This window comes from Arthrobacter sp. FW306-07-I, from assembly GCF_021800405.1.
Taxonomy (GTDB): Bacteria; Actinomycetota; Actinomycetes; order Actinomycetales; family Micrococcaceae; genus Arthrobacter.
In genome coordinates this window covers 3,081,841-3,531,117 of the sequence record NZ_CP084550.1, presented here as the reverse complement: position 1 = coordinate 3,531,117, position 449,277 = coordinate 3,081,841, and the positions used below count along the sequence as shown (strand labels likewise).

The following is a 449,277-nucleotide window of genomic DNA, read 5'->3' as shown; positions in this document are numbered from 1 at the left end:
CCCGGGTCGTTGACGATACGCCCTGGGTGCCGCGGGGGCACAGCCGAGAGACCACCTTCCAGCGCGACCTGACAGACCCCGAGTGGATTCGCGACGCCGTCCGGGAGCTGGCCGCGCGCGTGCTGGAGGATGTTGCTGCCGAGGGAAGGCCGGTGATCGGCCTGACGTTGAAAGTTCGGTATGCGCCGTTCACCACCAGGACCTACGCGCGGAAGATTCCCCAGACGTCCGATCCCGAGGACGTGCTGTCCCGGGCCCTTGACCTCGCGGCGAAGATCGAGCCCGGGCAACCCATCCGGCTGCTTGGACTCCGGGCCGAAATGACCATGCCTGAGGATTCGCGGCAGGGCCACACGCCGACCCGCAGCGGCTGGTGACTTCCCCCTTAGATTGCTGACTTCCGGCATCGATTGCTGTGTATTTGTCGTTATGAGCCGTCAAAACGACAAGTACGCAGCAATCGATGATGAGTGGACAGCGAAACGGCGGCAGATCCAAGGGATCCGCCGCCGTTTGGGGCTGCTGCAGCACGCCGTTCGCTGCGGCTGCATCAGCAAGGACTAGCTGCGCTTGAACTCGTCCTTGACGCTTTCGCCCACCTTCTTGGCGTCTGCCTTGACCTGGTCGGCCTGGCCTTCTGCCTTGAGACGGTCGTTGTCGGTCGCGTTGCCTGCAGCTTCCTTGGCCTTGCCGCCAAGGTTCTCTGCCGCGTTACTGATCTTGTCTCCGAGGCCCATGTTTCCGGCCTCCTTTCGTTTCCGTCGATCAACCGTGCCCTTTCACGATAAGCAAAGCTTGCTTACCATTTCAAGTCCCGCGCTGCGTTTGCTGCCCTTTGTCAGGCCCCACCGCTAGGCTCGGGCTCATGGATAAAGCGCGCGGCAAGGCGGCAGCCAGGGTGGTCCCGCCCCGGCTCTCCCCGGTGGAGTTGAATGACCTCGAGGACCTGCCGGGCCACGCGTTCCGCCGCGGTGACCGGCATGAGAATGCACGGTTCACCCGTGCCGCCATGGACGGCCTCGACCTCGCGGACAGCGTTTTTGCCGAGTGCCGGTTTGATGCAGCGTCCTTGAACGACACCCAGCTCCGCGGTGCCTCATTCCGCGACTGCATCCTGGCAGAGGCGTACGCGCCTGTCTTCCGCGGTGCCCGGACTACCTGGCGCGAGGTTGAGTTCCGGAATCCCCGGCTGGGCTCGGCCGAACTCTATGAAAGCGGCTTGCAGTCCGTGCGGATCGACGGCGGCAAGGTGGACTTCCTCAATCTCCGCGGCGCCAAGCTCACTGACGTGCTGATCAGCGGCTGCATCATCAATGAACTGGACCTCGGGGGTGCCGCGGCAACAAGGGTGAAGCTTGAGGGCTGCACAGTGGGCTCACTGGACCTGACGGGAGCCAAGCTGAAGGATTTTGATATCAGGGGTACGGAATTCCGCGGGATCAGCGGCTTGGGCAGCCTGTCCGGAATGGTTATCGACGAGTATCAGCTGAACCTTTTGGCGCCGCTAATTGCGGCGCACCTGGGGGTGGCGGTGCTGTAACCGGATGCGCGCGTGGGGCCTGCCGTGTACCATTTACAGAACGAACGGTCGGTAAGTGGAGGGTTCCGCTGCGCCGGCCGCCGATGACAGTGCTGTTTATCGCGTGAAGGGTGTTTCCATGGCTGCAACCGCAGGTCCGCAGGCTTTCCTTGTTGGCGGGGTCCGAACGCCGGTGGGCAGGTATGGAGGGGCTTTGTCCTCCGTGCGGCCTGATGATCTTGCGGCCCTGGTGGTCCGGGAAGCGGTGCAGCGTGCCGGCCTGGATCCGGAGAGCATTGAGGAAGTGATCCTCGGCAACGCGAACGGCGCCGGCGAGGAGAACCGGAACGTGGCCCGGATGGCCACCCTGCTGGCGGGGCTGCCGCTCCACATTCCAGGGATCACCGTCAACCGGCTGTGCGCATCGGGCCTGAGCGCCATTATCCAGGCCAGCCACATGATCAAGGCCGGAGCTGCGGACATCGTCATCGCCGGGGGCGTGGAATCCATGAGCCGCGCACCCTGGGTGCAGGAAAAGCCCACCGCCGCGTTCGCCAAGCCGGGCCAGATCTTCGACACCTCCATCGGCTGGCGCTTCACCAACCCCCACTTCCAGCACGGCGGCCTGTCCCGCGACGGGAAGATGACCTACTCCATGCCGGAGACCGCGGAGGAAGTGGCGCGGGTGGACAACATTTCCCGGGAAGACGCCGACGCGTTCGCAGTCCGCTCCCACGAGCTGGCCCTGGATGCCATCGAAGCCGGCCGGTTCAAGGACGAGATCGTTCCCGTCACGGTCAAGACCCGCAAATCCGAAACCGTGGTGGACACCGACGAGGGCCCCCGGCCCGGCACCAGCCTTGAGGTCCTTGCCGGGCTGAAGCCGGTGGCACATGGCGGATCGGTGGTCACCGCTGGCAACTCATCGTCCCTCAACGACGGAGCCTCAGCCATCATCGTCGCCTCCGAAGCGGCCATCGAGCGCCTGGGCCTGACTCCGCGTGCCCGTATCATCGACGGCGCCTCTGCAGGCTGTGAACCGGAGATCATGGGCATCGGCCCGGTCCCCGCCACCCAGAAGGTGCTCAAGCGGAGCGGCCTGAGCGTCGGCGAGCTGGGCGCCGTCGAACTTAATGAAGCCTTTGCCACGCAGTCCCTGGCCTGCATCCGCCGCCTGGGTCTGGAACCGGAAATCGTAAACCGTGACGGCGGCGCCATCGCCCTGGGCCACCCCCTCGGTTCCAGCGGGTCACGGATCGCCATCACCCTGCTGGGACGGATGGAACGCGAGGACGCGAAGATTGGCCTCGCCACCATGTGCGTCGGCGTGGGCCAGGGCACCGCAATGCTGCTGGAGAAGATCTAATGGCCGTTGCGGTGAACCTCGCCGAAGAAAAGTTCTCATCCCTCGTGGTGGAGGAGCGGGAAGACCGGGTGGTGGTGCTGCTCAACCGGCCCGAGGTGAAGAACGCGATCGACCAGCAGATGGTGGACGAACTCCACACAGTCTGCGCCGCGCTGGAACAGAACCCCAAGGTACTGATCATCGCCGGCGTGGAAGGAGTGTTCGCCTCCGGGGCCGACATCGCGCAGTTGCGCGAACGGCGGCGGGACGATGCCCTGCAGGGAATCAACTCCACTATCTTCGTCCGGATCGCCAAGTTGCCCATGCCGGTCATCGCCGCGCTGGACGGCTACTGCCTGGGTGGCGGCGCCGAGCTCGCCTATGCTGCGGACTTCCGGATCGGCACCCCCAACGTAAGGATCGGCAACCCGGAAACGGGGCTGGGCATCCTTGCCGCGGCCGGTGCCAGCTGGCGGCTCAAGGAACTGGTGGGTGAGCCGCTGGCCAAGCAGATCCTGCTGGCCGGGCTGGTCCTCGGCGCCGGTGAAGCCAAGGCCATCAACCTCATCACCGAAATCCACGACCCCGCCGACCTCCTGGACGCCGCCCACAGCCTGGCCAACAGGATCGGACGCCAGGATCCCCTGGCCGTCCGCATCACCAAGTCCGTCTTCCACGCACCTGCGGAAGCCCACCCGATCATTGACCAACTGGCCCAAGGCATCCTCTTCGAGTCGCAGGCCAAGTTCGACCGCATGCAGGCGTTCCTGGACCGTAACGCGGCCAAGAAGGCAAACGCCGCCAACCCTGCCGACGGAAAGTAGACCCGTGAGCGATTCAACAACGAACCCAAACCTGCCCACCGGCCTTCCCCGCTTCGTGGGAGTGCTGGGCGGCGGCCGCATGGGCGCGGGGATTGCCCACGCCTTCCTCATCAAGGGCGCGAACGTCCTGGTGGTGGAGCGCGACGACGTCTCCGCCGAGAGTGCGCGCGAACGCGTGGAGTCGGCAGCCCTGAAGAGCATCGAGCGCGGGGCCGTGGACGCCAACTTCGACGAACTTGGGTCCCGGCTGACTGTGAGTACCGACTACGACGACTTCAGCGGCCGCGAGTTGGTGGTGGAAGCGGTCCCCGAAGACTGGGACCTCAAAGTAACGGCGCTGCGGGGCATTGAAGAGCGGCTGGCAGAGGACGGGTTCATCGCGTCCAACACCTCTTCCCTGTCGGTCAACGGGCTGGCCAGCGAACTGAAGCGGCCGGAGAACTTCCTGGGCCTGCACTTCTTCAACCCCGTTCCGGCATCCACGCTCATCGAGGTGGTGCTGGGGGAGCGCACGTCGCCCCGACTTGCTGCCGCGGCAAAAACGTGGGTGGAGGCACTTGGCAAGACCGCCGTCGTCGTCAACGATGCCCCTGGGTTCGCGTCCTCACGCCTGGGCGTGGCCATCGCGCTGGAGGCCATGCGGATGGTGGAGGAAGGGGTCGCCTCGGCCGAGGACATCGACAACGCCATGGTCCTTGGCTACAAGCACCCCACCGGTCCGCTGAAAACCACGGACATCGTGGGCCTTGACGTCCGCCTGGGCATCGCCGAATACCTGCAGTCGACACTTGGAGACCGGTTCGCGCCCCCGCAGATCCTCAGGGACAAGGTGGCCCGCGGTGAGCTGGGGCGCAAGACCGGCAAGGGTTTCTTCGACTGGCCCAGCTAGGAATCCCCGCCTACGCTGACGGATTCAGTCGAAGAACCCCACGATGTAGCCGATGAAGTACAGGAGGCACAGCACGACAACCACGCCGATGATGCCGATCCACAGGAACTGCGTGCCCTTGCGGGTGCCGTGCTCGTCGTGACCCTGCGTCATGCTGGTGGAAGCTTCACCCGGTGGTGTTTCCCCTGGCGGCACTCCGCCCCCGGGCTCCAAACCGGTGAGCTTGTCCTCTTCCGGATCCGGATTCTGGCCTGACATGGTGACTCCCTCGCTCGACGTCTTGGTGCTTGCCCCAGCGTAACCCGTGCTTCCGGCGGCCTAGGCTGGTGCAGTGACTTTCCTTGAACCCCTTACCCTCACGGGCCGCTACGTAATCCTCGAGCCGCTTGGGGAGGAGCACCACGACGGCTTGGTGGAGGCTGCCAGGGACGGCGAGCTGTGGAAGCTTTGGTACACGTCGGTGCCCGCACCCGGCAAAATGGCCGCGGAAATCCGGCGCCGGCTGGCCCTGCAGGAGCAGGGGTTCATGCTGCCATTCACCACCCGGCTGATCGATGCCGCAACCGGCGGACCGGGACGCGTTATCGGCATGACCACCTACATGAACATTGACGCCGCTACGCCGCGTGTAGAGATTGGCTCCACCTGGAACGCCGCGTCCGTGCAGGGGACCGGGACCAACCCGGATTCCAAGCTCCTGCTGCTGCGGCACGCCTTCGAAACCATTGGCTGCCCGGCCGTCGAGTTCCGGACGCACTGGTTGAACCACCAGTCGCGTGAGGCCATCGCCCGGTTGGGTGCCAAACAGGACGGGGTGCTGCGCAGCCATTCACGGACCAGTGACGGAAACCTGCGGGACACCGTGGTGTTCTCCATCCTGGAGCACGAGTGGCCTGCCGTCCGCGCCGGGCTTGAGTATCGACTGGACCGGCGCGGACAGGGGCACGGCTAGGGGACGGAGTAGGCGCCGGAACCGGTGAGCGCAGCGAAGTAGGCCTGGTAGCCCGCGGCGTTCGGGTGGAAGTTGTCCGGGCTGGCGGGGTTGGCCAGATCCAGATTGATCCAGGGATCCGCGGAGTTGACGCCGTGGCCGGCGAACGCTCCCCGGACGTCCACGTACTGAACCCCTGTGGCACTGGCGGCCGCCGCGATGGAGGCGTCCAGGCCATCGGCCAGGACGGTTGCCTGCTGGATAAACAGCGACAGCGGATCGGCAGGATTGGGGGTGACGGGGTCGTACAGGTAGGGATAGCCCGTCACCACGATCCTGGCATTGGGTGCGGCGGCCTTCACGCTCTGGATCATCGAAATGACGTCCCGGGTGAGCTGTCCGCTCTGGATCATCGCCGCGGCTGAGGCGGTGGCCGCGTCACATGCGGGTCCCGCGGCGGGGTTGGCCAGGGCAGCCCCGCAAGCGGTGATGATGTCTCCGAACCCGATGTTGTTGCCTCCTGCGGTGATGGTCACGAGCTCCGTGCTTTTGTTCAGCTGGCGAAGCTGGCTGTTCACGACGTCCCAAGTGGTCTTGCCGCTCCAGGCAGCATTCACCACCAATTGGATTGATTTGGCTTCATTCGCAAGTTCGGCATAGGCGCTGTTGCTGCGATAGCAGGCGTCCAGGTACGGCCCGGCACCTTGTCCCGCGGCATACGAATCACCCAGCGCGATGTACTTGTCTTTGTCCACTGCCTGCGCCGGAGCGGCCGCAAAGCCTGCGGCGATCGCCAGCGTGGCAAAGGCGGCAGCGAAAGCCCGCGGCCGCCGTCGTGCTGAAACTGTTCCCATGTGTTCCCCCTCGAATGCTCAGTGCCCTCCAGTGGGCCAAGTTTTCGTCACAGTACTCCCGCCTGTCACACCTGTCACGGGCCATTGGACACTCGCGCTGCACCGCCTCTTCCCCTTATGTGACATGCGGCTCCCAGCAGCGTGTGATTAGCTGTCCGGATGAGCACAAGGGGCAGGTCCATGGACTGGGATGGCGCTGTCAACGCGTGGCACGTTTCCGGCGGCATTTACCGCATGGGGCGGCGCGAGTGGCTGACGGAAACAGGGTGGAAACAGGCGTTCGACGACGGCGTCCGCACTGTGGTGGATCTCCGTAACGCTGATGAGGGGCGGCGCCGGGACAACGACCCGGCAGTGCCTGCCGCTGCCTGGGCCGGGATCGAGGTGGTGCAGGCGCCAACGGAGGAGCCCGGTGACCCGCGCTTCACCGCAGTCGCCGGCCCCTACCTGAACGATCCAGCCCACTACGCAGAGAACGCCCGGCTCTTCCCCGAAAAGCTGGTGGGTGTGTTCCGTGCCATCGCCGTGGCCGCGCCCAAGGGGAACGTCCTGCTGCACTGCGCCGCGGGACGCGACCGCAGCGGACTGGTCGCTGCCATGGTCCAGGACCTTTCGGGTGATTCTGACGAAGAGATCGCCGAAGGCTACCGAAGGGCCGTCCGCGGCATCAACGAGCGATACCGCACCCACGGCCCGCCCCACAGCCGGGAGCGGTACCTGGCTGAGCCGGAGCTGGCGCCGCTTCTGGAACAGCGGGGGCGTGCGGTGGTGGCGTTTGTCCGCGGCCTGGACACCCGCGGCTACCTTCTGGCCAACGGGCTCACCACCACCGAACTTGATGCTGTCCTGGCCCTCTCGGGCGCGGGGGTGGCCCGATGAACGCCGACATGCTGCGGCGCGTGCTTGCCCTTGGCGCTGTGACCGGAATGCTGGCCTCCTCGGCGTCGGTAGCCGGTCCCGCCTTTGCCACCAGCGGATCGGACTCCGGGCAGGCAGCGCCGACCGGGAGCAGCACTGCCGCGCCGGCCCCTTCTGCCGGCCCGTTGCCCACAGCCGGCCCGTCCGGCACAAGCACCTCCACAGGACTTTCCGAAGCGGCTCTCGCCGAAGCAGTGCAGCGCGACCTCAAGCTGACTCCCCAACAGTTCGAAGCCGCAGGTGAACTTGGCGCCCGGGCGGCAGCAGCTGCGGTCCAGCTGCGCCAGGTTCCCGGTTACGTGGGCGTCCGCCTCGAGGGCCCATCCATCGTCGTGACCGGCTCCGGTCCTGAACTGCAGGCTGCCGTTGCTGGGCTTGCCGGCACAGTTAACGGCTTGACCCTTGAAGCCCCGGCGCCCCACCCGTCGGCCGTGGCGCCCACGGCTGTGCCGCCGTCGTCCGCCACCCCGTCTCCTTCAGCATCGCCGGCCGCCCGGGCGGCCACCGACGGTACCCGCTCAAAGCTGGCAGTAAGCACTGAGCAGCTGTTCCAGGCGTATGTTCGCGACGTCGGCCCGCAGGGGCTGCAGGCAGTAATGGCGGTGGGCGGAAAGTTCGTCATCAGGACCGGCGGAATCAATGCGCCGGAGTCGCTGACGGCTTCTTCAGGAGCCGGTGCCGAGACTGCAGGCCCGGCAAAGGGAAAAGTATCGCCCGAGCAGTTCGTCTCCCGTTACGCCAACGTGGAGCTCGACGGCGGCGCGCCGATCAAGCCCGAGGCTGACGTGCCCGGCGGCGTGGGCTACCAGACGGACATCGGATACGTCTGCTCCACCGGCTTTTCCGTCTTCGATCCGGCGGGTCTTCCCGCTGTCCTTACGGCTGGCCACTGTGCCTCGGACGGCGCCGCGAAAACGGCCACCCTGGAACTCCAGGGCACTCCGGCCGGTCTCCTGGGAAAATTCGGCTTCAGCCAGTTCGGCGGGCCCGGCAACTCGCGGGTGGTTGACCCCAACACCCCCATCGGCCCGGATTACACGGCAGTCACGGATCCCGGCAACGTGGGTACCGACGTATCAGTCATCCAGTCGCTGCGGCAGGACATCGATCCGATGCCCGCTGCCAGCACATGGGGGAATCCCTCCCAGCCTGGACCGGATGTGAAGATCATTGGGGTCAAGGATCCGGTGGTGGGAATGCCCGTCTGCCGGTCGGGGCGGAGCTCGTTTTGGTCCTGCGGAACTGTGGACGCGGTGGGAATCTTCATCGTGCCCGGGCCGGCCTACGGGACCGACGCTACTGACCTTCGAGCCTTCAACGGCTTCCTGTCCTATGGCGTGCAGTCCAGCGGTGGTGACTCCGGCGGCCCTTACGTGAGTGGCAATTACGCCGTGGGCACCCACTCAGCCGGGGACACCCCGGACGCGAACGGGCATGTCATCCAGAACTTTGCCGTGGGCGCCACACTGCGGGACAGCCTGGCGGTGCTGCCGGGTTACCAACTGGAACTCTTCCTCAACAAGCCGGCCGTCACCGCGCCGGCGCTCGGCGGAACGTACCAGCCGGGACAGACGATCCGCGGGCAGGTTCCTGCTGCTCCGGCGTCCGCCGTTGCTGAAGGTTCAAAGGTTCAGATCACCATCCAGGGCAAAGACCCGTTCGAGGTGCCCGTGGAGGCCGGCAACTGGAGCTTCACGGCTCCGCAGGGCACGGGTACGCTCCGGTTCACGGCCGAGACGGTAAACGGGTTCAGCAAATCGGGCACGAACAGCTTTGAGTTTGCTGCAGCAGCGGAACAGCCTGCCCCTCCGGCGCCGTCAGGTCCCGCTCCAAGCAACCCTGCCCCGACCAGCCCGGCCCCCGCAAGCCCGTCACCTGCCGCGCCGGCGGAAACCCCCGCCGTCGTGCTTCCGCCGACAAGTACCCCCGCACCAAGTGCGCCCGCAGACCTGGTCAACACCGGCGGAAACCGGAACAGTCCCGCCGACCCGGGAAACCTGGCCTACACCGGAGCCGACGGGCTGGTTGCCGCAGCGGTCGCTGCTGTGGCTGCGCTCGCCGTCGGAATCCTGCTGATGCTGTTGGTCCGCCGCCGGAAGGGGCGCTCCACCAACTAGTTGATAAGGGGCGGGGTCCGAGGGCCCCGCCCCTTGCCATCCGCCCCTTGCCATTCGGTGCGGTCCGTTAGCTGCGGTCCGTCAGGTCAGTGCCGGCCGTGCCCGCGGTCCTTGCCGTCAACCACCTGGACGGCTACGTCCAGGGTGCCGTCTGCGAGGCTTCCCCAGGCGTAGACGATGGTGTTCTTTCCGCCCTCAACCGTGATGTCCGCCGGGCCGATCACGGGATCGGTGGTTCCTGCCGCGGCCACGCTGGCCGAAATGGTGCCGGCCTTTAGCTTCAGTTTCGCTTCGTCCGGGTTGCTGAGTCCTTCAATCACCGGAGCTCCGCCGGCCAGTACGTCGACGGCGGGGGCTGCGGCCACGTGCCTGACCGTGAGCTTGCCCTTCTGGTCGTTGCGGGGGGCTTTGGTGTCGTTCGTGAAAAGCGACGCTGTGGGGGTTCCGTCGGCACTGAGGTGGGCGACGGCCGTGTAGTTGCCGCCCTCGTCCAGTTCCACGTTGACCGGGCCGATCACCGGGTTGTCGGCGCTGGTGGCGTCGGCGGCGGTGATGGCGATTTGGTAGTCGCCGGCGGCCAGTTCCAGGGGCCCGGCAAGGGTGCCGGGGGTGAAATCGTCCAGGGTGCGGTTGCCGTTCACCCATACGTCCACGGTCAAGCCGGGAACGCCATGCAGGACGGAGAGCAGGGCAGGGTCATCGTCATGTTGGTGCCATCCGCCGGCCTGGGCGGGAGCGGCGAGGGCCAGCGAAGCGGCGAGTGAGATGGCTCCGGCGGCGTAGATCATTTTGCGCATGTCAAACTCCTTGCAGGATGCCCGGTAGCCGGGCTGTTTGTACTTACGCGCTTAATACCTGCGCAGCGGCGGCTTTGGATGCAGTGCCGGTAATTTTTTCGTCAGTTTTTGCGCTTCATCAGTAAGTTGGTGATGCGCAGGGTGCACAGCCGCTGGCCTGCCTCGTTGGTGATCAGCACCTCGTGCGTGGTGAGTGTGCCGCCCAAGTGGATGGGGGTCGCGGTGATGGTCACCTGGCCCTCACGCGCGGAGCGGTGGTGGGTTGCGGAAACGTCCACGCCCACCGCGGTCTTGCCCATGGTGCTGGCATGGATCACCGCGGCCCAGGACCCCACGGCCTCGCCCACGGCCAGGGAAGCGCCGCCGTGCAGGAGCCCGAACGACTGCCTGTTCCCCTCCACAGGCATGGTTGCGACCACGCGCTCCACGGACTCCTCCAGGATCTTCACGCCCATCTTCTCGTCCAGTTCACCGAGGGTGATCTTCCATAGTTCGTGCCCGGACGGCTGGTTGCCGGCAGTATCCGCAGGGGACGTGGCATTCATAAGTTCTCCTTTGAGGCGGCCAATTCGGTCCTGGCCTTCTAGTCTGCAGCACGGCACTTCATGTATGGTGAATATATTACCGAACGGACGGTCAGTAATGCTGTCCTGTTTGCCTGCCCCCTTGTTGGAAGGACCGTCAACGATGACCACCACAGCCACAGCTCCCCAGGCCACGGTCGACACCGTGGAGACAGTGCCCAGCTTCGTCATGGACGCCTGGTGGACGCCCGACGCCGGCTCGGCGGCTTCCGCCGTCCCCGTCCGGGATGCGAGCACAGGGGAGATCCTGGCCAAGGTCAGCACGGAGGGCCTGGACCTCGCAGGGGTGGTGGAGTACGGACGCACCACCGGCCAGGATGAACTGGGCAAGCTGACCTTCCACCAGCGGGCGCTCAAGCTCAAGGAACTGGCCCAGTACTTGAATGCCCGCCGCGAGCACTTTTACAACTTCTCCTTCCAGACGGGCGCCACCAAGATCGATTCCATGGTGGACATCGACGGCGGCATCGGCGTCCTCTTCACCTTCGGCTCCAAGGGCCGGCGCGAGCTGCCCAACTCCCAGGTGGTGGTGGACGGGCCCATGGAGGTGCTCTCCAAGGACGGCTCCTTCGCCGGTGAGCACATCTACACCCGGATTCCCGGTGTCGCGGTGCAGATCAACGCCTTCAACTTCCCCGTTTGGGGCATGCTGGAGAAGTTCGCGCCCGCGTTCATCGCCGGCGTCCCCACCATCGTCAAGCCCGCCACCCCCACCGGCTACGTTGCCGCTGCGGTGGTCAAGGCCATCGTGGAATCCAACATCCTGCCCAAGGGCTCGCTGCAGCTGGTCTCCGGCTCGGTCCGCGGCCTGCTGGACGTGCTGGACTACCGCGACCTGGTGGCCTTCACCGGCTCCGCCTCCACCGCGAAGTCGCTCAAGGCGCACCCGAACGTGGTGGAGGGCGGTGTCCGTTTCACCTCGGAGACCGACTCCCTGAACGCCGCGATCCTGGGGCCCGACGCCGTCGAGGGCACCCCGGAATTTGACGCCTTCGTCAAGTCCGTGGTCACCGAAATGACCGTCAAGGCCGGCCAGAAGTGCACCGCCATCCGGCGCGCCATCGTGCCGCAGGAGCTGGTCCCCGCCGTATCCGCCGCCATCGGCAAGCGCATCACCGAGCGCGTGGTCCTGGGCGACCCGCGCGGCGAGGGCGTCACCATGGGGGCGCTGGCCTCGGTGGAACAGCTTGAGGACGTCCGCGCCGCCGTGCAGTCAATGCTCGACGCCGGCGGTGAGCTTGCGTACGGAACCCTCGATTCGCCGTCGGTCACCTCCGCCGACGGAACCACCGGGGTAGTGGACGGCGGCGCTTTCATGGCCCCCGTGGTCCTGAACTGGGACAATCCGGAAGCGGAAGCCATCCATTCGCTGGAGGCCTTTGGTCCGGTATCGTCCGTGATCGGCTACAAGGACCTGGCCGACGCCGTCCGCCTCGCGGCACGCGGCGGAGGATCCCTGGTGGCGTCGGTCTGCACCAACGATCCCGAGGTGGCGCGCCAGCTGGTCACCGGCATCGCCGCCCACCACGGCCGCGTCCTCATGCTGAACCGTGAAGACGCCCGCACCTCCACCGGTCACGGCTCGCCGGTGCCGCACCTGGTCCATGGCGGTCCGGGACGCGCCGGCGGCGGCGAGGAACTGGGCGGCATCCGGTCGGTGCTCCACCATATGCAGCGGACCGCCATCCAGGGGTCACCCAACATGCTCACCGCCGTCACCGGCGTCTGGCACACCGGCGCGGCCCGGAACTTCACCCTCGAGACCGAGGGGACCCACCCGTTCCGGAAGCATCTGTCCACCCTCAGGATCGGCGACGCCGTCCGCTCCGACCTGCGGCAGGTCACTCTCGAGGACATCAGTGCGTTCGCCAACTCCACCGGCGACACCTTCTACGCCCACACCAACCAGGAAGCGGCGGAAGCCAACCCGTTCTTCCCCGGCATCGTCGCGCACGGTTACCTGCTGCTCAGCTGGGGCGCCGGGCTGTTCGTGGAGCCCGCGCCGGGTCCGGTGCTGGCCAACTACGGCCTGGAAAACCTGCGCTTCATCACCCCCGTTGCCGCAGGCGACTCCATCCGGGTGACCCTCACCGCCAAGAAGATCACGCCGCGTGAAACCGACGAATACGGCGAGGTGGCATGGGACGCCGTCCTCACCAACCAGAACGACGAAATCGTGGCCACCTACGACGTCCTCACCCTCGTCGAGAAGTAACCCTCCCCTTGCTCTATCACTTTTGGTCCCTAAACCCCGGTTTTAGGGGCCCAAAGTGATAGAGCATCGGGGTGCCGGGGGAGGGTCTTTTGGGGCTGCCCGGCGTAAGATTCTGCCCACAAGGAGGTGGCCCCCATGCATCTGACAATGAGTTCAGCCACAACCATCCTGCCGGTGGATGACGCAGCCCGCGCCCGGAGCTTCTATACGGAGAAGCTCGGCCTCCCGCACCGCGGAACCACTGACGATGGGAATGAACTGCTGGGTATCGACGGCGGCCCGTTGCTGGAGTTGATGTCGGTGTCCGACGGCAAGCACTCCGAACACACGGCGCTGAGCTTCGAGGTCCCCGACATTGAGGAGGCTGTCCGGGACATGGAAGCCCGGGGCATCAGGTTCCAGGACTACGACCTGCCCACCCTGAAGACGGAAAACCACATCTGCACTTCGGGATCGGAAAAGTGCGCGTGGTTCATGGACACCGAGCACAACATCCTGTGCATCCACCAAAACCTGGGCGACAAGCTGGAGTACCAGGTCTAGGCCCGGCAGACAGTAGAACAGCAGCAGGGGTCCCCGGTCGGATCGGGGTACCCCTGCTGCTTGTCTGTGGATTGCGGCGGCTAGCTTTCGGCGCCCCCGTGCAGGCCGTCGTCGCTGCTGTCGTCCTCGGGGCCGGTGCCCCGGCCGTCCTCGCTGCGGTCGGAGAGGTCCATGTTGCCGCGGGCCTCATCCATGGTGGGGCCGCCGGAGGGGACGCTGTAGGTGTCCGGGCGGACGCCGTGCGACTGTTCCTCGATCAGTGCCTGCTCCTCGCTGAAGCGGATCACGTTGGCTTCATCTCCGGCGTCGCCGGGGATGTCCTCGCGGATCTTTGACGGATCCGGAATGATGAAGCCTGCGTCGGGTTCTTCCTTGGGGTGGCTCATGTGTTTTTCCTTCCTATCGGGTGGTTGTGTTGGCTGGGCGGTCGGTAAGGTCCACCTTGATGTCCAAGGTCTGGTCGGCGCGCTTGACCTTGAAGCCTACGGTGTCGCCGGGGTTGCGCTTGCGCAGTTCCGCCAGGAGCTTTTCCGGCGTGGTGAGCTCCACGCCCTCCATGGACTGCAGGACGTCCCCCGGGCGGATTCCCGCGCGTCCGGCGGGCCCGTCGGCATCGGCAGCAAGGACCACCACCCCGGATCCGGACTGGATACCCAGCTGGTCGGCGATCTGCGGGGTCAGCTCGCCCGGGGTCAGGCCCAGATACGCGTGCTTGGCCGTGCCGTTTTTCAGCAGTTCCTCGGCCACGTCCACGGCGGTGGCGGCGGGGATGGCGAAGCCAAGGGACACGGCGCCGGACGACGGCGGGATGTAGGCCTCGCTGATGCCGATCACCTCGCCGCGCATGTTGATCACGGCGCCGCCGGAGTTGCCGGGGCTGATGGGTGCGTCCGTCTGGATGAGGTCCACCAGCGAGAGGCTGTTGGATGCGGAGCCGGGGATGGAGCGGTGCAGCCCCGAGATGATCCCGGCGGTGGCGGTGTTTTCAAAGCCGAGCGGGGATCCCAGGACCAGCGCGCCCTCGCCCACCTTGGGCAGGTTGCTTTGGTAGGTGGGCTTGGGCAGGCCGGTGCGCTTGGCCTGCACCAGGGCGAGGTCGGTCACGGCGTCGCTTGCCTTGACCGTTCCTTCCACCCGCTGCCCGTCGGCGAACCCCACCTGAACGGTGGTGGCGCCACGGACCACGTGCTCGTTGGTGAGGATCAGCCCGTCCGCCGAGTACACCACGCCACTGCCCAGGCCGCCCTGCGTGAATATGGTGACGACGGACGGTGACAGGTTTTCCACGAGCTGCGGCAGGTTCCCGGCAGCTCCGGAGTCGGGGCCCGCGCCGGTGGCCGGCGCTGCAGAACCAGAGGCGGCTTGGGTGGAGGGTGCCGGCGTGGCATTGGCCGACGACGATGCCTGGCTTGGGGAGGTGCCGCTGGGATTGGGAGGGCCCGGCGTGCCAGTGCATCCGCTGAGTGCCAGGGCTGCCGTGAGAGCCCCGGCGGCCAGCGCAGTGCCGCGCGCGGGGTAGAGATGGCGTGAACGCTCTGGAGCGCTGGCCTTGCTCATCAGGACCTCCCTGCGGATGGTGGCTTTCTACCACCGTAACGGGGGAGCGGGGAAAATACCAAGCACCCTTATTATCTGGGGCCGGGGAGTTTGCGCGTTCCCTATGTGTCCGCGTGGAGGCCATCGAACGCCATGGTGATGACGTCGTCCGCCAGCCGTTCCGGCGATAGTGCGCCGCCCGGTTTGTACCACTCCACAATGGAGTTGATCATGCCGAACAGCAGCCGCGAAACGGTGCGTGGGTCGATGTCCGCGCGGAGGGACCCCTCGTCGCGGGCCGCCGAGATCAGGCCCGCGACCTTGTGGTCGAAAGCGCGGCGGCGTTCCAGGGCGTCCCGTTCGATTTCGGTGTTGCCGCGCAGGCGCAGCAGCAGGGTGACGAAGGGCAGGCGGTCCACCAGGACGGCCACGGTCTGGCGCAGCACAAACTCCAGCCGGGCATCCGCCGCACCGGAGGTGGCCTCGGGTTGCTCCAGGATGGCTTCGAGCCCGCCCAGGGCGTGGTCGAGCGCGAGCTTGAGGAGGTCGCCCTTGGACGGCACGTGGTGGTAGATGGCGGACTTGGAGATGCCCAGGTTCTCCGCCAGGATGCCCATGGAGGTGGCGTCGTAGCCGTGCCGGTTGAAAACATCCACGGCGATGCGGAGCACCGACTGCTGGTCGTAGCCGGGGCGGCCCCGCTTGGCCGTGCCATTCGCGGCGGTGCCGTTGGTGCTGGAGGTTTCGGTGCTGGCAGTTCTGCTGGCGCTGGGCATAGTCGCTATTTTCTCATGAACGTTCGGTAATCGGCCGCAGCCCGGCCGCCGCGGGGACCTTCGGCACTTGGACGCCGATGGTCACAGGGCCACCCTGAGGGAAAGCCGCCAGGAAGCAGGAGACGTGCCGCTCCTCCTGAAGATCGAAGGGATGCCAGCCGTGGATGACAATGCTGTTCGCCGGATCACTGGATGGGCCGGCGTCGGGATGCTGGTGTTCTGGGCAGGGCAGTTCCCGCTGTATCTCGCCCAGGACCCCTCCGTTAGTTTGTACGACGGAGCGGCGGGTGCGGCTGAGGCGTACCGGATCCGCAACATCATCTTCACCCGGGTCCTGCTCGATCTCTGCCTCTACGTGGCTGCGATGGTCTTTGCAGCGGGGTTGGGCCATCTCATCGGGCGTGCGGATGCACGTTACGGCTGGGCCGGGTCCCTGGTGGTCGCCGCCATGGCCGTCTGGGTGGGGGTGACCCTCGTGGCCAATGGAATGGAGGGCGGCCTGGCTCTGGATGCCTTGGCACCTGCCCCCGATCCGTCGGTGAACCGGGCGCTGACCATGGCTTACCTGCTGATCTACAACAGCTCCATTGCCTTCGCGATCACCGGGCTCTTCCTGGGCGCGGCAGGCTGGGCGGCGGTGGCCACCGGTGTCCTGCCGTCCTGGACCCGGTGGGTCGCCTATGTCGGCGTGGTGCTGTGCGCCGCCGCGGTCCCGTCTATGTACGGCGGCCCCCTGGACCCCTCGGGGTTCTATAACGCTGCCGGCTGGGGCCCGGTGATCATCGCCAATCTGGTCCCAGCGGTCTGGTTCGTGCTGGCGGCCGTGCTGCTGCTCCGCAGGCCCGCTTCCCTGCCGGCCGGCCGGAGTCCCGGCAGGGAACGGACGCCGGGCAGCGCCGAACGGTGAAGCTGCCCGGCGGCCCTGAACGGCATTAGCCTTTCGGACGCAGGTCGTAAATTCGGCGCAGCTTGCCGTTGGACCGCTCCAGCGAACCAGGCTCCACCACGTCCACGGTGCACGAAGAACCCACGTGGATCTTGATCTGCTCCTTCAAGGTGCGTGCCGCCGTCGTGCTCTGCTCAATGGTGACCGCGTCCCGGCGCTCGATGCGCACGGTCAGCTGGTCCATCCGCTGGCCCTCGGGGCGGGTGAGCTCCAGCTGGAAGTGTGGGCTGAGCTCGGGGATGCGGAGGGCGATTTCCTCGATCTGGGACGGGAAGAGGTTAACGCCGCGCAGGATAATCATGTCGTCGCTGCGGCCGGTGATGCGGCCCATGCGGCGGTGTGCGGGGCGGGCGGTGCCGGGCAGCAGCCGGGTGAGGTCCTTGGTGCGGTAGCGGATGATCGGCAGGGCTTCCTTGGTCAGCGACGTAAAGACCAGTTCGCCGTGCTCGCCGTCGCGCAGGACGTTTTCCTTGCCCGGCGCCGGGTTGAAGGGGTCGATGATTTCCGGGCGGAAGTGGTCCTCCCAGATGTGGCTGCCGTCCTGGGTCTCCACGGCCTCGCCGGCCACGCCCGGGCCCATGACCTCGGACAGGCCGTAGATGTCGCAGGCCTTGATGTTCATCATCACCTCAAGCTCGTGCCGCATCTCCTGGGTCCACGGCTCGGCGCCGAGGACGGCGAACTTCAGCGAGGTGGAAGCCGGGTCGATGCCCATGTGCGCCATGGCGTCGGCGATGGTGAGCAGGTAGGTGGGAGTGGCCAGGATGGCGTCCGGCTTGAAGTCCTGGATCAGCTGGATCTGGCGTTCGGTCTGGCCGCCGGACATGGGGATGACGGTGCAGCCCAGGGCCTCGGCGCCGGCGTGCGCGCCCAGCCCGCCGGTGAACAGCCCGTAGCCGTAGGCGTTGTGGACCTTCATGCCGGGGCGGATGCCGGAGGCGCGGAAGCTGCGGGCCACCAGCTTGGCCCAGTCGGCCAGGTCCTGCTTGGTGTAGCCCACCACCGTGGGCCGGCCCGTGGTGCCGGAGCTGGCGTGGATGCGGGCCACCTCGCTCTGCGGCACAGCGAACATCCCGAACGGGTACTCCTGGCGCAGATCCTCCTTGGTGGTGAAGGGGAAGTTGCCAAGGTCCTCGAGTTCGCGCAGGTCGCTGGGGTGGATGCCCGCTTCGTCGAATTTGCGCTTGTAGAGCGGCACGCGGTCGTAGGCGTAGGCCACGGTGTGCTGCAGCCGCTGGAGCTGCAGGGCCTCGAGTTCGTCGCGGGAGATGGTTTCCTCGCGGTCCAGCCCTTCCGTGGTGGTGGGGTTGGCGTCCGTGCCGGCCGGGTTGGCTGCTTCCGCCGGGTTGGAAACGGCAGCGGCGGGGGTTTCGGGGGCATGCAGGGTCATGGTTTTCCTACTTCTTGGGGATGGTGCGGCTGCGTCCGCGGAACTCGGCGATGAGCTCGCCCGGGGAACTGGGCTGGGTTTCGGAAGCCGGCATTGCGGCGTCGGCGGCGAAGATCTGGATGTCGTAGAGCCCGCTGCGTCCGGCGCTGGAGCGGCGGTCCGCGACGGCGGTGAGCACCTGGCCGCGGAATGCCGGCTTGAGGAAATTGATGTCGACGCCGGAGGCGACGGTAATGGTGCCTTCCTCGCCCGGTGCAGGGTGGATGGGGTTGCACGCGAGGGCGAAGGCGGTGTCGCCGAAGGCGAAGATCATTCCGCCGTGGGCCATGCCGAAGCCGTTGAGCATTTCCTGCCGGAGCGTCATCCGGATAGCGGCGTGGCCGTCGCTGATGGCGAGGACCTCGATGCCCATCCATTCGGAGGCATAGTCGTTTTCCAGGATGGGGTGGGTGGCCCCGGAAAGGGTGGTCTCAGCCATGCGTCATTGCCTCCAGCTTTATTTACCGAATGTTCATTAGGTAATCCCATGAGGGGGTCCGGTGTCAAGGGGATGCGTGCCTTCCTGCCCACTTACATCGGTGGCCCAACCCGCCAAACGGGGGACACGCCGTCGTCCCCGGCGCGCCGCACGGTGGGGGTGGTAGCAACCGGGCGGGAACGCACGACGGCGGCCACCACCTTTCAGTGCGAAGTGGCACTTGGCGGCAGTCCCGGCGCTGAACACTGCCGCCAAGTGCCATTTCGCGGGGAGGGAAGTGCAAGGATGGGGGTACCGGCACCAGCAAGGACAGCAAAGGGCGGACCATGGCCAAAGGCATCTACGTCAGCGCAACAACTCCTGGATCAGGCAAGTCCCTGATCGCCCTCGGGCTGGCGGACACCCTGCACCGTCACGCGGACAGGATCGGCTTTTTCAAACCGGTAGTCCACGGGCCGTCGGCGGCCAATGACCCCATGGTGGCTTTGATGAAATCCCGGTTCGCGTTGGAGGATGAACGGTGCCGCGGCGGCCTGACCTACGACGAGGTCCGCACGCTGCTGGCCGAGGGGAACCGCGCGGAAATCGACGCCCGGTGCGTGGAGATCTTCGCGGAGATCGCACGCCACTGCGACGTGGTGATCGTGGAGGGGACCGACCTGGTGGGCCAGGACGCCGCCGTCGAATTCGACTTGAACGCCCGGCTGGCCAACAACCTCGCCACCCCTGTGGTGGCGGTGGTAGGCGCCAAGGGCCGCACCGTCAGTGAGACGGCCGCCGCCGTTGAAGTTGCCCGCAAGGAACTCGCCGCCGAGAAGTGCGCGCTGCTGGCCATCATGGTCAACCGCGCGGACGCTGATGACCTGGACGCCATCGCCGCCGCCCTGAAGCCGGGTGCCTCCGGCCGGCCGGTCTACATCCTGCCGGAGCTGGAGGAAATTGCCAGGCCCACCACCGGCGAGGTGGCCATGGCGCTGGGCGTGCGGCAGATCGCGGGTACGCCGGACATGGAGCGCGACGTCAAGGACATCAAGGTGGCCGCCATGAACGTGGGCAACTTCCTGAACGTGCTGGATGAGGGAGCGCTGGTGATCGTGCCGGGGGACCGCGCAGACGTGATGGTGGCCTGCCTGGCGTCCTCGTTCTCGCCCGAGTTTCCCGTGCCGTCTGCACTCATCCTCACCGGCGGCCTGGCCCCGGACGCCAACATCTACCCGCTCCTGGCCCAGGCGCCGTTCCCGGTGTTCGCGGCGGACGAGGACACGTACCAGACGGCCCGCCGGGTGTCCGAAGTGCGCAGCGAGATCTGGTCCGGGCACCGGCGCAAGGTGGCTTCCGCCCTGGGGCTGTGGTCCCGCCGGGTTGATGAGGCCGAACTGGTGGAGCGCCTGCACCTGCCGCGGGCGGAGCGGATGACGCCGCTGCGGTTCCTGCATGACCTCGTCGAGCGGGCCCGGGCGCAGCGCCGGCACGTGGTCCTGCCGGAAGGAACCGACGTCAGGATCCTGCGCGCGGCCGAGATCCTGCACCGCCGCGACGTCTGCGACCTGACCCTGCTGGGCCCCGAATCCGCCGTCCGGGAACTTGCTGCGGCAAACGGCATCGACCTGTCCGGTATCAGTGTCATTGATCCGGCCACGTCCGAGCTGCGGCTGAAGTTCGCCGAGAAGTACGCCGAGCTCCGGGCGCACAAGGGCGTGGACCTGCCCAAGGCCCTGGAAATCATGCAGGACGGAAGCTACTTCGGCACCATGATGGTTCAGCTGGGCGTGGTGGACGGCATGGTCTCCGGCGCCGCCCACACCACGGCGCACACCATCCGGCCGGCGCTCGAGTTCGTGAAGACCCGGGAGGGTGTGAAGATCGTGTCCTCGGTGTTCCTGATGCTCATGCCGGACCGGGTGCTGGTCTACGGCGACTGCGCTGTGAACCCCGATCCGAACGTGGAGCAGCTGGCGGACATCGCGCTCGCTTCAGCGGAGACCGCCGCGCAGTTCGGGGTGGAGCCCCGCGTGGCGATGCTGTCCTACTCGACGGGCGGTTCGGGCTTCGGCGAGGCGGTGGACGAGGTGCGGCAGGCCACCGAACTGGTGCGCCAACGCCGGCCGGACCTGGCCGTGGAAGGTCCCATCCAGTACGACGCAGCCGTGGACGCCTCGATCGCCGCATCCAAGATGCCCGGTTCCTCGGTGGCCGGGCAGGCCACCGTGTTCATCTTCCCGGACCTCAACACGGGCAACAACACCTACAAGGCGGTGCAGCAGAGCTCCGGTGCCGTCGCAGTTGGGCCGGTCCTGCAGGGGCTGCGGAAGCCGGTCAACGACCTCTCCCGCGGCTGCACGGTGGAGGACATCGTGAACACGGTGGCCATCACGGCCATCCAGGCGCAGGCCCAAAGCCCGGCGCAAGCCCAAAGTCTCCAGGCTCCAGCAGAGGCACCGGCCTCCTGAAGGACCACGCAGAAAAGTACGACGCCGGCACTTCGGCTTGGGTTCTAGTGGTCGTTGCAACACCCCTTAGTTTTGGGAGTTGCAACGACCATGTCGTCTTTAAGCGAGGGCAGGACCCCTCGACGGAGCTATACCTCCGGGGAAAGGGAAGGGTTCTTCCGGGCACTGGCAAGCGCGGGGAGTGTTGCTCTTGCCGCGGCTGAGCTCGGGCTTAAACCGTCGGCGTGCTACCGGTGGCTGCGTGAGGCGGGAATATCTGCCGGCACCATAAATGGCGGGAATGTCCGTGGGGCGAGAGTAACCCCGGAGGTGAAGGCAGCGTTCTTCAAGGCTTTGGCGCGTACCGGTAGCACTACGGTTGCCGCTGCCGAACTGGGGTTGAGCCGTCAAACTTGTTACAAGTGGACCCAGAAGGCCGGGCTTGCGCGGAAACGCACGGAAGGCCCCAGCCGTGAGGATTTCCGCAAGCTCCGCGAAGCTGGAATGACACGCCGGGAGGCTGCCAAAGAACTGGGCATTAACCGGTGCACGGCCCAGGAATGGGACAACGGGGTCAGAAGGACACGGAACGGGCGAATCTACCGTGATGGCCGCCGGGTCGATTACACCAGTGGTGTGATGACACTGACCACCGACGAAGCGATCACCGATTCTGGCGCGTTTCCCGCACTTGCGGCCTTGGAGAAACCACTGGATGCCAGATTCCTGACTTTGCAGGACCGGGAACGGATTGCTGACCTCCGCGCTGCCGGCACACCGGTCCGGAAGATCGCCAGGGAGCTGGGCCGGTCCGCCTCGACCATCAGCCGGGAACTGGCCAGGAACAGTGTCAACGATGGGAAGTATTACGCCTATGCAGCCCAACGTGCCGCGACCGCCCGGCGGCCCCGGCCCAAGGACAGCAAGCTGGTCACTCACCACCGGTTACGAAAGTATGTGAAGAAGAAGCTGCTTCGGCGCTGGTCACCGGAACAGATCAGCAACAAGCTGATCAGGAAGTTTCCCAACGACCCGGAGATGCGCGTGAGCCCAGAAACGATCTATCAGGCCCTCTACTTCCAGGCCCGCGGAGGACTCAAACGTGAAGTCCAGGCAGCTCTGCGCACCGGCCGGACGCGCCGTAAGCCTCACAAGGACCCCCAGCAGCGGCAGCCCCGCTTCGCTGACCCTATGGTGATGATCTCCGAACGCCCACCCGAAGTTGAAGACCGCGCCGTTCCAGGACACTGGGAAGGAGACCTGATCACCGGGGCAAGCAACCAGTCCGCCATCGCCACCCTCGTTGAACGCACCACCAGATACGTCATGCTCGTCCATCTGCCCGGAGACCACACCGCCGAAACCGTCCGTGATGGCCTCATCGCCACGATGAAGACACTCCCCGAACACCTCCGAGGCTCCCTGACCTGGGACCAGGGCGCGGAAATGGCAGCCCACAAATCCTTCACCATGGCCACGGACATGCAGGTCTACTTCTGCGACCCCGCCAGCCCCTGGCAACGCGGCTCCAACGAAAACACCAATGGCTTGCTGCGCCAATACTTCGAAAAAGGCACGGACCTATCCATCTATGGCCCCGAAGACCTCGAACACGTCGCCCAAGAACTCAACAGCCGACCACGCAAAACGCTCGGCTGGGACACCCCAGCCGAGCGTCTGCGTGATCTACTAATGACCACATAACACCAGCAGTGTTGCAACGACCCCTAGAAACCGCCCGGAAAGTGCCGGCGTCGTACTTTTTGTTGGGGAACAGTCAGCTGTTGTCCGGCTTGGCCAGGCTCTCCGGGTCCTCCTGCTTGGCAGGCTCATCGGAGAGGCCCTGCGGGGTAAGGTCCAGGTCCTCCCGGTTCTCCGGGGCCTCCGGCGCTTCTCCCGTTTCGGCGGCCTTGAGGTGGCCGGTATCGTCCAGGGCCGGGTTGGCGCCCTCCACCCCCGTGGGATCGTCCTTGCTGCCGGAATCCGGCTGCGCGTTGAGCGGGGCGGTGCTGCTGGATCCCGTGTTGGTGGGGTCGTTCTCGTCGATCGAATTGGGCTCGTTCGTCATGGAATTGTCCTCTCGGCGTGGTCCAGCCTTGTTCGCCGACTCTATGCACAGGCTCCGCTGATCCGCAAGGAACCCGCGGCGGAGTATCTGTGCCTGGAAAACCTGCCGCCGCAAGCGGGTACGGGAAAGGTGCGCCCCGTTCGCTGAGCGCACCTTTTCGCTGTTCCGTTCGCAGCCGTTTCCGATCGGCTGCGTCCATAGTAAGCATACTGATGATAATTTTGGCAAGCTTCCCGTGCCGCTGCAGCGAAAGCCCTTTTAGCGCGGCAGGTCAGGACCAAAAGTCGGCCAGCTGCGCGCTGTCCTCCGGGAATTCGAGGCCCTCCGTGATTTTCCCGCCGGAGATACGGAAGACGAGGATTTCACGCTGGTCCAAGGTCTTGCCGTCGCGCTGCGCATGGGTCGTATGAATTCCAATTGCGTATTTGTCGCCCAGGGCCAAGTCCTCCACGTTCACCTTGATGGACCCGTTCGAGGGGGATTGGCCCCCCCAAAAAAGCGCCCCCTAAAGCCCGCGGTGACACGGACTGTCCCCTCCCGGGGTGATTATGGGGCCCTCTGTCGGAGGGGTGGGCTAGCATCGCAGGCATGCCCGGTACAGCCATCACCACCGCCTTCATCCCCGTCCGGAACCCACAGGCGGCAGCCGGCTGGTACAGCCGCATGCTCGGACTCACGGTGGGGCAAGCCAACAACTTCTCGGCCGTCCTCTCCGCCGCGGGAACGGCATCGGTGACCCTCATGGGCCCGGACAGCGGCATCAACGCCCAGCCCGGCCTTGCCTGGGCAACCTGCAACTTCCTCGTCGAGGACCTGGAGGGAGCCCGCGCCCGGCTCGCAGACAACGGGGTTGCCGTTGGCGCCATCACGGGCGCCCAGGATGTCTGCCTCTTCTTTACAGCCCAGGACCCTGACGGCAACACGCTGCTGCTGACCGACCGTTAGCCGCGCCACCTATAGTGGGGGTTGAACTGCACACGCCAGGCTGAGGAGGCCCCGCATGCTCGTGCTCGTCATCAATTCCGGTTCGTCGTCACTGAAGTACCAGGTCCGGAACGTGGCCGCCGGGACCGTCCTCACCGAGGGGCTGATCGAGAAGATCGGCGTGGGCAACGGCGGCGGCGGGGACGGCGAACTGGTGGGCCCGCGGGATCATGCGGAGGCACTAGAGCAGGTGGACGCGGCCATCCACCAGGAACTGGGCGACCCGGAACTGGGGGCGGTGGGCCACCGGGTGGTCCACGGCGGCGAGCGGTTCGCCGAGCCCGTCTTGGTGGACAACGAAATCACCCGTGCCATCGAACGGCTCAACCCGCTGGCCCCGCTGCACAACCCCGCCAACGTCCTGGGCATCCGCGCCATCACCAAAAAATGGCCCGAAATGCCTCAGGTTGCAGTCTTTGACACCGCCTTCCACCGCACCCTGCCCGAGCATGCCTGGCGGTACGCGGTCCCGGATGAGCTCTACACCAACCATGGCATCCGCCGCTACGGCTTCCACGGCACCTCCAACCAGTACGTTGCGCGCCGGTCGGCAGCGCTGTTGGACCTCCCCGTCGAGGAGTTCGACGGCGTCATCGCCCACCTGGGGAACGGCGCGTCCCTGACCGCGATCCGCGGCGGACGCTCCGTGGACACCTCCATGGGCTTCACCCCGCTCGAGGGCCTGGTGATGGGCACCCGCTCCGGCGACCTTGACCCCTCCATCCTGGTGTTCCTCGGCCGCGCCGGCTGGACGCCCGAGGACCTCGACACCATGCTGAACCGCGAGTCTGGTCTGAAAGGCCTTGCCGGGCACAACGACATGCGCTCCGTGGTGGAGGCCTCCGAGGCCGGCGACCAGCGAGCAGCCATGGCGCTCAGCGTGGCCTCCTACCGGCTGGCCAAGTACATCGGCGGCTATCACGTGGCGGTGGGCGGGGCCAAGGCGCTGGTGTTCACCGCAGGGATTGGCGAAAACTCACAGCACTTCCGGGCCCAGGTGGCGGACCGGCTGGGCGCCCTGGGCATAGAGCTCGACGGCGGCCTGAACGCCGAGCGGTCAAAGGAGCCGCGCGTGATATCCACGCAGTCCTCCGCGATTCCTGTCCTGGTGGTTCCCACTGACGAGGAGCGCGCCATCGCCGAGGCGACGGCCGCCGTCGTTTCCGCCAGCCGCTAAGACGCATGCCGGAGATTTCCCTTCCCATCCGCACTGACCGGCTGGTCCTGCGCCGGTTCGACGGCGGCGACCTGGAAGCCTTCCACGCCTACCACTCGCTGCCGGAGACCGCCCGGTACCTTCCCGGACCGGCCAAGACCTACACCCAGTCGATGGAGCGGGTGGGCCGGTACGCCAACTTTTCCTTCGAGAAGGAGGGGGACTGGGCGGCTCTCGCCATCGAAGCGGCGGATGAGCCCGGGCTGCAGGGCGAAGTGGTGCTCAAATGGCTGCCGGACGCGGGCAGGGCGAAGTGGGCTGGACCCTGGCACCGGGTGCCCGCGGCAAGGGTTATGGAACGGAGGCCGCCCAGGCCGTCCTGCGCCTGGGTTTCGAGGAGCTGGGCATGCACCGGATTGAAGCCCGGCTGGACGAACTCAACAGTGCCTCGGCTTCACTCTGCGGCCGGCTGGGCATGCGGCTGGAAGCGCGGCACATCGATAAGTGGCACTACAAAGGCCAGTGGGCCACCGAGCTCATCTACTCGATCCTTGCCGATGAGTGGCGCATCGGCACCGCCGGCTAGCGTTACGCCCGTCCCTTGAGGATCAGGTTCCAGTAGATCTTCGGGAAGATGTCGCGGTCCAGCACCCAGGACAGCTTGCTTTCATTCCACGTGGGCAGCCGCGGGATGGTGGGCATGGGCCGGTACCGGTCGTCGAATTCGGCGAACACCACGGTGTCCCGTGACACGGTGAACGGACACACGGAGTAGCCGTTGTACTTGGCCCGCAGCGGCTTTCCTTTCCGGGCTGCCACCAGGTTCTTTGCCACCACCTTGACCTGCTTGCGCAGGGACCCGCCGGACTTGGAGTTGGTGGTGCCCGCGGCGTCGCCCAGGGACCACACGTTGGGGTACCGGAGGTGCCTGAGCGTCTGGCGGTCCACCTCCACGAAGCCGCCTGCGTCCCCCGCGGCGGGCAGGTCCGTGGCCTTGAGCCAGTCCGGGGCCGACTGCGGCGGAACGGCATTGAGGACGTCGTACGTCAGGTCCTCGGTGGTGTTGGCGGCGTTGTTCCGGATGGTGGCCCTGCGGCCGGCCGGGCTCACGGCCACCAGTTCGCTGTTGGTCCGCAGCTCGATTCCGTACTCGGCGATCTTGCGGTCCAGTTCCCGGTCCACCTCCGGCACCCCGAACACGGTGGGGTACGGCTGCACCATGACCACGCGGATTTTGTCCAGCACCCCCTGCCCGCGCCAGTAGTCACACGCGAGGTACATGGGTTTCTGCGCGGCACCCCCGCATTTGATCGGCCCGGCCGGCATGGTGAAGACCGCCGTGCCGGAGCGCAGGGCGCTGAGCAGCGCCCAGGCCTTGGGGGCCAGTTCGAAGTCGTAGTGGGAGGCGCCGTACGGGGAATGGACGGCGTCGAGCAAGCCGGGCACGCGGTCCCAGTCGTACTGGAGCCCCGGGCACACCACCAGTTGCCCATAAGCTACCGAAGTCCCTGACCCGAGGGTGACCGTGTTTGCGTTCGCGTCCACGCCTACGGCAGCATCCCGGATCCAGGTGACGCCCTGGGGGATCACCGACTCCTGGCTCCGGACAGCCTCCTGGGCCTGTGCCCGCCCGCCGGCGATATGCGAGAACAGGGGCTGGAAGAGGTGGTGGTCCCGTGGCTCGACCACCGCCACGTCCTTGACGCCGTAGCGCTGCAGCCGGGCCGCCAGGGAGATCCCGGCATTGCCGCCACCGATGATCACCACCTCGTGCTGGGCAGCCACGGCGCTACTTCTTCTCGGTCAGCGCGGACGCCTTGTGCGCTGCACGGGCGCCGGTCTTGTCCGATTCCACCACGTACTGTGGTTCATCCTCACTGGCCCGGTGGGTGTTGCCGTCGAGTTCGAAGTCGCTGGTTTTCTTCTCCACGATCTTGCCGTGCGTCTTGCCCTGTGAAGTGTTCCACTCCACGTGCGTTCCCTTGCTCAATGACATGCCTGCTCCTCTGGTATCCCGCCGGAAAACACGTGCCCCCCAATAGTAAGCATGGTTAGCTTTGCCAGGTGCGCGGGTGAACATCGATTGCTCCGTACCTGCCGTTTAGCGGGCCCAAAAGGACAACAACGGAGCAATCGATGGGCTACTTCAGCCCGGCACCTGGCAGCAGTTCGGTGGCGCCCAGGGCGTCGGCGATGAACGCGTAGTCCCAGGCCCGTTCACGCCACTGCACGTAGCGGCCGGATGCGCCGCCATGGCCGCCGTCCATCTCGATCTTCATGACAATGGGCTCGGACCCTATGGTCCTGTTTCGCAGTTCCTGCACCCACTTGGCCGGTTCCACATAGAGGACGCGGGTGTCGTTGAAGGACGTCACCGCGGCGATCTTGGGGTAGGCCACTTCCCGCACGTTCTCGTAGGGGGAGTAGGACTTCATGTAGGCGTAAGCCTGGGGATCGGTGATCGGGTTGCCCCATTCCTCCCACTCCAGGGCGGACAGCGGCAGGTCCGGGTCCAGGATGCTGGTGAGCGGATCCACGAACGGCACCTGGGCCACGATGGCCGCGTACTTTTCCGGCGCCATGTTGGCCACGGCCCCCATGAGGAGTCCGCCAGCCGAGCCACCCAGGGCGGCGATGCGGGAGGGATCCACCCAGCCCGAACCGGCCAGCCAGTCCGTTGCGTCCACGAAGTCGGTGAAGGTGTTCTTCTTGGTGAGCTTCTTGCCGTCCTCGTACCAGTGCCGGCCCAGCTCGCCGCCGCCGCGGATGTGCGCGATGACGAACACCACGCCGCGGTCCAGGAGCGACAGCCGGGCAATGCCGAAGCCCGGGTCCATGCTCATCTCATAGGAGCCGTACCCGTACACCAGGCCCGCCGCCGTCGAATCCTGCTTGACGGCCTTGTGCCGCAGGACCGACAGCGGGATCCGCGTGCCGTCGGCCGCCGTCGCCCACTCACGGGTGGCAACGTAGTCTCTGCCGTCGTAGCCGCCCAGCACGGGGCTTTCCTTGCGCAACAGCAGCTCGCCGGCGGGTCGCTCCGGGGTGGGCAGGACGAAGTCGTAGATCCGGGACGGCGTGAAGTAGGAGGTGTAGCCCAGCCGAATCACGGGTGCCTCATAGTCGGAGCCGCCCACGCCGGCGGTGTAGAGCTCCTCATCGAATGCCGGCTCCACGGGCTCCTGCTGCGCGGGCGTGCCAAGCCCGGCCAGCCCCAGCACCTGGACCCGCTCGATGGTGTCCTTGCGGATGGAAACGATCAGGTGCGTGGAAGTGACGCCCGCGCCGTTGACGCGCACGTCGTTGGAATGTTCGACGACGGTCTGCCAGGTTTGGTCAGCCAGCGGCTTTTCCAGCTCGACCGGGTCCGCCAGGGAGACCATGGAGTTGATGGCGCCGCGGTTGTGCGTGAGCAGGATTTTTTCTACGCCGTCGAGCAGGAAGGGCTCGGCTTCGTACAGGATCCGCTCGTCCCGGGAAATCACGGTGCTGACTGTTCCGGCGGGGTCGTCAAACCGGAGCAGCCTGGTTTCGCTGTACTCAGAGCAACCGATGCCCAGCACCAGGTGGCGCCGGTCGGCGGAAAGCTCGAAGCCCAGCCACATGGCGGGGTCGTCCTCCTGGTACACCACCGCGTCCTGGGCCACAGGGGTGCCCAGGACGTGGGACTTCACCTGGTACGGCCGCCAGGACTCGTCGACCACCGTGTAGAAGAGCCGGGAGCCGTCCGGGGAGAAGGCAACACCGTAAAAGATGTTTTCGATGACGTCCGGCAGGAGTTCACCGGTGCGCAGGTCCTTGATCCGCAGCGTGAAACGTTCATCACCGGAGTTGTCCACGGCATAGGCGTAAAGGGTGCCGTCAACGGTGACGGCGGTTCCGCCTACGGAGAAGAACGGCTTGCCTTCGGCCTCCACGTTGCCGTCCAGCAGGATCTCTTCGCCGGGGATCTCCATGCCGGGTTCCACGGCCGGCGGGGTCCAGTCGGCCACCTTGTCCCCGGTGTCCTGTGCCTTCACCCGGCAGTGGATGCCGTACTCCTTGCCTTCGGCCGAGCGGCTGAAGTACCACCAGCCGTCCTTCCGGTGTGGGACGGAGAGGTCGGTTTCCTGGGTACGGCCCTTGATCTCCTGGAAGATGGCTTCGCGGAGCGGTTCCTGGTGCGCAGTGACGGCTTCCTGGTAGGCGTTCTCGGCCCGCAGGTGCTCCACGACCTCCGGCGACTCCTTGTCCCGCAGCCATTCGTAGTTGTCCACGAACGTCTCCCCGTGGTGGATGCGTTCGGTGGGGATCTTCTTGGCCACCGGGGGCGCCGGGATCGCAGTGCCGGTGGAATCCTGCAGGGAAGTGGAGGTCATGGATTCAATATATAGACCGCCCCCGAGAAGTCGGCAGGCCGTTCGCTGACGGGGGAGACGCCGCAGCCTGAAAGGGGCGAAAGACTCTGGAGCCTTGCGTCCGCTTCCCGGCAGGCTGGAGGGGCGCTGCAGGGAAGCGCAGGGAAAGGAGAACGCGATGACTTCCGAATCCGGTCCGGCTCCCCGGTCCAAGGCCTGGCTGGCGGTGGCCCACAGCGTCGGAACGTCCTGCGTCATGCTGGCGCGCCGGCAGGTGCACCTTCCCAAGGACAACGTGGGCCGGGTCCTGCGCTTCGCCGACGGAAGCACCTCGCGGGTCTACCGGGAGACCGCCGTCGACCGACTGCCCGCCGAGCCCTGCGTGCTGGTGGTGGCGTTCACGCTGCGGCTGGTGCGGGGCCGGGCGCACCGCCTGTTCGAAGCGGAAAGCATCCTGAACACCCCGCTCTTCGTAGGGTTCCCGGGCTTTATCTCCAAACTCTGGTGCGCCCACGACACCTTCGGCGCCTATCGCGGGCTGTACGAGTGGGACGGCGCCGAGCGCGCCAGGAAGTATGCGTCGGCCCTTTGGCGGGTCCTGGAACTGGTCAGCGTCTCCGGATCGATCAGCTACAAGGTGCTTCCCGGGCTGCGCCGCGAGGAGGTGCTGGCGGACCCGGCCAGGATTGCGGCCGCCGGAACCGACCACGCCTGGTGGCGGCTCCGCGCGAAGAAGTGACGGCCGGCGGGCATGCCAGGCAAGCAAGGGACGACGGCGGACACGGACGTTCTAGTGGTCGGCGCAGGTCCCGCCGGGCTCACCACCGCCCTCCAGGCCCTTGCCCACGGCGCCACCGTGCGGGTGGTGGACCGGCGGGATCACCGGGTCCGCCCCTCACGGGCGCTCATGCTGCATGCCCGCGCACTGGAGGGACTCCGCCCGCTCGGTGTAACCGCTGGCCTGCTGGAGCGGGCGGACACTGCGCCTGAGGCACGGATCCACCTGGGCCGGTGGGAGGTTGAAGCACGGCTGGGACACGCCGACCTTCCGGACACCGCCTTCCCGCACCTGACGCTGGTCCGGCAGGCCGACGTCGAGGAGGTCCTGTGGCAGGCGCTGCAGGACAGCGGCGTGGTGGTGGACTGGGGCGTGGAATTCCGCGGCCTGCACCAGGACAACGGCGGGTTGCAAGCGCTATCAAGCGGACTGGTCCGCGCCGAGCTCCAGGGAGCCCACGGGCCGGGGCATCACGTCTCCCGCTTTTTGGCCGGCTGCGATGGGCAGTCCAGCACCGTCCGCGGCATCACCGGCGCGCAGTGGCGCGGAGGCCCGTATCCCGTGGAGGCGGTCCTGGCCGACCTCGAACTCGATGGTGGCCTGGACCCCGGGCTGCTGCACGTTGCGGTGGGGCAGGCCGGGCTGGCCTTCCTCTTTGCCCTGGGCGAGGGGGCTACGTGGCGGATGCTGGCCACCCGGCCCGCATCCTGGCAGGCCGGCGCCCGCTTCGGCCAGCTGGGTCCGCCCGTTGCGCCGGAGGAGGTGGCGCAGCTGGTGAAGGACTCGGGCCTGGAGGCCAGCGTGCGGGAGGTGGGCTGGTCCGCCCAGGTCCCCCTGCAGCACCGGATTGCCAGCACGTTCGGGAGCAGCCCGGTCTTCCTGGCCGGCGACGCTGCCCATGCCCACTCCCCGGCGGGCGGCCAGGGCATGAACAACGGCATCCTGGACGCCCTCAACCTCGGCTGGAAACTCGGGTTCGCCTCGACCGCCGGCAGGCCGCTTCCGGAACTGCTGCAGACCTACGGGCAGGAGCGGCTGCCCGCGGCCCGGCGGGTGCTGGCGCTGACGCACCTGATCTTCTTCGGCGAAGCCTCGCCGCATCCGGCGGCACGCCTGGCCCGCAGCATCCTGCCAGCGTTCGCTCCGGTCATGCCGCTGCTCCTCCGCCGGCGGTGGCTCATCGCCAGGGGAGTCAGGCTGCTGGCCCAGCCGTTCGTGAACTACCGGAACAGCGCCATCTCGCATGAGGGCACGCCCAAGGCCCGCGGGTGGCCGCGGCCCGGCAAACGGTTGCCCGATGCTCCGGCTGCCGTGGATGGACGCTCCGTCCGCCTGCATGAGCTGACCGCGGTGCCGGGACTCCACCTTTTGCTGGAGCGCGACGCCGGCCCAGTCGCGTTGGACGCCATCCCCGCCGTTGCGTCGATGGACAGCCAGCCCCGGCTGCTGCATGTCCACCGCCTCACCAGCCACCCCGGCACGGGAGTGGCCGGCATCAGGCCCGACGGCTACGTGGGCTTCCGCTGCGGCGAGGCGGACCCGGTCCAGCTCCGCGACTGGCTGCGGCTGGTCGGTGCGGTGCGGGACTAAGGCGCCCTCCCGCCGTCGTGATGCTCCATCAGTTATGGCTCCTAAAAGGGCCCTTTGGGGACCACATCTGATAGAGCAACGGGGGTAGTTGAGAAGGGGTTGCGGGCGTAGTCTGGTCAGTTCAAGGCACATCGCCCGGTGTGTGATTCGCCCAGTGTTTGATCCGATCAGCGTGAGAGGGGAATTTCCATGACCATCCCGCCAGTGCACGAACCTGAGCCATTTCCGCCCGAACCCGGTCCCGAGCCCACATCGCCGGATCCCACCCAGCCGCGGCCGCCCGGTCCGCCGTCCCCCAACCCGTTCCCGGCACCGCCGGCGCCCGGCCCGCTGCCGGTCCCGGATCCAGGTCCGGCGCCGCTTCGTCCCGACCCCACCAGGGACTGACCGAAAACCTTAAAACAGTGACTCGATGAAGGGCCTTCCGCGCAGCAGCAGCTGGGTGGAAGGCCCTTTTCCCTGGTGCCGTCGACTGCGGAGTCAGGCCCCGACGGGCAGAAAAATCACCCAAAAACCATGCAGGAACCCCTTGAAGACCTGCTGCTGCGGTGCTAAAAAATCTATATCAGCCAATACAGATCGGCTGATGTGGAAACGATGTTGGACCATCTCTTACGAGGAGGGAAGCCATGTTGATGCGCACCGATCCGTTCCGCGAACTGGACAGGCTGGCCCAGCAGGTCCTGGGTACCTCTGCACGCCCGGCGGCGATGCCGATGGATGCATGGCGTGAGGACCAGGAATTCGTCGTGGCCTTCGATCTGCCCGGCGTCGCTGTGGATTCGGTGGACCTGGACGTGGAACGGAACGTCCTGACGGTGCGGGCGGAACGGCCCGATCCCGTGGGCAAGGACACCGAACTGATCGCCAGTGAACGGCCGCGCGGCGTTTTCAGCCGGCAGCTGATCCTCGGCGACACGCTGGACACGGACAACGTCAAGGCCAGCTACGACGCCGGCGTCCTGACGTTGCGGATCCCGGTGGCCGAAAAGGCCAAGCCGCGCAAGATTGAGATTCAAACGAAGGGGGCAAAGCAGGAGATCTCCGCATAGCCGGCGCAGGGATCCCGCCAAGCGCAGGGACCCGAAGAGGTTCGGAAAAGGATCGGGAGGCGGCCAGATCTGTTGACTGCCTTTTTGGGGCGAATCGCCATCTGTGCAACGCCACAGCGCCAGACAGCGCATCGGCAGCTTAGGCCTCAACCTCCCGACACGGTGGCCCCCGGGTTTAGCCGGGGGCCATCCGCGTGCCCGGGTGTCCTGCCGCCGGGCGTTAGACGCTGAATTCCAGCATCAGGGCGGGCAGTTCGTCGGCCAGTTCGCGGGCCAGGAACCCGAGCGGTCCCAGCCTGACGGCCAAGCGGTCGCCTGCGGCTGCGTGCAGGTGGGTGCCCCAACAGGCGGCTTGGGCGCCGGTGGTTCCGCGGGCACGGAACCCGGCAATGGCTCCCGCCAGGACGTCGCCGCTGCCGGACGTACCCAGCCCGCCGTACCCCGTGGTGATCTTCCACAGCTCCGGCTCGTCCGGGTTCAGGCCGGGCGGCTGGGTGATCAGCCCCTGGCAGCTGACCACAGCGCCGAACCTGGCGGAGATCTCGGCCAGGTCCTTTTCGAGGTCATTCACCTCCCGCCCCAGCAGGACCTCCGCTTCCTTGGGGTTGGGGGTGAGGATCAGCCGGCCGCGCCAGGGGCCGAGTTGGTCCTCCAGAGGCACCAAGGCACCCAGCGCGTAGGCATCAAGGACGACGGCGGGACCTTCCTTTGCGCCGGCGTCGCCTTGGGAGCCCCTGCCGGCGTCACCTTGGGCGCCGCTGTTGGATTCATTCTCCTGCCCGAGCATCGCTTCCAGCAGTTCGCCGGCGAGGTCGGGATCGTCCAGGCCGGGCCCCACCAGGATGACGTCGGCCCGGTCCAGGTAGGAGGAAATGCGGTCCAGTTCCGGTTTGACGGAGCCGCCGGGAGTCTCCGGAAGGCCGATGGACCCGCACTCAGGCAGTGCCACCCCCAGCTGCACTGACACTGACTCGGCCACTGCCAGCGTGACTTTCCCGGCCCCCGCACGCAAGGCTGCGGTGCCGGCCAGAAGGGCTGCCCCCGGGGTGGCCCTGGCCCCGCCCACTACCAACACGGAGCCGCGTGAATACTTATCTTCGCCCGGCGCCGGCAGTGGCCACCCCCGCAGGAGCGTCGCCGTCACCAGCGTGGGCCCGGGTGCGTTATCGTGGGCGGACACTGGTGTCTCCCGCGTGCTGGGTGACCTCGACGCCCTGCTCTGCCAGATGGTCGGCCACGTTGAAGCTCTCCAGCGTCCACGGCCCCACGCCGGAGGGGCGGACAAACTTGGTCAGTGACGCGTTGAGGATGGCCTCCCTGGCTGCCAGGTCCAGCAGTTCCTTTTCGCTGAGCCCTTCCAGGACATAGCGGAACAGCATGATTACCGCGTCGTGGCACACCAGCATGACCCGCTGGCCCAGGCCAAGGTTGTTCAGCTCGGCCAGGACGGACCGCAGCCGCAGCGCAACGTCCGCCCAGGATTCCCCTCCCGGTGGCCGGTAGTAGAGTTTGCCCAGCCAGTCACGGCGTTCGGATTCCTCGGGGTAGCGGTTTTCCACGCCCAGCCGCGTGAGCCGGTCCAGGATGCCCAGTTCGCGGTCGCGGAGCCGTTCGTCTATCCGAACCTGCACTGGCCAGCCTGCGGTTTCCACCGCGATCTCAGCCGTCTGGCGGGCACGCGCATACGGGGAGGACACCACCGTGTCAGGGCGGAACTCCTCCGCAATCCGTCCCAGTGCCATGCCCAGCGCCTTGGCCTGGTCCCTGCCGGTGCCGGACAGGTCCACGTCCGCATCCCGGGCGGGAACCTTGATGACCTCCACGCCGGCCTCGCGGGCCTCGGTGGCCGCAACGTTGCCTTCGCTCTCGCCATGGCGGATCAGCAGCAGTTCCACCGCCCCGGCCTGCTGGACGGCCTCCGTTAGGCCGTCGTCGTTTGCTGAAGTGTCCTTCAAGAAATCACCCCGTCCTCACCCTGCCAAATGCTGTGTCGAATGCAGGAACACTACCAACGGCGTACCCAGGGGCAGGCGCAAATAACGACGGCGGCGGCAGCGGACCATACGGCTCGACGCCCATTTTCGTCAGCGACGCGCAAAATCATCGACGCGCCCCGAATATCGGCGCGTCAGGGAATATGCGCGTCGCTAGTGGTTCTGCGCGTCGAGGGGCAGGGCTTACCGTTCGGGCGTCAGGACCTTGGAGAACACCGTGGCACCGTTGGCGTTCCGGAGGCTGGCGGTGAAGCTGTTGTCCTCGCCCAGCTGGACGTGGCCGAAGAACTGGTTTTCGCCGTCGCGCGGCGATTCTCCGGCGAAGCGTCCGGTCTTTGCGAACACCACCTCGGGGCCGAAGGTGCCGTCCATGCTGTTGGGGCCGAAGGAGCCGGCGGCGATGGGCCCGGCCACGAACTCCCAGAAGGGTGCGAAGTCGGTGAAGGCAGCACGCTCGGGGGAGTAGTGGTGGGCGGCGCAGTAGTGCACATCGGCGGTGAGCCACACGGTGTTCTTGACGCCGTTGCGCTTGAAGGCGCTGAGCACTCCTGCGATTTCGAGTTCACGGCCCAGGGGAGCGCCGTTGTCCCGGTTGGACAGGCTCTCCTGGTTGACCGGGCCGTCCGGCACCACAATGCCCAGTGGCAGGTCGTTGGCAATCACCTTCCATGTCGCCTTGGACCTGGACACCTCGCGGATGAGCCAGTCCACCTGCTCCTGGCCAAGGATGTTGGTGGCGTACGGTTCCTTGCCGTCCGTGTTGGGGGACTTGTAGGTGCGCATGTCCAGGCAGAAGATGTCCAGCTGCGGGCCCCGGGAGATCTTCCGGTAGATCCGGGCCGGCTGGTACTGCCCGGCATCATCGAACGTTCCGGGCCGCCAGATGGCCGAGCTGTCGGCGATGGGCATGTTTTCCTGCCAGGCCTGCCGGCCGCGGGCAGCCAGGGTGTTGACGTCCCGTACCGTATAGCGGGAGTCGTCGATGATCTGGCCCGGGTACCAGTTGTTGTGGGTCTCGTGGTCATCCCACTGGGCGATAACCGGAACGTCGGCAAACATGGCCCGCATGTTGGCGTCCATGGAGTTGTAGCGGTGGCGGCCGCGGAATTCGGTCAGCGTTTCGGCAACCTTGGACACCTCCTCCGTCACCAGGTTCCGCCACACCTGCCCGTCCTTTTCCACAACGGTTTCGGCGATGGGGCCGTCGGCGTAGATGGTGTCGCCGGAGTGGATGAAGAAGTCCGGGCGGGTCTGGTGCATGGCCCGGTAGCCACGCATCCCCCCGATTTCCTCGTTGATGCCCCAGCCCTGGCCCGCGGTGTCGCCGGTCCACACAAAGCTTTGCGCGGACGACGCCGGGACGTCGCCGCCGTTTGTGGTGTCGCCGGTGCGGCCCTTGCCGTTGACCGTCCCGGTGTCAGGGGCCGTGCGGAAGCTGCCGCGAACCGTCTCACTGGCCGCGCCGGCGTCGTCGTCGAAGCTGATCTCCAGCGCAAAACGCGTGTTGGACGGCAGGTTGCCGGCGTGGATTTTGGCAGTGAAGTCGGATGCCTGGGTGGCGCGGGGCCCGCGGAGGACCCGCTCAAAGGCGCCGCGCCCGCGCAGCACCTGGCCGCCGTCGTCCACTGCCCGCAGGACCGCCGTCATCCGGCCGGCTCCCGAGGCGCGCGACCACAGCACGGCCGAATCGGAGGTGACATCGCCGGTGGCCATGCCGCTGGGCAGTGTGAGCCGGTTGCGCACCAGGGCGACGCCGGCGGGAGACTGGGTGGCTGCCGTGGCGTTGGCGGCGGGCACGGAGGCCAGCGCGGCGGCGAGGACGGAACTCTTGACGACGGTGCGGCGGGAAACCCCGGCCTGGGAAGACTCGGTCATGTCCTCAGGGTTGCCCCCGCCGGTACACGGACTCTGGCGTGGCGGTGAACGGGCGGCGAGCATCGGCTGAACAGCGGGGGTTGCGCCCTATGGCTTCGCGAAGTCGCCGATCCGGCCCTCCCGGAGTGCTGCGCCCACGGCCGCGATGCCGCCATAGTCTGGAAACAGTACGGATTGCCCGGCCACGAAACCTGAACCCGCCGTCGGAAGCGTCATGGTGCCGATGGCGTTCACGTCCAGGTTCCGCAGGCTGTAAGCCAGAATGGCGGCCTGCACGGGGTCGAAGGCCTTATCCACGGTGAGGCAGCAGGAAGCGAAGTCGACCAGGGACCGCACCGTATTCACATCGTTGAGGGCACCTCCAGCCGTGAGGCGGGCCAGGATTGCGCGGAGCATGATCTGCTGGTCGCGGACCCGCTGGAAGTCGCCGTCGGCGAAGGCGTAGCGCTCGCGGGAAAACTCCAGCGCCGCCTGCCCGTCCAGGTGGTTCATGCCTGCGGGGAAGACGTGTTGGGTTTCAACGCTGGACTGGAAAGGGATGGGCACATTGACGTCGATTCCGCCCAGGCCGTCCACCAGGATTTTGAACCCGCCGAAGTCCAGCATCAGCGTGTGGTCGATGGTGATTCCCAGCAGTTGCTGCACGGTGGCAGTTTCCATGTCGATGCCGCCATACTGCAGGGCTGCATTGATCTTGGCGGCCCCGTAGCCGGGGATGTCCACCCAGTTGTCGCGGTTGATGGAGATGAGGTAAAGGTTCCGGCGGTCGGCCGGGACGTGAACCACCATCAGGGAGTCCGCCCGCTGGTCCTGGGCTTCGCCGGTGGCTGCCGTATGGGCGGCGGCGTCCCGCGCCGGCGTGCCGCCGCGGATGTCGCTGCCGATCACCAGGATGTTCATCGGAACTGCGGGCAGTTCCGGGATCGGGGGAGGCGGGGGCGGGGGAGCGGGAGCCGGCGGCGGCGTTTCGGAAGGAGTGGGCGTTGGCGTTGGGCTGGGCGTTTCGCTCGGCGGCTGGGTTTGGGTGGCTGCCGGCCGTGCCTCCTGGCCGGCGCGGTTCAGGCTGAAGACCGCGATGCCGGCTGCCGCCACAAGGGCCAGCACCACCAGTGCCACGATCCAGCGGCGGCGTCCCAGGGCAACCAGCCAGCCGGGCCGGGGCGCGGATGGGCCTGTGGGCGGACCGGAATTGCCGGGGCCGACGGGACCGGACGGATCAGGACCGCCTGGGATGCTCATGACGCCTCCACCTCATTGTGACTGGTGGGATCAGTGTCCGTCCGGCAAGCCGTTATTGGCTACATAGTTGTCCAAACTGTCACCTGCCAGCGCATCGCCGATGTCTTTGATTGCCGTTTGGTTCGGAAGGACGATGGACTGGCCGTCCGCGGAGGTTCCGATCCCCAGGGTGGGAAGGGTAAACATTTCCATGTCGTCTGCACGCACGTTGCGCAGTTCCAAGGCCAGGTTTGCCAGGGCCGCTGCGTTAAGTCCGCTGTCCACGCTGATGAACGGCGACATGGCAGTGACTACGTTATGCACCTTCACCGGGTTCAGAAGGGTTTCCGGGCTGAGGTTCTTGGCGAAAAGCGCCCGCACGAAAGCCTGCTGGTTGCGCACCCGCTGGTAATCGCCATCGGTGAAGGAGTAGCGCTCGCGGACGAACTCCAGGGCGTGCTTGCCGTCCAGCAGGGTACGCCCCTGCTGGTAGGAGAATTTGTCGTGCGCGGAAACGAAGGACCGGGGGATGTCCACCTCAACCCCGCCGAGGGCATCCGTGAGGCCAACAAAGCCCTCAAAGTCGACCATGGCCACGTGGTCCACGCGCTCGTTGAACATGGTCTCCACCGTCTGCACCATGAGGGGGACGCCCCCGTAGGCGAGGGCTGAATTGATCTTTGCCCTCCCGTGACCCGGAATGTCCACCCACAGGTCGCGCATCAGGGAGATGGCGAAGATTTTGGATCGGTCCGCGGGAATGTGCACCAGCATGAGGGTGTCAGCGCGCTGATCCGAGCTGCTGCCGGATTCAGCCTTGCCAACCGTTGCCCCGCGGCTGTCGCTGCCCATCACCAGGATGTTCAGCGCCTGCCCGCCGGGTGCCTGGGCAGGGGCGGCTGCTGCGGGCCCTGCTGCGGGCCCGGCCGCCGCACCAGTGCCGGTGCCTTCGGCCGGTGTTACGCCGGACGGCGCAGCGGAACGCGGCTGAGGGCGGTTGGACTCGGACGGGAATGGATTGTCAATGACCTTCGCCTGTGAATCGTACGCACGGCCGAGGCTGAAAAGGTACGTACCGGCTGCGGCGGCTATCAGGATCGCTGCGGCGAGCAGCACCAGCAGCGCGGTCCGCAACGGGTGCCGACGGCGTTTGGACCGCTCAACAACGCGGACGGCGCCGGTACTGCGAAGCTTCGCCTGGGTGCTCATTTCGGAAAATTAGCACCGGAAAAAATGCCTTACATCGGGGAAATCCACAGAAAAACCGCACTCTGTTCCACACCAGCCGGCAGGCCCGAGACCAGACGCCGGATGGGTGGAGCCTCTGCGGCAGGACCTACAGTTGGGCGGCGTCCGGGCTCACGGGCGCGTTCAGGCGGGCGTGGCGCAGGATGGAGACGATCGCCGGAGCCAGCTGGTCCTCCATCTCCCGGTAGACCTCGGGCGAGCGGCGGTAGGGGTCCACGATGTCATTTTCGGCGGGGTCGGCGGGAAGCGAGAGGTGCCGCACCCCGGCGGCGCGGGCTGGCAGCCCGCGCCAAAAGGCGGCGTTGGCAGCCAGCCGGGACTCGTCGTCGGACGCTGCTTCCTGGGGGCCGGCGGGCTGGGTGTCATTTTCGGCGGCCCGCTGGTCCAGGACATTCAGCATCCGGGCGAACTCGCGGATGGTGAAGGTCCGTTTGAGCAGGGACGCGTCCAGCTGCAGGACCTCGCCGCGGTGCCCGGACGTCATGGTGAGCACCAGGTCCACGCCGCGCAGGATTGTGGGGGTGAGCTGCCGGGCAGCGAAGCCTTCGGGATTCCCGCCGAAGGTCCGCACGATGTCCGCCGAGATGGGCTGCATGGGCTGGCCCACCAGGGCGCGGGTCCCGGCGCTGGAGACTTCGAAACCGCCGGGCACTACTTGGTCAAGCCCCGCCTGCAGCAGCCGTTCGGCCACGGGCGACCGGCAGATGTTGCCGGTGCAGACGGTCAGGATTCGTACTGGTGCGGAAGTGTCCAAGGAGATTTTCTCTTTTCCCAGCTGGCGGCGGTCCGGTGGGGCCCGTGCCCTTCAACTTAACATGCGACGCCGCGGCGGCGGCTCCCACACCGGGTGCCGCCACCGCGTCGTTCACATTTCCCGCCAGGTTGGCGGGCTGTCCCACGCTAGAGCGTGGCCAGCAGCTGCTTCATCTGCATGATCTCCGTCTGCTGCGCGTCCACGATCTCGTGGCCCAGCTTCACGGCTTCAGGGGATTTGCCGGCGCTGATCTCCTGCTGGGCCATGTCGATGGCGCCCTCGTGATGGCCGATCATCTGCTCCAGGAAAAGCCGCGCAGCGTCGGTGCCGGTGGCCGACTTGAGCTTGTCGATCCCGGCGTCGTCCACCATGCCGGTCATGCCATGGCCGGTGTGGTCGTTCATCATGGTGGGTACGTTCCACCCCTGGAGCCAGCCGGTCATCTGCTCGATCTCGGGGGCCTGCGCCGCCTTGATCTTGCTGGCAAGCGCAGTCACTTCCGCCGGGACGCCCTGCTTGTCCAGGATGATGCCGCTCATCTCCACCGCCTGGGCGTGGTGCGGGATCATCATCTGGGCAAACATGATGTCGGCCTGGTTGTGGTCGGCGTCCGCGCTGGGCGTCGTGCCCCCGCTGGACCTGGCCCCGGAGCTGGGCATCGTGCTCGACATGGGGCCGGAGTTCCCGTGGTCCATGGGCATGCTGTTGCCCGATCCGGCGTTGCCGGCGCAGCCTGCCAGGCCAAGCGAGGCCGCCAGGGCAGCAGCAATGGACAGGGTCTTGATGGTGGTGTTCATGGTTGTCTTTCAGGGGAGTGGGTGAACTGGGCCGCGATGGATGTGGCGCAGTCCGGCTTACGTCCGGCTGATCGACAGGTCGCAGGGTGTGGGGCTGGGCGGCAGGTAGCCGTAGCCGGCGCCCGCGGTGCTACCGGGGGCGCGAGGTGCAGGAATCGCGGCGGGGGATGCCTGGGGTGGGGAAAGGGTGACCGGGCTGCCGGGCGCAGAGGGGACACAGGGCGCGCCCGATTCCTGGGCGCCCGGGCAGGAATCGCCGCAGGCGGGCGAGGCAAGGGCTGGCGCGTCCGGAGTGGAGGAGCCGGGGCGCTCGCCGGCATGGCCGCCGGCAGCAGCGGAATGCGCGACGGCGGTGTGGCTGGGGGAGTGCCCGGCGCTGTGCGATGGGTGGGCGGACGCCACAGGAGAAGCCGGACTGTGGGAAATCATGACCTGCAGGCCGGCCCCGTGCGAGCCATGCCCGGAGGTGAGCACGTGCATGCCCAGCAGCCCTGCGATGACGGCCAGGGCAGCGGCCAGCAGCCAGGCACAGCGAAGGAGGGACGCCACGGCGCGGGTGGTCATGGCCGTCCCTCCTTTCAATGTGCCTGGAATGTTCAACGTACCTCGGACGGGTTCAGTTTCAGGCGCCGGAGGAGCTGGGCGTTCAGTGCCACCACCACGGTGGACGCGGACATCAGCACCGCCCCTGCTGCGGGCGACAGCACCACCCCGGCGAATGCCAGGACACCGCCAGCCAATGGCACGGACAGGACGTTGTAGCCGGTGGCCCACACCAGGTTCTGCCACATCTTCCGGTAGCTGGCACGGGACAGGTCAACCATGGACAGCACGGCCCGCGGATCGTTTCCGGCCAGCACCACGCCGGCGGATTCCACTGCCACGTCGGTTCCGGCGCCGATGGCGATCCCCACCTCGGCACGGGCCAGCGCGGGTGAGTCGTTGACGCCGTCGCCCACCATGGCCACCCTCAGGCCGCGGCCCTGCAGCTCGGCCACTTTCTTGTCCTTGTCCGCGGGCAGGACCTCGGCGAACACCTCGTCGATGTCCAGATCCGCGGCCACGGCCTTGGCCACCTGGTGCGCGTCACCGGTAACCATGGCCACCTTGACCCCGCGCCGCTGCAGGGCAGCAACAGCCTGCCGGGACTCCGGCCGCACCGCATCCTCCATGCTGACGGCGCCCAGGACGTTGCCGTCGTCGACAACGTGCAGGACCGCTGCCCCGCGGTCCATCCAGGCTTTGGTGCTCCCCGCCAGGGAGGCCGGTTCCACGACGCCGAGCTCGCGCAGGAGCGCCGGCCCGCCCACATGCACCGTACGGCCTTCCACGTTGGCGCGGACGCCGCGGCCCATCAGCGAGGTGAAGCCGGTGGCCGGAGCCAGCGCCAGGTTCCGTGCCTTCGCAGCGCGGACGATGGCCCGTGCCACGGGGTGTTCACTGTCGGACTCCACGGTGGCGGCGAGGGCAAGCACCGCGTCCGGATCTGCTCCTTCAGCTACGGCAACGTCCTTCAGCTCCGGCTCGCCGGTGGTCAGGGTGCCGGTCTTGTCGAACAGGACCACATCGATGGTCCGCATCCGCTCCAGCGCCATCCGGTTCTTGATCAGGACGCCGGCCCGCGCCGCCTGCTCGGTGGAAATGGCGATCACCAGCGGGATGGCCAGGCCAAGGGCGTGCGGGCAGGCAATGACCAGTACGGTGACGGTCCGGGTCACGGCGTCGGGGACGCTTCCCATCAGCGTCCAGGCGATGAAGGTGAGGACGCCGGCGCCGGCGGCAAAGTAGAAGAGGAAGGCTGCGGCGCGGTCCGCCAGGGCCTGTGCGCGTGATGATGAGGCCTGTGCTTCCTCCACCAGCCGCTGGATCCCGGCCAGGGCGGTCTGGTCGCCAACGGCCGTGACCCGGACGCGGACGCTGCTGTCCGTGGCAACGGTTCCGGCCACCACGGGATCGCCTAGGCCACGCGCCACGGTCTTGGATTCACCGGTGATCATGGACTCGTCGAACTCGGCCTGGCCGTCCACCACGTTTCCGTCAGCGGGCATGCGGGCGCCGGGACGCACCAGGACCAGGTCCCCGGCGTTGAGTTCGGACACGGGAACGGTCTCGGTGCCGCTGTCGGTGATGCGCTCGGCTTCGTCCGGCAGCAGCGCGGCGAGGGCATCAAGGGCGCCCTGCGCGGATCCGAGGGCACGCATTTCGATCCAGTGCCCCAGCAGCATGATGGCCACCAGCAGGGCCAGCTCCCACCAGAAGTCCAGGTCGAAGCCGCCGATGCCCAGGCTGGTGACCCAGGAGGCGGCGAAGGCCACCGTGATGGCCATGGCAATCAGCAGCATCATTCCGGGGGTGCGGTCTTTGAGCTCCTGCAGGCCGCCCTTGAGGAACGGCTGGCCGCCGTAGAGGAAAATCGCGGTGCCCAGGACCGGGGGGATCCAGGCGGAGCCGGGGAACTCCGGCGGCATGTAGCCCAGCAGGTGGGCCATCATGGGGCTGAAGTAGACCACGGGAATGGACAGGGCCAGCGTCAGCCAGAATCTGTTCTTGAACATGGCCGTGCTGTGGCCCGCGTGCTGGCCGTGCGTGTGGATGGTGTGGTCGTCGTCGTGCTGGCCGTGTCCGGCGTGCTGCGGGTGTCCGGTGTGCCCGGCGCTGTGTGCAGGGGGCTCCGTGAGCGTCCCCCCGGGCGGCTGGGGGTGGTCATGCCCGCCTCCCTGGTGGTGCACGGCGGGGTGGTCCTGCGTGCCGTGCTGGTCCTGCATATCGTGGTGATCCTGCATGGTTCCTCCTTGGAGGCAATCGCTGCCCGGCTTTACCCGGGGCTGCGGAAAAATGTTGGGAGCGCAGGGGCGCGGCCCGTATCAGGCCAGGGCGTAACCGGCGGCAGCCACGGCCTGGCGGACGTCGGCTTCGGACGCCCGGCCGGTCACGGTAAGCCGGGAGCGGCCGCCCGGCACCAGGTCAACCGAGGCCGAGGTTACGCCCGGAACGGCGAAGACAGCCGTTTCGACAGACCGGACGCAGTGCCCGCAGGTCATGCCTTCCACTGCAAAGCTGCGCTGCGCGGAAGCGTCTGCGTCGGCACTTACGACGGCGGCCGGAGGCTCCTGCGGGGCGGTTGCGGGGAGGATGCTGGCCGGCTCCACCGAGTTGGTTGGGGCGCAGCAGCTGCAGCCGGAGGATGCGAGGGGGAGCTGGGGACGGTTCCCGCTGTTCATGTCAGTTCCAATCCGTTGAGGGAATCAAGGGGCGCTGGGGTTGAACGGCTGTGAAAGGCTGGTGCTGGTGCGCCGGCCGGGACATACCACTTCACTGACAACACCGCCAATATACCCCCTGGGGGTATAAAGGTCAAGGACTCTAGCGCATTTCACGCGCGAGTTCCATGGGACCTCCCGCACTACCTTCTGTTGCGCAACGCGACCATACTGGAAGGAGCGGGGACAGAGCCGGACCGCTGGGGGCTGGCCATTGCACGGGAGGTGGACCTGTGACGGAGCTGAGCGATTTGTACACGTATTCGAGTGCCCTCGGAGACAGCGAAAGCGATGCCGGTACCTTCCGCGTGGACATTGAGCCCTCAGGTCCAACCTTCCAGTGGTCGGACGGGATGTTCCGGCTGCACGGATACCAGCGCGGCGAGGTTGTCCCCACGCTGGAACTGATCTTTGCCCACAAGCATCCTGATGACCGCGAGCGGTGCGAGGAGATTGTGCAGCAGGTTTCCGCCACAGGCGGCTTCTTCTGCATGTATCACCGGATTGTGGACGCCCGGGGGAAGACGCGGCGTGTGGTGACCTCCGGCGAGGCGGTCTTGAGCGCCGACGGAGCAGTGCTGGCGCTCGAAGGCGTAACGGTAGACCTCAGCCGCACCCTGCAGCGCGAAACCGAACAAACGGCCCGGGACGCCGTCGCGCGTGCAACGGCAACCCGGACCGTGATCGACCAGGCCCGGGGCATCCTCATGGGCCAGCTGAGACTTGGCTCCGATGACGCGTTCCAGATGCTGGTAAGCACCAGCAGCCACCGGAACGTCAAGCTGGTGGTAGTGGCGGCGGAACTGGTGCAGTTGGCCAACTCCACGGAGGCACGGACCTACCTGGACCGTGCCGTGCGGGCCATCCAACTGCACGGCCGGGCGAACCACGCGGGGGACCGCCGCGCGGGCTAGTGGTGCTCCACCCAGCAGGCAAGGATGGTTGTGGAGAGCTGGTATGCCAAGGCGCCGCGGGTGATGGCATCCGGTCCAACCGCAGATGGAAGCGCCGATGCGTTCACCTGCAGCACAAAGTTGTCCTTTTGGAAAACGGCGGAACCGGCTGCAGTTTCATAGGCGGGAAAGCCCAGGTTGGCCAGCCCCTCAATGGGGGAGGCGTCTGTGGCAAGGGCTTGCATGGCGTCGAAATACGCCCGCGCCCTCGCTTGGTCGGGCGCCTCCTGCACGGTAATCACCAGTGCACCTTCGGTTAGATGGTAGGTGCAGGTGAAGGTGCCGTTGGCCCAGCTGCTTACCGTGTGCGGTTTCCGGTCGAGCGACAGGATGCTGGTCAGCCGTTCCATCGGCTGGTCCCCGCATACCATCCTGGCGGCCGCGCTGGGGCCTCCGGGGCTGGTTTCGGGAACAGCTGTATCGGTGCCATGGTGGCCGGCATGGGCCGCCGCCGTTGAGCCGGGGCCGGGGGGCGCCGCTGGAAGGGCCTGCCCGGCTGATCCCGCCGCAGCACAGCCGGTGAGCAGCAGCGACAGCGCCAGGGTTGTCAGCAGGGGAGCACGGTTCTTCATGACGATCCGTCCTGGCCGCCGCGAGTGGGGCGGCCGTTGTTGTCTGTCCGATCAGGCTTTGAGCTTGGCGAAAACGACGTAGTTGTCATCGAAGAGGCCGGTGACGGCGTCATAACCGTCGCAGGTGATCAGCCTCAGTTCGGACTCCGGAGTGTTGCCGTAAACCTCAAGGGTGGGGAAATTGTCTTTGCCGTAGACGGCAGCGCGTTCGACGACGAAAAGGGCCGTGCTGCCGTCCGTCCGCGCCACACTGACCTCGGCTCCGGGCGCGAGTTTACGGAGGTCGGCGAAGACACCTTTGTGGCCGCCGAGCGCGTTGACATGCCCCAGCACCACGGCCGGGCCGCGCTCGCCGGGCGTCGGCGAGCCGTTGTACCAACCAGCCGGGGCTCCGTTGCCCTTGTCTTCCGGGACCTGCAGCGAGCCGTTGGGCCGCAGGCCCAGGCTCAGCAGTTCCGTGCGCAGGCCAATCGAGGGGATATCAAGCGCCGCCGGTTCGGACCGGGGCAGGACTGGGGGTTCGACGACGGGAGGTGCGGTGGGTGCGGGCGGGCCGGCAGGAACGGGGGCGGTGGAGATTGGCGCGGCGGGCGAAGGCATGGACGCGGAAGGTGCGGGGGATGCCGACGGTACGGGGGAGAGCGAAGGCGATGGGCCGGTGGCGGACGTTCCTGGTGCGGAGCCGCAGCCGGTGAGGGCGAGCAGGAGCAGAAGCCCGGCAGCCGCGGGGGCCCGAAGGCTTCCACGGCTGCCGGAGTTCAGGAAGGACATGGCGTGGTCCAGCCAGCCGGACTTAGGCTTCCGAACCTGAACCGCGGCGGCGGACCAGGTAGGCGCCACCTGCTGCCGCTGCCAGGACCAAGCCGCCGCCCAGGGCGAGGGCGCCGCTGTCGGTGCCACCGGCCTGCTGCGCAACGCCCGTGTCAACGCCGCCGGCGGGCATCTTCATCTGCCCCGCTTTAAGCGTCCCGCAAAGGGCGGGGGAGGTGGCAGCGAGTGGGAGGCTCGGAACGAGGTCCGATTTGGCGGCCTGCCCGGCCGGGCTGAGGGTGGCCGGATCGAGCCCGTGGACAACGACGACGGCGGTGCCGGACTCCAGGGCGGATTTGGTCTCGGCGTTGAGTTCGAAAGTTCGGTCCACGGTGTAGCTGGCACCCTGGCCCGCAACCTTGAGGTCGAGCCCGGCCGCAGGGCTGGTATCGCCGCTGGTGGACAGGGTCGTCACAATTCCGCCGTAGCTGGGTGCACCCTCGGTGGTGGAAACCACGCCGTCGCCGTCCTTGTCTGCCGACGGTGCTGGGCAGACGCCTTGGGCGCCGCCGTGGATGTGCTGGACGTGGGGGTAGGGCGCGTTGTTGAAGGTGGAGGCCAGACCGGAGACCTTCAGGACGGCGTGTGCCTGATTGCCTGTGACGTCCACGGTGACGGTGCCCGAGGCAGAGCTGCCATTGATTTGGGTGAGAGTGGACTGGTATGTGTGGTCCGCTGCGGAGGCGGGACCGCCCGAAAGGGCCAGGGCGCCCAGGGCGAGGGTGGGAACTGCGAGGAAACGAAGTGTCTTGTTCATCGGAAAGCATTCTCCTCATGCAAGTGACGTTTTGTCCCAGATGAGGGACATTAATGATTCGATGCCATCGAAGCGCCGGATGGGTGTTTTTGTGAACTGGCCCACAAAACCCCGAAATCCGCCGGAGAAGAGTGTTTGGGAGGCGGCAGCGGGGCCCCGTAGAATGGACCGAAGGTGCGCCGGGAAGTCTGGTCGGCATGTATTTGTCGAACCCGGATTTAAGGACGCCTGCATGAGCGCCACACCGCCCACCCCACGCCAGAACAAATTCTTCGGTTCCACCGTTTTTTCCCGTGGCAGCTACGCCGAGGCGCTGCGGATCGGCGAGATCCTCCGCAAGGAAACCGTCGGCGGTGCCCTCCTGGTGGTCGCTGCCGTCATCGCGCTGGTATGGGCAAACTCCCCGGCGTCGGACAGCTACTTTGCCCTCCGCGACTTCAAGGTTGGCTACGAACCATGGCACCTTGAACTGAGCCTGGGGGCGTGGGCGGCGGATGGGCTGCTGGCCATCTTCTTCTTCCTGGTGGGCCTGGAACTTAAACGCGAATTCGTGGCCGGTGACCTGCGCCAGATCAGCAAGTCGATCGTGCCGGTAGCGGCCGCCGTGGGAGGCGTGGCGGTCCCGGCGGTGATCTACGCCGTCGTCAATCTCGCCAGCCCGGAAACGCTCCGGGGGTGGGCCATTCCCACCGCAACGGATATTGCTTTTGCCGTTGCCGTCCTGGCGATCATAGGGTCCCACCTGCCCAGCGCCCTGCGGATCTTCCTGCTCACGCTGGCCGTGGTGGATGACCTGATCGCCATCACCATCATCGCGTTCTTCTACTCCAGCGACATCCAGGTGGCGCCTCTGCTTCTGGCGCTGGTTCCGCTGGCCATCTATGCCTTCCTGGCCCAGAAGTTCCGTCGGTTCTTTGGCCTGCATGCCGCCGCTGCCTGGCTGGTCCTGCTGCCCCTGGGCGCCGTGACGTGGGCGCTGGTGCACGCTTCCGGTATCCATGCCACCGTGGCGGGCGTGCTGCTGGGCTTCGCCATTCCGGTGATCCGCTCCCAGGCGTCGGGCGGGCCCGAAGCCGGACCCGGGCTGGCGGAGATCTTCGAGCACCGGTTCCGGCCCATCTCCGCGGGCGTGGCAGTGCCTGTGTTCGCGTTCTTTTCGGCCGGCGTGGCCGTGGGTGGCTGGGCTGGATTGGGCTCAGCCCTGACGGACCCCGTGGCGCTGGGCATCATCCTGGGCCTGGTCCTGGGCAAGCCGATCGGCATCCTGGCCACCACGTGGATCCTGACCAAAGCCACCAGGGCCACCCTGGACAGCTCCTTCAAATGGATCGACGTGTTTGGTGTTGCGCTGCTGGCGGGGATCGGCTTCACCGTGTCCCTGCTGGTGGCGGAACTCAGCTTCGGCAACGGCAGCCTGCATGACGACCATGCCAAGGTTGGCATCCTGGCCGCGTCGCTGATTGCCGCGCTGCTGGCAACCGCCGTGCTGCGCACCCGCAACCGGCAGTACCGCCTGGCCGAAGAGCTGGAGAACGTGGATTCGGACCACGACGGCGTCCCGGACGTCTACCAGGACCGCGCCTGAGCCCTCACCGGGCTTCAGGCGGTGGCGAGCGGCTTGGCCGGGGGCTGGGGCTTGGCGGTGACGTCCGGTTTCACCGGCGCCCCGGCCTCCACGTGGCGTATCTCCAGGGCTTCGGGGTCCAGCAGCTTGCGCGTGCCGGTCCGGGCGTCCAGGATCCAGAAGAGTTCAAGGGCCGGGACCACGTCGGTCACGCGCCCTTTGTGGAAGAGCCTGCCCCTGTGCCAAGCCTCGATCTGATCCCCGATCCGAAGCTGGGCCGTACGTACTCCTTGTGCCTCCATAATGGGCTGCCTCCTGCTGTTGTATCCCCGTAAGGACAGCTTGGCGGGGAGACATTGCCGGAGTGTTTCCACAGGATGATTTTTCTGTGTCAGGAGAGACGGCTGGTGCTCAGTCCTCCACCGGGAACGCCACGGCTTCGCCCACCACCCGCAGGCACAGTTCCATGCCGGGCCGGGCGATCGAGGCGTTCCAGTGCCGAATGGTGATCACCTCGCCGCCGCCGGGGTAGCGGTGGTCAGCGTGCTCGGCCACTTCCTGCGGCACGTTCAGCTTCAGCCGCACGGTGGTTTCGGGGCCGAAGTAGTCCGTGTCCACCACCACGCCGCGGATGGGTCCGTCCTCGGCGATGCGGATCTGTTCCGGCCGCAGCATCAGCTGTACCCGGCCCTGCGCCGGCGGCCGGCGGACCGGGATGCCGCCCAGGGAGCAGGTGGCCAGGGAGCCCTCCAGCCAGGCGTCCAGGATGACGGCATCACCCAGGAATTCGGCGGTGGCCCGGTCCGCGGGGCGGGTGTACACCACGAAGGGGTTACCGATCTGGGCCAGCTTGCCGCCGCGCATCACGGCCACCTGGTCCGCGAAGGACAGGGCCTCGGCCTGGTCGTGCGTGACCAGGATGGTGGTGACCCCTGCCTCGGCCAGGACCTTGGCCACGGCCCGGCGGGTGGCCACGCGCAGGCCCGCGTCCAGGGCGGAGAAAGGCTCGTCCAGCAGCATCAGCTCCGGTTCGCGCGCCAGCGCCCGGGCCAGGGCGACCCGCTGCTGCTGGCCGCCGGAGAGCTGGTGCGGGCGGCGCTTGGCCATGGACGCATCCAGCGACACCATTTCCAGCAACTCCGCCACGCGGGCGTTGACGGCGCGGCGGCCGCCGTCGAGCTTGGCCGCATTCAGGCCGAAGGCAACGTTCTGGCCTACCGTCAGATGCGGGAACAGGGCACCGTCCTGGGCCACGTACCCGATCTCCCGCTTGTGCGCCGGAAGCCACGCGCCATCACCAGCCACAAGGGTCCCGTTCAGCGAGATGCTCCCGGTGTCCGGATGTTCAAACCCGGCGATCAGGCGCAGCAGCGTGGTTTTGCCGGAGCCGGACGGGCCCACGATGGCGGTGGTGCCGCCCTTGGCCACGGAGAGGTTGACGCCCCTCAGGACCGCCTGCGATCCGAAGTTCTTGGTGACGTCCGTGATCTGCAGGTGGCTGTTGGTGGTTGCCGCCACCGAGGGTGCCACCCGGGGCTCGGGCAGCCTGCGGGTTGATGGTGCTGTCACTGTCCGGCTACTTTCTTGGACTGTTGGAAGAGGAGGTAGGTCATGGGCGCGGAAAGCAGGATCATCAGCAGCGCGTAGGGAGCGGCACCGGCATAGTCGATTTCACTGCTCTTGCTCCAGAACTCGGTGGCCAGGGTCTTGGTGCCGTTGGGGGACAGGAGCAAGGTGGCGGTGAGTTCGTTGGCGATGGCCAGGAACACCAGGGCCGCCCCGCCTGCGGCGGCCGGGGCGGTAAGCCGCAAGGTGACGCGGATGAAAGCCAGCAGCGGCGGCTTGCCCAGCGCCTGCGCGGCCTCGTCCAGTTCCTTGGGCGCCTGCGCCAGCCCGGCCCGGAGGTTGACCAGGGCGCGGGGGAGGAACAGGAGCACGTAGGCTGCCACCAGGAGCCCCGCGGTCTGGTACATCCCCGGGACCATGCGGATGCTCACGGTGACGAATGCCAGGGCCACGACGATGCCGGGCATGGAGCTGGTGACGTAGTTGGACAGTTCCAGGGACTTGCTGAACCAGCCCGGGTGGCGGACGGCGAGGTATGCCATGGGGAAGGCCACCACGGTGGTGGCTGCGGCGCCCGCCAGCCCGTAGGTGAAGGTGGTGAAGAGGGCAGGCAGGAACTCGGACGCGGTCCAGATGTCCGCCCCGCCGGCCAGGATCCACCGCATGACGTAATACAGCGGAAGTCCGAACGCCAGTGCCGTCAGCACCACCAGGAACAGCTGGGCCGGCACCTGGTACGCGTGCAGCGGCAGCCGCAGCGCCCTTGCCTGCACGCCGGAACCGATCCTCGCGTAGCGGGCGGTGCCGCGGCTGCGGACCTCGGCCACCAGCAGGAGCAGGCAGAAGAACACCAGGACGCTGGCCAGCATGTTCCCGGCTGCGCCGTTGAAGGTGGACTGGTACTGGGTCATGATCGCGGTGGTGAAGGTGTCGAACCGGATCATCGCGAACGCGCCGTATTCGGCAAGCAGGTGCAGCCCCACCAGCAGGGCGCCGCCGGTCAATGCAATCCGGAGTTGGGGGAGCACCACTCGGAAGAAGGACCGCCAGGCCCCCAGCCCCAGGGCTGCGGCGGACTGTTCAATGGCCGGGTCCAGCCGGCTCAGGGTGGCCGCGGCCGGGATGTACACCAGCGGGAAATAGGACAGCGTGGAGATCAGGATGCCGGATCCCAGCCCCCCGAGCGACGGGACGGCCGATACCCAGGCATAGCTGTTCACGAACGCGGGGACGGCCAGCGGAGCGGCCAGCAGCACGGCCCAGATCCGGTGGCCGCGCAGTTTGGTCCGCTCCACCAGCCACGCTCCCGCCACGCCAAGCAGCAGGCACAGCGGGATGGTGGCGGCCATCAGGAGCAGGGTGTTCAGCAGGAGTTCGCCCACGCGGGGACGCAGGATAAGCCCGACGGCAGTGTCCCACCCGGTTGCCACCGTCATGTAGGCCACGTACCCCAGCGGGACGAGGGAGAAGAGGGCGATCAGCACCGCCAGGAGGGACACTGCGGAAACGCCGAAAGGCGGGCGGGGGCTGTTGCCCCGGCCCGCCGTCGTCGTGCTCCGCCTGGGAGGAGCCGATAGATCGGTGGTCACGGAATTAGAGGAGTCCTGCCTGGGTCATCAGATCGGTGACCTTCTCGGAGTTAAGCTTGGCGGCGTCAACCTTGGGTGCCTGCAGGTCCTTGATGGGAACCAGCTTGTCATTGGCGGGAACGTCGGAGCCGATGGCGTACTCGAAGGACGTACCGTTCTTGAGTACCTCCTGGCCCTTCTTGCCGGTGATGAACTTCAGGAACTCCTGCGCAGCCGCAGCGTTCTTGGAGGACTTCAGCACACCGCCGCCGGAAACGGACAGGAACGCACCCGGGTCCTGGTTCTTGAAGTAGTACGGGGTGACGTTGCTGGAGTTTTCGCCGGTCTTGGCCTGGTCGCCGTAGTAGTAGTAGTGGTAGATCAGGGCGGCATCCACTTCACCGGCGTTGACGGCCTTCATGGCCGTGCTGTTTCCCTTGTAGGCCTTGGAGTTTTCCTTCATCCCCTTCAGCCACTCTTCCGTGGCGGACTCGCCCTTCAGTTCCAGGAGCGCGGAGACGATGGCCTGGAAGTCGGCACCGCTGGGGGAGGCAGCCCACCTGCCCTTCCATTCGGGGTTGGCCAGGTCAAGCATGGACTTGGGCAGCTTGTCCTCGGTGAGCTTGGTCTTGTTGTAGACCAGCACGGTGGAGCGGGCGGCGATGCCGGTCCACTTGCCGGTGGACGGCGAGAATTCGGCCGGGACCTGGGCCAGGGTGTCCTTGTTGACGTCGGCGAACAGGCCGGCGTTCTCCACCTGCGTCATGGCGGGGGAGTTCTCGGTCAGGAACACATCCGCGGGGGAGGCCTGGCCTTCCTGGATGATCTGGTTGGACAGTTCGGTGTCCGAGCCCTGGCGCATGGTCACCTTGATGCCGGTTTCCGCTGTGAAGGCATCCACCCATTCCTTGGTGAGGCTCTCGTGCTGGGCGTTGTATACCGTGATTTCACCCGAGGAGGCGCCGCCGGAAGCGGCGGACGAGCTGTCGCCGGCGGGGGTGGCGCCGCCGCAGGCGGTCAGGCCGAGAGCTGCGCTGGCGGCGAGTGCGATGCCGGCCAGCGCGCTGTTGCGGATCTTCATTGAGGCTGCTTTCGGTGGGGAAAAAGTCTGCTTGAACCTAGGTCCTATTAGGCAACACGAATGTTTCCTATGTCAGAAAACTGTAGGGTAGGCAAACCTAAGCTCCAAGCCGAAGAGCCTTTTAAGTGACGAGGTTCACATCAATTACGAAACTTGGGCGTGACGTAATTGCCGATGTATCGGCGACTTGCTCGCAGGGCCCTCAACAGCGCTGCCCATAGACACTGGCCCTACTCACAAGTGCTGGCGCTGCCCGTATTCGGGTAGCGCCAGCGTCTTTGCGCCTGGAAGGCCAGGATGCGCCTCGAAAAGCGGGGGACCCTGGCTACTTGTTCGGGTTGGGATCGTGGAGGTCGTGTTCACCGATATCGGCGGCGCCCAGGAGGCCCTCTCCAGGGGCATTTTCATGCGGATGTACGCGGATACTCAGCTCGGGATGGTGCAGGTCCAGGGCGGGGCGCTCGGAACGGATCCGGGGGAGCGAGGTGAAGTTGTGGCGCGGCGGCGGGCAGGACGTGGCCCACTCCAGTGAAGCGCCGAAGCCCCAGGGGTCGTCCACCGTGACCTTCTTCCCGGCGCGCCAGGTGATGAACACATTCCAGAAGAACGGAATCAGTGACGCACCCAGCAGGTAGGAACCGATGGTGGAGAACTGGTTCATGAAGGTGAAGTTGTCCTCCGGCATGTAGTCGGCGTACCGCCGCGGCATGCCCAGGACACCCAGCCAGTGCTGGATGAGGAACGTGGCGTGGAAGCCCAGGAAGAGCATCCAGAAGTGGATCTTGCCCAGGCGCTCGTTGAGCATGGTGCCGGTGAACTTGGGCCACCAGAAGTAGAATCCGGCGAACATGGCGAAGACGACGGTGCCGAACACCACGTAGTGGAAGTGCGCCACCACGAAATAGGTGTCCGAGACGTGGAAGTCCAGCGGCGGGGAGGCCAGGATGATGCCGGTCAGGCCGCCGAACAGGAACGTGGCAAGGAATCCCATGCTCCACAGCATGGGTGTCTCGAACGTCAGCGATCCGCCCCACATGGTGCCGATCCAGTTGAAGAACTTCACGCCGGTGGGCACTGCGATGAGCATCGTCATGAACGCGAAGAATGGCAGGAAGATGGCGCCCGTGACGTACATGTGGTGGGCCCACACCGTCACGGAGAGGGCTGCGATGGCGATGGTGGCGTACACGATGCCCTTGTAGCCGAACAGCGGCTTGCGGCTGAATACCGGGAAGATTTCCGAGACGATGCCGAAGAACGGCAGCGCGATGATGTACACCTCCGGGTGGCCGAAGAACCAGAACAGGTGCTGCCACAGGATGGCGCCGCCGTTGGCGGGGTCGAAAATGTGAGCGCCGAACTTGCGGTCCGCGCCCAGGGCGAACAGTGCGGCGGCCAGCGGCGGGAAGGCCATCAGCACCAGGATGGCCGTGACCAGGGTGTTCCACGTGAAGATGGGCATCCGCCACATAGTGAGGCCCGGGGCGCGCATGCAGATGATGGTGGTGATGAAGTTGACCGCACCCAGGATGGTGCCGAAGCCCGACAACGCCAGGCCGAACACCCACAGGTCGCCGCCGATGCCGGGGGTGAAGGTGGTGTTGGACAGCGGCGCGTAAGCGAACCAACCGAAGGACGCGGCGCCCTGCGGAGTGATGAAGCCGGACACCGCGATGGTGGAGCCGAACAGGAAGAACCAGAATGCCAACGCGTTCAGGCGCGGGAAGGCAACGTCCGGCGCACCGATCTGCAGCGGCATGATGACGTTGGCGAACCCGGCGAACAGCGGGGTGGCGAACATCAGCAGCATCATGGTGCCGTGCATGGTGAACAGCTGGTTGTACTGCTCTTTGGTCTGCAGGATCTGCATGCCGGGCTCGAACAGCTCGGCGCGGATCAGCAGCGCCATCACCCCGGCCAGGCAGAAGAACACGAAGGACGAGATCAGGTACATGTACCCGATGGTCTTGTGGTCCGTGGAGGTGATCCAGTTGACCACGATGGTGCCTTTGGGGCGCCGGACCACTGCCGGTGCCGCCGTGGCTGCCGTTCCACCCATTCTCTGGCCTGTGGTGGTCATTACGGTGCCGTCCTTTACTCTGCTGGTTCCAAAGCCTGCGGTGCCGGTGCCGACTGCGGCTGCCGGTTGAAATCGTTGCCCAGGCTTCCGGTGTTGCCCTTGGCCTTCAGGTCGGCCATGTGGCTGTCATACTCCTGCTGGCTCACCACCCGGACCTTGAAGAGCATCTCTGAGTGGTACTCACCGCACAGCTCCGCGCATTTGCCCATGTATTCGCCGGTGCGCTGCGGGGTGATGCTGATGTATGGGTTGTACTGTTCGTGGCCCGGGTAGAGGTCGCGTTTCTGCAGGAAATCGATGACCCAGAAGGAATGCTGCACGTCGCGGGACTGAAGGTGCAGCTCCACCTTCTTGCCAACGGGCAGGTAGAGGGTGGGCAGCCGGTCCGGGGCGCCGTAGCCGCCTGTCAGGTGGGCCTGCTGCCCGGCGTCCTCATGGACCTGTTCCTTGACGTAGTTGAAATCCCACGACCATTGTTTGCCGAAGACATCGATCACCACGTCCGGATTGGCGTAGCGCTCATCGATGGCGCGCTGGTCCCGGTCCGTGAAGACGAACAGGACGCCGATGACGATCAGCGGGACCGCGAGGTAGAACACCTCAAGCGGAAGGTTGTAGCTCAGCTGCGCCGGGAACCCCACCGTGTTTTTCCTGCGACGGTAGGCCACGATCACCCAGATCATCAGGCCCCAGGTAATGATCCCCACGATCAGCGCGGCGATCCAGGAGTTGACCCACAGGTCAGTGATGAGCGGAGTCTTGTCGGTGGTGTCCCGGGGGCCCGGAAGGAAACCGCGGGTGACTTCCGCGGAGCAGGAGGCCAGGGCCGGCATGGCCAGGAGGCCAACTGCCAGTGCCGCGAAGCGCCGCGTCCTGTGATTCCTGAACGGTCTTCTACCCACTTGTGGTCCCTCCGGCACGCTCCAGAAGCCCAACTGCATGAGCCCACCGCACCAGCAAAAAGCCCGGTGGGTTGTGTGGCCAACCCTACGCGGGGAGGATGCTGATGGGAAGGGGACGGGCTGCGGCCGGGACAAGACCGGAACGCCAGTCCAGGGACGGAAAGGGCAGTCATGGACCCAGCAGAAATGCTCATCGCGGCGGGCCAGTTCAGCGCGGGCACCGATCCCGGGGAAAATACGACGGCGGCCGGCCGGTTGATTGCGCAGGCTGCGGAAGCAGGGGCGCAGCTGGTGGTCCTGCCCGAGTCCAGCCTGTACGGCACCAGCGAGCCGGCCGGGGCCCTGTCAGCCATCGCGCAGGACCTGGACGGCCCGTTCATCCGGAGCATGGCGGGTTTCGCCCGGGAGCATGGCATCGCGGTGGTGGTGGGAACCTATGAGAAGACGGAGGCTGGGCCGCCGTTCAACACCCTGGTGGCTCTGGACAGGCGCGGCAAGATCCTCGGCTGCTACCGGAATGTGGATCCGAGGCCCAGGGAAGGAGGAACACTGGTCCACGCTGGCCAGGGCGAGGGCCATCGAGAACACGGCCTACCTCCTGGCAGCCAACCAGGCAGGGCCGCTGGCCACCGGATACTCCATGGCGGTGGACCCGGCCGGGGTGGTGGTGGCGAATGCCGGCGAGGAGCCCGGCCTGATCGTGGCCCGCCTCAGCCGGGACCGGCTGGCCCGGGTGCGCGAGCAGGTGCCGGTGCTGGAAAACCGCCGCTACGCCGTCGTGCCCCTCCCCGACGCAAGGCGCTGAACGGGCCGGGACGGGCGGCTGCAGGCGAGAATTACCGGATGCCCGCCCAGACCGATGCTGCACCCGAGTGGCCGGTTGCGATGCTTTGGTAGACCAGGAAAACTCCGGCCAGCACGCCCAGTACCGAGGTGGCGGGGAGCAGCCAGCGCGCTTCGAGGATGCCGCGCAGGCCGCGGAAGGCGGGACGCCTGGTCAGGATGGAAGGGAAGGCAGCGGCGATCTGTGCAGCCACCACCACCAGGAAGAAGGCGGTGACGAAGCGCAGGAAGCTTCCCTGTTCGGCGTGTTCCTCGATCAGTTTTGAGACCGGCCTCGCCTTCTCCAACTGCTCCCCGGCTTCCGCCGTAAGGACGGACAGCGGGACCAGAATCAGGGCAAGGATCCCCAGCGGCCAGGCCAGGTAGCGCCTTGAGCGCCGGAGCAGCGCGAAAACCACCGCAGACAGCCCGGCCAGCGGCGCCAGGACCACCACGCCGTGGATCAGCAGGATATGGGCGGGAAGGCCGGCGATCTCCATCAGGCGATCCCGGTGGTGCCCAGCAGGCTGCCCACGGCAAACGTGAAGGCCATGGCAAGCGCGCCGCCCACCACCAGCCGGATGGTCGCCTTGCGCTTGGAGCTTCCGCCGATCTTGGCGCTGACGGTGCCGGTCAGGGCCAGCGCCAGGATGACGGCGACGAAGGTGACGGGGATGCGCGCCTGTTCAGGCGGGAAGATGATGGCCAGCATCGGCAGCACGGCGCCGACGGTAAAGGCGATGGCGGAGGCGAAGGCGGCGTGCCAGGGGCTCACCACTTCTTCTTCGTCAATGTTCAGTTCGGCGGCCAGGTGGGCTTTCAGCGGGTCCTTTGCCGTCAGCTCTTCGGCAACCGTGCGGGCCGTGGCCTCACTGAGTCCCTTGGCCTGGTAAATCCCGGCAAGTTCTTCCAGCTCGCCTTCGGGATCGTCCCGAAGTTCCTGGCGCTCCTTTTCGATCAGCGCCCGCTGGCTGTCGCTCTGGCTGCTCACGGAGACGTATTCGCCCAAGGCCATGGACACCGCACCGCCCACTACTGCGGCCGTGCCGGCCACCAGGATGGGCGCAAGGTCGTTGGTGACGCCCGCGACGCCCACCACTGTTGCCGCGACGGAGACGATGCCGTCGTTGGCACCGAGGACACCGGCGCGCAGCCAGTTGAGGCGTGCTGCCACGCTGCTGTCGTGGGGTTCGCGGCTCAGCTTGAGAGTTTCAGACATGCTGGCAGTAAAGCACCGCATGGACCCCCGTGCCACGAAGGTTTGCATCCCCTAACCGTGTTGGCAGGGAAAGGGTCAGGCGGGGGACACCCGGAACCGGAGCCCGAAGTGATTCAGCGTGCCCGGCAGTGGCCGGTCCGGGGACAGCCGGTGGGACTCCAGGGTGAAGGTGCTGTCCTGCAGCAGGCGGGCCAGCAGGGCACTGGTCAGCAGCAGCACCAACTGGCGGCCGGGGCACCGCACCGGCCCGTCGCTGAAGGGAACCACGCCCCAGTCTTCGGGATCACCGGGGCGGGCATCGTCGTGCTGCAGCCAGAGGCCGGGGTCGAAGGTATCGGCCTGCGTGAGGCGACGGCCGTCGCGGTGGAAGTAAGGGGCAAAGACCAGCACGCCGCAACGCGCCGGCATGGTTCCGTTCTCCCAGGCGACCTCACGGGTGGTCTGGCGCAGGATCATGGGCGTGGTGGGCCACAGCCGCAGGGACTCCAGCACGCAGGCGCGCAGGAAAGGCAGGTTCCGGCCGCCGGTTTGATCAGCAGCAACTTCCTCCCGGGCCTGCGCTGCCTGGCTGGGATGGCTGGCCAGGAGCGCCAGGGTGCGGATTGCCGCCATCCCCGCCGGTTCGAACGCGAACAGCCACTGGGGGACCTGGTCGCCGGGCGCCGTGGGGTCCGAGTCGGGCCGCCCGCGCAGGGCGGAGGCCAAGGTGCCGGGCGGAGCGGCATCGATGCCGGCGCGCACGCGCCCCAGGAATTCGGTCCGCACGCTGTGGCGGCGCGGCTTCAGGCCGGACCAGTTGGCGTCCTTCCGCAGCCGGGCCAGCATATCCGTGAGTTCGACGTCGTCCCTCGCCGCATCGCCGAAGACCACCCGCCGGACGGCCCGGTGCCAGGCGGCGGTGAACAGCGGCCAGTCCAGCGCTCCGTCGGCCGACCCGACGTCGCCCATGGCCGCAAGCAGCAGGGCGTCCGCTTCCTCTTCAACGACCGGCAGGAAGGAATCGGCGAACCGGTGGACCGGGCTGGCGGTATCCAGCGCCTGTTCCTGCAGCGCCCGCCGCACAGTCCTGTCGGTGCCGGTGGAAACCAGCACATTCCGTGGCTCGAAGTGCGCCAGCGCACCGCGTTTTTCGCTGCTCGCCGGCGAGAAGGGCTCCGGCGACTCCGCCAGGACCCGGTGGAGCTGGTCCGGGCGAAGGACCACCGCCTGCTTCCTGAAGGGCAGCCGGAGCAGGAGCGGACCGGCAGGATACTTGGCGTCCAGCTTCTGCATCCGCGTCACGGCGCGCCGGTCCAGGCCCAAGCGCTCGGCCAGGGCCTCGACCCGCGGCCGCCGGATCAGGGGACCTTTGGCCGCCGTCGGAATGAAGACGTCCATCAGGAACGCTGCCGTTTCGCCGATGCCGGCGCGCGGAAGGGAATGCATGGGTACCTGCCTTGCTCGGGTGCTCGTCCTAGGGTGAGGTACCCGATTCTGGGCTCCTGTAGCGGCAGGACATTTTTTGCCCCCAGCAACCGGCTTTCGGCCCTAGCGGTGCCTCTCCGGCGGGAGGAGGCTGGAGGGCGTCCCGTATGAAGGATCTGCCATGGACGTCCGCCTCCTCTCCCAAGTGCTCTCGCTGCGTGCAGCGTGGCGGCGAAGGGACCGGTGGGATGCCGCGCGCATCGCTGTCCACCAGGAACGGGCCCTGCAACGGCTGCGCGAAGCCACCTATGCGGGCTCGGAATTCTACCGGCGCCATCACGCGGGGCTGCACGAGGCTCCCTTGCAGGAACTGCCGCCCGTGAGGAAAGCGGATCTGATGGAGCACTTCGATGAAGCCATCACCACCCCAGACCTGAACCTCGCCGATGTGCAGGACCATTTGCAGGAGCTCGCAGAAGGCGGAGGGGACCCCGGCCGACCATGGAGGGGCCGGTGGTGGGTTGCCGCGACCGCCGGAACGGCGGGCGGCCCGGGGATCTTCGCCTGGAACCGGTTTGAATGGGCAGCTGTCCTGGCGTCCTATGCCCGAGCGTATGACTGGGCCGGCATCTCAGCCGGGAGCCGGGGAAAGCCGGTGAAGACAGCGCTGGTCAGCTCCCGCGTCCCCACCCACCAGTCCGCAGCCGTCGCAGCGTCCCTGGCCTCCCGGTTTGTACCAACGCTCCGGCTCGATGTCACTGCGCCACTGGACGGAACCACGGCCGCCCTGAACGGGTTCCAGCCGAAGGTGCTGGTGGGTTATGCCTCCGCCCTCAAGCCGCTGGCTGCCGAACAGTCCGCCGGGCGGCTGCATATTGCACCCGCCGGCGTCATGTCTGCCTCCGAGGTCCTGACCAGACAGGCTGCCTTGGAGATGGAGGCAGCCTGGGGGACTGCCCCGATTGACGTCTATGCAGCTACCGAAACAGCAGGTATCGCTTCGGGCTGCCCCTACCGGAACAGCCACCTCTACGAGGACCTGGTGATCCTCGAGCCTGTTGACCAGGCCGGAGCACCGGTCCCGGCGGGAACGACAGGGGCCAGAGTGTTGGTTACCGTCCTGTTTTCCCGCACCCTGCCCCTGATCCGCTACGAGATGTCCGACAGCGTCAGGGTCGGCGGGCGTGGCTGCCCCTGCGGGCGATCCTTCAGCCTCCTTGAGGAAGTGGAGGGGCGCCTCGAAGATGTCCTGGAGCTTTCGGGAAGGGAAGGTCCCGTCAGGCTCCATCCGATCGTGTTCCATCATGTGCTGGATGAGGTGGCAATGGGCTGGCAAGTAATCCAGGAACCCGCGCGGCTGCGCGTCCTTGTGGCCGGAATCGCGCCAGGACAAAATCCGGAGGGAATCCGTGCGGCCGTGGCGGGGGCGCTTGAAGCCGCGGGCGTGCCGGCACTCCCGGTGGTCGTGCAGCCGGTTGGCCGGATCGAGCGCACCGCCTTGGGTAAAGCTCCCTTTGTCCGGGCGCTGCGCAGTTCACGCTGACCCGCAATCCATGGCAGGCGCGGGCAGACGTGCGGTGCGGCAGCGCTTGAATCCGCTCAGGCCGGTTCAGCAGCGTCCTGGTCCGGTATCTCGATCTGGAATCCGCAGGCGCAGCGCAGCACCCTGGTGGCCAGGTACACGCCAAGGGCTTCCGGCAACTGGCCATAGGTGCCGTGGATGCTGCGCATTTCGGCTCCGCTGGCGGCCATGACCTGTCCGCAGTGGACGTAGTGGCCGCCCCGGACCAGGACGTCCGGAGTACGCCGGCTTTCGGTGGCCATCAGGCGACGGCGGGGTAGCTGCTGAGGATGTAGTCCGCCGCGGCGGGGCCCGTCATGCGCAGCCGGCAGTTCCGGACATCCACGCCGCAGCGCAGCATTCCCGCGCGGAAGGCCTGGTCCGGCTTCGGCGTCAGGCCGTGCAGCGCTGCCCAGCTGACGTAAAGGCCGTAGAGGCAGTCCGGACCAAGAGGGTGGTCCCTGGAAGGGTCGGAGATAGTTGCTTCGTCGAGGAATAGCTGGAACTGCGAGGACGCCATTGCGTGTCTCTTCCGCTGCTGCTTAATTGCCGCCGTTGGACTACAGCAGCTGCTCTGGCCGGCCTTTGCAGAAGATCCGGGGAGGACGGGGCATGATCCCAGTCACAGGTACTAATCTACGCGGGGGTAGGGCGGAAGTACAGCCGGAGCAATTGCGGCTGCGCAACCGCACCCCTTCCCACGGATTGATAAGGCTGCTTATCATATTGTTCCCTTCCGACGGCGGCCACGGCACCGGGGATGAAATGGTGCAGAGGTTGCCGGGGAAGATTCGACTCATGCGTGCTCCGGAAGGGTAACCAAGAGATATGGAGAACAACGAGATGAACGATTCACCCCTGCACAAGGAATTGCCGCTGCCCGACTATGACCACCTGCCCGTCGGCACCCTTCCCACGCGCATTAACGGGCTGGACGAAGCGGACGTTGCCCAGCTGGTCACCTACGAGAAGGCACACGGAAACCGGCTCCCGATCCTGCAGATCCTGGAGAAGCGGTTGCAGGACCTGCAAAGCGGTGCAGAGCCGAGTGGCACCCGGAATCCGACCACTCCGGAGGTCCAAGGCAACGCAGGGACCCCGCAGCCGTCCTCCGTCCCCGGGCCCCCGGTGAACCCGCCGTCCCACGGCGATCCCACCAACCCGGCACAGCCCCGCAAATGACCTGCGGAACGGGCACGAGCATGCAGGACAACCTGGGCGCCGGCGGCACTGAGAGGCATAGCGGCGCCGCGGACCTGCTCCGCTCGGCCAACTGGGGGGCCGGCGAATTCCGCGACGTGGGCTTCCCCATGGCGGAGGTGCTGCGCCAGCTTTGACGTCCTGATGGACGGGGCAGTCACGCTGGCCTGCTTCTGGGAGGAACTTGCAAGGAAGCAAGGGATAGGGGACGACGACGATGGACACCTACGGCAATGACGGCACCGGCGGCGCCGGTGCAGGCAGGCGCACGTTCGGGATTGAAGAGGAGCTGCTCCTGGTGGACCCTGCCACCGGTGAAGCAGTGCCGCTGGCAGGCGCCCTCCTGGACCTGTACGTCCGGCCGCTGGAGGCCGGTGCCGGCCCCGTCCTGACCGCCGAATTCCAGCAGGAAATGATCGAGCTGGTCACCCCGCCGCACGCCACGCTGGCGAGCCTGGAGCGTGACATCATTGCCGGCCGCGCGATTGCCCACCAGGCAGCCGAGGATGTGGGCGTCAGGGTGGCGGCACTGGGCACTTCGCCGCTGCCGGCCGACCCCCATCCCGTGCAGCTGCGGAGGTTCCGCGCCATGACGGAAGAGTACGGGCTGACCGCCAGGGAACAGCTCACATGCGGATGTCATATCCACGTCTCGGTGGAGTCGCCCGAGGAAGCCGTGGCCGTGCTGGACCGGATGCGCAACTGGCTGCCGGTGCTCATCGCGCTCAGCGCCAACTCCCCGTTCTGGCATGGCCAGGACAGTGGCTACGCCAGTTACCGCTCGCAGGTGTGGAACCGCTGGCCCTCTGCCGGACCGCTGGAAATCCTGCGAACACCCGATGCCTACCACCAACTAGTGCACGACATGGTGAGCACCGGGGTGGCCCTCGATGAGGGCATGATCTACTTTGACGCCCGCCTCTCCCGGCACTATCCCACCGTGGAGATCCGCCTGGCCGATGTGTGCCTCCGGCCGGAGGACACGGTCCTGCTGGCTGGGATTGCCAGGGCCCTGGTGGAAACCGCGGCAAGGGAGTGGCGGGAAGGAATCGAACCGGTGGCTGTCCCGTCGGCGTTGCTCCGCCTGGCTGCCTGGAAGGCGAGCCGCTGGGGCCTCCGCGGTGAGCTGCTGGATCCGCAGACGCACCGCCCGGCGCCCGCCCTCGCCGTCGTGAATTCGCTGCTGAACCATGTCCGCGGGGCGCTGGAGGACATGGGGGACCTGCAGCGGGTGGAGGACCTGGTGGACCGGCTGCTCGCCCGCGGCACCGGTGCGGTGCGGCAGATAGAGGTGCTGCACCGCACCGGGGACATGGAACGGGTGGTGGAGGACGCGGCCAACTGCACCGTTTCGGCGCCCTAGCCAAGGCCGGAAAGGTAGTCAGTAAGTCGTCGCGTTGGGCAGGATCAGTGGCGGCAGCGGTGCCTGGTCGAAGTCGAAGGCCTTGGCCAGGTCGCCCAATTGCGGGTTGTTCTCGCGCACGTCGGGCCTCGGGTCCGGCCGTCCGTCGGTGGCGGGATCGATGCGCTCGCCGCCCAGGAAATCGTCCTCGATGAACTTGAAGTAGGCATCCTGGCTGAGCACCTGGTGGTCAATGTAGCCCTTCTTCGCATAGGGGCTGATCACCAGGCCCGGGACGCGCAGGCCGTAGCCGTTGTCGTCCACTACCGGCGGCTGCAGGTGGTCGTAGAACCCTCCCCAGTCGTCCCAGTTGAGGAAGATTGCCGTGCTGTCCCAGTCCGGCCCGCTCATGACAGCGTTGATCAGTCCTGCCACGTACGCCTGCCCGGTGCTGATTTTGGCCGGGGCGTGCTCGCTGACTTTGTCCGTGGGCGCCACCCAGGTGACGGCGGGCAGGGTGCCTTGCTTCGCGGCGTCGTAGAAACCACTCAGCGGCTTGATGTTGCCCTGCTGGCCGTCCTCCTTCACCGTGTCGAAGTACAGCAGCGGGTTCCACAGGCCCGGGGTTTTGGCGTCCTGCTTGACGGGATCGCAGGTGGCGGCGTCGTTCCGGCAGTCGGGTTCAGTGCCGTTGAAGACGTAGTAGGCCCAGTCCACCTGGTGCTTGTGGAGCAGGAAGGTCAGGTCAGTCCAGGCGTAGTCCGGCAGTTCCAGTTTTTTGGCGGCCTCGGTGAGCTTCTTCTTCAGGTCGTCGGCCACCGGCGCGGCGTCCACCGCAGCCTGGCAGACAGCGTAGGAATCGGTGGGCTTGCAGCTGGTGCCGATGATCTGGTCGATCTGGGCGGCCAGGTCCGGGTTGATGCCCGCTGCCTCCAGCGCCTCCTTGCACGGGTCCAGGTCCATCCCGGCCTGGCACTTTCCGATCAGGGTGTCCTTGATGATCTGGGGCTCCGGTTCGGGATCCGGATTCTGCAGGGCGTTGACGCACGATGACGGATCTCCACTGACGGTGCACTTGGCCGACCATTCCGAGACCAGGTACAGGTGGGCCGGCAGGCTCCAGGAGGCGGCGGAGGCGAACAGGTGGTCCTGGAGCGTGAAGTTCTGCGCATAGGCCCAGTAGTTGGGCAGGTCCCGGCCGTCGTGGAAACCCATCACGTCCGTAGGCGCACTGGTGTTGTACACGCAGTTGGTGCTGCCGGCGCTGCAGCCCGACAGCCCTTTCTCCGCCTGCGCCACAAACCCGTCCATCGCCCCGCCGTTGATGTCCGCCGTGGCGTCCGTGTGACTGTGCGGGCCCCCTGCGTTGCTGTCCGCCGAGTTGTAGAAGGGCCTGGCGCAGCCGCCCTCCGCAGGGTCGGGGACGCAGACGCTGGGCTGGCCGTCCTTCATGGGGATCCCGTCGGCCCCGGGAAAGGTGCCGAAGTAGCTGTCAAAGGATCTGTTCTCCTGGGTGATGATCACCACGTGCTTGATCTTGGAGATTCCGGCAGCGGCGATGCCAGCGGGACCGGCCGCAGGAGCGGCGTTCGGTGACGGGTTCGCCGGCGCCGCTGCAGGGGAGCCCGTCTGTTGCGGGCCGGCACGGAACACGGTGAAAAGAACGACGGCGAGGATCACCAAAGCGACCACTGCGGCAGCCCCCAGTACGAGCCGGCGTCGTCCGTTATGCTCAGGCCACATCCTCAGGATTCCTTCCGGTAAACGTCGTCGCTGAAGACCCTCGCACCGGGGTCTGCCGCCAGTCCCAGGCGGGGGAGGCGGAAGAAGTCCTCGATGCTGGCCAGCAGGCTGTAGTGGTTGTAGGCCCGGTCCGATGAGGTCCCCGCCTCGCTGAACGGGGACAGGACCAGCGCGCCCACCTTGCCGCCCGCCGTGCCGCCGGCTGGTACGGCACTGGCCGGTTCGGACGGCCCGGCGGCGTCGCCCTCGGCCTCATCGAAGGTGATCACCAGCATCCCGTCCTGCTTGTACGCCGGGGAGGACAGGATGGCCGGCACCTGCTCCTTGAGCCAGCTGTCCGCCGCACCCAGGCCGCCGTCCGAGCCGTCGGCGCAGGTGCCGTCATGCCCGTCATGGCAGAGGTTGGGCGTGATGTAGGCAAGGTTCGGGGTGGTGTCCACGGACTGCAGGTCGTCCTTGAGGGCCGAGGAGTTCACAACGTTCCTTGCGCACTCCGGGGATGAGGTGATGGAGCGGAAGTACACAAAGGGGTTGTGGTGGGTGGAGTACTGCTCCTCCGGGGTGGCCTTGATGTGGTTGTCGGCCTCTTCCAGGACCGGGTGCTCGCACGGCTGCTGCATGTCCTCCATGTAGCCCTTCCAGGTTTTGCCCTGCGCCGCCAGTTGCCCTGCCAAGGTCTGGACGTTCTCCGGATAGACGCACCCGTCGCCCTGCAGCGTGCCGTCCGAATTGGTTCCAGTGGCGGTGAACCCGGTGTAGGTGTGGCAGTCCTTCTCGGTGCTGTCGTTGGGGGGTTGCCCGGAAATCTGGGCCAGGTAGTTGGGCAGTGAGTTGTGCGCTATGCCGTAGTAGTTCTGCAGCAGCACGCCCTTCTTCCGCAGTGTTCCGGACAAGTACGGGGCGGGGGAGTTGTCGCCCCAGACGCTGGCGTATCCCTTGTTTTCCAGGTTGATCACGAAGATGTGCTGGGGTGTGCCGGCGGCCTTTACGGCGTCGACAGCGTCTGCAGCGGAGCTTGGGTTTGCCGTGGGTGTTGCCGTTGCCGGTGAAGCGCTTGGCGAAGGCGTGGCAGCACCGGACGGCGTGGCTGTTTGCGGAGCCGGCGCGGGAGCGGGCGCCTGGCAGGCCACCACTCCGGACAGGAACAGTGCCAGAACGGGCAGCAGCATGGGAGAGGGGCGCCTCACCGCAGCGAAGGGACGGAGTGGTCTTCGGTTCACGGGCAACCTCCACGGTCGGGTATTCACCTGCGCCCCAGCGCTGCGGTCACTCTTGCACACCGGGACCGCTATTTGCAGGGGCGATTGCTGTGAGTTGGCAGTGAATCGCGACGCAATGCAGGCGCTGTCCTGCCTAGGTCTTTCTGCCCTACACCCCGAACAGCGCCAGGCGTTGACTTAAATCGCGGGAAACAAAGGCCCGCGGGACGGGAAACGCACAGGGCGCAGCCGTCCCAGAACAGAAAGGAAAGTTCAGTGAAGAAGTGGTATCGGTGGCAGGACTACGTAGCTGCTGCCGCCGGACTCTTTACCGCGGTGGCGGTCCTGTTCACGCGGCAGCAAAACATGTCCACCACCCTCATGCTCGTCTTCGGCGGGCTCCTGGTGGTCAGCGGCATCATCAACCTGGCCATGCCGGGAACTCCGGCCATGGAATACGTGCAGGCCATCCTCGCAGCAGGACTGGTCCTCTCGCCATGGCTCGGAACATACACGGGCGCGACGGGGGCTGCCTGGACGTCATGGATCGCAGGGGCAGTGGCACTGGTGGTAACAGCGGTGGCCATCAAGCCCAGCACCGACGTCCGCCGGACTTACCGCGTCTCGCATTAGTAAAAGGAATCCGCCATGACCGAGGTGCTGCGGTACGAAGTGGGATCCGGGACCGTGCTTGTCGAGGCTGCTGATGACAGCTACGGCGTGGACCATCCCGCACGGAACGAGCAGGGAATCCTGGACACGGGCAGGCGACTGGAAGATGCACTCGCCAGCGTCCGCCCCGCCGCCCGCGCAGCACTGGAGGCCATGGCGGAACTAACTCCGGAAAAGATCGAAATCGAATTCGGCGTCAAGCTTGCGGGGGACGCAGGGGCCGTGATTGCCAAGAGCAGTTCCGATGCCCACTTTGTCCTCCGCATGTCCTGGGCCCCTGCCGCGGCAGCGGTGCCCGGGGAAGAAATCATGCATGGCGGGTGACAGCTATGGTTGCGTTTCATGACAGGTCCGACGCCGGGCGGCGGCTGGGCAAACGGCTTGCGGGCCTGCGAGGACGGGACGTGGTGGTGCTGGGCCTGCCCCGCGGCGGTGTCCCGGTGGCGTTCGAAGTAGCAAAGGCCCTCGAAGCGCCGCTGGACGTGATCGTGGTGCGGAAACTGGGGGTTCCGTTCCAGCCCGAGGTGGCCATGGGGGCCATCGGGGAGGGCGGAGTCCGCGTCCTGGATGCGCGCACCATGTCCCTGGCCCGGGTTTCGCAGGAGGACCTGCAGCAAGTGGAACGGCAGGAACGGGCACTGCTGGAAAGCAGGGTGGCGCGGTTCCGCCAAGGGCGTCCCCGCATCAACCTCGACGGCCGCACGGTGATCATCGTGGATGACGGCATCGCCACCGGTTCCACCGCCAGGGCCGCTTGCCAGGTGGCCCGGCACCTCGGCGCGGCGAAAGTGATCCTTGCCGTTCCTGTTGCCCCTGCCCGTGCCATCGTGGAGCTGAAGGAACCGGACGACGTCGTCTGCCTGCTCTCGCCCCAGCACTTCCAGGCCGTGGGCTACTACTACCACGACTTCTCGCCCACCGAAGATGGCGAGGTGGTGCAGTTGCTGGACGCCGCCGCATCCCCGGCACGCCGCCGCGCCGAGGAAGGCGGGGACGGGAGCCTGGAGCAGGACGTGGAGATTCCCAACGGCCGGGTGGTGTTGAGGGGCAGCCTCTACCTGCCCGCCAGGTGCGACGGCACCGTCCTCTTTGCCCACGGCAGCGGCAGCAGCCGGCACAGTCCCCGCAACCGCTTCGTCGCCTCCGTGCTGCACGGGGCAGGCCTGGGCACCCTGCTGCTTGACCTGCTTACCCCGGAGGAGGAGGTCAACCGGGCGAACGTGTTCGACATCGCCCTGCTGGCACACCGCCTTTCCTCGGCAACCCATTGGCTGGAGGCACGGCACGACGGCTCGGCCGGCCGGATCGGCTACTTCGGGGCCAGCACCGGCGCGGGCGCCGCCCTGTGGGCCGCCGCAGAGCCCGGCGCCCAGGTTGAAGCCGTGGTGTCCCGTGGCGGACGTCCGGACCTGGCAGGCCCGCGGCTGGCGGCCGTGAAAGCGCCCACCCTCCTGATCGTCGGTGGCGCGGACACGCAGGTGCTGGCCCTCAACCGGCAGGCTATGGCCCAGATGCAGGCCCCCACCCGGCTGGAGGTTGTCCCGGGCGCCACCCATCTCTTCGAAGAGCCCGGCACCCTGGCCATGGCAGCCAGCCTTGCCGCGGACTGGTTCCGGCAGTACCTTCTGCCCGAGCCGGTGGGGCGGTCCAGGCCGGAGGCCAGGGATGAACGCTGACGGCCGCTGGGCTGAGCGGGGTGAGGAACGGGCGGCTGAAACGGGCCAGATCCGCCGCCTCGCCCACCCCCTGGCCACGGCGGACCACCTCGAATCCCTGGTCCGCCTCGCTGCCCCCGCCCGGTTCGTCTGCCTTGGCGAGGCATCGCACGGCACCCGGGAGTATTACCACTGGCGGGCGCTGCTCAGCCGGCGGCTCATCGAAGAGTACGGCTTCACATGGATCGGGGTGGAAGGGGACTGGCCGGACTGCTGGCGGATCAACCGCTGGGTCCGGGGCGAGGCCGGCCAGGACATGGATGCCCGCCGGCTGCTGGCGGGCTTTGAACGCTGGCCCACCTGGATGTGGGCCAACCAGGAGGTGGCGGAGTTCCTCACCTGGCTGCGCGACCGGAACCTGGACCTCCCCGCGCACCAGCGCACCGGCTTCTACGGCCTCGATGTCTACTCCCTGTGGGATTCGCTGCGGGAGATCTTCTCCTGGCTCGAGGCCAACGCCGAGGACGCCCTCCCGGCCGCCATGCAGGCCTGGCACTGCTTCGTTCCGTACCGCGAGGACCCCCAGCGGTATGCCTTGAGCGGCCGGCTGGTGCCACAGTCCTGCGAGGCGGACGTGGTGGCACTGCTGGCGGAGGTCCGGCGGCGAACGCTGGGCCGGATGCAGGATAATCCGGCGGCCTTCGACGCCGTCCAGAATGCCATCGTGGCCACCAACGCTGAGCGCTACTACCGCACCATGGTGCGCGGCGACCAGCAGTCCTGGAACATCCGGGACCACCACATGAGCGACACCATCGACCGGATCGCGCGCCACCACGGACCGGACTCCAAGGGGCTGGTGTGGGCGCACAACACGCACGTGGGCGATGCCCGGGCAACGGACATGGCGCATGACGGCAAGGTCAACATCGGGCAGCTGGTCCGGCAGCGGCACCCCGGAGAGGTGGTGCTGGCGGGGTTCGCGTCCTACGCCGGCTCGGTCACCGCAGCGGAGTCATGGGGATCACCGGAGTGGGTAATGGATGTGCCTGCCGCCGTACACGGGAGCCACGAGGACCTCCTCAACGAGGCACTGGGCGAGCCGTCCGTCCTGGTGTTCGGTGCCGACAGGACCGGGCCCTGGCTCACCTCCTGGCGCGGCCACCGGGCCATCGGCGTGGTGTACAACCCGCACCGGGAGCGGGGCAACTACGTCCCCACGCGGATGGGGGAACGCTACGACGCCCTGTTCTGGCATCCCCGGACCGAGGCGCTGCGGCCGCTGCACCACGAGTACCAGCCCGGCGGACCCGAGTTCGAGACCGAGCCCTCCGGGTTCTAGGCACGAGGGAGGACCACTATGACCACCGGAGTTGAAGGGTCCACGCGCTGGCCAGCCATCACCAAGGACGTGGCCGCGCTCCCGGTGCAGCCCAACATGCTGGATTACGACGCGGCCCGGCGGGATTTCACCTGGGACCAGGCGCGGCGGGCGCTGGCCGGGCTGCCCGGCGGCCGGGGGCTGAACATCGCCTACGAGGCCGTGGACCGCCACGTCGCGGAGGGCCGCGGCGGCAGGGAGGCCCTGCGTTTCGTCAAGGCCGACGGCGGCACCCGGTCCCTGAGCTATGGCCACCTTTCGGAGCGGTCCGGGAGGTTCGCGGCAGTACTGCAGGGCCTGGGCGTGGGACGCGGCGAGCGGGTCTTTTCGCTGCTGGGGCGCAGCCCGGACCTGTATGTCGCGGTCCTTGGCACCTTCAAGAACGGCAGCGTCTTCTGCCCGCTCTTTTCCGCCTTTGGCCCCGAGCCTGTGCGGCAGCGGCTGCACCTGGGCACCGGCAGGGTGCTGGTGACAACCAGGGCGCTGTACCGCAAGAAGATAGCTCCGGTGCGGGACGCCCTGCCCGAACTCCGCCACGTCCTGCTGGTAGACACGGACAGTCGGTCTGAACCGGGAACCCTGGACCTGGCCGCACTCCTGGCCCAGGTCGACCCTGTCGAGGAGATCGCTGACACCCAGCCGGGGGACATGGCACTGCTGCACTTCACCAGCGGCACCACGGGCACACCGAAGGGCGCCATCCACGTCCACGACGCCGTCGCAGCCCACTACGCCACCGGCCGCTTCGCCCTGGACCTGCACCCGGACGACATCTACTGGTGTACCGCGGATCCGGGCTGGGTGACCGGCATGTCCTACGGCATCATTGCGCCGCTGGTGCATGGAGTCACCGCCGTTGTGGACGAGGAGGAACTGGACGCGGACCGCTGGTACCGGATCCTCGCGGAGCAGCACGTCACGGTCTGGTACACCGCGCCTACGGCCCTGCGGATGCTCATGAAAGCGGGCGGTGAAAGGGCTGCCGGACATGACCTCTCCGCGCTGCGCTTCATCGCCAGCGTGGGGGAGCCGCTGAACCCGGAGGCGGTGGTGTGGGGCCAGGACGTGCTGGGCCTGCCGGTGCACGACAACTGGTGGCAGACCGAGACCGGCGGGATCATGATCGCCAACTACCCCGCCATGGACATCCGGCCCGGCTCCATGGGCCGGCCACTGCCCGGCATCGAGGCCGCCCTGGTGGCCAGGGACGCCGACGGCAAACCCATCATCAGGGACGGCCAGGCTGTCCTGGTCACCGGACCGGACACCATGGGGGAGCTGGCGCTGCGGCCCGGCTGGCCCTCGATGTTCCGCGGCTACCTCAATGAGGAGGAGCGGTACCGGCGCTGCTTCGCCGGCGGCTGGTACCTCACGGGAGACCTGGCAAAGCGCGACGGCGACGGCTACTACTGGTTCGTTGGCCGCGGCGACGACGTGATCAAATCCTCCGGCCACCTGATCGGCCCCTTCGAAGTGGAGAGCTGCCTCATGGAACACCCGGCCGTGGCCGAAGCGGGTGTGATCGGAGTGCCGGACCCGGTGGCCGGGGAAGTGGTGAAAGCCTTCGTCGAACTCAAGCCGGGCCACCAGCCGAACGAGGAGCTGCAGCTGGACATCATCGGCTTCGCACGGAAACGGCTGGGTGCCGCCGTGGCGCCCAGGCTGCTGGACTTCACCGCCACCTTGCCCAAGACCCGAAGCGGAAAAATCCTCCGCCGGCTCCTCAAAGCCCGCGAACTGGGGCTGCCGGAAGGTGACACCTCGACGCTGGAATCCACGGCGGGCCCGGCAGTGACACTGAAGGAACAGCAATGAGCACCCGCAAGGACCAGCCATGACCGCCCTCAAGAACCAGGGCGTCCCGGACGCGGGGCACGCACGGCACCTCCTGCGGCAGATGCTGCGGGTACGCCGGCTCGAGGAAAAATGCATCGAGCTGTACAGCGCGGCCAAGATCCGCGGCTTCCTGCATGTGTATATCGGTGAGGAAGCCGTGGCGGCCGGGGTGATGGAAGCCCTGGCGCCTGAGGACGCGGTGGTGGCCACGTACCGGGAGCATGGGCACGCCCTCCTGCGCGGCGTCTCCGCCGGCGCCATCCTCGCCGAAATGTACGGCCATGCCGAGGGCTGCTGCCGGGGCCGCGGCGGGTCGATGCACCTGTTCGACGCCGCCACCCGTTTCTACGGCGGAAACGCGATCGTGGCAGGCGGGCTGCCGCTCGCCGTCGGCCTGGCGCTCGCGGACCGGATGGCCGGGCGCCAGCAGGTGACCGTCTGCTTCTTTGGCGAGGGCGCCGTGGCCGAAGGCGAGTTCCACGAGAGCATGAACCTGGCCGCCCTGTGGCAGCTGCCGGTGCTGTTCTGCTGCGAAAACAACCTCTACGCCATGGGAACCGCGCTGGTCCGGTCCGAATCCCAGACCGACATCGCGCTCACGGCCGCGGCGTACGAGATCCCGTCATGGGCCGTGGACGGCATGGATGTGCTCGCGGTGGAGGAAGCCGCGCGGCGCGCCGTGGACGCAGTGCGGTCCGGCGGCGGCCCGTACTTCCTGGAACTGCGCACCTACCGCTTCCGTGCCCACTCCATGTTCGATCCCGAGCTCTACCGGGAGAAGTCCGAGGTGGCGCAGTGGATGGAACGGGACCCCATCCGCCTGCTGCAGGGTGCCATGCAGGCGGCCGGACAGTTGCCGGAGGAGGAATGGGACGAGCTGCAGGCGGACGTGGACGCGGAGATCAGCACCGCCGTCGGATTCGCCGAGAACGGGACACCGGAACCGGTGTCCGAACTCGCCCGGTTCGTGTACAGCGACCGGTTGGAAGAAATCAACAGTGGGACGGACATCAGCAAGGGGCCAGGGAAAGGCGGGGCGGCAGGATGAAAACCACATACCGTGAAGCGATGCGCGCGGCCCTCCGCGACGCGATGCAGCGCGACGAACGCGTGTTCCTCATGGGTGAGGACGTGGGCCGGTACGGCGGAAGCTTCGCCGTCAGCCTGGGCCTGCTGGAGGAATTCGGGCCGGAGCGGATCCGCGATACCCCGCTCTCCGAATCCGGGTTCGTGGGTGCCGGCATCGGTGCTGCGCTGGGCGGCATGCGGCCCGTCGTCGAAATCATGACGGTCAACTTCAGCCTGCTGGCGCTGGACCAGATCATCAAACAACGCCGCCACCCTGCTGCACATGTCCGGCGGCCAGTTCAACGTGCCCATCGTCATCCGGATGACCACCGGCGCCGGCCGGCAGCTGGGCGCCCAGCACTCGCACAGCCTGGAGGGCTGGTACGCGCACATCCCCGGGCTCAGGATCCTGGCCCCGGCCACCCTGGCTGACGCCCGCGGCATGTTGTGGACCGCGCTGCAGGACCCGGATCCGGTGCTGATTTTCGAGCACGGTTCGCTGTACAACGTGGCGGGCGAGCTGGACGAGGACGCCGGCGCCGTGGGCATCGACAAGGCAGCGGTCCTGAGGCGGGCTGACGGAAGCGGGGACACGGTCACGCTCATCACATACGGCGGCACACTGCCCCTGGTGCAGGAGGCCGCGGACCAGCTTGCCGGGGAGGGCATCGGGACTGACGTGATCGACCTGCGCACCCTTCGCCCGCTGGACACGCACACCCTTCTGGACAGCGTGGCCAGGACGCACCGGGCCGTGGTGGTGGATGAAGGCTGGCGCAGCGGCAGCATCTCCGCGGAGATCGCGGCCAGGATCAGCGAGCAGGCGTTCTTCGACCTGGACGCACCGGTGGAGCGGGTGTGCAGCGAGGAGGTGCCCGTTCCGTACGCCAAGCACCTGGAGCAGGCGGCCCTGCCGTCCGTGGAGCGGGTCATGGCGGCCGCGCGAAGGGCCGTGGGCGCCGGTGGATGAGTTCCGGATGCCGTCCCTGGGCGCGGACATGGAGCACGGCAAGGTGGTGGAATGGCTGGTCAAACCCGGGGACTACGTCCACAAGGGCGACCTCGTGGCGGCCGTGGATACGGACAAGACCGTGATGGACATCGAGTCGTTCCAGGACGGCGTGGTGGCCGAATTCCTAGTGGACATCGGCGACACCGTGGACGTGGGCACCCCCATCGCCCGGATCACCGCCACCCCCGCCGAACTCCCTCCCGCCCAACCCCCGCTCACTTCCGGCACGCTTTCCTCCGACGCCCGCTCACCTTTGGCAGCCCGGGAGCCAACGCCCGCTCACCAGGGTGCCGAGGCCGGGCACCCGGAGCCGGCAGTCAAAGCCGCCCCGCCCGTCCGGCACCTTGCGCACACCCTGGGGGTCGACGTCGGACACATCATCGGGAGCGGGCCCGGCGGCGAGGTGATGCGGGCCGACGTCGAACGCGCCGCAGCTGATACCCTCGCCGCAGCGGCGACGGAGGAAGCAGCGGCCCCGCAGGCGCCGGAAGCGCCGGCACTTGCGGAAGCCAGACGGATCCGGTCATCGCCGCTGGCGCGGCGGCTGGCGGCCGAACTGGGCGTCGACCTGCAGGAGGTCAGCGGAACCGGCCCCGGCGGCGCGGTGACCGAGGACGACGTGCTCTCCGCAGTCCCGCCCAGGGGGCGGCCACCCCGCGAACAGGTTGCGGAAGCGCCGCCGTCGGAAGCTCCTGCCCGGGAGCCTGCGCCCGAAGCCGCGGAAGAGGCACCACGGCAAAAACGCCCGACGGCGGCCGGCGGCAAGGCTGAGACCCTGCGGCAGGCGGTGGGTGCGCTGATGTCCCGGTCCAAGAAAGAGATCCCGCACTATTACCTGTCCACCACGCTGGACCTGGCGGCGGCGATGGCCTGGATGCAGGCGGCGAACCAGCAGCGGCCGGTGTCGTCGCGGCTGGTGCCTTCCGCCCTGCTGCTGAAGGCCACCGCGCTGGCAGCCAAGGAAGTGCCGGACCTGAACGGCTTCTTCACCAAGGGCGCGTTCCACCCCAGCAGCGAAGTGCACCTGGGCGTCGCCGTCGCACTGCGGCATGGCGGGCTGGTGGCCCCGGCCCTGCACGACGCCGACACCCTCAGCCTGGGTGAACTCATGGACCAGCTGCGCGACCTGGTCAGCCGGGCAAGGGCGGGCAGGCTGCAGCGCGCGGAGATGGCCGACCCCACCATCACGGTGACCAACCTGGGGGATCTGGGCGTCGAAAGCGTGTACGGGGTGATCTACCCGCCGCAGGTGGCCATGGTGGGGTTCGGCAGGGTCCTGGAGCAGCCGTTTGCGCACAACGGGATGCTCGGCATCCGGCACGCCGCCATTGCCACCCTGTCCGCGGACCACCGGGTGAGCGACGGGCTGCGGGGCGGCCGGTTCCTGGCACGCATCGACGAACTGCTGCAGGAGCCGGACAAGCTGTGAAACCTGCAAGCGAGGAGGAACCGTGAATGAACAGGACGCGCGCCAGGCGGTGGCGGCGGCGATCGGGAAAGTAGCTCCCGACGTCGAGCCCGAAGACTTGGACGGTGCCGCCAGGCTCCGCCAGGACCTGGAGCTGGACTCGCTGGACTTCCTCCGCCTGGTGGAGGTCATCGCGGAGACCACCGGCGTGGACATCCCCGAGGCCGACTACCCTGCCGTGGCCACCGTGGACGGGCTGGTCACCTACGTCGCTGCGCACGGGTGAAGCTGCTGTGGGAACGCCGGTGCAGGACCCGGTAAAGCCACGGCGGCGACGGCGCTGGCCGCGCCGCCTGGGGATCACGGCGCTGGTTGTCCTTGGGCTGGTCCTCGTTTCCACCGTGGCCAACCTGCTCCTGGAGCAGCAGGAAAGGGCAACGTTGGTGCCCTATGGCGAGAGGGTAGCGGTGAACGGCGGATCGCTGAACGTGGTCCGGAGCGGGGCATCCCCGAACGGGACGGCCCAGGGCGGGAGCGACGGCGTCGCTTCCACCGGGGGCCAAGGCCAGCCCATCATCCTCCTCAGTGGGCTGGGAACCGCGGCCCCCGGCTTGGACTTCGCGCCCCTGATGCGCGAGCTCAAGGGCTTCGACGTCATCGCGGTGGAAGGGTTGGGGTACGGCTACAGCGACATGGAGGCCAGTGCCCGGACCAACGAACACATCAGCAACGAACTGCACGAGGTGCTGGCCAAGCTCCAGGTCCGGCAGCCCTACGTCCTGGCGGGCCACTCCATTGCCGGGTTCTACCTGCTGGATTACGCCAACCGGTACCGCTCCGAGGTTTCCGCCGTGGTGGGAATCGACGTCAGCATTCCCAAACCGGGGGACCAGCCGGTGGCGGAGCCGCAGCCGGGGATCAACTGGGCCAAACTGTTGGCCACCCTCGGCGTGGTCCGCGTGGTAGCCGCGCTGGCGCCCGGCCTCATGGACCCGGACAGCAAGGCCTACACCGACGAGGAGCTGCAGCGGATGCGCACCATGACGGTGTGGAACGTGGGCAATCCTGCCGTGGCTGATGAAACCGCGCGCATCGCCAACAACGCGGCTGCCCTCCGGGGCGTCACCTACCCCCATGACCTCCCGGTCCTCGCTTTCATCGCCGATGAAAAAAATGACAGGACTGCCACCAAAACCGCCGCCGCGGAGAACCTGCTGAAGAACGTCACCCGGCACCAGGTCCTGCCCCTCGAAGGCGGGCACTACCTGCACTGGACGCAGGCTCAACGGATGGCGGAGGAGATCCGGCGGTTCGTTGAATCGGCGGGCTGATTCCAAAGGCAGGAGTGGCGCCCGCTCCGTCGTCTCCGGCATCGACGGCTCGGCCACAAGCACCTACTTCGAGTCCTGACTCTGCCCCTGTCGCAGAGCGTGGTCGTTGCCACGCATCCGGACGGCAACCACCACACCGGACGCTGCGGTGAGAACCGCGACGGCGGCGATGGCGGCGGGGATGCCGTAAAGGTCGGCGAGGACACCGGACAGGAGGGCGCCGACGGCGAATCCGCCGTCGCGCCACAGCCGGTAGACGCCCACTGAGCGGGCGCGCCAGGCCGGGTGGGCCACGTCGCCGATGGCGGCCAGCAGGGTTGGATAGACCAGGGCGGTACCAAGGCCAAGGACGACGGCGGCGGCGAGCCATGGCCCAAAGCCGTGCGCTGAGGCGATGATCCCCAGGGCGGCGGCCTGCACCAGCATCCCCGCCGCGATGAACCACTTGCGGCCCCACCGGTCTGACGCGGCACCGGTGACCAGCTGGGCGGCACCCCAGGCGGCGGGGTAGGCGGCGGCCAGGATGCCGATCTGGCCCAGGCTCAGGCCGGCACCGGCGAACAGGACGGGAAAGAGACCCCAGGCCAGGCCGTCATTGAGGTTGTTCACCAGGCCGGCCTGGCTGGCCGCCGAGAGTGACCGGTCCTTGAAGCTGGTGAGGGTGAAGACCTGCCCGGTGCTGAGCCCGGCGTGCGCGCTGTCCTGGCTGCCGACGTGCTGGAAGGCCTCGGTCCTGGCGTGGTGGTGGGTTTCCTTCACTGCCAGGACCGTCAGTCCCAGGCCGAGGGCAATGTATGCGGCGCCCAGGAGGAAGGGGGCGGGCCGCAGGCCGTAGGCCGTGGCGAGGTAGCCGGTGGCAAGCGCAGTCACGGCTACGCCCAGGTAGCCCGCGGCCTCGTTGAAGCCCATGGCCAGGCCGCGCTGCTTGGGGCCCACCAGGTCCATCTTCATGATGACTGCCGTGGACCAGGTGAGGCCTTGGCTGATGCCCAGCAGCACATTGGCTGCCACGATCCAGCCCCAAGAGGGGCCGAAGATGAGCATGAGTGGCACGGGTACCGCTGCCAGCCAGCCGGCGACCAGCACGGGTTTGCGGCCGTAGCGGTCAGAGAGCGTCCCGGCGAAGTAGTTCATCGCGGCCTTGGACAGGCCGAAGGCCAGGATGTAGGTCAGTGCGCTGGTGTACTGGTCGAGGTGGAATTCCTGCGCGGCCAGCAGGGGCAGGACGGTGCGTTCCTGGCCCAGCGTGCCGCCCACCAGCGCGTTGACGGCCACCAGCAGCATGAACTGCGCCAGGTTCTGCCGCAGGCCCAGCACCGCAGGCGCTGGTCCCGTGCTGCGGCGCGGGAGTGCTGTGCCGTTCATCGAGTGGTTCCGTTCCGTTTGGGCAAAGGGTGGCCCGGGCGTGTGGGGGCACGCCCGGGCCGGAAGCCCGGGCAGGAGGGGGGTCCTGCCCGGGCGGTCTGTGGTCGCCTGGGTTAGGCGGCGGGGACGCTGTTCCGCCACGCGTTCCAGGCGGCGTAGCTGCCGTCGAGCTCGACGACGTCGTACCCGGCACGGCGCAGGGCGCTGGCGGCTACGGAGTTCCGCACGCCGGACTGGCAGTAGGTCACGATGGTCCCGCCAACCGGCAGCTCATCCAGGTGCCACATGACGCGGCCGCCGCTGAGCTGGTACGAGCCCGGGACGTGCCCGGCCTTGTGCTCGGTCTTGTTGCGGACGTCCAGGACCATGGCTGCGTCGAAGCCTTCGAGTTCCTCCGGCTGGATCAGCTTGGGGGTGAAGGTGGGCAGTCCCTCGATGCTGGTCAAGTAGCCAGCCACGTTGTCGATGCCCACGCGGACCAGGTGATCCCACATGTCCTGCGCCTGCTCCTGGTCCTTGGCCAGCAGCACCAGCGGGTTCTTGTCCGTCTCCGGGTTCACCACCCAGGCGCCGTAGCTGGCCACGGACTTGCCGGCCGGAACGTTCAGGGACCGGACCACGGTGCCTTCGTGGACCTCGCTGTTGGAGCGGGTGTCAATGAAGGTCAGGGTGTCTTCCGCCAGTCCTGCGGCCACGATTCCGGTGGAGAGCTCGGGCAGCGGGGTGCGTTCACCCATGACGTCCGGGCCTACGCGGTTTTCGCGCTTCATGCGGCCGAAGTAGGCGTGGGCGTCGGGCTGGCCGTCGAGGAGTTCGTTGATGAAGCCCTGCTCGTCGTTGGCGGCCAGGTAGGGACCCCACCAGGCGTAGAGGCGTTCGTAGCCGACGGTGGAGGAGGGGATGGCACCCAGGGCCTTGCCGCAGGCACTGCCGGCGCCGTGGGCGGGGTGGACCTGGACGTAATCCGGCAGGGTGAGGAACTTGTCGCGCAGGCTGGCGAACAGCTGCTTCGCGCCCTCGAACCTGGTGTCCACGCCGCCGGCTGCTTCGTCCAGCAGGTCCGGCCGGCCCAGATCGCCGGAGAAGACGAAGTCTCCGGAGAGCAGGTAGCCGGGCTTGTCGCTGAACGCGCCATCGGTCACCAGGAAGGACAGGTGCTCCGGGGTGTGGCCGGGGGTGTGGACGGCCTTGATGCTGATGTTGCCCAAGGTGATGATGTCGCCGTCGTAGAGCCGCTCGCCCTCGAACTCATACTGCCAGTCGGGCCCGCCCTCACCGGAGACGTAGATCTTGGCGCCGGTGGCGGCGGCCAGTTCGCGGGTGCCGGAGAGGTAGTCGGCGTGGATGTGGGTCTCGGTGACCGCAACGATCTTCATGCCGTTCTTGGCAGCCAGTTCCTGGTAGACGGCGATGTCGCGGCGGCCGTCCACCACGATCGCTTCGCCCTTGGCCTGGCAGCCGATCAGGTAGCTGGCCTGGGCGAGGTCTTCGTCGTAAATGCGCTCGATAAGCATGGGGTGCTCTCCTTCAGGTAGGGGGAGTTTTTGTCTCTGGCAACTATTTTAGATACCCCCGGGGGTATAACGCAAGGGGACTGCCGCCAATTGAGCTGCGGTGCGGCGGGAGCCGTCGATCAGGGAAGGGTGGGTCCGGGCAGGCTTAGGTGGTGGGGAGTCCGGCGCGTGTCCAGGCGGTCATGCCGCCGGCCATGGTGTCCGCTTTGTAGCCAGCGCCGTTGAGGGCATCGGCGACGGCGGCGCTGCGGTTGCCGCTGCGGCAGACGGCAATCACGGGCACGGCCGGGTCGAGTTCGCCCAGGCGGGCCTGCAGCTGGCCCATCGGGATGTGCAGCGCGCCGGGGATCATGCCCTCGGCAACTTCAAAGTCCTCGCGGACATCCAGGATGCGGGCGGTAGAGCGGCGCTGGTCGGTTTCGGTGATGGTGATTTCAGCCATGGGAGTTCTCCTTTGAATTGGGTTGCGGCTGGTGGGGTGGAGTTGGGTCAGCGGACCGGTTCGCCGGCCTGGCGCCAGGCGGCCATGCCGCCGCGCACCGAGTAGGCGTCGTACCCCTTGGCGGCGAGGAGTCTGGCTGCCGAGGCGGAGCGGACGCCGGAGGCGCAGACAGCAATCACCGGCCGGGCCTTCTGGATTCCGGCCGTGCTGGTCTGCAGCCGGTCCAGGGGAACGTGTTTGGCCTGGGGTGCGCGGCCAGTGCGCCACTCCTGGGCGGACCGGACGTCGATCAGCGTGGCGCCGGAGCCCAGGAGTTCCTTGGCCTGCGCTACGGAAATCGTCTTGTAGGGCTTGCTGAAGGCCTTCTTGAGGGAATCGATCAATCCCACGGTGTTCTCCTCTGTAACGGGGTCAGGCGGTGACCGTGCCGGCGGTGACCCACGCCGCGACGGCGAAGATGAGTACCGCAAACGAGATACGGATGTGCTTGTCGTGCAGGCGCCGGGCCAGCCGGGCGGCGAAGACGGAACCCAGGATGGCCGGGACTGCGAACGCCAGGGTGGTGGCCCAGTCGATGGTGTAGCCGGCTGCGTGGGCGCTGAACCCGGCGGCGGAGTTGACCACGATGATCGCCAGCGAAGTCCCTACGGCCTGCTTCATCCGCAGGCCCAGGAAGATGGTCAGTGCGGGGGTGATGAGGAATCCGCCGCCCACGCCCAGCAGCCCGGTGAGGAACCCGACCAGCACGCCCACAGCCACGGCTTTCGGGGCGCAGGACCGGAAGGCCCGGCGCGGCCCGGTGCTGCAGGAGCCCTCGGTTTCGCGCGGCTTCTTGAGCATCCGGATGCCCGCGACCACCATGATCACGGCGAATGCGAGCATCAGGATGTTCGGGTCCAGCAGTTTCCCCACGGCGGCTCCCGCCCAGGCCGCCGGGATGCCGGCGGCGCCTACCAGTGCGATGACGGGCCAGTTCAGGCCCTCGCGAAGGCGGGGGAGCAGGGCCGCCAGTGAGGAGATGCCCACCACCAGCAGTGAGGTGGGGATGGCCTGGGCGGGGCTCATGCCCACGCCGTACACCAGGGCCGGAACGGCGATGATGGACCCGCCGCCACCCACTACGCCCAGTACGACGCCGACGACGAGCCCCAGACCCAGGGCCGGGATCATGCCGCAGCGCCCGCTTCAGCTGTCTGCACGGGAAGCTGCAGGATGGCGCTTTCACGGGTGGGTTCCTGGGCAGCCTTATTCCACGGCATGGCAGACAGGGCCTTGCCCATGGCGCAGGTGTTGGTCGCGGCCGAGAAGGTCAGCCCGGTGCCGATGGCGCCGGCGAGCATGCGGACCTTGGGGGAGACGAACTTGCCGCCCACCAGACCCAGCATCACCAGGGAGCCGGCGGCCAGGCGGACCTGCCGCTCAAGGTCCCAGCGGTCCTTGCCCTTGACAACGTCCCCGCCGACGGCAGTGGCGAAGCCCGGAACCCCGCCGGTGAGGACGTAGGCGGTATCGAGGCCGACGGTGGCCATCCGCTGGCGTGCCTGCTCGGCGCGGACGCCGGACTGGCAGACCAGGACCACGCGCGAGCCAAGCCGGGCGGCGAGTTCATCGGTGTGCTCGGACAGCAGCGGCAGCGGCACATTGTAGGAACCGCGGATGTGCATGGATTCGAATTCAGCGGCGGACCGCACATCGATCACCACGAGATCCTGGTGCTCTTTGAACCATGACTGCAGCGTTTCGGGAGCAAGCGCCGTAACGGCGGTTGCTTTGGAAGGGGATGTCATGTGTGGCCTCTCGGAAGGGGTCTGGGGGATACCCCACCGAGTATTACAGATACCCCCGGGGGTAGTCAAAACACCCATGGGGGTATATAGTTGAGCGCAGCACCCCATCGATGGAGACACCTCTTATGGAACTGAACCCAACCGAACTCACGCCCGTGATCAACCGCCTCAAGCGCGCCCAGGGCCAGCTCGCCGCCGTCACCCGGATGCTTGAAGAAGGCCGGGACTGCAAGGACGTTGTCACCCAGCTGGCGGCCGTGTCCAAGGCCCTTGACCGCGCCGGCTTCGCCATCATCGCCACCGGGCTGGAGCAGTGCATCGTCCAGAAGGACGCAACCATGGACCGCAAGGACCTGGAGAAGCTCTTCCTCTCCCTGGCATAAACCAACGCCCCATCAGCGGACCGGCAGCAACCTCAAAGGAGCACCATGACCTACACCCTGGCCACCACCGTCTCCCTTCCCTGGGCCGAAGCCGTGGAACGCACCCGCGAAGCCCTCGCCGCGCAAGGGTTCGGGATCCTGACCGAAATCAACGTCCGCTCCACCTTCGAAGCCAAGCTCGGCGCCGAAGCCGCGGACGCCATCGGGGATTACGTCATCCTTGGCGCCTGCAACCCGGCCCTTGCCAGCCGCGCCCTCGCCGCCGAACCCCAAATGGGTGCGCTGCTGCCCTGCAACGTGGTGGTGCGCCGGAACAGCGCAGCCGATGCAACCACTGTGGAGGCGATCGATCCGCAGACCATGGTGCAGCTGAGCAGCGCACCCTCAGTTAAGGAAGTGGCGGAGGACGCCGGCACCCGCCTCCGCAAGGCACTGGCCAGCCTGAACGGTGCAGCCGGGTGAACAGTCAGCCGGTAAACCACAACGCGGGGCTCCGCCGTTACGGCGGAGCCCCGCGTTGCTTTTGCTTAAATCACGGAGCCGTTCTTCCCGGGCGTCTCAGCCCAGGGATGCCAGGAGGTCGGCGCAGGCCTGCTCGCAACGCCGGCAGGATTCGGCGCAGACGCGGCAGTGCTCATGCATCGAGGCATGCTCACCGCATTCGTCGCCGCACGCCTTGCAGGCCGCACGGCAGGCTTCCAGGACTGCCCGGGTGATGTTCGCGTCGTACCCGGTGTGGCGGGAGAGGACGTTGCCGGTGGCGGCACAGATGTCCGCGCAGTCCAGGTTGGTGCGGATGCACTTGGTCAGCTCCGCGACCATGTCTTCGCTCAGGCAGGCGTCGGCGCAGGCCGTGCAGGTCTGGGCGCATTCGAAGCAGGCCTGGATGCATGCAGCGAGCTTGTCCTTGTCCAGGTTGCCGAGGTCTTTGGGGTAGGTGTCCAGCATGGACTGTACGTGGGTCATTGGGGTCTCTCATTTCCGGTTGTGGTCAATGGATTGGGCGGGCGGAAGTGCCCGTTTACGTCCGGCTGATGGAGAGTTGGTCTAGCGTCAGCGCCTGCCGCCGGGGCTCGGGCTCCTGCGCCACCTGCAGTACATGCTGCAGGGCGGCTGGCGCAGCGGCCTTTGGCGGTTCCGGCGCGGCCGCCTTCGTTGGCGCCGGCTCGCTGCGTGAAGCGGGGTAGCGGTCGCAGCACGCATGGTGCTGGGGCGCAGGGGAGTGGAGGGCGGCTGCGTGCTGGACCACGGACGGCGCCGGGCCAGGCTCAGCCACCAGCGCGTACCGGGTGCCCTGCGAGTAGGAGGCTGCGGCCACGAGCAGCGCAGCCAGGAGAAGCCAGCCGAAAAGGATCCGCAGTGCTGCAGGCACGCGGATCGTTCCTTCGGGCATTACTTCCAACTTCGTGGAGGCCTCCTTGGGTGGCAGGCAGGTCGGTATAGGTGGCGGCAGCCGGCCATAGTGCGGGCGGCTGCCGTGTGATCTACTACTCAGTAGACTGACTATTTTGGTCGAGAAAATCAAGGGAGCTTTCGCTGATGTCCACGTTGTCCGCTCTTGCCCTCATCTGTACCCTCACCCCGTCCCCGGAACCGTCCAGCAGCGAGCTGATGGCCCAGCACATCCTTGACGAACTGGAAGGCCACGGGGTGGCCACCGAGTCACTGCGCATCGTGGACCATGACGTGAAGCGCGGCGTGCAGGTGGACATGGGCAACGGTGATGCGTGGCCCGCAATCCACGAAAAGATCCTGGCCGCGGACATCCTGGTCCTCTCCACCCCCATCTGGATGGGCCACCCCTGCAGCGTCGCCCAGCAGGTCATGGAGCGCCTGGACGCCGACCTGTCGGAAACGGACGACGACGGCCGGCCGGTCATGTACGGAAAGGTTGCCACGGTTGCCGTGGTGGGAAACGAGGACGGGGCCCACAAGACCATCGCCGACATGATGCAGGGACTGAACGACGTCGGCTTCAGCCTTCCGGCCCAGGGCGGCACCTACTGGGTGGGCGAGGCCATGCAAACCGTGGACTTCATGGACCTTGAGCAGGTCCCGGACCCGGTAGCTTCCACCAATGCCGGGCTTGCCCGCAACGCCGTGCACCTGGCCCGGCTCCTGCGCTCCAACAAATACCCGGCCAAGTAGCGGGCCGCTCCGCGGTGGGGCTGCCCGCCGGAACAGGAAAGGAACATCATGTCCCAACCATTGGTCATCGTTTTTGACGTCAATGAGACCCTGTCCGACATGGGCCCGCTCGCCGAGGCATTCGCGCAGGTCGGGGCGCCGCGCGGGCTGGCCAAACTCTGGTTCGCCACGCTCCTGCGTGACGGGTTCGCCCTCACCGCCAGCGGGGGCAAGGCGTCCTTCGCCACCATTGGCGCCGATGCCCTCCGCACCCTGCTGGGAGCCGAAGGGATCTCCGGAAACCTGGAGACCGCCGTCGAACGCGTCATGGCTGCCATGCAGAACCTGTCCCTTCACCCGGACGTCCCGGACGGCATCCGCGCCCTCGCGGCGGCCGGGCACCGGCTGGTCACGCTAACCAATGGCGCCACCGCCAACACGGACAAACTGCTGGTTGCCGGTGGCGTCAGGGACAAATTCGAGCTGCTCCTATCCGTGGAGGACGCGCCTGCCTGGAAACCGGCCAAGGCCGCATATGAGTACGCGGCAACTGCGGCCGGAGCAGACCCGTCCAAGATGCTGCTGGTTGCCGTGCACCCCTGGGACATCCATGGGGCAGCCAAAGCCGGGCTGCGGACCGCGTGGATCAACCGCACCGGCGCCCGCTACCCCTCCTATTTCCAGGCACCGGACATCACCATCCCGGCCCTCACCGGGCTGCCCGCGGTGCTCGCCGCGTAGCACCCCAGCCCCGCCCCAAACTCGAACGGAGACCACCCATGGCCCAGCCCGTCGAACGCCATACCGTTGACGTGAACGGCATCCCGCTGTCCTACCTCGCGGCGGGGGATGAGGGCGCCCCGCCGCTGATCCTGCTGCACGGCACCTTCTGGAGCCGGGTGTGGCAGCCCGTCCTGCCGGCCCTTGGCGAACACAGCCGCTGCTACGCGCTGGACTTTCCGGGCTTCGGCCGGAGCGGGGGAGAGCTGGATGTTGAGCAGGCCAGCGTCCCGGCCCTGGTGCAGACCGTGCTCGATGCCGCGGATGCCCTCGGCATCGGGGAGTTTGACGTCGCTGCCCACGACATCGGCGGCGGTGTGGCCCAGCAGCTCGCCGCCTACAGCGGGAGGGTCCGGAAGATGGTTCTGATGAACGCCGTCATGTTCGACTCCTGGCCGGTGCCCGCCGTCGAGCGTTTCCGGGACCCTGACGTGCGGGCAAACACCAGCGAGGAGGACCTCCTCGCTGCACGCCGCAAGTCCACGCAGGGCAGCGCCACCCGGACGCTCACCGAGGAGGAACTGGAGGACTACCTGTCGCCGTGGCATTCTCCGGCCCGGTCGCGCTCGTGGATGGCCATGGCAGCGGCCGCCGATCCCCGCTACACCCTGGACTTGGTCCCGGCCCTCAAGGAAGCCGCAATCCCCACCCGCCTGGTATGGGGCCGTGACGACGACTTCCAGAAAATCGGGTTTGCCCGCCGGTACGTGGAGGAGGTCCCCAACGCGGACCTGGTGGAGGTGGACGGTAAGCACATCCCCACGGAGGATTCACCGGACGCCGTGGCTACGGCGATGCTGGAGCACCTGGCTGCACAGCACTCGGCTTAAGCGCCGTAAGCCCGGCCTCCGCGTCCAAACCACCGCCCGGTGGCGGCTCTCCAGCTGGACCACGTCCCGCGTGAAGGAAAACGTGAGCAGGCCAAGGGCCAGGGCCGGCGCCGCAACCGCCGCACTGGGCGGAGTCACCGGCAGCAGTGCCACCAGCAGCGCGAACGGCTGGAACGCCCCGATCGCCTTGCGGGACGTGCTCGGCGGCAGCGTTGCACGGAGGTGCGGCCGGAGGAAGCCGGCGGCAGAGAATGCGTAGTACATGGCCCCGGTGGCCAGGGTCCAGGGACCAACGACGGCGGCGGCCGCGACGGACAGGACCAGGACCAGGGCGGCGTCCGTGGCTCCATCGAAGCGGGCGCCCTCCGCCGACGAGGTGCCGGTACGCCGGGCCACCGCGCCATCGAGCCCGTCCAGGAGGAACGTGGCGCCGCCCAGGACTGGCAGGAGCAGGTCCGTGCGGGGCCCGGTGAACAGTTGCTGCACGGCCAACACGGCGCAAAGGGCCACGAGGACGGCGCGCAGGAGGGTGACACGGTCGGCGGGCGTGGAGAAGCGCGGGACGCGCCGCAGGACAGAGCCGACGGCGGCGCCGGCCACCACGGCGCCGGCGGCCAGTCCGGCCAGCTGGGTCATTGGTGCGGACGGGGTCAGCGTGAGCAGCCACAGTGCCGCCAGCCCGTAGGCCACAAGGGCGGCCAGCGCGTCCGGCACTGCCCGTTCAGCTGCGCTCATCCGGACCTCCCCTCGCATGCTAGCAATGGCTGCGGTGATCCTCACCGCCGGCGACGCCCGGCCGGAAGCCTGCTGCCGTCGTCGTACCGTGCCCTGTGGCCGGTCCGGACCAGGCTGGCGATCGCCAGCAGGGTCCCGGCGCCCTCGGCGACGGCACTGAGGGTTTTGGAGAAGAACCAGACGGGGTCGTACATGGCCGGGATGGGCCCGATGGCCGGGATGTCCACGTACCGGTAAAGCACGACGGCGGCGAACGCGCTGAGTGCCACCACCAGGGCCAGGGCGTAGGCAGCCCTGCTGCCGCGGACCAGGACGTAGACGCCGGCCACCAGCGCCGCGGCCGCCTCGAGCAGGAACAGGGTGCCTTGGCTGATGGTGCCCGGCTGCGCGTTTTGGTAGCCCGGGGCCAGGAAGAAGTGGACGCCGGAGTCGATGAACAGCGCCAGTGCGGTCAGGAGTCGTAGAGCCACGTTTATGTATACGCCCGGAATTCGCTCCGGGTTCAAGTCGCCCTATTACGTCTGCGGGTTTTGTGGGGAATATTTAGGGGTGTCTGGAATATTGCGCCTTTAGCGGGCAGAAGCGCCTGCGGCCCTACGAGTAAGGAGAACAGCGATGACCCTTCCCAAGGAACTCACGCCGGGAACATGGACCCTGGACATGGCCCACAGCGAGATCGGCTTCAGCGTCCGCCATGCCGGGATCAGCAAGGTCCGGGGCCGCTTCACAGAAGCGTCGGCGGAAGCGCGCGTGGGCGAATCCCTGGCGGACTCGTCCGTGCATGCCACCGTGTACACCGCCAGCTTCACTTCCGGGGATGCCAACCGGGATGCCCATGTCCGCGGGGCGGATTTTTTCGACGTGGAGCAGTACCCCGAGATGACGTTCCGCGGCACCCATGTCGAGGGCGACGGCGAGGAGTACACGCTGACCGGGGACCTCACCATCAAGGGTGTCACCCGGCCGGTGGAACTTGAGGTCGAGTTCACCGGTGTTGCCGTCGATCCCTTCGGCGCCACCCGTGCCGGGTTCTCCGCTGAAACCGAGATCAGCCGCAAGGAGTTCGGGTTGACCTGGAACGCGGCCCTGGAAGCCGGCGGCGTGCTGGTCAGCGACAAGGTGAAGATCAACCTGGAAGCAGCGCTGGTGAAGGAAGGCTAGATCCTCAAATACATTTTCGACGCGCGACGGTACTTTCGACGCGCAAAAACGATGGCGCTACCGGAATATCGGTAGCGCCATCGTTTTTGCGGCGCGGGAAGGAACTTCCGCAGCGCCAAACCGTCCCGGGCAGACGGCGCGCCCGGTCACAGCGGCTCGGGACGCACCTTCACGTTGCCCAGCGAACGGATCAGCGCCACGGCGGTGATGGATCCGGCCGCCATGATCGAGGCCAGCACCACCACCTGGAACCGGCCCGCCTCCAGGGGAGAGGCGCCGCCGAAGATGGCACCCACGAACGCGCCGGGCAGTGTGACAAGCCCGGTGGTCTTGGTCTGGTCCGTGGAGGGGATCAACGCCGAGTGCACTGCCTGCCGGGCCTGGATCAGGGTGGCCTGCCGGGGTGTTGCCCCCAGCGCCAGCCAGCCCTCTACCTGGTCCCACTGCTCCAGGACGGCCTCGAAGAAGCGGCGGCCGGCAAGCGTGGCGATGGTCATGGAGTTGCCGATCACGATCCCGCCCACCGCCAGCGCGTATCGCGGGGAGAATTCGATGGCACCTGTGCCAAACACGATGGCCACCGTCACCAGGATGCCCGCAGCCATCGTTGCGGCCACCACGGCAAAGCGCCGCCAGGACCAGGTGAGCCGCCGCGTCGCCGTCACGGATGCCACGGTGAACATGACCAGCAGGGCCGCCCCCACCCAGAGCGGGTTGGTGATGACGCCGCCCAGCACCAGGCTGATCACCGCCAGCTGGGCCGCGCCGCGGAGGATGGCCAGGGCAGGGGAGAGGTACGACGGCGTCCGCGCGCCCCACAGGATGCCCACCGTGAGTGCCGCCAGGATGGCAATGGCCACCAGGGTGGGCAGCAGGGCGGCAAGGGCGGGCATGCCGCCAGCTTACTGGGGGCGGAAACCGCCTCCTGCGAACCCGCCTAGGAGTTGCTGTCCGAAATCGCGGAGCTGACAGCGGTGGGGCTGTCGTATTCCCGGTCGGGGAGTGCCTCGAGGGCCTCCATCACGTTGTTGTCGGCGCCGGATTCCTTGGCCCGGGACAGCAGGTCTTCACGCTTCGCCGGGTAGTCGATGCCGCCCAGGAACTTCTGGATCTGGATGGGATTGGGAGTGTCTGCCATGGTGCCGGGTTTCCTTTCGGTGTTCGGCTGTGCTTTCCGTGGCCCACCACGTTCAGGCCGCGGTGGACCCATCCTAGTCCCGCAGCCTGCCGTCCCAAACCAGGCGTCAAGGAATCATTAAGAAATCCCGTTTTGGCGCTTGGGGCGTTTTGGCCGGTGCTAGCTTCGCAGGTGGTCGCGGTGCAAAGGGCAGCGCGGAAAGGCAAACATGACCACGTTAAGCAGGCCCCCGGCGGATCCTTCCGCGCATCACGCGCACGGAAGGAAGACGTTCCAGGGCTGGCTGCTCTTCGGGCTCCAGGACAGCAAGGGCGCCCATCCCGGTCCCGGGGGCGTGCCGACGCAGCATGAGAAGAAGCACACATGGTGGCAGGTCATGTGCCTGACGGGGGTGGACTACTTTTCCACCCTTGGCTACCAGCCGGCCATTGCTGCGCTTGCAGCAGGGGTCATCTCCCCGCTGGCCACCCTGGTACTGGTGGCGGTGACCCTGCTGGGCGCCCTGCCGGTGTACCGCAGGGTTGCCGGCGAAAGCCCCCGCGGTGAAGGCAGCATCGCCATGCTCGAGCGGCTGCTGCCGCGCTGGGGCGGCAAGCTCCTGGTGCTGGTCCTCCTGGGATTCGCAGCCACTGACTTCATGATCACCATGACCCTTTCGGCAGCAGACGCCACCGCGCACCTGCTCGGGAACCCGGTGGCTCCGGGGTGGCTGCAGGGCCAGAACGTCCCCGTAACGCTCTTCCTGCTTGCGTTGCTGGCCGCTGTGTTCCTGCGCGGCTTCAAGGAAGCCATCGGCATCGCCGTTGTCCTGGTGGTGTTCTACCTGGGCCTGAACGCTATCGTGGTTGCCGTTACTTTCGTTCAGGTACTCTCGCACCCCGCCGCCATGGGGGATTGGTGGACCAACCTCTGGGTGTCGCACGGAAATCCGGTGATGGCCGTGGCCATCGCGCTCCTCGTGTTCCCCAAACTGGCCCTGGGACTGTCCGGCTTCGAAACCGGCGTGGCCGTGATGCCGCAGGTCCTGGGGAAAGCGGACGACACCGAGGAAAATCCGGCCGGCCGCATCCGGGGTACCCGCCGCATGCTCACCACCGCCGCCGTGATCATGAGCGCCTTCCTGCTGACCACCAGCTTCATTACGGTTGTCCTGATCCCGGAACAGGAATTCCAGCCCGGTGGCCAGGCGAACGGCCGTGCCCTGGCCTTCCTGGCGCACGAATACCTCGGTGTGGGGTTCGGCAGCGTTTATGACATCAGCACCATCGCCATCCTCTGGTTCGCCGGTGCGTCGGCGATGGCCGGCCTGCTGAACCTCGTCCCCCGCTACCTGCCGCGGTACGGCATGGCTCCGGCCTGGGCCAAGGCCGTCCGGCCTTTGGTGCTCGTCTTCACCCTGGTCGGCTTCCTGATCACCTTCATCTTCAAGGCCGACGTCGATGCCCAGGGCGGTGCCTACGCCACCGGCGTCCTGGTGCTGATGACCTCCGCCGCCGTGGCCGTCACGCTATCGGCGCGCCGTCACGGGCAGCGGAACCTCACGGTGGGTTTCGGTGCCATCACCGTGGTGTTCGCCTACACCACGGTGGCCAACATCTTCGAACGGCCCGAGGGCATCCGGATCGCCGCCATCTTCATCCTTGGGATCATCGTTATCTCGCTGCTGTCCCGGATCCGCCGCTCCTTCGAGCTGCATGCCACCCGGGTGCACCTGGACCAGCAGGCCCTGGAGTTCATGTCCAGCACCCTGGACGGGCCCATCGCGATCATCGCGCACGAGCCGCTGCGGATGACCGCGGAAGCGTACCGGGACAAGCTGGAGTCCGCCATCGAGGTCAGCCACCTGCCGCTGGCCGGCGACGCCCTGTTCCTCGAGGTTGTGGTGGATGATTCCTCGGACTTCGAAACCGAGCTGCACGTCAAGGGAGTGAACCGGCATGGGTATCACATCCTCGAAGTCCACGGCCCCGTGGTCCCCAACACCATCGCCTCCGTCCTGCTGCACATCAGGGACATCACCGGGCTCATGCCGCACATCTACTTCCGCTGGACCGAGGGCAACCCGATCAACAACCTGGTACGGTTCCTGTTCCTGGGCGAGGGAGAGATCGCGCCGGTGACCCGGGAGGTGCTGCGCGAGGCCGTCCCGGATGTCACCCAGCGCCCGTGGGTCCACGTCGGCTGACCGCCGTCGCACCGTAACGCCCACACCCCCCCCGCGCGAGATGGCACTTGACGGCAATGCTTCCGCGGAGCATCGCCGTGAAGTGCCATCTCGCGGGTCGGAGGGGTGCCAGCGCGCCACCATAATGGGACGCATGGACAGTCCCGTCACCATCCGCCCCATGTGCCCCGACGACTGGGCTGCGGTCCACGCGATCTACGCCGCCGGCATCGCCACGGGGGAGGCGACCTTTGAGAGCGAGCCGCCCACCTGGGAGGCGTTCGACGGCGTGCGGTTGCCTGGGCACCGGCTCGTCGCCGAAGATGCGGGCAGGGTCCTGGGATGGGCCGCGGTCTCCCGGGTTTCTTCACGGGAGGTGTACCGGGGCCTCGTGGAGCACTCCATCTACGTTGCGCCGCAGGCACAGGGCCGCGGCGTGGGCCGGCTGCTCCTGGACGCCCTGATTGAGTCGACGGAAGCGGCCGGAATCTGGACCATCCAGTCCAGCATTTTCCCGGAGAACATGGCGAGCCTTGCCCTGCATCGGAAGCTGGGCTTCCGGGTGGTGGGAACCCGGGAACGGATTGCCCGGATCAACCACGGCCCCAAGGCGGGCCACTGGCAGGACACGCTGCTCCTGGAACGCCGCAGCTCCGTGGCCGGAACCGAATAGAAGGACTTCCCGGCGCCGGGTCCGCACCCGCCTCCGGTGCCTAGACTGGACGTATGCGGGTAATGAACCCCGGGGGCTTTTGATGAGCCTGCAAGCGATGTTCGTGGGCGCCCTGTTGTCCGCCGTCGTGGCACTGGTCCTGCTCCTGCTGGTGCGGAGGGAACGGCGCGTGGGGGTCGTGGCAACGGCAGCAGCCGCGGCCCTCCTGATGCCCATGGCCTGGAATTCGATCCTGAACTGGACTGCAGCGATCGGCCTGTTCTCCCACGACCTGCCGTTTCCGCCGTTCCCCATCAGCTGGCAGGACACGGGAACGGGAGTGTTCACCCTTGCCGGCACCGCCATCGCCCTCATGTCCGGGCCCTGCAGGCGGGACGCAGCCCGCGGCGTGGCAGCGACCGCCGCCCTCACCGCGCTGGCCGCCCTGCTGGTGGACGTCTATCTCTACTGAAGTGGCGCCGGTACTCCGCGCGCTCGTACTCCGCTGCGCCGGCTTAGCCGCGGCAGCGGGCGAAGCGGCCCGGCACCTACCGCGAGGGCAGCGTCAGGATCTCGGCGCCGTCGTCGGTAATGGCGATGGTGTGTTCCGTGTGGGCCGTCCGGCAGCCTGTGGCGCTCCGGAGCGTCCATCCGTCGTCGTCCGTCACCAGTTCAGCCGTGTCCGCCATGATCCATGGCTCCAGCGCCAGCAGCAGCCCGGGCCGGAGCTTGAAGCCGCGGCCGGGCCGGCCCATGTTGGGCACGTGCGGGTCCTGGTGCATGGTGGAGCCGATGCCGTGCCCGCCGAACTGCGTGTTGATGGGGTACCCCGCGTCGGTGAGGACGCGGCCGATTGCGTAGGAGATGTCGCCAATCTTGGCCGTTGGCCCTGCCGCAGCGATCCCGGCAGCCAGGGCCCGCTCGGTGGCCTCAATCATTGCCACGCTCTCCGCCGGCCGCGAATCGCCCACCAGGAAGCTGATGGCAGCGTCGGCGGCCACCCCGTTTTTCACGACGGCGAGGTCCAGGGTGAGCAGGTCGCCGTCGGCCAGTTCGTAGTTGTGCGGCAGTCCGTGCAGCACGGCATCGTTGACGCCCGTGCAGATGTAGTGGCCGAAGGGGCCGCGGCCGAACGATGGCGCATAGTCCACATAGCAGGACTCGGCCCCGGCCTCGGTGATCAGCTCCTTGGTCCACTGGTCGATGTCCAGCAGGTTGGTGCCCACGGCGGCGCGGCTCTTCATGGCCTGCAGGATGTCCGCCACCAGGGCTCCGGTCTCCCGTGCGCGGGCCACTTCAGCGGGGTTCAGGATCTCGATCATTGCGGCGCCCTTCGTCTGCGGCCAAAAGCTCTCGGGGCCATCCTATTTGCCGTGGCTGTGGGCGTTGCAAGGGGCGGAGGAAGCAGGGGGGATTTCTGCGGATTGCCAAAGACATAGATGAGTGTAAATATTTACATGTGTCTATGTCTCTGGAGCTGACCCCCGTCCAGGCCGTCGCCTGCTGCGCGCCCCTGGCGAGGGAGCCGTTGTCAGAACCGGAAGCGGAAGGAATCGCGCCGCTGTTGAAGGCGCTGGCCGATCCGGTCCGGCTGCGGCTGATGTCCCTGGTCGCCTCGCATGAGGGCGGCGAAGCGTGCGTCTGCGACCTCAATGACGCTTTTGAGCTGTCCCAGCCCACCATCAGCCACCACCTGAAGATCCTCCACGAGGTGGGTTTGCTGGACCGGGAAAAGCGGGGGGTGTGGGTCTACTACCGCGCCCGGACCGAGGCGCTGCAGAATTTGGCCGCCCTGATTGGTGGGCAGGCCGCGTGAGCACACTTTCCCGCCGTGCCGCCGCCGAGTTTGTCGGCACCGCCTTCCTGGTGATGGCCGTGGTGGGCTCGGGCGTGATGGCAGCCAGGCTGTCCCCGGACGACGCCGGCCTGCAGCTTCTGCAGAACAGCCTCGCCACGGGTGCAGCGCTGGTGGCGCTGATCGTGGCACTGCAGCCGGTGTCGGCGTCGTTCAATCCGGTGGTGACCCTGGTGGAACGGGCACTGGGGATGATCGACACCAGGGCCGCGGCAGGGTTGATTGCCGGCCAGGTTTTGGGCGGGCTGGCCGGAACCATCACGGCGAACCTGATGTTCGGGCTGGACGCGGTCGCCTGGTCCACGCACCAGCGCACCGGGCCTGATCTCTGGCTGGCCGAGGTCATCGCCACGGTGGGGCTGCTGCTGGTCATCTTCGGCACGGTCCGGTCCGGCCGGGCGGACAGGGTGGCCTTCGCCGTCGGCGGGTATATCACCGCCGCCTACTGGTTCACCAGTTCCACCAGCTTCGCCAACCCGGCGGTGACCATCGCCCGGACCCTCACGGACACCTTTGCCGGCATCGCACCGCCGTCGGCCCCTGCCTTCATCCTGGCCCAGCTGCTGGGCGGTGCCCTGGGATACTTCCTGGTCCGCTTCCTCTACCCCTCCTTCACCGCTGCCGCTGCCGTCGCGGCTGACCGAAAGGTGCTCTCATGAGCCACAAACCCTCCGTCCTGTTCGTCTGCGTCCACAACGCCGGCCGTTCCCAGATGGCCGCCGCGTTCCTCACCTCGCTCTCGCAGGGCGCCATCGAGGTCCGTTCCGCCGGATCGCAGCCGGCGGAGAAGGTCAACCCGTCTGCGGTCCAGGCCATGGCGGAGGTGGGCATCGACATGTCCGCCGAGATCCCCAAGATCCTCACCACCGAAGCCGTGCAGGACTCGGACGTGGTGATCACCATGGGCTGCGGCGACGAATGCCCCTACTTCCCGGGCAAACGCTACGAAGACTGGGTGCTGGAGGATCCCGCCGGCAAAGGCGTGGAGTCCGTCCGGCCCATCCGCGACCAGATCAGGACCCGGGTGGAAGCCCTGATCGCCTCCCTCATTCCTGCCCAGAGCTGAATTGGAGCATGCCATGACATCGCCGGAACCTACATCGCCCGAGTCCCTGCAGTCCCTGCCTGTTGCCGTGATCGGCGCCGGACCCGTCGGCCTGGCCGCGGCCGCGCACCTGCTGGAACGCGGGCTGGAGCCATTGGTCCTTGAGGCAGGCCCAACTGTTGGCGCTGCCATCCGCCAGTGGGGCCACGTCCGCGTCTTTTCCACGTGGAAGTACAACCTGGACGCTGCCTCGGTCCGGTTGCTGGAACGCTCCGGGTGGGAAGCGCCCCGGCCCACCGCCCTGCCGTACGGCGCCCAGATCGTGTCCGAGTACCTGGAACCGCTGGCCGCAACGCCGGAACTGAAGGACCGAATCAGGACCGGGGCGCGTGTGGTGGCCGTCAGCCGGCAGGGCATGGACAAGGGCAGGAGCCAGGGCCGGGACACTGCCCCGTTCCTGCTGCGGATAGAGCACGACGGCGGCAAGGTCACCCAGGTGCTTGCCCGCGCCGTGGTGGATACTTCCGGCACCTGGAGCACCCCGGCGCCGCTGGGATCGTCAGGGTTGCCCGCCCCCGGCGAGGCAGAGGCCCGGGCGGCGGGCCTGGTCACGGGGCCACTGCCCGATGTTTCAGCTGGTGGTTTCGCCGGCCGCCGCACCCTGGTGATAGGTTCCGGCCATTCGGCGGCCAACATGGTCCTTGACCTGGCCCGGCTGGCCCGCGCCAATCCCGGCACCGAGGTGCTCTGGGCCATCCGCGCGGCCACACCCGCCCGGGCCTACGGGGGCGGAGATGCCGACCAGCTGCCCGCCCGCGGCCAGCTCGGCGCGAGGCTCCGCACCGCCGTCGACACGGGTGCCGTCCAGCTCCTGACGGACTTCCACACCGCTTCCATCGGCATGCATGACGGCGCGGTGACAGTGCACTCAACGGACGGCCGCGCTGTTGAGGTGGACCGCGTCATTCCCACTACCGGTTTCCGCCCGGACCTGGCCATGCTCTCCGAGCTGCGCCTGGACCTGGACCCGGCGGTGGAGGCACCCAAAGACCTCGGCCCGCTGATCGATCCCGATTTCCACAGCTGCGGAACCGTCCCTGCCCACGGCGCCCGCATCCTGGCCCAGCCGGAGACGGACTTCTACCTGGCCGGCATGAAGTCCTACGGCCGGGCGCCCACCTTCCTGATGGCCACCGGGTACGAGCAGGTCCGCTCCATCGCCGCAGCCCTGGCCGGAGACACCGAGGCCGCGGACGCCGTGGAACTCGAACTGCCGGAAACCGGGGTGTGCTCCACCAGCATCCCCAGTGACTCGGATGATGCCGGTGATTCTGTCGGCGAATCCTGCTGCGCGGCGCCGGCACCGGTACCCGTGACGATCGGGTTCGCAACGGGCCTTCAGCACGGCCGCAGCAGCGAAACCATTTCGGGGTAGGTGTGCGTTCCAGCCCAGTTACTCCCGGCCGCCCGGGTGCACAGCCAAGGGCACGCCGTCCCTCACGGCGCGCCGCTGGAGGAGCGGAAGAGTAACTGGGCGGGAATGCATGGTTGGCCGGGACTCATGGGCCGGAAGGCTCACCCCAGTTGATGCCGATGGAGCGGCCGCGCGCGAAGTGGGCGTTCGCGATTTCATTGACTTCGCGGAGGCTCTTGCCTGGATGGGCCAGCCGGATCCACTCGTAGTCCCATTCCTGCAGGTCCCGTTCGCGGCCGGCCCGTTTTTGGTTGCGCATGTGGGCTGTGAGGTCGTCGCCGCCAACGGGTACATGGGGTGCGGCAATGACGGGTTGCGGCTTAGGTGGGGGTATCGGAGCCGGACGGGCCGGAGCCTTCGTAGTGCGGACCAGCGCCACCGTCACTGCCACCACACCCAGGCTGATGAGGATGACCCACCAGAATTTGATGATGATGGCTATGACGATCAGGACCAGGAAGGGGGCGCACCCGATAGTGCCGCCGCCCTTGCTGCGCGAGCGACGCCGTTTTGCTGCCATGGTGGTTCCTCTTGTGACGTGATGGAGCTATAGAATCCACTTTCGCACCGGCTACGCGCCGTGTCATGAGTACTAACTACTCAATTTTGACGCCTCGTTAGGGGCCTGGATGGTTGCCCTGCAGGGTGCCGATTGCTCACCGAACCTCAATAGCGCCCATCATGCCAAGATCCTCGTGGTCCAGGATGTGGCAGTGGTAGGCGGAGCGTCCGCGGAAGTCCGCGAATGCCACCCGGACGGTGATCCGTCCGTTTGCCGGTAGGTTCACCACGTCGCGCCAGTCGGGGGAGGAGTCTCGCTGACCGTTTTGCTCGACGACCTGCATGGGCCAGACGTGCAGGTGGAACGCGTGGTCCATCGTGCTGCTGTTGATAAGGGTCCATTCCTCGACGGTTCCGGCCGCGGCGGTGATATCGGTCCTGGCCGGATCGAACTCCCTGCCGTTGATGGTGAAGCGCATCATGCCGGCCCCGCCCATTCCCATGCCGGCGGACAGGACGATCTGCCGGTGGGCGGCCACTGCTGCACCCCTCAGGTCCATAGGCGCTCTTTGTGCAGGTACTGCTGCCTGGGGAGGGGCAGCTTCGCCGGCCACCTGGAAAGAAGCCAGCGCCACGCCGTCGGCCGGCTCTGCGGGTCCAAGCGGCCCAGGCCCCTGGCCCATCATCCCGGCGGTGCTGCCGCGGTTGTACTGGAACGCGCGCAAAGAGGAGGTGCCGGCCTTGGTGGTGATCAGCAGGTCAGCCCGGCTACCGGGGGTCAGCACCAGATCTTCCACCTGCCGCGGTTCGCCGAGCCGGCCGGAGTCCATGCCCAGCAGCTGCATTTGCTGCCCGTCCAGCCGCAGCTGCAGGTAGCGCGCTACACAGGCGTTGACGACGCGCCACCGTTCCCGCTGCCCGGGACGGGAAGTGAACTGGGGGTTGATTTGGCCGTTCACCAGGAGCAGTTCGCCCTCCCGGCCCGCCATCCGCCCCATCGCTGACGTGGCGCTGATGTTCCCCAGACCGTCCACCGAGGTGTCCGATACCACCAGCACACACTCGGCGCTGGCCTCGATTGGCTCAGGGTCCTCCACGATGATGGCTCCATAGAGCCCGGCGAAGACCTGGTCGGCCACCATCCCGTGATGATGGGGGTGGTACCAGTACAGGCCGGGCGGATGATCCGCGGGCAGCCGGTATTCGTAGTCGAAGGAAGTGCCTGGCGCGACGGCAGCGAACACGTTGTCCCCATTGTTCTCGGGCGACACGTGGAGGCCGTGCACGTGCAGGTTGGTGGGCTGGGACATGCCGTTGGCGAGACTTATCCTGAGGGTGTCCCCAGCCTTGAGGCGAAGGGTGGGCCCGGGCACGCTGCCGTTGTACGCGAGCGCCGTGGCCTGCCGCCCGCCCAGCTGGACCTGCGCAGGGCCGGCTGCGAGCCGAACCGGCAGTTGCCCGTTCCCGCTCCGGAGTTCTTCCGGCTGGATCAGGTTGCCGCCAGGGGGCCGGGCGGCGGGGGAGGACAGGGACCAGATCAGGCCGGCTCCGCCTGCCACAGTGCCCGCAGCCCCCAGCCCGCCGAGGAGGAGCGCCTGCCGGCGGCTTATGGGGCGCACTACCGGCCCTCGCCGAGCACCCTGAGCTGTTCGCGGTACTGCTCCGCGGTCAGTTCACCCCTCGCGAAGCGCTCATCGAGGATCTGCCGCGCCGTCGATGCCGGCGGCCCTTCCCGCCCCTGCCCGCCGCTCCGGATACCACCGCCGAAAACCCGCACGGCCACGATGACGAGCAGCGCAATGCCCAGGAGCGTCAGGATGGCCCAGAGCCACCACCCTGCGCCCTGCCCATAACCCCACATCATCGCCGAAGCCCTTCCTCGCGTTGGTACTTGCGATTCTTGGCGCATTCCGGCCCGGTAGGTAGGGTCCGAGTACCCGTCGATCCCCGGCGACGCGCCTGCCCATATTCGGTTCCCCGCACTCCAGCCCAGTTACTCCCGGCCGCTCCGGTACCCGGGCCTGGACACGCCGTCAGCCACGGCGCGGTCCGGGAAAAGCGGAAGAGCAACTGGGCGGGAATGCACGGTGGCGGGCCAAGCCAGCAGCAGGGTCAGTCCGTGATGTCGGTGCTGGTGCTCAGCTCCTGCCACTGCTCAAGCTCGGCGCGCTGTGCTTCCGCCACCTTGCCGAAGGCGCCGAACGCGTCCGTGCCTAGGACCAGCAGGCCCGGCGGGTTGGGGGATTCCACGACGGCGATGATCGCCCTTGCTGCCTTGTCCGGGTCGCCGGGCTGGTTGCCGTGCGCGGTGTCGTGTTCCTTGCGGCGCCTGCCCGCGGTGTCCGCGTAGTCACCGATCGCCGAAGCGGACTGCGTGAGCGAGCGGCCGGCGAAGTCGGTGCGGAAGCCGCCGGGCTCGATGGCGGTGACGTTGATGCCCAGCGGCTTCAGCTCGCTGCGGAGCGACCCCGACATGCCTTCCAGCGCAGCCTTGGTGGCCGCGTAGTAGCCGGAGCCGGGCGGTGTGATCCGTGCGCCGATGGACGAAATGTTCAGGATGGAGCCGGCCTTGTTGGCGCGCATGCCCGGCAAGACTGCCTTGACCATGTCCACTGCCCCGAAAAAGTTCGTGTCGAACAAACGCCGGATGTCGCCGTCGTCCGCTTCCTCCACTGCCGCCCGGTAGCCGTAGCCGGCGTTGTTGACCAGCACGTCGATGCTGCCGAACTTCTCCTCCGCCTGCTTCACCGCTGCGGCGATCTGCGCCTTGTCGGTGACGTCGAGGGCCAGGGGGAGCGCGGTGTCCGGGAAGCCGGCAGTGATGTCCTGCACCGTGTCCACGTTCCGGGCGGTGACGACGGCGTTGTGCCCGGACGCGAGCACGGCCTCCGCGAGCGCCCGGCCAAGTCCGGTGGAGCAGCCTGTGATGAGCCATGTTGCCATTGGTATTTCCTTTCGTGGGGGATTTGGCGGGGGCAGGCACTTAGTGCCGGTGCCGCCGTCGTGCGTTGGGCGTCAGTTCGTGGGCGCCGTAGCTGTTGTCGTCCGGGTTGACGGTGACGCCGGGGGCGACCAGCTGGTCGATGCGGTCCAGCACCTCGGGGGCCAGGACGGTGTCCGCGGCCGGGAGGTAGGACTCCAGCTGCTCCATGGTGCGCGGGCCGACGATGGCGGAGGTGACGCCGGGGTGGTTGATGACGAACGCGATGGCCATCTCGATGAGTGTGACGCCTGCCCATTCGGCCACCTGGGCCAGCTCCTCCACGATGTCGAGCTTGCGCTGGTTGGCCGGCTGCGTCATGTCGAACCGGGCACTCGGCCGCGCTGACGACGTGGGCCGGGACGCCGAGTCCTTCCGCCACCGGCCCGAAAGCCAGCCGCCGGCCAGCGGGCTGTAGGTGAGGGTGCCCATCCCGTGCCGCTGCACCGTGGGAAGGACATCCTCCTCGATGCCGCGGACCAGGATGGAGTAGGGCGGCTGCTCGGTGACGAACCGCTCCAGGTTGCGCTGGCGGGAGGCCCACTGCGCCTCCACGATTTGCGAGCCAGAGTAGGACGAGGAACCGATGTACCGCACCTTGCCCTGGCGGACCAGGTCGGTGAGGGCACCCAGGGTCTCCTCCACATCGGTGTCCGGGCTGGGCCGGTGCACCTGGTAGAGGTCGATGTAGTCGGTGTTCAGGCGGCGCAGGGAGTTCTCCACCTCGCGCATGATCCACCGGCGGGAGCCGCCGCGCTGGTTGGGGTCCTTCTCGTCCATGGGCATGAAGAACTTGGTGGCGAGGAAGGCGTCGTCGCGCCTTCCTGCGAGCGCTTCCCCCACGATCTCTTCGGAGGCACCGCCGGAGTACACGTCCGCGGTGTCGATGAAGTTGATGCCGGCGTCCAGGGCGCGGTGGATGATGCGGGTGGCGTCGGCGCGGTCGTTGTTGCCCCACGGGCCGAACATCATCGCGCCGAGGCAGAGGGGGCTGACCTGCACACCGGTGCGGCCAAGCGGGCGGTAATCCATGCTGTGCTCCTTCTATCTGGGGCGGTCTAGGCTTCGGGGATGACCATGGCGAACCGCTCCGGGCGGGCCACGTCGGGGTCCGGGCCGCTGCGGACGCCGGAGTCCAGGGCGTCGATGGCAGTGAGTTCCTGGGCGGCGAGCTCGAAATCGAACACGTCGAAGTTCTCCCCAATGCGTGTGGGATTGGTGGACTTGGGGATGGCGGAGCGGCCCTGCTGCAGGTGCCAGCGCAGCATCACCTGGGCGGGCGTCTTGCCATGGGCCTGCGCGATGCCGGCAATCACCGGGTCGCGCATGACGTTCTTCCGGTTCTCGCCCCAGCCGGGGTAGAACGTGATGCCACCGATGGGTGACCAGGCCTGGGTAAGGATCCGGTGGTCCTCATCGATGGTCTGGACAGCCGGCTGCTGGAAGTACGGGTGGAGCTCGATCTGGTTGACGGCCGGGACCACGTCGGTTTCCGCCAGCAGCTGCTGCAGGTGGTGGGGCATGAAGTTGCTGACGCCGATGGCCCGCACCCGTCCATCCTTGAGCAGGGTTTCCAAGGCCTTGTACGCGGCGACGGTTTTGTCGAACCGGTCCGGGGCGGGCTGGTGCAGGATGAACAGGTCCAGCTGCTCCACGCCCAGCTTGCCCACGGCCTTGTCCCACGCGTGCAGCGCCTGATCGTAGCCGTAGTCGCTGACCCACACCTTGGTCTCGATAAAGACGTCTTCGCGCGCCAGGGCCGAACGCCTGATCCCTTCGCCCACCTCCCGCTCATTGCCGTACGCGGCGGCGGTGTCGATGTGCCGGTAGCCCACCTCCAGCGCGGTCTGGACGGCCGCCGTCGTCTCTTCCGGGGGACTTTGGAAAACGCCCAGGCCGAGTGCGGGCATGGTGACACCGTTGTTGAGTTTGAGTTCCATGCCTTCACGCTATGTGGGTGTCCGCGATTGTGGGAGGGCTTGCCAGTCCCTCCTTCGCCGGTTGGGGCACGCGTACCGTTGAATCCATGACCAACAGCGAAGACGTGCGGAAATTCCTGACCTCCCGCCGCGCCCGGCTCACGCCGGAAGAGGCCGGGCTGCCCGCGTACGGCGGCACCAGGCGCGTGGCGGGGCTGCGCCGGGAAGAAGTGGCGATGCTGGCCGGGCTGAGCGTTGACTATTACATCCGGCTGGAGCGGGGAAACCTGTCCGGCGCGTCGGACAGCGTCCTGGAGGCCCTGGCGCGCGCCCTGCAGTTGGACGACGCCGAGACGGCCCACCTTTTCGACCTGGCCCGGGCGGCCACCGCCGCCCCGCGGGTGCGGCGCAAGCGGAGTCCCTTAGCGGTGCGTCCCAGCGTGCAGCGGGTCATCGATGCGATTACGGCGGCGCCTGCCTGGGTCCGCAACGACCGCGGCGATGTGCTGGCCTCCAATGAGCTCGGCAGGGCCCTGTACCTGGAAATGATGGCGGAGCCGGTCACTCCGCCCAACAGTGCGCGGTTCACCTTCCTGAATCCGAAGGCGCGGGAGTTCTTCCGCGACTGGGAGCGGAGCGCGGATGACATCGTGGCGGTCCTGCGCTCCACCGCCGGGAAGAACCCGTACGACAAGGACCTCTCGGACTTGATCGGCGAGCTCTCAACCCGCAGCGAGGAGTTCCGCATCCGCTGGGCCCGGCACGACGTGAAGTACCACCGCACGGGCCGCAAACGCCTGCACCACTCCATCGTGGGGGACCTGGACCTCACCTACGAAGCGATGGAACTCCCCGCGGACCCGGGGCTGCGGATCAACATCTATACGGCCGAGCCTGGCACGCCGTCGGAGGATGCGCTGAAGATACTGGCCAGCTGGGCCGCCACGCAGACAGCGGCTGTGGTCCCGGCCCGGGAGGCCACCTGACCCGCGCTTCCGCGGGTATTCGTTTGCGAGGCCCATATTCCGTTTCGACGCGCATATTCCTTTGCGCAGCCCATATACGGGCCGCGAAAAGGAATATGCGCGTCGCGGGCGCTTCTGCGCGTCACTAAGCATGCCAGGACCCCGGCTTCAGGACTCAGCGTTGATGAACCCAATGATTGATTGCTGTCCACCAGCACAGCTGTGACACGGCCAGGCAGGCCAGCAAGTGCACCCGCTGGCCAGGGGACAAGTCCGTGAAGGTGGTGTCGGCCGGCAGCCGGGCGAGCCGCCGCATAAGGGGGACAAGCATGATCCCGTTCAGGCTGAGGACAAGAACCGCAGCGAGCTTGACGTCGGTCATGGGGTTTTCCAGATGTGGGCTCAGGAACGCACCGGTGGCGAGCAGCCCGGCAAGACCGCCCCAGATGAGCGGCGTCGCAGCCCCGTCCAGTCGAATGATATCGCCAAGTCCGCGCCGGCCGGTCAACCACAGAAAACCATGCCAGTCGACCAGGATGATGGCGCCAAAAGCCACAACAAGGCAGAGGTCGTGCACCACGAGGTCGACGGCATGGACGTATCCATCGACATAGACCATGGGTGACAAGCTGACGGACAGCAGCCAGGCCACCACAGCCGCTGCGGCAAGGGCTACAACCAGGCGCCGGGTGGACCGTTCGGATTCCCGATGCCGCCTGATGGTGCGTCGGCTGACCGGCACGTAACTCATGAGATACCTCTGCGGAGACCTGCCAGCTGTGGCCTTCCCAGTAAGGCCCGGAGTAGCTCCAACATAGTCCTGCGCATTCCTGTCAACAAGGAACAAGCCTCCCGAAGCCGAGCAAATGGTTTCGATGCGCAGGTTCCTTGCCGCTCCTGAATGCCCGGCGCCAGGCGAAATCAGCCGCCCTCCTCCAGCCACGCCATCGCCTCATCCATGGACGTGAAGTACCGGGTGGGGTGCACCGGCTTGTGCCTGCCGGTGTAGAAGCTGGCAAGGGTCTGGTCCACGGGGGAGGTGCCCACCACGGCGGCACGCGTCAGGGGCCAGGTACCGGCAAAGGCCTTTAGCGCCCCCTGGTCAATCCACTCCACGCCGGTTATTTCCACCAGCAGCGGCAGGGCGCGGCCGCCGCTAAGCTCTTTGGCGCGCTCCATCAGCGCCACAGCATCGCGTTCCGTGACCACATCCCCGTGCCCCCACTTGAGGTGCAGCAGCTCCCCGGAGAGCTCGATGGTCCCGGTGACGTCTTCCATGCCTACTACTTTGCTGCTCCTTCACCGCGTACAGCAATACGGCTCGAAAAAGGTACGACGACGGCGGCTCACCTGCCGCCGGAACGCACCGCCGCTGGGCGTCCACGCAGACTCCCCGGGCGCCCCTTCAGCCACCGTTCCCCCAGGCCCATGGCGCGTGTTGCCGCCGCCCAGTACAGGACCCCGCAGGCCAGGGAGGCCAGTACCGCGAGGCCTTTGGCCAGGGGTTCGAAGACATCAGCGGAGTCGAACAGGGGGTACACCAGCCAGTGCGTGACGTAAATGTACAGCGAGGCGCTGGCCAGCAGCGCCGTGACCCGGCGCAGTCCGCGGGGAACCCGCAGCGTGGGAAGCCAGAGCAGGACCAGGCAGCCGGCGAGGATGGTGGCGCTGCGGTAGGGGTTGTCGAAGGACGCGGGAACCGTGAGGAAGGCAAGACCCGTCACCGCGATCCGCTCCCACTGGGTGCGGGAGGCGGCGGCCGCCCAGCCCAGTCCGAACAGCCACAGCACCGGACCCTGGCCCGGGTAGCGGCTGTCCACCAGGCCATAAAGCAGGGGCAGGTCAACGGCAACCAGAACCACGCCGAACGCCCACGGCCAGCGCCGCACCACCCGGTCAGCGGCCGGTATCGCCAGCAGCAGGGAAAGGCCAAGGAGGATGTGGACCAGAATCTCCACGAACCAGAACCGCGAGTAGTCACTCCATCCTTCAGGGCCCAGCAGCGGATTGAGCAGGACTACGTTGTGCCAGGCGTATTTGTCCGTGACGGCGAAGGCGAACCCGATGACGGCGATGCTGGGCACGGCGATCCGGGCGATGCTGCGCAGGTGCCGCCGGAACCGCGCACCACGCTCCCCGGCCAGCTGGAACCGCGCGAAGTTGTACCCCGCCACGGCCATGAGCACATGCGCGGTGCCCTGCCAGTGGAAGAACCCGATGTGCGTGGAGACGATGGCAATGATCGCCACCGCACGGAGCACGATTCCCGTCTCCATTGGTGCAAGCAACGGGCGCTGCACCCGGTGAACCCGGGTCCCCGCAGGTTTGCCGGCGGGCGCGGCAGCCGGTGCCACGTGCGGCGCAGGCGTCAGTTCGCAGACAGGCATCAGGTGCCAGCCTTCGGGAAGGTACCCGAGTGCATGCTCCAGCCGGACAGACGCCGCCACATAGGACAGGGAGTCGCCGCCCAGGGATACGAACGTATCGGTGTCGGCGACGCGGTCCACTTCAAGCACCTCCGCGAAGATGCGCGGCACATCAGTGGAGCCCGCGCCGGGAACTGCAGTGCCGCCGTCGTGCGCTTCTTCACCACGGCCGAGGGCGAGGACGGCCGGATAGTCGGGCTTTCCGTTGCCAAGGCGCGGTATGGCTTCGACGCGGTGAAGTCCGACGGCGGCGCGCGGCAGGCCCAGGTCCTGCGCCAGGGTTTTGGCGAGCAGGGGGAGGTCGTGGTCGCCTTCGACGGCGGCAGTCACCGCGGCGTCGGAACCGGCGGCGGCCGCCGTGACACCGAGGTCCGTCAGAATCCGCTCCACGTGTCCCAGGTCCACGCGGAGCCCGGCAATTTTCAGGAAGCGGCTGCGCCTGCCAACAATCTGGTACAGCCCCTCGGGCGCTCGCCTGGCCAGGTCGCCCGTGCGCAGTTCGGTCAGGACCCGGCCCAGGCCGAGGTCCTCCGGCCGTTCGGCGTACCCCAGCATCACGTTGGGGCCGGAATACACCAGTTCATCGGCGTCCAGCCCGGCGACCGGCTCCAGCCGGAAGGAGCCGCCCGGGATGGGTACGCCGATGGACTCGGGATGCACCACGGCCTGCTCCGGCGGCAGGTATGCCATCCGCGCCGTGGCCTCGGTCTGGCCGTACATCACGAACAGGTCCCACCCCTTCCGCCGGCCCAGGTCGGCGTACCAGCGCACCCGCTCCGGTGCCAGCCGTCCGCCGGCCTGGGTGATGTAGCGCAGGTTCGGCAGGTCCATGTCCCGGAATCCCACGCGGTCCAGGAGGTCGAAGGTGTACGGTACGGCGGCGAATGAGGTCACGTTACCGGTGCGGACCAGGTCCCAGAAACAGGGGTCCACAACCGAGAGGTCCGTCAGCGCCAGGGACGCGCCCGCCAGAAGGTGGCTGTTCACCACACTCATCCCGTAGCAGTAGGAGAGCGGAAGGGTGGTGGCAGCTTTGTCGGCCGGTTGCAGCTGCAGGTATTCAGCGATTGCCGCGGCGTTGGCCTGGATGTTGTCCGCGGAAAGGCGGACCAACTTGGGGGAGCCGGTGGATCCGGACGTGCTGAGGAGCAGGGCCAGATCGGGGTGCAGGTCGTGGCAGGTCTGCTCCCGGCGCACGTCCAGGGCCACGTCACCGGGGTGGGATGTCCGGACTACGATGTCCGGATCGTAGGCAGTTATCAGCGCATTTGCGGCGGACTCGCCGCTTGGAAGGACCAGCAGGGGATTGCCCGAGGACAAGGCCGCCAGGTAGGCCACCACAGACGGCAGGGTGTTCCCGGCCTCCAGCGCAATGAGCCGCCGGCCGTGCCCCAACGTCCTGGCAAATTCCTCCACGCGGAGGGCCAGTTCCGCGTAGCTCAGGGACAGGCTTCCCGTGCTCACGGCGGGACGGTCTCCGAAGCGGGCAAGGTCGGCGGCAAACGGAACGCCGGTGAGCTTTGTCTCTGTCATCACCGAAGAACCGTATAAGGCGAGCCTAACCTAACTCAAATGGACGTATCTGTGGGCGCGCTCTTTCGCCGGCAGGGCAGGCGGTAGCAAAATATTGTCGAAACCTTCGGCAGCCCCTGCTGCCCAGCCATGACAAGGTGCCAAGCCATGAATTATTTGCTTCCACCGGCCTATGAGCCTGCCGGACTCACCGGACGGATGGTCACCGGCCTCCTCTCCGCGGAGGATGCTTCAAGGGCCGTGCAGTCCCTGGCGTCTGCGCTGCGGGACGTGATTCCGCACGCTGCGGGCGCGGGGGTCTCCCTGATCAGCGCCGACGGCCGCGGCGAAACCATAGGTGCCACAGACAGTCTGGTGCTCCAGGCGGACAAGTTGCAGTATGAACTGGGCCAGGGGCCATGCCTGAGCGCCTGGGCCGGGCAGCGCGCCGTCATCATCCAGGACACATGGAGGGAAACCCGCTGGCCGGAGTGGACGGCGGCAGTTGCCGGCTTTCCGCTGCGGTCGGTCCTCAGCGCGCCGCTGACGCCTGAGGGAAGGCCGATCGGTGCCCTGAAAGTCTATTCACCCGTCCCGCTGGCGTTCGACGACAACTCGGTGTTCCTGATCGAGCGGCTCGCTGCCCCGGCCGCGGTCCTGCTGGGCCATGTGCGGGACCGGGCGGCTGCGCAGCGGATGACTGACGAGCTAGCCGAGGCCTTGACTAACAGGGACATGATCGCCCAGGCCCAGGGCATCCTGATTGAGCGGCTGAATCTCACCTCGCAGGAAGCGTTGGCGGTCCTGCTGGCCCGCTCCCGGGGCGAGAGTACGCCACTGCATGATGTGGCACGGGAGGTCCTTCAGGAGACCGTCGGCGAATAGGGACGCCTGCCGCCAAAATCGCCAGTATTGACGGCCGGAAGTGGATGGGGAAAGGGCAGCCTGTCCCCTCCCCATCCAATCCACACCAGGAACCCCCCAATAACGGGGAGAGCGGTGCCCCCGGGCTTCCTGCTGGCTTCCTTGGACCGGGTGGCCGGCCAGAGAATTGACGGATAGACGTTTTCGTCAATTCTGCTAGAAGTGTGGCCCTCGCTCCGCTGCAAGGTCAAGGGACCTTAGTATCGGATGGATGGGGAGGACATGGAGATCGGGGATCAGGATCCGGTCCCGTGCTGCGCGTTCTGCAGCTCCTGGGCGGCCGCTGCCCGAAGAGTGAGGTTGGCGTTGCGCGCCGTCATGATGAGGTGCTTCGCCGCCTCGTCCAAGGTAAAGCCGCATCGCGCAGCTATTGCTTCGCACGCGTCAGCAATCACCGCCCGCGATGCCAGGGTATGTTCCAGCTCCGCAAACTGCTCGTCGGAAAAGGTTGCCGGGGTGGTACCAGGGACGCCAGGCGGCGCCGGCATAGGTGTGGCAACGTTATGCGTCCGCCTCGGTGTGTAGTTCGCGCGGACCACGGCAGCCGCCACCTGCGCCTGCAGCACGGAGCGTGCGGCGGCAAGCAGGTTCGCCACCTCAGGGCTAGCGAGCCGGTACATCAGCCGCCCCTCGGAGCGCTGGCACTCGATCAGCCGCTGGCTCCGCAGTTGGGCCAGGTGGCGCGACAGGTGCGAGGCCTTCTCGCCGGTAGCCGCGCAGAGTTCCGGGATGGAAGACCCGCCATGGGACAGCGTGTCCAGGACCTGCGCCCTCACCGGATGGGCCGCGGCCTTGAAAACCTCCGCGAGAGCCAGCATCGACGGCCGTGCCCCGTCTGCATCAGGGACTTGTTTCGTCACGGTTTCCCACCCTTGCCTTGTCCGGGCCCCGCCAGGGAGACACGCCAATGTGTTGACGCCTAAGATCGTCCCCCGCAACCGGACGTCAGCGCAACGATTTCCCGCAGAAATGCCCGGCAGGGGAAACACGGCGGCGGCCAGCGCCAAAAGGAGCGGACCGCCGGTGGTGCAGGGGGAGGCTATGCGGTGGTCAGCACCGTCTTCAGCCAGCCTTCCTCGCGCCGGTCGAAGTTCAGGTAGGCGTCCACCACGTCGCTGATCGGTTCGTGCTGGGTGATGAATGTGGTGGGGTCGAAGACACCGGAGGCCACCAGGTCCACCAGCGGCGGCGTGACCGATCGGTGGTCGCAGTTGCCCATCCGGATGGTCAGATTCTTGTTCATGGCCTGGCCAATGGGATAGGTCATCATCGCCGGGCTGTACACGCCAATGATCCCGATGCGGCCGTACTTCCGCACGGTCTCGATGCTCCACTGCGAAACCTGCGACGGCGCGTTCCCCGGCACCCAGTTGTCGCCCTGCACATTGGTGGACGGGGCAACCTCGGCCACTTCCTGCGCGAACTGCTCCGCCTGCTCCTCGCCTTTGGCCGCCGCGGGCCCGGCCCAGGGCCGCTGCGCATCCACGCCAACGGCATCGATCACCGCGTCCACGCCGATTCCCTGCGTCGCCTCCTGCAGGGCCTCCGCGGGGTCCTCGCTGTTGAAATTGATGACATCTGCGTTCTGGTCGAGCGCCTGGACCAGCCGGGTCTCGATCCCGTCCACGGCGAACACCCGCGACGCACCCTGCCGGAACGCGGACGCGATTGCCAGCTGCCCCACAATGCCCGCGCCATACACGGCCACCGTGTCGCCGCGCTGGATGCCGGCCAGCTGCGCGCCGAACCAGGCCGTGGGGAAGATGTCCGAAAGCAGGATGGCCTGTTCGTCGCTGACATTGTCCGGCAGCCGGGTCAGGGTGTTCGAGGCCCACGGAATCCGCGCGTACTCCGCCTGCAGCCCGTTGATGGGGCCGGTGGTCTCCGGTCCGCCGAAGAAGCACGTCCCCGCCTGCGGGCCGTTCGGGTTGGCAACATCGCACTGCGCAGTATGTCCGGCCCGGCACTGCCAGCACACGCCGCAGGACATGGTCGAGGAGACAATCACGCGGTCCCCGGGCGCGAACCGCCGCACGGCCTTGCCCACGGCCGTCACCTCTCCCACGGCTTCATGGCCCAGGATGGTGCCTTCCTTCATGCCGGACATGGTGCCGCGGATGAAGTGCAAGTCGGTGCCGCAGATGGCGCTGCGGGTGATGCGGACAATGGCGTCGTTCGGATCGAGGATGGTGGGATCGTCCACGTTGTCCAGGCGGATGTCGCCTTCGCCGTGCCATACAAGAGCTTTCATGATGGGACTCCTTTTACGCGCTCAAACCGCCAAATAGGGTTCTGGTCATCAGGCACTGCATGCGCCCAGCTGCAAGATAGTAAGCCTACTGCCTATTTTGCGGCAGGGCGAGGGTTCCATCCACCCCCGAGCGACGCGCATCCTCATTTCCGCTGCTCAAGTTCCGGCCCGACGCGCAAATTCCTGAGCGCACTCCAAATAAGCGCCGCGCCATGGAGGGATCGTGTCATGGGAAGTTTTGCGCGTCGAAAACAGCGGAACGCGTACGACGCCGGGCCACGCCTGCCGCCGCCAGTTTCCGTTCCAGCGTTCCAGCCGCAGCGAGGTCCGCCCAGTCCCACCGCTCCACGCGGAATCCCAACGAACGAAGCCGGTTTTCGCGGTTCTTCTCAGCGAGAACGGCCTCGGATGTGGTCCGGCCCTTGAGGAACTCGGGTTTGACGTACTTCTCTTCGCCGTCGAACTCCCCAATGACCCGTGAGTCCTTCCAGTAGAAGTCCGAGTACCCCACCAGTCCGGCGGCATCCGTGAAGCGCTGCTGGAGGATCGGGGGTTCGAAGCCGGCCACGTGGATCAGGGCACGGCTCCAGGACTCGCCTGCTGACGCGGATGCGGGATCGGCAAAGGCGATGGCGGTCCGGATCCTGCGCGCCGCCGCCGCGGAGTAAAGCCCACCAATGCCTGTCTCCAGTTCGGCTTTGGTCAGGGCATGCAGGTGACGGGTCAGGTCCGGCCGCAGCACGTGGTCCAGCGGCGCTACGGCTTCGGTGAAGGGGCTGAAAGCAGCCAGGTCCAGGACAGTCCGGACGCGTCCGGTGACCAGGAGCCCCTCCAGCTTCACCACTTCCAAACCCTCACGCGCAGCGAAGTGGCGGGTGACTCCGGCACGTGACCTCCCGCCGTCGTTCTTCAACGTGAGGGCCTGCACGGGGTGGTTCTGCCCGATGAACGGGATGTCCCACACGCTGGCCGAGGAATGCCGGGCGAAAATGGTGGGCTTTTCAAAGGTCTCCGCGGCGGCCTGGACCCGGACGCGGTACTGCTGCCAGGGCCTCATGGCCCGCCACGTGGGCCCGTCGACATACACGCCGTGCCTGACCCGCACCAGGGCGCCGGACCGCACGCGCTTGGCCAGATCGTTGGCGCTGAATCCGTGCAAAATGCGGTCCCGTGACAGCAGGAACGGCGGGAGGTTGGTCATATCTCCACGCTGCCCCCAGGGGCCGCTGCCAAGAAGGGGCTTCTGTGGCTATGTGGAAAAGCGCCGGCGCGGGCGGGGCCAGCCAGTGAGCCTCCGTCACCGGCGACACGCATCCGCGTTTCCGCTGCGCACGTTCCTTTCCGCGGCCCATATGTGCGCCGCGCGGGTGAGCATGCGCGTCGAAAATGCACTCGCGCGTCGAAAATGCACCCGGGCGTCGAGCACTGGAGCGGGCCAGGGCTTCAGCAGGAACGCACGACGCCGGCCCGCACCAGAGCGGCCTGCCCGCCGTGTGCAGGTGGGCAGGCCGCTGTGGCCGGGTCGGGCGGCTACCGCTCCGCACGCGGGTCCTGGGCTCCGCCCGGCTTGCGCGTGGGATCCACAGTGCCGCCCTTCCCGTAGTCTCCTTCCGGGTACCGGCCGGTCTCGGACGCTGCGGTCCTGCCGGGGACGTGCCCGGCCTCGCCGTAGTCGGCCTTCACGTAGCGGCCGGCTCCCACGGTCCTGTCGCCCAGGGGTTCGGGCAGTCCGGCTTCGGCGCCCGCCCCGCCGTAGTCCCCTTCGACGTACTGGCCCTCTTCGTCTTCGGCATGGCGGCCGCGCTGTGCACCGGCTTTGCCAAAGTCGCCTTTGACGTACCGTCCGCGCAGCTCCCGTTCCTCCGGTGTCTCATCCGCAGTTGGGGTGTTTTCGATGCTGCTGTCGTTCATGGTCTTGCCTTTCCGAACGAACTCCACGTCCCTGCAACGGCAACCTGGACCTGTCCGGGGTGTCTCTTCCCTGGCGGAATCCGGCTCCGCGCCCGCTCAAACAAGGCGGCGGTGCTGGCGTCAGAAGTGCCGCCCGGTAGAGGTGGCCGTCGGTCTGTTGCCTAGGGATACTTTCGACTTAGCATAGAAGTGCTCGCATTGTCAATTGGTCCTGAAGTGAGGCCATAAACCTAGAAAATCGCAAAGAAGGTACTGCGATGAGTGATGTAAGTCCACTGAGAAATGCGGTCCGCAATGGCAGCGGACTCAAGCGGTTGGGTGGGACCTGGGGCGAGCTGCTTGCGGAGTTCCTGGGCACGTTCGTGCTGATCGCGTTCGGCGACGGCGTCGTGGCCATGGCGGTCGCGGCGTTGCCGGGATCGGGCCGTGCCCAGACATCAACAACCATCTTCATGGCGGCGGGCGACTGGCTGCTCATAGCCTGGGGATGGGCCCTTGCCGTGGCGTTGGCCGTCTACGTGGCCGGCGGCGTCAGCGGCGCCCACATCAACCCGGCCGTGACGATTGCCTTTGCAGTCCGCCGCAAATTCCCGTGGCGCAAAGTGGGCCCGTACATCGTGGCCCAGGTGGTGGGTGCTTTTGCAGGGGCGGCGTTGGTGTACCTGCTGTACTACAACGCGATTGACGCCTACAACACCGCCGTGGGCACCGGCCGCGGCGACGCGAAGGGCCTGGCCACCTACTCAATTTTCGCCACGTTCCCGGCGCCCTACTTCAACGGAAACGCCGTCGGCCCGCTGGTTGACCAGATCGTGGGCACGGCGTTCCTGGTGATGTTCGTCGTGGCCATCATCGACATGCGCAACACCGCCGTCCAGGCGAACCTGGGCCCGTTCATGATCGGGCTCGCGGTCGCCGCCATCGGCATCTCCCTTGGCGCCAACGCCGGCTATGCCATCAACCCGGCCCGTGATTTCGGCCCGCGGCTTTTCGCGTGGATGGCCGGATGGGGCCAAACGGCGCTGCCTGGCACAGTGGACGGGGCGTTCAGCTGGTACTTCTGGGTGCCCATCGTCGGCCCCATCGTCGGCGGCGTGATCGGCGTGCTGCTTTACGACTGGTTCATCGGTGACGTCCTGGACGCCAAGGCCCGCCTGGCAGAATCCACGCCTCCGGGCCGCGCCGGCGGCGTAACGCCTCCCGCCACCGAGGCCGAGACCTCCGTTCCGGAGACCCGGACCACCCCGAAGCGGAGAGCGGCGTAGGGGCGCACCAGCGCCAACATGGAAGGCACGACGGCGGAGCTCCCGTGGGGGTCCGCCGTCAGGCCTGCCCGGGGTACTGGCCGGGGTACTGGGCGGACCAGGTCACTTCGCGATGCTGAACGAATCCGTGAAGCTGTATCCCTCAGCCGGCACGAACTTCACGTCCATGCGGGATTCGGTCAGCCGGATGTCCAGGGTTCCCAGTGCCGGATCCACGTTGCTGCCGGACCACGCCGTGAAGTACGGTTTCTCTTCATCCTTGGTGTTGATGGGCCTGATGTTCCTGCCGCCCAGGCCTGACGTGACAAATACCGTGCCCTTGCCTTTGGCGAGGGAGTCATCGGTATCAGCCATGCAGTCCCGCTTGGTCGACATCTGGCGGCAACTGACGCTGTTGGCCAGCTGGTTGGTCCGCTGATAGACGTGTTCGTGGCCGTTCAGGACCAGGTCCACCTTTTTCTTGATCAGCATCTCGGTCAGCTCCCGGCCGGCGTCACAGCTGTAGCGTCCGATGGTGAAACAGGGGGTATGCATACCAACAACCGTCCAAGGGATCTGCGCGTCACGGGCACCGTCGATGGCGCTTTCTGTCCACTGCCAGCGTTCACTGCCCTCCGAATAGTCCAGCTCGTCCCCGCCGTCAAAGGGAATTCCGGGGGACACCAGGATCAGCCGCATCAAGGGGTTTTCCTGGGGCAGGTCCACGTACCACTGTTTGGCGTATTCACCCTGGAGGCCCGGCAGCTTGTTCGGCAGGCACTGCGCGAACTTCTCGATATTGCCCTGCAGGCCGTCGCTTTCATGGTTGCCGGCAACCAGCTGGTACGGAAAGTCGGTTCCCAGCTTTCCGGTCACCATGTCGCAGAACTGCTGCTCTGGAACGTCGGAGTAGGACATGTCGCCGAGGTGGAGGTTGAAGTCGGGCGAGAGTTCCTTGATTTTGTCGAGCACGGCTCTGGCACCGTCCTCGATGCCGGTGTCGCCGGCAGCAGTAAAGTGCACTGACCGGGCGTCTGTTTCCTTTGGATTGTCGGGGGCCGGCGGTTTCGACTCGCACCCCGCAAGCCCGGCACACACCAGCAGGGCCAGAAAAATCGATGCGGCCCGCTTTCGTGCCGGCATATGGTCCTCCCTCCAACGGCGCCCCTCTGCTTGATGCGCCCGCCCGGCTGCCCATGCCGGGGTGAGACCAACCTATTGAGCCCTAACCCGTGGAGCAATAGGGATTCCCGCAGGAAAGCCCGCAGTCCCGCCGACGATGCCGCCTGGCAACCACCCCGCCTCCGACGCGCATATTCCCCACAGAGGCGCACGTTCCCTTTCGCGGCCCTAATGTGGGCCGCGAAATGGAACGTCCGCGTCGAAAGTGCGTTTGCGGGTCGAAAACGAAGAAGCCCGCAGTCAGGCCGACGCCAGGGGCAACGACAGTTCCATGGTGGTCCCGTCCGGGCCGGTGCGGGCCACCTTCACGGTGCCCCCGGCCGCGGAGGCAATCTCGCGGACCAGGGCCAGCCCGATCCCGAAGCTCCGCCGCCCCTCGGATCCAGGGGGTCCGGCGGCGCGGACAAAGCGGTCGAAAATCCGATCCGGGTCCACCCCGCTGATGCCGGATCCCGTGTCGGTTACCCGCACCAGCGCCCGCGAACCCTCGGCCGAAACCGTAATGCTGATGCTCCCGCCAGCCGGGGTATGCCCCAGCGCGTTGTCCGCCAGGGCCAGCACCGCCCGCCGGAACGAACTGGGATCGATCCGCACCAAAGCCGGCCCGCCGCCGTCGAACGTTAAACGGACGCCCTGTTGCCGGGCAAGGTCCTGAAGGCTCCCGGCGGCGGACTCGGCAGCCAAAGCCACGTCCACCGGCTCAAGTTCCGGCACGGGCGCCGACGCAGTGGCGGCCAGGAGCAGCTCGTTCACGATCCCGGTCAGCGTGGACGCGTCCTCCCGGATCTTCGCCAGGGCCAGCGAAGGTTCCGAGCCCGGTTCGGTCTTCCTCTGGGCCAGCTGGATGCGGGTGTCCAGGATGGCCAGCGGGGTGCGCAGTTCGTGGCTGGCGTCCTGGACGAACCGCCGCTGCCGGGCCAGCGCCTCACCCAGCGGCCGGATGGCGCTGCGCGCACTGAGCCAGCCCACCACCCCGGCCAGCACCACGCCCGCAAGGCCGGCCAGGATCATCCCCTCAATCAGGTCCCTGGAATCCAGGTAGGTGTACGGCTTTCCCGAGGCAGAGGCGGGCTGGACCGGGTGGGCGAGCTTGTACATGAGGAAGGCGGTGGCGGCGGCCAGGAGGATGAGCACCAGGGTGGCAACCCCGGCGCTGATCCGCAGTGCCACCTTCAGCGACGCGCGGCGAAGGATCTCCCGGTCCGGGTCGGCGGAGGCAGCAGCAGTGGTGCGCGGCCCGGAAGGAACGGGTGCAGTCATGAGGGCTCGCCGATCTGGTAGCCCACGCCGTGGACGGTGCGGATCAGGGCCCTGTCGATCTTGCGGCGCAGGTGGTGGACGTAGGTGTCGATCACGCCCGGCTGGTCCGTCTCCTGGAAGTGCGCGGCGAGCAGTTCATCCCTGGTGAACACCCGGTCAGGCTCCGCCGCCAGCGCGGCCAGCACCTCGGCCTCCTTCGCGGTCAACGTCACCAGGTCGCCGTAGAGGGACCGGACGGAGCGCGACGCCGGATGGAATTCCCACGTGCCGATGCCCACCGGGCCGGCGTGCGGACCCTGCCCCGCGGGCGGACCGTAGGTGCGCGTCAGTGCACGCAGGCGCGCAGCCAGCTCGCCGCCGTCGAACGGTTTTGCCAAGTAGTCGTTGGCGCCGGCGTCCAGGCCGCGGACCTTCTCGTCGGTGTCGCCCAGCGCGGTGAGGATCAGGATGGGGGTGCCGATGCCCTTGGCCCGCAGGGCGGTGATGACGCTGATGCCGTCCATGACGGGCAGGCCGCGGTCGATCACCATCACGTCCCACGGCTGCGTCAGCCCCAGGTGCAGGCCCTCCTGCCCGTTCACCGCGAGCCGCACCGTGAAGTCCGGCTCCAGCAGTTCGGCAATCAGCGGACCCAGGACGGGATCGTCCTCCACCAGCAGCAGGGCCGGCCCCTCACCTGTTGTCATGCCGCCTATTCTTCCGCAGCCGCCTCAACACCTTCATCAACACGTTCTTCAGCTGCGGCGAGCCTGTTCTTCCGGCGGCGCTTCAAATATTCGACAATCCACGGCACCACGGAGGCCAGGACCATCACCACGGCAATGATGTCGATGTTGTTGGCGATGATCTCGTAGTGGCCCAGCCACGTGCCCAGGAGGGTCACCGACGTCGCCCACGCCAGGGCCCCTGCCATGTTCCAGAGGGTGAACGCCTTGTATTCGTAGCGGGCAATTCCGGCGGTGACCGGCGCGAACGTGCGCACCATGGGCACAAAACGGGCCAGTACGACGGCGGCGCCTCCATGGCGGCGGAAGAACTCTTCCGTGACGGTCAGGTGGGCGGTTTTGAGGATGCGGGCATCGTCCTTGAACCAGCGGCGGCCGAACTTGCGCCCCAGCAGGTACCCCACCTGGTCGCCGCCGATCGCGGCCGCGGTGATCACGCCGATCAGCAGGGGCAGCGCCAGGTTCAGTTGCTGGTGCAGGAGGCCTGCGGTGAAGAGGAGGGAGTCGCCGGGCAGGAAGGGGAACAGGACGCCGGATTCGATGAACACCATCGCGGCGATGACGCCCAGTGCGGCCGGGCCGAAGCCCTCCAGCAGGCCGGCGGGATCAAGCAGCGAGGGCGAACCGGCGGTTGCTGCCAGGGGTATCAGGAGGCTGTGCATGAGTGCTCCCTACGCCCGGCCGAAGGGGTGGAGGACGGTGGCCGGCAGGCGTTCCATCAGGGCAGGGGCGAAGCGGTTCCAGAGCCCGGCGAGCAGGACCACTGCGGCGCTCGCGGCAAAGAAGGAGGCTGCGACGTCGGTGGGGTAGTGGACCCCCACGTACAGCCGGGACCAGGCGACGATGAGCGCCATGGCCGCACCTGCCACCGCAACCGGCCGGGCCCAGCGGGTTCCGCGGGCCAGGAAGTACAGCGCGAAGGCCAGGGCCACGGCGAAGCTGACGTGCCCGCTGGGGAAACTGTTGGATCCGGTCTCCGGCGCCAGGGGGTCGAACAGCATCGCAGGGTTGGGCCGCTGCCGGGCGAACAGGAGCTTGAAGGCCTCGCTCGCCACCCAGCCCGAGCATGCGGTGAGCCCGAAGGCGACGGCGGTCACCAGGTCGCGCCGGAACAGCCAGATGCCCAGGGCGGCAACCGCGATGAGGGCCAGGCCGACCACCGGGCCGAACAGCAGGTTGATCCCCATCGCCACGGCGGTCAGTACGGCAACGTGGTGCAGGCTGAGGTTTTGGTCAACGCCCAGTTCCGCGGTTGTGTCGCCGGGGACCAGTTGCACGGCAAGGCCCAGCACCACGACGGCGGCGCACAGCACGATGCCCACCGGCAGCCAGTGCCGGGGCTGGGGGAGTGCCCTGAACTGGGTGCCGACGGCCGGGGGTGCCGTGGGAGCGGTGTGCTGGTTCGGTCGGTCGTTGTGGGCTGATCCGTGCATGTCTTCCTTGGGGGCGTGGCGTGGGGGCCGCTGTTCGGCCTGTCATTCCACTCTCCTCCGTGGGCTTTAAGAAAGGCTTAAGAAGTGCTGGTTCCTGGCTGTGGTAAGGGGTACGACGGCGGCCCGCGCCTTTCGCGCGCGGCGTGGCGGCGACGCGCAAACTCATTTCCGCTGCGCAGATTCCTTTTCGCGCCCCGTATTTGGGCCGCGCGGGGGAAGGTCCGCCCCTGGAACGAACATCCGCGTCGAATGTGCAGCGGGGCGCGATCAGTGGGTTTCCATTCCGGGGAGACGGACTTTCGGCCCTATTCGTTTTCGTTTGCTGCGGCGACTGTGGTGGTGGTGCATTTGTGCCGCAGGTGGCCAATGTTGACATCGGGGAAGTTGGGGGATGAGGACACTATGCCAGAGGTAAAGCATTACAAGGATGGGCGCCCGCTTCGGGTTTTTATCCTGGATGACCATGAACTCGTCAGGCGGGGTTTGAGGGACCTGGTTGAGGGCGAGGGGATGGAAGTGGTGGGGGAGTCGGGCTCGGCGGTGGAGGCCTCACGCCGCATCCCTGCTTTGCGGCCGGATGTGGCCGTCCTTGATGGCAGGCTCGCCGACGGGACGGGCATCGAGGTTTGCCGGGACGTCCGGGGGATCGATCCGGAAATTCGTTGCCTGATCCTGACGAGTTTTGACGACGAGCAGGCCCTGCGGGGAGCGGTCCTGGCGGGGGCAGCAGGCTATGTTCTGAAGGAGATTGGCAACCACGATCTGATCAACGGCATCCGGAGGGTGGCTGCCGGGGAGAAGACTTTCGGGCCTGGTGTTGAGGAGCGGGTCCTCCGGGGGTGGGTGAGGAGGCCCGGATGAATCCGAGGTTTTCCGGTCTGAGCGTGCAGGAACGGAAGGTCCTGGAGCTCATTGGTCAGGGAATGACCAACCGGGAAATCGGTCAGGAGATGCGACTGGCTGAGAAAACAGTGAAGAACTACGTCTCCTCCGTGCTTGCCAAGCTTGGCTTCGAACAACTCACCCAGGCTGCTGTCTACGCAGCCCGCCCCGAGGCCCCCGCTCAAAGGGCCGCCAAGGGAGCCTAGGTCGGCCTGACCGACAGGGTGAGCCGCGGATCAACAGGGAGGACGAGCGGTGAGGGTTTTGGTCGGCGTCAAGTTTGGAAGTGCACCGGTGGTTCGCTGCCGCCTGAGGCGGACGCCACTATTGCTGCCGCAAGGTCCCGTACTTTGATGTTCCGGTTGCTGGAGGCGCGCCGAAGAATCCCGAAGGCGGTTTCGTGGTCGCAGTGGTTTTGGCCAATCAGGATCCCTAAGGCCATGTCGATGACGGTGCGGTGGGACAGGGCTGCATACAGTTGATCGACGGTTTCCTTCAGTTCTGCGATGCGCAGGGCCGAACGCAGGGGGCCGCTGATCCGGTCGGCGAAGCCTTCAGCGGCGACGATGTCACCGTACTGGAGGCCGCCGGGCACCTGGGTGGAGAACGTCAATACCGCTGCCGACCCCTCGTCGATGGCAATGGGTACGGCCAGTACGGAGCCGATACCGCATGCCGAGGCGGACGGGGTGAACTTGGGCCAGCGGTTGTCAAAGGACGTGCTGCGCATGATGATGGTCCGGCGGCCGGTGATGGCTGTGAGTGCAGGTCCTTCCTCGAGCCGCTCCTGCAAGTCAATAACCTGGGCGGCCAATACTCCATTGCAGGCGTGGACGGGCGTTTTCTTCGGATTGAGGAGCGTGATGCTGCACGAGGTGCCGTCACCGGTTGAGGCAGTGAAATCCACCAGCGTCACCACGGCCGAAAGTGCGTCGTTGATGTTCTCGCTTGCGATGAGGCTTTCCTCCAGGGCTTTGTCCGGGTGGGCGGCGGACGGTGCATGACGTGTTTGACGGGCCCCCATGGCTGACTGGACGCTGGGCGGTGGGTCAGCGACAGTCAGCCGCCGTACGCGGACCTGGTCTGTCCCGTCTTGGTTGCGGACACCAGCAGGCTTGTCGCCCAAGCCCATACCGTCGGCGTCAGCCTCGGAGGCCGGCGCGGCGGACTTGTCCTGGGACTGGCCGGATACTTCCAGTGCGTGACCGTCAGGGGTTAGAAGCCGGAAACGGGGGGAGTCCAAATGGTTCGTTCTGACTTCGAATCCACGCGCCATGTTCTTGGCCCTTCAGTTTGGTGGACTTCCAGTAGACGTTCCGCTGCTGCGGGACCAACAGGGACAAAAGACCCCACCAGTTCCGGGCTCAATGGTGGCTGGGGTTGGTAGGATTGGTGGGTAGACGCTGGGGCTGCTGCAGATATCCTTTTTCCGAGGCGATGCAGCCCGCCATGGAACGACGTTGGTCTTTGACCGAGGTGCTTTCATGTGGCGAGAACCTATTAAGCAGCGGACCCGGAACCTCCTGCGGGAGTTTGTGGAGCGGGCTGATGACCTTGTCCGGGCCCAGGAACATGTTGAAGGGCTCCTCGGCGCGGTGGTCTCCCTCAGTGAAAACCTCAGCCTTGAGGCCGTGCTGGACCGGGTGGTGCAGTCAGCATGTGAGCTTGTCGGGGCGCAGTACGGCGCGCTGGGCGTCATCGGCGATGACCAGCAGCTGAGCACCATCACCGTCGGCATTGATGAAGTCGGTGCCCGTCTCATCGGTGATCTTCCCACCGGCTATGGATTGCTGGGGCAGCTGATCCGTGAGCCTAAACCGCTCCGCCTCAATAATCTTGGCGAGCATGCCTCCGCGGCGGGCTTCCCGCCGGGTCTTCCGCCCATGCGGACCTTCCTGGGCGTTCCGGTGCGGGTACGGGATGAAGTGTTCGGGATCCTGGCCCTGACGGAAAAGATCGAGGGCCGCGAATTCACCGCCGAGGACGAGGATCTGGCGGTGGCCCTGGCCTCCGCTGCGGGCGTGGCGATCCAGAACGCGCGGTTGTATGAGGACAGCAACAGCCGCCAACGCTGGCTGGAAGCAGGTATGGAGGTCAGCGACCGGCTGAAGAGCCAGCCGCGCTCGGAAACAGAAAATCTGGAGATGATTGCTGAACGGGCATTGCACGCGTCCTCCTCGGCGTTGGCGGTAATCGCTTCGTTGGCCGGTGACGGCAGCCTGCGGTGCCGGACGGCTCTGGGCGTACAGTCCATGCCGGCCGGGCAGGAACTTCCCGCAGGCCCGGTGTTTTCGGAGGTTCTTGCCACGGGGCAATCCCAGTTCCTGCGGGACCCGCGGCAGGTTTTCGACGACGTGTCAGCGGAAAGCTCGGCCCTGTCCTGGTGGCTGCCTTGGCCAGTGACAGCGACGGCCAGCGCGACAGTGTGCTGATTCTGGCAAGATCCGCCGGCACCGCCCGGTACACAGACGTGGACCTTGAGCAGAGCTGCGTGTTCGCCTCCCGGATCGGGCTCACCCTTGACCTTTTGAAGACTAACCGGCTGCGGGAAGAACACGCCTTGTTCATCGACCGGGAACGGATTGCCCGGGACCTGCACGACTTGGTCATCCAGCGGCTTTTCGCCGCAGGGCTGAGCATCCAGGGCCTGCGCCGCTACACCTCGGATCCGGCAGCGCATGAACGGCGCGTCGCCGGCATCACCACGGAACTGGACGACTGCATCCATCAGCTCCGCGACACGATCTACGCCCTCCAAACCGGAGAAGCCGATCAGGAGCTGCTCAGCGGCCGGGTCCTGCGAGCTGTTCAGGAAGCCGCCAATGCTGCCGGGTTCCTCCCCAGGATTCAGCTTTCCGGGCCTGTCGATGACGCCGTGGACTACGAGGTAGCCGAACAACTACTGCCGGTGCTGCACGAAAGCGTCAGCAATGCCGTGCGGCACTCAGGGTCTGAAGACATCCAGGTCCTGTTGGCAGCCCGGGACGGCGAGGTGGTCCTCACAGTCCGGGACCACGGGTGCGGCTTCCAAAATCCTGATCGGACGAGCGGGCTGGACAACATGCAAAACCGTGCCGCCCGCCTGGGAGGGACCTGCACCATCGACAGCGCCCCCGGCGAGGGGACCAGCATCACCTGGACTGCACCCACAGCCCCACTGCAGGTGCTGCCCAGATCTGCGCCGGGCTGAGGTCGGGCGGCCCAACCAGCGCTCTTCAGACGCTTTGACCCGTAGCAGCCGGTGGCGCCAGTTTGTCCCGCCGGCTGAAGCCCAGTTTCTGCAAGACCGAAGACACGCAGCGGACAACCGTCTCCTGGGAAGCCGTCATATGCAGTTCGATTTGCCTGTTGGTCATGCCGCGGGCCATGAGCGCAAAGACGTTGCGCTCCTCAAAGGTCATGGCCTCCAGCCAGTGGACCCCAGCAGTTGCGGAGAGGCTCTCGGCAACCCTTTCCCGGATCTCTGGCTCCAGCAGCGAGCGGCCGGCTGCTATCGCACGGACATCGTTGAGAAAATCCCCGATGCCCCCGACCCGCTTCACCGCGTACCCTGACGCGCCCGCCAGCACGGCTGCCCTCACCCCGTGCTGTTCGTCCCAACCGGTCAGAATCAGGCATCTCACCGACGGCGCGGTAGAGCGCAGGTGGCGGCAGACCTCAATGCCCGTAGAGTCCGGCAGGCGCTCGTCCAGGACAGCGATGTCCGGATCCAGGCTCGGGATCAAGCGGTAGGTTTCAGCCGCCGAGCCGCCTTCACCCACCACTTGGAATCCTTCATGCTCCAGCAAGTCCCGCAGCCCCTGCCGGACCAACTCATGGTCGCTGACGATGAACACCCGGACGGGCAGTGCCTCGGACCGAACCCCATTCTGTGGTGTTGCTGATGTATCCATGACGATGCTCTTATCGGCTCATGCCCTCCCCGGCCACCCCATTTCAAATGGCCGCCCCGTTCGGAAGAATCCTCACCACATCATCCCGCAACACCCCGTACACGGGCAGGGCCGAAAGTCCGCTCCGCAAGGAACGGCAAACTGCAGGCCTACAGGAGAAAGACCAGCCGATAAATCATGACCATTCGATGCCCATAATCCGGCCGGCCAACGCAGGGATCCCCCGTGACATACCGCAGACCGAGCAACTGGTCCTCAACCCAGTTTCGCGCGCCCACTGATGGGACTCCTCCAACCAGTACTCGAACCCGAACCCAAGCTTTTGCAGTTCGTTCAGGGCCCTGCTGGCTACCTCCCAGGAGCCCCACCGGCCGATCACTCCGCCGCTGTTCCTGATGACGTTGCATCCCCCATCGCCAAGCTCGGCTGCCAGGTCTTTCCGGCTGGCTGGCCCACTGCCGTGCACTGCCCTGTACTCCTCCACGGTTACCACGCGTCAACTCCTCACCCAAACATTGCCCGCCCAAGCTCTGCATCCCGTCCTGCAGGCTGGAAGCTCTCCCGGATCCCCCTCAAGTCCGCCGATCCGGCCCCGAAAACTGGGGACCCGGACGGTACCTCTACAAGAATGACAAGCTTTGCGGGCCCGGCTATAGGGCTGAAAGTCCCCTGCGAGCGCTCGCAGTACTGTTCCCCGCGGTCCGCGGCAGTGAGCCCGCATTCAGCCGAGCCGCGCCGGGAGTGAGCGGGCGTGGGAGGAAAGGTTGCGAGACGTGAGCGGGCGTGGGGAGAAAGGTTGCCAAAGGTGAGCGGGCGTCGGAAGAGGGGCGGCACGCTTGACGAGTTCCGGCACGCCAACATATCCTGAACGAACGGTCGGTAAATAATTCCGCACGTCCCAGAAGGTCTTTGCATAGGAGCAACCATGGCAGCGCAGAACTTGCAGTCAGTGCCGGTCGAGCTAACGGCTGGAACCAGCGAAACAGCAGATGCGGCAGGCCAGGCCCACTTCGACCGGATCATCGCCGAGGACTCGCGCATCGAGCCCCGCGACTGGATGCCCGCCGCCTACCGCAAGACCCTCCTGCGCCAAGTGAGCCAGCACGCGCACTCGGAGATCATCGGCATGCAGCCGGAGGCCAACTGGATCTCCCGCGCCCCCAGCCTGAAGCGCAAAGCCATCCTCATGGCCAAGGTCCAGGATGAGGCCGGCCACGGGCTCTACCTCTACTCGGCCGCCGAAACGCTGGGCCAGTCCCGGGACAAGATGATGGACGACCTCATCGCCGGCAAGGCCCGCTACTCCAGCATCTTCAACTACCCCGCGCTCACCTGGGCGGACATGGGTGCCATCGGCTGGCTGGTGGACGGCGCAGCCATCTGCAACCAGGTCCCGCTGTGCCGGGCCTCGTACGGCCCCTACGGCCGGGCCATGGTCCGCATCTGCAAGGAGGAGTCGTTCCACCAGCGCCAGGGCTTCGAGATCCTCCTGGAGCTCTCCAACGGCACGCCTGCCCAGAAGCAGATGGCCCAGGACGCCGTGAACCGCTGGTACGCCCCGGCCCTGATGATGTTCGGCCCGCCGGACGACGATTCGCCCAACTCCAAGCAGTCCATGGCCTGGAACATCAAGCGGTTCAGCAATGACGAGCTCCGCAGCCGGTTCGTCGGCATGATGGTGGAGCAGGTCCGGGTCCTGGGCCTCACCCTCCCGGATGACCAGGTCCGCTTCAACGAGGACACCAAAAAGTGGGAGCACGGCCCCCTGGACTGGCACGAGTTCCAGGAAGTCCTGGCCGGCCGCGGTCCCTGCAACGCCCAGCGCCTTGAGCGGCGGAGGGCTGCGCACGACGACGGCGCCTGGGTTAGGGAGGCAGCCGCCGCGTATGCGGACAAGCAGCGAGCAAAACAGTCAGCAAAGATGCAGAAGGAAAACGCAGCATGAGCCCACACGGCAACCCCGAAACCCCGGCCAGCTCGGCCACCGAGATCAACCGCGAAGCCCCCAAGGCCAGCCCCAAGGTAGAGGCAGCCCCTGCAACGGACGTCAACCACCACGACCGCTCCACCTGGGGCCTCTGGGAGGTCTTCGTCCGGTCCAGCCGCGGCCTGAGCCACGTCCACGCCGGCTCCCTGCACGCACCGGACGCCGCCATGGCCCTCCGCAATGCCCGCGACCTCTACACCCGCCGCAACGAGGGCGTCTCCATCTGGGTGGTCCCGGCCGACGCCATCGCCGCCAGCGACCCCGACTCCAAGGGCTCCTTCTTCGAAAGCCCGCAGGGCAAGGACTACCGGCACGCCACGTACTACACCAAGAGCGAGGGAGTGAAGCACCTGTGATCCCCACCGGCTCCCACAGCTCGCAAGCTCGCAGCGGGTCCCTCGCCGGCGTGGCCCCTGGCACGGATTCCGCAACCCGCATCACCCCCGGCAACGCCCTCCGCCCGGAGGACATTGCCCTGGAGGTCAAGACCGGCCTGGCCAAGCCCAGCGAGGACATCGCGGAGTATGCACTGAGGCTGGGCGACGACGCCCTCATCCTCGCGCAGCGCCTGGGCCACTGGATCTCCCGCGCCCCGGAGCTGGAGGAGGACATCGCCCTGGGCAACATCGCCCTGGACCAGCTGGGCCACGCCCGCAGCTTCCTCACCTACGCCGGCGCCGGGATGCCCAACGAGGACGGCACGGCCAAGACCGAGGATGACCTGGCCTACTTCCGCCGCGAACACGAGTTCCGCAGCGTCCAGCTGTTCGAGCAGCCCAACGGCGACTTCGCGGCCACCATCGCCCGCCAGTTCGTGGTGAGCTACTACCAGTACGAGCTCTACCGCCGCCTCACCGAATCCACGGACGCCACCCTGGCTGCCATCGCCGCCAAGGCAGTGAAGGAAGTGGACTACCACCGCGACCACAGCGCCCAGTGGATCCTGCGCCTGGCCGGCGGCACCGAGGAATCGCGCACCAGGATGATCCACGGCCTGCGCCTCATGTGGCCGTACGTCACCGAACTGTTCCAGGACGACGAACTGACCGAAAAGCTCGCCGAGGCCGGTGCCGCCGTCGCGCCTTCCAGCCTGAGGGAGGACTTTGATCGCCTGGTCGCGGACGTCCTCAAGGAAGCCGAGCTGGAGGTTCCGGACGTGCCCCCGGCCCCGGGCGGCGGCCGGCAGGGCCGGCACTCGGAGTACCTGGGCTACATCCTCGCGGAGATGCAGGTGCTGGCCCGCGAGCATCCCGGGGCAAGCTGGTGACGGTCGTGGACATCTACGTCAGCGACTTCGAGGCAAAGCGTGCGACGCCGGCAGCACCGTCGGGGGAGAAGCGCGCCTGGGACATCGCGGCCACCGTGGTGGACCCGGAGATCCCGGTGCTCACCATCGCGGACCTGGGGATCCTGCGGGACGTGCAGGTGACGGAGACCGGGACTGTGAAAGTCACCATCACCCCCACGTACTCGGGCTGCCCGGCGATGGACGCCATCCGCGACGACCTCTACACCGCCTTCGCCAAGGAGGGCTACCAGGACGTGCACGTGGACCTGGTCCTCTCCCCGGCGTGGACCACTGATTGGATGACCGAGGCCGGCAAGCAGAAGCTGCAGGAGTACGGCATCGCCCCGCCCAGCGGCAACTCCCGGGCAGGCGGCCACTCCGGCCCCATCCGGCTGAGCCTGGCCGTGAAGTGCCCGCAGTGCAACAGCCTCAACACCAAGGAACTCACCCGCTTCGGTTCCACGTCCTGCAAGGCGCTGTATGTGTGCCAGGACTGCAAGGAACCGTTCGACTACTTCAAAGTCCTGTAAGGAAGCCCCCCATGCCTGTTGTCCGCCAGACCGCCGCCGAAGAGGCTGAGGTGACCGGCCGCCGTCGTCCGTCCTTCCACACCCTGGCCGTGAAGGAGGTGCGCCGGCTCACTGATGACGCCATCGAGGTCGCCTTCCATGTGCCGGCAGAGCTCGCCGGCAAGTTCGACTACCTGCCCGGCCAGTACGTGGCCCTGCGCACCACGCTGCCGGATGAGACCGGCGAGCCGAAGGAAATCCGCCGCAGCTACTCCATCTGCGCAGAGCCGCGCAGCTTCGCGGACGGCACCAGCGAGATCCGCGTGGCCATCAAGAAGGACCTGGGCGGCCTGTTCTCCACGTGGGCCAATGCTGAGCTGAAGGCGGGGGACACCCTGGACGTGATGAGCCCCATGGGCGCGTTCGTGTCCAAGCACGGCCGGGACGGGCAGGCCGTGGAGCAGAACGTCATGAATTCGATGAACCACCCAGAGGAACTGGCGGGGGAGCCGGGGAACTTTGTGGCCATCGCGGCGGGGTCCGGGATCACCCCGGTGATCGCTATCGCCCGGACGCTGCTGGCCGCCAACCCGGACACCCGGTTCGACCTGATCTACGCCAACAAGGCTGCCATGGACGTGATGTTCCTGGAGGAACTGGCGGACCTGAAGGACAAGTACCCGCAGCGGCTGGCCATCCACCACGTGTTGAGCCGTGAGCAGCGGATCGCGCCGCTGCTCTCCGGACGGATCGACGCGGAGAAGCTGCAGCAGCTGCTGGGCACCGCCCTGCACGCGGACGATGTGGACGAGTGGTTCCTGTGCGGGCCGTTCGAGCTGGTGCAGCTGTGCCGGGACACCCTGGCCGAGCGCGGGGTGAAGCCGGAGCACGTCCGGTTCGAGCTGTTCACCTCCGGCAAGCCGGACCGTCCGGAGGGGCAGGCCGGCCGTCCCGTGATCGTGGACGAGTCCAAGGAGACGTACAAGATCACGTTCAAGCTGGACGGCCTGCAGGGCGAGGTGGCCAGCCCCACGCACGCCCGCGAGTCGATCCTGAACGCGGCGCTGCGGGTGCGCCCGGACGTGCCGTTCGCGTGCGCCGGGGGAGTGTGCGGCACGTGCCGGGCCAAGGTGGTCACCGGCAGCGTGGCCATGGACGAGAACTATGCGCTGGAGCAGGATGAGCTGGACAAGGGCTACGTCCTGACCTGCCAGAGCCACCCCACCAGCAAGGAAGTCACGGTCGACTTCGACGTCTAAGTTGTTACTCACTAAAGGAGCCCCATGATTTCCCTTTCCATCAGCAACGGTGTTGCAGAAGTCGTCCTGGACGCACCCCACAAGCTGAACTCGCTGGATGAGCAGGCGCTGCGGGATTTAGCACAGGCGTACGACGACGCTGCTGCCGCCGCCTCACGCGGTGAGGTGCGGGCACTGCTGCTGAGGGGAGAGGGCCGCGCCTTCTGCGCGGGCCGGGACATATCGGGGGTCACCCCGGAGAGCGACGACGCCGCCGCCTACCTGGGCGGGCTGGTGGAGCCGCTGCTGAAGAAGATGGCTTCTTTTCCCGCCCCCACCTTTGCCGCGGCGCAGGGCGCGTGCCTGGGCGTGGGGCTGGGGCTGCTGCTGGCCACGGACGTGGTGTACGTGGCGGAGAACGCCAAGTTCGGCTCGCCGTTCGCCAAGCTGGGGGCCACGCTGGATTCGGGCGGCCACTGGTACTTCACCGAGCGGCTGGGCATGCACCGGACACTGGACCTGATCTACACCGCTGACCTGATCTCGGGTGCCGAGGCCGTGGCGCAGGGGATGTTCAGCCGCGCCATGCCGCCCGCCGAGCTGCTGGACTCCACGCGGGAGATTGTCTCGCGGGTTGCTGCCGGCGCCACGGGCGCCTTTGTTGCCTCGAAGGAGCTCGTGGGGCACATCCGCGACCAGCGGCTGGGCCTGTGGCAGGCCATGCAGGAGGAGAACGAGGAGCAGGCGCGACTCTGCAAAACCGACGATTACGCAGAGGGTTTCCGGGCCTTCCAGGAGAAGCGCGAGCCGAAGTTCACGGGCGGTCAATTGCCTTTGTCTGCCGCTGATTTGTAAGGTTCAGCTATGACTAAGCGGAAAGCTATTACCAAAGCCGTCATTCCTGCCGCCGGATTGGGAACACGCTTCCTGCCCGCCACCAAGGCAATGCCGAAGGAGATGTTGCCGGTAGTTGATCGTCCCGCCATCCAGTATGTGGTGGAGGAAGCGGTGAATGCAGGCCTCACGGACCTGCTGATGATCACGGGCCGCAACAAGCGCGCCCTGGAGGACCACTTCGACCGCGAGCCCGGCCTGGAGGCTGCGCTGGAGGCCAAGGGCGACAAGGACAAGCTGGGTCTGGTGGAGTATGCCTCCCACCTGGGCCCCATCCACTATGTCCGCCAGGGCGAGGCGAAGGGACTGGGCCACGCTGTTCTCTGTGCCCAGCAGCACGTGGGTGACGAGCCGTTCGCCGTCCTGCTGGGCGATGACCTCATCGACGAGGCAGAGACCCTGCTGAATACCATGATGGAGGTGCAGCAGAAGACGGGCGGTTCGGTGATCGCGCTGATCGAGGTTGATCCGTCGCAGATCAGTGCCTACGGCTGCGCAGACATCACTGCTGTGGACGGCGAGGACTACGTCCGCGTCAACAGCCTGGTGGAGAAACCGGCCGTCGGCGAGGCTCCATCCAACCTGGCCGTCATTGGTCGCTACGTGCTGCACCACTCCGTGTTCGGCGTCCTGGAGAACACGGAGCCGGGCCGCGGTAACGAGATCCAGCTGACGGACGCCCTGCAGACCCTCGCCGCGGGCGAGGGCGAAGGCTCCGGCGTGTATGGCGTGGTCTTCAAGGGCCGCCGCTACGACACCGGCGACAAGCTCAGCTACCTCAAGGCCGTCATCACGCTTGCATCCGAGCGGGTTGAGTTCGGTGAGGACCTGAAAACCTGGATGAAGAACTTCGTCGGGTAGTCCCGATCTGCTATTGCTTCTTGGAGGCCCGTTGCCGGAAGGCAGCGGGCCTCTTCCGTGTCCGGAATGCCAAGGCCGCCGGAAGGGCGCCTATGACAGCCCCTGACGTGTTTGTCACGATGTCTGACGGGCTTGCAAAGCGGTCATGAAGAAACAGGAGCTGTCCCAGTTCGATACAGCCGGAAATCAGTAGTCCGAATGCTCCGATTTGCCACCAGTATTTTTCCGGAAATGCCAAACTGCCTACGAAGCCGACCGGTACGAATAGGACAACGTTGGCGGTGGCTTCTACGAACTGGTAGTTAAACCGGCCGGGGAAGCCGTGGCGATGAAGAAATTGCAGCGTCGCTGAAAGTTCTCCTGAAACAGGCTTGTCGACCGGCGACGGCCAAAATGCAACGAACGCCAGGGGTATGAGCATGGCTATCAGGATTGCGCGCCACAGGCGATGGTTCTGGAGAAGTCTCAAAGGGATCTCAGGAGGCCCGTAGAAGGGCTAACGCGGCGGTCCCGAGGGCTGATGCAGCCAGGAGCGCAAGAAGCACGTAGTGCAGCACCTGGGGCCGGGGGAGCGGGATGGAAAAGACGTACTCTCGTGGTGCTTTGCGCCAGTGTCTCCCCATACTTCAAATAGATACCACACACAAAGCAAAAGGTGGGTGCTTCTCCGATTCCGGAGAAGCACCCACCTTTGTGCCTGGTCGGCTAGTACTAAGCAGAAGCTTCCGACTTGTTGCGTCGAACCAGGATGACGCCTGCTGCACCCAAGCCAAGAGCACCAACGCCAGCCGCACCACACAGAAGCAGGCTGGCATCAGCACCGGTGTTGGCTAGTCCACTGCCGGTGTTGGCCAAAGGAGCGCCGGCAGCGTTGCCACCGGTGTTGGCCAGCGAAGCTGCCACGGTAACCGTGACGGGGCCAACGGTGACGCCAGAGGTCTCGCCGGTAGCCGTCAGGCTGTAGGTGCCGGCTTCGTTGATAGCGATCGGCAAAGCGAATGCGCCCTGCGCGTCAGCAGTGGTCGTCAAGGTCTGTGCTTCCGCCACAACGTTGATGCGAGCGGCAACCGCACGGCTACCTGCGATGTTGGCGCCGTTGGAGGCAGGAGCCTGTCCGGGCGTTACGCGGATGATCAGTCGTTCGCCGGCGAGGAAGCCCTGGCCGCGGAAGACGAAAGTTTCGCCCGGGCCAACTACTCCATCGGATACCGCGGCCTGCGGCGGAAGTGGCGGGTAAGTGGCGGCCATGGCCGGCGCTGAGCCGAGCAGTGCGATTGAACCTGCCAGCGCAAGTGCTGAGAGTATTTTTTTCATTGATGTCCCCCCGGAGACGTTATTTTGATGTAATCCGTTTTGAGGAGGTTTCCTCCCTGCAAGAGACCATTTGCAGAATTACGGACATATATCCCAAAAGCACGCTACCATCTCCTCAAGCCGACGGGCAACGTCTGTCAAGTTCCTTTACAGGGTTTATCCTGCGCATGAAGTTTTTACGGTGGGCAGCAGCACTTCCTTAACGTCTTGGACGGTGGGTGTGACAACGACCGAGGGCTCAGCTTGCTGCACTACCTTTACGAAGGTCATCTCAATTTCCGACGTTTGCCCGGGCTCCAACCTTGCCGCAACGATTCCAACAGGTCGGTCGTTGTGTAAGTGTGATCCAAAGCTGACCTTCGCATTGTCCTGAAGAGCGGTATCCAGATGAGACAAGGCCGGGCCATAGACTGTGACATTGGTTTGAATGGAGCCCCGAGGAGTGCCGAAGCGTCCATCACCAGTGACGGCCACCGGCAGTGCCTTTGTCGCGTCCAAGGGTGCCGTGTTCGTCATGGCGATTTTGACTTTGTACGCGGCATAGTCACCATCGGTACAGACAGACTCCAGCCGCACAGTCTTCCTCACGTAGTAATCCATTTTGGCGCCGGTTCCGTCGTTGAAGTAGACGCCGAAGGCAGCACCACCAGCTGTGAGACCGGAGACTGCGCCCCCCACGGAGGTTTTTTCCAACACGTCCTCTTCTTCTTTCTGGCTACTCCAAACAAGGAGCCTGTGCTCGTCAACGCTGGTCGCCAGAGCCCCAAGAAATTGGTCAGGTGGGATTTTTCCTGAAGCTAGGAGGCTGAAAACTTCCTTTGAAACGGAAGCGAAATAGGCGTCTTGCAGCTCGTTTGACTCGGTAGCGAAATACACGTCCGAAAGGAGTGCCTTCACAACGTTGCTGTCCGTCAATACATGGGGGAGACGTTGGTCCAGCTCGGGACTAACACTTGGAATAGCAACGGGGCCGGACGCCTTGAGTATGTGTGACAGGACTACAGGGTCAAGTGCAATGACGCCGTCTAATCGTGTCCCGTGCCGGATCTCCCACATTTCCTTTGCAGCCTTTGCGGCTGTGGGAAAATCCGGCGTCAGGTTGACGTCGCTGATATAACTGCCCAAGCGTTTGGTGTACATCGCGGTTTGAGCAGGATCGACGTCCACGGCCGGGGAAAATTTCCCAAGAGCCGCACCACTCGACTGATCATCCAGACTCACCGTTCCATTTTCCAGCCGCAGCACTGCCAGAGCCCCGGGGAGTCCACCTGTGGCCCGCACTTCTGCATTGTTTTGAATTAGCACCAGATAGTGCCGGGTCCCATCAGACCCCATCATCTTGGGGAGGAGCGCTGATGCGTCGGCGGCAATGTTGAGTGACCGTCTGAGATCACTCAAAGAGCTCTTCGCGGCGGCGAGGGGCTGGGCCACCTCGGGCAAGAGGCCAGCATCTTCGATGGCCGACAGCCGCTCGTAGGTCAGATCGACGGTGTTAGCCGCCGCAACGATGCTCGGAGAGGACTCGGCAAGCGCCTCCAAGTCAAACTTCCCCTGGACTGGTTTTAAGGCCTTCCAGTCGAGAGTGTCATAAACGGGCAGCAGCGGTTGCGCAGCCCCCTCGACGACGTCGTCGGCGGACAGCACCAGTTCTGAAACAACCGAGAAGTTTCTTCCGATTCCGGGAACCGAGCCTGCTGCCTTCCATACTGGATCGGTCGCCGCGGAACGAGCTTTCTGGATGTGGGCCTGAATTTGGACCAATGTTGCGCGGGCCGCCGCCTCATCGTGAGCAAGGAGCTCATCCTTGAGTTGGGGGACAACATTAGTGAGAGTGCCTAGTTCGCCTCTTATTTCCATGGCGCGGTGGAAAAGCCAACCTCCGACAGCAGCCGTGACGAGTATGACTCCACCGACGATTGCTGCGGTTCGGAGCAGAATAAGACGGACACGCCCCTTTGGGCTCCCCATTAGTGGCGGAGCCTCCGAAGATGTGGACTTGTGAAGTTCCCGCGCCCGTCCCGATAAGTTCTCTCGACTGCCGGCGGGCACTATGCTCCCTGTCCGCGGCCGCTGGTGAAGCGGGTGGCTTCACGTGCACTTCCATGCAGAATTTCATCGGTGAAGACGTCGTCCGAATCCTCGCTGGACTTGTAATTCACGTTTGCCGATGGCTTTATCGTGGGCCTGGGGGACGTGCTGTAGCTGTAAGAGTTATAGGCATAGGCGTCGGGGCCCTTGAGTGGCAGACGGTTCAGGACAACACCTAGGAGGTCGGCCTGGACCATTTCGAGCGCCGCGAAAGATTTCTCCAGATCCCCGGTTCGAACCTTTTGAGTGCCGACGACAACCACCACTCCACCAACCTGCTGTGCCAGAACCGCCGCATCAGTGACAGGGAGAAGGGGCGGTGCGTCGATGATCACAGTGTCAAAGACGCTTTCCAGCCTGATGATGAGTTGCTTCATCTTCTCGGACCCCAGCAACTCGCTGGGGTTTGGCGGTATTTGTCCGGATGCCAGAACGTAAAGTTTGCCGTCGCCCCAGGATTGCAGCAAGTCGTCGACATCGGCTTTGCCAATTAATGCCGTCGTTAGTCCCGCGTTTCGTTCGAGGCCCAGGTATTCGGCGATCATCGGCCGTCGCAGGTCCGCATCCACCAAAGCGACAGACTGTCCTGCTTGTGCCATGGCAATCGCAAGGTTCGTAGCAGTAGTGCTTTTGCCCTCTCCAGGGACCGAGGAAGTTACGAGGAGGGTTTTGGATTCATGACTGACATGCGCGAACTGGAGGTTCGTCCTCAGCTGGCGAAAGGATTCGGCGCGTGGGCTTTGGTGAGCCGCCTGGGTAAGCAGGGGCTTCTTTATGGCATCCGCATCGAAGCTGATACCACCGAGTACGGCAGAATTCGTTACCCGGCGCAGGTCTGCCTCGCCGCGGATTCGCGTGTCAAGAAGTGCCCGGAGCACAGCAAGGCCAATTCCGGTCGCCAACCCGGCGAGGAGGCCAACGATCAAATTCATTTGGACGTTAGGCGAGTAGGGTGAGGCCGGGGCCGTGGCGGGGGTCACTATCGACAGCTTGACTGGCGAAGCTCCTCCATTGGAGGGCTTCTCCAAATCATCAACGGCAGCAATCAAGCTACGGCTGACCGATTGGGCTATCGCAGCAGCTTGCACGGGTGACTCGTTTTGAACCGAAATGCTGATGAGAACAGTATTGATGTCTGATGTCGCTACAATTTTTTGCGCCAAGGACTGCGGGGTCGTCTTCAGATCCAAGCTGTCGATGACCGGTTGCAGGACTGTCGGCGTGGTCACTGTCTTCACATAGGACTGCACCCTGGCCTGGCTAAAAACATTGCCCTGCTGAAGCTCAGAAACCGATCCGGAATTCTGCAATGCGACGAAGAGTTTGGTCTCGGACCTATAACTCGGCTTCATGAGCAAGGACACCGCACCTGCCCCCAAGATGCCGATCAGCGAGCATGCGACGACCAGAATCCAGTTTCGCCGGATGATGCGCAAGTAATCCTTAAGCTCCAAAACCGAAGCCCCTTCCGGGTGACGTTCGAGGGGAAATTTCCCTCATCGTACCCGCTTCCACGACTCGAAAACCGACGAGGGGCACATGACAGAGCAAGTGGACCACCAGAGCTCCGAGCACTTTCTTGCCAGCTTCGTTATTGCTTGTCACAAACTGTAAACACCCGGTCGCCGTGATTGTCGTCGTCCGCGACTAGTCCAGAAGGTGCTTTAATAGGCGGGGATCGGACGGAGTTGGGCCGGCCTCAAAGGCCAGTCATCTGAAGGATGACATGACCAATCATCGCGTGCGAAGTTTAATTTTGGGGGAAACAAGTCAAGTGGGATTAGAAGGCCGGCTGCGAAATCGCACCCCAGATGTTGGCCGGGCCGCCCGGTGGGCATCTCGAGTTGTTCAGTACTCGATCGATGCTGAAGCCTGGATCGTTGCCGTTACATTCGCTGTTCTGTTCCGATTCGATTTTGTGGCCGAGCCAGTGAACTGGCTCTCTGTAGGCATACTGGCTGTGCTCGGTATCGTTCTCCAGGCTGGAGTAGGGTGGCGTCTGGCTCTCTACCGGGGGCGGCACCAGCATGGAGCGTTTGATGAGGCACAAACGCTTTTGTTCACAGTGGTCACAGTCGCTTCGGTGTTGTTCGTGGTCAACCTGGTCTTCCTCAGGGCACCCGGCTTGCCGCGCAGCACTGCTTTGGTGGCGTTGCCCGTTGCTTTCGTGTTGATGGGCGGAAGCCGGTATCTCCGCAGGCTCTTCGCCGAACGCAGAGTCCGTCCCTTGGACTCTGCCGAGAGTGTACTGATTTACGGGGCAGGCCAGACCGGCGCCTATCTCCTACGGAGAATGCTGAGCGATCCAGCTTCTCCATACAGGCCCGTCGGATTTGTTGACGACGACCCGGAAAAACGGAACCTGCGCTTGTCACAGGTCCCAGTTATGGGCAATGGGGCCGAGCTGGAGGCATTGGCGCATAGCACCGGAGCTACCGCTATGGTCCTGTGCGTAGCCCGGGCGGATGCAGAGTTCATACGGAGGATCTCAGACGCAGCCGATAAGGCAGGCCTGCGATTGATGGTAATGCCGCTTCTTTCAGAAATACTGGAGGACGGTATGCGGCTGGCGGACCTGAGGGACGTGGCCATCGAGGACATTATTGGGCGCCGGCCTGTTGACACCGAGATCGCATCGATTGCTGACTATGTTGCTGGCAAGCGCGTCCTTGTCACAGGTGCTGGCGGATCCATTGGCTCTGAGCTGTGCCGCCAACTGTCAAAGTATGCCCCGCAGGAGCTCATCATGTTGGATCGTGATGAAACCGGGCTGCATGGCGTTCAGATGATGCTCTCCGGACACGGACTGTTGAACAGCAGCGACGTGGTCCTGGCTGACATCCGGGATAAGGGAGCCATCCGCGCTATCTTCGACAGCAGAAAGCCTCAGGTGGTATTCCACGCGGCAGCACTTAAGCATCTGCCCATGTTGGAGCAGTACCCCGAAGAAGCCTGGAAGACGAATGTGCTGGGCACGCTTAGTGTGTTGCAGGCTTCCGAGCGCGTTGCCGTTGAGACGTTCGTCAATATTTCGACGGATAAGGCAGCAAATCCGACAAGTGTGCTGGGGCACTCGAAGCGGCTTGCCGAAAGACTTACCGCTTGGGCGGCCGAGAGAACCGGAAGGTCCTACGTGTCAGTCCGTTTCGGTAATGTGATCGGAAGCCGCGGTTCAATGCTCCCGACATTTATTGCCCAGATCGAGTCCGGCGGACCGGTAACCGTGACGGACCCCGACGTCACGAGATACTTCATGACGATTCCAGAAGCTTGCCAACTGGTGATTCAGGCGGGTGCGATTGGTCGTCCGGGGGAGGCGCTGATCCTGGACATGGGACGGCCAGTTAAGATTTTGGACGTTGCAAAACGGATGATTTCCATGTCTGGCAGGACAATCGACATCGTATTCACGGGTCTCCGGCCTGGTGAAAAGCTTCATGAAGAGCTATTCGGGCAGGAGGAACACGGTGAGCGGCCCTTTCACGACAAGGTGACGCACACCGCTGTCCCGCCGCTGGATCCGGCGGATCTCGACGGCCACCTTTGGCACGCTTCCGTGAACCGGGCCTCAAACCCGCCCAAACCGTACCTTGCTACCTCATTAGGCAGCAGAAATGACTGACCGGATTTACATGTCAGCTCCTGATGTGGGCGAGCTGGAGGAAAAATACATCCTTGAGGCGCTCCATTCGGGCTGGATTGCACCCTTGGGACCGGACGTTGACCGGTTTGAACAGGAAATGTCACAGCGTGTAGGTCGAAGCCACGCCGTTGCGCTGAGCTCCGGTACGGCTGCACTCCACCTTGCACTTCTAGCCCGGGGGGTGGGGCCAGGTGATGTCGTCCTTACATCCACCATGACGTTTGCCGCCACCGCGAACGCGGTCACTTACACAGGGGCAGAGCCGTTCTTCATCGACTGTCTGCCCGAGTCCGGAAACATGGATCCGAGCCTGTTGGAAGACGCTTTGCGAACACTCACCGCTGCCGGTGAACGGGTTGGAGCTATTGTTCCCGTCGACCTTCTGGGAAAAGCCGTCAACTACACAGCGATCAGCGACATTGCCCTGCAATACGGAGTTCCGCTGATAGCCGATGCAGCGGAGTCGCTCGGCGCATTGCACGCCGGTAAGCCTGCTGGTGCTTGGGGGGACGTTGCCGTGTTCTCCTTCAATGGCAACAAGATCATGACCACTTCAGGTGGTGGCATGTTGCTGACCGATGACGGCCAGCTGGCCTCTCGCGTCCGGTACCTGGCAACCCAGGCACGGCAGCCCGTGGTGCACTACGAGCATGAAGACATTGGCTACAACTACAGGCTGAGCAATCTGTTGGCCGCCCTGGGGCGAGCTCAACTGCTCCGGCTTGACGAGATGATCTCAAGCCGCCGGTTGCATCGCCAGTATTACAAAAGGCTATTCAATGATGTTCCCGGAGTGGCAGTCTTCGGCGGCGAATCGGATGAAGACGACAATTGTTGGCTAACTTCCATACTTGTCGACGAGCAAGATTCCGGGTTTAGCCCAGCAGAACTTAGCTCGGCATTGGCGCGTCAAAACATCGAGAGCCGGCCGTTGTGGAAGCCCATGCATCTGCAGCCCGTGTTCCGTCAGGCGCGGCATCTTGTAAACGGGACTTCGGAGCGTCTTTTTGAAACTGGACTAACACTGCCCAGCGGATCCGCGATGTCCTTGTCTTCGCTTGAACTGGTGGAATCAACCGTAATGAAATTTCTGGGGAGCAGGGTATGAACCTTATTCCGTCTAGCTGGGCAGTCCTTAATGGGAAAGGGAATATTCGATGATAGAAACCTCGAACGGTTACGAGGGGAAGCGCATCCTCGTGACTGGTGGTACAGGCTCCTTCGGCCACATAGTAACCAAGAAGCTGCTGTCGAGGGGCGTTGAAGAGATCCGCATTCTTAGCCGCGACGAAGCCAAGCAGGATCTTATGCGTCACGAAATGGGTGATGCCCGCCTGCGCTTCTACGTGGGGGACATTCGCGACTACCAGAGCGTCGAGCGGGCTGTTCGGGACGTTGATTTTGTATTCCACGCGGCTGCCCTCAAACAAGTGCCGTCTTGTGAGTTTTTCCCGGTAGAAGCCATGAAGACGAATATTGTTGGCAGTGAGAACGTGGTTCGCGCCTCAGACCAGGCGGGTGTGAAATCCGTGGTCTGCCTGAGTACTGATAAAGCGGTCTACCCGGTGAACGCCATGGGCATGAGCAAGGCGATGATGGAGAAGGTGGCCCAGTCTCACGGGCTGAACAACCCGAATGCGGAAACCACCGTTTCCTGCGTGCGGTACGGCAATGTCATGTATTCACGAGGTTCAGTCATACCCCTATTCATCAATCAGATCAAGGCGGGCAAGGATCTTACTGTCACGAACCCTGACATGACCCGGTTCATGATGTCCCTCGCCGATTCGGTGGACTTGGTGGAGTTTGCCTTCCACAATGCGCATCAGGGTGACCTCTTCATCCGGAAAGCACGGGCATGCACAGTGGGAGACCTTGCACAGGCAACTGTCAACCTTTTCCGGTCCAACTCCAACATCAACGTCATAGGCACCAGACACGCAGAGAAGCTATCTGAGGCGCTTGCTACTCGCGAGGAACTTTCTCGCGCCCAGGATATGGGCGAGTACTTTCGAATTCAGGCAGATAAACGGGACCTGAACTACAGCATTTATTTTGAGCAAGGAGATCCTGTCCAGGCCAGATACTCCGATTACGACTCCCACACGGTGGAGCGGATGACAGTGGCTGAGGTTGAAGATCTTCTGCTTACGCTCCCGGAAGTTCGGCAAGAGCTTGCGTCTGCCGGGCTCGCAGGGGACAAAGAGTTCCTCCGCAAATGAATGCAATCGCGCTGACTGGCGCTAACGGGTTTGTTGGGTGGCACACGAGGGCTGCGATGTATGGCATGCGGCCAAGTCGATCGTTCTCAGTGGGCGATGACTTCCAAATCGACGCCGCGTCTTCCGCCATAGACGGCGCTCACCGGCTAGTGCATATTGCCGGTGTGAATCGTGGAACCGATGAAGAAGTGCGCGACGGCAACCTGCGCTTTGCGGTGCAGGTTGCAGAGGCGTTGGCCAGGAGCGAGAACCCTCCGGCAACCGTTGTCTTTGCCAACTCCACCCAGGCAGGTAACGGGAGTGTCTATGGTGAAGCCAAACGCAAAGCGTCCGACGTTCTGCAGGCAGCAAGCGAAAAAGCGGGCGTGCAGTTTCAGGACGTACTTCTTCCCAACTTGTTTGGCGAGCATGGACGGCCGTTTTACAACGCTGTCTCCGCCACTTTCAGCCATCTCCTGTCGCGGGGGGAGCAACCGACGGTAGAAAATGACAAGGAGCTCTGCCTGCTCCATGTGCAGGATGCCGCTGACATCCTGATCGGAGCGGTTGGTCCTGATGAATCCGAGTCTCTCCAGGTCCGGGAGTCGGTAAAGGGCCTGTTGAAGCGACTGACCGCGATTGCCCAGGCGTACAGCCGAGGCGACATCCCAGATATCCGCAGCAAGTTCGATCGTGACCTCTTCAATACGTACCGCTCCTATACCTTTCCGGCGCAAGCCCCGCTACCCCTGCAACGCCACGCCGATGCCCGCGGTTCCTTCTTTGAAATTCTGAGGACCCATGGAGGGCCAGGGCAGTCGTCGTTCTCTACAACTGAACCGGGCATCAGCCGCGGGGACCATTTCCACCGGCGGAAGATCGAGCGCTTCACAGTGCTCGCCGGGACCGCCACTATTTCCCTTCGAAAGATGTTCACCAACGAAGTTCACGAGTTCCAGGTGACAGGTGAACGTCCGGTAGCTGTGGACATGCCTACGATGTGGACACATAAAATCACCAACACCGGAACCGACACCCTTTACACCTCCTTTTGGACTAACGAAATCTTCGACCCAACAGCACCTGACACGATTCCGGAGCCCGTGTAAGCATGACGAAAAAACTAAAGGTACTGACAGTCGTTGGCACCCGACCAGAAATCATCCGCTTAGCAGCAACCATTAAACGGTTGGATAAATACACGGACCACGTGCTCGTACATACCGGCCAAAATTATGATTACGAACTAAACGAAGTGTTTTTTGAAAACCTCGGACTCCGCCGCCCGGATCATTTCCTGGAAGCAGATACCAGTTCCTTGGGCGCGGTTTTGGGAACAATCCTCACAAAAGTGGAGTCCGTGCTTACTAGTGAAAAGCCCGACGCCATGCTTGTCCTCGGTGATACCAACAGCTGCATTTCCGCGCTGATGGCACGCAGAATGAAAATTCCTGTTTATCACATGGAAGCCGGAAACCGCTGTTTTGATGAAAATGTTCCCGAGGAGGTCAACCGCCGCCTCGTTGACCATGTGGCTGACTACAACCTTGTCTACACGGAGCATGCGCGGCGCAACCTGCTGGCTGAAGGAATTCATCCGTCTCGAATCATGCTTACTGGTTCGCCGATGCGGGAAGTGCTGGATGCGAATGCGGCGCAGATCGCCGCCAGCAACGTGCTGGAACGTCAGGACCTCACCGCTGGCGGGTATTTCCTCGTAAGCCTGCATCGTGAAGAGAATGTCGACAGCGTCCCGCGACTCACCTCCGTTCTAGAAGCCCTGAACCAACTCGCCAGCGCGTACGAGCTGCCCGTGCTGGTCTCGACCCATCCACGCACCCGTAAGCGGCTGGCTGAATTGCCGGAAGAATCGAGGGGTTCCCTCACATTTCACCCCCCCTTCGGATTCCACGACTACATTGCGCTGCAGCAGTCGGCGAAACTCGTACTATCCGACAGTGGAACGATCAGCGAGGAGTCGGCCATCCTAGGCTTCCCGGCTGTTACTCTGCGCGACTTCATCGAACGCCCCGAGTCCATGGATACGGCCGGAATTATCACCGTAGGCGTCTCTGCCGACTCAATTCCTGATGGCGTCCGCATAGCTCTGGAGGAGTTCGACTCTGACGGTTCGGCCGCTTTACCTCCGGAATACCAGGTAGCAGATACTTCGCGGCGCGTCGTGAGTTTCATACGCTCCACGGCGCATAGCCATGGCCAGCGAAGCGGTATCAGGAGCCAGTAGCTAGTTGAGTTCAAAAATCCGCGCATACAACTGGAAGAAAGCAAAATGATCATCACGGATCGGAAAGTCGTCATCGTTGGACAAGGCTATGTAGGCCTTCCGGTTGCGATGAGAGCCGTCGAAGTCGGCTACTCCGTCGTCGGCGTTGATTTGGACAAGAACCGCATCGACTCACTCAACGCAGGCGAGTCATACGTCGACGACATCTCAAACAGACAATTGAGGTCTGTCCTCGACTCCGGCCGGTATATCGCGACGACGGACTACGCTGAGACGCAAGGGTTCCGCGTCGCCGTCATCACGGTACCGACGCCACTCCGGGAGAGCCTTCCTGACCTTTCCTTCATTGAGGAATCCGGCCGCTCGCTGGCAGCCAACCTTACGGCAGGAGCGGTGGTCGTTCTCGAATCCACTACTTACCCGGGAACCACTGAAGAACTGTTGGTGCCCATTCTTGAGGAGGGGTCCGGCCTGCAGGCCGGCACTGACTTTCATGTGGGATACAGCCCGGAGCGTATTGATCCTGGAAACAAAACCTGGGGTTTCGTGGAGACCCCCAAGGTCGTATCGGGGATCAACTCTGCATCCCTCGGACACGTTCAGCGCTTCTACGATGACCTCGTAAACCAGACCGTGCCGGTCAGTTCCCCCAAGGAAGCCGAACTGACCAAGCTCCTTGAAAATACATTCCGGCACGTGAACATCGCATTGGTGAATGAACTTGCCATTTTTGCCAATCAACTCGGTGTGAATGTCTGGGAGTCCATTGAGGCGGCAGGCACGAAACCTTTCGGCTTCATGAAATTCACGCCGGGCCCTGGCGTCGGTGGACACTGCCTGCCTGTGGATCCGAGCTACTTGTCGTGGCAGGTTCGCCGGAAGCTGGGACAGAATTTCCGGTTCGTTGAGCTTGCCAATGACATCAATGACAACATGCCCAGCTACGTTGTGCAGCGGATAGTGGAATTGCTCAACAATAAGGGCAAGGCTGTGAAAGGATCGGCCGTGCTCCTGCTTGGGCTTGCATACAAGAAAAATACCGGCGATATTCGGGAGGCGCCTTCAGTTCGCTTGGCTGAGCTCCTCCGTGGGATGGGCGCTGAGATATCTGCGGTAGACAGCCACGTTGAGCCTCACCGGTGGCCGGCCGGGATCACACAAGCTGCTTGGTCAGCAGACGCTGTTGAAAAAGCAGACATTATTGTCCTCCTCACGGACCACGATGACATCTCCTATGACCTCGTGGACAGGGAGGGCGCGCTCGTATTGGACACCAAGAACAAGTTGACCGGCAGCCGGGTGCACGCGCTGTAAGTGCGTCCTTCCAAACGGTCAGTGGTCCGAGCGCGTATTCGATTAGGAGAGTAAATATGGAGATCTTGATAACGGGCGGATGCGGGTTCATCGGCACCAACCTGGTGAATCATCTTTTGGCGCGGCCCGACGTGGAACGCGTGCGGACCTTGGATAACTACGTGACGGGCCGTCGTCGTGACGTTCCGCATCCGCGCGTCCAGGAAATAGAGGGAGACCTTCGAAACTACGACGACGTGGTGCGGGCCACCGAGGGAGTCGACGCAGTCGTCCATCTGGGTGCCCTTCCATCAGTCCCGCGGTCAATCAAGGATCCCTTTTCCACGAACGCCGTGAACATCGACGGAACGCTGCATGTGCTCGAAGCGGCTCGAGCCACCGGGGTTCAGCATGTGAGCGTTGCTTCCTCATCGTCGGTGTACGGTGCCAACCCTGCTCTTCCAAAGACCGAATCGCTCGCGACTTTGCCGCTCAGTCCCTATGCCGTGACGAAGTTGGCCACTGAGGCGTACACAAACGCCTACTCCACGAGCTACGGCCTTAACACCATTGCCTTCCGGTTCTTTAATGTCTTCGGACCGCTTCAGCGAGCTGACCACGTGTACGCCGCCGTGATCCCGAAGTTCCTGGCAGCACTTAAGAAGAACGAACCATTGACCATTTTTGGTGACGGCGAGCAGTCACGTGACTTTACTTCCATCCATGCTGTTACTGACGCGATCGCCAAGGCTGCCCTGCGTACCGTGACCTGCGAGACGCCGGTGAACCTAGCTTTCGGCACGCGTACCTCGCTTAACGGAGTGGTGGCACTTCTGCAGGAACTGCACAGCAGCCCAATAAAAGTTGAGTATGTGGAACCGCGCCCGGGTGATGTGAAGCATTCGCAGGCCTCCTCCGAACTGCTTCGTTCATTGTTACCGGATGTTGTGCAGCCCGACTTCGTCCACGCGCTCAAGGAAGTCTATGACTGGTACATGGCACTCTAGGTCGGGTTGTTGTGGGGGCGGTGATGACTGAGCAAACGGCCCCCACAGCGTATTCGGGCACTGAATCGGCGGAGCAATCACGGACGAAGTCCCTTGTGTTTGGGATCTTCACCGGGCTAGCATCCCGGGTGCTGATTCTCGCCGCGCCACTCCTGACGATTCCGGTTACCTTGCATTATTTGGGACCTGAACTGTTCGGGTTTTGGATGACAGTTGTGTCCCTCACGGCAATGGCCATGTTCGCTGACCTTGGGCTCGGTAACGGCTTGCTCACACGATTGGCGCCGTCTGTCGCCGCCAGAGACTTTATAGCTGCGAAAACATTGGTTAGCACTGCCTACGCGTCGTTAGGTGCGATGGCGCTTGTACTAATGGCGTTCGTCATCCTTCTTGTGCCGTCACTTGACTGGGCTGCTTTCTTGAAGCTGGATGAGCGCTTGGACCCGAATGCGGTCCGGAATGTGGCGATACTCTGTCTGACAGCATTCGCAGTCACAGTCCCTTTGTCACTGGTGCAGCGAGTGCAATATGCGTTCGGTGATGCCTGGAAAAGCAACGTCTGGCAGATTGTTGGCGCTGTCCTCACCGTCGCGGCCGTCTATGCCGCGTCCTACTCGAACGTTGGGTACACCCTGGTCGTTGCAGCGGCCGTATTCTCCAATCCGGCCATCATGCTTCTGAACAACTTCGTCTACTATGCCCGCCACCCGGAGATAAGACCCGCATTTCGTTCCGTTTCCGCCTCTGCTGCCGGAGCGCTTTTGCGAGTGGGGCTGGGCTTCCTTTTCCTATCGGTGCTGACCTCGGTTTCCCTTAACGCAGATAATCTCATTGTTGCCCGGATCGCCGACCTAAGTGCGGTGAGCGACTTCTCGATTGCGACCAAGCTTTTCTCGCTGCTTGCAATGGCCATCACTCTCGTTGCACTGCCATTGTGGCCCGCAAACGGTGAGGCGCTTGCAAGGGGTGACACGGCCTGGGTCCGGAGAACAACCCGCAAAATGGCCTATTTTTCTGTTGCCTTGGTCGGTTTGGGGGGAGCCCTGCTCCTGCTGCTGCGTAACGTCATCGCGGGCCTCTGGATAGGTGACGGGCACACGATTCCATGGGAACTAGCATTCAATTTAGTCATGTGGTCACTATTGCTCGGGTTCTCCTCACCGTTCTTCAGTGTACAAAACAGTATCGGACTACTTCGATACCAGTTCGTTGGGTGGGTTTCGTTCGTTGTCATATCCCTCCCCTTAAAGATTTACTTCGGCGTTCTATGCGGAGTGCAGGGCATCCCCCTGGCTGGGGCGATTGCCTACTTGGTGACACTGTGCCCGGCAGCCATCCTTGGCTATCGAGCAACTTTAAGGAGCGTATGTGAGACCGCCAAGAACTGACCGAGAAACTTCCGGTGAACTCCACGTGGCCTACGTTGGCCCTATCGATTTTCCATCGTCGTCGGCGCCGGCCCAGAGAATGTTGGGGATAATCCAGGCCTTAAATGCCGCTGGCGACCGTGTTAGCGTGGGCTCGGGCGGCTACGGCGAGTATTCGCCTACCGCAGTTTCCAGCCGTATGCTGGAAGTGACAGGACTCCGAGAGCTGCCCGACCCGGGGTGGCCGAAGTTGCGACGGATAGTTCGTGGGCTTAGCTGGGGCACAGCAACGAGAAACTGGATCCGAAAGATGGATCCTGCGCCAGACGTGATTCTTGTTTACGGAACGGCCTTCGGATACTTGGCCCGACTCATCCCGCTTGCACACCGCTTGGGAATTCCACTCGTCCTCGATGTCACAGAATGGTATGAAGCATCCCATCTTCCGGGGGGGAGATGGGGGCCCTTTGCCATGGCTAATAGTCTTTCCATGCGATGGCTTGCTCCGAAGGCAGACGGTGTCATCCCAATTAGCCGCTTTCTTGAAGATTACTTCTGTAGGAAGGGCGTCCCCACGCTACGGGTGCCCCCTCTGTTCGACTTTGAAGACAGACCCGAGGCATCCCTAAACCAAGACGACCCCTTGACGCTGTGTTACGTCGGTTCTCCAGGGCTAAAGGATCGGCAGACTATTAGCAATCTGGTCCTTCTTCCCAGCGCGCTCGGAAGTACGCGCGATCAACTGCGCATTCATATCGTGGGCGTTGAGAAGTCGGCAGCAGCGGCCTTGCTTGGCGACGAGGCAAGAGCTGCCATAGGGCACGAGAGCCTTGTGTTTCATGGCCGTCTCGCGTCCTCCAGTGCTCGAGAAATAATTGCCAACAGTCACTTCTCTGTATTACAGCGGGGGTCGCAGCAGTATGCTCAGGCTGGATTCCCGTCAAAAGTTCCGGAAAGCCTCTTACTGGGGACGCCCGTGATGTCTAACCTGACAAGTAATCTCGCCGATGTCCTTGTGGACGGGAGGAACTCTTCTATCTTGCCGGACGCGAGTCTGGAATCACTTGTATCAAAGGTATCAATAGCTCTCTCCAGCCCATATGAATATAGCAGGAAGGAAGTTGCCTCTGAGGCGCGAATATGCTTTTCTCCAAAGAGTCATGCAGATCCTCTTCATGCCTTCCTTTCGGTCGCATTAAGTCCTTAGGAAAATAATGTTCGTGTACAACCAAGATGAGGCGTAAATGCCCCTAAAGTTAGTCAGCCCTTCGTATTTAGTCAGGGTTGGCCTGTTTGATCCGGTAGGTGCGGTGAATCCCCTGCGGCGAGCAGGCCTGTAGTTTCTGAACTTTCGGGACCGGCATGTCGAAACGCTGCAGGGCGTCGGGGGCCCATGCGACCGCCCTGGCAGTAAGTTTTGCACGGGGACTGGCCAGCGGGTGTTCCTCGGTGAAGGTGGTTCCCGGGCAGTCCGGATCCGGGCAGCGCCAAACTCGCTTGGCCCACAGCAGCCGCACCGGCCTGCCGAAACAGGGAATGTCATGGAGCCGGACGTGGCGGCGTCCATGGCCAACAGCGACGACCCCGCAATCAGGGCAACCGGCGAAGTCATCACCGGTCGCGATGTGCAGAAGCAGTCCGGCTCCGGTCGCTGCGACAGAGCTGACGTGTATGCCTTCGACGCCCAGCAGCGCATCCGCACGCGTGCACCAGCGCCCACCGGAACAAGACATAGAGTTATTCATGTCAGGGTCTCTTTGCCGTATTGGTTTGCTTGTTCGCTACCAATTCAAAGAGGCCCTGACCTCTTTCCTACTGCACCACGCCGCACCTGAAGCCACGGCGGAGCTCTCAAAGCGCCCTAACCATCCTCATCTGCGAAGAGCCGCTAATGGCGGGTTCCAGTAAGGGTCGAGAGAAACTTGGCGATGCGCTTGCCTTGATTACTTACAGATTTCTCTCGGAGTACATATTCGCGGCCGCGCAACCCACGCTCCACCGCTTTGGGATATTGGCAGCGCACAGCCTCGATAGCACGGGCTAAAGCAGCGACTGAATCATCGTCGGTTAGTTGGACGTACTGCAAATAGTCCGCGCTCAAACCGGCCAGGCGAGTGGTGATCACAGGAGCGCCCAGGGCCATGTACTCGAGAATCTTTGACGGGAACGAGTAACGAACGAATTCCTGAGCTGCGGGACGTGGGTTTATGAGGACCGAAGCTTCCTTTAAACGAGGCATCAACGCAGAGTGGTCAACCAAGCCGCCGTGGAGAATTCGTTTGTCCAGCTTGCATTGTTCCAATACCCACTTATCCAGGGGTCCTTTTCCATACAGGTGCAGCCGGACATCGGGGTCAGTCATGGACATAAAAGCGAGCACAAGGTTCTCGACCCCATACTCAACGTTAATCGCTCCAGCATACGCAATGCGGAATAGGCTGTCAGCTTGGCGCGAGCGGGAGGGGAGAGAAGCCAGTTCATGGTTGGCGAAACCCTCCAACACCAAAGCCGGAACAGTCGGTGCAAAGTCAGCCGCGAGTGCTGGCGTGAGGCATATGATCCCATCAAATCCTGAGGCAAGAAGTCTTACAAGCTTACGGTCAAGGCGTTTCAGCACTCTACTGATGACACCGTCCGCAGCCCGCACAACCCCCGGTGGGTCAGTCATCACCAGACAAATTTGTCGTCCGAGTCCCTTCTTTACAAGTCGCGCGAATACAAGAAACGGTGTATGCACGCCATGTACAACTATTGTTTCTGGATCCTGGTATCGAATGAACCGTGTGCCCGTCGAAAGGCAGGCAAGGAAACGTGTTGCGTGCTTGAGAATAAGCATGTTTACGAATCCAAGAGTAATGCCTCGAACGTTGTCTTGCTCTACTACCGAGGAGCGGATGATCTTGTATGGATATTCCGGGTGATTAGGCACCGGAAGAACCGAAAGGAGAGCGACCTCAAGGCTGGCCGACTTGAGAGCATACACAAGGTTCCACGCAAACCTGTGTGTTTGCGTAGGGAGAATGGCGCTTTGCTGCGCTATCTCGAACAATTTCTTGTCGTCAACAGTGAACCCGAGCAGGACTACCGATGGAGGTTTGTCGGTCAAAGTTCAGCTCCTCAGAATAGTACGGTATATATGGGAAAGATGCTGAGTCATATGCCCGGTTGTGTAGAAACGCTCAATCACGGAGCGGGCCTCCTTCCCCAGCGCGACTCTTTCCTGATTGTTATGAACGAGTCGGCAGATGGCTGAAGCTAGCGCACTGGGATTCTGGGATGGTACCAGGATGCCGCCTCCCTTAGACAAGACCTCCGTGTTTCCGCCGACCCTCGTTGCTATAACAGGAGCTCCTGCAGCCATTGCCTCCAAAAGTGCGTTGGACATGTTTTCGTGCCAACTGGGGAGTATTGCAATGTCTGACGCGGCGAATAGCTCAGAGACATCGTGTCGGAGTCCGAGAATATGAATCTGGACATTCTCAATCAATTGCGCGCGGGCAGATAATGATTCCCGATCTGGACCCTCACCAACAATAAGAAGATGAATGGATTGCGAGTGTACCTCTGCGGGAATTAGGTCCAACGCCTCCAAAAGGTCAAAGCCTCCTTTATCGACCACGAGCCGCCCCACGATAATGAGAACTACATCGTCAGTGCCTATCGAAAGTGCACTTCTGACTGCCCTGCGATTATCGGTCCGAGGAGTTGGGAGATCGACACCGTTTGGAACGACGCCAAGAAGCTTATCGGCGAAAGGTTGTAGTACAGGCTTCTCCATTGCATCCTCGCAAACGGTTACAATGTGGGTTGAAAGCCGCAAAGTCAACGGCTCTAGAATGCTTCCGACGATCCACCGGCGAAATCCTGCTGACCCTGAGACTAGGTCGCGAACTGATCCATGAACTGACACGAGAACTTTTGGCACTCGTGCTACTTTTGCAGCAATCACCCCGTGGAAACCCTCATTACCCAATCCGCGAATATGTGCGATGTCCGGTCGAAAAGTTCGCATTTCCTTTGCCATCATATAAATCATCTTGAGATTGAGTCCTCCCGCCGCGTATGGCTGCGCGACATGTAGGAACTCGAATGATGTGGCAATGTCAGATTCGAGTACTCGTGTTAAGGCCCCGATGGGACCACCAGTTCCCTTGGAACCAAATGAGTGTTGTACGATGCGTGGTTTCGTCATTTACGTCTCAACTCCCGACATGGCGAATTTGCAACCTTTTTTGCTCATGCTCAATCTGAGCAGGTATACAGCCGAGCAATGTAAAAAATCCGACAGTAGCGTAGCGGGGCGTCCTGAGCCGGGTATTTGCCGGAACATATGGGCAAGAAAGTACCTGAGGTTCCTGCGGTTGTCAGGTGGCAAGAGACATCCGATCTGACAGGGTAACCACAGTGTGTGGATTTTTGATTTCTATCAGTCTGGTTTCAGGGACGACGGTCATAGCACGTTCAGCAAAATTGAACACCTGGCGGATGCCCGCGAGTAGTGCGTCGTTCTCGAAGGCGTCGATCGAAAAGCACCGCACAAGATCAGAGCCGATGAGGCCAACAGTGAGGCGCTGTTGGTCGAAACAAACATCCAACTCGCAGAAACCATGTCGACGGTATGCGGCCATCGAAGCTTCTACGGAGTTGATGGAAACGGAAGCGAGCGGAGTGGGAAGGAACCGAGTTACCCAAGCGGCGATTTCCTGCACTTCGAACCCTAGTTTGGTATACAGGGCCCTGGCTGGACCATTGTCGCGGAACACGTCCAAGCTAAGTACTTCCACTTGCGGATACATGCGTAGAAACTCGGTGATAAGTGCACTTGCTACGCCCTGACCGCGTGCGGTGGGTTTTACGCAGATGTAAGACAGATGGCCATTTTGATCCCCGAGCATGCGGTAGTCGGCGAAGCCGACTACTTCCTCCTCCTGTACCACAACGAGGCGTATCCGGTCGGATTGTAGCCCAGGATATTGCAGGGGAACTGACAAGAAGTGCCCTATGCCCTGCTGGGTATAGGTCATGAAAGAGCGCAGGCGGTTGTCAAAGGATCTGTGGAGCAGTTCGACGACAGCTGGGATGTCTTTCTGGCACAAAAAACGTATGATCGGCCGGCTCACTTGCTGCCTCGTCTACTACGCTCTTGGTCTAGATCCAGCATGACAGACCTAGGATCTACTATGACTCCTTGTCGCCGAAACACCTTAGCGACAGTCATGAATAAAATTCGGAAATCCAGCATTATAGACTGGTGCTTCACGTACCAAGTATCGTATTCGAGGCGTCTATCCCATGAAACGGTGTTTCGCCCGTTCACTTGAGCCCATCCCGTTATGCCCGGCTTCACGTCCAGCCTTGCTAATTCGGTCTCTGTAAAGTATTCCGTGTATCTCATGAGCAGAGGGCGAGGACCGATTAGCGACATGTCGCCCCTGAGCACATTCCATAAGCCCGGGAGTTCGTCCAAGCTTGCTTCGCGCAACAAAGACCCTATCTTACCGAGTCGTTTGCTGTCCGGTAATGGTTCTCCTCGCTCGTCCACTTCACTGCCCATAGTACGGAATTTGAGCATCTCAAAGGGTTTGCCGTCCCGACCGGGCCGCGTTTGTCTGAACAAAACCGGCGATCCAAGTTCCTTGCGAACCAACAATGCTGTCACTGCCATCGGGACGCTGGAAAGCACTAAGCCTAGGCTGGCGCCAACGATGTCCATAAGGCGCTTTTGTGCACGTACATGCGGCTTCGCCCAACGAACCCTCTCCAGTACTTCAGCGAAGCGACGGCCACCAACTTTCAGCGACATTCGCTCCTCGTAAAAACGCTGCCCCGCTCTGCCCATCTCGCAAAGCTGAGAATCATTCAGTGCCATCAACTCACGGACTACACGTGCTAGGTCCTGGGGATTCTCCGGTTCGAAGCACATCCCCGCTCCCGCCTCCGTGACTATTTCCGCTGCGTCCCCGCGGACCCCCATTAAGATGGGGCGGCCAGCGAGCAGGTAAGCCTGCGTCTTCGATGGAATGGTAATCGAAAACAACGGGTCGTTCCGTAAATGGACCAGCAACGCGTCAGAAAGGGCAAGGATTTCCCCGATCTCGGATGGCGGGCGCCTCGGCATGAATTGGACATTAGTAAGATGCGATTCGCTGGCCAGATGCTTCAAGTTCTCAAACTCGACGCCCCCACCGACCAAGAGGAAGCGAAGACGCTCCTCGTCCCCCAGTAGTTTAGCCGCGCTTAAGACAGTCCCTAGAGCCTGCCCCTTTCCCATGTTGCCAGCAAAAGTTACGGTAAATTTCCCTTCAAAACCGAGGTCAACAGCCCGCAAAGGAGCAAAGCTGGGATCGATCTGATCTTCGTGAGCCCAATTTGGGATGACTTCTATCCGTCGTGGGGCGATTGAGCGCTCGGAAAGGGCCTTTTGAAATCCATCCGATAGCACTACGATCCGTTCAGCGCTCCTATAGATCAGGTTCATGCCCAATCCGACAATTCTTAGGGGCACCGGATGGTTCATCATTCCTGTTGCCGCCAACGTATCTGGCCACAGATCTTGCACGTCGTAAATATACGGCACACCCTTTACGGCTTTCAGCACCAAGGCGGGAATACCCACCGTTGCCGGAGGATGATACACGTAAGCAACGTCTGGGCGTCTCATGGCAAGTACACCTACTGACGCTGATAAGGCAAAGGTTATGTAATTCAGTGCGCGCCTGAATCCGGACCCGTCATGGCTAGGATAGAGGGGTACTCGAAGAACCTTAATACCGTCGATTTCTTCCCGATGGAAAGCCTTCACACGATAACCATCGTAGAGCACTCCGCCGGGATAGTTGGGGAACCCGGTGACAACATCGACGTCGTAACCGTGGCGCTTCAGCTCCTTGGCCAGCAATAGGCCTTTAAACGTAGGTTCAGGGTCGAACCACTGCGTTATCATCAGGACGCGCGGACGACGTAAACCCCTATCACTCATTTCGCTCCTTTCGGACTTCTATAGTCGCGCAATGGCATCCGGTACGCTGGGAAGTATGCTGACGGGCCAACCAGGTCAACGTCTGCCCCGGCAGCAGAGCGACGTGCTTCTAAAAGTTGCTGGTATGTACCTGGATGAAGTATTCGTTGACCCGTCATAAATTCTACGGCTCCGCTTGGGGCGAACGAACGTTTGTAACGTTCAATGCCATCACCCGGAAGAGCTCCTCCTCCCAGAACATAATTGGTCTTGCCCTTGGAACGGGCCCAGCGAATAACCTCATGCTTGAGCAAATCATTCGGTCGAAGTTCGAAGTACTCCTCCAGCGTACCGCCAAGAAAGGAATAAACGTGGAACCCGGATACGAGTAGAAGCTCGGTGGAGATAACATCTTGCTCATAGAGGACATAGGCATAGGCGAAATATCCCGCGAGGCCGCCATGCAGCGCCTCAAAGAATGTCTTGGGGAATCGGTATGAGTCGTCTGCTTCGCGGCGCTTCATTGTGCTGTCATAGATTCGCAAAAACTCGTCGATTCTCCCCCCGTGCTCATCGATTTCCACTCTCAAGCCGCTTCTTTCGGCCTTCCTGACGTTTTTTCGAACTTTTTTTTCAAAGCTTAGAAACATTGCGTTATCGTCCAACTCCAATGAGCGGACAATATTGCACGATCGGGAAATAACATCTCCCGGATATGGCAGCAGGGCATGCGGAAAGAGGCTGAATCGAATGAACTCGCTGACGACGTTGTTCTCTGTGGCCCAAGCGTCAAACTGTTTCCAGAATTGCGACGAGACAATGCTTGGATCAATCAAGTCCCATGCATATGGGCCGCCATAGCCGTATGGTGTGATGATATCTCGGAGCGTTTCTTCTTGGTGGAGAGTCACGAGATATTGCGGCACATCGCGAAGAATGAAGGGATAGAGAACCGAGCCATTACTTGGCGTGATATAGGCCGCACAAAGAAAACGATCGCCTGGTGCCTTGAAGAGTTTTCCGTAACCGGGATGCGCTCCAACCTCTTTTTCTGGCCACTTCTCCCACGCCGTGACCCAAGAATCGAAGTCGTCGGGATTATCTGCATCCCACAGGCAGAACTGATCTGTCATACTCTTGTACCTTGACCCAATGCACATCCGCTTTGCCTGCATCGCCTATGCCTTGTGTGGACAGGGATGTCGGCCCTGTGCCAGGACAGTGCGTCCGGGGTGGGCCACAATATCAAAGCGCTTTGTCTCTTTACCGTCTTTAACCTCACATGCGGAAGCATGCGGTGGCTTGCTTTGTTTGACGACGGTGGACATCTGACAGTCTTGAGTGACGACGGATCGAATCGTGCGGCCAATTTCAAAATATCCCCAGAATTCTCGGCCCGGCATATGCGGGCTACATCCAAAGCGCGCAGTCCAGGGGCGGATAGTATCGCCGCCCGCCTGCCGCTAGTCAATTGAAGCAATCTCGGTCTGTGCGTGCGATAACAGTCTATATGTCCGCTTGAAGCGAACAGTAATCGTTTGTGATAAGCCTCTTTACTGACGCTTGGAAACCTGTGCCCGAAGGGCGCCACGATCTTAGGAATGTCCCTTGACGTCCGATGGATCGGTTCTGACAGAACTTGGGCAAGTACGGAGTTCGGAGCCGGGAGTAGTCGGCAGGGGAAACTCGGGTACCGCCTACTCGTGCCTAGCGCATTCACCGAGGCTAATTTCGACCCATGGCTCGATATGAGGAAGACAAAGGGGCTGGTGGCCGTACAAGGGCTTCCGTTCCAGCGGCAATGTTCGGATTCAAAAACGGCGCGGCGTGGGTAGCGCACGATGTGTTCGTCACCCGCGACGTTCGTGGCGACGTGCTGGTGGAGCGATGGGATGGACAAGGGGTGAGGTTTGCAGTCGTCCGTAGAGACAGCGAGGGTTTCATGAGAGCTATGTGGTTCAAGCTCAGTGAAATCGCCCTGGATGGAATCCCGGAATCAGCCCTCTAAATGTACTGCCCAGGCGGGCCGGCCGATGGGCGGATGGCCGCCGAATGCAGTGTGGGGCCTGTGGGACTCTTTGCAAAGCGGCATTAGCGACATAAGGACCTCCTGGTCGCTGCAGCGGTTGTCTAAGCAACTCCACTCTGCAACCGGGTCCTCACCTTCGGCTCAATAGCTCCCGCGGGTCATTACATTCAGCCAGCCAACCAACGTCCCTGGGCAGTACATCTGATATGTAGATCTCGTTTGTCAAGAGCGTGAGGAAGCAGTCCGCGGGCTGGGTTGCCTGGGACCGCTTCCTTTTTGTGGCCCCCGGGAAGAGGCGTTGGGTGTGTGGCCCAGCGTGTCGTTGGCGACTGCGCGGTTAGACTGATATGCGCGGGTTGGATACCGCAGGACGAAGTGTTCGGCTGGAGGCTACCGCTGGTCTAGCAATGACGGGCGTCGCCCGTTTCGGGTTGCCCATAGGTGTATCGCGGCTTTTACTCCACGCGCTGCGAGGAACCACTGTTCAACTGGGTCTTTTCGGGGGTGTTTTGGTGCCTGCTGTCCTTTAATGAGGCGGCAAGAGTCTGCCGAAATCAGGGGCGGCCCGGGTGGGTGCCTGTGGCCAGGGACCAGCACCATCCGGAGAGCTCGCGGGCGATGGCGACATTGGCGATGACCGGGCGTTTGCGGCGCTCGAGGTAGCTGATCCAGCGGTCGTGCAGGCGCCGGTTCCCGGCATGTCCCCGCGTTCTGGCTTCTGAGGTGGCTTCTTCCCATCGTCACCGCATCAGCCGGGAGGGGTTGTTATATGGCCTGCGGTGGTGCCAAGCCGCTTCAACAAGCAGCCGGCGGGCATGGCTGTTGCCGGTTTTCGTGATGGACCCCAGGGACCGGGACTGTCCGGAAGAATGCTCCGTCGGGACCAGGCCGAGGTAAGCGCCGATTGTGGAGCCGGTGAACCGGTCCCAGTCGCCGATCTCCACGGCCAGTCCAAATGCGGTCAGCGTCGAGATACCGCGCAGGCATTGCAGTGCCCGGACCACGGGGGTGTATTCACTGCTGTAGGCCATCGCAGTGATCGCTTGATCGAGGCGGCCACGTCGGTCCGAGATCTCCTGCATCGCCTCAAGGGAGGACTTATAGGTCAACTGCCTGGCCGGTGCGTCGAACCGCTGCCGGGCCAGCCAGAGCTCATGGGTTCCGGTCCAGGCCTGCCCGCCCGAATAAACGATGCCCTGCCGCAACAGGAGTTTGGAGATCCGGTGCCGGCATTCACGATGTAAGCAACGTCCTGACTCAGCACATCTTGCACCCAGCGTGCGTCTGGGTCAGAGCCATCGGCCCGGGTTACCCCGTATGAACATCCCCAAACAGCAGAACGCCCTGCCTTGATCGGATTCACCGGTGCTCACGAACCGGTGCTCATGGATCGGGTGACACGCCCGGCCGATCGGGTGTGGCCGCTGGTCTTTTTATCCAGAACAATAAGTAGTGACCCCGGTGCCGCTAACCGCACCACTTCAGGGCCGCAACAACCGAACTTCCCCTCAGCAGTCGGACGGCATGGATAGAATCGGGGACCAAGACGAACGCGCGCTGCCGGAGGTATGGAGAAACAATGTCGGAATGGCTCGAAGTCGGCACGGACAACTATGTGCTGGTGACTGAGGGATCCCTGCTGAACACCGGCCTGATCGTGGGCTCCGAGCGGGCCATGGTCATCGACACCGGTTGCGGTCCACGTCAGGGGCGCGAGATCCTGGACGCGGTCCGGGAGAAGACCGAATTGCCTCTCGTAGTGGCCAACACCCACGCCCACTACGACCACTTCTTCGGCAACGCCGTGTTCGCCGATGTCGGCGTCACCGAGTTCTGGGCGCACCAGAACTGTGCCATCGAGATCGACCATCGAGGCGACCTGCAGCGCAGGTACGTCGGAACGCTTGAGCCAGAGATGTCCTCGGCTGAGGGTAACAACGTTGAACTCGTAGTCCCCAACGCTATCGTCAAGGACCAGCCCGTCCTCGTGGATCTTGGTGGCGTGACAGCAACCCTGTTCCACCTTGGCCGGGGGCACACCGATGGCGACCTGCTAATCGGGACGCCAACTACTCTGTACGTCGGCGACCTCGTGGAACAAGGAGCCCACCCCTCCTTCGAGGACTCCTATCCTGAAGAGTGGGCGGATGCGCTCCGCCACATCTCCGCGCTGCGCCACCGCTACGAGTTCCTCATTCCCGGACACGGAAAGCCATGCAGCGATCAGTTCGTCAAGACCATGGCCAACACCATGACCACAGCTGTCCGCCAAGCCCGCCAGTCCATCCGCGATACGCCCAACGACGCCACCAAGGCCATTCCCGTCCTGCCTTATGGGCCTGAGCAGTCCCGATGGTTTATCAAGCGGCTTCAGGAGACCCGGCGCAATCCTCACGATGCTTCCTAGTGAGAGCTTCCCTTAGAAAATCCTCGGGTGGGATTCCAAGCGGTTCTGCATGGGGCGATGCTGGATCCTATCCCTATTCGCGCTGATGTTCTCGGCGGTAAAAGAATAAGCCTACTTTCCTTATGTTTGCTGCCACCACAAAGGCTGTTCCGCTTACCGGGCTCTCCATCCTTGCCGTTCTCCTGGTAGCCGCCGCAGCTGTGGTGTCGGTCGCTCGTCCACCACTGACCAGCGAATACCCGGCAGGAGCTCCTGCCGGACCCCCTAGACTTACTTGTTGAACCAGTGCCGCAGAATTGTTTGCCGAAACGTCCGGGGGGACAGACATGCCAGATCCGGCGGATCAGAATGCAGGCGCCCAAGCAGAGGATGCAGGGCAGCCGCAGCTGCGCCGACGTCGCGACCTTCGTCGTGCCGACGGCTCAGTTCAGGATGCCTGGACAGGAACCATGCCAGCAGTAACACCTTCCCCTTCGAGTTCAAACGACGCCGATCAGCCCCTCACGCGGCGCACGTCCTGGGCCGAGGCGGCTGCCGCAGCCGACGCTACTAAGCCGTCGCGGGCACCTTCGCCTCCGGCCACCGCCCCGGGACAACCCGTCCCGGCCGCCAGGCAGCCTGCCGCCGATCCTGCCGCGGCACCCATCGCCTCTGTGCCTTCCTCTGAACCGGCTGTTTCTCCGGGTGCGGCAGCAACCGAAGCTGCCACGCCGCCGTCGGACACTTCCATGCAGACGCCTTCTTTTCGCCGCAGCCGGCCAACGGTTGCGGAAACGATCGCCGAAAGTCCCATGCCGGACTTCATCAGCTCGCCGGGGCTGTTCGTCAAGGAGCAGAAACCGCGCCCCAGGGGTGGCATCCGCGGTGCGCTGTATAACCTGACGGGGGGTGCCTGGAACCTGGGTCCCGGACCCAAGCAGCGGCAGGAGGACGAGCTGGGCCGCCGCATCTCCCGCCAGCTCCAGGGCAGCTACAACACCGCGATCCTGAGCCTCAAGGGCGGCATCGGAAAGACCTCAACCACCGTTGGTGTGGGCCTAACCCTGGCCGAATACCGAGGGGACGCGCCCTGCGCCATCGACGCCAATCCGGACTCGGGAGACCTGGTGGAACGCGCCCTGGGCGAGGGCATCTACCAGCAAGCCAGCCCGCGGACCATTACGGACCTGCTGGAAAACATCGAATCCATCGACTCGCTCACGGCCTTGGCCCGGTACATGCACCACGCCGGCCGGCTGCACCTGATCGCGGGGGAGCAGGATCCGGAAGTCTCGGACTCGCTGACGGCCGAGGAGTACCTGCGGATCCGGAAGCTCATCTCCAGCTACTACTCCGTGGCACTGACCGACTGCGGTACGGGCGTAACCCACAACGCGATGAGCGGCATTCTGCAGTCTGCAGACAACCTAGTCATTGCCGCCGGCTATGCGGTGTCTGGCGCCAAACGTGCACGCAGCACGCTTCACTGGCTGGCCAGCCACGGCTACCAGGACCTGGCCCGCAACGCCATCGTGGTGATCACGGACAAGGACGAGGTGTCCTCCCGGGTGGACAAGGACGCCATCGAGGAGCACCTGGCCGGGATCTGCCGTGAGCTTATCGCTGTACCGCACGATCGTGGTGTGGCCGATGGCGACCTGGTGACCCTGGACGTGCTCAAGCCCGAGACACGGCGGGCCTATAAGGAGATCGCCGCCGCGATCGTTGACGGGTACCGATAACGGCTTGAGCGGGCTGCTCTTTTTAATTCTTCAATAGCTGCTGAGGGGGACCGATCGTATGTGGCCCTATTATCGGGGCATGGATACCTACCGAATCACCGATACAAACAAAGAAGATGCTGAGGTCAAAGTCTTCAAGGCTCGTGACAGCAGGCACGCGGAGGTCCTTGGCAAGGAGCACGCTGATGCAGCACAGGTTATTGTCTATCGACTTTGGGTGCAGCAGCAGGGCGGCGAGTGGATGACTGTATGACGCGCCACGACTCACTTGCCTCTAGAATCAGGTCATGACTTCTGGGGGGATTGCGCTTGTCGCTGCTGCCACAAAACGCGAAACAATGATCGGCATCAGGACGTTGCTGATGGCAGCGCTTGCCGGCCTGTCAACGTTCGATCCTGCTTTCACGCTCTCGATTGCCCCTGTCGTGTCGATAGCAGTCCTGATCCTGGGCAGGCCCCTAACCTTCAAAATAGACCCGCCCGTCTTGCTGGCAGTCCTTTTTGCCTTGTGGGCTTGGATGTCGATGACATGGACGACGGCCGAGGATTTCACCTCCGCCACTGCGGTCCTTTGGTCCGAGGTGCTGCTGATTTTTATCGCCGCCTATGATCTGATCAAGTCCAGGAGCCAGCTCCGGATGATCGCCGCCGGGTTTGTTACCGGCGCGGTATTCACTGTGGCGAAGAACCTTTACTTTGGTCCTGATCTGACGGAGACGGCGGCCACGGGTGGGCGAGCTGTGCTCGGTAACGCGAACATCAACTATGTTGCTTACGCCCTGGTGACGGCGTTGGTGCTCATTGTTGTGTTGTGGGTGTCGCGGGGACGGACGAAATTCTCGGTGTTGCTGCTGGGTGCGGCCTCCGCCGTGGTGATTGCGGGGATCATGGCCACTGATACCCGCGCAGCTCAAGTGGGGGCCGCCGGCATTGTTGCCTGGTCGCTGGTGTGCGCGGTCATCCGGAGGCAGCCGCTCAAGCTTTTGGTTGGGGTGGTCCTTGTTGCGGCTTTCTGTATCGTGACGGGCATAGCGGATCAGGCGTCTCTCGCCTATGAATCAGGGACGCGTGTCACGGGCGACTGGTCGGGACGGCTCATTATTTGGCCGATTGCGCGGGAGATGTGGGCGGAGAACCCTGTCGTCGGGCTGGGCGCGGGCGCGTTCACCATCATGAATGGACTAGGTATCGGGGCGCACAACTTCGTTCTTCAAACCGGGACGGGGCTTGGCCTGATTGGTGTGGGCCTCCTTGTTGCGCTGATGTGGACCGCGCTGGCGGGCTCCCGGCAACCGCTTCTCATTGGGGCGTTCCTCGCAGGGTCAGCCCCGTTGTACCTGTCTGGCATGTGGGAAGCGTCCCCTGCGGCTTGGGTTGCGATGGCTGTTTTTGCGCGCCTCAAGGTCTTGGACAGTCCGCGGCGGGAGCAGGACCCTCCCGCCGCGAATCAGCCCAATGCGCCCGACTGGGTGAAGGTACCGCAAAGCCAGTACCTTATTCGTCCCAACGCTGGTCCTATCCGCTAGAACCCCAGGCGTACGTCACGTAGGCGTGCAGGTAACCGCTGCTGCCACGACCTCATCGACCCGGAACTGGATTGGCGTACCGGGCTGACCTTGACTGACCGGACCACGTAGGGCGCTGTCCCGGCGTTCTTAGCGGCACGCATGGACCGGTTTTGCCACTGCATATCTGTGGCGTTGTCGTCCAGTTTCAGGATGGCACGCAGCCCTTCAATAAGGCGTCCCACATCAGGGAGAACTTTATGCTGAGCGTGCGAGCCATCGCTAAACGAGTCCTCCGGTATGAGGCGACGTTAGCTGAGCACCATGTGCGACCGACTCTGGTAGCCGATCGCGGTAGCAGCTGGTTCGAAACGCCCATGAGCCACTAAGTGCCGTCCGACCTCGTGCGCCAGGTGTACCAGGCGCACGACTGGACATGCATGATCTTCGCAACAGCGGGGTTCGCTGCGCCAAGCTGGTTGCGGTTCATCCGCAGAAGGTAAGCCGCTGCTGCCTGGTCCTGCCCCCAGGCAATGTAGTTGGGGAAGAACATGATGCCGGCTGCCGTTGCTGCGAAGAGGACCGCGGACAGGGAGTCCTTCCGCAGTACAGGCTCAAGGTCCGTGCCGGAGGCGTTCACCCGGTAGATACCGCAGGCGTTTTCAGCGTCTCCAGTGAGGACGTAGATACGCTGCCCGTGCTTCCCACTGGATGCCGTGGCCGTGCCGGACCGCGGTGGCCGGGTAGGCTAGGGCGTCTCGTTGGAAGACGCGAAAGTCAGACCAAGTTGCACCGTTGTCTGTGGAGCGGATGACCTTGAAGGTCGCCGGCGTGGCAGCGTTCGCGGTCACGTACTCGGCCATGTAGATGTTGCCGGTGACCGGGTCCTGGCACACGCTGGTCGGGCCCAGATAGTCAACGTTTCTGTGCTGTCACCACGTCCGTGAAGGTCGCCCCGTAGTTCGTTGAGCCGCGGATGGTGGGTGCGCCGCCGCCGTCAGGATGCCATGTGGTGAGGATTGTCCCGGCAGTGGATATACGGAAAAACAGGCCCTCCCTCGCGTACTTTCCGGCCCCGCCTTGGGCGAGCTTGGACCATACCGCGCCGCCGTTCGATGAGGAACGGAGGGTGCGGTCAGCGCCAACCGCGTACATGTTGGAGTTGCTCACCGAGAGCGGGGTCAGGTCGCCCCACGTGGTGTTCGGGGACACCCGGTCCACCAGCAGCACTGGTTTCAGCTTCACGCTGGAGGTGTCGCGGGGCGAAGCGACCTTGGCCGGGTACGACCCGGACAGGTTCCACTTGGTAGCGTAATAAGTGGCGCTGGACGTGAAAGCTGCCTTCGCGGTCACGATGTCGCCGGTAGGGGCCATGACAGCATCCCCCGCAGCATACGCGGTGTTCGCCTTTCACTTGGGGGCATAAGTGGCATTTTGTGCCATATCGAAATCGCAGACGACCTGGTGATCGCGGCTTGCCAGCCACGGCTACGAGAAGCTGGCCCGCTGGCCCGCGACGCCATCGTGGTGATCACGGACAAGGACGAGGTGTCCTCCCAGGTGGACAAGGACGCGATCGAGGAGCACCTGGCCGGAATCTGCCGCGAACTCATCGCCGTGCCGCACGACCGGGGTGTGGCTGATGGCGACCTGGTGACGCTGGACGTGCTGAAGCCCGAGACACGGCGGGCATACAAGGAGATTGCCGCCGCGATCGTGGACGGGTACCGATAGGACAAAGGAACTGCCCGCCTCCTTTGGGGGAGGCGGGCAGTTCTTGATGCCGTCATTAGACGAGCACACTCTCAGCTGGCGAAGGCTGGACCTGCCCTGCAAAGATGCTGCTGTCCAGGTCCGCAACGGATGACTTGCCCACGAACCCCATGGCCCCCTTGAGCTCGTCCTGGAGGATACCGAACACCCGGTCCACCGCCGGCTCCCCGCCGGTGGCCAGGGCGTAGGCGAACGGACGCCCGGCAAGGGCCGCCTTGGCGCCCAGCGCAACTGCCTTGACGATGTCGTGCCCCCGCCGGATGCCGCCGTCGAGGTAGATCTCCGCGCGGCCGCCCACCGCGTCCACGATGGAGGGCAGGACGTCGATGGTGGCGGGCTGGGAGTCGAACTGCCGGCCGCCGTGGTTGGAGACGAAGATGCCGTCCGCGCCCTCGTCCACGGCCCGGGCCGCGTCCTCGGCGTCCATGATGCCCTTGATCACCAGGTTCCCCTTCCACTCGGACCGGAGCCTGGCGAAGTCCTCCCAGGCGGCGCCCGGGTTCTTGTTGGACGCCATCCAGTTGTTCATTTCATTCATGCGCAGCGGCCGGCCGTCGATCTGGTAGTTCCCGTAGGTCATCTTCCGGCCGGTGAGCCAGCGCCACAGCCAGGCCGGGCGGGTGGCCGCGTTGAAGTAGTCCGCCACCGGCGGGCGCGGCGGCATGGACAGCCCGTGGTGAAGGTCCCGTTCGCGCTTGCTGGAGGACCCGACGTCGCCCGCCACCACCAGCGTCTCCACGCCCACGGCCCGTGCCCGGCTGATGTAGCTGGCCGTCTCCGCCGGGTCCTTCCAGAAGGCGATCTGCGCCCAAAGGTTGTCCGGGGCCACCTTGGCCACCTCTTCCAGCGAGCAGCCGGCCCAGGCGCTGTGGATGAAGATCGAGCCCGCCCGGACCGCAGCCCGGGCCACGGCCGGGTCAGAGCCCGGGTGGAAGATGGTGAGCATGCCCATGGGCGCCACCATCAGCGGCATCGCCAGGGAGTGCCTCAGCACGGTGGTGGAGGTGGTCAGGCCGCGGAGGTCCACCATGGACCGCTGGCGGAGCATCAGGGCATCAAACCGGTCCTCGTTGGCGTGCATGGTGGTCTCATCCAGCGCACCGCCCTCCAGATAATCCGAGATCATCTTCGGCAGCTGCTTTCGGGAAGCCCTGCGGTAGTCATCAATGCTGACAATCCATTTGTTTCTCAAGGGTCCTGCTCCAATGTGAAGGTCTAAATTACTTTCGCCAGAAATTGTTTGGTGCGTTCATGCCGGGGTTCGCGCAGCACGGTCCGGGGGTCGCCCTGCTCCACGATGCCGCCGCAGTCCATGAAGATCAGGTGGTCGCCCACTTCCCGGGCGAAGCCGATCTCGTGGGTGACCACGATCATGGTCATCCCGCCGTCAGCGAGCTTCCGCATCACGTCCAGCACCTCGCCCACCAGTTCCGGATCCAGGGCCGATGTGGGCTCATCGAACAGCATCAGCCGTGGCTCCATGGCCAGTGCCCTGGCGATGGCCACGCGCTGCTGCTGGCCGCCGGACAGGGACGCCGGGTAGGCATGCACCTTCTCGGAGAGCCCCACCCGCTCCAGGAGGACGCGGGCCCGGTCCTGGACGGCCTTCCGGTTCTCCCTCTTCACCCTGACCGGCGCTTCGCAGATGTTCTCAAGCACCGTCATGTGGGGGAAAAGGTTGAAGCTCTGGAAGACCATGCCGACGTTCTCGCGCATCCTCGCCGCCTCGGCGTTGTTCTGCGCGTGCAGCCGGCCTTTCCTGATCTTCACGCCAACCGGCTGTCCGTCCACAAGGATGTACCCGCCGTCGAGCGTTTCCAGCTGGTTGATGCAGCGAAGGAACGTGGACTTGCCGGAGCCGGAGGGCCCGATAATGCAGGTCACACTGCCCTTGGGAATGGTGAGGTCGATGCCTTTGAGGACTTCGAGGTCGCCGAAACTCTTGGTGACCCCCTGTGCTTCGATCATCACGTCACTCATGGCCGGGCCTCCTCTGGTGTGGTGCGTGGGCTCGCAGCCTTGGGCTTGCGGGGCCGCCGGGGGCTGCGTCCGGAAGTGATTCCGCCCCGGTTGAAGTGCCGTTCAATGAAGAACTGCCCAAGGCTCAGAACGCTGGTCACCAGCAGGTACCACATGCTGGCGGCGATAAGCAGCGGAATGGTTTTGAAGTTGGCGCTGTAGACCAGCTGCGCTGAATAGAGCAGCTCGGGGAAGGCCAGGACGCTCACCAGGGAGGTGGTCTTCAGCATGGAGATGGTCTGGTTGCCCGTTGGCGGGATGATGATCTTCATTGCCTGTGGCAGGACGATCCGGGAAAGTATCGCGAACCGGCGCATGCCCAGGGCCGTGGCCGCTTCCGTTTGTCCACGGTTGACGCTCAGGAGCCCTGCCCGGACGATCTCGGACATGTAGGCGCCTTCATTCAGGCCCAGGCCGAGGATTGCCGCCATGAAGGGGGTGATGAGCACGTTGGCATCCACCGAGAAGAACTCGGGCCCGAACGGCACGCCCACCGCAATCCGTGGGTAGATGGCGGCGATAAAGCCCCAGAAGAGGAGTTGGACGAAGACCGGCACCCCGCGGAAGAGCCAGACCAGGAACGCGGCGGTCCCTGCCACAATGGCGTTCGGGGCGAGCCTGGCCAGCGCCAGCAGGACGCCGACGACGATTCCCACAGCCATGGAAATGGCCGTCAGTCCCAGCGTGCGCAGGAGGCCTGTGAACAGCCGCTCCGAGGTGAACCAGCCGAAGACCACGTTCCACTCGAACCGCGGATTGGTGACGAGGGAGTAGCCCACCAGGAAGATCGCGAACAGGACGATTGCCGCCGTCAGCCACAACCCTCCGTGGCGCTGGTGCGGACGGCCCAGGAGAAGCTGGCGGTCCAACGCGTCACCGGCGGGTGCCTTGGCGTCGGGTTCCGTGGCTGTGTTGGCCATGTGGCTACTGCGCTTTGTTGAAGGCGAAGTCAGAGATTGCACCGGTGCCCACGCCCCACTTGTCGAGGATTTCCTTGTACTTGCCGCTCTTCGCGAGAGACTCCATGCCGAGCTGGACCGCCTTTTCCATGCCCGCCCCCTTCTTGAAGCCGATGCTGACGGGGGAGACGTCCTTTTCGCCGAGCAGTTCGATCTGGCCGCCCTGCTTGATGGCGTAGCCCAGGGTGGGTCCGTCGATGTAGACCGCATCGATGCGTCCGGCCGTCAAGGCGAGGTTGGGGGCCTGCATATCCGGGTAGGTCATGGCTTCGATAGCCGGTTTGCCGCCGTCCGTGCAGGCCTTAGACAGGGCCGGCAGGCGCTTGAGGTCCTGGAACGAACCCTTCAGCACGCCAACACGCTTGCCGCAGAACGTGTCCAGAGTCAGGTGCTGCGGGTTGCCCGGAGCGACGCCGATGCCGCTGCCTGACTGGTAGTAGTCCACGAAATCAAGGACTTTCATGCGTTCGGTGGAGGGGGACATCTGGGAAATCACCATGTCGAACTTGCCGGCAGCAATACCGGGGATGATGCCGTCGAAGGGGCCGCTCTTTACCTCCGTTTTCAGGCCCAGCGTCTGGCCCAGGGCCATGGCAATTTCCGGGTCAATGCCTTGAATGGTTGTCCCGTCGGCGGCCATGAAGTGCAGGGGAGGTGAGCTCTGGCTCATGGTGACGGTCAGCGTTCCCCTGTCCCGCGCATCCTTGGGGAGTGCTGCGGCGGCGGCTTCGTCGACTTTGACGGCCCCCTCGGAGCTCGAGCTTTTAGGGGCATCGGACTGGGCTGAGCTGGTCATTTCGGGGTTGGAGCACCCGGAGAGAAGCACGCTCGCCATGGAAACTGCGGCGACGGTCACCAACATCGATCGAAACTGAATCATCTACACGCCTTCGGAGGTGGGGGAGGAGGGGTGGTAGGAGAGCTTCCAACCTTGATGGGCAGCTTGGCTGTGGTACAGATCACTTCGCTGTCCGGTATCATGTACCGTACATCATGCACGATTTTCCGCCAACACCTTTTTTGCGGTCATTGTTTTGTGACGGGAAGCGCCTCTGGCGCTGCCTTCGTTGACCGATACTTCGCATAGGATTCCGAAATGAACGCCGCTTCGCCTGAAGAAGAAGTACTCATCCCCGGCCGGCCCATGCTGGTTGACCAGGTGTTCGAGGCCATCCTGTCCCTGTTGCTGGATGACAAGATCTCCACGGGCTCGCCGCTGAGCATCGACGGGCTGGCCAAGCGCTTCAAGGTGTCCTCCACGCCGGTCCGGGAAGCCCTGGCGCGGCTGGAAACAACCGGCATGGTCCGGCGCGAAGCCCTGCGTGGTTACAAGGTGGCCCCCGAACCGACAGCCAGCGACGTCGCGGCGCTGCTGACCTCGCGGGCGATCCTGGAACCCGCGTGCACCAGCATTGCCTGCACCAACTCAACCGAGGAGCTGGTGGCGGACCTGGAAAAGCTCCACCGCGACCTTGAGGCGTCGCGCCATGGGGGCGACACCTTCGCGGGTTACCGGGCCTACTGGCAGGCAGACGAGAACTTCCACCGGCGCATCGTGGAAGCCACCGACAACGAGTTCCTGCTCCGCGCCTACGGCTCCATCGAGGGGCACATCCAGCGGTTCCGGCTCATGGTGCACAACGACATGAGCGGCGACCACACCGTGCAGGAGCACCAGGCCATCATCGATGCGTTCAAGGCAGGGAACCCGGCCGCGGCGACGGCCGCGATGAACAGCCACATCGAGGGGATCAGGAGCCGCTCGCTCAGCCTGCAGAAGTTCGGGCAGCAGTAGGACGCGGAAAAGGCCCAGAACCTGGTCGGTAGTTACTGGGCCTTTCCCTGGGTCATATATTTGCGGCGCTAGCTTTGCCGCACCGGGACCTGGACAAACCGTGACAGGTATTCCATCAGGTCGCGGATCCCAAAACTCCACGCCGGGAGGTCCTCGGCGGTGCCCGTGGTGTTGATTAGCGACCCCAGCTGGGCGCTGTGGATCGTGACCCGGTCGCCCTCCTTGTGCGTGAACCCCAGGCCCGGCGTATCCCGGTCCTGGCTGGGGGCAAAGAGCGTCCCGGTGAACAGGGCAAAGCCGTCCGGGTACTGGTGGTGCCTGCCGTAGGCGGCCCCCACCAGTTCCTCGAAGGGCCGGCTGATCCGGGACAGGCTGTTTTTCCCGTCAAGACGGTAGCCGTCGGTTCCCTCCACCGTCATGGTGATGTCCTCGCTCCGCAGCGACTCCAGGCTGAACCGGTCGTCGAAGAGGCGGATAAACGGGCCGATGGCGCAGGACGCGTTGTTGTCCTTGGCCATGCCCAGCAGGAGTGCGCTGCGGCCCTCCACATCGCGCAGGTTCACGTCATTGCCCACCGTCGCGCCACGCACCCGGCCGCGGGAATCCACGATCAGGACCAGCTCCGGCTCCGGGTTGTTCCAGCTCGAGAACGACGGGATGCCGATTCGAGCCCCAAACCCCACGCTCGAGAGCACCGGGGCCTTGGTGAAGACTTCCGGGTCGGCGCCCAGCCCCACCTCCAGGTACTGGGACCACATCCCCTTGGCGGTGAACACCTCCTTGACCTGCCGGGCCTCCTCGGAGCCCGGCCGCACGCTGGCGAGGTCGGAGCCCAGAACGGCCAGGACGGACTCACGGACGGCCGCGGCCTGGTGGAAGTCACCGCCGCACCGTTCCTCGATGACCCGCTCAATCATGCTGTCCACGAACGTCACGCCGCAGGCTTTGACCACCTGCAGGTCCACCGGGGCCAGGAGGTGCGGGCGTTCCGTGTCCTGCGCCAGGGAAGCATCGATCAGGGCCGCCAGGTCCCAACTGGGCGACTCGCGGGTGGACATAATGAGCCCCGCTGGGTCGTCCAGGTCCAGAAGTTCCGCAACGGTGTGTACGTGCGGGGTGTGGTCGAAGACGTCCTGTCCGCTGATGGAGACCACGCGCGGCCCACCGGTCTCCGGGTCCCAGACGCGCCCCACCAAAAGGGCCTTGTCCGCATCCGCGGGCAGGATCTGGTCTGCACTAACAGTCGTCATCGTGTTTCAGCTTTCTGTCCGGCAGGCTGGTGGATTCCGTCCACCCGCCGCGTGATGTTCCAGGGGTTGTCATCCCGGAGGGCAGGCGGAAGCTGCTCCGGGGCGAAGGAGTCGTAGGCAACCGGTCGCATGAATCGTCCGATGGCAGCGGTGCCTACGGAGGTGGTGGAGGCGGCGGTGGTGGCGGGATAGGGCCCACCGTGCTGCTGCGCGTAGGTGACGCTGACTCCCGTTGGCCAGGCGTTCCACACCAGCCGGCCGCTCCGTTCCCGCAGCACCGTCAGCAGGTCCTCGAGCTTTTCCTCCGGCTCACCCTGGACGGTGGCCGTCAGCTGGCCCTCCAGCAGGGCTGCCAGTTCGGTGAGGTCGGTGCCGGGACGGTACCGGATGATCAGGGTGGCGGGGCCGAACATCTCCTGCTCCAGCAGCTCCGGCTGTGCCAGCACTGCCTCCGCGGTGGTGGCCAGCACGGTGGGCCGGGGAGCCTCGGCGTCGTCGCCCTTCACCAGCACGTCCACGCCCTCGGCGGACCGTACCTTTTCCAGGGCGGCGTCGAAGCCCTCGCGGAGCTTGGGGCTCAGGAGCGGTGCCACGCTCTTGGCTTCGAGTTCCTGCTGAAGCAGGGCTGCCACCTCGTCCATATCCTCCGCGGGCGCGAACAGCAGTCCCGGCTTGGTGCAGAACTGCCCCATCCCGGCGGTGAATGACGCGGCGTAACCCGAAAGGATGGCGTCCCGGCGCGTAGCCCAGGCCTGCTCCGTGACGAACACGGGGTTGATGCTGCCCAGCTCGCCGTAGAAGGGAATGGGGGTGGGGCGGCGGCAGGCCCGGTCAAAAAGCGCCCGGCCGCCCGCGGTGGAGCCCGTGAAGCCAATCGCCTTGGTCAGGGGATGGTCGACCAGTGCTTCGGCTGCCTTCCGGCCCACCACGGCGGAAAACAGTCCCTGCGGTGCGCCTGCTGCGGCAAGTGCTTCCTCGACGATGGCTGCCGTGCGCAGCGCGAGCTGCAGGTGCCCTTCGTGGATCTTGTGCACCACGGCGCAGCCGGCCGCGAGGGCGGAGGCAGTGTCCCCGCCCATCACGCTGAATGCAAAGGGGAAGTTGGAGGCACCGAAGACGCCCACGACGCCGAGGGGCACGTTGACCCTGCGCAGGTCCGGGCGGGGGCCCATTCCCCAGTCCTGGTCGGCGTGGTCAATGATGGCGCCCAGGTGCTCACCGGCAAGGATTTCGCTCCGGAAGAGGCGCAGCTGGAAGACCGAGCGCTTCAGTTCGAAACGCAGCCGGCCCTGGTCCAGGTGGGTTTCCTGTTCTCCGAGGCCAACGAGTTCATCCGCGTTGGCTTCGAGGGCGGCGGCGATGGCCTCCAGCCAGGACCCGCGGACCTGTGGTTCCACGTCCCGGGCCTGCTCGTAGGCCGCGTGCGCGGCCACTATCTGGTTTTCGACCTGCTCTGGGGTGGTCTGCATGTTGTTTCCTCCTGGAATCATCTTTAGTTCCAAATCCATTCCTTGTCGAACAATGTGCGATATTTCGAACGGTGCACGTAGACTGGAAGCCGCGCTAGGCCATCGCGCCCCAAACGAAAGGACTTCACGTGCCCCGCTTGACCCCCGCCGTCGTCAGGAGCCTCGACGTCCTGGAGCTTTTCATGGACGCCCGCCACGGGCTTTCCGCACCCGAAGTGGTGCAACGGACCGGCCTTCCCCGGACCACCGTCCACGAACTGCTCACCACCCTGACGGAGCGCAAATACCTCCGCCGGGACGATGCCACCGCCACCTACCACCTGGGGCTGAGCGTCTTCCGGCTGGGCAACGCGTTCGCCGAACGGCTGGACCTGCACGCCGTCGGGCTGCGCATTTCCCAGTCCGTGGGCAGGGAGTGCGACGAGACCGTGAACGTGGGAATCCTCGACGGCGCGGACGTGGTGTACATCTGCAAGGTGGACAGCACCCAGTCCGTGCGCATGGTCTCGCGCATGGGCGGCCGGCTTCCGGCGAGCTGCACCGCCGTGGGCAAGGCCCTTCTGGCGTACCTGCCGGACGCCGAACGCAAGCGCATCATCACAAAGGGCCTTGCCAAACTGACCCCCAACAGCATCACTGAACCCCACGCGCTCGCCAACGTCCTGGACGAGATCCGTGCCTCCGGGCTGGCCTTCGAGTCCGGGGAGTCCACGCCGGACGTTTCCTGCGTGGCTGCGCCGGTCCGGGACTACACCGGCGCAGTGGTGGCGGCCCTGAGCATCTCCGTGCCGGACATGCGCTGGAACCAGCGCCCGGTGGAGGAGTGGTCGGCGCTGGCGGCCGACGGCGCTGCCCGCTTGAGTGCCGAGCTCGGCTACCGCTGACGGCTGGGGGAGCGGGGCGAACCCCTGGCGGTCAGCCGGCCAGTGCCACATGATCGCCCGAAATGCCGGCCGTGGACTTGACGCCCAGCAGCTGCATGGACCGTACGTACTGGGAGCGCAGGATCTTCACGGCATGGGCGGCGCCGCGCTCGCCGCCGGCCATCAGGCCGTAGAGGTAGGCCCGGCCCACCATCGCCGCATCCGCTCCCAGGCCGACGGCGGCCAGGATGTCACTGCCGGACATGATGCCGCTGTCGATCAGCACCGTGGGGTTGGATCCCAGGGCCTCGCGGACCTGGGGGAGGATCTTTAGGATGGTGGGCGAGCGGTCCAGCTGCCGGCCCCCGTGGTTGGACAGGACTACTCCGTCGCAGCCCAGCTCGACAACCCGTTCCGCATCCTTGACCGTCTGGATGCCCTTGACCAGCAACTTGTGCGGCCACACTTTACGCAGCCAGGCGATGTCCTCGAACGTCAGGGCGGGATCGAACACCTGGTCCGCCACCTCTGCCGAGTTCCCGCCGAAGCCTTTGAGGGACGCGAACTCGATGGGCGGGGTGGTGAGTTTGTCGAACCACCAGGACGGGTGCAACGCCATGTCGGCAAAGGTCTTCGGCGACAACGTGGGCGGGATGGTCAGCCCGTCACGCAGCTCCCTGACGCGGGCACCGCCCACTTGGGTGTCCACGGTGACCATCAGGACGTCGTAGCCGCTGGTCAGCACCCGCTCCAGCAGGCCCTCGGTTTTGCTCCGGTCCTTGGCGATGTAGAGCTGGAACCAGTTGTTCCCTTCAGGCACCGCCTTGGCGAGGTCCTCCACGGTGGTGGTGCCCACCGTGGAGAGGGTGTACGGAATGTTGTTCCGGGCCGCTACCCGCGCAACTGCCTTCTCGCCGTCGTTGTGCATCATCCGCGTGTAGCCGGTGGGCGCCAGGACCAGGGGGAAGTCGATGGTCCGGCCAAAAAGCTTCGTGGAAGGATCGGGATCCGAGACATCACGGAGGACTGCCGGCGAGAACTCCACGTCCCGGTAGGCCTGCCGGCACCGGGCGATGGTGATTTCCTCCTCCGCAGCGCCGTCCGTGTAGTTGAAGACAGCCTTCGGCGTGGTCTTCTGCGCCATCGCGCGAAGGTCCGCGATGGTGAACGCCCGGGCAAGCCTTCGCTGCACGGGGTCCATCTCGAAGCTCCGGAACTGGACAAGTTCGCGGATCTCGGACCACTTGGGCAGTTGACGGTCCTCCATGGGGAGCAACCCCTCTCATGTTCGAAATTTAGTACAAAGGTCGGCTGGCTGGTGTTGGTGAGTCGGGCCAGTTGATCGTTCGGTCAATGTCCCGCTGGTGGCCGCGTCGCCGCTGATGCAGGCCTTCCCGTCCAAATCCCGGTCCAGTGCTTGACGGGCCGGGGTGGCGTCCCTAGACTCCTTTGTGTTCCCGATCACCCTACCCCAGCGATCGCTTGATCGCCACATCGACCAACGTTCGAAATATCGAACATAAGACTTGCAAAATCCGAGACCCACAAAGCAGTGGGCTTTCGAAAGGACCCCCAATGTCAGCAGTCCCCAACGCCGCTGCACCCAGCGGCGGACGGATCGTCCTGCGCTCCGCCCAGGACGTCACAGACCTCATCAACAGCGGTGCCCTCCAGAAGGGCAAATCCTTTGCCATCACCCTCATCGCCCTGGGCGGCATCTTCCTGGACGCCTACGACTTCACCTCGGTGGCGTTCGGCCTGCCCTACATCTCCAAGGACTTCCACCTGACTCCCGAGATGCTGGCCGTGGTGTCCGCCTCGATCATGGTTGGCGCCCTGGTGGGATCAGTCTTCGGCGGCTACTTCGTGGACAAGCTCGGCCGGTTCAAGGTGTTCATGGCGGACATGGTCTTCTTCGTCGTTGCCGCCATCGCCTGCGCCGTGGCCCCGGACGTCTGGACCCTCATCATTGCCCGCTTCATCATGGGCCTGGGCATCGGCGTCGACTTCCCTGTCGCCTTCAGCTTCCTGGCCGAATACGCCTCACAGAAGAAGAAGGGCGGCACCGTCTCCCTCTGGCAGCCTATGTGGTACGTCGCCGTCGCATCCACCTTCGCACTGCTGATTCCCGTGTACTTCCTCTTCCAGGGCATGCAGTGGCCGGAAAACCAGATGTGGCGCATCGTTGTCGGCTTCGGCGCCGTCCCGGCCATCCTGATCATGATCTTCCGCCAGAAGTACATGGCGGAGTCCCCCTCCTGGGCGGCGCAGAACCTGGGCCTGCACGAAGCAGCCAAGATCCTTAAGCGGACCTACAACGTGGACGCCGAAGTGGCGGAAGACGCCGTGGACCCCCGTGCCGAGCGCAAGCAGTTCCAGATGACCCTCACCCAGGCCTGGGGCAAGCTGGTGGGCAAGAAGTACCGCGGCCGCACTGGCCTGGCCCTCGTCATCAACGCCAGCCAGTCCATGGAGTACTACGCTGTCGGCTTCTTCGTCGGGCAGATCGTGCTCGCCATGCTGCACACCCAGAACGTGATGACCAACATCATGTCCTCGCTCATCCTCAACGTCTGCTTCGGCGTTACCGGCGGCTTCATCGGTGCCCGCCTCTCCGGCAAGATCGGCCCGCGCAAGCTGTCACTCCTCGGCTTCTGCGGCACCTTCACCTGCATGATCATCGCCGGCAGCCTCAGCAACGTCGAAGGTGCCTGGTCCTTCATCGGCGCCCTGGTCATCGGCCTCCTGATCTTCTGCCACGCAGCAGGCCCCGGAGCCCAGGGAATGACCATGGCCACCATGTCCTACCCCACCTCCCTCCGCGGAGCCGGCACCGGCTTCACCCAGATCGGCATCCGCCTCGGAGCGATCGCCGGGCTCGTGTTCTGGCCCCTGGCCACGGCCGCCTGGGGAACCCGTGCGCTGCTGGTGCTCGCTGTTGTTCCCGCCATCGCCATCGTGGTGATCCTGATCAACAAGTGGGACCCGCACGGCCGCGACATCGACGCCGAAGACTACGAGGACCAGTCCGTGGCCGCGGTCAGTGCAAACCGCTGATTCCGGTGCCCGCAACCCCTACAAACCCTGAAGGACAACCATGAGTGCCATCACTGGCGTAATGCCGGTAGCGCCCACCATTTTCGCCGACAATGAGGAACTGGACCTCGACGGCCAGCGCAGGGTCCTGGATTACCTGGTGGACGGCAAGTCCGACGCCGTCTGCATCCTGGCCAACTACTCGGAGCAGTTCTCGCTGACCGACGAGGAACGCGAGCAGGTGCTCCGGACCACCATGGAGCACCTGGACGGGCGGCTGCCGGTCTGCGTCACCACCAGCCACTTCAGCTCGCGGATCGCCCGGGAGCGCAGCCTTCACGCCCAGGAGCTCGGCGCGGAGATGGTGATGCTCATGCCGCCGTTCTTCGGGGCCACCATGAAAGTGGACGACGACGCCGTGGTGGAGTACTTCAAGCGCGTGGCCGACGGCCTGGAGATCGACATCATGATCCAGGACGCACCGATGAGCACCACCCCGCTGTCCGTGGCCCTCCTGGCACGGATCGCCACGGAGATGCCGAACGTGAACTACGCCAAGATCGAGATGCCCCAGGCCGCGGACAAGCTCCGTGCGCTCGGTGCCGCGGCCGGGCCGTCGCTGCCCGGACTGTTCGACGGCGAGGAAGCCATCACGCTCATCCCGGACCTGGAAGCCGGGGCCGTGGGCACGATGAGCAGCTGCATGGTTCCGGACCAGCTGGGCCGGATCGTGCGGGACTTTCATGCAGGGGAACGGGACAAGGCGATCCACGCCTGGGAAGACCTGCTTCCGTTCATCCACTTCGAGAACCGGCAGTGCGGCCTGCGCGCCACTAAAGTCCTGATGAAGGAGGGCAACATCATTGCCAGCGACAGGACGCGCCATCCGGTGGGGGAGCTGAACCCGCACACCCGGGCGCAGCTGGTGGAGATGGCCAAACGCAAAGACCCGCTGATTCTCCGCTGGGCGTGAGGATCACAGGACGCAGGAAGAGGAAAGGGCGGGCATGCCGCGCATACTAATCACCGACTACGAATTCGAGTCGATCAGCCAGGAGCAGGCCGTGGCGGACGCCAACGGTGTTGAACTTGTTCGGGCCAACTGCAGGACGGAGGACGACGTCCTGGCGGCTGCGGCCGATGTGGACGGGCTCATTGTCCAGTACGCCCCCATCACCGAACGCGTCCTCAAGGGCCTGCCGCGCCTGAAAGCCGTCAGCCGGTACGGAGTAGGCGTGGACACCGTTGACGTCCCAGCCGCAACGGAATGCGGTGTGGTGGTGTCCAACGTGCCCGACTACGGTGTGGAGGACGTCAGCGACCACGCTATTGCCCTCGCCCTGACGCTGGCGCGCGGCATCCCGGACCTGGACAGGGGAGTCCGGGCCGGGGAAACCCGGCTCGACTCGGTCAAGCCAATCCGCCGCTTCTCTTCACAGACCTTCGGCGTGATCGGACTGGGCCTGATCGGGGCGGCCACCGCAGCCAAGGCCAAGGCTCTGGGCTACCGTGCCCTGGGCTACGATCCCCTCCACACCCCGGGGACCACCACCAAGGAAGGCATCGAGGTGGTGACCTTGGAAGAACTGCTGGCCGCGTCCGACGTCGTATCCCTGCACGTGCCGTTGAACAAGCACACCCACCACTTGATCAACGCAGGCACGCTGGGGCAGTTCAAGGCGGGGGCCACCATCATCAACACCTGCCGCGGCGGGGTGATTGACACCGCGGCCCTTGTTGACGCGCTGAAGAACGGAAAACTCCAGGCAGCAGGCCTGGACGTCTTTGAGGAAGAGCCCCTTCCCCTTAACAGTGCGTTGCTGGACCTTGAGCGCGTGGTGCTGACACCGCACACCGCCTGGTATACGGAGGAATCCAGCGATGAGCTGAAGCGGCGCACCGCGGAGAACGTGGTGGATGCAGTCCTGGGCCGCCGGCCGCGCAACATCGTCAACCCCGAGGTCCTCAGCTAGCCACCCCCGGTGCCGCCGGAGCGGGGCCAACAGTAAAGGCAGAAACATGAGCACACCGATTGAACTGATCGCAAACCCGCGGCTTGCCGCGGACATGGGACTGCTGGTCCTGCATCCGGAGGACAACGTTGGCACCGCCCTGGGGACGGTTCCCGCCGGCACTTCCCTTTCCGTTAACGGCGGTGAGTTGCTGTGCGCGGATGAGATTCCCGGCGGACACAAGGTGGCTTTGCGGACCATCGAGGCCGATGAACCGGTCCGGAAGTACGGCCAGATCATCGGTTTCGCGGGGCGCCTGATCAGCAAGGGCGAACATGTGCACGTCCACAACGTGGCATACCGGGAGTTCGACCGGGCCGGCCAGGCGGGCACCGCGCTGCGGGAGACCGATTTCGTGCCCGAGGATCAGCGGGCAACCTTCCAGGGGTACCGGCGGATGAACGGGTCCGTCGGTACCCGGAACTACATCGGCATCCTGACGTCCGTCAACTGTTCCGCGACGGCGGCGAAACTCATCGCCTCCCGGATCGAGAACAGCGGGGTCCTGGACCAGTACCCCAACGTGGACGGCGTGGTGGCCCTGACGCATTCCTCTGGATGCGGCACCGGAGGGGACGGAAACTACGGCTTTGAGGTGCTGCGCCGGACCCTCCACGGGTACGCGAACCACCCCAACTTCGCCAGCATCCTGGTACTGGGGCTGGGCTGCGAAGTCAACCAGATTGCCGGCCTCACCACCGGGTGGTCGCTGAGCCCTGACAAGTCGATTTCCAGCATGACCATCCAGGCGCAGGGCGGCACCAAGGCCACGGTGGCCGAAGGGGTGCGGCGGATCGAGGAACTGCTTCCCGAAATCAACAAGGCACAGAGGACTGCCGTTCCCGCCTCGGAGCTTGTCCTCGCCATGGAGTGCGGAGGCTCGGACGCCTTCTCCGGCGTCACCGCAAACCCGGCGCTGGGCGCAGCCGCGGACCTGCTCATCAGGCACGGCGGCACCGCAGTATTTGGCGAAACCACGGAAATTTACGGCGCCGAGCACCTGCTCACGTCCCGCGCCGAGTCCCAGCACACGGCAGACAAGCTCATGGAACGCATCCGCTGGTGGGAACGGCACGTTACCCAGGACGGATCGTCGATCAACAACAACCCGTCCCCCGGGAACAAAGCCGGCGGACTCACCACCATTCTGGAAAAGTCCCTGGGAGCCGTGGCGAAGGGCGGGACCACCAACCTGGTGGACGTCGTGGAGTACGCCGAACCCATTACCGCCCACGGCCTGGTCTTCATGGACACCCCGGGATACGACCCCGTCAACGCCACCGGCATGGTGGCCGGCGGCGCCCAGGTCCTCGCCTTCACCACCGGCCGGGGCTCCGCCTTCGGCTGCAAGCCCACACCGAGCATCAAGTTGGCCACCAACACCCCGCTGTATGAACGCATGCGGGACGACATCGACGTGAACTGCGGGGCGGTGGCGGACGGGCAGCTGACCATCGAGGAGATGGGGCAGCAGATCTTCGACCTCATCCTGGCCGTGGCCTCGGGCCAGGAAACCAAGAGCGAGGAATTGGGCTACGGGGACAACGAGTTTGTCCCCTGGCAACTGTCCACCGTTCTCTAGGTGCCGCCTACCGCACCGCCGAGTACCAGATCAGCAGCATGGTCACGAAGAACCCTGTGACGCAGTTCAGCCACAGGAACCGTTCCCACCCGCGGTGGGCCTGCTCCGAGAGGCCGCGAGGTGCGGGCACTCACTGCCTGCGCCGCATCCCGGTACGATGTGCTGAGTTGTGTGGCCGGGGCGGGGGTATTTGTGGGCAGGTGGGCAGGCCGTAGGTTCTTTATGGTTGCGGTGCTGGCCGTGCTCATGGTGGCCGCCGCTATCGTCGTCTTTCTGTCCCTGAACCGCGCGGCCCGGGACCCGGCAGCAGGAAACGAAGCGCAGCCCCAGGAGCAGACAGCATCGACGCCGGCGGGGCCGGATGCCGCGATCGCCGCTGCGCCGGACGCGGGGCAAGTAAAGCTGACCTGGCCGCAGGAGCATCCCCTGCGTTTGTTCTTCAGCGGCGACTCACTGACCGCCGGCGAGTTTTCGACCACGGAGGACACCTCGTTCCGGCGGCTGGTCACGGCTGGATTGGGAAAGCGTGGTGCCGTTGAGGAAGTTGGAACGTACAAGTCGGGGTACCGGCTACAGGACGTCGCCTCGGGGTTCGCGGTCCCTCGTGGTGCAGGCCTTGCCGTTGTAGAACTGGGCACCAACGACTTGGTCACGAACACGGACACCGCGGTGTTCGCCCGGCAGTACAAGGATTACCTGAACCGTGTTGCCGCGGCCTCCCCTTACGCCAAGCTCCTGTGCCTGGGCGTGTGGGCGCCGGCAGCTGCTGGCAGAACCGCCGCCCTGGACGCTGCCATCACAGCAGGGTGCCATGCTCATGGCGGCCAGTTCATTTCCCTGAAGGAACTTTTTGGCACGCCGGCCAACAGGGGCCCGGCCGGTGATCCGGTGTGGCTGGGGAGCAGGGACACCTTCCACCCCAACGATGCGGGCCATGCAGCCATCGCCGATGCCGTGCTCCAGCGGATAGCGTCATCCTGATCCCCGCCGTGCTGAAGTGAAGATCGCCGAACTCAGCGGCTTCCCGGACGGCCGGTGGATGGCCTGGCGGCCGGGTGAGGACAGCTTCGAAGACCTTGCGTGACAGCAGCTGGAGGGCTAGGCCCCCTAACGGACCGCGGCGTACCAGATCAGCAGCATGGTCACGAAGAACCCTGTGACGTAGTTCAGCCACAGGAACCGTTCCCACCCGCGGTGGGCCTGCTCCGAGTCCTCGTCCGTGACCGAGGCGAATGGGAGGATGCTCACCGCGTAGGGGAGCGCCAGCAGGGCTGCGAGCGGTCCCGGCCACGGTGTGAACAGCAGCAGCACACCGGCCAGCAGGTAGGCGGCGATTGCGAAGCGCACCGTGGCCTTGGCACCGATCACAGTGGCCACGGATCCGATGCCGCCGGCCCGGTCCGCCACCACGTCCTGCACCGCGCCGAACGCGTGGCTGGCCACGCCCCACAGGAAGAACGCCCCCAGCAGCGCCCACAGCGCCGGCGTGAACTGCGCCTGCGCCAACACCAGCCCGTACACGGCCGGGCTCACGAAGTGCGTGCTGGACGTGGCCGAATCCAGGAACGGCCGCTCCTTGAACCGCAGCCCCGGCGCGCTATAGGCCACCACCGCGAAGATGCTGACCGCCAGCACCAGCCAGGACAGCGGGTTGCCGAGCAGGACCAGCGCCGCCAGGAACGGCACGTTGGTGCCGATCGCCGCCCGGAGCGTGACGGCATGCATGGTCCGGTCCAGCACCGCGCCCTCCACACCGCCCTTGCGCGGGTTCCGGAGGTCCGATTCGTAGTCGAACACGTCATTGATGCCGTACATCGCCAGGTTGTAGGGGATGAGGAAATACAGGGTCCCCACCACCCAGGCCAGGTCGATCTCGCGCGCCGTGAGCAGGTACGCCGCGGCAAACGGGTACGCCGTGTTCACCCAGGACAGCGGGCGGGAGGACAGCAGGAGCATCCGTAAGGTCTTCATGGCCGCCTTCCCGACGTGCCGGCTTTTGAGGTCCGGTCCAGCAGGATCCACAGGCCCGGCAGCAGCAGCACCGCGGCCACCGGGTACGCAAAATCCTCCAGCGGGGCCAGCCCCACCTTCGCCCCGGAAATCATCCCCGGCGCATAGGTGAACAGTCCGAAGGCGATCATCAGGTTGTCGAACACCGCCGTCAGGACCAGGACGACGGCGGCCGCCCCGCCTGCCGCTGCCAGCGCCACTTTCCGCGTCCGGCCCTTGAGCCGGATGGCGGCGGCGGTGCCCACGGCCAGGGCGGCGATGAGGAATACCGCGTTCAGTGCCCAGTAGCTCATGAGCGTTCCTCCACTTTCTCGCCGTGCGCCAGACGTGCCGCGAGGAACCGCCGGAACAGCTGGAACAGGTTCATCACCAGGTAGCAGAGGAACACCAGGAAGATCGGCTCCTCCAGCGGCAGCTCCGGTGCCAGCTCGATCCCGATCGTCTCGTTGTGCCCGCGGAAGAAGATGCCGAGCCCGATCCCGGACAGGTCCCACGCCAGGAAGAACACCAGCCCCGCCGCCAGCACCACGGCCGCGCGCCGGGCGTCCTGCCAGAAGAAGAGCCGCAACCGCTGGTCCAGCAGCACCATGCAGCCCAGCGACACCAAAAGGAACGCCAGGTACGCAACCGCCGTCACGCCGTCGTACCCTTTGAAACTGTTCCCTCTTCAGCAGGTGCCGGTGGCACTGTTCCCTCTTGTGCAGGTGCCGATGGCACTGCTGTGCCTGCCAGACGCAGCGGCGCCGACAGGGGACCGGTGCTGGTGTCGCCGCGGAGCCGCTTGACCACCAGCTCGGCGCTGATCAGGCACATGGGAATGCCGATCCCCGGAATGGTGGACGCCCCCGCGTAGTACAGCCCCTCCACCTTGCGGCTGACGTTGCCGGCCCGGAAGAACGCGCTCTGCTTCAGCGTGTGCGCCGGCCCCAGCGACGTGCCCTTCCACGAGTGGTAGTCGCGCTCAAAATCTGCCGGCCCGTACATCCGCCGCACCACGATGCGCCCGGCCAGGTCCGGGATGCCCGCCCACTCACTGAGCTGCCCGATCACGGCGTCGGCCGCGCGTTCCAGCCGCTCGTCACCGCTGCCGCCCAGCCCCGGATCCGGCGGGATGGGCACCAGCACGAACACGTTCTCGTGCCCGTCCGGCGCCACGTCCGGATCGGTGGCGCTGGGCTTGCATACGTACATCGACGCCGGCTCAGGAATGAACGTGTCCTTACCGAAGATCGCCTTGAAGTTCTCCTCCCAGTCCTTGGTGAAGAGGAGGGTGTGGTGCTGCAGCTGCGGCAGCCCGCCGCGGACGCCCAGGTACAGCAGCAGGGCACTGGGCCCGGCGGTGCGCCGCTGCCAGTACCGCTGCGGGTAGGTCTGGAGGTTCCGGGGGAGCAGCGCGGTTTCGCTGTGATGCAGGTCGGCAGCGGAAATTACGACGTCGGCCGGCAGGCTTTCCTCCGTTCCGTCACCCTTGCGGAAGCGCACCCCGCGCACGGCCGCCGGACGCCGCCGGGAGATGATGGGCGCCGTTTCGATTTCCAGCACCTCCGTGCTGGTCCTGATGGTCACGCCGGCGTTGCGGGCCTGCTTTTCCAGCGCCTCCACCAGCCGCGCGAAGCCGCCCATCGGGTAGTAGACGCCCACCTCCAGGTCCAGGTGGCTCATCAGGTGGTACATGCTGGGCGCGCTGAACGGCGAGGCGCCCAGGAACACCGCCGGGTACTCCAGGATCTGCTGCAGGCGTGGATTGCTGACGTAGCGGCGGGCGTAGCTGTGCAGCGGCTCCAGCAGCAGGCGGGCCAGCCGGGGGAGCCGGGCCAGGATGTCCGGCACCAGCAGCGGGGCGAAGGACTGGAAGGTGGGATACAGGAAGCGGCGCTTGGCCATGGTGTAGGTCTCGGCGGCGGAGTCCAGGTACTTCTCCAGCCGGGGGCCGGCGCCGGGTTCCAGCCGGTCAAACAGCGCCACCACCCGTGCCCGCCCGGCCGGGACGTCCACGGGTTCGGCGGCGCCTTCGGAGATGAGCCGGTAGCCGGGGTCCAGCTTCAGCAGGTCCAGCTGCTCGGCGGCGGAGGTGCCCAGGAGCTGGAAGTAGTGGTCGATGACCTCGGGCATCAGGTACCAGGAGGGCCCGGCGTCGAACCTGAAGCCATCCTCACTGAACGTGTACGCCCGGCCGCCCAGGACGTTCTGTTTCTCCAGGATGGTGACGCGGTGCCCCTCGGTGGCGAGCAGGGCCGCCGTCGCCAGTCCGCTGATGCCGCCGCCGATCACCACCACCGTTTTGCCGGGTCCAGCTGCCCGCCCGGACGGAACTGCTTTCTTCACGGCCGTCACTGCGCCGCCACCCGGGCCGGGCGCGCGGCAACTGGTTCCAGGCCGCGCCTTCCGGTGAGCACGGCGGCGGCGATCTTCAGCTTCACGGGGGTGGGCACGCTGATCCTCGCCCGGATCAGGTCTGGTGCAGGCGTGACCCTGATCCGCTCGGCCAGTTCGGCGAAGAGCTCCTGGGCCAGGGCAACGGCCAGGCGGCAGGATGGTGGCAGGCTGCGCAGCACCGCGCGGGATTCCTGCAGGTCGTGGTCGATGTCCGCCAGGAGCCGGATCTTCTGCGCCTCGTCGAAGTTGGCGGGGCTGACGCCGGGGAAGTAGCTGCGGCCCAGGGAGGTGAAGTCCTCGGCCAGGTCGCGGAGGAAGTTGATCTTCTGGAAGGCCGCGCCCAGGTGCCGGGCGCCGCGCTCCAGCCGCGCCCGTTCCTCCGCGCTGACCGGTTGCCCGTAGAGAAAGCACCTCAGGCACATGAGGCCCACCACTTCCGCGGATCCGTACACGTACTTCCGTGAAGGATTCCGGCGTGTGCTCCGACTGCTCCAGGTCCGCCCGCATCGAGGCAAAGAACGGGCGGGTGAGATCGGTGCCGATGCCGGTACGGCGCGCAGTGTCCGCGAACGCATGGATCACCAGGTTGCTGCTGTAGCCGGTGGCCAGGGCATTCTCGGTTTCCTGCTCGAACGCGTCCAGCTGCCGCCGGCTCTCCTCCGGTGACAGGCCCGCCGCGGAGGTGACGCCGTCGACAATCTCATCCGCCACCCGCACCAGCGCGTACACGGAATCCACCTGGCGGCGGACGGCGTCGTCAAACAACTTGGAGGCGAGGCCGAAGGAACTCGAATAGGAGCGGAGCACCACGCCCGAGGACTTGAGGGCGGCGGCGGTGTAGTCGGCCAGCGCGTCGCGGTCCCGCTTCATGCGCCCATCCGATCGGTGACCAGGCGGGACAGGGGGGAGAGGCCGTCGCGCAGCTCTTGCGGCACGAACGGCTGGACCAGGACATCCAGGGCCCGTTCGGTGAGGTCCGCGGCGAGTTTCAGGGTCTTGTCCCGCGCCCCGGAGGCCACCAGGAGTTCGCGGATCTCGGCGGCATCCCTGGCCGTGAGGTCCTTGGAGAGCAGCTCTCTGATGCGGGTCCACTGGGGTTGCTGCGCCGCGTAGGAGATCAGGGCCGTGCGCTTGCCCTCGCGCAGGTCGCCCCAGCCGGTCTTGCCGGTCCTCGACTCATCCCCGAACGCGCCCACCAGGTCATCAGCCACCTGGTACGCGGTGCCAATGATGCGGCCGAACCCGCCCAGGGCCTCCACCAGTTCCCGGTCCGCGCCGGCCAGGACGGCCCCGGCGCGCAGCGGCGTGTCGAAGGAATACACCGCCGTTTTCAGCTTGGACATCTCCAGGACCTGGTCCACGGTCTGTGGCGTGGGGTCCAGGGGTGCCAGCACATCCAGGAGTTCCCCGGCCGCCGAAGCCATGACGGCCTCGTCAAGGAGGTCGCCCAGCCGCTGCCGGATGGCCGGGTCCGCCTCGACTTCGGCCAGGAACCGGTAGGCGTTGGACAGCGCCAGGTCCCCGGCGATCACCCCGGCGGACAAGCCGGTGTGCTCTGCCCTGTCCGGGCTGCTGCCCTGGTCCGTGGCGAGGCTGCGGTAGGCGCCGGCGAGGTTGGGCATCCCGCGGCGGGTGAAGTCCTGGTCCACCACGTCGTCGTGGATGATCAGGGCAGTGTGCAGCAGCTCGTAGGAAGCGGCCAGCGTGGCTGCCGCCGTCCTGTCGCTGCCGCCCAGCAGGGAGTAGGTGGTCATCACCAGCCGGGGACGGAAGCGCTTGCCACCCACCGTGCAGGCCTCAAGGTGTTCCCACAGGCGAAGGTACTGGGGGTGCAGCGCGCCGGCCCTCATCTTGGCCCGGGCAAAGAAGGATTGCAGAACGTCATTGACCAAGCGGCCGTCATCGGTGTGCGCCAGCGTGGTCCCCGTATCCATAGGTAAAGTAAACACGGGCACCTATGGGAGGGCAATTGAACGGGAAGACAGAGCAGGTGGTCCTGGCCGCCGAAGACGGAACACCCGTTGGCGTCGAGGACAAAGCTGCCGTGCACACCTCCTTCACGCCCCTGCACCTGGCCTTCTCCGCCCACGTGTACGATTCCGATGGCCGCATCCTCCTCACCCGCCGCGCCTTGTCCAAGCTGACCTGGCCCGGAGTCTGGACCAATTCCTTCTGCGGGCACCCCGCTCCGGGAGAGGAACTCGAGGATGCCGTGCGGCGCCGGGGCGAGTACGAGCTCGGCCTGCACCTTTCGGACATTGAACTGCGGGTTCCGGACTTCCGATACCGGGCGGTGGATGCCTCCGGCGTGGTGGAAAACGAGATTTGCCCGGTCTTCACGGCGCGCGCCACGTCGCCGCTGGATCCCCGGGCCGACGAGGTCATGGAGTGGCAGTGGACCGACCCCGCCCTGATCACCGCCGCGGTGGCCGCGACCCCCTGGGCCTTCAGCCCTTGGCTGACCCTCCAGCTGCCGCTGCTCTACCCGGAGCGGTTCGGCGCTTAGGTTCCTTGTGTCACCGTTGTGGTGACGGACGACGGCGGCGCTCGCCGCGGGCTTTCAGCGTCACCTTCCAGCGCTCCCAGGGAGGCAGCTGCCGCCAGTGGATTCCCAGGGTGTGGAAGGCGCGCTTGAACCGCAGGCGTGCATCGGCGCCGCCGGCAAGCGCGCGGGCCGAAATGCCAACCTTCAGCGAGGGATCGTAGGCCGTGCGGCGGGCGGGGTCCAGCGCAAAGCCGAGGTCGACGTCGTCGTGCACGCCCGTGTCCAGCCGGTTCACCCTGGCGCGGGCCTGCTCCCAGTCCGGTCGGCCGAAGGCGCAGTTGGAGCCGAAGGGCGGCCAGTGCCCCATGGCCGCGCCCATCAGGACGAAGTAGGCCTGGATGTAGGCGACCCCCGCGAGTTTGCCGCGGATCCTGCCCGTGCCGTAGAAGACGCCGGGCCCGGTGAGAAGGGCCAGGTCCGGTTCCTGCTCGAAGCGCCGGCAGATGCGTTCCAGCCAGTCCGCCGGCGGGAGGCTGTCCGCGTCGCAGCGGGCGATGATGTCCCCGCGGGCGGCGTCGTAGCCGGCGGAGGCGGCGGCGGCGATCCCCGGCACGTGTTCGTGAAGGACCCGGGCGCCGAACTTTGCTGCGATTTCCGCAGTGTTGTCGATGGAGTCGTTGTCCACCACGATGATTTCCAGCGGAGCCATAGCCTGGGACTGCAGGGCCTGGAGGCAGCGTTCCAGGAAAGGGCCGTCATCCTTGCACGGGATGACCACGGAGAGGGACGGCATTCCCTGATGCTAGCCTGCTTCGCTGTCCTTCCGCCCGGTCGCGGGCCTGGCTGATTTTCGACGGGCATGTCCGTCCGCGATGCGGTTCCCCGTTTTCGACTCGCACACTCCTTTGCGCTCCCCAAATGTGGGTCGCGGGAAGGAACCTGCGCGGCGGAATCTCATTCGCGCGTCGAAATCCGCCTGTCCGGTCCACCTAGGATGGTCCCCATGAAGGCTGCCCGAGACGCGGAGTCCGTTGCCCTGGTGATCAACGCCGGTGCGCGCCTGGCCGCGGCCGGGGCGGAGCCGGTGGTGGAGAAGCTGCGGCAGGCCGGCCTGCCGATCTCCGCCGTGCACCTCGTCCGGTCCGGTGGCGATCTGGCTTCGACACTCGAGGCTGTGTCCTCGAAGGGTCATGACCTGGTGGTCGTCGGCGGCGGCGACGGCACCGTGTCCTTCGCTGCCGGGCGGTTCGCCGGAACTGGAACGGTGCTGGGGGTCCTACCCTTGGGGACAGCCAACGACCTTGCCCGCACCCTCGAAATTCCGGCCAACCTTGAGGCGGCGTGTGCTGCGCTCGCCGACGGGAAAGTGGTGGACATCGACCTGGGGCGGGCCAACGGCGAGCCCTTTCTCAACGTGGCGTCGGTTGGCCTGTCCGTGGGGGTGACCGAAAGCCTGAGCCCGCGGCTGAAGCGGAGGCTGGGGCCGCTGGCCTATGGCGTTGCCGCGGTGCGCGCGTATGCCCGGCACAAGCCCTTCCGTGCCCGGCTCGAGTTCCCGGAAGGCGACCACGAACCGCTGGAGCTGGAAAACATGCTGCAGGTGGCGGTGGGCAACGGCCGGCATTACGGAGGCGGCAATGCGGTCTCGCCCACCGCCGGCATCGACGATCACACCCTGGATATCTATGCCATCCCGGGGGCGCCGCTCCGGGAGCACGTGCGGATCGCCCGCCTGCTCAAGGACGGCAGCTTCGTGGAGCGCGACGGCGTGTACCACTTCACCACGACGCGGGTCCGGCTGGTCACGGAGCCGCCAATGCCGGTGAACCTCGACGGCGAGATCGCCACAGTCACGCCCGCGGACTTCACCATCGACCGCAACGCCGTGCATGTCGTGGTGCCGCAATACAGCACCGCGGCGAGACTGGACTCGTAGGGGAGCCCTCCGCGGCCGCTTGCCCTGCCATTTTCGAGGCGCAATTCCCTCCGCGACACGGTTCCCCATTTTCGAGGCGCAGATTCCTTTTCGCTCCCCCAATTTGGGCCGCGAAAAGGAATCTGCGAGTCGACATCCCATTCGCGAGTCGAAATCCAAGGTGCGTGCCGTCGTCGTACTTCTTTGAGGGATGTGGGGGCCGACGGCTTTTTTCGGATCGACGCTGATCCGTTGCCTCCGCCGTCGGCCCCTGGCCTGTGTGGAATGGGGGTGGTTGCCTGGCGGCGCCGCTTCTTAGCGCCGCCAGGCTCTGAGACCATCGGTTTTATCCGATGCAGGCGCGGGTTGACTGGGCCCAGTTCCCAGGTGCATCAAGGTTGCGTCCCCGTCCTTCACGCACCACTTTGAAGGGAATGCCTCAAGGACCTGTTTGCTTTCGATCAAGATTGCATCAAGGTCGGCGAAATTTCGTGCCGGCAGACGTTGAGGGCGTTCCCAACACAACGGAAGCGCTGCAGATCTGGCAAGAGACCTGCAGCGCTTCCGTTGTTTTGTGCCGTTTTCTACCGTGCGGTGTAGTCCTCGGCTGCCTTGCGCAGGCGGCTGTGGGCGCCGCCATATGCTTGGGCGCCCTGGAGCGTCCACTTGGGCAGCTTGGCCACCATCGTGTAGTTGGGATCGCATACGTTGGCCGCCGGGGCCAGGCCCATCTGGCTGACCAGCTGGTAGGAGTCCAGCAGGTCCATTCCGGTCAGGTCCGAGGTCCAGGCGATGAGGTCCTTCTGGCTAGTCCGGTACGCATCCTCAAGCGGGCGGGTGGAACCGGTGCTCATGATGAAGTCGTCGTTCTCCAGGCGGGGCCAGGCGGCGGCACCCTCCTTGATCAGGTCCACGGCGATCACCGAGTTCATGGCGGATTCCAGGCCGGTGCCGCAGACTTCGCCCTCGCCCTGGCGGGCGTGGCCGTCACCGAGGGAGAGCATGGCCCCGGCCACGTTGACCGGCAGGTACAGCGTGGTCCCGGTGCGGGCTTCCGGGGTGTCCATGTTCCCGCCGTGCGTGGACGGCGTCATGACCAGCCGGACTTCGCCGCCGGCAGGGGCCACACCCACGGTGCCGTGCATGGGATCCAGCGGCAACTGAAGCCGGAAGTCGGAGTTCCGCGCCTTGAACGAGGCGGTCCAGTTCTCCAGGTCGATGTCGTAGAACCAGACGCGTTCCTCCAGCGACTCGTTGAGCGTGGCCGTCTCGCGCGTTCCCGTCAGGGCGCCGAACTGCGGAAGCACGCAGGACACCGCGTACTTTCGGGCCGGCACGATGGAGACGAAATGGACGGCCAGCATGTCGCCGGGTTCCGCGCCCGCCACCTCGATCGGCCCCGAGACAGGATTCATCTCGTTGAAGGGCACCACTTCGCTGGGCAGCTGGTCAGGGGAGGTGACCCGGCCGCCGAAGCAGTCCTCGGTGCTGACCTCCACAATGTCGCCGGGCTTGATGCTGATCATCGGCTCCCGGCCGCCGAACACGTACGAGTATTCGCCTGGCTGGGGCGCGAGTTTGTGGACAACCATCTTTACTGAACCTCCGCTGCTTCAGGTTCCCCTGCCGCCGTCGTAATTGGTACTTCCTTCTTACCCATGCGCCCGGTCTTGAACAGGACGACGGCGACGGCGATCCCCACGATAGTATTTTGGTCCTCGCGCCCGGAAGATCTCGGGAAGTTCGGGCAGCACCAGGGCTCTCCTCGACTCGCTTCTCCATCTTCGCGGCGCACCTTCCTTTGCGCACCCCAAATGCGGGCTGCGAGAAGGAATCTGCGCAGCGGAATCGCATTGGCGCGTCGAAAGCGCAGGTGCGGGCCGCCGTCGTACTTTTGTCCTGCCTGTGACCGGGGAATCTGGTGCCGGTTAGTACCTGACGGTGCTTAGGTGTTGGGGGCCGCAGCCTTCTTGGCCAGCGCTTCCGCCATTTTCTGGACCTTGGTGCCGTAGCCGCCGTTGACTGCGGTGTCCTTGATCTTGTTCGCCTGCGCATCCAGATCAGCGGGGGCGGCGTTCTTAAGTGCCGTCAGATCCGTCTGGAGATTTGCGGGGAGCTTGGCGAACAGTTTCGGGTGGCCGATGAGCTGGCTGGCCACCTGCTGGAGCCCGGCGCCCGGGTTGCCCGAGCTGAACGCGGTGCGCAGCTCCTGGCGAAGCCCGGCCAGGCTGGTGGCGGCCTTCTCCGCCGCGTCGGCGCGCTTCTGGATTTCGGTGCCGTACCCGCCGGACAGGGCAGTGGTCTTGATCTTGTAGGCGTCCTTCACCCGGTCGGCCGCGGGGGCGTCCTTGAGGGTGGTCACGTCCGCCTGGAGGGCGGCGGGGAGCTTTGCGAAAAGCTGGGGGTGGTTCACCAAGGCGGTGGCGGCCTTTGCCGCACGGTCGCCGGCGGACTGCGGGCTGTCCGCCTTCAGGCTGAGGAAGGCCTCCAGGCCTCCCGAGCCCTTTGGCGTGTGAGCCTTGGCGGCCGCAGCGGGGGAGGCTGTTGACGTGAGGGTTGACGTGGGGGAGGCGGACGCAGCACCGACGCCTGCGGCGGCCATGGCACCCGCGGCGAGGACTGCCGCCGCCCCGACTCCGATGCGGGATTTCATTGACGGAATTGATGGCTTCACCACGTTGTGTCCTTCCGAATTTGCGCATGCGTGCCGAACCAGTGACCGGGCACGGGTTCACTGTAGGAGCCAAGGCTGGGGAAAAGCTGAAAACGCCGTGGTTCTTGTCCGGTCCTTACCTCTGTCTGGGGTGCGGATTATGCTCGGACAATGGCGCATGATTCTCTGGCGAGACCCGTTACCCCCGGCAAACAGGGGCTTTGGCAGCGGCGCATGTGGATGTGGATCGCCGCCGCCGGACTGGACGTGTACATTCTGGGTTTCGTCATCGGGCTGCAGCCGGCGGGTCCTCTCTGCGGCAGCCCGTTGGCCCCGAACAGCCGGGCAGCTGAACTGCTGGACCAGCAGCAGGGCGGCGGCGGGGCGGCCGCTGCCTGCTACCGCAGCATTGATGCCGATTCCGTGCCCGTGTGGATCCTCCTGGCGTTGGGAATCGCTCTTGTTATCGCCGGGGTTGCGGCGCGGATCGTCATCATCCGGCGTTCCGCTGCCTGAACCGGCCCTTAAACGAGCTGGAACGGCGCCGCACGTACGCCATGTTGGGGCATCTGCAAGGATGGGCTGGTGGCTCACCCGGGCGCGCTGAACCTGCCGAAAGGTCCACCATGGACATCGTTGAAGTGATTTTGAATGACCACCACGAGCAGCGGCGGCGGTTCGCCCTGCTCGACGAAATGCATGAGTGCGAAACTTCAGACCTGGAACCCGTGTGGAATCAGCTCCGCATCCTGCTGGAAGTACATGCCAAGGCAGAAGAGGAACTGTTCTACCCGGCCTTGATGGAACTGGGGACAGGGGCAGGCGGAAAGGACTCCGCCGGGGACGAAACCACCGACGCGATCCACGACCACAATGAAATCCGGGACGCCATCCGTGATGTCTCCGACCACCGGGCAGGGGCACCGGAGTGGTGGGAGGCGCTGTCAAAGCTCAATGAAGCCAACGGCGACCATATGGCAGAGGAAGAACGCGAAGGTTTGACCGACTTCCGGCAGCACGCTTCCCTGGAACTGCGCCACCGGCTTGGACTGTCATTCAGCATTTTCGAGTCAGCCCACGCCGGCGGCATCGAACCCCGGGACATCGATCCCGACGAGTACGTCCACGAGCACGAATAGGGCCGGCCGCGTCCGCCCGCAGTCCGGTCAAAACCGGTCACCCCGCAGCTGTTCGGCTTCAGGGTGACCGGTTCCCGCCTTCCAGGCGTTGACCCAACTTTGGTACCGCTTACTGTTCCTGGTCGGAATTTTGGAGCCGGCGCCTGACGAAGATGCCGGTCACCACCAGCGCGAGGACCAGGACACCGGCAATGCCGCCCACCAGGGCCCACGGCACCTGGCCGACCGCGGTGCCTGCCTGGGCGGGCGCCGCCGTCGTGGGCGCGTCACTGCTCGCGCCGGAACTGCCCCCACTGCCTGCGGTACCGGCCGCGGCAGTGCCCGCCGTGCCCGCACTGTTCGCGGTGAAGCTGAAGGTTCCCTCGATGGGGTGCCCGTCCGAGGAAACCACCCGCCACACCACCGTGTACTTGCCGGCGGGCGCTCCTGCTTTGACCGCCTGGGTGACGTGGTTGTCCACGATCTCCACCGCCCCGTCTGCCTGGTCCGTGCCCGTGGAGTCCTCAACCCGCACGATCGAATTGATGGCGATGGGGGTGCGGTCAAAGGTCAGGCCGATTTTGGCCGGGACGCTCTGGATTGTGGCGCCGTTGGCGGGATCGCTGGATTCGAGGGCGTCGTGGGCCTGGGCCGCAGCCGAGGGTAGTACCAGGAACGCAGCTGTGGCGAGGGTGAGAAGGAGCCGCGCAGGCCAGCCCCGGCCCTTATTTTGCGCTTTCACGGACCGCCCCTTTCGTGCGCCGCCCGGCGAGGGCAACCGCCAGGGCGGTGGCACCGAGGACCAGCCCGGCAGCGCCCAGGACGATTCCCCAGACGGAAGCGGCATCGTTGGACGCGGGGGAGACCTGGGCCGCTGGTTCCGCAGCCGGCCCTCCGGCCGCGGCAGCCGCCGTCGTGCCGTCCTCGGCGGTGGTGGTGAAGGACGGGGCCGGATGTTTGGGCTCGGGCTGTCCCTCGGTCTGTTCCTGGTCCCAGTTCACTACGGAGCCGTCCGTGTAGGACTGCGCCGTCTTCAACGTCACCGTGGTCCCCGCTGCCGGGAGCCTTCCCACGGACAGGGAGAACGACTGGTACTGGTTCTGGCCCAACTGGTGCGCCTCATCCGCAGTCCACACTACGGAGCTCGGCGCCTTGGTCACCGTGGTGCCAGCCACTGTGACGGGCTTGGGCAGGTCGCTGGTGATGACCTGCGCGCTCCAGCCCTCCACCGGCTTGACCGACACGGAGGTGAAGGGGGTGTCTGCAGGCAGCTTCACCTCGAGCTTGCTGGTCTTCGCGGTGGGGGATTCGTTGGGCACATTGAACGTCAGGTGCGAGTAGCCGTTGGCGCCGGTATCGTCAGGGTCCACGCTGACGTGGGCGGATGCGGCGGTGGCGCCTGCGGCGATGATTCCCGCTGCTGCGGTCGCGGCGGTCAGGGTTTTCAGGGTATGGCGAAGTGTCGTTTTCATTGCGTGCTTTCAGGAAAAGGGCGTGCTGGCGGGACCCGGCGCGGCAATTGCCCGGGTCAGGATGTGAGGTGCCGCTCAGGGAGCGGTGGGAACCAGCGGCGGCCCACGCCGGGCCGGCAGCCTGAGGTTTCGCCAGCGGGAAAGAACGACGACGGCGGGCCGCGCCGGTTGGAGCGGCCAGTCAGGGATGACCACCGGCGTGATGATCCGGATGATGGGGCGCAGCCACGCGGCGAGTGCCCAGACGGCTGCCTCGCCCCGTGCCAGCACCACAGCCGTGGCCAGTGTTGCCGCGGCGTGCAGGACCAGCATCAGTGTGTTCGGAACGGCGTAGTCCGGGGTGAATGCCGATGCGGGCAATACGGATCCGGGGCCGTGGAGGTGGCCGACAGCAACGTGCTGGAAGCCTGCGGGCGTGGACAGGGCGTTGAAGGCCTCATGAAGGATCAACTGGCTGGCCACCAGGAGCCCGGCCATGGCGGGCGCGGCCACTTTGAACCTGGCCAGGATCATGACCGGCGCCAGCACCAGCGCCACAAGCCCCAAGAAGATTACGGGGTGGGGCAGCGCACCGCCCGCCATGACGTGTGCGCCGGCAGCCAAGGCGACCATCGCCGTCGTAACAGCCATGGCGCGGGGGAAGCGCAACGGGGCACTCATGCCATACGCCACCCTTCCAGCTCGATCTTGCCGGTATCCACTCTAGGCAAGGGCCCGAGGTGCCCGTTAATCGGGGCGCCTCTTCACCGAAACGGCCCCGCTGGCCGTGACGCAAACTGTGCTCCCGGTGCACCGTTCAGGAGCGCCCCAGACTTGAAGAGTAGGGTGAGGGCCGGTTGCGACCACTGCAGGAATACGATGCCGAGAACCGGAGACACGCATGCCCAAGGGAGTTTCTTTCCAATCCACGTCAGACTCGCCCGGGCGCCGGAACCCGTTGCGCATCGCCGGGATCACGCTGGGCTGGTTCGCGGGCTTCCTTGCAGTCAGTGCCCTTTGCGGGGCCCTTGTTGCCGGCCTGATGATGCCGGCGGCAGCCGTCACGGAAACGGCGTTAGCGGGCGGATCTGCTGCCCTGACCACCAACCTCCCCAACGACGTTTTCTCCGCGCCTCCGGCACAGATGACGCGTGTGCTTGCAGCGGACGGGTCCCAGATCGCCACCCTTTTCAACGAGAACCGGACGCGGATTTCCCTTGACCAGATGTCGCCCAACATCAAGAACGCGATCGTGGCAATCGAGGACTACCGGTTCTATCAGCACGGCGGCATTGATCCCGAAGGCATCTTCCGGGCCCTGGCCGTGGACGCCGCCGGCGGGCACCAGGGCGCATCAACCCTGACCCAGCAGTACGTCACCAACATGCTCAACGAAAACCTGATCGCCCAGGGCAAGGACGCCCAGGTGGTGCTCAACGGGCAGAAGGGCGTGAACCAGAAGATCCAGGAGATGAAGCTCGCCATCGGCCTCGAGGAGAAGTACTCGAAGGACCAGATCCTGGCCGGGTACCTGAACGTGGTGGGTTTCAATAGCAACGCATACGGCATCCAGGCCGCCAGCCAGTACTTCTTCTCCATTGACGCCAAGGACCTCACCCTGCCCCAGGCGGCACTGCTCGCCGGCCTGGTCAATGGTCCTTCGCTCTACGACCCCACCCTCCACCCCGAGGCCGCCAAGTCGCGGCGCGACCTGGTGCTGGATGCGATGCTGGAACACGGCTACATCAAGCAGCAGCAACACGACGACGCCGTGAACACTCCCATCCAGCTCAAGCTCAACCCGCCCAAACAGGGCTGCGCGTATGCTCCCCAGGCGCAATACTTCTGCGACTACGTCATCCACCAGATTGAGAATGACCCGGCGTACGGCGCCACGGTGGACGACCGTGACCAGAAGATCATGGCCGGCGGCCTGACCATCAAGACCACCCTGGATCCCCGACTGCAGGGACCGGCCCAGGCGCAGGTGGACGCCACTGCCGGCGCCAACCCGGACAAGTGGGGCGCCTCGCTGGTAACCATCGAACCGGGCACCGGAAAAGTCCTGTCCATGGCGCAGAATTCACGGAAGCTGCCCGGGCAAGGCGCGGGGTTCGTCTCTGACTACAACTTCAACGTGGACGGCAGCGACGCGGCCGGGAACAGCCTGGGTGGTGTGGGCGGAATGCAGCCCGGCTCCACTATGAAGCCGGTGACCCTGGCGGCCTGGCTTGGCGAGGGTAAATCGACAAACCAGATCGTCGACGCCTCCAAGCGGCGCTACGGCATCTACTACCCCTGGAAGACAACCTGCCACCCCGTGCAGGGCTGGTTCGACAGCACGGTGCCGCAGTCTTCGGACCTGCAGAACGATGAGCCCAACTGGTACCGGCCCATGACGGTCCGCGAGGGCATCTACCAGTCGATCAACACAGCCACGTTTGCCTCGCTGGCCGGGCTCAATGACTTCTGCGACGTCCAGCGCGCCGCGGATGCCATCGGCCTGCACCTGGGCAGCGGAAAAGACGAAAAGATCGATCTCTCAACCCTGGGGAACATCCTGGGCAGCCAAAATGTGGCACCCTTGACCATGGCGAACGCCTTCGCGACCTTTGCGGCCAACGGCACCTACTGCACTCCCATCTCCATCACGGAAGTGGACGACGCCCAGGGCAAGAAGATCGGCGGACAAACGTCCTCGTGCCAGGCTGGGGCGCTGAAGCCGGATGTTGCGAAGGCCGTCACCAACGTTCTCCAGGACGTCCTCACCAAAGGTTCCGGTTTGCTGATTCCGCAGAAACTCGGGGTGCCGGATGCTGCCAAGACCGGCACGAATGAATGGAACAACCAGACCTGGGTGGTGGGCTACACGAAAGGTCTGGCGACGGCATCCTTCTTCGGCGATCCGTTCAATGGCGGCCCGGGCCGGCTGGGCCGCAACATCACTGTCAACGGCAAGTTCTATCCCGCGGTGGACGGAGCATTTATCGCCGGGCCGCAATGGGCGCAGTACATGCAGGGCGTAGTGGGCCTCTACGATCACGGAAACTTCGACTCGCCGCCACAGGACCTCATCAGCGACCCCGCGGGACAACGGACCAAAAGCAACTGATCCGGGACGTTTGGGCCCCTGGGGATCGCCGCAGGGTTCGGAAGGGACCACCAATGGAAAAGGCGCAGTCGGGAACAACCGTGCTCGACAGGACCTTCCGCATCTCCCTGCTCCTCAAAGGGTTGGACGGAGTCCTGGAACTGATCGGCGGCATTCTCCTTTTGCTGGTCACGCCGGCGCAGATCGGCGAGGTGGCCCGGTTCCTCACCCAGCATGAACTTGCCCAGGATCCCCGGGACTTCGTGGCCAACAGCGTGCTGCACATGACCGCCAACCTTTCGGGGTCGGCGTCGTTGTTTGGCGCTGCCTACCTCCTTCTGCACGGCGTGGTGAAAATCGTCCTGGTGTGGGCCGTCCTGAAGGAAAAGCTGTGGGCCTACCCCTGGATGATCGCCTTCCTGCTGGTCTTCATCGCCTACCAGCTGTACCGGATCTCCGTGTCTTTCTCGTGGGGCATGGTGCTCCTCACGGCATTCGACATCTTCATCGTGTGGATTACCTGGCGTGAGTACCGGCTCCGGCGGGCGCAGGGCCGGGCGCCTGAGGATGATGCGGCAAGGTCCCGGTCCTCGCACTGACAGCGTGTCCTTTCATTTAGGGCACGCCTGCCTGGAACGGGGCTCCTAGGTTGCCTCGGAATCAAAAGGGGCTGCCTGCCCGGGAATCACCTTTTGCTGCCGCGGCGAAGACCCCGTTTCCGCGCGCTCGTTCCCGTCCGGGCTCCGGGGGAGGTCAGCAGGTTCATCCAGGAGTGCCTCGCGGATAATCCGGCGGGGATCGTACTGGCGTGGATCCAGCCGCTTCCAGTCAATGTCATCGAACTCGGGCCCGAGTTCCTGGCGGAGCTGTTCCTGGGCCCCGGAAGCCATGCGGCGCAGCTCCCGGATAAGGCGGCCAAACTTGGCGGCGTATTCGGGTAATTTGTCCGGGCCAAGCACCAGGGCCCCGATGATGAGGAGGACGAAAAGCTTTTCGGCGTCGATACCGAACATCCCCTCATTTTACTGCCGTCCCGGCCGCAGGAGTGTGGGAAGCACTCGCCTTGGAGTCCCCACAGGGCCGGTGGATTCCTGCGGTCAGGCCATCGTGGCCACGGCGAATAGTCCGGCCACTCCAACCAGGTAAAGGATCAGGACCACCAGCGAGTCGGCTCCCATGCCCAGGCGTTTCTTTTTCGGCCGGAAGAGGAGGCCCAGCAGGTAGGCCAGGGTCAGCAGGATGGCCAGGGCGGTGAGGTAGATGTCCGTGGCCTGGGCCTGCGGCAGCACGGGCTTGCCGGTGATGAGGACTGCCACCAGGAACAGCACGGGCAGGAAAGCGTTGCCGCCAAAAATGTCGCTGAAAGCCAGTTTGTAGTCGCCCTGTTTCACCGATGCCAGCCCGGTGGAAATTTCGGGCAGGGAAGTGGCCAGGGCCAGGAAAGTCGCACCGAAGAGGACGCCCGAAAGCCCGATGTGCCGGGCGATCGCGTCCCCGCTGCGCTCCAGCACCACGCCTGCGCCCAGGGTTGCCAACGCAGCGACTGCGAAGATCAGGGCAGACTTGCCCGTGCTGATGTGCCGGTTCTTGTCGTTGGCCTTCTTCTTGGAATGGCCTTGAGGCTGGTCCTGACCACCGGGGGCGTCACCTTGCTCGTGCCAGGGAAGGCCCTTCTGGGAACGGTGGACGAGGATTAGCCCGACAATCCAAATCACGGCGATCAGCACCGCGGCCGGGGTCAGGCGAAGGGCCACGAGTGAGTTCGGCATCTGGCTGCCGGCAATCACCACGCCCAGGACTGCGATGACGGTGACGGCTTCAATGACCAGGGTCAGGGACGCTGCCTTGTAGCTGAGGGGATCGGTGCCCCTGGTTCCAAACACATCGAGGATGACCAGCACGACGGTCTGGATGGCGATACCGCCCAGGATGTTTCCAACGGCCACCCCGATGTTGTTGGAAGCGGCCGCGCTGACAGTGATGGCGATTTCCGGCAGATTCGTGGCAATGGCAAGAAGGATCAGGCCGCCCAGCGCCGAGCCCAGATGCAGCCGGTCATCGAGAACATCCGTCTGTTTGGAGAGATGGATTCCCGCCACCCAGATCACCGCCGCGGCACCGGCGAAAATCAGTAACAGAACTGCCAGGGGCAGCGATTCCATGCCTCTCCCTTCCCGGGCGGCGCCCTACCGTCCAGGAAATCAGATACCCAGCGAAGGGGCCGGGAACTGAATCTGCGGCTGGGAATAGGCTGGGAATCGCCGCTTCCCGCACGACGAGGCCACATCGCCGCAGGTCAGCAGCCTCCTGTTTAGCCCTAGCAAGGCCCCCGGGTTTCTAGGCAAAACTACTAATCATGCTTACTATTGTGGGGCGCGAGCTGTCCGCTGGGGGCAGAGCACCCGCGCTGCACCGGAGGTTTTTCAAGTATGGACAACGAAATGCGTCCCCTTACCGATGAAGAACTGATGTCGGAGCAGGCCACCGCCCTGCCGGACAAGGAAGTGGCGTCCGTCCTGGACCTGAATGCGGACCTGGACTTGGGCATCAACGCAGCGGCACCCATCGACCTGGCCGTCGCCGCCAACGCCAACGTGGCAGCACCCATCGACGCCGCCGCCTCGGCCAACATCCTCTCCTACGGCTCGGACGCGCAGGCCCTCTCGAGCCAGGACGCCACCATTGACCAGGGCATCACCGCCGACGCCAATGCCGACTCCACCCAGGACAGCGTGATCGGCCAGGGTGACGGCACCACTGATACGGGCACCACCGACGCCGGCACCGCGGACGCTACCGCTGGCACGGTCACGGATCCCACCAGCACCGGCGGGCTCACGGACACCGTCGGCGGCGCCCTGAACGGCAACCTGCTGAACGTCGACGTGAACCTGGACGCCGACGCCGCCATCGCCGCTCCCATCAACGGCGCCGTGGCCGCCAACGCCAACGTTGCCGCCCCCATCGACGCCGCAGTGGCCGCCAACATCGGCTCCATCGACAGCCGGGCCTACGCCATCTCGGACCAGAGCGCCACCATCTCGCAGCACATCGACGGCGAGGCCAACGCCACCGCGGGCCAGCAGTCCGACCTGCAGCAGTAAGCAAACATGACCCAAATCCACGGCGGGCCGCCTCCTGAGGCGGGCCCGCCGTCGTCACGCGTTTCTGTTGCCCCGGATCCGTCGGGCCAAATTCCGTCAGGCCAGAGTACGACGGCGGCTGCCCACCTTCCTGCCCGGGCCGACGGCGTCCAGCTCCTGGGCACCGCAGAGGGGTCCGGCTACTGTGAACCGCCCGCCCTGGTGCGGCGCGCCGACGGCCAGACCCTCCAGCTGACCCGGCTCCTGTACCTGGTCCTGGAGGCCGCCGACGGCACGAACGACCTTGACGGCATCGCCCGGCACGTCAGCGAAGCTTCGGGCCGGCTGGTCAGCGCGGACAATGTCCGGACGCTGATGGACAAGCAGCTGCTGCCGCTGGGCCTGCTGCGGCTGGCCGACGGCAGCCAGCCCGAGGTCAAAAAGTCCAACCCGCTGCTGGGCCTGCGCTTCCGCTACATCGTGTCCGACCCCGAGCGCACCCGCAGGATCACGGCACCGTTCGCAGTGCTGTTCAACCCGCTGATCGTGGTGGCCGTGACGGCGGCGTTCCTTGCAGCTTGCTGGTGGGTGCTCATGGTCAAGGGCCTCGGATCGGCCACCCATGAGGCCTTTGAGCAGCCCGCCCTCCTGCTGTTGATCCTCGCCGTCACCATCCTGTCGGCCGGCTTCCACGAGTTCGGCCACGCCGCCGCCACCCGCAAGGGCGGAGCCACACCCGGGGCCATGGGCGCCGGGCTCTACCTGCTCTGGCCGGCGTTCTTCACGGACGTCACCGATTCCTACCGCTTGGGCCGGGGCGGCAGGATCCGCACCGACCTGGGCGGCCTGTACTTCAACGCCATCGTGGCCGTCGCCATCATGGGACTTTGGTGGGCCACCGGCTTCGACGCGCTCCTGCTGGTGGTTGTCACGCAGATCCTGCAGATGGTCCGCCAGCTCATCCCGCTGGTCAAGTACGACGGCTACCACATCCTGGCAGACGCCACCGGCGTGCCCGACCTGTTCCAGCGCATCAAGCCCACCCTCCTGGGAATCCTTCCTTGGCGCTGGGGAAACCCGGAAAGCAAGGTACTCAAGCCCTGGGCGCGCACGGTGGTCACCGTCTGGGTCCTGGTGACCGTACCGGTGCTGCTGTTCAGCATGGTGATGATGGTGCTGTCCCTGCCGCGGCTGTTGGCCACTGGGTGGGCCAGCGCGGGCAAGCAGCAGGAAGCGCTGGCGGCATCACTCGCCACCGGCGATCCCGTGGGCGCGGCCGTGCGCGCCCTCGCCATTGTCGTGGTGGCGGTCCCGGTGCTGGGCGTGCTGTACATCGTGGTGCGGCTGCTGCGGCAGCTGGTGACCGGGCTGTGGCAGAAGACCCGCGGCAAAGCCGTGCAGCGGACGGCCGCCATGGCCGCCGTGGCCGCCTTGTTGGCAGGGCTCGCCTGGGCATGGTGGCCCGACGGCGGGACGTACCGTCCGGTGCAGGCATACGAACGCGGGACGTTGGGTGATGCAACGCGGGCCGTCCTGCCCAAGCCTGCGCGTGCGGGCGTGGCGTTGCGGGAGGGTGCTTCCGGTCAGACTGTTGCGCTGTGGCCGGCGGGTGCTGTGAAGCCCACGCGGGACAAGCCCCAGTTGAGCATGGTGCTGGTGCCGGTGGCGGAGCCTGGCGCCGCCTCTCCCGGGGGTGATGCTCCCTCTGCTGCCGCTTCGGCTGCCGCCCCGTCCTGGGTGTTCCCGTTCGACAGGCCGGCCGCCCCGGCCGCCGACGGAAACCAGGCGCTCGCCGTCAACACCACCGACGGCTCGGTGAAGTACAGCGTGGCCTTCGCCCTGGTGTGGGCAGACGACGGGGAGCCGGTCACCACCACCAATGAGGCTTACGCCTTTGCCAACTGCTCGGGCTGCGCGGCCGTGGCGGTGGGGTTCCAGGTGGTCCTGATCGTGGGGCAGACGAATGTGATTGTCCCGGAGAACCTTTCGGCGGCGGCCAACTACAACTGCCTGGACTGCCTGACGTATGCCCTGGCCAGCCAGCTGGTCTTGACGCTTGACAAGCCCCTGGACGGAGACAGCAGACAGCAGCTTGAGGCCTTGTGGGCGCAGATCGCTGAGTACGGAAGGAACATCCAGAACGTCCCGCTCTCCGAGATCCAGGCCACGCTGAATGGGTACAAGGAGCAGATTACGGCCATCGTCAAGGGAGCTTCGGTTTCCGGGGGAACTTCTGTGGCGACGTCCCCTGCTGCGGTCAGCCCCAGCAGTGGTCCAACCCCTGCCCCTACCTCAACCCTTGCCCAGGATGGTCCGTCCGCCACTGCCGATGCACCTGCCCCGGCAGCGACTCAGGTGGCCACCGCACCGGCGGGCCAATACATGGAAAGCGGGCAGCCGACGTCGTCCGTTGACTACGCAACGCCGGCACCAACTGTGGATTACGGGGGAGGAGAGACGCCGGCGCCGGCGCCTACGTCCAGCGCAGGGTAGGGGAGGGGGCACCCCGACCATGCCCCACCGACGATCCCGCCATTGGGATGGGTAGGCCGCCGGGGCGAATGGGGTGCAGCCAACCCTTATGCGAGGTTCGCCGCGCGAGTATGTTGACTGCTGCCGGAGCGTCCTGCCCGGCAGCAGTTCATTTTTGGGGCATGGGCTGGGAACCCCAGACGCGCCGCCCGTGTGTCCGGCGGTTGCCCTTTTAGTCGCCCTTGCTATCCAAGGAGACAACCATGAACAGGAAGAATCTTCCGGTTCTTGCTGCCGTGTTCCCGGCTATCTTCCTCTCCGCAGTTCCGGCTTCGGCCACCACCGCCTCCGATGACGACGTCCTCAACACCTACGTCGACTGCCCGCTGGAGCGCATCGGCTCCCAGCTGGTCCGCTGTGACAACCTCACGGGCTTGGGGCTGGATGCACCTGACTGGATCCCGGAGCAGCGATAGCAGTAGTCGGCACGACCCCATATCCGGCCAGCTTCTTCATTCCGACGCGCATCCCACTTGTCGACACGCAGATTCCCGAGCGCGCACAACATTTGCTGCGCGAAATGAAACATGCGCGTCGAAAACTCATTGGCGGCTCGACCACCGAAAGGTGTATAGCCGAAGCCAGCGCGGGGCGGGGTGGTCAGGGCTGGCGGCAGTGGCCGGATCAGGCGGGTGAGGCTTGATGAAGTTGCGTGAATCCATGCTGGTTGGGTCTGGGTGGTCCACCGGAAATCAGCCTGGCTGCGGGGAAGCAGCCACCTACCGCGTATCCACGTCCTCAAACACCAGGAACGTCTGCGTGTCGAGCACGCCGGGCATGGTCTGCAGCTGGTCGAAGATGACCCGTCGCAGATCGATGTTGTCCACGGCGCGGACCAGCAGGATCACATCGAAGTCGCCGCCCACCAGTGCGATGTGGTGCACCTCGGGGATGGCGCCCAGCTGGTCACGGAGTTCGCGCCAGGAGTCCTGCTTCAGCTTCAGCGTCACATAGGCGGAGGACTTGAGCCCGGCCTTGATCGGGTCCACCAGCGCGGTGAAGCGGGTCAGCACGCCGTCGGAAGTCAACCGGGAGATCCGGGAGTAGGCGTGGGCCCGGGAAATGTGGACGTTCTCCGCGACCTGCGTCACCGACATCCGGCCGTCGCGGGTCAGTTCGGCAATGATCCGCCGGTCGATGTCATCGAGCGCAACCTCGGCTGCAGCGTCCTTGCCCGGCATTTTGTCCACGGCCCCCATCGGTAATCCACGTCACAGTTACAAATCGTCTCCCATAGTAGGCAGTTTGGAGCAGCTTCTCCACGATCTGCGCAGGTGCTGGATACGAAACCTGCTGCAGGACCATACTGGGAGCGAATAGTGGCTACCGAAGGACGGACCAATGACGATCTCCGCAGACCACACCGTGCCGGACACCGCCAGCCCGCAGGAAGCGCCGGAAAACGCGCTGAACGAGGCTGTAAAGAAGTTCGGCATCACGGTGGAGGACTACATGCTCCCCGCCCGGCACCAGATCCAGATGGTGGACCCGGACGGCCGGCTCAAGCCCGAAGGCGAGCAGGGCACCCAGCCCGGCCACGAATACCCCGTGCCCGGCGACAAGGAACTGCTCGAAGCGTACGAACGCCTCGTCGTCGGGCGCCGCGTCAACGACCAGAACTCCGCCCTGGTCCGGCAGGGCCGCATGGCCGTCTACCCCTCCAGCCATGGGCAGGAAGCCTGCCAGGTGGCCGCCGCCCTGTGCCTCTCCGACGGTGACTGGATGTTCCCCACCTACCGGGACGCCGTCGCCGTGATGACCCGCGGTGTGGACCCCGTGCAGGTGATGACCATCTTCCGCGGCGACTGGCACGGCGGGTACGACCCCCTCAAATACAAGGTGGGCATCCAGTGCACGCCGCTGACCACCCAGCTGCTGCACGCCGTTGGGGTGGCCCACGCCGCGAAGCTCCGCGGCGAGGACACTGTGGTGCTGGCCATGTGCGGCGACGGTGCCACCAGCGAAGGCGACTTCCACGAAGCCCTGAACTTCGCCGCCGTCTTCCACCTGCCCGTCATCTTCTTCGTGCAGAACAACAAGTACGCCATCTCAGTGCCGCTGGCGCACCAGTCCGTGGCACCGTCGCTCGCGCACAAGGCTGTGGGCTATGGCATGGCCGGCGAACGCGTGGACGGGAACGACGTCGTCGCTCTTCTCGCCGTCTTGGACCGAGCCGTCAAGCTCGCCCGCGAAGGCTCCGGACCGCTGCTGGTGGAGGCCAACACCTACCGCATGCAGGCCCACACGAACGCCGACGACGACACCCGCTACCGGGAAAACAGCGAAGTTGCGGAGTGGCGGGCCAAGGACCCCGTCAACCGGATGCGCACCTACCTGACGGACCGGGGGCTGCTGGATGACGACGGCGAGGCCCGGATCCGCGAGCACGCCGAGGCGGTTGCCGCACAGCTGCGCGAAGGCCTCAGCGAGGACGTTCCCGTGGACCCGCAGGAACTCTTCCGCCACGTCTTTGACCGGCAGACCCCGCAGCTGAAGGAACAGTCCGCCATGCTTGCCGACGAGCTGGCCAGGGATGCAGCAGCAACTGATTCGAAGGAGGCCGGCAAGTGAGCCCCACCATCACCACCTCGTCCGAGGCCAACGGCAACGTTTCCGCCGCCACCGCCCGGGCCGCCGCTTCCGCTGCTGCGTCCGCCGAAGCCGCCGGCCCGCAGCCGGTCACCATGGCCAAGGCACTGAACACCGCCCTGGCCGACGCCATGCAGGCAGACTCCTCCGTGCTGGTCTTCGGCGAGGACGTAGGGCTCCTGGGCGGCGTCTTCCGCATCACCGACGGGCTCACCGCCACGTTCGGCGAGCAGCGCTGCTTCGACACCCCGCTGGCCGAGTCCGGCATCGTGGGCATGGCCGTGGGCATGGCGATCAACGGCATGCGGCCGGTCATCGAAATGCAGTTCGACGCGTTCGCTTACCCGGCGTTCGAACAGATCGTCAGCCACGTGGCCAAGATGCACAACCGCACGCGCGGAATGGTGAAACTGCCCATGGTCATCCGCATCCCGTACGGCGGCGGCATCGGGGGAGTGGAGCACCACTGTGACTCCTCCGAGTCCTACTACGCCCACACGGCCGGCCTGAAGGTCTACACCCCGGCCACAGTGGCGGACGGCTACCGCATGCTCCGCGAAGCCATCGACTCCGACGATCCGGTGGTCTTCATGGAGCCCAAGAAGATGTACTGGACCAAGGACTCGGTGGACTTGGGCGAGCTGCGCCGGCTCCACGACTCCCGCGGGGACGGCACGACGGCGGGACTTGGCTCTGAGGGGCGTGCCGCCGTCGCGCGTCCCGGCACGGACGCGACGCTGATTGCCTACGGTCCGTCCGTGCCCACCGCTTTGGCCGCTGCCGAGGCCGCTGCGCTGGAGGGGCGCTCGCTGGAGGTCATCGACGTGCGGACCATCGTGCCGTTCGACGACGAGACGGTGTGCGAGTCTGTCCGGAAGACCGGCCGGGCCGTGGTGATCGCCGAGGCGCACGGCTTCGCATCTGTGTCCTCCGAGATCGTGGCCCGGGTGCAGGAGCGCTGCTTCCATTACCTGGCCGCGCCCATCCGCCGCGTGACCGGATTCGACATCCCGTACCCGGCGCCCAAACTCGAAAAGTACTACCTGCCCGGCGTGGACCGCATCCTCGACGCCGTTGACGACCTTCAGTGGGAGAACTGACCATGAGCGAACCACGCGTGTTTTTGTTGCCCGACCTGGGCGAGGGCCTCACTGAAGCCGAGCTCGTGTCCTGGCACGTGGCCGTGGGCGACGAGATTGCCGTTGACCAGCCCATCGCCGAGGTGGAGACCGCCAAGTCCGCAGTGGAGGTGCCGTCCCCCTACGCCGGGATCGTCACCGAACTCCACGGGCAGCCGGGGGAGACGCTGGACGTGGGGAAGCCGCTCATCTCTGTTATGCCGCTCTCCGTCGGTGTTGGGAACGACGCGGATGATGCCGCCCCCGCCCCTTCGCCGGACGACCATGCTGCAAGCAGCATGTCGTCCGGCTCAGGAAGGCCCGATGCCACTCCCGGGGCGGCATCATCCGCGTCGGCTGCGTCGGAGGCGGCAGCCGAGACCTACCGGGAAGAGGAGAAGGCCGGGTCCGGGAATGTGCTGATCGGATACGGCACTCCAGGCGGTCATGGTGCTGCCCGGCGGACCCGTGCGCGGAAGTCTTCTGTGGCGGTGGCTGAACGGACCGAGGCCCCTGCCGCGGAGTTGTCCAAGGAGGACGAGCTCACCCTCCTGCGGACCCGGGTGCCGGGCAAGCTTGGCGCCGTCATCTCGCCGCTGGTCCGCCGGATGGCGCGCGAGCACGGCGTGGACTTGGGAGAGCTTTCGGGTTCCGGCGAGAGCGGGCTGATCATGCGCCGCGACGTGGAGGCTGCGATGCGGACCGCAGCGCCTGTGGCTGAACCTGAGGCCAAGCCTGTGGAAGCGCCGGAGCGTCCGTCTGCTCAGCCGGCCGAATCCTCGGCGAGCTCGGCCACCGACTCCCGCACCGGACTTCCCATTTCTGCACGCACGCCGGTCCGCGGTGTCCGGAAGGCCGTGGCCACCAACATGGTCCGCAGCCGCTCGGAGATCCCGGAGGCGACCGTTTGGGTGGACGTTGACGCCACCGCGCTGATGGAACTGCGGGAGGGACTCAAGGCCAACGGCGCCGAGGTTCCCGGCCTGCTGGCGTTCATCGCCCGGTTCGTCACCGCGGGGCTGAAGAAGTACCCGGAACTGAACACGCGGATCGAGACGGCTGAGGACGGGTCGCAGGAAATCGTGTCGTTCGAGGGCATCAACCTGGGCTTCGCGGCGCAGACCGACCGCGGCCTGGTGGTGCCCTCCGTGCGCGGCGCCGAGAAGCTCAGCGCCCGCGAACTCGACGCAGAGATCCGCCGGCTCACCCAGGTGGCCCGAGACGGCAAGGCGACGCCGGCCGAGCTGGGCAGCGGCACGTTCACCCTGAACAACTATGGGGTGTTCGGCGTTGACGGTTCCGCGGCCATCATTAACCATCCCGAGGTGGGCATCCTGGGCGTGGGCCGGATCATCGACAAGCCGTGGGTGGTCAACGGCGAGCTGGCCGTCCGCAAAGTCACCGAACTCACGCTGACGTTCGACCACCGGGTCTGTGACGGCGGCACGGCCGGCGGCTTCCTCCGCTTCGTGGCAGACGCGATGGAAAACCCCACCTCGCTGCTGGCGGACATCTGAGCCGCGCCGCTGGCCCCGCTCGACGCGTATAAATATGGGTAAGAAGTACGACGGTGGCGCGTGCCGCCGTCGTACTTCTTCAGGCGGTCGCCGTTACTTGGCCCTGACGTTGTAGTAGAGGATGACGCCGTTCCAGCCGGTCTCGGCTGCCAGGACGCTGTTGCTCCACACCAGAGGCTGGTTGTTGTACCAAAGCGGCAACGCGGGCAGTTCCCTGAAAAGCACTTCCTGCGCCTGGTTGAACTTTGCATTGGCCTGTGCCGGGTCAATTGACCGCAGGCCTTCTTCGAGCAACCCATCGAACTCGGGGTAGGAGAAGTTTTCAAGATTCGCAGATGCCCCTGTACTCCATTCAAGGCCCAAGAAGTTGTACAACGAGGGATAGTCGCCTTGCCAGGCGGTGCTGGTCAGGCCGGGGAGGGACTGCGACACGCGCAGGTTCAGAAGATCCGCGAATCTGGGAAGCGCCTGGACCGCAGTCTTGATGCCCAGATTGTTTTCCATGCCTTTAGCGACGGCATCGACCCACTCCTTGTTGCCGCCGTCAGTGTTCGTTGTGAAAATGAGGGGCTTGCCGGCGTCGTACGGCTTTAGGGCTTCTGCCTGCTCCCACAGTTTCTTGGCCTTGTCCGCGTCGAACTTCAAGACATCATTACCGGGAATCGAATCCGAGTAGCCGTCCAGTACCGGCGAAGTGAATTCTGTGGCGGGCGTGCGTGTGCCGTTGAAGATCACCCGGGTGATCTCTTCCCGGTTGATGGCGTGGGATAACGCCCGGCGGCGCAGCTTCCCCGCTTCGCCCTGGAAGTTTGCGTTATAGGGCGGAATTACCAGGGCTGCGTTGACGGCCACCGGCCTGGCAGCATTCCGGGTTTGAAAGTCACTTTTATAGGTCTTGAGTGGCGTTGGCGGGCCCGGAAGAGCTTAAGGATCGATTAAGCCTCCTGGGGGATTCTTGAGACATCAAAGCACCGGAACCCGGAGCTCTTTCGCAGGACCGATCACACCACCGGTCATTCGACAAATTCCTCGCCGAACCGGCGAAAGCCTGAACGGAAAACGGTCAGGAAACCCAGCCGTCCCCCGCGGGGTGGCATCGCATGAAAGGAGCAGTACAGTGTTCACGCTCAAAGGACACCATCGCATCACCGGTATCGTCAGGCTGGCTAGTTCATCATCTTGATTTATTAGCAGAACTTTAGCCTCGACCTCGGAGTGCCTGGATGAACTCACGTCAACGGCCAGGGCGGGGCAGGCACCTGGTACTTGCTGATCGCGGCCTTCGCCTGCTCATACCGGGATCCGCTGGACATGAGCATGTCCTGCTCCATGAAGCTGAACCCAAACAGCCCGTTTACCTTCAGTTCCGCCATTTTGACGTCGTTGAAGAAACCGGCCATGTCGGCATCATAGACAGCCAGGGAGTTATTGTCGGGTTTGTAGTGTGCCAGCAGTGAAAAGCCGTTGCCGTAGCCGTGGAGTGCTTTCACCATCCACGTGGACTGCTCCACGTTCCCGCTGTTGCCCATTGCCTGGAACGACTGGAAGTCCGATCCATCCATGACGTCCTTGAAGAACGGAAGCATTGACCTTCCACCGCCCCTTGCCGGGTCATCGAAGTTGGCAGCCCAGCCGCCCCAGGTCAGCGCAACCTTTGAATTGGGGGCGTATTTATGGAAGGTGTCTTTGGCCTCGCGGTAGGCATCCTTCAAGGCTCTGTAGTAGTTCTGGCCCGTGTCCCAGTAATTCCCGTCCTCGTGGCACGGGTAGGTCTGAAATTCGGTGAACATGGAAACGTACAGCGGCGGGCCGTCTGCTGGGCCGCCCGTGTTCTTTGCCAACCGCACCATGTCGGCCTGGAATTCCCGTGACAAGGGGTAGCTGGCGCCGCAGACCTTCCCGTACTTTGTCTGCACCATGCCGGCGTCCGGCCACCCTTTCGGTCCCCAAGTATCGGTTGTGTATCCATCCCAGATGACCAGATGCATGGCTTTCCCTGCGGCGTAGATCTGCGGTGTCACGGAGGTGCGGAATTTGTCGAAGAACGCCATGTCGGTCCGGTAGTTGTACCAACTGGTAATCATGTTGACTGGCACTTCCTTGACGATTGGCTTGTCCAGGGCGCCATAGGCCTGTGATCCCACACCGAAAAGAAAACCCCCGTGGATCTGCTTCGACTGTTTACCGGGAGGTCCCGAAGTTGTGGAGGGAGCCGCTCTATCCGGGGGTGGCGACGGTATGCATCCTGCCAGGAGAAGGCATGCTGCGAGCACAACAGCGAGCAGCCGCCGCGGCACTGGCGTCCGTCGGCCAGGCAGGTCACGCGCGGACGGTCTGTTGCGGAGGCACCTCCACTGCCGCTTTCGGTCCATGCGATCCATCCTCCCGGTCGCCCAGGCAGGAACTTTAAGGGACAGCCTGGGCCGCCCCCGCGTCAAGCTTTAGGGGCACGCAGATAACGACAATCAGTGCCGGGCAGAGTCGACTGTCCGACACTGTCGATATTGCCCCTTGCTCAGGTCCTGCCGCCACAGCAAAGGTCCTGAAAATGTTGATTACGGGAGATTAGGGGGTTTTGCTCCGGTTGGCGGTTTTAACCTTCCAATGGGGCCCATGCCGTAACCTTGTGAGGATAATTCCTGTTGCTTGGGCGGACACCTGGGAGGGCCTGCCCGGCGTTCCTTCCGGAAACACGCCCCGCAGGAACATGCCTCCCCGGTCTCACAAAAGGGTCAGAACTTTGCCAACTTCAGCTTTGCAGGCTCCCAAGCTCGGTCCGCTCGAAAACCTGGGCTGGACTGCCCTGTCCATCACTGCCGCTGCAGTTCTGCTTCCGGCAATCGGGGTAAAGGCGCTGTCCCGTGCAGTCTTTCCCAAACCTGCCGCAAATGCTGACGAGCGCCATTACCTGATCCAATAGCAGCAAAGGTTTTTCCAAGGATTTGGCTTTATAGCGCTTTTGGGGGTCCTGCTGCTGGCCTCTTGTGGCTAGAATCGGGGCGGGGGTCAGCTGGTGATTCCCGGCTGTCCGCGCTGAGCCGTCCTGGGGTTGGCGCTCGTCCCTGAGGATGCCCGCCCATGTTCCATTTCCGGCCCTTGGCTGCCGCCGCAACCGTGCTGGCCGCCGTCGTGGCTAATGCCGCGCTGATGGCCCTCCCCGCACACGCAGACGAACTGCCCATTCGGGACGCACCGCCGCGGTCAACCCCTGCCGCTGTCCCCACGGATCAGTTCATCGTGCGGATCAAGGGGGGACGGGGGATCGCCTCCGAGGCGACAGCCACGGCAGAAGCCGCCAGGTTAGCGGCCGGAAAAGTCGGCATCTCCGCCCGAAACCTCAGGTCCGCCGCCACGGGAGCGCAGGTCATCAAGACCAGCAAGCCCCTCGCTGCCGCGGACGCCACGGCTTTCCTGGCTGCGCTCAGGGCAGATCCCACTATCCAGTCCGCCGAACCCGACGTCGTTGTGCAGGCGACAGCGGTAGCCCCCAATGACCCCGGCTACACTGCGCAGTGGGGCCTGTGGGAAGACGCCTCCGGCATCCTGGCTCCTGGCGCCTGGGACGTGAACCGCGGTACAGGTGCGGTGGTGGCCGTGGTGGACAGCGGCATCACCAGCCACTCGGAACTGAATGCCAAAGTCCTGCCTGGTTACGACATGATGTCCAACGCGGACTGGGCGCGCGACGGTGACGGGCGCGATCCCAACCCGCAGGATGAGGGCGACTGGATGGGCACGGATGAGTGCGGCGCCGGAACGCCGGCGTCCATCTCCTCATGGCACGGGACCCATGTGGCAGGGACCATTGCAGCGGCGGGCAACAACAACGACGGCATCACGGGCGCTGCTCCTGAGGCAAAGATCCTCCCCGTGCGGGCCCTTGGCTCCTGTGGCGGCTACTCCTCCGATGTGGCGGACTCCATCATTTGGGCTGCCGGCGGAACCGTCCCCGGTGTTCCCGCGAATCCTAACCGGGCGCAAGTGGTCAACCTCAGCCTCGGCGGCATAGGCACGTGCTCCGCCATCGAGCAGGATGCCATCAACTTCGCCTACAACGCCGGCACCGCAGTGGTGGTGGCAGCAGGAAACGCGAACCGCCCCGCAGCAGATATGAGCCCGGCAAACTGCCAAAACGTCATCAGCGTGGCCGCGGCGGGACGCAACGGTGCCCGCGCCAACTACTCAAACTACGGAGCCGCCGTCGACATCACCGCTCCCGGCGGTGACCTTGACGTCGACAACACCTCGGGAATCCTGTCAACCTCCAACTTCGGGTACACGGCACCGGAGGGTGAGGCGTACGAATTCCTGCAGGGAACTTCCATGGCGGCTCCACACGTGTCCGCCATCGCCGCGATGATGATGTCCGAAATTGGCAGCACCTTCACCCCCGAGATGGTGGAGAAGCGGCTCAAAGCCACTGCACGCCCACTGCCCATTGCCTGCCCCGAAGGCTGCGGCGCCGGATTGGCAGATGCTGCAAAGGCCCTTGCTTTCACCTCCGCCGACCTGCCCGCCAACACTGTCATCCCCGCAGCGGTGACGTTCACGGACAAGGACGGCACCGCCCAGGACACCTTCACCATCCCCACGCAGCAGGGCGTGGAGTACCTTCGGGATGGAAACGTGGTCCCGCCAGGCGTGCGCGCAGGTTCCGGCACCGTGACAGTCTCGGCCCGGGCACTGCCCGGCTACACCATGGCGGCCGGAGCCACCTCACAGTGGGTTTACACGTTCGCCACCACCACTGCACCCGTTCCCGGTTCGCTTATTACCGTCACCCCCTTCCGTGCGTTGGACACGCGCCAATGGTCTCCGGTTCCGGCGGACGGCACAGTCTCCTTCCAAGTGGCCGGCCAGTCCGGAATTCCGGCCAAAGTCTCGGCAGTGGTGTTCAACCTGACAGTGGCCGAAGCCCGGTCCTTCGGCTTCGTCACTGCTTATGCATCGGGCTCAGCCCGCCCAGACGCATCCAACCTCAACTTCGATACCGGCCAGATCGTGGCCAACTCGGTGACGGTTCCGGTGGGCGCTGATGGGAAGGTGACGCTGTTCAACAGGTCATCGGGCACCACGCACCTGCTGGCTGACGTTTCCGGGTACTACCTCGACGGAACGCCGACGGCGGGCGGTGCCTTCCAGCCGATTGCACCGGCCCGGTTCCTGGACACCCGGACCAGCTCTGCGGTGGCGCCCGACAGCACCACCTCGGTCCAGGTGGCCGGCAGGAACGGCCTCCCCGCCAACGTATCCGCTGTGGTGATGAACCTGACGGTGGCCGAGGCGAAATCCTTTGGCTACATCACCGCCTATCCCTCGGGAGCGGCCCGGCCGGATGCCTCCAACATCAACTTCAAGGGGGGCCAGATCATCCCCAACTCCGTCACTGTCCCTGTGGGCGCCGACGGCAAAGTGGTGTTCTACAACCGCTCCAGCGGTGCCACGCATCTGGTGGCCGACGTCTCCGGCTATTACCTGGCTGGGAAGCCGACGGCAGGCGGCACCTTCCAGCCCATGGTCCCCACGCGTTTCCTGGACACCCGCCAGGGTTACCCGGCCGAACCGGACAAGGATGCGGCGTTCCAGGTGACAGGGGAGCACGGGATTCCTGCAGGGGCAACCGCCGTGGTGTTCAACCTGACGGTGGCCCAGGCAAACTCCTTCGGCTACATCACCGCGTATCCCACCGGGAAGTTCCGGCCGGACGTCTCCAGTGTCAACTTTTCGACCGGGCAGATCATTGCCAACTCCGTCACAGTGCCCATTGGTTGGTATGGCAAAGTCAGCCTCTTCAACCGGTCTTCGGGGAGTACGCACCTGGTAGCGGACGTCTCGGGGTACTTCCTGCCCGGCTGACAGCCGGCGTTCCGCCGCAGAGCGTTCCTTCCATTTCCAAAGTACCGCGCGACGGGGGCCTTGCCGCAAGGCCCCCGTCGCGCCGCATACTGGCGGTCGAAAAGGAAGGGGACGGTTGGGTATGCACGACGTAGTAATAGTGGGGAGCGGCCCCACGGGGCTGATGCTTGCGGGCGAGCTGCGGCTGGCGGGGGTGGACGCCCTTGTCCTGGAGCGGCGACCGTCCCAGGAGTTGGCCGGCTCGCGTGGCGGCGGCATCCATTCACGCACCATCGAGCTGCTGGACCAGCGCGGCATCGCCGGCCGGTTCCTCGCCGAGGGCAAGACGCTTCAGACCGCCGCCTTCGGCAGCACCCAGCTGGACCTGACCGGCTTGCCCACGCGCCACCCCTACACGCTGGCTCTGTTTCAAAACCACATTGAGCGGCTGCTGCTTGAGTGGGTGGAGGAGCTGGGTGTGCAGATCCGGCGCGGCATGGAGGTGACCGGTGTTTCAGCGGACGACGCCGGCGCAGACGTAGAGCTCGCAGGCGAGGGGCCGGTGCGCGGCAGGTATGTCGTGGGCACCGACGGTGGGCGCAGCGTGGTGCGGCGTTCGGCCGGCATCCCGTTGGTGGGTCCGGATGCGACCCGGAGCAGCCTGATCGCTGAGGTGAAGGTGGCGGGGGAGCCCGGCCAGCAGGGGAAAGTGGACGCCCGGGGCATTCATGGACTGTACCCGATGGGGGACGGCGTGGTCCGGGTGGTGGTCACCGAGGCCGCGCTGGGCCCGGCCACCGAGCCAACCCTGGCCGACTTGAAGAAGGCTCTCATCGATGTGTTTGGCACGGACTTCGGCGTGCACAGCCCCATCTGGCTTTCGCGCTTCACCGACGCCACCCGGCAGGCAGAGGCCTACCGGAAGGGCAGGGTGCTGCTCGCCGGAGACGCGGCGCATGTCCACTCACCTACAGGTGGCCTGGGCATCGGGCTGGGGCTGCAGGACGCGGTCAACCTTGGCTGGAAGCTGGGGCAGGCGGTGCTGGGGATCTCAGGCGAGGAGCTGCTGGACACCTACCATGCGGAGCGCCATCCTGCCGGGGCCCGGTCGCTCAAGTACACGATGGCCCAGTCCCTGTTCCAGAAGGCCGATCCCCGGCAGGAGGCCCTGCGCGACCTGCTGGACGAGGTGCTCCGCGTCGATGATGCCGGCGCCCCGATCGCCGCCCTGGTCAGCGGACTCGACGTCGCCTACGACCTGGGGCCCGGCCATCCGCTGCTTGGCCGCCGCATGCCCGACCTGGACATCACAACTGCCCAAGGTCCAGGCCGGGTGTACCAGTTCCTGCACCAGGGCCGGCCGGTGCTTCTTGAATTCAGCGGCCCGGTGCTGGAGCCGGGCGCATGGGCGGGCCGGGTGCAGCATGTCAGGGCAATTTGCGACGGCGCGTGGCAGCTTCCCGTGCTGGGCGCGGTGGATGCACCCACGGCGGTCCTGGTCCGGCCCGACGGTTACGTCGCCTGGGTGGGTGAAGGCTCAGTGGAGGGGCTCCCTGAGGCGCTTGCCACCTGGTTTGGTCGCAGTGGCGTTGGCTGCTGAGAGGTTGTTTGGGCCGCCAAGGGTGCTGCAGTTACTGGATCCGGCAGCTACTCCTTGGGGCCCGCGATGTTGACCAGCCACTGGATGCCGAACTTGTCGGTGCACATGCCGAAGGCGTCGCCCCAGATGGCCTTCTCCAGCGGCATTGTCACGGTGCCGCCCTCGGACAGCTTGTCCCAGTAGCCCCGCAGCTCGGCTTCATCGTCACCGCTGAGGGACACACTGAAGGTGTTCCCGGGGTTGTAGTCCATGCGGGCCGGAGTGTCCGATGCCATCAAGGTCAGCCCCGATGGGCCGTCAAGCTGTGCATGCATCACCAGGTTGTCCTCAGCGGGATCCTGGCTTGCATGAAAATCTGCGAACGTGCTCACGTTCAGCTCGCCGCCGAAGACGTCTTTGTAGAATTCCATGGCTTCCCGTGCGTTGCTGCGGAAGCTCAGGTAGGGGTTGAGGCGCGTGGGCATTTGGGCTCCTTCATGGACGGACATCGTTGTCAGCACGGCCATGCTAACAGCGCCGGGGAATGCCGAGAAGGGGTCCCGTCCGCAGGGTGGGGATGACCGAGAGCCCGGGCCGGCAGCGCCAGGCAGATGGCGCGTGACCGGAAGGTGAACAGGCGTTCATCCGCAAGGCGGGAGGGGTTAATTGCGCGAAAGTAGCTTGGGGGGCCCCGGCTATTACCAATTTGAGAGGCTCCCCCAATGAGTTCGTCCCAAGGACAACGAATCAGCAGGAAGCGGATGGCCGCCGCCACGGGCGCGGCGGCACTTGCAGCCTGCACCCTGACCGCAGGCTTCGCCGGCCCCGCCGCCGCCGATGGTGACGGCAGCACAGCTACTCCTATCAAGCACGTTGTGGTGATCTTCCAGGAGAACGTCTCCTTCGACCACTACTTCGCCACCTACCCCAAGGCGGCGAACATAGCAGGTGAAACCCAGCAGGGCACAGGTACCCCGGCGTCCGCATTCACCGCGGCGGGGGACACGCCCAAGGACATCAATACCTTGGCCAAGGCGGGCCTGCTGGCACCCAACAACCCAAACTCGGTCCAGCCTGCCCGGCTCTCGCCGATGCAGGCCGTCACGTGCGACCAGGACCACGGCTACACCGCCGAGCAAAAGGCCTACAACGGCGGGGCAATGGACCAGTTTGTCCAGTTCACCAGCCGCGACGCCTGCGGCACCAACCAGTACGGCCGCCCCGGCCTGACTATGGACTACTACGACGGCAACACCGTCACCGGCACCTGGAACTACGCCCAGAACTACGCCATGAGCGACAACCACTTCAGCACGGTCTTCGGTCCGTCCACCCCCGGCGCCCTCAACCTGGTTTCCGGCCAAACCCATGGCGCCAAGGAGTACACCGCCGCTGGAGCGCCCGTGGCCACGCCGGCAGCCGGCAGCAGCACCGTCCGCCAGCCCGATGCGAACGGAGTGGGCACCGTCATCAACGACCCCGACCCTGTCTACGACGACTGCTCCAACAACAGCCATGTCAAGAGCAACAACCTCGCTGGCATGAGCGGCACCAATATCGGGGACCTGCTCAACGCCAAGGGCACCTCATGGGGCTGGTTCCAGGGCGGGTTCACACCCACCACCCCGGCGACAGCGACCACACCGGCCTCCTGCCTGTCCAGCCACGCCAATGCCGCCAGCGCCTCCGTGGTGGACTACTCCCCGCACCACCAGCCGTTCCAGTACTACTCCTCCACGGCCAACCCCCATCACCTGGCCCCCGCCGCAGATGAGGAGATCGGCCACAACGGCCAGGCCAACCACCAGTACGACCTGACCGATTTCGAAAAGGTGGTCAACACAGACAACATGCCCGCTGTGTCCTTCCTCAAGGCGGGGATGTACCAGGACGGCCATGCCGCCTACTCGGACCCAGTGGACGAGCAGAACTTCATCACCAAAACCGTCAACCAGATCCAGCAGTCCAGGAACTGGGAGGACACCGCCGTCGTGATCGCCTATGACGACTCCGACGGCTGGTACGACCACGTGGCCGCACAGGTGAAGAATTCCTCCAACACCACAGACGACGCCGGCTGGTGCCAAAGTGCCGCGGCCGTAGGAGTGCCCATGGCCGGCGGCTACACCGACCGCTGCGGCCCGGGCCCGCGGCAGCCGCTGGTGGTCATTTCCCCGTACGCGAAGAAGAACTTCGTGGACCACACCCAGACCGACCAGGCCTCGGTCCTGCGCTTCATCGAAGACAACTGGAGCACCGGGCAGATCGGCGACTCTTCAGCCGACGCCGTGGCGGGATCGATTAGCGGCATGTTCAACTTCCACCACTCGCGGAACGACAAGGTGATGCTCGATGAGCAGACCGGCGCCGTCGCGTCCATTACCCATTCCAGTAAGGGCAGCGACACGTCCGGCAAGGGCTGCGGTCCGCAGTAAAAAGCGTACCCGCCGAGCCCGGCGCCCCTCCTGGGGCGCCGGGCTCTTCAGTGTCTCCTGTGATGCCCGAGCCGACGGTGCAGCTGCTGGTGAAGGGCACTGAGAGGGCGAAATCTTGTTGTGTCAGGTAGTCAAGGGGCCGCACGCGACAGAATCATTAATTGGGGGAAATTATTGGGGATTTAGTCCCTATGTCCGGGCACTGGGGAGCGCTAGGCTGGGACCAGGTCAGGCAGACGGTCCCCTCTGTTGCCGTCTCAGGAACCAACGATGCCGCGCCCGCCTGTTCATGCCGGGGCCTTGGCAGACCGCACCCCCTGTGACGCAACCCCCGCAAGCTGGCGCGGGTGTGGCCCAGGGAAATCCAGTTTCGGGGGTGGGCCACATTCGCGTCGTACCCTCCGGGAGCCAGCAGCGTCGCTGGCTCCCGGTCTGGTTTTTGGGGGACTTAATCCTCGAAGTGCGCCTTGGCTTCCTCCGGCGGTGCATAGCGGTTCACGAGGGACTCGGCCAGATCATTGAGCTTTTGGTTCCGGGTATTGGAGGCGCTGCGAAGGATCTCGAAAGCCCTGTCCTTGCTGCACTTGTTCTCCGCCATGATGATCCCGCAGGCCAGGTCGATCACGGTCCTCGTATCCATTGCCGCCCTGAGGTTCTCGGCACGCTGGTCAGCCGCCGCGATCCGGACGGCCAGGCGGAGCGCCTTGCCTGCCATGTCGGCGAACCGCACCCCGTCCGCCACGGCCTGCTCATCGAAGAGCCCACTGGCGGGAGCGAAGTAATCAAGGACCGCACCGGCATCGTCCTCCAAATTCATCGGGATGCCCAGCGATCCGCCCATGCCTGCGGCGGACAACGCGCTGCGATACTCCGGCCACCGCGGGTCCGACGCCACGTCACCCAGGAGAACGGGGGCGGCGCTTTCCAGGGCCTCGATGCAGGGGCCGTCACCCAGGCTTTGTTCAATGCGGTCAATTACCGTCGCCCGGCCGCTGCTTCCGCCTATGGTGGCCGTTCGCTTTCGCCGGTGCAGTGTCACGGCGCACTCAACGGGCACTCCAAGGGTGCCGCTCATGCTGGCCGCAGCAAGTCCGGTGAGACCGTCCAGCACGGATTTGATGTCCTCCATCCCAGCGACAAGATCCACAAGCCCTTCGAGGTCATCCACCATGTCCTGCTCAACCATGAGTTCACCCTAGAAGTGTGGGCTGGCAGCCACAAGGGGCGATATGTCCAGACCGGAAGTCAGCGTTCTCCCAGCCTCCTGTCAGTCCAGTTATGGAAACGTTATATATGCTTGCTTAGTGGTTTTGAGGTTGAGCAGTGGATTGATGTCAGCGCCAGATCGCCCGGCGGCGCCCGAAACGGGCATCATCGCCGGACGCAAGCATGCCTTGGACGGCCTCCGGACCGTCGCCGTCGCCGGCGTTTTCTTCTTCCATACCGCCACGGAGGCGACGCCCGGCGGGTCCATCGGGGTGGACGTGTTCTTCACGCTCAGCGGCTTCGTCATCACGCTGCTGATCATGAAGGAACGGCTCGCCACCGGTCGTCTCCATCTCGGCATCTTCTACGGCAAGCGCCTGGCCCGGCTCTGGCCGGCACTGCTGGTGCTCTGCGCGGTGATCCTCGCCGGCGGCTTCCTGTTCCCTGCCTCAGGCTGGGGCGGGCAGGCGGGCTTTGTCCTTCCGGCCGCCGCCTACGTGATGAACCTGGCCCACTTCGGCATGTTCGGTGACTCCATCGCCGGTGAAACGCTTGGCCCCACCTGGACCCTGGCCGTTGAGGAACAGTTCTACCTGGTGTGGCCGCTGCTCCTGCTGGTGATGCTCCGGTTCTTGAAGGTCCGCAGCGCAGCCGTCGCCACCGTGGCCCTGGCGGCCGCCTTCGTACTGAACCGGTTCCTGCTGGTCAACGCCGGCGAACCGCTGGACCGCATCTACAACGGTCCGGATACCCGGGCTGACGAACTGCTGATTGGCTGCGCCCTGGCCCTGCTGTTCACCGCCGTGCGCCACGGCTCGCGGCTGCATGCAGGGCTGCTGTCGGCATCCCGCTGGGCCGCGCCCCTGGCCGGCGTCGCCCTTGTGGCCGCACTGTTCCTGCTGAAGGAACCGGACACCCCCGGCACCTGGTTCAACGTGTTCTGGACGGCCGGGCCCGCCGCGCTCGCACTGCTGTCCGCGGTGCTGATCGGTTCCCTGGTCCTCCAGCCGGCCGGCTTCCTGTCACGCATCCTCAGCCACCCCTGGCTTGCCCGCCCCGGCCGCGACATGTCCTACGGCATGTACCTCTGGCACCTTCCGGTCTACCTGCTGCTGATGCCGCTGATCCCGGAACTGCCGCTCCGGATCGTCCTGACCGCGGCACTCACCGTGCTGCTGGCCTTCGCGTCCTTCCGCTGGGTTGAGCGCCCGCTGCGCCGCTGGGCGAACAAAAGGCTCGAACCCGCCGTCGTGCCTTCCACGACGGAGCCGTCCAAGACGCCCGTTTCCGCGTCGGCAGGCTGAACCGTTCGGCCGACCAAACGCCGGTTCTGGAAATCAGTGCGGGATGCTTTCCTGGTCGCGGTGCGCGGCGGGTTCGATCTGGAAGGTGGAGTGCTCCACGCTGACGTCGAAGTCCTGGGCCACGCAGCGCTGCAGATCCGCCAGGATGGTGGCCGAATGACCGTCACGCATGCACCCGTCCTGCACGGTGACATGTGCGGACAGGACCGGCACACCGGAGGCCACCAGGGAGGCGTGCAGGTCGTGGACGTCGATGACATGGGGCAGCGCCAGGATGTGCCGGCGGACCTCGGCCAGGTCCAGGCCCGGGGGAGTGCTTTCCATCAGCACATTCACCGTGTCCCGCAGCAGCTTCAGCGTCCGCGGGATGATCAGCACGCCGATGAGAAGGGATACGACGGCGTCAGCCCGGGTCCATCCAGTCAGGGCAATGACCAGCGCGGCGACGATCACGGCAACGGAACCGAGGGCATCATTGAGCACCTCGAGGAACGCAGCCTTCATGTTGAAGCTGTGGTGGCGGCCGGAGGCGAGCACCAGCAGCCCCACGGCGTTGCCGGCCAGGCCGGTCACACCGAACCACAGCATCAGTGAACCACCCACCTCCGGCGGTTCGAACAGGCGGCGGATGCCCTCCACGATCACGAAGCCGCCCACCCCCAGCAGCAGGGCAGCCTGCCCGGCCGCGGCGAGGATCTCGGCGCGCTTGTAGCCCCAGGTGCGCTTGAAGGTTGGCGGCTTCAGGGCCAGCGACGCCGCAATCACGGCAATGAGCAGCCCGGCGGAGTCGGTGAACATGTGCCCGGCGTCGGCCAGCAAGGCCAGGCTGCCGGTGAGGACCGTGCCCACGATCTCGGCAACCATCACCGTGAACGTGATGGCGAAAACCAGCAGCAGCTTGCCGCGCTGGCTTTGGGGATCGGCCACGTCGTGGCTGTGGTCGTGGCCCACGGGTCAGCCCTTCCCGATGGTCGGCAGGCCAAGCGGCTGCAGGCCGACTGATGTTGAATCAGGGCTGGCGCAGCCCGGGCAGCAGCCGTCCTGTTCGTCGGCGGCTTCCGCCGCGTGCGGAACAGTGCAGCACGCGTCCCCACGCCAGGCGTTGATGCCTTCACGGACGGCAATGCCCGCGATGACCAGTGCTGCGCCGGCGTCGGCCCACCACCAGCCCAGTGTGCTGTTCAGGACCAGGCCCACCAGGAGCACGGCGGAAAGATAGGTGCACAACAGCGTCTGCTTGGAGTCCGCCACGGCCGTCCTGGACCCGAGCTCCCGCCCGGCCCGGCGCTGACCCCAGGACAGGACGGGCATGATGAACAGGCTAAGCGCGGCAATCACAATGCCCGGCAGGGAGTGCTGCGCTTCCCCGGCGCCGGCCAGGGAGCGGATGGAGTCCACGGCCACGAACGCGGCCAGGGCGAAGAACGACACGGCAATGATCCGCAGCGTCAGGTGCTCGCGCCGCTCTGGGTCCTTGGCTGAGAACTGCCAGGACAGCGCCAGCGCGGAGGCTACTTCGATCACGGAGTCCAGGCCAAAGCCGATCAGCGCAGCTGAATCAGCTGTGCCGCCGGCCCACAGCGCCACGATGGCCTCGATGATGTTGTACGTGATGGTGGCCGCCGCGAAGAGCCTGATCCGACGGCTCAGGACCCGCCGCCGCTGGGTGCCGGCCACGTTGGGGGCGGTCATGCCAGGCACTCCCCGTCGGGTGCGCAGCAGGCAGGATCCACCGCCAGGACTACGCTCAGCAGGTCCTTGATGGCATGTCCGATCCGCGCATCCGCCAGCTCATACCGGCTCCGCCGCCCGTCCGGAACCGCAACCACCAGGCCGCAGCCGCGCAGGCAGGTCAGGTGGTTGGACATGCTTTGCCGGGATACGGCAAGGCTGTCCGCCAGGTCCGACGGATATGACGGACCCTCCGCAAGGGCCAGCAGCACGCGGGCGCGGGTGGGATCCGATACCGCATAACCGAACCGGGCCAGCACCGGAGCGTGGGTGAGGGTCTGCATGTCCTAAAGGTACAGCCGGGGCTGTATTCAGGCAAAGCTGGATCGTGCTGGAGGTTCTGCTATCCCAGCGGGTTGGCCGCCTGGCACTTCTGGTCGCTGCCGGTCTGAGCCACCACGCTTCCGGAGGAGTCAGCGGACGACGGCGGGGCGGCGGGTTTGGTGCCGGACGCAAAGTCCGTGCCGGCGTACAGTTGCACGCCCTGGATGTTGGCAACCTGCTGGACGCTGCTTGCCGGCAGGCCGAACAGCGCGGCAACGTCGGCTGCCACGTCCTCGAACCCGGCGGAGTAGTACACCATGGTCTGGCCCTGCGCCTGGGCCGGCAACTGGGTGAGCTTGGTGAACCCGGCGTCGGACAGCAACCCTGCGATCGCCTTGCTGCGGCCGGTCACACCGGTGCCGTTGGCGATGGAGACCGGCTGCAGCGACTTGTCATAGGCCGGTGCAGCGGGCGTTGCCGGCGTCTCAGGTGCTGCCGGCGCAGGCTGGCTCAGGTCCGGGCTGTTGCGCAGGGCCTTGAAGAAGTTGGATGCAGCCGGCTCGTCGAGAGCCAGCCGGTTGGGGTCCTGCGGCGCGGGGACGGTGGGTACGGTGATGAAGTTGATGTTGGCCGGATCGATGTTCTTCAGCCGGTTGGCGATGGTCAGCAGGGACGGGGCCGAGGCCAGGCCGGAATCCACCGTCAGGTTCTTGGTGATGGTGTCGGCGATGCTCAGGACCTTTTGCGGGTTGCCGAGGGTGCCCTCGGACTTGAGCTTGCGGCTGAGCGAGGCAAGGAAGCCCTGCTGCGCCTGGATGCGGCCCAGGTCCCCGCCGTTGGCGAACCCGTGCCGGGTCCGCAGGAAGGCCAGCGCCTGGTCGCCCTGCACCTGAGAGGTGCCCGCCGGCAGGTTCAGGTGCGAATCGGGATCATTGACGGCCTCGGTCACGCAGACCTCCACGCCGCCTACCGCGTTGGACAGCTCCTTGACGGCGTTGAAGTCCGCCATCATGAAGTGGTCCACCTCAAGGCCCGTCAGCTTGTTCACCGTATCCACGGCACAGCCGATGCCTGCCTGGGCCATGGCGCTGTTGATCATCGCGCTCTTTTGCCCGGGATACGTTTGGTTGGTCTTGGAATCCGTGCACGAAGGCACATCCACCAAAAGGTCGCGGGGGAAGCTGATGACGTTCACGTGGTTGTTGTCCGCGGAAATGTCCAGCAGCATCATCACGTCGGACTGCCCGTAGCCGGAGGATTGGTCCGCGGTGCCGTATTGGCTGTTGTTGCCGCTCCGCGTGTCCGAGCCCAGCACCAGGATCTGCAGCCGGTCCGTGTTGTCATTCGCGGCCCCCTCCGTGCGCTGTCCGCCCGCGGACAGCTGCGAAGTGCTGATGTTGGACTGCAGGCGCCAGGCCCAGTAGCCGCCAAACGCCAGGACGGCCAGGAGCAGCACGGACACCACAGCAGTGAGGACCTTGACCCAGCGTGGGGCACGACGGCGGAGGGGCCGGAGGTGGCGCGAACTGGTGGCGTACAGCTCACCCTGACCGGGGTAGGCGAGGGGGCTGGAGCTTTCCTGTTCCGGGCCGGGAGATTTTCTGGAACCGAACACGACAAAAGGACCTTCGGGAGGGGACAGGTTTCCGCTACCCTACAGGCCGAAGCTGGCAATTCGCCTAAAACCCTTGACTTGGCGGGTGTCCCGTCGCCCTCCAGTAGCGGGGTGGGCGTACTCTTTCTTTTCGGCGGTACCCGCCCGGGCCGCTGGCCCGGCCCTGCGGGAAACCGCGGATGTTCAGGCTGAGGAACGGACAGATGAGTACAGGACAAAAGCAGCGCGTTACGCGTCCTCCTGCCCGGCGCAGGCTGGGCAAACTGGCGGTATGGCTGGAGGACGACTCGCCGGGCCGCCTGCGGCCGCTGATCCTGGCAGTGGTGCTCACGCTCTCAGGGATCGGACTCGTGGAGGTGGCGTCGGCGTCGTCCGTGGAATCCGTGGCGGCAGGAAACAATCCGTACGATCTTCCCCTGAAGCAGGCCATGTGGACCGTGGCCGGCGCGGCGATCATGCTGGTGCTGGCGCGGATGCCCGTGCGGCGGATCCGGTGGCTGGGCTGGCCGATGCTGATCGGTTCACTGTTTGCCCTGGTGCTGGTGTTCACGCCGCTGGGCATGACCGTGAACGGCAACCGGAACTGGCTCAGTGTGGGTGGTTTCACGGCCCAGCCGTCCGAATTCGCCAAGCTCTCGCTGATTGTGTGGGGAGCCTGGATCCTGGACCGGAAGCAGGCCCTGCTTGGGCAGTGGAAGCACGCGGTCATGCCGCTGGCACCGGCCGGTGCACTGATTATGGGCATCGTGGCGCTGGGGCACGACCTGGGCACCACCTTGATCATCATGATGATCCTGGCCGCCACCATGTTCTACGGCGGCGTGCGGATGAAGGTGTTCTCTGTGGCCGGGCTGATCTGCGCGGCGGCAGCCCTGGTGCTGGCAGCCACCAGCGGCAACAGGATGGGGCGCATCTCCTCCTGGCTGGGCATGGGGTCTGACGAGGACGCGCAGGGCATGGGCTACCAGGCGCAGCACGGCACATACGCACTGGCTTCCGGCAGCTGGTTCGGCGTGGGCCTGGGGCAGAGCCGGCAGAAGTGGAACTGGATCCCGGAAGCCCATAACGACTTCATCTTCTCCATCCTGGGCGAGGAACTTGGCTTGGCCGGCTCGCTGCTGGTGCTGGGCCTGTTCGCCACCCTGGCCATTGCCGTGTTCAAGACCATCGCCCGGACCACGGATACCTTCTCGCGGATCGTGGCCTGCAGCGTGATCACCTGGATCCTGGGGCAGGCGGTGATCAACATTTCCATGGTCAGCGGGCTGCTGCCCGTTATTGGCGTGCCCCTGCCGTTCATCTCATACGGCGGGTCGGCGATGGTTTCGTCCCTGGCAGGAATCGGAGTGATCCTGGCGGTGACGCGTCCGGAAGGTACTGTTCCACCATCCCGCCGTGGCACCCGCGTGGGCCGCGCACTCCGTCGCGGTGCCGGGTCGAATCGTGCTGGATTAAGCGGCGCTGTGCCTGATAGTGCTGTGAAGCAGGCCCGGGAGCATGCGCACCAGCGGTAACGCCGGAGGGGCGCTTCCCGCCGCGCCCATGACTGCCGTCCGCTTCATCCTGGCTTTCGGCATCATCAGCGCGCTGATGGACATGGTGTACGAGGGTGCGCGGAGCGTTACCGGGCCGTTCCTCGGTGCGCTGGGCGCATCGGCGCTCCTGATCAGTGTGGTCACCGGTGCCGGTGAAGCCGTGGCCCTGGTCCTCCGCCTGGTGTTTGGGCGGCTTGCTGACAGGCCCGGGCTGCGGTGGGCGCTGGCCATCAGCGGTTATGCCCTGACCGCGGTCTCAGTGCCCCTGCTCGGAGTCACCGACGCACTGTGGGTCGCCTGCCTGCTGGTCCTGGCCGAGCGCTTGGGCAAGGCCGTGAGGAGCCCCGCGAAGGACACCATGCTGGCGGAGGCCGGTTCCGCGCTGGGCCAGGGAAAGGCATTCGCGCTTCATGAAGCACTGGACCAGGTGGGGGCGTTGGTGGGGCCACTGCTGGTGGGGGTGGCCCTGGCGCTTTCCGGCAGCTACGGGCCCGGTTTCCTGCTGCTGGCTGTGCCCGGACTTGCGGCCATGCTGGTCTTGTTCTGGCTGAAGCGCAGAGTTCCCGATCCTGGCGTCTACGAACTCGCCGCCGCCCAGCCGGGCAACCCGCAGCCTGCAGGCGGCGTGGAGCAGGCCGATGCGGAGCCCCCTGGAGCGGAGCGCAACGCGGCCATTCCTGTTCCCGGCGGCGCTGCCGGAATGCCGCGCCAGTACTGGCTTTACGCTGCGTTCAGCAGCCTGACAATGTTCGGCTACGCCACGTTTGGACTGCTTTCGTTTCACTTGGTGGCCACAGGGCTGCTCCCGCCGGCGCTGGTTCCGGTGCTTTACGCCGCGGCAATGGGTGTGGACGCGGTGGCAGCCCTGGGCTCGGGCTGGCTTTTTGACCGGGTTGGGCTGCGGGTCCTGCTGGTCCTGCCGGTGCTGGCCGCCGCGGTTCCGTGGCTTGGCTTCAGTAACAACACCGGGCTTGCAGTGGCAGGTGTGCTGGTGTGGGGAGCGTCGATGGGGATGCAGGAGAGCACTATGCGTGCCGGCGTGGCGGGCCTGGCACCGGCCAACAAACGGGGGAGCGCCTACGGAATGTTCACCGCCTGTTACGGCCTGGCCTGGCTGGCGGGAAGTTTCCTCATCGGCCTCCTCTACCAGCAGTCGGTCTTTGCCCTGGCCGTCACCGTCACGGTGGTGCAGGCAGCAGCATTGGCGATTTTCGCCGTCGTCCGTCCTGGCCGCTCCGGCGACCTAACTGCCTAGGCGACCGCCCCCGCAGCCTCCCGGCATTCTGCACAGCGGACGTCCGCAACCAGGCTGCCGGCGTCGTCCTTTTGGAAATGGGTGACGTGATTGGTGTTCCTGCCGCACCGGGGGCAGAAGCTCTGGCTTTGTTTAGTCCACATGCCTGAATAATACGGAATGCCGTGATGCAGGGAAGATCGCGGGTCAAAGTATGCGGATGCCCGCAGGTCTCCTTAACCGGATCTTGATCAAACCTGCCGGCGATCCTTCAGGGAAGCCTGAGTTTCGCCGGGTAGCTTGTGCCCATCAGGCGGTAGCAGGGAAGGAGCGCAGGACAATGACCATTACCGATTACTTCGTGGCTCTTGGTGGCATGCTGGCTTCACTCGGGTGTGCAGGACTTCTGGCGGCAGCACTTATCCGGGCCCGGGCGCGTCATTAGCCGCGCGGTCACCCTTGCCTTGCCCTCCCGCCATTGGCCGCGGGGAGTTGCGCGGCGGGATTAGGCGATTGCCGGAGGCTCGAAGCGGGTTCCCGGCGGGCCGCTGGGCATCGCCCGGAGGATGCTGTCCGCGACGCTGCGCACTTTGAGGTTGCGGTTCCTGGAGGTGCCGGCCAACTTGCTGAAGGCTTCAGCATAGGAGCAGCGGTTCTGCGCCATGAGCACTCCGCAGGCAACGTCGATGCTGGTCCTGCTCTCCAGTACCTGCTTAAGGTTGTCGCCGGCACGGATGACGCCGTGGACGTCCAGTGCCAGCTTCAGGCTGTGCGATGCCACCTCGACGAACCAGGCGGCGTCATTGACAACCTTGGCGGTGAATCCGACATTGGCCGGGGCCAGGAAGACCAGTGCGCCGGCCAAGCCGGGCTTTAGATCCAGGGGGACGGCAAGGGCTGCGCCGAAGCCGTTGTCCACCAACCGCCTCCGGTAGGCCTGCCAGCGCCCGCCGGCCTGATTGATGACTGTTGGAGCAGCCAGTACGGAACCGAGTGCTGTGGGGCCGTCTCCGTGCTCGTCCTCGGACGCTGCCAGGCCAGCCGCGCCGGATGTGCTTCCGGCCGTGGCAAGGCAGGACCGCTGGCGGTGCAAGACCACGGCACATTCCATCGCCGCACCTGCCGTGGTACTGACCCAGTGGGCTGCAGCGTCGGCGAGTATCTGCAGGGACCCTGCCTCGCCGTCGGCCCCCGTTACGAGGTCCAGCAGGAACCCCTGCCGCTCAAGCGCCTTGTTGTTTGCCGGGCCAACTGCCACTGACGCACCCCCATTCCTTTACGCCCACCAGCTACAGGCGCGGCGGGTTGCATAGAAACCTATTGGGCTGCCGATGCCCGGGCACGAGTAGCCAGTACTCTACTTTTCCCGTCGGGCTGCGCGAGGTACCTGAACATGCTTTGCATCGTTATGGAGGTGGAGGGACGGCGAGTGGGCTACGATGGGTTTGTTAGACAGCCAAGCAAGTAGGATATCGAAGGAATTCGCATGAACCCGCATGGTGCAAGCGAAGGCTCACGGTACCCATCCTCGGCGGGTGCCGAGCCCCGCGCAGTCGACGTCATCAACGCCCTCCGGGAGTTCCGGACATCCGAAAGCGCCATGAGAAGGCGCACCCGTTCCTCCGTGGCAATGGGGGAGACGGACCTCCTGGCCCTGCGGTACCTCATAGACGCGGAATCGGCCGGAATCGGCATCCGGCCCACAGAACTTGCCGCCCGCCTGGCCATCACCTCCGCTTCAATGACAAGCCTGGTCGATCGGCTGGTTGCGGGTGGGTATGTGTTTCGGGAACCCCATCCCACGGACCGGCGCGCTGTGATTCTGAGGCCCACTCCCGGTGCTGACGAAGAGGTCCGGCACAACCTGAACCAGATGCACAAGCGCATGCTGGAGGCTGCCGAATCCCTGTCTCCCGAGGAGATCAAAGCCGTGATGCACTTCCTGGAACGGATGCGTGAAGCGGTGGACGCCGTCAATGCCAAACCCGGCGTTTCCGTACGCTAGACAAGTAGAGAATCCTAGTTAGACTAGCTACATACTTGTTTATCAATCGGATGGCGGATCGAATGACTGCAGTACTTGAACCTCAGGCACCGGGACAATCGACCTTTACGGGCCGTCGCGTCGAATGTGTGCAGAAGGCCGTGCCCATTGCCCTGGACCACCCGTCGGGATTGCGTGGTTCTTCCGTTGCCGTGAATGCCTCGGATCGTGCCCTGGCTGACCCTGCCGCCCCCTTCCACTGCGGCACCGCAATGAGTTCGATTCCAGTGCCTGTGCCGTCGCTGAGCTGGGCTTCGACGGAACTTGACTCCAGGGAGTGGGCCTGCGCCTGCGGCTTCAAGATGGACGTTGGCATCACCGCTGATTCCATGGAGGCCGTGCGGCTGGAATCCGCCATGCTGGAAAGCCTCCAGTGGGAAATGGACGCAGCGCAGGAACGCTTCGAGAATGCCGTGCGGGCCGCTTCCCGGTTGGGCGCGGCCCCCGAAGCTCTTGGCAAAGCTGCCGGCCTCGCCGTCGAGGAACTACAGGAGATCCTGGCCCGCAGCGTTCAGCTGTTCTAACGCCTGGCAGGCGGGGCCTGTAATAGGCTCCCCGGGCCCCGAAGTGCAGCCATCCGTCTGTTCAGATGCGGCTGCACTTCGGGTCGTTGGGAGCGGTAAAGCAAAGTGGTGGCCGGCCGGCTCTGGCCCGAAAAGTGGGCGCGGCGAGCGGCCGGAAGGTTTTATGCAGCCAGGCGGACTGCCCTGGGACGCGGATCTCGGCGCTCGGCCAGCACGCTGATGGTGCAGGGTGCCTGGTCCGGATCGATCTTTGCGGGCAGGTGCCGTGTTTCGGAGGCGGTATGGAGCATGTCCAGCGCCTCCTCATCAACCAGGGCGCTGGAAACGTCCAGCTCCAGGTCCAGGCCTCCCCTGAGGGAGTTGGCACGCTTTGCCACTACATAGAGGGCGTTGACGCTGTGGATGGTGATATGCCCCTTTGCAATCACCTGGGCCTTGCTGTGGTCCAGATCCACCCGGACCACAATGTTCAGCTTAGAGTTCAAGTTGTAAAGCCTTCCCCGGCATTGGCTGCGACGCTGCAGCTTCTTGCATGGCCTGTTTGCTTAAGCCTCCACTAGGTTAGGCAACGAATGTGATGAGCGCAACACAGTGACGTTTGTTACACCGCAAGTAGTTTTCTATCAGTTTGAGGAGCACCCATGAGCGCCGATCCCGCCGGCAAGCCTTCCGTCCTCTTTGTTTGCGTCCACAACGCAGGCCGGTCCCAGATGGCGGCCGCTTTCCTGACCTCCCTGTCCCGGGGAACCGTGGAGGTGCGTTCCGCCGGATCCCAGCCCGCGGAGAAGGTGAACCCCTCCGCCGTGGAGGCCATGGCGGAGGTAGGTATTGACCTCTCCGCGGAGGTCCCGAAGATGCTTACCACCGAGGCAGTGAAAGAATCGGACGTGGTGATCACTATGGGATGCGGTGACGAGTGCCCGGTTTTTCCGGGCAAGCGTTACGAGGACTGGGAACTGGAGGATCCGGCCGGCAAGGGCGTTGACTCGGTTCGTCCGATCCGTGATGAGATCAAGGCACGCATTGAAAAACTGATCACCGAACTCCTGCCCGCGCAGCACGCGGACGCCCAGTAGTACCGCCACCGAAGGACAACCAATGAGCAAAGAACAGCTGATCATCATCGGCTCCGGCCCCTCCGGCTACACCGCCGCCATTTACGCCGCCCGCGCCGGCCTGAACCCCCTGGTCCTGGCCGGGTCCGTCACCGCCGGTGGCGCGCTGATGAACACCACCGAAGTGGAAAACTTCCCGGGCTTCCCGGGCGGCGTCCAGGGCCCGGAGCTGATGGACGGGCTGCAGCAGCAGGCGGAAAAGTTCGGCGCGCGTATTGAGTACGACGACGCCACGTCCGTTGACCTCAAAGGTCCCGTCAAGCGCGTGGTCACCGGCGGCGGGGAGACTTACGAGGCAACGGCTGTCATCCTGGCCACCGGCTCCGCCTACAAGGAACTCGGCCTGCCGGAGGAGAAAAAGTTCAGCGGCCACGGCGTTTCCTGGTGCGCCACCTGCGACGGCTTCTTCTTCCGCGAACAGGACATCATCGTGGTGGGCGGCGGCGACTCCGCCATGGAGGAAGCAACCTTCCTGACCCGCTTCGGAAAGTCCGTCACCGTCGTCGTGCGCAAGGGCGAGCTCCGGGCCTCCCGCATCATGGCCCAGCGTGCCAAGGACAACCCCAAGATCCGCTTCGCCTGGAACTCCGCCGTCACGGCCATCCACGGCGACGGCAAAGTCACCGGCGTCACCCTTACGGACACCCGCACAGGGGAAACCCGGCACCAGGACGCCACCGGCATCTTCGTGGCCATCGGCCATTTGCCGCGCACCGACCTCGTGGCCGGCCAGGTGGACCTGGACGAGGAAGGCTACATCAAGGTTGACGCGCCCACCACGTGCACCAACCTGCCCGGTGTCTTTGCCTGCGGCGACGCCGTGGACCACCGGTACCGCCAGGCAATCACCGCCGCCGGAACCGGCTGCGCCGCAGCCCTGGACGCCGAGCGCTTCCTCGCCGCGCTGGAGGACGCTGCCAGCATCGCCACTGCGCTCGTCGAGGAACCGACCCACAGCTGATGTCCGTCCCAGGCCCCAACTGAGTCGCAGTTAATGTCGTTATCAGCCCCGAAAACGACAACAACTGCGACCCAGTTGGGGCTTTGCCTGTTAGACGACTTCGGGGAGCTTTCCCGTTAATACTGATACGGGAGCGGCCGACCAGCGCTCGCGTTCCGGTTCGTAGGAGACCACCATGGACACGTCGCTTCCCCGCGCCTCGTCGATTGCCAGCAGCAGGGCGTCCTCCATGTGCCTGGCATATTCCAGCCGCTCGGGCAGGGAGCCCTGCAACCCGCCGTCGTCAATCAGCACGTGGCTCTTGCCGTCCACAATGACCTTCAGTGAATACCCGCGGTCCTCCTGCCGGGACCCGCGGGTGGATGTAATCTCGGTGACTCGATCGGCCCGGACCAGCCCGTTGCCCAGCGTGCGGATCCACACTTCACCCATGAAATGACCTCCCCTTGGCTGTGGGCGCAGACCGCCAGCGCCCCCTAGGGCGAACAGTACTCCGTCCCCGCATCTTTGTGACCCCTGTACTTTTCCGGCATCTGCTGGGCGGAATATGACGTGTCCTTTTCATACTGGTCGGTTAGGGTGGGTGCCGTTAGCCCGCCGGGGGTGCACCTGACTTTGGGAGGAATGTATGTGGTCAAAGCTTGATACGTATCTTTATCCGCTGCAGCCCTCTGCCCATTGCCCCTCAGGGACGTTCGAACTGCATGTCCCCTCCGGGAAAATGGTGTGGTCCGAGGGCATGTACGGCATACACGGACTCAAGCAGGGTGAGGTGGTGCCCACCTTCGAACTGTTCATGGCCCACAAGCACCAATTGGATCGGGAGCGCATCCAGGAGATCTGGGCGGACCTCCTGGAAGGCGGCGGCCAAGGGGCGCTGCTGCACCGGGTCATTGACGTCCGGGGCAGGGAACGGCGCGTTTTTTCTGCCATCCAAGCTGTCGTGGAACCATCCGGACAGGTGGACTACGTCCGCGGCTTCATGGTGGACGTGACCCAAAGCCTGCGTATCGAGTCCCAGCACGCCGCCGAGGAAGCCATCGAGGGAGCCCTCGGGCATAAGGCCCTGATTGAACAGGCGAAGGGCATTGTCATGGCACTGCAGGGAGTGGACGGCCCTGCCGCATTCCAACTCCTGGCCAGCAGGAGCCAGCACGCCAACACCAAGCTGCACATCGTGGCCGAAGAACTGGTGAACGCGGCAGCGAACGGCAAGGCCGCTGAGCTCCTGGCCGGTTACTGACCTCCAGCTAGCCCATCACCTGCTGGTTGACCCAGCGTTCCAGGGGCGGTACCAGCAGCAACACCGCGACGCCGGCCACCATCAGGACGTGCACGAAGACGTTCCATGCGGTGGTCCCCACCGTCTCGCCTCCGCCCGTTGCCGCCTCCCAGAACGGCACCAGGGTGACCAGCCCCAGCGCCGCAGAGGCCAGGGCTGCGTACTCCCACCAGCTCCACCGGGCGAACAGTCCCCACGTGGCCACCAGGAATCCCAGCACGGTCAGCAGCGACAGCACCATGGTGATGGCCCACCAGACGCCGGAGGTGTTGACCCCTTTGCTGGCGAACGTGGGCGTCAGCCACAGCCAGCTGCTCCCAGCCATCAGGAGGGCGATCCCGCCAAGGGTGCGAAGAGTGAACACTGCCAACCACCTCCTTCAAAAAGGCTCCGTTTCCAAATAGGCTCCGTGCTGCCGGGACCGCTGGAACAGTGCCGAACGGCCTGCCGTCCCCTGCAGGCGGTGTCCCCGGGCGCTTCCTGCGTCGGGGGACCTTCGGCACTTTTTGCCGCGGCTGTCCATGCGGGACGCTGTTGGCATGGCGGCCAGGACTACCACCAGCCGGAGCGGCAACGTTGGCTCCGCCGTGATCAACGCCCTGTTGCTGTGGGGGATCAACGTCTGGCCGGGCTGGCAGATAGTTCCGTTCCTCACCGCGGACATGACCCGCGTCCTTGAGCTCATCAACGCATCCCTCATCGCCGGCATCATTGTGAACCTGGTCTGCGCGGTGATCCATTCGCGGGCCCTCCTTTCGCTGGGAAACATTGTGGTCATGGGCATAGGGGTGGCGGCCATGCTGCGAATGTGGCAGGTCTTCCCCTTCGATTTCGGCACCAGCTGGTCCGGCTGGCCCGTAGTGGTGCGGGTGTTCCTGGTGCTCGGGATCGTGGGTTCGATCATTGGCGCCATTGTTGAGCTGGTGAATTTCTTCCGGGCCCTGGCCGGGTTCGAGCCGCGCGTCCGGTGAACCTTGCCCCTGTTGCACCTAAGCCTCAGTCGAAGTGCGTAATGACGTTGGGATCCTTGCCCACCGAGGCCACCAGCAAGGCTGCCACGTCCCGAAGCTTGCGGTTGCGGGTGTTGGAGGCGCTCCGCAGGACCTTGATGGCGGTGTCCTGGTTGCAGTTGTTCTGGGCCATGATGATTCCCGTTGCCAGGTCGATGATGGTCCTCGACTCCAGTGCTGCTGCCAGGTTGTCGCGGTCCTCCGTCAGCTGTGCCAGGCGCACGGCCAGGCGCAGCGCCTTGGAGGCCTGGCCCGCATGCACTTCCGCCTTGTGAATTGCTTCATCGCTGAACGCGTGCGTTTGGGCGGCGTACAGATTGAGTGCCGCACTTGCCTCCCCTTCCAGCGGCAGCGGAACGGAGAGGATGGAGCGGATGCCTTCGTCCCAGGCCGTGGCACAGTAATGGGGCCAGCGGCTCTCCTCATGCAATGTGGGGATGTAGACGGTGACCAGGTCCCGGAGGGCGGTCAGGCAAGGCCCGTCGCCATAGGCATACTGCAGCTCATCCATGGCTTTGACCCGCGAATGGCTGGTGGCCACCGTTGCCGATTTCTTCTTCCGCACCATAGTGACGCCGCAGAGCAGCCTGGTGTGGACGGAAAGCGCCGCGGCAGAGAGGGTCACGAGTTCGTGGAGCAGCTCCGCCATGTCCGGAGTCTTCAGGACAAGGTCCTGTAGACGCTCCACGATCCCTTCCTCACGCGGAGTTTCGTGCTTTCCCGCCATGTGGCATCACCCCAATGTGCTGCGTACGGAGATTCTAGGAGGAAGGGCGGGCGAGGAACCCCTGTACCAGGCCCCCTTTCCAATGCAGGGGGACCACAATGGGCGGCCATAGGATAAATCTGATGACTTCCCCTGATGATCCTGAGCCTTTCAGCCTGCGCAGCATTGCGGTTGCCGCTTTCGGCCCCACACTGCTTTTCGGGATCGGGCAAGGTGCCATCCTGCCGGTGGTGGCGTTGTCCGCCCGCGAACTGGGAGCGTCGGTGGCAGTGGCGGCCCTGATCGTCACCCTGATCGGCCTGGGGTCCTGGTTCTTCAACCTGCCCGCGTCCCTGGTGACCCTCCGCTTCGGTGAGCGCTGGTCCATCGTGGGCGCCGCCGTCGCTGCCGGCCTGGCGCTGGCAGCAGCCGCCGTCTCCTCCACCCTTGCCTCGAACGGACTGTGGCTGCTCGCGGTGGCGATGGCCGTCGTCGGAATGTCCGGGGCGGTGTTTGGCCTGGCCCGGCAGAAGTACCTCACCGAGGCCGTGCCCGTGGCGTTCCGTGCCCGGGCGCTGTCCACCCTGGGCGGTGTGAACCGGATCGGCGTGTTCATCGGTCCGTTTGCGGGGGCCGCCGTGATGCAGTTCTTCGGCCTTGCAGGCGCCTACTGGGTGGGCGTGGTGGCCATGGCGGCCGCCGCGCTGCTGTCGCTCACCATTCCGGACCTGACGACGCCGGAGGTCCGGCCGGGCGGGGATGCCGGCCCCCAGCCCACCCTCCGCAGCGTCGCGGTCTCACACGCGGGCGTGTTCCTTTCACTGGGCGTTGGCATCCTGCTGCTCAGCGCACTGCGGTCCTCCCGCCAGGTGGTGATTCCGCTCTGGTCCGACCACCTGGGAATGGACGCCACCTCGGCCTCCCTTATCTATGGGTTGTCCGGCGCGATCGACATGCTGGTGTTCTATCCCGCCGGGAAACTGATGGACCGCAAGGGCCGGCAGTGGGTGGCAATCCCGTCCACGCTGCTCATGGGGACGGCGCTGCTCCTGATCCCGCTCACCGGATCCTTTGTTGGGCTGCTGCTGGCGGCGCTGTTGATCGGTTTCGGCAACGGCATCAGCTCCGGGCTGGTGATGACGCTCGGCGCCGACTTCTCGCCGGACCGCGGCCGGGGGCAGTTCCTGGGCCTCTGGCGGTTCATGGCCGACGCCGGGTCCACCGGCGGTCCCGTCCTCCTGTCGGGGGTGACCGCGCTCGCCTCCCTGGGCCCGGGGATCTCAGCCACCGGAATCCTGGGGTTCGCGGCGGCAGCCGTGTTCGCCGTCGTAATTCCCCGCCTGAAGCACCGCCGCAACTACTGACCGTGTTTGCGGGCCGGTTTGGTGGGTAGCGCGGCCGTCGAGGTTATTCTCGACACATGAGTCATCCCGGCGCCGCTGCCCGCATCAGTCCACTGCAGAAGGCCGTGTGGTGGGCGCAGGACTATGTGTACGCCGCGGGCTGGCAGGTGCGCGGCTTCCTGTCGCGCGTGCAGCCGGCGTCCTTCCGGAACGGGACCCGCGCGCCCGTGGTGATCATCCCCGGCGTGTACGAAAACTGGCAGTTCATGATGCCGGTCATCCAGGCCATCCACGACGCCGGGCATCCCGTCCACGTGGTCACCGTACTCCAGCGCAACAAGCTGAAGGTGCCGGAGGCCGCCAAGCTCGTGGCCCAGCACCTGGAGGAGGCGGGGCTGCGCGGCGCAATCCTGGTGGCGCACAGCAAGGGTGGGCTGATTGGCAAATACACCATGCTGTCCCTGGATCCCGAACACCGGATCGACCGGATGATCTCCGTGTGCGCACCGTTTTCCGGCTCGCGTTACGCCCGGTACATGCTGCTGCCAAGCCTGCGGATCTTCTCGCCCCGGAACGCCCTGACGCTCCAGCTGTCCCGCGAGCTCACCATCAACAGCCGGATTACATCCATTTACGGACCCTTTGACCCGCACATTCCGGAGGGAAGCGTCCTGCCCGGCGCCACCAACATCGAACTGCCGGTGGCCGGGCACTTCAAGATCCTGGGCGACCCCGGAACCGCCCGCATCATTGTGGAGCAGCTGAACCTTCCGGCCTGACGTCCTTTTGCCGGGGGCGTGCTGCCGGTGCTTGTGGCGTGCGTGCGGCGATATGCCGGGCGATGAAGGCCGCGTCCCGGCCTACCCCGTGGACCATGGAGGACGCCAGCGACTGCTGGAAGATGGCGCCCAGGAAGTAGAGTCCCGACTGCGCTTTGGCCACCCCGCGGTCATGTTCCGGTTCGCCGTCCGGGCCGAACACCGGCAGGTGGATCCACCCCAGGTCCGGCGTGAAACCGGTGCACCAGATGATGCTGGCCACCTCGAGTGCCCGGCCATCCGCGAGTATGGGAAACCCATCCCTGGTTCCTTCCGTCCTGGGAACGCGTTCGACGCCGGCACGCACCAGGTCGCGGTTCTTCACCCTGACCAGGGGTCCGCTGTGTGCCAGGATCTGCGGGCGGGCCTTCCGGCCGGCAGGCGTGTTGAGGTTCAGGACGTGCGAGAACGCGAAGAAGACGGCGAGGGTGAGGGGGCGGGTGGCCAGGGCGTCGATGGGCCAGGGGATTTCGCCGGGGTGCCTGCCGGAGATGTATGTCCTGCGGGTCGGGGCCAGCTCCAGGGCGATGTCCGCGCCGGAGTTGCCCGCGCCGACCACCAGGACCGGGCCTGGCGCGAGGTCCGCTGGGCTCTTGTAGCTGCCCGCCGTGAGCTGTTTGATGTGCGGGCTGAGCTGCTGTGCGAAAGCCGGCACCTTGGGCTTCCGGTCCCAGCCCGGGGCGACCACTACGTTGTCGGCTTCGATGCGTTGGTTGTCCGTTTCGATGACGAAGCACTGTCCGGTGTGGCTCACGCCGGTGACCCGGAAGTTGTTCCGGACCGGCAGTGCGAAGCGGTCCGCGTAGCCGCTGAGGTAGTCGGCGAACTCTTCCCGCGACGGGTAGGACCAGGGCGGGGCTGGGTAGCGGCTGCCGGGAAGGGCGTCGTACCGGGCGGGGGTGAAGAGCCGGAGCGACTCCCAGCGGGCACGCCAGCTGTCACCGGTCCTGGGGTTCTCGTCGAGGATGACGAAGTGACGCTTGAGGCGGGACAGGTGGTAGCCCATGGCCAATCCGGCCTGGCCGCCGCCGACGACGACGGTGTCGAAGTGCTCTGACATGATGGCCTGCCCTTCCACCCCTTTGCCGCTTCTTTGCGATGGGCTCTTGGCGGCCTGGGGCTTCCTGCTAGAATTCATCCGAAGCATACTCGGATCAATTAAGGCTAGGCCCGGCGATGAGTGAAGTCAATGCCCCTGCGCGCCGCTACCACTCGCCCCGGCGGAAGCAACAGGCGGCCGCAACGCGGGATGCCGTACTGGCCGCCGCTCGTGAATTGTTTGTGGGGGAGGGGTACCGTTCCACCACTGTGGCGGGCATTGCGCGGAGGGCGGGTGTCGCCGTCGACACTGTCTACGCCGCCATCGGGCGCAAGCCTGACCTGCTGCGGGAAGTAGTGGAAACTGCCATCTCCGGGACCGGCCATGCGGTTCCCGCCGAGAGCCGCGACTATGTCATTCGCCTGAGGGAAGCGGAGCGCGCCGCCGACAAGATCTCGATCTACGCCCACGCCCTGGCCGCCATCCAGCCCCGGCTCGCGCCGGTGTATGTGGCCCTGCGGGATGCCGCGGGGACCGACGCCGATTGCGCTGCGCTCTGGCGGGAGATCTCCGACCGGCGCGCGGCGAACATGCTGAAGTTTGTTGAGGACCTTGCCGCTACCGGGGAGCTGCGGACCGACCGGCCGGCCGCAGAGCTGGCCGACGCCGTCTGGAGCATGAACGGGCCCGAGTACTGGGTGTTGCTGGTGGACCAGCGCGGGTGGACCCCGGAGCAGTTTGCGGGCTGGCTTACTGATGCGTGGTGCCGGCTGCTGCTGACCGTGGACCAGGCTAAGAAGCGCTAGGGCCAAGGCGGCCGGTGTGGGTGGCCGGCGAACGCTCCTGGTCGCCGGGGGATTGCGGACGCGGTTCCTTCAGCTCAATGAAGAGGCAGTGCGTGGGGGAAGAGCCGGTATTCGTCCCCGAATGTTCCTGCGCGTCGAGCCAGCGGGCCTGCCCTGCCCCGAGTTCCACATCCACTTCGCGGCCTCCCGACCGGAGCCGGCGGGCGAACGAAGTGAGTGTGACCATCACGCTGTCCGGGTGGGAATGGGTGCCGGTGCTGTCGCCGGGGCCGTCACTGTACTCAAGGACGCGGACCCGGTCGTTCTCGAAGACCAGCCGGTAGTGCTGTGGATTCACTGCAATGGGATCGGCCATGGGAAACCCCTCATTTTTTATGGGACGTCCGTACCATTACGATACGTATGTATCATAAGTCCTGTGTCCGTACGCCACAATGAAAAGTATCTGGAGACCGGCAGGGCCCGGCAGAAGTCGCGCACGCGGGACGAGTTGGTGTCCGTCCTCCGGGATCTGCTGAAGGACGGACGGGACCCTTCGGTTGCAGAAGTTGCTGCCACGGCGGGCATATCCCGCACCACTGCCTACCGGTACTTTCCGGACAAGGAAGCGCTGCTGCACGCGGCCCTCCCGGAGACCGGTCTGGGATCGCTGCTGGGTGAGGACCCGCCGTCGGACGTGCGTGACCGCCTGGAGCGCACCCTGGACGCGCACTTCGACTTCATCCGCACCTGGGAACCACAACTGCGGGCATCGCTCCGGCTGTCTTTAACCCCGGGCGCTGCCCGGCCCACGCTTCGCGGCGGCCGGGCTGTGGGCTGGTACCGCGACGCGCTGTCCCCGCTGGAAACCGGAGGATCCGGCATCGACACTGCCGCTCTGGCTGTCAGGCTTCGCGCGGTTGCCGGCATTGAAGCCTATGTCTGGCTGCGGGACGTTGCAGGCCTCCGGCCGAACCAGGCATTTGGGGTCATGCGTGCCAACGCCTTGGACATTCTTGACGCTGCGCTCGCTGCCTAGAGCAGGCTGTCCCGCCGCTTTGGAGGGCGGTGGATAAGTAGGGCAATCGGAATAGAAGCGCAGGTCAGAGGCGGTTGAGCTTTCAAATAACTTGAGCTTTTGTTGACGATTTACTCCCTCACTTCCTGAGGTTGAGCGTTCATAGTAGTCCTCAGTTAGGCCACGCTCGGCGGAAGAAGGTGCCGCTGCAACACCCCCAAGGCAGCGGCGCCGCCTCCCGCCGAGCTGGTTCTGTCATAAATGTGGTTCCCGCGACGCGCATATTCGACCCCGACGCGCAGCTTCAATTGCGCTCCTGATACCTGGGCCGCGCTGGTGAAGATGCGCCTCGAGGATGGAAAAGGCCGTCGAAGAATGTGTCAGCGAGCTGGCAGGTGCAGCCCCTCCGTAGACTGGCACCATGTCATGCCGTATAAGTGAACTGGTCCTTACTTGCGCTGACCCCGAACTGCTCGCGAAGTTCTGGAGCGACGTGCTTGGCTACGTGGAGATTGACCGGGAGGACGGGGCGATCGAGATCGGGCCGCCGGACGCCGGGTTCGGGGGAGCGCAGCCAACGATCTTCCTGAGTCCAAGCAGCAACCCGCGGGTGGGGAGGCTTCCGCTGCACATCGACATCAACCCGGTGGACCGGGACCAGGACGCCGAGCTGGAACGCCTGCTGGCGCTCGGTGCACGGCCGGCGGACGTAGGCCAGACCGGCGAGGCGCAGTGGCACGTCCTGCAGGATCCCGAAGGCAACGAGTTCTGCCTTCTGCGCAAGCGGCTCGACGCGCTCGAGTGAGAACAGAGGCACATCCGTGCGGGACGCGTAGAGGGAGTTGCCCGGCGGTGCCTGCTTCTAGACGCCGCCCGGGCACCTTTAACTATCCACCGCACCCCTCAAGCTATGGGCCTCAATATCCTCAAGGTTTGATCAAGATCTCCCCGCAAAAGCCCGTTTCGTGCTAGGGCCAGGCGGGCCGTGAAGCTTATCGCCGCCATGGGGGGAGCAAGGCGGTATCGAGAACGCCATCCTGGCCCGGGCTTCCTCCTGGCCCGCCCTGGCGCCGCGGACTGACCTGCGCGTTGCACCCGCCGTTCCGTGTCAGCGGCGGGACGCGTGCCGCCGTCGGGAGGCAAACGCAAACAGGGACGTAGTGGCCACAGTGGCCAGGTACCCCGCGATCACGATCAGCGAGATGCCGGCCCAAAAGTAATTGGTGGTGCTGGCCTCCTGCCAAGGGCTGGGGGCAATCCGGATCAGTGAATAGACGGCAACCCCCGCGGACGCCAGGCCGATCAGCACCGGCAGCGTGAGCCAGATCCGGGCCGAGCCGAGATGTTCACCGAACCCGTCCCACTCGTTCCACGAACCGCGCCGGAGGATCAACCAGCCGGCCGGAATCATGAACGCCCCTACCAGCAGGAACGCCGCCACCACGTCGGCGGGCCGGTGCCACTGGTTGATCAGCGTGGACACGCCGGAGGCAATGGCGAAGGTGCCGCCGACGAAGCCTGCCATGGGCCGCCAGCGCGGGGACGCCATCAGGAACACTGCCGCCGCCGCTGAAGCCGCCAGGGTGGTGTGGCCGGACGGCAGCGAATTCAGTTCGAGGGTGAGCACACCCTTGTCCGGGCGCGCCGGCAGCAGGTCCTTCAGCACCTGGGTAGCCACGTTCGCGCCAATGCACGCAGCGACGGCGATGCCAGCCTCGGCCCAGTGCCGCCGGATCACCGTGACAAACAGGACCACGACGGCGGCCATCACCAGCGAGATGGTGGGCAGCCAGTCCAGGAACTTGGTGGCCGCCTTGCCCGCAGGCCCGTGGATTTCCACCGCTTCCACCAGCGCGGACTCATCAATGAACTGGCCCGTGGTGGTCTGGACAAAGAAGTAGTAGGTGGCCATCAGCCCGGCAATGCACGCGGCAGTGGACAGCACGAACAGGAACGCCGAACCCGGGGCAGGCCGGGCCGGAGTCCTGGTGGGCAGTTGCCGTGAAGAAGTCATCGCGGTTAAGGGTGACACAAAAAGCTGGACGGCCGCTCAGGAGGTGGGCGCGGCGGGTTTGACCGGGTCCAGCCGGGGGATGCCCGCCGCGGCCACCAACAGCGCCAGCGCGCCCAGCCCGAACGGCAGCGCCGTGGCCATGGCGATGCCGCCCACCAGCAGCGGGCCGCCGGCGTCGCCCAGCTCCCGTCCCAGTTCGGCCGAACCCATGGTCCGGCCCATCCGCTCCGGCGGGGTGGTGTCGGCCAGATGCGCGAAACCCAAGGGGGTCACCGCGCCGATGCCTGTCCCAATGCAGGCCGCGGCCACGAAGATGGTGACCACACCCGGGGCCGCCGCCACCAGACCGATGCCCGCGGCAATCAGCAGCAGGCCCGTCGTCGTGCCCCTGTTGTCCGTGATGGCGTTGCGGTCCCGCAGCCTTCCGATCCAGGGTTGGGTGAGTACCGAGCCCAGCGCCACCACGCTCACCGCGGCCGTGCCCGCGAATGCGTCCATGCCATGGCGGGTGGCCAGGGCGGGGATGAATCCGACGGCGGCACCCAGCGCGCCGGTTGCTGCGGCCAGCACCAGCGTGGGCACCAGGAAACGGCGCTCGCCGACCTGCCGGGCCAGGTCCATCACCGTGTACCGCTTCCGCGGCAGCGGCGCCAAATGCGGCGCGGACACCAGCACCCACACGGCGGTCACGGCGGCCAGCGCTGAGAGCGTTCCGAACAGCAGCGGAAACCCGCCGGCAAGGATCAGGCCCGCGCCCAGCGGCGGCCCGATAATGTAGCCCAGGCTCTTCCAGGACCCGTACCGGCCAAAGTAGGTGCCCGCCTTGCCGCCGCGGGCCATCCTTGCCACCATGGCGGACGACGCCGGCGAGAAGGCAGATGCCGCAGCGCCCTGTCCCAGCCTGGCCAGGGCAAGGATCAACGGGTCCGCTGCTCCCAAACCGATGAGGGACAGGGCGGCGAAGGCGAAGAGTCCGCCGACGATGACAGGCTTGGCCCCGATCCGGTCGCTGAGCGCTCCGAACACGGGCTTGAGGAAGACTTCGGCCACGTCATAGAGGGCCAGCAGGATGCCGAGGTTCAGCAGCGTCAGGCCGATGTTCCCGCTTTGCGAACCGAGTCCTGCCGCGATGCTGTGGGCGCCGAAAGCGGTGACGAACCCGGCGGCGTAAAGAGGTGCCGTTGCCGTGCGGGTGGCGTGCCCGGTGGACAGGGGCTTGTCGGGGCTCATAGTTGGGACTTTAGTGCCTTCATAAACTTGTGAAAACTTCGAAGACTTGAAGCATGAACACCGTTGTCCAGACAGCGAACCTGCATAAGCACTTCGGCCGGGTCAGGGCCCTGGACGGCCTGGACCTCGAAGTCCAGCACGGGGAGATCCACGGCTTCCTTGGCCCCAACGGCGCCGGGAAGTCCACTACCCTGCGCGTCCTCCTGGGCCTGGCCCGGGCAACTTCCGGCGCCGCCACGGTTCTGGGCCTCGAACCCTGGACTCAGGCCGCAGAATTGCACCGGCGCCTCGCCTACGTTCCCGGCGACGTCCGGCTCTGGCCCAACCTGTCCGGCGGCGAGACCATCGATTTGCTGTCCCGGCTGCGCGGCGGCACGGCGGACGGCGAGGCCTACCGCCGCCGGAAGGACCGCCTGTGCCAGGTGTTCGACTTTGATCCGGCCCGGAAGGGGCGCGCCTACTCCAAGGGCAACCGGCAAAAAGTCGCCCTGATCGCGGCCCTCGCCACTGAAGCCGAGCTCTACCTGCTGGACGAGCCCACCAGCGGCCTGGACCCGCTCATGGAGGAGGTCTTCCGCAGGGAGCTGCTGGCCGCCGTCGACCGCGGCGCAACGGTGCTGCTGTCCAGCCACATCCTCTCCGAGGTGGAGGTGCTGTGCCACCGGGTGAGCATCATCCGCGCCGGAAAAATCGTCGACGGCGGCACGCTGGAGTCCCTGCGGCACCTCACCAGGTCCGAGGTTTCCTTCGCTGCGGACGGTTTGGACGCGGAAGCCCTGTCCCGGCTCGGCGCGGTGCACGACCTTACGGTGGACGCCGGCCGGGTCCGGTTCAGCGCCGACGCTGACCGGATAGCGGAGGTGCTTCCCGCATTGGGCGCGCTGGGCGTGCAGGGCCTGACGATTGTCCCGCCGTCGCTGGAGGAGCTGTTCCTGCGGCACTACGGGGATACCGCTGCTGCCCCGGAGCCGGATGCTCCGGCTTCCGCTGGCTACGGTTCCCGGCGGCACCTGCTGGGTGCGAGGGGACGGAGCTGACATGGAAGTCTTTCTGGTCCTCTTGGGCCAGCGGCTGCGGCGGGACCGCTGGCAGCTCCTAAGCTGGGTGGTGGCCATCGGGGCCTTCGCCCTGTTTGCAGCGGCCGCCGTCACACAGACGTACGGCAGTGTGGTGAGCCGCACCGAGATCCTGCAGGTGGCCATCGCCACTCCCGCCATCCTGATGCTGCGCGGCCTACCCCGCGGTGCGGACCAGGGGGCGTTCACGTTCTTCCTGATCTACGCGTTCCTGGCCCTGCTGACCGGGCTGATGAGCACGTTCCTGGCGGTGCGCCACACGCGTGCCGATGAGGAAACCGGCACTGCCGAACTGGTCGCCGCCACGCCTGCCGGCCGCCTGCTGCCCAACATCGCCACCCTGCTGCACGGCATCACGGCGAACATCCTCGTGGCACTGGCGGTGTTCGCAGGGTTCGCCTCCCAGGGCCTGGACGCGCAAGGTTCCCTGACCGCCGGAGCCGCAACGGGCGCCGTCGGGCTCGCCTTCCTTGCCCTGGGCCTGCTGGTGGCCCAGTTCATGCCGACGTCCCGCGGCGCGAACGGCGTGTCCGCCGCACTGGTTGTCCTGGCCTACGTCCTGCGTGGGATCGGCGATGCCACGGGGACCCCCGGTGCCGACGGGACCACCATGACGGAAGGGTCCGCCAGCTGGTTCTCACCCATTGGCTGGGGCCAGCAGACGTACGCTTTCTCGGGAAACCGCACCTGGCCGCTGGTGCTGCCGGTGGGCCTCGCCGTCGCCTGCTTTGCAGTCGCCTGGCTGATCCTCCGCACGCGGGACAGCGGGGCAAGCGTGTGGGGAACACGGCCGGGACGCGCCGCAGCCCGGCCCGGGCTGCGGAGCCCGGTGGCCCTGGCGCTGCGGCTGCAGTCCGGATCGATTATCGGCTGGGGACTCAGCGGCTTGGCCCTGGGCCTGCTGGCGGGCTCGCTCGGAAAGGCGATTGCCGCCGTCGATACCCCTGATACCAACATCACCGCCATGCTGCGGGCCATGCTCCAGTCCCAGGGCACCTCGCTCACCCAGCTCATGGTCTCGGTGCTCTTCTCGATGGCCGGGGTCCTGGCGGCGGCGTGTGCGCTCCAGGCCGTGATCAGGCTGCGGCAGGAGGAAGCGGCCGGGACGGCCGAACTGCTGCTGTCCGCTCCCGTGGGCCGGGTCCGGTGGCTGGCCGGTTACCTGCTGCTGGGGGCGGCGGCCGTGGTATTGGTGGTGGGCCTGGCAGGTGTGGGGGCCTGGGCAACATTGACCGGCTCCGGCGATACCTCGATGCCCGCCGATGCCCTCTGGCAAACCGCCCTGGCCCAGCTGCCGGCGGCCCTGATCTACCTTTCCGTTCCAGCGCTGGTGTTCGTCCTGTGGCCGGCAGCGACCATCGCCGCCAGCTGGGCGCTGCTGGCCCTGGGCGTGGTGCTCGGCATCCTGGGCGCCATGTTGGGGATTGATCAGGCCCTGCGTGACCTGTCGCCATTCGCCCACACCCCGGTTCCTCACGGCGACACCACGGACTGGAGCGGCGCATGGTGGATGCTCTTGATCGCCGCGGTTGCAGCCGTGCTGGCGGTCTCGGTAATGCGGCGGCGGGAGGTGGGTTCGGCGTGAGCACTGACATGGGCGTGGCTCATGCGCAAACCCCGGAACTGACGGTCGCGGCTGCCGAAAGGACCGCGGCCGCCTTCGCCGCGGCCGGGTTCCCCAAGATGCCGGCGCGGACCTTGTTGGCGCTGGTTTCCTCGGAACAGGGAAGCCTCACCGCCGCAGAGCTCTCGGAGCGGCTGGGCGCCAGTGCCGCAGCGGTCTCGGGGGCGGTGCGGTACCTGCAGACCGTGGGCTTCGTCCACCGGATCTCGCAGCCCGGCAGCCGCCGGGACCTCTACGCCCTCCATACCGATGAGTGGTACGTGGCGTCGATGCGGAACAGCACCGTTTACGAGAAGCTGGCAGCACTCACCGATGCCACGGCGGAAACCCTCCCGGAGGGATCTGCCGCGCGGGCGCGGGTAGCGGAGATGGCCCGGTTCTACCGGTTCCTCAACTCGCGGATGCCCGCGCTGCTGGATGACTGGGAGCGCGAGCGGGAGGCCCACCCGTGACCATCATTGACAACGCCGTCTACGTAAACGGACTCCGCACCGAGGACCCCGAAGACCTTGATGAAACCTACTTTCTCCTGCGGCAGCGACAGGGGATGGCATGGATCGGCCTGTACCGGCCGGACGCGGAGGAACTGCAGTCCGTCGGCGAGGAATTCGACCTCAACCAGCTCGCCATCGAGGACGCGCTCTCCGGCCACCAGCGGGCCAAGCTGGAGCATTACGGCGGCTGCCTGTTCCTGGTGCTCCGGCCGGCGCGGTACCGGGACGACGTGGAAAAGGTGGACTTCGGCGAGATCCACGTTTTTGTCGGTGACGAGTACGTGGTGACCGTCAGGCACGCCGAGTCCCCGGACCTGGCAAAGGTGCGCCGCCGCATGGAGTCCATGCCGGAGTTCCTTGCCCTGGGCCCCGACGCCGTGCTGTACGGCATCCTGGACCAGGTGGTGGACGAGTATGAGCCTGTGGCTGCCGGCTTGGAGAACGATATCGACGAAATTGAGGATGACCTCTTTGGCGCCGACCCGGAGGTTTCGCGGAGGATCTACGAGCTCTCCCGGCAGGTAATCATCTTCCAGCGCGCCACCAGCCCGTTGGCCGGAATCCTTCGCCAACTCATGGCGGGGACCCCTGAGCGGCCGCCGGGGGAAGTCCTGCAGGACCATCTGCGCGACGTCCTGGATCACGTGCTGCGGCTCAACGAGCGGGTGGCTTCCTTCCGGGCCCTGCTTCAGAACGCCCTCGCGGTCAACGCAGCCCTGGTGGCCCAGCGGCAAAACGATGAAATGCAGCGCATGACCGAGTCCAGCCTGGAACAGAACGAGCAGGTCAAGCGCATCTCGTCCTGGGCCGCCATCCTGTTCGCGCCCACCCTGGTGGCCTCTATCTACGGCATGAACTTCACCAACATGCCCGAGCTGGCGTGGACGTACGGCTACCCCTACGCGCTGGGCCTGATGGTGGCCATGGGCCTGGTCCTCTACCTCGCGTTCAAGCACAACAAGTGGATCTGAGCGCCTCCACGCGACCGCTGCTCCCAGCTTCATGCCCTACCATTGCCTCTGAATCCTAAGCCTGCTTAGCAGTTGGGCGGCTTAGCGGTCGATGGTGAGTGGAGAAAACTGTATGAGCAAGGCTCAAACGAGCGGACGGCCCCAGGTTGAAGACACGGCAGCTGGCGCTCGGCAAAAGTCCTTGCTGCGCCGCTTTGGGGCGCTGCTGGGCCCGGGCCTGGTCACAGGTGCCGCGGACGATGACCCCTCAGGGATTGCCACGTATGCAAAAGCCGGTGCCACCTTTTCCAACGGCATGCTGTGGACCGCGCCGGTCACGCTGCCCATGATGATGGCCGTGCAGGAGATCTGCGACCGCACCGCACTGGCCACCGGGGAAAGCCTGGGCTGGCTGGCCCGCCGCAAGTTCTCCCGCCGTCCCCGGGTGGTGATCGGCATCCTGATCGTTGCCCTGCTGGTGGGCAACATCCTCAACGCCGCCGCGGACCTGATGGCGATCGGGCAGGGCATGCAGATGCTCGGTGCGGGCCCGGACCACCTGTGGAGCGCGCTTGCGGGCTTAGGCATTGCCGTCGCGCTCATGAGCGGATCGTTTGCCGTCATTGCGAAGGTCTTCAAGTGGTTGTGCCTTACGCTGCTGGCGTACGTTGCGGTCCTGTTCGTTGCCAATGTCGACTGGCCGGACGTGTTGGAAGGCATGCTGGGAATGAAGTTCAGCTTCGCCCCCGAATACCTCGGCCTGATCGTCGCCGTGCTGGGCACCACCATCTCGCCCTACCTGTTCTTCTGGCAGAGTGCGCACAGGGTCCAGGAATTGCGCGCCGAGGAGCACGGCGGTGACGAGGCGGTGGGACTGAAGGACCGTCCGGACGCGGCTGCCGCCGCCCACACCCTCCGGAAGGCCCGCGCCGACGTGTTCATTGGCATGGTCTTCTCCGTCCTGGTGATGTTCTCAATCATGGCGGCCACGGCGGCAACCCTGGGCAAGGACGGCACGGACGTGAACACCGCGGCCGATGTTGCCAAGGCCCTGGAGCCCGTGGTGGGGCCGGCCGCCACGTTCCTGTTTGCCGCCGGATTCATCGGCACCGGCATCCTGGGGGTCCCAGTACTCGCCGCGTCCGGTGCAGCGGGACTCACCGGCCTGCTCGGCAAGGACTGGGGCCTGGACCTGAGCCCGCGGCGTGCCCCGTTGTTCTACACGCTGCTGGGGGTCGGAATCATTGCCGGCGTCCTCATCAGCTTTTTCTCCGCCGACCCCATCGGGCTCCTGGTTTTCAGCGCCACCGTCAACGGCATTGCGGCCGCCCCGTTCCTGGTGGTCACCATGCTCATCTCCCGGGACAAAGCCATCATGGGCAACTACGCCAACGGCCGGCTCGCCGCCACGCTCGGCTGGTTCACTGCCGCCGTCATGGTCGTGGCCGGAGGCATCGGCGTCTGGACCACCCTTACCGGAGCCTGACGGGGAGTTGCCCCTGCCCGCGTACAGTAAACCGCATGCCCCTCCCCGGTCTCCCGCCAGCCCCCGCCGCCCTCCCCGAAAAAGTTCCTCCGCTGGAAGAACTGCTGGCGGGTGCCCATGTGGTGAGCCTGCCCATGCGGGTGAAGTTCCGTGGCATTATGCAGCGCGAATCGCTCCTGCTCCGGGGTCCCGTGGGCTGGGGCGAGTTCTGCGCCTTCCCTGAGTACGGCGACGCCGAGGCGTCCCGCTGGCTGGCCGCCGCGATCGAGGCCGGGTGGGAGGGCTTCCCCCCTGCGCTGCGGCATAGCATTCCCGTCAACGCCACCGTGCCCGCCGTTTCCGCGGACCGGGTGCCGGACGTCCTGGCCCGGTTCGGCCGGGTGGACGCAGTCAAGGTCAAGGTGGCGGAGCAGGGGCAGACATTGGACGACGACGTCGCCCGGCTTCACGCCGTCCGCGCCGCCTTGCCGGATGCCGCCGTCCGAGTGGACGCCAACGGAGGGTGGGATGTGCCCGGCGCCGTGGAGGCGCTGACCCGGCTGGCGCCCGTGGGGCTGGAATACGCCGAGCAGCCGGTGCCGTCCATCGAGGGCCTGGCCGAGGTCCGGTCGCGGCTGGGGGACGCGGGGACTCCTGTGCTCATCGCGGCAGATGAAAGCGTGCGGAAGGAAACCGACCCCCTCCGCGTGGCCCGCGCCGGCGCCGCGGACCTGATCGTGGTCAAGGTGGCACCGCTCGGGGGAGTACGCCGCGCCCTGGACATCGTGGCACAGGCCGGGCTTCCCGCCGTCGTCAGCTCCGCTCTGGACACCTCCGTGGGCATCCGCGCGGGGCTGGCGCTCGCCGCCGCCCTGCCGGAGCTGCCCTACGCCTGCGGCCTGGGGACGGTGTCCCTGTTCGAATCGGACGTCACCCTGGATCCCTTGGTGGCCGACGACGGCGCCATCCGCCTCCGCGACGTGGCCGCCGACGCGGAGCTGCTTGAGCGGTTTGCGGCTTCCGCGGAACGCCGGGACTGGTGGCTGGATCGGCTCCGCCGGGTCCACGCCCTCCTCGCCCCATCGATTGCTCCGTAACTGCCGTTTAGAGCGGCCTAAACGGCAGTTACTCAGCAATCGATGGCGGGATTGGCAACGTTCCTGCAGGTCACGGGCGGTTCACCATGAGTTCATCCAATTGATGGCTTCCGGTAGGAACCGGCTGGAAGGGTGATCGGGCACCCCAGAGAGATTCCTTGGAAGGTTCCCCATGTCTGAAATTGCCCGCAAGTTCACCCTGTTGCCCATGCTCGGCCACACCAAGGGCAAGCGCAGCCCGGTCACATGCGCACTCAAGTGCGACAACGCCTGCGCCGGGGACGTCTGCAACACCAGCTCCAACAGCTACTTCCGCGATATCGCTTCCGCCACCCTGTCCCGCCGCGCCGCCCTGGGCATGGGCGCCGCCGGAGCACTCGCCGTCGTCCTTAACTCCGTGGTGGGCTCCGCTGAGCCTGCCTCCGCTGCCGGCCTGTCCCAGGCCGCCAAGGAAGGCTTTGGCAAGTCCAAGCTGCAGTTCACCGCCATCAAGCCCGTGGACAAGGCAGTCGACGCGTTCACCGTGCCCGAAGGTTTCACATGGCAGCCCATCATCCGCTGGGGTGACCCGCTGTTCAACGATTCCCCGGCGTTCGACCTGAACAACCAGACCGCGGCGGCGCAGGCCCGCCAGTTCGGTTACAACAACGACTACACGGACATCGTGGAAATCCCGGGCAGCAAGGGCCGCCGCGCGGTGCTGTTCACCAACCACGAATACACCAACGAAAGCATCATGGTCCCCGCGGGCTACGACCCCAAGGAAACCCGCGCCATTGGCCGCGCCGCCCATGGCCTGGCCGTAGTGGAGCTGGAGCGCAAGAACACCACCAAGCCTTGGAGCTACGTCAAGGGTGCACCGCTGAACCGCCGCTACCTCTCCGACACCACCTACGAACTGACCGGCCCCGTTGCCGGCTCGGCACTGGTCAAGACCGTGGCAGATCCCTCCGGCCGCGCCATCAAGGGCACGTTCGGCAACTGCTCCGGCGGCACCACCCCCTGGGGCACCATCCTTTCCGGCGAGGAAAACTTCAACGGCTACTTCGTGGCGGGCGGCACCTCCGCCGGCGACAAGCGCTACGGCCTCACCGCCAAGCCGACCGCGCGCCAGTGGGAACTGGACGACCCCCGCTTCGACACCCGCAACCCCGGCTACGAGAACGAGTCCAACCGCTTCGGCTGGATCGTGGAAGTCGACCCCTTCGACCCCACCTCCACCCCCAAGAAGCGCTCCGCCATGGGCCGGTTCAAGCACGAGGGCGCCAACGTGATCGTGGCCGAGTCCGGCCACGTGGTGGCCTACATGGGTGACGACGAGAAGTTCGACTACCTCTACAAGTTCGTCTCGGCGGATAAGTACCGTGAGGGGGACCGCCGGCACAACATGAACCTGCTGACCGAAGGCGACCTGTACGTTGCCAAGTTCACCGGCAACTCAGCCGCCGCGGAGATCACCGGCACCGGTGCACTGCCCTCCGACGGCGCGTTCGACGGCACCGGCGAATGGCTGCCCCTGGTGGTGGGCGGCAAGTCCGCCGTCCCGGGCATGTCCGTCGAGGAGGTCCTGGTGTATACCCGCCTGGCCGCGGACAAGGTTGGCCCCACCAAGATGGACCGCTGCGAGGACGTCCAGCCCAGCCTGCACACCGGCAAGGTCTACGTGGTCTGCACCAACAACTCGGACCGCGGCACCGGCACCAAGGAAGGCGCCACGGAGGTCAACCCGCGCACCCAGAACCGCGACGGCCATATCGTCGAAATCACCGAAACCGGCGACCAGAGGTCCACCAGGTTCAACTGGACCCTCCTGATGGTCTGCGGCGATCCCGCGCAGGGTGACGTCACCTACTTCTCCGGCTACCCGGTGGACAAGGTCTCGCCCATCTCCTGCCCGGACAACGTGGCCTTCGACTCCGTGGGCAACCTCTGGATCTCCACCGACGGCGCGCCCTCCGGCATCGGCTACAACGACGGCCTGTTCAAGGTCACCCTCGACGGCGCAGAGCGCGGCAAGGTGGAGCAGTTCCTCTCCGTCCCCCGCGACGCCGAGACCTGCGGCCCGGTCATCCACGACGACGAGCGGATGGTCTTCGTCTCCGTGCAGCACCCGGGTGAGGACGGCACCTTCGAGGCGCCCAACTCCTTCTTCCCGGACTACGTCCCGGCAGGTACGACGCCGGCCCCCGGCCAGGTGCGCGCGCCCCGTCCCGCGGTGGTCCAGGTTTTCCGCGGCTAGGTGTACTGAGTCAGGACGTTGGTTACATCGTGAATAGGTGAAGACCTCTTAGGTTGGTGGTTACCACACACAGCCAACGACTAAGAGGTCTTCATGTCCCACCGTAATGCCCGGCTGACTCCGAACGGTAGACGGATCATCATCGAGCGTATCCTTGCCGGCCGTCCCGTCGCCCACGTTGCCAAGGAGATGGGTATCTCCAGGACCTGCGCGCACCGTTGGATCAGCAGGTACCGGGCCCACGGCTGGGCCGGCCTCGAGGACCGCAGCTCCCGCCCAAGGTCGTGCCCGAACGCAACCTCAGCGGAAGTCGTTGCGGATGTTCTGACCCAGCGCGTCGAGCACCGCGAGGGACCTGCGGACCTGGCCTTGCGCTGCGGCACGAGCGCCCGGACGGTCTCCCGGATCCTGGCCCGCGCGGGCATGCCCAGACTGTGGGACCTGGACCCGGTGACCGGGGTACGGATTCGGGCATCCCGGGCGACCGACCGCCGCTACGAACGCGACGCTCCCGGGGACATGATCCACATCGACGTCAAGAAACTGGGCCGAATCCCGGATGGCGGGGGCTGGCGGGCAGACCCGAATCAGTCTGCCCGCAATCATTCAACAGGCCACTCAAGGGTCGGTTTTGACTACGTCCACGTGGTCGTGGATGACCACTCCCGCTTCGCCTACGCCGAGGTCCTGCCCGATGAGAAAGGCGCGACCTACGCAGGATTCCTTACCCGGGCCGCGGCAGCCATGGCAGCCCACGGCGCACCCGTCAAAAGGGTCATGACCGATAATGCCTTCGCCTACCGGCTCTCGAAAGATTTCCAGGACGCACTGACTGCGCTGGGCGCCAAACACATCCTGATCAAACCCCGCCATCCCTGGCAGAACGGCAAAGCAGAACGCTTCAACCGCACCCTCCAGGAAGGCTGGGCCTACCGTCAACCCTTCACCTCAAACCAGGCCCGCACAGACGCTCTGCAGCCTTGGCTAGACTTCTACAACAACCACCGGCCCCACGGCAGCCTCGGAGGCAACCCACCGATCAGCAGGTGCAACCAACCTACTGACTGAGTACAGCTAGGCCCTTTCGTTGCTCTATCACTTATGGTCCCCAAAACCCCGGTTTAGGGACCATAAGTGATAGGGCATCCGAGGAGTGGGCGGGCGTTTGGGGGTGGCAGACTGGTTGGGTGACTTCGTTCAACGAACCCGCGCCCGACTCCGCCTCCACAGAGGCCCGCACCGACCTCCCTGCTTCCACCGACGCGGCAGGTGCCGTCCGCTCCAGTGACGCGCCTGAGCTGGACACACAGGAGTTGAGCGCGCTGTCTGCGGCGCGGATCGCCGTCGAGGTTTTGCTCGACGGCGGGGTGCGGCACGCGGTGGTGTCGCCGGGTTCGCGGTCGGCACCCATGGCGTACGCCCTGGCCGAGGCATCGGCGGCCGGCCGGGTGGAGCTGCTGGTCCGGATCGACGAGCGGTCCGCCGGATTCACGGCGCTGGGCTTGGCCCTGTCCACCGGCTCGCCCGCCGCCGTCCTCACCACGTCCGGAACCGCCGTCGGAAACCTGATGCCGGCCGTGATGGAGGCCAACCATGCCGCCGTCCCGCTGATCGTCCTGTCCGCCGACCGTCCCGAAGAGTTGCGCGGGACCGGCGCCAACCAGACCACCGTGCAGCCGGACCTGTTCGGGGAGCAGGTCCGGTTCGCCGCCGACGTCCCCGCAGGAAGCAGCCCGCAGCGGGCCATAGAAACCGGGCTGTCCGCGGCTACCGGCGCCTTCCCGGACCTGCCCCCGGGACCGGTCCAGCTCAACCTCGCCTTCCGCGACCCTCTGGTTCCTGCTGCTGGCGAGGGGCTGCCTCAGGCTGTGGAGCGGCAGCGCTACCGGGTGGGCACCGAGCCGCTGGTCATGAACCTTCCGCCGGCACCGGAATCCATGCCTGAGCGTCGCACGGTGGTGCTGGCGGGCCATGACGCCGGCCCGGTGGCTGAAGCGTTCGCCCGCGCCCACAACCTGCCGCTGCTGGCCGAGCCGTCTTCAAACTCCCGGTTCGGACCCAATGCGGTGGGCCCCTACCGGCTGCTGCTGGAGCACTTCGGGCCGGGTTCGGCACAGCCGATTGAGCGCGTGGTGTTGTTCGGCAGGCCCACTCTTTCCCGCCCGGTGGCTGCGCTCCTGGCCCGCCCCGACGTCGAGTCAGCCCTGTACCAGCCGGTTCCGGTCGCCTGGTATGAGCCAGGGCGCCGCACCGAGCTGCCCTTGGAGAACCTCGCAGACCTTGCCGATTTCGCCGGCCGCGGGGCGTCCGCCTGGCTGGACACGTGGCTGCTGGCCGGCTCGGCCGCGCAGCACGCGCTGGACCAGGTGCTCTCCGCCGAGGCCGCTGCTACCGGTCCTTCCGTCGCCGCGCTGGTGTGGAAAAATGCCCGGGGGGAGCTGCTGCTCGGTTCATCCAACGGCATCCGCGACGTGGACCTTGCCGGGCTGCCTGCCCCGGACCCCGCCGCCACCGTGTATGCGAACCGGGGCCTGGCGGGCATCGACGGAACCATCTCAACGGCCACTGGCATCGCGATCGGGGGCCGGCAGGAAACCACAGTCCTGCTGGGGGACGTGACCTTCCTGCATGACGCCGGCGGCCTCCTCCTTGGCGCGGGGGAGGAACAGCCGGACCTGCGGATCGTGGTCCTGAACGACTCCGGCGGCGCCATCTTCGGCCTGCTCGAACACGGGGGAGTGGAGGAAGGCGGCCGCTACGGTGACGCCGTCGAACGCCTCTTCGGCACCCCGCACTCCGTGGACATCGCGGCACTCGCCGCAGCGTACGGCGTCGGACATTCAATGGTAAGTACGACGGCGGGACTTGCCGAAGCGCTCGACCGGCCTGTGCAGGGGCGCAGCATTGTGGAGGTCCGGGCGGACCGGCGGTCGCTCCGGCAGCTCCACGCCCGAATCAAGGAAGCCGTGGCCGCGGCCGTCGAGGGAGTGCTCTCCGGGCAGTAGGGTTTCGACGCGGAAATCCGCCCATGACGCGCAAATGCCCTGCCGCTCCCGAAATTCGGGTAGCGACAGGGCATTTGCGCGTCGGAGGCGTGAAACTCAGAGCACGCGGCTGAGGAACTCCTTGGTGCGGGCATGCTGCGGGTTGGCGATGATTTCGCGGGGATCGCCCGATTCCACCACCACGCCTCCGTCCATGAACGTCAGCGTGTCACCCACCTCGCGGGCGAAGCCGATCTCGTGGGTGACCACGATCATGGTCATGCCCGACTTGGCCAGGTCCTTCATCACGTTCAGGACGTCGCCCACCAGCTCCGGGTCTAGCGCCGAGGTGGGCTCGTCGAAAAGCATGAGCTCCGGCTCCATGGCCAGGGCCCGGGCGATGGCGACGCGCTGCTGCTGGCCGCCGGAGAGCTGGGAGGGGTAGTGGCCGGCGCGGTCGCCTAGCCCCACCCGGTCCAGCAGCTCAAGGGCACGCTTCTGCGCTTCAGCCTTCGACTGGCCCTTCACGTGGACCGGCGCTTCCATGACGTTATGGAGCGCGGTCTTGTGCGGGAACAGGTTGAACCGCTGGAACACCATGCCGATTTCGCGGCGCTGGGCGGCGATTTCCTTGGTTTTCAGGTCGTGGAGCTTGCCGTTGACCTCGCGGTAGCCGATCAGCTGGCCACCAACGGAGATCCGCCCGGCACTGATGCTCTCCAGGAGGTTCACGCAGCGCAGCATGGTGGACTTGCCCGAACCAGAGGGACCGATCACCACTGACACTTCGCCCTGGTTGACGGTCATGTCGATGCCCCGGAGCACGTGGTGGTGCCCGTAGTACTTGTGCAGGCCTTCGATCTTGACCAGCGGCTTTTCTGCTGTGATCGTCATCGTGCACTCTCCTCGGGGAAGTCCGTCTTCATTGAGTGGTGCGCATCAGCGCCGGCGCCGGCTGCTTTGGCTGCGGCCGGATTGACCGCTGCCGGGGCCAGGTTGTCCACACCCTTGCCGTAGTACGCCTCGATGAAGTGCTGGCCCACCATCAGGATGCTGGTAATCACCAAGTACCAGATGGCGGCAACGATCAGCAGCGGAACCGGCAGATAGGTTCGGTTCGCCAGGGCATTGGTGGCGAACGTCAGGTCCAGCGTGAATGGAACCGCGAGTACCAGCGACGTGGTCTTCAGCATGCCGATGGTTTCGTTGCCCGTGGGAGGAACGATGATCCGCATGGCCTGCGGCAGGATGATCCGCCACATGATCTTGCCCTTGGACATGCCCAGCGCCTCGGCGGCTTCCTGCTGGCCCTTGTCCACGGACTTAAGGCCGGCGCGGAAGATTTCCGCCAGGTAAGCGGACTCGTTGAGGCCTAGGCCGAGGATTGCAGCGACGGTCGCGTTGACCACACTCGCCGTATCAAGGCTGAAGAGCTCGGGTCCGAACGGGACACCTGCGCTGATCTTTGGATAAAGAACTGCGATCAGGCCCCAAAAGACCAGTTGGGTGTACACGGGTGTGCCGCGGAAGAACCACACCCAGACCCAGCTGGACCACCTGAAGATCGGGTTGTCGGACTGCCGCATGAACGCCAGCAGAATGGCCAGGACGATCGCGAGCACCATGGAGGCAACCGTCAGCAAGAGGGTCCAGCCAACGCCTTGGACAACCTTCACGTCAAGGATGTAGGTGCCCACAATGTCCCAACGGAAGTTGGGGTTGGTGAACAGGCTCTGCAGGAATACCGCAACGAAAGCGAGGATGATGACCGCGCTGATCCATCGGCCGGGATGGCGAACCGGTACTGACTTGTTCAGTACCGGTTCATCCCGGTGTTGATGGTGTTCCATGTGCACGCCTGACTTGTCGTCGGTAACGCGAAAACTCAAGACTTAACCGCCGGGTTGACCTCGGACTTGGTGATGGCGCCCTCGGCGTTGCCCCAGCCTTCGAGGATCTTCTTGTAGGAGCCGTCTTCCATCAGCTTGGTGACGGTCTTCTGGATGACCTCGGCCCAGGCGGTGTCGGACTTGGCCACCGCGATGCCCTGCGGAGCGGAATCGTAGACGTCGCCCAGCTTCTCCAGCTGGCCGTTGGTCTGGGTCAGGGCGTAGCCGATGATGGGGGAGTCCGCGGCCATGGCGTCGATGCTGCCGTTGACCAGGCGGGTGGTGACATCCGTCTGGTTCTTCAGGGTGACGATGTCGATGGGCTTCTTGCCGTCGGCCACGCACTTCTTGTTGCGGTCGGCCAGATCCGGGTCTTCCTGGACGGTGCCGGTCTGGACGCCGATGGACTTGCCGCAGACATCATCGAGGGAGAACTTGTTCGGGTTGCCCTTCTTCACGGCCCATGCGGTGCCGGCGTTGAAGTAGCTGACCATGTTCACTGCGCCCAGTCGCTCCGGGTTGATGGTGAAGGAAGAGATGCCCAGGTCGTACTTGGGGCCGAGGGCCGGGAGGATGCCGGTGAACTCCGCGGTCTGCACCTGGACCTTGAGGCCCAGGGTGGCACCGATGGCCTTGGCGATGTCCACGTCGTAGCCAACCGGAGTCTGACCGTCCGGACCCAGGAATTCGGCGGGGGCGTAGCTGGTGTCGGAGCCGACCGTGATGGTGCCCTTGGACTTGATGGAGTCCGGGACCATGGCGGCGAGGGCATCGTCCTTCTTGACCGTGGTGGGATCAAAGCTGGCGCTGGCGCTGGCGTTGCCTGAAGAGGTGGCCGCGCTGGAGGGACCCGTTTCCGAGGCGTTCGTGCATGCTGAGAGGGCCAGGGCGCTGATGGCGATCATAGTGGCAGCGGTCAGCTTGGAGGTGCCCAGGAGGGTACGGGGAGTCTGCATTTCTTACCTTTTGTTGCAGGGGCTATGAGGTACTAACGCGGCTTATAGTGTAACGCTCAACAAGAGAGGTATTGGATAACTGTAGCGGGGGCAAAATCAAGCCTTCCAGAGCGGGAGCAGTCTGTCATTCCAGACTCCTTACCCAACTGGGTAGCAGTTAATGTCGTTTAGGTGGCTGAAAACGACATTAACTGCGACCTAGTTGGGGGCGCGAAACGTCAGCTGCTGATGCCCAGCGACTCCAGCATCGGCCGGAACTTGGCCCACGTTTCCGCCAGTTCGGCCTCTGGTTGTGAACCGTCAACAATGCCGCAGCCGGCATACAGCCGTACCGTCTCAGGGGACTCGATGACCGCGCCCCGCAGGGCGATGCCCCATTCGCCGTTTCCGGCCGCATCAAGCCAGCCCACCGGTCCCGCATACGGGCCACGGTCCAGGTGCTCAAGCTTGCGGATCAGTTCACCCGCAACCAAGGTGGGGGTTCCGCACACGGCGGCCGTTGGGTGCAGGGCGTTGATCAGGGCCAGGCACGTGGGGACGTGCCCCTCCACCTCGGTCAGTTCCGCCTTGACGTCGGAGGCCAGGTGCCACACGTTGGGCAGCTCCAGGATGAACGGCTCGTCGTGGGCATTCATGGCCTCGGAGAAGGGTGCCAGCTGCCTGGTGAGGGACTGGATGGCGATCTCGTGCTCGTGCCGTTGCTTGTCGGAACCCGCGAGCACCCGCGTCGCGTAGTCCATCGGGGAGCCGTCCTCGCCGTGCGCGTCCCGGCGGTCAAGGGTGCCGGCCAGCACTCGGGCCTGGGCGGTGCGCCCTTCAACCTGGATCAGCATCTCCGGCGTTGCGCCCACCAGTCCGTCCACGCCGTAGGTCCAGCATTCGCGGTACCTCGCGGCGAGCTCGCGCAGCACGTCTGCGGCATGTACGCCGGACGGAATAGTTGCCACCACATCCCGTGCAAGCACCAGTTTCTCGAGCGCGCCGGTTCGGATTTCCTCAACCCCGGCGGCCACGGCATCCATCCACGCTTCCTCGCTGAGCGAGCCCGTGTGCAGTGTTGCGCCGGCGGCCAGGGGGAGGGGGCGTACGACGGCGCCGCCCGCCGTACCGGGCATGTCACCAACTGAAGCGTCCCCGGGGGAGTCCGCTGCCGCCGTCGTGCCTTCTTCGACCGGGGAGCCGAGGGAACCACTGCTGAGCCAACGGTCCAGCGCGGCGAGGGCCGTCTCTTCGGTGAGCGGGCCGCCGTCGAACGCCAGTTGGGTGAGCCAGGCCTGGTTGTCCCGCACGCCCACCACAATTTCCGGCACGATCAGCCGGGACTCGTGGGCGGAAGTCTTGGAAAAAGCAAAGGAGCCGAAAGCCACGGGACCGGTTCCCGGCAACTCCACGGAATCCGTGACGTCTGCCTCAAGGACCAGGTGCCGCCACCAGATGTCCGCCTCCAGGAAGCGGTCGGGGCCCGTGGCGGTGAAGCGCGCTATCTCGCCGAAGCCCGCCAGGCCGGCTTCGCGGCGGGTCCAGCACAGGACGTCGTCCCGGACCAAAAACGAAGGCAGCCCCCCGGGGAACGCTTTGCCATCCAGGGGGACTGTCAAGGTGCGGAACGTGCTCGTCATGATGAGACAACACTACTCCCGCGTAGAGTCCCCCCTTCCCGGCGCCCCGCTGGAACCGGGCGTGCAGCAGGGCTGGTCAGGACCGTCGGGAACATTTGAGACAATGTCATGGTGAACCGAGCATCCTTGGATAAGCGTCCGGACGAAGTAGCCACGATGTTTGACGACGTCGCACCGAAATACGACGTCGTCAACGATGTCCTCTCCATGGGACAGACCCGCCGCTGGCGGAAGATCGTGGTGGATGCCATGGAAGTCTCCAAGGGCCAGCGGGTCCTGGACCTCGCGGCTGGCACCGGTACTTCCAGCGAGCCATATGCCGACGCCGGCATAGACGTGGTGGCCTGCGACTTCTCGCTTGGAATGCTCAAGGTGGGCAAGCGCCGCCGCCCGGATATCGACTTCGTGGCCGGTGACGCCACCAACCTGCCGTTCGCCGACAACACCTTTGACGCCACCACCATCTCCTTCGGCCTGCGCAATGTGAACGAGCCCAAGAAGGCGCTGCAGGAGATGCTGCGCGTCACCAAGCCGGGCGGCCGCCTGGTGATCGCCGAGTTCTCGCAGCCGGTGGTTCCGCTGTGGCGCACCATGTACACCGAATACCTGATGCGGGCCCTGCCGGCCATCGCCACCAAGGTTGCCTCCAACCCGGATGCATACGTGTACCTCGCCGAATCCATCCGGGCCTGGCCGGACCAGGACCACCTGGCCGCCTGGCTGCAGGAGAGCGGCTGGGAGAACGTCACCTACCGCAACCTCACGGGTGGCATCGTTGCCGTCCACCGGGCATTCAAGCCTGCCGATTCCTCGCCTGAGGGCTCTGCCGCCGCCATCGCCGCGCACAAGGGCCCGGTGGCCAAGCTGCGCCGCAACATCGTCCGCTGACCTGTGAAGGTATTGATTGTCGGCGCGGGTCCGGCCGGATCCACTGCCGCGTACTACCTCGCCAAGGCCGGCCTGGACGTTACGGTCCTGGAAAAGACTGCGTTTCCGCGTGAGAAGGTCTGCGGTGACGGTCTGACGCCCCGCGCCGTCCGCGAGATCCAGAAGCTCGGCCTGCCCCACCCGGAAGGTGAGGGCTGGCGGCGCAACAAGGGCCTGCGCCTGATCGCCGGCGGCCGCACCATCGAGCTGCCCTGGCCCGAGGTCTCCGACTTCCCGCAGTACGGCCTCATCCGCACCCGGCTGGGCTTCGACGAGGAACTGGCCCGCCACGCTGAGTCGGCCGGTGCCACCATCCTTGAGCGGCACAGTGTCACCGATGCCCTTAAGAACGACGCCGGCCGCGTCACCGGAGTCCGCGCAGCGCTCCTTGACGAGGCCGGGCGCAAGACGGGGGAGACGCGCGAGTTTAGCGCCGACGTCGTCCTAGCCGCCGACGGAAACTCCACCCGCACATCGGTGTCCCTGGGGATCCAAAAGCGTGACGACCGCCCGCTCGGCGTCGCCGTCCGCACCTACTTCACCTCCCCGCGCACCGACGACGACTGGATGGAAGGCTGGCTGGAGCTTCCCGGCCGCGACGGCAAGCTGCTGCCCGGCTACGGCTGGGTGTTTGGCGTGGGCGACGGCACCTCCAACGTGGGCCTGGGCATCCTGAACTCCTCCAAGGATTTCGGCAAGCTGGACTACAAGCAGGTCCTGCGCGAATGGACCGCCGGAATGCCGCAGGAGTGGGGCTTCACCCGGGAGAACCAGGTGGGCGAGATCCGCGGCGCCGCGCTGCCCATGGGCTTCAACCGCACCCCGCACTACTCGCCCGGCCTGTTGCTTCTGGGTGACGCCGGCGGCATGGTGTCCCCGTTCAACGGCGAGGGCATCTCCTACGCCATGGAGTCCGCGCGGTTTGCGGCGGAGTTCATCATCGACGCTTCCTCGCGCTCGGCTGCTTCAGGCGGGACGTACGACGCCGATGCGCACCTTTCGCGGTATGCGGACTACGTGCGGGACCAGTGGGGCTCGCACTTCACGCTTGGGCGGGCCTTCGCCGCGCTCATCGGCAAGCCCGCCGTCATGAAGCTTGCGCTGCGCACCGGCATGCCGATTCCGGTGCTGATGCGGTTCGTGGTCCGGCTTCTTGCCAACCTCACGGACCCCTCCGCGAAGGGCTTCGAGGACCGGGTGATCCGCGTCCTGGAATCGCTGGTTCCGGCCACAAGTAATACATCCACTGTCCCGCCAGCTTCGAACCAGCGGTATCCGCAACAAAAAGTTAGGGTTAACCCGTGACCAAATCCGCAGACCAGAGCTGGACGCACGCCGGGCACGGCCTGCCGGACTCCGAACCCAGCCTCAACACCACCGCGATCGCCACCGGACTCCAGCTGCCGGCAGGCTTTGCGGCTATTGCGGGGGACCCCGAACTGGGCCCGGCCATCACCACCAACCTGGCCAAGGTGGAGAAAAAACTCCGCGAAGCCATCGCCAACTCGGACCCCCTTGCTGACGCAACGTCGCGCCACCTGGTGGAGGCCGGCGGCAAGCGGATCCGCCCCCTACTGACCCTGCTCTGTGCCCACCTCGGGGACGCATCCCTGCCCGCCGTGGTGCAGTCCGCCGTCGTGGTTGAACTGACGCACCTGGCAACCCTGTACCACGACGATGTCATGGACTCCGCCCCGTTCCGGCGTGGTGCCCCCACGGCCCACGAGGTGTGGGGCAACTCCGTGGCCGTCCTGACCGGTGACCTGATCTTTGCCCGGGCATCCATCCTGGTGTCTGAACTGGGCGGCCGCGCGCTGGGCATCCAGGCCCGCACCTTCGAGCGGCTCTGCCTCGGCCAGCTGCACGAAACCGTCGGTCCGCGGCCGGACGAGGACCCCATCGAGCATTACCTCTCAGTGATCGCGGACAAGACCGGTTCCCTGGTCGCCGCCTCCGGCCAGTTCGGCGCGATCTTCTCCGGCGCTGACGAGGCCTATGAAAACGTCCTGGTGGAGTACGGCGAGAAGGTGGGCGTGGCCTTCCAGCTGGCTGACGATGTCATTGACGTCACCGGGGTCAAAGTGAAGTCCGGCAAGTCCCCGGGAACGGATCTGCGCGAAGGGGTTCCCACGCTGCCCGTGCTGCTCCTGCGCAAGGCTGCCGCTGATGGCGACCAGTCCGCCGTCGACCTTTTGAAACTGATTGACGGCGACCTGTCCTCCGACGAGGCCCTGGCTGCCGCTGTCGCCGGGCTGCGCGAACACCCCGTGACCGCCGAGTCATGGGTGGTGGCGCGCCAGTGGGCCAGCGAAGCCATCGCCGCCCTGTCTCCGCTGCCGGAGGGCGTGGTCAAGGAGTCCTTGTCCAACTTCGCCTTGGCCGTGGTGGACCGCGCCAGCTGATTCCCGTTCGTTAGGAGCCCGGAACCTCTGGTGATTCGCTGGAGGGGCCGGGCTTCTTCGCTTTAACGGGACAGCCCCGGCCCTCAGCAGCCGAAGCTGCTGTGAACCGGGGCTATCTCTCCGTTCGCATCAGACCCGCCGGAGGCGTTTAGCGGATCCGTGAATAGCTTATGACAGCTTTGTCATAACGCGCAAGTCCCTCTTTACGTGATCTGTCACGGCCTTTTCCTGCTTGCTCTGACGGTCGTGGGGCACATTGACGGCCTGAGCCGCGAATGGGGCGAGATGGTACGGCGGGTTCGTGTCGAAGTGCCCCTCGACGGTGGGTTGTCCACATGACAAAGCCCGGGGCTGACGCTTGCTCACGGCCAGCGCCATCGTTGAGCTGTGGAGATTGAGGATTTTCTGCGTGACAGGGGAGGCGTTGCCAGAACTGCGAGCATCAGCAAGGCTGGTATTCGCCGAACCCTTCTGGACAAGGCTTTGAAGGCGGGGCGCATCGTCCGGATTCGGCGGGGTGTTTACGCTCTGGCTGACGAAGGAGGAGCGCTCGGCTTCGCGTTGAAGCACAATGCACACCTGACATGTCTTTCAGCTGCCCCTCTTTACCAGCTGTGGACTTTGCAGAAGCCCAGCGTGGTCCACGTCAGCCCGGGCCACAAGAGGGCGGTGCCGGGAACGCTCGCCCACGGCAGGATCCTTCATCCAGTGCACCCCTGGCTTCCAGCGGCTGGTCTGGCAGACGTCCTGATCCACACCTTGCGCTGCCTTCCGATGTTGGAAGCCCTGGTGATGGTGCAGTGTGCTGCGCAGCGAGGGGACATAACAGTCGACTTCCTGCGCTGCAAACTGCCCGGCAACCGCAATGCCCGCGCCAGGGCCGTCCTGGACTACGTCATTCCGCGTGCGGACTCAGTCCTGGAGGTACTGGCCAGCTACCACCTCCACGCGGCTGGGCTCAATGTCCGCAGGCATGTGGAACTCGATGGTGTTGGCGAGGTGGACTTCCTGGTTGAGGACTGCCTTGTGGTGGAGACGGACGGCCAGACCCATCTGGAGCCGAAGCAAGTTAGGAAGGATCGGGCCCGCAACAACGCCACGGTGATTGGCGGCCGGCTTTGCCTCAGGTTCAGCTATGCCGACGTCGTCCATCACCCAGAGCAGATGATGGCCCAGGTGCTTGCGGTACTTGAGCAAAGTAGGCGGGGAGCCTTCAGCGCGAGGTGAGTGCCGCCGTCGTGGGGCACTTTGGACGCCGCACCTGGGACTACGGGCTTAAGTTACGGCGTGTCTGTGTCAATGTGCCCCACGAGCGAAGGGCGCTCGGGAAGGAGGGGCCTACTCTTCCTCTTCGTCCTCGAAGGCCCACTCGAACATGTCGAAGACAAACTCGGAGAAGGTCCCTTCCTCGGACTTCCACTGGCCGCGGGCGTTGTTGCGGCGGTAGACAATGGGGTCCGGCACGCTGAGGTCGCCTACGCGGAAGCCCCAGGTGTACTCCTCGTCCTCGTCCTCAAGGAACATCAGGAAGCCCTCGTCATCAACTTCGAGCTCGTCGGGGTCCCAGAAGTAGTGGTACGCCTCCATCAGGTCCTCGCAGCCGCCCAGGGCGAGGTAGAACTCGCGCAGGACCAGGGGAATCTGGAACTGGTGCTCGGCAAGCTGGGAGTCGAGTTCCCCGGGAGCCAGGCCGTCCTCTTCCTGCCATTCATCCTCGAGATACTTCGGAACAAGCGCTTTGAACTTCTCGAGGAACATGTCAGTCATGCTCATATCCTAGCCAATATAGAGCACCCCAGAATGCCAGCGGCAACGGCCCTCACAGCCCCGAATCTGTGGCCCGCCGGTGCCACCCGCGCACGGCGAGGGGTGCCTGCCAGGACCGCCGCCAGGCCAGGACCCGGAAGGTGAACACCAGCGCCGCGATACCGGCAGCGGTCAGCACGTTGAATACGCCAAGGACCCACAGCACCGCCGTCAACGAGGAACCGAGGAATGCCGGCAGCGCGTAGATGTCCTTCGGGTTGAAGAGCTCCGGCACCTCATTGGCCGTGATGTCCCGGAGCAAACCGCCGCCCACCGCCGTCGTAACCCCCAACAGCACTGAAGCCACGGGATTCAACCCAGTGGCCAGCGCCTTAACCGTGCCGGTCATGCAGAACAGGGCCAGGCCGGCGGCGTCGAACAGGATCAGCAGCGACGTGTACCGCTGCACGCTGGAGAACAGGAAGAACACCAGCACGGTGGCCAGCAGCGGCGGCGCCAGATAGGCCGGGTTGGTGAAGGCCGCCGGGACGATGGCCAGGATGATGTCGCGGATCACGCCGCCCCCGAGCCCCACCAAAGAGGCCAGCAGCAGGGACCCGACAATGTCGATCTGCTTCCGCGCAGCCAGCAGCGAGCCCGAGACGGCGAAGAAGAACACGCCCAGCAGATCCAGCCACACCGGGGAGTTGTCAAAGGCGAAGGTCATGGGGCGTCCTGGCATTTCAAAGAGGGCGGACAGGGCGGCTCCAACGTTACGCTAGCCCCTATGAACAGCCCCATCATGATCGCCTGCGCCCATGGGACGTCCAACGCACAGGGGGCCGCGGAGGTCAATGCCCTGCGCGCCGCCATCGCGGAACTGCGCCCCGGGCTTGATGTCCGCGAAGCGTACGTGGACGTCCAGCAGCCCGACCTCGTGGACGTGGTGGCGGGCCTGCCGGAGGGGGAGCCCGCCGTGGTGGTGCCGCTGTTGCTGAGCGTCGGGTACCACGTGAAAGTGGACATCGCCCGCGCCGTGAAGAGCCGTCCCGGCAGTGCCGCGGCAGCCCCGCTCGGGCCCGATCCCCGTCTCGCGCAGCTGCTGGACCAGCGCCTCCGCGAGGCCGGCACCACCGATAATGACGTCATCGTCCTGGCCGCGGCGGGCTCGTCCAACCCCAACGCCGCAGTGAGCGTCGAGGAGCTGCTGGGCCAGCTGCGGGCATTGAGGTCCAACCGGATGGTGGCCGCCTATGGTGCCTCCGCCCAGCCTTCCGTGCCCGACGCCGTCGCCATGCTGCGCGAGGAGCTCGCCGGAGGTGCCGGGGCGGGGGAGTCCGCAGGAGCGGTCGATGTCGGCGGCCGCGTCGTGATTGCCTCGTATCTGCTGGCGCCGGGCTTCTTCCACGACCAGCTGGCCAAGGCGGGGGCCGACGTTGTCACCGAACCCCTGCTGCCGTCTCCGACACTCGCCGAGATTGCGCTGGACAGGTACGACGCCGCCGTCGCGAAGATGAACGAAACCCCCGCGGAAGCTGCTCCGCCAGGTCCCGCGCCAGCCCCGGCGGAGGCGCCCGACGCGGGGTCCCAGGATGCACAGCAGGGTGGCTTGTTCAAGGCCGTCCGGCGTTTCGTGACGAAATATTTCCCTAGGTGACTTAGCGTTTCCGGGCCTTTGTGACGCTATTCGGCGTCGCCCTACAGTCGATGCATGACTGATACAGCTCTAGCCGGAGCGTCCGCGGATTCGGCTGCCCCCAAGCGCCCCGCACGCCCGTCACGCCCCGCCGCGAAGCCGCACGGCCAGTGGAAAGTGGACGGCAAGACGCCGCTGAACGCCAACGAAACCTGGAAACAGGAAGACGACGGCCTGAACGTCCGCGAGCGTATCGAGACCATTTACGCCAAGGAAGGCTTCGACGCCATCCCCAGCCAGGACCTGCACGGCCGGTTCCGCTGGTGGGGCCTGTACACCCAGCGCAAGCAGGGAATCGACGGCGGCAAGACCGCCACGCTTGAACCGCACGAGCTCGAGGACAAGTACTTCATGCTGCGGGTGAGGATCGACGGCGGCGCGCTCACCACAGAGCAGCTGCGCGTGATCGGCCAGATCTCCGTGGACTTTGCCCGCGACTCTGCCGACCTCACCGACCGCCAGAACATCCAGCTGCATTGGATCCGGGTTGAAGACATTCCGGAAATCTGGAACCGCCTGGAAAGTGTTGGCCTGTCCACCACCGAGGCCTGCGGCGACGTGCCCCGCGTCATCCTGGGTTCGCCCGTCGCCGGCATTGCCAAGGACGAGATCATCGACCCCACCCCGCTCATCGCCGAGCTGGGGGAGCGGTTCATTGGCAACCCGCTGCTGTCCAACCTGCCGCGCAAATACAAGACCGCCATCACCGGCCACCCCAGCCAGGATGTGGTCCACGAGATCAACGACTGCGCATTCGTGGGCATTGAACACCCGGAACTCGGCGTTGGCTACGACCTCTGGGTGGGCGGCGCGCTGTCCACCAACCCCATGCTGGGCAAGCGCCTCGGCGCCTTCGTCCAGCCGGACCAGGCCGCCGACGTGTGGCTGGGCGTCACCAGCATCTTCCGCGACTACGGCTACCGCCGCATGCGCACCAAGGCCCGCCTGAAATTCCTGCTGGCCGACTGGGGTACGGAGAAGTTCCGCCAGGTCCTGGAGGACGAATACCTGGGCTACAAGCTGGCCGACGGCCCCGCCGCGCCCAAGCCTGCAACCCCCGGCGACCACGTGGGCGTGCACGAGCAGAAGGACGGCAAGTTCTTCATCGGTGCCACCCCGATCGCGGGCCGCCTTTCCGGATCCGGCCTGGTCAAGCTCGCGGACACCCTGGAGGCCCGCGGCTCCTACCGGCTGCGCACCACCCCGCACCAGAAGGTCGTGGTCCTGGACGTCGAGAAGGACCAGGTGGAGCCCCTGGTGGCCGAGCTCGACGCCCTGGGCCTCTCCGCCCGCCCGTCCGTGTTCCGCCGCGGCACCATCGCCTGCACCGGCATCGAGTACTGCAAGCTGGCCATCGTCGAGACCAAGTACACGGCCGCTACCGCCGTCGCCGAACTCGAACGCCGGCTGGCGGACCTCGCCGGCTCGGGCCAGCTGCCCGCGGCACTCTCCCTGCACATCAACGGCTGCCCCAACTCCTGCGCCCGCATCCAGACGGCGGACATCGGCCTGAAGGGCATGATGCTGCCAACGCCCGACGGCGACCCCTCCCCGGGCTTCCAGGTCCACCTTGGCGGCGGCCTGGCAAACAACGACCGAGAGGAAGCAGGCCTGGGCCGCACCGTCCGCGGCCTGAAGGTATACGTCGACGACCTGCCCGACTACGTGGAGCGCGTGGTCCGGCGGTTCGTTGCCGACCGCGCCGAAGGCCAGACCTTCGCCGAATGGGCCCACGCAGCAGATGAGGAGGCACTGCAGTAATGGCAAAGCATCTCGCACCCGCACCTGCCAAGCGCCCCACGGAGGAGCTCAACGCACTGGCCGAGGCCGGCGCCGCCGAACTCGGCTGGGATGCCCCTGCGCGCGACGTGATCGCCTGGGTGGAGCGCAACTTCGAACTCCCCGCGGTCGCCGTCGCCTGCTCGATGGCCGACGCCGTCCTGCCGGCCCTGGTCGCGGACCAGATGCCCGGCGTCGACGTCCTGTTCCTGGAGACGGGCTACCACTTCCCGGAAACCTACGCCACGCGGGACGAGGTGGCCGCCAACCTCCGCGTCAACGTGGTGGACGTGCTTCCGGAGACCACTGTGGAGCAGCAGGACCGGCTCCTGGGCAAGGACCTGTTTGCCCGCGATGCCGCCCAGTGCTGCGCCCTCCGCAAAGTGGCGCCCCTGCAGCGCACCCTTGCCGGTTACGAACTCTGGTTTACCGGCGTCCGCCGCGACGAAGCACCCACCCGCACCAACACGCCGCTGGTCAGCTGGGACGAGAAGAACGGCCTGGTCAAGGTCAACCCGATGGCCGCGTGGACGTTCGACCAGCTGGTGCAGTACTCGGACGACAACCTCCTGCCCGTCAACCCGCTGCTTTCCCAGGGTTACCCCTCCATTGGCTGCCAGCCCTGCACCCGCAAGGTGGCGCCCGGCGAAGACCCCCGCGCCGGCCGCTGGGCAGGCTCCGACAAGACAGAATGCGGACTTCACGTATGAGCACTTCACTAACCGAGGAGACCCAGGTGACTGAGTCCGCCGTCTCAACCCGCCTCAGCAGTCTGGACACCCTGGAGTCCGAAGCGATCCACATCATCCGCGAGGTTGTTGCCGAGTTCGAGAAGCCTGCGCTGCTGTTCTCCGGCGGCAAGGACTCCGTGGTGATGCTGCACCTGGCCACCAAGGCGTTCTGGCCAGGCAAGGTTCCGTTCCCCGTGCTGCACGTGGACACCGGCCATAACTTTCCCGAGGTCATCGACTTCCGCGACCGCACCGTTGAACGGCTCGGCCTGAAGCTCGTGGTCGGCTCCGTGCAGGAGTTCATCGACCGCGGCGAACTCGCCGAACGTGCCGACGGCACCCGCAACCCGCTGCAGACCGTCCCGCTGCTGGACGCCATCCAGCAGAACAAGTTCGACGCCGTGTTCGGCGGCGGCCGCCGCGACGAGGACAAGGCCCGCGCCAAGGAACGCATCCTGAGCCTGCGCGACGAGTTCGGCCAGTGGGACCCGCGCAACCAGCGCCCCGAGCTGTGGAACCTGTACAACGGCCGGCACACGGTGGGCCAGCATGTCCGCGCGTTCCCCATCAGCAACTGGACCGAGCTGGACATCTGGCGCTACATCGAGCGCGAGAACATCGAACTGCCCGGCCTGTACTACGCCCACGAGCGCGAGGTCTTCGCCCGCGACGGCATGTGGCGCGCGGTGGGTGAGGTTTCCCAGCCCCGGCTCGATGAGGAAGTCATCACCAAGACTGTCCGCTACCGCACCGTGGGAGACATGTCCTGCACCGGCGCCGTCGAATCCAATGCGTACACCGTGTCCGACGTGGTGGTTGAAGTCGCTGCCTCCACCCTGACCGAACGTGGCGCCACCCGCGCAGATGACCGCATCTCCGAGGCCGCCATGGAAGACCGCAAGAAGGACGGGTACTTCTAATGACCACGGAAACTCTTTTGTCCGGCGCTGCCGGTGGCCTGGAAACCGCCCTGCCCACCACACTCTTCCGGTTTGCCACGGCAGGATCGGTCGACGACGGCAAATCCACCTTAGTGGGCCGCCTTCTCCACGATTCCAAGGCCATCCTGGCTGACCAGCTTGACGCGGTCGCCCGCACCTCGGCGGACCGGGGCTTCGGCGGGGAAAAGGGCGGCATCGACCTGGCCCTGCTGACCGACGGCCTGCGCGCCGAGCGGGAACAGGGCATCACCATCGACGTGGCCTACCGCTACTTCGCCACCGACCAGCGCAGCTTCATCCTGGCCGACTGCCCCGGGCACGTGCAGTACACCAAGAACACCGTGACGGGCGCGTCCACTGCGGATGCCGTCGTCGTACTCATCGACGCCCGCAAGGGCGTGCTGGAGCAAACCCGCCGCCACCTGTCCGTGCTGCAGCTGCTGCGCGTGGCGCACGTGATCGTGGCCGTGAACAAGATCGACCTGGTGGACTTCAGCGAGCAGGTGTTCCGCGAGATTGAGGCCGACGTGCAGCAGGTGGGCCGCGAGCTGGGCCTCGGCTCGGACGGTATTTCCGACCTGCTGGTGATCCCTGTCTCCGCGCTCGACGGCGACAACGTGGTGGAGCGCTCGGAGCGCACCCCCTGGTACACCGGCCCCGCGCTGCTGGAGGTCCTCGAGACCCTCCCGGCCGCCGATGAACTCGAGAGCCACCTGGAAAGCTTCCGCTTCCCGGTGCAGCTGGTGATCCGGCCGCAGGGTGCCCTGGCACCGGACGCCGTGGCCGCCGGGCTGGACGCGGAGGCCTACCGCGACTACCGCGCGTACGCCGGCCAGATCACCGAAGGTTCGGTGAAGGTGGGGGACCAGGTGTCCGTCCTGACGCCCGGCCAGTCCCCGCGGACCACCACCGTGGCGGGCATCGACTTTGCCGGTGCCTCGCTGGAGGAAGCAGCCGCCCCGCAGTCGGTGGCCATCCGCTTGGCGGACGAGTTCGACGTCGCGCGCGGTGACACCATCGCCGCCGCCGGCACCGTCCGCGAAGCCTCCGCCGACCTGTACGCCGCCCTCTGCTGGCTCTCCCCGAAGCCGCTGCGCGAAGGGCAGAAGGTGCTGGTCAAGCACGGAACCCGCACCGTCCAGGCGATGGTCCGCAGCGTGTCCGGCAAGCTGGACCTGTCCACCTTCAAGCTCGAGGGCGCCTCCGGCCTGGAGCTCAACGACATCGGGCACGCCCAGCTGCGCCTCGCCGCACCGCTGCCGCTGGAGAACTACCTGCACCACCGCCGGACCGGCGTGTTCCTGGTCATCGATCCACTGGACGGCAACACGCTGGCCGCGGGCCTGGTCAAGGACCACCCGGGCGACCACGAGGACGAGCGCTACAGCATCTAGTTCGCGCCGGAATCGCCTGAACCCTGCGGGGCCTCCGTATCGTCACGGCGGCCCCGCTGCGTTTCCGGCGATTTCACGTGACTGCGGCATTCCGCACGTTTACCACAAAGGTTGCCGGGGGATGTTCCCTGCCTGTTTGGAGCCGTGGGAAGCTCAGGCATTGCATCAATGCCTGCGACTGCAGGCCATGGCCGGATACTTTGAGGAGGCAGGATGCCAACCAACCAGGAGTGGTACACAAGGGGGAGCGAGCTCGTCACGATCGACTCGCGCGAATGGAACATTGCTCCCCGCCGGGCGCGGTTGCTGGTACTGCTGCCCATCATCCTGTCCGTCGCTGTGGCGGCAACTGTTCCCTTCAAGGAGTTCTATCTCTGGATTGTGGACGAGGACCACCCGATCGAGTGGCTCCAGTTTGCGTGCCTCGTGGCCGCCGCCGTCATTCTGGCGCTGCTCAGCGTCCGCCTGCTGCGGAGACGGCAAGTGGGCATGGCATTGCTTTACGGCGTGGTGGCCCTTGGCGTTGTGTTCCTTGCCGGTGAGGAAATTTCCTGGGGCCAGCGCATCTTCGGATGGGGCACCCCTGAAGAGCTGCAAGAGGTCAACCGCCAGGGTGAGACAAATCTGCACAACCTCCGGGCGGTGCAGGTGCTGGTCCCGTATGCCATGCTCCTGGCAAGCCTGTATGGAACATGCGTTCCGCTTTGGGCGGCGTTCCGGAAACGGTTGAAGCACTCCACGTACAGCCATCTGCTTGTACCCCCGCTCTGTCTCGTGCCCGCCTTCGGGCTGGCTGCGGCTTATCGCCTCTTCCGGCTGGTAATCTGGCCGACCCCCACCTTCGTCATTTCCGAATACGGCGAGGTCATGGAGTTGACCCTGTACTTTGGGCTGATGATGTTCTGCTGGTTCAACCTGCGCAACATGCGGCGGCCCCGGTTGAACCTGACTTTCCAGGATCAGCGACAGCCCGCCCACCGCCGGGCGTAGATGCCCCGTTTCCGCACCGTCCGCTTCCGTAACCCGCGGCCCGTTCGCCAAACCTGACCTTCCAAGGCCGGATCAGGCGAACGAGCCGCGGTTCTGCCGTCTCGTATGGTTGTCAGAGGAGGCGGCAATGGAAACCATCAGTCCGAAACTCTTGAACTGGGCGTCGATCCTGGACGACAAGACCCGCGAACAGGCGGTGATGACGGCGGGCCTGCCGTTCATCTACCCCCACCTGGCGCTGATGCCGGACGCGCACCTGGGCAAGGGCGCCACCGTGGGTTCGGTGATCCCCACACTCCTCGCCATCATCCCGGCCGCGGTGGGAGTCGACATCGGCTGCGGCATGATTGCGGTCCGCACCCAGTACTCGGTAAAGGACCTGCCGAAGGACCGCAAAGGCCTCCGCGAGGACATCGAGCGGGTCATTCCGTTGTCAGCGGGCCACAACAACCGGAAGGTCCTGTCCACTGCTGAGCCACGAATCGCCGAACTGAAGCGGCGGGCCGCCAAGGCAGGGTTCAACCCCGCCCAATACGTGGCCCAATGGGAGCTGCAGCTGGGGTCCCTGGGCTCGGGCAACCACTTCATCGAAGTCTCAGCGGATGAGGACGACGGCGTGTGGCTCTTCCTGCATTCGGGCTCGCGGGGCATCGGCAACAGGATCGCGCAGCACCACATCGGCGTCGCGCAGCACGTGGGCCGCAAGCATCAGATCCGCCTGCCCCACCCGGACCTGGCCTACCTGGACGAGGGGACGCAGCAGTTCGAGCGGTACATTGCCGAGCTGCGGTGGGCCCAGCACTTCGCCCTCCTGAACCGGGAGGAAATGATGGACCGCGTGACTGCCCAGTTCAGCCGCTGGGTGGGAGGCCCCGTGCAGGAACGCGAGCGGATCAACTGCCACCACAACTTCACCCAGCAGGAGACGCACTACGGCAAACCGGTTTGGGTGTCCCGCAAGGGAGCCATCAAAGCCGGCCACGGCGATCCCGGATTGATCCCTGGATCCATGGGGACGGCGTCGTATGTTGTGGAAGGTCGGGGCAACCCTGCATCGCTGAACTCGTCCCCGCATGGGGCCGGGCGGGAATACTCCCGAAACGCCGCCCGAAAGACGTTCACCCTGGAGGAACTGAAACGCGCCATGCGGGGCATCGAGTTCCGCGCGTCGGAGACCTTCATCGACGAAATCCCGGCCGCGTATAAGCCGATCGACCAGGTCATGCAGGACGCCGCGGACCTGGTCACCGTGCGGCACAAACTGCGGCAGCTGGTCAACGTCAAGGGCAACTGAATTTGCGCAGCCCGGGCAACAGCACGGGAAAATGTGACGCCAGATGAACGTGCGTGACCCCCCGTTTCCGCTTCGTTGAACGGGTTTGGGCCACTCCCTATGGTGAAACAATGACTAGTTCCAAGCCCGGGATGACCCGCATCGTGGCAGGCGAAAGCGCGGTCCCCACGCGCAAACGCGCCGTCGAGGCTGCCCTGGCCATCGGGCTGGTCCTGCTGATCGCCGTCGGGGCCATCGTGGCCTCCAACATCTCCCGCAACACCGAGGCACAGGCCGCTGAGCCCACCCCGGCCGCCGAGCTGAAGCTGGGTTACTTCGGGAACGTCACCCATGCCGCAGCGCTGGTGGGTGTCAAGAAGGGACTCCTCGCGGAGGCCCTGGGCAGCACCAAGCTCAGCACCGAGACCTTCAACGCCGGCCCGGCCGCGATCGAGGCCCTGAACGCCGGCGCCATCGATGCCGCCTACATCGGCCCCAATCCGGCCATCAACTCGTTCGCCAAGAGCCAGGGCCAGTCCGTGCGCGTGATTGCCGGAGCCGCGGCCGGTGGTGCGCAGCTGGTGGTTAGGCCGGGGATCAACTCCGCGGCCGACCTCAAAGGGAGGACCTTGGCAACCCCGCAGCTCGGCGGCACCCAGGACGTGGCACTCCGGGCCTGGCTCACCAAGCAGGGCTACAAGACGAACGTGGACGGCAGCGGTGACGTGGCCATCAACCCCACGGACAACGCTCAGACGCTGAAGCTGTTCCAGGACGGAAAGCTCGACGGCGCCTGGTTGCCTGAGCCCTGGGCCTCACGTTTGGTGCTCCAGGCCGGCGCCAAGGTGCTGGTGGATGAAAAAGACCTGTGGGATGGGGCCGGCACCGGCAAGCCCGGCGAGTTTCCCACGACCATCCTGATCGTGAACCAGAGATTCGCTGCTGACCACCCGGACACCGTCAGGGCCCTGCTGAAGGGCAATGCGGACTCGGTGGCATGGCTCAACTCGGCTCCGGCCGATGAGAAGGCCAGCGTCATCAACTCCGCCCTGCAGGAATCCGCCGGGGCAGCGCTGCCCGCTGACGTCCTGGCCCGATCGTTGTCCAACATCACTTTCACCCTCGACCCGCTGGCCGGCAGCTACCCCAAGCTGCTGCAGGACGGCGTGGACGCAGGCACCACCAAAAAGGCCGACATAAACGGCCTCTTCGACCTTCGCGGCCTGAACCAGGTGACCGGCGGCGACAAGATCTCAGCTGCTGGCCTCGGCCAGGACTGACCCACCACTACCTAAGGACGCCACCATGCCAGTCGTACTGGAACACCTGGGCAAGCGCTTCGGCGACGGCGCCCTGGTACTGGACGACGTCAACGCCAACATCAAACAGGGCGAATTCGTTGCCCTCCTTGGTGCCTCCGGCTGCGGCAAATCCACCCTCCTGAACATCATCGCGGGACTCGAAGCGCCGACGTCGGGCGCCCTGGAAGTACCCAGCGACGGCGCCGCCTTCATGTTCCAGGACGCCGCCCTCTTCCCGTGGCTGACTGCCCGGGAGAACATCGAACTGGCCCTGAAGCTGCGCGGCGTGGGCAAGGCCGAGCGGCGCGCCAAGGCCCAGGAGCTCCTTGAACTGGTGCACCTGGGCTCCGCCGGGGATAAGCGCCCGCACGAGCTGTCCGGCGGCATGCGGCAGCGCGTCTCACTGGCCCGCTCCCTGGCCCAGGACCGGCAGCTGCTGCTCATGGATGAGCCGTTCGCCGCCCTCGACGCCATTACCCGGGACCTGCTGCACGACGAACTCGAGCGCATCTGGAAGGAAACCGGGCGCACCATCGTCTTCGTCACCCACAACGTCCGCGAGGCCGTCCGCCTGGGCCAGCGCGTCCTGCTGCTGTCCTCCCGCCCCGGCCGCGTGGTCCAGGAATGGGCCGTCACCGAGGAACACCGAACCGACGCCGGGCTCGCCGGCCAGCTGACCGGGGTCATCACCGCCCGGCTGCGGGAGGAGATTCGCCGCCATGCCAAGTAACCCGACACCCCTCGCGGAAGCACGCACGGAGGCGGCATCCGGTGTTACGGCTGATGCTTCCGAAACCCGTGAGCACGTGCATGCCGCTTTGACCCGGACGTCCACTGGCAAGGAGGACCTCCGGGAACTTGAGTCCGGCCTTGATTCCCTGCAGTCCGACGCCGACCGCAAGCACCGCATCGACTGGAGCCGCATTTTGCTGCCCGTGGCCGCGCTGGTGGTCCTGGTGCTCATCTGGCAGTTCTATGTGTCGCTCGGGGTGAAGCGGCGAGACCTCGTTCCCGGCCCCCTGGACGTCGTGGCCCAGATGGGCGTCCTGTGGAGCGACGGCAAGTTCCAGCAATCCATTTGGACGTCCCTGCAGCGTGGTGTGGTGGGCTTCCTGATTTCGGTGGCCATCGCTACGCCGGTGGGCCTGCTGCTGGCCCAGGTTGCACCGCTACGCCGCGCGTTCGGCCCCCTGATTTCCGGTTTGCAGGTCCTGCCCTCGGTGGCCTGGGTTCCGGCCGCGATCATCTGGTTCGGACTTACTGACGCCACCGTGTACTTCGTGGTGTTCATGGGCGCCATCCCGTCCATCATCAACGGGCTGATCTCGGGCGTGGACCAGATTCCACCGCAGTACCGCAGGGTCGGCACCGTCCTGGGCGCATCCCGGCTCCAGATGGCCCTGCAGGTCATCCTTCCGGCCGCGCTGCCCGGCTACCTCAGCGGCCTGAAGCAGGGATGGGCCTTCTCCTGGCGCTCCCTCATGGCCGCGGAAATCATTGCCGTGGGCGGCACCATCGGCTTCGGCCTGGGTTCCCTGCTGGACCAGGGCCGGGATCTGTCCGACATGACCATCGTCATGGCTGCCATCCTGCTGATCCTCGCGGTCGGCATCCTGATCGAGCTGCTGGTCTTCGGCCCCATCGAGAAGCGGCTCCTGCGCCGCCGCGGCCTCCTGGCCGGCAGCACCCGCTGACCCAACCGCTTCCCAACACAGCCCCTTCCCAACGCACCGCAAGAGCCCGACGGCGAGTCCCGCCGTCGGGCTCTGCTGTTTCCTGCCGCTGCCCGGAACCAAGACGAGGCACTTTGGCACGGACACGCCGGGTCATCAGGCCGTTGCGACGCCGGAGCCCGCCAAAGTGCCCCACCACGGGGCCCGGGGCGGCCCGGAAGAATGGCAGACTGACGGCATGACCGTCAGCTTCGTGTGCCGCACCGAGTCCACGCTGCCCGTGGAACAACTTTTCGACCGGGCACGCAGCATCGACCTGCATCTGGACTCCCAACAAGACGCCGGGGAACGTGCGGTGGCCGGCGTCACCAACGGGCTCATCGGGGAGGACCAGGAGGTGACCTGGCGGGCGAAGCACTTCGGTATTCCGCTCACCATGACCAGCCGGGTCACCCACTTCGATTTCCCACGCAGCTTCACGGACGAGCAGGTGAAGGGCCCCTTCAAGGCTTTCAAGCATGTGCATGAGTTCCAACCAACAGCCGCCGGAAGCATCATGACGGACCGCGTTCAGTTCACCGCCCCGCTGGGTGTCCTGGGCCGCGCCGTCGAGCACCTTATCCTGCGACGCTACCTTGAGCGGCTCATTACCCGCAGGGGCACGTTCCTGGCGCAGCACAGGTAAAAATCCTTTGTGACGCAGCGTTACCTTACGTGAACTGGTGTTGCTCGTCCTTTGTTGGCGTATGTGACGCCGCCCTACCGTTGATTCATGGCAATTCAGGACATTTACCCCACCGCGCTGCGGCTGCTCGGCCGCCCCGTGCTGGTGGTGGGCGGCGGCCCCGTTGCTGCCCGCCGCGCCAAGGGGCTGCTCGACGCCGGTGCCGTTGTCACCGTCGTGGCCCCGGTTGCCTCGCCCGCGCTCCAGGAGATGGCCGACGCCGGCCTGCTCACCTGGGAAGCGCGCCCCTACCTTTCGCAGGACGTCGACGGCGTGTGGTTCGTCCAGACCGCCACCGGCGATCCGGAGGTGGACGCCCAAGTATCGGCCGACGCCGAGGCGCAGCGGGTTTGGTGCGTCAACGCCTCCAACCATGAAGCTTCTGCCGCCTGGACCCCCGCCGTCGCCGTGGTGGACGACGTCAAAATCGCCGTCAACGCCGGGGGAGACCCGCGCCGTGCCATGGCGGTCCGGGACGCCGTTGCCACCGCCCTCGAAACCGGTGACCTGCCGCTGCGCCGCCGCCGCGCGCACCAGGGAAGCGTGGCCCTCGTGGGCGGCGGCCCCGGCGACACCGGGCTCATCACTGTCCGTGGCCGCCGGTTGCTGGGCCAGGCTGACGTCGTGGTGGCTGACCGACTGGGCCCCCGCGAACTGCTGAACGAACTCGCCCCCGACGTCCGTGTCATCGAGGTGGGCAAGACCCCCGGCCATCATCCCGTGCCGCAGGCGGAGATCAACCGCATCCTTGTGGAAGAAGCCTTGAAGGGCCACCGCGTGGTCCGGCTCAAGGGCGGCGACCCGTACGTGCTGGGCCGCGGCGGCGAAGAAGCCGAATACTGCCGGCAGCACGGCGTCGAGGTTGAAGTGGTCTCCGGCGTGACCTCCGCCATCTCGGTACCCGCCGCGGCGGGAATTCCGGTCACGCACCGCGGCCTGGCCAAAGGCTTCAGCGTGGTCACTGGTCACGAGGAACTCTCCGAGATCCCGGCCCGCCCGGACCACACCATCGTCCTGCTGATGGGCGTGGGCCAGCTGCGCGAATCGGCGTCCGCGCTGGGCGAAGCCGGACTGCCGCTGGAGACGCCAGTTGGTATCGTGGAAAACGGCTATTTGCCGGACCAGCGCGTCACCATCGGCACGCTCGGTTCCATCGCCGACCAGGCCCAGGCGGCCGGCGTCGCAAATCCTGCCGTGATTGTCATCGGTGACGTGGTGCGCGTGAGCCCCTTCGCGCCGTCGCACTTCAAAACCGCTGACTACAGCACCACCACCCCGAACAGCCCCCGCAAGACCGCCCTCACCACCTAGCCCCCAAGCCCAACTGACTGGCAGTTGTTGTCGTTATGAGCCCTCAAAACGACAACAACTGCGAGCCAGTTGGGCCGGAACGAAGAAAAGGATCACAGCCGTGTCATCCAGCACCACCGTAGGATCTGCTGAGCGTCCGCTGCGCGTCGCCGTCGTGGGCTCCGGCCCGGCCGGTGTCTACGCCGCCGATATCCTCACCAAGAGCGAAGCCGTCAAGAGCGGCGAGCTGACCGTCAGCATCGACCTCTTTGACCGCTACCCGGCACCCTACGGCCTGATCCGCTATGGCGTGGCGCCGGACCACCCCCGCATCAAGGGCATCGTGAATGCCCTGCACAAGGTGCTGGACCGCGGCGACATCCGCTTCTTCGGCAACGTGGACTACGGCACGGACCTCACCATCGAGGACCTCCGCAAGCACTACGACGCCGTCATCTTCGCCACCGGCGCCATCAAGGACGCGGACCTGAACATCCCCGGCGTCGAGCTGGAGGGCTCCTTCGGCGGCGCCGACTTCGTGTCCTGGTACGACGGGCACCCGGACGTGCCGCGCGAGTGGCCGCTGGAGGCCAAGGAGATCGCGGTCATCGGCAACGGCAACGTGGCCCTGGACGTGGCCCGTGTCCTGTCCAAGCACGCCGACGACCTGCTGGTCACCGAAATCCCGGACAACGTCTACGCCGGCCTGAAGGCGTCCCCCGTCACCGACGTGCACGTCTTCGGCCGCCGCGGCCCGGCCCAGGTCAAGTTCACCCCGCTGGAGCTGCGCGAGCTGTCCCACTCCAAGGACGTGGACATCATCCTGTACCCGGAGGACTTCGAGTTCGACGAGGAATCGGACCGCCAGATCCAGAGCAACAACCAGACCAAGACCATGGTGGGCACGCTCACCAACTGGATCGCCGAGCAGCCCGAGGACCTCTCCGAGCTTAAGGCGTCCCGCCGCCTGCACCTGCACTTCCTGCACAGCCCGGTGGAGATCTACGACGACGCCGAGACCCCCGGCAAGGTAGCCGGCATCAAGTTCGAGCGGACTGAGCTGGACGGCACCGGCAACGCCCGCGGCACCGGCGAGTACGTGGACTACCCGGTGCAGGCCGTGTACCGGGCCATCGGCTACTTCGGTTCGGCCCTGCCGGACGTTGAGTTCGACCACAAGAAGGGCGTGGTCACGAACGACGGCGGCCGCGTCCTGGACGCCGACGGCCAGCACGTGCCGGGTATCTACGCCACGGGCTGGATCAAGCGCGGACCGGTCGGCCTGATCGGCCACACCAAGGGCGACGCCCTGGAGACCGTCACCTACCTGCTCGAAGACCGCGAAAACCTGCCGGTGGCGCAGGCACCCCAGGAGGACGCCGTCGTCGAACTCCTCGATGCCCGCGGCGTGAAGTTCACCAGCTGGGAGGGCTGGCTGGCCCTCGATGCCCACGAACTCGCCCTCGGCGTTGCAGCCACCGAGGCTGGCGGCTCGCACGGTGTTGAGGTCAAGCGTGAGCGCATCAAGGTGGTGCCGCGGGGGGACATGGTTGACATCTCCCGCGACGGCGTGGCCGCTCAGGTCTAGGACGTCAAAGCAAGGAGCCGCGGGACCAATGGTCCCGCGGCTCCTGCGTTTAAGCCTATTAACCGGGCTGCGCCATTCCGCGCCGACTATCTCGAGCGCCTATTTCCCCGCCCCGCCGATCGCCATGAGCTCCAACCGCCGGAGGGTCTCGCGGTTCCGGGCAGAAATCAACGGGTCCCGGAGGAATTTCGGCATCAGCTTGCCGGGCCCGCGGATGGCGTCCTCTGCAATCGTCACCCGGCACTGGTTCCCGCGGTCTTCCAGCGAGATCTCCACCTTGGCCTCGCCCATGGGCCAGCCGCGTGCAACGAGTTCCAGTGAGCGGCCGGGCTGCATGGCCGTGACCCGGGTGCTGTCGTCGATGACCAGTGGCCAGGTCCCTACCGAGTGGTGCAGTTGGGCGCCGGGCTGCGGCCATTCGGCGTCCACGTCCCTGATCCGGGACGCGCCCACCACCCAGCCCGAGTAGAGCCAGCCGTCAGAGATGACGCGCCAGACGTCGGCGGCGGATGCGTTGAACAGCAGCGAGACGGTGGACATGGTGTTCCTTCCGGTTCCGGTAATGCTTTCCTGGAGTGTTGCGGCAGGGTTCGTTGGCTGCGCCCGTTGCTCGGCATGGACGACGGCGGGAGGTGCGGGCCGCCGTGCTGCCCGGTAGGACGGCTTCCGCAGGCGCCGGGTCCATCCGTAGGCCTCGGCCCCCGGCGGCTGGTTCTCCAAGGGATCGAACCGCAACGGGATGTCAGCAGGATCGGCTCCGGCATGCAGCCGCAACTCACCGCACTCCCGCCAGTGTCCGCCCGGGGTGGCCCAGTGCAGCCCCAGCACCCACTCCCCGGACGCCAGCGAACCCGGGGGGAGGCTCCGTGTCCGCAGCCCCAGTAGGACGGGACCGTGTTGGCCCCGGTACGGCATGAGCGTGGTCATGGTGGCTCCGGCGACGTCCAGCCGTGGCATCAGCAGGAACCGGCCCGGCAGGCCCCACCCGGTGGAGGCAAACAGCACGTCAGCCGGACCGCCGGCAGCGTCATCGCCGCCAGCGGACACACCCGCGGGCGAAACCCGGAGGGCCAGGCCCAGGATGTCCGGCAGCGTCTGCGGCAGGCCCACGGACCGCGAGAAGCGGGCCACCACCTGGTCAGTCCCGGGGGAGTCCAGCCAGCTGATGCCGCTGGGCCCGGCCGGGTTCCCCGTCCTGGTGAGTTCCCCGGCCAGGCCGATGCCTTCCGGATGGATGGGCCGGTCAGGCCGCGCGAGTTTGAGGAGCCGGAAAAGGGCAGCAAAGGCCTGCCCGGCACTTCCGGTGACGGCGGAAACTACGCGCAGCTGTTGGGTCATACTTCCTTCCTACCCACAAAGCCCGGGACTACATGCGCCCGAACCGGGCCCGGACCAGGGCGAAAATCCCGTAGGCGATGAACCCGGCACCGATCGCCACCAGCAGGGCGGGCCCGAAGGGGTGGTCCTGCAGCGCCTTGAGGCTGCCGTCCAGCCCGGTTGATTCCTCGGGCCGGTGCTTGGCTGCAGCAATGACGAACAGCAGTCCGGTGAGGTCCAGCGCGATGCCTTTGGCCACGTGGCCCGTGACGCCCAGGCTGTCGATAAGCCTGCCGCGCCGGGTGCCCTCGAAATGGAACAGTTCTTCCTTGAAGCCGCGCCGCAAGCCCTTGACGATGAAGTAGATGCCGACGCCCAGGATGGTCAGGCCAAGAGCCACCAGGAGCCACGGCCCCACAGGGTTGTCCATCAGGCTGGCGCTGAAGTCGCGCGTGTTGTCGCCCGAGTCGCTGCGCTGGCCCAGCGCGAAGCCTGCGAAGGTCAGGCCCACGCTTCCGTAGGCGATGGCCAGGAACCCTGAGGAGACCAGCTTGGCCAGCCGTTCCTTGCGGGGGAGGCTCCTGGCCCGCAAGGTCGCCTCACTGGCCTGCCATAAGGCAAGGCCGAGGCAGGCCACCACGCACCCCCACATGACGATCGGGCCCCCCGGGTTGTCTGCCAGTTGGGCAATGGCGCCGGTGGGTTCGGCCTCTCCCGGATGCCCGAAAGCGATGTCGATGGCGATGGCACCGAGGATGACGTGGAGCAGGGCCATGACGGCAAACCCGGCGCGGGCCAGCACATCCAGCACCTTGTGGTTGGAGGCCTCTTCGACAACGTCCGCTGCCTGCCTAAGCGTGGATTCGCCGTTGGACATCTGTCAGCCGTTCATGGGCCCTTCGGCCCGCAGCTTTTCTGCGCCCGGTCCCTCGACGTGCACGGTACAGCGGACCACCAGCTGGCCGGGGGCGTTGTCCAGCTCCACCAGGGATTCGTCCGCGCTGAGGACGGTGAACACTTCAGAGCCCGCCACAACGTCCACGCCCTTGGCTTTTGCCGTTTGCTTGGCATTGCGGAGCGCCTCGCGCTCCAGTCCGTCGACGTAGCCGCTGTCACTTTCGCGGGCGGGGTTTCCGAAGGCCCAACCGAACAATGTCCCTGTGTTTCCCATGGCGACGATATTACGCGGTGCGCACCAGTCGGGGGCGGGCTTTCGTAATATTAGTAAGTGTGCTTACCATGAGCGCACCATACCTCGATGGGACACGGCAAGTGAAGTCTGCCGCGCAGCGGCACCCCGGAACCAGTTCACGACGATAGGAATGCACATCATGGCAGGAAATCTCATTGCCCGTTCGGTTCACGACCTCACGGCAGCAGCATGGTTTGGTGGATCCCTGATGGGCGCCATCGGGCTCAACGGGGCAGCGGCCCAGGCCAAGGACCCCTCGGAGCGGACCCGGCTTTCCAGCGCTGGTTGGATGAAGTGGGCTCCGTTCCAGACCGCGGCCTTCGCCTCCCACCTGGTGGCGGACCTTGCCATTGCCTGGGAGAACAAAGGCCGCATCGCCAAGCAGGAGGGCGTGGCCCGCGACACCGTCATCAAGACCGCCGTTACGGTCGTGGGTGCTGCGGTGACCCTGTACTCGGGCATCCTGGGCAAGAAGGTGGACAAGCTGGCCGGTGAAGGTGCAGAAGGCGCAACGGAGCCGCATGGCGCCGCGTCGGACGAACTCAAGGCCGCCCAGCAGCAGCTCAAGCTCCTGCAGTGGGCCATCCCGGGCTTCGCAGCACTGGTGATCATCCTGGGCGCCAAGCACGGCGAGATGCAGCGGCCCAAGAACGTGTTCGCGGGCCTGCGCGGCGACTGAGGCTGATAAGCAAGACAAAGCGTACGACGGCGGTCCGGCACCACGGTGCCGGGCCGCTGGCGTGTCCGGGACGCACCGTCCTCGGCGACGCGCAGGTTTACTTTCGCTGCGCATATTCGAAAGCGCACCGGATTTATCCCGCGCGCCAAGGAACATGCGCGTCGATAACCGGGGAAGCCGGAGCAACTACTCCGCCAGCCACTCCGCGCAGGAGTTCAGGTTCCGGTTCACGCTGGCCACGGCGGCATCCTCGTCCCGCTGTTCGATGGCATCGAGCAGGGTCTCGTGGCCGTCCCGGGGAAGCCCGTTGAAGCCCGGCCGGCGCTGCTGCGTCAGCAGGTCCTGATGGAACACGGTGCCAAAGCTCGCGTAGAGCTCGTGCAGCAGGGGGTTGCCGGACGCGCGCGCAATGCCTTCATGGAAGTGCCAGTCGGCGTCGGCCCAGGCCTCGAAGTCCCCGTTCCTCCAGGCCCGGTCCCGGGTGGCGAGGAGCGCACGCAGGGCCGTGACGTCGTCGTCCGTGGCATTGCGCGCGGCCAGTCGGGCAGCCTGTGTGTCCAGGCCCAGCCTGACCTCGAGGATGTGCTGTTCGCTGTGGTCCTGGTACATCCGGCGGGCCGCGCCGGACATTTCGCTGGTGGCACGCACGTAGGTGCCGTCCCCGCGGCGCACCTCCAACATGCCGCCGTGGGCCAGAGCCTTGACCGCCTCGCGGAGGGTGCCGCGGGAAACACCCAGCCTGGCCATGAGCTCGGGTTCGGGTGGGATCCGCTGGTTTAGCGGCCACTCGCCGGAGTGCACCATTTCCCGCAGCTTGGCCGTGACTTCGGCGGCGAGCGGCGGACGGACCGAAGGACTCAAGGACATGGCGTTATTTTCCTTCCGCGCGGGCGCCATCCGGGGCAACCGTGCCGGGAGCGCCCGCTGGCTTTGCGGACATCGCCTTCCCGGTGAGCAGGTGGGACACCACGATCTGCACCAGGGCCAGGCCCAGCAGCAGCACGAGGGGCAGGGACCAGCTACCGGTGGCGCTGTGCAGCAGCCCCATGCCGAACGGGCCCACGGTGGCCAGCAGGTAACCCGAGGACTGGGCAAGGGTGGACAAGGCCGTGGTTTCGGCGGTGCTGGTTCCGCTGCGGCTGATCATCACCATCACCAGCGGGAAGATGCCCAGGCCAAAACCCAGCAGGACGGCGGGGACGGCTGCCAGACCCACGGGGAGGACCAGGAGCGCCGCGATCCCCACCATCATGGTGATGCTTACCAAATAGAACGCGGGGCGCAGCATGCCCGGCCGGGAGCCAATGGCAATCAGGACCATCCCGGCCGGGACGGAGACCAGCTGCATCAGCCCGAACATCAGTCCGCTCTCCGACGCGCCAAGGCCCATAGTGGTGAGCATGTAGGGGAACCAGCTCAGCAGGGCATACGCCAGCAGGGCCTGCAGGGTGAAGATGGCGGTGAGGAGCTGGCCCTTGCGTGTCCGCAGGAGGGGCCACGGCGAGACGTGCCGGGCGGTGGTCCGAACGGCGTGGCGGTGGGCATGCATGGCCACGGGCACGAACCCCAGGAAGGCTGCCACAGCGGCGATGCCCACGGCACCCACAGCGGCGGACGGGGATCCCAGGGCCTGTGCCAGCGGAACCACCAGGACGGAGGTCAGGGTACCGCCGGTGGTCATGGTCACCGTGTAGACGGCAGTCATGAGGGAGGTCCGGGAGGCGAAGTGCTCGCGGATGAAGGACGGCATGGCCACATTGCAGATGGCCAGCCCGGACATGCCCACTACACTGCCGGCCACCAGCATGCCGGTGGCGGGGATGCCGCGCAGCAGCAGCCCGCCCGCCAGCAGGGCCAGGGACAGCAGGATGGCCTTCTCCACGCCGAGCTTGCCGCTGAGCCACGAGGTGGCAGCGCCGGCCACAGCGAAACACAGGGTGGGGATGGAGGGGATGATCGCCGCCACCAGCGCCCCGTAGCCCAGCACCGCCTGGAGGTCGTGCAGCAGAGCGGACGCTCCCGTGATGCCGGCGCGCAGGTTCAGCCCGATCAGTACCAGCGCAATGACCCCGAACACGACGGCGGAGCGCGGCCTCGCAGGTGCCGTCCCGGCTGTCTTGGCGGGCCTGGCGGTGGGAGTCGCCTGAGTGACGGCGGGGGCGTCCGCGGGCGCGGAGGCAGGGGGAGTGGCGGGCATACCCTCAACGGTAAAGGTTAGACGTTTGATGTTTTCGCTTTTGTGGCCAACCTCTCGCCGGAGCGGACGCCTGCAATAGACTGCCAACGGACTGTCGGAGGGCCTGGCATGGACCAGGCGGCGCGGAAGGACGGCTGTGGAGGCTTCCCGGGAACTTGAGATCGAGAAGAAGTACGACGTCGACACCGCCGCCGAGGTGCCGGCACTGGAGCAGGCTCCCGGGGTGGCCCGCACGGGTAAGCCGCACACGGACTTGCTGGAAGCGGTGTATTTCGACACTCCCAAACATGGCCTGGCTGGCCGCCGCATCACGCTCCGCCGCCGTACCGGGGGCAAAGACGCGGGGTGGCACCTGAAGCTGCCGCCGCAGGCTGCCGCCGGGGAAGGCCCCCAGCACCGGACGGAACTGCACGCGCCGCTCGGCCGGCCCGACGTCGTCCCGGACAGCCTCCTCACGCACCTGCACGCCTACCTCCGGGGGACTGTCCCGGCGCCCGTGGTCCGCCTGGAAACCCGACGCACCACGTACCCCCTCTACGGGCCGGACGGCGTGCACCTCGCCGACTTCGCCGACGACCAGGTCACCGCCGTGCGACTGGAGGACGGACATCCTGACGAGGCTACACGGCAGGAATGGCGCGAATGGGAGCTGGAACTGGTCCATGGGGATCCTGACCTCTTCGGCCCCGTGGAGGACCTGCTCACCGCCGCCGGCGCCCAGCCGGCCGGCCACGCCTCCAAGCTGGCCCGCGCCCTGGGAAGTGACACCAAGGCAGGAAAGCGGGCCGCTGCCGCCGGTGAGGTTCCTGCCGCCGGTGCTGCCGGCCCTGGAAGTGCCCCCGCCCTCTTGGCTGGAAAGCGCGCCCCGGCCGCCGCCGTCGTCACCGTCTATGTAGCTGCGCAGATCGACCAGATCCTCGCAAGCGACGCCGACGTCCGGAACGAGGAACCGGACGCCGTGCACGCCATGCGTTCGGCGACGCGCCGCATCCGCTCCGTCCTGGCTGCCTACAGCCGGCTCTACCGGGCATCGCCGGTGCGCAAGCTGCGGAGCGAGCTGAAATGGCTGGGCCAGCTGCTGGGCCAGCCACGCGACGCCGAGGTGCTGGGGAAACAGCTCCGCGAACAACTGGGCGCCCTGCCGCCGGGGGAGGGCATCGCCGGCGCCGCCGCAACCGTGGAACAGCGCACCGGCAGTGATTACGACGCCGCCTACCGGCTCCTGCGGGAAGCCTTGGGATCGACCCGCTACTTCCGCCTCCTGGACAAGCTGGAGGATTTCCGGGACAACCCGCCCGTGCGCGCCGAAGCCGTGACTCCCGGACGCCGTGCCGCCGGGAAGGCGGTGGATAAAGCCGCCAAACGCCTGCGCCGTTCACACAAGGCGGTCAAGCGGGCCCGGCGCGGCAGGGAGGAAGAGCTTGCCCTCCACCGCGTCCGCAAGGACGCAAAGCGGCTGCGCCACGTGGCCGAATCGGCGGCCCTGGTGCACGGAAAGCGCGCCGGCAAGGTGGCCAAGGCCGCACACCGGCAGCAGAAGATCCTGGGCCAATTCCAGGACGCCGTGGTGGCCCGCGACCTGCTCGCCGCCATCGCCGCGGAGTACAGCGATCCGGCAACGGCGGGCATCTACGCCGAGCTGCTCAACCAGCAGGAAGAACGGATGGGGGCGGCAAAGGCCGGGTCCCGGAAGGCGTGGAAGAAGTCGCGCGACCTGCTGGGCCACGGCGTCATCTGAGGCTGTAAGCGGCGGCTACTTGCCCTGCCGCGCCGACAACCGGGCCACGGCCAGGGCGAGCCACAACTGCACCCGGTCCGCGGTGATGGCCGGGTCGTAGCCGGTGAGCTCGGTGATCTGGGCCAGCCGGTACCGGACGGTGTTGCGGTGCAGCGTGAGCTCTTCCGCGACTGCGGCTACGGACCCGTTGTTGTTCAGGTAGCTCTCCAACGTGGCCACCAGCTCCGAGCCGTGCGCCGCATCGAAGGCACGCAAGGGGTTCAATGACTCGTGTGCCATGTCCGCCAGTGGCACGTCCTCGCTGGCCAGCAGCAGGGACGTCAGGCTCAGCCGCTCGGGCTCGTTGACCGGCAGGCCGTGGCTGGCGGCGTCGCGCGCCTCGAAGTAGCTCCAGCGGAGTCCGTTTGGCTTGGTGTACGCCCCACCGATGCCGATCGTGGCGTGGATTCCGGCCTCGGCGAGGTGGTCGCTGAGTTTCCGGGCCAGCGCAGGTGCCGTCCCGCCGTCGTCATTGATTACCAGCACGAGGTCCTTGCCCACGACGGCGGCAACAGCCTTCTCCAGCTCCTGCGGCACCGAGGTGCTCCCCAGAGCCTTGCCGTGGGCGGCCGAAACGGCCAGCAGCACCACGTTCTTGCGGGTGCTGTTCACGCCCACGCCTGCCAGCCTGCGCTGCGCCTCGCTGGTCTCCAGCGCCCCGTGGATCACGTCCTCGAGCACCTGGCCGCACAGGGCACGCTGTGCCTGCCGCTGCTTGACCATGTTGTTCAGCTCCACGCTGATCAGGTTCTGCGCGTAGCCGATGATGCCGGTGTCATCGAAGGGCTGGCGCACCCACAGGGTGCAGGCGTCGCGCCGGCCCGTGGGCACGGGGTAGCTGGACCAGGTGTCCGCCGACGGGTGGGTGCTGCTGCTGTTGTAGAGCTGGGCCGTGAACTGGGTGAGCGCGATGTCAGTGCGCAGCATGCCGCCCAGGTTCTTCAGCAGCTCCGCGAGCCCGCCGCCTGTCAGCAGCGCGCGGGCCAGAACCTGGTGCCCGGCGATCAGCCGTTCCAGCTTGGCGTAGTGGTCGGCGGACTGGGCATCGGCCACCAGCTTGGTGATGGCGATGAAGGGCGTCTCGTATGGCACCTCCACCACGGGCAACCCCCACCGGTTGGCCTCCGCCAGGAGGGCCGGCGGCACAGCCTCGTGCGACAGCCCCACACCGAAGCCGATGCCCACCGCTCCGGCGCGCTGCACCTGGCGGACAAAGCGGCGCTGCTCGGGCGCCGAGCGAAGCCGCAGGCCCGTGGTGAGGACCAGCTCCCCGCCGTTGAGGAACCGCTGAGGATCCTCCAGTTCGGTCACCGCAACCCAGTTGATGTCCTGGTTCCACGTAGTCTCCGCCACGCCCGCCTTGGACAGCTTCAAGGAGGTTACGCCCACCAGGGCAGCAAGGGAAATGGCCATGAAGCAAGGATAAACGTGAGCTGGGCAACCGCACTAAACACCTTTGGCAAGGGTGTGCAGGTGGCTATTCACCCGGCTTGGGCGCTGGCATAGGCTCAATGCAGTTCCATCCATCCGTCCTGGTCTCCGCCCGGCCGCGGATGGCCCTTACGAAAGAGGTTGCACACCGTGGTTCAAACCTTGCAGAACTTCATTAACGGGAAGTTCGTCACCCCCGCCGGCACCACCCTGCTGGACGTGGTCAACCCCGCCAACGGCGAAGTGGTGGCGCAGGCTCCCGTGTCGGTGCAGTCGGATGTGGACGCCGCCATGGCGGCCGCCAAGGACGCCTTCAGGACCTGGAAGCACGTCACCCCGGGCCAGCGCCAGCTGATGCTGCTCAAGCTCGCGGACGCCATCGAGGCCAACAGCGACGAACTGGTCGAGGCCCAACACCGCAACACCGGCCAGGTCCGCTCGCTCATTGCCTCCGAGGAAGTGGCTGCCGGCGCCGACCAGCTGCGCTTCTTCGCCGGGGCCGCCCGCATCCTGGAGGGCAAGTCCGCCGGCGAGTACTTCGAGGGCCACACCTCCTACGTCCGGCGCGAACCCATCGGCGTGGTGGCCCAGGTCGCCCCGTGGAACTACCCGTTCCTGATGGCCATCTGGAAGATCGGTCCCGCGCTCGCGGCCGGTAACACGGTGGTCCTCAAACCTTCCGACACCACCCCCGAATCCACCCTGGTGCTGGCCCGGCTCGCCGCGGAGATCCTGCCCGCCGGCGTGCTGAACGTGGTGCTCGGCACCGGCGAAACCGGGGCCATGATGGTGGAACACAAGGTCCCCGGCCTGGTGTCCATCACCGGCTCGGTCCGGGCCGGCATCGCTGTCGCGTCCGGCGCCGCGAAGGGCCTCAAGCGCGCCCACCTGGAACTGGGCGGCAAGGCGCCGGCCATTGTCTTCAAGGACGCCGACATCAAGAAGAGCGCAGCGGCCATCGCCGAGTTCGCCTTTTTCAATGCCGGACAGGACTGCACCGCCATTACCCGCGTGCTGGTGGAGGAATCCGTGCACGACGACGTTGTGTCAGCCATGGTGGAACACACCAGGACCCTGCACACTGGCTCGCAAAACGACGAAGACAACTACTTCGGGCCGCTGAACAACGTCAACCACTTCAACGCCGTCACCTCCGTGGTGGAGAACCTGCCCGCCAACTGCAGGATCGAGACCGGCGGGCACCGTGCGGGGGAGAAGGGCTTCTTCTTCGAGCCCACCATCATCACCGGCGCCAAGCAGACCGACGATGTGGTGCAGAAGGAAACATTCGGCCCCGTTATCACCGTCCAGAAGTTCAGCACTGAGGAAGAAGCCGTGGCCATGGCCAACGACGTCGACTACGCCCTGGCCTCCAGTGTCTGGACCACCAACCACGGCACCGCCATGAGGCTCAGCCGCGACCTGGACTTCGGCGCCGTCTGGATCAACACCCACATCCTGCTCACCGCCGAAATGCCGCACGGCGGCTTCAAGCAGTCCGGCTACGGCAAGGACCTCTCCATGTACGGCGTGGAGGACTACACGCGCATCAAGCACGTCATGTCCGCCCTCGACGCCTGATTTCCCACCACCAGCACTGAAAGTAACCCCATGACCACCACCGCAGCAGACATCACTTACCGCCTGGAGCAGAAGCGCCGCGTCCAGGCCGACTTTCCCGGCCCCAAGTCCGTGGCACTGACCGAACGGCGCAAGTCCGTGGTTGCCGCCGGCGTCGCTTCCAGCGTTCCGGTCTACGTGGCCGACGCCGACGGCGGCATCATCCAGGACGTCGACGGCAACTCGTTCATCGACCTCGGCTCAGGCATCGCCGTGACCAGCGTGGGCGCCTCCGACCCCGCCGTGGTCGGCGCGGTCAAGGAAGCCGTGGAGCACTTCACCCACACCTGCTTCATGGTCACCCCGTACGAAGGCTACGTGGCCGTCGCCGAGCAGCTGAACCGCCTCACGCCGGGCGACCACGAGAAGCGCACCGTCCTGTTCAACTCCGGCGCCGAGGCCGTGGAAAACGCCGTTAAGGTGGCCCGCCTGGCAACCGGCCGGGACGCCGTCGTCGCCTTTGACCATGCCTACCACGGCCGCACCAACCTGACCATGGCGCTGACCGCCAAGGCCATGCCGTACAAGACCAACTTCGGCCCGTTCGCCCCCGAGGTCTACCGGATGCCGATGAGCTACCCGTACCGCGAGGAAAACCCAGCCATCACCGGTGCCGAGGCCGCCAAGCGCGCCATCACCATGATCGAGAAGCAGATCGGCGGCGACCAGGTTGCCGCCATCATCATCGAACCCATCCAGGGCGAGGGCGGCTTCATCGTCCCGGCCGAAGGCTTCCTCCCGGCGCTGGCCGCCTGGGCCAAGGAGAAGGGCATCGTCTTCATCGCCGACGAAGTCCAGTCCGGCTTCTGCCGCACCGGCGAATGGTTCGCCGTCAACCACGAGGGCGTTGTCCCGGACATCCTGACCATGGCCAAGGGAATCGCCGGCGGCATGCCCTTGTCCGCCATCACCGGCCGCGCCGACCTGCTGGATGCCGTCCACCCGGGCGGCCTGGGCGGCACCTACGGCGGCAACCCGGTGGCGTGCGCCGCTGCGCTGGCCGCCATCGGCTCCATGGAGGAATACAACCTGAACGGCCGTGCCCGCCACATCGAGGAACTGGCCCTCAGCCGGCTTCGCGACCTGCAGGCTGAACTGGCCGGTGCCGGAACCGACGTGATCGGTGACATCCGTGGCCGCGGCGCCATGCTCGCCGTCGAACTGGTCCAGGCCGGCTCCAAGGAGCCGAACCCGGAACTGACCAAGGCTGTTGCAGCCGCCTGCCTCAAGGAAGGCGTCATCATCCTCACGTGCGGCACCTACGGCAACGTCATCCGCCTGCTGCCGCCGCTCGTCATCACCGATGACCTGCTGGCAGACGGCCTGGAAGTCCTCGCCGCCGCCATCAAGGCCAACGCATAGCCGGAACGACTCCCTCCGGCAACGCAAGGAAGGTGGGCCCGCAGTCGCGGGCCCACCTTCTCTTTGGTTAATTCAGGATCAGGAGGCCTGGCGAAGCGCCCTGCGGGCCAGCGAGTTGCGGCGCGCCGCCCGAAGCATGTCCAGGGTCAGCAGCACCAGGGCCAGCCACACCACCCCGAACCCGATCCAGCGCTCAACGGTCATGGTTTCACGGAACACGAGCAAGGCCACCAGGAACTGCAGGACGGGGGCGAAGTACTGGAGCAGCCCGATGGTGGTCATGGGCAGCCGGCGTGCGGAGGCGCCGAAGAACAGCAGCGGAACGGCAGTGATCACGCCGGACGCCAGCAGCAGCCAGAAGTGCCCCGCGCCTTGGGTGGTCAGCGTCGAGCTTCCGCTGGCAGCAAGGACCACCATGGCCACGGCAGCGAGAGGGGCGAGCATCATGGTCTCCACGCTGAGGCTGGTGATGGCGTCCACTTTCGAGCCCACCCGGTTCTTCACGAAGCCGTACAGGCCAAAGCTGAACGCCAGCGTGAGGGCGATCCACGGCAGCTTTCCGTAGGAGTAGGTCAGGACGCCCACGGCCACGAAGCCGACGGCCACCGCGGTCCACTGGAGCGGCCGCAGCTTTTCCTTCAGGACCAGCACGCCCAGCAGCACCGAGACGAGCGGGTTGATGAAGTACCCCAGGGATGTTTCCACGGCCTGCCCCGTAGTCACCCCGTACGTATAGGTCAGCCAGTTGATGGCGATCAGGAACGCCGCCAGCGCCAGGGAGCCAAAGACCACCCGGTCCTTCAGGGCCGCGGCAAGCACCCGCCACGTCCTGGTGACCGTGATCAGGAGCGCGCAGAACAGCAGCGACCAGACCACGCGGTTGGCGACGATTTCGACGGCCCCCGCCGGCATAAGGATGAAGAAGTACAGGGGGAGCAGCCCCCACAAAACGTACGCGCCGATGCCGAACAGCATCCCCGCCGTCGTGTCCTTGCCAACGGGCACGGGGCCCGCAGGTGCCGGGGCACCTGCTGGGGATTTTGCGGCGGGCGGAGCGGCGGCTTCCGGGGCGGCGACGGGCGTGGCTGGCGAGGTTCCTTCTGGCATGGGCACGCTCTCAATAACAGCATCCGGCGGGCGGGTATTCCAGCAGGCAGGCGGCAATCCGGAAAATAGTCAGTAGGCTTGCTTTCATGACATGTGCGCCTTTGCCGAAGCCCGCCCCATGAGGCTCCGGCGCAGCAATGCCTCGGGCCGTGGCTACCGCAGGGTGGCCGCCGGCAAGGGGTTCAGTTACCGTGACCTGGACGGCTCCACGCTTCCACCCGGCCCGATCCGCGACCGGCTGGAAAGCATCGGCATCCCGCCGGCATGGACCGACGTCTGGATCGCCCCGTTTGAGAACGGCCACATCCAGGCCACCGGGGTGGACGGGGTGGGCCGCCGCCAGTACATCTACCATCCGGAGTGGCGCGAGCGTAAGGACAGGGTGAAGTTCGACCGGTCGCTCCAGTTGGCCGAATCGCTTCCCGCAGCCCGGCGGCGCGTCACCATAGACCTGCGCAGCGACGGCTTCACCCGCGAACGCGTCCTGGCCGGCGCCTTCCGGATGCTGGACAGCGGGTCACTGCGGGTGGGGTCTGAGCGGTACACGAACGAGAACGGCAGCCGCGGCCTTGCCACCCTGCTGTGCGCCCATGTCCAGGTGCGAAAAGACCGGATCATACTGCGCTTCCCGGCCAAAAGCGGCAAGGACTGGGAGTCGGAAATCCGCGATCCGGACCTCGCCGTCCTGCTGCGCCTGCTCAAGCGGCGCGGTCCCAACGCCCGGCTCCTGGCCTACAAGGAGGGCAGGGTGTGGCGCCCGGTCACAAGCGCCGACATCAACGCCTACGTAAAGGAGCGCACCGGCTCCGACTTTACGGCCAAGGACTTCCGGACCCTGCGCGGAACGGTGGCAGCAGCGGAAAGCCTGGCCCGCACCGGTGTCCAGCGCACTGCCGCCAAGCGGAAGCGGGCCATCAGCCGGGCCATGTATGACGCCGCGCAGACGCTGGGCAACACCCCGTCCATCGCGCGGAAGAGCTACGTGGATCCCCGGGTGGTGGACCACTACCACGACGGTGAAACCATCGACCCGAAACGGCTGGATTCCGCGGAAGCCGAACTGCGCGCGCTGCTGTACCGCGAAGGCAAGGTTGTGCCGCTGGCCGCCAACTAGAATGGGGGACTGTGCGCTGCACCGTGCTGCGCACCCTCATGGATCATGAGCAGGACCAGTCAGAAGGGCTCCCGGTGTCCAACCACAGCGAAACCCCGTCCAACCGTCCCCTCCGCGTTGCCATCATCGGCGCGGGACCGGCAGGAGTCTACGCTGCGGACATCCTCACGAAGTCCAGCGGCGTGAAGGACGGCGACTTCCAGGTCAGCATCGACCTTTTTGAGGCCTACCCGGCGCCTTACGGCCTGATCAGGTACGGTGTGGCCCCGGACCACCCCCGCATCAAGGGCATCGTGAACGCGCTGCACAAGGTCCTGGACCGTGGCGACATCCGCTTCCTTGGGAACGTCACCTACGGCCGGGACCTCACGCTGCACGATTTCCGCGCCTTCTACGACGCCGTCATCTTCTCCACGGGTGCCGTCAAGGATGCGGACCTGGACATTCCGGGCGTTAATCTGCAGGGTTCCTTCGGCGGTGCGGACTTTGTTTCCTGGTACGACGGCCACCCCGACGTCCCCCGCGAGTGGCCGCTGGAGGCCAGGGAAATCGCCGTTATCGGCAACGGGAACGTGGCCTTGGACGTTGCCCGCATGCTGGTCAAGCACCCCGAGGAGCTGCTCAGCACCGAGATCCCGGACAACGTCTATGCCGGTTTGAAGGCCTCGCCCGTCACCGACGTCCACGTCTTCGGCCGGCGCGGCCCCGCGCAGGTCAAGTTCACCCCGCTGGAGCTGCGCGAGCTCAGCCACATGAACGACGTCGACATCGTCCTGTACCCGGAGGACTTCGAGTTCGACGAGGCCTCGGACGAGGCCATCCGCACCAACAACCAGGTGAAGACCATGGTGAACACCCTCACCAACTGGCTGGTGGAGGAGCATGCGGAGTCCGAGAACCCCTCCTCCCGCCGGCTGCACCTGCACTTCCTGCACAACCCCGTTGAAGTGCTCGACGACGGCACGGGCAAGGTGGGCGGCATCAAGTTTGAGCGCATGCAGCTGGACGGGACAGGGAACGCCAAGGGGACGGGGGAGTACGTCGAGTACCCCGTCCAGGCCGTCTACCGTGCCATCGGCTACCACGGCTCGGCCCTGGACGAACTGGAGTATGACGCCAAGCGCGGCGTCATCCCCAACGAGGGCGGGCGCGTCCTGGACGCCGACGGCAACCCCGTTCCCGGCGTTTACACCACGGGCTGGATCAAGCGCGGTCCCGTGGGGCTGATCGGGCACACCAAGGGTGACGCGCTGGAGACCATCGGCTTCCTCCTGGAGGACCGTCTGAACCTGCCCGCGGCGAAAAATCCCGATCCACAGGCCATCATCGATCTTCTTGAGGAACGCGGCATCGAATACACCACCTGGGAAGGGTGGAACAAGCTCGATGCGCACGAGGCAGGCCTGGGCGCAGCCTGGACCGGCCCGGAGGAACTGAACCACGTGGTGCGCGAACGCATCAAGGTTGTGCCGCGTGAGGACATGATCCGCATCTCCCGCAGCTGACCGGGGGTCGCGGCGGCGGGAGCGGAGGCGCTGAGGGATCTGGTCCGGATACACCCAGTACACCGGCACCCATGACACGCAGTTCTGGTGCGGCTATGCTGGCTTGGCCACCTCCAGCCTCAAGCGCTGGGCAAAACTCTGGACCGGGAGTTCGATGACGAACCTGCTCCACCCTGAACCGCTCCAGCGCGCCGCGCTGGCGGGACATGAGCGCCTGGCTGACCTGGCTCCACAGCATCCGGGCCGGGGCGACGCCACGCCCGAAATTCCGGGCCTGCGCAAACTCATCCGCGAGTCCTGGCAGCGGTCTGCACGCTTCAAGGCCAATCCTGACAACGTGGCCGCCCGCTTGGCCTTCGATTGGGACGAGCTGGACGACTACCGCCGGCAGCACCCCTTGGCCGCCATCATGCCGGTCATCAACAAACTCCTGGTCCAGCCGAGCCATGACAGCGGCCTCCTGGTGGCTGTGGGCGACGAGGTGGGCAGGCTGCTGTGGGTGGACGGCGACCCCACCCTCCAGCGCCGCGCCGAAGGCATGATGTTCGTTCCCGGCGCGGACTGGTCCGAGGCAAGCGTCGGCACCAGCGCGCCCGGCACCGCCCTTGCCCTGGGCAGGGGGATCCAGATCGCCGGAGCGGAGCACTACCAGCGCGCCGTGCATCCCTGGAGCTGCACAGCCGTCCCCTTCCATGACCCCGACTCCGGCGCCCTGCTCGGCGTCGTGGACATCACCGGCACGGACACCGCGGTGGCCCCGCACACGCTCTCGCTGGTGGAGGCCACGGTGGCCGCCGCCCAGGCGCAGCTGCGCGTGGAGCGCCTGCAGCATGCCGCGGAGCTGGCCAGGAAAGCTGTACGACGGCGGCCCACGGCTTCCGGAAGCAGGCAGGCCCCAGGTGCCAAGGAAGGCAGCCTCTACCGCAACAGCCTCCAACTGCTGGGCCGCGACCAGGCGCTGCTCAGCCTGGCCGGCCGGACGGTTTCCCTGTCCGCCCGGCACAGCGAGATCCTTGCCCTGCTCAGCACACACCCGGAAGGGCTCAGCGCCGAGGAACTCGGCTCGCTGCTGTATCCAGGGGAGGGTTCCACCATTACGCTCAGGGCCGAGATGGTCCGCCTCCGGAAGATCCTCCAGGAGCTGAGCCCGGAGGCCGTTCCCGGCTCACGCCCGTACCGGCTCCCGCTGGACCTGGTGCCGGACACGGGCCAGGTGCTCAGCTGCCTGCAGCGCGGTGCGCACCGGATTGCCCTGGAGATCTACCGTGGCGAGGTGCTTCCGCGCTCAGAAGCGCCCGGCATTGTGGACTTGAGGAACAGGGTCTCGTCCCTGCTCCGGGAAGCTGTCCTCACGGACGGCAGCGCCGAGTCCCTGCTCAAGTTCGCCGCGCTGCCCGAAGCAAGGGACGACGTCGGTATCCGCCGGGCTGCGCTTCGCCTCCTGCCGCCGCGCTCACCCAAGCGCGCCGCCGTCGTCGCCGACCTGGAACGGCTGGAAGCCGAGCTCCGTGCCTGACAGCCAGTAGGTGGTTGAGCTTGTGGACACCAGGTTCCGACAAGCTCAGCCCGCGGTTGTGATCCGCAACCCACCCGTGCAACCTTGCTGCAACCTTTCCCCTCCTACGCTGGGTCCATCGGCGGGCGCCCTGGTGGGCCAGCCTTCTGCACAGCAAAGGAGCTAAGCACATGACCGTTTACGCACAGCCGGGAACCGACGGTTCGAAGGTCACCTTCAAGGACCGGTACGAGAACTGGATTGGCGGCGAATGGGTGGCCCCGGTGAAGGGCCAGTACTTCGACAACATCACCCCGGTAACAGGCAAGGCATATTGCCAGGTGGCCCGCGGCACGGCCGAGGACATTGAACTGGCCCTGGACGCTGCCCACAAGGCCGCACCTTCCTGGGGCAAGACCTCCGTGGCGGAACGGGCCGCCATCCTGAACAAGATCGCCGACCGCATCGACGAAAACCTCGAGATGCTGGCCGTCGCGGAAACCTGGGACAACGGCAAACCCATCCGGGAAACGCTCAACGCGGACCTGCCGCTGGCCGCGGACCACTTCCGCTACTTCGCCTCCGCCGTCCGGGCGCAGGAGGGCAGCCTCTCGCAGCTGGATGACAACACCACCGCCTACCACTTCCACGAGCCGCTCGGCGTGGTGGGCCAGATCATCCCCTGGAACTTCCCCATCCTGATGGCCGTCTGGAAGCTTGCGCCCGCGCTCGCCGCCGGCAACACCGTGGTGCTCAAGCCCGCGGAGCAGACGCCGTCGTCCATCCTTGTGCTGATGGAGCTCATTGCGGACCTGCTGCCGGCCGGTGTGCTTAACGTGGTCAACGGCTTCGGCGTCGAAGCCGGCAAGCCGCTGGCGTCCAGTTCCCGGATCCGGAAGATCGCCTTCACCGGCGAGACCACCACGGGGCGTCTCATCAGCCAGTACGCCAGCCAGAACCTCATCCCCGTCACGCTGGAACTGGGCGGCAAGAGCCCCAACATCTTCTTCAACGACGTAGCCCAGGAAAACGACGCCTTCTACGACAAGGCCCAGGAAGGCTTCGCCCTGTTTGCGTTCAACCAGGGCGAAGTGTGCACCTGCCCGTCACGTGCGCTGGTCCAGGAGGACATCTACGAGTCCTTCATGGCGGACGCCGTGGCCCGGGTGGAAAAGATGATCCAGGGCAACCCGTTGGACACCGAAACCCAGGTGGGTGCGCAGGCGTCCAACGACCAGCTGGAGAAGATCCTGTCCTACATCGACATCGGAAAGCAGGAAGGCGCCAAGATCCTCACCGGCGGTGCCCGTGCCGAGCTGCCGGGCGACCTGGCCGGCGGCTTCTACGTCCAGCCCACCGTGTTCGAGGGCCACAACCGCATGCGGATCTTCCAGGAGGAGATCTTCGGCCCGGTGGTGGCCGTGACGAAATTCAGCGACTACAACGACGCCATGGGCATCGCCAATGACACGCTCTACGGCCTCGGCGCCGGAGTGTGGTCCCGCAACGGCAACGTGGCCTACCGCGCAGGCCGCGAGATCCAGGCCGGACGCGTCTGGGTGAACAACTACCACGCCTACCCGGCAGGCGCGGCGTTCGGCGGCTACAAGTCCTCGGGCATCGGGCGCGAGAACCACGCGATGATGCTCGACCACTACCAGCAGACCAAGAACCTGCTGGTCAGCTACGACGAAAACAAGCTGGGCTTCTTCTAGGCCATGGCTTCGACCAGGCTCGATGCCGCCGTGACGCTGCCCGGGGAAGACTTTTCCCGGGTGGCGCTCACGCCCGCGGCCGTGGACCTGCTGCGCATGCTGTGGGACCGGCATGGCCCGCTCATGTTCCATCAGTCCGGCGGCTGCTGCGACGGGTCCGCTCCCATGTGCTACCCGGCAGGTGACTTCATCACAGGGGAGTCCGACATCCTCCTGGGACTGTTCGACCTGTCCGACGGGCTGCAGCCCCAACCGCTTGAGTTCTGGATGTCGCGCGAACAGTTCAACTACTGGAGCCACACCCACCTTAGCGTCGATGTTGTGCCAGGCAGGGGGAGCGGCTTTTCCGTTGAAGCCCCTGAGGGTAAACGTTTCCTGATCCGGTCCACGCTGATGGACTGGCCCGCCTAGAAGTTCGATCCGCCGCCACTGGGGGCTCTCCTTTGGGAGGGCCCCCAGTGCGTTGGCAGAACATTATTCGGTCATTAGGGCGTCTCACTATTCGGGACGATTGGGACCGTCCAGTGGATGGACACTATCGTTGATAGGTCTGTTTCCATCACAAACCAGGATTGTGACCCCTTATGAACCTTCTGCGGACAAAATCCATCGAGCAGTCGATCGCCGACGCCGATGAGCCCGGACGCAAGCTTAAGCGTTCCCTCAGCACCTGGGACCTCATGATCATGGGCGTCGCCGTTGCTGTTGGCGCCGGTATCTTCTCGGTCGGCGCCAAGGCCGCCGCAAACTTTGCCGGTCCCGCCGTGACGCTCTCCTTCGCCATCGCGGCCGTCACCTGCGCGCTGGCCATCATGTGCTACGCCGAGTTCGCCACCGCCATCCCCGTGGCGGGTTCGGCCTATGTCTTCACCTACGCCACCATGGGCGAACTTCTTGCCTGGATCATCGGTTGGAATCTGATCCTGGAGCTGTTCACGGCCGCGGCCGTGATCGCCAAATACTGGGGCATCTACCTCAGCAAGGTGTTTGCCCTCACCGGCCTGGACATTCCCCCGGCCATTTCGCTGGGCGGCGTGGACCTCTACTGGGGCGCTTTCCTGATCGTTGCCATCTTCACCGTGCTGCTGGTGCTGGGCACTAAGCTCTCCGCTCGGGTGGGCAACATCTTCACGCTGATCAAGATCGCCGTGGTGCTGTTCGTGATCGTGGTGGGCTTCACCTACGTGAAGTTCGAAAACTACGCCCCGTTCGTTCCCGCTGCCGAGCCCACTGCGGGCACCGGTGCGGCGGACGTCCTGAAGCAGTCGTTCTTCGGCTTCCTGACGGGCGCTGCCCCTGCCCAGTACGGCACCGCGGGCATCTTTGCCGGCGCCGCCCTGGTGTTCTTCGCCTTCATCGGCTTCGATGTGGTGGCCACCTCCGCCGAGGAAGTGAAGAACCCGCAGAAGACCCTGCCCCGCGGCATCTTCGGCGGCCTGGCCCTGGTGACGCTGCTCTACATCCTGGTCTCCCTGGCCCTGACCGGCATGGTGTCCTACACGCAGCTGGCCGAAGCCAAAAGCCCCACCCTCACCACCGCGTTCGAAGCGGTGGGCGACACCTCCGCCGCCAAGGTCATCGCCTTCGGTTCCCTGGTGGGCCTGACCACCGTGATCATGGTGCTCCTCATGGGCCTGTCACGCGTGGTGCTGGCCATGAGCCGCGACGGCCTCCTGCCGCGGGCACTCTCCAAGACCAGCGACAAGCGCGCCACGCCGGTCCGCCTCCAGATCATCTGCGGCACCGCGGTTGCCCTGGTGGCAGGCCTCACCAACGTGGACCTGCTCGAGGAAATGATCAACATCGGCACGCTGTCCGCGTTCGTGGTGGTCAGCCTGGGCATCCTGGTGCTGCGCAAGAAGCGCCCGGACCTGAAGCCCGCCTTCCGCGTCCCGTTCGGCAAGGTGCTCCCGGTGGTCTCAGCCCTGCTCTGCCTGTACCTGATGACCAACCTGGCCGTGGAGACCTGGATCTTCTTCGCGTTCTGGCTGGTCCTGGGCCTGGCGATCTACTTCGCCTACGGCCAGCGCCACTCGCGGCTCAACGAGCGCTTCGCCGAAGCCAACGCGACGGTCAATGGCATTTCCAGCACCGCTGCCCTCGCGGCCGCTGAAGCTGATGACGAGGACGAGCTGAGCCGCACCTGACGGCCCTCGAATCCGCCCGACGGCCGGCGCATCACCAGCTGTCCAACTGCCCGCCCGGCCTGTGCCGGGCGGGCAGTTGCTTTTCCAGCCTGCAACTTTGCAAATTCAGGGCGCCGCGTACTTCCCCACCCACTCGACCAGCGGCCGCAGCTGCCGCCACCTGGCGGCAATCTCGTCCGTGGCACCTTCCGTGGAAAGCCACTCCGGCTGGCCCAGGTCCACTCCCGTATACAAGGTCTTGTGCTTGAGAAGCTCCGCCCGTGGGTGGTCCCGGCCGAAACCGCGGGGCACCGTCTTGAGCTTCTCGCCTTCAATGAGAAAGCCGGCGGCCGCCACCGCATCCACGATCTCCTCCAGGGCGGCGCCACTCCCCGGGGCGTCCGCTGCCGCCCGGAACCTGGCCAGCTGGGCGGGGGTGTGGGAGCGATAGCCCCCTCCTACCAGCAGCCCGTCGGCGCTGACCTGCAGGTAGTAACCCACCCCTTCCTGCCGGGTGGCGAAGGCGCCCTGGGCAGTCTTGTAGGGTGACTTGTCCTGGGAAAAGCGGACGTCCCGGTACGGGCGGAACAGCCTGGCCGGACCAAACTCCGGCTCCAGGACCGCCAAAAGTGCTTCCAGTGGCTCCTTGACCGCGGCGTCGTACACGTCCTTGTGGCCAAGCCACCAATCGCGGTTATTGTTCTCTTCCAGCTCCGCATAGAAACGGAAGGCTTCCGTAGGAATGCCTGCAATTGTGTTCATGAACGGAGCCTAGGAGGGCCGCCCGGGGCAGGCCAGGGGACCAGGACCGTATGTGCAAAAAGACCACCCCGCCACGGAACCCGTGGCGGGGTGGTCTTTCGGTTAAGCCTGCAGGAAGCCTGGTCAGCCGATCTTGTTGGCGGACTCTGCATCCGAGGCCGGAGCCGACGGGGCAGCCCCGGCGCCGAGGTTGGCGCGCAGCTTGGCGCCCAGTTCGGCGTCGACGTTGGTCCAGTACTGGATGGCGCGTTCCTTGATGTCGGAACGCTTGACGCCGCCTACTGCGCCGGTGATCGTCTCCAGGAAGCGGGCCTTTTCGGCTTCGTTGTAGACCTCGCGGTACAGCGCGCCGGCCTGGACGAAGTCGCCGTCCTCTGCGTGGAGGGAGTGCGCGGCCAGGGTCAGCTCGCCGTCGTTCTCCCAGCCGCCGGCGGTGTTCTGCGGCTCAACTGCAGCCGGACCACCGAAGGTGTTGGGCGCGTAGACCGGAACGGAGGGAGCGTTGAACAGGAAGCGTCCCTGGCCGTCCTGGCTGTAGTTGTTGACCTGGTTCTTGGGCTGGTTCACCGGGATCTGCGCGTGGTTGGTGCCCACGCGGTAGCGGTGTGCGTCCGCGTAGGAGAAGATGCGGGCCTGCAGCATCTTGTCCGGGGAAGCGGCGATGCCCGGCACGAAGTTCGACGGCGCGAAGGTGGCCTGTTCGATCTGCGCGAAGTAGTTCTCCGGGTTCCGGTTCAGCTCCATGGTGCCCACCTTGATCAGCGGGTAGTCCGCGTGCGGCCACACCTTGGTCAGGTCGAACGGGTTGAAGCGGTAGCTCTTGGCGTCCTCGTAGGGCATGACCTGGACGTGCAGGTCCCAGGAGGGGAAGTTGCCGGCTTCGATGTTCTCGGACAGGTCGCGGATGTAGAAGTCCGCGTCGGAGCCGGCAAGCTGTTCGGCCTGCTCGGAGCTCATGGAGTTCACGCCCTGGTTGGACTTGAAGTGGTACTTGACCCAGAAACGCTCGCCCTCCGCGTTGATCCACTGGTAGGTGTGCGAGCCGTAGCCCTGCATTTCACGCCAGGAAGCGGGCAGGCCGCGGTCACCCATCAGCCAGGTGACCTGGTGTGCGGACTCGGGCGACAGGGTCCAGAAATCCCACTGCATGTCGGCGTCGCGCAGGTGGGTGCCCGGGAGGCGCTTCTGCGAGTGGATGAAGTCCGGGAACTTGATGCCGTCGCGGATGAAGAAGACGGGGGTGTTGTTGCCCACGAGGTCGTAGTTGCCCTCGCTGGTGTAGAACTTCACGGCGAAGCCGCGGGGGTCGCGCCAGGTGTCCGGGGAGCCGTTCTCGCCGGCAACGGAGGAGAAGCGGATCAGCATCTCGGTCTCGACGCCCGGCTGCAGGAATGCAGCCTTGGTGTACTTGGAGATGTCCTCGGTGGTCTTGAACGTGCCGAATGCACCGCCGCCCTTGGCGTGCACTACGCGCTCCGGAACCCGCTCACGGTTGAACTGGGCAAGCTTCTCCACCAGGTAGTGGTCAGTCAGGATGATGGCACCATCGGCACCAACTGACTTCGAGTGTGCGTCGGACGTAACCGGCGCGCCTGACTGGGTTGTGGAAACGGCAGTCATTGTTCTCCTATTTCTCTTTTTCTTGCGAGGGACTGTGGGGAGGAAGTTGCTGGGCCTGCTGGCACTCCTGGCAGATGCCCTGGTACATGACGTCGGCGATCTGGATGGTCATCGGCTTGGCGTCCGGGTTCCAGTGCGGGGTGAGGCACGGGGCGTGGCCGACGGCGCAGTCCACGTCCTCCACGCGCCCGCAGCTGATGCAGATGGCGTGGTGGTGGTTGTCGCCCACACGCGTTTCGTACAGGGCGGGGGAGTGCGGCGGCTCAAAACGGCGCAGCATGTGCAGGTCCGTCAGGTCGCCGAGGACCACATAGACGGACTGGGCCGTCAGTTCGGGGAGCTCGGCGCGGGCGGCGGCAAGGATGCTTTCGGCAGGGGAATGCGGGTGGCGTTCGACGGCGGCGAGTACAGCGAGCCGCTGCTTGGTCACCCTGCGGCCATGGGCGCGCAGGGCTGCAGCCCATGCTTCCTGGCCATCAAAGTGCTCCGTCATGGCTCCATTGAAGCACTTATTTTGAGCAACTCACAATAAGGCTCGGCTAACCTCTCCCCGTGTCCCGCTAGTGTTACGGAGTGGGGAAACTACTTGTCGATGTCACGCCGCTCAAGGAAAGCCCCGCATTCCGCCGGCTCTGGCTGGGATCCGCGGTGTCCGCCGTCGGCAGCCAGCTGACCTTGGTGGCCGTGAGCCTGGAGGTGTACCGGCTGACCCAGGACAGCTTTTACGTGGGCCTGCTGGGCATCTTTGCACTGGTTCCCCTGGTGATAGGCGGCCTGATGGGCGGCTCCATCGCCGACGCCCACGACCGCCGCCGGATCGCCCTGCTGGCCTCCGCCGTGCTGTGGCTGACCACCGGCCTGATCGCGCTTCAAGCCTGGCTGCACCTGGGAAACGTCTGGGTACTGTACCTGCTGGTGGCACTGCAAAGCGGGGCCCAGGCGATCAACCAGCCGGCCCGCAGCGCCATCATCCCCATGCTCATCCGCAAGGAACTCCTGCCCGCGGCCAACGCCCTGAGCATGCTGTCCATGGGCCTGGCCATGACCGCCGGACCCCTGCTGGCCGGCGTGCTGGTGGCCTGGCTGGGATTCGGCTGGACCTACACCATCGACTTCGCCAGCTTCGCCTTCGTCCTCTGGGCGGTGTACCGGCTTCCGCCCATGGCGCCCGCCGGAGCCGGCGGCAGGCCGGGAATCCGCTCCGTCATCGAGGGTTTCCGGTTCCTGGGCACCCGCCCCAACCTCCGCATGACCTTCATCATCGACCTCGTGGCCATGATCCTCGCCCAGCCGCGGGCGCTGCTTCCGGCTGTCGCGGCGCTGATGATCGGAGGCGGGGAGGCGACCGTGGGCATCCTGCTGGCGTGCACCGCCGTCGGGGCCTTCCTGGCCGGTCTGTTCTCCGGGCCGCTGGGCAGCGTGCGCAGCCAGGGGACCGCCGTCGTCGTTTCCGTCATGGGTTGGGGCGCCTCCATTGGAGCGTTCGGCGCGGTGGTGCTGCTCGCCGGGCCCGCGCCCGACGGTGCTGTGACCGTGTGGCTGCTGCCCGCCGCCGTCTGCTGCGCCCTGGCCGGCATCGCGGACTCTATCAGCAGCGTCTTCCGCAACACCATCCTCCAGGCCGCAGCCCCCGACCATCTGCGGGGTCGGCTCCAGGGCGTGTTCATCGTGGTGGTCGCCGGCGGTCCGCGGATCGGCGATCTGCTGGCAGGTGGCGCGACTAAGATTTTGAGTGAGGGCTGGGTCCTGCTGCTGGGAGGCGGGCTGTGCATCGCGGGGGCGTGGCTGGCGGCGAAGCTGCAGCCGGGCTTCCGGAAGTACGATGCGCGGAACCCGGTTCCCTAGCAAGCCGTTCCTTTAGTAAGGAGGAAACGTGCACAAACATCACAACGGCCTGAAGACCGCGGCACTGTTCGGGGTGCTGTGGGCGGTACTGCTGGGCCTTGGCGGGCTGATCGGGGTGGGGACCCGCAGTTCCACCCCCATTTGGATCATGGCCCTGATCGGGGTCGGCACCACCTTCTACGGGTACTGGAACAGTGACAAGATCGCCATCCGGTCCATGCAGGCCATCCCGGTGACCGAAGCCCAGGCGCCGCAGCTCTACCAGATCGTCCGTGAGCTTTCGATGCGGGCCAACCAGCCCATGCCGCGCATCTATGTCTCGCCCACCATGAACCCGAACGCGTTCGCCACCGGACGCAACCCGCAAAACGCCGCCGTCTGCTGCACCGAAGGCATCCTGCAGCTCTTGGACGCCCGCGAACTGCGCGGTGTCCTTGGCCACGAGCTGATGCACGTCTACAACCGGGACATTCTCACCTCGTCCGTGGCGGCCGCCGTCGCGGGCGTCATCACCTCGGTGGGGCAGATGCTGCTGTTCTTTGGCGGCGGCGACCGCCGCAACGCCAACCCGCTGGCGATGATCGCCATGGCGCTGCTGGCGCCCTTCGCGGCGTCGCTGATCCAGATGGCCATCTCACGCACCAGGGAGTACGACGCCGACGAGGACGGCTCGCAGCTCACCGGCGATCCGCTGGCGCTCGCCTCAGCCCTGGCCAAGATTGAGCGCGGCGTCAGCCTTGCGCCGCTGCCGCAGGACCAGCGGCTGGTCAACGCATCGCACCTGATGATCGCCAACCCGTTCCGCGGCGGGGCCATGAACAAGCTGTTCGCAACGCACCCGCCCATGCGCGACCGCATCACCCGCTTGGAGCGGATGGCTGGCCGGCAGCTGTAGCCGGCATCCCGCCGTCGCCGCTTGCTGGACATTTTCGATGCGCAACCTATTTTTCGACGCGCATATTCACTGGCGCCCCCCAAGAAACGGGTGCGCCAGCGAACATGCGCGACGGTTTCGAGTTTGCGCGTCGAAGACGACGGCGGCGCGGGCCGTGCAAGGCAGCCGCGGCGGTCAGGCGAAGAGTCCTTCGCCGATGAAACCGCCAGGCTTCACACCGCCCGGGACGGCGAACAGGCCGGAACCCGTGTGCTTCAGGTATTCCACGGCCAGCGTGTCGCCCTTGGCCATGGCCATCTGCATGGGCACGTAGTGGGTGCGCGGGTCGGTGACGAAGGCAATGAAGAACAGGCCGGCGTCGAGGTGGCCCACGCCGTCGGACCCGTCCGTATAGTTGTAGCCCCTGCGCAGCATCCGCACCCCGCTGTTCTGGCTGGGGTGGGCCATCCGCATGTGTGAATCGAGTGGAATCAGGGGCTTGCCGCCTTTGCCTCGGCGCGCGAAATCCGGTTCGGTGAACTCTTCGCCGCCGGACAGGGGCGCGCCGGTCCCCTTGGTCCTGCCGATCAGGCCTTCCTGTTCGCCCAGCGAGGTCCGGTCCCAGATCTCGATATGCATGCGGATCCGGCGCGCCACCAGGTAGCTGCCGCCCTCCAGCCAGGCATCCTGCGGCCGGGGAGCGTGGGCCCACACATGCTGGTCCAGCAGTTGGTCATCCTCGACCTTGAGGTTGTTGGTCCCGTCCTTGAAACCGAACAGGTTCCGCGGAGTTTGCTGGGCGCGGGAGGTGGAGGAGGTCCGGCCAAAGCCCAGCTGCGACCACCGGACCCGCACTTTCCCAAACCCAATCCTTGCCAGGTTCCGGATGGCGTGGACTGCCACCTGGGGGTCGTTGGCACAGGCCTGGACCACCAGGTCACCGCCGCTGCGGGCAGGGTCCAGGTCGTCGCCGGGGAAATGCGGCAGCTCGATTAGGGCCTCGGGCCGCCGGCCGTCCAGGCCGAAGCGGGCCACCCCGTCCTTTTCGAACAGGCTGGCGCCGAAACCGAAGGTCAGGGTCAATTTGCCCGCATTGAGGTCCAGGGCCTCGCCGGTGTCTTCAGGGGGTGCGCCGTAGGGCCCGTCCACAGCGCCCGTTGTCCCGGCGGGGCGCCCTTCGGTCAGCGCCTCCGCTGCCTCGGTCCAGTCCTTGAGGAGCTGGATGAGTTCTTCACGCTTGGTGGTGGTGACATCGAACGCCGCCATGTGCAGGCGGTCCTGGGCCGGGGTGGTGATGCCGGCCTGGTGGTCGCCGTGGAAGGGGACCACCGGACTGTCGGCAGAAGGCGCGGGCGCCGCAGTGGCCGCCACGGCGTCGTGCCCCAGGAAGCCGGCGGCAAGCCCGGCGGCGGCGCCGCCCAGTCCTGCGATGCCAAACAGTCCGCGCCTGCTCAGTCGGGATCCGGCCGTCGGGCCTTCCCCCTGCGTGGTATCCGCAGATACCTTATCGGTTGCGACTGCCGGCGCCGGTCCGGAAGCTTCCGGCGGCCGGCCGCTAAAGGGGCACCCGGTCACAGGACCACCGCCGCGGTCAGCCGGGACAGTGGTTCGCCCAGGGCGTCAACCAGCGACGCGAGCCGTTGGACCTGTTCCGGCGTCAGTTTGTCGTAGGAGATGAAATCCGCACCTTGGGCATGGGTGGCAAGTTCTGCCTGCAACGCTGCGAACTTTTCGTCCAGCGAGGCGGCCAGGGCGGAGTCCTTTTGCAGCAGCGCGGGCTTCAGGCCTTCAAACGCAATGCGTGCACCGTCAACGTTCGCCTGGAAGTCCCAGAGGTCGGTGTGCGACCAGATTTCCTCTTCGCCGGTCACCTTGCCCGTGGCCACTTCGTCGAGGAGTTCCTTGGCGCCGTTGCCCAGCATGTCCGCGGAGATTTCAAGCGTCCGGGTGCGTTCCACCAGGTCCTTGGTGTCGGCCACCATGCGATCGGCGATGGCTGAGCGTTCGGCCGGCGTCATGGCGGTGTAGCCGGCGGGCGGGAAGAGATCCTTTTCCGCGCGGTGCCAGCCGGTCCACTCCTGGCCCGGCTCGAGGTCGGCCTCGCGTGCATCGAGCTGCGGGTCCAGGTCCCCGAATGACTCGGCAACGGGCTCAATCCGTTCCCAGTGCTGCCGGGTGGCGGCGTACAGCCGCCTCGCCTCACCGGCATTGCCGCCCGCGAAGGCTGCAGCGAACTGCTCAGTGCCAGTGAGCAGCTGTTCGCTTTGGTCTTTCACGTAGGACGCATACTGCGTGGTTGCGGTGTCCAGCAGGTGCTGGAAATCTGCGTCCGCGGACGGCTGGTTGCCGGACTGCGTCACCTCCAAGGCACCCCGGATCCCGTCGCCTTCCATGCCGGGCTTGCAGGCAGTGGTGTACGTGCCGGCGGGGGCGGTGACCACCAGGTTGCGGCTGAGCCCGGGCCCGATGTTTTCCACTTCGCCCAGAATGCGGAGCCCGTCCGCTGCCAGCAGGTAGAACTCCGTGACTTCTGTGCCTTCATTCTTGACGGAGAACGTAAGGTTGCCGCTTGTGACGCTGGTTGCCGAGACCCTGCAGTCGGTGTTCGAGCTGACCACGTTGATGGCGCCCCCGTTGGAGTCCGCAGCCTTGGTGTTGTCGGTGCAGCCGGTGAGCAGCAGGGGGACGGACACCACGGCGGCAGCCAGCAAAGCGAGCTTGATATCGCGGGTGGCGGCATTTTTGGGCAGGTTGTTTTCGGGCAGATTAAAGCCAGGCATGGGGATTCCTTTGGGTGCGGGTGGCGCGGGAGTTAAGCGGCTGCGACGGCCTTGCCGGCGGGGTTTGTGCCAGCAGTAGTGGGCTTGGGCGTCTTGCGGTTCGTATGCAGGTACAGGAACAGCACCGGCAGGACGTAGAGGAGCCAGGCGCCCGCCTCGAGCCAAGTTGTGGCGGGGGAGAAGTTCAAGGTTCCCTTCAGCAGTGTCCCGTACCACGACGACGGCGGGACGGCGACGCTGATGTCGAAGGCCAGGGAGTGCAGCCCCGGAAGCAGGCCGGCTTCCTGGAGGTCGTGGATTCCGTAGGACAGGACGCCGCCGGCGATGATGACGAGGGCGGCACCGGTCCACGTGAAGAAGCGGGAGAGGTTCACTCTCAGGACGCCGCGGTGCAGCAGGTAACCGACGCCGGCCGCGGCAAGCAGGCCGAGGACGGCGCCGGCAAGCGGCTGCGTGGATTCGCCCGTGGCCTTGGCCGCCGCCCAAAGGAACAGCGCCGTTTCCAGGCCCTCACGTCCCACCGCGATGGCGGCAACCACGGCCAGGCCCCACCCGGTTCCATCGGCCGACTTATCGACGTGGGACTTCAAGTGGCTTCCGAGCGTCCGCGCGGTGCGGGCCATCCAAAAGACCATCCACGTGACCAGGCCTACGGCGAGAATGGAGAGGCCGCCGCCGATCGCCTCCTGTGCCTCAAAGGTGAGTCCCCTGGGACCGAAGGTGAGGAGCGCGCCGAAGCCGGCTGACACAGCCAGCGCCGCCGCAACACCTGCCCAGATGCAGGGGATGAGGTGGCGCCGGTCCGTCTTGGCCAAGTAGGCCATCAGGAGGACTACCACCAGGGTGGCTTCGAGTCCTTCGCGCAGGCCGATCAGGAAGTTGGCAGTCATGGAAGTTCTTTCACTCAGGTAAGCCTTACTTAGGAAGGCCTAAGAAAGAGATTACCCGGCAGGCGGTATTACGCAAACCAAACGTGGCGTAATTGGCGCTGGATTACGCCCGGGTCTGTTGCCCTGGGCTACCGTCTGGGTTGCTGCGACTCGACAACCCCCGGCACGCAAAAAGGCCGGCGCACCCCGTATATCGGGTGCGCCGGCCTTTTCCTGCAGCGCCGGGAACTATGGCGTCGATTACGACGCCGCGGCAGGACGGCTGCTAGCTGCGGAAGTTCACGAACTGCAGGTCGGCTTCGTCGAAGTCCTTCAGCAGGGCCATGGTGGCCTGCAGGTCGTCACGGGACTTGGAGGAAACGCGGAGTTCGTCGCCCTGGATCTGGGACTTGACGGACTTGGGGCCTTCGTCGCGGATCAGCTTGTTGATTTTCTTGGCCAGGTCCTGGGCGATGCCTTCCTTAATGGAGGCCTCGAGCCGGTATTCCTTGCCGGAAGCATAGGGCTCGCCGCTGTCCAGCGACTTGAGCGAGATGCCGCGCTTGATCAGCTTGGACTGGAAGACATCCAGGACAGCCTTGACGCGTTCCTCCGAGTTGGCCTTCATGAGGATTTTTTCGCCGCTGAAGTCGATCTCGGCGCCAACACCCTTGAAGTCATAGCGCTGGGCAATTTCCTTCTGGGACTGGTTGAGTGCGTTGGCCACTTCCTGCTTGTCCACCTTGCTTACGACGTCGAACGTTGACTCGCCTGCCATGACTCTCCTTTTGCTGATGGGAGCCCTGCGGGGGGACAGGGCCTGGATTCCTGCGTTCCAGCCTAATACGGATGCCGCGGCCGGTGGGATGCGCATTTCACAGTTCCCTCTCAGCGGAAGCACCGGCGGAATGAAGGAGCGGTGGCCAGAGTTGGACCAGAGGTACAGCAGTTGAAGGGATCATCGTCATGCGCCGCAAAGCCGCCCGTTACGTCACCCGCACCACTACGGCGGCAGCCGGGGCAGTGGCCACGGCCGCAACGTCAGTGGCCGCGGCAGCGGTGGCGGCGTCCATCGTCCTCAGCCCGGTGGCGGATGCTTCATCCCGGATGGACGGCGTGCGGGCCGACCTTCAGCGGGCCGTGCAGCTGAACCAGATCACTGAAGAACAGGCGCTCAGCTTTGAGGCCAAGCTGGGGGGCGCATTCTGGGCCAGGCATAAGTCCGGGTTTTTCGCGTGGTTCCAGGGCTTTTGAGGTGCTGCAGGCCCCGATTCGATTCTTCGGCGGAAGTTCTGTAAAGTTGTCTTGCCCGCGGTTACTGAAGCGGAAAGGACCGGAAACGGATCCTTCCGGACACTGCATCAACGGGTACTTCTTTTGAAGTTCGGCAGATTACCCGAGCGGCCAAAGGGGGCTGACTGTAAATCAGCTGGCAACGCCTACGGGGGTTCGAATCCCTCATCTGCCACCCAAGGAAAGCCTCCGGAACCAACAGGTTCCGGGGGCTTTTTCGTTGTCCGGTGTCCTGCTCCAGAGCGCCCAGGCAAGGCTCCTGCCGCCGTCGACACGATGTTGGGGCGGGCATAATCTGGAAGTATCGGCGCATGTGCTCCGATGCCCTGCGTCGATATCCCACATCGATGAAGGAGGATTCAATGAGTGCCGTACGCGAATTCATGACCACTGATGCCCGATGTGTCGGGGAAAGCGAGTCCCTTCTAAACGCGGCCCGTATGATGCGGGACCTCGATTGCGGAGCTCTTCCCATCTGCGGTGACGACGGCAAGCTGAAGGGCATGATCACCGACCGTGACATCGTGCTCAAGTGCGTCGCCGCCGGCCGTGACCCGGGCCAGACCATGGCCCGCGAGCTGGCCTCCGGCAAGCCGTACTGCGTCGACGCCGACGCCAACGTTGACGAAGCCATCCACATGATGGAGGAGCACCAGGTCCGCAGGCTCCCGGTGATCTCGGACCACAAGCTGGTGGGCATCATCAGCCAGGGCGACATTGCGCGCAACTACAACGAACAGCGCGTGGGTGAACTGGTGGAACACATCTCAGAACGCCACGGGGTCTAGCGCAGGCAACCATGGCCTTGTCCGCGGATCCAGCCCTTGAAGGTTCGGACCCGCGGACAAGCTTAAGAACTTCGCGGTTCAACAGGCCTAGTACAACCAGGTTCAGTTCAGCGCGATCAGGAGCATCGTGCTGGTTCCCGGGATGCAAGTCTGCAGGATGGCCCGGGGGAAGCCGCCGAAGACCGCGATGACGTCATTGGTGGTTCCCGGGTTGGGGACCGTGCCGCGCCCCGTCACCGTGTACGTGCCGTAGCCCGGAATGCTCACCGTCTCACCCACGCCGATTACGGAGAAGCGCGCCCACCCGCCGCAGAAATCGTGCTCGGTGATGAACAGCGAGTAGCCGTCATTCGGGGTGAAGTGGATGGGCCCTATGCAGGCGTCCACCATCGACTGACCCCCGGAGCCCGCAACGTAGATGGTGCGGACGGCAGGTGCTGCCGGGACAGCTACGGGCGCGGGAGCAGGAGCGGGTGCGGCTGCTGGAGCCGGGGCAGCGGCGGGCTCAGGTGCGGCAGCCGGTGCCGGTGCAGGCGCTGCTACCGCTACCGGCGGCCCGGTCAGCAGCAGCGTTTCGCCCGGGTAGATGATGCTGTAGGCGCTCAATCCGTTGGCTGCGAGCATCGCGTTCATGTCCACGCCACGGGACGCTGCAATCGCACCTACGGTGTCGCCGGCCACCACCGTGTACGAATTGGGATCGCCCGCGGGTGCGGGTGTGGGTGCCGGTTCGGAGACTGGCGCAGGTGCCGGTTCCGGTGCGGGGGCGGGGGCCGGGGCGGGTTCGGGCGCTGCGGGAGCGGGCGCTTCTGATGCCGGCGCAGGTGCTGCCTCCGCAGCCGGCGCAGCTCCCTTGGCCGCAACTGCCGCCACGGCATCGTCGCCGTCGGGGGTGCTTGGCGGCGCTGGCGCGGCGGTTTCTGCGACCTGGGCCGCCGGCGTCGTGCCACCGCTGAGCAAGGTGGGCGGCGCCGCCAGGGCGCCGACGCCCACTGCGGCCACCACCGCCGCCGTGGCCATGCCGGCCCACAGTTTGTTGCTGATTACCGGGCGGCCGGTGCTGAGGTCCGTGCGCGGTTCGTCGGTGGCGAAGCTTCTGCTGGTGCCGTCGGGGGAGGTGGATGTCTTCGGGTTCATGGGTTGCCCATCAGGTGTCGGTCCTGCCCGGGCATGCGAGGCACGCCGGGACTGGACGGAGCGAGATGTGATTGCACCGCCGGGCCCCGGCAAACGACGGAACCGGTGGCGGTACAGATTGGAGGCATCCGCACACCCAGAAAATGCAGAGCTCCGCGTGAAGGAAGGTCTCCCGGAAGCCACCCGGGGGACCTGCCAGTGCGTGTTGGTCCTAGGAACCCCGAGTCTAGGAATCGTGCCAAGGGGCGGGCACCAGTAGGACTTACCCGACTTTTCCGGCCCGGTACTCGCCTGCCCGGGGCCCGCTACTCAAGCAGCGACGGCCCGGTACTTGCCGTTACAGCGGGCGGTGTTCCCGCAGTTCAGCGACTTCCTGCCGCAACAGTGCGATCTCCGCCACCAGTTCCGCCACCTCAACCCGGACCGGTTCCTCCACCGCCTCGGCCACCGATTCAGCGGTGTCCTCAACGCGTTGGACCAGCCAGGACGCGATGGAGGCGGTAACTACACCCAGCACGGCGATCCCCTCATCATCAGCGCCGTGGCCACCAAGCGGCCGATGGGCGTCACCGGATACATGTCCCCGTAGCCCACGGTGGTGATGGTGGCGGTGGCCCACCAGAGGGCATCGCCAAACGTGGTGATCTTGGCCTCCGGCGCCCACTGCTCCACATCCAGCACGGCCAGCGCTCCCACGAAGACCAGCAGTGCAGCAGACGCCGCCACGTACGTCACTACCCGGCCGCGCAGGGTCTCGCCCACCGTCCGGTGCAGTACGGACAGCAGTGTCACCAGCCGCAGCAGCCGCAGGGGCCGGAAGAACGGCAGGGCCACGATCACCAGCTCATGCAGGTTTCGGATGAACCACTGCCGGCGCTTTTCCGCCAGCCACAGGTTTGCCGCATAGTCCAGGACAAAGACGCACCACGTCACCCACATGACGGCCTCGAGCCAGTCGGCCCAGCTGCCTTCAACCCGGCCGATCACCTGCCAGGCGTAGGCGCCCAGGAAGACAAGCGCGGTAGCCATCAGGGGCCACTCCGCCAAGTCCCGCTAACGTTGCTGCGTCATGCAGGAAATCCTACGGCGGTGGGCACGCCGGTCAGCAGCCTGCACAATGTTACTCGCGGGTAGCATTGGTCCATGCACCTGCTTCTGAGAACCTTGCTCCTGCTCTTCCGGTCGAAGCGTCGCCCGCCCCTCACGGTGTGGGAGGCGTCCTCCCTGCCCCTGCGCGTCCTGCCCACGGACATCGACATCGCCATGCACGTGAACAACGGCATGTACCTGTCCCTCATGGACCTGGGCCGGTTCGACCTGATGGTCCGCAGCGGCATCTGGCAGCGGATGCGCCGCCGGGGCTGGAGCCCGGTGGTGTCGGCCGAGACCATCTCCTTCCGCAAATCGCTGCAGCTGTGGCAGGACTACACCATCGAGACCCGCATCATCGGGCTGGACACCAAAGCGATCTTCTTCGAGCAGCGCATGGTGGCCGACGGCGAGATTTACGCCCGCGCCTACATCGCCACCCGGCTGGTCACCAAGACCGGTCCGGTCAGACAGGAGGAAATCCTCGCGGAATTCGGCGCCCCGCCGGCGGACCTCATGCTCCCCGAGTGGATCCACGAATGGCGTGCCGCCAGCGCCCTCCCCGGCAGCCGCACACCGGCCCCGCATCTCTGGAATGCCGACGCTTAAAGCCGGGTGCCGGCGTCGTCCTTCCTGCTATTCCCAATGACGCGGGGAGCGAACAGGCGCGACAGGGAGGGGCCGGGCGCGTACCGTGGACACATGGCTACCCTTGACATCACAGGTGAAAAGTTCGCATCCACGATCGAAGGCAACGACATTGTCCTGGTCGATTTCTGGGCAGAATGGTGCGGTCCCTGCAAGCAGTTCGGCCCCACGTATTCCGCGGTCTCGGAAAAGCACCCGGACGTCCTCTTCACCAAGGTGGACACCGAAGCTGAGCAGCAGCTCGCCGCGGAGGCGGGCATTACCTCCATCCCCACGTTGATGGCCTTCCGCGAAAAGGTGCTGGTGTTCTCGCAGCCCGGCGCCCTGAACGCCCAGCAGCTGGAACAGGTGGTGGACGCCGTGAAGGCGTTGGACATGGAAGAAGTCCACGCCCATGTGGCCAAGCAGCGGGAGGAAGCGGAAGCGGCGGCAAGCAAGCCCGCCGGATCCCAGGGCGGCACCCAGGACGGCACGCAGATCCCCGACTTCTAAGACTTGTCTTAAATCAAATGCGGGACCCCCCTTTGGAGGTCCCGCATTCTGTGTTTAAGGCGCTGCGCTAGACGCGTTCCACCTTGACCGGCTCGGCCAGCAGTGCGCTCAGCGACTCGTTCAGGTCCTGCACGGCGGTGCCCTTGGAGTGCTTGTCCAGATCTTCCTCGGACGCCCACTGCTCGGTCAAAACCAGCTTTTCCTCCGTGGCCTCGGTCAGCTCGTAACGGATGCAGCCGGGCTCCTTCACCACCTCATCGATCGCGATATCCAGGGCCAGTTTGACGCGGTGGAACTCGCCCTCGTTGGGGATGAACGTTGCTATCAGATCAATGGGTGCACTCATGGTTTTCACAATACCGGGCCCTGCTGATACCTCCGGTTCTGTTGCGTCCGTTTCCCCGCCTGTCGTCCTTCTCCTGCCGTGATCCTGTTGGTAGCGTGCCTTCATGCGTGCTTACACAGCCGGGGACACTGACGTCCCGCTCCTGGAGGAAACCATCGGCGCCAACTTCGAGCGGGTGGTGGCACGGTTTCCGCTCCATGACGCCCTGATCGAGGCCGCCCCGGTGCCGGGCGGTGACGCCCGCCGCTGGAGCTACACCAAGATGAACGACGACGTCGACCGGCTGGCACGCGCGCTCCTCGCCTTGGGCGTCGCCAAGGGGGAGAGGGTGGGCATCTGGAGCCCCAACTGCGCCGAGTGGACCCTGCTGCAGTACGCCACCGCCAAAGTCGGCGCCATCCTGGTCAACGTCAACCCGGCGTACCGCAGCCATGAACTCGAGTTCGTGGTCAAGCAGAACGGCATGCGAATGCTGGTCACGGCGCCGTCGGACAACAACAGCGACTACGTGGCCATGGCGCGCCAGGCCCTCCTGACCTGCCCGGACCTGCGGGAGCTCGTCTTCCTCCCGGACCACGGCCTGGACCCCCTCAAGGCCGGCAGCCCCCAAAGCGATGCCGAACTCACGTACGCCGAACTGCTCACCCGGGCGGACGGCGTCGCACATCCGGTACTAAAGGCCCGCATGGCCGAACTTTCTCCGCACGACCCCATCAACCTGCAGTACACCTCCGGCACCACCGGATTCCCCAAAGGCGCCACGCTGACGCACCACAACATCCTGAACAACGGCTTCGCCATCGGCGAGCTGCTGGGCTATACGGAACGTGACCGGGTGGTCATCCCCGTGCCGTTCTACCACTGCTTCGGGATGGTGATCGGCAACCTCAACGCGCTCAGCCACGGTGCCGCCACGATCATCCCGGGGCGCGGCTTCTCGCCCGCCGCGGCACTCGAGGCCGTCCAGGATTTTGCGGGCACGGCGCTGTATGGCGTGCCCACCATGTTCATCGCCGAGCTGGCCCTGCCCGACTTCGGGTCCTACGACCTCTCGACGCTGCGCACGGGCGTGATGGCGGGCTCGCTGTGCCCCATTGAGGTGATGAACCGGGTCATTTCGGAGATGAACATGGTGGACGTTGCCATTTGCTACGGCATGACCGAGACCTCGCCGGTGTCCACCATGACCCGCAAGGGGGACACTCTCCAGCAGCGCACCGAGACGGTGGGCCGGACCATGCCGCAGCTGGAAAGCCGGATCGTGGACCCTGCCACCGGCGAGGAGCTGGAACGCGGGCAGATCGGGGAACTCTGCACCCGCGGCTATGCCGTCATGGCGGGTTACTGGAACCAGCCGGAGAAGACGGCCGAGGCGATTGACTCCGACGGCTGGATGCACACCGGCGACCTGGCCCGCATGGACGACGACGGGTACGTGGTGGTGGAAGGCCGGATCAAGGACATGGTCATCAGGGGCGGCGAGAACATCTATCCCCGGGAGATCGAGGAGTTCCTGTACACCCACCCCGACATCCAGGACGTGCAGGTGATCGGGGTCCCGGATCCGCGGTACGGCGAGGAACTGATGGCCTGCGTCATCCTCAAGCCCGGCGCCGGCCCGCTGACCGCTGAGTCCCTTGCCGAGTTTTGCCGCGGCCGGCTGGCCCACTACAAGATCCCCCGGTACGTGGAAGTCCGCGAGAGCTTCCCGATGACGGTCTCGGGGAAGATCCGCAAGGTCCAGATGCGCGAGGAGGCCGTGGCCCGGCTGGGCCTCTAGGCGTTGACGCGGCGCCGGCGGCTGGTTCCCGCGCGGACGGCCACGACGGCCGCAATAGCCACTGCTGCCAGCGCCGTCAGGGCCAGGACCGCCCCGCTTTCCCACTGCGGCAGCGACAGCGTGCGGGTGCTGCCGCCGGTCGTCTCGCTGCGGGGGATGTTCCAGTCGTCCTGGGAGGGGAAGATGCCGGCCGGTAGCTTCTCCTGCTGGAGCTCCCGCTGGGCGGCCAGCCGGTCCCGGACCTCCTGGTTCGGAGCGGGCACGATCGTGTCCGCGACTACCGCGGCAGGAAGGTTCACGATGTACGGCTCACCGTAGAACGCGGAGGATGCCACCGATTCCAGCCAGGTGCCCGGCGGCGTTTCGACGCCGTGCCGTGCGAAGGCAGCACGCAGCATCTCCTGGATCTCGTCGAGGCCCCTGCCATCGGCGTCCCGGGTGACCTCAAAAATAGCCAGCTGAAGCCGTACCTTCTCGTCCCCCATCGGGTCCGCGACGGTGGGATCATCAGCGTTCGGGTCATCGGCGGTGGGATCCTGTGCGTCGGGGTCCAGGGCTGCGGGGTCGGCGGCTTGCCGCCCGCTGCTGGCCCGGTTCGTGCTGACTGGGTTGGTGCTCATGGGGTCTCTTCCGTCCTGTTCAGCATTCCGCCTCGCGGGCGGCCTTCACCCATGGCCGTACCCATTGCCCCGTGGATCAAGCGCCCAGGTTGAAAAGTGGGGCCGCGGAAAGGAACGCCGCTGGAAAGAGGGCCTGCGGTGCGCACGCACATCAGGCCCACGGGTCAGTGCCCGCGGTGGTCCTGGATGGTCATGCGCGGGCCGAAGGTGGGTTTGCGGAAGCCGGTGCTTTGGATCATCCGGACCACGCGCTGGCGGTGTCCCCGCCAGGGCTCCAGCAGCCGGAGCATCCCGGCGTCGTCCGTCCGGCGTCCGGTCAGTGCCGCCCCCACGTAGGACGCCAGGTGGTAATCGCCCACCGAAATCGAGTCAGGGCAACCATGGGTGCGCTGCACCACCTCGGCCGCAGTCCACACCCCGATGCCGGGGATCACCTGCATCTTCTCCGCTGCCTCAAGTGCCGGCAATACCGCAAGGCGTTCAAGCGCGACGGCGGAACGCAAAGCCCGCATGACCGTGGCGGAGCGCTGGGGTCCTACGCCCGCCTTGTGCCACTCCCAGCTGGGAATCTGCAGCCACTGCGCGGCGGTTGGCGGCACGACGAGGCCCGCCGGGGTGGATGATCCTGCCGGGGGAGCAGGCGTTCCATAGCGGTGCACCAGGTAGCGGTAGGCGCGCCGCGCCTCGATCACCGTCACCTTCTGTTCCAGGATGATCGGCACCAGCTGGTCCACCATGCGGCCGCTGGATGGCAGCCGGACCGACAGGCTGCGCCGCCGCGCCTCCCGGACAGTGTGGGGCAGAGTGGCGTGGAAGTCGGGGTCGTCGAAACTCCGCCAGTCGTCGTCCGCCCCCAGAAGCCGGGGTGCCGCCTGCACGGCGGCTGCGGCGCCCGGCCCCCACGCCTGGATGTCCACCAACGGTCCGCCTGCTTCGCCGCCGCCCGCCGGGGCGAGCCGCATGGTGGCCGGGCCGGCCGGCGTCGTAAATGCGTTCCAGATGACATCCCCCTGGACGCAGAACGAAGGATCACTGTTGCCACGCAGGAGCGGCGCAAGGGTGCGGGAAAGACTGTAGGGAGCTTCCGGACACCACCGCAGGGAGACGTCCGCCGCGGCCGCCAGCCGGGGAGGTGCGTCTGCGATCGTCATGCCTTCCATCGTCCCACGGACCACCGACAGCGGCGGGACCATCGGCCCTTCTGCGCTTTCCGGGCCCGGATTACGATCACCGCGTGGTACCCGGGCGACCGGCAGATGGCCGCGAATAACAAAACACGGAGGGCAATGATGGGCGGAGTAGTGCATTTCGAGATCCCCGCGGACGACCAGAAGCGGGCCAGGAAGTTCTACCAGGAGGCACTGGGCTGGCGGATCGAAGCGGTGCCGGGGATGGACTACAGCATGGTCATCACCACGGACATGGACGACGACGGCCAGCCGGCGGCCGCGGGCGCCATCAACGGGGGAATGATGGCCAGGGATGGCCAAATCACCACCCCGGTCATCACCGTCGACGTTCCGGACATCAACGCCACCCTCAAGAGCGTGGAGCAGCTGGGCGGCTCGGTGGTCATGCCCAAGAACGAGATTCCCGGAATGGGCTACACCGCGTACTTCAAGGACCCCGAGGGCAACGTCATTGGCCTGTGGGAGAACCTTCCCGGCGGAGACCGGGGCACAGGCAGCTGATCCCGCCGGCCTTAGGCCATACCGCTGACCAGCCACAGCGCCAGCACGGCCAGCGGCACGGTCGCCGCAACGGCCACCAGGCCCGCGGCGGCGAACCCGCCCCACCTGATAGGTACGTTCAGGACGCGTAGCCGCTCATGCCACAGGAGCGTTGCCAGCGAGGCCCATGGGGTCACCAGCGGGCCCAGGTTCACGCCAATCAGCAGGGCGGCCAGCCTGGCCGGCGAGCCCGCCACGGGTTCCAGCGCCAGGTAGGCGGGAAGGTTGTTGGCGGCGTTGGCCGCGCCGGCCCCCACTCCGGCCAGCTGCAGCAGTGCGGGCAGTGTGTCCCCGGACCCCGCGACACCGGCCAGCAGGGTGGTGAGGCCGTGCGAATGCAGGGTCTCCATCAGCATGAACAGACCCACCGTCAGCATCAGCGGCCGCCAGGGAACCATGGACCACCGCAGCACGGAGGGCCTGCGACGCAGGAAGACCACCAGCAGGACGGCGGCCGCGGCGAGCGCCGGGTACTGGACCGGCAACCCGGAGACCAACGCGGGCAGCAGGACCAGGAGCGTAATGGCGGCCGCCTTCAGCACGGTGGGGTCGCGAACAGGGTGCTCAGGCTGCGGCCCGTAGGTTCCGCGCAAATCGCGGCGGAAAGCCAGCCACAGCAGGACCAGCGGGACCAGCAGGCCAACTAGCGAAGGAGCCCAGACCAGTCCCGCGAAGCGCCACGGGCTTAGCCCCAGCCGGTCCTGGGCCAGGAGGTTGGTCAGGTTGGAGACCGGCAGCAGCAGGGAAGCGGTATTGGCCAGCCAGATGCTGGTCAGCGCGAACGGCAGCGGCGGGATGCGCGCATGGACCGCCAGCAGGACCACCACGGGCGTCACCAGCACGGCGGTGGTATCCAGGGACAGGAACACGGTGGACACCGTGGCCACCCCCACCACAAGGAGCCACAGCAGGAAGACCCGCCCCCGGCCCAGGGCGGCCAGCCGGTCCGTCACCACCCGGAACAGTCCTGCCTCGTCCACCAGGTCGGTGACCAGGGACATCGCCAGTACGAAGGCCAGGATGGGAATGGTTCGGGCAGCCAGCTCCCCGAATGCGGGCAGGGGGAGTACGCCAAGTGCCAGGCTGGCCAGGCCTGCTGCCAGGATGGCGCCGGGCAGCAGGTAGCTCCGGGCAGCTTTGAGCCATGCGAACTGCTTCACCGGCCTATCCTTGCACCCCGGGCAGGGAACGGCGCACAGGAAGCGGTAGCTTTGTACCTATGAAGTACGCCCAGTCCATCCTGGACCTCATCGGCAATACCCCGCTCATCAAACTCAACCATGTGACTGAGGGCATCAAAGCCACCGTCCTGGTCAAGCTGGAGTACCTGAATCCCGGCGGCTCCATCAAGGACCGCATCGCAGCCCAGATGATCGAGGACGCCGAACGCGAGGGCAAGCTGAAGCCCGGCGGCACCATCGTGGAGCCCACGTCCGGCAACACCGGCGTAGGCCTGGCCCTGGTGGCACAGCAAAAGGGCTACAAGTGCGTCTTCGTGGTGCCGGACAAGGTGGGCGAGGACAAGCGTGCCGTGCTGCAGGCCTACGGCGCCGAAGTGGTGGTCACGCCCACCTCGGTGCCGCCGGACAGCCCGCAAAGCTACTACGGCGTCTCGGACCGGATCACCCGCGAGACCCCGGGCGCCTTCAAGCCGGACCAGTTCTCCAACCCCGCCGCACCGGGCAGCCACTACAAGACCACGGGCCCGGAGATCTGGCGGGACACCGACGGCAAGGTCACCCACGTCGTTATTGGCGCCGGCACAGGCGGCACCATCACCGGCACCGGCCGCTACCTTAAAGAGGTTTCGGCTGACAGGCCGGAATCCGACGGCGGACTGGTCCGGATCATCGGCGCGGACCCCGCGGGGTCGGTCTACTCAGGAGGAACCGGGCGCCCGTACTTTGTTGAGGGCGTCGGCGAGGACATGTGGCCGGCGAACTACGACAAGACAATCCCGGACAACGTCATCGCGGTCACCGACGCCGACTCCTTCGCCATGACCCGCCGCCTGGCCCGGGAAGAGGGGCTGCTGGTGGGCGGTTCCTCGGGCATGGCGGTAGTAGCCGCGCTGCAGGCGGCCCGGGACCTGCCGGAAAGTGCCGTCGTCGTGGTCATCCTTCCCGACTCGGGCCGCGGCTACCTGGCCAAGATCTTCAACGACCAGTGGATGCGTTCCTACGGGTTCCTCTCCGGCGGTGAGGAAACCTCCGTGGGGGAGGTCATCAAGTCCAAGAACGGCGAGCTGCCGGACCTGGTGCACATCCACCCCAACGAGTCCGTCCGCGATGTCATCAACATCATGAACGAGTTTGGCGTCAGCCACATCCCGGTCCTGTCGCAGGAACCGCCCGTGGTCATGGGCGAGGTCCTGGGCGCCGTGGACGAGCGCACCCTCACCGCCAAGCTGTTCCGCGGCGAAGCCAAGCTCACGGACAAGATTTCCGAGCATATGGGCCCCAAGCTGCCCGTCATCGGATCGCTGGAAACCATCTCCGCCGCCAGGGAACTGCTCTCGGACTCGGACACCCTGATGGTCACGTTCGTGGGCGCCCCCGTGGGCATCCTCACCCGGCACGACCTGCTGGCCTACCTCAGCAACTGAACTGCCTGACCCGATCAGCCAACCCCGATAAGGAGCATCATGCCTGCCTCTGAAAACCAGGGTTTCAACACCCGCGCCGTTCACGCCGGCCAGGACTTCGAGCCCCGCACCGGGGCCGTAGTGCCGCCGCTGCACTTCAGCTCCACGTATGCGCAGGACGGCATCGGCGGCCTGCGCAGCGGCTACGAGTACGGCCGCGGCGCCAACCCCACCCGGGATGCGCTGCAGGAACAGTTGGCCGCGCTGGAACTGGGCACCCACGCCTACAGCTTCAGCTCCGGCCTCGCCGCGGAGGACGCCCTCATCCGTGCGCTGACCCGGCCCGGCGACCACATCGTGCTGGGCAACGACGCGTACGGCGGAACCTACCGGCTGATCAGCCGGGTGCTGGGCGATTGGGGGATCGGCAACACCCCGGTGGACATGGCCAACCTGGACAGGGTCCGCCGTGCGGTGGCTGCGCACAAGACCCGCTTCGTGTGGGTGGAGACGCCGTCCAACCCGCTGATGAAGATCACCGACATCGTGGCGCTCGCCGACATTGCGCACGACGCCGGCGCCCTCCTGGTCGTCGACAACACCTTCGCGTCCCCATACCTGCAGAACCCGCTCGCCCTGGGTGCCGACGTGGTGGTCCACTCCACCACCAAGTACATCGGCGGCCATTCGGATGTGGTGGGCGGCGCCGTCGTGGTCAAGGACGCGGAGCTGGCGGAGAAGATCGGCTTCGTCCAGTTCGCAGTCGGCGCCGTGTCCGGCCCCATGGACGCCTTCCTGACCACCCGCGGACTCAAGACGCTGGGCGTCCGGATGGACCGGCACAGCGAGAACGGGCAGGCCGTGGCCGAATGGCTGCTGGAACGCCCCGAGGTGGAGGCCGTCCTCTACCCGGGCCTGCCGAACCACCCGGGCCACGAGCTCGCCAAAAGGCAGATGCGCAAGTTCGGCGGCATGGTGTCCGTGCAGTTCAAGGGCGGTGAAGCTGCCGCCCGCAAGGTGGCCGAGTCAACGTCCGTGTTCACGCTGGCGGAGTCCCTGGGCGGGATCGAGTCACTGATGAACTACCCGTCCGAGATGACCCACGCGTCCGTCAAGGGCACCGAGCTGGCCGTCCCGGTCAACCTGCTGCGGCTCTCATGCGGCATCGAGGACAAGGAAGACCTGATCGCAGACCTGGACCAGGCGTTCACCTCCATCCCGTAGCCCACCCCCGCGAGATGCCACTCACCTCCGTCCCGTAGCCCACCCCCGCGAGATGCCACTCACCTCCGTCCCGTAGCCCACCCCCGCGAGATGCCACTTAATAGCAATGGTTGCGACCCGGACTGCCGTTAAGTGGCATTTCGCGGGAACCCTAGCTTTCTTGAAGAAAGTCAGCTAGCGTTCCCGTATGCCTCTTCGATCTGACTGGTCCCAACGCAGCTGCAGCATGGCCCGCGGCCTGGACATCCTGGGCGACCCCTGGAGCATCCTGGTGCTGCGCGAGGTCTTCTTTGGCAACGGGCGCTTCGACGCCATGAAGGACCGGCTGGAGGTGGCGGATTCCGTCCTCACCAAGCGCCTGGCAGGCCTGGTTGAGGCCGGACTGCTGGAGAAGAAGGCATATGACGACGGCGGCCGCATCCGCCAGGAGTACGTCCTCACCACCAAGGGTGAGGACGCGCTCCCGGTCCTCAACGCGGTCACCATCTGGGCGGAGAAGCACTTGCCTGCGCCCTCGGACCAGGCGCACCTCCACGTCATCCACACCGGCTGCGGCAAACCCACTACCTCGGCAGACACCTGCACGGAATGCGGGGAACGGCTGACGGCGGCGAACACCAGCTGGCACAGCCGGGCCAGGTCGGAGCATCCCATCCCGTTGTCCACCGCGTCCGGAAAAGAAACTGCGGCATGAGCACCGTGCCGGAGGAAGCCCGCGAAGTTCCTGCTGGTTCTGCTGCCCTTCCCTCACCGCCACGTAAGCGCATGCGCCTGCATCCTGCCTGGATCGTTGCCGCCGTGGCGTTCCTGGCACTCGTTGGGGCGGCCGGATTCCGCGCGGCGCCTGGTGTCCTCATGGTCCCGCTCCAGCAGGAGTTCGGCTGGTCCACCACCGTGCTGTCCGCGGCCGTGAGCATCAACCTGGTGCTCTTCGGCCTGACCGCCCCGTTCGCCGCCGCCCTGATGGAACGGTTCGGCGTCCGGGCCGTCACCGCAACAGCCCTGGTGCTGATCGGCATGGGCAGTGCCTTGACCGTGCTGGTGAACCAGTCCTGGCAGATCCTGTTGACGTGGGGGCTGCTAATCGGCCTGGGGACCGGTTCCATGGCCCTTGTCTTTGCCGCCACGGTCGCCAACACCTGGTTCACCAGGAGCCGCGGTTTGGTGATCGGCATCCTCACCGCCGGCAGCGCGGCCGGACAGCTGGTCTTCCTGCCCTTCATCGCCATGCTCGCCCAGGACCCCGGGTGGCGGCAGGCCTCCCTGCTGATCGCCGCCGGTGCGCTCGCCGTGGTTCCGCTGGTGCTGAAGTTCCTCAAGAACTCACCGGCCGAGGCGGGGGTCCTGCCCTACGGCGAGAAGCCGGCCGGCGTGGCCGCCCAGCCGCCGGAAACCGCAACGGTTCCGGGTGGCCGCCCGCGTGCCAACGCCGCGGTCCGCGCCCTGCAGGTGCTGCGCCGCGCCAGCAAGGTCAGGACCTTCTGGGCGCTTGCAGCCGGGTTCGCCATCTGTGGCGCCACCACCAACGGCCTGATCGGCACCCACTTCATCCCCTCCGCCCACGACCACGGCATGCCGGAAACCACGGCAGCGGGGCTGCTTGCCGTCGTCGGGATTTTCGACATCATCGGAACCATCGCCTCCGGCTGGCTGACCGACCGCTTCAACCCCCGCATCCTGTTGGCCGTCTACTACCAGTTCCGCGGCATCGGCCTGCTGGTGCTTCCGCTGCTGCTGAACGCCGAGGTGCAGCCCAGCATGATCGTGTTCGTGGTAATTTACGGCCTGGACTGGGTGGCCACTGTTCCGCCCACGGCTGCCATCTGCCGGGAGACGTTCGGTGCGGACGGCAGCGTGGTGTTCGGCTGGGTCTTCGCCGCCCACCAGCTCGGCGCCGCCGCGGCCGCCATCGTTGCCGGCGCCCTGCGCGATGCCACCGGGCACTACACCTACGCGTGGCTGGGGGCGGCGGCCATGTGCACCATCGCCGCGGTCATCAGCGCCACCATCCGCCGGCACAAAGGGTCGCAGGAACCGACGGCAGCGGCGGAGCCGGCAGCGGCCTGAGCAGTGTGGGACCTGTGAGCAGTGCGGCACAGGACAGTCCCCGCCGCCAGCCGCCGCTAGGCTGGTCGGATGGAATCCCAATCATCCGTCCCCGCCCGCCCCGTCGCCCTGGTCACCGGCGTGGGGCGCCTGGCCAGTATCGGCGCCGGTATTGCCCGGCAGCTGGCCGCGGACGGCTGGGACCTGGTCCTCTCCTACTGGGCCGACTACGACGCCCGCATGCCCTGGGGGAGCGAACCCGAGGACGTTGTCAGGCTTACCGCCGAGCTTGAGGCCATCGGCGCCAAAGTGCACGTCCTGTCGGCCGACCTGCAGGACCCCGGCGTCCCGGACCGGCTGGTGGCGGAAGCTGCACAGCTGGCCGGGCCACTGCAGGGCCTGGTGCTGAGCCACGCGGAATCCGTGGATTCCGGGCTGCTGGACACCACCATTGAATCCTTTGACCGGCACTTCGCCGTGAACACCCGCGCCAGCTGGCAGTTGATTGCCGCCTTCGCACGCCAGGCAACGGACGACGGCGGCGCGATCGTTGCGCTGACCAGCGACCACACAGCGTTCAACCTTCCCTACGGTGCCTCAAAGGGTGCCTTGGACCGGATCGTGATTGCCGCCGCACGTGAACTGGGTCCGCAGGGGATCTCGGCAAACGTGCTGAACCCGGGTCCGGTTGATACCGGGTGGATGACCCCCGACGTCCATGAAGAGCTCACCGCGCAGCAGCCCACCGGCCGCCTGGGCACCCCTGCCGACGTCGCCGGGACCGTTGCGTTCCTGCTCTCGCCGGCAGGCCGCTGGGTGTCGGGCCAGCTGATCAAGGCCGACGGCGGCTTCTCGGCCTGACTGGCCGGGGCCGGACCTCGGCCCACGTCCCGGGCCCCCAACTAGCTCGCAGTTGTTGTCGTTATGCGTCGCCAAAACGGCAACAACTGCGAGTCAGTTGGGGGAGGGGTCAGTGGAAGGCGCCCAGGCCGGTGATGTGCCGGCCCAGGATCAGGGTGTGCACCTCGTCGGTGCCCTCATAGGTTTGTACCGATTCGAGGTTGGCGGCATGCCGCAGGGGTGAGTAGTCGGTGGTGATGCCGTTGCCGCCCAGGATGGACCGCGCCTCCCGTGCCACGGCAATGGCCTCGCGCACGTTGTTGAGCTTGCCCAGCGAGATCTGCTCGGGCCTGATGGCTCCCGCGTCCTTGAGGCGTCCCAGGTGCAGGGCCAGCAGCGTGCCCTTCTGGATTTCCACCAGCATGTTCACCAGCTTCTCCTGCGTAAGCTGGTAGCCGGCCAGCGGCTTGCCGAACTGGAGCCGGTCCTGCGAGTAGGCCAAGGCCGCCTCATAGGAATCGCGGGCCGCGCCCATGGCGCCCCACGCGATGCCGTACCGGGCCTCATTCAGGCAGGTGAACGGGCCGCGCAGTCCCCGCGCTCCCGGCAGCAGGGCCTCGGGACCCAGGCGGACGTCGTTGAACACCACGTCGCACTGGATGGAGGCGCGCATGGACAGCTTCTGCGTGATGGCCCTGGCGGTCACGCCGGGGGTTCCGGCCGGCACCAGGAAGCCGTGCACGCCGTCGTCCGTCATGGCCCAGACCACCATGACGCCCGCAACTGACGCCAGCCCGATCCAGCACTTGGTCCCGTTCAGGACCCAACCGGCGTCGTCTCCGGTGCCGTCGCGCTGCGCAACTGTGGCCATGGACGCCGGGTCCGAACCGGCCGTGGGCTCGGTCAGGGCAAAACACCCAATGACCTCGCCGGCTGCCATCCGGGGCAGCCACTCCTGCTTCTGTTCTTCCGAGCCCCACGTGTGGATGGCTGTCATGGCCAGCGAACCCTGGACGGACACGAACGTGCGGATCCCGGAATCGCCGGCTTCCAGCTCCATCGCGGCAAGGCCATATTCGACGGCGGAGCGGCCGGGGCAGCCGTAGCCTTCCAGGTGCATCCCCAGCACGCCCAACTCACCCAGTTCCGTAGCCAGCTCCAGGGGGAAGACGGCGTCCTCATACCAGCGGGCTATCTCCGGCTTGATGCGCTGGCTGGTGAAATCCCGGACCTTTTGCCGGAGTTCCAGTTCCTCCGCTGACAGCAGTGAATCGAGGTTCAGGACGTCTGACAGGCCGGCCGCCGCGGCTTCAGCAGTCAATTCTTCGCCCGTCATTCGGTCACCTCATTTCTCAACCAGGAAGTAGCCGCGGGTGGCGGGCAGGAACCGGCAGGCGGCGGCCAGCACCACGCCCAGCGCCAGCAGCACCACTCCGCTCACAAACGCGCCGCCGACGCCGAAGATCTGCGTATCGCCGTACGCCGGGTCCCACATCTGCACTGCCGAGATGAAGAACGCGGCGGTCAGCAGCAGCGCGCCCACCAAGGGGAGGATGCCGCGGAACCAGAGGTTGCGGGCCGATTCCCGCAGGGTTCCGCGGAAGTACCAGAAGCAGGCGAAGCCGGTCAGGGCGTAGTAGAAGGCGATAAACAGGCTGATGGCGCTGATGGAGTCCGCCAGCAGGTTTTCGCTCAGGAAGCTCATGGCCACGTAGTAGGCGGCCGCAGCACCGCCCATCACCTGCGTGGAGAACCCGGGGGTCTGGTTGCGCGGGTGCACCTCTGCGAACTTGGCCGGCAGGGCTCCGTGGACGCCCATGGACAGGGTGCCGCGGGCGGTGGGCAGGATGGTGGTCTGGGTGGAGGACAGCACCGAGGCCAGGACCGCGACGACGATCAGCCAGCCCCACGGCCCCAGCACCACGTCCTTCATGGCCAGAAACACGTCGTCCTTGTTCGCCTCGTTGCCCAGCCCGATGCCCTCGGAGCCCACCGTGGCGTACATCATCACCAGGAGCGCCACGGAAACGTAGATGGCCACCAGCACGAAGGCCGAGATCACGGCGCCGCGGCCGGGGGTCTTGGAGGGGTCCTCGGTTTCCTCGTTCACGGCCAGGCAGGTATCCCACCCCCAATAGATGAACAGGGCCAGCAGCGCCCCGTGCACCACGGCGCCGGGGTCGGTGAAGGCGCCCACGGGGTTGAACCACTCAAAGTCGAAGGCCTGGCCTTCTGGAGCGCCCCCAACGATCCGCACCACAATGGCCAGCGCGAAAATGCCCAGGGCAATGTACTGGACGTAGGTCAGGACGCGCTGCACGTGCTCGCCCAGCCGGATCCCGCGGTAGTTCACCACGGTCATCAGCACGATGAACAGCAGCCCCGTCCCGGTGACCAGAACCTTGTTCTGCGCCAAGGACCCGTCGCCCACCAGCAGCCACAGGTATTGCCCGGCCACCTGGGCCAGGTTGGCCAGGACCACGATCCCGGCGAGCGCGACACCCCAGCCACCCAGCCAGCCGGCCCAGGGGCCGAAGGCCTGGCGGGACCAGGTGAACGTGGTGCCGCAGTCCGGGATGGCGCTGTTGAGCTCGCGGAAGGCGTAGGCGATGAACAGGACCGGGACGAAGCCCAGCAGGAGGATCAGGGGAGTGTAGTTGCCGTTGACCGCAACGATCAGGCCCAGGGTGGCGGCCAGTGAGTACACCGGCGCGGTGGAGGCCAGTCCCAGCATCACCGAGTCGCCCAGGTCCAGGATCCCGGCCCGCAGCCCCTTGGCCGGCACCGGGGTGCCCGGTCCGCCTCCGGAGGCGCCCGTCGTCGTCATGTCCGTACTCATAGGGTGATACCTGCCTTGGTGGAGTCGGCCACCGCTGAAAGCGGCGCCGGCGCGTCGATCGTGTTGGGGACGAAGCGGCAGAAGTAGTCCGTGACCGGTCCGTCGGATTCGCGGATGCCGCAGCCCACGGACTCGCCGTCCACCACCCAGAGCCCCAGGACGGGACGGTTGCCGTCGAAATCCGGCAGCGGGTGGTATTGCTGGTAGCACCAACCCTCGCGGCCGTACCCGCCGGGCTGCTCCAGGTTGATGCCGTCCGCGTGGATGCGGATGTTGTCGCCTTCGCGGCCGTGCAGCGGCTTGGCCACCCATTCCTTCAGCGGCCCCGGATCGGTGAGGTACGCCGGCAGCAGGTTGGGGTGGTTGGGGTAAAGGTGCCACAGCGCGGCCAGCAGGGCCTTGTTGGAGAGCAGCATCTTCCAGGCAGGTTCCACCCAGCGCGGGTTGTGGGCACGCTCCAGCAGCCGCGGGCCGAACTCCTCCTTCATCATCAGCTCCCAGGGATAGAGCTTGAAGATGGTGCTGATCAGGTAGTTGTCCAGGTCCACGAAGCGGTTGAGGTTGGGGTCCCACCCGATATCGGACATATTGATGCCGATGGTGGTCCAGCCGGCCTGGCTGGCAACATCGCGCATGTACGCGGCAGTCATCCAGTCCTCGCCGGATTCCTCAACTTCCGAATGGGCAACGTGCAGAGTGCTCATTCCCGTGCGGTACTGGAATTTCTTCCACTGCCGGATCAGGGCCTCGTGGATGCCGTTCCACTGGTCCTTCTCCGGGTGGACGTCCTGCAGCCAGAACCACTGGGCCACGGCGGCTTCGATCAGCCCGGTGGGGGTGTCGGCGTTGTATTCGAGCATCTTTGCCGGCCCGCCCTGGCCGCCATAGATGAAGTCGAACCTGCCGTAGACGTCCACGTCGCCCGCCTGCAGGGATTCCGTCGCCAGTTCCAGGGCCTGCGGACCGATGCCGATGCTGCCCATGGCGCCGGTGGCCAGGAACTTGGCGGCCTCCAGGCACATCCGGTGCATGTCTTCGGCCACCACTTCGAGGGCCTCCACCTCGTCCATGGTGAATTCGTAGTACGCCGATTCGTTCCAGTACTCAATGCGGCGCCCGTCATCCATGGTGGTGGTGGAGAAGACCAGGCCCTGTTCTTCGATCTTTTGCTTCCAGCCCGGCCGGGGCTCAGACAACATTCTCTTCATCCGTCAGCCCCCCGAAACCTTGCCGCCGCCGCCGCTCGAACCGCTCTTGGCGCTTGACCCGAAACCGCCGCGGCTGACCGTGCCGCCCTTGCTGCTGTAGCCCGTGGAGGCCTTGGCCCCGCTGGGAACGGTCCGCGTGTAGTTGGGCGCCGTGGACCGGTTCTGGCCGATGGCCGGAACGCTGGCTCCGCGCGAGTAGAAGTACCAGGCGTAGATGCCGCCGCCGCGGCCTGCTGAGCTGTCGCAGCTCCTGTCCTCCACGCGCTCGCCGGTCTCATCGTTGAAGCACACCTGGGCGTACTCGGGATCGTCCTCGTTGCTGGCCACCACGGCCGTGATGGTGCCGGCCAGGAGGGCGGTGACGCCGAGGCCCACCACCACTGCGCGGCGCTGGGAGCGCTTCTTCCGCGCCGCAGCATTGTCGAGCTGCTTTTCCCGCTCGCGCGCAAACGGGTCCACGGGGGTGACGGGTTCGTTGAGGAGATCAGGACGCAGCTCAGGCTTGGGCACCTGCCACGGCGGCGGCTTGGCGGCGCTGCCCGCGCCGCTGGTTCCCGGGATGTTGTTAGCCCCGCTCGGCGGCCCTTCCTCCGGGTCCCCTTGCGGGATCTTCTGGTTCGAGTCCACGGCGTCCCCCTCAGTTATCCGCACGATTTGGGCGCAGCACTGCCCCCAATGCAAGTCTCGACTCAGCGTAGTCCCTGCCGGTGCCGCCTGCGAGTAGGAACGCAGTGCGGCAGCAGGGGAGAACTGCCCATGGCCGGCAGGCGGGGGTGGATCCCAAGGGGACCCTAGACTGATGCCATGGAATCAGGTTCTGTCCTTGCTGTCTGCCGCGTCCACCAGCTCCTGGGAGACCAGGGCAGCGTGGGCGTCACCGCCATCGACAAGCGCCCGGCCGATGGGCCCGTCAAGGTCCACAAGCTGGGCCTCCGCGGGGACATCCAGGCCAACAGGGCACACCATGGCGGGGAGGACCAGGCCGTCTACGCCTACTCCCAGGCCGACGCCGATTACTGGGCCGGCGCACTGGGCCGTGAGCTGCCGCCGGGCGTCTTCGGTGAGAACCTGCGGGTATCCGGCATCGAAGCCACGCACGCGGTGATCGGGGAGCGCTGGAAGGTGGGGTCCGGCGTCGAACTTGAAGTCACCTCCCCACGCACCCCCTGTGCAACGTTCCAGCGCCGGATGAAGGAGCCGCAGTGGGTGAAGCGGTTCACCGACGAGGGGAGGGTGGGGACATACCTGCGCGTCATCCGCACCGGCAGCATCCGGGCCGGCGACACCATCGAGCGGACCTTCGTCCCGCGCCACGGCATCACCATCGGCAGGTGGTTCAGTGAACCGGACGCGGAGGTCATTGCGGCCCTGCGCGGTGCAGAGGCCGACGGCGAGATCCGGCTCCAGGACGAGTACCACGTCAGGTTTGAGGTACTGCTGCGGCGGCTGGCGCGGTAGCCCGTCTTGCCCGAGTGCCGCCCACGGCGTGCTGTGTGCGCAAGCTCACCGCCGCCGTCGCCCGCTCGATTAGCGCCGCGGCGCCTGCGTGCCCTACACTTGAAACATCCCCCACTCCGGAAATCCCTTATTCCTGCCCAATTTTTGAGGCAGGACTGGCAAGTGTTGGGGCCCGCACAAGCGATGCGGGCATTTTCATAGGGAGAGCCGGCTAAAGAGAAACGCTGTACAGACTGCTGGGATAGCAGCCAAGAGATGCAGCGCGAAGTCCTGCCATGGGATTGCGAAAGCGCCGGACTTCTGTGACCGGCCGGTCAACGTTTGCCCGGCACCATCGGCACGTGTACTGCGGCTCCGCTCACCTTGGGTAGTGCCGCCTGGCCCCCTATGGATGAGGAATCTCCCTATGCCCGAAAACCAGAACGAAACCACCGCTGAAGCAGCAACTGCCAGCATCGAATTCACCGAGCCCGCTGCCCCCGCAGCTGAGGTTCCTGCCGCTGAGGCCGTCGCGGCCCCTGCCGAAGCCCCCGCCGCCAAGGCGCCGGAATCCGACGAGGAAGAAGGCGTCAAGTTCGCCGACCTCGGCATCGACGCCCGCGTCCTTGCCGCCCTCCAGGATGTCGGGTACGAGAAGCCGTCCCCCATCCAGGCAGCCACCATCCCGCTGCTGCTCGAAGGCCGCGACGTGGTGGGCCTGGCACAGACCGGTACCGGCAAGACTGCAGCATTCGCAGTGCCGGCACTGTCCCGCCTGGCCGAACTCCACGACCTCAACGGCCCGTCCCGCAAGACCCAGGCCCTGGTCCTGGCCCCCACCCGCGAGCTGGCACTCCAGGTTGCCGAGGCGTTCACCTCCTACGCCAAGCACATCGATGACTTCACCGTGCTGCCCGTCTACGGCGGCTCCGCCTACGGTCCCCAGCTGGCCGGCCTGCGCCGCGGCGCCCAGGTGGTTGTGGGTACCCCCGGCCGCGTGATCGACCACATCTCCAAGGGTTCCCTGGACCTGTCCGAGCTGCAGTACCTGGTACTGGACGAGGCTGACGAGATGCTGCGCATGGGCTTCGCCGAAGACGTGGAGCAGATCTTCCAGCAGACGCCGTCGGACCGCCAGGTGGCACTGTTCTCCGCCACCATGCCCAGCCAGATCCGGCGCATGTCCAAGCAGTACCTGAATGATCCGGCCGAGATCTCCGTCAAGTCCAAGACCACCACCGGTGCCAACACCCGCCAGCGCTACCTGCAGGTCATGGGCCCGCACAAGCTGGACGCGATGACCCGCATCCTTGAGGTGGAAGAGTTCGACGGCGTCATCGCCTTCGTCCGCACCAAGATGGCCACCGAGGACCTGGCTGACAAGCTGAAGTCGCGCGGCTTCCAGGCTGCCGCCATCAACGGCGACATCCCCCAGCAGCAGCGTGAGCGCACCGTCGACGCGCTGAAGGAAGGCCGCATCGATATCCTCGTTGCTACCGACGTCGCTGCCCGCGGCCTGGACGTGGAGCGCATCAGCCACGTCATCAACTACGACATCCCGCACGACACCGAGTCCTACGTGCACCGCATTGGCCGCACCGGCCGTGCAGGCCGTTCCGGTGACGCCATCCTGTTCATGACGCCGCGGGAGAAGTACCTGCTGCGCTCCATTGAAAAGGCCACCCGCCAGCCGGTGGAGCAGATGCACCTGCCCACAGCGGAAACCGTGAACACGCTTCGCCTGGGCAAGTTCGCCGAGCGCATCACCGAGACCCTCGCCTCCGAGGACGTCTCCGCGTTCCGTGACCTCATCGCCTCCTACGAGGAAGAGCACAAGGTGCCGGCAGCAGAAATCGCTGCGGCACTGGCCGTCATGGCCCAGGGCGGCCAGCCGCTCCTGGTCAAGGAACTGCCCGCTGCTCCTGAATTCCAGAAGCGCGAGCGGTCCAAGGACGGCTTCGGCTCCCGTGGGCCGACCCGTGCACTGACCGAGGGCAACGCCACCTACCGTATCGCGGTGGGCCGGCGTCAGCGGGTCATGCCCGGCTCGATCGTGGGCGCTATCGCCAACGAGGGTGGCATCTCCTCCGCGCAGATCGGCGGCATCGACATTCGCTCGGACCACTCCCTGGTGGAGCTGCCCGCGGACCTCAGCCCTGAGCAGCTGCGCGCACTGTCCCGCACCCGGATCGGCGGCGAGCTGATCCACCTGGAGCTGGACAACGGCCGCAAGCCGTCCGGTGACCGCGGCGCCTACCAGGGCAACCGCGGTGGCGACCGTGGAGGCAACTTCAAGGGCAATGGCGGGTTCAAGAAGGAATTCCGGAAGAACGACGGCGAGCGCACCTCCGCTGACCGCGGCGGACGTTCGTACAGCGAGCGTTCCGAGCGTTCCTTCGGTGACCGCAAGCCGCGGACCGAGGGCGGCTTCAAGCCCCGCAACAAGTGGTAACCACGTTTAGCTAAGCAACACCCGGACGGGCCGGCTCATCGCGAGCCGGCCCGTCCTTTTTGTTCAGACTCTTTGCGCGAAGTAGTCTTCGTCACATCTGGGTCCGGAGGGGTCCCGCCGCCGTCGCTGCGGAGGCCTCGGGTACCGCTACATCCCTGATCTGGCGGGGATTTTGGGGGTTCGGGTTCGCCGGCCGCGCCGATTTGTTGGTGCGGAAATCTTCCGGTAGAGTATTTACTCGTTGCCCCCCTAGCTCAGTGGTAGAGCGCGTTCTTGGTAAGAACGAGGTCACCGGATCGATTCCGGTGGGGGGCTCTGAATGAGGGCCTGCGTCAAGGCGGTTTGACCGGCTTGACGCAGGTTTTTCTCATTCGTGGCGGTGTAGCTCAGTTGGTTAGAGCGCACGACTCATAATCGTGAGGTCGGGAGATCGAGCCTCCCCACCGCTACAGGCTAAGCCCCCAGGATCGCATGATCCCGGGGGCTTTCTTGTTTCCCTGATTCCCAGTAGCTTTGCAGCAGGCTGCGGATGGGGGATTCGGTGGACTTTTTCACGGCAGTGATGGATCCGTTCCGGTGGCTGGTGTCTGCCATCCTGGTGGCTTTCCATGACGGACTGGCTGCGGCAGGCATGCCGGCATCCGGTGGCTGGACGTGGACGCTGGCCATCATCGGGCTGGTCCTGGTCATCCGCGCCGCGCTGATCCCGGTGTTCCTGGCACAGGTCCGTGCCCAGCGCAGGATGCGGCTCCTGCAGCCGGAGCTGAAGGAGCTCCAAGACCGGTACAAGGGCCGGACGGACCAGGCGTCCCGGCAGGCCATGGCCCAGGAGCAGATGGCGCTGTACAAGAAACACGGCACCAACCCGTTCTCCGCCTGCCTGCCGCTGCTGATCCAGGCGCCGTTCTTCCTTGCCCTGTTCCAGGTGCTGTCCGGGATCTCCAACGCGTCGCGGCAGGGCGAAGGCATTGGGGCGCTAAGCCATGACCAGGTGCTCCAGTTCGAATCCGCCAGTATCTTTGGTGTGCCGCTGTCCGCCTCTTTGCTGCACGGCAGCGGCGGCGGTGGCCCCGCCGCCGTGGCCGTGCTCGCCGTCGCCATGATCCTGGTGATGATTGCCTGCCAGTTCCTCACCCAGAAACTCGTGGCTTCCCGGAGCTTTGCCGGGCAGGACAGCGACAACCCCCTGATGCGCCAGCAGAAGGTCCTCCTCTACGTCCTGCCGCTGGTCTTCGGCCTGGGCGGAATCTTCTTCCCCATCGGCGTCCTGGTCTATTGGACGGTCTCCAACCTCTGGACCCTGGGGCAACAGTTCCTGGTGTCCCGGGAGCCTATCCAGAACTGATGTCCAGCGGCAGAATGTCCCCATGGCGCAGCTGATCTACTCCGCAATCATGTCCCTGGACGGCTACACGGCAGACCCAAACGGGAACTTCGCCTGGTCGGCGCCGGACGAGGAAATCCACGCCTTCATCAATGACCTGGAGCGGGATGTGGGCACCTATCTTCTGGGCCGCCGGATGTATGAGGTGATGTCGGTCTGGGAAACCATGGGCACGCAGGATGACCCGGAGGTGATCCAGGACTACGCCCGCTTGTGGGCGGCAGCGGACAAGGTGGTGTATTCGACGTCGCTGGACACCGTCTCCACGCCAATGACCCGGCTGGAGCGGCAGTTCGTCCCGGACGCCGTGCAGGAGCTGAAGTCCACCAGCGCCAGGAACATCAGCATTGGCGGCCCCACCCTTGCCGCGCATGCCCTCAACGCGGGACTGGTGGATGAGTGCCAGTTGTTCATCAACCCTGTAACTGTGGGCGGCGGCCTGCGCTTTCTGCCCGACGGCTTGGACCTGAAGCTGGAACTGCTGGAAGAGCGCCGGTTCAGCAACGGTGTGGTGTACCTGCGTTACCGGACAGTGTGAATCACCGGGCCCGCTGAACCGCCGCGGCGCTGGCCCTGGGCTGGACTGCGAAGAGGGTGAACACCAAAGCCACCAGGGCTGTGACCACCAGCAGGAGCAGCCCTATCGAGTAGCTGCGCGTAGCGGCGTCGTACGTTGCCCCCATGACGAGTGGGGGAAAGTAGCCGCCCAGGCCACCCGCCGCGCTCACGATGCCACTGATGCTGCCTACCTTCCCTGCCGGTGAGAGGACGCCCACCCAGGCGAACACGCCGCCCGTCCCCAGCCCCAGCGCCGCAGCCATGGCAACGAACGTGGCACCTGCCGGGACCTCGCCGTCGGGCCGCATGTTCACCACCCAGCCCAGGACGGCCACGGCTCCAAGGGCCACCAGGACCACGGGCTTGGGGCCCAGCTTGTCCGCGAGGACGCCACCGACCGGACGGGCCAGGACGGCGGCGAGGGCAAATCCGGCGGTCCGGGCACCCGCACCGGCGGGGTCGAAGCTGTAGACATCGCGCAGGTAGGTGGGCAGGTAGGTGGCGAAGGATACAAAGCCGCCAAAGACCACGGCGTACAGGAAGCACATCTTCCAGGTGACTGAAATCCTGGCAGCATCCAGCAGCTTGGGCAGCACCGGTGCGTGGTTCGGAGCCCATTCGGGGGATTCCTTCATGAGGAACCAGACCAGCGCGGCCATGACGGCCAGGACACCGGCGATCAGCAGGTGCGTGGGAAAGTAGCCGATTCCCGCCACCAGCCGCGGATTCAGGAAGGCCGCCAGCGCCGTCCCGCCCATGCCCGCACCAAAGATGCCGGTGGCGAAGCCGCGGCGGGCGGGCTCATACCAGGAACTGACGAACGGAATTCCGACCGCGAACACCGTCCCGGCCACGCCCAGCAGCAGGCCGGCGCCCAGCACCAGCGCGAAGGAACTGAGAAGGCCGCCAATGGACACCAGGAGGATGGGAGGGATGGCGGCCAGCAGCACAAAGCTGAACATGGCCCTGCCACCGTATTTGTCCGTCAGGGTGCCCACCACGATCCGTCCCAGCGAACCGACGAACACCGGCATGGCCACCAGGATCCCCGTGGCGGCCGGTGCCAGGGCCAGGTTCTGGGTGTAGAAGGCACCCAGGGTGGCCACGGAGTTCCACGCCCAGAAACCTGCCACGGACGCCGCCGTCGCGAGCGCAAGGTTCAGCGCCCTTCCGCTAACTGGCGTTGGGGTTGTTCCGGCCACTGCTAGCTCCTCAGGAGATTGTCCAAGACGCACCGCCGGTCAGCGGTTGCGGGTATCCCTGTCCGGCGTGCCAACGGCGGACCAGCCCCGGCCCTTCGTTTCCCTGTCCCGCGAGCGGTAGACGATGTACGGGCGGAAAAGGTAGTGCAGGGGTGCCGTGAATGCGTGCACCAGGCGCGTGAACGGCCAGATGACGAACAGCGCCATGCCCACCAAGGTGTGCAGGTGGAAGGTTAACGGCGCAGCGGCCATCGCCGCGATGTCCGGCTGGAAGATGAACAGCGACCGGAACCACGGCGCCACCGTTTCCCGGTAGTTGTGCCCGTGTTCTCCCTCGAACACACTGGCCAGGGTGGTCCACAGGCCAAAGACGATGGCCGCGGTCAGCACCACGTACATGGTCTTGTCGTTCCTGGTGGTCGCCATGAAGACCGGGCCGGTGGTGCGCCGCCGGTAGATCAGCAGCGCGATCCCGCCCAGCGTTCCCACCCCGGCGATGCCGCCCACCAGCAGGGCGTTGAAGTGGTAGAACTCCTGGCTCATGCCCGCCGCCGCCGTCCAGGCCATCGGGATCACCAGGCCGAAGAAGTGCCCGGCGATGACCGCAAGCAGCCCGAAGTGGAAAAGCGGGGAGGCGATCCTCAGGAGCCGGGATTCGTAAAGCTGGGAGGACCGGGTGGTCCAGCCGAACTGGTCGTACCGGTAGCGCCACACCAGCCCGCCCACCAGCACCACCACCATGACATAGGGCAGGACGCCCCACAGGACGGTATCCCAGGCGTTGAGTACGACGGCGGGTCCCGGCTCCGCCACGGTGGACGCCTTGAGTGCGGGCATGGTCAGGCCCTCCTGACCGGCAAAAGCCGCGGATCGTAGGGATCCAGTCCCACGCTTTCGGAGGGTGGACCGTATCCGGCCATGCGCATCACTTCCTTCTCGTCCTGGGGTGACTTCCCGGGCAAGGTGGCGCAGATGGCCGCCAGCATCGTGGCATGCGGCAGGTTGTCCCGAAGCAGCCCCAGCCGAAGCATCTCCAAGCTGGCCCGGTAACGCTTCAGCAGGGTGCGTCCGGCCGCGGAATCCACCCGGGCAGCGAATTCCAGCACCATGGGCAGGTAGTCGGGAAGTTCCCCGTCCAGGTCCACCAGGGCGCCGCTGTGCCGGTAGGCCTCCTTGAAGAAGCCCAGCACCTCACCGCGGCGCCGGGTGTCGCCATCGGTCCAGTAGCTCAAATGCAGCGCGTGCCGCCGGCCGAGATCGAACTCGCGGACATATTGGGCCTGCAGTTCCATGGGCGGGGTGGCCTCGAGAAGGTCCAGTACCGGCGCAAATGCCGGCAAAGCCCCGGGAAACTCGGACAGCGCTGCCCGGACCAGGGGAACCCGCTGCACCAGGTCCTCATCGGGATAGGACAGGCACCAGGCCGCTGCCAGGTACACCACCTGGTCGTGGCGGTTCACGGCTGGTCCTCCGCAGCGTCGAGGGTATCCGCTTCGTGCCCCTTGTCCGGGAACAGGCCGGGCGGCGCCCCGCGGCCGTCCCAGTTCAGCAGGTTCACCCTGCCCTTCAGGCCCGTCCCCGCGGAGACCTCGTCACTTGTCTGCCGGTCGCGCAGGGCGTGGAAGGTGTCCACGGCCACCGGGACGGGCCTGCCGCTCGCCTCCCCGAAGGGTGCCGAATCCTGCATGCCAGGGCCGCCGTCGAAATCCAGCGAGCAGCCCATCTCCTCCAGGTCGTGGGCCTGCTCCACGTGCGCCTTGGGAATGACGTACCGTTCGTCGTATTTGGCAATGGCCATCAGCCGGTACATCTCGTACATGGTCTGGCCGTCCATGCCCACGGCCTCGGGGATCGAGTCGTCCGGGTCGTTGCCGAGGCTGATGCCGCGCATGTAGGAACGCATGGCGGCCAGCTTCTTCAGTACGGCCGTGACCCGGTCCGCATCGCCTGCGGTGAACAGTTCCGCGAGATACTCCACCGGGATGCGCAGCGCATCAATGGCGCCAAAGAGATTGCCGTGGTCCTCGCCGTCGTGCCCCTGGTCCCGCAGCAGGTCCACAACGGGTGAGAGCGGCGGCACGTACCAGACCATCGGCATGGTGCGGTACTCGGGGTGCAGCGGGAGTGCCACTTTGTAGACCTTGGCCAGGGCGTAGACCGGCGAGCGCCGCGCGGCGTCAATCCAGTCCTCGGGGATCCCCTGGGCGCGGGCCTCGGCCTGGACGGCGGGGTCGTTCGGGTCCAGCAGCACGTCCATCTGGGCATCGTAGAGTTCCTTGGGGTCGGTGACCGCGGCCGCCGCGGTGACGGCGTCGGCGTCGTACAGGAACAACCCCAGGTACCGCAGCCGGCCCACGCAGGTCTCCGAACAGACCGTCGGCAGCCCCACCTCCACCCTTGGATAGCAGAAGGTGCACTTCTCGGCCTTGCCCGTCTTGTGGTTGAAGTAGATCTTCTTGTACGGGCAGCCGGTGACGCACTGCCGCCAGCCACGGCACTTGTCCTGGTCCACCAGCACAATCCCGTCCTCCACCCGCTTGTAGATCGCGCCGGAGGGGCAGGACGCCATGCAGGACGGGTTCAGGCAGTGCTCGCAGATCCGCGGCAGGTAGAACATGAACGTCTGCTCGTAGGCGAACTTGATCTTGTCCTCGGACTCGCGCCGCACCTTCTCCACGATCGGGTCCAGGTGGCCGTTTTCGGCGGAGCCGCCCAGGTCGTCGTCCCAGTTCGCGGACCACGTGATTTTCGTGTCTTTGCCGGTGATCAGGGACTTGGGCCGGGCCACCGGGAAGTCGTCACCCAGCGGCGCGTCCACGAGGGTCTTGTAGTCGTAGGTCCACGGCTCGTAGTAGTCCTTGAGCTCGGGCTGGACGGGGCTGGCGAAGATCCCCAGGAGCTTCTTCACCCGGCCCCCGGCTTTCAGCACCAGCTTGCCGCGCTTGTTCAGCACCCAGCCGCCGTGCCACCTCTCCTGGTCCTCATAGCGGCGCGGATACCCCTGCCCGGGCCGGGTTTCCACGTTGTTGAACCAGACGTACTCGGTGCCCGCACGGTTGGTCCAGGCCTGCTTGCAGGTCACGGAACAGGTGTGGCAGCCGATGCATTTGTCCAGGTTCATGACCATGCCCATTTGAGCCATGACACGCATCAGTACTGCACCTCCTGGGAACGACGGCGGACGGTGGCAACCATGTCGCGCTGGTTCCCGGTGGGGCCGAGGTAGTTGAACGCGTAGGCCAGCTGGGCGTAGCCGCCGATCAGGTGCGAAGGCTTGACCAGCAGCCGGGTCACCGAGTTGTGGATGCCGCCGCGCCGTCCCGTGGCTTCGGACTTCGGTACGTCGATGGTGCGTTCCTGTGCGTGGTGGACGTAGACCACGCCGGCCGGCATCCGGTGGCTGACGATCGCCCGGGCCACCAGGACCCCGTTGATGTTCAGGCACTCCACCCAGTCGTTGTCCTTGACCTGGATCGCCTCGGCGTCGGCGGGGCTCATCCAGACAGTGGGGCCGCCGCGGGAGAGCGAGAGCATGAGCAGGTTGTCCTGGTATTCGGAGTGGATGGACCACTTGGAATGCGGCGTCAGGTACCGGACCACCACTTCCAGCTCCCCATTCCGGCCCAGTTTGGGTTCGCCGAAGAGCCGGTGCATGTCCAGCGGCGGCCGGTAGATGGGCAGCCCCTCGCCGATGTCCGTGATCCAGTCGTGGTCCAGGAAGAAATGCATCCGCCCCGTCAGGGTATGGAAGGGCTTGAGCCGTTCGATGTTGATGGTGAACGGGGCGTAGCGCCGGCCGCCCGTTTCGGAGCCTGACCATTCCGGCGACGTGATCACGGGGACCGGTCCGGCCTGGGTCTGGGCGAAGGTGATGAACTTTTCCTCGGAGCCCTCGGACAGGTCCGCCAGCTTCCTTCCGGTGCGGACTTCGAGGTCTTTGAAGCCCTGCACGGACAGCGCACCGTTGGTGGTGCCGGAGAAGGCCAGGATGGCCTCGGCCATTTTCGCGTCGGTGTCGATCGCCGGCCGCCCGTCCGCTGCGCCGCCGAGCATCACGCCGTTGGAACGGCTGAGCCGCTCCAACGGGCCGGCGAGTTTGTACGTGACGTTCTTGACGGTGAAACCGAGCTTGTCGGCCAGGGGCCCGACGGCGGCGAGCTTGTCCGCGATGGCCGTGTAGTCCCGCTCCACCACCGAAAAGGCGGGCATGTTCTGGCCCGGTACGGCGGGAATGTCCGTGTCACGCCAGTCCCGCACGATCCCCCCGGGTTGAGCCAGCTGGCCGGGAGTGTCGTGCATCAGCGGCACGCTGACCAGGTCTTTCCGGACGCCCAGGTGGGCCTTGGCGAGCCGGGAGAATTCCCTGGCCAGCAGGTGGAAGGTGTCAAAGTCGGTCTTGGTTTCCCAGGGCGGGTCGATCGCAGGGCTGAACGCATGCACGAACGGGTGCATGTCCGTGGAGGAAAGGTCATGCTTTTCGTACCAGGTGGCGGCGGGGAACACGACGTCGGACAGCAGCGTGGTGGAGGTCATCCGGAAGTCGGCGGAGACCAACAGATCCAGCTTTCCCTCCGGTGCCGTCCCATGCCAGGCCACCTCCCGGGGCTTGAGCTCCTCCGCGCTGTCCGGGCCCAGGACGTTGTTGTGGGTTCCCAGCAGGTTCCGGAGGAAGTACTCGTTGCCCTTGGCGGATGAGCCGAAGAGATTGGACCGCCACAGCACCAGGGTGCGCGGCCAGTTCCGCGGCGCGTCCACATCCTCGATGGCCGGGTTGAGGGAGCGGTTCTTGAGGGAATCGGCAATGTAGGACGGCGCATCAGCTGCGGTGCCCGCGGCGACGGCGGCCTCCGCCTCATCCGCCACGTCCAGCGGGCTACGGTCGAACTGGGGGTAGAAGGGCATCCAGCCAAGCCGGGCGGACTGGGCGATGGCATCCGCCGTATGCATGCCGTCCAGCTTTCCCGTGGACAGCGGGGACTTCAGGGCATCGGCCGAGTAGCCGTCCTGCCGCCACTGGTCGGTGTGCATGTACCAGTAGCCGGTGCCGATCATGGTCCGCGGCGGCCGGGACCAGTCCAGCGCGTTGGCCAGGGATACCCAGCCAGTGACGGGGCGGGTCTTTTCCTGGCCCACATAGTGCGCCCAGCCGCCGCCGTTGCGCCCCATGCAGCCGGTAAGCATCACCAGTGCCAGCACGGCGCGATAGGTCGTGTCGCCGTGGAACCACTGGCAGATGCCCGCGCCCATAATGATCATGGACCGGCCCTGCGACTGCTCGGCATTGCGGGCGAACTCACGCGCTACCCTGATGCAGGCCTGCGCCGGAACGCTGGTGATCTCCTCCTGCCACGCAGGCGTGTAAGGGGTGGCGGCGTCGTCGTATCCCTCGGCCCACGTGCCGGGAAGGCCCTGACGGCCCACGCCGTACTGGGCCAGCATGAGGTCGAACACCGTGGTGACCAGATGGCCGTCGACCTCCAGGACCGGGACACCCCGGCGCAGGATGCTGCCCCCGCCGCCTGCATCCTCGAAACAGGGGAGCAGGATTTCGGCGCTCTGCGTGGACACTTCCTTGAGGGAAAGGGCGGGCTCGATCCCTTCGAGGTCCAGGTTCCACTTGCCCTCCCCGCTAGGCGAATAGCGGAACCCCATGGACCCGTTGGGAACGGCGGCCCGGGCCGCCGCCTTGTCGTACAGGACAGTGCGGAACGCTGCATCCTCGGCCAGCGACTCACTGGGGACGTCCAGGGCGGTGAGGAATTTCGACGGCGTGAGGGCGCCGTCGTCGTTCTTCTCCAGCCTGACCAGGAAGGGAAGGTCGGTGTACTGCTTCACGTAGTCGGCGAAGAACGGCACCTGCCGGTCGACGAAGAATTCCTTCAGCATCACGTGGCCCATGGCCATCGCCAGTGCTGCGTCCGTCCCCGCCTGGGCGGGAAGCCATTCGTCGGCGAACTTGGTGTTGTCCGCATAGTCCGGACTGACCGTGACCACCTTGGTGCCGCGGTACCGGACCTCGGTCATCCAGTGCGCATCCGGCGTGCGCGTCACCGGAACGTTGGAGCCCCACATCATCAGGTAGCGGGCGTCCCACCAGTCCCCGGACTCGGGAACGTCGGTCTGGTCCCCGAACACCTGGGGGCTCGCGACGGGAAGATCGGCGTACCAGTCCTAGAAGGAGGTCATCACCCCGCCGATGAGCTGGATGAAGCGGGTGCCCACGGCGTGGGAGACCATGGACATGGCCGGGATGGGCGAAAAGCCGGCGCACCGGTCCGGCCCATAGGCCTTGATGGTGTTCACGTGGGCGGCGGCGGCGATCTCGATGGCCTCCTGCCAGGACACGCGTACCAGGCCACCCTTGCCGCGGGCCTGCTGGTAGCGGCGCCGCCGCTCCGGGTCGGCGGCTACTTCGGCGAACGCCAGCACGGGGTCGCCCAGCCGGGACTTGGCTTCCCGGTACATTTCCACCAGGACGCCCCGGGCGTAGGGGAAACGGACCCGGGTGGGGGAGTAGGTGTACCAGGAAAAGGCTGCCCCGCGCGGGCAGCCCCGTGGCTCATACTCCGGGCTGTCGGCCCCTACGGAGGGGTAGTCTGTCTGCTGCGACTCCCATGTGATGATGCCGTCCTTGACGTACACCTTCCAGGAGCACGAACCCGTGCAGTTCACCCCATGCGTGGAGCGCACCACCTTGTCGTGGCTCCAGCGGTCGCGGTAGAAGATGTCGCCCTTGCGGCCGCCCTCGCGGAACACCGCCCTGCCGTCATCCGTCTGCTCCCACCTCGTGAAGAAACGGCCCAGCTTCAACATCGCTTCTGATGCGGGTCCATCTAACCCCGCATGGGGTCCGGCAGCCATGCCCCCAAGCTAGGTGGCTTCCGGAAACCGTGGACAGGGCACAAAGCCCCTGTTCAGCACCACGTCGCTTCTGTATGCCGGTGCCTTGCGGGCAGAATGGGTGCATGACACGCATCGCCATCATTGGCGGCCACGGGAAAGTGGCCCTCCTCCTGTCCGAACTGCTCACCGGCGAGGGCCACTCCGTGACCTCGTTCATCCGAAACCCGGACCATGCCGACGACGTCACAGCCACCGGCGCCACGCCGTCGGTCCTGGACGTGGAGAATTCCACGACGGCGGCCATCGCCGACGCGCTCGCCGGGCACGACGCCGTGGTCTGGTCCGCGGGTGCCGGCGGCGGCAGCCCGGAGCGGACCTACGCGGTGGATCGGGATGCGGCCATCCGCTCCATGGACGCCGCCGCCCAGGCCGGGGTGGACCGGTATGTCATGGTGTCCTACTTCGGCGCCGGCAGGGACCACGGGGTGCCGGAGGACAGCAGCTTCTTTGCGTATGCCGAAGCGAAAGCGGCTGCTGACGAGTACCTCCGCGGCACCAAGCTGGCCTGGACCATTCTTGGCCCCGGCGCACTGACGGACAACCCCGGAACGGGACGGATCGACGTCGACCCCTCGCCGGAAGGGGAACGGGAAACTTCCCGGGCAAACGTGGCGATCGTGGCGGCGGCAGTGCTGGACCTGCCGCAGACCGCCGGCCGCACCATCGAGTTCCGCGACGGCACCCTGCCGGTGGCCGCGGCCCTGGAACCGCGCCCCTAGCCTCCTAAGGCGTCCGAAGCTCCAGGTCCAGCGAGTTCCTTTCCACGTAGTCCAGGGCGCAGCGCACGGCGCCTACCGTCACGATGGAATCACCCAGCGGGGACACCGCCACCCGTGCAGGGGTGGCGGTGAACTCGTGCAGGCGCTCGCTGATGGGCGCCAGGAGGACGTCCGCCGAATCCGCCACGCCCCCGCCAATCACCACCAGTTCGGGGTTAAGCATGGTGGCCACAGTGCCCACCACCCGTGCCATCCTGTCCGCCAGCCGGTCCAGGATGCCCAGGGCCACGGAGTCCCCTTGGGATGCTGCGGCGAAGACCTGCTCGGCCTCCACGCGCGCCGGCCGGAGGTCGCGGAGGGCGGTGGGCGTGTCCGTGGCCAGTGCCTCGGCTGCCCAGGTCCTGGCCAGATGGGCGATGCCGTAGGTGTCACCCACGCCTTCCACCAGGTTCAGGTAGGCAAGTTCGCCGGCACTGCCGCGGCTTCCGTGCACCAGCCGGCCGCCTTCCAGGATGCCGGATCCCAGCCGTTCGCTGGCCAGGATCACCACCACGTCGTCGACGCCGGCAGCCGCCCCCTGCCAGCGGTCGCCAAGGGTGGCAAGGTTGGCGTCGTTTTCCAGCAGCACCGTCCACCCGCGGGTCTCCTTGAGGGCCGGCCGCAGCCCGAGGTCGAACAGTCCCCAGAACTTTTGCGTGGCAACCACGTCCCCGTGCCGGTCCACCGGTGCTGCCACCCCGGCGCACACGGCCAGCACCTGTTCAGGCCCGGTTCCCGCGGACTGCAGCGCCGCCATGGCCACGCCGTCAATGAAGGCGATGCGTTCCTTCGAGCCGACGTCACCAGCTTGGAAGGGGCGGCTGGAGCGGCCAAGGGTCATGCCCCGGAGATCGGAAACCACCACGGTGACCTTGGAGTAGCCGATGTCCATGCCCAGGACCACGCCCGCCCGCCCGTTGAGTTCGAACCGGCGGGCGGGACGGCCCTTCTGGTACCCCCCGAACTCGCGCTGGTTCTCCAGCTCCAGGATCCAGCCGCGCCGCACCAGGTCCTCGCAGACGGCAATGGTGGTGGCACGGGTGAGTCCTGTGGCGGCCATGACATCCGTGACCGTCACTGCCGCCGTCGTCCGCATGAATTCCAGGACCGCGCCGGCGCTGACGCGCCGCAGCAACTGGGGGGTCGCCGGAACTGGTTCGGGCATGCTGTTGACCTTCCTGTGCAAATCACCAGATAATACTTGAGGAAGTAAATTTAGGCTCAATATAAATATAACCGCACTGAAGAAGAGGGTTAGTCCTTGTCCACCACTGCCACCCTGGCAACCCTGTCCGACTCTGACCGTCTGGCCGACCCCAACTGGTGGCGCCAGGCTTCCGTCTACCAGATCTACCCCCGCAGCTTCGCCGACTCCAACGGAGACGGCATCGGCGACCTCAAGGGCATCACCGCCAAGGTCCCGTACCTGAAGTCGCTGGGAATCGACGCCGTCTGGCTGAGCCCGTTCTACCCGTCAGCGCTCGCCGACGGCGGCTATGACGTTGACGACTACCGTGACGTCGACCCCAAGCTGGGCACGCTGGCCGACTTCGACGAGATGGCGAAGGCACTGCACGACGCCGGCATCAAGCTCATCGCGGACATCGTCCCCAACCATTCGTCCAACCGGCACAAGTGGTTCCAGGAAGCACTGGCCTCGCCCAAGGGCTCCCCGGCCCGGGACCGCTACATCTTCCGTGACGGCAAGGGCCCCAACGGCGAGTTCCCGCCGTCGGACTGGGACTCCGTGTTCGGCGGACCGGCCTGGGAGCGCATCACCGAACCGGACGGCACCCCGGGCCAGTGGTACATGCATATCTTCGCCAAGGAACAGCCGGACCTGAACTGGTCCAACCGCGAAATTCGTGACGACTTCCTCAAGACCCTGCGTTTCTGGTCGGACCGGGGCGTGGACGGCTTCCGCGTTGACGTGGCACATGCCCTCACCAAGGACCTCACCGAGCCGCTGCTGTCCAAGCTGGAACTGAGCGCCGCCAACACCGGTGTGGACGGATTCGACGACGGCACGCACCCCTTCTGGGACCGCGACGAAGTGCACGAGATCTACGCCGAATGGCGCGAGGTGTTCAACGAATACAACCCGCCCCGCACCGCCGTTGCCGAAGCCTGGGTGCACGCCTCCCGCCGCGCCCGCTACGCCAGCCCGCAGGGACTGGGCCAGGCCTTCAACTTCGACCTGCTGCAGGCCGACTTCGATGCCGCCGAATACAAGGAAATCATCACCCGCAACCTTGCCGAGGCCGCTGCCACCGGCGCCTCCTCCACGTGGGTGTTCTCCAACCACGACGTGGTGCGCCACGCCACCCGCTATGGCCTGCCCCAGGTGGCCAAGGAAAAGGCCGGCGCCAAGGGCCAGGACGGCAAGGACTGGCTCCTCGCCGGAGGCCCCAAAGACCAGCTGGACGTTGAGCTCGGTGAACGCCGCGCCCGCGCCGCCACCCTCCTGATGCTCGCCGTGCCCGGATCCGCCTACCTGTACCAGGGAGAGGAACTGGGCCTGCAGGAAGTTGCCGATATTCCCGAATCGGAGCGGCAGGACCCGTCCTTCTTCCGCAACAAGGGCGTGGAGATCGGCCGCGACGGCTGCCGCGTGCCGCTGCCCTGGAAGGTGGAAGGCACCTCCTTCGGCTTCGGCGACGGCGGCTCCCACCTGCCCCAGCCGGATTGGTTCAGCAAGTACGCCGTGGAGGCCCAGGACGGAACGGAAGGCTCCACCCTGGAGCTCTACCGCAAGGCCCTGAAGCTCCGCCGGGAGCTGCTGACGGACGAGGACCTTGAATGGGTTGAAAACGGCGGCCCGGACGTCCTGCACTTCAAGCGCCCCAACGGCTGGCAGTCGGTGACCAACTTCGGCACCACCGCCGTGGACCTTCCCGCCGGGACCGTCCTGGTCAGCAGCGCTCCGCTGGAGGACGGCAAGCTGCCGGCCAACACCACCGCCTGGCTGCGGGACTGATGCAGGAAGTCATTTACGGCTGCATGGGCCTGGGCGGCAGCTGGTCTGGGGAACCGCATGAAGCTCGCCATGTGGACCAGGCCGCCGCTGCCGTCCAGGCCGCCCTGGACGCAGGCATCACCCTGTTCGACCACGCTGATATCTACCGCAGCGGAAAGTCAGAGGCGGTGTTTGGTGAGGTTCTGGCCGGCACGCCGGGCCTGCGGGAGCGCATCCGGCTGCAGACCAAGTGCGGCATCCGGCTGAACGAACGCGGCCTGCAGACCCACTACGACCTGAGCCGGGACGCCATCCTGGAGCGGGTCAACGGCAGCCTTAAACGGCTCCGGACCGACTACGTGGATATCCTCCTGCTGCACCGCCCGGACCCCCTGGCGGACCCGGCGGAGGTGGCGTCCGCCGTCGGGCAGCTCATGGCTGAAGGCAAGGTCCGGCAATTGGGCGTGTCCAACATGTCCGCGGCGCAGATCGAGGTGCTGCGGGACCGGCTGGAGACGCCCGTGGTGGCCAACCAGCTGGAAATGAGCCTGCTCAAGCGGGCATGGCTGGAAAGCCAGGTGCTGGTCAACCACCCGGAACACCTGGACTACAGCTTCCCGCACGGCACCGTGGAATACTGCACCCGCAACAACATCAGCCTGCAGGCCTATGGTGCGCTGGCCCGCGGCGCCTACACGGGAGCTGAGCCGGAGAACCCCGGCTCAGCCGAGGCGGCGACCGCGGAACTGGTGGCCCAGTTGGCGGGGGAGTACGGCGCCACCGGCGAGGCTATTCTCCTGGGGTGGCTGATGAAGCATCCCGCCGGAATCGCGCCGGTGATCGGCACGGTCAACCCCGACCGGATCCGGGCCTGCAGCGACGCAGCGAGGGTGGCCCAGGCCCTGAGCCGGGCTGACTGGTACAAACTCTGGGTCACAGCCCGCGGGAGCAACATCCCCTGACCCTCCCAACTGACTGGCAGTAGTTGTCGTTTTGGAGCACCAAAACGACAACTACTGCCAGTTGCTTTCCCCTCCCGGCCAGTCACATCCCGTTTAGTTCGTATTGAACCTCACAAGCGGGCCGTTTTCTTCGCCGTGCCGCTTCCGGGCCGGATACTGTAGAAAGCATGACGTCTACCATCGCCGCCGAAACCGTTAGGCCGGAACGCAATATCCCCGCCGAGATCGCCCGCTCCTGGCTGCTGGTCAATGCCATGAAGCCGGAACTCTTCGACCAGTCGGCCGTTTCCCGCGCGGACTCGATCATCCTGGATATTGAAGACGCCGTGGACCCCTCGCAGAAGGACCAGGCCCGGAACAACGTCATCGACTGGCTTACCGCCGGCGGCAAGGCCTGGGTCCGGATCAACGACGCCACCAGCCCGTTCTGGGCTGATGACCTCGCCGGCCTGCGCGGCACCCCAGGGCTGCTGGGCGTCATGCTCGCCAAGACCGAATCCGCGGACCAGGTGACCGAGAGCTACCACCGCATGGACGGCAAGACGCCCGTCATCCCGCTCGTGGAATCCGCCCTCGGCATCGAGGAAGCCAACCACATCGCCAAGGCCCAGGGCGCGTTCCGCCTGGCCTTCGGCTCCGGCGACTTCCGCCGGGACACCGGCATGGCCGCCACCCCGGAAGCCATGGCCTACCCCCGCGCCAAGCTCGTGGTCGCCAGCCGCGTCGGCAACCTGCCGGGCCCCATCGACGGCCCCACCGTCGGCACCAACCACCCCATCCTGCGCGAGCAGACCGGCATCACCGTGATGATGGGCATGACCGGCAAGCTCTGCCTGGCGATCGACCAGACCCCGGTCATCAACGAGGTCATCAGCCCCACGCCGTCCGACGTCGCCTGGGCCACCGACTTCATGAACGACTTCGAGGCCAACGGCCGCGTCATCCGTGATGGCTCCGACCTGCCCCGCCTGGGCCGCGCCGAGAAGATCATGAAGCTCGCGGTAGCCTTTGGGGTGCAGCCCGCGCTGTAACACCCCCCACACACATCAGGAGACCCCGTTGACCGATACACGCTATCTGGTCCACGGGGTCTTTTGGGAGGGCCCGCCGGCTGTCCAGCCCGCGGAACCCGATAGGACAGCGGACGACGGCGGCGGCCCGGTTCTGCGCCTCCAGTCACCGGAGGGGGAGTTCCGGGAGATCGCCCTGCGCCGGGGACACCGGCTCGGCTTCCAGGTGGCGGAGCCCGGCAGGTTCTGCCTGGGCCATGTGCAGATGCGACAGGCCGGCTCGCGCAGCCACGTTCTCTGTGCCTCCGCTGCCCCGGCCATCCGGGGAAAGCAGTGCGAGCGGTGCTTCGTGCTGGACGAGTCGCGGCTGATGCACGACTTCCACCGCGGCGGCCGCGTGACTCCCGGCCTGCGGGAGTACCTGATGCAGGAACACTGGCTCTACGTGGCAACCTTTGCCGGCGGCGCCACCAAGGTGGGGACGGCGTCCGGCCCACGGAAGTGGAGCCGGCTCGCGGAGCAGGGGGCCGCGGTTGCGCGCTATGTTGCCCGGGCGCAGGACGGCCGGGTGGTGCGGATCCTTGAGGACCTGGTGACGGCCGACGTCGGGCTGACGCAGCAGGTGCGGTCCGCGGCCAAAGCCGAAGCACTGCTGCAGCCGCTCCCAGCCACGGCGTTGGACGCCGTCAATGCCCGTGCCGCCGGTGACGTTCGAGCACTCCTGGCGCGCACCGCCGTCGACGGTTTCGAACCTGTCGATGAGCAGTGGAGCAGGCCCGCGCATGCTGATGCCCTGTACGGGGATGCCATCTTTGGAAACAAGCTCCGCCATGCATACCCGCACGCCCTGGAGGCGGGGCAGCACGGGTTCGGCATTGCTGCCTTGAGCGGCGCGAACGCCTTGGCCCGGCTGGACGGCTCGGACGCGGATTTTGTGGTTAACCTGTCCCAACTGGCCGCCCGCACGATTGTCCTGGGTGACTTTGTTTCGGAGGTGCCCGCAGTGCAGGAAGCCCTGTTCTGACCCAGCCCGGGACGCCGGGCGCGGCCGGTAGACTTGGACGGTGCTGAACGAATTCTGGGCCACTGCGCCGACCCGCTACAAAGTCCTGGTTTTCAGCGCGATGGGCCTGATCGCCGTCGGTATCATCCTCAACCTCATCGGCAACACTGGTGGCAACCAAGGACTTGCCATGGCGTCCCTGCCGCTGATCGGGCTGGGCCTGGTCCTGCATGTCGTAGGCCTCGTGGTCCGCGGCCAGGCCATCCGCCGGAACCTCCGCCGGTAGCGGGCGCCAAAAACCGCGGCGGGCCTTTTCTAACGGCCAAGACGCGGACGATAGGCTGGAATCCATGACTATCAATCCGGATCTGCAGGGCCGAAGCTACCCTGCCGCAGAGGTGTACGACGTTGGCCGCGAGAAAATCCGCGAGTTCGCCCGCGCCGTGAAGGCCATCCACCCTGCACACTTCGACATCGACGCAGCCAAGGCGCTGGGCCACAGCGACCTGGTGGCGCCCCCCACCTTCGCCATCATCATCGCCCAGCGCGCCGATGCCCAGCTCATCCAGGATCCGGAAGCGGGCATCGACTTCTCCCGCGTGGTCCACGCAGACCAGCGCTTCACCCACCACCGGCCCATCATTGCCGGCGACCGCCTGGTGGCGGAACTGCATGTGGACGGCGTCCGGGCCATGGGCGGCGGTGCCATGATCACCACCCGTTCGGAGATCTTCGCCCTGGGTTCCGGCGACTCCCGGGAACCCGTCACCACCACCACGTCATCCATCCTGGTCCGCGGAGAGGGACAGTAGCCATGAGCCTCAGCATCCACGAACTCAGCCCCGGCCAGGAGATCGGCAGCCGTACCATCGAGGTGACCCGTACAGACCTGGTGAAGTACGCCGGCGCTTCCGGTGACTTCAACCCCATCCACTGGAACGAAGCCTTCGCCACCAGCGTGGAACTGCCGGGCGTGATCGCCCACGGCATGTTCACCATGGGCTCAGCCGTCCAGCTGGTGACTGACTGGGCAGGCGACCCCGCCGCCGTCGTCGATTTCCAGACCCGCTTCACCAAGCCCGTCCTGGTCACGGACACCACCGGGACCGACCAGCCCGGAGCCAGCATCGAGGTCAGCGGCATCATCGGGAAGCTCGACGCTGAAGCCAACACGGCGCGTATCGACCTCACAGTGGTCTCCGCCGGGCAGAAAGTCCTGATGAAGGCCCAGGCCCTCGTCAAGCTGTCCTAAGCTGCACCTTTTGACCACTCCTGCAGGAACCACCGCCACCGCCGCGCAAGTCACCGCCTGGCGCAACGCCGTCGTCATTGCCTACGGGGCCAGCGGCCTGGCCTTTGCCTCCTGGGTCTCCCGGTTGCCGGCCATCCGGGACGCGCTGGACCTCAGCCCTGGCAACGTGGGCATCATCCTGCTGTGCATGACGCTGGGCTCGTTCGCTTCCGTGTCCATGTCGGGGCTGATCGTGCTGCGGCTGGGCTCCAAGCGGACCATCCGCACCGGCAGCATTGTGGTGGGTGCCGGGCTGCTGACCACCGGTTTTGGCACAACTGTGCTGGCAAACCCGGTGGCCACAGCCGTCGGCCTGGCCATCATCGGCCTGGGTACCGGGAGCTGGAACACTGCCTCCAATGTGGAGGGCGCGGCGGTGGAACGGGCCGTGGGGAGGCACATCATGCCCCGGCTCCATGGGGCGTTCAGCCTGGGAACGGTAGCCGGGGCGGGGCTGGGTGCGCTGGCTGCGGCCGTGTCCCTGCCCGTGTTCTGGCACTTGGCAGCGGCAGGGGCGGTGGTGGCTGTTTCGGTGGCGACGGCTGCGTCCTGGTTCCGTGCCGATACTACGCCGGTGCCGGGCGAGCGCAGCTACTCCCCGGACAATTTCGAGGACCCCACTACAGGACCCATCCCCGTGATTCCTGCCGCGGGAACGGCGGAGGCGCCGCTGGACAACAAGCGCAGGATCGCCCAGGCCTGGCGGGAGCGGCGGACCCTGCTGCTCGGGGTCCTGGTGCTGGGCCTTGCACTGGCTGAAGGCGCCGCGGGGGACTGGGTGGCCCTGGGGCTGGCGGACGGCCACGGGCAGAGCGATGCCGCCGGTGCTGCCGGTTATGGCCTCTTTGTCACGTTCATGACCATCGGGCGCTTTGCCGGGACGGTGCTGCTCGATAAGTTCGGCAGGGTCCCGGTGATGCGGTGGTGCGCCGCGATGGCCGTGGTGGGCCTTGGCATCTTCGTCTTCGCCCCGGCGCCGTGGCTCGCCTACGTTGGGCTGGCGGCCTGGGGCCTGGGCGCCTCCCTGGGCTTTCCAGTGGGCATGTCCGCCGCGGCCGACGATCCAGCCAAAGCCGCCGCCCGGGTATCGGTGGTATCCACCATCGGGTACGGGGCGTTCCTGTGCGGGCCGCCGCTGCTTGGCCTGCTGGCCGAACACGTGGGCATCCTGCATTCACTCCTGGCCGTGATGGTAATGCTCGCTGTGAGCTTCGTGCTGTCGCCGGTGGCCCGGAAGGCTGCATAAGTACTCAGTTCTACTCTTCCGGAAGCGCGCAATCGAGTAACTTCAAGTACTGTGGATCGGTGACTCCCACCCTGCTTTCGTCCCTGACCACGTCCGCCGTCGGCGGCCCCGCCGGTACGTTCATCGAGGCGCGGACTGAGGCGGAGATCATCGACGCCGTCCGTTCCGCGGATGCGGCTGGTGAGCAGGTGCTGATCATCAGCGGCGGGTCCAACCTCCTGGTGTCCGACGACGGGTTCCCGGGGACCGTCATCAAAATCGCCTCGGAGGGGTTCACGGTCAACGCCGAGGACTCATGTGGGGGAGTGGCCGTGGTGGTGCAGGCAGGCCATAACTGGGACAAGCTGGTGGAGCACGCCGTCCGCCATGCCTGGTCCGGCATCGAGGCCCTCTCCGGCATTCCCGGCTCAACCGGCGCCACTCCCGTCCAGAATGTGGGCGCCTACGGTGCGGAAGTTTCGCAGACCATCGCCGCTGTCCGCACCTGGGATCGGCAGCGGAATGCCGTGCAGACCTTCACCAACTCGGAACTGAAGTTCGGCTACCGGGACTCCATCCTTAAGCAGACCACCGTCAACGGCTCGCCCCGGTACGTGGTGCTCACCGTTGAATTCCAGCTGCCGCTGGGGCGGATGAGCGCCCCCATCCGGTACGCCGAATTGGCGCGCGCCCTCGGTGTGGAGGTGGGCAAACGCGCGTACGCCAACGATGTCCGCCGTGAGGTGCTCCGGCTGCGCGGCTCCAAGGGCATGGTGTGGGACGCCACGGACAGGGACACCTACTCCACCGGCTCGTTCTTCACCAACCCCATCGTTTCCGCCGACGTGGCAGACAGGCTGCCGGAAGCGGCGCCACGCTACCCGGCCGGCCAGGACGGCCAGGTCAAACTTTCGGCAGCGTGGCTGATCGACCAGGCAGGATTCGGCAAGGGCTTTGGCCTGGAGCCGGAAGGCGTGGCCGGCGGCCGTGCCTCGCTCTCCACTAAGCACACCCTGGCCATCACCAACCGCGGCTCCGCCAGCGCCGCCGACATGGTGGCCGTCGCGCGGGAGGTGCGCGCCGGCGTCGAACACCGCTTTGGCATCTCGCTGCACCCGGAGCCGCTGCTGATCGGCCTGGAGCTCTAAGCGTTCCCCGCTGTCCCGCCTGCCGCAGGCGGGCCTAGGATGGGCGCATGGCTGCACAGGGTGCGCTCCGCGACCGCAGGATGATGGGGCGGCTGAGGCTTGCATCCCAGCGCCTTGCCGGGGATGCTGCCACCTCCGCTGCGGAGGCGGTCCGGTGGATGACCGCCATGCAGGCGCAGGACTTGCCGGCAGCACTCTGGGCCGTAGGTGCCAGGGTGCCCGCGGTGGGCAGCGCCGACGTCAGGGCTGCCATCAACAACGGCGAAGTGGTCCGATCCTGGCCCATGCGCGGAACGCTTCATCTGGTGGCTCCCGAGGACCTGCGCTGGATGCTGGAGCTCACGGCCGAACGGCTCACCAGGAGCATCGCGGCGCGGCACCGGCAGCTGGACATTGCGTGGGCCGACATCGAGAAGGCACGCGACCTGGCGCTGGACCGCATCCTGGGTGGCAGCCCCATCAGCCGTTCTGAGCTGTTCAAGGTGTTCGACGCCGGAGGCCAGCCGACGCACGGCCAGCGGGGAATCCACCTCCTGGGTTCGCTGTGCCGCCACGGGTGGCTGGTTCTGGGGCCGCTTGCCGGAAACCAACAGCTGGTCGCGGCCTTCGATGAGTGGATTCCGGCGTCCCGCAGCCTGGAGCGGGAGGAGGCCCTCCCTGAGTTCCTGCTGCGCTACTTCCGCAGTCACGGCCCGGCCACGCTTCGCGACTTCGCCTGGTGGACGCAGTTGCCGCTGACCGAGGTACGTGCCGCCTTTGAGATCGTCCGCCAAAAGCTGGCGGAACTGGAGGTTGAGGGCACCAGCTACTGGCTCTCACCCGACGTGGCCGCCCTCCTGGACACCGGCCTTCCGGGCGCGCGGTCCGTGCACCTGCTGCCCGGTTTCGACGAATTTGTCCTCGGCTACACGGACCGGACGCACGTCTTGGACCCCGGGCATTCCGACCTGATCGTGCCGGGCGGGAACGGCGTCTTCAAGAAGACGGTGGTCGCCGCGGGGAAGGTCATTGGCACCTGGGGACTGCAGGGCACGGGGCCGGGTGCCGTCGTCGTACCCGAATTCTTCGACGGAGCCCAGCCGCTGGGTCCTGCCGCCCAGGGCGCCCTCGTCAAAGCCGCGCAGCGCTACACAACATTCCTGGCCACCTGACCGGCCCCTGCCCGCATAACCGGCTCTTGCGCGCATGACCGGCCTCAGGCAGCAACGGAACGTCTCACCACCAGCCTCGACCGGATGATCCTGGACTGCGCCCGTATCCTCCCCCTGGAGGAAGCCACGGTGATCGGCGACCACGCGCTTCGAAAGGGTGCCGGCGGGGAGTCCAGGCGCCGGCTGCTCGGCGAAAGCCAGACCAAACTTGGCAGCAGGAGGGCCTTGGATCTTTTGGACGTGCTGGACGGGCGGTCGGAATCGGCGGGGGAGACGCGGACGCGGTTGCTGCTCCATGCGTTCGGTCTGCACAACTTCACCCCGCAGGTAGAGAACCCTACGCGTGAGGGTCTTTTCCGGGCTGATTTTGCCGATCCCGAGGCCCGGATAATCATCGAGTTCGACGTCGCCGCCAAGTACACCGATTACCGTCCCGCCGAAGATGTGCTGATTGCGGAGCGCCGCCGGGAGAACGCATTGCAGGAGTTTGGGATGGGCGTTCTTCCGAATCAACTGGGAGCACCTGGACCGGCCGGGGGAGCTGCGCCAAAGGCTGTCCGCGTTTCTGGCGCGGCACCCCGGAACGCAAAAGCGGCCCTTGCCCGCATGACCGTCGCTGGGCCGCAACGGTCATGCGGGCAAGGGCCGCTCTGACAGCAATCTGTAGGCGTTACAGGTTACCGGTGGCGATGTTGAGCATGCGGCGCAGCGGCTCGGCGGCGCCCCAGAGGAGCTGGTCGCCAACGGTGAACGCGCTGATGTACTGCGGCCCCATCTCCATCTTGCGGATGCGCCCCACGGGAATGTCCAGGGTGCCGGAGGCAGCCACGGGGGTCAGCTCGGCCATCGAGGCTTCCTTGGTGTTGGGAACCACCTTGGCCCACTGGTTGTCCTCGTCCAGGAGCTTTTCGATCTCGGCGACGGACAGGTCCTCGCGGAGCTTCAGGGTCAGGGCCTGGGAGTGGGAGCGCATGGCGCCGATCCGGACGCAGAGGCCGTCCATGATCACCCGGTTTTCCTCGGAGGTGCCCAGGATCTTGTTGGTCTCAACCCCGGCCTTCCACTCTTCCTTGGACTGCCCGTTGCCCAGGTCGGCGTCGATCCAGGGGATCAGGGAGCCGGCCAGGGGGACGCCGAACTGGGTGGCGTCGATGTCGGAGCGCTGGTGGGCCAGGACCTTGCGGTCAATGTCCAGGATGGCCGATGCGGGGTCGTCCAGTTCCGTGCTGACCTCGGCGTTGAGCGTGCCGAACTGGCTGAGCAGCTCACGCATGTGCCGCGCGCCGCCGCCTGAGGCTGCCTGGTAGGTCATGGAGGTTCCCCACTCCACCAGGCCGTTCTTGAACAGGCCGCCGAGGCCCATGAGCATGCAGGACACGGTGCAGTTGCCGCCGATGAAGTCCTTGGTGCCGTTGACCAGGCCCTTGTCGATGACGTCGCGGTTGATGGGGTCCAGCACGATGATCGAGTCGTCGTTCATGCGCAGGGTGGAGGCGGCGTCGATCCAGAGGCCGTCCCAGCCGCGGCTGCGCAGCTCGCCGTGGACCTGCTTGGTGTAGTCGCCGCCCTGGGCGGTGACGATAATGGGCAGCTTGGCCAGGGTGTCGAGGTCGAACGCGTTCTCGAGCTTGCCGGCGCCGTCAGCGAAGGACGGCGCGGCACCTCCCGCGTTGGAGGTGGAGAAGAACACCGGGTTGATGTTGGCGAAGTCGCCCTCGTCCTGCATGCGCTGCATCAGGACGGAACCGACCATGCCGCGCCATCCGACCAGGCCGACGGAAGGGGTAGCTGCTGTAGTCATTGGTCCAGTTTAGACTTCGTATCCGGCACGGCGCAGTCGGTTACGTCACGCCGTGGGCGGCTTGGAAAGGTACGACGGCGGCAGGCACCTGAGGCATTCATTCGAGCGGTCGCGGGAGGTTCCTGCCCTTGGGCAGCTTTTCCGCTTTGCATTCGGAGCTTGCCTGCTGGTCACTCGCTGACATGTCCTGCTCCTGGTTCCGGTGCGTGCCGTTCCTTACGCAGCTTCTTGGCCCGGTACTCGTCCCTCGCCAAGCCGAAGGTGTACCAAGCGCCGAATCCCCCTAAAGCGATGGCGAACAACGCGCCCCACTCGGGCCCTGCGGTGTGCCCGAACGAAGCGAGGAACAGAACTGAAGAGCCAAGGAACATGAGCCCCAGAAAGGCAGACACTATTCCCATGCCCCACCAGGTCCGGACCTGTGCCTGGCCTCGGCCCGGGGAAAAGCCGATCTCGTCCCCGGGATAGCTGTGCAGCTCGCCCGTATTGGTCCTGCGCAGAACGCGTTTCTCACCCCGTGCAAGCGCTGCCTTGTGCTCGGCATACACTTCGTCGTTGCGGCGTTCACGGTCGCGGTCGAAGTTCACAGTCAGTCCTTACGGATGGTGCGGATCTGTTCAAGAAGGGAAGCTTCATCCACGCCCATGGTTTCAATAATGTTCTCTTGCTGCGAGTCGGCCGTACCGGTGGTCCATGCCCCATCGCCGCCCTTCTTCACGTAAAGGGTCTGTCCGGTGGGATCCTCGCGGCGGCGGAGAGTGGCGCCGCCCTCCGGGTTGTTGTCCAGGTGCTGCTTGATAACCATGAGGTTGGCCTCGGCGGCGGTAACATCCGGTCGTTGAGCCATTGCCCACCACGTGAAGTAGGCGCGGGGCTGGAACAGCAGATGGATGTCATCGCTTTCCATGAAGACGACGCTGTCGCCCCCTTCGGCCGTCAGCAGCGAGATCTCAATGCGGCGGGTGGCGGAGGAGAGAAGGGCAGCCACGGCGGCAGTGGGTCCTGATACGGAGAGGAGCCCGTCACTTTCGGCCTTGGCCAGGCCACGGGCCACCAGTGAGGACGCGCCTGCGCTCACCATGTCCGTGTTGTTCAGATAGCCATCAACCCTCAGTGCTTCAGCGCTGAGCACGGCAGCGTCCCCGCCCTTCAGACGTGCGAGGGTAACCATCTCGGCAAAGCCATATCCGATGGCGTCGGGGATGGCTTCCGCAGTTGTCTCAGTCATCGTCAATACCTCTCGTTGTGGGCTCAGAATCCAAAGAAGTCCCCGACTTTTTCGGCCGCATCCCCGGCGCCTTCCCAAGCTTCCTTGGCACCATCAGCGATGGACGCGCCGACGGCATTGACTGTTTCCTTGACTACCGGAACATTGTCGTAGATGGCCAATGCGCCGGACGCTACCATTGCAGCGGTCCCAACGGGGGGCGGGATGAAGCCGGCTGCGCCCAACCCTGCCTTGACCACCGAATACCAGGCTTGGCCGTTGTCGTCAGGATTGCCATTGCTGAAGTTGTTGAGAGCGTCAAGGGCATCAAGGCCAACTCCGATGCCGCCCAAGGCTTTACCTCCGAACTCGAAAAACTTGGCCGCCTTGCCGCCCTCGGCGAGGTTCAGGGCGGTGTCCCACCTGCCGTCGAACAACTCAGAAGAGGTGTTGAAATACTGGCTCAGCATGTTCGAGTCCTGGACGGCCTTTGCAACGCTCCGGAAGTCTCCAGAGAAGAGGAACTCGCCGAGGTTGTCTGCCTTGCTGATGAAATGGGGAAGATCGAACAGTCCTGCCCGGAGATTCGGCAACGCTTTGGTGAGGTTGTAGATGTCCCAGCCGCTGCGGGACGGGGAGTCCGGATCAGTCAGCCAGTCCGGTCCCCAAGGATCGTTGCTGCCCTGCCCCGGCATTGGCGGGCGGGGGCCGTTGCTGCCTCCAGGACCACCCGCGCCGGATCCTCCACCGGAGCCCGAGCCGTTAGTACTGGCCTTCTCCTGCTCATCCGCGTTCTTGAGCAGCACCTTTGATTCCTGCTGCAACCGCGAGACGGTCTGTTGCAGAAGCGTCCGGTGGTTGGTGTTCCAGTCAGACCGGAATCGCTGGGCGTCTGCGCCCTTCCAGGCCGGGTTGTTGTTGATCTGGCTGCTCAGTTGCGTCGATTGCTGCTGCAGCAGGTCCGCCGTCTTGCTGAACTGCTGCGCGAGGGTGCGCAGTTGCTCGACGTCCGCGCCCCACAAAGTTCCTGCCACCAGAATTCCCCCCAATATTCATTCAACAGCCCCCAGAGTGCTGCGTGCCCCAGCCTAGGGCAGGAGCAGGCCGGCCGCGATGGGGTGGCCTCCCCATGCCGCCGCCGTAAGCGCTAGCTTTGGTCCGACTGCTCCAGCACCGCTGCTTTCCGCGCGCGGAGCGCAAAGAACGCACCGAAGGTGAAGACCTGCGTGACCACCACCAGCACGATGGCTCCGGCGATCTTGTTGCCGCCCAGGATCATCGTCAGCCCCACGATTGCGGAGAGCAGCGCTAGGAGGGGCAGCAGCATGTAGCCCAGGACGAACAAGGTTTCCGGTTTCTTCAGCATGTTCCTAGCCCTCTGTCCGTGACCATTTGGTGAATCGGTAGCGCGTGCCGTTGGCCCCCGTCAGCCACCCGTCGGGCGGGACGGAGGCGGTGGCCTCCCAACCGGGGCCAAGCTCGGGAGCGAACGTGTCGCCGTCGGCCTTCACATCGATGGTGGTGACCACCGCGACGTTGGCCAGCTCGGTGGACTGGCGGAACACCTCGCCGCCGCCCAGGATCCACACCGTTTCGCCGCCGTCGACAAACTGCGACTCAAGGAGCGCATCATCAAGGGAGGGAACCACGACGGCGCCCTCCGCCTCAGGTGTGTCGGCCCAACTCTTCTGCCGGGTGATCACGATGTTGGTGCGGCCGGGCAGGGGACGGTACTTGTCCGGGAAGGACAGCCACGTCTTGCGGCCCATGATGACGGGATGCCCGGTGGTGAGCCGGGTGAAGTGCTTAAGGTCCTCGGGCAGGTGCCAGGGCATGTCCCCGTCCTTGCCGATCACGCCGTCGGAGGTCTGCGCCCAGACCAGCCCGACGCCGGTGATTGAGGCGGCCAGTTCCTCCGTGAAGGACTGCGGATCCGTAAAGTTTTCGGTGCTCATACCGCTATCGGTGCCTTGATCGTAGGGTGGTGCTTGTAGCCAACCACGTCGAAGTCCTCCAGGGTGTAGTCGAAGATCGACGCCGGCTTCCGGTTGATCTTCAGCTGCGGGTACTCGTACGGCTCGCGTTCCAGCTGTTTGAGGACCTGGTCCATATGGTTCTCGTAGATGTGGACGTCCCCGCCAGTCCAAATGAATTCGCCCGGCTCCAACCCCACCTGCTGCGCCACCATGCACGTGAGCAGCGCGTAGGAGGCGATGTTGAACGGAACACCCAGGAACATGTCAGCGGAGCGCTGGTAGAGCTGGCAGGACAGCTTTCCGTTGGCCACATAGAACTGGAAGAACGCGTGGCAGGGCGGCAGCGCCATGTCGTTGAGCTCGGAGACATTCCACGCAGACACGATGTGCCGGCGGGAGTCGGGGTTCGACTTCAGGTTCTCGATGAGCTCAGCGATCTGGTCGATGTGGCCGCCGTCGGGGGTCGGCCAGCTGCGCCACTGCACGCCGTAGACCGGGCCAAGGTCGCCGTCTTCATCCGCCCATTCGTTCCAGATGGTGACCCCCTGGTCGGTCATCCACTTGATGTTGGTCTCGCCGCGCAGGAACCACAGGAGTTCCACGGCCACGGACTTGAAGTGGACACGCTTGGTGGTGATCAAGGGAAAGCTCTTGGAGAGGTCAAAGCGGATCTGGCGCCCGAAAACGCTGGTGGTTCCGGTGCCCGTACGGTCCGATTTATGCGTGCCGTTGGCCAGGACATCGCGCAGGAGGTCTTCATAAGGCGTTGGGATGCTCACGCCCCAAGTCTACTGGCTGGGGGTCATGGACTGGCGGTGCTGCTGCTCGCGCTCGCGTCGTGTGGCCGGCAACGGGAATCACCGCGACCACCACTGCGGCCGCCGCCAGCAGAGCCCCGACGGCGGGCGCCGCCTCCCACATGTTGCCCCAGTGGTCCGGGTCCAGAGTGGGGGATGTCCGGTGCAGCTTTGGTCCTGCGCTCATCAGCAGCACTCCTGCCTCCGCAGCGAGGAAAGCGGCGAGGGTACGGATGACGCGGTGCACGGTAATGGCGCGGAGTGCGGTATCGAGCCCCGGGACCGTCGCCGCGACGCTGCTCCGTCTTCGGGTAAATGCAAGGGGAACACCGGAAACGAGCACGAGTCCGGCGCTGGTCCAGGCAGTCACCGGCCACGTTTGTTCCACTTCCAACTCCACCTGCCGCCACGCAACAACGACGACGACCGCCACAAGAACGGCCGCCGCCACCACAAGGGTGCCGGCGATGGCGGGCGGGACGGTCTGGCGCGGCCAGTGGCAGGGCTGGTCCGCGGCCCCGTAATTCCGGTGGACCAGCAGCTCTCCGAGCGCAACAACCGCCAGGACGGCGGCGGCTGATGCGGCCACGAAGAGCGCGGGGCTCCCGGTAACCGCTCCCGGGGCGAATATTGCTGCAGGCACAGGCGCAAATGCGGCCAGACCCATGACCGCGCCAATAGACACCACCAGCCTGGTGACCGGTTGCGGGCCGGCACCGCCATTCCAGCGGGCCGGTGACCTCCCGGGAAGCCTGGGTGGGGCCCAGAGAAGCATCAGCAGCAGGACGGCCAGGTTCAAGGCACCGGCCGGGTTAAGCCAGTTGGCCGGCCCGGTGGCCGGATCGGGGCGGGCTGCGTGGTTGCCTGCGATGGCCGCCAGCCCTGAGGCTACGGTTGCAACCGTGCGGAGAAAGCGGTTCGTGGTAATGGTCCTCAACAGGCCATCAGCATCTGTGCCCAGCCCAGGAAGCGGTGGGCGGTGGGCCACCAGCACCAGCACCAGCAGCGTTCCAAGTACCAGGACGAGCAAAGCACCGCCAAGGTATGCCGCGAGTTGGACGCCGGGAATCCGGCCTTCGCCGCCCCTTGGGACAAAACTGCCAGTGCCGTCAGGCCACGACTCGTACGGCAGCGGGGAAAAGCCGGGCAGAGTGGATGTCCATATGATTTGCGCGGCAGAAAGCAGGAAGACCACAGCAACGGTCCAGGACAGGCGGCGGGGCAGGAACTCCCGGATGCGACGGATATGTCGCGGCCCAGCGGGCATCGACCGCGACCCGAAGTAGCTCAGTTGGCCCAGGACGTGTGCAGCCAGGCAGCCGAAAACAGGCCAGGCGAGGGCCGGCAGGATCTCAATGGGTCGATTTGCGGCTCCAGGTACGGGGAGTATCCCTGCGTTGGTCACTGGGAGCAGCGAACTGCCCATCCAGCCGATGATCCCAACCCACAATGCGTGCCGCGCAGCTGCCGCTGCAACGTCTCTCCTGCCGCCTGTCCGCAGTATCGACCGCAACAGGAGATAAACGGCGGCCGCCAGCAGCAGGGGCCACAGGATGACTGCAGGCGGAATGTCGTGGGCAACAGCGATCGTGGCAGCCTGCACTTTTCCCCCAAAAGCGTGCGTCGTCCCCTAAGTCAAAGCTGCCGGATCGGCTGGGTCAAGCCGGAAGGCAAAACCTAGTCATCGAAGGGTTTGAACTGCTCCACCGCCACGACCCGTTTCCTGCCGCCCACGGCCACGTGGCAGACCACCACTTCGCCTGGTGACAAGTACGGCTCGCGCGCCGGCAGCAGCTTGGCAAGGTGTGACGGCATGTGCTCCGCCAGCTGCTTCAGCACCGTCGGCAGGGCAGGCCGGTGCGTGCAGACAACCACAGGCTTCTGCTTGTCGAACAGGGACTCGATGACGGCGGCCGTCTTCTTGGGGCTGCGCTGGTGCTTGTGCTCGGTGAGGCCTTCAGCGAGCTTCACCTTGGCCCCCGTGGCCCGCGCGTACGGAGCAACGGTGGCCACGCAGCGCAGCCACGGGCTGGTGACGATGCGCATCGGCTTCCACGCCTGCAGCAGCCGGCCGACAGCCTGCGCCTGCCGGGTGCCGGTGGCTGCCAGCGGTCGCTCGCCCTCGGCCTTGCTCCAGGAGGAGCGCGGCTTGGCCTTGGCATGGCGCAACACCAGCAGCGGCCAAGTGTCCAGCGCGCCCCGTTCGTGCGCGTCCCGCAGGTATTCAAGGGGTACGACGTCGGACGGGTTGGACAGCAGGCGGGCGGCCTTTTCGGGGGCGCACCACATGACGCTGTCCACCTCCTTGCCGTCCGGCACCAAGGTGGTGCCGTTGACCTTTACCGCCCAGTAGTGGACCACCTTCAGGCCCGACGTCACGTGGTAGTGGATGGGCGGCAGCGGTATGCCCAGCGGCGCTCGCAGGCCGATCTCCTCCCATACCTCACGGACAGCGCACTCGGGGACCGTCTCGCCGGCGTCGATCTTTCCCTTGGGCCAGGACCAATCGTCGTAACGGGGCCGGTGGATCAGCAGGACTTCAAGGCTGTCCTTGTTGATCCGCCACGGGATGGCACCCGCAGCGGTGACCGCTACGGGTTCCCCTGGGTGGTCAGTCTGGTCAGCTACGAGTGCATCGCTCGACACGCGGCTGCCTATCGCCGGCTCAGGCTGCGTTGCCGCGGCCGGGATGCCAGCAGCCAGGACTGGACGTCTTCAAGCGGCTTGCCGTCCTCGGACAGGTGGTGCCGGGTCCAGTGGCCCGCGTTGTCCAGGTGCCAGCTGGAGGTTTCCGGCGCCATGTAGCGGCGCATGAGGTCAAGGACGTAGGTAATGTCGTCCGCGCTGGCCAGCTGGACCAGGGCCTCCACCCGGCGGTCCAGGTTCCGGTGCATCATGTCCGCGGAACCGATGTACACCACGGGATCGCCGCCGTTGGCGAAAGCGAACACCCGCGAGTGCTCCAGGAACCGGCCAAGGATGGAACGGACGGTGATGTTGTCGCTCAGGCCTGGAACGCCGGGACGCAGCGAGCAGATGCCACGGACCACCACGTCCACCTTGACCCCCGCCTGGGACGCGCGGTAGAGCGAGTCGATAATTGCCTCGTCCACCATGGAGTTGACCTTGATCTGGACATGCCCCGGCACTCCCGCCCGGGCGTTGCGGATCTCGGTCTCGATCCGGTCGATGAGTCCCGACCGGACGGAGCGGGGGGCTACCAGGAGCCGTTTGAAGGTGGACTTCGGTGCGTAGCCGGAGAGCTGGTTGAACAGCTTGGAGAGGTCCTCGCCCACCTGCTCGTTGGCGGTCAGCAGGCCCAGGTCCTCGTAGTAGCGCGCCGTGCGGGGGTGATAGTTGCCGGTGCCAATGTGGCAGTAGCGGCGCAGCCCGTCCACTTCCTGCCGGACCACCAGCGAAAGCTTGCAGTGCGTCTTCAGGCCAACGATGCCGTAGACAACGTGCACGCCGGCCTGCTCCAACTTACGGGCCCAGGAGATGTTGGCCTGCTCATCGAAGCGCGCCTTGATCTCCACCAGGGCCAGGACCTGCTTGCCGGCCTCGGCAGCGTCGATCAGGGCATCAACGATGGGGGAGTCGCCGGACGTGCGGTACAGGGTCTGCTTGATGGCCTGGACCTTTGGGTCCGCCGCAGCCTGTTCCAGGAACGCCTGGACTGAAGTGGAAAACGAGTCATACGGGTGGTGCAGCAGGATGTCCCGGCGCCGCATGGCGGCGAACACGTTCGCAGCCTTGGAGGTCTCGGACTCGTTCAGGTACCTGGAGGTGTGCGGAACATGCTTGGGGTAGTGCAGGTCGGCCCGGTCGATGCCGGCAATGACTGAGAGGCCCCGGAGGTCCAGCGGAGCCGGCACCGAGTACACCTCGGATTCCTCCACACCCAGCTCGCGGATGAGGAGCGCACGGATGTTGGGGTTGATGTCGTTGGTGACTTCAAGCCTGACGGGCGGGCCGAACCGGCGGCGCAGGAGTTCCTTCTCAAGGGCCTGCAAGAGGTTCTCGGCGTCGTCCTCCTCCACCTCCACGTCCTCGTTGCGGGTGACGCGGAACGTGTGGTGCTCCAGGACCTCCATGCCCGGGAACAGTTTGTCCAGGTGGACGGCGATGACTTCCTCAAGCGCGATGAACCGGGCAACCCGGCCCGGCACCGCGCCGGCACGGGGACCGTCGATGGAGATCAGCCGCGGCAACTGGTCCGGGACCTTGACGCGGGCGAAGAGTTCCTTGTCGCTGACGGGGTTCCTCACCACCACGGCGAGGTTCAGCGACAGACCGGAAATGTACGGGAAGGGATGCGCCGGGTCAACGGCGAGGGGAGTCAGGATGGGGAAGACTTTTTCCGCGAACATGACGCTGAGCTGCTGCTGGGCTGTGTCGTCCAGTTCATCCCACTGCATGAGGTGGATGTGCTCGTACGCCAGCGCCGGCCGGATCTGGTCAGCGTACACCTGGGCGTGCCGCGCCTGGAGCCGGTGGGCTTCCTCGCTGATGCTCTCCAGCACCTCGACGGGGCTCAGCCCGGCGGGGGAGGGGACCGCCAGGCCCGTGGCGATGCGGCGCTTGAGGCCGGCCACGCGGACCATGAAGAACTCGTCCAGGTTGGAGGCGAAGATGGACAGGAAGTTGACGCGCTCCAGAAGTTGCAGGGTGGGGTCCTCGGCCAGCTCCAGCACCCGGGAATTGAAGGCGAGCCAGCTCAGCTCGCGGTCCAGGAACCGGTCGGGGCGGATGTCGCCTTCCGGCTGCAGGTTCGGTGCGAACTCCGGGATGTCAATGCGGTCCTGGGTAGCCCTGGATGCCGGTACCTCGGAGGAGCCGAAGCGTGCCCTGACGGGCACCGCAACATCCTGGGACGTGGCTGTTCCGGAAGGTTCCGGGTTCATGGCTGCTCCTTTTGCTGGCGCTCTGGTGCCGGCGCTTCCGCCCCGCGCGGTTCCTTCTCAACCTTACAAGCATTCACCGAGGGCACGGCCCTTGTTTTACGCGCTGACGGCGTTCGCCGGGTCGCCCTGTTCAGCCCGCAGCCGGCCCATACATGACGTCCATGTCCCACCGGGTGAAACCCAGCCGCCGGTACAGGGCCACCGCTGCGCTGTTGTCGGCGTCGACGTAAAGCATGACGGCGCTCAACCCTGCGTCACGGAGGTGCTTGATGCCCGCAATCGTCAGGGCCTTGCCCAGGCCCATGCCCTGCGCCTGGGGCGTCACTCCCACCACATACACCTCGCCGATGGCGGGGTGCGCACCATGCCGCGGGTGGACCTTGGTCCAGTGGTAGCCCAGCAGCCGGCCGTCCCGGTCCTCGGCCAGGAAGAATCCGGCAGGATCAAACCAGTCTTCCGCCATGCGCGCCTCGAGGTCGGCCCTGGTCAGGTTGCCCTGTTCCGGGTGGTGGGCAAACGCCGCGCGGTTGGCAGCCAGCCAGGAATCCTCGTCCTTGCCCGGCACGAAGGTGCGGATGGCCACCCCGTCCGGGAGGCCGGCGTCGGGCAGGTCCGCGCCCGCCGTCGTCATCCGCATTTTCCACAGCTCGCGCATGGGCGCGTAGCCGTAGCGTGCGGCAAGGTCGGCAGCGGCCTCGTGGTTCCCGTGGGACCAGGCCTTCAGCCCGTCGAAGCCGCGGACTTCCTTGAGCGCTCCGACCAGCCGGTCCGCCACGCCCTGGTTCCGGTAGGAGGGATGGACAGCGATTTCCAGGACGCCGTTGCCGTCGGGCTCTTCAACCACCACGGCGAAGCCTGCCAGGTCCTGGGCGGTGGCGGGATCGGAGTCCTCGTCCGGCGCGTACAGCGCCAGTGTCAGCAGCGTGTGCTCCGCGGAGTCCCCGGCACGCATGGTCACCAGGGTCTGCTCGGAAATGGACGGGTTGCCGTCCGATTCCTCGGCGGCGGCCAGGAGGTCCCGGCAGTCTTTCAGGAGTTGCTGGTCAACTCCGCCACGGACGACATGGACGGGCCACTTCTGCGGATGCGCTGGAGTCATGAGCCAAGGCTATACGTCGACGGCGGACGGGGCTCAGGCTTCGGTGAGTTCGTCTTCCTGCTGCCGGACCAGGGTGAGGCGGTAGCCAACGTTCCTGACCGTGCTGATGAGGTTCTCGTGGTCCGCCCCAAGCTTGGCCCGCAGGCGCCGGACGTGGACGTCCACGGTGCGGGTGCCGCCGTAGTAGTCGTACCCCCAGACCTCGGTGAGCAGCTGCTGGCGGGTGAAGACACGCCCGGGATGCTGCGCCAGGTACTTGAGGAGCTCGAACTCCTTGAAGGTCAGGTTCAGCGGCGCACCGTTTACCCGGGCCGTGTAGCTGGCTTCATCGATGATGACGCCGGCGGCGCGGATTTCGGTCGGCGCGTCTTCCTGCTCCGGGACGGCACGGGCGACGGAGAGCCGGATGCGGGCCTCCACCTCGGCGGGGCCGGCGGAATCAAGGACGATATCGTCAACAGCCCAGGCCGACGAGACTGCGGCCATGCCGCCTTCGGTCAGGATCAGCACCAGCGGGGCGCTGAGGCCGGTGGCTTTGAGGAGCTGGGTAAGGGAACGGGCGCCCACCAGGTCCTTGCGGGCGTCCAGCAGGACGACGTCGCAGGGGTCCGTTTCCAGCAGGGCCGTGGGTTCGGCGGGCAGGATATGGACCCGGTGGTTCAGCAACTCGAGGGCAGGCAGGATGTCCACCGAAGAACCGGTGCTGTTGGTCAGTAACAGGATGTGCGACATTGTTCCTCCAAGGGCCGTCCGCGCATCATTGGGCGACTGAACCGGATTCTCACCGGCCGGTACTGGCTGCCTGCAGGAGGTTTGTGGACCGTCAGCGCGCCGCCGGCCAGCCACCTCAGCAGGGAGCGTAGCTGAACCTTGAGTATACCCGGCAGGTCCCTCCCGGCCACAGATTGCGGCCGTGGAGAGGCTCGATTTGCGACATATGCGGTTCATATAAGGCAGGATTGAACCAGGGCTGACCAGCCCTGCCATGAGGGGGCGGACCAGCCTTCCGGCCGAACGCCAGGATGGGAAAGCAGCGCAGTGAGTGCACGGACGAACCTCAGGCCGGGCCGCACATGACGGCCGAATTGCAGGCGCCCGTGCGTTCGCTTGGATCCTGGAGCGTCGGAGTCGTCGGGATCGCCGGCCTCATCGCCATCATCGCCGGGGTCTACGCGTCCCCGGAGGCGCTCGTCGCCGTCGGCATCGTAATCGCCGCGGCTGTGGGCATTGGGTGGCCACACTTCCTGCGCATCCCCGCCAAGAAGACCCTCGCCGCCGTCATCGCCCTGCCCGGTGCAGCCTCGGCAGTGGCCGCCGCCCTGGCCCCGGCCCCGGGGTACCTGGACTGGACGCCGACATTTGTGGCGCTGGGGATGATGGCTGTCTTCGTGGTGCAGCTGATCCGCGGTACCGGCCAGGCGCAGCGGCTGGAATCCACCCTCGGATGCTGCGCGGGCGTGCTGCTGTCCTGCCTCGGCGCCGGCTGGATTGCCGGCGCCCGCTTCAACGGGGTCCGCGAGATGCTCCTGGTGGCGGCCATCAGCGCGGCAGTGGCCCTGCTTGCCGGGCTCATCCGCTGGCCGGACAGCATCGTTGCTCCGCTGGGAGTGGTGCTTGCGGGACTGGCAGGTCCGCTCGCGGGACTGGTTCTGTCCGATATCGCCGTCCTGCCGGCCGCGATCTTCGGCGTGGTGGTGGGCGCGGTCCTGGCCAGCTTCCGCCGTCTTGCGACGCTTCGCGGCGCCCCACTGAACATCCCCGCCGCACTGGGCATGGGCCTTGCCCCGGTGTCGGCTGTGGGATCCCTCGCCTACTTCATAGACAAACTACTCATCTACTAACGGGTTAGGATGGCACCATGTCCGTACTTGCTTTTGAAATCTTCTTCCTTGTCCTGCTCGGCATCGCGAGCCTGTCCATGGCCTGGTTCGCCGGTTTCGTGGTCTACCGCCTCTTCAAGGGCCAGAAGTAGCCACCCCTTTTCCGGAGCCAGCCGCATCTGGAGGTAAGACCAATGCCCATTGAGATTCCTACAGACTTGACGCCTGAACTCGTCCCGCTTTCCTGGCTCATCGGTGAGTGGGAGGGCCGCGGCCGGCTCGGCAGCGGCGACGAGGATTCCGAACACTTCCTGCAGCACGTCTCCTTCACCCACAACGGCCTGCCGTACCTTCAGTACCGTGCGGAGAGCTGGCTGACCGACGACGAAGGGACGCGGCTGCGGCCGCTCACCGTCGAGACAGGGTTCTGGGCGCTGGAGCGCAAGCAGCTGGATGCCGACGGCGGTCCCGGCCTGGTGCCGGCAGACATCGTGCCGGTATTGAAGAGCGCCGACGAGGTGGAAGCGCTGCGCAACAAGGACGGAGGCTTCGACATCTCCGTGTCCATCTCGCACCCGGGCGGAATCTCGGAGCTGTACTACGGCCAGATCAAGGGCCCGCAGATCCAGCTCACCACCGACATGGTGATGCGCGGCAGCCACTCCAAGGACTACAGCGCCGCCACCCGGATCTTCGGGCTGGTGGACGGCAACCTGCTGTGGCGGTGGGACGTAGCCACCGGCGGAGAAGCCGGCAAGGGACTTGAGGCCCACGCCTCCGCGTTCCTGCACCGGGTCTCCTGAGCAGGGTTTCACCCCGATTCCGGAAATCCGGAATACCGCTGACCGCCAAGGACTTCTACTTCATATGACTACGCCCAGCCCTTTGTTGTCGCGCCCCGGCGCCGTAGAGGCCGCCGGCCCTGACGCCGGTGTCGCCGCCCACTACGGTGAGCCGCTGCGCGAGCAGCGCGCCCTCGCAGCCGGAACCGCCGTCGTCGACCTTTCCCACCGCGGCGTGGTCACCGTCACCGGGCCGGACCGGCTGAGCTGGCTCAACACCCTGTCCTCGCAGCAGGTGGCAGCCCTCAAGCCCGGCGAGTCCAGCGAGCTGCTGCTCCTGAGCGTCCAGGGCCGCATCGACTTCGATGCCCGGGTGGTTGACGACGGCGGGACCACCTGGCTGATCGTGGAGGCAGCGGAGGCCGCGCCCCTTGCTGAGTACCTTAACCGGATGAAGTTCATGCTTCGGGTGGAGATCGCCGACGTCTCCGCGGACTGGGCCGTGGTGGGGAGCACCCGGGCAGTTCCTGAATGGTCCGGCTACCTTGCCTGGCAGGATCCGTGGCCGCACGTGGGAGCCGGGGGTTACTCCTACGCCACCGTCTCGGAGGAGCACCACCCGGGCGTGGAGCGTCCCTGGTTCGAGTACCTCGTCCCCGCCGCCGAGCTGGAGGAAGCTGTCAGCGGACGCGCGCTGGCAGGCGTGCTCGCCGCGGAAGCCCTGCGCATCGCTGCCTGGCGTCCCCGGATCGGCGCCGAAACCGATGACAAGACCATCCCGCACGAACTGGACCTGCTGCGCACGGCCGTGCACCTGGCGAAGGGTTGCTACAAGGGGCAGGAAACCGTCGCCCGCGTCCACAACCTGGGCCATCCGCCGCGCCGGCTGGTGTTCCTGCAGCTGGACGGCTCGCAGCACACCCTGCCCGCCGCCGGCAGCCCGGTCCTGGCGGGAGAGCGAAAAGTGGGAGCGGTGACCTCCGTGGCACAGCACTACGAGATGGGGCCCGTGGCCCTGGCGGTCATAAAGCGTTCCGTTGCCCCAGATGAAATACTGACCGTCCTGGACGGCGACGAGCCGTATCCGGCCGCCCAGGAACTGATTGTCGCCCCCGACGCCGGCCAGGTTGTGGGGCGCCAGACCGGATTCCTGAGGGGGCCACGCTGATGACCGAGAACACCACGCCCGTCCACATTGGGGCGGAGGCAGCGGAAGGACACGACGACGACGCGCTGGCTTTGGCGCATGCGCTCTTCCAGGCTGCGCGTGAAGGAAACAACGCGCTGCTTGGTGCCTACCTGGACGCCGGCGCCCCCGCCACCATGACGAACGCTGCGGGGGACTCCCTGCTGATGCTGGCCGCATACCATGGCCACGCCGGCACCGTTGAGCTGCTCCTGCAGCACGGGGCCGACGCAAACACCGCCAATGACCGGGGACAGACGCCCCTCGCCGGAGCGGCATTCAAGGGCTACACGGACGTGGCCCGGGTCCTGCTGCGCGCCGGCGCGGATCCGGACGCCGGTGCGCCATCGGCACGGGCCGCGGCGCAAATGTTTGCCCGCACGGAGATCCTGGACCTGCTGGGCTAGCCTTACCAAGTGCCCGCGCGGCACGGCCATAACTTCAAAAGGATGACCGAGTGGAAAACGTAGAAAAGCCCTGGCCGGCCCTGTGGTCCCTGGTGATCGGGTTCTTCATGATCCTGATCGACACCACCATCGTGTCCGTGGCCAACCCCCGGATCATGGAAGGCCTACACGCCGACATTAACTCGGTGATCTGGGTGACCAGCGCCTACCTGCTGGCCTACGCCGTCCCGCTGCTGATCACCGGCCGCCTGGGTGACAGGTTCGGGCCCAAGAAGCTCTACCTCACCGGCCTGGTGGTCTTCACCCTCGCGTCGCTGTGGTGCGGCCTGTCCGGTGACGTCCGGATCCTTATTGCCGCCCGCGTCCTCCAGGGCCTTGGCGCGGCCATGATGACCCCGCAGACCATGGCCGTGATCACCCGCATCTTCCCGCAGGACCGCCGCGGTTCAGCCATGGCTGTCTGGGGTGCAACTGCCGGCATGGCCACCTTGGTGGGCCCCATCCTCGGCGGCGTCCTGGTGGACGGCCTTGGCTGGGAGTGGATCTTCTTCATCAACGTGCCCATCGGCGTCGTGGGCTTCATCCTGGCGCTGCGCAACGTTCCAGCCCTCAGCACGCACCCGCACCGGTTCGACATTCCCGGCGTGCTGCTCAGCGCCGTCGGCCTCTTTCTGCTGGTGTTCGGCATCCAGGAGGGTGAAACCTACAACTGGGGCACCATCGTTGGACCCATCAGCGTGTGGGGCCTGATCATAGCCGGCATCGTGGTGCTGGCCGCCTTCGTCCTCTGGCAGCGGTTCAACAAGGGCGAGCCGCTGCTGCCGCTGGGACTCTTCCGGGACCGGAACTTCTCGCTCGCCAACATCGGCATCACCACCGTGGGCTTCACCGTGACTGCCTTCAGCCTGCCGCTGATCTTCTACTACCAGCTGGTCCGGGGCCTCACCCCCACGCAGTCGGCCCTCATGATGGTGCCCATGGCGCTGGTTTCCGGTGGCCTTGCCCCGGTGGTGGGCAAGCTGGTGGACCGGGTCAACCCGAAATTCATTACGGCCACCGGCCTGGTGCTCATGGCAGTCGCGCTGCTCTGGAACTCCGCACTGATGCAGCCCGACACGCCCATCCTGATGTTCCTGCTCCCCAGCGCGGTGCTGGGCTTTGCCAACGCCGGCATCTGGGCCCCGCTGAGCACCACGGCCACCCGGAACCTGCCCCCGCGCCAGGCCGGTGCCGGGTCGGGTGTCTACAACACCACCCGCCAGATCGGCGCGGTCCTGGGCAGCGCCGCCATCGCTGTGCTGATCCAGTCCCGGCTCGCCGCCGAACTTCCGTCGGGTGGTCCCGGCGGGGCCGCGGGCGAAGGCCTTGCCATGGGCGGCCCGCTGCCCGAGTTCCTCCACAGTGGATTCTCGACGGCGATGGGCCAGTCCATGCTGCTGCCCGCCGGGGTAATCCTGGTGGGGGCGGCGGTGGCACTGTTCTTCGCCAAGCCCCAGCCGGTCCAGGGCTGGAGCACCCAGGGCCAGCACGGCGGGGAGAGCCACGGCCAGGGCGGCCAAGCGTCAGCGAAGGTGGACGCTGGTCTGGATTCCGCCGGCTGAGAGTCCAAGTTTTCGGGCCAGTGCCAGGCACCCGGTGTTGCTGACGTCGGCGCGCCACTGCAGGGTCAGTCCGGCGGCGAGTGCCTCGTGGGCCGCGATGGATCCGGCGAGCGAGCCCAGGCCCTGCCGGCGCCACTCGGGATCCACCAGCACGCCCATATTGGCCAGCAGGCCTTCCCATTCCCCGTAGGCACCGCAGGCCAGGGGAACGCGCCTGCCGTCCAGCTGGTGCACGATGGTGAAGCGGTTCTCCAGGTCGGAAAGGCCCACTTCGTTGACGTCGTCCGGCGGGCAGCGCCCCTCCAGCTCGATCGCCTCCGGGTTGCCGTGCGAGACGGTCAGTTCCTCGGACGGTTGTTGCAGCGGCAAGTCGTCCGCGAAGAACAGAGCCGCCGACCCCAGCCCATGGCCGCCACGGTCCCTGGTCAGTTTCAGGAGCGTGACGTGGTGGGCCATCTCCTCATCAGGAATGTCCTCAGCGGCATCGATGACGCTCTGCGGGCCCACCAGCGCCGAACTCCCGAACAGCCGCACGAACTCCACCGTGCGGCATGATTCGTCGGCGCGGACAATCCGGTTCCCGGACGCGAGTGCATCGCCGAAAGCGTCGTCGTCAAGGCCCAGCCGGCGCGCCCACGCAAGCTGGATGATGGCCGCAGAGCCGGGATCGAGTGTCATGGTCCCAGCCTAGGGCGGGCCGGAGGCTTAGCCGAACAGGACAGGCCTAACCGAACAGGACCGCGGCCTCGTCGTACCGGTTTTGCGGGACGGTCTTGAGCTGGCCCAGGGCTTCCTCGAATGCAACGTGGCGGATGTCCGTGCCCTTCAGCGCCACCATGGTGCCCCAGTAGCCCTCCACCACGGAGTCGATGGCGGCCATGCCCAGCCGGGTGGCCAGGACGCGGTCGAAGGCGGAGGGGACGCCGCCGCGCTGGATGTGGCCCAGGATCGTGGCTCGGGTTTCGATGCCGGTCCGGGCTTCGAGCTCGGGGGCGAGCTGGTCGGCGATGCCGCCCAGGCGAGGCCGGCCGAAGGTGTCCAGGCCGCGCTCGGAGTGCGGGCTTTCCATGTGCTCCGGCACGAACCCTTCGGCCACCACCACCAGGGGCGCACGGCCACGGTGCTGGGCTTCCTTGACCCACTCGGTGATCTGCTCAATGCTGACTTTTTGCTCGGGGATGAGAATGGCGTGGGCGCCGGCGGCCATGCCGGCGTGCAGGGCGATCCAGCCCACGTGCCGGCCCATCACTTCGGCGATCATGCAGCGGTGGTGGGATTCACCGGTAGTCCGGAGCCGGTCGATGGCCTCGGTGGCAATCTGCACTGCGGTGTCGAAACCGAAGGTGTAGTCGGTGGCGTCAAGGTCGTTGTCCACCGTCTTGGGGACGCCGACGATCTTCAGTCCGGCGTCGGTCAGGCGCTTGGCCGCAGCAAGGGTTCCCTCACCGCCGATGGCGATGATGGCATCGATGCCCAGCCGGTCCATGTGGGCCTTGATCGCCTCGGGGCCGCCGCCGTTTTCGAACGGGTTGGTGCGGGAGGTGCCCAGGATGGTGCCGCCCTGCTTTGCGATGCCACGGACCATGGTGCGGGGAATGTCGATGATGTCGCCCTCCACCACGCCGCGCCAACCGTCACGGAATCCGACGAATTCCTGGCCGTGGACGGCGATGCCTTTCAGCACGGCGCCGCGGATGACGGCGTTCAATCCGGGGCAGTCGCCACCGCTGGTGAGGATTCCAATTTTCATGTTCGGCTCAAATCCTGGGAGAAGGTTTACAGGCAGAGCGCCACGCTGAGCTCACCTAGAAGTGTAGTGGGGTGTGTGGGGTACGACACAAACCGGTTACATTAGGGCCCGCTGTCCGGGAGCGGAGAACAGCAAAAGGCCCCTGCCTGGCGAAGCATTCGCGGTGGCAGGGGCCTTGGCCGGCGGGTGGAAGCCGGGTCCGTTTCAGCGAGCGTTCAGGGCCGGTTGAGCGAGCGGCGGTCCAGGAACGTCTGGAGCAGGATCTCGTTGCGCTGGTCGGGAATGATGATCCAGGCCAGGAGGTAGAAGATCACGGCGGGTCCGGGGAGGAGGCAGAACAGCAGGAACGCGATGCGCACGTAGGCCACGTCCACGTTGAGCTGTGCGGCGATGCCTCCCAGCACTCCGCCGAGCCAGCGCTGCGGGCCGCGCTTCAGGCCAAAGCCCCTGACAATGCTGAAGAACTTATCCATGGTTCAAGACTTCCCTGTAGTTGGTTCGTTGTCACGTTTCCGGGCGGAGAGCAGGCCGCCGACCACCAGGGCCACGCCCGCTCCGATCATGAGGCCGATCAGGACGTAGGTGCCGTTGAGGGTGATGATTCCCAGCTGCGCCACGAGGATCAGCACGGCCAGCGCCAGGACGATCAGTCCCCACACCACCGTTCCCACCCTGGCAGGTGCCGGGCCCCCGGTGTCCGGTTCCGCCGTCGGAATGTTGCTGCTGTCCATGTCAGTTGCCTTCCTGAATCGTGACGTTGCTGAAGGTGCCGTCGATCTGCACCACCAGGTGGTTGCCGGGCCTGTCCGTGTTGTAGCTGCTTTCGCGGGTGGTGGTACCGCCGCGCTGGCCGCTTACCTCGTTCAGGTTCCCCATGGTCATGTCCGCCTTGATGTCCACGGGCAGGTTGTGCGGGATGACCACGGTGACGTTGCTGGCGGTGACGTCCAGGGGAACCACGACGTCGGAGGTCAGGGGGGCGCTGGGGGACAGGTCCGTGAGGTCCACGGTTCCCCGGCCGGCGGTGATGTCGATGCCCCCGCGCGCCTCCTCAATGCTTGCCGGGTTCCAGTCCACCTGCTGGAAACGCATCCGGCCGTCATCCACGGTGTTGTAGACGCCCCCGGTGACAAGGGCGATCACGGCGAAGAGGCTCAGGATGCCCGCGCTCCGGCCGCGCAGCCCCGCTATCAGGATGCCCAGGCCGAGGACTACGGCTGCGCTGGCCCACACAATGGCGTTGGCAGACCCGCCCAGGCTGATGAGGTTGGCGGCGTCCAGCGCTTTGAGCCCACCGCCCACCAGCAGGGCACAGCCGGTTGCGATGGCCACGGCCGGGGCGCCGGGACCGGACGGGCGGGGCTTAGGCGGCCGCGGCGGGACCCAGGGCGCCGGGTAGCTGCCTCCGCCGGGGACACCGCTGCCGGGTCCGCCTGGTGTGCTGCCGCCGGGCACACCCGCGCCAGGGACCGCGCTACTGGGAAACGTGCCGCCATACCCGCTGCCGGTGCCCGTGCCTGCGCTGCCGTAACCGCCCTGGCCGTAGGCGCTGGGCCCCGTGCCACTGGGATACGTGGGCCCACTGCCATAGGTGGGCGCCCCGCTGCCGGACGTAGGCGCCGAAGATTGTCCAGGTGCCGGGGCTGAAGCCGTGCCGGCGGAGAATGACGACGTGTATCCCGTGCCTGAGTGCCCCGAGGGTTGGGTTGTTCCGTGGACTGATCCGTGCCCGGCCATGGTGGGGTGGGCCTTGTTGCGCTGGGAAAGGTAGTAGACCAGGTAGATCGCACCTCCCACCCAGAACACGGTCCACAGCAGGCCGCTCAGGCCGTTATGGTTCCACCCCCAGAAGCCTCCGCCCAGGCCCGTCAGTCCCAGGACCGTGGCGATCAGGGAGCCCGTCATGCCGCTGGACCAGCGCCCGGCGCCGGCTTCCTGGACGTGGATCCTGCCGTCCGGTTCCGGGAGGAAGGCCCATGCCAGGCCGTAGAGCAGCACGCCGATACCGGCCAGGAGGGTCAGGACGATGAAGACACCGCGGATGATGATGGGATCCACATTCAGCCGGTGGGCGATGCCGCTGCACACGCCGCCGATCCACCGGTCGTTGCCCCGGTAGATGCCGTTGCTCCTGATCCAGCCAAAGAAGTCCGTTGAGGGAGCCGGAGCCGGGTTGTTGTGGAAGGCGTAGTCAGGGCCGGAGCCGGCACCAGGGCCCGGACCAGCACCCGGACCCGGAGCAGCACCGCTGCCCGGGCCGGCTGCCTGGCCGCCAGCGGAGGGATAGTCCGGAGCCATTGGATCGATGGGGTCTGAAGCCCCGATTGGGCGGCCCCCGGAGGGCGCGGTGGAGGGATCCGTCGCGCCGGCCGAAGATATTGAATCGGAAGACGGCAGTGGCTCGGTGGGCTGCTCGCTGCCCTTGCCGTGCGGCCCTTCAGGGAGGTGTTCGGCAGGGTGTTCGTCGTCGGGGGAGGGGGTCTGCGAGTTCATACCTCGATCCTCCCGCCCGGCCGGGTTCACGCTCTACTGGGGGAAACCCTGAACCGTCCCTGAGCTGTCCCCGGGAACCGGCCGGATGCGGTCCGGGCCACCCTGATCCGTGCTTGGATTGATCCATGACAACCCTCCCGGCGCGCCCGCCCCTGGCACGGAGCAGCGACCGTGTCATCGCCGGGGTGTGCTCGGGCCTCGCCGCACACCTGGGCTGGCCGGTCAAGAACGTCCGGCTGGCCATGGTCCTCGCCTCCTTCGCGGGCGGGGCAGGCCTGGTCTTCTACGCGTGGCTGTGGATCATGGTTCCCACGGCGGATGAGGCCGCCCGCCGCAATGCCCGCCGGCCGGCGTCGCCCATTGCCCCCGCCGTAAGCCATCCAGTGCAGGGCCAGGGCACTCCGGGTGATCCGTTGCAGGGAGCAGCGCCCGACGGCGGACCTCATTCGGGTGCCGCCGGTTCGGTTGCGGACGGCCGGGCGTCCGCTGCCCCACCATGGTTCCGGGCGCGCGGTATGCGGTACGGCAAGGAAATCCTCCTGGGCTGTGGGCTCCTGCTGGTGGCCGGCATCATGATCGCCCAACTGCTGGGCGTGGACGTCTCCCTCGGCACGCTGATCCCCGCCGCCGCCGTCCTGGGCGGTGCCTCCATCGCGTGGATGCAGCTGGACGAAACCCGCAGAGCCGGGCTGGTGGACAAGACCAAGGCCGACCAGGCCGGCGGGTGGGGCAGGCTCGCCGCCGGACTGGCCCTGGTGGTGGCCGGCGTCCTGGTGATGGTCTCCGGCTCAGGATCGTGGGAGCAGACGTGGCTTGCGCTGCTTGCCTCCGTGGCCGTGCTGGGCGGTGTGGTGCTGGTCCTGCTGCCGTGGGCACTGAAATTCTGGCGGGACCTGGAAGCTGAGCGCGCCGGCAGGATCCGGGAGACGGAAAGGGCGGAGATTGCCGCCCATCTCCACGATTCCGTGCTGCAGACGCTCGCCCTGATCCAACGGCGGGCAGGCAACGAGCACGACGTCGTCCGCCTGGCGCGTGCCCAGGAACGTGAGCTGAGGGGCTGGCTGTTCCAGGACGCGGGCCGCGAAAGCGGACAGCTGTCGGACCGGATCAAGGCCGTCGCCGCTGAGGTGGAGGACCTCTTGGGCCATGCCGTGGAGGTGGTCACCGTTGGCGATGCCGCCATGACCGAGGCACGCGAAGCCCTGGTCCAGGCCAGCCGTGAGGCCATGCTCAACGCATCACGCTACGGCGGCGGGACGGTCTCGGTCTACCTCGAGGCATCGGATGGACAGGCAGAGATCTTCATCAAGGACAGGGGGCCGGGCTTTGAACTGGGCGATGTACCGGCGGACCGGTTGGGTGTACGGGAATCGATCATCGGCAGGATGAAACGCCACGGCGGCTCGGCTGCCATCCTCAGCACCGGGGACGGCACCGAGGTCCGGCTTCGACTGCCGGCTACAGCAGAACATGCGGAAGGGAAATCATGAACACGACGCAGGGGACAGGTGCCGGAAGCGCCCGGCCGGCCAACTCGGTGCGGGTGGTCATCGTCGACGATCACGCCATCTTCCGGTCCGGACTGAAAGCCGACCTCGACGCCAGCATCCAGGTGGTGGGGGAGGCTGCCACGGTGGAGCAGGCCATCGCCGTCATCGCAGAGCAGCGGCCTGACGTCGTCCTTTTGGACGTACACCTGCCCGGCGGCCTTGGCGGCGGCGGCCGCGAGGTCATCGCCGGTTCCGCCGCGTTGCTGTCCACCACGCGCTTCCTGGCCCTGAGCGTCTCTGACGCCGCCGAGGACGTGGTGGCCGTGATCCGAGCCGGCGCCCGCGGCTATGTCACCAAGACCATCTCCGGCGCCGAAATCACGGACGCCGTGTTCCGCGTGGCCGGCGGTGACGCAGTCTTTTCGCCCCGCCTTGCCGGGTTCGTCCTGGATGCCTTCGGCACCGCTCCCGCGGACATCGCCGACGACGAACTGGACAAACTCTCCGCCCGCGAACTCGAGGTCATGCGCCTGATCGCCCGCGGCTACAGCTACAAGGAGGTGGCCAAGGAGCTCTTCATCAGCATCAAGACCGTGGAAACCCACGTGTCGGCAGTGCTGCGCAAGCTCCAGCTCTCCAGCCGCCATGAACTAACCAAGTGGGCCGCGGAGCGCCGCCTCCTCTAGCGACGAACACCCGCTCACTTTTGGCAACCGTTCCCTCAACGCCCGCTCACCTTTGGCGGCTTAAGCGCCAACGCCCGCTCACCTTTGGTCGCTTAAACCCAAACGCCCGCTCACTTTCCCTAAGGAAGTGAGCGGGCGTTTGGGTTTTGCCTGTGAAAAGTGAGCGGGCGTCCTACTGGGCCTTGCCCAGGAAGTCCTGCAGGCGCTGCACGCCGGTGGCGAGGTCGTCATCGCCCAGGGCGTAGGACAGGCGCAGGAAGCCGGAGGGACCGAATGCCTCGCCCGGAACCACTGCCACCTCAACCTCGTCGAGGATCAGCGAGGCGAGCTCGGCGGAGGTCTGCGGCGTGGCGGTGCCGGACGCCGTCGGAAATTCCTTGCCCAGCAGCGCACGGACGTCCGCATACACGTAGAAGGCGCCCTTCGGCGTCGGGCATTCCACTCCGTCGATCGCGTTCAGCCCAGCCACGATGGCCTTGCGGCGGCGGTCGAAGGCCACCTTCATCTCGTCGACGGCGGTCAGCGGGCCGGAAACGGCGGCGAGGGCCGCGATCTGCATGATGTTGGAGACGTTGGAGGTGGCGTGCGACTGCAGGTTGGTGGCCGCCTTGATGACGTCGGCGGGGCCGATCATCCAGCCCACGCGCCAGCCGGTCATGGCGTAGGTCTTGGCGACGCCGTTGAGGATGACCACCTTGTCGCCCAGTTCCGGGGCGGCCGTGGCGATGGAGGTGAAGGGGACGCCGTCGTAGGTCAGGTGCTCGTAGATCTCGTCCGTGACCACCCACAGGCCCTTGGCGGCGGCCCACTTGCCGATCTCCGCCACCTGCTCCGGGGAGTAGACAGCGCCGGTGGGGTTCGACGGCGAGACGAACAGCAGGATCTTGGTGCGGTCCGTGACGGCTGCTTCGAGCTGGTCGACGGTCACCAGGTAGTCCTGCTCCGGACCGGCGAAGACCTCTACGGGGACGCCGCCGGCCAGCCGGATGGCCTCCGGGTAGGTGGTCCAGAACGGGGAGGGTACGAGGACTTCGTCGCCCGGGTCCACCAGGGTGGCGAACGTGTTGTACACGGCCTGCTTGCCGCCGTTGGTCACCAGTACCTGCGAGGGGTCCACTTTGTAGCCCGAATCGCGCAGGGTCTTCTCCGCGATGGCCTTCTTCAGCTCGGGCAGGCCGCCGGCGGGGGAGTAGCGGTGAAACTTGGGCTGGCCCGCAGCCTCAACGGCCGCCTGGACGATGTAGTCCGGGGTGGGGAAGTCGGGTTCGCCCGCGCCGAAGCCAATAACCGGCCGGCCAGCTGCCTTCAGCGCCTTGGCCTTGGCATCAACGGCCAGGGTTGCGGATTCGGCAATTGCGGAAATGCGTTGGGAAACGCGGGCGGCAGACATGGCAGGTCCGTTCTTCGCTTGCAGCCGGGAGGCTGGAATGTGGGATTCGACGAGTTCTACTCTATGCTGTTCACCGGACCCTCCGGGGTGCCGGTTTTGATTTATGACTGCCCCGCGCAGCAGGTTTCAGACCCGGCGACGGATGGGTCGGAACGGGCCGGTTTTACCTACGCGAAGTTCTTGCGTAGACTGGTTCACCGGTGTTGAAACACGGATGATGACGTGTGCCCCAGTTCAAGCTGGTGTTGGGTCGTCACAGAGTGCAATTCACTCCATAGGGTAGTGGCGCAATTGGTAGCGCAGCGGTCTCCAAAACCGCAGGTTGCAGGTTCGAGTCCTGTCTGCCCTGCGCAAGCTGTTCCGGGCGAAAGCCCGGGGCAGGCGCAGCAACCATGGTTCTGATCAGGGCCGGGTAATCCACCATTGCAAAGATGAGCGAGGACCAGGTGACCGAAACAGCTGCCAGCAGCTCCAAGGGCCGCCCAGCTAAGAAGGAAGCCAAGGCAAACTTCTTCGCCCGCATTGCACTCTTTGTCCGCCAGATCATCGGCGAACTGAAGAAGGTTGTTGCCCCCACCCGCAAGGAACTGATCAACTACACGCTCGTGGTGCTGGTGTTCGTGGCCATCATGATGGTCATCGTCAGCCTGCTGGACATAGGTTTCGGAACCGCTGTCAGCTGGATCTTTGGCGGCACCGGTCCCAAGGACAGCTAGGCTGCACGGTCCGCAGGCCGCGTGTTCCGCCGGGAAACCGGAAGGATGCACCGGTGTGCGGAATTGAGCCATTTAAATAGGCATGTTAGGCAATGAGGAAGCAGGAGACCAAGTGTCTGAGCAGGAGCTCGAGGTAACCGAGACTGGGCTGGAAGAATCCCCGGACGTCACGGCAGAAGCCGGCGAAGAGTCCGAGGTTGAGTCCTCCGCGCCCGAATCCGACGACGCCGCCTCCGATGTTGCCGACGCAGACGCTGCCGACGCTGCAGAAGCCGGTGACGAAGAGACCGACGCCCTTGCCGCCGCGGCAGCCAGTGCAGCTGCGGACCCGGCCGAGGAATTCAAGGCCAAGCTGCGCCGCCAGGAAGGTGACTGGTACGTCATCCACTCCTACGCCGGTTACGAAAACCGCGTGAAGGCCAACCTTGAAACCCGCATCCAGACCCTGGACATGGAAGATTACATCTTCGAAATCCAGGTGCCCATGGAAGAAGTCGTGGAGATCAAGAACGCCCAGCGCAAGGTGATCAACCGCGTCCGCATCCCCGGCTACGTCCTGGTCCGCATGGACCTGACCGACGCCTCCTGGGGCGCCGTCCGCCACACCCCCGGCGTCACCGGCTTCGTGGGCAACGCCCACAACCCGGTCCCGCTGCGCCTGGACGAGGTCTTCTCCATGCTCGCCCCTGTCTTCGAAGAGGAGCAGGCCGAGAAGGGCAAGCCGGTCAACAAGCAGAACCAGGCTCCCGTGGCCGTGGACTTCGAGGTCGGCGAGTCCGTCATCGTCAAGGAAGGCCCGTTCGAGACCCTTCCCGCCACGATCTCCGAGATCAAGCCCGAGTCCCAGACCCTCGTGGTGCTTGTCTCCATCTTCGAGCGCGAAACGCCCGTCACCCTGGCGTTCAACCAGGTCACCAAGATCTGAGAATCCTAGAATTCGTCCCGGCGCCGCCCGCTTAGCGGCACCGGAACGGCCGGCCGCCTTGCCATGGCGGCCAAAAACCTGAGGCACGCTCCTGTGCCCCAGGACGTTATTGAGAGAAGGACCCTACATTGGCTCCCAAGAAGAAGGTCACCGGCCTCATCAAGCTGCAGATCCAGGCAGGTGCCGCCAACCCGGCCCCGCCGATCGGTCCTGCGCTTGGCCAGCACGGTGTCAACATCATGGAATTCTGCAAGGCGTACAACGCTGCCACGGAAGCCCAGCGTGGAAACGTCATCCCCGTGGAAATCACGGTCTACGAAGACCGCTCCTTCACGTTCATCACCAAGACCCCGCCGGCTGCAGAGCTCATCAAGAAGGCTGCAGGCGTTGCCAAGGGTTCATCCACCCCGCACACCGTCAAGGTTGCCAAGCTGACCCAGGCCCAGGTCAACGAGATCGCCTCCACCAAGATGGAAGACCTCAACGCCACCAGCCTCGAAGGCGCAGCGAAGATCATCGCCGGCACCGCCCGCTCCATGGGCATCACCGTCGAGGGCTAATTCCCCATACCGCTGTCCAGCGTCGTGGTAATTGACGACGACGGGCGGCACCGCCGGGACACCGGCACCAAGAAAATTCAAATGTTGGCCATCCGGCCGGATAACGAACCGGATTGGGCGACTGTGGCAGGGCCCAGCGCGGTCCGCAGACCACAACTGCACAAGGAGAAACAAGCAGCATGGCAAAGCGCAGCAAAGCATATGAGGCAGCAGCCGCCAAGATCGATGCAACCAAGCACTACGCACCGTTCGAGGCAGTAACGCTGGCCAAGGACACCAACCCGTCCAAGTTCGACGCCACCGTTGAGGTTGCCTTCCGCCTCGGCGTCGACCCCCGCAAGGCTGACCAGATGGTCCGCGGCACCGTCAACCTGCCCCACGGCACCGGTAAGACCGCCCGCGTCCTGGTTTTCGCCACGGGTGACAAGGCTGAGGCCGCAATCGCAGCCGGCGCCGACTTCGTTGGTTCCGATGACCTGATCGAACGGATCGCAGGCGGCTGGACCGACTTCGACGCCGCCGTTGCCACCCCTGACCTCATGGGCAAGGTTGGCCGCCTCGGTAAGGTCCTGGGCCCGCGTAACCTGATGCCGAACCCGAAGACGGGCACCGTGACCCCCGACGTCACCAAGGCCGTCAACGACATCAAGGGTGGAAAGATCGACTTCCGCGTCGACAAGCACTCCAACCTGCACTTCATCATCGGCAAGGTTTCCTTCGACGCGCAGAAGCTGGCTGAGAACTACGCAGCCGCCCTGGAAGAGGTTCTTCGCCTCAAGCCGTCGGCATCCAAGGGCCGCTACATCCAGAAGGCCACCGTGGCCACCACGTTCGGCCCCGGCATCTCCGTGGACCCCAACGTCACCAAGGTGCTCACCGAGGCGTAGTCCTTGATTGAAGTTCCTGCCCGGACTGATTCCGGAGCATCCGAAGACCGTCCCTGCGCATCAGCGCCGGGGCGGTCTTCTTTTTGACCCGGCGCTTTCCCTAAGCTGGCTTGAGCGGCCACGCCGATCCGTCTGAACGCAACCCGGACTGCTCGCGCCGGATTGGTGATTGCCGCCGTCGTGCTTCTTCCGGACCCAGGGAGCAACGACCCTCGGCGTGCTCGGCCCGGACATGGAATGCCAGCGGAAACCAGCATATGCTGGCGATAAATGTTGCACTTGGATTCAAACCTGTTGGTTATGAAGGTGAGTGGCAGAAACGGCTGGGATGATGCCCGAATGGCAATAGACGTTAAGATCGAGCAGCTCTGGATCCCCGACTCATTGGATACCCCGGACGCTGCGGACTTCCTGGCGGCCGTGGAAGTGGGCCGCAAAGTGCGCATGCAGACCTGGGGCAGTGACGATCTCGCCTATGGTCCGCTCGAGAAGCTGCTGGAGTTCGCGGATCCTTATGAGCGCCAGCTGATCCTCGTGGCCAAGGTGGACGGCGCCATTGTAGGCACGGTGGACATTGCGCTGCCCCTTACCGACCACCTTGACCTCGCCGAGCTCACCCTCGACATCCTTCCGGAGTACCAGCGGCAGGGCGTTGGACGCCGGCTGCTGGAGGCGGCCGAACAGCTGGCCCGGGGTGAAGGCCGCACCATGATCCTGGTGGACACCAATCACCCCGGCGCTTCACTGCACGAGTTTGAGCAGGCCCAGCTGGTCCCCGGGTCGGGGCAGGGGTTCGTGCCGCTGGAGAGCCGGGAGGTGGAGTTCGCCCGGAAAACCGGGTACACCCTTCAGCACATTGAGCAGTTCAGCTCCTGCCTCCTGCCCCTGGACACCAAGCTCGTGGCAGACCTCCAGGCCGAAGCCGAGGAAGCGAACAACGGCAGGTACCGGCTGCACCATTGGACGGACCGCTGCCCCGAGCGCTGGCTGGAGGCGGTGGCGGCCCTGGAGAACCAGGCGGGGGTGGACGTTGACCCTTCCCTGGACGCGCCGATTGAGCAGGACATGGTGTTCGACGCCGGCATCCTTCGGGAGGCGGAAGACGTCGCCATCGCGCAGGGGAGACGGACGGTGGTCACCGCCGTGGAGCATATCGCCACGGGAGCGCTGGTGGGACTCACCACCATCACAGTGTTGGCGCACCGGGCCGATGTCGTATTCCAGGACGACACCCTGATCCTGCAGGAGCACCGCGGCAACAAGCTGGGCCTGCTGATCAAAGTGGCCAATATGGAACGGCTCAGTGAGCAGTTCCCGGATGCGCGCATTATCTACACCTGGAATGCGCCGGAGAACCGCTACCTCCTGACGGTCAACAAGCAGCTCGGTTTCCAGACTGCGGGAGTTACGGGAATCTGGCAAAAAGAGCTTCCCACCCTGCATACCAGCACCAGTTAGGGCCCGATTTGGAGGACGGGTACCGCCTCGCGTAAGCTGGAAGTACCAAAGACCGTCGGTTGTTGGAAATCCACTCTCCTGAACATGGCTCAACTCTGTAGTTGTGTGCTGGGGACAACAGTGGCTTTCCGGACGAAGGACCCTCAACGCAGGGCGGCCGGCGCAGGTGAACGAAGCAAAGTTCCGCGGTACAGCCGCGTTGAGCCAAGCCCCGTGCATCTGCGCGGGGCGTTTTTAGTTTTAGCTCTCTTGAGCGGGGACCGTCGAATACCGGCACTATCCCCGGAAGGAGGGTTATGGCAACGCCTACCAAGGTTTCAGCAGTAGCTGAGATCACTAACGATTTCAAGGAATCGAACGCCGCTGTCCTGACCGAATACCGCGGGCTCACCGTTGCACAGCTCAAGCAGCTGCGTGTTTCTCTCGGCCAGGACACCAAGTTCGCGGTCGTTAAGAACACCCTGACCGCCATTGCAGCCAAGGAAGCCGGCGTCGAAGCATTCGACGGCCAGCTTGCCGGCCCCACTGCAATCGCGTTCATCAAGGGTGACGCAGTTGCCGCTGCCAAGAGCCTGACGGATTTTGCCAAGGCCAACAAGCAGCTGGTCATCAAGACCGGTTACTTCGAGGGCAAGGCGCTGGACGCCAGCGAGGTTGCCGCACTGGCTGCCCTCGAGTCCCGTGAGCTGCAGCTCGCCAAGGTTGCAGGCGTCCTCAAGGCCCCTGCCGCCGCAGCTGCACGCATCATCGACGCACTGCGCCTCAAGCTTGAAGAAGAGAACGGTGCACCGGCAGCTGCCGAAGCGCCCGCCGCTGAAGAAGCTCCTGCCGCTGAAGAAGCTCCTGCCGCTGAAGCCGACGCTGCCGCCGAAGCTCCCGCTGCCGAAGAGAACTAATTCTCTTACCCCCACCAGACTCCGGTGCCAGTCCGGCCCAGCGCCGTTCGGACACCACAACAGGAAGGACGCCTACCATGGCGAAGCTCAGCAACGAAGAGCTCATTGAAGCTTTCAAGGAACTGACCATCATCGAGCTCTCCGAGTTCGTCAAGCTCTTCGAAGAGACCTTCGAAGTTACCGCTGCTGCTGTAGCCGTTGCCGGCCCTGCCGGTGGCGGAGCTGCTGAAGAGGTTGAAGAGAAGACCGACTTCGACGTCATCCTCGAATCTGCCGGTGACAAGAAGATCGCAGTCATCAAGGAAGTTCGCGCCATCACCTCCCTCGGCCTCAAGGAAGCCAAGGACCTGGTTGACAGCGCTCCCAAGGCTGTCCTCGAAGGCGCCAACAAGGAAGCTGCCGAGAAGGCCAAGGATCAGCTCGAGGCTGCAGGCGCCACCGTTACCCTCAAGTAACAGCGCCTTTTCCCGGGAAACCCCGCCCCACTGCGAACCAGTTGAGCGGGGTTTCCTGCTTTAACCATTTCCGGACCTAGCCGGGCTCACTGATGTCAGCCACCACTGCGCCCAGCGCTGCAGTGAGTGCGTCGGCGTCAACAAAGGCGCTGTAGCCATGGGCACCGGCCCCCATGGAGATACGGCGGCCGGTAATGGTGGCATCAGCGTAGACAGGCCATGCCGTGGTACTCCCCAGGGGCGTGATGGTGCCCCGCTCGTAACCGGTCGCTTCCAGCGCGGTTTCGGCAGGCGGCAGGGACAGCTTGTTGACGCCCACCAGCGTGCGCAACTTGGGCCAGGAGATTTGCCGGTCGCCCGGGATCAGGGCGAACAGGAAGGTCCCGTCCTTGCGCTTGACCACGAGCGACTTGACGATGTCCGCCGGGCTGATGCCCAGGATGTCCGCGGCCTCTTCGAGGCTCCTCGCTGCGGGCCGCTCCACTACCTCGACCTGCAGGCCCCGGGCCTCGGCGTCGGCCAGGAAGCGTTCCTGCCCGACGCCGTCCGTTCCGTTTCCGGATGCGCCCGCCATCAGTCGCGGTACAGCAGGAGGGCCTCGCCCTGCCCGCCCCCGCCGCAGAGGGATACGGCAGCCTTGCCGGTTCCGCGCCGCTTCAGCTCATGGGCGGCGTGGGCAGCCAGGCGGGCTCCGGAGGCGCCAATCGGGTGCCCCAGTGCGATGGCGCCGCCGTGGATGTTGCACTTTTCCAAGGGGTAGTCAAGGTCCTTGAGGGACTGCACCGCGACGGAGCCGAACGCCTCGTTGATCTCGATGAAGTCGAGGTCGGAGGTGTTCCAGCCGGCCTTGCCAAGGGCATTCAGAATGGCATTCGAAGGCTGTGAGTGCAGGGAGTTGTCAGGACCGGCAACTTGGCCCGGCTTTCCCACCACCGCCAGGTATTCCAGCCCGTGCTCTTCGGCGTAGCCGCGCGAAGCGAGCACCAGGGCGGCGGCCCCGTCGGACAGGGGAGAGGAGTTGCCCGCCGTAATGGTGCCATCGGTAACGAAGGCCGCCCGCAGGCCGGCCAGCGACTCCACCGACGTATTCGGACGGACGCCCTCGTCAGTATCCACCACCAGCGGGTCGCCCTTGCGCTGCTTGACGCTGACAGGTGCGATCTCGCCGTCGAACGTTCCGTTCTTGGCCGCAAGCGCCGCACGCTGGTGCGACTGGGCAGCCACGTTGTCCTGCGAGGTTCGGTCGATGCCCAGCGTGAGGTTGCGCGTCTCGGTGGACAGGCCCATGGACTGTCCGTCAAAGGCGTCGGTCAGGCCGTCGTGCGCGGCAGCGTCCAGCGCCTGGATGGATCCGTACGTCCACCCCTGGCGTGATCCGGGAAGCAGGTGCGGGGCCCGGCTCATCGACTCCTGCCCGCCTGCCACCACCACCGCAGCCTCGCCGGCGCGGATCATCCGGGCTGCGTCGATCACCGCTGTCAGACCGGAAAGGCACACCTTGTTGACCGTTACCGCGGGGACATTCCATCCGATGCCGGCGCCGATGGCGCTCTGCCGTGCCGGGTTCTGTCCGGCGCCCGCCTGCAGCACCTGCCCCATGATGACCGCCTCCACGTCGGCGGCCTCCACACCGCTGCCTGCCAGCGCGGCCTTGATGGCGTGGGCACCCAGTTCCACTGCCGTAAGGCTGGAGAGTTGGCCGTTGATCCGGCCCTGCGGAGTCCGTGCCGCCCCGAGGATGACAACGTCGTTGCTGTCGGGAGAGTTGACCATGGTTACCACTTTCAATCCGGTTCCGGTGTAGGCCACCAAGGCTATCGTGAGCCTGGTCACCCAACTATGCAAACGCTGGAACGCCTATGTGCATTCCTGGCAGGGGAGGGGTCCCCATCCGGGCATTGTGCACGACGGCGGCCGGTTGCGTAGGGTGGACGGCGAGGCTTTGAGGGGCGTTCTTTGCAGCGGAAACTCTTTGCGGGGGACTGGGCCGGCACGCGGGACGGACGGAATGGGAATCGTGATGAAGACAGTGACGGCGGCAGTGATCGCGGTATTGACCGGCTGCGCGCTGGCAGGCTGCTCTGTGTCCACGCCGGCACCGGCAGAATCTGCTCCGTCCGCCACTTCCCCTTCGGCCCCGGCCCGGGAAACGGAAAGCAGCAGCCCGGCAGTCGGTGGCACAGCTACGGGCGGGGTGGGCCAAGGCCCCGACGCTGCCGGAACCCGGGAATCCTGCGAACTCTTCAACAAGCTGGTGGCGGACTACGGCGCCGTATCGCCCACCGACTCCAATGGCTACGAGGACGTGTACCTGAAGGCGCAGGACGCGAAGGACACCGTGTCCGGCGACCTCAGGGGGCTTTTCAGCTCCCTAAGCCTGCTGGCCATGGACCGGTCCTCGGCAGCGGAGACCGGCGGCAAGCCAGCGCAGGAATCCCAGGACGCAGTCAGGGATGCCGTCTTCGCCAACTCCGCGGCGTGCACTGCAGCGGGCGTAACCCTCCGGCTCTGACAGGGGAAGCCCAGGAAGCGGCTGCTGGGGGACGGATATCCGGTGCTTGCAATCCGACCGGATGTGGGGTAGACACGAAGGTTGTTTTGCCGTATCGTAGATATTTGCGTCTTCCCTGTTTACCTTCAGCCTTCATATAGCGGTGGGCTTCGCCCGACAGCTGGCAATCAACGTGCCGTAAACGGTCACATCATAGCCAGTTCGGGTCCCGGGTCATATAGCGGAACCGGATGGTAGCGCTGCGAAGTCACTTCGCAGGGTGCACAGCGGGGGAGATCTGAAAACGCCTGAAGGTCTGTGGAAGGATCCCTCTTGGTCGCCTCGAGCACCTCTAATAACGAAACCGCTAACACTGCCGACAGCACTGATGGTGCCACTCGCCGGCTCTCATTCGCAAAGATTCACGAACCTCTTGACGTTCCGAATCTGCTTGCCCTGCAGACGGACAGCTTTGACTGGCTGGTCGGCAATGAGCGCTGGCAGGCACGCGTGGCAAAGGCTGTCGAAGAAAACGATCTCAGCGTCGCCACCACGTCCGGCCTGTCGGACATCTTCGAAGAGATCTCCCCGATCGAGGATTTCCAGGGCACCATGTCCCTGAGCTTCTCCGATCCGGAGTTCGCTGACCCCAAGTACACCATGGCTGAGTGCAAGGACCGGGACGCCACGTACTCGGCTCCGCTGTACGTCAAGGCCGAGTTCATGAACAACAACACGGGCGAAATCAAGCAGCAGACCGTGTTCATGGGTGACTTCCCGCTGATGACCGAGAAGGGCACCTTCGTCGTCAACGGCACCGAGCGTGTCGTCGTTTCCCAGCTGGTTCGTTCACCGGGCGCCTACTTCGAGCGCGCCGCTGACAAGACCAGTGACAAGGACATCTTCACCGCGAAGATCATCCCGTCCCGTGGTGCGTGGTTCGAGCTCGAAATCGACAAGCGCGACCAGGTCGGGGTCCGCCTTGACCGCAAGCGCAAGCAGTCCGTCACCGTCCTGCTGAAGGCCCTTGGCTGGACCGAAGGCCAGATCCTCGAAGAGTTCGGCCAGTACGACTCGATGCGGGCAACCCTGGAGAAGGACGCCACCGAAACCCGCGAAGACGCCCTCCTGGACATCTACCGCAAGCTGCGTCCGGGCGAGCCGCCCACCGTTGAGGCTGCCCAGTCCCTGCTGGACAACCTGTACTTCAACTCCAAGCGCTACGATCTGGCCAAGGTTGGCCGCTACAAGATCAACCGCAAGCTGGGCATCGACCGCTCCCTTGGTGACAAGGAAGCTTCTGTCCTGCACGTTGAAGACATCGTTGCCATGATCAAGTTCCTCGTTGCGCTGCACGCCGGCGAGAAGACCATCAAGGGCACCCGCGATGGCCAGGAAGTGGACCTGCGCGTCGAAATCGACGACATCGACCACTTCGGCAACCGCCGCATCCGCGCCGTCGGCGAGCTCATCGAGAACCAGGTCCGCACAGGCCTGTCCCGCATGGAGCGCGTTGTCCGCGAGCGTATGACCACCCAGGACGTCGAGGCCATCACGCCGCAGACCCTGATCAACATCCGCCCCGTGGTTGCAGCCATCAAGGAGTTCTTCGGAACCTCCCAGCTGTCGCAGTTCATGGACCAGAACAACCCGCTCTCGGGCCTGACCCACAAGCGCCGCCTGTCGGCCCTTGGCCCCGGTGGTCTGTCCCGTGACCGCGCCGGCATGGAAGTCCGTGACGTGCACCCGTCCCACTACGGACGCATGTGCCCCATCGAAACCCCTGAAGGCCCCAACATTGGCCTGATCGGTTCGCTGGCTTCCTACGGACGCATCAACCCGTTCGGCTTCATCGAGACCCCGTACCGTCTGGTCAAGGACGGCGTCGTGTCCGACGACGTCCAGTACTTGACGGCCGACGACGAAGCCGAGGTGCTGATCGCCCAGGCCAACGCGCCGCTGGACGAGAACAACAAGTTCGCCGAGGACACTGTCCTCGTGCGTGCCCGTGGTGGTGGAGGCGAGCCCGTCCTGGTTCCGGCCGAGGACGTTGAGTTCATGGACGTTTCCCCGCGCCAGATGGTGTCCGTGGCAACCGCCCTGATCCCGTTCCTTGAGCACGACGACGCCAACCGCGCACTCATGGGTGCCAACATGCAGCGCCAGGCTGTGCCGCTGGTCCGTTCCGAGGCCCCCGTCGTGGGCACCGGCATGGAGCGCGCCGCCGCAGTCGACGCCGGTGACGTTGTCATTGCCAAGAAGGCCGGTGTGGTCACCGAGGTTTCCGCCGAGCTCGTCATCATGCTCAACGACGACGGCACCGAGACCAACTACCGCATCAACAAGTTCGCCCGCTCCAACCAGGGCAACTGCTACAACCACCGCGTACTGGTGAACGAAGGCCAGCGCCTGGAAGTTGGCGGCATCATCGCCGACGGCCCGGCAACGGACCAGGGTGAACTGGCACTCGGCAAGAACCTGCTCGTGGCATTCATGTCATGGGAAGGCCACAACTTCGAGGACGCCATCATCCTCTCGCAGCGCATCGTTGCCGAGGACGTCCTTTCCTCCATCCACATCGAGGAGCACGAGATCGATGCCCGCGACACCAAGCTTGGTGCCGAGGAAATCACCCGTGACATCCCCAACGTGTCCGAGGAAGTCCTCGCAGGGCTGGACGAGCGCGGCATCATCCACATCGGTGCCGAGGTTGAAGCAGGGGACATCCTGGTCGGAAAGGTCACCCCGAAGGGTGAAACCGAACTGACCCCGGAGGAGCGCCTCCTGCGCGCCATCTTCGGCGAGAAGTCACGCGAAGTGCGTGACACCTCCCTGAAGGTGCCCCACGGCGAGTCCGGCACCGTCATCGGCGTGCGCGTCTTCGACCGCGACAACGACGACGAACTGCCCCCGGGCGTCAACCAGCTGGTCCGCGTCTACGTGGCTGCCAAGCGCAAGATCACCGACGGCGACAAGCTCGCTGGCCGCCACGGCAACAAGGGTGTTATCTCCAAGATCCTCCCGATCGAGGACATGCCCTTCCTGGCCGACGGTACCCCCGTCGACATCGTCCTGAACCCGCTGGGTGTTCCGGGCCGTATGAACGTGGGCCAGGTGCTCGAAACGCACCTGGGCTGGGTTGCCAAGACCGGTTGGAAGATCGAAGGCGAGCCGGAGTGGGTCAAGCAGCTCCCCAACCTGCCCCGCGAGAGTGGTCCCACCACTGTTGCAACGCCGGTGTTCGACGGTGCCCGCGAAGAGGAAATCACGGGCCTGCTGGATTCCACGAACGTGACCCGAGATGGTGACCGCCTGATCAACTCCTCGGGCAAGACCCGCCTGTTTGACGGCCGCTCCGGCGAGCCGTTCCCGGATCCGATCTCGGTCGGCTACATGTACATCCTGAAGCTCCACCACCTGGTGGACGACAAGATCCACGCGCGCTCCACCGGCCCGTACTCCATGATCACGCAGCAGCCGCTGGGTGGTAAGGCACAGTTCGGTGGCCAGCGCTTCGGTGAAATGGAAGTGTGGGCGCTCGAAGCTTATGGCGCCGCCTACACGCTCCAGGAACTCCTCACGATCAAGTCGGATGATATCCACGGTCGTGTGAAGGTCTACGAAGCGATCGTCAAGGGCGAGAACATCCCCGAGCCGGGCGTTCCCGAATCCTTCAAGGTCTTGATCAAGGAAATGCAGTCGCTGTGCCTGAACGTGGAAGTTCTTTCCACGGACGGAACCACAATTGAAATGCGTGACTCTGATGACGCAGTCTTCACGGCTGCGGAGGAACTGGGCATCGATCTGTCTCGCGCAGAGCCCAGCTCCGTAGAAGAGGTCTAGAAGGCGCCCGTACGACGGCGGGTGGGAACCCGCCGTCGTACGCCGCCCTCCCTCATCCCGCACCTAAGACTTCAGAATTTAGAGAACAAGAGAGAACAGGGACCATATGTCCAGCGAATCCTCCTTCGGCCTCATGCAGATCGGCCTCGCCACCGCGGAAGACATCCGCGGCTGGTCGTACGGCGAGGTTAAGAAGCCGGAAACCATCAACTACCGCACGCTCAAGCCCGAGAAGGACGGCCTCTTCTGCGAGAAGATCTTCGGCCCGTCCCGCGACTGGGAATGCTACTGCGGCAAGTACAAGCGCGTGCGCTTCAAGGGCATCATCTGTGAGCGTTGTGGCGTCGAAGTCACCCGTGCCAAGGTCCGCCGTGAGCGCATGGGCCACATCGAACTGGCCGCACCGGTTACCCACATCTGGTACTTCAAGGGTGTTCCGTCCCGCCTGGGCTACCTCCTTGACCTGGCTCCGAAGGACCTCGAAAAGGTCATCTACTTCGCTGCCTACATGATCACCAGCGTCGACGAGGCTGCCCGCCACGAGGAACTGCCCAACCTGCAGGTTGAGCACGACATCGAGAAGAAGCAGCTGATCGACAACCGCGACGCCGACATCGCCGCGATCGCCCGCGACCTCGAAGGCGAAATCGCACGCCTCGAGGGCGAAGGCGCCAAGGCTGCCGACAAGAAGAAGGCCCGCGACTCCGCCGACCGCCAGATGGCCAACGTGCGCAAGCGTGCCGACGCCGACATCGAGCGCCTCGAGCAGGTCTGGGACCGCTTCAAGAACCTGAAGGTCGCCGACCTCGAAGGTGACGAAGGCCTGTACCGCGAACTGCGCGACCGCTACGGCATGTACTTCGAAGGCTCCATGGGTGCCGAAGCCATCAAGAAGCGCCTTGAGAACTTCGACATGCAGGCCGAGTCCGAGTCCCTGCGCGACGTCATTGCCAACGGCAAGGGCCAGCGCAAGACCCGTGCCCTCAAGCGCCTGAAGGTGGTCAACGCGTTCCTGACCACCAACAACAGCCCGCTCGGCATGGTCCTCGACGCCGTCCCGGTGATCCCGCCGGAACTGCGCCCCATGGTCCAGCTGGACGGTGGCCGCTTCGCGACCTCCGACCTTAACGACCTGTACCGCCGCGTGATCAACCGCAACAACCGCCTCAAGCGCCTGCTTGACCTGGGTGCTCCGGAGATCATCGTCAACAACGAGAAGCGCATGCTTCAGGAAGCTGTTGACAGCCTCTTCGACAACGGCCGCCGCGGCCGTCCGGTCACCGGACCGGGCAACCGTCCGCTGAAGTCCCTGAGCGACATGCTCAAGGGCAAGCAGGGCCGTTTCCGCCAGAACCTCCTCGGCAAGCGCGTCGACTACTCCGGCCGTTCGGTCATCGTCGTCGGCCCGCAGCTGAAGCTGCACCAGTGCGGCCTGCCCAAGCAGATGGCACTGGAGCTCTTCAAGCCGTTCGTGATGAAGCGCCTGGTTGACCTCAACCACGCCCAGAACATCAAGTCGGCCAAGCGGATGGTGGAGCGCTACCGCCCGCAGGTCTGGGACGTGCTCGAAGAGATCATCACCGAACACCCGGTGCTGCTCAACCGTGCACCTACCCTGCACCGCCTGGGCATCCAGGCGTTCGAGCCGCAGCTTGTTGAAGGCAAGGCAATCCAGCTGCACCCGCTGGTTTGTGGCGCATTCAACGCCGACTTCGACGGCGACCAGATGGCAGTCCACCTGCCGCTGAGCCCCGAGGCGCAGGCTGAGGCCCGCATCCTGATGCTGTCCTCGAACAACATCCTGAAGCCCTCTGACGGACGCCCGGTCACCCTGCCTTCGCAGGATATGATCATCGGCCTGTACCACTTGACCACCAAGCGCAAGGGGTCGGCCGGCGAAGGCCGCATCTTCGGTTCGGTTTCGGAAGCCATCATGGCCTTCGATGCCCGCGAGCTGCACCTGAACTCGCAGGTCAAGATCCGCCTCGAAGGCTTCGTCCCGTACGCCGGCTGGGAAGCTCCCGAAGGCTGGGAGCAGGGCCAGCCCGCACTGGTTGAAACCTCCCTGGGCCAGGTCCTCTTCAACGAGACCCTGCCCGAGGACTACCCGTGGGTTGAGGCTGTTGCCGACAAGGGCGAACTGTCCCGCATCGTCAACGACCTCGCCGAGCGCTACCCGAAGGTTGTCACCGCTGCAACGCTGGACAACCTCAAGGATGCCGGTTTCTACTGGGCCACCCGTTCAGGCGTCACCGTCGCCATCTCCGACATCGAGGTTCCGGCTGCCAAGCCGGAAATCCTTGCCGGGTACGAAGAGCGCGCCGCCAAGATCCAGGGCCAGTACGATAAGGGCCTGATCGACGACGACGAGCGCCGCCAGGAACTCATCGAGATCTGGAACAAGGCCACCAACGATATCGCCTCGGTGATGCGTGAGAGCCTGTCCCCGATGAACACCATCAACCGCATGGTGTCCTCCGGTGCACGTGGTAACTGGATGCAGGTCCGCCAGATTGCGGGTATCCGTGGTCTGGTGGCCAACCCTAAGGGTGAGATCATCCCGCGCCCCATCAAGTCCTCCTACCGTGAGGGCCTGTCGGTGCTGGAATACTTCATCGCCACGCACGGTGCCCGTAAGGGCCTGGCCGATACCGCTCTGCGTACCGCCAACTCGGGTTACCTGACCCGTCGTCTGGTGGACGTCTCGCAGGACGTCATCGTCCGTGAAGAGGACTGCGGCACCGAGCGCGGCCTGGTCACGCCCATCGCCGTCGCCGACGCCAACGGTGAGCTGGTCCTGGACGAGAACGTCGAGAACAGCGCTTACGCACGTACGCTGGCTGTCGACGTCGTGGACTCCGAGGGCAACGTCCTCGCAGCCGCCGGCACCGACTGCGGCGACGTGGTTATCGCCGAGCTCTTCAAGGCAGGCATCACCGAGGTCAAGGTCCGCTCCGTACTCACCTGTGAGTCCAGCGTCGGCACCTGCGCCCTGTGCTACGGCCGCTCGCTGGCCACCGGCAAGACCGTGGACATCGGCGAGGCCGTGGGCATCATCGCCGCACAGTCCATCGGTGAGCCCGGTACCCAGCTGACCATGCGTACGTTCCACACCGGTGGTGCTGTTTCCGCCGGTGGTGGCGACGACATCACCCAGGGTCTGCCCCGTATCCAGGAGCTCTTCGAAGCCCGCACTCCGAAGGGTGTTGCACCGATTGCTGAAGCAGCCGGCCGCATCACCATCGAAGAGTCCGAGCGCCAGATGCGCCTGGTCATCACCCCGGATGACGGCTCGGAAGAGATCGCCTACCCGGTGCTGCGCCGTTCACGGCTGCTGATCGAAGACGGCGACCACGTTTCCGTGGGCCAGAAGTTGATCAACGGCCCGGTGGACCCCAAGCAGGTCTTGCGCATCATGGGTCCGCGTGCGGCACAGAAGTTCCTGGTGGACGAGGTCCAGGGCGTGTACCGCAGCCAGGGCATCGGTATCCACGACAAGCACGTCGAGGTTATCGTCCGCCAGATGCTGCGCCGCGTCACGGTCATCGAGTCCGGCGAATCCGACCTGCTGCCCGGCGAGCTCGCTGAGCGCAGCCGGTTCGAGGAAGCCAACCGCCGCGTTGTGTCCGAGGGCAAGACTCCGGCTTCCGGACGTCCTGAACTGATGGGCATCACCAAGGCGTCGCTGGCCACCGAGTCCTGGCTGTCTGCAGCTTCCTTCCAGGAGACCACCCGCGTCCTGACGCAGGCGGCCATGGAAGGCAAGAGCGATCCGCTGCTGGGCCTCAAGGAAAACGTCATCATCGGTAAGCTGATCCCGGCCGGCACGGGCCTCCCGCGCTACACCGAGGTCACCGTCGAGCCCACTGAAGAAGCAAAGGCCAACCTGTTCACCGGCCCCAGCGCATTCAGTGACTTCTCGTACGACACCCTGGGTGGAGATGGAGCTCCCGAGTTCCACGCCATCCCGCTGGATGACTACGACCTGGGCAACGACTTCCGCTAAGAGGCAGTTTTAGCCACGGGATGGTCCTTCACCGCAAGGTGGGGGACCATCTCCCGTTAACATCGATTGCTCCGTACCTGTCGTTCTGGTGACCCATAACGACAGGTACGGAGCAACCGATGGGGGAGATGCCCCGATTAAGGCATGGAGCCTGTCCATGCTAGACTTGTTACCAATTGTTATTGTGGCAGTGGATGAGAGCGCCGGTGTCAGCTGAAAGGCTGGACCAGAGCGACGTTTCCGGTTTGCAGGGTTCTTGTGCAACGTATGCCACATTTTTGCATGCCTAGGGAACTGCAGGAATGTACGTTTCGTCCCGGTGTGCGATCCGACTATTAAGGCTTCGCCTTCGCCGCCATGGAGATTCCCTTCAGGGCCCGGGCGGCGGGGCAACGCAAAAGGAGAGTGGCCGGAAACAGCCACTCCGGATAAAACGGAGAACACGAGAGTGCCTACGATTAACCAGCTGGTCCGCAAGGGCCGCACGCCTAAGGTCTCAAAGACCAAGGCTCCCGCGCTTAAGGGCAGCCCCATGCGCCGCGGTGTCTGCACCCGCGTCTACACCACCACCCCGAAGAAGCCGAACTCGGCTCTGCGTAAGGTGGCACGTGTGCGCCTCAACGGCGGCGTGGAAGTTACCGCCTACATCCCCGGTGTTGGCCACAACCTGCAGGAGCACTCCATTGTGCTCGTTCGCGGTGGTCGTGTGAAGGACCTTCCGGGTGTCCGCTACAAGATCGTCCGTGGCGCCCTCGATACCCAGGGTGTAAAGAACCGTAAGCAGGCCCGCAGCCGCTACGGCGCAAAGATGGAGAAGAAGTAATATGCCTCGCAAGGGTCCGGCCCCCAAGCGGCCGCTCGTTTCGGATCCGGTATACGGTTCCCCGCTGGTAACCCAGCTCATCAACAAGGTGCTCGTTGACGGCAAGAAGTCCACGGCAGAGCGCATCGTCTACGGTGCCCTCGAAGGCGCCCGCGCCAAGTCGGGCGGCGACCCCGTTGCAGCCCTCAAGAAGGCCATGGACAACGTCAAGCCTTCCCTCGAGGTCCGCTCCCGCCGTGTCGGTGGCGCCACCTACCAGGTGCCGGTTGAGGTCAAGCCGGGCCGCTCCACCGCCCTCGCCCTGCGGTGGCTGGTTGGCTACTCCAAGGCCCGCCGTGAAAAGACGATGACCGAGCGTCTCCAGAACGAAATCCTGGATGCGTCCAACGGTCTCGGTGCCGCTGTGAAGCGTCGCGAAGACACCCACAAGATGGCCGAGTCCAACAAGGCCTTCGCACACTACCGCTGGTAATACTCCCCGGACGCCGCCGGCTCAACCGAGCCGGCGGCGAACGCGTAGTCCATCCCAAAAGGAGACCCCGTGGCACAGGACGTGCTTACCGACCTTAGTAAGGTCCGCAATATCGGCATCATGGCCCACATTGATGCCGGCAAGACCACCACCACCGAGCGCATCCTGTTCTACACGGGTGTGAACCACAAGATCGGCGAAACGCACGACGGCGCGTCGACCACCGACTGGATGGAACAGGAAAAGGAACGCGGCATCACCATCACGTCTGCCGCCGTGACCTGCTTCTGGGAAAACAACCAGATCAACATCATCGACACCCCTGGCCACGTGGACTTCACGGTTGAGGTTGAGCGCTCCCTGCGCGTCCTCGACGGTGCAGTTGCCGTCTTCGACGGCAAGGAAGGCGTTGAGCCGCAGTCCGAGACCGTATGGCGCCAGGCTGACAAGTACAACGTCCCGCGTATCTGCTTCGTCAACAAGATGGACAAGCTCGGTGCTGACTTCTACTTCACCGTAGACACCATCATCAGCCGCCTCGGTGCCAAGCCGCTGGTCATGCAGCTGCCCATCGGTGCCGAGAACGACTTCATCGGCGTCGTCGACCTGCTTTACATGCGTGCCCTGGTTTGGCCGGGCGACGCCAAGGGCGACGTGACCATGGGTGCCAAGTACGAGATCCGTGAGATCCCGGCTGACCTCCAGGAAAAGGCTGAAGAGTACCGCGCGAACCTCGTTGAGACCGTTGCAGAGTCCTCCGAGGAACTCATGGAGAAGTACCTTGAGGGCGAAGAGATCTCGATCGACGAGCTCAAGGCCGGCATCCGCCAGATGACCATCAACTCCGAGCTGTACCCGATCTTCTGTGGCTCCGCGTTCAAGAACCGTGGCGTCCAGCCGATGCTCGATGCAGTTGTGGACTACCTGCCGAACCCGCTCGACGTCCCCCCGATGGTCGGTCACGATCCTCGCGACGAAGAGAAGGAACTGACCCGCAAGCCTTCCGCTGAGGAGCCGTTCTCGGCCCTGGCATTCAAGATTGCTGCTCACCCCTTCTTCGGTCAGCTCACCTTCATCCGCGTGTACTCCGGTCACGTGGAAGCAGGCGCGCAGGTGGTCAACTCCACCAAGGGCAAGAAGGAGCGCATCGGCAAGCTGTTCCAGATGCACGCCAACAAGGAAATGCCCGTTGAGGGCGCTACCGCAGGCCACATCTACGCAGCCATCGGTCTGAAGGACACCACCACGGGTGACACCCTGTGTGATGCCAACAACCAGATCGTGCTCGAGTCCATGAGCTTCCCGGAGCCCGTGATCTCGGTTGCCATCGAGCCGAACACCAAGGGTGACCAGGAGAAGCTCTCCACGGCCATCCAGAAGCTCTCCGCTGAGGACCCCACCTTCCAGGTGTCCCTCAACGAAGACACCGGCCAGACCATCATCGCCGGCATGGGCGAGCTCCACCTGGACATCCTGGTGGACCGCATGCGCCGCGAGTTCAAGGTCGAGGCAAACGTGGGCAAGCCCCAGGTTGCCTACCGCGAAACCATCAAGCGCGCCGTCGAACGCCACGACTACACGCACAAGAAGCAGACCGGTGGTTCGGGCCAGTTCGCAAAGATCCAGATCGCCATCGAGCCGCTGGACACCGCTGAGGGTGAGCTGTACGAGTTCGAGAACAAGGTCACCGGTGGCCGCGTTCCGCGCGAATACATCCCGTCCGTCGACGCGGGCATCCAGGACGCATTGAACGACGGCGTCCTGGCCGGCTACCCGGTTGTCGGCATCAAGGCCACGCTGATTGACGGCGCGTACCACGATGTTGACTCCTCGGAAATGGCGTTCAAGATCGCCGGCCGTATGGCTTTCAAGGAAGCTGCACGCAAGGCGAACCCGGTTCTGCTCGAACCACTGATGGATGTCGAGGTCCGCACCCCTGAGGAATACATGGGTGAAGTTATCGGTGACCTCAACTCCCGCCGTGGCCAGATGCAGTCCATGGAAGATGCACAGGGCGTCAAGGTCATCCGTGCGCACGTTCCGCTGTCCGGCATGTTCGGCTACATCGGCGACCTGCGCTCCAAGACCCAGGGCCGTGCTGTCTACTCCATGACGTTCAACAGCTACGCCGAGGTCCCGAAGGCAGTTGCCGACGAGATCATCCAGAAGTCCCGCGGCGAGTAGTCTTTTCCGGACTTTCAAAGCGAACACCCCGGGTTCGGTGGCCTCCAAAGGCCGACGAACCTGGTGCAGGAGGCCGGCCGGTCCAGGCCGGCCCCCTGCACCGACAGGCTCAGGGGACTAGTATTAGTTCCTGAATCTGCGATTTCACCAATCCAAAGCCCCCCAAGTAGACTTGCCTGAGTTCTACCGCGACAAGCGCGGCTGGAGGGCAAGCTATTTGTAAACGTTCTAGGAGGAACCTGTGGCAAAGGCAAAGTTCGAGCGGACTAAGCCGCACGTCAACATCGGCACCATTGGTCACGTTGACCACGGTAAGACGACGCTGACGGCCGCCATTTCCAAGGTGCTGTACGACAAGTACCCGGATCTCAACGAAAAGCGTGACTTCGCGTCGATCGACTCTGCACCCGAAGAGCGTCAGCGCGGTATTACCATCAACATCTCCCACGTGGAGTACCAGACCGAGAAGCGTCACTACGCACACGTTGACGCCCCCGGCCACGCTGACTACATCAAGAACATGATCACCGGTGCTGCTCAGATGGACGGCGCAATCCTCGTGGTTGCCGCTACCGACGGCCCGATGGCTCAGACCCGCGAGCACGTTCTGCTCGCCCGCCAGGTTGGTGTTCCCTACCTGCTGGTCGCGCTGAACAAGGCTGACATGGTCGATGACGAGGAACTCCTCGACCTCGTCGAAATGGAAGTTCGTGAGCTCCTGAGCTCGCAGGGCTTCGACGGCGACAACGCTCCGGTGGTTCGCGTTTCCGGCCTGAAGGCCCTGGAAGGCGACCCCGAGTGGGTCAAGTCCGTTGAGGACCTGATGGCTGCTGTCGACGAGTCCGTTCCGGACCCCGTACGTGACCGCGACAAGCCGTTCCTGATGCCGATCGAAGACGTCTTCACCATCACCGGTCGTGGCACCGTTGTTACGGGCCGCGCCGAGCGTGGAACCCTCGCCATCAACTCCGAGGTCGAGATCGTCGGCATCCGCCCGGTCCAGAAGACCACGGTTACCGGTATCGAGATGTTCCACAAGCAGCTCGACGAAGCATGGGCCGGCGAGAACTGTGGCCTGCTGCTCCGTGGCCTGAAGCGCGACGATGTCGAGCGTGGCCAGGTTGTCGTCAAGCCGGGTTCCATCACCCCGCACACCGACTTCGAGGCCAACGTCTACATCCTCTCCAAGGACGAAGGCGGACGTCACAACCCGTTCTACTCCAACTACCGCCCGCAGTTCTACTTCCGTACCACGGACGTAACCGGCGTTATCACCCTGCCCGAGGGCACGGAAATGGTTATGCCCGGCGACAACACTGAGATGACCGTTGCGCTCATCCAGCCCATCGCCATGGAAGAGGGCCTCGGCTTCGCAATCCGCGAAGGCGGCCGCACCGTTGGTTCGGGACGCGTTACCAAGATCATCAAGTAGTACTTGCTGATCAAGGATTTGCTGGGCCTCGGCCCACACTAAAATCCATAAAGAAAGCCCCGCTGCTAGGCAGCGGGGCTTTCTTTATGCCCAAAAGCCCCGGCCGGGACGTTGCGGAACCGCTACGGACAAGCCCCTGATACTGTGGCAGCACTGAAAGGAGATCATCATGGGATGGCTTATTTTCCTGATCATCGCGGTTGTGGTGGTTGGCGGGGTGTTCTGGGTCAGAAGGAACTTCCGGCACGAAATTGACCGGGCCAAGCGGATCAACAGGGCAAACAAGAACCAGTAGCCGCCCTCCCTCCGGCCAACTTGCCGGTACACCTTATTCCTACTTTTCGGGATACCTAAATTCGCGGTATCCTCGTCTTAGTGACGCCGCAACGACGAGGACATGTGATGGCTGTATCGATTATGACGGCGCAAACCGCCACTCCGGGGCTCTGGTCCCGCCTCCTGCTGCTGGGGCCTGCCTTCGTGGCAGCCATTGCTTATGTGGACCCTGGAAACGTCGCGGCTAACCTGACGGCCGGCGCCAGCTTTGGGTACCTGCTCGTCTGGGTCCTCGTGGCCGCCAACGGGATGGCCGTTCTCATCCAGTACCAGTCCGCCAAGCTTGGGCTCGCCACTGGCATGAGCCTGCCGGAAATCCTCGGCCAGCGGCTGGGAACCCGCCGCCGACGCGCCTATTGGGTGCAGGCCGAGGTCGTTGCCGGAGCCACGGACCTGGCTGAGGTCATCGGCGGGGCAGTTGCGCTTAATCTGCTGTTTGGCCTGCCGCTGCTCGCCGGTGGGGTCGTCATTGGCGTTGCGTCAATGCTGTTGCTGGCACTGCAGTCGCGCCGGAGCCAGAAGTCCTTCGAGTTCGCGATCCTCACCCTTCTTGGTGTGATCGCCGTGGGGTTCGTCTCGGGCCTGTTCGTCGCTCCGCCGGACGCGGGCGGCGCCCTGGCCGGCCTTGTACCGCGCTTCGAGGGAACCGATACAGTCCTGCTCGCTGCCAGCATGCTCGGTGCAACCGTCATGCCGCACGCGATATACCTGCATTCAGCCCTCGCCCGGGACCGCCACGGCTTCTCGAAGGATCCTGCCGTCAGGACGCGGTTGATCCGGACCACCCGCGTGGACGTCGCCGGCGCCCTGCTGCTTGCCGGCGTCGTCAATATCGCCATGCTGCTGTTGGCTGCCACCAGCCTCCGCGGGGTGGAGGGCACTGACACCATTGCCGGTGCCCACGCGGCGGTCACGTCGGCACTGGGGCCGGTCATCGGCGTCGTATTCGCCGTAGGCCTGCTGGCCTCCGGACTGGCGTCCACCTCCGTGGGCTGTTATGCCGGGGCCACCATCATGGGCGGCCTGCTGAAGATGAGGATTCCGCTGCTGGTCCGCCGAACCGTGACCCTGATCCCGGCGTTGCTGGTCCTTGGCGCGGGCATCGAACCCACGGTAGCCCTGGTCCTCAGCCAGGTCCTCCTGAGTTTCGGTATCCCGTTCGCGCTGATTCCGCTGATCCGGCTTACCGGAAGCCGCAAGGTGATGGGCGTCCATGTGGATTCCAAGCCCCTCCGGATCGCCGGTTGGACCAGTGCCACCCTTATCGTGGGGCTGAACTGCGTTCTGATCTTCCTGACTGTCACCGGGCACTCCTGACCCACAGAGCCGGCCAGGCTAGTCTGATCGGCCATTCCTTGCGCGGGACAGGGCCTGGTACCAGTAGAAGGACCTCTTGGGCGTCCGCTGCAGCGTCTCAAAGTCCACGTGCACCAGGCCAAAACGTTGCGAGTAGCCGGCGGCCCACTCAAAGTTGTCCATGAGCGTCCACACGAAATAGCCACGCAGGTCCAATCCCTCTGCCAGGCCCCCGGGAGCCGTGGCCTCAAGCGCCGCACCCAAATGACTGGCCAGGTACTCCACCCGATCGGTATCCTCGAGGGTCCCCGAAACGCGGTCAGGTTCCGGGAAACTGGCGCCGCCCTCGGTGATGTAGACCGGGGGGAGGGCCGCTCCGTAACGGTCGCGCATTTCCTGCAGCAGGATGCCCAGGTGTTCCGGCGCCACGGGCCAGCCGAAGCCCGTACTCCCGTACTCCGGATAGCCCACCTCGTGGAAGGGCAGCTTGGCAAGCTCCTTGTGCATGTCCGCAGGCAGCGGGGTGATGCCTGGCCCCACGGCCACCTTGACCGGGAAGTAGTAGTTGAGCCCGTAGAAATCCAAGGGCTGGTGGATGGTTTTGAGATCCGCGTCGGAAATCCTGCCGATGGAACGCAGCCAGGGCTTCGCGTACAGCGGCAGCGACGGGTAGCGGCCCAGCAGGACCGGATCCGCGTACATCCTGTTCATCAGCAGGTCATAGAGGTGGGCGACGAGCCTATCGCCGATTTTTCGTGAGGCGGGCCTGACGGGAGAGTGCAGGTTGGACAGGCCTACTCCGCCGGCCACTCCAGCAGCCCGCAGCGCCTGCACGCCGAGCCCGTGTGCCAGGAGCTGGTGATGGACGGCGGGAAGGGCGTCGAACAGCAGCCGGCGGCCGGGTGCATGCACCCCCAGTGCGTAGCCGTTCAGGGTGACCGATACGGGTTCGTTGAGGGTGACCCACTGAGCCACCCGGTCTCCGAACCGCTCACCGGCGGCTCTGGCATACTCGCCGAACCGCTCGGCCGTGTCCCGGTTCAGCCAGCCGCCGCGGTGTTCCAGGGGCAGGGGAGTGTCCCAGTGGTAGAGCGTTGCCATGGGTGAGACGCCTGCTTCGAGCAGTTGGTCGATGAGACGGTCGTAGAAATCCAGGCCTTCGGCATTGAGGGCACCCCGTCCATCAGGCTGGATGCGTGGCCAGGACAGGGAGAACCTGTAGGAGCCTACGCCCAGTTCCTTCAGCAGCGCGACATCCTCCGGGAGCCTGTTGTAGTGGTCGCACGCCACTGCGGGGGAGTGGCCGTCGAGGATGGCACCGGGCTTCTCCGCGAAGGCATCCCACCCCGATGGCCCACGGCCCCCGGCCTTCAGCGAGCCTTCAATCTGGAATGCCGCTGCCGCGACGCCGAGGATGAACGACGGCGGCACGCGCCCGGCCAGTTCCGTCACCGATTCTGTACTCTCCAGGGTCATGCCCCTATCATCCAGCCGCTCCCGGCCCGCGGCAATGGCCCTGACGAGCATCGATACGGAGCCAATTCGCATCTGCCGCAGTTTTCCGGCATACTAGATGAGTTGTTCAAGCGCTTCTTCGTGTCCCGATCCGGATAATGCCGGGTGCAGGGTCCAAGCTGAAGACCAAACATAACCCACCCCAATGGAATTGCGGATTTGTATGCGTGTTCAGCGCGACACGCCCGACCGCGGGGGTCGGTTGCGCCGGCAGGTTGAGGAACCCGGATTCATCCGGATTCAGCTTGCGCGGCGGATGGTGGTTACGACCTCAAATGCTTCGGCAGCCATACAACGAGTAAGTGAACAGGGCAGCCCTAAACCGGGGAAGCACAGACTGAAAGAGAGTCAGGCGACATGGCGGGACAAAAAATCCGCATCCGGCTGAAGTCATACGACCACGAGGTCATTGACGTTTCAGCACGGAAGATCGTTGAGACGGTCACGCGCGCAGGCGCAACGGTAGTTGGCCCCGTGCCGCTGCCTACGGAGAAGAACGTGTACTGCGTTATCCGCTCTCCGCACAAGTACAAGGACAGCCGCGAGCACTTTGAAATGCGCACGCACAAGCGTCTTATCGACATCATCGATCCCACGCCGAAGGCTGTTGACTCGCTCATGCGTCTCGACCTGCCGGCTGACGTGAACATCGAAATCAAGCTGTAGGGAGGTGCTGAGAAACTATGACCGCAACCCGTAACGTAAAGGGCCTGCTGGGCACGAAGCTCGGCATGACCCAGGTCTGGGACGAGAACAACAAGCTCATCCCCGTCACTGTGGTCCAGGCAGACTCGAACGTCATCACCCAGCTGCGCAATGCTGAGTCCGATGGCTACGTCGCCGTTCAGATCGGCTACGGCCAGATCGATCCCCGCAAGGTCACCAAGCCGCTGGCTGGTCACTTTGAGAAGGCAGGCGTCACGCCTCGCCGCCACGTCGTCGAACTCCGTACCGCAGATGCTGCTGAGTACGAGCTGGGCCAGGAGCTCTCCGTGGAGCTCTTCGAGGCCGGTCAGAAGATCGACGTCATCGGCACCACCAAGGGTAAGGGCTTCGCCGGTGTTATGAAGCGTCACGGCTTCCACGGCGTTGGCGCTTCCCACGGTGCCCACAAGAACCACCGTAAGCCCGGTTCAATCGGTGGCGCATCCACCCCGAGCCGCGTCTTCAAGGGCATGAAAATGGCCGGCCGCATGGGCGCCGTTCGTCACACCACGCTGAACCTCACGGTCCACGCGGTTGACGTCGAGAAGTCGCTGCTCCTGATCAAGGGCGCCGTTCCCGGTGCCCGCGGCCAGGTCGTACTCGTACGCACTGCCGTGAAGGGAGCCTAGTTCAATGGCTAACACTGTCCAGGTTGACCTGCCTGCAGAGATCTTCGACGTTCAGACCAACGTGCCGCTGCTGCACCAGGTTGTCGTTGCCCAGCTCGCTGCTGCCCGCCAGGGAACCCACAAGACCAAGACCCGCGCTGAAGTTTCCGGTGCAGGACGCAAGCCGTTCAAGCAGAAGGGTACCGGCCGCGCCCGTCAGGGTTCCGTCCGTGCTCCGCACATGACCGGCGGTGGCATTGTCCACGGTCCCACCCCGCGTGACTACAGCCAGCGCACCCCCAAGAAGATGATTGCTGCTGCACTGCGCGGCGCACTGTCTGACCGGGCCCGCAACGGTCGCATCCACGTTGTCTCCGAGCTGGTTGCTGGAGACAAGCCGTCTTCCAAGACTGCCCTGGCAACGCTTCGCGGCGTTTCCGACCGCAAGAACCTGCTGGTCGTCATCGAGCGCGATAACGATGTTGCCGCACTGTCCGTGCGCAACCTCGCCGGCGTTCACGTTCTGTACGCAGACCAGCTGAACACCTACGACGTTCTCGTCTCTGATGACGTTGTCTTCACCAAGGCTGCCTACGACGCATTCGTTGCCGCTAAGGCAGCAAAGAACGAGGAGGATGCCAAGTGAGTGCAGCCACCATCAAGGATCCCCGCGACGTCGTGCTTGCACCCGTCGTGTCGGAAAAGAGCTACGGCCTGATCGACGAGGGCAAGTACACCTTCCTGGTGGACCCCCGTTCGAACAAGACCGAGATCAAGCTGGCCGTGGAGAAGATCTTCTCCGTCAAGGTCGAATCGATCAACACCATCAACCGTGCCGGTAAGCGCAAGCGCACCAAATTCGGATGGGGTACCCGCAAGAACACCAAGCGTGCGATTGTCACCCTCAAAGAAGGCACCATCGACATCTTCGGCGGTCCGCTCGCGTAGCGGAGACCACTTTAACGAGGAAATAAATTATGGGAATCCGTAAATACAAGCCGACTACCCCGGGCCGTCGTGGCTCGAGCGTAGCGGACTTTATCGAAATCACGCGGTCGACGCCGGAAAAGTCGTTGGTACGTCCGCTGCCCAAGAAGGGCGGCCGTAACAACACCGGTAAGATCACCACCCGCCACAAGGGTGGTGGACACAAGCGCCAGTACCGTCTGATCGACTTCCGTCGCCACGACAAGGACGGCGTCAACGCCCGCGTTGCCGAAATCGAGTACGATCCGAACCGCACGGCTCGCATCGCCCTCCTGCACTACGTTGATGGCACCAAGCGTTACATCATCGCTCCCAACAAGCTCTCCCAGGGTGACGTTGTAGAGGCAGGTGCCGGTGCTGACATCAAGCCCGGTAACAACCTGCCGCTGCTCAACATCCCGGTGGGTACCGTTATCCACGCAGTTGAACTGCGTCCGGGTGGCGGCGCCAAGATGGGCCGCTCCGCCGGCGCATCCATCCAGCTTGTTGCCAAGGAAGGCCGCTTCGCCCAGCTGCGCCTGCCCTCCGGCGAAATCCGCAACGTTGACGTGCGCTGCCGCGCAACGGTCGGCGAAGTTGGCAACGCCGAGCAGTCGAACATCAACTGGGGCAAGGCCGGCCGTATGCGGTGGAAGGGCGTCCGCCCGACCGTCCGTGGTGTCGCCATGAACCCGGTTGACCACCCGCACGGTGGTGGTGAAGGTAAGACTTCCGGTGGTCGTAACCCCGTGAACCCGAACGGTAAGCGTGAAGGCCGCACCCGCCGCCCCAACAAAGAGAGCGACAAGCTTATTGTGCGTCGCCGTCGTACTGGCAAGAACAAGCGATAGGAGCCTGGACACATGCCACGCAGCCTGAAAAAAGGTCCTTTCGTTGACCAGCACCTCTTTGTGAAGGTAGCCAGGGAAAACGAAAAGGGCACCAAGAACGTCATCAAGACCTGGTCCCGCCGTTCGATGATCATCCCCGACATGCTCGGGCACACGATCGCCGTACACGACGGACGCAAGCACATCCCGGTGTTTGTCACTGAGTCGATGGTCGGGCACAAGCTCGGCGAATTCGCTCCCACGCGGACATTCCGCGGCCATGTCAAGGACGACCGTAAGGGCAAGCGCCGCTAGGCGCCTGCGTTTACGTCAAAGACGAGAGAAGGAAAGCAATGGAAGCCAAGGCAATTGCGCGCCACATCCGCGTAACGCCTATGAAGGCCCGGCGCGTCGTCAACCTTGTTCGTGGATTGCAAGCGAATGAGGCTCTGGCAATTCTGAAGTTTGCCCCGCAGGCAGCTTCGGAGCCGGTATTCAAGGTAGTTCAGTCGGCAATCTCCAACGCCCGGGTCCTCGCGGACCGCGACGGCGTGGCGTTTGACGAAGGCGACCTCATCATCAGCGAAGCGTTTGTTGATGAAGGCCCGACCATGAAGCGGTTCCAGCCGCGTGCCCAGGGTCGTGCATTTCAGATCAAGAAGCGCACCAGCCACATCACCGTGGTAGTCGCTACCCCGGAGAAAGAGGAGGCTCGCTAAGTGGGACAGAAAGTAAACCCGCACGGGTTCCGACTCGGCATCACCACCGATCACGTATCGCACTGGTTCGCTGACAGCACCAAGGCCGGCCAGCGGTACAAGGACTTCGTTCGCGAAGACATCCGCATCCGCCAGCTCATGTCCACGGGCATGGAGCGCGCCGGTATCGCCAAGGTCGAAATCGAGCGTACCCGTGACCGTGTCCGCGTGGACATCCACACGGCCCGTCCCGGCATCGTCATCGGCCGCCGTGGAGCAGAAGCAGACCGCATCCGCGGCGAGCTCGAAAAGCTCACCGGCAAGCAGGTCCAGCTGAACATCCTCGAGGTCAAGAACCCCGAGATGGAAGCCCAGCTTGTGGCCCAGGGCGTTGCAGAGCAGCTGACTTCCCGCGTGGCATTCCGCCGTGCGATGAAGAAGGCCATGCAGTCCGCACAGCGTGCAGGTGCCAAGGGCATCCGTATCGCCTGCTCGGGCCGCCTGGGTGGCGCTGAAATGTCCCGCTCGGAGTTCTACCGCGAAGGCCGTGTGCCCCTGCACACCCTCCGCGCGAACATCGACTACGGCTTCTACGAAGCCAAGACCACCTTCGGCCGTATCGGCGTGAAGGTCTGGATCTACAAGGGTGACGTCACCGCCAAGGAACTGGCCGCACAGGCTGCTGCCGCTCCGTCCCGCGGTGGCCGTGGCGAGCGTCCCGGCCGCCCGGGTGGCGCTGACCGCGGTGACCGCCGCCGTCGCAACGACCGTCCGGCCGCTGACGCAGCTCCCGCTGTTGAAGCTCCGGCAGCTGAAGCTGCACCTGCAGCAGCAGAAGGAGGACAGGCTTAAATGCTTATCCCACGTCGAGTCAAGCACCGTAAGCAGCACCACCCGGGTCGTTCCGGCGCTGCCACGGGCGGCACCGAGGTCTCGTTCGGTGAGTGGGGTATCCAGGCTCTGAGCCCGGCATACGTCACCAACCGCCAGATCGAATCTGCCCGTATCGCGATGACCCGCCACATCAAGCGTGGCGGTAAGGTCTGGATCAACATTTACCCGGACCGTCCCCTGACCAAGAAGCCTGCCGAAACCCGCATGGGTTCCGGTAAGGGTTCACCGGAATGGTGGGTCGCCAACGTCAAGCCGGGCCGGGTTCTGTTCGAACTCTCCGGTGTCAATGAAGAGGTAGCTCGCGAGGCCCTGCGCCTGGCAATCCACAAGCTGCCGTTGAAGGCACGCATTGTGCGTCGCGAAGGTGGTGAGTAGAAATGGCAGTAGGATCCAAGGATCTGGCTCCCGCACAGCTGGACGGTTTCGACAACGAGCGTCTCGTTGAAGAACTCCGCAAGGCCAAGGAAGAGCTGTTCAACCTGCGTTTCCAGTCCGCCACCGGACAGCTGGAGAACCACGGTCGCCTGCGCGCGGTAAAGAAGGACATCGCCCGCATCTACACCGTTCTCCGCGAACGCGAGCTGGGCATTCGTGCCGAGGTTGCCGCGCCGGTTGTGGAAGCCAAGGAAGAAAAGAAGTCCAGGAAGGCTTCAACCAAGAAGGCCGACAAGGCTGAAAAGGCTGAGACCGAGGAGGACGCCAAGTGAGTGAAAAGGACCAGAACGTGACCGAAACTGCTACCGCAGCCAAGGCTGTGCAGCGCGGTTACCGCAAGACCCGTCGCGGTTACGTGGTCTCCGACAAGATGGAAAAGACCATCGTTGTCGAGGTTGAAGACCGCGTGAAGCACGCACTGTACGGCAAGGTCATCCGCCGCACTTCCAAGGTCAAGGCACACGACGAAGAGAACACCGCCGGCATCGGCGACCTCGTTGTCATCGCCGAGACCCGTCCGCTGTCCGCCACCAAGAACTGGCGGCTCGTGGAAATCCTCGAGAAGGCCAAGTAGCACCTGCTGCTTAGCTGAGGCCCCTGCTCCTTCCGGAGTGGGGGCCTCCTCGTTTTAACGCGCCCCTCACGGCAGCCAGCATTTCAGCGAAGCGCACGACGGCGGGACCTGCTCTGGCGGGGGAGCGGCACCCTGGGCGGACCGAAAGGCTGCCATGCGTGACGCCGTCGTGCGTCCTGCACTGCTTGCGGACCAGGGGACGGCGGTGATATGGGGACTGGCGGAAAACGTGCTAGGATATTGAGTTTGTATGGCGCCTTTCGCGCGCCGTCATCAACCTCGTAAACAAGCGTGCCACAGCATAGTGCCCCTGTGCGCCCGGGATCCGTCCCGGACTGGATGGGAGCAACTGCTTCTGGCACGGGCGTTTAGGCCTGGTCTGGCAAAATCCAGGCAGGTCAAGAGACACCCCGATCAACCGTTCCGCAAGGCTCATTCCGTAGCAAGACCACGGCCTGAGAACCGGCGCGACGCAAGGAGTAAATAGTGATTCAGCAGGAGTCGCGACTCAAGGTCGCCGACAACACGGGTGCTAAGGAAATCCTTACCATTCGCGTTCTCGGTGGATCCGGCCGTCGCTACGCAGGCATCGGTGACGTCATTGTCGCCACCGTCAAGGATGCGATCCCTGGCGGCAACGTAAAGAAGGGCGATGTGGTCAAGGCCGTCATCGTCCGTACCAAGAAGGAACGCCGCCGTGCGGATGGTTCCTACATCAAGTTTGACGAGAACGCAGCTGTGATCCTGAAGAACGACGGTGACCCCCGCGGTACCCGTATCTTCGGACCGGTTGGTCGTGAACTGCGTGACAAGAAGTTCATGAAGATCGTTTCTCTGGCTCCGGAGGTGCTCTAGTCCATGGCTGCAAAGATCAAGAAGGGTGACCTGGTTCAGGTCATCACTGGCGCCAAGGCTGAGCGCGGCGGCGACCGCGGCAAGCAGGGCAAGGTCCTGCGCGTCTTCACCGACACCAACCGCGTGCTGGTTGAGGGCATCAACCGCGTCACCAAGCACACCCGGGTTGGACAGTCGCAGCGCGGCACCAAGACCGGCGGCATCGAGGTCGTAGAGGCCCCGATCCACATTTCGAACGTGGCCCTGGTTGACCCGTCGACCAAGAAGCCGACCCGTGTGGGCTTCCGCCTCGACACCGTGGAGAAGAACGGCGTGCAGAAGACCGTCCGCATCCGCGTGTCCAAGAGCACCGGGAAGGACATCTAATGACTGAGACCATCGAGACTCCGGCAACGAAGATCGTTCCCCGTCTGAAGGCCAAGTACGCCGAAACCATCAAGGGCCAGCTCCAGGATGAGTTCAAGTACCAGAACGTGAACCAGGTGCCCCGCCTGGTGAAGGTCGTTGTGAACATGGGTGTTGGAGATGCCGCCAAGGACTCCAAGCTGATCGACGGCGCTGTCCGCGACCTGACCCAGATCACCGGCCAGAAGCCGCAGGTTACCAAGGCCCGCAAGTCGATCGCACAGTTCAAGCTGCGCGAAGGCATGCCCATCGGTGCACACGCAACCCTGCGTGGCGACCGCATGTGGGAATTCGTGGACCGCCTGGTCAGCCTGGCACTGCCCCGTATCCGCGACTTCCGCGGCCTCAGCGGCAAGCAGTTTGATGGCAATGGCAACTACACCTTCGGTCTGACCGAACAGGTTATGTTCCACGAAATCGACCAGGACAAGATCGACCGCGTCCGCGGTATGGACATCACGGTTGTCACCACCGCCAAGACCGATGACGAAGGCCGCGCGCTGCTCAAGGCGCTTGGTTTCCCGTTCAAAACCGAAGCTTAATTAACTACGTAAAAGGTCCGGCCGCTCCGATCCGTCAAGGACGGGACGGCGGAAACCGTTACGAGGAAGGGCATGAGCCCACATGACAATGACAGATCCTGTCGCAGATATGCTTACGCGCCTGCGTAACGCAAACTCGGCATACCACGACTCCGTGTCTATGCCTTACAGCAAGCTCAAGGCACGCGTTGCCGACATCCTCAAGGCCGAAGGTTTCATCGCCGGCTGGAAGGAAGAGGACGCTGAGGTTGGCAAGAAGCTGACCCTCGAACTCAAGTTCGGTCCGAACCGCGAGCGTTCCATCGCCGGTGTTCGCCGCATCTCCAAGCCGGGCCTCCGCGTTTACGCGAAGTCCACCAACCTGCCGCACGTGCTGGGTGGCCTGGGTATCGCAATCCTGTCCACCTCTTCCGGCCTCCTGACTGACAAGCAGGCCGGCAAGAAGGGCGTGGGCGGCGAAGTCCTCGCGTACGTCTGGTAACGGGAAAGGAAGAGAATAATGTCACGTATTGGACGTCTCCCCATCACCGTTCCTGCCGGCGTTGAGGTCAAGGTTGACGGCTCTGTCGTCAGCGTCAAGGGTTCCAAGGGGGAGCTGAGCCACACTGTGGCCAGCCCCATCGAGGTTGCCCTGGAAGACAACACCCTGACCGTAAGCCGCCCGAACGACGAGCGTGCCTCACGTTCGCTCCACGGCCTGACCCGCACCCTGATCGCCAACATGATCCAGGGCGTCACCGCAGGCTACGAGAAGAAGCTTGAAATCGTCGGTACCGGTTACCGCGTTCAGGCCAAGGGTTCTGACCTTGAGTTCGCTCTGGGCTACAGCCACCCGGTCAACGTTTCGGCTCCGGCCGGCATCACCTTTGCAGTAGAGGGACCGACCAAGCTCTCTGTATCAGGAATCAACAAGCAGCAGGTCGGCGAAGTTGCTGCCAACATTCGCAAGCTGCGGAAGCCCGACCCGTACAAGGGCAAGGGCATCCGTTACGCCGGCGAAGTCATCCGCCGCAAGGTCGGAAAGGCTGGTAAGTAACCATGGCCATCTCCATTAACAAGAAGCGTACGAACAAGAGCAAGGCTGCTGGTCGCAGCCGCCGCCAGCTTCGTATCCGCAAGCGCATTTCCGGTACGGCTGTACGCCCCCGCATGGTGGTCAACCGCTCCGCACGCCACGTATTTGTCCAGGTTGTCGATGACACCATTGGCCAGACCGTAGCAAGCGCGTCCACACTGGAAGCCGACCTCCGTGCATTCGACGGTGACAAGACTGCCAAGGCCAAGCGCGTCGGCGAGCTCGTTGCCGAACGAGCCAAGGCTGCCGGCGTCGAGGCTGTTGTGTTCGACCGTGGTGGTAACAAGTACCACGGCCGGATTGCCGCCGTCGCTGACGGTGCACGCGAAGGTGGGCTGTCACTGTGACCGAAGCAAACAAGGAAAAGGACACTGTGTCTGCAGATCAGAAGGCTCCCGAAGCCGCAGCTGCTGAGACCACTGCCCCCGCTGCCGACGACCGCCGTGGTGGCGCCCGTCGCGGCGAGCGTGGCGACCGCGGCCAGGGCCGCGGCGACCGCGGTGGCCGTGGCGGCCGCGACGGTGGCCGTGAAGCCGAAAAGAACCAGTTCGTAGAGCGCGTTGTCACCATCAACCGCGTTTCCAAGGTCGTCAAGGGTGGTCGTCGCTTCAGCTTCACCGCACTGGTCGTCGTTGGTGACGGTAACGGCATGGTCGGCGTGGGCTACGGCAAGGCCAAGGAAGTTCCCGCTGCTATCGCCAAGGGCGTTGAAGAGGCCAAGAAGTCCTTCTTCCGCGTTCCGCGCGTTGGCAACACCATCCCTCACCGCGTTCAGGGTGAAGCCGCTGCCGGCGTCGTAATGCTGCGTCCGGCCTCCGCCGGTACCGGTGTTATCGCCGGTGGTCCGGTCCGTGCAGTACTGGAGTGCGTGGGCATCCACGACATCCTCTCCAAGTCGCTCGGTTCCTCCAACGCCATCAACATCGTTCACGCGACCGTTGATGCCCTGAAGCGCCTCGAAGAGCCGGCAGCAGTGGCAGCACGCCGCGGCCTGCCGCTGGACGAGGTTGCTCCCCAGGCTCTGGTGAAGGCCCTCCTGGCTCCGAAGGCAGGTGTTTAGTCATGGCTAAGAACCTGGTCCCTTCCGACGCCCAGTTGGAAATCACTCAGATCAAGTCCGCCATTGGCGGCAAGCAGAACCAGCGCGACACCCTGCGGTCCCTCGGCCTGAAGCGGATCGGACACACCGTTGTCCGCACCGCCGACGCCGTGACCGTTGGAATGCTCAACACGGTTCCGCACCTGGTAAAGGTAGAGGAGGCGAAGTAAATGGCAGAGAACACTGCTGATAAGGCACAGGCTGCTGAGAAGCAGAACGCCCTGAAGGTTCACCACCTGCGTCCCGCCCCGGGTGCCAAGACCGCCAAGACCCGTGTTGGTCGTGGTGAGGCATCCAAGGGTAAGACCGCCGGCCGTGGTACCAAGGGTACGGCTGCCCGCTACCAGGTGAAGGCTGGCTTTGCCGGCGGCCAGCTGCCGCTGCACATGCGCCTGCCCAAGCTGCGTGGCTTCAAGAACCCGTTCCGGGTTGAGTTCCAGGTCGTGAACCTGGACAAGCTCAACGAGCTGTTCCCGGAAGGTGGCGCAGTCACCGTGGAGAACCTGGTTGAAAAGGGTGCGGTTCGCAAGAACCAGCCCGTCAAGGTGTTGGGCACCGGCGACATCACCGTCAAGGTTGACGTCACCGTCCACGCATTCTCGGCCAGCGCCGCTGAAAAGATCGCTGCAGCAGGCGGAAGCACCACCGCCCTGTAAGGGACGGCGCCAGCTGTTGAACTCCCGGTATCCGTGGGCTTTGGCCCCGGATACCGGGAGTTTTTCATATCCGCCGGGCGAATTTTTCGCGCCATCCGGCGCACGTGCGCTGCCCCGGATTGTTCGCAGGGCGCATCCAACCGTTAGACTCGGTTGTCGGGATTTATCAAGTTCCGCCACCCCACCCTTATTGACACCACAGGAGGACGCTTGCTTAGCGCATTTGGCCGGGCCTTTCGCACGCCTGATCTGCGACGCAAGTTGTTGTTCACGCTGGCAATCATCACCATCTTCCGCTTGGGTGCTTTCATTCCCTCGCCAGGTGTGAACTACCAGAATGTCCAGCAATGCTTGCAGAACGGTCAGACCGCCGGCGGGTTGTACCAGCTCGTTAACCTCTTCAGCGGCGGCGCGTTGCTCCAGGTGTCTATTTTCGCCCTGGGCATCATGCCCTACATCACGGCGAGCATCATTGTGCAGCTGCTCCGGGTGGTCATTCCCCGGTTCCAGCAGCTCTACGAAGAGGGCGCGTCGGGCCAGTCCAAGCTGACCCAGTACACTCGCTACCTCACCATCGCGCTGGGCCTGCTCAACGCCACCACCCTGGTGTCGCTGGCACGCTCCGGGCAGTTGCTGCCCGGTTGCCAGCTGCCGATCATCCCGGACACCAGCATCATCACCACCATCCTGATCATCATCACGCTTACGGCCGGTACCGGCCTGATCATGTGGATGGGCGAGCTTGTCACGGAGAAGGGCGTGGGCAACGGCATGTCGCTGCTCATCTTTACCTCCATCGCCGCGCAGTTCCCCACCTCGCTGGGCGCCATCTGGACCTCCCAGGGCCCGGGAACCTTCTTCATCGTCCTCGCCGTGGGCCTGCTCACCGTTGCACTGGTGGTCTTCGTGGAACAGTCGCAGCGGCGTATCCCCGTGCAGTACGCCAAGCGCATGATCGGGCGGCGCACCGTGGGCGGCACCAGCACCTACATTCCTATCAAGGTGAACATGGCCGGCGTCATTCCGGTGATCTTCGCTTCCTCCATGCTCTACATTCCCGGGTTGATCGCGCAGTTCAACCAGCCCCGGAATGGCGAGCCCATGCAGCCGTGGGTTGAGTGGATCAACAACAACCTCACCCGCGGTGACCACCCGATCTACATGGCGGTTTACTTCGTCCTGATCGTGTTCTTTACCTACTTCTACGTCGCGATTACCTTCAACCCTGAAGAAGTATCGGACAACATGAAGAAGTACGGCGGCTTCATCCCTGGTATCCGCGCCGGCAGGCCGACCGCTGATTACCTGCAGTACGTGCTCTCACGGATCACCCTGCCCGGTGCCCTTTACCTGGGCTTCGTGGCACTGATTCCGCTGGTGGCACTGGTACTGATCAATGCGAACCAGAACTTCCCGTTCGGTGGCACCTCGATCCTGATCATGGTGGGCGTTGGTTTGGAGACCGTAAAGCAGATTGATGCGCAGCTACAACAACGTCACTACGAAGGGCTTTTGCGATGACGAGAATGCTGATTATTGGACCTCCCGGTTCCGGAAAAGGAACGCAGGCGGAGCGGATCTCAGAACGCCTCGGCGTTGTGGCCATCTCCACCGGCGACATCTTCCGTGCCAACGTGAAGGGCGAAACGCCGCTGGGCCTCGAGGCCAAGAAGTTCATGGACAACGGTGACTTCGTTCCGGACAGCGTGACCAACAAGATGGTCCGCGACCGCCTTGGCGAGTCCGATGTGAACAATGGCTTCCTGCTGGACGGCTACCCGCGCACCACCGCGCAGGTGGATTACCTTGACGAGATCCTCGCCGACGGCGACGAGAAGCTCGACGTGGTCCTCCAGCTGACCGCCGACGACGAGGAACTGGTGCACCGCCTCCTGGGCCGGGCCAAGGAAACGGGCCGGAGCGACGACAACGAAGCCGTCATCCGCCACCGCCTTGACCTGTACCACGAGCAGACCGAAGCTGTGGTGTCGAAGTACGCCGAGCGCGGCATCCTCACCCAGGTCGACGGGATTGGTCCCATCGACGAAGTTACCGACCGCGTGATGCAGGCCATCAAGGCGGCACAGGCAGCCTGACCAAAGGCGGCCCCGGTTTTATCGAGGCTCCTCCCGGCATCCGGGAGGAGCCTCAGCCATTTGAAAGGAAACACCATGGCCTTTGGCCAGCCCCGCATCGAATTCAAGAACAATGCCCAGATGCGCACCATGCAGGAGGCAGGCCTGGTCCTCAGCCGCGCACTCGACGCCGCCGTTGCCGCCGCGGTGCCGGGAGTCACCACCAAGCACCTGGACGACGTCTTCGCCGCCGTCCTCAACGAGGCAGGCGCCAAGTCCAACTTCCTGGGCTACCACGGCTTCCCGGCCACCATCTGCACCTCAGTGAATGAGGAAGTGGTGCATGGCATTCCCGGCAGCCGGATCCTTCAGGACGGGGACATCATCTCCATTGACGGTGGCGCCATCGTCAACGGCTGGCACTCGGATTCCGCGCGGACGGTGATCGTGGGAACCGCGGATCCGGAGGACCAGCGGCTCTCCGACATCACCCAGGCCGCCATGTGGCGGGGCATCGCAGCGCTGGCCACAGGCTCGCACGTTGGAGACATTGGCGCGGCCATCGATGATTACGTTTCGTCCGTTCCCGGCAAGCCGCTGGGCATCCTGGAGGACTACGTGGGCCACGGCATCGGTTCCGAGATGCACATGGCGCCTGATGTCCTGAACTACCGCACCAGCCACCGGGGTCCCAAGATCAAGCCGGGCCTCTGCCTCGCCATTGAGCCAATGCTTGTGCGCGGCGGCATCGAGACCGCGGTCCTGGAGGATGACTGGACAGTGGTTACCACGGACGGCAAGCGCTCCTGCCAGTGGGAGCACTCCGTGGCGGTGCATGAGAAGGGCATTTGGGTGCTTTCAGCGCCCGACGGCGGTGCGGAGCACCTGGCGCCCCTCGGCGTCACCCCGGTGCCGATCCCGTAAGGGACGCGCACGTTCGCCGGCGACAGGCAAAAGCCCTGGCGACTCCTGAAACAGGAGCGGCCAGGGCTTTTGCGTTCCCAACTACGACTTCAGCTTCGGCTTCACGTCGCGGTCGTAGATGCTCTGCAGCGTGTTCTTCAGGTCCGTCATGGTGGACTTCACATCACCCTGCTGGGTGAGGATCTTCGCGGCAGCCTTGGCCATCTCCTGGTCGGCGCCGGGCAGGAACACGCGGGCGTTGTCCTGGACCTTGGTCACCGCCAGCTGGTCCACTGCCGTCTGGATCTGTGGTGTCTTGGCCAGGACGGCGGTCATGTCCGCAGACTTGCGGGTGGGCATGTAGCCGGTGGCGGCCGAGAACTCGACGGTGCTCTCCGGCTGGGTGACGAAATCGAGGAACATCCCGGCGGCGAGCTGTTCCTCCTTGGTGATCCCGCTGGGGACGCCCAGGCCTGCGCCGCCGGTGGGGCAGACGTTTGTGGTCGCCTTGGGGCCGCCCGGCAGGAAGCCGACGCCCACATTGAATTTGGCCGACTTCAGGATGCCCAGCAGCGAGCCGGTGGAGGCGATGGTGGCGGACGTCAGGCCGGCCGAGAAGTCGTCAGCTGCTTCCTTGGAGGAGACCCCCGCCCACTTGTCCTTGTAGATCGAATCCTGCGCCCACTGCAGCGCCGCCACGGAATCAGGGGAGTCGCAGGTGATGTCCCATTCCTTGGACCAGCCGCCGCCCCAGCCCCACAGCATGTTCTGCAGGGTCCAGCCCGCGTACCCTGCCAGGGCGGGGTAGATGTAGGCGTACTGGGCCCCGGAAGCTGCCTTGAGCTTGGGTGCCCACTGGCCGAATTCGTCCCACGTCTTGGGCGCCCGGTCCGGAAGTCCGGCAGCGGCAAAGTGGTCCTTGTTGTAGTAGAACAGCGGGGTTGAGCGGCCGTAGGGGAGCGCCCACTGTTTGCCGTCGTACTTGTAGTCGTTGATCAGCGACTGCTGGAAGTCATCCATCTTCATGTTCAGCTGCTTGGTAAGGCTGTCCACCGGGATGATGCTGCCGTTGGTGTAGTAGCGGAACCACCACACGTCGGAGAGGACCACCACGCCCGGAAGGCCGGACTTGGCAGCCTGGGCCGTCTGGAACTTCTGCGCAATTTCCTCATAGTTGGCCCCTGCCGTCACCAGGTTGACGGTGATGCCGGGGTTCTTGGCCTGGAATTTCTGGATCAGGCTCTTCTCAACCTCCTGCGACTGGCCGGGGTGGCTGGACCAGAAGTCGATCTTGGCCGCCGGCTTAACGCCGTTGAAGTCGATGTCGGCCGCCTGCGAGGTCGCCTGCCCGCCGCCGGTGGTGGAGGGTCCGCCGCATGCGGCCAGGGCGGCGGCAGAGGCGGTAACCCCTGCCAGGCCCAGGAAATGCCTCCGGTCCAGGTGAAGTGTCATGACAGTTCCTTTCGGTTGTTGCCTTGGAGAATGTGAGAGTCGAAGGTTGGAAAGTACGACGGCGGGAGGCGGGTCAGCCGGTCACGCTCCCTTGGGTGAGGCCCGCCACGATGTAGCGCTGCAGGGCGGCGAAGATGATCAGGATGGGGACGATGACCAGGACCGCGCCGGCCATGAGGACCCCCCAGCCGGCGGCGTTGCTCTCGCTGTTCTGCAGCAGCGTCAGCCCCACCGGAAGCGTCATCGTCTCCGGGCGGTCCGTGATGATGAGCGGCCAGATGTACTCGTTCCATTCGGTCACCACCGTCACCAAAGCCACGGTGGCGATGGACGGGACCGAGACCGGAACCACGATCTGCCACAGCCGCCGCCAGTGGCCGGCACCGTCCATCTCGGCAGACTCCAGGATCGAATTCGGCAGGGTCCGGAAGTGCTGGCGCAACAGGAACGTACCGAACGCGGTACCCAGGCCGGGAAGGATGATGCCCCACAGCGTGTTCTTGCCTCCCATTCCCGCGATCAAAATGAAGTTGGGCAGGATAGCCACCTGAGGGGGCACCATGAGCGCCACCAGGATCAGCAAAAAGATGAAATCCCGGAACGGGAAGCGGACGAAGACCAGCGCGTACGCCGTCAGGATCGCCAGGATCACCTTGATGGTGGCCCCCACCACGGTGACGATGGTGCTGTTCAGGAAGAACTGCCCAAACGGCACCGTGGTCATGGCGGTCCGGTAGTTCTCCAGGTTCAGGCTCTCCGGCAGGATCTTCAGGTCTGTGGTGACGATTTCGCCGGACTGCTTGAAGGAGCTCAGCACCATCCACAGCAGGGGCAGGAAGACCACCAGTGTTGCGATGAGCAGGGGCAGGTAGCCGCCCACCACCGTCTGGACGAGGTTGCGGCGCGACAGCGGGCGGTCGCGGTCGAGGCCTGGCTCGGGGGCAGCGACGGCCGGCGCAGCGGGGTCCGGGTTGACCGGTGACAGGGAGGTCACGAGTAGTGCACCTTTCGTTCCACGAACCGCAGCTGCAGCACGGTGATGACCAGGAGGATAGCGAACAGCACTACCGAGATGGCTGCCGAGTAACCGGCCCTGTTGTAGGCGCCGAAGGCCTGCAGGTAGGCCTCGTAAATCAGGGTGCTGGTGCCGGTGCCCAGCGGGGTCATGATCCGGATCAGGTCGAAGGCCTGCAGTGAGCTGAGCATCGTGGTGATCAGGAGGAAGAACGTGGTGGGGGACAGCAGCGGCAGCGAAATGCTGACGAAGCGCCGGAACCCGTTGGCTCCGTCAAGGGAGGCCGCTTCCATGACTTCCGAGGGAAGGGACTGCAGCCCGGCCAGGTAGACCACGGCGCAATAGCCCAGGTTCTTCCAGACGTAGACCAGGATTACCATGACCAGCGAAAGCTGGGGATCGTTAATCCACTGCGGGCTCTGCTGCCCGATGCCCCGCAGCAGCCAGGCCAGGACCCCGTAGCCAGGGTCGAAGATGAACAGCCATACCAGGCCCACGCCGACACCGGAGAGCACATAGGGCGCAAAGACGGCGGAACGGGCAAACGTGGTACCGCGGATCTTCGCGTTCAAGGCCAGCGCCACCAGCAGGCCCAGCAGCATGGATCCGCCCACCGTCGTAAGGGTGAACACTGCCGTGGTGCCCAGGACCTTCGGGGCGTCATTGCTGCCGAAGAAGGTGACGTAGTTGGCAAGGCCCACCACCGTGGCGGTGGGGGAGCCCAGGGTCCAGTCCAGCGTTGAGTAGTACATGTTGCTGATCAGCGGACGGTAGGTGAAGACGGCGATCAGCACCAGGTTGGGCAACGCCATGGCAAGGAAAACAAAGAAGTCGCGGCGGGTCCTTGCTGTCCACCGCCGCTTTGGTACTTTCGCGGAACTTCCCGGAGGCCTGTTGGGTTTGGCCGAGGGGTGCGGGGCGAGTTGACGGGTCATGCGTTGCCTCTCCCGGGTTGGGAGCCTGCTCGTGGCGGGCCCTGGCTTGATCTAGGGACTACTACACCAGACCGTCAGGGGGCTGAAACCCGCATATGCCCTTGTCAAGGGACTGTTATCCAAGGCTTCGTCGCCCGTTAACGCTGTGTTGAATGCAGTCTTGCATAAAGTTCGCCAATGCGGCAGGGGCGCGCCAGCAGAGGGGAGAATAGGGCCATGGGAACCATTACCGATGTTCCGGGCCTGCGCGTGGGCCACGTACAAAAGGAACGCGACGGCTGGCTGACGGGCGTCAGTGTGGTCCTGCCCCCACCGGGCACTGTGGGATCGGTGGATGTCCAGGGCGGGGGGCCTGCCACCCACGAAACGGACGCCCTTGACCCCACGACGCTGGTCAGCCACGTCGACGCGGTGGTCCTCACCGGCGGCAGCGCCTACGGGCTTGCCTCCGCGGCCGGTGCCCAGCGCTGGTGCGAGGAGAATGGCCGCGGCTTCGCCGTCCCGGGGGGAGTGGTTCCGATCGTCCCGGCCGCCGCCATCTTCGACCTGGGCAGGGGCGGCGACTTTTCCGCACGCCCGACGCCGGACATGGGCTACGCGGCAACGGCCGCCGCAGCGGCACAAAAGGAAGGGCACGACGTCGAACGCGGCAACGTGGGCGCCGGAACCGGGGCTCTCCTCGGCAGGACCTACAAAGGCGGGGTGGGCACGGCGTCGGCCACGCTCAATAACGGTGTAGTTGTGGGGGCAATCGCAGTGGTGAATGCGTTGGGATTGCCGACAGTCGAACAGTCGGTTCTCGAGGAGGCCGTGGTGGAACCGGGTCCCAACACCACTCTGGTCGTTGTGGCTACCAACGCCGTGCTTAATGTGGCCGAATGTAAACGGACTGCCTCGGCGGCTCACGCGGGGATCGCGAGGGCTCTCAACCCCTCACACACCCTGGCCGACGGCGACACTGTTTTCTGCCTGGCGACCGGTGCCGTGGCACTGGACCGGTCGGACGAAGCTGCCCGGCAGCTGAGCCTTATCACGCTGCAAAGTGCGGCAGCCGACGTCGTACGGTTGGCCATCCTTGACGGCGTGGCCAGCGCTGAAACGATCACTACCCCCGCAGGTGAATATGGTGCGTTCCGGTCCGCGTAGGCTACTATGGCCGATTTAACTTTTACCCGCTGACGGGGTAGTGTTGTTTGTTGGTTGTCTGGACTGCCACGCCCTTTTGGGCCTGGAGGCTGCAATCGATCCAACAAAAACGTTCGTAGTCATGCCCGGTGCAATCCGGCGGGGCTGCGGCAACAACAGTTAGCGGAGGGTATGGCCAAGAAGGACGGGGTCATTGAGATCGAAGGCGTTGTGACCGAGGCGCTGCCTAACGCGATGTTTCGCGTTGAGCTCACCAACAAGCACATCGTTCTGGCACACATCTCTGGAAAGATGCGTCAGCACTACATCCGAATCCTCCCCGAGGACCGCGTAGTGGTGGAGCTGAGCCCGTACGACCTCACCCGTGGTCGTATCGTCTACCGCTACAAGTAAATTGCTGGGCGGCATCAGTACACACTGGCCGCCGCTCCAGTTGACCAAACTGCTACACGCAAAGGAACGCCATGAAGGTCAAGCCGAGCGTCAAGCAGATCTGCGAAAAGTGCAAAGTGATCCGCCGTAATGGCCGGGTCATGGTGATCTGCGAGAACCCGCGCCACAAGCAGCGCCAGGGCTAATTTCCTTCCCTGAAGGAAATCCTGGGTTGCTAACCCACGCAAGTAAATAAAGGCAGCACAAGCTGATCTGGAACATTGAGCTCGAAAGAGTCCGGACAGCTAACCCCCGGTCGGAGGCTGGGGCCGCACGGACTGTGCGGGTGTACTGCCTACGACCTCCGGTTTATCAAGGAGTACTGCCACTATGGCTCGTCTCGCTGGCGTAGACATTCCCCGCGAAAAGCGGCTGGAAATTGCGCTTACTTACATCTACGGCGTGGGCAAGACCCGTGCACACGAAACCCTGGCTGCCACGGGCATCAGCGCTGACGTTCGCGTCAAGGACCTGACTGACGCCCAGCTGGTTGAGCTGCGTGACTACATTGAAGGCAACTACAAGGTTGAGGGTGACCTTCGCCGCGAAGTAGCAGCAGATATCCGCCGCAAGGTTGAAATCGGCAGCTACGAAGGCCTGCGCCACCGCAAGGGCCTGCCCGTACGCGGTCAGCGTACGAAGACCAACGCACGTACCCGCAAGGGCCCGAAGCGTACCGTCGCCGGCAAGAAGAAGGCCCGTTAAAATCCCCGCCCGGGATTTACGGACTTTCCCCAATAACTTTCTGTAGGAGAAAAAATGCCCCCGAAGACTCGTGGCGCGGTTCGCAAGCCGCGTAAGAAGGACAAGAAGAATATCGCGCTTGGCCAGGCGCACATCAAGAGCACCTTTAACAACACCATCGTTTCCATCACGGATCCTTCCGGTGCTGTTATTTCCTGGGCTTCCTCCGGTGAGGTTGGCTTCAAGGGCTCGCGTAAGTCCACCCCGTTCGCTGCCCAGATGGCTGCTGAAGCCGCTGCCAAGCGTGCGCAGGAGCACGGCATGCGCAAGGTAGACGTTTTCGTCAAGGGACCGGGTTCCGGACGCGAGACCGCAATCCGTTCGCTGCAGGCCGCAGGCCTCGAGGTTGGCTCCATCCAGGACGTCACCCCCGCAGCCCACAACGGCTGCCGCCCGCCGAAGCGCCGCCGCGTCTAATTCTTTTCCGCAGCAGGAGCTTGCCCGGACCAGCGATGGTCCGGGCAAGCCCAGCGCGTTAAGTCTTCAGACCGAATTTCCACCACCTGTGTTGCGTCATATAGCGGATGCTCGCCGAAAGGAAACCTAAGTGCTCATTGCACAGCGCCCCACCCTCTCCGAAGAGGTCGTCTCCGAAAACCGTTCGCGTTTCATCATTGAACCGCTGGAACCGGGCTTCGGCTACACCCTCGGAAACTCCCTCCGCCGTACCCTGCTCTCCTCCATCCCCGGTGCTGCCGTAACCAGCATCCGGATCGATGGTGTGCTGCACGAGTTCACCACGGTTCCGGGTGTCAAGGAAGATGTCACCGAGATCATCCTTAACATCAAGAGCCTGTCGGTTTCCTCCGAGCACGACGAGCCTGTCGTGGCTTACCTGCGCAAGCAGGGCCCCGGAGTCGTCACCGCCGCGGACATCGCTCCGCCGGCCGGCGTCGAATTCCACAACCCGGATCTGCACATCGCCACGCTGAACTCGAAGGGCAAGTTCGAACTCGAACTGACCATCGAGCGCGGCCGCGGCTACGTTTCGGCAGCTCAGAACAAGTCCGGCGATGCAGAGATCGGCCGCATCCCGGTCGACTCCATCTACTCGCCGGTGCTGAAGGTTACTTTCCGCGTGGAAGCAACCCGTGTTGAGCAGCGCACCGACTTCGACAAGCTGATTGTCGACGTCGAGACCAAGCAGGCCATCGCCCCGCGCGATGCCGTTGCTTCCGCAGGCACCACCCTGGTGGAACTGTTCGGTCTGGCCCGTGAGCTGAACACCGCAGCTGAAGGTATCGAGATCGGCCCGTCGCCGACGGATGCTGCCCTGGCAGCAGACATGGCACTGCCGATCGAGGATCTGGACCTCACCGTCCGTTCCTACAACTGCCTCAAGCGTGAGGGCATCCACACCGTGGGTGAACTCGTTGCCCGCTCCGAGGCTGACCTGATGGACATCCGCAACTTCGGTGCCAAGTCCATTGACGAGGTCAAGGCAAAGCTGGTTGAACTGGGCCTGTCCCTCAAGGACTCGCCTCCCGGTTTTGACCTCGCAGCACGCGCCGCAGCAATCGAAGAGGACGACGCCGCTTTCGGCGACGACGAACTCTAAACCAGACCTTGGCCGGTGGGCAGCACCATGGTGTGCCGCCCACGGCTTCCACATGAGGAGAAACAATTATGCCTACCCCCACTAAGGGTCCGCGCCTCGGAGGCGGCCCGGCTCACGAGCGCCTCATGCTCGCGAACCTGGCAGCATCCCTGTTCGAGCACAAGCGGATCACCACCACGGTGACCAAGGCCAAGCGCCTGAAGCCGTACGCAGAGCGCCTTGTCACCTTCGCCAAGCGTGGCGACCTGGCTTCCCGCCGCCGCGTGCTCGGCCTGATCAGCAACAAGGGCATCGTCCACGAGCTGTTCACCGACATCGCCCAGGCTGTGGAGAACCGCGACGGCGGCTACACCCGCATCACCAAGATCGGCAACCGCAAGGGCGACAACGCTCCCATGGCTGTCATCGAACTGGTCCTGGAGCCGGTTTCCGCCAAGCAGGCCGTCGTAGCCGAGGCTACCCAGGCTGCTGCCAAGGCTGCTCCGGCCGCCGAGGAAGCTCCGGCTGAAGAGGCTCCGGCCGCTGAGGAAGCTGCTGCAACCGAAGAGGCACCTGCTGCTGAAGAAGCTGCAACCGAAGAGGCTCCGGCCGCTGAGGAAGCTGCCGAGGCTCCCGCAGCCGAGGAGAAGGACGCGAAGTAATTCGCTGATTCGCTTCGCATAGACTTAGGTCTGTGAACCACCAAAAACCCGCGGCCCCCGTTTCAGGGGGCGGCGGGTTTTTGCGTATGCGGCTTGATCTTTCGTACGACGGCGGTCCGTTCAGCGGGTGGGCCGTGCAGCCGGGACGGCGGACCGTCCAGGGCGTGTTGGAGGAAGCAATCGAGCTTTTGGTCCGCCGCCAGGTCCGGGTCACCGTTGCAGGGCGCACTGACGCCGGGGTCCACGCCCGCGGGCAGGTGGTGCACCTGGACCTCACCGAAGCCGAGTGGCTGGGACTGCCGCGCGGGCACGAACTCGATCCCGCCGTCGCCATGATGCGCAGGCTCCGCGGGGCACTCAACCGGGCCCTCGGCGACCTGCACGGGGCGGTGGAGGTGCATGCCGTTTCGTTGGCGCCGGAGGGTTTCGACGCCCGCTTCTCCGCCCTCTGGCGCCGGTACAGCTACCGGATCGCGGACGGCCCGGCGCTGTGGGACCCGTTGGAGCGGTACTTCACGCTGTGGCACAAAAATCCGCTGGACGTCTCGCTCTTGAACGAGGGTGCTTCGCAGCTCTTGGGTCTGCAGAACTTCCTGTCCTTCTGCAAGCCGCGCGAGGGCGCCACCACCGTCCGTGAGCTCCAGCGGTTCGAGTTCCGGCGCGGCGAGGACGGCGTTATCGTAGCCACCGTCCAGGCTGACGCGTTCTGCCACAACATGGTCCGCGCCCTGATCGGCTCAGCACTGTACGTGGGGGAGGGCGCTGTTGAGCCGGGCTGGTTGTACGAGCGGCTGCTGCTGCAGAAGCGGGATGCGAAGTCGGTTCTAGCCGCGCCGCACCCCCTGGTGCTGGAGGAAGTGGCCTACCCGTCGGACAGCGAGCTCCTTACCCGCGCCGAACAGACCAGGGCCGTCCGCGAGTACTGATTCCCATCGAGTGCTTTGTACATGTCGTTTTCGAGCCCGATAACGACAAGCACGGAGCAGTCGATGGTGCTAAAAAGCGGGCGGGGGACCTTCTGCCGGAAGGGTGACCGTGAAGGTGCTGCCCTGGCCCTCGCCGCTCTGGCAGGTGATGCTGCCGCCGTGCCGCTCCACGATCATCCTGGTGATGGAAAGACCCAGCCCCGCTCCCGGGATTGCTGCTTTCAGGGCGGATTCGGCGCGGAAGAAACGGTTGAAGGCCTTGGCGGCGTCCTCGCCGGACATGCCCATCCCGGTGTCCGTGACGCTCAACCGCACCCATTGCCGGTCCGCCTGCGCGCTGATGCTGACTTTGCCGCCGTCGGGACTGTACTTGATGGCGTTGGACACCAGGTTGTCCAGCACCTGCCCGATCCGCAGCGGATCCGCGTAGGCCCACAGGGGCGACGGGACGTCGGTGGCGATCTCCACGTGGGACCGCAGGGCCGAAGCCTGGGCCGAACCCAGGCTGGTCTCCACCAGGCTGGCCAGATCGGTCCGTTTGGGATGCACGTTCAAGGTGGTGGAGGCGGAAGCTGTCAGGTCGGCCACGAGGTCCAGCAGCCGTTCAGCGTTGCGCTGTACCACGAGCAGGCGCTTGGCTACGGGCGGGGGCAGGTCGTCGGGGTCGTCCAGCACCAGGTCCACGTTGCCCAGGATTGAGTTGAGCGGGGTCTTGAACTCGTGCGAGACATTGGAGATGAGTTCCTGGTTGGCTGCCAGTGATTCCACCCAGCCGGTGACGTCGCTGTAGACCACCACGGCGCCGGTGAGCCGGCCGTCCTCGCTGACCAGGGGGCGGGCGGCCGTGGATACGGCGCGCTGCTCCGGGCCCTCGCCCGCCCACACCAGGTAGTCAGCGAAGGACTCACCGGCCATGGCCCTGCTGATGGGCCGCCGGTCCGGAGGAAGCAGAGTGCGGCGGTCCTGGCCGAAAATCAGCTGGTGCCCCTGGCCCGGGATGGCTTCGTCGGCGCCTGTGGCCCGGCGGAAGTTGCGCTGCCGGCTGTTGGAGACCAGGAAGTGGCCGGCACGGTCGACGGCGGCGATACCGACGTCGGTGGCGTCCAGCACGGTTTCGAGCAGCTTCTCCCGTTCCCGGCTTGCGGCCAGCAGGTCCCGGAGTTCGCGGTCCTTGTCCGCCAGTTCCGCCTGTTGCTGCCGGAGGCTCACGCTCGCGAAGCGGATGGCCAGGGACACTGCGAGCATCATCACCGGGAAGAGAACGACGGTGGTGATGTCGGAAGCAGTGATTGCAGGGAAGTGGGCCGCTGCTGTGGGGAGCATGATCAGCAGAGGGCCCAGGAAGCTGAGCACCAGGCTGCTGCGCGCCAGCATGCCAGAGGCGGAGAGCCAGATGACAGGGAAAACCACCAGCACCGCAAGGCCCGGCAGGAGGGGCGCGGCGCCGTTGCGGAGGAGGCCGATGGCGGCGAAATCCAGGACCGGAATCAGCAGATAGGGGCGGTGCGCCAGCCGTTCCCAGGGGACCAGGAAACAGCCAAGGAACAGGATGGCCTGCAGGACAATTCCGGCCAGGTACAGGGAGCTGTGCGTGAGTGAGGGCCACGCGAAGGGTGTTGCCACGGCAATGGCAGCCACAAGGAGGGTGAGTGGGAGCTGGCACAACACCACTTGGGCGCGGGTTCCCAGCCGGCGGAAGATGCGGCCGGGTCCACGGTGGAACAACGGCTCAGCCATGTTTCTGACTCGTACCCCTTCACATTTGGAAAGCAGGTGCCGCCAAGGTCTATCAAATCCCCCCAGTTACCTTGGGCAACCACCCTTTCCCTAGATATTGCACATGTCTTGTCATAATAATTGACTTTTCAATTTCCGGCGCCGATTCGGATGTCATCAGTGCGGCTTACTAGTAGCGTATAAATGGTTGGAGCGGGATTGGCATTGGCGCTGGGCCAATGGGGGGCCATCTTCGCCTGGCGCAGGGATAGCAATGGACGATCTTGGTGTAGCTGTAGTAATCGAGGACGACGACGATGTGCGTAACCTCCTGGAAGGTGTATTGACCCAGGCGGGCTTCGAAGTGCATACAGCGGTGGATGGGCGGACCGGGGTTGACGTAGTCCGCAGCAAGCAGGCAAATGTCGTGACGCTCGATATTGGCCTGCCGGATATTGACGGGTTTGAGGTTCTGCGCCGGATCCGGAATTTCAGCAACGCATATGTGGTGATGCTGACCGGCCGTACGGAGGAACCGGACCTGCTGTCAGCACTTAATGCGGGGGCAGATGACTACATCGCCAAGCCCTTCAGGCCCAGGGAACTCCGGGCACGGGTGGCGGCAATGATGCGCAGGCCCCGGCATGAGGTGGACGGGCAGAACCCGTCCACGTCCCTGGGCCAGTCCCCGGCTCCTGCCGCCCATGCAGAGCCCGGAGTCCTGCAGCACAACGGGCTCCTCCTGAACCACCGGACGCGCACGGTGGAAATCAAAGGCCAGCCACTGGGATTGACCCGCAGTGAGTTCGACCTGCTCCATGTGTTGCTGAAAGGCGGCGGGGCCGTATGCACCAGGGCCGACCTGGTGCGGGCCGTGCGGGGCGAGTTCTACGACCGGGAAACCTATATCAGCGAAGCGGACGAGCGCGCCGTGGAGGTCCACGTGGGAAACCTGAGGCGCAAGCTCAAGGAGGATCAGCTGTCGCCACGCTGGCTGCAGACGGTCCGCGGGGTGGGATACCGGTTGGCGCCGCGGCGTCCTGACGACGCCTAACAGTGATCCCCACGGGCGCGGGCTCCCGGAGCCGAGGGGCTAGCCCTTCTCCAGGATGTAGGTAGCCTGCAGTTCGGACACCGTGCGTGCCCCGTCCCGCGCCACCCCGGCCATCAGGGCCTGGCCCTGGGCAAAATCGCCCTGCCGGATCAGGCCTTCCAGAAGTTCGGCGAGCCTGGCCAGCCTGAGGCCGCCCACCATGGCGGAGCTGATTTTGAGGCTGATGACGGCGTCCAGGGCGGAGTCTTCATCCTGGCTGTCCACGGCTGTTCCCAGCCGGGCCAGGCGCAGGTCCCACATGGCGGCGTAGTCGCGGGCGAAGCGCTGGGCCAGTCCGGTACCGGCCAGTTCCTCTTCCAGCTCGTCCAGGACTGCGGCATCAATCAGCGGCAAGAGACCCGCCTCCTCCAGTGAAGGTCCCACGCTGGAAGCAGGAACGGCAGGAGCTGGCAGAGCGACCCCGGGCAGTGGGGAGTCCGCAGCGGGGCTCTTTCCGCTGGAACCGGGATCGGTACTGTGCATTGTTCAAGGCTACTTCCTGGAAATCCGTCGTTGGCCTATTTGTCATCATTCTGTGTAAACCTTGAGGCAAACTTGCCGTCGCCCTGCGTAGGCGCTACTGCCCGCTGAAAGTCATCACCGCATTGATCACGGCCGGCCCCAGAATGGCGATGAAGAGGACCGGGAAGATAAAGAACAGCAGCGGAAAAAGGATCATGACGGGCAGCTTCATGGCCTTTTCCTCGGCCCGCTGGCGCCGCTTGACCCGCATGACCTTGGCCTGGACGCGCAGTACCCGGCTGATGGCAATGCCGTAGGTATCGGCCTGCACCACGGCCTGCACAAAGCTGCGCAGCTCAGGAATGTTCGTCCGCTCGGCCAATGCGATATAGGACTCCCGACGGCTGCGTCCCACCTGCATGTCCTGCAGGGTGCGGACCAGCTCTTCCGCCAGCGGGCCCTTGCCGTTCTCGCCGGCGCGGGCCATGGCGCCCTCGAAGCCGAGTCCGGCCTCCACCGAGATGAGCATCTGGTCCAGCGTGTTGGCCAACTCCAGCTGCATGGCTTTCTGCCGCTCCTGGCCCTTGCTGTAAAGCAGCAGGTCCGGGATGAAGTAGCCAAGGACCAGGACGAACAGCCCCGCGAGCTTCATCATCGGTGAGCTGCCGATCGATGTCAGATAGAGACCAGCCGCGGCACCGGCCAAGCCAAGGCCGATCTTCGACCCCAGCACCTTTCCCAACGGCATCGAGGCGGGCCGGCCGGCGAGGGACAGGAGCCGGTCCAGGAAGGCGACATAGGCCGGTGGAGTGAGGCGCCGGCCCAGGGCTTCGAGCCGCGGCGGGGATCCGGTTGGAGCAGCGGCGACTGGCGGTGCACCGCGGGACAGCAGTTCGGTGACCGCTACGCGCCCCTGCTTGTCCACGGTCAGGACGGACCAGGCCAGTGCCGCCACCGGGACACAGACCAGCAGGACGGAGAGGAGGACTATCAGGTTCATGGTGTCCTCAGAACTTCAGGTCGATGATCTTGCGCATCCACAGCGCGCCGATGGTCATCAGGACAAACGATGCGCCGATCATTACCCAGCCCAGGGGATGGGTGAACATCGAGTTCATGTAGCTCGGGCTCACGGCGAGCAGCATGGCCACGATGCCGAACGGCATGGCGATCAGGATATACGCGGAGAATTTGCCTTCCGCCGCAAGCGCCTTGATGTGCCCCTTGATTTCCGCGCGCTCGCGGATGGTCTCGTTGACCTGGTCCAGCACCTCGGCCAGGTTCCCGCCCACTTCGCGGTTGATCTGGATGGCCTGCGAGATCCAGACGAAGTCCTCGTTCTTCATCCGATCGGCGGTGTCATTGAGGGCGGCGAGCAGGTCGCGGCCCAGGCTGGTTTCGGTGATCACCCGCCGCATCTCCTCGGACGTCGGCTTCTGGGACTCAGCCGCCGCTGCGTCGATGGCGCGCAGGATGCTGTGGCCGGCCCGCAGGCCGCCGGAGAGCAGCTGCAGTGTGTCGCCCAGCTGCCCGTCGAAGGCGGTGCGGCGCTTGCCGGCCAGGAAACCGAGGACCAGTTTGCCCACGAACGGGGCGAGCAGGGCGAGCAGCAGTCCCACCAAAGGACCCACGGTGACAGTGCCCACCAGCATCCCGACGCAAGCGCCGATGCCGACCAGCAGGAAGAATTCTGCCTGGCTCAGGCGCAGGCCGGCGTTCTCGAGTTCGACGCGGGAGAACAGTTTGACGTTGCGCCCGTCGAGCAGCCGTTCGAATGACCTGACCCCGGACAGCGCCAGGCGGGACAGGGAGGAAGGCGGCTCGGGTTCAAACGGACGACGGCGGTCCAGCGGCACTGAGGGCGCGCTTGGCAGGAGCACGGCGACCCCGAGCAGGCAGATGGCTGCCAGGAGGATGACGCTTCCGATGGCGATGATCATGGCTCAGTCCCTACTTCGCGCCCGGGCCCAGCGGGGTGGCAAACACTTCGGGGGACACGTGGATGCCCAAGTCCTCGAACCTGTCGATGAACCGCGGCCGGATGCCCGTGGCAACCGGACGGCCAAGGAACCGTCCCTGAGCGTCCACGCCCGCAGAGTAGTCGAACACGAAGGCATCCTGGAGGGTGACGATGTCGCCTTCCATGCCCTGCACCTCCGTTACGTGGGTGATGCGCCGGGACCCGTCGCGGAGCCTGGAAATCTGGACGATGAGGTTCACGGCAGAGGCGATCTGCTCCCGGATGGCGCGCAGCGGCAGGTCCATGCCGGCCATCAGCACCAGGGTTTCCAGGCGGGCCACCGCGTCACGCGGGGAGTTGGAGTGCACGGTGGAAAGGGAGCCGTCGTGGCCGGTGTTCATGGCCTGCAGCATGTCCAGCGATTCGCCGCCACGGACCTCACCCACCACGATCCGGTCCGGACGCATACGGAGGGAGTTGCGGAGGAGCTCCCGGATGGTCACCGCGCCCTTGCCTTCGGTGTTGGGCGGCCGGCTCTCCAGCCGGACCACATGGTCCTGCTGGATCTGCAGCTCCACGGCGTCCTCGATGGTGACAATGCGTTCGTCGTGCGGCAGGAATGAGGACAGGACGTTGAGCAGCGTGGTCTTTCCCGTGCCGGTACCGCCGGAGACGATGATGTTCAGCTTCGCTTTGACGCAGGCGTTCAACAGTTCGGCCATTTCCGGCGTCAGCGTGCCGAAATCGATCAGGTTGCGGACCGTCAGTGGGGTCTTGCTGAACTTTCGGATGGTCAGCGAGGAACCTCCCACGGCCAGCGGCGGGATGACCGCGTTGACACGGGATCCGTCCTCAAGGCGCGCGTCCACCAGCGGCGAGGACTCGTCGATGCGGCGGCCCACCTTGGACACGATGCGTTCGATGACCTTGCGCAGGTGCTCCTCGGAGCTGAAACGGGACTCGGTGAGCGTGAGCTTGCCCTTGCGTTCCACGTAGATCTGGTCCATGCGGTTGACCATGATTTCCGTGACGGCGGGATCGTCCAGCAGGCGCTGGAGGGGACCGTAGCCGAGCACGTCATCGGCAACGTCGCGGACCAGGCGGGTGCGTTCCTCGGGGGTCAGCGGCACCTGCTCGGCATCGATGATGCGGGTGAGCTCCTCCTTGGCGGTGCTCCGCAGTTCCTGCTCTGTTACCGCGGCGTCGTTGAAGCGCGTTCCCATGCGCTCGAAAAGCGCGGTGGCCGCCCTGTCCTTCATGGCTGCGAAGACGTCCACCTTCGGTGCCGTGGGCACCTGCTGCGCGACGGCGTCGTGCGTTGAATGTACGACGGCGGCATGTGCCGGAAGCTGCCGCTCGGCGCTTTCCGCCGGGGACGGCAAAGGAGCGGGCGCCGGACGAGGCGCCTCGAGGAGGGCTGTGCCGGTGCCCGTGCCCGGAGATGCGGCCTGATTGCGCGACTGGACCGCGTTGATTCGTTCGGAGAGTTTCATCAGATAACCACCCTTCGGTGAAGCTTCCGCTGCGCCTGGGCGCGCCAAGCCGGGTTGAAGCGCTCCACCAGATGGCGGAGGCTTTTGACGGCGGGGTCCTTCTTCGATTCCTGGAGGACGGGGATGCCGCGGTTGGTGGACAGTGCCACGGCGCGTGAGCGGGGAACGCTGACGTCCACGGGCGCGCCGATGGTGGATTCGACGTCCCGGACGTTCAGGCCGGCTTTGGCGTCGGCCATGTTCAGGACCACGTGGCGGGATTCGGGCATGATGTCGAGTTGGCGGAGGACCTCCAGGCCGGAGCGGAGGCCGCGCAGGCTGGGGATGTCCATGGCGCTGACCCAGACCACGTCCGTGCACTGCTCCATGGCGGCGAGGCCGATTTCCGGCATGCCGGGGGCGGTGTCGATCACCACGTACTGGAATTCCTGCGCCAGCTGCTCCAGCAGATGGCTGACCTGTTCCGGGGAGATGTGGTCCGCGTCCACCGGGTTGGGCGGGGCGCACAGGGCGTAGATGCCGGCCGGGTGCACGGTGAGGAAGGCCTTGAGGACCAGCGGATCCTGGGCTGCCGCCGGGGTGACGGCGTCCGTGACCGTGTGCTGCGGGTTGAGGTAGAGGCCGGAGGCGACGTCCCCGAACTGCAGGTCCAGGTCAACGATCACCACGCTCATGGGCGCGATCTGGCCCAGGCCGATGGCGATGTTGGTGGCCAGGGTGGTTTTGCCCACGCCGCCCTTGGGGGAGAAGACGCCGATGACCAGGCCCCTGCCGTTCTCCGCCTGCTGCTGCTCGGGGCCGCGGTGGCGGGTGGCGAAGGACTGGCAGGCGCGTTCCAGCAGCACTCTGATTTCAGCCGGGTCGGCCTGCGGGCTGAGGATGTCGCGGATGCCGGCGCGCATGGCGTGCAGCAGGAAGTCCGGGTCCACGTCGCTGACCAGGACCAGGCTGAGGCCGGGGAGCTGGACGTCAAAGACCTTGGCGAACCGGAGTGCCTCTTCATAAGGAACGTCCGGGCCGATGATCAGGACTTCGGGCTGCTCCTGGTTGAGGAGGCCGAACAGTTCCGCCGGGCCTGCGGGGAGGATGTCACTGGCGATGGTCTGCACGGTGCCGCGCAGGCCATGGGCGACGGCGGTACGCAGCTTCTGGTCGAACTCGGCGTTGGGGGAGAGGAGGACGAAACGGCTCATTTGTACACCGTGTCCAGGTGCTCAATGCGGGGCCCGCTGTCTGTCGCGTCCATGGGTTCCTTCGTGAGCCAGAGCTCACCGTTGATTGAGGTGAAGATGATCTTGTTGGCATCGACGTCATTTACCGCGACCGTGATGATGAGTGCACCTGCCGGGACAGGTGCACTCTGACTCTGGGATGCATTGTCGCCTTTGGAAGACGCCGCGGGTGCGCCCTGAATAGAGGTCACCAGCACCTTCCGCAGGGTCAGCTGCGTCGTGTCCCCGGGCTTAGCCTTGTCCGCACCGCCCTTGAAACTCATGGCGACACCGACGTGATCGCCAGCGGCCATCTGCCCGCCCACGACGCGCTGGGGTTCCAGCTGGAAGGACACCTCCTGAAACCCGGGCGGTACTTTGACGCTTGAGGCACCCTTCGCGTCTGCGGGTGCAATCAGACGCTCGGCCAGAAGTTGTTCACCGGGAACCAGGTTGACTCCGGTCACCGTGCCGGCCTTGCCGTCAAGATTGCTCAGCGCACTTGTAGAAACTGCGGATGCTGGGAGTTTCTTGATCTCCAGCGATGCAGCAATGTCACTTACGGCGGTCCCGGCGGGAACGGCTTTCGTCACTACGAGAACGTCTTTTGGCTCCATGCTTGCCATCGCCCTAGCGTCGGCGCCGTTCGCGTAGACGATGATGAGAAGGGCTCCCACAAGCGCCAGGGCTACGGCGGCCGTGCCGGCGAGCATGCGAGATTTCACGTTGTTCTCCTGATCGGGGTAGTGCTAGAGGCCGAGGCGGACGATGGTGGCGCCGTAAGGGTCAACGGGCCCAAGGGTGTAGCCGTCGGCGAGGGACACGTAGGTCACGAACCTGCCGATCACGCCTCGGCAGTTCCCTGTGCACTGTGTCGCAGTGGTGACACCCGTTGCCGTTGACTTGGTGCTTTGGAACTCGTAAGGAAGGCCGGTACCGCCGCTGAACCTCCAGCCCGTCACATCGAATGCAGCAAATGAAACGAGGCTGTAGATTGCTCCGTTGCCGGTGCCGGTGATTTGGTTGTATACGGGGAGCAGGACGATAACTTTTCGGCCTGCAGTAATGTCGGCGCCCCACTTGTTCAGCGTGGCGTCGCAGTTACCTGGAGCATTGTTTCCGGGATCGCTGCCGCCTTCGCTCACCGCGAGGTCAATGGTGGCACCGCACTTACCCGTGTCTTGCTTCAACCATCCGTATCCTCCGGCAACAGCCGCGCCGGAGGGCCCGTAGTTGCAGGAGGCATTGGCGTTTTGACCGTGATCCTGGAGGAGTTGGAGGGCGCCGTCCACATAGCCCTTAACTTGGCAGATGGAGAAGGCCAGGGGGAACGCAGTTGTTCCGGCCTTGGGGCTGCCCCAAACGGCGGACGACTTGGCCCCCACCTTCGCCGTCGGAATCCCCAGGACGTCCGCGAAAAAGAGCGAGACAGAGTCGGGGGGTGCGCCGTTCTCTGCCGCCGTTGTATTTACGACTACCTTGCGGCCTGTCGTGTCTAAGGCAATGGAGCGGACGTTGCTGGTGCCATCCAGTGCATTCTGGTTGGCAAGCGTGGCGGCCAAAGTCGATGTGGTGCATAGGGTATCCGCGGAGTTCCGGGCGCATTTTTGAGCGACACCTATGGCGGCAGCGTCTGCGCCGTTCTGCAGTTGGGCGTGCTCCGAATACAGCACCCCTACGTCTACTGCAATGGCCGCGGAGCCGAGCAGGACCACCAGCATGATGGCCACAATCACCGAAATAGCGCCATGTTCGTTGGTTGTCTCGCCGCCTCGCAGTACTACTTTCAGCCGCCGCACAGCATGACTCCTTTGCCCGTCATCGCGAACGGCCCGGCAATTCCGGTGATGGTGGAAAGTGTGTACTTGACGGTGACCGTCACTTGGGTGCCCGTGCTGCACGTGATGGGGCTCACAGTGACGGCTGATGAGGGAAGGGTTGAGCTTACCGATGCTGCAGCGTTTTGAACTGCGGTTGCGGCAGCGGTGGGGCTGTTGTTGATGGCCATGACACGCACGCCCTCCCGGGCCGCGTTGGTCAGGGTGATTTGCGCGTTGTAGGCCCGGCCGAACTCAATGGTCCCCAGCACAAGCATCAAGAGGAGGGGCAGCAGGATCGCGAATTCGACGGCGGCCGCGCCGCGTTCCGAATCACGTCTCACCTGCTGCTCCTCCTCTTGAATTGCTTGTTTCTGCCGGGCAGAGTGTCGCCGTTTCGATATGGGGTCCGGAACGGCGATGGCGGTTGGTGTTAAGGAGCAGTCGTGGGCGCCACAGTGGGGGATACCTTGCCGGCGACATTGTTGAAGATACCCGTGAGGTTGTTACCCAACAGTGTGACGGCAACGATGATGACGACTGCGATGAGGGCGACCATGATGCCGTATTCGACGGCGGTTGCGCCCTTTTCGCTGTTGCGAAGGCGAATCATGAAGTTGGTGTAGAGAGAAAGCATTCTGTACTCCTGAGCGAGACGGATTGGCTGGCCCTGCACCAGCACTGAAACGAAATTAGCAAGCATATTTGGCCGCTTGACGGGATCTTGCAGCATCCTGCGCAAAGTCTTTACGCCATGGACACTTCCTGCGCTTTTGCTTGGCTTTTTCTGCGTCTATGCCGGGTTTTCTGACTTTGTCGGCGCGCAAAAGGACCCCCTCGGTTCTGGGTGCCGAGGGGGTCCGGTCTTTCGGGCGGGGGTGGATCAGCTGAAGGCTTGGATGATGTTGATAACTGCCGGGCCCAGGATGATGATGAAAATTACGGGAAAGATGAAGAGCAGGAGTGGAAACAGGACCAGAACTGGGAGTTTCATTGCTTTGTGCTCTGCTCGCTGCCGCCGCTTGACCCGCATGTCTCCGGCTTGGGCTTTCAAAACCTTTGCTATCGCAATGCCGTAAGTGTCAGCCTGTACAACTGCTCGAACGAAGTTCCGCAGATCCTGGACATTGCTGCGATCCGCCAGGGCGGTATACGAGTCTCGACGACTGCGGCCCACCTGCATGTCTTGAAGGGTTCGAATCAGTTCCTCGGCAAGGGGACCTTTTCCGTTGTGACCGGCCCTTGCCATTGCCGATTCAAAACCTAGCCCTGCCTCAACCGAAATCAACATTTGATCCAAGGTGTTCGGTAGTTCAAGCTGAATCTTTTTTTGCCTCTCGGAACCCCGACTGTAGATCAGCAAGTCGGGGACGAAGTACCCGAGCATGGTGGTGAAGACAGCCAGCAGTACCAACTGGGGTGTCGCCCCCCGGCTGAGGAAGAGCATCATGATGATGGCTGCTATCAGCGCGATGGCGGGCTTTGCTACCAAAAGGCGCGGGAGAGGCATAGCGGCGGGCCGGCCAGCCAATGCAAGCAGTCTGTCGAGCTTTGCTGCATAACCTTTGGGCGTGACGCGGGCCGCGAACCTCTCCAGATCCATGTTCTGGCTGGATACGGCGTTGGCGGGTACATCTATTCCCTTGCTCAGGTTGCCCTGGATCAGCACACGCGACCTGCGGTCTGTAACAATCAAGGACCACGCGAGGAAGGACACTGGAATTACTGTCAGGGCGATGATGCCCCAGGCTATTGGTTGCACTGTTCACCCCTCAAAATTTCAAATCGCTAATTTTGTGAACCCAGATTCCGCCGATCGTCATCATCACGGCAGCGATGCCCAGCAATATCCAGCCGACAGGATGTCCGGTCAGTGCCCCCATATATTTGGGGTTCGCCAGTCCGATCAGAATGAATAGCAGGACTGGAAGTGCCATGAGAATGATGGCGCTTAGTTTGCCTTCTGCGCTTAGGGCCTTGACGGTCCCCTTTATCTGAGTCCGTTCGCGGATAGTTTCGCCGACCTGATCAAACACCTCTGCAAGATCTCCACCGACTTCCCGATTGATTTCGATGGCCTGGGCCATCCAGCTAAAGTCCTCGCTCTTCATACGTACAGAAACTTCGTTGAGTGAATCCTGGAGATCTCGGCCAAGCCGTGTCTCATTGACAACACGGGAGAACTCCGTTGCGGTCGGTTCGCTGGCCTCCTGAGCGACTGCGTCAATCGCTCGTAGGACGCTGTGTCCCGCCCGGAGGCCGCCGGAGATCATGGTCAGGGTTTCGCCCAACTGGGCCTCAAAAGCGGCCCGCCTCCGCTGAATGAGTATCGACAAGCCGACTCTTGCCACCACTGGAATTGCCAAAGCCACCAGGAGGCCGAGCCCAACCCCCTGGAGAATCAGTCCAGCAAGGCCGCCGACCGCCGTGGCGGCTGCGACGAGAACCACGAAGTCCGCTTGGGGAAGAGAAATTCCCGCAAGACTGAGGAGGCTATTAGATCTGGGTGTGGTGCTTTTTCTTCCGGCCAGTAACCTTTCGGTGAGTTGCACGGCAGAAGAGGCAGCACGGCTTATCGCTGTCTGTTCTGTTGTACCGAGCGGCCGCCGCCTGCTTATCGGCAGAGAACCGCTCGCCGGTTTGAAGACGACGAGTACCGCAGTAGCGAGTGAGGTTCCCAGGAGGACCACGCCGGCAAGGAAAATCTCTTGACCATGCATGATTACCGCCTCGCCAGCTGTGCTGTGGTGCCGGAAAAGATGCCTGGCGACACCGAAATCCCAAGCTCGGCAAAGTGATCTATGAAACGAGGACGGATGCCCGTGGAAACCGGCTGGCCAAGGAACCTGCCATATCTGTCAACACCAGCGCTGTAGTCAAAGACGAAGGCGTCTTGGAGAGTGACAATATCCCCTTCCATTCCCTGTACTTCCGTGATGTGTGTAACCCGGCGCGTGCCGTCCCGCAAGCGCGAAAGGTGCACGATGAGGTTAACCGCGGATGAGACTTGCTCGCGAATGGCCCGCAGGGGCAGGTCCATGCCGGCCATAAGAACCAGCGTCTCCAGCCGGGCGATCGCGTCCCGGGGGGAGTTTGCATGGACCGTCGATATGGAGCCATCGTGGCCTGTATTCATGGCCTGCAACATATCCAGGCTTTCCCCCCCTCGAACCTCGCCTACGACGATGCGGTCAGGGCGCATGCGAAGGGAGTTGCGGACCAGCTCACGGATCGTGACTGCCCCCTTGCCCTCAATGTTCGGGGGCCTGCTTTCCAGCCTGACCACGTGACTTTGCTGCAGCTGCAATTCAACGGCATCTTCAATGGTGACGATGCGATCGTCCGCCGGGATGAACGACGACAGCACGTTGAGGAGCGTCGTCTTGCCGGTGCCGGTGCCCCCGGAAACGATGATGTTGAGCTTTGCCCGAACACAGGCATCGAGAAGCTCTGCCATTTGTGGCGTCAAAGTACCGAAATCGATTAGGTTCTGGACGGTTAGCGGAACTTTGCTGAACTTCCTGATAGTCAGCGAAGAACCGTTCACGGCCAACGGCGGGATGATGGCGTTGACACGGGATCCATCTTCCAACCGTGCGTCGACCAGGGGCGAAGACTCGTCGATACGTCGACCAACCTTTGCCACGATGCGCTCGATGACTTTGCGGAGGTGTTCCTCGCTGCTGAAGCGGCTGTCCGTTAAGAGCAGCTTGCCATCCCGCTCAACGTAGATCTGATCAAGCCTGTTGACCATAATCTCCGTGATGGAAGGATCATCCAGGAACCGCTGGAGAGGGCCGTAACCCAGAACGTCGTCTCCCACGTCCCGGATCAAGCGGCGCCGTTCTTCCGGCGTAAGCGGTACCTGCTCTTCGTCGATCACGGTGCTAAGCTCATCGCGCGCAATCTTCCGGAGTTCCTCGTCGCTGAGCGAGGAATCAGTGAGCCGGCCCCCAAGCCGCTCAAACAGGGCCTTTCCCGCGCGTTGCTTGAGTCCGGCCAAGGCGTCCACGGGTGCCGCGCTGGCACCTGCTGTCTCCAGAGTAGGGGTAGTCGTTTCCTGCAATGGAGAAGTCTGGGCGGGGGCCGGACCACTGCGTGCCGCTTGAAGTCGTTCTGCCAGGCTCATGAGATCACCATCCGACGATGTACTTTTCTTTGGGGTTGTGCGCTTCGCTTCGGGTCGAAGCGTTCTATGAGTTTTCCGAAAGCTCGAGCTGCCGCATCGCGAGAGGACTCCTGTAGAAGAGGAACCCCTTTGTTTGTGGAAAAGGGGACAGCGCGGGAACGCGGAATCACCGTATCGACGGGAACACCTATGGTGGCCTCTACATCTTGGACAGTCAGTCCACTCCTGCGATCAGCAAAATTGAGTACCACGTGCCTTCCCTGTGGCATAAGCTGCAGCTCGCGCAGGATTGAGAAACTAGTGTGAAGCCCCCGGATGCTTGGTACGTCCATTCCACAAACCCAGACAGCATCGGTGGCTTGCTCCAAAGTTGCCAAGACGTGCTCGCCAAGTCCCGGGGTTGTATCCACGATCACGTACTGGAATTCAGCGGCCATCTGGCTAAGCAGGTGGCTAACTGCCTCTCCACTGATGTGGTCTGCTTCGCTGGGGCTACTGGGCGCACATAGTGCGTAGATTCCACTGGGATGTACTGTGAGGAAGGCCTTCAGGACCATGGAGTCCTGGAAAGCCGCACCACTGACAGCATCTTTTAGTGTGTGTTCGGGTTCCAAGAGGAGACCGCTGGCCACATCTCCAAATTGGACGTCCAAGTCGACGATGACCACGCCCATGGGAGCGATCTTGCCCAGGCCGATGGCCAGATTGGTGGCTACGGTTGTCTTGCCGACGCCGCCTTTCGGTGACATTACGGCGATGACGCGGCCGGGAGCACGTTCTGGTCCCGCTGCCGCTACCAGCCCCCGGCGCCTACCGGCAGAAGCAAGGCAGGCGCGCTCGAGGAGAATTCGCAGTTGGTCTGCATCTGCGCTCGGGCTGACGATATCCCTGATGCCGGCGCGCATTGCGGTGATTACTTGCTCGGGTTCCGTGTCTTCGACGAGAACCAGGCTGATTTCCGGAAACTGAAGATCGAACACGGTCGCGAGTTTTAGGGCATCGTCCTCTGGCAGGCCGGGGCCGAGGATCAATACTTCAGGCGGTTCGCCTGTGAGTCGGTCAAAGAGCTCCTGCGGACCTCCCAACAAAACTGAGGGTGGCAGCACCTGAACTGAACCGTGAAGCGCTCCGCGTACGGCCTGGGATACTTTGCGCTGGAAATCCTGTGATGCGGTGACGAGAACGAAGCGGCTCATTGCGAGACCTTTCCGAGGGTTATCACACCTGGGTTGCCGTCCTTGGAGTCGCTGTTCTCCTTCGACAGCCAGACCTTTCCGAACTCTGACGCGAACACGATTTGCGTGGCATCGATGTCTTCGCGGGCCAGCGTCACGTAAACGGAGCCCGACGGGAGGGCCGGCCCGTCAGATGACGAATTAGAGTCCTTCTTTGACGTTTCGGCAGGTGCCTGCTGCACGCTGGTTACCAACACTTTTTGGAACGCCAGTTTTGTAAACTCCTTGAATCCTTTTACGTCGTTTCCGACAGGCGCACTGGCTGCGGCTGCATCATCCAGCTTGTAAGAGGTATAGACCCCAACGGTGTCTCCGGCCTTGAGCTGCCCTCCCAGGATGCGTTGCGGTTCCAGCAGAAGGGTAAGCTCTTCCATGCCCTTGGGAACCGGTACTGTTCCAGGGGCCGCCAAGGCATTCGGGTCAACCAGCCGCGGTGCTAAAAGCTGCTCACCCGGCTCTAGGGCGACAGAGGTGACCTTGCCGGGAAAGTCTGAGAGCGACGTGACGACATCTTTGGGCACTGCCGCGCCGGGAAGAGATGTCAGCTTTACGGATTGGGCAAGATCCGCAACGGGTGTCCCTGCGGGAATTGCCTTTTGAACGACGAGTACTTCGACGGGATCTAGGCCTTGCTGTGCTCGGCTGTCGGCAGCCTGTGCGTAGTTGAACATCAGTACAGATCCGACAATTGCCAAGAGCAGTGCTGCCAGGCCCCCCAGCAGCCTTGTTTTCAAGAGATTCTCCTTATGTCTTATTTGGTGAGCTCTACGACGTTTCCGCCGTAGGTGGTAGGCCCGCCTACGTCGAACGCCTCATCCAAGGCGACGTAGCGCACGAACTTTCCGACGATGCCGAGGTCGCTGCTCTTCCAGCCACCCGCATCCTTGAATGCCTGAGCGGAAGCAGGCATGTAGTGGAATGGATCCTGATTGGCCAGGTCCCAGCCGGCAATATCGATGGCAGCAAAGGCTCGCAGGTGGAATTTGGAGCCAGTGCCCGTACCGCTTGTCTGATCGAAAACCGGCAGCAGCGCTACCACCTTCTGCCCTGCGACGAGCTTGTTCTTCCAGCCTTGAAGAATGTCGCTGCAGCCGGCCTCGGGATTGTTTCCGGTATTGCTTGATACCCACGGTGATGCCAGGTCAACTTTGACGGTGCAGGTGCCGCTCGTTACCAACCAGCCAAAGCCGCCAGGAATCTCAAGCCCAGAGGCGGTGCTGTGGCAGGTATCTTTCTTGCCAGCCCCCGTCCCGTGGGAGAGCAGAAATTGCATGGCGCCGTCGCCTGACGTGCTGAGGTCGACTTCGCATTCAGAGAAGGCAATCGGGAAGATGTCACCCGATTTGGCGCCTCCCCATCTCGCCTCGGCCACGGCGCTGATATTTGTCGTGTCGGTTCCGAAGATCCTGGCGAAGAATGTCGAGAAATGGACCCCGGAGGAGTCTTGGGCATTCGTGGTAACAGTTACCGTGCCTGCTCCTTTATTAACGACAGTCGACGCCACATTCGTGAGATTGTCTTTGGCATTGGCATTGGCCAAAGTGGGCGAAAGTGACGAGCCAGTCACGCACGCGGGATCGGCTTCGTTTTTGGAGCATTTTTGTGCAACCGCCAGGGCTGCCGCATCTGCCCCGTTCTGTGTAACGGCCTTTTCTGCATACATCCCGCCCACATCGACGGCGACGGCTCCAAAGCTGAGAAGCACCACCATCATGACCGCCACCATTACGGCGGTGGCTCCGCGCTCATGGTCGGTGTTCTTGTTCAGCCTCCGCATGACATCGTTCCTTTGCCCGTCATGGCGATGTTTCCCGTGAAGGCGTCCAGAAAGCCCGTTACGGTGGTCAGCGTGTAACTGGTTGTTGCTGTGACCTGTTTGCCGGCCGCACATGTCGTCCCGCCGCCTGTGAAGGAGAAGGTGGTGCTGACTGAAGCTGGCGCCAATCGACCGGCAGCATTACCGGCGGCAGTAGCCGCGTCACCTGCGTTGTTGTGGATAGCCATGTACCGAGCTCCTTCACGAGCTGCTTGGTTCAGCGACAGCTGCGCGTTGAAAGCCAAGGAGAACTCGATGATGCCGATCAAGATGAGTAACAGCACCGGAAGTATGAGTGCGAACTCGACGGCCGCGGCACCCTCTTCGTTCCTCTTGCGCATGCTTCGATCCTTACGTCCTGGGAAAGCAATGGCGGCTCCCAGATGGCCTGGGAGCCGCCATCGGTTTGGCGATATATTCCTGCTTGTTAGAGCCGGGTGGCGATGTCGGCAAAGAGGGCCTGCAGCTGGCCTCCGACGGCCGTGATACCGAGGATGGCCGCGATAACGATCAGGGCAACCATCAGGCCGTACTCAACAGCAGTTGCACCCTTTTCTTCGGTCTTGAAACGATCGGCGATGCCGGCGATGAAAGCAGTCATTGAGACCATGAGAGAAGTCATTTTAATTTCCTTAATTCGGTGAAATTGGATTTATTTGATTTCAACGAATTTCCAGCTGCCCCCATAACTCTTTAGCGGCTGGACTTCGCTAAGAAGAGATTGTCATCGGGGGCTATGGGGCGACAATGCGTAGTAGTACTCGACTTTTTACTTTGACGCAAAAAATACGTACTCGGAAAGACGGACCAGTACTCAGCCGGCGTTTGCAGGTACGCGGAGGACTACTTGGGTTGCTGCCGGAAACGGCGGCGGCGCCGGAATGAAGTACGGCGATGCGGACTAGGCAATGAAGAACGTGACGGCAGCAAGGGCACCGAGCATGGAGGGGCCGTGGGCCACTTCGGTGGCTTTATTGCGGCCTTTTCTGCTGAGCACAAGCACCGTGGCCACGCCGTTCAGGATGAACCCTAAGAGGCCGCCGTAGAGGAGTTGGCTCCAACCTAGGTACCCCAGGTAAAGACCGACAGGCGCGGCAAGCTTCACGTCGCCCATTCCGATGCCGCCGGGCGAAATAAGTCCCAACATCAGGTAGCCGGCAAACAAGATGACGGCTCCCAGGGCTGCGCGAAGCACATCCTCAGATTGCTTACCAAATACTCCTGGCAATAAAAGAAGTAAAAGACCGCCGGCTAAAAGTGTCAGTACGAGGGGATTGGGCAGCAGATGGAGTGCTACATCTATCCGTGCCAGCTGCACGCCTAATACCGCTAGGAATAGGAAGGCCGGTAGGCCGAAAGAAATGCCAAAATGAAGGGCAAAGGCGGCGCACGCGACGCCGGTGAGTGCCGCCGTCGTAATTCTTGTCTGGAAGCGTGGTGCGTTACCGAGCCTCGGAATCACCTTGGCGATCAGGAACTCCGCGATGGGGGAGAGGGTGGCTCCCAGGAGTGCGGCGCCAAGAACTAGGAGCGCGGTGGTGGGGCTCAAGTTCTCCGCTGACAACACTGTTACCCCTACGTTGTTGATCCGACGTAGGCCCCAGCGGCCTCCGGCTACCTCATTTTGACCCTGAAGCACCTGACGCGCTAATCTTGGTAGTCGTTGTGCGTGTCCTATTCCGATGGTGCGTGCCCGCTTGAGAATCCGGTTGCAGGATAACTACTCAACGTGCACATTCGGAACTTCAGGATGACTGGTTACATAGAGCCCTCACCTCTGTTCCGGTAGCGCGCAGACAGTAGGTGCGCGAGCTAGCGACACCTAAACAAGAACGCCAGAACAAGAACGAGGCAAACACCGTGCGTACGTACACCCCGAAGCCCGGCGATATCAACCGCCAGTGGCACGTCATTGACGCCACCGACGTTGTCCTTGGTCGTCTTGCAAGCCAGACCGCAATCCTGCTGCGCGGCAAGCACAAGGCCACTTTCGCATCCCACATGGACATGGGCGACTTTGTCATCATCATCAACGCTGAAAAGGTAGCCCTGACCGGTGCCAAGCTGGAGCAGAAGCGGGCATACCGCCACTCCGGTTACCCGGGCGGCCTGACCTCCGTCAACTACGCGGAACTGCTGGAAACCAACCCGGTCCGCGCCGTTGAGAAGGCCATCAAGGGCATGCTCCCCAAGAACTCCCTTGCTGCCCAGCAGCTCGGCAAGCTGAAGGTGTACCGCGGTGCTGAGCACCCGCACGCCGCCCAGCAGCCCAAGACTTTCGAAATCACCCAGGTCGCCCAGTAGTCCTGGCCACCAAACAACTTATCTATACAAGGAGAATCGTGGCTCAGAACGAAGAGACCACCGAGGTCGTCGAGGCCGAGGAAAACCTGACCAGCTACACCTCTGAGAGCTCAGCTTCAGAAGCTGCTCCCAAGAAGGAGCGCCCGGCACTGACCGTTGCCGGCGCAGCTGTTGGCCGCCGTAAGGAAGCCGTTGCACGCGTTCGCGTTGTGCCCGGCACCGGCAAGTGGACCATCAACGGCCGCGAGCTGGCGAACTACTTCCCGAACAAGCTGCACCAGCAGGACGTCAACGAGCCCTTCAAGATCCTTGATCTCGAAGGCGCCTACGACGTCATCGCCCGCATCCACGGTGGCGGCATCTCCGGCCAGGCCGGCGCACTGCGCCTCGGCATCGCCCGTTCACTGAACGAGATCGACGTCGAGAACAACCGCCCCACCCTGAAGAAGGCCGGTTACCTGTCCCGCGACGCCCGTGTCATCGAGCGTAAGAAGGCCGGTCTCAAGAAGGCCCGTAAGGCCCAGCAGTACTCCAAGCGCTAAATCCGCTTGCACAGAAGCCCGTCCTGCCGTTTGGCGGGGCGGGCTTCTGGCGTTAACACCTATAGCAACCCCAGCAGCGGCAGAGATGATTGCGAGCAGCGGTTCGGGTGGACTAACTTGTCAGTGACAAGCCACTTCGAGTGGATGCGGATCTGCTGTACTAAGCGGCTGATCAAGTGTGGATATGAGCCATGCGACTTCCCATAATTGGATTTCGCATTATGCCCTCTTGCACTAAGGTCACCTACGCGAGCCGGAACGCCGCTGTTCTGCCACTCATAGCCATACGACGCTCGAGCGGCTACCGGAGGCGAGAGGCCAACGTCTATCCCTGCTCCCTGTGCAAAGGATGGCACCTGACATCAAAACGAGTAGGCGCGACTTGGAAGAGGTTTCAAATTTCCGCTCCCTGAACACACGAAGCACGCTTAAAGCCGCTGGCCAGCTGTTTCAAACTGCAGCAGCCCCATCCTCTACACTTGACCGGTGTCTAGATTATTTGGAACAGATGGTGTCCGGGGGCTGGCCAACGGCCTGCTGACAGCAGAACTGGCCCTGCAGTTGGCCCAGGCGGCCGCCGTCGTGCTCGGCCATGACCGCGCTGCCAACGGTGCGAGGCCCCGCGCCGTGCTGGCCCGTGACCCGCGAGCCAGCGGCGAATTCATCGCCGCCGCCGTGGAAGCCGGCCTCTCCAGCTCAGGCATCGACGTCTACGATGCGGGTGTCCTGCCCACCCCCGCCGCTGCCTACCTGGTCGCAGACCTGGATGCCGACTTCGGTGTCATGATCTCCGCCTCCCACAACCCGGCACCGGACAACGGCATCAAGTTCTTCGCCCGCGGCGGCCAGAAGCTGCCGGACGAGGTGGAGGACGCCATCGAAGCCCAGATGAGCAAGGAAGCCGTCCGCCCCACCGGCGCCGACGTGGGCCGCATCCAGCGCTTCTCCGACGCCGAGGACCGCTACATCGTCCACCTGCTCCGCACGCTCCCGCACCGCCTCGATGGCCTTACGGTGGTGCTGGACTGCGCGAACGGCGCCGCCAGCGGCTGCTCGCCCCAGCTTTTCAAGGACGCCGGCGCGGATGTCATCGTCATCGGCGCAGATCCGGACGGCCTGAACATCAATGACGGTGTCGGCTCCACCCACCTCGGCCCGCTCAAGGAAGCCGTGGTCAAGTACGGCGCCAACCTGGGCATCGCCCATGACGGCGACGCGGACCGCTGCCTTGCCGTGGACCACGAAGGCAACGAGGTGGACGGCGACCAGATCATGGCGATCCTCGCGGTAGCGCTCAAGAAGTCCGGCAAGCTCAGGGACGACGTCCTGGTGGTTACCGTCATGAGCAACCTGGGCCTCAAGATCGCCCTCCGCGAGGCGGGCATCACCATCGTGGAAACCGCGGTGGGGGACCGCTACGTCCTTGAAGGCATGCGCGACGGCGGCTACAACCTGGGCGGCGAACAGTCCGGCCACGTCATCTTCTCCGACCACGCAACCACCGGCGACGGCCTCCTTACCGGCCTGCAGCTCGCCGCGCAGGTGGCCCTCACCGGAAAGCCGCTCAAGGAGCTGGCCACCGTGATGACCAAGCTCCCGCAGGTTCTCATCAACGTCAAGGGCGTGGACCGCAGCGGCGTGCGCAGCAACGACGTCCTGGCCCAGGCTGTTGCGGCGGCGGAAGCTGCGCTCGGCGAAACCGGCCGCGTCCTGCTCCGCCCGTCCGGGACCGAGCCCGTGGTCCGCGTGATGGTGGAAGCCGCAGACGAAGAGACCGCCCAGTCCATCGCCGAACACCTGGCCCAGGTGGTCCGGAGCGAACTCGCGCTGGAGCTCGCCTCGAACTAGGCACACCTAGAAGAGTGGCCCGCCTCCCATAGGGAGACGGGCCACTTTGCTGCAACAAGACTTACAGGGAACGTTCTTTCAGCGCATCCCGGATCTCGGTCAGCAGCGCCACCTGCGGATCCTCGGCGGCGTCCTTCTTCACGTCCTTATTGATCCCCAGCCGGCGGTTCCGGCGCTCGATCATGATGTTCATCGGCATCACCACCACAAAGTAGATGGCTGCAGCAATCAGCAGGAAGTTCACCACCGCAGTCAGCAGCACCCCGAACTCAATGGCGTTGCCGTTCAGCTCCACCCTCGCGAAGCTGTCGAAATTGGGCGCCCCTACCAGGCCGGAGACGAAGGGCATCAGCACCTTGTTCACCAGCGCCGTCACCACCGCACCGAACGCAGTACCCATGACCACGGCGACCGCAAGGTCAACCACATTGCCCTTCATGATGAAGTTTTTGAATCCATTAAGCATGGAATCCAACCTAACGCACGCCCTTACAGATACCCGGCCGCCGCTTCGAGGCCGAAGTATTCCTCGAGCGTGCCGACGCCGCGGTTCAGCATGTCCGTGGCCGCCTCCACTCCCACGTACCGCAGGTGCCACGGCTCGTAGTAATACCCGGTGATGGGGTGCAGCATCCACGGGTACCGCACCACGAACCCGAACCGGTGCCCGTTCGCCTTCGCCCAGGAAGCCGCAGGCTGGTCAGCGAAGCACGGCTCGAAGCTGCACGAGCCGCCACCGTCGCCGATGTCGAACGCCCACCCTGTCTGGTGCTCAGAGTGGCCGGGCCGCGCGCTGGCGGTGTCCGCGTCGGCCTGGCCCCGTGCCGCCACGTACCCGTTGTAGGTGGTCACCTGCGTGTTGTACGAGCGGTAGCCGCTGGCCAGGACCATCGCCACGCCGTCCCGCGCGGCCGCTGCGAACATCGCCTCGGCAGCCGCCGCCGTCGTGTTGTTCAGCAGGGCGGCTTCACCCACGGCGGAAATCGCGACGGCGGGCCGGACCAGGTCAGCCGGCACATAGTCCGCCGGCTTCAACGGCCGGTGCTTGTTCACGATTACCCACGGGCTGGCCGGGTCATCCAGCGAAAACTGCCGCGCCAAGGTGGCCGACGGCGACGGCGACGGCGACGGCGACGGCGACGGTGTGGGGGACGGCACCTCGGGTGACTGGCCCACCGTGGCGGCGTCCGGCGTCGGGCCCGCCGACGCTGTGACGGCTGAAGGTGAGGGCGCGGCGGAGGAAGCAGTGGACGACGACGGCGCCACCGCCTTGGGTGCCTCCGGTGTGCACGCTGCCAGGACAGTCAGCCCGGCCCCCGCTGCGAGGAAGCGGGAGAAGCTGCGCCGACTGGGGGAGCCGCATTGGTAGCACACCTGTGCTACACCTTCCGGAGCAGCATGCGCCGGATGGAGTGGTCCGCCTCTTTGGTCAGTACCAGCTGCGCGCGGCCCCGTGTGGGAAGCACGTTCTCCTCCAGGTTGGGCTCGTTGATCCGCTTCCAGATGTCGCGCGCGGTGCTCTCGGCTTCCTCGTCGGACAGGGTGGCATAGCGGTGGAAGTAGGACTCCGGCTGCGCGAACGCCGTGCTGCGCAGCTTCCGGAACCGGTCCACGTACCACTCCTCGATGTAGGAGGTCTTCGCGTCCACGTAGATGGAGAAGTCAAAGAAGTCGCTCAGGGCCAGGCCCTGGCGGCCGTCGTGCCGGGGCCGGGCCGGGGCCAGCACGTTGAGGCCCTCCACGATGAGGACGTCCGGGCGGCGAACCACCACTTCCTTGCCGGGCACGATGTCGTACGTGACGTGGGAGTACCAGGGTGCGCGCACTTCCTCGGCGCCGCCCTTGATCTCGCTCACGAACCGCAGCAGCGCGCGGCGGTCGTACGACTCCGGGAAGCCCTTTCGGTCCAGCAGCTGCCGACGCTTGAGCTCGGCCAGGGGGTAGAGGAAGCCGTCGGTGGTGATCAGCTCCACGTTCGGGGTGCCCGGCCAGCGGCGCAGCATCTCCCGCAGCACGCGGGCAATGGTGGACTTGCCGACAGCCACGGAACCGGCCACGCCGATGACGAACGGGGTGCGCTGGGTCTGTTCACCCAGGAACGTGGTGGTGGCTGCGTGCAGCTGCCCTGCCGCCTCCACATACAGGTGCAGGAGCCGGGACAACGGCAGGTAGACGTCCCTGACTTCGTTGATGTCCAGGGGATCGCCGAGCCCGCGAAGGCGCAGCACGTCCTCTTCATTAAGGGGCTGCTCCATTTGGGCGGCGAGGCGGGACCAGGTTTGCCGGTCCAGCTCCACGAACGGCGAGGCACCCTCCCCGTTCGCGTCGTTGCGTTGCGAAGTCACCTAAAGATTCTGCCCCGCGCCCGGCCCATCGCGAAATGACGCCCCTGCTCAGCGCGGCGTACGTCACGGACGCTTATTATCGGCGCCTGCCGGTTTAGAGCAACAGGCACGCTGCCGATAGTCTTGAGCCTATGTGTGGAATCGTGGGGTATGTAGGCCGTCCGGTTGACGGTGCAATTAATGGTCACAGTGCGTTGGACGTTGTCCTTGAGGGACTGCGCCGCCTGGAGTACCGCGGTTATGACTCTGCCGGTGTTGCTGTGGTGTCCCAGGGGAACATCGAGTCCCGTAAGAAGTCCGGGAAGCTGAGCAACCTGCTTGGTGAGCTGGAGGCCCGGCCGCTGCCGGAGACCCTGACCGGGATCGGGCACACCCGATGGGCGACGCACGGCGGCCCGACGGACCGTAACGCGCACCCGCACCTGGCTGACGGCGGCAAGCTCGCCGTGATCCACAACGGCATCATCGAAAACTTCGCCGAGCTCAAGCTGGAACTGCTGGAGAAGGGTGTGGAGTTCCTGTCCGAGACGGACACCGAGGTCGCTGCCGCGCTGCTGGCGGACATCCTGCGCAACCAGTTGGGCGGGGACCCGGCAAATGGTGGCCTGACCCGGGCGATGGAGCTGGCCTGCCCGCGCCTCGAGGGCGCCTTCACGCTTTTGGCCGTGCATGCCGACCAGCCCGACGTCGTGGTGGCCGCCCGCCGCAACTCGCCGCTGGTGGTGGGCCTGGGTGAAGGGGAGAACTTCCTGGGCTCGGACGTGTCCGGGTTCATCGACTACACCCGCCGCGCGGTGGAGCTCGGCCAGGACCAGATCGTGACCATCACCGCCGACAGTGTGGTGATCACCGATTTCTTCGGCAACCCGGCCCAGGGCAAGGAATACCACGTGGACTGGGACCCGGCCTCGGCGGAGAAGGGTGGTTTCTCCTCGTTCATGGAGAAGGAAATCCACGACCAGCCCGATGCCGTGGCGCAGACCCTGCTGGGCCGGTCGGACCTGGAGGGCAAGCTGACCCTGGATGAGCTGCGGATCGATCCTGAACTGCTGAAGCAGGTCAACAAGATCATCGTGCTGGCCTGCGGCACCGCCGCCTATGCGGGCACGGTGGCGAAGTACGCCATCGAGAACTGGTGCCGGATCCCCACCGAGGTGGAGCTGGCGCACGAGTTCCGCTACCGGGACCCGATCCTGGACGAGAACACCCTGGTGGTCTCCATCTCCCAGTCCGGTGAAACGATGGACACCCTGATGGCCGTCCGGTACGCCCGCGAGCAGGGCGCCAAGACCATCTCGATCTGCAACACCAACGGCTCCACCATCCCGCGCGAGTCCGACGCCGTGCTGTATACGCACGCCGGCCCGGAAATCGCGGTGGCCTCCACCAAGGCGTTCCTGGCCCAGATCACCGCCGCGTACCTGCTGGGCCTGTACCTGGCACAGCTGCGCGGGAACATCTTCTCGGGCCAGATCAAGGACGTCCTGGCGGACCTGAACAAGATCCCCGCCAAGATCCAAACCATCCTGGACAACGCCGGACCCCTGCGCGAACTGGCCCGGTCCATGGCGAACGAGAAGTCCGTGCTGTTCCTGGGCCGGCACGTGGGCTACCCCGTGGCCCTGGAAGGTGCGCTGAAGCTCAAGGAGATCGCGTACATCCACGCCGAGGGCTTTGCCGCCGGTGAGCTTAAGCACGGCCCCATCGCCCTGATCGATGAAGGCCAGCCGGTGTTCGTGGTGGTCCCGTCCCCGCGCGGGCGCGAATCACTGCACGCCAAGGTGATCTCCAACATCCAGGAAGTCCGCGCCCGCGGCGCCCGGACGCTGGTCATCGCGGAGGAAGGCGACCAGGCCGTGAAGGCCTACGCCGAGCACGTCTTCTATGTCCCCGAAACCCCCACCCTGCTCATGCCCCTGCTGACCACCGTCCCGCTGCAGATCTTCGCCGCGGAACTCGCCGCAGCCAAGGGCTACGACGTGGACCAGCCGCGCAACCTCGCCAAGAGCGTCACCGTCGAATAAGCGGAATAACGCAGGACAGCTGAACCCCGGGCCCCGCGGCCCGGGGTTTCTGTTTTGCCTAGCGGTTTTTGATGCTGCTTAGCCGGAACTGGATGATCCGTTCCGGGTCGTTCTCTGCCAACTTCAGCACCCGAACCTCAACGTCGTAGCCGTCCAACACTCCGGCTGCGCTGCATGCTGTGTACATTCCGGTGACATTCGCAGGAAGGGGAGACGTTTCACAGTCCCCGTTCACTTTCCCGTCCAGCCCCGCCGCCACGGTTAGTTGGCGGATATCGGCGGGCGCGGGCGGCTGCTGCGTCCTGTACTGGCGCCACATGCTGTCGCAAGGCACAGCGACAGGGACGCAGAAGACGCCGCCGCTGACGTTATCACCATCCGGTTCCCACTCGGCCAACGGGTGAAGCCTGTCGGCGAGGGACACCATCCGGGCCGTTCCCAATACGTACGACGCCTGAAACAGAAGAAGCGGAGCAGCGATGACGGCGAGTGCGATCAGGACTCCTTTGAAAATCCTTCGCCAAGGTCTTCTCCTCCGTGGCGGCTGGGAGCCTCTCGAGTTGTCCATAGGCCATTATCTCCAGCGACTGGAGAAACTTAATATCTGGGGCCGGGCGGGTGTGCGTAACTTCTGGCCCGCTCCGGCCACTGAAGGCCCCGGGATGTCAGGGTGCGCTCCGCGCGGCCAGCCCGAAAGTCACGTTTTCCGCTGATGGCGGACAGCCGGGGCCAGCGGCGTGGACCGGCTCCCCGCGGAGGGGTGCGACCGTAGAATGAACCGCATGATCGTTGGCATTGGGGTAGACGTAGTAGACATCGAGCGGTTCGGCCGCCAGCTGGAACG

At 65.4% G+C, this 449,277-nt stretch carries 443 protein-coding genes, 4 tRNA genes and 12 pseudogenes (2 of these 459 cut by a window edge); 247 read left to right on the top strand and 212 right to left on the bottom strand.

Annotation, left to right across the window (positions count from 1 at the left end; genetic code table 11):
• On the top strand, positions 1-377 hold the end of the coding sequence (locus LFT46_RS16440; RefSeq protein ID WP_442863654.1) for a DNA polymerase IV. The gene continues 694 nt to the left of window position 1, outside the view; 377 of the gene's 1,071 nt are visible here — the last part of the coding sequence; its start codon lies beyond the left edge, outside the window; its stop codon occupies positions 375-377.
• Positions 378-429: 52 nt separating this feature from the next.
• The gene (locus tag LFT46_RS21200) at positions 430-564 is read left to right on the top strand and encodes a hypothetical protein (RefSeq protein WP_272910807.1); all 135 of its coding nucleotides are present in this window, start codon (positions 430-432) and stop codon (positions 562-564) included.
• On the opposite strand, the gene LFT46_RS16435 is transcribed toward LFT46_RS21200, so the two are convergent.
• Entirely contained in the window at positions 561-737 is a 177-nt protein-coding gene (locus tag LFT46_RS16435) for a CsbD family protein (RefSeq protein WP_236799494.1), read from the bottom strand. The two genes, LFT46_RS21200 and LFT46_RS16435, sit on opposite strands and share 4 nt — an antisense overlap.
• A 128-nt stretch (positions 738-865) precedes the next feature.
• On the opposite strand from LFT46_RS16435, the gene LFT46_RS16430 reads away from it, so the two are divergent.
• From LFT46_RS16430 to LFT46_RS16415, 4 genes are all read left to right on the top strand, one after another.
• A complete protein-coding gene (locus tag LFT46_RS16430; RefSeq protein WP_236820401.1) occupies positions 866-1,540 on the top strand; it encodes a pentapeptide repeat-containing protein in 675 nt (224 codons plus the stop codon).
• A gap of 118 nt (positions 1,541-1,658) precedes the next feature.
• On the top strand, positions 1,659-2,885 hold the full coding sequence (locus LFT46_RS16425; RefSeq protein WP_236820400.1) for a thiolase family protein: 1,227 nt from the start codon (positions 1,659-1,661) through the stop codon (positions 2,883-2,885).
• The gene (locus LFT46_RS16420; protein WP_236820399.1) at positions 2,885-3,688 is read left to right on the top strand and encodes an enoyl-CoA hydratase/isomerase family protein; all 804 of its coding nucleotides are present in this window, start codon (positions 2,885-2,887) and stop codon (positions 3,686-3,688) included. Before LFT46_RS16425 ends, LFT46_RS16420 begins: the two co-directional genes overlap by 1 nt.
• A 79-nt stretch (positions 3,689-3,767) precedes the next feature.
• On the top strand, positions 3,768-4,577 hold the full coding sequence (locus LFT46_RS16415) for a 3-hydroxyacyl-CoA dehydrogenase family protein (protein ID WP_236822064.1): 810 nt from the start codon (positions 3,768-3,770) through the stop codon (positions 4,575-4,577).
• Positions 4,578-4,601: 24 nt separating this feature from the next.
• Here the strand turns inward: LFT46_RS16415 and LFT46_RS16410 are convergent, their stop codons facing one another.
• Positions 4,602-4,835 carry a DUF6480 family protein gene (locus LFT46_RS16410; protein ID WP_236799490.1) on the bottom strand — a complete coding sequence of 78 codons (234 nt, stop codon included), beginning with the start codon at positions 4,833-4,835 and terminating at the stop codon, positions 4,602-4,604.
• Between the two features lie 73 nt (positions 4,836-4,908).
• Here LFT46_RS16410 and LFT46_RS16405 point away from each other — a divergent pair, with 73 nt between their 5' ends.
• On the top strand, positions 4,909-5,529 hold the full coding sequence (locus LFT46_RS16405) for a GNAT family N-acetyltransferase (protein ID WP_236820398.1): 621 nt from the start codon (positions 4,909-4,911) through the stop codon (positions 5,527-5,529).
• Here the strand turns inward: LFT46_RS16405 and LFT46_RS16400 are convergent.
• Positions 5,526-6,362 (bottom strand): SGNH/GDSL hydrolase family protein, encoded by an 837-nt coding sequence (locus LFT46_RS16400; RefSeq protein WP_236820397.1) that lies wholly within the window; start codon positions 6,360-6,362, stop codon positions 5,526-5,528. The genes LFT46_RS16405 and LFT46_RS16400 overlap by 4 nt on opposite strands.
• A gap of 180 nt (positions 6,363-6,542) precedes the next feature.
• Here LFT46_RS16400 and LFT46_RS16395 point away from each other — a divergent pair, with 180 nt between their 5' ends.
• Positions 6,543-7,241 carry a tyrosine-protein phosphatase gene (locus LFT46_RS16395; protein WP_236820396.1) on the top strand — a complete coding sequence of 233 codons (699 nt, stop codon included), beginning with the start codon at positions 6,543-6,545 and terminating at the stop codon, positions 7,239-7,241.
• Positions 7,238-9,397, top strand: a complete 2,160-nt coding sequence (locus tag LFT46_RS16390) for a S1 family peptidase (RefSeq protein WP_236820395.1) — start codon at positions 7,238-7,240, stop codon at positions 9,395-9,397. The genes LFT46_RS16395 and LFT46_RS16390 overlap by 4 nt, the downstream gene beginning before the upstream one ends.
• Positions 9,398-9,483: 86 nt before the next feature.
• Here the strand turns inward: LFT46_RS16390 and LFT46_RS16385 are convergent, their stop codons facing one another.
• Positions 9,484-10,194: a DUF4397 domain-containing protein gene (locus LFT46_RS16385; protein WP_236820394.1), complete on the bottom strand. Its 711-nt coding sequence runs from the start codon at positions 10,192-10,194 to the stop codon at positions 9,484-9,486.
• A gap of 101 nt (positions 10,195-10,295) precedes the next feature.
• Positions 10,296-10,739, bottom strand: coding sequence for a PaaI family thioesterase (locus LFT46_RS16380; RefSeq protein WP_236799484.1), 444 nt, complete (start codon positions 10,737-10,739; stop codon positions 10,296-10,298).
• 142 nt (positions 10,740-10,881) lie between these two features.
• On the opposite strand from LFT46_RS16380, the gene paaZ reads away from it, so the two are divergent.
• Together paaZ and LFT46_RS16370 are read left to right on the top strand one after the other, a co-directional pair.
• Positions 10,882-12,993, top strand: coding sequence for a phenylacetic acid degradation bifunctional protein PaaZ (paaZ, locus tag LFT46_RS16375; protein WP_236820393.1), 2,112 nt, complete (start codon positions 10,882-10,884; stop codon positions 12,991-12,993).
• Between the two features lie 147 nt (positions 12,994-13,140).
• Positions 13,141-13,536 (top strand): VOC family protein, encoded by a 396-nt coding sequence (locus tag LFT46_RS16370; RefSeq protein ID WP_236820392.1) that lies wholly within the window; start codon positions 13,141-13,143, stop codon positions 13,534-13,536.
• Between the two features lie 80 nt (positions 13,537-13,616).
• Here the strand turns inward: LFT46_RS16370 and LFT46_RS16365 are convergent, their stop codons facing one another.
• The 3 genes from LFT46_RS16365 to LFT46_RS16355 form a co-directional block, all read right to left on the bottom strand.
• Positions 13,617-13,922, bottom strand: a complete 306-nt coding sequence (locus LFT46_RS16365) for a hypothetical protein (RefSeq protein ID WP_236799481.1) — start codon at positions 13,920-13,922, stop codon at positions 13,617-13,619.
• A gap of 13 nt (positions 13,923-13,935) precedes the next feature.
• The gene (locus LFT46_RS16360; RefSeq protein WP_236799480.1) at positions 13,936-15,093 is read right to left on the bottom strand and encodes a S1C family serine protease; all 1,158 of its coding nucleotides are present in this window, start codon (positions 15,091-15,093) and stop codon (positions 13,936-13,938) included.
• A 101-nt stretch (positions 15,094-15,194) separates the two neighbouring features.
• Complete coding sequence (locus LFT46_RS16355) at positions 15,195-15,848, bottom strand: TetR/AcrR family transcriptional regulator (protein ID WP_236799479.1); 654 nt, start codon at positions 15,846-15,848, stop codon at positions 15,195-15,197.
• A 124-nt stretch (positions 15,849-15,972) separates the two neighbouring features.
• Between LFT46_RS16355 and LFT46_RS16350 the strand changes: the two genes are divergently transcribed.
• On the top strand, positions 15,973-16,755 hold the full coding sequence (locus LFT46_RS16350; protein ID WP_236820391.1) for a hypothetical protein: 783 nt from the start codon (positions 15,973-15,975) through the stop codon (positions 16,753-16,755).
• Between the two features lie 25 nt (positions 16,756-16,780).
• Here the strand turns inward: LFT46_RS16350 and paaK are convergent, their stop codons facing one another.
• Both paaK and LFT46_RS16340 read right to left on the bottom strand, forming a co-directional pair.
• The gene (gene paaK / locus LFT46_RS16345; protein ID WP_236820390.1) at positions 16,781-18,184 is read right to left on the bottom strand and encodes a phenylacetate--CoA ligase PaaK; all 1,404 of its coding nucleotides are present in this window, start codon (positions 18,182-18,184) and stop codon (positions 16,781-16,783) included.
• A 7-nt stretch (positions 18,185-18,191) separates the two neighbouring features.
• Positions 18,192-18,662 (bottom strand): hotdog fold thioesterase, encoded by a 471-nt coding sequence (locus LFT46_RS16340; RefSeq protein ID WP_236820389.1) that lies wholly within the window; start codon positions 18,660-18,662, stop codon positions 18,192-18,194.
• 326 nt (positions 18,663-18,988) lie between these two features.
• Between LFT46_RS16340 and pta the strand changes: the two genes are divergently transcribed.
• Complete coding sequence (gene pta, locus LFT46_RS16335; RefSeq protein WP_236799475.1) at positions 18,989-21,112, top strand: phosphate acetyltransferase; 2,124 nt, start codon at positions 18,989-18,991, stop codon at positions 21,110-21,112.
• 483 nt (positions 21,113-21,595) lie between these two features.
• Positions 21,596-22,795, top strand: coding sequence for an IS30 family transposase (locus LFT46_RS16330; protein WP_442863690.1), 1,200 nt, complete (start codon positions 21,596-21,598; stop codon positions 22,793-22,795).
• Between the two features lie 73 nt (positions 22,796-22,868).
• On the opposite strand, the gene LFT46_RS16325 is transcribed toward LFT46_RS16330, so the two are convergent.
• Together LFT46_RS16325 and LFT46_RS16320 are read right to left on the bottom strand one after the other, a co-directional pair.
• A complete protein-coding gene (locus tag LFT46_RS16325; RefSeq protein WP_142132762.1) occupies positions 22,869-23,159 on the bottom strand; it encodes a hypothetical protein in 291 nt (96 codons plus the stop codon).
• 271 nt (positions 23,160-23,430) lie between these two features.
• On the bottom strand, positions 23,431-23,610 hold the full coding sequence (locus tag LFT46_RS16320) for a hypothetical protein (protein WP_236799474.1): 180 nt from the start codon (positions 23,608-23,610) through the stop codon (positions 23,431-23,433).
• A 137-nt stretch (positions 23,611-23,747) separates the two neighbouring features.
• Between LFT46_RS16320 and LFT46_RS16315 the strand changes: the two genes are divergently transcribed.
• The 3 genes and pseudogenes from LFT46_RS16315 to LFT46_RS16305 all read left to right on the top strand — a co-directional run bounded on the left by LFT46_RS16315 (position 23,748) and on the right by LFT46_RS16305 (position 25,885).
• Positions 23,748-24,104 (top strand): VOC family protein, encoded by a 357-nt coding sequence (locus tag LFT46_RS16315; RefSeq protein WP_236799473.1) that lies wholly within the window; start codon positions 23,748-23,750, stop codon positions 24,102-24,104.
• Between the two features lie 55 nt (positions 24,105-24,159).
• Complete coding sequence (locus LFT46_RS16310) at positions 24,160-25,320, top strand: acetate kinase (RefSeq protein WP_236799472.1); 1,161 nt, start codon at positions 24,160-24,162, stop codon at positions 25,318-25,320.
• 5 nt (positions 25,321-25,325) lie between these two features.
• Positions 25,326-25,885 (top strand): annotated as a pseudogene (locus LFT46_RS16305) (GNAT family N-acetyltransferase).
• A 2-nt stretch (positions 25,886-25,887) separates the two neighbouring features.
• On the opposite strand, the gene LFT46_RS16300 reads toward LFT46_RS16305, so the two are convergent.
• From LFT46_RS16300 to LFT46_RS16290, 3 genes are all read right to left on the bottom strand, one after another.
• Positions 25,888-27,084, bottom strand: coding sequence for an NAD(P)/FAD-dependent oxidoreductase (locus LFT46_RS16300; RefSeq protein ID WP_236799471.1), 1,197 nt, complete (start codon positions 27,082-27,084; stop codon positions 25,888-25,890).
• Between the two features lie 4 nt (positions 27,085-27,088).
• Positions 27,089-27,295, bottom strand: a complete 207-nt coding sequence (locus LFT46_RS16295; RefSeq protein WP_056392720.1) for a DUF2945 domain-containing protein — start codon at positions 27,293-27,295, stop codon at positions 27,089-27,091.
• Positions 27,296-27,440: 145 nt separating this feature from the next.
• Complete coding sequence (locus LFT46_RS16290; protein ID WP_236820388.1) at positions 27,441-29,657, bottom strand: S9 family peptidase; 2,217 nt, start codon at positions 29,655-29,657, stop codon at positions 27,441-27,443.
• 157 nt (positions 29,658-29,814) lie between these two features.
• Between LFT46_RS16290 and LFT46_RS16285 the strand changes: the two genes are divergently transcribed.
• From LFT46_RS16285 to LFT46_RS16270, 4 genes are all read left to right on the top strand, one after another.
• Positions 29,815-30,375, top strand: coding sequence for a hypothetical protein (locus LFT46_RS16285; RefSeq protein ID WP_236820387.1), 561 nt, complete (start codon positions 29,815-29,817; stop codon positions 30,373-30,375).
• Between the two features lie 12 nt (positions 30,376-30,387).
• A complete protein-coding gene (locus LFT46_RS16280) occupies positions 30,388-32,004 on the top strand; it encodes an FAD-dependent monooxygenase (protein ID WP_236820386.1) in 1,617 nt (538 codons plus the stop codon).
• Between the two features lie 189 nt (positions 32,005-32,193).
• Positions 32,194-32,391 carry a hypothetical protein gene (locus tag LFT46_RS16275; RefSeq protein WP_236820385.1) on the top strand — a complete coding sequence of 66 codons (198 nt, stop codon included), beginning with the start codon at positions 32,194-32,196 and terminating at the stop codon, positions 32,389-32,391.
• A 242-nt stretch (positions 32,392-32,633) separates the two neighbouring features.
• Positions 32,634-33,056 carry an Hsp20/alpha crystallin family protein gene (locus LFT46_RS16270; RefSeq protein WP_236799465.1) on the top strand — a complete coding sequence of 141 codons (423 nt, stop codon included), beginning with the start codon at positions 32,634-32,636 and terminating at the stop codon, positions 33,054-33,056.
• Between the two features lie 220 nt (positions 33,057-33,276).
• On the opposite strand, the gene LFT46_RS16265 is transcribed toward LFT46_RS16270, so the two are convergent.
• From LFT46_RS16265 to LFT46_RS16220, 10 genes are all read right to left on the bottom strand, one after another.
• The gene (locus tag LFT46_RS16265; RefSeq protein ID WP_236799464.1) at positions 33,277-34,236 is read right to left on the bottom strand and encodes an ADP-dependent NAD(P)H-hydrate dehydratase; all 960 of its coding nucleotides are present in this window, start codon (positions 34,234-34,236) and stop codon (positions 33,277-33,279) included.
• Positions 34,220-35,011, bottom strand: coding sequence for a histidine phosphatase family protein (locus LFT46_RS16260; protein WP_236799463.1), 792 nt, complete (start codon positions 35,009-35,011; stop codon positions 34,220-34,222). Before LFT46_RS16260 ends, LFT46_RS16265 begins: the two co-directional genes overlap by 17 nt.
• A gap of 222 nt (positions 35,012-35,233) precedes the next feature.
• The gene (locus LFT46_RS16255) at positions 35,234-36,925 is read right to left on the bottom strand and encodes an alkaline phosphatase D family protein (RefSeq protein ID WP_236820384.1); all 1,692 of its coding nucleotides are present in this window, start codon (positions 36,923-36,925) and stop codon (positions 35,234-35,236) included.
• A gap of 87 nt (positions 36,926-37,012) precedes the next feature.
• A complete protein-coding gene (locus LFT46_RS16250; protein WP_236820383.1) occupies positions 37,013-38,164 on the bottom strand; it encodes an LCP family protein in 1,152 nt (383 codons plus the stop codon).
• A 30-nt stretch (positions 38,165-38,194) separates the two neighbouring features.
• Entirely contained in the window at positions 38,195-39,352 is a 1,158-nt protein-coding gene (locus LFT46_RS16245) for an LCP family protein (RefSeq protein ID WP_236820382.1), read from the bottom strand.
• 127 nt (positions 39,353-39,479) lie between these two features.
• Positions 39,480-40,145 (bottom strand): arsenate reductase/protein-tyrosine-phosphatase family protein, encoded by a 666-nt coding sequence (locus tag LFT46_RS16240; RefSeq protein WP_236799459.1) that lies wholly within the window; start codon positions 40,143-40,145, stop codon positions 39,480-39,482.
• Between the two features lie 146 nt (positions 40,146-40,291).
• On the bottom strand, positions 40,292-40,942 hold the full coding sequence (locus LFT46_RS16235) for a DUF305 domain-containing protein (protein WP_236820381.1): 651 nt from the start codon (positions 40,940-40,942) through the stop codon (positions 40,292-40,294).
• Between the two features lie 57 nt (positions 40,943-40,999).
• Positions 41,000-41,506 carry a hypothetical protein gene (locus LFT46_RS16230; RefSeq protein WP_236820380.1) on the bottom strand — a complete coding sequence of 169 codons (507 nt, stop codon included), beginning with the start codon at positions 41,504-41,506 and terminating at the stop codon, positions 41,000-41,002.
• Between the two features lie 32 nt (positions 41,507-41,538).
• Positions 41,539-43,725 (bottom strand): copper-translocating P-type ATPase, encoded by a 2,187-nt coding sequence (locus LFT46_RS16225; protein ID WP_236820379.1) that lies wholly within the window; start codon positions 43,723-43,725, stop codon positions 41,539-41,541.
• Positions 43,726-43,806: 81 nt separating this feature from the next.
• Positions 43,807-44,163, bottom strand: coding sequence for a heavy-metal-associated domain-containing protein (locus LFT46_RS16220; protein ID WP_236820378.1), 357 nt, complete (start codon positions 44,161-44,163; stop codon positions 43,807-43,809).
• A gap of 272 nt (positions 44,164-44,435) precedes the next feature.
• Here LFT46_RS16220 and LFT46_RS16215 point away from each other — a divergent pair, with 272 nt between their 5' ends.
• Complete coding sequence (locus LFT46_RS16215; RefSeq protein WP_236820377.1) at positions 44,436-45,116, top strand: PAS and ANTAR domain-containing protein; 681 nt, start codon at positions 44,436-44,438, stop codon at positions 45,114-45,116.
• On the opposite strand, the gene LFT46_RS16210 is transcribed toward LFT46_RS16215, so the two are convergent.
• From LFT46_RS16210 to LFT46_RS16200, 3 genes are read right to left on the bottom strand one after another with little or no spacing between them, the layout of a single operon-like run.
• Positions 45,113-45,727 carry a hypothetical protein gene (locus LFT46_RS16210; RefSeq protein WP_236820376.1) on the bottom strand — a complete coding sequence of 205 codons (615 nt, stop codon included), beginning with the start codon at positions 45,725-45,727 and terminating at the stop codon, positions 45,113-45,115. The genes LFT46_RS16215 and LFT46_RS16210 overlap by 4 nt on opposite strands.
• Positions 45,728-45,778: 51 nt before the next feature.
• A complete protein-coding gene (locus LFT46_RS21195; protein ID WP_272910806.1) occupies positions 45,779-46,498 on the bottom strand; it encodes a class F sortase in 720 nt (239 codons plus the stop codon).
• Positions 46,499-46,520: 22 nt separating this feature from the next.
• Positions 46,521-47,294, bottom strand: a complete 774-nt coding sequence (locus LFT46_RS16200) for a CHRD domain-containing protein (protein WP_236799451.1) — start codon at positions 47,292-47,294, stop codon at positions 46,521-46,523.
• 232 nt (positions 47,295-47,526) lie between these two features.
• Between LFT46_RS16200 and nhaA the strand changes: the two genes are divergently transcribed.
• Positions 47,527-48,879, top strand: coding sequence for a Na+/H+ antiporter NhaA (nhaA, locus tag LFT46_RS16195; protein ID WP_236820375.1), 1,353 nt, complete (start codon positions 47,527-47,529; stop codon positions 48,877-48,879).
• Positions 48,880-48,893: 14 nt separating this feature from the next.
• Here the strand turns inward: nhaA and LFT46_RS16190 are convergent, their stop codons facing one another.
• The 6 genes from LFT46_RS16190 to ctaC form a co-directional block, all read right to left on the bottom strand.
• Positions 48,894-49,070, bottom strand: a complete 177-nt coding sequence (locus LFT46_RS16190; RefSeq protein ID WP_236820374.1) for a hypothetical protein — start codon at positions 49,068-49,070, stop codon at positions 48,894-48,896.
• Positions 49,071-49,269: 199 nt separating this feature from the next.
• The gene (locus LFT46_RS16185; RefSeq protein ID WP_236820373.1) at positions 49,270-50,427 is read right to left on the bottom strand and encodes an ABC transporter ATP-binding protein; all 1,158 of its coding nucleotides are present in this window, start codon (positions 50,425-50,427) and stop codon (positions 49,270-49,272) included.
• A complete protein-coding gene (locus LFT46_RS16180) occupies positions 50,424-52,013 on the bottom strand; it encodes an ABC transporter permease (RefSeq protein ID WP_236820372.1) in 1,590 nt (529 codons plus the stop codon). The genes LFT46_RS16185 and LFT46_RS16180 overlap by 4 nt, the downstream gene beginning before the upstream one ends.
• A gap of 4 nt (positions 52,014-52,017) precedes the next feature.
• Entirely contained in the window at positions 52,018-53,073 is a 1,056-nt protein-coding gene (locus LFT46_RS16175) for an iron ABC transporter substrate-binding protein (protein ID WP_236820371.1), read from the bottom strand.
• Positions 53,074-53,398: 325 nt separating this feature from the next.
• Complete coding sequence (gene ctaD, locus LFT46_RS16170) at positions 53,399-55,132, bottom strand: aa3-type cytochrome oxidase subunit I (protein ID WP_236802926.1); 1,734 nt, start codon at positions 55,130-55,132, stop codon at positions 53,399-53,401.
• A 35-nt stretch (positions 55,133-55,167) separates the two neighbouring features.
• Positions 55,168-55,986, bottom strand: a complete 819-nt coding sequence (ctaC, locus tag LFT46_RS16165) for an aa3-type cytochrome oxidase subunit II (RefSeq protein ID WP_236802925.1) — start codon at positions 55,984-55,986, stop codon at positions 55,168-55,170.
• A 240-nt stretch (positions 55,987-56,226) separates the two neighbouring features.
• Between ctaC and LFT46_RS21375 the strand changes: the two are divergent.
• Positions 56,227-56,538 (top strand): annotated as a pseudogene (locus LFT46_RS21375) (nitrilase-related carbon-nitrogen hydrolase); the annotation flags it as partial.
• 34 nt (positions 56,539-56,572) lie between these two features.
• The gene (locus LFT46_RS16160) at positions 56,573-56,860 is read left to right on the top strand and encodes a nitrilase-related carbon-nitrogen hydrolase (RefSeq protein ID WP_236820370.1); all 288 of its coding nucleotides are present in this window, start codon (positions 56,573-56,575) and stop codon (positions 56,858-56,860) included.
• 31 nt (positions 56,861-56,891) lie between these two features.
• On the opposite strand, the gene LFT46_RS16155 is transcribed toward LFT46_RS16160, so the two are convergent.
• The 3 genes from LFT46_RS16155 to LFT46_RS16145 form a co-directional block, all read right to left on the bottom strand.
• Complete coding sequence (locus tag LFT46_RS16155; protein ID WP_336885531.1) at positions 56,892-57,377, bottom strand: hypothetical protein; 486 nt, start codon at positions 57,375-57,377, stop codon at positions 56,892-56,894.
• A complete protein-coding gene (locus LFT46_RS16150) occupies positions 57,377-58,096 on the bottom strand; it encodes a VIT1/CCC1 transporter family protein (RefSeq protein ID WP_236799444.1) in 720 nt (239 codons plus the stop codon). The genes LFT46_RS16155 and LFT46_RS16150 overlap by 1 nt, the downstream gene beginning before the upstream one ends.
• A 75-nt stretch (positions 58,097-58,171) precedes the next feature.
• The gene (locus LFT46_RS16145; protein WP_236799443.1) at positions 58,172-59,521 is read right to left on the bottom strand and encodes a cytochrome P450; all 1,350 of its coding nucleotides are present in this window, start codon (positions 59,519-59,521) and stop codon (positions 58,172-58,174) included.
• A 160-nt stretch (positions 59,522-59,681) separates the two neighbouring features.
• Here LFT46_RS16145 and LFT46_RS16140 point away from each other — a divergent pair, with 160 nt between their 5' ends.
• The gene (locus LFT46_RS16140; RefSeq protein ID WP_236820369.1) at positions 59,682-61,043 is read left to right on the top strand and encodes a phenylacetate--CoA ligase family protein; all 1,362 of its coding nucleotides are present in this window, start codon (positions 59,682-59,684) and stop codon (positions 61,041-61,043) included.
• Positions 61,044-61,099: 56 nt separating this feature from the next.
• Here the strand turns inward: LFT46_RS16140 and LFT46_RS16135 are convergent, their stop codons facing one another.
• Positions 61,100-61,324, bottom strand: a complete 225-nt coding sequence (locus LFT46_RS16135) for a hypothetical protein (RefSeq protein ID WP_236799441.1) — start codon at positions 61,322-61,324, stop codon at positions 61,100-61,102.
• On the bottom strand, positions 61,324-61,581 hold the full coding sequence (locus LFT46_RS16130; protein WP_236820368.1) for a hypothetical protein: 258 nt from the start codon (positions 61,579-61,581) through the stop codon (positions 61,324-61,326). The genes LFT46_RS16135 and LFT46_RS16130 overlap by 1 nt, the downstream gene beginning before the upstream one ends.
• A 308-nt stretch (positions 61,582-61,889) precedes the next feature.
• On the opposite strand from LFT46_RS16130, the gene LFT46_RS16125 reads away from it, so the two are divergent.
• The 3 genes from LFT46_RS16125 to LFT46_RS16115 all read left to right on the top strand — a co-directional run bounded on the left by LFT46_RS16125 (position 61,890) and on the right by LFT46_RS16115 (position 63,624).
• Entirely contained in the window at positions 61,890-62,243 is a 354-nt protein-coding gene (locus LFT46_RS16125) for a hypothetical protein (RefSeq protein WP_236820367.1), read from the top strand.
• Positions 62,240-62,398 carry a hypothetical protein gene (locus LFT46_RS16120; RefSeq protein ID WP_236820366.1) on the top strand — a complete coding sequence of 53 codons (159 nt, stop codon included), beginning with the start codon at positions 62,240-62,242 and terminating at the stop codon, positions 62,396-62,398. The genes LFT46_RS16125 and LFT46_RS16120 overlap by 4 nt, the downstream gene beginning before the upstream one ends.
• A gap of 80 nt (positions 62,399-62,478) precedes the next feature.
• Positions 62,479-63,624, top strand: a complete 1,146-nt coding sequence (locus tag LFT46_RS16115; RefSeq protein ID WP_236820365.1) for a carboxylate-amine ligase — start codon at positions 62,479-62,481, stop codon at positions 63,622-63,624.
• A gap of 18 nt (positions 63,625-63,642) precedes the next feature.
• Here LFT46_RS16115 and LFT46_RS16110 read toward each other — a convergent pair whose 3' ends face one another.
• A complete protein-coding gene (locus LFT46_RS16110; protein ID WP_236820364.1) occupies positions 63,643-65,346 on the bottom strand; it encodes an alkaline phosphatase family protein in 1,704 nt (567 codons plus the stop codon).
• 2 nt (positions 65,347-65,348) lie between these two features.
• A complete protein-coding gene (locus tag LFT46_RS16105; protein WP_236820363.1) occupies positions 65,349-66,515 on the bottom strand; it encodes an alkaline phosphatase family protein in 1,167 nt (388 codons plus the stop codon).
• Between the two features lie 306 nt (positions 66,516-66,821).
• On the opposite strand from LFT46_RS16105, the gene LFT46_RS16100 reads away from it, so the two are divergent.
• The 10 genes and pseudogenes from LFT46_RS16100 (at position 66,822) to LFT46_RS16055 (ending at position 76,908) form a co-directional block, all read left to right on the top strand.
• On the top strand, positions 66,822-67,178 hold the full coding sequence (locus LFT46_RS16100; RefSeq protein WP_236799434.1) for an SPW repeat domain-containing protein: 357 nt from the start codon (positions 66,822-66,824) through the stop codon (positions 67,176-67,178).
• Positions 67,179-67,193: 15 nt separating this feature from the next.
• Positions 67,194-67,541, top strand: coding sequence for a CU044_2847 family protein (locus LFT46_RS16095; protein ID WP_236799433.1), 348 nt, complete (start codon positions 67,194-67,196; stop codon positions 67,539-67,541).
• Positions 67,542-67,546: 5 nt separating this feature from the next.
• Positions 67,547-68,893, top strand: a complete 1,347-nt coding sequence (locus LFT46_RS16090) for a phosphoribosyltransferase (RefSeq protein ID WP_236820362.1) — start codon at positions 67,547-67,549, stop codon at positions 68,891-68,893.
• Positions 68,883-70,214 carry an erythromycin esterase family protein gene (locus LFT46_RS16085; RefSeq protein WP_236820361.1) on the top strand — a complete coding sequence of 444 codons (1,332 nt, stop codon included), beginning with the start codon at positions 68,883-68,885 and terminating at the stop codon, positions 70,212-70,214. The genes LFT46_RS16090 and LFT46_RS16085 overlap by 11 nt, the downstream gene beginning before the upstream one ends.
• Positions 70,215-70,232: 18 nt before the next feature.
• On the top strand, positions 70,233-72,068 hold the full coding sequence (gene acsA, locus LFT46_RS16080) for an acetate--CoA ligase (protein ID WP_236820360.1): 1,836 nt from the start codon (positions 70,233-70,235) through the stop codon (positions 72,066-72,068).
• Between the two features lie 19 nt (positions 72,069-72,087).
• Complete coding sequence (pdhA, locus tag LFT46_RS16075; RefSeq protein ID WP_236820359.1) at positions 72,088-73,137, top strand: pyruvate dehydrogenase (acetyl-transferring) E1 component subunit alpha; 1,050 nt, start codon at positions 72,088-72,090, stop codon at positions 73,135-73,137.
• Positions 73,134-74,127, top strand: a pseudogene (locus LFT46_RS16070) (alpha-ketoacid dehydrogenase subunit beta). Before pdhA (LFT46_RS16075) ends, LFT46_RS16070 begins: the two are co-directional and overlap by 4 nt.
• Positions 74,120-75,598, top strand: coding sequence for a 2-oxo acid dehydrogenase subunit E2 (locus tag LFT46_RS16065; RefSeq protein WP_236820358.1), 1,479 nt, complete (start codon positions 74,120-74,122; stop codon positions 75,596-75,598). The pseudogene LFT46_RS16070 and the gene LFT46_RS16065 overlap by 8 nt, the downstream one beginning before the upstream one ends.
• Positions 75,599-75,620: 22 nt before the next feature.
• Positions 75,621-75,863 carry an acyl carrier protein gene (locus LFT46_RS16060; protein ID WP_236799429.1) on the top strand — a complete coding sequence of 81 codons (243 nt, stop codon included), beginning with the start codon at positions 75,621-75,623 and terminating at the stop codon, positions 75,861-75,863.
• A 19-nt stretch (positions 75,864-75,882) separates the two neighbouring features.
• Positions 75,883-76,908: an alpha/beta fold hydrolase gene (locus LFT46_RS16055; RefSeq protein WP_236820357.1), complete on the top strand. Its 1,026-nt coding sequence runs from the start codon at positions 75,883-75,885 to the stop codon at positions 76,906-76,908.
• A gap of 63 nt (positions 76,909-76,971) precedes the next feature.
• Here the strand turns inward: LFT46_RS16055 and LFT46_RS16050 are convergent, their stop codons facing one another.
• The 6 genes from LFT46_RS16050 to LFT46_RS16025 all read right to left on the bottom strand — a co-directional run bounded on the left by LFT46_RS16050 (position 76,972) and on the right by LFT46_RS16025 (position 82,016).
• Complete coding sequence (locus LFT46_RS16050) at positions 76,972-78,273, bottom strand: MFS transporter (protein ID WP_236799427.1); 1,302 nt, start codon at positions 78,271-78,273, stop codon at positions 76,972-76,974.
• Positions 78,274-78,386: 113 nt separating this feature from the next.
• Positions 78,387-79,787, bottom strand: a complete 1,401-nt coding sequence (locus LFT46_RS16045) for an MBL fold metallo-hydrolase (protein WP_236799426.1) — start codon at positions 79,785-79,787, stop codon at positions 78,387-78,389.
• A gap of 145 nt (positions 79,788-79,932) precedes the next feature.
• Positions 79,933-80,229 carry a rhodanese-like domain-containing protein gene (locus LFT46_RS16040; protein ID WP_236820356.1) on the bottom strand — a complete coding sequence of 99 codons (297 nt, stop codon included), beginning with the start codon at positions 80,227-80,229 and terminating at the stop codon, positions 79,933-79,935.
• A 47-nt stretch (positions 80,230-80,276) separates the two neighbouring features.
• Entirely contained in the window at positions 80,277-80,618 is a 342-nt protein-coding gene (locus LFT46_RS16035; RefSeq protein ID WP_236820355.1) for a rhodanese-like domain-containing protein, read from the bottom strand.
• A 22-nt stretch (positions 80,619-80,640) separates the two neighbouring features.
• Positions 80,641-81,399 (bottom strand): sulfite exporter TauE/SafE family protein, encoded by a 759-nt coding sequence (locus tag LFT46_RS16030; RefSeq protein ID WP_236799423.1) that lies wholly within the window; start codon positions 81,397-81,399, stop codon positions 80,641-80,643.
• Positions 81,396-82,016: a rhodanese-like domain-containing protein gene (locus LFT46_RS16025; RefSeq protein ID WP_236820354.1), complete on the bottom strand. Its 621-nt coding sequence runs from the start codon at positions 82,014-82,016 to the stop codon at positions 81,396-81,398. Before LFT46_RS16025 ends, LFT46_RS16030 begins: the two co-directional genes overlap by 4 nt.
• Positions 82,017-82,141: 125 nt before the next feature.
• On the opposite strand from LFT46_RS16025, the gene LFT46_RS16020 reads away from it, so the two are divergent.
• On the top strand, positions 82,142-82,399 hold the full coding sequence (locus LFT46_RS16020; RefSeq protein ID WP_142117514.1) for a metal-sensitive transcriptional regulator: 258 nt from the start codon (positions 82,142-82,144) through the stop codon (positions 82,397-82,399).
• A 45-nt stretch (positions 82,400-82,444) separates the two neighbouring features.
• Complete coding sequence (locus LFT46_RS16015) at positions 82,445-82,861, top strand: DUF302 domain-containing protein (protein WP_236820353.1); 417 nt, start codon at positions 82,445-82,447, stop codon at positions 82,859-82,861.
• A gap of 96 nt (positions 82,862-82,957) precedes the next feature.
• On the opposite strand, the gene LFT46_RS16010 is transcribed toward LFT46_RS16015, so the two are convergent.
• The gene (locus tag LFT46_RS16010) at positions 82,958-83,365 is read right to left on the bottom strand and encodes a four-helix bundle copper-binding protein (RefSeq protein ID WP_236820352.1); all 408 of its coding nucleotides are present in this window, start codon (positions 83,363-83,365) and stop codon (positions 82,958-82,960) included.
• 55 nt (positions 83,366-83,420) lie between these two features.
• A complete protein-coding gene (locus tag LFT46_RS16005; RefSeq protein WP_236820351.1) occupies positions 83,421-83,771 on the bottom strand; it encodes a hypothetical protein in 351 nt (116 codons plus the stop codon).
• Between the two features lie 167 nt (positions 83,772-83,938).
• On the opposite strand from LFT46_RS16005, the gene LFT46_RS16000 reads away from it, so the two are divergent.
• Genes LFT46_RS16000 through LFT46_RS15990 form a run of 3 tightly spaced genes read left to right on the top strand, consistent with a single transcriptional unit; the run spans position 83,939 to position 86,136 of the window.
• Positions 83,939-84,547, top strand: coding sequence for a flavodoxin family protein (locus LFT46_RS16000; RefSeq protein ID WP_236799419.1), 609 nt, complete (start codon positions 83,939-83,941; stop codon positions 84,545-84,547).
• A 48-nt stretch (positions 84,548-84,595) separates the two neighbouring features.
• The gene (locus LFT46_RS15995) at positions 84,596-85,267 is read left to right on the top strand and encodes a haloacid dehalogenase type II (RefSeq protein WP_236820350.1); all 672 of its coding nucleotides are present in this window, start codon (positions 84,596-84,598) and stop codon (positions 85,265-85,267) included.
• Between the two features lie 38 nt (positions 85,268-85,305).
• Positions 85,306-86,136 (top strand): alpha/beta fold hydrolase, encoded by an 831-nt coding sequence (locus LFT46_RS15990; RefSeq protein WP_236820349.1) that lies wholly within the window; start codon positions 85,306-85,308, stop codon positions 86,134-86,136.
• Here LFT46_RS15990 and LFT46_RS15985 read toward each other — a convergent pair.
• Together LFT46_RS15985 and LFT46_RS15980 are read right to left on the bottom strand one after the other, a co-directional pair.
• Positions 86,077-86,871 (bottom strand): CDP-alcohol phosphatidyltransferase family protein, encoded by a 795-nt coding sequence (locus tag LFT46_RS15985; RefSeq protein ID WP_236820348.1) that lies wholly within the window; start codon positions 86,869-86,871, stop codon positions 86,077-86,079. The two genes, LFT46_RS15990 and LFT46_RS15985, sit on opposite strands and share 60 nt — an antisense overlap.
• A 41-nt stretch (positions 86,872-86,912) precedes the next feature.
• The gene (locus tag LFT46_RS15980; RefSeq protein ID WP_236820347.1) at positions 86,913-87,341 is read right to left on the bottom strand and encodes a hypothetical protein; all 429 of its coding nucleotides are present in this window, start codon (positions 87,339-87,341) and stop codon (positions 86,913-86,915) included.
• Positions 87,342-87,486: 145 nt separating this feature from the next.
• Here LFT46_RS15980 and LFT46_RS15975 point away from each other — a divergent pair, with 145 nt between their 5' ends.
• Entirely contained in the window at positions 87,487-88,032 is a 546-nt protein-coding gene (locus LFT46_RS15975) for a YceI family protein (protein ID WP_236820346.1), read from the top strand.
• Positions 88,033-88,178: 146 nt separating this feature from the next.
• On the opposite strand, the gene LFT46_RS15970 is transcribed toward LFT46_RS15975, so the two are convergent.
• Together LFT46_RS15970 and LFT46_RS15965 are read right to left on the bottom strand one after the other, a co-directional pair.
• Positions 88,179-88,925, bottom strand: coding sequence for an ABC transporter permease (locus LFT46_RS15970; RefSeq protein WP_236820345.1), 747 nt, complete (start codon positions 88,923-88,925; stop codon positions 88,179-88,181).
• A gap of 44 nt (positions 88,926-88,969) precedes the next feature.
• The gene (locus LFT46_RS15965) at positions 88,970-89,170 is read right to left on the bottom strand and encodes a DUF2795 domain-containing protein (RefSeq protein WP_236799411.1); all 201 of its coding nucleotides are present in this window, start codon (positions 89,168-89,170) and stop codon (positions 88,970-88,972) included.
• A 208-nt stretch (positions 89,171-89,378) separates the two neighbouring features.
• Between LFT46_RS15965 and LFT46_RS15960 the strand changes: the two genes are divergently transcribed.
• The 3 genes from LFT46_RS15960 to LFT46_RS15950 all read left to right on the top strand — a co-directional run bounded on the left by LFT46_RS15960 (position 89,379) and on the right by LFT46_RS15950 (position 92,458).
• Positions 89,379-91,355 carry an amino acid transporter gene (locus LFT46_RS15960; RefSeq protein ID WP_236820344.1) on the top strand — a complete coding sequence of 659 codons (1,977 nt, stop codon included), beginning with the start codon at positions 89,379-89,381 and terminating at the stop codon, positions 91,353-91,355.
• Between the two features lie 133 nt (positions 91,356-91,488).
• Positions 91,489-92,007, top strand: a complete 519-nt coding sequence (locus LFT46_RS15955) for a GNAT family N-acetyltransferase (RefSeq protein ID WP_236820343.1) — start codon at positions 91,489-91,491, stop codon at positions 92,005-92,007.
• Positions 92,008-92,089: 82 nt separating this feature from the next.
• Complete coding sequence (locus LFT46_RS15950; protein WP_236820342.1) at positions 92,090-92,458, top strand: hypothetical protein; 369 nt, start codon at positions 92,090-92,092, stop codon at positions 92,456-92,458.
• 76 nt (positions 92,459-92,534) lie between these two features.
• Here LFT46_RS15950 and map (LFT46_RS15945) read toward each other — a convergent pair whose 3' ends face one another.
• The gene (gene map / locus LFT46_RS15945; RefSeq protein WP_236820341.1) at positions 92,535-93,308 is read right to left on the bottom strand and encodes a type I methionyl aminopeptidase; all 774 of its coding nucleotides are present in this window, start codon (positions 93,306-93,308) and stop codon (positions 92,535-92,537) included.
• Between the two features lie 143 nt (positions 93,309-93,451).
• Here map (LFT46_RS15945) and LFT46_RS15940 point away from each other — a divergent pair, with 143 nt between their 5' ends.
• From LFT46_RS15940 to LFT46_RS15925, 4 genes are read left to right on the top strand one after another with little or no spacing between them, the layout of a single operon-like run.
• Positions 93,452-93,802 carry an ArsR/SmtB family transcription factor gene (locus LFT46_RS15940; RefSeq protein ID WP_236822062.1) on the top strand — a complete coding sequence of 117 codons (351 nt, stop codon included), beginning with the start codon at positions 93,452-93,454 and terminating at the stop codon, positions 93,800-93,802.
• Positions 93,799-94,500, top strand: a complete 702-nt coding sequence (locus tag LFT46_RS15935; RefSeq protein ID WP_236820340.1) for an aquaporin — start codon at positions 93,799-93,801, stop codon at positions 94,498-94,500. Before LFT46_RS15940 ends, LFT46_RS15935 begins: the two co-directional genes overlap by 4 nt.
• Entirely contained in the window at positions 94,497-94,907 is a 411-nt protein-coding gene (locus tag LFT46_RS15930; RefSeq protein ID WP_236799405.1) for an arsenate reductase ArsC, read from the top strand. Before LFT46_RS15935 ends, LFT46_RS15930 begins: the two co-directional genes overlap by 4 nt.
• A gap of 13 nt (positions 94,908-94,920) precedes the next feature.
• A complete protein-coding gene (locus tag LFT46_RS15925; RefSeq protein WP_236820339.1) occupies positions 94,921-96,321 on the top strand; it encodes an NAD(P)-binding domain-containing protein in 1,401 nt (466 codons plus the stop codon).
• A gap of 124 nt (positions 96,322-96,445) precedes the next feature.
• Here the strand turns inward: LFT46_RS15925 and LFT46_RS15920 are convergent, their stop codons facing one another.
• The 6 genes from LFT46_RS15920 to LFT46_RS15895 form a co-directional block, all read right to left on the bottom strand.
• The gene (locus tag LFT46_RS15920; RefSeq protein ID WP_236799403.1) at positions 96,446-96,880 is read right to left on the bottom strand and encodes a hypothetical protein; all 435 of its coding nucleotides are present in this window, start codon (positions 96,878-96,880) and stop codon (positions 96,446-96,448) included.
• 136 nt (positions 96,881-97,016) lie between these two features.
• Positions 97,017-98,480 (bottom strand): multicopper oxidase family protein, encoded by a 1,464-nt coding sequence (locus tag LFT46_RS15915; RefSeq protein ID WP_236820338.1) that lies wholly within the window; start codon positions 98,478-98,480, stop codon positions 97,017-97,019.
• The gene (locus LFT46_RS15910; RefSeq protein ID WP_236820337.1) at positions 98,480-98,725 is read right to left on the bottom strand and encodes an SHOCT domain-containing protein; all 246 of its coding nucleotides are present in this window, start codon (positions 98,723-98,725) and stop codon (positions 98,480-98,482) included. Before LFT46_RS15910 ends, LFT46_RS15915 begins: the two co-directional genes overlap by 1 nt.
• Before the next feature lie 248 nt (positions 98,726-98,973).
• On the bottom strand, positions 98,974-99,804 hold the full coding sequence (locus LFT46_RS15905) for an oxidoreductase (RefSeq protein WP_236820336.1): 831 nt from the start codon (positions 99,802-99,804) through the stop codon (positions 98,974-98,976).
• Between the two features lie 40 nt (positions 99,805-99,844).
• On the bottom strand, positions 99,845-100,873 hold the full coding sequence (locus tag LFT46_RS15900) for an aldo/keto reductase (RefSeq protein ID WP_236820335.1): 1,029 nt from the start codon (positions 100,871-100,873) through the stop codon (positions 99,845-99,847).
• Positions 100,874-100,899: 26 nt separating this feature from the next.
• A complete protein-coding gene (locus tag LFT46_RS15895) occupies positions 100,900-101,781 on the bottom strand; it encodes an aldo/keto reductase (RefSeq protein WP_236820334.1) in 882 nt (293 codons plus the stop codon).
• Positions 101,782-101,867: 86 nt separating this feature from the next.
• Between LFT46_RS15895 and LFT46_RS15890 the strand changes: the two genes are divergently transcribed.
• On the top strand, positions 101,868-102,746 hold the full coding sequence (locus LFT46_RS15890) for a helix-turn-helix transcriptional regulator (RefSeq protein WP_236820333.1): 879 nt from the start codon (positions 101,868-101,870) through the stop codon (positions 102,744-102,746).
• Between the two features lie 154 nt (positions 102,747-102,900).
• Here the strand turns inward: LFT46_RS15890 and LFT46_RS15885 are convergent, their stop codons facing one another.
• The 3 genes from LFT46_RS15885 to LFT46_RS15875 form a co-directional block, all read right to left on the bottom strand.
• On the bottom strand, positions 102,901-103,476 hold the full coding sequence (locus LFT46_RS15885) for a hypothetical protein (RefSeq protein ID WP_236820332.1): 576 nt from the start codon (positions 103,474-103,476) through the stop codon (positions 102,901-102,903).
• A gap of 170 nt (positions 103,477-103,646) precedes the next feature.
• On the bottom strand, positions 103,647-104,003 hold the full coding sequence (locus tag LFT46_RS15880) for a DUF7793 family protein (protein WP_236799386.1): 357 nt from the start codon (positions 104,001-104,003) through the stop codon (positions 103,647-103,649).
• A 68-nt stretch (positions 104,004-104,071) separates the two neighbouring features.
• Entirely contained in the window at positions 104,072-106,684 is a 2,613-nt protein-coding gene (locus LFT46_RS15875) for an AMP-binding protein (RefSeq protein WP_236820331.1), read from the bottom strand.
• Between the two features lie 147 nt (positions 106,685-106,831).
• Between LFT46_RS15875 and LFT46_RS15870 the strand changes: the two genes are divergently transcribed.
• Positions 106,832-107,548 carry a GAF and ANTAR domain-containing protein gene (locus LFT46_RS15870; RefSeq protein ID WP_236799384.1) on the top strand — a complete coding sequence of 239 codons (717 nt, stop codon included), beginning with the start codon at positions 106,832-106,834 and terminating at the stop codon, positions 107,546-107,548.
• 275 nt (positions 107,549-107,823) lie between these two features.
• On the opposite strand, the gene LFT46_RS15865 is transcribed toward LFT46_RS15870, so the two are convergent.
• The 4 genes from LFT46_RS15865 to LFT46_RS15850 form a co-directional block, all read right to left on the bottom strand.
• Complete coding sequence (locus tag LFT46_RS15865) at positions 107,824-108,447, bottom strand: metalloregulator ArsR/SmtB family transcription factor (protein WP_236820330.1); 624 nt, start codon at positions 108,445-108,447, stop codon at positions 107,824-107,826.
• Positions 108,448-108,626: 179 nt separating this feature from the next.
• Positions 108,627-109,838: an alcohol dehydrogenase catalytic domain-containing protein gene (locus LFT46_RS15860; protein ID WP_236799382.1), complete on the bottom strand. Its 1,212-nt coding sequence runs from the start codon at positions 109,836-109,838 to the stop codon at positions 108,627-108,629.
• A 226-nt stretch (positions 109,839-110,064) separates the two neighbouring features.
• Positions 110,065-111,039 carry a type IV toxin-antitoxin system AbiEi family antitoxin domain-containing protein gene (locus LFT46_RS15855; protein WP_236820329.1) on the bottom strand — a complete coding sequence of 325 codons (975 nt, stop codon included), beginning with the start codon at positions 111,037-111,039 and terminating at the stop codon, positions 110,065-110,067.
• A gap of 329 nt (positions 111,040-111,368) precedes the next feature.
• Positions 111,369-111,749, bottom strand: coding sequence for a hypothetical protein (locus LFT46_RS15850; RefSeq protein WP_236820328.1), 381 nt, complete (start codon positions 111,747-111,749; stop codon positions 111,369-111,371).
• Between the two features lie 257 nt (positions 111,750-112,006).
• On the opposite strand from LFT46_RS15850, the gene LFT46_RS15845 reads away from it, so the two are divergent.
• Positions 112,007-113,014 (top strand): MIP/aquaporin family protein, encoded by a 1,008-nt coding sequence (locus tag LFT46_RS15845; protein ID WP_236799379.1) that lies wholly within the window; start codon positions 112,007-112,009, stop codon positions 113,012-113,014.
• 102 nt (positions 113,015-113,116) lie between these two features.
• Here the strand turns inward: LFT46_RS15845 and LFT46_RS15840 are convergent, their stop codons facing one another.
• The 5 genes from LFT46_RS15840 to LFT46_RS15820 form a co-directional block, all read right to left on the bottom strand.
• A complete protein-coding gene (locus LFT46_RS15840; RefSeq protein WP_236820327.1) occupies positions 113,117-114,136 on the bottom strand; it encodes a metallophosphoesterase in 1,020 nt (339 codons plus the stop codon).
• A 279-nt stretch (positions 114,137-114,415) separates the two neighbouring features.
• Positions 114,416-115,435 (bottom strand): sensor histidine kinase, encoded by a 1,020-nt coding sequence (locus LFT46_RS15835; RefSeq protein ID WP_236820326.1) that lies wholly within the window; start codon positions 115,433-115,435, stop codon positions 114,416-114,418.
• Positions 115,432-116,121 carry a response regulator transcription factor gene (locus LFT46_RS15830; RefSeq protein WP_236799376.1) on the bottom strand — a complete coding sequence of 230 codons (690 nt, stop codon included), beginning with the start codon at positions 116,119-116,121 and terminating at the stop codon, positions 115,432-115,434. Before LFT46_RS15830 ends, LFT46_RS15835 begins: the two co-directional genes overlap by 4 nt.
• Before the next feature lie 5 nt (positions 116,122-116,126).
• Positions 116,127-116,822: a DedA family protein gene (locus LFT46_RS15825; protein ID WP_236820325.1), complete on the bottom strand. Its 696-nt coding sequence runs from the start codon at positions 116,820-116,822 to the stop codon at positions 116,127-116,129.
• 9 nt (positions 116,823-116,831) lie between these two features.
• On the bottom strand, positions 116,832-117,593 hold the full coding sequence (locus LFT46_RS15820) for a phosphatase PAP2 family protein (RefSeq protein WP_236820324.1): 762 nt from the start codon (positions 117,591-117,593) through the stop codon (positions 116,832-116,834).
• A 402-nt stretch (positions 117,594-117,995) separates the two neighbouring features.
• Here LFT46_RS15820 and LFT46_RS15815 point away from each other — a divergent pair.
• Positions 117,996-118,681 (top strand): annotated as a pseudogene (locus LFT46_RS15815) (response regulator transcription factor).
• Between the two features lie 68 nt (positions 118,682-118,749).
• Here LFT46_RS15815 and LFT46_RS15810 read toward each other — a convergent pair.
• Positions 118,750-119,718, bottom strand: coding sequence for a GAF and ANTAR domain-containing protein (locus LFT46_RS15810; RefSeq protein ID WP_236799373.1), 969 nt, complete (start codon positions 119,716-119,718; stop codon positions 118,750-118,752).
• A 241-nt stretch (positions 119,719-119,959) separates the two neighbouring features.
• Here LFT46_RS15810 and LFT46_RS21290 point away from each other — a divergent pair, with 241 nt between their 5' ends.
• Complete coding sequence (locus LFT46_RS21290) at positions 119,960-120,907, top strand: GAF domain-containing protein (RefSeq protein ID WP_336885530.1); 948 nt, start codon at positions 119,960-119,962, stop codon at positions 120,905-120,907.
• Positions 120,868-121,665 carry a sensor histidine kinase gene (locus tag LFT46_RS21285; RefSeq protein WP_336885529.1) on the top strand — a complete coding sequence of 266 codons (798 nt, stop codon included), beginning with the start codon at positions 120,868-120,870 and terminating at the stop codon, positions 121,663-121,665. The genes LFT46_RS21290 and LFT46_RS21285 overlap by 40 nt, the downstream gene beginning before the upstream one ends.
• 25 nt (positions 121,666-121,690) lie before the next feature.
• On the opposite strand, the gene LFT46_RS15800 is transcribed toward LFT46_RS21285, so the two are convergent.
• Both LFT46_RS15800 and LFT46_RS15795 read right to left on the bottom strand, forming a co-directional pair.
• Positions 121,691-122,368 carry a response regulator transcription factor gene (locus tag LFT46_RS15800; protein WP_236799372.1) on the bottom strand — a complete coding sequence of 226 codons (678 nt, stop codon included), beginning with the start codon at positions 122,366-122,368 and terminating at the stop codon, positions 121,691-121,693.
• Positions 122,369-122,543: 175 nt separating this feature from the next.
• Positions 122,544-122,861, bottom strand: coding sequence for a hypothetical protein (locus LFT46_RS15795; protein ID WP_236799371.1), 318 nt, complete (start codon positions 122,859-122,861; stop codon positions 122,544-122,546).
• Positions 122,862-123,293: 432 nt separating this feature from the next.
• Here LFT46_RS15795 and paaA point away from each other — a divergent pair, with 432 nt between their 5' ends.
• From paaA to galU, 7 genes are read left to right on the top strand one after another with little or no spacing between them, the layout of a single operon-like run.
• On the top strand, positions 123,294-124,313 hold the full coding sequence (gene paaA, locus LFT46_RS15790; protein WP_236820323.1) for a 1,2-phenylacetyl-CoA epoxidase subunit PaaA: 1,020 nt from the start codon (positions 123,294-123,296) through the stop codon (positions 124,311-124,313).
• Complete coding sequence (paaB, locus tag LFT46_RS15785; protein WP_236820322.1) at positions 124,310-124,711, top strand: 1,2-phenylacetyl-CoA epoxidase subunit PaaB; 402 nt, start codon at positions 124,310-124,312, stop codon at positions 124,709-124,711. The genes paaA and paaB overlap by 4 nt, the downstream gene beginning before the upstream one ends.
• 50 nt (positions 124,712-124,761) lie before the next feature.
• Positions 124,762-125,622, top strand: a complete 861-nt coding sequence (paaC, locus tag LFT46_RS15780) for a 1,2-phenylacetyl-CoA epoxidase subunit PaaC (RefSeq protein ID WP_236822061.1) — start codon at positions 124,762-124,764, stop codon at positions 125,620-125,622.
• A gap of 11 nt (positions 125,623-125,633) precedes the next feature.
• Entirely contained in the window at positions 125,634-126,173 is a 540-nt protein-coding gene (gene paaD / locus LFT46_RS15775) for a 1,2-phenylacetyl-CoA epoxidase subunit PaaD (RefSeq protein WP_272910842.1), read from the top strand.
• Between the two features lie 11 nt (positions 126,174-126,184).
• Complete coding sequence (gene paaE / locus LFT46_RS15770; protein WP_236820321.1) at positions 126,185-127,411, top strand: 1,2-phenylacetyl-CoA epoxidase subunit PaaE; 1,227 nt, start codon at positions 126,185-126,187, stop codon at positions 127,409-127,411.
• Positions 127,412-127,435: 24 nt separating this feature from the next.
• The gene (locus LFT46_RS15765; protein ID WP_236820320.1) at positions 127,436-128,245 is read left to right on the top strand and encodes an enoyl-CoA hydratase/isomerase family protein; all 810 of its coding nucleotides are present in this window, start codon (positions 127,436-127,438) and stop codon (positions 128,243-128,245) included.
• 9 nt (positions 128,246-128,254) lie between these two features.
• A complete protein-coding gene (galU, locus tag LFT46_RS15760) occupies positions 128,255-129,145 on the top strand; it encodes a UTP--glucose-1-phosphate uridylyltransferase GalU (RefSeq protein ID WP_236820319.1) in 891 nt (296 codons plus the stop codon).
• A gap of 10 nt (positions 129,146-129,155) precedes the next feature.
• Here galU and LFT46_RS15755 read toward each other — a convergent pair whose 3' ends face one another.
• The 4 genes from LFT46_RS15755 to LFT46_RS15740 form a co-directional block, all read right to left on the bottom strand.
• Positions 129,156-129,566, bottom strand: coding sequence for a VanZ family protein (locus LFT46_RS15755; protein WP_236820318.1), 411 nt, complete (start codon positions 129,564-129,566; stop codon positions 129,156-129,158).
• Positions 129,567-129,856: 290 nt separating this feature from the next.
• Positions 129,857-130,459 carry a peptidase gene (locus LFT46_RS15750; RefSeq protein ID WP_236820317.1) on the bottom strand — a complete coding sequence of 201 codons (603 nt, stop codon included), beginning with the start codon at positions 130,457-130,459 and terminating at the stop codon, positions 129,857-129,859.
• Positions 130,460-130,615: 156 nt separating this feature from the next.
• On the bottom strand, positions 130,616-132,427 hold the full coding sequence (locus LFT46_RS15745; protein WP_236820316.1) for a DUF4012 domain-containing protein: 1,812 nt from the start codon (positions 132,425-132,427) through the stop codon (positions 130,616-130,618).
• A gap of 80 nt (positions 132,428-132,507) precedes the next feature.
• The gene (locus LFT46_RS15740; protein WP_236820315.1) at positions 132,508-134,001 is read right to left on the bottom strand and encodes a polysaccharide biosynthesis tyrosine autokinase; all 1,494 of its coding nucleotides are present in this window, start codon (positions 133,999-134,001) and stop codon (positions 132,508-132,510) included.
• A 272-nt stretch (positions 134,002-134,273) separates the two neighbouring features.
• Between LFT46_RS15740 and LFT46_RS15735 the strand changes: the two genes are divergently transcribed.
• The 9 genes from LFT46_RS15735 (at position 134,274) to LFT46_RS21370 (ending at position 145,510) form a co-directional block, all read left to right on the top strand.
• Positions 134,274-136,169: a polysaccharide biosynthesis protein gene (locus LFT46_RS15735; RefSeq protein WP_236820314.1), complete on the top strand. Its 1,896-nt coding sequence runs from the start codon at positions 134,274-134,276 to the stop codon at positions 136,167-136,169.
• Positions 136,162-137,298: a DegT/DnrJ/EryC1/StrS family aminotransferase gene (locus LFT46_RS15730; RefSeq protein ID WP_236820313.1), complete on the top strand. Its 1,137-nt coding sequence runs from the start codon at positions 136,162-136,164 to the stop codon at positions 137,296-137,298. Before LFT46_RS15735 ends, LFT46_RS15730 begins: the two co-directional genes overlap by 8 nt.
• A gap of 49 nt (positions 137,299-137,347) precedes the next feature.
• Positions 137,348-138,412: a polysaccharide biosynthesis protein gene (locus LFT46_RS15725; RefSeq protein ID WP_236820312.1), complete on the top strand. Its 1,065-nt coding sequence runs from the start codon at positions 137,348-137,350 to the stop codon at positions 138,410-138,412.
• Positions 138,409-139,500 (top strand): polysaccharide biosynthesis C-terminal domain-containing protein, encoded by a 1,092-nt coding sequence (locus tag LFT46_RS15720; RefSeq protein ID WP_236820311.1) that lies wholly within the window; start codon positions 138,409-138,411, stop codon positions 139,498-139,500. The genes LFT46_RS15725 and LFT46_RS15720 overlap by 4 nt, the downstream gene beginning before the upstream one ends.
• A gap of 2 nt (positions 139,501-139,502) precedes the next feature.
• Entirely contained in the window at positions 139,503-140,636 is a 1,134-nt protein-coding gene (gene wecB, locus LFT46_RS15715; protein WP_236820310.1) for a non-hydrolyzing UDP-N-acetylglucosamine 2-epimerase, read from the top strand.
• Between the two features lie 45 nt (positions 140,637-140,681).
• A complete protein-coding gene (locus tag LFT46_RS15710; RefSeq protein WP_236820309.1) occupies positions 140,682-141,950 on the top strand; it encodes a nucleotide sugar dehydrogenase in 1,269 nt (422 codons plus the stop codon).
• 56 nt (positions 141,951-142,006) lie between these two features.
• Positions 142,007-142,936 (top strand): NAD-dependent epimerase/dehydratase family protein, encoded by a 930-nt coding sequence (locus LFT46_RS15705; RefSeq protein ID WP_236820308.1) that lies wholly within the window; start codon positions 142,007-142,009, stop codon positions 142,934-142,936.
• A gap of 23 nt (positions 142,937-142,959) precedes the next feature.
• Positions 142,960-144,324 carry a lipopolysaccharide biosynthesis protein gene (locus LFT46_RS15700; RefSeq protein WP_236820307.1) on the top strand — a complete coding sequence of 455 codons (1,365 nt, stop codon included), beginning with the start codon at positions 142,960-142,962 and terminating at the stop codon, positions 144,322-144,324.
• A gap of 79 nt (positions 144,325-144,403) precedes the next feature.
• Complete coding sequence (locus tag LFT46_RS21370; RefSeq protein ID WP_442863694.1) at positions 144,404-145,510, top strand: glycosyltransferase; 1,107 nt, start codon at positions 144,404-144,406, stop codon at positions 145,508-145,510.
• Between the two features lie 67 nt (positions 145,511-145,577).
• On the opposite strand, the gene LFT46_RS15695 is transcribed toward LFT46_RS21370, so the two are convergent.
• The 7 genes and pseudogenes from LFT46_RS15695 to LFT46_RS15665 form a co-directional block, all read right to left on the bottom strand.
• On the bottom strand, positions 145,578-146,036 hold the full coding sequence (locus LFT46_RS15695) for a transposase family protein (protein WP_236822059.1): 459 nt from the start codon (positions 146,034-146,036) through the stop codon (positions 145,578-145,580).
• A 155-nt stretch (positions 146,037-146,191) separates the two neighbouring features.
• Positions 146,192-147,409 carry a glycosyltransferase gene (locus LFT46_RS15690; protein ID WP_236820306.1) on the bottom strand — a complete coding sequence of 406 codons (1,218 nt, stop codon included), beginning with the start codon at positions 147,407-147,409 and terminating at the stop codon, positions 146,192-146,194.
• Between the two features lie 3 nt (positions 147,410-147,412).
• Positions 147,413-148,495, bottom strand: a complete 1,083-nt coding sequence (locus LFT46_RS21365) for a glycosyltransferase (protein ID WP_442863653.1) — start codon at positions 148,493-148,495, stop codon at positions 147,413-147,415.
• Positions 148,496-148,667: 172 nt separating this feature from the next.
• Entirely contained in the window at positions 148,668-149,423 is a 756-nt protein-coding gene (locus LFT46_RS15685; RefSeq protein ID WP_236820305.1) for a GNAT family N-acetyltransferase, read from the bottom strand.
• Entirely contained in the window at positions 149,420-151,282 is a 1,863-nt protein-coding gene (locus LFT46_RS21190; protein ID WP_272910805.1) for a sugar transferase, read from the bottom strand. Before LFT46_RS21190 ends, LFT46_RS15685 begins: the two co-directional genes overlap by 4 nt.
• Entirely contained in the window at positions 151,279-152,394 is a 1,116-nt protein-coding gene (locus tag LFT46_RS15670) for a GNAT family N-acetyltransferase (protein WP_236820304.1), read from the bottom strand. The genes LFT46_RS21190 and LFT46_RS15670 overlap by 4 nt, the downstream gene beginning before the upstream one ends.
• A 1,450-nt stretch (positions 152,395-153,844) precedes the next feature.
• Positions 153,845-154,519: pseudogene (locus tag LFT46_RS15665) on the bottom strand (transposase); the annotation flags it as partial.
• 350 nt (positions 154,520-154,869) lie between these two features.
• Here LFT46_RS15665 and LFT46_RS15660 point away from each other — a divergent pair.
• The 4 genes from LFT46_RS15660 to LFT46_RS15640 all read left to right on the top strand — a co-directional run bounded on the left by LFT46_RS15660 (position 154,870) and on the right by LFT46_RS15640 (position 158,944).
• On the top strand, positions 154,870-155,697 hold the full coding sequence (locus LFT46_RS15660) for an MBL fold metallo-hydrolase (RefSeq protein ID WP_236820302.1): 828 nt from the start codon (positions 154,870-154,872) through the stop codon (positions 155,695-155,697).
• A gap of 326 nt (positions 155,698-156,023) precedes the next feature.
• Positions 156,024-157,418, top strand: a complete 1,395-nt coding sequence (locus LFT46_RS15650) for a MinD/ParA family ATP-binding protein (RefSeq protein ID WP_442863652.1) — start codon at positions 156,024-156,026, stop codon at positions 157,416-157,418.
• A 79-nt stretch (positions 157,419-157,497) separates the two neighbouring features.
• Positions 157,498-157,671 (top strand): hypothetical protein, encoded by a 174-nt coding sequence (locus LFT46_RS15645; RefSeq protein WP_236820299.1) that lies wholly within the window; start codon positions 157,498-157,500, stop codon positions 157,669-157,671.
• A gap of 34 nt (positions 157,672-157,705) precedes the next feature.
• Positions 157,706-158,944: an O-antigen ligase family protein gene (locus tag LFT46_RS15640; RefSeq protein WP_236820298.1), complete on the top strand. Its 1,239-nt coding sequence runs from the start codon at positions 157,706-157,708 to the stop codon at positions 158,942-158,944.
• Positions 158,945-159,308: 364 nt separating this feature from the next.
• Here the strand turns inward: LFT46_RS15640 and LFT46_RS15635 are convergent, their stop codons facing one another.
• Positions 159,309-159,563 (bottom strand): hypothetical protein, encoded by a 255-nt coding sequence (locus LFT46_RS15635; protein ID WP_236820297.1) that lies wholly within the window; start codon positions 159,561-159,563, stop codon positions 159,309-159,311.
• A 275-nt stretch (positions 159,564-159,838) separates the two neighbouring features.
• A complete protein-coding gene (locus LFT46_RS15630; protein ID WP_236820296.1) occupies positions 159,839-160,297 on the bottom strand; it encodes a hypothetical protein in 459 nt (152 codons plus the stop codon).
• A 129-nt stretch (positions 160,298-160,426) separates the two neighbouring features.
• Between LFT46_RS15630 and LFT46_RS15625 the strand changes: the two are divergent.
• Positions 160,427-160,657 (top strand): annotated as a pseudogene (locus LFT46_RS15625) (MinD/ParA family protein); the annotation flags it as partial.
• A gap of 55 nt (positions 160,658-160,712) precedes the next feature.
• Here the strand turns inward: LFT46_RS15625 and LFT46_RS15620 are convergent.
• From LFT46_RS15620 to LFT46_RS15605, 4 genes are all read right to left on the bottom strand, one after another.
• Complete coding sequence (locus LFT46_RS15620) at positions 160,713-161,822, bottom strand: alpha-hydroxy acid oxidase (protein ID WP_236820294.1); 1,110 nt, start codon at positions 161,820-161,822, stop codon at positions 160,713-160,715.
• 89 nt (positions 161,823-161,911) lie between these two features.
• Positions 161,912-162,676, bottom strand: a complete 765-nt coding sequence (locus LFT46_RS15615) for an amino acid ABC transporter ATP-binding protein (protein ID WP_272910804.1) — start codon at positions 162,674-162,676, stop codon at positions 161,912-161,914.
• Positions 162,673-163,635, bottom strand: coding sequence for an amino acid ABC transporter permease (locus LFT46_RS15610; protein ID WP_236820293.1), 963 nt, complete (start codon positions 163,633-163,635; stop codon positions 162,673-162,675). The genes LFT46_RS15615 and LFT46_RS15610 overlap by 4 nt, the downstream gene beginning before the upstream one ends.
• A gap of 4 nt (positions 163,636-163,639) precedes the next feature.
• On the bottom strand, positions 163,640-164,554 hold the full coding sequence (locus tag LFT46_RS15605) for an ABC transporter substrate-binding protein (RefSeq protein ID WP_236820292.1): 915 nt from the start codon (positions 164,552-164,554) through the stop codon (positions 163,640-163,642).
• Positions 164,555-164,770: 216 nt separating this feature from the next.
• On the opposite strand from LFT46_RS15605, the gene LFT46_RS15600 reads away from it, so the two are divergent.
• Positions 164,771-165,469 carry a GntR family transcriptional regulator gene (locus tag LFT46_RS15600; RefSeq protein ID WP_236820291.1) on the top strand — a complete coding sequence of 233 codons (699 nt, stop codon included), beginning with the start codon at positions 164,771-164,773 and terminating at the stop codon, positions 165,467-165,469.
• Between the two features lie 68 nt (positions 165,470-165,537).
• Here the strand turns inward: LFT46_RS15600 and LFT46_RS15595 are convergent, their stop codons facing one another.
• Both LFT46_RS15595 and LFT46_RS15590 read right to left on the bottom strand, forming a co-directional pair.
• Positions 165,538-166,719 carry a fumarylacetoacetate hydrolase family protein gene (locus tag LFT46_RS15595; protein ID WP_236820290.1) on the bottom strand — a complete coding sequence of 394 codons (1,182 nt, stop codon included), beginning with the start codon at positions 166,717-166,719 and terminating at the stop codon, positions 165,538-165,540.
• Complete coding sequence (locus LFT46_RS15590) at positions 166,716-168,188, bottom strand: aldehyde dehydrogenase (NADP(+)) (RefSeq protein ID WP_236820289.1); 1,473 nt, start codon at positions 168,186-168,188, stop codon at positions 166,716-166,718. The genes LFT46_RS15595 and LFT46_RS15590 overlap by 4 nt, the downstream gene beginning before the upstream one ends.
• Positions 168,189-168,316: 128 nt before the next feature.
• Between LFT46_RS15590 and LFT46_RS15585 the strand changes: the two genes are divergently transcribed.
• Positions 168,317-169,072, top strand: a complete 756-nt coding sequence (locus LFT46_RS15585) for an IclR family transcriptional regulator (protein WP_236820288.1) — start codon at positions 168,317-168,319, stop codon at positions 169,070-169,072.
• 31 nt (positions 169,073-169,103) lie between these two features.
• Here the strand turns inward: LFT46_RS15585 and LFT46_RS15580 are convergent, their stop codons facing one another.
• A complete protein-coding gene (locus tag LFT46_RS15580; protein WP_236820287.1) occupies positions 169,104-170,318 on the bottom strand; it encodes an alpha-hydroxy acid oxidase in 1,215 nt (404 codons plus the stop codon).
• 308 nt (positions 170,319-170,626) lie between these two features.
• On the opposite strand from LFT46_RS15580, the gene LFT46_RS15575 reads away from it, so the two are divergent.
• Genes LFT46_RS15575 through LFT46_RS15560 form a run of 4 tightly spaced genes read left to right on the top strand, consistent with a single transcriptional unit; the run spans position 170,627 to position 175,681 of the window.
• Positions 170,627-172,108, top strand: a complete 1,482-nt coding sequence (locus LFT46_RS15575; protein WP_236799317.1) for an MFS transporter — start codon at positions 170,627-170,629, stop codon at positions 172,106-172,108.
• A gap of 40 nt (positions 172,109-172,148) precedes the next feature.
• Entirely contained in the window at positions 172,149-173,060 is a 912-nt protein-coding gene (locus tag LFT46_RS15570) for a dihydrodipicolinate synthase family protein (protein WP_236820286.1), read from the top strand.
• A gap of 34 nt (positions 173,061-173,094) precedes the next feature.
• Entirely contained in the window at positions 173,095-174,060 is a 966-nt protein-coding gene (locus LFT46_RS15565) for a C-terminal binding protein (protein WP_236820285.1), read from the top strand.
• A gap of 46 nt (positions 174,061-174,106) precedes the next feature.
• Positions 174,107-175,681 (top strand): UxaA family hydrolase, encoded by a 1,575-nt coding sequence (locus LFT46_RS15560; RefSeq protein WP_236820284.1) that lies wholly within the window; start codon positions 174,107-174,109, stop codon positions 175,679-175,681.
• A 7-nt stretch (positions 175,682-175,688) separates the two neighbouring features.
• Here LFT46_RS15560 and LFT46_RS15555 read toward each other — a convergent pair whose 3' ends face one another.
• On the bottom strand, positions 175,689-175,811 hold the full coding sequence (locus LFT46_RS15555; protein WP_373992617.1) for a hypothetical protein: 123 nt from the start codon (positions 175,809-175,811) through the stop codon (positions 175,689-175,691).
• Between the two features lie 92 nt (positions 175,812-175,903).
• Between LFT46_RS15555 and LFT46_RS15550 the strand changes: the two genes are divergently transcribed.
• Positions 175,904-176,662, top strand: coding sequence for an SGNH/GDSL hydrolase family protein (locus LFT46_RS15550; protein ID WP_236820283.1), 759 nt, complete (start codon positions 175,904-175,906; stop codon positions 176,660-176,662).
• Between the two features lie 126 nt (positions 176,663-176,788).
• On the opposite strand, the gene LFT46_RS15545 is transcribed toward LFT46_RS15550, so the two are convergent.
• From LFT46_RS15545 to LFT46_RS15520, 7 genes and pseudogenes are all read right to left on the bottom strand, one after another.
• On the bottom strand, positions 176,789-177,652 hold the full coding sequence (locus tag LFT46_RS15545; RefSeq protein WP_236799309.1) for a prenyltransferase: 864 nt from the start codon (positions 177,650-177,652) through the stop codon (positions 176,789-176,791).
• Positions 177,649-177,984 carry a lycopene cyclase domain-containing protein gene (locus LFT46_RS15540; protein WP_236820282.1) on the bottom strand — a complete coding sequence of 112 codons (336 nt, stop codon included), beginning with the start codon at positions 177,982-177,984 and terminating at the stop codon, positions 177,649-177,651. Before LFT46_RS15540 ends, LFT46_RS15545 begins: the two co-directional genes overlap by 4 nt.
• Positions 177,981-178,328 carry a lycopene cyclase domain-containing protein gene (locus LFT46_RS15535; protein ID WP_373992615.1) on the bottom strand — a complete coding sequence of 116 codons (348 nt, stop codon included), beginning with the start codon at positions 178,326-178,328 and terminating at the stop codon, positions 177,981-177,983. The genes LFT46_RS15540 and LFT46_RS15535 overlap by 4 nt, the downstream gene beginning before the upstream one ends.
• Positions 178,325-180,016, bottom strand: a complete 1,692-nt coding sequence (crtI, locus tag LFT46_RS15530) for a phytoene desaturase family protein (protein ID WP_236820281.1) — start codon at positions 180,014-180,016, stop codon at positions 178,325-178,327. The genes LFT46_RS15535 and crtI overlap by 4 nt, the downstream gene beginning before the upstream one ends.
• A 5-nt stretch (positions 180,017-180,021) precedes the next feature.
• Positions 180,022-180,519 carry a phytoene/squalene synthase family protein gene (locus tag LFT46_RS21185; protein ID WP_272910841.1) on the bottom strand — a complete coding sequence of 166 codons (498 nt, stop codon included), beginning with the start codon at positions 180,517-180,519 and terminating at the stop codon, positions 180,022-180,024.
• A gap of 70 nt (positions 180,520-180,589) precedes the next feature.
• Positions 180,590-180,937: pseudogene (locus LFT46_RS21180) on the bottom strand (squalene/phytoene synthase family protein); the annotation flags it as partial.
• Entirely contained in the window at positions 180,934-182,001 is a 1,068-nt protein-coding gene (locus LFT46_RS15520; RefSeq protein ID WP_236820280.1) for a polyprenyl synthetase family protein, read from the bottom strand. The pseudogene LFT46_RS21180 and the gene LFT46_RS15520, both read right to left, overlap by 4 nt.
• Positions 182,002-182,036: 35 nt before the next feature.
• On the opposite strand from LFT46_RS15520, the gene idi reads away from it, so the two are divergent.
• Complete coding sequence (gene idi, locus LFT46_RS15515) at positions 182,037-182,573, top strand: isopentenyl-diphosphate Delta-isomerase (RefSeq protein ID WP_236820279.1); 537 nt, start codon at positions 182,037-182,039, stop codon at positions 182,571-182,573.
• A gap of 10 nt (positions 182,574-182,583) precedes the next feature.
• Here idi and LFT46_RS15510 read toward each other — a convergent pair whose 3' ends face one another.
• Positions 182,584-183,345, bottom strand: a complete 762-nt coding sequence (locus LFT46_RS15510; protein ID WP_236820278.1) for a glycosyltransferase family 2 protein — start codon at positions 183,343-183,345, stop codon at positions 182,584-182,586.
• A gap of 210 nt (positions 183,346-183,555) precedes the next feature.
• Here LFT46_RS15510 and LFT46_RS15505 point away from each other — a divergent pair, with 210 nt between their 5' ends.
• On the top strand, positions 183,556-184,488 hold the full coding sequence (locus LFT46_RS15505) for a lipid kinase (RefSeq protein WP_236820277.1): 933 nt from the start codon (positions 183,556-183,558) through the stop codon (positions 184,486-184,488).
• Between the two features lie 563 nt (positions 184,489-185,051).
• Here the strand turns inward: LFT46_RS15505 and LFT46_RS15500 are convergent.
• Positions 185,052-186,059: an acetamidase/formamidase family protein gene (locus tag LFT46_RS15500; RefSeq protein WP_236820276.1), complete on the bottom strand. Its 1,008-nt coding sequence runs from the start codon at positions 186,057-186,059 to the stop codon at positions 185,052-185,054.
• Between the two features lie 353 nt (positions 186,060-186,412).
• The gene (locus tag LFT46_RS15495; RefSeq protein ID WP_236820275.1) at positions 186,413-187,120 is read right to left on the bottom strand and encodes a hypothetical protein; all 708 of its coding nucleotides are present in this window, start codon (positions 187,118-187,120) and stop codon (positions 186,413-186,415) included.
• Between the two features lie 171 nt (positions 187,121-187,291).
• Here LFT46_RS15495 and LFT46_RS15490 point away from each other — a divergent pair, with 171 nt between their 5' ends.
• Complete coding sequence (locus tag LFT46_RS15490; protein ID WP_236799297.1) at positions 187,292-187,636, top strand: hypothetical protein; 345 nt, start codon at positions 187,292-187,294, stop codon at positions 187,634-187,636.
• Between the two features lie 110 nt (positions 187,637-187,746).
• Entirely contained in the window at positions 187,747-188,259 is a 513-nt protein-coding gene (locus LFT46_RS15485; RefSeq protein WP_236820274.1) for a hemerythrin domain-containing protein, read from the top strand.
• A 109-nt stretch (positions 188,260-188,368) separates the two neighbouring features.
• On the opposite strand, the gene LFT46_RS15480 is transcribed toward LFT46_RS15485, so the two are convergent.
• The 3 genes from LFT46_RS15480 to LFT46_RS15470 all read right to left on the bottom strand — a co-directional run bounded on the left by LFT46_RS15480 (position 188,369) and on the right by LFT46_RS15470 (position 190,370).
• Positions 188,369-188,980 (bottom strand): copper resistance CopC family protein, encoded by a 612-nt coding sequence (locus LFT46_RS15480; RefSeq protein ID WP_236820273.1) that lies wholly within the window; start codon positions 188,978-188,980, stop codon positions 188,369-188,371.
• The gene (locus tag LFT46_RS15475) at positions 188,964-189,710 is read right to left on the bottom strand and encodes a YcnI family copper-binding membrane protein (protein WP_236820272.1); all 747 of its coding nucleotides are present in this window, start codon (positions 189,708-189,710) and stop codon (positions 188,964-188,966) included. Before LFT46_RS15475 ends, LFT46_RS15480 begins: the two co-directional genes overlap by 17 nt.
• A 75-nt stretch (positions 189,711-189,785) precedes the next feature.
• Complete coding sequence (locus tag LFT46_RS15470; protein ID WP_236820271.1) at positions 189,786-190,370, bottom strand: hypothetical protein; 585 nt, start codon at positions 190,368-190,370, stop codon at positions 189,786-189,788.
• A gap of 220 nt (positions 190,371-190,590) precedes the next feature.
• Here LFT46_RS15470 and LFT46_RS15465 point away from each other — a divergent pair, with 220 nt between their 5' ends.
• Positions 190,591-192,801, top strand: coding sequence for a transglycosylase domain-containing protein (locus tag LFT46_RS15465; protein ID WP_236820270.1), 2,211 nt, complete (start codon positions 190,591-190,593; stop codon positions 192,799-192,801).
• Between the two features lie 53 nt (positions 192,802-192,854).
• Complete coding sequence (locus tag LFT46_RS15460; RefSeq protein ID WP_236820269.1) at positions 192,855-193,379, top strand: DUF2127 domain-containing protein; 525 nt, start codon at positions 192,855-192,857, stop codon at positions 193,377-193,379.
• A gap of 45 nt (positions 193,380-193,424) precedes the next feature.
• On the opposite strand, the gene LFT46_RS15455 is transcribed toward LFT46_RS15460, so the two are convergent.
• Complete coding sequence (locus LFT46_RS15455) at positions 193,425-193,793, bottom strand: sec-independent translocase (protein ID WP_236820268.1); 369 nt, start codon at positions 193,791-193,793, stop codon at positions 193,425-193,427.
• An 84-nt stretch (positions 193,794-193,877) separates the two neighbouring features.
• Positions 193,878-194,942: a sodium:calcium antiporter gene (locus LFT46_RS15450; protein ID WP_236820267.1), complete on the bottom strand. Its 1,065-nt coding sequence runs from the start codon at positions 194,940-194,942 to the stop codon at positions 193,878-193,880.
• Between the two features lie 267 nt (positions 194,943-195,209).
• On the opposite strand from LFT46_RS15450, the gene LFT46_RS15445 reads away from it, so the two are divergent.
• The 3 genes from LFT46_RS15445 to LFT46_RS15435 all read left to right on the top strand — a co-directional run bounded on the left by LFT46_RS15445 (position 195,210) and on the right by LFT46_RS15435 (position 198,811).
• Positions 195,210-195,884, top strand: a complete 675-nt coding sequence (locus LFT46_RS15445; protein WP_236799284.1) for a peptidoglycan-binding protein — start codon at positions 195,210-195,212, stop codon at positions 195,882-195,884.
• A gap of 6 nt (positions 195,885-195,890) precedes the next feature.
• Positions 195,891-198,356, top strand: a complete 2,466-nt coding sequence (locus tag LFT46_RS15440; protein WP_236820266.1) for a hypothetical protein — start codon at positions 195,891-195,893, stop codon at positions 198,354-198,356.
• A gap of 242 nt (positions 198,357-198,598) precedes the next feature.
• Complete coding sequence (locus tag LFT46_RS15435; RefSeq protein WP_236799281.1) at positions 198,599-198,811, top strand: hypothetical protein; 213 nt, start codon at positions 198,599-198,601, stop codon at positions 198,809-198,811.
• 303 nt (positions 198,812-199,114) lie between these two features.
• On the opposite strand, the gene LFT46_RS15430 is transcribed toward LFT46_RS15435, so the two are convergent.
• The gene (locus LFT46_RS15430; RefSeq protein WP_373462155.1) at positions 199,115-199,594 is read right to left on the bottom strand and encodes an Lrp/AsnC family transcriptional regulator; all 480 of its coding nucleotides are present in this window, start codon (positions 199,592-199,594) and stop codon (positions 199,115-199,117) included.
• 142 nt (positions 199,595-199,736) lie between these two features.
• Between LFT46_RS15430 and pdhA (LFT46_RS15425) the strand changes: the two genes are divergently transcribed.
• Genes pdhA (LFT46_RS15425) through LFT46_RS15415 form a run of 3 tightly spaced genes read left to right on the top strand, consistent with a single transcriptional unit; the run spans position 199,737 to position 203,619 of the window.
• On the top strand, positions 199,737-200,966 hold the full coding sequence (gene pdhA, locus LFT46_RS15425; protein WP_236799279.1) for a pyruvate dehydrogenase (acetyl-transferring) E1 component subunit alpha: 1,230 nt from the start codon (positions 199,737-199,739) through the stop codon (positions 200,964-200,966).
• Complete coding sequence (locus LFT46_RS15420) at positions 200,963-202,084, top strand: alpha-ketoacid dehydrogenase subunit beta (RefSeq protein ID WP_236820265.1); 1,122 nt, start codon at positions 200,963-200,965, stop codon at positions 202,082-202,084. The genes pdhA (LFT46_RS15425) and LFT46_RS15420 overlap by 4 nt, the downstream gene beginning before the upstream one ends.
• 2 nt (positions 202,085-202,086) lie before the next feature.
• The gene (locus LFT46_RS15415) at positions 202,087-203,619 is read left to right on the top strand and encodes a dihydrolipoamide acetyltransferase family protein (RefSeq protein ID WP_236820264.1); all 1,533 of its coding nucleotides are present in this window, start codon (positions 202,087-202,089) and stop codon (positions 203,617-203,619) included.
• A 93-nt stretch (positions 203,620-203,712) separates the two neighbouring features.
• Here LFT46_RS15415 and LFT46_RS15410 read toward each other — a convergent pair whose 3' ends face one another.
• On the bottom strand, positions 203,713-204,471 hold the full coding sequence (locus tag LFT46_RS15410; protein WP_236799274.1) for a peptide ABC transporter substrate-binding protein: 759 nt from the start codon (positions 204,469-204,471) through the stop codon (positions 203,713-203,715).
• A 377-nt stretch (positions 204,472-204,848) separates the two neighbouring features.
• Positions 204,849-205,703, bottom strand: coding sequence for a hypothetical protein (locus LFT46_RS15405; RefSeq protein ID WP_236799272.1), 855 nt, complete (start codon positions 205,701-205,703; stop codon positions 204,849-204,851).
• A gap of 656 nt (positions 205,704-206,359) precedes the next feature.
• Between LFT46_RS15405 and LFT46_RS15400 the strand changes: the two genes are divergently transcribed.
• The 3 genes from LFT46_RS15400 (at position 206,360) to LFT46_RS15390 (ending at position 211,054) form a co-directional block, all read left to right on the top strand.
• Positions 206,360-206,539, top strand: coding sequence for a hypothetical protein (locus LFT46_RS15400; RefSeq protein WP_236820263.1), 180 nt, complete (start codon positions 206,360-206,362; stop codon positions 206,537-206,539).
• A gap of 158 nt (positions 206,540-206,697) precedes the next feature.
• Entirely contained in the window at positions 206,698-209,475 is a 2,778-nt protein-coding gene (locus tag LFT46_RS15395) for a S8 family peptidase (RefSeq protein WP_236820262.1), read from the top strand.
• A 121-nt stretch (positions 209,476-209,596) separates the two neighbouring features.
• Positions 209,597-211,054: an FAD-dependent monooxygenase gene (locus LFT46_RS15390; protein ID WP_236820261.1), complete on the top strand. Its 1,458-nt coding sequence runs from the start codon at positions 209,597-209,599 to the stop codon at positions 211,052-211,054.
• 47 nt (positions 211,055-211,101) lie between these two features.
• Here the strand turns inward: LFT46_RS15390 and LFT46_RS15385 are convergent, their stop codons facing one another.
• Positions 211,102-211,518: a VOC family protein gene (locus tag LFT46_RS15385; RefSeq protein WP_236799266.1), complete on the bottom strand. Its 417-nt coding sequence runs from the start codon at positions 211,516-211,518 to the stop codon at positions 211,102-211,104.
• A 237-nt stretch (positions 211,519-211,755) separates the two neighbouring features.
• Here LFT46_RS15385 and LFT46_RS15380 point away from each other — a divergent pair, with 237 nt between their 5' ends.
• A complete protein-coding gene (locus LFT46_RS15380; protein ID WP_236820260.1) occupies positions 211,756-213,468 on the top strand; it encodes a phospholipase C in 1,713 nt (570 codons plus the stop codon).
• 448 nt (positions 213,469-213,916) lie between these two features.
• On the opposite strand, the gene LFT46_RS15375 is transcribed toward LFT46_RS15380, so the two are convergent.
• Positions 213,917-214,654 carry a GAF and ANTAR domain-containing protein gene (locus LFT46_RS15375; protein WP_236799263.1) on the bottom strand — a complete coding sequence of 246 codons (738 nt, stop codon included), beginning with the start codon at positions 214,652-214,654 and terminating at the stop codon, positions 213,917-213,919.
• Between the two features lie 145 nt (positions 214,655-214,799).
• Here LFT46_RS15375 and LFT46_RS15370 point away from each other — a divergent pair, with 145 nt between their 5' ends.
• Positions 214,800-215,978, top strand: coding sequence for an acyltransferase family protein (locus tag LFT46_RS15370; protein WP_236799262.1), 1,179 nt, complete (start codon positions 214,800-214,802; stop codon positions 215,976-215,978).
• A 33-nt stretch (positions 215,979-216,011) separates the two neighbouring features.
• Here LFT46_RS15370 and LFT46_RS15365 read toward each other — a convergent pair whose 3' ends face one another.
• From LFT46_RS15365 to LFT46_RS15350, 4 genes are read right to left on the bottom strand one after another with little or no spacing between them, the layout of a single operon-like run.
• Positions 216,012-216,929 (bottom strand): cation diffusion facilitator family transporter, encoded by a 918-nt coding sequence (locus LFT46_RS15365; RefSeq protein WP_236799261.1) that lies wholly within the window; start codon positions 216,927-216,929, stop codon positions 216,012-216,014.
• Positions 216,930-216,932: 3 nt separating this feature from the next.
• A complete protein-coding gene (locus LFT46_RS15360; RefSeq protein WP_236799260.1) occupies positions 216,933-217,670 on the bottom strand; it encodes a cation diffusion facilitator family transporter in 738 nt (245 codons plus the stop codon).
• Positions 217,667-217,993, bottom strand: coding sequence for an ArsR/SmtB family transcription factor (locus tag LFT46_RS15355; RefSeq protein ID WP_236799259.1), 327 nt, complete (start codon positions 217,991-217,993; stop codon positions 217,667-217,669). Before LFT46_RS15355 ends, LFT46_RS15360 begins: the two co-directional genes overlap by 4 nt.
• A gap of 59 nt (positions 217,994-218,052) precedes the next feature.
• Positions 218,053-219,588: an LCP family protein gene (locus LFT46_RS15350; protein ID WP_236799258.1), complete on the bottom strand. Its 1,536-nt coding sequence runs from the start codon at positions 219,586-219,588 to the stop codon at positions 218,053-218,055.
• Between the two features lie 203 nt (positions 219,589-219,791).
• Here LFT46_RS15350 and ftsW point away from each other — a divergent pair, with 203 nt between their 5' ends.
• Both ftsW and LFT46_RS15340 read left to right on the top strand, forming a co-directional pair.
• Entirely contained in the window at positions 219,792-221,102 is a 1,311-nt protein-coding gene (ftsW, locus tag LFT46_RS15345) for a putative lipid II flippase FtsW (RefSeq protein WP_236799257.1), read from the top strand.
• Positions 221,086-222,378: an MFS transporter gene (locus LFT46_RS15340; RefSeq protein ID WP_236799256.1), complete on the top strand. Its 1,293-nt coding sequence runs from the start codon at positions 221,086-221,088 to the stop codon at positions 222,376-222,378. The genes ftsW and LFT46_RS15340 overlap by 17 nt, the downstream gene beginning before the upstream one ends.
• 484 nt (positions 222,379-222,862) lie before the next feature.
• Here the strand turns inward: LFT46_RS15340 and LFT46_RS15335 are convergent, their stop codons facing one another.
• The gene (locus LFT46_RS15335) at positions 222,863-223,615 is read right to left on the bottom strand and encodes an ANTAR domain-containing protein (RefSeq protein WP_236799255.1); all 753 of its coding nucleotides are present in this window, start codon (positions 223,613-223,615) and stop codon (positions 222,863-222,865) included.
• A 228-nt stretch (positions 223,616-223,843) separates the two neighbouring features.
• Between LFT46_RS15335 and LFT46_RS15330 the strand changes: the two genes are divergently transcribed.
• On the top strand, positions 223,844-224,362 hold the full coding sequence (locus tag LFT46_RS15330) for a MarR family winged helix-turn-helix transcriptional regulator (RefSeq protein WP_236799254.1): 519 nt from the start codon (positions 223,844-223,846) through the stop codon (positions 224,360-224,362).
• A gap of 62 nt (positions 224,363-224,424) precedes the next feature.
• Positions 224,425-224,925, top strand: coding sequence for a hypothetical protein (locus tag LFT46_RS15325; protein ID WP_236820259.1), 501 nt, complete (start codon positions 224,425-224,427; stop codon positions 224,923-224,925).
• 161 nt (positions 224,926-225,086) lie between these two features.
• Here the strand turns inward: LFT46_RS15325 and LFT46_RS15320 are convergent, their stop codons facing one another.
• A complete protein-coding gene (locus LFT46_RS15320) occupies positions 225,087-225,410 on the bottom strand; it encodes a hypothetical protein (protein ID WP_236799252.1) in 324 nt (107 codons plus the stop codon).
• Between the two features lie 156 nt (positions 225,411-225,566).
• On the opposite strand from LFT46_RS15320, the gene LFT46_RS15315 reads away from it, so the two are divergent.
• A complete protein-coding gene (locus LFT46_RS15315) occupies positions 225,567-226,001 on the top strand; it encodes an arsenate reductase ArsC (RefSeq protein WP_236799251.1) in 435 nt (144 codons plus the stop codon).
• 22 nt (positions 226,002-226,023) lie between these two features.
• Complete coding sequence (gene trxB, locus LFT46_RS15310; RefSeq protein WP_236799250.1) at positions 226,024-227,001, top strand: thioredoxin-disulfide reductase; 978 nt, start codon at positions 226,024-226,026, stop codon at positions 226,999-227,001.
• A gap of 90 nt (positions 227,002-227,091) precedes the next feature.
• On the opposite strand, the gene LFT46_RS15305 is transcribed toward trxB, so the two are convergent.
• Entirely contained in the window at positions 227,092-227,433 is a 342-nt protein-coding gene (locus LFT46_RS15305) for a hypothetical protein (RefSeq protein ID WP_236799249.1), read from the bottom strand.
• Positions 227,434-227,629: 196 nt separating this feature from the next.
• Between LFT46_RS15305 and LFT46_RS15300 the strand changes: the two genes are divergently transcribed.
• Complete coding sequence (locus LFT46_RS15300) at positions 227,630-228,244, top strand: PAS and ANTAR domain-containing protein (RefSeq protein WP_236799248.1); 615 nt, start codon at positions 227,630-227,632, stop codon at positions 228,242-228,244.
• Positions 228,245-228,251: 7 nt separating this feature from the next.
• Here the strand turns inward: LFT46_RS15300 and LFT46_RS15295 are convergent, their stop codons facing one another.
• Positions 228,252-228,653: a hypothetical protein gene (locus LFT46_RS15295; RefSeq protein WP_236820258.1), complete on the bottom strand. Its 402-nt coding sequence runs from the start codon at positions 228,651-228,653 to the stop codon at positions 228,252-228,254.
• Positions 228,654-228,822: 169 nt separating this feature from the next.
• On the opposite strand from LFT46_RS15295, the gene LFT46_RS15290 reads away from it, so the two are divergent.
• Entirely contained in the window at positions 228,823-229,254 is a 432-nt protein-coding gene (locus LFT46_RS15290) for a hypothetical protein (RefSeq protein WP_236820257.1), read from the top strand.
• A gap of 25 nt (positions 229,255-229,279) precedes the next feature.
• Here LFT46_RS15290 and LFT46_RS15285 read toward each other — a convergent pair whose 3' ends face one another.
• Entirely contained in the window at positions 229,280-229,981 is a 702-nt protein-coding gene (locus LFT46_RS15285; RefSeq protein ID WP_236820256.1) for a GAF and ANTAR domain-containing protein, read from the bottom strand.
• 161 nt (positions 229,982-230,142) lie between these two features.
• On the opposite strand from LFT46_RS15285, the gene LFT46_RS15280 reads away from it, so the two are divergent.
• Both LFT46_RS15280 and LFT46_RS15275 read left to right on the top strand, forming a co-directional pair.
• Positions 230,143-231,363 carry an MFS transporter gene (locus tag LFT46_RS15280; RefSeq protein ID WP_236799244.1) on the top strand — a complete coding sequence of 407 codons (1,221 nt, stop codon included), beginning with the start codon at positions 230,143-230,145 and terminating at the stop codon, positions 231,361-231,363.
• Between the two features lie 56 nt (positions 231,364-231,419).
• On the top strand, positions 231,420-232,121 hold the full coding sequence (locus LFT46_RS15275) for an esterase/lipase family protein (RefSeq protein ID WP_236820255.1): 702 nt from the start codon (positions 231,420-231,422) through the stop codon (positions 232,119-232,121).
• Here LFT46_RS15275 and LFT46_RS15270 read toward each other — a convergent pair.
• On the bottom strand, positions 232,090-233,220 hold the full coding sequence (locus LFT46_RS15270; RefSeq protein WP_236799242.1) for a flavin-containing monooxygenase: 1,131 nt from the start codon (positions 233,218-233,220) through the stop codon (positions 232,090-232,092). The two genes, LFT46_RS15275 and LFT46_RS15270, sit on opposite strands and share 32 nt — an antisense overlap.
• Positions 233,221-233,336: 116 nt before the next feature.
• On the opposite strand from LFT46_RS15270, the gene LFT46_RS15265 reads away from it, so the two are divergent.
• Positions 233,337-234,005, top strand: coding sequence for a TetR/AcrR family transcriptional regulator (locus tag LFT46_RS15265; RefSeq protein WP_236799241.1), 669 nt, complete (start codon positions 233,337-233,339; stop codon positions 234,003-234,005).
• Here LFT46_RS15265 and LFT46_RS15260 read toward each other — a convergent pair.
• Positions 233,992-234,360 carry a cupin domain-containing protein gene (locus tag LFT46_RS15260; protein ID WP_236799240.1) on the bottom strand — a complete coding sequence of 123 codons (369 nt, stop codon included), beginning with the start codon at positions 234,358-234,360 and terminating at the stop codon, positions 233,992-233,994. The genes LFT46_RS15265 and LFT46_RS15260 overlap by 14 nt on opposite strands.
• 63 nt (positions 234,361-234,423) lie before the next feature.
• On the opposite strand from LFT46_RS15260, the gene LFT46_RS15255 reads away from it, so the two are divergent.
• Positions 234,424-235,023, top strand: coding sequence for a TetR/AcrR family transcriptional regulator (locus LFT46_RS15255; RefSeq protein WP_236799239.1), 600 nt, complete (start codon positions 234,424-234,426; stop codon positions 235,021-235,023).
• 400 nt (positions 235,024-235,423) lie between these two features.
• On the top strand, positions 235,424-235,807 hold the full coding sequence (locus LFT46_RS15250; protein WP_236820254.1) for a VOC family protein: 384 nt from the start codon (positions 235,424-235,426) through the stop codon (positions 235,805-235,807).
• 303 nt (positions 235,808-236,110) lie between these two features.
• On the opposite strand, the gene LFT46_RS15245 is transcribed toward LFT46_RS15250, so the two are convergent.
• A complete protein-coding gene (locus LFT46_RS15245) occupies positions 236,111-237,016 on the bottom strand; it encodes a phosphatase PAP2 family protein (RefSeq protein ID WP_236799237.1) in 906 nt (301 codons plus the stop codon).
• 36 nt (positions 237,017-237,052) lie between these two features.
• The gene (locus tag LFT46_RS15240; RefSeq protein WP_236820253.1) at positions 237,053-238,246 is read right to left on the bottom strand and encodes an MFS transporter; all 1,194 of its coding nucleotides are present in this window, start codon (positions 238,244-238,246) and stop codon (positions 237,053-237,055) included.
• Positions 238,247-238,299: 53 nt separating this feature from the next.
• On the opposite strand from LFT46_RS15240, the gene LFT46_RS15235 reads away from it, so the two are divergent.
• The 9 genes from LFT46_RS15235 (at position 238,300) to menD (ending at position 250,196) form a co-directional block, all read left to right on the top strand.
• Positions 238,300-239,283: an ABC transporter ATP-binding protein gene (locus tag LFT46_RS15235; RefSeq protein ID WP_236820252.1), complete on the top strand. Its 984-nt coding sequence runs from the start codon at positions 238,300-238,302 to the stop codon at positions 239,281-239,283.
• Position 239,284: 1 nt separating this feature from the next.
• Complete coding sequence (locus LFT46_RS15230; RefSeq protein ID WP_236820251.1) at positions 239,285-240,907, top strand: ABC transporter permease; 1,623 nt, start codon at positions 239,285-239,287, stop codon at positions 240,905-240,907.
• Positions 240,904-241,398, top strand: coding sequence for a GbsR/MarR family transcriptional regulator (locus LFT46_RS15225; protein ID WP_236820250.1), 495 nt, complete (start codon positions 240,904-240,906; stop codon positions 241,396-241,398). Before LFT46_RS15230 ends, LFT46_RS15225 begins: the two co-directional genes overlap by 4 nt.
• Entirely contained in the window at positions 241,395-242,411 is a 1,017-nt protein-coding gene (locus tag LFT46_RS15220) for a magnesium and cobalt transport protein CorA (protein ID WP_236799232.1), read from the top strand. Before LFT46_RS15225 ends, LFT46_RS15220 begins: the two co-directional genes overlap by 4 nt.
• Positions 242,412-242,523: 112 nt before the next feature.
• On the top strand, positions 242,524-243,876 hold the full coding sequence (locus tag LFT46_RS15215) for an Nramp family divalent metal transporter (protein WP_236820249.1): 1,353 nt from the start codon (positions 242,524-242,526) through the stop codon (positions 243,874-243,876).
• A gap of 35 nt (positions 243,877-243,911) precedes the next feature.
• Positions 243,912-244,952 (top strand): o-succinylbenzoate synthase, encoded by a 1,041-nt coding sequence (locus LFT46_RS15210; protein WP_236820248.1) that lies wholly within the window; start codon positions 243,912-243,914, stop codon positions 244,950-244,952.
• Positions 244,953-245,124: 172 nt separating this feature from the next.
• A complete protein-coding gene (locus tag LFT46_RS15205; protein WP_236820247.1) occupies positions 245,125-247,191 on the top strand; it encodes a PhoX family protein in 2,067 nt (688 codons plus the stop codon).
• 93 nt (positions 247,192-247,284) lie between these two features.
• The gene (locus LFT46_RS15200) at positions 247,285-248,259 is read left to right on the top strand and encodes an IS481 family transposase (RefSeq protein ID WP_236820246.1); all 975 of its coding nucleotides are present in this window, start codon (positions 247,285-247,287) and stop codon (positions 248,257-248,259) included.
• 119 nt (positions 248,260-248,378) lie between these two features.
• Positions 248,379-250,196 carry a 2-succinyl-5-enolpyruvyl-6-hydroxy-3-cyclohexene-1-carboxylic-acid synthase gene (menD, locus tag LFT46_RS15195; protein WP_442863651.1) on the top strand — a complete coding sequence of 606 codons (1,818 nt, stop codon included), beginning with the start codon at positions 248,379-248,381 and terminating at the stop codon, positions 250,194-250,196.
• 96 nt (positions 250,197-250,292) lie between these two features.
• Here menD and LFT46_RS15190 read toward each other — a convergent pair whose 3' ends face one another.
• The 4 genes from LFT46_RS15190 to LFT46_RS15175 all read right to left on the bottom strand — a co-directional run bounded on the left by LFT46_RS15190 (position 250,293) and on the right by LFT46_RS15175 (position 254,639).
• On the bottom strand, positions 250,293-251,069 hold the full coding sequence (locus LFT46_RS15190; RefSeq protein WP_336885528.1) for an amino acid ABC transporter ATP-binding protein: 777 nt from the start codon (positions 251,067-251,069) through the stop codon (positions 250,293-250,295).
• Positions 251,066-252,025: an amino acid ABC transporter permease gene (locus LFT46_RS15185; protein WP_236799228.1), complete on the bottom strand. Its 960-nt coding sequence runs from the start codon at positions 252,023-252,025 to the stop codon at positions 251,066-251,068. The genes LFT46_RS15190 and LFT46_RS15185 overlap by 4 nt, the downstream gene beginning before the upstream one ends.
• Positions 252,026-252,060: 35 nt before the next feature.
• Positions 252,061-253,020, bottom strand: coding sequence for an ABC transporter substrate-binding protein (locus LFT46_RS15180; protein ID WP_236799227.1), 960 nt, complete (start codon positions 253,018-253,020; stop codon positions 252,061-252,063).
• A gap of 218 nt (positions 253,021-253,238) precedes the next feature.
• A complete protein-coding gene (locus tag LFT46_RS15175; protein ID WP_236799226.1) occupies positions 253,239-254,639 on the bottom strand; it encodes an isochorismate synthase in 1,401 nt (466 codons plus the stop codon).
• Between the two features lie 111 nt (positions 254,640-254,750).
• On the opposite strand from LFT46_RS15175, the gene LFT46_RS15170 reads away from it, so the two are divergent.
• The 5 genes and pseudogenes from LFT46_RS15170 to LFT46_RS15150 all read left to right on the top strand — a co-directional run bounded on the left by LFT46_RS15170 (position 254,751) and on the right by LFT46_RS15150 (position 259,195).
• On the top strand, positions 254,751-255,527 hold the full coding sequence (locus LFT46_RS15170) for a demethylmenaquinone methyltransferase (RefSeq protein WP_236820245.1): 777 nt from the start codon (positions 254,751-254,753) through the stop codon (positions 255,525-255,527).
• A gap of 3 nt (positions 255,528-255,530) precedes the next feature.
• Positions 255,531-256,871, top strand: coding sequence for a geranylgeranyl reductase family protein (locus LFT46_RS15165; RefSeq protein WP_236820244.1), 1,341 nt, complete (start codon positions 255,531-255,533; stop codon positions 256,869-256,871).
• Positions 256,868-257,968: a polyprenyl synthetase family protein gene (locus LFT46_RS15160; RefSeq protein ID WP_236799224.1), complete on the top strand. Its 1,101-nt coding sequence runs from the start codon at positions 256,868-256,870 to the stop codon at positions 257,966-257,968. The genes LFT46_RS15165 and LFT46_RS15160 overlap by 4 nt, the downstream gene beginning before the upstream one ends.
• A 387-nt stretch (positions 257,969-258,355) precedes the next feature.
• A pseudogene (locus tag LFT46_RS15155) lies at positions 258,356-258,442 on the top strand (hypothetical protein); the annotation flags it as partial.
• Between the two features lie 162 nt (positions 258,443-258,604).
• On the top strand, positions 258,605-259,195 hold the full coding sequence (locus LFT46_RS15150) for an endonuclease domain-containing protein (RefSeq protein ID WP_236822053.1): 591 nt from the start codon (positions 258,605-258,607) through the stop codon (positions 259,193-259,195).
• A gap of 111 nt (positions 259,196-259,306) precedes the next feature.
• On the opposite strand, the gene LFT46_RS15145 is transcribed toward LFT46_RS15150, so the two are convergent.
• Both LFT46_RS15145 and LFT46_RS15140 read right to left on the bottom strand, forming a co-directional pair.
• Positions 259,307-259,735, bottom strand: a complete 429-nt coding sequence (locus LFT46_RS15145) for a hypothetical protein (RefSeq protein ID WP_236799223.1) — start codon at positions 259,733-259,735, stop codon at positions 259,307-259,309.
• A 52-nt stretch (positions 259,736-259,787) separates the two neighbouring features.
• Complete coding sequence (locus LFT46_RS15140) at positions 259,788-260,441, bottom strand: trimeric intracellular cation channel family protein (protein WP_236820243.1); 654 nt, start codon at positions 260,439-260,441, stop codon at positions 259,788-259,790.
• A 60-nt stretch (positions 260,442-260,501) separates the two neighbouring features.
• On the opposite strand from LFT46_RS15140, the gene LFT46_RS15135 reads away from it, so the two are divergent.
• From LFT46_RS15135 to LFT46_RS15075, 13 genes are all read left to right on the top strand, one after another.
• On the top strand, positions 260,502-261,371 hold the full coding sequence (locus tag LFT46_RS15135; RefSeq protein ID WP_236820242.1) for a sirohydrochlorin chelatase: 870 nt from the start codon (positions 260,502-260,504) through the stop codon (positions 261,369-261,371).
• A 54-nt stretch (positions 261,372-261,425) separates the two neighbouring features.
• Entirely contained in the window at positions 261,426-263,171 is a 1,746-nt protein-coding gene (locus LFT46_RS15130) for a nitrite/sulfite reductase (protein ID WP_236820241.1), read from the top strand.
• Entirely contained in the window at positions 263,171-263,899 is a 729-nt protein-coding gene (locus LFT46_RS15125) for a phosphoadenylyl-sulfate reductase (protein ID WP_236820240.1), read from the top strand. The genes LFT46_RS15130 and LFT46_RS15125 overlap by 1 nt, the downstream gene beginning before the upstream one ends.
• Entirely contained in the window at positions 263,896-264,840 is a 945-nt protein-coding gene (gene cysD / locus LFT46_RS15120; protein ID WP_236820239.1) for a sulfate adenylyltransferase subunit CysD, read from the top strand. The genes LFT46_RS15125 and cysD overlap by 4 nt, the downstream gene beginning before the upstream one ends.
• Positions 264,840-266,255: a sulfate adenylyltransferase subunit 1 gene (locus tag LFT46_RS15115; RefSeq protein ID WP_236820238.1), complete on the top strand. Its 1,416-nt coding sequence runs from the start codon at positions 264,840-264,842 to the stop codon at positions 266,253-266,255. Before cysD ends, LFT46_RS15115 begins: the two co-directional genes overlap by 1 nt.
• Positions 266,256-266,468: 213 nt before the next feature.
• Positions 266,469-267,245 (top strand): hypothetical protein, encoded by a 777-nt coding sequence (locus LFT46_RS15110; RefSeq protein WP_236820237.1) that lies wholly within the window; start codon positions 266,469-266,471, stop codon positions 267,243-267,245.
• A gap of 127 nt (positions 267,246-267,372) precedes the next feature.
• Positions 267,373-268,539: an RtcB family protein gene (locus tag LFT46_RS15105; protein WP_236820236.1), complete on the top strand. Its 1,167-nt coding sequence runs from the start codon at positions 267,373-267,375 to the stop codon at positions 268,537-268,539.
• Between the two features lie 131 nt (positions 268,540-268,670).
• Positions 268,671-269,798, top strand: a complete 1,128-nt coding sequence (locus tag LFT46_RS15100) for an ABC transporter substrate-binding protein (protein WP_236822052.1) — start codon at positions 268,671-268,673, stop codon at positions 269,796-269,798.
• Between the two features lie 25 nt (positions 269,799-269,823).
• Complete coding sequence (locus LFT46_RS15095) at positions 269,824-270,549, top strand: ABC transporter ATP-binding protein (RefSeq protein ID WP_236820235.1); 726 nt, start codon at positions 269,824-269,826, stop codon at positions 270,547-270,549.
• Positions 270,539-271,513 (top strand): ABC transporter permease, encoded by a 975-nt coding sequence (locus LFT46_RS15090; protein ID WP_236820234.1) that lies wholly within the window; start codon positions 270,539-270,541, stop codon positions 271,511-271,513. The genes LFT46_RS15095 and LFT46_RS15090 overlap by 11 nt, the downstream gene beginning before the upstream one ends.
• 217 nt (positions 271,514-271,730) lie before the next feature.
• The gene (locus LFT46_RS15085; RefSeq protein WP_236820233.1) at positions 271,731-272,177 is read left to right on the top strand and encodes an SRPBCC family protein; all 447 of its coding nucleotides are present in this window, start codon (positions 271,731-271,733) and stop codon (positions 272,175-272,177) included.
• An 87-nt stretch (positions 272,178-272,264) separates the two neighbouring features.
• The gene (gene cobA / locus LFT46_RS15080; protein ID WP_236820232.1) at positions 272,265-273,527 is read left to right on the top strand and encodes a uroporphyrinogen-III C-methyltransferase; all 1,263 of its coding nucleotides are present in this window, start codon (positions 272,265-272,267) and stop codon (positions 273,525-273,527) included.
• 100 nt (positions 273,528-273,627) lie between these two features.
• Positions 273,628-275,094 (top strand): FAD-dependent oxidoreductase, encoded by a 1,467-nt coding sequence (locus LFT46_RS15075; protein ID WP_236820231.1) that lies wholly within the window; start codon positions 273,628-273,630, stop codon positions 275,092-275,094.
• A 99-nt stretch (positions 275,095-275,193) separates the two neighbouring features.
• Here the strand turns inward: LFT46_RS15075 and LFT46_RS15070 are convergent, their stop codons facing one another.
• Genes LFT46_RS15070 through LFT46_RS15060 form a run of 3 tightly spaced genes read right to left on the bottom strand, consistent with a single transcriptional unit; the run spans position 275,194 to position 277,582 of the window.
• The gene (locus tag LFT46_RS15070) at positions 275,194-276,432 is read right to left on the bottom strand and encodes an SRPBCC family protein (RefSeq protein WP_236820230.1); all 1,239 of its coding nucleotides are present in this window, start codon (positions 276,430-276,432) and stop codon (positions 275,194-275,196) included.
• A 28-nt stretch (positions 276,433-276,460) separates the two neighbouring features.
• On the bottom strand, positions 276,461-277,288 hold the full coding sequence (locus LFT46_RS15065) for a DUF1206 domain-containing protein (protein WP_236799208.1): 828 nt from the start codon (positions 277,286-277,288) through the stop codon (positions 276,461-276,463).
• Between the two features lie 3 nt (positions 277,289-277,291).
• Positions 277,292-277,582 carry a hypothetical protein gene (locus tag LFT46_RS15060; RefSeq protein WP_236799207.1) on the bottom strand — a complete coding sequence of 97 codons (291 nt, stop codon included), beginning with the start codon at positions 277,580-277,582 and terminating at the stop codon, positions 277,292-277,294.
• A 160-nt stretch (positions 277,583-277,742) separates the two neighbouring features.
• Here LFT46_RS15060 and LFT46_RS15055 point away from each other — a divergent pair, with 160 nt between their 5' ends.
• Positions 277,743-278,282, top strand: coding sequence for a hypothetical protein (locus LFT46_RS15055; RefSeq protein WP_236799206.1), 540 nt, complete (start codon positions 277,743-277,745; stop codon positions 278,280-278,282).
• 186 nt (positions 278,283-278,468) lie between these two features.
• Here the strand turns inward: LFT46_RS15055 and LFT46_RS15050 are convergent, their stop codons facing one another.
• Both LFT46_RS15050 and LFT46_RS15045 read right to left on the bottom strand, forming a co-directional pair.
• The gene (locus LFT46_RS15050; RefSeq protein WP_236799205.1) at positions 278,469-279,149 is read right to left on the bottom strand and encodes a FadR/GntR family transcriptional regulator; all 681 of its coding nucleotides are present in this window, start codon (positions 279,147-279,149) and stop codon (positions 278,469-278,471) included.
• A gap of 4 nt (positions 279,150-279,153) precedes the next feature.
• Complete coding sequence (locus LFT46_RS15045) at positions 279,154-280,479, bottom strand: MFS transporter (protein WP_236820229.1); 1,326 nt, start codon at positions 280,477-280,479, stop codon at positions 279,154-279,156.
• 136 nt (positions 280,480-280,615) lie between these two features.
• Between LFT46_RS15045 and LFT46_RS15040 the strand changes: the two genes are divergently transcribed.
• Positions 280,616-282,217 (top strand): CYTH and CHAD domain-containing protein, encoded by a 1,602-nt coding sequence (locus LFT46_RS15040; protein ID WP_236820228.1) that lies wholly within the window; start codon positions 280,616-280,618, stop codon positions 282,215-282,217.
• A gap of 15 nt (positions 282,218-282,232) precedes the next feature.
• Here the strand turns inward: LFT46_RS15040 and LFT46_RS15035 are convergent, their stop codons facing one another.
• Entirely contained in the window at positions 282,233-283,669 is a 1,437-nt protein-coding gene (locus LFT46_RS15035) for a PucR family transcriptional regulator (protein WP_236820227.1), read from the bottom strand.
• 168 nt (positions 283,670-283,837) lie between these two features.
• On the opposite strand from LFT46_RS15035, the gene LFT46_RS15030 reads away from it, so the two are divergent.
• Entirely contained in the window at positions 283,838-285,268 is a 1,431-nt protein-coding gene (locus LFT46_RS15030) for an aminobutyraldehyde dehydrogenase (protein WP_236820226.1), read from the top strand.
• A 30-nt stretch (positions 285,269-285,298) separates the two neighbouring features.
• On the top strand, positions 285,299-286,669 hold the full coding sequence (gabT, locus tag LFT46_RS15025; RefSeq protein ID WP_236799200.1) for a 4-aminobutyrate--2-oxoglutarate transaminase: 1,371 nt from the start codon (positions 285,299-285,301) through the stop codon (positions 286,667-286,669).
• 78 nt (positions 286,670-286,747) lie between these two features.
• Here gabT and rarD read toward each other — a convergent pair whose 3' ends face one another.
• Positions 286,748-287,776 carry an EamA family transporter RarD gene (gene rarD / locus LFT46_RS15020; protein WP_442863650.1) on the bottom strand — a complete coding sequence of 343 codons (1,029 nt, stop codon included), beginning with the start codon at positions 287,774-287,776 and terminating at the stop codon, positions 286,748-286,750.
• A 118-nt stretch (positions 287,777-287,894) separates the two neighbouring features.
• Between rarD and LFT46_RS15015 the strand changes: the two genes are divergently transcribed.
• The 6 genes from LFT46_RS15015 to LFT46_RS14990 all read left to right on the top strand — a co-directional run bounded on the left by LFT46_RS15015 (position 287,895) and on the right by LFT46_RS14990 (position 295,752).
• Entirely contained in the window at positions 287,895-288,890 is a 996-nt protein-coding gene (locus tag LFT46_RS15015; protein WP_236822050.1) for a DNA topoisomerase IB, read from the top strand.
• A gap of 38 nt (positions 288,891-288,928) precedes the next feature.
• Positions 288,929-290,395 carry an FAD-dependent oxidoreductase gene (locus tag LFT46_RS15010; protein WP_373462160.1) on the top strand — a complete coding sequence of 489 codons (1,467 nt, stop codon included), beginning with the start codon at positions 288,929-288,931 and terminating at the stop codon, positions 290,393-290,395.
• 154 nt (positions 290,396-290,549) lie between these two features.
• Entirely contained in the window at positions 290,550-291,911 is a 1,362-nt protein-coding gene (locus tag LFT46_RS15005) for a GAF domain-containing protein (protein WP_236820225.1), read from the top strand.
• A 170-nt stretch (positions 291,912-292,081) separates the two neighbouring features.
• The gene (gene exaC / locus LFT46_RS15000) at positions 292,082-293,605 is read left to right on the top strand and encodes an acetaldehyde dehydrogenase ExaC (RefSeq protein WP_236799197.1); all 1,524 of its coding nucleotides are present in this window, start codon (positions 292,082-292,084) and stop codon (positions 293,603-293,605) included.
• Positions 293,606-293,608: 3 nt separating this feature from the next.
• Positions 293,609-294,016 (top strand): DUF779 domain-containing protein, encoded by a 408-nt coding sequence (locus LFT46_RS14995; protein ID WP_236799196.1) that lies wholly within the window; start codon positions 293,609-293,611, stop codon positions 294,014-294,016.
• Between the two features lie 173 nt (positions 294,017-294,189).
• On the top strand, positions 294,190-295,752 hold the full coding sequence (locus LFT46_RS14990; protein ID WP_236799195.1) for an amino acid permease: 1,563 nt from the start codon (positions 294,190-294,192) through the stop codon (positions 295,750-295,752).
• A 105-nt stretch (positions 295,753-295,857) separates the two neighbouring features.
• Here LFT46_RS14990 and LFT46_RS14985 read toward each other — a convergent pair whose 3' ends face one another.
• From LFT46_RS14985 to LFT46_RS14975, 3 genes are all read right to left on the bottom strand, one after another.
• Complete coding sequence (locus tag LFT46_RS14985) at positions 295,858-296,493, bottom strand: DUF2461 domain-containing protein (RefSeq protein ID WP_236820224.1); 636 nt, start codon at positions 296,491-296,493, stop codon at positions 295,858-295,860.
• A 123-nt stretch (positions 296,494-296,616) separates the two neighbouring features.
• Positions 296,617-298,113 (bottom strand): catalase, encoded by a 1,497-nt coding sequence (locus LFT46_RS14980; RefSeq protein WP_236799193.1) that lies wholly within the window; start codon positions 298,111-298,113, stop codon positions 296,617-296,619.
• Positions 298,114-298,120: 7 nt separating this feature from the next.
• Positions 298,121-298,606 (bottom strand): Fur family transcriptional regulator, encoded by a 486-nt coding sequence (locus LFT46_RS14975; protein WP_142133005.1) that lies wholly within the window; start codon positions 298,604-298,606, stop codon positions 298,121-298,123.
• A gap of 80 nt (positions 298,607-298,686) precedes the next feature.
• On the opposite strand from LFT46_RS14975, the gene LFT46_RS14970 reads away from it, so the two are divergent.
• A complete protein-coding gene (locus LFT46_RS14970; protein WP_236820223.1) occupies positions 298,687-299,958 on the top strand; it encodes an MFS transporter in 1,272 nt (423 codons plus the stop codon).
• Between the two features lie 28 nt (positions 299,959-299,986).
• Positions 299,987-300,853 carry a zinc metalloprotease HtpX gene (gene htpX / locus LFT46_RS14965; protein ID WP_236799191.1) on the top strand — a complete coding sequence of 289 codons (867 nt, stop codon included), beginning with the start codon at positions 299,987-299,989 and terminating at the stop codon, positions 300,851-300,853.
• 174 nt (positions 300,854-301,027) lie between these two features.
• Here the strand turns inward: htpX and efeB are convergent, their stop codons facing one another.
• The 4 genes from efeB to LFT46_RS14945 form a co-directional block, all read right to left on the bottom strand.
• Positions 301,028-302,407 carry an iron uptake transporter deferrochelatase/peroxidase subunit gene (gene efeB / locus LFT46_RS14960; RefSeq protein ID WP_236799190.1) on the bottom strand — a complete coding sequence of 460 codons (1,380 nt, stop codon included), beginning with the start codon at positions 302,405-302,407 and terminating at the stop codon, positions 301,028-301,030.
• Complete coding sequence (gene efeO / locus LFT46_RS14955; protein WP_236799189.1) at positions 302,404-303,612, bottom strand: iron uptake system protein EfeO; 1,209 nt, start codon at positions 303,610-303,612, stop codon at positions 302,404-302,406. Before efeO ends, efeB begins: the two co-directional genes overlap by 4 nt.
• A gap of 32 nt (positions 303,613-303,644) precedes the next feature.
• Positions 303,645-304,502: an iron uptake transporter permease EfeU gene (gene efeU / locus LFT46_RS14950; protein ID WP_236799188.1), complete on the bottom strand. Its 858-nt coding sequence runs from the start codon at positions 304,500-304,502 to the stop codon at positions 303,645-303,647.
• A 265-nt stretch (positions 304,503-304,767) separates the two neighbouring features.
• A complete protein-coding gene (locus LFT46_RS14945) occupies positions 304,768-305,259 on the bottom strand; it encodes a YajQ family cyclic di-GMP-binding protein (RefSeq protein WP_009357171.1) in 492 nt (163 codons plus the stop codon).
• A 188-nt stretch (positions 305,260-305,447) separates the two neighbouring features.
• Here LFT46_RS14945 and LFT46_RS14940 point away from each other — a divergent pair.
• The 3 genes and pseudogenes from LFT46_RS14940 (at position 305,448) to LFT46_RS14930 (ending at position 306,562) form a co-directional block, all read left to right on the top strand.
• Positions 305,448-305,701, top strand: a pseudogene (locus LFT46_RS14940) (hypothetical protein).
• Between the two features lie 166 nt (positions 305,702-305,867).
• Positions 305,868-305,949, top strand: a tRNA-Tyr gene (locus LFT46_RS14935).
• Positions 305,950-306,136: 187 nt separating this feature from the next.
• On the top strand, positions 306,137-306,562 hold the full coding sequence (locus LFT46_RS14930) for a CBS domain-containing protein (RefSeq protein ID WP_236820221.1): 426 nt from the start codon (positions 306,137-306,139) through the stop codon (positions 306,560-306,562).
• A 102-nt stretch (positions 306,563-306,664) separates the two neighbouring features.
• On the opposite strand, the gene LFT46_RS14925 is transcribed toward LFT46_RS14930, so the two are convergent.
• Positions 306,665-307,699: a LysM peptidoglycan-binding domain-containing protein gene (locus LFT46_RS14925; protein ID WP_236820220.1), complete on the bottom strand. Its 1,035-nt coding sequence runs from the start codon at positions 307,697-307,699 to the stop codon at positions 306,665-306,667.
• Positions 307,700-308,036: 337 nt separating this feature from the next.
• Positions 308,037-308,728: pseudogene (locus LFT46_RS14915) on the bottom strand (potassium channel family protein).
• Positions 308,729-308,842: 114 nt separating this feature from the next.
• On the opposite strand from LFT46_RS14915, the gene LFT46_RS14910 reads away from it, so the two are divergent.
• Positions 308,843-309,397 carry an acyl-CoA thioesterase gene (locus LFT46_RS14910; protein WP_236820217.1) on the top strand — a complete coding sequence of 185 codons (555 nt, stop codon included), beginning with the start codon at positions 308,843-308,845 and terminating at the stop codon, positions 309,395-309,397.
• A 93-nt stretch (positions 309,398-309,490) separates the two neighbouring features.
• Positions 309,491-309,928 carry a thioredoxin family protein gene (locus LFT46_RS14905; RefSeq protein ID WP_236799181.1) on the top strand — a complete coding sequence of 146 codons (438 nt, stop codon included), beginning with the start codon at positions 309,491-309,493 and terminating at the stop codon, positions 309,926-309,928.
• A gap of 67 nt (positions 309,929-309,995) precedes the next feature.
• Here LFT46_RS14905 and LFT46_RS14900 read toward each other — a convergent pair whose 3' ends face one another.
• The gene (locus LFT46_RS14900) at positions 309,996-310,274 is read right to left on the bottom strand and encodes a putative quinol monooxygenase (protein ID WP_142133016.1); all 279 of its coding nucleotides are present in this window, start codon (positions 310,272-310,274) and stop codon (positions 309,996-309,998) included.
• Positions 310,275-310,377: 103 nt separating this feature from the next.
• Here LFT46_RS14900 and LFT46_RS14895 point away from each other — a divergent pair, with 103 nt between their 5' ends.
• Positions 310,378-312,054 (top strand): AMP-binding protein, encoded by a 1,677-nt coding sequence (locus tag LFT46_RS14895; protein ID WP_236820216.1) that lies wholly within the window; start codon positions 310,378-310,380, stop codon positions 312,052-312,054.
• Here LFT46_RS14895 and LFT46_RS14890 read toward each other — a convergent pair.
• Both LFT46_RS14890 and LFT46_RS14885 read right to left on the bottom strand, forming a co-directional pair.
• Positions 312,051-312,674: a hypothetical protein gene (locus tag LFT46_RS14890; protein ID WP_236820215.1), complete on the bottom strand. Its 624-nt coding sequence runs from the start codon at positions 312,672-312,674 to the stop codon at positions 312,051-312,053. The two genes, LFT46_RS14895 and LFT46_RS14890, sit on opposite strands and share 4 nt — an antisense overlap.
• Positions 312,675-312,838: 164 nt before the next feature.
• A complete protein-coding gene (locus LFT46_RS14885) occupies positions 312,839-313,825 on the bottom strand; it encodes a DNA-3-methyladenine glycosylase family protein (RefSeq protein ID WP_236799178.1) in 987 nt (328 codons plus the stop codon).
• A 135-nt stretch (positions 313,826-313,960) separates the two neighbouring features.
• Between LFT46_RS14885 and LFT46_RS14880 the strand changes: the two genes are divergently transcribed.
• A complete protein-coding gene (locus tag LFT46_RS14880; RefSeq protein WP_236820214.1) occupies positions 313,961-314,365 on the top strand; it encodes a VOC family protein in 405 nt (134 codons plus the stop codon).
• A gap of 11 nt (positions 314,366-314,376) precedes the next feature.
• Here the strand turns inward: LFT46_RS14880 and LFT46_RS14875 are convergent, their stop codons facing one another.
• The gene (locus tag LFT46_RS14875; protein ID WP_236820213.1) at positions 314,377-315,564 is read right to left on the bottom strand and encodes an SLC13 family permease; all 1,188 of its coding nucleotides are present in this window, start codon (positions 315,562-315,564) and stop codon (positions 314,377-314,379) included.
• Between the two features lie 59 nt (positions 315,565-315,623).
• Here LFT46_RS14875 and LFT46_RS14870 point away from each other — a divergent pair, with 59 nt between their 5' ends.
• From LFT46_RS14870 to LFT46_RS14850, 5 genes are all read left to right on the top strand, one after another.
• Entirely contained in the window at positions 315,624-317,009 is a 1,386-nt protein-coding gene (locus LFT46_RS14870) for a cystathionine beta-synthase (protein ID WP_236820212.1), read from the top strand.
• 39 nt (positions 317,010-317,048) lie between these two features.
• Positions 317,049-318,212 (top strand): cystathionine gamma-synthase, encoded by a 1,164-nt coding sequence (locus LFT46_RS14865; protein WP_236799175.1) that lies wholly within the window; start codon positions 317,049-317,051, stop codon positions 318,210-318,212.
• A gap of 187 nt (positions 318,213-318,399) precedes the next feature.
• Positions 318,400-318,906: a winged helix-turn-helix transcriptional regulator gene (locus LFT46_RS14860; protein WP_236820211.1), complete on the top strand. Its 507-nt coding sequence runs from the start codon at positions 318,400-318,402 to the stop codon at positions 318,904-318,906.
• Entirely contained in the window at positions 318,903-320,279 is a 1,377-nt protein-coding gene (locus tag LFT46_RS14855; protein WP_236820210.1) for an MFS transporter, read from the top strand. The genes LFT46_RS14860 and LFT46_RS14855 overlap by 4 nt, the downstream gene beginning before the upstream one ends.
• 69 nt (positions 320,280-320,348) lie before the next feature.
• Positions 320,349-321,119 carry an SDR family oxidoreductase gene (locus LFT46_RS14850; RefSeq protein ID WP_236820209.1) on the top strand — a complete coding sequence of 257 codons (771 nt, stop codon included), beginning with the start codon at positions 320,349-320,351 and terminating at the stop codon, positions 321,117-321,119.
• A 109-nt stretch (positions 321,120-321,228) separates the two neighbouring features.
• Here LFT46_RS14850 and LFT46_RS14845 read toward each other — a convergent pair whose 3' ends face one another.
• Genes LFT46_RS14845 through LFT46_RS14830 form a run of 4 tightly spaced genes read right to left on the bottom strand, consistent with a single transcriptional unit; the run spans position 321,229 to position 325,772 of the window.
• A complete protein-coding gene (locus LFT46_RS14845; RefSeq protein ID WP_236820208.1) occupies positions 321,229-322,434 on the bottom strand; it encodes an acyl-CoA dehydrogenase family protein in 1,206 nt (401 codons plus the stop codon).
• 9 nt (positions 322,435-322,443) lie between these two features.
• On the bottom strand, positions 322,444-323,937 hold the full coding sequence (locus LFT46_RS14840; protein WP_236799170.1) for an APC family permease: 1,494 nt from the start codon (positions 323,935-323,937) through the stop codon (positions 322,444-322,446).
• Positions 323,934-325,145 carry a glutathionylspermidine synthase family protein gene (locus LFT46_RS14835; RefSeq protein WP_236820207.1) on the bottom strand — a complete coding sequence of 404 codons (1,212 nt, stop codon included), beginning with the start codon at positions 325,143-325,145 and terminating at the stop codon, positions 323,934-323,936. The genes LFT46_RS14840 and LFT46_RS14835 overlap by 4 nt, the downstream gene beginning before the upstream one ends.
• A gap of 3 nt (positions 325,146-325,148) precedes the next feature.
• On the bottom strand, positions 325,149-325,772 hold the full coding sequence (locus tag LFT46_RS14830) for a Tat pathway signal protein (RefSeq protein WP_236799168.1): 624 nt from the start codon (positions 325,770-325,772) through the stop codon (positions 325,149-325,151).
• A gap of 177 nt (positions 325,773-325,949) precedes the next feature.
• Here LFT46_RS14830 and LFT46_RS14825 point away from each other — a divergent pair, with 177 nt between their 5' ends.
• The 6 genes from LFT46_RS14825 (at position 325,950) to LFT46_RS14800 (ending at position 330,956) form a co-directional block, all read left to right on the top strand.
• Positions 325,950-326,603, top strand: coding sequence for an MOSC domain-containing protein (locus LFT46_RS14825; protein ID WP_236820206.1), 654 nt, complete (start codon positions 325,950-325,952; stop codon positions 326,601-326,603).
• A gap of 406 nt (positions 326,604-327,009) precedes the next feature.
• Complete coding sequence (locus tag LFT46_RS14820) at positions 327,010-329,034, top strand: DEAD/DEAH box helicase (protein ID WP_236820205.1); 2,025 nt, start codon at positions 327,010-327,012, stop codon at positions 329,032-329,034.
• Between the two features lie 243 nt (positions 329,035-329,277).
• Positions 329,278-329,349: transfer RNA gene (locus LFT46_RS14815), tRNA-Thr, on the top strand.
• A gap of 60 nt (positions 329,350-329,409) precedes the next feature.
• Positions 329,410-329,483: transfer RNA gene (locus tag LFT46_RS14810), tRNA-Met, on the top strand.
• A gap of 92 nt (positions 329,484-329,575) precedes the next feature.
• Positions 329,576-330,379, top strand: a complete 804-nt coding sequence (gene yidC / locus LFT46_RS14805; RefSeq protein WP_236799165.1) for a membrane protein insertase YidC — start codon at positions 329,576-329,578, stop codon at positions 330,377-330,379.
• 22 nt (positions 330,380-330,401) lie between these two features.
• Positions 330,402-330,956, top strand: coding sequence for a dihydrofolate reductase family protein (locus tag LFT46_RS14800; protein ID WP_236820204.1), 555 nt, complete (start codon positions 330,402-330,404; stop codon positions 330,954-330,956).
• A 1-nt stretch (position 330,957) separates the two neighbouring features.
• On the opposite strand, the gene LFT46_RS14795 is transcribed toward LFT46_RS14800, so the two are convergent.
• From LFT46_RS14795 to LFT46_RS14775, 5 genes and pseudogenes are all read right to left on the bottom strand, one after another.
• Positions 330,958-332,178 (bottom strand): MFS transporter, encoded by a 1,221-nt coding sequence (locus tag LFT46_RS14795; RefSeq protein ID WP_236799163.1) that lies wholly within the window; start codon positions 332,176-332,178, stop codon positions 330,958-330,960.
• Positions 332,179-332,217: 39 nt separating this feature from the next.
• Complete coding sequence (gene narI / locus LFT46_RS14790) at positions 332,218-333,015, bottom strand: respiratory nitrate reductase subunit gamma (protein ID WP_236799162.1); 798 nt, start codon at positions 333,013-333,015, stop codon at positions 332,218-332,220.
• A gap of 2 nt (positions 333,016-333,017) precedes the next feature.
• Complete coding sequence (narJ, locus tag LFT46_RS14785) at positions 333,018-333,638, bottom strand: nitrate reductase molybdenum cofactor assembly chaperone (RefSeq protein ID WP_236799161.1); 621 nt, start codon at positions 333,636-333,638, stop codon at positions 333,018-333,020.
• On the bottom strand, positions 333,635-335,329 hold the full coding sequence (gene narH / locus LFT46_RS14780; RefSeq protein ID WP_236820203.1) for a nitrate reductase subunit beta: 1,695 nt from the start codon (positions 335,327-335,329) through the stop codon (positions 333,635-333,637). Before narH ends, narJ begins: the two co-directional genes overlap by 4 nt.
• Positions 335,329-339,039, bottom strand: a pseudogene (locus tag LFT46_RS14775) (nitrate reductase subunit alpha). The gene narH and the pseudogene LFT46_RS14775 overlap by 1 nt, the downstream one beginning before the upstream one ends.
• Before the next feature lie 104 nt (positions 339,040-339,143).
• Between LFT46_RS14775 and LFT46_RS14770 the strand changes: the two are divergent.
• Positions 339,144-339,800, top strand: a complete 657-nt coding sequence (locus LFT46_RS14770; RefSeq protein ID WP_236820202.1) for an NAD(P)H-binding protein — start codon at positions 339,144-339,146, stop codon at positions 339,798-339,800.
• A 4-nt stretch (positions 339,801-339,804) separates the two neighbouring features.
• Here LFT46_RS14770 and LFT46_RS14765 read toward each other — a convergent pair whose 3' ends face one another.
• Positions 339,805-341,004 carry an ROK family protein gene (locus LFT46_RS14765; protein WP_236820201.1) on the bottom strand — a complete coding sequence of 400 codons (1,200 nt, stop codon included), beginning with the start codon at positions 341,002-341,004 and terminating at the stop codon, positions 339,805-339,807.
• 96 nt (positions 341,005-341,100) lie between these two features.
• Here LFT46_RS14765 and LFT46_RS14760 point away from each other — a divergent pair, with 96 nt between their 5' ends.
• The 11 genes from LFT46_RS14760 (at position 341,101) to LFT46_RS14710 (ending at position 351,239) form a co-directional block, all read left to right on the top strand.
• A complete protein-coding gene (locus LFT46_RS14760; RefSeq protein WP_236820200.1) occupies positions 341,101-342,816 on the top strand; it encodes a glycoside hydrolase family 13 protein in 1,716 nt (571 codons plus the stop codon).
• Entirely contained in the window at positions 342,816-343,757 is a 942-nt protein-coding gene (locus LFT46_RS14755) for an aldo/keto reductase (RefSeq protein WP_236820199.1), read from the top strand. The genes LFT46_RS14760 and LFT46_RS14755 overlap by 1 nt, the downstream gene beginning before the upstream one ends.
• A 167-nt stretch (positions 343,758-343,924) precedes the next feature.
• Complete coding sequence (locus LFT46_RS14750; RefSeq protein WP_141942759.1) at positions 343,925-344,788, top strand: HpcH/HpaI aldolase/citrate lyase family protein; 864 nt, start codon at positions 343,925-343,927, stop codon at positions 344,786-344,788.
• A 28-nt stretch (positions 344,789-344,816) separates the two neighbouring features.
• Positions 344,817-345,791 (top strand): DUF2797 domain-containing protein, encoded by a 975-nt coding sequence (locus LFT46_RS14745; RefSeq protein ID WP_236820198.1) that lies wholly within the window; start codon positions 344,817-344,819, stop codon positions 345,789-345,791.
• Positions 345,792-345,831: 40 nt separating this feature from the next.
• Positions 345,832-346,056, top strand: coding sequence for a DUF3188 domain-containing protein (locus tag LFT46_RS14740; RefSeq protein ID WP_236799153.1), 225 nt, complete (start codon positions 345,832-345,834; stop codon positions 346,054-346,056).
• Positions 346,057-346,120: 64 nt separating this feature from the next.
• Positions 346,121-346,582, top strand: coding sequence for an FAS1-like dehydratase domain-containing protein (locus tag LFT46_RS14735; protein WP_236820197.1), 462 nt, complete (start codon positions 346,121-346,123; stop codon positions 346,580-346,582).
• Positions 346,583-346,584: 2 nt separating this feature from the next.
• Positions 346,585-347,022, top strand: coding sequence for a MaoC family dehydratase (locus tag LFT46_RS14730; RefSeq protein WP_236820196.1), 438 nt, complete (start codon positions 346,585-346,587; stop codon positions 347,020-347,022).
• Positions 347,023-347,032: 10 nt separating this feature from the next.
• Complete coding sequence (locus LFT46_RS14725) at positions 347,033-348,307, top strand: MFS transporter (RefSeq protein WP_236820195.1); 1,275 nt, start codon at positions 347,033-347,035, stop codon at positions 348,305-348,307.
• Between the two features lie 59 nt (positions 348,308-348,366).
• Positions 348,367-349,434, top strand: a complete 1,068-nt coding sequence (locus tag LFT46_RS14720) for a UDP-N-acetylmuramate dehydrogenase (protein ID WP_236820194.1) — start codon at positions 348,367-348,369, stop codon at positions 349,432-349,434.
• A gap of 47 nt (positions 349,435-349,481) precedes the next feature.
• The gene (locus tag LFT46_RS14715) at positions 349,482-350,585 is read left to right on the top strand and encodes a winged helix DNA-binding domain-containing protein (RefSeq protein ID WP_236820193.1); all 1,104 of its coding nucleotides are present in this window, start codon (positions 349,482-349,484) and stop codon (positions 350,583-350,585) included.
• Between the two features lie 84 nt (positions 350,586-350,669).
• Entirely contained in the window at positions 350,670-351,239 is a 570-nt protein-coding gene (locus LFT46_RS14710) for a hypothetical protein (RefSeq protein ID WP_236820192.1), read from the top strand.
• A gap of 16 nt (positions 351,240-351,255) precedes the next feature.
• Here LFT46_RS14710 and asd read toward each other — a convergent pair whose 3' ends face one another.
• The 12 genes from asd to LFT46_RS14650 form a co-directional block, all read right to left on the bottom strand.
• Positions 351,256-352,386, bottom strand: a complete 1,131-nt coding sequence (asd, locus tag LFT46_RS14705) for an aspartate-semialdehyde dehydrogenase (protein WP_236799146.1) — start codon at positions 352,384-352,386, stop codon at positions 351,256-351,258.
• Positions 352,387-352,556: 170 nt separating this feature from the next.
• A complete protein-coding gene (locus LFT46_RS14700; protein ID WP_236820191.1) occupies positions 352,557-352,973 on the bottom strand; it encodes a COX15/CtaA family protein in 417 nt (138 codons plus the stop codon).
• Between the two features lie 2 nt (positions 352,974-352,975).
• Positions 352,976-353,614: a hypothetical protein gene (locus LFT46_RS14695; protein WP_236820190.1), complete on the bottom strand. Its 639-nt coding sequence runs from the start codon at positions 353,612-353,614 to the stop codon at positions 352,976-352,978.
• Positions 353,615-353,637: 23 nt separating this feature from the next.
• On the bottom strand, positions 353,638-354,627 hold the full coding sequence (locus tag LFT46_RS14690) for a hypothetical protein (RefSeq protein WP_236820189.1): 990 nt from the start codon (positions 354,625-354,627) through the stop codon (positions 353,638-353,640).
• A gap of 113 nt (positions 354,628-354,740) precedes the next feature.
• A complete protein-coding gene (locus LFT46_RS14685; protein WP_018760496.1) occupies positions 354,741-354,959 on the bottom strand; it encodes an NF038396 family protein in 219 nt (72 codons plus the stop codon).
• A 4-nt stretch (positions 354,960-354,963) separates the two neighbouring features.
• Positions 354,964-355,548 (bottom strand): dihydrofolate reductase, encoded by a 585-nt coding sequence (locus tag LFT46_RS14680; protein ID WP_236799142.1) that lies wholly within the window; start codon positions 355,546-355,548, stop codon positions 354,964-354,966.
• Positions 355,545-356,348: a thymidylate synthase gene (locus tag LFT46_RS14675; protein ID WP_236799141.1), complete on the bottom strand. Its 804-nt coding sequence runs from the start codon at positions 356,346-356,348 to the stop codon at positions 355,545-355,547. Before LFT46_RS14675 ends, LFT46_RS14680 begins: the two co-directional genes overlap by 4 nt.
• The gene (locus LFT46_RS14670) at positions 356,326-357,969 is read right to left on the bottom strand and encodes a hypothetical protein (protein WP_236820188.1); all 1,644 of its coding nucleotides are present in this window, start codon (positions 357,967-357,969) and stop codon (positions 356,326-356,328) included. Before LFT46_RS14670 ends, LFT46_RS14675 begins: the two co-directional genes overlap by 23 nt.
• 74 nt (positions 357,970-358,043) lie before the next feature.
• Positions 358,044-359,012, bottom strand: coding sequence for an NUDIX hydrolase (locus LFT46_RS14665; RefSeq protein ID WP_236820187.1), 969 nt, complete (start codon positions 359,010-359,012; stop codon positions 358,044-358,046).
• Between the two features lie 8 nt (positions 359,013-359,020).
• Entirely contained in the window at positions 359,021-361,270 is a 2,250-nt protein-coding gene (locus LFT46_RS14660; RefSeq protein ID WP_236799138.1) for an RNA degradosome polyphosphate kinase, read from the bottom strand.
• 130 nt (positions 361,271-361,400) lie between these two features.
• A complete protein-coding gene (gene mshD / locus LFT46_RS14655) occupies positions 361,401-362,369 on the bottom strand; it encodes a mycothiol synthase (RefSeq protein WP_236799137.1) in 969 nt (322 codons plus the stop codon).
• 33 nt (positions 362,370-362,402) lie between these two features.
• Positions 362,403-363,101 (bottom strand): winged helix-turn-helix transcriptional regulator, encoded by a 699-nt coding sequence (locus LFT46_RS14650; protein ID WP_236799136.1) that lies wholly within the window; start codon positions 363,099-363,101, stop codon positions 362,403-362,405.
• A gap of 341 nt (positions 363,102-363,442) precedes the next feature.
• On the opposite strand from LFT46_RS14650, the gene LFT46_RS14645 reads away from it, so the two are divergent.
• The 5 genes from LFT46_RS14645 (at position 363,443) to LFT46_RS14625 (ending at position 368,165) form a co-directional block, all read left to right on the top strand.
• Entirely contained in the window at positions 363,443-364,210 is a 768-nt protein-coding gene (locus LFT46_RS14645) for a permease (protein ID WP_236820186.1), read from the top strand.
• 173 nt (positions 364,211-364,383) lie between these two features.
• Positions 364,384-364,992, top strand: coding sequence for an FABP family protein (locus tag LFT46_RS14640; protein ID WP_142133067.1), 609 nt, complete (start codon positions 364,384-364,386; stop codon positions 364,990-364,992).
• 64 nt (positions 364,993-365,056) lie between these two features.
• Positions 365,057-366,139: a CAF17-like 4Fe-4S cluster assembly/insertion protein YgfZ gene (ygfZ, locus tag LFT46_RS14635; RefSeq protein WP_236820185.1), complete on the top strand. Its 1,083-nt coding sequence runs from the start codon at positions 365,057-365,059 to the stop codon at positions 366,137-366,139.
• Positions 366,139-366,564 (top strand): ankyrin repeat domain-containing protein, encoded by a 426-nt coding sequence (locus tag LFT46_RS14630; protein ID WP_236799132.1) that lies wholly within the window; start codon positions 366,139-366,141, stop codon positions 366,562-366,564. Before ygfZ ends, LFT46_RS14630 begins: the two co-directional genes overlap by 1 nt.
• 50 nt (positions 366,565-366,614) lie before the next feature.
• Positions 366,615-368,165 (top strand): MFS transporter, encoded by a 1,551-nt coding sequence (locus LFT46_RS14625; protein WP_236820184.1) that lies wholly within the window; start codon positions 366,615-366,617, stop codon positions 368,163-368,165.
• On the opposite strand, the gene LFT46_RS14620 is transcribed toward LFT46_RS14625, so the two are convergent.
• The 5 genes from LFT46_RS14620 to LFT46_RS14600 form a co-directional block, all read right to left on the bottom strand.
• Positions 368,127-368,843 carry a GNAT family N-acetyltransferase gene (locus tag LFT46_RS14620; protein WP_236799130.1) on the bottom strand — a complete coding sequence of 239 codons (717 nt, stop codon included), beginning with the start codon at positions 368,841-368,843 and terminating at the stop codon, positions 368,127-368,129. The two genes, LFT46_RS14625 and LFT46_RS14620, sit on opposite strands and share 39 nt — an antisense overlap.
• A gap of 46 nt (positions 368,844-368,889) precedes the next feature.
• Positions 368,890-369,915 (bottom strand): ATP-dependent 6-phosphofructokinase, encoded by a 1,026-nt coding sequence (locus tag LFT46_RS14615; protein WP_236799129.1) that lies wholly within the window; start codon positions 369,913-369,915, stop codon positions 368,890-368,892.
• A 215-nt stretch (positions 369,916-370,130) separates the two neighbouring features.
• Positions 370,131-370,388, bottom strand: coding sequence for a PspC domain-containing protein (locus LFT46_RS14610; RefSeq protein ID WP_142133071.1), 258 nt, complete (start codon positions 370,386-370,388; stop codon positions 370,131-370,133).
• A gap of 3 nt (positions 370,389-370,391) precedes the next feature.
• The gene (locus LFT46_RS14605) at positions 370,392-370,646 is read right to left on the bottom strand and encodes a hypothetical protein (protein WP_236799127.1); all 255 of its coding nucleotides are present in this window, start codon (positions 370,644-370,646) and stop codon (positions 370,392-370,394) included.
• Between the two features lies 1 nt (position 370,647).
• A complete protein-coding gene (locus LFT46_RS14600; RefSeq protein ID WP_236799126.1) occupies positions 370,648-372,408 on the bottom strand; it encodes a PspC domain-containing protein in 1,761 nt (586 codons plus the stop codon).
• A 125-nt stretch (positions 372,409-372,533) separates the two neighbouring features.
• On the opposite strand from LFT46_RS14600, the gene LFT46_RS14595 reads away from it, so the two are divergent.
• Together LFT46_RS14595 and LFT46_RS14590 are read left to right on the top strand one after the other, a co-directional pair.
• A complete protein-coding gene (locus tag LFT46_RS14595; protein ID WP_236799125.1) occupies positions 372,534-373,898 on the top strand; it encodes an ATP-binding protein in 1,365 nt (454 codons plus the stop codon).
• Positions 373,895-374,584, top strand: coding sequence for a LuxR C-terminal-related transcriptional regulator (locus LFT46_RS14590; protein ID WP_236799124.1), 690 nt, complete (start codon positions 373,895-373,897; stop codon positions 374,582-374,584). Before LFT46_RS14595 ends, LFT46_RS14590 begins: the two co-directional genes overlap by 4 nt.
• Before the next feature lie 172 nt (positions 374,585-374,756).
• Here the strand turns inward: LFT46_RS14590 and LFT46_RS14585 are convergent, their stop codons facing one another.
• Positions 374,757-375,974 (bottom strand): pyridoxal phosphate-dependent aminotransferase, encoded by a 1,218-nt coding sequence (locus LFT46_RS14585; RefSeq protein ID WP_236820183.1) that lies wholly within the window; start codon positions 375,972-375,974, stop codon positions 374,757-374,759.
• A gap of 276 nt (positions 375,975-376,250) precedes the next feature.
• Here LFT46_RS14585 and LFT46_RS14580 point away from each other — a divergent pair.
• From LFT46_RS14580 to rplL, 9 genes and pseudogenes are all read left to right on the top strand, one after another.
• Positions 376,251-376,323: transfer RNA gene (locus LFT46_RS14580), tRNA-Trp, on the top strand.
• An 82-nt stretch (positions 376,324-376,405) separates the two neighbouring features.
• Positions 376,406-376,690: a preprotein translocase subunit SecE gene (gene secE / locus LFT46_RS14575; RefSeq protein ID WP_056388913.1), complete on the top strand. Its 285-nt coding sequence runs from the start codon at positions 376,406-376,408 to the stop codon at positions 376,688-376,690.
• Positions 376,691-376,802: 112 nt separating this feature from the next.
• Complete coding sequence (gene nusG, locus LFT46_RS14570; RefSeq protein ID WP_236799122.1) at positions 376,803-377,615, top strand: transcription termination/antitermination protein NusG; 813 nt, start codon at positions 376,803-376,805, stop codon at positions 377,613-377,615.
• 128 nt (positions 377,616-377,743) lie between these two features.
• A complete protein-coding gene (gene rplK / locus LFT46_RS14565) occupies positions 377,744-378,175 on the top strand; it encodes a 50S ribosomal protein L11 (protein ID WP_018760472.1) in 432 nt (143 codons plus the stop codon).
• A 179-nt stretch (positions 378,176-378,354) separates the two neighbouring features.
• Complete coding sequence (gene rplA / locus LFT46_RS14560; RefSeq protein ID WP_236799121.1) at positions 378,355-379,062, top strand: 50S ribosomal protein L1; 708 nt, start codon at positions 378,355-378,357, stop codon at positions 379,060-379,062.
• A 209-nt stretch (positions 379,063-379,271) separates the two neighbouring features.
• A pseudogene (locus LFT46_RS14555) lies at positions 379,272-379,394 on the top strand (GNAT family N-acetyltransferase); the annotation flags it as partial.
• A 7-nt stretch (positions 379,395-379,401) separates the two neighbouring features.
• Entirely contained in the window at positions 379,402-380,520 is a 1,119-nt protein-coding gene (locus tag LFT46_RS14550; RefSeq protein WP_236820182.1) for a GNAT family N-acetyltransferase, read from the top strand.
• A 296-nt stretch (positions 380,521-380,816) separates the two neighbouring features.
• On the top strand, positions 380,817-381,416 hold the full coding sequence (gene rplJ / locus LFT46_RS14545) for a 50S ribosomal protein L10 (RefSeq protein ID WP_236820181.1): 600 nt from the start codon (positions 380,817-380,819) through the stop codon (positions 381,414-381,416).
• Positions 381,417-381,493: 77 nt separating this feature from the next.
• A complete protein-coding gene (gene rplL, locus LFT46_RS14540) occupies positions 381,494-381,871 on the top strand; it encodes a 50S ribosomal protein L7/L12 (RefSeq protein ID WP_236799119.1) in 378 nt (125 codons plus the stop codon).
• A 76-nt stretch (positions 381,872-381,947) separates the two neighbouring features.
• Here the strand turns inward: rplL and LFT46_RS14535 are convergent, their stop codons facing one another.
• A complete protein-coding gene (locus LFT46_RS14535) occupies positions 381,948-382,445 on the bottom strand; it encodes an aminoacyl-tRNA deacylase (RefSeq protein ID WP_236799118.1) in 498 nt (165 codons plus the stop codon).
• Positions 382,445-383,644 (bottom strand): acetyl-CoA C-acetyltransferase, encoded by a 1,200-nt coding sequence (locus LFT46_RS14530; protein WP_236820180.1) that lies wholly within the window; start codon positions 383,642-383,644, stop codon positions 382,445-382,447. Before LFT46_RS14530 ends, LFT46_RS14535 begins: the two co-directional genes overlap by 1 nt.
• A gap of 247 nt (positions 383,645-383,891) precedes the next feature.
• Between LFT46_RS14530 and LFT46_RS14525 the strand changes: the two genes are divergently transcribed.
• From LFT46_RS14525 to LFT46_RS14490, 9 genes are all read left to right on the top strand, one after another.
• Positions 383,892-384,383: a hypothetical protein gene (locus LFT46_RS14525; protein WP_236799116.1), complete on the top strand. Its 492-nt coding sequence runs from the start codon at positions 383,892-383,894 to the stop codon at positions 384,381-384,383.
• A gap of 312 nt (positions 384,384-384,695) precedes the next feature.
• The gene (gene rpoB / locus LFT46_RS14520) at positions 384,696-388,205 is read left to right on the top strand and encodes a DNA-directed RNA polymerase subunit beta (protein WP_236799115.1); all 3,510 of its coding nucleotides are present in this window, start codon (positions 384,696-384,698) and stop codon (positions 388,203-388,205) included.
• A 106-nt stretch (positions 388,206-388,311) separates the two neighbouring features.
• Positions 388,312-392,211, top strand: a complete 3,900-nt coding sequence (locus tag LFT46_RS14515) for a DNA-directed RNA polymerase subunit beta' (RefSeq protein ID WP_236820179.1) — start codon at positions 388,312-388,314, stop codon at positions 392,209-392,211.
• A gap of 448 nt (positions 392,212-392,659) precedes the next feature.
• On the top strand, positions 392,660-393,034 hold the full coding sequence (rpsL, locus tag LFT46_RS14510) for a 30S ribosomal protein S12 (protein ID WP_009358312.1): 375 nt from the start codon (positions 392,660-392,662) through the stop codon (positions 393,032-393,034).
• 1 nt (position 393,035) lies between these two features.
• Entirely contained in the window at positions 393,036-393,506 is a 471-nt protein-coding gene (rpsG, locus tag LFT46_RS14505; RefSeq protein ID WP_003803829.1) for a 30S ribosomal protein S7, read from the top strand.
• 69 nt (positions 393,507-393,575) lie between these two features.
• Complete coding sequence (gene fusA / locus LFT46_RS14500) at positions 393,576-395,690, top strand: elongation factor G (protein WP_236799113.1); 2,115 nt, start codon at positions 393,576-393,578, stop codon at positions 395,688-395,690.
• Positions 395,691-395,931: 241 nt separating this feature from the next.
• Positions 395,932-397,122, top strand: coding sequence for an elongation factor Tu (tuf, locus tag LFT46_RS14495; RefSeq protein WP_141159762.1), 1,191 nt, complete (start codon positions 395,932-395,934; stop codon positions 397,120-397,122).
• Between the two features lie 169 nt (positions 397,123-397,291).
• Positions 397,292-397,417 carry a hypothetical protein gene (locus LFT46_RS21175; protein ID WP_268815694.1) on the top strand — a complete coding sequence of 42 codons (126 nt, stop codon included), beginning with the start codon at positions 397,292-397,294 and terminating at the stop codon, positions 397,415-397,417.
• Positions 397,418-397,524: 107 nt separating this feature from the next.
• Positions 397,525-398,775: an Nramp family divalent metal transporter gene (locus LFT46_RS14490; protein ID WP_236820178.1), complete on the top strand. Its 1,251-nt coding sequence runs from the start codon at positions 397,525-397,527 to the stop codon at positions 398,773-398,775.
• An 18-nt stretch (positions 398,776-398,793) separates the two neighbouring features.
• On the opposite strand, the gene LFT46_RS14485 is transcribed toward LFT46_RS14490, so the two are convergent.
• Positions 398,794-400,230, bottom strand: coding sequence for a GH1 family beta-glucosidase (locus tag LFT46_RS14485; protein ID WP_236822049.1), 1,437 nt, complete (start codon positions 400,228-400,230; stop codon positions 398,794-398,796).
• Between the two features lie 396 nt (positions 400,231-400,626).
• Here LFT46_RS14485 and rpsJ point away from each other — a divergent pair, with 396 nt between their 5' ends.
• From rpsJ to map (LFT46_RS14370), 23 genes are all read left to right on the top strand, one after another.
• Positions 400,627-400,935, top strand: a complete 309-nt coding sequence (gene rpsJ, locus LFT46_RS14480; RefSeq protein WP_003803825.1) for a 30S ribosomal protein S10 — start codon at positions 400,627-400,629, stop codon at positions 400,933-400,935.
• Between the two features lie 17 nt (positions 400,936-400,952).
• Positions 400,953-401,603 carry a 50S ribosomal protein L3 gene (gene rplC / locus LFT46_RS14475; RefSeq protein WP_236799111.1) on the top strand — a complete coding sequence of 217 codons (651 nt, stop codon included), beginning with the start codon at positions 400,953-400,955 and terminating at the stop codon, positions 401,601-401,603.
• Between the two features lie 4 nt (positions 401,604-401,607).
• Complete coding sequence (gene rplD, locus LFT46_RS14470) at positions 401,608-402,228, top strand: 50S ribosomal protein L4 (protein WP_141942676.1); 621 nt, start codon at positions 401,608-401,610, stop codon at positions 402,226-402,228.
• Complete coding sequence (rplW, locus tag LFT46_RS14465; protein WP_011692807.1) at positions 402,225-402,530, top strand: 50S ribosomal protein L23; 306 nt, start codon at positions 402,225-402,227, stop codon at positions 402,528-402,530. Before rplD ends, rplW begins: the two co-directional genes overlap by 4 nt.
• Before the next feature lie 29 nt (positions 402,531-402,559).
• On the top strand, positions 402,560-403,399 hold the full coding sequence (rplB, locus tag LFT46_RS14460; RefSeq protein WP_026264302.1) for a 50S ribosomal protein L2: 840 nt from the start codon (positions 402,560-402,562) through the stop codon (positions 403,397-403,399).
• 12 nt (positions 403,400-403,411) lie between these two features.
• Positions 403,412-403,693, top strand: a complete 282-nt coding sequence (gene rpsS / locus LFT46_RS14455) for a 30S ribosomal protein S19 (protein WP_003803803.1) — start codon at positions 403,412-403,414, stop codon at positions 403,691-403,693.
• 38 nt (positions 403,694-403,731) lie between these two features.
• The gene (gene rplV, locus LFT46_RS14450; protein WP_009358304.1) at positions 403,732-404,097 is read left to right on the top strand and encodes a 50S ribosomal protein L22; all 366 of its coding nucleotides are present in this window, start codon (positions 403,732-403,734) and stop codon (positions 404,095-404,097) included.
• On the top strand, positions 404,098-404,928 hold the full coding sequence (gene rpsC, locus LFT46_RS14445; protein WP_236820177.1) for a 30S ribosomal protein S3: 831 nt from the start codon (positions 404,098-404,100) through the stop codon (positions 404,926-404,928). It begins immediately after the preceding gene.
• Positions 404,929-405,345 (top strand): 50S ribosomal protein L16, encoded by a 417-nt coding sequence (rplP, locus tag LFT46_RS14440; RefSeq protein ID WP_015937848.1) that lies wholly within the window; start codon positions 404,929-404,931, stop codon positions 405,343-405,345.
• 2 nt (positions 405,346-405,347) lie between these two features.
• Complete coding sequence (gene rpmC / locus LFT46_RS21170) at positions 405,348-405,677, top strand: 50S ribosomal protein L29 (RefSeq protein WP_272910803.1); 330 nt, start codon at positions 405,348-405,350, stop codon at positions 405,675-405,677.
• Positions 405,674-405,979 (top strand): 30S ribosomal protein S17, encoded by a 306-nt coding sequence (gene rpsQ, locus LFT46_RS14430; RefSeq protein ID WP_272910802.1) that lies wholly within the window; start codon positions 405,674-405,676, stop codon positions 405,977-405,979. Before rpmC ends, rpsQ begins: the two co-directional genes overlap by 4 nt.
• Positions 405,980-406,465: 486 nt before the next feature.
• A complete protein-coding gene (gene rplN / locus LFT46_RS14425) occupies positions 406,466-406,834 on the top strand; it encodes a 50S ribosomal protein L14 (RefSeq protein ID WP_003803789.1) in 369 nt (122 codons plus the stop codon).
• A gap of 3 nt (positions 406,835-406,837) precedes the next feature.
• Entirely contained in the window at positions 406,838-407,200 is a 363-nt protein-coding gene (gene rplX / locus LFT46_RS14420) for a 50S ribosomal protein L24 (RefSeq protein ID WP_236799108.1), read from the top strand.
• Entirely contained in the window at positions 407,200-407,781 is a 582-nt protein-coding gene (gene rplE, locus LFT46_RS14415) for a 50S ribosomal protein L5 (RefSeq protein WP_236799107.1), read from the top strand. Before rplX ends, rplE begins: the two co-directional genes overlap by 1 nt.
• Before the next feature lie 82 nt (positions 407,782-407,863).
• Positions 407,864-408,262: a 30S ribosomal protein S8 gene (rpsH, locus tag LFT46_RS14410; protein ID WP_018769139.1), complete on the top strand. Its 399-nt coding sequence runs from the start codon at positions 407,864-407,866 to the stop codon at positions 408,260-408,262.
• Between the two features lie 18 nt (positions 408,263-408,280).
• The gene (gene rplF, locus LFT46_RS14405) at positions 408,281-408,817 is read left to right on the top strand and encodes a 50S ribosomal protein L6 (RefSeq protein WP_110541321.1); all 537 of its coding nucleotides are present in this window, start codon (positions 408,281-408,283) and stop codon (positions 408,815-408,817) included.
• 2 nt (positions 408,818-408,819) lie between these two features.
• The gene (gene rplR, locus LFT46_RS14400; protein WP_236799106.1) at positions 408,820-409,203 is read left to right on the top strand and encodes a 50S ribosomal protein L18; all 384 of its coding nucleotides are present in this window, start codon (positions 408,820-408,822) and stop codon (positions 409,201-409,203) included.
• Positions 409,200-409,916 carry a 30S ribosomal protein S5 gene (gene rpsE / locus LFT46_RS14395; protein WP_142133091.1) on the top strand — a complete coding sequence of 239 codons (717 nt, stop codon included), beginning with the start codon at positions 409,200-409,202 and terminating at the stop codon, positions 409,914-409,916. Before rplR ends, rpsE begins: the two co-directional genes overlap by 4 nt.
• Positions 409,917-409,918: 2 nt before the next feature.
• A complete protein-coding gene (rpmD, locus tag LFT46_RS14390) occupies positions 409,919-410,125 on the top strand; it encodes a 50S ribosomal protein L30 (RefSeq protein ID WP_009358731.1) in 207 nt (68 codons plus the stop codon).
• A complete protein-coding gene (gene rplO / locus LFT46_RS14385; protein ID WP_236799105.1) occupies positions 410,126-410,611 on the top strand; it encodes a 50S ribosomal protein L15 in 486 nt (161 codons plus the stop codon).
• A 210-nt stretch (positions 410,612-410,821) separates the two neighbouring features.
• Entirely contained in the window at positions 410,822-412,132 is a 1,311-nt protein-coding gene (secY, locus tag LFT46_RS14380; protein ID WP_236799104.1) for a preprotein translocase subunit SecY, read from the top strand.
• 5 nt (positions 412,133-412,137) lie between these two features.
• Entirely contained in the window at positions 412,138-412,707 is a 570-nt protein-coding gene (locus tag LFT46_RS14375) for an adenylate kinase (protein ID WP_236802906.1), read from the top strand.
• A 75-nt stretch (positions 412,708-412,782) separates the two neighbouring features.
• A complete protein-coding gene (gene map, locus LFT46_RS14370) occupies positions 412,783-413,610 on the top strand; it encodes a type I methionyl aminopeptidase (RefSeq protein WP_236799103.1) in 828 nt (275 codons plus the stop codon).
• Positions 413,611-413,691: 81 nt separating this feature from the next.
• Here map (LFT46_RS14370) and LFT46_RS14365 read toward each other — a convergent pair whose 3' ends face one another.
• From LFT46_RS14365 to LFT46_RS14355, 3 genes are all read right to left on the bottom strand, one after another.
• Positions 413,692-415,041, bottom strand: a complete 1,350-nt coding sequence (locus tag LFT46_RS14365; RefSeq protein WP_236820176.1) for an ABC transporter substrate-binding protein — start codon at positions 415,039-415,041, stop codon at positions 413,692-413,694.
• Positions 415,042-415,114: 73 nt separating this feature from the next.
• Entirely contained in the window at positions 415,115-416,035 is a 921-nt protein-coding gene (locus tag LFT46_RS14360) for a carbohydrate ABC transporter permease (RefSeq protein ID WP_236799101.1), read from the bottom strand.
• Complete coding sequence (locus LFT46_RS14355) at positions 416,032-416,991, bottom strand: carbohydrate ABC transporter permease (RefSeq protein ID WP_236799100.1); 960 nt, start codon at positions 416,989-416,991, stop codon at positions 416,032-416,034. Before LFT46_RS14355 ends, LFT46_RS14360 begins: the two co-directional genes overlap by 4 nt.
• A 216-nt stretch (positions 416,992-417,207) precedes the next feature.
• Between LFT46_RS14355 and LFT46_RS14350 the strand changes: the two genes are divergently transcribed.
• From LFT46_RS14350 to LFT46_RS14315, 8 genes are all read left to right on the top strand, one after another.
• A complete protein-coding gene (locus LFT46_RS14350; RefSeq protein WP_236820175.1) occupies positions 417,208-418,137 on the top strand; it encodes a P1 family peptidase in 930 nt (309 codons plus the stop codon).
• Positions 418,138-418,308: 171 nt separating this feature from the next.
• Positions 418,309-418,530, top strand: a complete 222-nt coding sequence (gene infA, locus LFT46_RS14345) for a translation initiation factor IF-1 (protein ID WP_009358723.1) — start codon at positions 418,309-418,311, stop codon at positions 418,528-418,530.
• A 71-nt stretch (positions 418,531-418,601) separates the two neighbouring features.
• Positions 418,602-418,715 carry a 50S ribosomal protein L36 gene (rpmJ, locus tag LFT46_RS14340; RefSeq protein WP_009358722.1) on the top strand — a complete coding sequence of 38 codons (114 nt, stop codon included), beginning with the start codon at positions 418,602-418,604 and terminating at the stop codon, positions 418,713-418,715.
• A 184-nt stretch (positions 418,716-418,899) separates the two neighbouring features.
• Positions 418,900-419,274 carry a 30S ribosomal protein S13 gene (gene rpsM / locus LFT46_RS14335; RefSeq protein ID WP_003803743.1) on the top strand — a complete coding sequence of 125 codons (375 nt, stop codon included), beginning with the start codon at positions 418,900-418,902 and terminating at the stop codon, positions 419,272-419,274.
• A gap of 54 nt (positions 419,275-419,328) precedes the next feature.
• Positions 419,329-419,730 (top strand): 30S ribosomal protein S11, encoded by a 402-nt coding sequence (rpsK, locus tag LFT46_RS14330; RefSeq protein WP_018760435.1) that lies wholly within the window; start codon positions 419,329-419,331, stop codon positions 419,728-419,730.
• A gap of 130 nt (positions 419,731-419,860) precedes the next feature.
• Positions 419,861-420,871: a DNA-directed RNA polymerase subunit alpha gene (locus tag LFT46_RS14325; RefSeq protein WP_013601812.1), complete on the top strand. Its 1,011-nt coding sequence runs from the start codon at positions 419,861-419,863 to the stop codon at positions 420,869-420,871.
• Between the two features lie 68 nt (positions 420,872-420,939).
• Entirely contained in the window at positions 420,940-421,512 is a 573-nt protein-coding gene (rplQ, locus tag LFT46_RS14320) for a 50S ribosomal protein L17 (RefSeq protein ID WP_236820174.1), read from the top strand.
• Between the two features lie 86 nt (positions 421,513-421,598).
• The gene (locus tag LFT46_RS14315) at positions 421,599-422,438 is read left to right on the top strand and encodes a tRNA pseudouridine synthase A (RefSeq protein ID WP_236799097.1); all 840 of its coding nucleotides are present in this window, start codon (positions 421,599-421,601) and stop codon (positions 422,436-422,438) included.
• A 69-nt stretch (positions 422,439-422,507) separates the two neighbouring features.
• Here the strand turns inward: LFT46_RS14315 and LFT46_RS14310 are convergent, their stop codons facing one another.
• On the bottom strand, positions 422,508-424,175 hold the full coding sequence (locus tag LFT46_RS14310) for a sensor histidine kinase (RefSeq protein ID WP_236820173.1): 1,668 nt from the start codon (positions 424,173-424,175) through the stop codon (positions 422,508-422,510).
• Positions 424,176-424,428: 253 nt separating this feature from the next.
• Here LFT46_RS14310 and LFT46_RS14305 point away from each other — a divergent pair, with 253 nt between their 5' ends.
• Positions 424,429-425,208, top strand: a complete 780-nt coding sequence (locus LFT46_RS14305) for a response regulator transcription factor (RefSeq protein ID WP_236799095.1) — start codon at positions 424,429-424,431, stop codon at positions 425,206-425,208.
• Between the two features lie 39 nt (positions 425,209-425,247).
• On the opposite strand, the gene LFT46_RS14300 is transcribed toward LFT46_RS14305, so the two are convergent.
• The 18 genes from LFT46_RS14300 to LFT46_RS14215 all read right to left on the bottom strand — a co-directional run bounded on the left by LFT46_RS14300 (position 425,248) and on the right by LFT46_RS14215 (position 440,919).
• Positions 425,248-425,730 carry an Hpt domain-containing protein gene (locus tag LFT46_RS14300; protein ID WP_236799094.1) on the bottom strand — a complete coding sequence of 161 codons (483 nt, stop codon included), beginning with the start codon at positions 425,728-425,730 and terminating at the stop codon, positions 425,248-425,250.
• Between the two features lie 94 nt (positions 425,731-425,824).
• Positions 425,825-426,709, bottom strand: a complete 885-nt coding sequence (locus tag LFT46_RS14295) for a type II secretion system F family protein (RefSeq protein ID WP_236799093.1) — start codon at positions 426,707-426,709, stop codon at positions 425,825-425,827.
• A 7-nt stretch (positions 426,710-426,716) separates the two neighbouring features.
• Positions 426,717-427,649, bottom strand: coding sequence for a type II secretion system F family protein (locus LFT46_RS14290; RefSeq protein WP_236799092.1), 933 nt, complete (start codon positions 427,647-427,649; stop codon positions 426,717-426,719).
• A gap of 10 nt (positions 427,650-427,659) precedes the next feature.
• Entirely contained in the window at positions 427,660-429,162 is a 1,503-nt protein-coding gene (locus tag LFT46_RS14285; protein WP_236799091.1) for a CpaF family protein, read from the bottom strand.
• A complete protein-coding gene (locus LFT46_RS14280) occupies positions 429,162-430,355 on the bottom strand; it encodes an AAA family ATPase (RefSeq protein WP_236799090.1) in 1,194 nt (397 codons plus the stop codon). Before LFT46_RS14280 ends, LFT46_RS14285 begins: the two co-directional genes overlap by 1 nt.
• Complete coding sequence (gene cpaB, locus LFT46_RS14275) at positions 430,352-431,098, bottom strand: Flp pilus assembly protein CpaB (protein ID WP_236799089.1); 747 nt, start codon at positions 431,096-431,098, stop codon at positions 430,352-430,354. Before cpaB (LFT46_RS14275) ends, LFT46_RS14280 begins: the two co-directional genes overlap by 4 nt.
• A 24-nt stretch (positions 431,099-431,122) precedes the next feature.
• Positions 431,123-432,172, bottom strand: a complete 1,050-nt coding sequence (locus tag LFT46_RS14270; RefSeq protein WP_236820172.1) for a TadE/TadG family type IV pilus assembly protein — start codon at positions 432,170-432,172, stop codon at positions 431,123-431,125.
• Complete coding sequence (locus tag LFT46_RS14265; protein WP_236799087.1) at positions 432,160-432,534, bottom strand: TadE/TadG family type IV pilus assembly protein; 375 nt, start codon at positions 432,532-432,534, stop codon at positions 432,160-432,162. The genes LFT46_RS14270 and LFT46_RS14265 overlap by 13 nt, the downstream gene beginning before the upstream one ends.
• 89 nt (positions 432,535-432,623) lie before the next feature.
• Entirely contained in the window at positions 432,624-432,827 is a 204-nt protein-coding gene (locus LFT46_RS14260) for a Flp family type IVb pilin (protein WP_236799086.1), read from the bottom strand.
• A gap of 246 nt (positions 432,828-433,073) precedes the next feature.
• Positions 433,074-433,952 (bottom strand): type II secretion system F family protein, encoded by an 879-nt coding sequence (locus tag LFT46_RS14255; RefSeq protein ID WP_236799085.1) that lies wholly within the window; start codon positions 433,950-433,952, stop codon positions 433,074-433,076.
• Positions 433,953-433,962: 10 nt separating this feature from the next.
• Positions 433,963-434,910: a type II secretion system F family protein gene (locus tag LFT46_RS14250; protein ID WP_236799084.1), complete on the bottom strand. Its 948-nt coding sequence runs from the start codon at positions 434,908-434,910 to the stop codon at positions 433,963-433,965.
• 2 nt (positions 434,911-434,912) lie between these two features.
• Positions 434,913-436,319 carry a CpaF family protein gene (locus LFT46_RS14245; RefSeq protein WP_236820171.1) on the bottom strand — a complete coding sequence of 469 codons (1,407 nt, stop codon included), beginning with the start codon at positions 436,317-436,319 and terminating at the stop codon, positions 434,913-434,915.
• Complete coding sequence (locus tag LFT46_RS14240; protein WP_236799082.1) at positions 436,316-437,515, bottom strand: AAA family ATPase; 1,200 nt, start codon at positions 437,513-437,515, stop codon at positions 436,316-436,318. The genes LFT46_RS14245 and LFT46_RS14240 overlap by 4 nt, the downstream gene beginning before the upstream one ends.
• Positions 437,512-438,288, bottom strand: a complete 777-nt coding sequence (gene cpaB, locus LFT46_RS14235; protein WP_236799081.1) for a Flp pilus assembly protein CpaB — start codon at positions 438,286-438,288, stop codon at positions 437,512-437,514. Before cpaB (LFT46_RS14235) ends, LFT46_RS14240 begins: the two co-directional genes overlap by 4 nt.
• 17 nt (positions 438,289-438,305) lie before the next feature.
• On the bottom strand, positions 438,306-439,331 hold the full coding sequence (locus LFT46_RS14230) for a pilus assembly protein TadG-related protein (protein WP_236820170.1): 1,026 nt from the start codon (positions 439,329-439,331) through the stop codon (positions 438,306-438,308).
• Positions 439,319-439,711 carry a TadE/TadG family type IV pilus assembly protein gene (locus LFT46_RS14225; protein WP_236820169.1) on the bottom strand — a complete coding sequence of 131 codons (393 nt, stop codon included), beginning with the start codon at positions 439,709-439,711 and terminating at the stop codon, positions 439,319-439,321. The genes LFT46_RS14230 and LFT46_RS14225 overlap by 13 nt, the downstream gene beginning before the upstream one ends.
• Positions 439,712-439,797: 86 nt before the next feature.
• Entirely contained in the window at positions 439,798-439,992 is a 195-nt protein-coding gene (locus LFT46_RS14220; RefSeq protein WP_236820168.1) for a Flp family type IVb pilin, read from the bottom strand.
• Between the two features lie 279 nt (positions 439,993-440,271).
• On the bottom strand, positions 440,272-440,919 hold the full coding sequence (locus LFT46_RS14215; RefSeq protein ID WP_236820167.1) for a prepilin peptidase: 648 nt from the start codon (positions 440,917-440,919) through the stop codon (positions 440,272-440,274).
• A 311-nt stretch (positions 440,920-441,230) separates the two neighbouring features.
• Here LFT46_RS14215 and rplM point away from each other — a divergent pair, with 311 nt between their 5' ends.
• The 3 genes from rplM (at position 441,231) to glmM (ending at position 444,064) form a co-directional block, all read left to right on the top strand.
• Entirely contained in the window at positions 441,231-441,674 is a 444-nt protein-coding gene (gene rplM, locus LFT46_RS14210; protein WP_043454696.1) for a 50S ribosomal protein L13, read from the top strand.
• 38 nt (positions 441,675-441,712) lie between these two features.
• Positions 441,713-442,216 carry a 30S ribosomal protein S9 gene (gene rpsI / locus LFT46_RS14205; RefSeq protein WP_236799076.1) on the top strand — a complete coding sequence of 168 codons (504 nt, stop codon included), beginning with the start codon at positions 441,713-441,715 and terminating at the stop codon, positions 442,214-442,216.
• 486 nt (positions 442,217-442,702) lie between these two features.
• Positions 442,703-444,064 (top strand): phosphoglucosamine mutase, encoded by a 1,362-nt coding sequence (glmM, locus tag LFT46_RS14200; protein ID WP_236820166.1) that lies wholly within the window; start codon positions 442,703-442,705, stop codon positions 444,062-444,064.
• A gap of 61 nt (positions 444,065-444,125) precedes the next feature.
• Here glmM and mscL read toward each other — a convergent pair whose 3' ends face one another.
• The 3 genes from mscL to coaA are packed head-to-tail and all read right to left on the bottom strand — an operon-like array spanning position 444,126 to position 446,409.
• A complete protein-coding gene (mscL, locus tag LFT46_RS14195; RefSeq protein ID WP_236799073.1) occupies positions 444,126-444,530 on the bottom strand; it encodes a large conductance mechanosensitive channel protein MscL in 405 nt (134 codons plus the stop codon).
• A gap of 23 nt (positions 444,531-444,553) precedes the next feature.
• A complete protein-coding gene (locus LFT46_RS14190; protein WP_236820165.1) occupies positions 444,554-445,438 on the bottom strand; it encodes a M15 family metallopeptidase in 885 nt (294 codons plus the stop codon).
• Positions 445,439-445,443: 5 nt separating this feature from the next.
• Positions 445,444-446,409 (bottom strand): type I pantothenate kinase, encoded by a 966-nt coding sequence (coaA, locus tag LFT46_RS14185; protein ID WP_236799071.1) that lies wholly within the window; start codon positions 446,407-446,409, stop codon positions 445,444-445,446.
• A 131-nt stretch (positions 446,410-446,540) separates the two neighbouring features.
• On the opposite strand from coaA, the gene glmS reads away from it, so the two are divergent.
• Entirely contained in the window at positions 446,541-448,433 is a 1,893-nt protein-coding gene (gene glmS / locus LFT46_RS14180; protein ID WP_236820164.1) for a glutamine--fructose-6-phosphate transaminase (isomerizing), read from the top strand.
• Between the two features lie 58 nt (positions 448,434-448,491).
• On the opposite strand, the gene LFT46_RS14175 is transcribed toward glmS, so the two are convergent.
• A complete protein-coding gene (locus LFT46_RS14175) occupies positions 448,492-448,860 on the bottom strand; it encodes a hypothetical protein (protein WP_236820163.1) in 369 nt (122 codons plus the stop codon).
• 355 nt (positions 448,861-449,215) lie between these two features.
• Between LFT46_RS14175 and LFT46_RS14170 the strand changes: the two genes are divergently transcribed.
• Positions 449,216-449,277, top strand: the 5' end (the start) of a protein-coding gene (locus LFT46_RS14170; RefSeq protein WP_236799068.1) for a holo-ACP synthase. The gene runs 286 nt beyond the window's last position; 62 of the gene's 348 nt are visible here — the first part of the coding sequence; the start codon lies at positions 449,216-449,218; its stop codon lies off the right edge, out of view.

Coding starts and splice junctions, on each gene's coding strand:
- LFT46_RS21200 (WP_272910807.1), top strand. CDS start 430: ATGAGCCGTCAAAACGACAAGTACGCAGCAATCGATGATGAGTGGACA.
- LFT46_RS16435 (WP_236799494.1), bottom strand. CDS start 737: ATGGGCCTCGGAGACAAGATCAGTAACGCGGCAGAGAACCTTGGCGGC.
- LFT46_RS16430 (WP_236820401.1), top strand. CDS start 866: ATGGATAAAGCGCGCGGCAAGGCGGCAGCCAGGGTGGTCCCGCCCCGG.
- LFT46_RS16425 (WP_236820400.1), top strand. CDS start 1,659: ATGGCTGCAACCGCAGGTCCGCAGGCTTTCCTTGTTGGCGGGGTCCGA.
- LFT46_RS16420 (WP_236820399.1), top strand. CDS start 2,885: ATGGCCGTTGCGGTGAACCTCGCCGAAGAAAAGTTCTCATCCCTCGTG.
- LFT46_RS16415 (WP_236822064.1), top strand. CDS start 3,768: ATGGGCGCGGGGATTGCCCACGCCTTCCTCATCAAGGGCGCGAACGTC.
- LFT46_RS16410 (WP_236799490.1), bottom strand. CDS start 4,835: ATGTCAGGCCAGAATCCGGATCCGGAAGAGGACAAGCTCACCGGTTTG.
- LFT46_RS16400 (WP_236820397.1), bottom strand. CDS start 6,362: ATGGGAACAGTTTCAGCACGACGGCGGCCGCGGGCTTTCGCTGCCGCC.
- LFT46_RS16395 (WP_236820396.1), top strand. CDS start 6,543: ATGGACTGGGATGGCGCTGTCAACGCGTGGCACGTTTCCGGCGGCATT.
- LFT46_RS16390 (WP_236820395.1), top strand. CDS start 7,238: ATGAACGCCGACATGCTGCGGCGCGTGCTTGCCCTTGGCGCTGTGACC.
- LFT46_RS16385 (WP_236820394.1), bottom strand. CDS start 10,194: ATGCGCAAAATGATCTACGCCGCCGGAGCCATCTCACTCGCCGCTTCG.
- LFT46_RS16380 (WP_236799484.1), bottom strand. CDS start 10,739: ATGAATGCCACGTCCCCTGCGGATACTGCCGGCAACCAGCCGTCCGGG.
- paaZ (WP_236820393.1), top strand. CDS start 10,882: ATGACCACCACAGCCACAGCTCCCCAGGCCACGGTCGACACCGTGGAG.
- LFT46_RS16370 (WP_236820392.1), top strand. CDS start 13,141: ATGAGTTCAGCCACAACCATCCTGCCGGTGGATGACGCAGCCCGCGCC.
- LFT46_RS16365 (WP_236799481.1), bottom strand. CDS start 13,922: ATGAGCCACCCCAAGGAAGAACCCGACGCAGGCTTCATCATTCCGGAT.
- LFT46_RS16360 (WP_236799480.1), bottom strand. CDS start 15,093: ATGAGCAAGGCCAGCGCTCCAGAGCGTTCACGCCATCTCTACCCCGCG.
- LFT46_RS16355 (WP_236799479.1), bottom strand. CDS start 15,848: ATGCCCAGCGCCAGCAGAACTGCCAGCACCGAAACCTCCAGCACCAAC.
- paaK (WP_236820390.1), bottom strand. CDS start 18,184: ATGACCCTGCATGCCCCCGAAACCCCCGCCGCTGCCGTTTCCAACCCG.
- LFT46_RS16340 (WP_236820389.1), bottom strand. CDS start 18,662: ATGGCTGAGACCACCCTTTCCGGGGCCACCCACCCCATCCTGGAAAAC.
- pta (WP_236799475.1), top strand. CDS start 18,989: ATGGCCAAAGGCATCTACGTCAGCGCAACAACTCCTGGATCAGGCAAG.
- LFT46_RS16330 (WP_442863690.1), top strand. CDS start 21,596: ATGACACGCCGGGAGGCTGCCAAAGAACTGGGCATTAACCGGTGCACG.
- LFT46_RS16325 (WP_142132762.1), bottom strand. CDS start 23,159: ATGACGAACGAGCCCAATTCGATCGACGAGAACGACCCCACCAACACG.
- LFT46_RS16315 (WP_236799473.1), top strand. CDS start 23,748: ATGCCCGGTACAGCCATCACCACCGCCTTCATCCCCGTCCGGAACCCA.
- LFT46_RS16310 (WP_236799472.1), top strand. CDS start 24,160: ATGCTCGTGCTCGTCATCAATTCCGGTTCGTCGTCACTGAAGTACCAG.
- LFT46_RS16295 (WP_056392720.1), bottom strand. CDS start 27,295: ATGTCATTGAGCAAGGGAACGCACGTGGAGTGGAACACTTCACAGGGC.
- LFT46_RS16290 (WP_236820388.1), bottom strand. CDS start 29,657: ATGACCTCCACTTCCCTGCAGGATTCCACCGGCACTGCGATCCCGGCG.
- LFT46_RS16285 (WP_236820387.1), top strand. CDS start 29,815: ATGACTTCCGAATCCGGTCCGGCTCCCCGGTCCAAGGCCTGGCTGGCG.
- LFT46_RS16280 (WP_236820386.1), top strand. CDS start 30,388: ATGCCAGGCAAGCAAGGGACGACGGCGGACACGGACGTTCTAGTGGTC.
- LFT46_RS16275 (WP_236820385.1), top strand. CDS start 32,194: ATGACCATCCCGCCAGTGCACGAACCTGAGCCATTTCCGCCCGAACCC.
- LFT46_RS16270 (WP_236799465.1), top strand. CDS start 32,634: ATGTTGATGCGCACCGATCCGTTCCGCGAACTGGACAGGCTGGCCCAG.
- LFT46_RS16255 (WP_236820384.1), bottom strand. CDS start 36,925: ATGACCGAGTCTTCCCAGGCCGGGGTTTCCCGCCGCACCGTCGTCAAG.
- LFT46_RS16250 (WP_236820383.1), bottom strand. CDS start 38,164: ATGAGCATCCCAGGCGGTCCTGATCCGTCCGGTCCCGTCGGCCCCGGC.
- LFT46_RS16245 (WP_236820382.1), bottom strand. CDS start 39,352: ATGAGCACCCAGGCGAAGCTTCGCAGTACCGGCGCCGTCCGCGTTGTT.
- LFT46_RS16235 (WP_236820381.1), bottom strand. CDS start 40,942: ATGAACACCACCATCAAGACCCTGTCCATTGCTGCTGCCCTGGCGGCC.
- LFT46_RS16230 (WP_236820380.1), bottom strand. CDS start 41,506: ATGACCACCCGCGCCGTGGCGTCCCTCCTTCGCTGTGCCTGGCTGCTG.
- LFT46_RS16225 (WP_236820379.1), bottom strand. CDS start 43,725: ATGCAGGATCACCACGATATGCAGGACCAGCACGGCACGCAGGACCAC.
- LFT46_RS16220 (WP_236820378.1), bottom strand. CDS start 44,163: ATGAACAGCGGGAACCGTCCCCAGCTCCCCCTCGCATCCTCCGGCTGC.
- LFT46_RS16210 (WP_236820376.1), bottom strand. CDS start 45,727: ATGAAGAACCGTGCTCCCCTGCTGACAACCCTGGCGCTGTCGCTGCTG.
- LFT46_RS21195 (WP_272910806.1), bottom strand. CDS start 46,498: ATGTCCTTCCTGAACTCCGGCAGCCGTGGAAGCCTTCGGGCCCCCGCG.
- LFT46_RS16200 (WP_236799451.1), bottom strand. CDS start 47,294: ATGAACAAGACACTTCGTTTCCTCGCAGTTCCCACCCTCGCCCTGGGC.
- nhaA (WP_236820375.1), top strand. CDS start 47,527: ATGAGCGCCACACCGCCCACCCCACGCCAGAACAAATTCTTCGGTTCC.
- LFT46_RS16175 (WP_236820371.1), bottom strand. CDS start 53,073: ATGAAGATCCGCAACAGCGCGCTGGCCGGCATCGCACTCGCCGCCAGC.
- ctaD (WP_236802926.1), bottom strand. CDS start 55,132: ATGGGTGGAACGGCAGCCACGGCGGCACCGGCAGTGGTCCGGCGCCCC.
- ctaC (WP_236802925.1), bottom strand. CDS start 55,986: ATGCCGGCCCTGGCCTCCTGCTCCGCGGAAGTCACCCGCGGTTTCCTT.
- LFT46_RS16160 (WP_236820370.1), top strand. CDS start 56,573: ATGTGGATCCGAGGCCCAGGGAAGGAGGAACACTGGTCCACGCTGGCC.
- LFT46_RS16155 (WP_336885531.1), bottom strand. CDS start 57,377: ATGGAGATCGCCGGCCTTCCCGCCCATATCCTGCTGATCCACGGCGTG.
- LFT46_RS16150 (WP_236799444.1), bottom strand. CDS start 58,096: ATGTCTGAAACTCTCAAGCTGAGCCGCGAACCCCACGACAGCAGCGTG.
- LFT46_RS16145 (WP_236799443.1), bottom strand. CDS start 59,521: ATGCATTCCCTTCCGCGCGCCGGCATCGGCGAAACGGCAGCGTTCCTG.
- LFT46_RS16140 (WP_236820369.1), top strand. CDS start 59,682: ATGGACGTCCGCCTCCTCTCCCAAGTGCTCTCGCTGCGTGCAGCGTGG.
- LFT46_RS16135 (WP_236799441.1), bottom strand. CDS start 61,324: ATGGCCACCGAAAGCCGGCGTACTCCGGACGTCCTGGTCCGGGGCGGC.
- LFT46_RS16130 (WP_236820368.1), bottom strand. CDS start 61,581: ATGGCGTCCTCGCAGTTCCAGCTATTCCTCGACGAAGCAACTATCTCC.
- LFT46_RS16125 (WP_236820367.1), top strand. CDS start 61,890: ATGGAGAACAACGAGATGAACGATTCACCCCTGCACAAGGAATTGCCG.
- LFT46_RS16120 (WP_236820366.1), top strand. CDS start 62,240: ATGACCTGCGGAACGGGCACGAGCATGCAGGACAACCTGGGCGCCGGC.
- LFT46_RS16115 (WP_236820365.1), top strand. CDS start 62,479: ATGGACACCTACGGCAATGACGGCACCGGCGGCGCCGGTGCAGGCAGG.
- LFT46_RS16110 (WP_236820364.1), bottom strand. CDS start 65,346: ATGTGGCCTGAGCATAACGGACGACGCCGGCTCGTACTGGGGGCTGCC.
- LFT46_RS16105 (WP_236820363.1), bottom strand. CDS start 66,515: ATGCTGCTGCCCGTTCTGGCACTGTTCCTGTCCGGAGTGGTGGCCTGC.
- LFT46_RS16095 (WP_236799433.1), top strand. CDS start 67,194: ATGACCGAGGTGCTGCGGTACGAAGTGGGATCCGGGACCGTGCTTGTC.
- LFT46_RS16090 (WP_236820362.1), top strand. CDS start 67,547: ATGGTTGCGTTTCATGACAGGTCCGACGCCGGGCGGCGGCTGGGCAAA.
- LFT46_RS16085 (WP_236820361.1), top strand. CDS start 68,883: ATGAACGCTGACGGCCGCTGGGCTGAGCGGGGTGAGGAACGGGCGGCT.
- acsA (WP_236820360.1), top strand. CDS start 70,233: ATGACCACCGGAGTTGAAGGGTCCACGCGCTGGCCAGCCATCACCAAG.
- pdhA (WP_236820359.1), top strand. CDS start 72,088: ATGACCGCCCTCAAGAACCAGGGCGTCCCGGACGCGGGGCACGCACGG.
- LFT46_RS16050 (WP_236799427.1), bottom strand. CDS start 78,273: ATGAACGGCACAGCACTCCCGCGCCGCAGCACGGGACCAGCGCCTGCG.
- LFT46_RS16045 (WP_236799426.1), bottom strand. CDS start 79,787: ATGCTTATCGAGCGCATTTACGACGAAGACCTCGCCCAGGCCAGCTAC.
- LFT46_RS16040 (WP_236820356.1), bottom strand. CDS start 80,229: ATGGCTGAAATCACCATCACCGAAACCGACCAGCGCCGCTCTACCGCC.
- LFT46_RS16030 (WP_236799423.1), bottom strand. CDS start 81,399: ATGATCCCGGCCCTGGGTCTGGGGCTCGTCGTCGGCGTCGTACTGGGC.
- LFT46_RS16025 (WP_236820354.1), bottom strand. CDS start 82,016: ATGACATCCCCTTCCAAAGCAACCGCCGTTACGGCGCTTGCTCCCGAA.
- LFT46_RS16020 (WP_142117514.1), top strand. CDS start 82,142: ATGGAACTGAACCCAACCGAACTCACGCCCGTGATCAACCGCCTCAAG.
- LFT46_RS16015 (WP_236820353.1), top strand. CDS start 82,445: ATGACCTACACCCTGGCCACCACCGTCTCCCTTCCCTGGGCCGAAGCC.
- LFT46_RS16010 (WP_236820352.1), bottom strand. CDS start 83,365: ATGACCCACGTACAGTCCATGCTGGACACCTACCCCAAAGACCTCGGC.
- LFT46_RS16000 (WP_236799419.1), top strand. CDS start 83,939: ATGTCCACGTTGTCCGCTCTTGCCCTCATCTGTACCCTCACCCCGTCC.
- LFT46_RS15995 (WP_236820350.1), top strand. CDS start 84,596: ATGTCCCAACCATTGGTCATCGTTTTTGACGTCAATGAGACCCTGTCC.
- LFT46_RS15990 (WP_236820349.1), top strand. CDS start 85,306: ATGGCCCAGCCCGTCGAACGCCATACCGTTGACGTGAACGGCATCCCG.
- LFT46_RS15985 (WP_236820348.1), bottom strand. CDS start 86,871: ATGAGCGCAGCTGAACGGGCAGTGCCGGACGCGCTGGCCGCCCTTGTG.
- LFT46_RS15975 (WP_236820346.1), top strand. CDS start 87,487: ATGACCCTTCCCAAGGAACTCACGCCGGGAACATGGACCCTGGACATG.
- LFT46_RS15970 (WP_236820345.1), bottom strand. CDS start 88,925: ATGCCCGCCCTTGCCGCCCTGCTGCCCACCCTGGTGGCCATTGCCATC.
- LFT46_RS15965 (WP_236799411.1), bottom strand. CDS start 89,170: ATGGCAGACACTCCCAATCCCATCCAGATCCAGAAGTTCCTGGGCGGC.
- LFT46_RS15960 (WP_236820344.1), top strand. CDS start 89,379: ATGACCACGTTAAGCAGGCCCCCGGCGGATCCTTCCGCGCATCACGCG.
- LFT46_RS15955 (WP_236820343.1), top strand. CDS start 91,489: ATGGACAGTCCCGTCACCATCCGCCCCATGTGCCCCGACGACTGGGCT.
- LFT46_RS15950 (WP_236820342.1), top strand. CDS start 92,090: ATGAGCCTGCAAGCGATGTTCGTGGGCGCCCTGTTGTCCGCCGTCGTG.
- map (WP_236820341.1), bottom strand. CDS start 93,308: ATGATCGAGATCCTGAACCCCGCTGAAGTGGCCCGCGCACGGGAGACC.
- LFT46_RS15940 (WP_236822062.1), top strand. CDS start 93,452: ATGTCTCTGGAGCTGACCCCCGTCCAGGCCGTCGCCTGCTGCGCGCCC.
- LFT46_RS15930 (WP_236799405.1), top strand. CDS start 94,497: ATGAGCCACAAACCCTCCGTCCTGTTCGTCTGCGTCCACAACGCCGGC.
- LFT46_RS15925 (WP_236820339.1), top strand. CDS start 94,921: ATGACATCGCCGGAACCTACATCGCCCGAGTCCCTGCAGTCCCTGCCT.
- LFT46_RS15920 (WP_236799403.1), bottom strand. CDS start 96,880: ATGGCAGCAAAACGGCGTCGCTCGCGCAGCAAGGGCGGCGGCACTATC.
- LFT46_RS15910 (WP_236820337.1), bottom strand. CDS start 98,725: ATGATGTGGGGTTATGGGCAGGGCGCAGGGTGGTGGCTCTGGGCCATC.
- LFT46_RS15905 (WP_236820336.1), bottom strand. CDS start 99,804: ATGGCAACATGGCTCATCACAGGCTGCTCCACCGGACTTGGCCGGGCG.
- LFT46_RS15900 (WP_236820335.1), bottom strand. CDS start 100,873: ATGGATTACCGCCCGCTTGGCCGCACCGGTGTGCAGGTCAGCCCCCTC.
- LFT46_RS15895 (WP_236820334.1), bottom strand. CDS start 101,781: ATGGAACTCAAACTCAACAACGGTGTCACCATGCCCGCACTCGGCCTG.
- LFT46_RS15890 (WP_236820333.1), top strand. CDS start 101,868: ATGACCAACAGCGAAGACGTGCGGAAATTCCTGACCTCCCGCCGCGCC.
- LFT46_RS15885 (WP_236820332.1), bottom strand. CDS start 103,476: ATGAGTTACGTGCCGGTCAGCCGACGCACCATCAGGCGGCATCGGGAA.
- LFT46_RS15880 (WP_236799386.1), bottom strand. CDS start 104,003: ATGGAAGACGTCACCGGGACCATCGAGCTCTCCGGGGAGCTGCTGCAC.
- LFT46_RS15875 (WP_236820331.1), bottom strand. CDS start 106,684: ATGACAGAGACAAAGCTCACCGGCGTTCCGTTTGCCGCCGACCTTGCC.
- LFT46_RS15870 (WP_236799384.1), top strand. CDS start 106,832: ATGAATTATTTGCTTCCACCGGCCTATGAGCCTGCCGGACTCACCGGA.
- LFT46_RS15860 (WP_236799382.1), bottom strand. CDS start 109,838: ATGAAAGCTCTTGTATGGCACGGCGAAGGCGACATCCGCCTGGACAAC.
- LFT46_RS15855 (WP_236820329.1), bottom strand. CDS start 111,039: ATGACCAACCTCCCGCCGTTCCTGCTGTCACGGGACCGCATTTTGCAC.
- LFT46_RS15850 (WP_236820328.1), bottom strand. CDS start 111,749: ATGAACGACAGCAGCATCGAAAACACCCCAACTGCGGATGAGACACCG.
- LFT46_RS15845 (WP_236799379.1), top strand. CDS start 112,007: ATGAGTGATGTAAGTCCACTGAGAAATGCGGTCCGCAATGGCAGCGGA.
- LFT46_RS15840 (WP_236820327.1), bottom strand. CDS start 114,136: ATGCCGGCACGAAAGCGGGCCGCATCGATTTTTCTGGCCCTGCTGGTG.
- LFT46_RS15835 (WP_236820326.1), bottom strand. CDS start 115,435: ATGACTGCACCCGTTCCTTCCGGGCCGCGCACCACTGCTGCTGCCTCC.
- LFT46_RS15830 (WP_236799376.1), bottom strand. CDS start 116,121: ATGACAACAGGTGAGGGGCCGGCCCTGCTGCTGGTGGAGGACGATCCC.
- LFT46_RS15825 (WP_236820325.1), bottom strand. CDS start 116,822: ATGCACAGCCTCCTGATACCCCTGGCAGCAACCGCCGGTTCGCCCTCG.
- LFT46_RS15820 (WP_236820324.1), bottom strand. CDS start 117,593: ATGCACGGATCAGCCCACAACGACCGACCGAACCAGCACACCGCTCCC.
- LFT46_RS21290 (WP_336885530.1), top strand. CDS start 119,960: ATGTGGCGAGAACCTATTAAGCAGCGGACCCGGAACCTCCTGCGGGAG.
- LFT46_RS15800 (WP_236799372.1), bottom strand. CDS start 122,368: ATGGATACATCAGCAACACCACAGAATGGGGTTCGGTCCGAGGCACTG.
- paaA (WP_236820323.1), top strand. CDS start 123,294: ATGGCAGCGCAGAACTTGCAGTCAGTGCCGGTCGAGCTAACGGCTGGA.
- paaB (WP_236820322.1), top strand. CDS start 124,310: ATGAGCCCACACGGCAACCCCGAAACCCCGGCCAGCTCGGCCACCGAG.
- paaE (WP_236820321.1), top strand. CDS start 126,185: ATGCCTGTTGTCCGCCAGACCGCCGCCGAAGAGGCTGAGGTGACCGGC.
- LFT46_RS15765 (WP_236820320.1), top strand. CDS start 127,436: ATGATTTCCCTTTCCATCAGCAACGGTGTTGCAGAAGTCGTCCTGGAC.
- galU (WP_236820319.1), top strand. CDS start 128,255: ATGACTAAGCGGAAAGCTATTACCAAAGCCGTCATTCCTGCCGCCGGA.
- LFT46_RS15755 (WP_236820318.1), bottom strand. CDS start 129,566: ATGCTCATACCCCTGGCGTTCGTTGCATTTTGGCCGTCGCCGGTCGAC.
- LFT46_RS15750 (WP_236820317.1), bottom strand. CDS start 130,459: ATGAAAAAAATACTCTCAGCACTTGCGCTGGCAGGTTCAATCGCACTG.
- LFT46_RS15745 (WP_236820316.1), bottom strand. CDS start 132,427: ATGGGGAGCCCAAAGGGGCGTGTCCGTCTTATTCTGCTCCGAACCGCA.
- LFT46_RS15735 (WP_236820314.1), top strand. CDS start 134,274: ATGACCAATCATCGCGTGCGAAGTTTAATTTTGGGGGAAACAAGTCAA.
- LFT46_RS15730 (WP_236820313.1), top strand. CDS start 136,162: ATGACTGACCGGATTTACATGTCAGCTCCTGATGTGGGCGAGCTGGAG.
- LFT46_RS15725 (WP_236820312.1), top strand. CDS start 137,348: ATGATAGAAACCTCGAACGGTTACGAGGGGAAGCGCATCCTCGTGACT.
- LFT46_RS15720 (WP_236820311.1), top strand. CDS start 138,409: ATGAATGCAATCGCGCTGACTGGCGCTAACGGGTTTGTTGGGTGGCAC.
- wecB (WP_236820310.1), top strand. CDS start 139,503: ATGACGAAAAAACTAAAGGTACTGACAGTCGTTGGCACCCGACCAGAA.
- LFT46_RS15710 (WP_236820309.1), top strand. CDS start 140,682: ATGATCATCACGGATCGGAAAGTCGTCATCGTTGGACAAGGCTATGTA.
- LFT46_RS15705 (WP_236820308.1), top strand. CDS start 142,007: ATGGAGATCTTGATAACGGGCGGATGCGGGTTCATCGGCACCAACCTG.
- LFT46_RS15700 (WP_236820307.1), top strand. CDS start 142,960: ATGACTGAGCAAACGGCCCCCACAGCGTATTCGGGCACTGAATCGGCG.
- LFT46_RS21370 (WP_442863694.1), top strand. CDS start 144,404: ATGTTGGGGATAATCCAGGCCTTAAATGCCGCTGGCGACCGTGTTAGC.
- LFT46_RS15695 (WP_236822059.1), bottom strand. CDS start 146,036: ATGTCTTGTTCCGGTGGGCGCTGGTGCACGCGTGCGGATGCGCTGCTG.
- LFT46_RS21365 (WP_442863653.1), bottom strand. CDS start 148,495: ATGACGAAACCACGCATCGTACAACACTCATTTGGTTCCAAGGGAACT.
- LFT46_RS21190 (WP_272910805.1), bottom strand. CDS start 151,282: ATGAGTGATAGGGGTTTACGTCGTCCGCGCGTCCTGATGATAACGCAG.
- LFT46_RS15670 (WP_236820304.1), bottom strand. CDS start 152,394: ATGACAGATCAGTTCTGCCTGTGGGATGCAGATAATCCCGACGACTTC.
- LFT46_RS15660 (WP_236820302.1), top strand. CDS start 154,870: ATGTCGGAATGGCTCGAAGTCGGCACGGACAACTATGTGCTGGTGACT.
- LFT46_RS15650 (WP_442863652.1), top strand. CDS start 156,024: ATGCCAGATCCGGCGGATCAGAATGCAGGCGCCCAAGCAGAGGATGCA.
- LFT46_RS15645 (WP_236820299.1), top strand. CDS start 157,498: ATGGATACCTACCGAATCACCGATACAAACAAAGAAGATGCTGAGGTC.
- LFT46_RS15640 (WP_236820298.1), top strand. CDS start 157,706: ATGACTTCTGGGGGGATTGCGCTTGTCGCTGCTGCCACAAAACGCGAA.
- LFT46_RS15630 (WP_236820296.1), bottom strand. CDS start 160,297: ATGGCCCCTACCGGCGACATCGTGACCGCGAAGGCAGCTTTCACGTCC.
- LFT46_RS15620 (WP_236820294.1), bottom strand. CDS start 161,822: ATGATCTCGGATTATCTGGAGGGCGGTGCGCTGGATGAGACCACCATG.
- LFT46_RS15615 (WP_272910804.1), bottom strand. CDS start 162,676: ATGAGTGACGTGATGATCGAAGCACAGGGGGTCACCAAGAGTTTCGGC.
- LFT46_RS15610 (WP_236820293.1), bottom strand. CDS start 163,635: ATGGCCAACACAGCCACGGAACCCGACGCCAAGGCACCCGCCGGTGAC.
- LFT46_RS15605 (WP_236820292.1), bottom strand. CDS start 164,554: ATGATTCAGTTTCGATCGATGTTGGTGACCGTCGCCGCAGTTTCCATG.
- LFT46_RS15600 (WP_236820291.1), top strand. CDS start 164,771: ATGAACGCCGCTTCGCCTGAAGAAGAAGTACTCATCCCCGGCCGGCCC.
- LFT46_RS15595 (WP_236820290.1), bottom strand. CDS start 166,719: ATGACGACTGTTAGTGCAGACCAGATCCTGCCCGCGGATGCGGACAAG.
- LFT46_RS15590 (WP_236820289.1), bottom strand. CDS start 168,188: ATGCAGACCACCCCAGAGCAGGTCGAAAACCAGATAGTGGCCGCGCAC.
- LFT46_RS15580 (WP_236820287.1), bottom strand. CDS start 170,318: ATGGAGGACCGTCAACTGCCCAAGTGGTCCGAGATCCGCGAACTTGTC.
- LFT46_RS15575 (WP_236799317.1), top strand. CDS start 170,627: ATGTCAGCAGTCCCCAACGCCGCTGCACCCAGCGGCGGACGGATCGTC.
- LFT46_RS15570 (WP_236820286.1), top strand. CDS start 172,149: ATGAGTGCCATCACTGGCGTAATGCCGGTAGCGCCCACCATTTTCGCC.
- LFT46_RS15565 (WP_236820285.1), top strand. CDS start 173,095: ATGCCGCGCATACTAATCACCGACTACGAATTCGAGTCGATCAGCCAG.
- LFT46_RS15560 (WP_236820284.1), top strand. CDS start 174,107: ATGAGCACACCGATTGAACTGATCGCAAACCCGCGGCTTGCCGCGGAC.
- LFT46_RS15550 (WP_236820283.1), top strand. CDS start 175,904: ATGGTTGCGGTGCTGGCCGTGCTCATGGTGGCCGCCGCTATCGTCGTC.
- LFT46_RS15545 (WP_236799309.1), bottom strand. CDS start 177,652: ATGAAGACCTTACGGATGCTCCTGCTGTCCTCCCGCCCGCTGTCCTGG.
- LFT46_RS15540 (WP_236820282.1), bottom strand. CDS start 177,984: ATGAGCTACTGGGCACTGAACGCGGTATTCCTCATCGCCGCCCTGGCC.
- LFT46_RS15520 (WP_236820280.1), bottom strand. CDS start 182,001: ATGGATACGGGGACCACGCTGGCGCACACCGATGACGGCCGCTTGGTC.
- LFT46_RS15510 (WP_236820278.1), bottom strand. CDS start 183,345: ATGCCGTCCCTCTCCGTGGTCATCCCGTGCAAGGATGACGGCCCTTTC.
- LFT46_RS15505 (WP_236820277.1), top strand. CDS start 183,556: ATGAAGGCTGCCCGAGACGCGGAGTCCGTTGCCCTGGTGATCAACGCC.
- LFT46_RS15500 (WP_236820276.1), bottom strand. CDS start 186,059: ATGGTTGTCCACAAACTCGCGCCCCAGCCAGGCGAATACTCGTACGTG.
- LFT46_RS15495 (WP_236820275.1), bottom strand. CDS start 187,120: ATGAAATCCCGCATCGGAGTCGGGGCGGCGGCAGTCCTCGCCGCGGGT.
- LFT46_RS15490 (WP_236799297.1), top strand. CDS start 187,292: ATGGCGCATGATTCTCTGGCGAGACCCGTTACCCCCGGCAAACAGGGG.
- LFT46_RS15485 (WP_236820274.1), top strand. CDS start 187,747: ATGGACATCGTTGAAGTGATTTTGAATGACCACCACGAGCAGCGGCGG.
- LFT46_RS15475 (WP_236820272.1), bottom strand. CDS start 189,710: ATGAAAACGACACTTCGCCATACCCTGAAAACCCTGACCGCCGCGACC.
- LFT46_RS15470 (WP_236820271.1), bottom strand. CDS start 190,370: ATGAGTGCCCCGTTGCGCTTCCCCCGCGCCATGGCTGTTACGACGGCG.
- LFT46_RS15465 (WP_236820270.1), top strand. CDS start 190,591: ATGCCCAAGGGAGTTTCTTTCCAATCCACGTCAGACTCGCCCGGGCGC.
- LFT46_RS15460 (WP_236820269.1), top strand. CDS start 192,855: ATGGAAAAGGCGCAGTCGGGAACAACCGTGCTCGACAGGACCTTCCGC.
- LFT46_RS15455 (WP_236820268.1), bottom strand. CDS start 193,793: ATGTTCGGTATCGACGCCGAAAAGCTTTTCGTCCTCCTCATCATCGGG.
- LFT46_RS15450 (WP_236820267.1), bottom strand. CDS start 194,942: ATGGAATCGCTGCCCCTGGCAGTTCTGTTACTGATTTTCGCCGGTGCC.
- LFT46_RS15445 (WP_236799284.1), top strand. CDS start 195,210: ATGGACAACGAAATGCGTCCCCTTACCGATGAAGAACTGATGTCGGAG.
- LFT46_RS15440 (WP_236820266.1), top strand. CDS start 195,891: ATGACCCAAATCCACGGCGGGCCGCCTCCTGAGGCGGGCCCGCCGTCG.
- LFT46_RS15435 (WP_236799281.1), top strand. CDS start 198,599: ATGAACAGGAAGAATCTTCCGGTTCTTGCTGCCGTGTTCCCGGCTATC.
- LFT46_RS15430 (WP_373462155.1), bottom strand. CDS start 199,594: ATGGGGGCCGTGGACAAAATGCCGGGCAAGGACGCTGCAGCCGAGGTT.
- pdhA (WP_236799279.1), top strand. CDS start 199,737: ATGACGATCTCCGCAGACCACACCGTGCCGGACACCGCCAGCCCGCAG.
- LFT46_RS15415 (WP_236820264.1), top strand. CDS start 202,087: ATGAGCGAACCACGCGTGTTTTTGTTGCCCGACCTGGGCGAGGGCCTC.
- LFT46_RS15405 (WP_236799272.1), bottom strand. CDS start 205,703: ATGATTACCAGTTGGTACAACTACCGGACCGACATGGCGTTCTTCGAC.
- LFT46_RS15395 (WP_236820262.1), top strand. CDS start 206,698: ATGTTCCATTTCCGGCCCTTGGCTGCCGCCGCAACCGTGCTGGCCGCC.
- LFT46_RS15390 (WP_236820261.1), top strand. CDS start 209,597: ATGCACGACGTAGTAATAGTGGGGAGCGGCCCCACGGGGCTGATGCTT.
- LFT46_RS15385 (WP_236799266.1), bottom strand. CDS start 211,518: ATGCCCACGCGCCTCAACCCCTACCTGAGCTTCCGCAGCAACGCACGG.
- LFT46_RS15380 (WP_236820260.1), top strand. CDS start 211,756: ATGAGTTCGTCCCAAGGACAACGAATCAGCAGGAAGCGGATGGCCGCC.
- LFT46_RS15375 (WP_236799263.1), bottom strand. CDS start 214,654: ATGGTTGAGCAGGACATGGTGGATGACCTCGAAGGGCTTGTGGATCTT.
- LFT46_RS15370 (WP_236799262.1), top strand. CDS start 214,800: ATGTCAGCGCCAGATCGCCCGGCGGCGCCCGAAACGGGCATCATCGCC.
- LFT46_RS15360 (WP_236799260.1), bottom strand. CDS start 217,670: ATGACCGCCCCCAACGTGGCCGGCACCCAGCGGCGGCGGGTCCTGAGC.
- LFT46_RS15355 (WP_236799259.1), bottom strand. CDS start 217,993: ATGCAGACCCTCACCCACGCTCCGGTGCTGGCCCGGTTCGGTTATGCG.
- ftsW (WP_236799257.1), top strand. CDS start 219,792: ATGAGTACAGGACAAAAGCAGCGCGTTACGCGTCCTCCTGCCCGGCGC.
- LFT46_RS15340 (WP_236799256.1), top strand. CDS start 221,086: ATGCGCACCAGCGGTAACGCCGGAGGGGCGCTTCCCGCCGCGCCCATG.
- LFT46_RS15330 (WP_236799254.1), top strand. CDS start 223,844: ATGAACCCGCATGGTGCAAGCGAAGGCTCACGGTACCCATCCTCGGCG.
- LFT46_RS15325 (WP_236820259.1), top strand. CDS start 224,425: ATGACTGCAGTACTTGAACCTCAGGCACCGGGACAATCGACCTTTACG.
- LFT46_RS15315 (WP_236799251.1), top strand. CDS start 225,567: ATGAGCGCCGATCCCGCCGGCAAGCCTTCCGTCCTCTTTGTTTGCGTC.
- trxB (WP_236799250.1), top strand. CDS start 226,024: ATGAGCAAAGAACAGCTGATCATCATCGGCTCCGGCCCCTCCGGCTAC.
- LFT46_RS15305 (WP_236799249.1), bottom strand. CDS start 227,433: ATGGGTGAAGTGTGGATCCGCACGCTGGGCAACGGGCTGGTCCGGGCC.
- LFT46_RS15300 (WP_236799248.1), top strand. CDS start 227,630: ATGTGGTCAAAGCTTGATACGTATCTTTATCCGCTGCAGCCCTCTGCC.
- LFT46_RS15290 (WP_236820257.1), top strand. CDS start 228,823: ATGGCGGCCAGGACTACCACCAGCCGGAGCGGCAACGTTGGCTCCGCC.
- LFT46_RS15280 (WP_236799244.1), top strand. CDS start 230,143: ATGACTTCCCCTGATGATCCTGAGCCTTTCAGCCTGCGCAGCATTGCG.
- LFT46_RS15275 (WP_236820255.1), top strand. CDS start 231,420: ATGAGTCATCCCGGCGCCGCTGCCCGCATCAGTCCACTGCAGAAGGCC.
- LFT46_RS15270 (WP_236799242.1), bottom strand. CDS start 233,220: ATGTCAGAGCACTTCGACACCGTCGTCGTCGGCGGCGGCCAGGCCGGA.
- LFT46_RS15265 (WP_236799241.1), top strand. CDS start 233,337: ATGAGTGAAGTCAATGCCCCTGCGCGCCGCTACCACTCGCCCCGGCGG.
- LFT46_RS15260 (WP_236799240.1), bottom strand. CDS start 234,360: ATGGCCGATCCCATTGCAGTGAATCCACAGCACTACCGGCTGGTCTTC.
- LFT46_RS15250 (WP_236820254.1), top strand. CDS start 235,424: ATGTCATGCCGTATAAGTGAACTGGTCCTTACTTGCGCTGACCCCGAA.
- LFT46_RS15245 (WP_236799237.1), bottom strand. CDS start 237,016: ATGACTTCTTCACGGCAACTGCCCACCAGGACTCCGGCCCGGCCTGCC.
- LFT46_RS15240 (WP_236820253.1), bottom strand. CDS start 238,246: ATGAGCCCCGACAAGCCCCTGTCCACCGGGCACGCCACCCGCACGGCA.
- LFT46_RS15235 (WP_236820252.1), top strand. CDS start 238,300: ATGAACACCGTTGTCCAGACAGCGAACCTGCATAAGCACTTCGGCCGG.
- LFT46_RS15230 (WP_236820251.1), top strand. CDS start 239,285: ATGGAAGTCTTTCTGGTCCTCTTGGGCCAGCGGCTGCGGCGGGACCGC.
- LFT46_RS15215 (WP_236820249.1), top strand. CDS start 242,524: ATGAGCAAGGCTCAAACGAGCGGACGGCCCCAGGTTGAAGACACGGCA.
- LFT46_RS15210 (WP_236820248.1), top strand. CDS start 243,912: ATGCCCCTCCCCGGTCTCCCGCCAGCCCCCGCCGCCCTCCCCGAAAAA.
- LFT46_RS15205 (WP_236820247.1), top strand. CDS start 245,125: ATGTCTGAAATTGCCCGCAAGTTCACCCTGTTGCCCATGCTCGGCCAC.
- LFT46_RS15200 (WP_236820246.1), top strand. CDS start 247,285: ATGTCCCACCGTAATGCCCGGCTGACTCCGAACGGTAGACGGATCATC.
- LFT46_RS15190 (WP_336885528.1), bottom strand. CDS start 251,069: ATGACGATCACAGCAGAAAAGCCGCTGGTCAAGATCGAAGGCCTGCAC.
- LFT46_RS15185 (WP_236799228.1), bottom strand. CDS start 252,025: ATGGAACACCATCAACACCGGGATGAACCGGTACTGAACAAGTCAGTA.
- LFT46_RS15180 (WP_236799227.1), bottom strand. CDS start 253,020: ATGCAGACTCCCCGTACCCTCCTGGGCACCTCCAAGCTGACCGCTGCC.
- LFT46_RS15175 (WP_236799226.1), bottom strand. CDS start 254,639: ATGACGAGCACGTTCCGCACCTTGACAGTCCCCCTGGATGGCAAAGCG.
- LFT46_RS15145 (WP_236799223.1), bottom strand. CDS start 259,735: ATGACTGACATGTTCCTCGAGAAGTTCAAAGCGCTTGTTCCGAAGTAT.
- LFT46_RS15140 (WP_236820243.1), bottom strand. CDS start 260,441: ATGACCTTCGCCTTTGACAACTCCCCGGTGTGGCTGGATCTGCTGGGC.
- LFT46_RS15135 (WP_236820242.1), top strand. CDS start 260,502: ATGAACAGCCCCATCATGATCGCCTGCGCCCATGGGACGTCCAACGCA.
- LFT46_RS15130 (WP_236820241.1), top strand. CDS start 261,426: ATGACTGATACAGCTCTAGCCGGAGCGTCCGCGGATTCGGCTGCCCCC.
- LFT46_RS15125 (WP_236820240.1), top strand. CDS start 263,171: ATGGCAAAGCATCTCGCACCCGCACCTGCCAAGCGCCCCACGGAGGAG.
- cysD (WP_236820239.1), top strand. CDS start 263,896: ATGAGCACTTCACTAACCGAGGAGACCCAGGTGACTGAGTCCGCCGTC.
- LFT46_RS15115 (WP_236820238.1), top strand. CDS start 264,840: ATGACCACGGAAACTCTTTTGTCCGGCGCTGCCGGTGGCCTGGAAACC.
- LFT46_RS15110 (WP_236820237.1), top strand. CDS start 266,469: ATGCCAACCAACCAGGAGTGGTACACAAGGGGGAGCGAGCTCGTCACG.
- LFT46_RS15105 (WP_236820236.1), top strand. CDS start 267,373: ATGGAAACCATCAGTCCGAAACTCTTGAACTGGGCGTCGATCCTGGAC.
- LFT46_RS15100 (WP_236822052.1), top strand. CDS start 268,671: ATGACCCGCATCGTGGCAGGCGAAAGCGCGGTCCCCACGCGCAAACGC.
- LFT46_RS15095 (WP_236820235.1), top strand. CDS start 269,824: ATGCCAGTCGTACTGGAACACCTGGGCAAGCGCTTCGGCGACGGCGCC.
- LFT46_RS15090 (WP_236820234.1), top strand. CDS start 270,539: ATGCCAAGTAACCCGACACCCCTCGCGGAAGCACGCACGGAGGCGGCA.
- LFT46_RS15085 (WP_236820233.1), top strand. CDS start 271,731: ATGACCGTCAGCTTCGTGTGCCGCACCGAGTCCACGCTGCCCGTGGAA.
- cobA (WP_236820232.1), top strand. CDS start 272,265: ATGGCAATTCAGGACATTTACCCCACCGCGCTGCGGCTGCTCGGCCGC.
- LFT46_RS15070 (WP_236820230.1), bottom strand. CDS start 276,432: ATGACCCAACAGCTGCGCGTAGTTTCCGCCGTCACCGGAAGTGCCGGG.
- LFT46_RS15065 (WP_236799208.1), bottom strand. CDS start 277,288: ATGTCCAACGGCGAATCCACGCTTAGGCAGGCAGCGGACGTTGTCGAA.
- LFT46_RS15060 (WP_236799207.1), bottom strand. CDS start 277,582: ATGGGAAACACAGGGACATTGTTCGGTTGGGCCTTCGGAAACCCCGCC.
- LFT46_RS15055 (WP_236799206.1), top strand. CDS start 277,743: ATGGCAGGAAATCTCATTGCCCGTTCGGTTCACGACCTCACGGCAGCA.
- LFT46_RS15050 (WP_236799205.1), bottom strand. CDS start 279,149: ATGTCCTTGAGTCCTTCGGTCCGTCCGCCGCTCGCCGCCGAAGTCACG.
- LFT46_RS15045 (WP_236820229.1), bottom strand. CDS start 280,479: ATGCCCGCCACTCCCCCTGCCTCCGCGCCCGCGGACGCCCCCGCCGTC.
- LFT46_RS15035 (WP_236820227.1), bottom strand. CDS start 283,669: ATGGCCATTTCCCTTGCTGCCCTGGTGGGCGTAACCTCCTTGAAGCTG.
- gabT (WP_236799200.1), top strand. CDS start 285,299: ATGACCACCACCGCAGCAGACATCACTTACCGCCTGGAGCAGAAGCGC.
- rarD (WP_442863650.1), bottom strand. CDS start 287,776: ATGCCAGAAGGAACCTCGCCAGCCACGCCCGTCGCCGCCCCGGAAGCC.
- LFT46_RS15015 (WP_236822050.1), top strand. CDS start 287,895: ATGAGGCTCCGGCGCAGCAATGCCTCGGGCCGTGGCTACCGCAGGGTG.
- LFT46_RS15010 (WP_373462160.1), top strand. CDS start 288,929: ATGGATCATGAGCAGGACCAGTCAGAAGGGCTCCCGGTGTCCAACCAC.
- LFT46_RS15005 (WP_236820225.1), top strand. CDS start 290,550: ATGACGAACCTGCTCCACCCTGAACCGCTCCAGCGCGCCGCGCTGGCG.
- exaC (WP_236799197.1), top strand. CDS start 292,082: ATGACCGTTTACGCACAGCCGGGAACCGACGGTTCGAAGGTCACCTTC.
- LFT46_RS14995 (WP_236799196.1), top strand. CDS start 293,609: ATGGCTTCGACCAGGCTCGATGCCGCCGTGACGCTGCCCGGGGAAGAC.
- LFT46_RS14990 (WP_236799195.1), top strand. CDS start 294,190: ATGAACCTTCTGCGGACAAAATCCATCGAGCAGTCGATCGCCGACGCC.
- LFT46_RS14985 (WP_236820224.1), bottom strand. CDS start 296,493: ATGAACACAATTGCAGGCATTCCTACGGAAGCCTTCCGTTTCTATGCG.
- LFT46_RS14980 (WP_236799193.1), bottom strand. CDS start 298,113: ATGACTGCCGTTTCCACAACCCAGTCAGGCGCGCCGGTTACGTCCGAC.
- LFT46_RS14975 (WP_142133005.1), bottom strand. CDS start 298,606: ATGACGGAGCACTTTGATGGCCAGGAAGCATGGGCTGCAGCCCTGCGC.
- efeO (WP_236799189.1), bottom strand. CDS start 303,612: ATGCCTGGCTTTAATCTGCCCGAAAACAACCTGCCCAAAAATGCCGCC.
- efeU (WP_236799188.1), bottom strand. CDS start 304,502: ATGACTGCCAACTTCCTGATCGGCCTGCGCGAAGGACTCGAAGCCACC.
- LFT46_RS14945 (WP_009357171.1), bottom strand. CDS start 305,259: ATGGCAGGCGAGTCAACGTTCGACGTCGTAAGCAAGGTGGACAAGCAG.
- LFT46_RS14930 (WP_236820221.1), top strand. CDS start 306,137: ATGAGTGCCGTACGCGAATTCATGACCACTGATGCCCGATGTGTCGGG.
- LFT46_RS14925 (WP_236820220.1), bottom strand. CDS start 307,699: ATGAACCCGAAGACATCCACCTCCCCCGACGGCACCAGCAGAAGCTTC.
- LFT46_RS14910 (WP_236820217.1), top strand. CDS start 308,843: ATGCACCTGCTTCTGAGAACCTTGCTCCTGCTCTTCCGGTCGAAGCGT.
- LFT46_RS14905 (WP_236799181.1), top strand. CDS start 309,491: ATGGCTACCCTTGACATCACAGGTGAAAAGTTCGCATCCACGATCGAA.
- LFT46_RS14900 (WP_142133016.1), bottom strand. CDS start 310,274: ATGAGTGCACCCATTGATCTGATAGCAACGTTCATCCCCAACGAGGGC.
- LFT46_RS14895 (WP_236820216.1), top strand. CDS start 310,378: ATGCGTGCTTACACAGCCGGGGACACTGACGTCCCGCTCCTGGAGGAA.
- LFT46_RS14890 (WP_236820215.1), bottom strand. CDS start 312,674: ATGAGCACCAACCCAGTCAGCACGAACCGGGCCAGCAGCGGGCGGCAA.
- LFT46_RS14885 (WP_236799178.1), bottom strand. CDS start 313,825: ATGACGATCGCAGACGCACCTCCCCGGCTGGCGGCCGCGGCGGACGTC.
- LFT46_RS14880 (WP_236820214.1), top strand. CDS start 313,961: ATGATGGGCGGAGTAGTGCATTTCGAGATCCCCGCGGACGACCAGAAG.
- LFT46_RS14870 (WP_236820212.1), top strand. CDS start 315,624: ATGAAGTACGCCCAGTCCATCCTGGACCTCATCGGCAATACCCCGCTC.
- LFT46_RS14865 (WP_236799175.1), top strand. CDS start 317,049: ATGCCTGCCTCTGAAAACCAGGGTTTCAACACCCGCGCCGTTCACGCC.
- LFT46_RS14860 (WP_236820211.1), top strand. CDS start 318,400: ATGCCTCTTCGATCTGACTGGTCCCAACGCAGCTGCAGCATGGCCCGC.
- LFT46_RS14855 (WP_236820210.1), top strand. CDS start 318,903: ATGAGCACCGTGCCGGAGGAAGCCCGCGAAGTTCCTGCTGGTTCTGCT.
- LFT46_RS14850 (WP_236820209.1), top strand. CDS start 320,349: ATGGAATCCCAATCATCCGTCCCCGCCCGCCCCGTCGCCCTGGTCACC.
- LFT46_RS14845 (WP_236820208.1), bottom strand. CDS start 322,434: ATGACGGGCGAAGAATTGACTGCTGAAGCCGCGGCGGCCGGCCTGTCA.
- LFT46_RS14840 (WP_236799170.1), bottom strand. CDS start 323,937: ATGAGTACGGACATGACGACGACGGGCGCCTCCGGAGGCGGACCGGGC.
- LFT46_RS14835 (WP_236820207.1), bottom strand. CDS start 325,145: ATGAAGAGAATGTTGTCTGAGCCCCGGCCGGGCTGGAAGCAAAAGATC.
- LFT46_RS14825 (WP_236820206.1), top strand. CDS start 325,950: ATGGAATCAGGTTCTGTCCTTGCTGTCTGCCGCGTCCACCAGCTCCTG.
- LFT46_RS14820 (WP_236820205.1), top strand. CDS start 327,010: ATGCCCGAAAACCAGAACGAAACCACCGCTGAAGCAGCAACTGCCAGC.
- LFT46_RS14800 (WP_236820204.1), top strand. CDS start 330,402: ATGGCGCAGCTGATCTACTCCGCAATCATGTCCCTGGACGGCTACACG.
- narI (WP_236799162.1), bottom strand. CDS start 333,015: ATGCCCGCACTCAAGGCGTCCACCGTGGCGGAGCCGGGACCCGCCGTC.
- narH (WP_236820203.1), bottom strand. CDS start 335,329: ATGCGTGTCATGGCTCAAATGGGCATGGTCATGAACCTGGACAAATGC.
- LFT46_RS14770 (WP_236820202.1), top strand. CDS start 339,144: ATGACACGCATCGCCATCATTGGCGGCCACGGGAAAGTGGCCCTCCTC.
- LFT46_RS14765 (WP_236820201.1), bottom strand. CDS start 341,004: ATGCCCGAACCAGTTCCGGCGACCCCCCAGTTGCTGCGGCGCGTCAGC.
- LFT46_RS14755 (WP_236820199.1), top strand. CDS start 342,816: ATGCAGGAAGTCATTTACGGCTGCATGGGCCTGGGCGGCAGCTGGTCT.
- LFT46_RS14750 (WP_141942759.1), top strand. CDS start 343,925: ATGACGTCTACCATCGCCGCCGAAACCGTTAGGCCGGAACGCAATATC.
- LFT46_RS14735 (WP_236820197.1), top strand. CDS start 346,121: ATGACTATCAATCCGGATCTGCAGGGCCGAAGCTACCCTGCCGCAGAG.
- LFT46_RS14730 (WP_236820196.1), top strand. CDS start 346,585: ATGAGCCTCAGCATCCACGAACTCAGCCCCGGCCAGGAGATCGGCAGC.
- LFT46_RS14715 (WP_236820193.1), top strand. CDS start 349,482: ATGGCTGCACAGGGTGCGCTCCGCGACCGCAGGATGATGGGGCGGCTG.
- LFT46_RS14710 (WP_236820192.1), top strand. CDS start 350,670: ATGATCCTGGACTGCGCCCGTATCCTCCCCCTGGAGGAAGCCACGGTG.
- asd (WP_236799146.1), bottom strand. CDS start 352,386: ATGACTACAGCAGCTACCCCTTCCGTCGGCCTGGTCGGATGGCGCGGC.
- LFT46_RS14695 (WP_236820190.1), bottom strand. CDS start 353,614: ATGACTGAGACAACTGCGGAAGCCATCCCCGACGCCATCGGATATGGC.
- LFT46_RS14685 (WP_018760496.1), bottom strand. CDS start 354,959: ATGCTGAAGAAACCGGAAACCTTGTTCGTCCTGGGCTACATGCTGCTG.
- LFT46_RS14680 (WP_236799142.1), bottom strand. CDS start 355,548: ATGAGCACCGAAAACTTTACGGATCCGCAGTCCTTCACGGAGGAACTG.
- LFT46_RS14660 (WP_236799138.1), bottom strand. CDS start 361,270: ATGAACCCGGAACCTTCCGGAACAGCCACGTCCCAGGATGTTGCGGTG.
- mshD (WP_236799137.1), bottom strand. CDS start 362,369: ATGACTCCAGCGCATCCGCAGAAGTGGCCCGTCCATGTCGTCCGTGGC.
- LFT46_RS14650 (WP_236799136.1), bottom strand. CDS start 363,101: ATGTCGCACATCCTGTTACTGACCAACAGCACCGGTTCTTCGGTGGAC.
- LFT46_RS14645 (WP_236820186.1), top strand. CDS start 363,443: ATGACGGCCGAATTGCAGGCGCCCGTGCGTTCGCTTGGATCCTGGAGC.
- LFT46_RS14640 (WP_142133067.1), top strand. CDS start 364,384: ATGCCCATTGAGATTCCTACAGACTTGACGCCTGAACTCGTCCCGCTT.
- ygfZ (WP_236820185.1), top strand. CDS start 365,057: ATGACTACGCCCAGCCCTTTGTTGTCGCGCCCCGGCGCCGTAGAGGCC.
- LFT46_RS14630 (WP_236799132.1), top strand. CDS start 366,139: ATGACCGAGAACACCACGCCCGTCCACATTGGGGCGGAGGCAGCGGAA.
- LFT46_RS14620 (WP_236799130.1), bottom strand. CDS start 368,843: ATGACACTCGATCCCGGCTCTGCGGCCATCATCCAGCTTGCGTGGGCG.
- LFT46_RS14615 (WP_236799129.1), bottom strand. CDS start 369,915: ATGAAAATTGGAATCCTCACCAGCGGTGGCGACTGCCCCGGATTGAAC.
- LFT46_RS14610 (WP_142133071.1), bottom strand. CDS start 370,388: ATGGATAAGTTCTTCAGCATTGTCAGGGGCTTTGGCCTGAAGCGCGGC.
- LFT46_RS14605 (WP_236799127.1), bottom strand. CDS start 370,646: ATGGACAGCAGCAACATTCCGACGGCGGAACCGGACACCGGGGGCCCG.
- LFT46_RS14600 (WP_236799126.1), bottom strand. CDS start 372,408: ATGAACTCGCAGACCCCCTCCCCCGACGACGAACACCCTGCCGAACAC.
- LFT46_RS14595 (WP_236799125.1), top strand. CDS start 372,534: ATGACAACCCTCCCGGCGCGCCCGCCCCTGGCACGGAGCAGCGACCGT.
- LFT46_RS14590 (WP_236799124.1), top strand. CDS start 373,895: ATGAACACGACGCAGGGGACAGGTGCCGGAAGCGCCCGGCCGGCCAAC.
- LFT46_RS14585 (WP_236820183.1), bottom strand. CDS start 375,974: ATGTCTGCCGCCCGCGTTTCCCAACGCATTTCCGCAATTGCCGAATCC.
- secE (WP_056388913.1), top strand. CDS start 376,406: ATGAGCGAGGACCAGGTGACCGAAACAGCTGCCAGCAGCTCCAAGGGC.
- rplA (WP_236799121.1), top strand. CDS start 378,355: ATGGCAAAGCGCAGCAAAGCATATGAGGCAGCAGCCGCCAAGATCGAT.
- LFT46_RS14550 (WP_236820182.1), top strand. CDS start 379,402: ATGGCAATAGACGTTAAGATCGAGCAGCTCTGGATCCCCGACTCATTG.
- rplJ (WP_236820181.1), top strand. CDS start 380,817: ATGGCAACGCCTACCAAGGTTTCAGCAGTAGCTGAGATCACTAACGAT.
- rplL (WP_236799119.1), top strand. CDS start 381,494: ATGGCGAAGCTCAGCAACGAAGAGCTCATTGAAGCTTTCAAGGAACTG.
- LFT46_RS14535 (WP_236799118.1), bottom strand. CDS start 382,445: ATGGCGGGCGCATCCGGAAACGGAACGGACGGCGTCGGGCAGGAACGC.
- LFT46_RS14530 (WP_236820180.1), bottom strand. CDS start 383,644: ATGGTCAACTCTCCCGACAGCAACGACGTTGTCATCCTCGGGGCGGCA.
- LFT46_RS14525 (WP_236799116.1), top strand. CDS start 383,892: ATGAAGACAGTGACGGCGGCAGTGATCGCGGTATTGACCGGCTGCGCG.
- LFT46_RS14515 (WP_236820179.1), top strand. CDS start 388,312: ATGTCCAGCGAATCCTCCTTCGGCCTCATGCAGATCGGCCTCGCCACC.
- rpsG (WP_003803829.1), top strand. CDS start 393,036: ATGCCTCGCAAGGGTCCGGCCCCCAAGCGGCCGCTCGTTTCGGATCCG.
- LFT46_RS21175 (WP_268815694.1), top strand. CDS start 397,292: ATGGGATGGCTTATTTTCCTGATCATCGCGGTTGTGGTGGTTGGCGGG.
- LFT46_RS14490 (WP_236820178.1), top strand. CDS start 397,525: ATGGCTGTATCGATTATGACGGCGCAAACCGCCACTCCGGGGCTCTGG.
- LFT46_RS14485 (WP_236822049.1), bottom strand. CDS start 400,230: ATGACCCTGGAGAGTACAGAATCGGTGACGGAACTGGCCGGGCGCGTG.
- rpsJ (WP_003803825.1), top strand. CDS start 400,627: ATGGCGGGACAAAAAATCCGCATCCGGCTGAAGTCATACGACCACGAG.
- rplC (WP_236799111.1), top strand. CDS start 400,953: ATGACCGCAACCCGTAACGTAAAGGGCCTGCTGGGCACGAAGCTCGGC.
- rplD (WP_141942676.1), top strand. CDS start 401,608: ATGGCTAACACTGTCCAGGTTGACCTGCCTGCAGAGATCTTCGACGTT.
- rplB (WP_026264302.1), top strand. CDS start 402,560: ATGGGAATCCGTAAATACAAGCCGACTACCCCGGGCCGTCGTGGCTCG.
- rpsS (WP_003803803.1), top strand. CDS start 403,412: ATGCCACGCAGCCTGAAAAAAGGTCCTTTCGTTGACCAGCACCTCTTT.
- rplV (WP_009358304.1), top strand. CDS start 403,732: ATGGAAGCCAAGGCAATTGCGCGCCACATCCGCGTAACGCCTATGAAG.
- rplP (WP_015937848.1), top strand. CDS start 404,929: ATGCTTATCCCACGTCGAGTCAAGCACCGTAAGCAGCACCACCCGGGT.
- rpmC (WP_272910803.1), top strand. CDS start 405,348: ATGGCAGTAGGATCCAAGGATCTGGCTCCCGCACAGCTGGACGGTTTC.
- rplX (WP_236799108.1), top strand. CDS start 406,838: ATGGCTGCAAAGATCAAGAAGGGTGACCTGGTTCAGGTCATCACTGGC.
- rplE (WP_236799107.1), top strand. CDS start 407,200: ATGACTGAGACCATCGAGACTCCGGCAACGAAGATCGTTCCCCGTCTG.
- rpsH (WP_018769139.1), top strand. CDS start 407,864: ATGACAATGACAGATCCTGTCGCAGATATGCTTACGCGCCTGCGTAAC.
- rplF (WP_110541321.1), top strand. CDS start 408,281: ATGTCACGTATTGGACGTCTCCCCATCACCGTTCCTGCCGGCGTTGAG.
- rplR (WP_236799106.1), top strand. CDS start 408,820: ATGGCCATCTCCATTAACAAGAAGCGTACGAACAAGAGCAAGGCTGCT.
- rpmD (WP_009358731.1), top strand. CDS start 409,919: ATGGCTAAGAACCTGGTCCCTTCCGACGCCCAGTTGGAAATCACTCAG.
- rplO (WP_236799105.1), top strand. CDS start 410,126: ATGGCAGAGAACACTGCTGATAAGGCACAGGCTGCTGAGAAGCAGAAC.
- LFT46_RS14375 (WP_236802906.1), top strand. CDS start 412,138: ATGCTGATTATTGGACCTCCCGGTTCCGGAAAAGGAACGCAGGCGGAG.
- map (WP_236799103.1), top strand. CDS start 412,783: ATGGCCTTTGGCCAGCCCCGCATCGAATTCAAGAACAATGCCCAGATG.
- LFT46_RS14365 (WP_236820176.1), bottom strand. CDS start 415,041: ATGACACTTCACCTGGACCGGAGGCATTTCCTGGGCCTGGCAGGGGTT.
- LFT46_RS14355 (WP_236799100.1), bottom strand. CDS start 416,991: ATGACCCGTCAACTCGCCCCGCACCCCTCGGCCAAACCCAACAGGCCT.
- LFT46_RS14350 (WP_236820175.1), top strand. CDS start 417,208: ATGGGAACCATTACCGATGTTCCGGGCCTGCGCGTGGGCCACGTACAA.
- infA (WP_009358723.1), top strand. CDS start 418,309: ATGGCCAAGAAGGACGGGGTCATTGAGATCGAAGGCGTTGTGACCGAG.
- rpmJ (WP_009358722.1), top strand. CDS start 418,602: ATGAAGGTCAAGCCGAGCGTCAAGCAGATCTGCGAAAAGTGCAAAGTG.
- rpsM (WP_003803743.1), top strand. CDS start 418,900: ATGGCTCGTCTCGCTGGCGTAGACATTCCCCGCGAAAAGCGGCTGGAA.
- rpsK (WP_018760435.1), top strand. CDS start 419,329: ATGCCCCCGAAGACTCGTGGCGCGGTTCGCAAGCCGCGTAAGAAGGAC.
- rplQ (WP_236820174.1), top strand. CDS start 420,940: ATGCCTACCCCCACTAAGGGTCCGCGCCTCGGAGGCGGCCCGGCTCAC.
- LFT46_RS14315 (WP_236799097.1), top strand. CDS start 421,599: ATGCGGCTTGATCTTTCGTACGACGGCGGTCCGTTCAGCGGGTGGGCC.
- LFT46_RS14310 (WP_236820173.1), bottom strand. CDS start 424,175: ATGGCTGAGCCGTTGTTCCACCGTGGACCCGGCCGCATCTTCCGCCGG.
- LFT46_RS14305 (WP_236799095.1), top strand. CDS start 424,429: ATGGACGATCTTGGTGTAGCTGTAGTAATCGAGGACGACGACGATGTG.
- LFT46_RS14300 (WP_236799094.1), bottom strand. CDS start 425,730: ATGCACAGTACCGATCCCGGTTCCAGCGGAAAGAGCCCCGCTGCGGAC.
- LFT46_RS14295 (WP_236799093.1), bottom strand. CDS start 426,709: ATGAACCTGATAGTCCTCCTCTCCGTCCTGCTGGTCTGTGTCCCGGTG.
- LFT46_RS14290 (WP_236799092.1), bottom strand. CDS start 427,649: ATGATCATCGCCATCGGAAGCGTCATCCTCCTGGCAGCCATCTGCCTG.
- LFT46_RS14285 (WP_236799091.1), bottom strand. CDS start 429,162: ATGAAACTCTCCGAACGAATCAACGCGGTCCAGTCGCGCAATCAGGCC.
- LFT46_RS14280 (WP_236799090.1), bottom strand. CDS start 430,355: ATGAGCCGTTTCGTCCTCCTCTCCCCCAACGCCGAGTTCGACCAGAAG.
- LFT46_RS14260 (WP_236799086.1), bottom strand. CDS start 432,827: ATGCTTTCTCTCTACACCAACTTCATGATTCGCCTTCGCAACAGCGAA.
- LFT46_RS14250 (WP_236799084.1), bottom strand. CDS start 434,910: ATGCATGGTCAAGAGATTTTCCTTGCCGGCGTGGTCCTCCTGGGAACC.
- LFT46_RS14245 (WP_236820171.1), bottom strand. CDS start 436,319: ATGAGCCTGGCAGAACGACTTCAAGCGGCACGCAGTGGTCCGGCCCCC.
- LFT46_RS14240 (WP_236799082.1), bottom strand. CDS start 437,515: ATGAGCCGCTTCGTTCTCGTCACCGCATCACAGGATTTCCAGCGCAAA.
- LFT46_RS14230 (WP_236820170.1), bottom strand. CDS start 439,331: ATGCGGAGGCTGAACAAGAACACCGACCATGAGCGCGGAGCCACCGCC.
- LFT46_RS14225 (WP_236820169.1), bottom strand. CDS start 439,711: ATGCGCAAGAGGAACGAAGAGGGTGCCGCGGCCGTCGAGTTCGCACTC.
- LFT46_RS14220 (WP_236820168.1), bottom strand. CDS start 439,992: ATGACTTCTCTCATGGTCTCAATGACTGCTTTCATCGCCGGCATCGCC.
- mscL (WP_236799073.1), bottom strand. CDS start 444,530: ATGCTTAATGGATTCAAAAACTTCATCATGAAGGGCAATGTGGTTGAC.
- glmS (WP_236820164.1), top strand. CDS start 446,541: ATGTGTGGAATCGTGGGGTATGTAGGCCGTCCGGTTGACGGTGCAATT.
- LFT46_RS14175 (WP_236820163.1), bottom strand. CDS start 448,860: ATGGTGTCCCTCGCCGACAGGCTTCACCCGTTGGCCGAGTGGGAACCG.